This is a genomic window from Bradyrhizobium sp. SZCCT0148 (genome assembly GCF_018129985.1).
Taxonomy (GTDB): domain Bacteria; phylum Pseudomonadota; class Alphaproteobacteria; order Rhizobiales; family Xanthobacteraceae; genus Bradyrhizobium; species Bradyrhizobium japonicum_H.
The window spans coordinates 566,293-1,010,231 of record NZ_JAFCKT010000001.1 but is presented as its reverse complement, the minus strand read 5'-3'; the positions used below and the strand labels follow the sequence as shown (position 1 = coordinate 1,010,231).

Sequence of the window (443,939 nt, the reverse complement as noted above, 5' to 3'; positions counted from 1 at the left end):
TCCAGGATGATGTGCCGGGCGAGCATGCCGAGCTCGCGCACCGTCATCTTGTTGGCGGGATCGGGCAGCCCATTGGAGTTGCCGAAGGTCGACTTGGTCATGCCGAGCTCGCGGGCGCGCTTGGTCATGAAGTCGGCCGCGAAGATCTTCTCGTTGCCGGCCATGGCTTCGGCCAGCGCGATGCAGGCATCGTTGCCGCTCTGGATGATCGCGCCGTGCAGGAGGTCGTTGACCGAGACCTTGCTGTTGATGGCCGCGAACATGGTCGAGCCGCCCGAGGGCGCCCCGCCTCTGCGCCAGGCGTTCTCGCTGATCCGGTATTCGTCGGTCAGCTTGATGTCGCCCTTCTTGATGGCGTTGAAGACGACCTCGGCCGTCATCAGCTTCATCATGCTGGAGGGCGCGCGCAGCTCGTCGGCGTTCTTCTCGAACAGCACGCTGCCGCTGGAGGCCTCGATCAGGATCGCGGTCGGAGCATCGCCGTCGAAGCCGGCATCCTCGGTCTTCTTGGCACCCTGGACGCTCTGGTTGGCCGCATAGAGAGCCCCGCCCCAGCCGATCCCCGCCACCACAGCAGCGGCGACAAGCCCGCGCGCCATCGCTGCGGCGGTGAGCCGGGTGCGATGGAACGAAAAAAGACGAAATGCCATGGCCAAGCCCTGAGAGCGGCGTTCTAACAGTTGGAACCGATGCGAACAACACAGCGCGGACGCCTGCCGTGAGATTGCACGATTCTCGCCGCGCCCCTATCGTGGTGTCTTACGTTTCTCGACCAAACCCCTGAAACAAGGCGGAAAAGCGATGTCGTCCACCCGCATGATCAAGTCCAACGGCATCGATCTCTTCATCCGCGAAGCCGGCCAGGGTCCGCTGGTGGTGCTGTGCCATGGCTGGCCGGAGCTGTCCTATTCGTGGCGCCATCAGATCGAGGCGCTCGCCGAGGCCGGGTTTCACGTCGTCGCCCCCGACATGCGTGGCTACGGCCAGAGCGCGGCGCCGCCGGACGCCGCAGCCTACTCGATCTTCGATACGGTCGGCGACGTCGTCGGCCTCGTGCAGGCGCTCGGTGAGACCAAGGCGATGGTGGTCGGCCATGATTGGGGCGCGCCGGTCGCCTGGCACGCGGCGCTGTTCCGGCCCGACATCTTCACGGCGGTGGCGGGCCTGAGCGTGCCGCCGCCGTTCCGCGGCCGGGGCAAGCCGCTCGACCTGTTGCGCCAGGGCGGCGTGACCAACTTTTATTGGCAGTACTTCCAGGCGCCTGGCGTCGCCGAGGCTGAGTTCGAGCGTGACGTTGGCCGCACCATGCGCATCGTGCTCGGTGGACGCGGCCTCGCCGATCCCAGCGCCGCCATGTTCGTGCAGGAGGGCAAGGGCTTCCTCGGCCATGCGACCACCGACGAGCCGCTGCCCGGCTGGCTCAGCGAGGCCGACCTCGCCCATTTCACCGAAAGCTTCCGCAAGTCCGGCTTTCGCGGCGGGCTGAACTGGTACCGCAACCTCGACCGCAATTGGGAGCTGACGGCGCCATGGCAGGATGCTCAGATCCGCCAGCCCTCGCTGTTCATCGCGGGCTCGAAGGACGCCGTCATCACCGGCCTGATCGGCGCCAAGCGCGTCAACGAACTCGAGCGCGTGCTGCCCAACCTGAAGCGAAAGCTGATCATCGAGGGCGCCGGCCATTGGGTCCAGCAGGAACGGCCCGACGAGGTGAATGCGGCGCTGGTACAGTTCCTGAAGGAAAGCGCGGTCTAGTAAAGCCCGCGCCCGCTCAGGATGCTGCGGGCCTCGGCAGCGCCGTCGGCCGACGCGGGAGCGCTCTCCGCGGCATAGCGGCCGTCGTCCTCATACGACACGGCGCGGGCGTTATGGACCGCCCGGCCCCGGCCGCGGCTCGAGGCCGACATCTCCGAGGTCGCATTGAGCGAAGCCATGTCGGCTGAGGTCGTACCGAGATTATACGGCCGTCCCTCCGGCATCGGCACGTCGCCACGAATGGCACCGCGGCTCGCTCCCGCCAATTCCGGCACGAACGGCTTGGCCGAAGCGACCCGGACCATCGAGGGCGACGGCGCCGGGACGCCGGTGCGCAGGGTCGCCAGAAGCTGGCGGTCGTCGGAGCCTTCGAGCGGCGCCCGGCCGACATATTCGACGCGGACCCTGGCGACGCCATTGCCTTTGAATTCAAGCAGTTCGGCGGCCTTGTTCGAGACGTCGATGAGCCGATTGCCGTGATAGGGCCCGCGGTCGTTGACGCGCACGATCAGCGACTTGCCGTTCGAGACATTGGTCACACGCGCATAGGACGGCATCGGCAGGGTTGGATGCGCCGCGGTCAGCGAGGTCATATCGAACACTTCGCCATTGGCGGTCAGGCGGCCGTGGAAGTCGTCGCCGTACCAGGACGCCATGCCCTCGGCGCGGTAGTTGACGTCCTCTTCCGGGACGTAGGTCTTACCCGCCACGACATAGGGCTTGCCGATGCGGTAGGTGCCGCCGCCCTTCGGGACCGGCTCGCCGAAAGCCACGACCCGGGGGCTCGAGGACACGCCGTATTTCGGATCGACGCGGCTGGCGAACTTGCTGGACGAGGCGCAGTTGGCCAGCGCAAGGCAGGTTGCGACCGCCGCAACACCGCGTGCGGCCCGCAAAACCGAATCTGACCGTCGGATCCCCATGCGCCCCAAATACCACTTTGCCGGAGGCTTACCCAACCCGCTTTGGCTACGGGGAGCGCTGTCCGGTCCTTTGATCCGAGGCGGCCCACCACCGCATCGGATACGGTAACGATAACGCAACCCGAACACGGCGGAAATGGGGAGCGCACAGCGATCCCGCCGGGATGGTAAACAGAGCGTTCGCATTTTTCCGTTGTTCTACGGAGCGATAGGGCCTGCTCTGTGCCACGGCTGGACATTCTGTTGCGCCGAATCCTCACTCCACCCTCATTGTCTCCGGCTTCACTGGAATTCTTTTGACTGTGCAAGGGCGTCCGCGTTCTCTCGGGTGCAAGGGCGGGATTTGGAATTTAACGATGATCGAGACGGTTTCGGCACTGATGGGTTTGGTAAGCGCGGGGATCTTCTTGGCCCATGCGTTCGAAGGCTACCGCACGAGGGCCTGAGGGCACCCGCGCGAAAGGCAAGCATCACCTCTTTCCAGACGGCGCGTTCGGACAATTTTAATCGATCCGACCGAGCATCGAAGACGAGAGCGGCAGGTGTCCCATGCGCAACCATGACCTGGTATCTGACGGCTTCCTGGCATTGACCGCCGGCGGTTTGGTCCTGCTCTGCTCGAGCCTCGTGGCACTCGCGTTCGCCTAAGCGCCGCTTCGTCCCTCTCCAGCGCGGCTTCAACCGCGGCGCAGCATGCGCCGATGTCCCGTTCCCATTCTGTTGATTGAATTTCCGCGCTCGATGCCTCGACTCATTTCCAGAGGCCATCACCAACCGGGTGACGCACATGCTTGCCGAGAAATTCTTCCTGATCCTGGAGTCCCTGATCCGCGGCGACCGCACCTATCCGGACGGAAGCCCCCGCATCATCAGCACCTCCCCGCACGTACCGGTCAGGCTGCCGGCGCATAAATAGCCGGCGCTACTCAGCGCAGGCCCAGTAGGGAGCGGCGATAGCGGCCGTCGCGAGCTTCGTTCAAGCAGACGAAGCTGCCATCGAACCCCTGGCCATATCGCTTCTGGCCTTTGCGGTAGTAGATGCCTTTGCGGAAATCGAGCCAGACCACCTTGTCGTGCGGACAATAACGCTGCGCCTGTGCCTCGTAGCGAAACGGCGACAGCGGTGTCGCCGAGACTTCCGCGGAGCCGGCGCTGGCCATGATCGCGCCGGCGAGCGCGATCCCGCCGCACCATCTGCCAAAGCCGCTCCTCGTCATTCGCCGCCTCCCGATCCCGCCCGTCGCGCGACGGGCCGTCGGGCACGCTAGCACGAAACAACGTGCGCCGACGAAAGCGGGACGCGCGCGGGGTAGAGGAAAGCGAGTTCGTTTCGATTGCGAGGATGCAGCGCGAGCCACCAGGTCGGCCCTATTGCGTATCCCCTTCGAGCTGCGCCAGCGCCTGGTGCAGGCACTCCTGAAGCTTGGCCGCGACCTGCTCCCGCGCGATGCCCTTGGCAGCAAGATCGCCTGACACCTTGTCTACGACATCGGCGATTGTCCGGCTCTCCAGATGGTCCGTCACCAGCGCGGCTGCGTAGCTTGCCGCGGCATCGCCGCCGAGCCCGAGCTGACCTGCGGCCCAGAGCCCGAGCAGCTTGTTGGACCGGGCGGCAGCCTTGAACATGAATTCCTCGTCGTGGGCGAATTTGGCCTCGAAGCCCTGCTCGCGCTTGTCGAACGTGGTCATGGTCAGCTCCATTCTGGTTTCGCTGATGGGGATTGGACCTGCTGGGGCGAACTATCTCCGTGCTTCGCATTTGGATTGGTCGAAGCTTCCGGCGGAAGCCAGACGCCGTCAAGCCTGCTGGTGCGCCCAGCGCGTTCCGCGCTCGCACCAGCCCGCCGCCAGCCAATTCGGCTAGGTTGAGATTGTTTACCTTTTGTTAAGCAGACTCAGCGCCGCATGGCTTGGGACATACCGGGAGCCGACGCATGAACAAAGAGCTGCGGGAGTTTCGAAGGCTTGAACGGGTCTGCCTGGAGCAGGCCGCTCTTTCCACCATGGACCTCACGCGAGGCGGACTGCTCAAGGTCGCCGACGATTGCCGCATCGCAGCTGAAGCGATCGAGGCGAAATCGCCCCGGCGCGCGTTCCCCGGAGCCGTCCAGGCGTTGATGCAAGTATGGAGCGCAACACGGATGCCGAACCGACATTAGTCGGCGGCATCGCCTGAATACATCCTTGGAGTATTGGACCGCAGGACTTTGGCTGGATCAGGCCTTTTCGCCCGATTCACGGGCCAGCCGCTCGGCCCTCAACCGCTCCTTGTTGGCGTAAAACGCCTTCTGCGCCTCTTCATGTTCGCGCATGGCTTTTTCCGCCTCGATCCGGCGTGTCGCATCACGCGCCTGGCGCTGCTCGGGGGTCAGGGGTTTGCGTCGGAAGGAAAGGTCTTCAGTCATGCGAAGGCAACGCAGTCGTTGGGAAAAGGTTCCACAAGGTGGATCCGGCTGCCTGGTGGACAGGCCCTTCCCTAAAATTTCGCAAAACAACCCCATGCACAGTAGCTAAGTCTCACTGCCGTCACGCTTTTTTCGAGGCGCGAAAAAGCGCCATTTGACAGGTCGGGCAGAACACCGGCACTCCGCCAACGCCGGAACCATGACCCGGCAGGACGGAGTCCGTGCGAACTCCATGGCGCAGTGTCATTGCGACAGGTCAACACGAGCAAGTTCAGGTTCTGGGATCCTGGCGCCGGCAAGCAGATGGAGACGGCCATGTCACAGCAAAGCACCATGCACTTCTACCTCAACTGGGCCAAGGAGCGGATCGACGAAATGGATGCGGCATTGGCCTCGTTCGAAGTCAAGGCCGGCCAGGCCAAGGCCGAGTCCAAGGTCAAGACCGATCAGCTCCTGTCCGATCTGACGGCGCGCCGAGATGCGTTTCAGGCGATGCTCAAGACCCAGGCGGAAGCAGGTGAAGCCGCCTGGACGGATGCCAAGGCCGATCTGGAAAAGCAGTGGGCCGGATTCGAAGCCCAGGTGAAAACCTACTTCGAAGGCGCCGGCAAACAGCTCGAGCAGCAGCAGGCCACGTTCAAGGACGTTGCGGCCGCACAGGCAAAGGCCTGGCGTGACGCCGCGGACAAATTCCGCGAGGCCGCCGGCAAGGTCGCAGCAGCCCGCACCGTCGATGTCGATGCCGCGCTCAAGCAGATGAAATCCGATGCGTCCGAGGCAGAGGTGCGTCTGCAGAAGCTGAAGCAGGCCGGCAGCGAATCCTGGTCGGTCTTGAGCGCCGCGCTCGCGGAATCCCGCAAAGCCTTCGATCAGGCGAACCAGGCCGCATGGGACGCTCTGAAAGGCGCAAGTCCCAAGAGCTGAGGTTTCCGCGTCGCTGAAAGCCCCAAAGAGGCGGGGCGCAGGAGCGCGCCTGGCTCTTCCAGAGCCAAGCGCGGGTCGGCGCCCTCTCCTCCAGGACCAGCGAGCCGATCGATGCCGGCGGCCAAGCACGACGACGGCAAGCATTATGGTGACGCTGGATTTTATCCATTCGCCGAGCAGCATCGACGACTGGCATCGCCATGTTCTCGACTCCGGCCGAAACCGAGCCCCTTCAGCTTCCTTTCGGAGTACTCCCTGACCGCGAGCCGCCAAGGCCGGGATTGATCGCCAGCGACGCGCCGGCAGCGCCCCCGGCTTCATAGGCCGTCATCGATACCATCCGGCCGGTGCTGCGCGTGGTCCGGAGCTTGAGGTCGAGCTTCTCCAATTCTGCATCGACCACCGAGCTCTTGAGGACCACCAGCCCGCGGCCGGTGCCTTCGTTGACCTGATCGCGGCCGGCCTTGATCGCCACCAGCCTGTCCGCGATGGACGCCACCATCCCGAGCGCGAAGGAGGCATTGGCCAGATGTCGCTCCTGGTGCCGGAACCTGCTGTAGTCGACCGAGGTCTTGAAGCGGCCAAGCTCGGCGCGGACGGCGCCGTCGATCAGTTCTGCCAGGTAATGCGCGACCTCGACATCGGCACCGAGACCGAAGAACACATAGCTGTTGTCGCCGGCAGCATTCTTCTCGCGCCAAACCCGGCAATCGCAGAACTGAGCGATCGCGCCGATGCAGTCATCCAGCGGGATTCGTTTCTTGCGATAGGTCTCGTAGACCCTGCGCTCGCACGGCGAGCCGCGCAGCTCGACGTCGGAGAGCGAGAGATCATGGCGATCCAGCAGCTCGGCAACCTTGGCGGCGGCCGACAGCGCCTCATCCTCGGTGCAACCATTGGCGATGGTCTTGGCGCGCAACGCCTGAATGCGGGCCTTCAGTTTGTCGAGCGCGGCCGGATTGGACGTTTGATTCACTGGTCACCGGCCCGGGAGCGCCTAGAACTGCGCGAATGCGAAACGTGCTACACGAGCCGTGATGGTGAATCAAACGGATATCAGCGGCCTCGAAAGTACAATTCCACTTCGGCGGCAGCTGTTTCAGGACTGTCGAAAGTGAAGGCAGCAAAACTCTTCATTGGGCTCCAGTGAGGGCCTGCGGGCCAGATCTGGCAGCGTCCGACGTCATCTTGCACGATGCGGCCGATGATTTCGTTGCGCTCGACCCACGTCATCCACCAGATGCGTGACTTCACGTTGTCTCCAGTGAGCTGGATGGTTGCCATCGATTGTCCGGGGTGCGCTCCACAGATGTGCGCATGACGCTAAGCTCCTCTGTGGCGCATCGTTCCTAGTTTAGGAACAATCGATTTGTTGGGCGGTTTTAGCGACCGAGCGTCGGCCTTCGGCGCATCATGACGGGAGCGACGCTTATTCTAGCCCTCACAGAAAACCAGGTCCTGCTGCAGGGCGTAGAGCAATTCGCAACGATGGCCTTCGATGCCGCCGCGGAAACGGATCAGGCCGGCGTGATCGGAGAGCGCACGTGGACAGAGTTTCGGAACTTTGGCCTCGCGATGTCCCCCTTCCCTAGGGAATTCGGCGGAGCCGGCCTGTGCGACCCTGTCCTGCATAATGAACTCTGCACGATCCTGAGGCTGCTCGGCTCGGCCGATTTGTCGGTTGCGCGGATCTACGAGGGTCACGTCAACGCGGTGTCGCTGCTGGCGCGATACGGTCATCGCGACCAAATGCAGGCGCTGTCGGAGCATGTTGCAAACGGCGGGCTGTCGGCGGTGTGGGGCGCTGACGACGCCGAGGGACTGCACGTCATCAACGGAAATCCACGTGTCCTGCGCGGACGAAAAATCCTCGCGTCCGGCGCCGGCTTTGTCACCGATCCTATCGTCACCGCGGTTGCCGAAGGTTCACAGATCATGTGCCTTTTGCATCTGAGCGATCAGAAGGTGGATCTGTCGGGCTGGACTGCGCAGGGAATGCGATCGACTGCAACCGGTGCAATCGACCTGTCCGGTACCGTCATCTCGTCCGACAACGTGGTTGGCGTGGCCGGAGACTTCATGCGCCAACCCCATTTCTCCGGAGGCGCATGGCGATTTTGTGCGGCCCATACCGGAGCGATCGAGCGTCTCGTCGATCTCTTCAGGGACCACCTCCTGACCCGAGGCCGGGGTGGCGATCCCTATCAGCTGGACCGCCTGGCGCACTGCATCGCTTCTGCCAAGACGGCACGGCAATGGGTGGAAGAAGCCGCCCGCCGGCTTTCGACTGTTGATCCAGGTTCGTTCAATGTGGTTGCTTTCGCCAACCTGACCCGGATGGTCACCGAACGGTGCGCGCTGGACGTGATGGAAGCAGTTCAGCGCGGCGTCGGACTCACCTCCTTCGTCCGTCCGAATCCGATCGAGCGGATATCGCGCGACCTGGCAACGTATCTGCGCCAACCTGTCCCGGATCTGGCCATGAGCGACGGAGCAAAGGCGTTCCTGAACTCGCGGCTTTCCGTCGGAGATTTCTAGAATGCGGGCGGGAGCATATCTCGACGCCCTCCGCGCAAGCCCTGTCGCCAGCGTTCGCGATTTGACCGGAGGACGTCCTATTGTCATCCTGTCCCCCCACCCCGATGACGAGACCCTCGGCGCAGGAGGACTGATTGCGGAAGCCTGCGCCGCCGGGCAAGCAGTCGATGTGGTGGTGGTGACCGACGGGTCCGGCTCACATCCCCGATCAACGCAATATCCCAAACAAAAGCTGGTCGATCTGCGCTATTCGGAATTGCACGAGGCGGGCCTGACCCTCGGGTTGCCGCCCGATCGCATTACGTTCCTCGGTCTCACGGACACGCTGGTGCCGAAGTCGGGACCGCAGTTTGACCTTGCCGTGAAGCAAATTGCCGACATCGTTCGCCGTTCCGGCGCGGGCTCCCTTCTCGTCACCTGGGAAGGCGATCCACATTGCGATCACGAGGCCTCGGCGCAACTGGCGAAAGCCGTCGCGGGAATGATCCCGGGTTTGAAGCTTTGGGCGTATCCGATCTGGGGATGGCATGCCGAGGTCGATGCCGAGTTGGATCTGCCCGCCCCTCACGCCTGGCGGATCGACATTTCGATCCACCAGGCCCGCAAGCTCGCGGCGATCGAGGCCCATGCATCCCAGATGACGGACCTCATCAGCGATGATCCCGACGGCTTTCGCTTCAATCCGGAGTCGCTCGCGCCCTTTCTGGGCTCTTACGAGTATTTCATCGAGGTGCGAATTTGACCCGGAGACAGGCAACGTTGCCGCCCGAATATTTCGAAGAGAAATACAAGTCCGACATCGATCCCTGGCGGTTTCGGACAAGCGCTTACGAGCGCGACAAGTATCGCGCAACGCTGCGAAGTCTTACCCGGGACAGCTACCCGGCCGGGCTGGAGGTCGGTTGCTCGATCGGAGTCTTGACGAAACTGCTCAGCGCCCGCTGCGTCAATCTGCTCGCGATCGATACGTCGGAGACGGCCATCGAAGCAGCCAGATCCGTGAACGACAGCAATGTGTCGTTTCGCAGGGCTACTCTCCCCGAGGACTACCCCGCGGGGACATTCGATCTCATCGTTCTATCAGAGGTGCTGTATTATTTCGAAAGAGCCGACCTGGAGCGTGTTGCCCGATCATGCATCCAGTCGATCGCGCAGGACGGCGAGATCGTCCTGTGCCACTGGCTCGGTGAAACCGACTATCCGCTGACCGGACGCGAGGCCAGCGAACTGTTCGCCGAAGTCACGAGATCCGTATTGCCGGTTCGTTCCGTTCTGCATGACGAGGTCTATCGTCTCGAGAGATTCTCGGCGTCCTGACCGGGCTTGCCAGCTGCCTCACGATCATCTTTGCGACGGCGATCTGGCGCGGCAGATCCGAGGGCCGCAGCGGCGCGCCCCTTTGAAGGGCGGGACTTCGACGGCAAACCTCCTCCCACACGTCTTCGAACGAGCCGCTCCGGTTGCCATCGAGCAGATCGGCCATATCACTCACTGCCGCCAGGGCTGCCGGCCACGGGCGCCCGCTCGGGCCATTGGTCCATCGCTCCCTGAGAAATCCCTTGCACAGAAATCTCCGGGTCGCCTGCAGTGCGGTCTCGATCTCCTCGTCGCAGGGCGCGTCGGGCACCGCATGACGGTGCCGCATCGTGTCGGCGGCTCCACCGGTCGCACGCCCATCGAAACGGCATGATGTCGTCACGCACACATCCATCGAGTGGCGCACCTTGAACCCGGCGCGGGCCAGTGTCTCGGTGAGCGCGGCGTCCTCTCCGACGGGACGAGCCGGAAGACCGCCGATTGCCGAATAGGCGGCAAGGGAAACCGCGAGACTGGCTCCGGATGAAACGCGATGGTTGGGCCAGGGGTCATGTGGCCTGGGATCGCAGCGCGCGTTGATCTCGGCGAGATAGCGCAAATAGGTATCTTCCAGACGCCCCCTGGACACGAATTCGCAACCCAGCGCGATGTAGTCCTCGGCAAGCGCATCGATGTAGCCCGCAACGCAATCGACGCCTTTTTCGAATTCGCGCACCGTGGCGGCAAACCAAGTCGGCGCCACGCGACTGTCCGCATCGGTCGTCAACACGCGGCCACGGACCGGGGCAACCTCGGCGACCCGCGCCGCCGCCAGGTCCATCGCGCGCTTGCGAGCCCATCCTGCGTTACGCTGCCCCGATGGCATGTCCTCTTCGATGACGATGACGGGATGCGGGATGGATTGGGCGGCCTGCCGCGCAACCGCGGCGGTTCGGTCGGTGCAATTGTTGGCGAATATCAGGATCTCGAAGCAGCCGGGCGCGATCGGAGCTCCCATCTCGTCGCGCTGCAACGCCAGAGCCGCAAGACAACCTCCAATGTAACGCTCTTCGTTGTGGGCGGGAACCGCGACCACGGAAAGCTTCGAATGCGGAAGACTTCCAAGCTGCATTGACACCCACTGCTACACATTTCCATCCCACTTCTAAGCAACGAAGGACGGCCGGGTTCCTAATAGCTGCGTCCTGAATCGGTGCGATCAGCACCTGGGATGACGACAAGGAATGCGCCTGCGTGGAATGCGCTTTGAAACCGGGAATCGCCGCGTCCAGAAGCTCGTGCCTATCTCAGCGAGATCGTGACTTGGCTGATATTGGCCGCGAGCTCGAGCCCCGCTTTCGGGCCTTGCAGCACGATGGTGACGCCCTTCTCGTTGCGGAGATGGACGCCGTTGACACCTCCGACGAGCGCAAAGCCGCCGCCGACGGAACTGTAGGTGCCGGCGAAGTCACCGACGTCGTGGATATCGGAGGCCCAGCCGTCAAGACGACCGATCGTGGCGCCGGCCGTGATCCCGAGGCTCAGGCCGTTGACCTTGAAGGGGTAGGTCTTGCCGCGATAGGTCAGCACGCCGCGGCCGGCGCCGCCGCCGAGCAGGAGGCCGGCCTTGACGATCTTGACCCGGACCTGCCCCGCGGCTTGGGCGAAGGATGGTAGCGGCGGCGCGACAAGCCCGAGGGCCAGCAGGAGAGCCGCGATCAATCGGAGCACGTGAGCGCGCCGTTCAGGGCTTTGCGGCATCGACTTTCTTCCAGGTCTCGTCCGGATCGAACAGCGTCGTGCGCTCGGCGATGAACTCGGTGCGCTTGCCGAGATCCTTCTGGTAGACGGTGCCGGCATGATTGACCAGGAAGGTCATCACGCCGGAATTGCCATATTCGGCAGGCCAGGCAATCAGCGCGAAGCCGCCGATCATCTTGCCCTTGACGACATAGTTGAGCGCACCGCCCGGCGCATTCCGGCCCTGCCCTTTGAGAATGTGGAAGTAGTAGCCGTGATAAGGCGCGGGCCCGACGTCACCTGATTTGTAGCCCTCCTTCGAGGCTTCCGCGGCGAGCGTCCCGAGCGGGCTCGGATCGCTGTCGTCGCGCCAGAACAGTCCGTCTTTCTTGCCGGGCGACGACACGATACGCTGGGCGTAGACGCCGGCGCCTTCACCGCGGTCCTTGTCGGCATATTCGTTCTGCGCGTCGACATAGGCGAGCGCGGTCTGAATCGCGTCGAGCTCGTTGCGGCCGATGCGCCGGCGAAGCACCTCAATGCGCCCCTCGGCGGTGTCGAACTCCCAGCCAGCCCTGGTGTTGACCAGCGGGATCGGGAAAGGGAAATCATCCGGCCCCAGCATCAGGGTCGCGGTCTTGTTGCCCTCCGCCTTGATGCCATGCCTGGCGGCGTACATCGATGTGAAGCGCGCGCGGATATCGTTGTCGGCGACCTCGTCTCCGGACGAGACGATGTCCTCAGCGGCCCTGCCGAGCACTTTCAGGATGTCGGCGGGTCCGCTCTTGACCGCGGCGGCGAGCGCGGCTGCCGCATCTTCCGGCGACTTGTAGGTTTGCTGCGCCAGGGATGGATTTGACAGGGCCAGCGTCAGCAAGCCGAGCCCAGCCGCACGCCGGAGCCATTTCAGACCGCTCATGGGATCACCTCCGCAGGAATCTTCGCGCCGCCGGCGAGCCAGTCGCGGTAGGTCCGGAATGTCAGCCCGAGCTTGTCGTAATGGACGCGCAGATAACCGTCGCTGCCGCGAGTCACGGCACCAGGCATCACCTGCTCGACCTCCTGCGCCATTACGCCGACATAGGCTTTCTCGCTCCCGATGTAGCTGAAGCGGTAATAGCCGAGACCACCGGCGAGATGGCCGAGCAGGACTATGTCGTGCTTCAGCGCGATATCGGAGCGCCGGCCACCGCCGCCACCACCTCGGAAGCCGCCACCGCCACCGCCACGCGCGGCCATTCCGCCACCGCCGCCGCGCCCGGCGAAGCTTGGCCCGCCGCCGCCTCCCCGCGGCATGCTTGCCATGCTCGATCGTCCGCGGGCGGATGCAGCGGCCGCCGCCCGGCCGGAGGAGACGTTCATCCCGCCGCCGCGATTGCCGCCACCACCGCGGTTGCCTGCGCCTCCGCCGGCCCGGTTCGCCGCCTTGGCCCGGTCGCCGCCGCCCTTGGCCCGGTCGCCGCCCTTGGCGCGATCACCACTGCCCTTGGCGCGATCGCCGGCACCAGCACGATCACCACCGCCCGGTCGATCGCGCGTTCCTGCGCTGGGACGATTGCCTGCGCCTGGACGATCTCCCCGATTGCCGGCGCGATCACCAGGCCCGCCGCGATCACCCGCACGATCGCCAGCCCGGTCTCCCGTTCGATCTCCCGGGCCACCCTGATTGGGACGCAGCACCTGGTTGCCGTCACGCCCGCGGAAATCCATGCGGTCCGAGGCCCCAGCGCGCACATTGTTGTTGCCGAAGCGCTGCTGAACGTTGGTGTTGTTGTAACGCACGCCCTGGCGATGCGCCGGATTGTGCTGCCAGCCGGTGTTGATGTTGGTGTTGCGATGATTGACATAGACGTTGCGGTTGCCCCAGTTGCAGCCGCCGCCCCAGTAGTTGCCCCAGCGTCCGATTGCCCAGGCCGTGCCGAAGGCGATACCGGCTGCGACCACGCCCGCGCCGATATAGGAGGGATAGCCCCAGTAATACGGCGGATATTCCGCATAAGGCCACGTGCCGTAGACGGTGGCGGGATCGTAATAGGGCACGTACATCGTCGAAGGGTCGGCCTGCTGAATCACGATGGCCTGCTTGCCTTCCTGACTTTGCACGCTGACCTTCTGCTGCTTTGTGGTGACGAGCTTCTTGTTGTCATAGGCCTTGCTGCGCAGACGCTGGATCGCATCCATCACGTCGGGCTGCTGGGCGAGAAAGGCGTCGCCGAGTTTCTGTGTCCATTCGAGCTTGTCGCTCATCATGGTCAGGACATCGGCTGTACTGGCTAACGCCTTGATGCTGTCGTCCCAGCCCTGCTTGTCGACCTCGGACTTGAGTGCATCGCCCTTCAGGGTCTTGCGCTCCTTCAGAAAGCGGTCGGCCTGGACCACCTCGAGCGGATAGGTCGACGCCGCCAGGACATTGGCCAGCAATTCGTCGGGATAGAGCGCGATCGGCGCGACCAGCGCTTCGAGCTGCTCCGGTTTCAAGAGCTCGGCAGCCGGCGCGCCCGGGCTGGCGGGCTGCGCCTGCGGGGCCGGGGCGGCAGGTGTGGTTGTGGTCTGCGCCGTTGCGGCGACCGACGCCGCCATGAGAAGCACCAGTGCCATCAGGGTCTTGCCGCAGCGAAGCATCACATCCTCCCTCGGTCTTCCAATGCGGAAGATCGGGCCGGGACGGAGGCGTTTGTTGATCGAGATCAACGAAACGACATCGCGGCTGCTCCGGCGCGCGAACACTCATGGAATGCTCAAATGGGGATCGGGACTACTGGGGGTCAGGAGATGATCGGCAGACGGACGGCGAACAGCGCCCCACCCGCCGGCAAGTTCGCAGCCGAGATGCTGCCGCCATGCGCCTCAACGATGGTTTTGACGATGGCAAGGCCCATGCCCATGCCTTGCGGCTTTGTCGTGAAGAAGGGATCGAAAATGTTTGCGAGATCCGAGACGTTGATCCCGGGACCAGTATCGCTGATCCTGAGCTCGGCCTCATTGCCGTTGCGCAAGGTCATAACGCTGACCTCTCGCTTTGCTGCCTCAACCTCGCAGATCGCATCTATCGCGTTGATGATCAGGTTGATAACCACCTGCTGAAGCTGGATCGGGTCGCCTCTGACCAAAAGGTTCATCAAGACAGGCTGATACATCAAACTGACGCGCCGCCCGTCCGCCACAGCCTGCACCAGATCAATGGCTTCGCGCACGAGATGATTCAGCCCGATCTCCTCGACCTCGAAAGGCGTCTTCTTCAGCATGCTGCGTAGCCTGCGGATCACCTCGCTCGCCCGCTGATCATCACGCCTGATGTCAGCGACTATCTGCCTGAGCTCGGTGATATCGGGTGAGGCCGCCTGCAACAGGAGCTCCGCTGTCTCCGCGTTGGTCAGGATCGAGCCAAGCGGCTGGTTCAATTCGTGCGCGATCGAGGAGGTCAACTCGCCGACCGCCGAATAGCGATTGGCGCGGGCGAGTTCGGCAATGCGCTGGCGCGATTCGATCTCGGCGACCCGGCGTCGCCTGCGCTCATGCAAGAGCCCGCTGATGAGACCCGCCTGCACCAGGAACACGGCTGCAATCATCAATATCTGCGAACGATAGCGTTCCCAGACACCGGGTTCTCGAAACAGCACCTCGCTGCCAGGAGGTAAGCGGCTCTCGGCGATGCCCCAGCGCTGCAGCTGTCGCCAGTCGAACTTCGCCGGAGCAAAGCCGACCGCAGCTGGCCTGACCTGGGCCGGCTCCTCGCCTCCAAGAAGCCGTACCGCCACCGTCGCTGTCAAGCGGCTGATTTCATCGACGGAGTGCATGGGACCGCCTACGACTTCCTGGCCGAAGAAGCCATCATCGTAGGAAAAGATTGGAGCATTCGCGACCTCGTGGAGCGCCTGCAGGGCACGGTCACCCTCGTAGGCCACTCCCGTCGCGTCGACATTCATGAGATGCCAGAAGATCGCGGAGTCGGGCGGAAGCGCAGCACAGACCTGCAGGATGGCTCCAAACGACATACCGTCGTACCAGAGGAATTCGACCTTGCCCTGGAAGAGATCCGCATCCTTTTGAATTTCCCTTCGCCATACCAGTTCGTTCGGTGACGCGCCGTTGACCACGACGATCCTCTTGGTTGCAGGAAGCAATTCGAGGATGGTGCTGAAGGACCGAGGGAAGTCATGCGCAACGGCAACGACGCTGTCCTGGGGTGAAAGGTTTGCGAGGTCCACTCGCCGCCTTTCAACCGCCGTGAGCACCATGGGCACGCCGGGAAAAAGATTTGTCCTGTTTCGCTGCACGAAATTGGCGGCAGGAGCCCCGATCGAGACGATCAGATCGGGCGGATGTCCCGCGTTCAGAGCATCCAAATACGCGACAAAGGCGGCCTCAGGATTGTCATTGGGGAAACGGGCAGAAACGAGGGAGTGATCTTGAATCTCCAGGTGCCATGGCGAAAGACGATCCAGTTGCTCCCGGATGGACTTTGCATATTGCCCCCATGGCCTGAAATCGCGCCCGAACGAATGAAGAATGACGACGCGCTTGGCCTCCCGAGCGAACGCTGCCGAGAGGTTGAACATGCACATGGACACGGCCAGGACAGCGAGGACACAAACCTGCCGACGCATGCGGGAGTGCTCCGGAAAGCCGGCGTGACGCCTCCGCTCCTCCTGCTTCGTCATTATCACAGCATGAGCATAGAAACATGTCTCGCGAGCACAGGCAAAGACCAAAACGCTTCAGCGCTCATGCGGCATTGTGATTCCGCCCTGGCCGCCAAGAACCAGAACGGGGGCTGTAGCCGCGCGCTTGGGCCGCTACCGCCGCGCCCCGTCGGACGCGGACGGGGTTGCGGCCACTTCCATGCGCGCATTTCGTCACTCCCGCGGACGATCTCAGTGACCGCTCAGTACCAAAGTCTGGATCGGCAGTAGTAGCGCCTGGAGTCGCAGTAGCAGCGCGTGGACAAGTCCCACGCCGTCCACGACATGCAGCACGATCTTCCGGCCGGTCGGCGTATCCTTGGCCGAGATCTCTTCGTGGTTGCTGGTATAGGCGTTGACGATGCAACTGCTGCCGGGAGTCACGCCATCGAGGCCGTTTTTGTACAGCGGCTCCAGAAACACCAGAATGGTGCCAGGGCGGACCGCGTTTTGAGGATCGACCAATTGCTCGCCTGATCGGAACTGTCCCGCAGCGATGTAATCCTGCACGGTCGTGATCACCATCGGAATGACCACCCACGGTTTCGAGATGCAGGTCGCTTCCGCGACCATCCCTTCTTTCATCACCTGAGCTTCAATTTGGCCAAAGCCGGCCTGGAGCGTCTTGCGGCCGGCACCGTCCGGGACCAGAACGCCTGCGGGCCGCATCAGTTGATTGACGACATCTCCGGGCCGAAGCAAAAATTGCTCGACACGCCCGTCGACACCGGCTCGGACCAACGTCTTGTCGAGATCCACTTGTGCCTGATCGAGCGCTGCCTCCGCGCTGGCTTTCTGTGCCGGCAACAGCGCCGATACCTGAAGCGCCATCGATTGCTTGGCGGCCATCGCAGCATCGATGCCGGACTGGCGCTGATCGACCAGGACTTGGAGCTTGTCAATGTCGCGCTGCGGTACGATACCGGGATTGCGCCGTTGAAGTTCGCTCTTGACCTCGAGCTCATCCTTGGCCTGCTGATAATTGGCCCTCGCCTCCCCGATCTGCGCCTCGGCCTTGACCACATCGGCTTGCGCTGTCTGCAGGGCGGCGTCGACCTCCGCGATCTTCCGCTTGGCGGTTTCCAGCGCGGCCTGCTGCTTGGACGCATCGAGCGTGAACAGGATGTCGCCCCTCTTCACTGGCGCGCTGAAGCCAACCTTGACCTCAGCAACCCGGCCCGAGCCTTCGGGCAAGATCGGCACCGTGCGAAAATACAGCGTCGCGGACGAGGTCGCCGGGTGGAAATAGAAAATCATAGTGATCAGCGAAACGGTCAGCATCAAGCAGCCTGTGATGCCCCAGCGCAGCTCGTACCAGATCGAATAGAACGTAATCTCCCTGCCCAGGCGCTTGCCCTGGACATAGCGGCGGTAAAGATAGTCCGGCAGGATCGTGACGAGCGAGCAGATCAGAAGCTCAAGCATGGGTGGGCTCCTTCGCGGCAGAGTCCGGCTCACCTGCCGGCGGCATCGCAATGTCAGACCCTGTCCGGAGGTCCTGACCGTCAGCCGTAGGAGCCCCCTCAGCAATTCTCTCAACGGAACCCGCAATGCTGCGCAGCGGTGTGCCGAAATCGGGAAGATCGATCATCGCGAGCAGCAACCCGGCAATCCAGAAGATATGCATGTGCGTGAACAGCGAAATAAGGCCAAGCACCGCAACGAATTCGAATTGCAGCTTTTGCGATTTGTGTGCCATTCGCTCCGGTAGGCTGTGCAGTTTCCAATAGAGGGTGCCGACCCAGAGCACGGCGGCGATCAGGAACACGCCCATCACGACCATCAGCGTGTCGGTTCCGCTTTCGGGTGCCAAATAGAATGGCAGATGGTGCGGAGCCATCGGATGCAGCTGTTCGCTCAAACGTCCCTCCCGGTCAGCGCAGGTTCACTTGCATCACTGTGTTCAGGCAGTTCTCGGATTGCTTGACTTGAATCAAGGGAATGCCCCCAGCCGGACCTAGCGTTTCCTCGATGCTGATTGCCTAACTATCAGGAGCCGTAGCCATGCCCGGCCTCGACGATCTCATCCCCAACGCTGCCCAGCTTCGGAAGGAAGCCGCTCTCAAGGAGGCGGAGAAGGCTGATGAATATGTTCGCCTCGCGACCGCTGCCGAAGCCGAGAAGCGCGCGCTGATCGAGCGGCTGAGACAACCCTCTGGCAAGAGCGAGGAGGAAAAGATCAAGCTCGCCTCCACCGTTATCCAGCGCGCGGTGCGAAACGGCCTGACCGAGGTGCTGGTCTATCGCTTCCCAAATTCGCTCTGCACCGACAAGGGGCGAGCGATAAACCAGATGGAGAAGGGGTGGGAGAGCACACTGACCGGCATCCCGAAAGAGATCTTCCAGCTCTGGAGCGATTATCTAAAGCCGCGGGGCTACCGCATCGCCTACCAGATCATCGATTTTCCCGGCGGCGTGCCCGGCGATATCGGCGTGACCATTTCGTGGGACGAATGAATCCCGGAACAGATGACGAGAGAACCGGCATGGCCAACGACGCGCCCGCAGAACGAATGAAGCGGAAGGATTATGAGAAGCAGTTGGAGAAGCTTCAGGTCGAGCTCTGTCATCTCCAGGACTACGTCCGGGAAAACAAGCTCCGCGTCATCGTGCTGTTCGAGGGCCGCGATGCCGCCGGCAAGGGTGGGACGATCAAGGCCATCACCGAGAAGGTCAGCCCGCGCGTGTTCCGCGTTGTCGCCCTCCCCGCCCCGTCGGACCGTGAGAAGACCCAGCTGTTCTTCCAGCGCTACATGGAGAAGTTTCCGGCCGGCGGCGAGATCGTGATCTTCGACCGCAGCTGGTACAATCGCGCCGGCGTCGAATATGTCATGGGCTTCTGCACGCCCGCGGAGCATGAGCGCTTCCTCAACCTGTGTCCTCAGATGGAGAGATACGTCATCGAAGGCGGCATCTTGCTGATCAAGATCTGGCTCGAGGTCGGAATGGAGGAGCAGGAGCGCCGCTTCAAGGCCCGGATCGACGACCCCGTCCGGCAATGGAAGCTCAGTCCGATGGACTTAGAATCCTACCGGCGGTGGTACGACTATTCACGGGCGCGCGACCTTATGCTGAAGAAGACCAGCACCAAGGACGCCCCATGGTACATCATCCGCTCCGACGACAAGCGTAAGGCGCGGCTGAACTGCATCGCCCATCTTCTCGGCGCCATATCCTACAAGCGTATCAAGAAGGACAAGATCAAACTGCCGAGGCGCTCCGACAAAGGACGCTACAACGACCAAGCCAGCCTGAAGGGGATGAACTTCATCGCCGAGCGATATTGAACGCAAAGGGGCCGCGCAAGCGCAACCCCTTCCCTTCGTCCTTTCCAATCACTTCAGGCGGATCGTGACGCCGCCGACCGCCGCCGAGACTTCCGCGCCGACCCTCGGACCGCTGAGCTGCAGGATCACCCCATTGCCGTTCTGAAGTTGCACGGCACCGGCGCCTGCGGCGATCGCCCCACCCGCTCCGCCGACCGCATAGGAGCCTTCGATGGACGCAGGGCCCTTCAGATTGAGCGCTCGGCCGACGAACTTGGTGGTCGAGGCCCCGACAGTGAGGCCGACGCTCATGCCGGAGACGGTGAAGGGGTATTTCTTGCCCCGATAGAGCAGAACGCCCTCTCCTCCGCCGACGCCCACGATGAAGCCTCCCTTGGTGAAGACGACGGCAACCTGGCCGGTGTCCGCGCGCGACGGCGTGCTGAGACCGGTCAGAGCAGCAAGCGAGGCACCGAGCGCGACAACAATCGGATATCTTTTCATGACTCTCTTTTCCCTTTTGATCATTGCGCGAGGATCATCGCGAAATAGCCGAACACGGTGAGCAGGATGCCCGAGACGGCGTAGCCGACCGGAAATCCGATCCAGGGCACGGAGCTCTGGATTTCGACTGCGGCTTCGCGGCACGGACCGGAATGCGACCGCGCGCCTGCAACGCCGCCCATCAGCACCGCAGGATTGATTTTGAAGATGTGGAAGCCGATCGCCCAGACGATGAACGGCGGGATCGTGCAGGCGATGAAGCCGACGAGGAAGATCTTGAGAGCCACCGCACCGGTGAGCTGGGCCAGTAGCCCGGCGCCCGCATTCACACCCACTATGGCCACGAAGACGACCAGACCGAGGTCCTCCAACACATTGCGCGCTGCATTCGGCGTGTTGCCGAAGAAGCGCAGGCGCGACACGATCGACGACACGATCACGCCCGACAGCAACAGGCCGCCGGCATTGCCGAGGCCGATCTTGGCGCCGAACGCCGGGAATTCGATCTTGCCGATCAGGAAGCCGATGATCATGCCGACGGCCAGCGTCAGCAGATCGGTCGACGTGTTGGACCGGGCGATCCGGCCCCACATCTCGCCGAGCTCGCTGACCGCGGACTTCAGGCCGACCACGGAGATGATGTCCATCCGCTCCAGCTTGGTCTTGAGTCCGGCCGGGATCTGCACGCCGCCCCGCTCGACCTTGGTGACCTGCAACTGGCCGGCAAGTGCGGTGTCGCGGAAGGATTCGAACGTACGTCCCACCATCTCCTTGTTGGTGACGAGGATATCGGCCTGGTCCATCGGGATGCCGAGAGTCTTGGCATCGGCGACCTCCGGCCCGATCAGGCCCATCTTGTCGGTGAGATGTTCGGTCGAGCCGCCGAGTGCGACGATATCGCCTCTCTGCAGCACGAGCTCGGGATCGGCGCCTTGCGCCTCGCCACCGCGCGAGACGTTGACGATGCGGTATTCCGGATTGATCGCCCGGAACTTGGCGATGCTCATGCCGGCCGTTGCGGCATTCTCCAGCCGATAGGCGCGCAGGCCGAACTGGCGGAAACCCGTGAGGCCGCCGCCCTCGAGATCCCTAACGCCAAACTCCTGCTCGTACTGCCGGGCCGCCGCCTTCGCGTCGACGCCCCACCAGCGCGGCAGATATTTGCAGATCAGGATGATGCCGACGGTACCCCAAATATAGGTGATGCCGTAGGACAGCGCGATCATGCCGGAGGCGTCCTCAGCCTTCATTCCCTCGGGCAGCTTGACGACACCCGACGTAATGGCCTGCTCGGCCGAGCCGATGGCCGCCGACATGGTCTGGGAGCCTGCCAGCATGCCGCCGGCAGCACCGGGCGGAAGCGAGAACATCTTGGCCCCGATGACGACCAGCGCCAAGCCGATCACGCTCGACACCACCGCCAGGATGCAGAATTTCAGCCCGTCACCCTTCAGGCTGTTGATGAAGGACGGGCCGACACGCAGGCCGACGCCGTACATGAAGAGATAGTAGAACAGGCTCTTCGCGAAATTGTTCAGCTCCAGCTTCACGCCGTAGCTGGACGCCCAAACGGAAACGCCCGCCCCGACCACGATGGCGCCGGCAACCATGCCGAGGCCATAGCCCTTGATGCTGGCCCGGCCGATATAGACGGCGAGACCGACGACGAAGAACAGCAGCAGATACGGGTTCTGCTGCAGGAACGTGAAGAAAGCCTGCATGTTCGTCCCCTCCAAACCTATGACGCGGCCTTGAGCTTCGGCTGCGCGCCCGGCTTCAGCCGTCCGAGTTTCGCCAAGGCTTCCGTGCGCACGAGCTTCAAGCCTTCCTTGGCGTCGTAGCCGTGGATCTCCTTCACATCGAGCTTGCGCATGAAGTCGATGGTCTCCTGCGTGATGACCTGCCCGGGCACCATGATCGGGAAGCCGGGCGGATACGGGATCACGAAGTTGGCCGAGACGAGCTCCGGTCCGGCCTTCAGCCGCCGGTCGATCTCGGGATCGTTGAGGCGGAGGTGCTCGCAGCCGGCGGCGTCATAGGCGGAGTAGAAGCCGGTGCGAATATCGCCTTCATTGGTCTTGGTGCCGGCATCGCCACGGAAGCTCGGGTGGAAATGCGAGAAGTTCGGCAGATCGGGCACATCCTTCATGAGGCTCGTGACCCGGGCCTCGAACGTCTTGCGGGCATTGGCGCCGCCGTGGGCGAGGCCGCGGTCGATCTCGCCCGCGATTTCCGCGAGCACGCGGACGAGATGCGCGACGTCGCTGCGGGTGTTGTTGATGTTGGACTGGACCAGGACCGAGTTGCGCGAGGTCTTGTTGACCTGGATATTGTATTCGTTGGCGAGAATGCCCTTGAACTGCGTGCCGTCGTAGCCGGCCATGCCGCACACCAGCGTCATGCGGGTCGGGTCGAGGCAGAACTCGTCCTCGTCCAGGCTCTTGAGCGTATTCGCCCAGTTGACGCCGGGAGCGAGAAAGTCCGTAAAGCCGCTCTGGCGATATTGCGCGGGCACCATGGCGTCGGCACCGAGGATGCGGAAGTATTTCGAGATCAGCGGATTGTTGTTGACCGCCTGGCGGATTGCAAATGCGATCTCGATCGCATTGGCGACGAGGCCATAACCCTCCAGCTCCATCTGCCGCCGCGAGATGTCGAGGCTGGCGATCAGTTGCTGGTTCGGACTGGTCGAGGCGTGGGTGAACACCGCCTCCTTGAATTGCTGCTCGACTGTGTGGAACTCGACGTCCTTGACCGAGAGCATCGAGCCCTGGCGGATCGCCGACATGGACTTGTGGGTCGAGTTGGTCTGGTAGACACGCAGCCGGATCAGGCGCGGATCCGGGATCAGTCGAGTCTTGAGCAGCACCTCCTCGGACGGGTTCTTGCCGAGTTCGGCCTGCTGTTTCTCATGGGCCGCAACCGACTTCGGATCGCGCATCCAGGCCTCGATCTCGTTGGCGGCGCCAAGCCCGGTGCGGCGGCGCAGGAACGGCGAGAAGCGCGCGAAGCCGAACCAGGCCTCATCCCACAGGAAGATCAGATCGGGCTTGATGGCGAGGCATTCCTCCATCACCCGGCGGGTGTTGTAGATGTGGCCGTCGAAGGTGCAATTGGTGAGATCGACCATCTTGACGCGGTCGAGGCGTCCGTCAGCCTTGGCGTTCAGCAGTGCCTGCTTGATCGTCTTCAGCGGCACCGCGCCATACATCGAGTATTCCGTCATCGGGAACGCCTCGACATAGAGCGGCTGCGCTCCGGCCAGCACCATTCCGTAGTGATGCGACTTGTGGCAATTCCGGTCGACGATCGCGATGTCGCCGGGCGCGAGCAGCGCCTGCACCGCCATCTTGTTCGAGGTCGAGGTGCCGTTGGTGACGAAGAAGACGCGGTCGGCGCCAAGCGCCCTTGCCGCCTTCTCCTGCGCCTTCTTGATGTTGCCGGTCGGCTCGAGCATGCTGTCGAGGCCGCCGGTGGTGGCGCTGCTCTCAGCCAGGAACAGGTTCGGGCCGTAGAACTCGCCCATGTCGCGGATCCAATCGGACTTGAAGATCGACTTGCCGCGCGCGATCGGCAGCGCGTGGAAAGTCCCGATCGGACGTTGGGCATATTTCTTCAGATTGTCGAAGAAGGGCGTGTCGTAGCGATCCTGGATGCCTTCGAGGATCGACAGATGCAGCTCCAGAAGCTCTTCAACGGAATAGAAGATGCGGCGAACCACATCCGCCTCGGGATTGCCGGCCAGCTCCTCCACGTCGCGGTTCGAGATCATGTAGAGATCGAGCTCGGGCCGGACGCGCTTGATGATGTGGGCCAGCCGCAGCGCCGAGGCGTCGGTTTCGTCGTTGAGACCGGCGGTCGCCATGATCGAGCGCAGCACAGGCGCATTGTGGCGCGAACGCAGGCCAAAGCCCTCGTTGATGATGACGGCGCCGATATTCGAATTGAGCATCGTGGCGCAGAAGGCATCCTCGAGGCTACCGACGATGACAGGTTCATAAATGAAGGCATCGACCGGCCGCCGCAGCTTGCGCCATTCGGCTGCAAGTACGGGCCATTGGCCGGGCGACACACCGGTGACAACCAGGGTCTCGAAATACGGCCTGCGCACGGTATGCGCGCCGAAGCTCGGTGGCACCAGCTCGGGCGCATCGCCATTACCGTCATCCTTGGCGTTCCAGTCGCCGGCATGCTGGCGGAAGGACCGCGTGGCCAGAGCCTGGGCAATCCTTGTTGCAAGAGTGAGCGAGGTCGCGCCGTCGCCGGCGGCCGCGGCTTCCCGCAGCGCCGCCATCAGATGCATCCCGGGATAGCCGTGAAATTCTTCCGTGATCGCAAGATCGGCCAGCACCGCATCGTAGGCCGCGCGATTGCCGTCACGCGCCCAGGTCTTGGCTGCCTCGACCAGATCGCGCCAATCGTCCGCCCGGGCGCCCGGGCCGGAGAAGAACTGGTCGATGCGCTTTTGCGCCGGCTTCGTGTCCTTGGCCATGTGTCTCTCCGATTCCTCGACAGTCCCTGCTCATCTGTTGATGGTCTCCGGGACAAGAATGATGCGTCACCGTGAGTTCGGGGCCGGCAACTCCATTGATCCAAGTCAAGGGTCGGACTCATTCTCAGGAGAGCATCGGCCGACACGACAGGTCGCATGGCAGCACGTAGCCCTCAGGCTGTCCGGTGCGCGGTGGCGGCCTGCTCGTCAGCGAGGACGCTGTCGAGCGTGCGCAGCCATTGGACGCTGTCGGTCCTCTCCGCGAGCCCTTCTGCATGCAGGAGATCGCGAAGCTGCGCATGCGCGCCGACGATACAGAGCACGATCTTCCGCGAGGCGAGTTCGTCGTGAAGGTCGTGCAGCATGTGCGCCCCGGCGAGATCGATATAGGGCGATGCCGAGAGGTCGCAGACCACCAGCCGAAGCCCGGATGAGGCCGCGAGCGCGTCCAGTACCCGGTCGAGGACGGTCTCGGCGTTGATGTAGAGCAGCGAGGCTTCGGGCCGGAAGGCAATGATTCCAGTCAGGGGCTCGACGCCCTCATGCCGCGCGCTGTCCGAATAACGGCCGCTCCCCGGCAAACGACCGATGAAGGCGACGTGCGGTTGCGAGGCCCGTGCCAGCAACAACAGGATCGACGCGATCGAGGCGAGCAGGACGCCTTGGAGGATTCCGAGCAGCAGCACGGCAATCAAGGCAATTCCCGCCGCGTAGAAGTCGATCCGGCTGACCCGCCACATGCGTACGAGCGCTCGGATATCGACCAGCTTGTAGACCGCGGCAAAGACGATGGCCGCAAGCACCGCCTTGGGCAGATTGGTGAGCAGTCCCGTGAAGTACAGAAGGCAAAGTCCCAGCGCCGCCGAGCAGATCACCAGTGCCAGCGGGGTCCGGGCGCCAGCGCTGTCGTTGACCGCAGATTGCGACAGGCCGCCGGCGACGGGATAGCCGTGCCCGAGCGCGGCCGCGAGGTTCGCGGCCCCGAGCCCCAGGAACTCCTGCCTGACATCGAGAGAGTAGCCGTGCTTGGCGGCGAAACTGCGCGCGGCCGAAACCCCCTCGATATAGGCCAGCAGCACACATCCGGCGGCGAGCGGGAAGAGATCGTCGAAGTCAAGCAGGCCGAAGGTCGGCATCGACAACGCCGGCAGTCCCTGCGGTATCGTGCCGGTGACGGGCACGCCGAGCGAAGGAAGGCCGAGCAGCGTCGCTGTCGCGATCGCCAAGGCGACGATCGCGATTCCGACCGGCCTGCCTGGCAGGAGCCGCTCGCCGGACAGAAGCAGTAACAGCGCGACAGCACCGATGGCGAGCACGAGCGGGTTCGTCGCGCCGATCTGTCCGGACAGCTTGATCGCCCGGTCGAAGAAATTGTGGCCGCCACCGGCGACACCGAGCAGGCTCGGCAACTGGCTCATGATGATCGTGAGCCCCGCCCCGGCCTTGAAACCGACCAGGATGCTGTCGCTGACGAGGCGAACCAGCACGCTCAGCTTGAACAGCCAGGCGATGAGGCACAGCACCGCCACGGCAAAAGCCGCAAGGCTTGCGATCTGCGCATAACGTATGGCATCCCCTCCGGCCAGCGCTCCGACGGTGGCCGCAATCATCAGGGAGATCGCCGAGGTCGGACCGATCGCGAGTTGCCGCGAAGCTCCCAACGCCGCGTAACCGAGGCCGCCGAGCATATAGCCGTAAACCCCAACCTGAGGCGGCAAGCCAGCCATCGCGGCATAAGCGAGCGAGACCGGAATGGCGTAAGCCGCGAGCGTGACGCCGGCGACCGCGTCTGAAAGGAGCCACTCCCGCCGGTAGGCGGCAAGCCAGCTGGCCGGCGGCAAGAAGCGCATCCATCGGGGTTCCGACGGCGCATTCATTGGACGGCGCTCTGATCCGAGGCTTCGCAGCGCAGCAAGACGATGAGCAGCGTGGCCACGGGAATGCCGAGCGCGAGGTTCGGAACGGTCTTCGTGGCAAACGCGCCGGCCGCAGCGCCGACGCCGAACACGGCGCACAGCGCGAAGAAGATACCGGAACGGCGCAGCGTGCCGGGCGGCGCGCCGCCGGCGAAGGCGCCGAAGACCGTCTCGATCGCCTGCCGCAGATTGCCCGTGGCCATCACCGTGCTGCAAGTAACGCCTTCGACCTTGGTGAAGATCGCGGTCTGCATCGCGGCAACGAACGAGATACCGAGCGTGCCAGCCAGATCCGGCACCCTGTTGTGGAGGATGCTGATCGCGATCAGCAGCAATATCTCGAGCAAGGTGCTGATTGCGCTGGCCCGCTCGCACGCGACCCGGCGCAGCCACGCGGCGACCACGATACCAGCCGCAAAAGCCAGAAGCGGCGGCACGAAATGAAGGGCCTTGGTCCAGTCGCCGGCGGTCGCATTGACCCAGAGAAAGATCAAATTGGCGGTCTGGGCATTCGCCATCACCCCGTGGATGATCCAGGTATAGGCGTCGATATAGCCGCCGGCGAAGGCGAGCAACAGAACGATCTCGACCGTCTCGTCGCGGCGGATCGTGCCGGCTGCGAGGTCAAGAGCGCTCATGTCGACGATGCCGGCCGCGAACTCTGTATCATGCGATAGGCGGTCCCTCGTCGCTTCGAAGGCTTGATCTGGATCAAGCAATCCCTCGCGTTTTCGCAAATGAGATTGTGGCAAACCGCCGGAGGACTACGACATGGATACCGTCAGGTGGATCATCTCCGCCGCTCCGGAAATCTTCCTGCTGCTGGCCGTCGCCATCGGCACCGTCCTGGGCCGTGTCCGGATCCGCGGTTTCGCCATCGGGACCACCGCCTGCATCCTGATCGTGTCCGTGCTGCTCGGTCAGCTCGGGCATTTCGCGTTTCCCTCGCTGTTGCGCGTGATCCTGTTCAGCCTGTTCGTGTTCACGATCGGCTATCGGTCAGGCCCCGAATTCTTTGCATCTTTGAGCGTCCGCACGCTCGCCCAGGTCGCCATGGCGCTGGTGCTGGGCGGCACGGGCCTCATCATCGTGCTGTTGTTCGCCTACGGCCTCAGGCTCGATCCCGGCACGGCGTCCGGAATTGCGGCCGGAGCGCTGACCCAATCGTCCGTGATCGGAACAGCGTCCGGCGCACTGGCCCAGCTCGGTCTGCCCAAGGAAACGCTGGACCAGCAGGAGGCGAACATCGCAGCGGGTTACGCGGTGACCTATGTGCTCGGCTATATCCTGACCCTGCTGTTCGTCCCCTTTGTCGCGCCGAGATTGATGGGGATCGACCTGAAAGCCGAGGCCAAGAAGCTGGAGGCCGAGCTGGCCGGCGGTGATCCGCCAAAGACCGAAAACCTAGCCTATCGCAAGTTCCAGGCCCGCGCCTACCGGGTGACCGCAGGTGCCGGACGTACCGTCAAGTCGATCGAGGAGGAAATCGGAAGCCGCACGGTGGTCGAGCGCATCGTCCGTCGAGGCGCGGACGTCGAGCCCCATTTGGAGACAGTGCTCGAGGCCGGTGACGATATCGTCATCGCGGGCCGCACCGCGGTGATTGTCGCCGCCAGGCCGATTATCGGCACCGAGATCGACGCCGACGAGATCCTGAAGGCCGTGCCGGGCAACGTGCTCGAAGTGCTTGTGGACAATCGCCATCTCCACGGCCGCTCGATCCAGGAGATTGCGGCCCGCGTCGGCGCCGACGCCCGCGGCGTGTTTCTGCGTGGCCTCATCCGCATGGGCCGCGAGGTACCCTTGAGCGCGGACACGCGCGTCTATGTCGGAGACGTCATGACGCTGGTCGGCAGCACGCGCCACATCGAACGTGCGGCAAAGACGATCGGACAGATCCTTCGTTCGGGCGATCGCACCGATATTGCGTTCCTGGCCGCTGGCATCGCGGCCGGCCTGCTCGCGGGGCTGGTCAGCTTCAGGGTCGGCGGCGTCGCCCTGACGCTTGGCGGTGGCGGCGGAGCCCTGATCGCGGGCCTATTCTGCGGCTGGCTGCGGTCGCGCAAGCCGACCTTGGGTGCAATGCCTCCGGCCGCGCAACAGACCTTGAGCGACCTCGGACTCGGCGGCTTCATCGCGGCGATCGGTCTCGGCAACGGCGCTGCCGCCTGGGCCGCGATCCAGGCTCACGGGCTGCTTCTGGTCGGCATGGGTCTCGTCATCACCATCGTGCCGCTGATCGTCGCGACGTTGTTTGCCTACCATGTGCTGCGCATGAACCCGGTCATCACCTGCGGCGCCCTGGCCGGTGCCATGACAGTGGATGCCGCGGTGACCGGTGCTTGCGAGGTGGCCGAGAGCCAGACGCCGGTCCTCGGCGTCGCCGTCCCCTACGCGGTCGGAAACGTGCTGCTCACGGTCCTCGGACCGATCATCGTGGCTGCAACCTACACCGGATGAGGGAAGCCAATGATGGTGCGGCCGGTCAGATCAGCGCTGGGATATTTTGCGGCTGTGCTATTCGCGTGCGCTCCTCTCGCAGCCACGGCGCGCGATGGGGACGATGCACGCATCCAGGAGGAAGTCTGGGCACTGCCACTAGCGCTTCCGATGTTTGCGTATCTGGTGCGTCCGGTCGGCGACGGCCCCTTCCCGCTCGTGATCATGAATCACGGGGTCTCGCTTAATCCGAAGGACCGCAGCTTCTTTCCGCTGGTCGAATTTCGCGCCGCCGCGCAATGGTTCGCGAGGCGCGGCTACCTTGTGGTGGCGCCGGTCGGCACCGGTTATGGCGCAGCGGCCATCGACATTCCCGAGCGCGCCGTTTACGGACCGTTCTTCTCCAAGATCGGCAAGTGCAGCAATCCTAACTTCCGAGACGCCGGCCTTGCCGTCGCCCATGTCGACCTCGCGATTATCGAGTATCTGGCCGCCGAGAAGCGCATCGTCCCCAAGGATGTGATCGTCGTTGGGCAGTCCGCCGGCGGCTGGGCCTCGATCGCCTTGTCGAGCCTGAATCTACCTCAGGTCAAAGCCATCATCACCTTTGCTGCAGGCCGAGGTGGCAGAGTCGACGGCAAGCCGAACAACAATTGCGCACCCGACCGGCTGGTAGAGACGACCGCGGATTTCGGCCGCACCTCGCGTGTGCCGATGCTGAGGATCTACATCGAGAACGACACTTTTTTTGGTCCCGATCTGTCCAAGCGCATGCACGCGGTTTTCACGACTGCCGGCGGCCGCGCGGAATATCACCTCATGCCCCCCTTTGGCGATGAGGGGCATTTCTTCATCGGGTCGAAAGATGCGATTTCCCTCTGGTCGCCGCTGGTCACGAAATTCCTCGACGCGCAAAAGTGAGCTCCCGACGAAAGACCCGACCATGCTCAATGCCCGCAACTGCCTTGCAGCGCTTCTGGTCACCGCCCTCGCCGGCACCGCGACGCCGTCGGGACAGGCCACCCCGAAGGGCGCCCGGGCCGAGAAGCCGGCCGAAGTCGCGCCGCGCGGTCAACGCGAGGCCAAGGACATCAACTATGGCGCCTGGCAGAAGCTCTGCTTCAAAGCCGGCGGTGCACCCACGCTTTGCCGGACCTCGATCACGGGGCAGTTCGCAACCGGACAGACGGCAGTACGGGTGGATCTGATCGAGCGCGAAGACTCTGCCACGGCCCGGCTGCAACTGTTCGTGCCCGTCGGCATGTATCTGCAACAGCCACCAAGGTTGAGCATTGACCAGGGCACTCCCTTCCGCGTGCCCTATACGTGGTGTCTCACCAATCTCTGCATCGCCGCAGATGTCGCGGCGCCGAAGATCGTCAAGGAGATGGAGTCCGGCAAGATCCTGACGATCGAACTCATTGACTCCAACCTCCTCGCCATGACGACGTCGATCCCCCTGACGCAATTCGCCTCCGTCCACAAGGGGACGCCAGCCAGGACGTTGGAGCAGGATATCGACGAATGACGGCCCGCGCTGATCTCAGGAGGTCCTGGCGCGTTCGACGAATCCGATCAGTGACGCCGCCGTAAAGGGCTTGGTCAGATAGGCGATGCAACCGGACTCAAGCGCCGCGGCGCGGTTCGCAGGGCTGTCATTTCCAGTGATGAAGATCACCGGCGCCGTGACGCCCTGCTCGGCCAGGCGTCGCCGCACGTCGATACCGGATTGTCCCCCGAGATCGATATCGAGAACGATGCAGATCGCAGTGTCGAATTTGCCGTGCTGGAGCAAGGCCCCCGCGGACTCGAACAGCGTCGCTTTGAAGCCGTATCCGCGCAGCAGCCTGTTCATGCTGGTCCGCATGGATGCATCGTCGTCGAGGACAAAGACGGACCTGCGTAGCGGCAAGGCGATGTGCCTTTTCGAAAGATGATCGCGCGGTGAACGCCGTGCTGGCAATTGGATACTGGATCCGCTTGCTGCGCGTTGCCTGTCCATCATTGCGCACGGCTCGTGAAGCCGTGTCAACACGCTTCGATACTGTCTTTGGGGAGCGGTGGCAGCCAAATACCAATGACCGAAACTAACTCTCGTTGGTACCGAGCATTCCGAGCCGCTCCGCGATCGACACGAGAGCGGCAAGCGATTGAACCTGCATCTTTTCCATCACCTGGTGTCGATGCGCTTTCACGGTGCGCTCGGTCGTTCCGAGTTCGTGCGCAATCTGCTTGTTGATGCGGCCGCGCACGATGAGGTTGAACACCTGCCGCTCGCGTTGCGTCAGCGTAGCGAGGTGAGTTCGAAACGTGTCGAGCTTGGTGCGCTGGGCGCGCGCGGCCCGTTGACCCGCCAGAGCCCGTTCGATGGCATCGATCAATTGCTCGGACGATATCGGCTTGGTCAGGAAGTCTTCGGCTCCCGCCTTGATCGCCCTTACGGTGGTCGGGGTATCAGCGTGCCCTGTCAGGAAGATGATCGGCAGCGTCGAGCCGGATGCGATCAGTTTGGCCTGCAAATCGGGACCGCTCAATCCGGGAATGCGCACGTCGAGCAGAATGCATCCCACCTGCGCGTCATCGAGCGGAGATTCCAGCAACTCCAGCGCCGAAGCATAGGTCACCACCTTGTAGCCCGCGAGCTTCAGGCGCCGCCCAATCGCCGTCCGAAAGGACTCATCGTCATCAACTACGTGAACGAGACCCGGCACCTTCACCTCTCGGCCAGTTCCAGCACAATCGACGCCCCGCTCCGCAAAGTCCATCGTCAACAGTCCGCAAATCGGACTAACGGTACACCATCAATCCCGGCCTCGGCAGCGAAGTCTCATTCCACGCATCAAGCCGCGGGGCTTGTCCCTTGGTACAATGAACCTAGGGACAATGGATTGAAATACCGCCTTGGCAGAAAATCAACCTCGGCGAGAGCGAGACAGCACGGCGTACTCCCGGCTCGAAGTATCTCGTCTGGCGGGTTAATTCGGCAAGAGGTTGGGGGTTTTGCCATGTTTGTTCGCATTGCCACCGATTCCGCACAGCGCCCCAATTCCCTCCGCGACCTCGGAATGACCAGCGATTCAAAGGCGATCGTCAGTTTAAGCGAGTTTTCATACAGAAAAGGAAAGGAGATTTACGGCGAGAAGGAGCCCGCCGAGTACGTCTATCAGGTCAAGGCTGGCGCAGTCCGAAGCTACAAGCTGCTGTCTGACGGCCGCCGACAGATCGGGGCCTTCCACCTGAGGGGCGATATTTTCGGCCTCGAGAACGGCAGCGAGCATCGGTTCACAACGGAGGCCGTGATCGACACCACGGTGCGTCTGATCAGGAGGCAAAGTCTCGAAACGGTGGCCGAGAGCGATGCAACGGTGGCAAAAAATCTGCTCAGCTTGACCACGAACAATCTCCAGCACGCGGAAGACCACATGCTGTTGCTCGGCCGCAAGACGTCGCTGGAGCGGGTCGCGGCCTTCCTGCTCGAAATGGACAAACGGCTGACGGCGGCTGGGATCATGGCCCTCCCGATGTCGCGGCGCGATATTGCCGACTATCTCGGGCTGACACTGGAGACCGTGTCGCGCGCTCTGTCGCGCCTGCACGAATTCGGCGTCCTGGGCTTTGTCGGAAATACGCAGCGCCAAATCGTGCTGCTGGACAGAGAACGGCTGGCGGGTCTTGATCTCCAGTCCTGACCGGACAAGGCTCTCTATCCAATCGCATCGCCCCGCGGCAATTCCCTCAGTCCGAGGTGCCCCAGCATTTTGAGCAGAACTTCGAACAAGATGGCCGCGGACCAGCCAAACAGCAGGACCCCATTCATCGCAGTGAACGGGCCGATCAGGCGCCATGCCGCTGTCGGCGTGATGTCGCCGTAGCCAAGCGTGGTGTAGTTGACGAAGGCGAAATAGAGCACATCGCTGCCGGGCGGAGCCGCCTGCACCACATGATACGATAAGGCCCAAACCAGGATTTCAAGGACGTGAGCGAGTTCCAGCACCGCTGCGGTCACGGTCATGACGCCCATCAGGTGCCAATTCTGCCGGCCGGATTCCCGAAGGCCGGCCCTGCGCGCGATCGACACGGCAATGACGGTCACGAGCGCATGAATCGCGATGTTGATCGCGCTGACAAGCACGCCGACGGCAAACTGCAACATCATTGCGCGGGCACTCCTCGCTGGATTTTAATCCAGGCCGCAACCAGCTCCCAGGCGACGGACAAGATGATCGGCCCGATGAAGAGACCGATGATCCCGTGGGCAAGCGTGCCGCCGATCACTCCGATAAGGATGACGACCATCGGTGTTGTCAGTCCCCGGCCCAACACAAGCGGCTTCAGGATATTGTCCAGGAGTCCGACGACAACGAAAAATCCCGTCAACAGCGCGGCCGTGGTGACGTCCTTGTCCACCCAGATCCAGATGAGCGCGGGCACGAGCAAGAGGAATGCGCCGATCTGAACAATCGACAGCAACAAGACTATCAGGGCCAGCAGACCGGCGCTCGGCAAGCCTGCGAGCCTGAAGCCGATCCCGGCGGCGAGGGCCTGCACGAATGCCACCCCGATCACGCCCTGAGATACGGCGCGGATCGTGGCGCCCGCGAGCTCCAGGAATTGCTCACTCTGCTCCGGCACGATGCGGACCAGGAAACCCCGGATCGCGGCGACGAGTTGCGGCCCATAGGGAAACAGGAAGCCGGCGATGAAGACCGACACCAGGAACTGCAGCGCACCGACGCCGGCGCTGCCGGCAAATGACAGCATCACGCCTGCAAGCGGCTTCAGATACGGCGCCACCTCGCGCACAACGGCGCGAATATTGGTGTAGGCCAGATTCCAGAGATCGAAGAGTTGGGGGCCGATCAGCGGCCAGCGCTTGATCTGCTCCGGGGCGGCCTGCAGCGCGAGATCACCGGTGCCGATCTGGCTCGCAAGGTCTCTGATGCCTTCGACCGCGCTCAGCCCGAGCCATGCCGCGGGGCCGAGAACAATGCCTAGCGTAACCAGGGTGAGAATGGCTGCGGCGATCCGTGGGCGTCCGCCGAGGCGTTTGGCGAGCCAGCCGAACGCCGGATAGAATGCCACCGCAAGCACCGCACTCCAGGTCAGGATCGGTACGAAGGGCCGGATGATGATGAAAGTCCAGACGATCAACAGGGCCAGCAGTGCCAACCGGATCAAAAGCTGGACAATGCTTTCGGCGCTGACGAGATCGCGAGGAGGCTTCAAGGCTGGAGTCTCATGAACCGTAAAGTGGCGCGCCTACACAGCGTCGGGCTACAGCCGCGGGCTTGATCCAGGTCAAGCGGTCGCGGAGTTTCTGTCGCAGCTGCAGGGGTGATCGAGCCAAATCGGCGGGCGGTGAGGTAACTGCTGGCCTCGCGCGTAGCCACCAAACGGAGCTAGCAATATTCGCGCTCGGGAAAACCACAACAGTGCGTCACGAGTTCAAACGCACGGGGCCCATAAGTTGGAGCAGCGGTGAAGCGCGACGCAAACCTTTAGCCGTAAGTCACTGAAGTCATTCGGAAGTTCGAACGTTCACGACAATATCCTGGCGGAAGGGGTGGGATTCGAACCCACGGTACCCTTGCGGGCACGCCGGTTTTCAAGACCGGTGCCTTAAACCACTCGGCCACCCTTCCGAGACTTGAAATTGCTAGGCTTTTCGTCGCTTCGCAGAGAACATTTTGAGGACTCTGCTACCGCTTTGCTACCCAACGTCGTCGGTGGCCTTGTTTATTGCCCAAAGCCTCGTCAGGTCAATATCGACCTGGCCGATGCCTTCTCTCAGAGCCTCAAGCTCCCGCTCAATCTTGTCGAGCCGCTTCCCGATCAACGTCTCAATCTGTTGACCTGCGTAGAGAACGCAGCCCATCAGGCTAACCCACAAATACCAGTTCTCCGGCATCATTCTCCCTCCTGCCTTCGACTAGCGAAGGCGTTTCGAAGCGCGCCGTCAACCGCCGCGGCAGCCTCCCCCTGCATGTTCGGCATCAGATGGCTATAGATGTCCATCGTGATCGCAATCGAGGAATGGCCTAGCCGTTCCTGGACTATCTTGGGATGGATGTTCGAGGCCAGCATATGGCTGGCATGGCTGTGCCGGAGACCGTGCAGCGTGACCCGCCACTCCTTCAGGAACTCGGAAACGGCATGAGTGAGGCTACGCGGCTGGAGGGGTGAACCATCCGCCTGTGTGACCACGTGTCGGTCATCATCACCGCGAACGCCAAGCCGAAGCAGCTCTTCAGCCTGCATGACGCGCCAGCGCCGCAGCTCTTCAACTGCCATGGCGGGCATTGCGATGGTGCGCGCGCGGCCGCTTTTGGCTTCTTTTTCCCGGACGGTGCCGGCATCGGTTTGCTCTGTGCTCGCAACAACGGCCAATTGCCCGTTCTCCAAGTCCACCGAACGCCAGCGGAGCGCTGTGATCTCCCCACGGCGGAGGCCGCAGAGGGTTGCAAGAATAAGCGGGATAAACAGGCGGCGCTCCCGAGCAGCATCGAAAGCGGCAGCCGTCGCGTTCGCATCAATCGTCCTGACCGGCTTACGCTCGATCTTCGGCCGATCACGTTTTTCGAGGAGCGCTGCCGGATTTCGAGTGATTAAGCGCCAGCGCTCAGCTTGTCCTAGAGCCGAATAAAGAACGCGGTGCATGTGGTGCACGGTGCGCGGCGAGAGACCACCCCTCCCGTCCCGCCGACCGTTCTCCAGGGCCTTGCCGTAAGCCTCGCTGATATCGATCGGCTGAAGCTTGGACAGGATCTTGGCGCCCAGCAGAGGGGCAATGTTCTTGGTCGCGATCTGCTCATAGCGTTCATGCGTGCGTGGCGAGACGTTGGGCTTGATGTGCTTCAACCAACGTTCAAGGAATTGCAAGACCGTGACTTTGGAGGGCTCAACGTAGCCGCCGCCGTTCATTTCCGTAACAAGCCTGGCGCATTCCGCTTCGGCCTGCCGCTTGGTGCCCTTAAACGAATGCCACTTCCGCTTGCGTTTGCCCGTTGCAGGGTCGCGCTGATCGAGGATGATTGCCCAATGGCCGGGCGAGCGCTCTCGGATATGCCCCTTCACTTGTTGGCATCCTTTTTGAGTTTGTTGAACAAGACTGGATCCAGCGCTTCGAGGAAATTGGTCATTTCCTCGCGAACCACTTCTCTCACTTCGGCCTTACGGAAAGACTCTTCCAGCCGGGCAATAATTTCTGCATTCATGGATTGAGCATTGCGCTCAGCGGCTTTTTCGAGCTTTCGCCGAAGGTCTTCGCTGAAGCGCAACTTGAGCTGAACGGTTTCTGAAGGCTTGCGTACCACCGGTTTCTCCCTGCGACTGGTACAGGATGGCACGTAATGGGTGGGGCCGCAAGTGACCCCACAGAATTATTTGGGGCCATATGTGACCCCTCTTGACGAAACCCAATCAAATCACATTCTCTGCACATGGGGTCACATTCGACCCCACGCAAAAGGAGATCTGAAGATGGATCCTGAAAAGCTGACGATCAGTGTACCGGAAGCCGGCCGGGTATATTTTGGACTGTGCAGAAATTCGGCTTATGCCGCAGCGGAGCGAGGCGATATCCCGACTATCAAGATCGGACGGCTCCTGAGAGTCCCCGTCAAAGCTCTCGAACAGATGCTCGAAAACCCGCGCAAGACGGAGGCCGCATAAATCATGGCCTCCAAAATGGAAAACCCCGCGCGGGCGGCACGGGGTTGTCCGGTAACTGTTCAGGCGGACGGCTCGAACACCCCGGAATATGCCCTTGCCCATCTTCGCGCGCAATACCTCGCGGAGATCTTCTGCCTCCCCGCTGGCATGGCCCTTACCGTTGCCGAACTGGCGTTTGGGGAGGCGCGGTAATGCACCTAGAAGCGCTCAAACAGCAAATCGATTGCATCCGCGATCATGCCCTCTCGCACTATGCGCGCGGGGAGCAGGAAGACCTTGCGCGCCAATTGCGCGAAGCCGCACGCCTTATTGAAGCCAGTAAGACTGTCGGGTTTGTGGCGTCGCTGTTGTCCTCTGGTCCCAAGGGGGCAGCATGAGCCGTTGCATTCTCGGTATCGACCCCGGAGCGTCCGGCGCGATCGCGTTCTACTTCCCCGACCACCCGGAAAGGGTGGCCGTGGAAGACATGCCGCTCGCCGCTGGCGAAGTGGACCCGGTGAACCTTGCAAAGCGTGTCGCAGCTATGGCGCCGGACATCGTCTTCCTGGAGCGCGTCAATGCGATGCCTGGGCAAGGCGTGTCATCCACCTTCAAGTTCGGGCGCGCCTATGGCGTGGTTCTCGGAGTGATCGGCGCAGCAACGATCCCGCTGCACCTAGTCACGCCCGCAAAATGGAAGGGGCACCTCAGACTGACCTCCGACAAAGAGGAGGCGCGCGCGCTAGCATTAAGGCTGTTTCCGGCGTGCGGAGACCACTTCAAAAGGAAAAAGGATCATGGGCGGGCCGAGGCGGCGCTGATCGCTCGGTATGGTGCCGAAACCATGCGCCTGATCGGAGTTGGTGCATGAGCCATCCCCTCATGGTCTCGGACCCGGAAGTCCGCAAACAACTCCAGCTCGCCGGCCTCCGCTTCATGTGCTCGCGCGCGCGGTGGCTTGAGAGTGAGGCGAAGCTTCTCGGCACCAGCCTAAAGAACGGCAACCTCTCAAGTCGGGAGGTCGATGCCCGACTTGAGCAAATGGGCGCGCTCAACCTCGTCTATCCCGAGCTGATGAGGTGCGAATGAACGTCCTTGCAGCAAAGACCAAACCAGACAGGCAGCCCTATGGCGAGGGCTACAAGTTCGAGACGCTGAGCGAGTTCGTCGGAAGTGATGAGTACCGGCGCAACTGGCTTATCAAAGGCGTCGTGGCGTACGGCGAAACTTCAGCGTGGATCGGTGCGCCGGGCAGCTTGAAATCTGCCCTTATGGCAGACCTTTCGGTCAGCATCGCCTATGACCGGGATTGGCACGGCCGAAAGAACAAGTCTACCGTTCGCCCCGCCGTCGTTTACTTCGCACTGGAGCGCGCCGATCTCGTCCGCCGGCGCATTGACGCCCAGATCAAGCGCCTAGGACTAGAGGAAACCAGCAATCGCATCATCATCGTGCCGAGTACGATCGACCTCCTCGACGCCCGCAACGTCCCTAAGGTCGTGCGGACCGTGCAGAACGCGGAAGCTTTCACCGGCTGCTTTGCCGGGGTGCTGATCTTTGACACGTTCGCCAAGCTGATCGCGGCCGGCGGGGGCGACGAAGACAAGGCGAAGGACCAGGGACGGCTCTTCACCAATATCGAACGGCTGAAAGAGGATCTGGGGCGGCCGCACGTCGCCCTGGTCGGTCATACCGGCAAGGACGAGACCCGCGGTTCCCGAGGCTCCAACGCGTTCCTGGGGGACGTTGACGTCATGGTGACGATCTCCGGAAGCGAGATCAAAACCGCCACGGTGGTCAAAGCCAACGACATGCCAGAAGGCCCGCTGTTTTCCTTTAAGTCGATTGTGCATGAGTTCGGCTTAGACGAGGACGGAGACCCTATCACGGTCAACATCGTGAGCCCGGAGGACGTCACCACCCCGGCCGCCAAGCCGTCCGAGCCAAAACTGTCCGCGAACCAGCAAACCTTCTTTCGGCTTCTCTACGACGCCGGCGCTGATGGTCTGACGCTGGAGGAGTGGAACAATCGCGCCAAAGCCATCGGAATAGGTACCAACCGCAAAGCCACGCTCCATGACCTTCGCAAAGCCTTGGAGGACCGATCAATGGTGAGAGAGTACGGCGGCCGATGGAAGGTGGACCATGGCTAGACGTAGCCCCTCCCAACAGCAATCCCGATGAGGCACCCTATGCCAAACCCAATCAGGAACGCGGCCAGAGCCTCGGCACCCCAAAGGCGGCGCACCTGCCACCCTGCCCCGGCTGCCATCAGCACAAGCAACCCGAACACTGCCAGCTCATCCATCTCTACGTTCCGCTCATATACGGTCGGTTACGGTGGTGTCGCCTCTCATAGAGAGAGGCGAACCGTAACGTAACCCCGTAACCCGTGGCACCCGTAACCGTAACGTAACCCGAACCGTAACCCGTAACTGAGGAAGAGACGTGAAAAGGACCCCAACAGCCCTCGGCCAAAGCGGCGAGACGGCGCCGGTTGTTGACTTGTACGGGGCTGGCAAGATCCAGCGGCGGGTTTGGCGCGCCTTCATGGCTCTGCCGGATCAGGAACTGACGACGGCTCAGCTGGCAGCATGGTGCTATCCTCGATTGGAGGGTGAGCCTCGACGGAAGCACCGTTGGGCAATCGTCCGAGCTGCCGAGCGAGTGGCAAAGCGCGTGCGCCGTGATCGGCCTGGAGGGGTCGTTTTCAGGGCCTTTGGTAGCAATGCGGTAGCAACCGCACATTCCGACGTGACAGAATTTGAGTCGGCTCAATAGCTTAGATGGCGACAAGCACCGGTTTGGCAATTCGGTTCAAGAGGCAAGATGCGCATTTTGATGATTGTAGTTCTCGCCATCGCGACCGGCTCAGCGCTGGCGCAGCAGCCCGAGGGCGACGTTTACCCGTCCAAGGTCGATGGCATCGAGTACCTCCTCCGCTACGGCACCAAGCCGCGCCACGGATGGCATGACGGGCTCACCTACTCCGATAAGACCAAAGCTGAATGCGAACGCAGACTGGCGTTGCTCGATCCTCCAGCGGTATGCATGGTCCGGGAGCAGCTGGAGATTTGACAAATGGGCGAGGGTTGGGGCTGGCGTCAGAACCTGAGTTGGCGATGGGGGTACAGCCGCGCCAAGCTGGGGAAGACCTACAAGTGCCCGTGGTGGGCAGATGAGCAGGTCTATGGGCTGGCTTTCCTTCAGGTAAAGGGCGTCCAGCTCCCTCGCGATCCGTTGGGATCGGCAACGGTCAAGGAACAGGACCGTTTTCGCTGAACACACCAGGATCGCCCGGCGATTGTGGCAACTGCCCTTCTCTGGTGATCGTCCAGCTGCGCCCGCGCTCGGTAGCACGCTCAACTGTCGCTGTGATCCTGATGGTATAGCGCCCGTCGTTCACGGCATCTCTCGGGTGCGAAAGATAGAACGACACCGTCTGCCATCTGAGAGGGCCTTGCGGCCGTATCCACCTAACAAGCTTGATCGTACGCCCGACGCGCGTTTTGTCTCTCTCGATCGTGCTGAGATCATCATCCAGCACAATTGCTGGGGCAATCCGCGATCCCCAGTTGGACCAGCCTCATCCATGCACGGCCATCGCTCCCCAGCGCACATTTCAAACCGATAGACGCGTAGTCGAATTTTTCCACATCTTCTAGGGTCGCGAATCCCAAGCGATGCCGCGAAGTGCTATTTGTTGCCATTAAGTGCCTGACCACATTACACTTTCCTCTTTGTTCGGAATCCCGTAAGAGCTACAGTGTCCGCACCAAATAACTCACTGGTGCGAACGAAGATGCCCGATCAAACGTCCGACCACTTTACCGAGCGAGCCGTCTTCAAGTGCTCGCCTGAGCTGCTTGAGGTTATCGACCGCTCGGCAGCAGCGAGCTTCACCACGCGATCAAACTACCTTCGCGACACGGTTGTCGACCGTCTCCGCCGTGAGGGTGTGATCCCCTCCCCGCGCGCGACGGTGGGAGCAACCTGATGAAGATCATTCACAACAGGCTGTACGAAGACCTCTGCTGCGAGATCGACAGCGGCACGCCTGAGGAGCGCATTGGATTGCTGCTGTGCGGTATTGCCGACCGCATCCAGGCGGCCAACGCCAACCCGGTGAAGCTGTCGGACCTGTGCTCAGTCCTTCGCGAGCACCCCGGCAAGCTGGCGCGAACCGCGCTGCGGAAAAATCTGTCGGTGGTGTCATGAAACGTCTGGTTTTCGCCATCGCCCTCTCGGCCTTCTCGACCCTCGCCTTTGGCGCCGGCACCCTTCCCGGCATCAGCATGACGCAGCAACTGGACGAGAATGCGCGCCCGCTCGCCGGCGGGAAGCTCTATTTCATTCAGGCTGGCACCACCGCGACGCCGCAGAACTGCTACCAGGACACGGCGCTCACCCAGGCTTATCCGAACCCGCTCACGCTAGATGCTGCTGGCCGCGTTCCGCAGGTCTTCTGCGCTGATGGCGTCATCAAGATCCGGCTCACGGACCGGAACCTCAATCAGAAGCTCGTACAGGACAATCTGCTGGTCGTCGGTCCTTCTGGCGGTGGCGGCGGTGGTGGCACGGTCGACCCAACCACGATTTTTCAGACCGGCGCATTCATGCAGTTCTACAGCGCGAGCACGCTTTCTGGGTGGGTGCGCTGTAATGGTCGGACGATCGGATCCGCAAGCTCCGGCGCGACCGAGCGTGCCAATGCGGATACTTCAGCGCTGTTTGCGTTTCTGTGGACCGCCGACGCCAATCTTGCTGTGAGCGGCGGCCGCGGCGCTAGCGCGGCGGCTGATTTCGCCGCAAACAAGACGCTCACCCTGCCCGACTGCCGCGGCCGCGTTCTGGCCGGTCTCGATGACATGGGCGGTGCTGCTGCTGGTCGGCTCACGGCATCCTATTTCGGGTCTGCGGCCACCACGCTCGGCGCGACGGGCGGAGCTGAAAGCTTAGCGCTCGCGACGGCGCAATTGCCCTCGATCACGTCGACCAATGCTACGCAGTCCATCACGGTAAGCACCACCGCCCACATCCCCTTTGCCGCGACAAATTATTCCAACGCGGCTCTCGCCAACAATGCCGGTGCCGTGAACGTGCCCTTCTCGGCTAGCTCATCGGGTGATCTTCAATCACTGACCGGCAGCAACTCCATCAGCGTGACGTCGACGGGCACGAGCGGTAATGCTCACCGCACCGTGCAGCCGACCATCCTCGCCACCACGTTCATCAAACTGTAGGCACCCCCTATGACCAGCCGTGAACTCCTGAAGCGCACCGCGTTTTCCAAGCGTCACCCTGAGTGGGAAGATGATCTGAAAGGGGCCAACATTGCAATCGCGCATGCTCATAGCATGCTCTCCGCGGGCAAGCTGACGCAGAGAGAGTTCAAGGAATACGAGTCCCATCTCTGGTCTGAGATGCTGGAAAAAATGCCCTTGGAAGTTTTTTCGGAGATGCAAGCCGATGGCTCGCTCAACGACCTTGAGGCGTTGGCGCACGGCAATAACGATCGCGATTCCGATGCTGATTGGAAGAATGCGACCGACAAGGACGGTTACACAGACCTGGACAAGCTTGATCCGGTCGAGGTTCGGAAGGCCATCGACCGAAAGGTCAAGGCTGACGCCCTCGAAATGAAATGGCTTGACGGCACAATCGACGATCAAAAGTACGCGCAGCTGTCACGCGACCATGTGGGCCGCGGCGAGCGTCTGGACAGCATGATCGCCGACGGCAAGCACCACAAAGCCGCTCAAGCGGCATTTGAGCGGCAGTACGAAGATGAGCCGGACCACGACAATGATCTCGTGCGCTTCCTCGTGGAAAAATACGGCGACACCAGGCCGGATGGCAGCAAGGTTGAAATGCCAGCAAAAAAGGATAGTCGCTCGAACCTGGAGAAGGCGACTGACAAAAACGGAGTGATCGACATGGACATGCTGGCGGATCTGGAAAACGGCAACTCCGTCACGACGTCGGATGGACCAGCGGGCTACGTAGAACACGAGACCGTGCACGATCTTGGGTCCATCTTGGCGAACAATCAGAGCGACGAGAACTGATGGCGGAGCAGGATCCCAAGACCGGGCGCTTCTTGCCTGGGAATAGCGGCAATGGTGGCCGCCATAAGGGCGCTCGCAACAAGCTACACGCTGATTTTATCCAGGCGCTGTTGGACCACTTCCACATGCGGGGTGCTGCCGAAAACGCCGCCAGCCTTCCGCGTGGTCAGGCCGCTATCGAGATCGTCTACCGGGAGAACCCGCGCGATTACCTGAAGCTAATCGCGAGCGTGCTGCCGAAGGAATACACTATCGAGGACAACCGGTATGACGACGTCGGCGACGAAGAACTTAGAGAAATCATCGACGACTTCCGTCGCAAAGCATCTGAGCGAGAAAGAGGCCAAAGCGCTGGCGAAGGCGCAAGCGGAGCTAAACCGGCGCTTAACTGAGAACCGGCTGAAGTATTATCGCCCCTACCCCAAGCAGCGCGCCTTCCACGAAGCGGGCTTGGTCTATCGGGAGCGGCTATTCCGGGCAGCCAACCAGGTCGGCAAAACCATCGCCGGCGGATTTGAGGCGGCCATGCATGCGACCGGCCGTTACCCTGACGATTGGAAGGGTAAGGTGTTCGATGAGCCGACCTTCGCATGGGTTGGCAGTCCGACGGGCGAGACCTTGCGAGACAATCCGCAACGCATCTTGCTTGGTCGCGTCGGACAGCACGGGACCGGCTCAATCCCTAAAGATGCGATCGTGGAGACAGTGCCCGGCGCCGGCGTCTCCGATCTTGTCGGGACCATCATTGTTCGGTGGGGCGGCGGTGGCGACGTGCAGGCCGGTCAAAGCTCGATCGGGCTGAAATCCTACGTGCAGGGCCGCGAGAAGTGGCAAGGCGAAACTCTGCACTGGCTTTGGTTCGATGAGGAGCCTCCGGACGACATTTATTCGGAAGGCTTGACGCGAACGAACGTCACCGGTGGCCCGGTTTGGCTGACCTTCACTCCCCTGCTCGGCATGTCCGAGGTGGTGCGGCGCTTCCTGATGGAAAAGTCGCCGGACCGGAACGACACCGCCATGACCATCGAGGAGGCCGAGCACTTCACGCCCGAACGCCGTAAGCAGATCACTGCCGGGTACGCGGCGCACGAACGCGACGCGCGCACAAAGGGCATCCCAATCTTGGGCTCGGGCCGCATCTTCCCGGTAGCCGAAGAGACGCTTACCGTTGCGCCTTTTGAGATCCCCGCGCACTGGCACCGCATCGGCGGAATGGACTTCGGCTGGGATCACCCCTTTGCTGCTGTAGAACTTGCTTGGGACGCGGATCAGGACATCGTCTACGTCGTCAAAGCTCACCGGCTGCGCGAGGCCACACCGGTGGTGCATGCCGGCGCCATCAGGTCGTGGGGTCCCCTGCCCTGGGCGTGGCCGCGTGACGGCCGCCGGGAAACGCTGGAGGGTGCCGGCGTGGCCCTAGCTCAGCAGTACCGGGATCAGCAGCTCAACATGTTGGACATGCACGCTCAGTTTCAGGACGGCTCTGTGAGCGTCGAGGCCGGGCTGATGGACATGCTAACGCGGATGGAGACCGGCAAGTTTAAGGTCTTCAGCACCCTGCTCGACTGGTTCGAGGAATTCCGGCTCTATCACCGAAAGGACGGCAAGGTGGTGAAGCTGGGTGATGACCTTCTATCGGCCACCCGCTACGCGATGATGATGCTGCGCTTTGCTGAGCAGATCTATCGGCGAGACAAGCCACGGCGCCGGCGCGGGTTCTTATGGGGCGGCGGGCACGATAGCGGCGCGTGGATGAGTGGCTGAGCCCGACTGTGAGGGGGCGGACAGCAAGCGCGATCGTCGCCACGAAATTACTATCTGGCGAGAGCTTCCGTGCCGTACAGGCGCCATTCTTTGATTAAGTGCCCGACAGGTGCGACAGGTGAGCGACAAAGTTCTGTTAGCTTGTCACTGAGCCTGCCAACCAACACGACCATATGGCGCATCTCGTCGAACCTGATGGACTTCCAATTTTTGCGATCTAGCAGGTGGACCACTCCAAAATTGCGAAAGTGGATGAGCCTTGAATGCATTTTCCAATCAATCTCGCCGTACAACGAAAGAAAATCCGCGACCATTTCAGTAGGTGAAGGACCGAACATGGCTTGAAAGCCTTCGTGTTCGCCATAGACCTTTTCGATGAGGGCGCGCTGGACTCCAGGTATTTTCAGACGCCTAAAGACCCCTTGTAAACTTACCGTCTTCGGGTCGCTGTCTAGGAGAATGCAGGTTCGCACAACTGCCATCATGAGCGTACCATCCTGAAACCCGAGGGCGGCCTGTGACCATCCGTAAGGGTAATTGGTTTTTCCGCGCGACTCTTTGATGGCTTCGTTTACCCCCTCACCAAGCCCAAATGACATGGCCGCTAAAGTGGCGATCCCGGCTAATCGCGGTGCTGAGTCGACTATGAATTTCACATCGGCGTGCTCATCGGCCATGGCAATGCGTCCATCGGTAAAATGCCCATCCCACCAACAGGACGCAGCAGGCACAAATTCGATGCGGCGGGGCGGCTCACTTCGGCTTGATTAACCGCTCCTCGTGAAAATTGCAGGCAGCATCCTGACACTGCCACATCTGGGTCATCATACCCTTTGCGTTTGGGCCGAAACTGCTCCTTGCGCGCATCGACCGACTACCGCACTTGAGGCAAATGTCCGCCGGATATTTACCGTTCAACTGCTCTTCCAGAGCCGCAACTTTCTTTTCTAGTGCTGCGGTCCGGTCCGGGATAGTGCCCAGCTCTTTCCAGAGCGGGACGTCATTCAGCCACTTTCTAACATCGTCCAACACGCCCATCGCATGCCCTTAAGTTTTTCCGTTCACAGCTGGCGGCTTAGCACGACTCGCACGCGTCAGTCCTTGATCCTGTTCTCGCGTACATCTTTCAGGATCGCCTCGTATGTCGCAATCACCTGCCTATTACGATCGATCGCCTCCTGGGTAACGTCTCTCCAAGCGCCACTACCCTCGCGTTCTCCGAGTTTCATGCTTCCCGATTCCAAGGGCTGAAGGTCGCGTCGCAGTTGCTCTAACTGCTTCTCAATACCCTCCGCGTACTCGCGCCAATCCACCACCATATCGCGCCTCCCGTTGCTGGACCAATGCTGACGCAACCAGAGCGTGAACACAAGTGCTGCCTTCCCGATTCTTGGGCTTTCGATGGCACTGGACGACATGCTGACGCCTCGACTCAGGCGTGCCCTGCCCCAGCGCAATTCGGCGCTTTGTGGAGGCGAGCATGTCCCGTGCCCAAGCAAGTCGATCACATGAGGAGCGTAGTGCAGCCAGACTGAAGTGGATAAATGTGCCACCCGGCATGACGCCGGCTATGGCTGATGAATTTATGCGGAGGCTTAACGCCGGGAGCACGCTGAGCAAGCTAACATCGGGGAGGCTCGAACCGGCATTTGTGAGTAGACAGCGCTTCCTAAAGCATTGCGAACTGCATCCCGAATGGGCCGTCGAAGCAAAGCGTCTAATCAAGGCAAACGAGGAAGCCGCGGCGCACATCCGCGCAACCGTGACGTGGAGGTTCGCGATACAGCGATCGGCTGACAAGCGCCGAACAGCCGAGCGATGCAAGAACGGTCACATCCGGACGCTGGAAAATACCTTTTACGAGCAGCATCTGGGCTATCTCGTCAGGCGCTGCAAGGACTGCATCAAGATCCGTCGCCAGTTGCTGATGCCTACCCCGGTACAGGTTAGAGCTACCATTGCATCGCTTCAGGAGGGTGGGACATTGAGTGCCGAGCCGTCGCACGTGCAGCAGTCCATGAGAAATTTCATGAGGGCAAATCCGAGGCTCGGTAATCGGCTGCGCGCTATCTCCGAAAAGAACGCATCCGTGCACAGGAGCGCCGCACAGAGAGCTAGGCGCAGGTTTGCCGCCTCAGCCTTGACCCAGAACAACGGCGAGGATGCCTATGAGGCGGTCTGCAGAGCGACAGCCCATTTACCGGATGAGGACCGCCGGGACGTCATGTCCAGGATGTTTCTCGCTATCGCCGAAGGCTGCCTGACACTGTCCGAGGCACGATCCCGCGTTTGGGAATTTCTGAAAGATCACCGGCGCCGCCCTCGGGTGTATGGCGAAGCCCGGTTCAGCTTAGACAGCCCTGTGGGCGCCGACTGCGATATGACGTGGCTGGACACGAAAACAGATGCCGATCGGCTTTGGGCCCCCTGATGGGGATGGATTTTTAAGCAAATCAGGAGCAGCATGTCCGTGGGCTTGGAAACCCGGACCAGAGCTATAGCCGCATCATGCTTGGTCAGCATGTCCGCTCGATTGGCGTCGAGGGGTGACGGCTGAACGTAAACTTTCCTGGTTGGAAGGTTTACCAACGGACGCACTTGGCGGTGCGGCTCCGAACTCTGCCCTTTTGGCCGAGGTCGGGCGTGCTGTCCAGAGGGGCAACCCTTAAAAGCGCTCGGCGTGTCGCTCTGGCACGTTTCCAAACCCCGGCTGCCGCGGCTGACCCGCGACATGGGCCTTGGAAAGCCCTCAACCAGAGCAACCACCATGGAAAACGTCAGAGAACTACCAGCGGAGTCCACCCGTGCGATTTTGCACGGCCTCGCACTCCAACAGCGGGAGCGGGAAACCTCGCTCCAGAGCCTCGCCAGACTCAGGAAAGAGGCATCCGCCGAGATCGAACGCCTAATCGCCTTCCTGGACGCCTCCGACCCCTACGTGACGACCGAACTCGAGGACGACACTTCGGCCGACCTGGAGGACGATGACCCTGCTGAGGACGACGACCCGGCAGAGAATGACCTCGATGACGAGCCGTCCCTGGGAAGCCTCGGCACGGGGGAATGGTCCGATCAGACCAAGTGGGCCGCAGGCAACCGAACCGACCTTGAGGACGAGCACGACGGCCGGGAGCCAGACGAGAGTGGCATTGCTGACATGGAGGGCTTGCTTGAGCAGGTGGGCTCGCAGAGCTGGCAACTGGACGGTTATGTCTGATGCGCCCGATCCGAGCCCTATGGGCGCTCCAGCGACTTAGATGGGCACGCTGGCGCGTCATGCGCCGGTATCGAGGCCTGATCCTCTAACCACCAAAGCCCCGCCGGCATCACTACCGGCGGGGCTCTCGCTCTTGCATGGGCCAACTTCAGTTTAAGATCTTCGAGGGCGTTTCGACTGGAGGCTGTGCACCTCCTGGGGGCGCCATGGGCGTGATCGGTCCTGGCACCACAATAGCAGGTGGTTTTCGCTTGCGTTGTCGGAGCGCCCAACCGTCTAGCTTCTTCTTCCAACGCTTATTCAAGTCCAGCATCGCGATGTAGGCGGAAAGGTCGTCCGGGTCGATTCGGCTGAAGTCGATGATTTTGCTCGCGTCCTTGCAGTGCCCAACGAGGGCACTAGACCAATAATGGTAAGCCACCTTTTCGTCGAAAACCTTGTTGTCAATTCCTACAGCGATAAGTTCGTGAATATTCAGGCACGCGTGTACCGTCTTGTATTCGTCGCTCTTCACTATCTCTTTGAGGGTCTTTCCATCGTCGATTTGCTTGCTGACAGCTTCCACATGGCCGTCAAACGACTGGAACAGCTTAACGATCGAGCTGTCGGCCTCGGTCTTCAGGAAGAAATCGATCGTCGCCCTTCTGCGCGCGATCGTGCGGGTGACGTGGATGGAATAGAAGGCGATGCTGCTCGCGATGATAGCAACCAATGGTGTGATTAGCGCCGCATAGGGCAGAATCTTCTTCGCCGCGAAGTGGACAGCATCATAGGCTGCCCAACCCCACAACGCGATCACTTGACCGCTCATTGAACCTCGGCCTCAGTACCGGGGGGTCCTGTGACCGGCAGATCCCGTGTAGGGATTCATGTTGCCGCTGGTGCCGAAGTTATCCCGTTGGGTGCCGTTCGGATTTGTAGCAACATAGGGCGCCACGTAGGTACCGTTGCTGCGGGTGTAGCCCGACGAAGTATGTGTGCTCGGGTTCGAACCGGTTCCGCTGAGATATTGCGCGTGCGCGGCGGTCCCAGCGAGCGTCAACGCCAAAGCAAGAGAAATGGTTCTCATATTCAGCCCCCCCAAAAGGTTTAATCAACCGCGTTACGCAACCACAGCTCGCACGCGAAGTCGAGTCCGACAAAAGGCTGACGGGCGATTATACCTGACGCGTTCTCGGGAAAATCTACGGAGCTTGTTTCGACGCGGCAAATTGGGGCGGCTTACCCGTCTCAAAATCCGGCCGGACATCGGCCTCACGGCTACCGCAGCCCCGGCAGACAAAGAGCGGCTCGATATCGGACAGCCGCACCTCGTCGGGCCATCGATCGGCTTCTAGCGCTGTATGATTGCCGCAGTGGCAGTAGACCAGGACGCCGCGCAAGCCCATCTCGCGCATCTCTCCGAAGGTGATCTTGAGCGGCCGGCCGTCTGCGTGCGTCTCAGTATGGCGTTTAGAGCGAGGCATTGCGCGCATCGAAGCGCGCCGCTCTCAAGAGTCAAATTGTCGATTCCTAGCGGCTCAGAACGAGCCCGAGCTACTGCCTGTTGTGGGTGTGAAAGCTTGATCCGCGACACATAAGCCAGCGGACAACAAGACCGCCAGCGAACAGTGTGAGCCCGATCAAAGTGATTGTATCGGCATCCATCATATGCCCCTGCTCCGTCGCGGGCCGCAATCGGGCTGCTACCGGATTTGCTACCCAACTGGTTGGGACGACGCAGGAATGACGGGGACGAAGGGGCGCGGACCTTGGGAAATTTCCTAGTATTTCAGCACCAAATGGGACCGGCAGTTACAGGCCGGCACCCCAATTCCAGAATTTCAAGACCGGTGCCTTAAAACCACTCGGCCACCCTTCCAAACTCGGAATGGCTGTCGCTTAACGCAGTCGACCGCGCAAGGCAACGCGAAGTTGGGCCATGCCGACGCGATCGAGGTTTGGGCCGGGCTGAGGCGTTGTGGCCGCTGGAAATTTGCGGGGGCCCTGCTGCGGCTATCGTTTGAGACGCCTTGGCGGCTGCGGAGCGCAACCCTCCGTTGACCCGGATCAAGGTATTTCCGCCGCCCGTCACTAGCGTTGGTTGACGCCATGGACGGAGGATGACGATGGGACTGAAGCGACTCCTGGTAGCCGTAGCGCTCTTGGTTGGATTTGTCACACCTGCACTGGCGCAGCCGTTTCCGCGTCCGGTGCTGCAATTTACCGGTCAACTGATCTTCGGCCCGACGCTCATTGTCGGGCTGACGGTGGTCAACTGGCGCGACTACTCACACTCCCTGTTTGCGGAATCGCCCAAGCTGCCGCCGTGCGGGCTCAACACCTCGGCGTCGCGGACCTGGGTCGATATCTACAACGCCAGAGGCCGAATGCTCTATGGATTCTGTGACTTCGCCGATCCGTCCAATCTCTCGCAGCTCTTTTTCTCGGTTCCCATCACCGAGCGGCCAAGGGCGGTTTACGTCACGCTCACCGACCGGTTGCGACATCGAATAGTCGTGTCGAACAGGGTCGTGATTCCTTGATCCGGAAAACAGAAAACGCGGCGCCCTTGGGAGCGCCGCGCCAAATCCGTTCGTGACGATGGCTGCTCAGTAGCCGCAGGACGCGCAGTTCATCTGCACCGGGGCGTAATAGGAGTAGCCGGGCGACACCATCTCGACGCGCTGGCGCGTGGCATATTGCGGCGGGATGTGCTGGTACTGCACGCTCGGCGGCGCAACCATGACGGTCTGCGGTACCATCACGGTGCGGTACTGCGCCGGCGTGCGGTGCGCGACGGTTGCGCCCGGCGACACCATCACGGTCTCGTCGACGGTGCGGTATTGCGGCTGCACGTATTGCTGCTGATAGCAGGTCTGGCACGGCGGCGGCGCGTAGCAATTGTAGCAGCCGGCGGAGGCCGCGCCCGTCATGGAAATCGCGGCGACGGCGGTGGAGAAAACAACAGCGAGAGTACGAGACATTTTGCGGCGCCCCAGTTGCCCGAAATGGATTTGCGAAGGTCGCCGCATTATACGCCGCAAAATTTGGGGCTGCTGAAGTTCGTCGAGGCATCCTTAATACGAACGGCCGGCTTTCGCCGGCCGTTCAGAACTTGTTGACCATGTGCGACCGCATCGTTCGCGATCACAGCAGGCGCGCGACGCTCTCAGTTCGAACGACGCTTGACCTCGCGCACCGCACCGCGCGCGGCGCTGGTGGTGAGTGCTGCATAGGCCTGCAGCGCGGTCGAGACGTTGCGCTTGCGGCCGACAGCCTGCCAGGCGGTATCGCCCTTCGCCTCCTCCGCGGCACGGCGGCTGGCGAGTTCCTCGTCGGAGACCTCGAGGGTGATGCTGCGGTTCGGTATGTCGATGGCGATGCGGTCGCCGGTGCGCACCAGGCCGATGTTGCCGCCTTCGGCTGCTTCCGGCGACAAATGGCCGATCGACAGGCCGGACGAGCCGCCCGAGAAGCGGCCGTCGGTGACGAGCGCGCAAGCTTTGCCGAGGCCCATCGATTTCAGGTAGCTGGTCGGATACAGCATCTCCTGCATGCCGGGGCCGCCGCGCGGGCCTTCATAGATGATGACCACGACCTCGCCGGCGACGACCTTGCCACCCAAGATGCCTTCGACGGCTGCGTCCTGGCTTTCGAACACACGCGCCGGGCCGGAGAATGTCAGGATCGAGGCATCGACGCCCGCGGTCTTCACGATGCAGCCGTCCTGCGCGAGATTGCCGTAGAGCACTGCAAGACCGCCGTCCTTGCTGAAGGCGTGCTCGAGATTGCGCACGACGCCCTTCTCGCGATCGGTATCGAGTTCGTCGTAGCGGCGCTCCTGGCTGAAGGCGACTTGGGTCGGGATGCCGCCGGGCGAGGCGCGGAAGAAGGTGCGGACCGACTCGCTCTTCGAGCGCTTGATGTCCCAGCGCTCCAGCGACTCCCTCATGGTCGGCGCATGCACGGTCGAGACCGAGGTGTCGATCAGGCCGGCGCGATCGAGTTCGCCGAGAATGCCCATGATGCCGCCGGCACGATGCACGTCCTCGACATGCACGTCGGCGACCGACGGCGCGACCTTGCACAGCACGGGCACGCGGCGCGACAGCCGGTCGATGTCCTGCATGGTGAACTTGACCTCGCCTTCATGCGCCGCCGCCAGCAAATGCAGCACCGTGTTGGTCGAGCCGCCCATGGCGATGTCGAGCGTCATCGCGTTCTCGAATGCCGTGAAATTCGCGATGTTGCGCGGCAGCACCGAGGCATCGTCCTGCTCATAATAGCGGCGCACGATATCGACGATGGTGTGGCCGGCCTCGACGAACAGGCGCTTGCGGTCGGCGTGGGTGGCGACGACAGTGCCGTTGCCGGGCAGCGCGAGTCCAAGCGCCTCGGTCAGGCAGTTCATGGAGTTGGCGGTGAACATGCCCGAGCAGGAGCCGCAGGTCGGGCACGCCGAGCGCTCGATCACCTTGACGTCCTCGTCGCTGACCTTGCTGTCGGCGGCGGCGACCATGGCGTCGATGAGGTCGACCGCCTTGGTCTTGCCCTGCAGCTTGACTTTGCCGGCCTCCATCGGTCCGCCCGAGACGAACACGGCGGGAATGTTCAGCCGCAGCGCGGCCATCAGCATGCCGGGCGTGATCTTGTCGCAATTGGAGATGCAGACCATTCCGTCCGCGCAGTGGGCGTTGACCATGTACTCGACGCTGTCGGCGATCAGCTCGCGCGACGGCAGGCTGTAGAGCATGCCGTCATGGCCCATCGCGATGCCGTCGTCGACCGCGATGGTGTTGAACTCCTTGGCGACGCCGCCGGCCTGCTCGATCTCGCGGGCGACGAGCTGGCCAAGGTCCTTGAGGTGGACGTGGCCCGGCACGAACTGGGTGAAGGAGTTGACGACCGCGATGATGGGCTTGCCGAAATCGCCGTCCTTCATGCCGGTCGCGCGCCAGAGGCCGCGGGCGCCCGCCATGTTGCGGCCGTGGGTGGTGGTGCGGGAGCGATAGGCTGGCATGGCGGTTTCCGTCCTCGGTTTGACCGGCCGGGCGTGAAAAATGTGATGCCGCCTCAGGCCTTTGTGGCCGGATAGCGCAGCCGGGGAACGCGCGCAACGGGAACTTGGGGCGAAGATGGCCGGATCGGCCCCTCGCAGGCCTCCCCTGCTCCCGGCGCTTGGGCTGGTCCGTGCCACGGACGCAGCGCAGCGTTGTCCCGGCGATGCGAAGTATCGTCCGGCGCGACGGTGCTCTGCAGAGCCACGGCCCAGAACTTGCGGCGGGATGGGTTTTGGTTCTGCGGAGCGGCACTCCGTGCCGCACCGCGCCCGGACACGATACCTCCGAGACCTATTGCAGCGTCGGATCGAGCCGGTCGCGCAGCCAGTCGCCGATCACGGACACCGCGAGCGTGGTGATCACGATAGTCGTGGCCGGGGCCAGCATGATCCAGGGCGCCCGGGTCAGGTATTCGCGGCCGTAGCCGACCATGTTGCCGAGGCTGGTCATCGGCGGCTGCACGCCGAGACCAAGGAAGGACAAGCCCGACTCCATCAGGATCACCTCGGGAAAGACCAGCGTCGTCGAGACGATCAGGGTCGAGGCGATGTTAGGCAGGATGTGGCGCAGGTAGATCCGGGCCGGCGTCGCGCCCAGCTGGCGGACCGCGGCGGCATAGCCTTGCGCATTGGCGGAGATGGCAAGGCCGCGGGCGATACGGGCGTAGCGCTCCCAGCCGAACATGCCCATCAGCCCGATGAGCAGCGGCAGCGAATTGCCGAAGAAGGCGAGCACGGCGAGCGCCATGATCAGGAACGGCATGCTGGCCTGGAAGTCGGTCAGCATCAGCACGAGGTGCTCCACGGCGCCGCGAAAATGCGCGGCCAGGAAGCCGAGCGTGGTGCCGACGATTGCCGAGATCGCGGTCGCGCCGAACGCGATCAGCAGCGAGATGCGAATGGAGACGAGCAGCCGCGACAGCACGTCGCGGCCGAGTTCGTCGGTGCCGAGCCAGTGCGCGACGTTGCCGGGCGCCGCGAGGCGATTGCGGAGGTCGAGCTGGGTGTAGCCGTAGGGCGCGATCTTTTCGGCGAGGGCTGCGATCACCAGCATGGCGATGATCCAGATCACCGCAAGCACCACCGACAGCGGAATCGCCGGGAGACTGATGCGGCGGCGGCCGGCGGTGTCCTTCAGCGTCGCGTCGGTCATGCGTGCGCTCCCTTGGCGCGCAGCCGCGGATCGAGGAAGCCGTAGAGGAAATCGACCACCAGGTTGGAGGTGACCATTGTCATCGCGACCAGCAGCAGGATGCATTGCACGACGGCAAGATCGCGGTTGGCGACGGCAACGACGAGCAGGCGCCCTACTCCCGGCCAGGAAAACACACTCTCGACCACCACGGCGCCCGCGATCAGCGTGCCCACCATGAAGCCCAGAATAGTGACGGTCGGAATTGCCGCGTTCGGCAGCGCATGCGAGGTCACCACCTTGCGCCACGGCACGCCCTTGGCAGACGCCGTTCGGATATAGGGCTGGCCCAAAACCTCCAGCATCGCGCTGCGTGTGAAGCGCGCCAGCACGGCCGCACCACCGAGGCTCAGCGTCACGATCGGCAGGATGGCGTGACGCCAGCTGTCCTGTCCGCCCGACGGCAGCCAGCCGAGCTGCACGGCGAAGACGAGCACGAGCAGCAGCGCGAGAACAAAACTCGGCACGGTAAAGCCCGCGACCGCGGTCATCATCACGGCGCGATCGATGGCCGAGCCCCGATGCAAAGCGGCGTAGATGCCGGCGGGGATACCGAGCACGACCTTGAAGACGAAGGCCGGCAGCGTCAGTGCCAGCGTCGCCGGAATGCGCTCCAGCACCAGCTCGATCGCGGGCCTTCCGTCGCGCATGGAACGGCCGAGCTCGCCCTTCGCAATGGCGCCGAAATAGTCGAGGTACTGAAACCAGATGGGATCATCGAGGCCCCACGCCTTGCGGAACGCTGCGAGCACCTCGGGCGGCGCCTCCGGCCCCAGGATCATCAGCGCGGGATCGCCTGACAGCCGGAGCACGACGAAGGCGAAGGTGACGACGAGCACGATCGTCAGTGCCGCGCGGCCGAAGCGAATGGCGAGATAGCGTCCCATCACGCGGCGTCCCGCGTCTCGGCACCGGTGACAAGATGACAGGCGACCTGCCTGTTACCGCCGACGGCCGACAACGCAGGCACCTCGCGCGTACAGCGCGCGATGGCGCGCGGGCAGCGCGGATGGAAGGCACAGCCTTGTGGACGCGCGGCCGGATTCGGCGGATCGCCCGCGAGCACGATACGGCCTGCGCTGCGGCGGCCCGGCGCGGGCGAAGCCGAGACCAGCGCCTGCGTATAGGGATGTTCGGGCCGCGCGAACAGATCGTCGGCGCTGCCGATCTCGACGATGCGGCCGAGATACATCACCGCGACGACATTGCTGATCTGCCTGACGACGCGCAGATCGTGGCTGATGAACAAAAGCGTCAGTCCCAGTTGAGCCTGGAGATCGCAGAGCAGGTTCACGACCTGCGCCTGAATCGAGACGTCGAGCGCGCTGACGGGCTCGTCGCAGACCAGGAAATCCGGCTTCGTCGCGAGCGCGCGTGCCAGCACGATACGCTGGCGCTGGCCGCCGGACAGCGCACCGGGATAACGCGCGCCATGCGCCGGCGTGAGCTCGACCGCGCGCAACAAGTCGCGCACGCGGTCCTCGCGCTCGGCGGGCGTGCCGAGATTGTGGATGTCGAGGGGTTCGCGGATCTGCGTTGCGACCGGCAAGCGTCGGTCCAGCGCGCCGAGCGGATCCTGGAAGATCATCTGCATGCGCGCGCGTTGCGCACGCCAAGCTGCCGTGCCGGGCGCAACCATCGGCTTGCCGTCGAACCTCACCTCGCCGCTGTCGGGCGGCTCGAGGCCCAGCACGATGCGGCCGGTGGTGGATTTGCCCGAACCGGACTCGCCGACGAGGCCCAGCGTCTGGCCTTTCGGGATGGTCAGCGAGACGCCGTCGACAGCATGCACGGCCGCAGCTCGGCCGAACATGCCGGAGCGCATCGAATAAGTGCGGGAGATGTCGCAGACTTCGACGAGCGGCGGGCTCATTCGGCGGCGATCCCGAGCAGCGTGCGGCGCGAGGCCTCGGCGCGGATGCAGGCGACGGTGCGCTGGTCGGCAATCGGTGCCAGGGTCGGCGCGGCGAGACTGCAGGAATCCGATGCCAGCGCGCAACGCGGCGCGAAGGCGCAGCCATCAGGCATCATCGCGGGATCGGGCACCGTTCCGGGAATGGCGGTGAGACGGCGGCGCGGTCCATCGAGCGGCGGCAATGCACCGATCAGGCCTTGTGCATAGGGGTGCACGGGATCGGCGAACAGCTGGTTGCTCGGGGCCTGCTCGACGATGCGGCCGGCATACATCACCGCGACGCGATCGCAGTTCTCGGCGACGACGCCGAGATCGTGGCTGATCAGCACCATCGCCATGCCGAACTCGCGGCGGACCGACGACATCAGCTCCAAAATCTGTGCCTGAATGGTGGCATCGAGCGCGGTGGTGGGTTCGTCCGCAATCAGAACGTCAGGATTTCCAGCAAGCGCCATCGCGATCATGATGCGCTGGACCTGGCCGCCGGAGAATTCGTGCGGATAGGCTTCGAGCCGACGGCCGGCGTCGGGAATGCCGACGAGATCGAGCAGCCGGCGCGCTTCCGCCTTCACGGCGTTGCCTTGGAGATCGCGATGCAACACCAAGGCTTCGGAGAGCTGCTTGCGAATGGTCAGCACCGGGTTGAGTGCGCTCGCCGGGTCCTGGAAGATCATGGCAACCCGCCCGCCCCTGACCCGGTCGAGCTCGCCGGCCGGCGCGCCCAGGATTTCGCGTCCGTCGAGCCGCACCGAACCCGTAACCTTGGCATGCCGCGGCAACAGTCCGAGCGCGGCAAGCCAGGTGACCGACTTGCCCGATCCGGACTCGCCGACGAGGCCAAGCGCCTCGCCCTTGCCGAGAGCGATATCGACGCCGCGCAGGACCGGCACGCCGTTGAAGGCGACGCTAAGGCCCTGAATATTGACCAGTGGAGTCACGCTCACGCCTCGAAATTGCCGGCGCGGAAATCCATCGCGAAGGCGGGCGACGCCTTCCACTTGATCGATTTCGGCTTGGCCGTGAAGGTCGCGTTCTGATGCAGCACCGTATAGGCAGGATCTTCGCGCTCGGCGATCTCCAGCATGCGGCGGAACGCCTTCTTGCGCGCGGGCCGGTCGGTCGAGGTTTCCAGGAACTCCGAGAGCTTGTTCAGCTCGGCGTTGGTCCATTCGCCGATCTGCTGCTGCTGGCCGTTCGGGCCGTGCTGGGCGACCAGCGACGAGACGGGATCGTTGAAGGCGGCCGAGTTCGACCAGTCGCGCACGGCACGGGTCGGCGCGCGTTCCATGATCTGCGACCAGTTCTCCTTGGTCTCGATCTGGACGTTGAGGCCGACCGACTTCCACATCTCGACCAGCACCTGCGCGGTCGCGACCTGGTTGGTGTAGTAATTGTTCAGCAGGCGATACGGAATCGGATCGCCCTTGTAGTTGGCCTGCTTGAGCAGATCCTGCGCCAGCTTGGGATCGTAGGCCGGTACGCTCCAGTCGGCGTTGAACATGTCGCCGTAGAACTCCCATTGCAGGCCCTTCGGCACGCGGGTGCGGCCCGCCCACAGGCTGTCGACGATGGCCTGGCGGTCGATCGCGTGGGTGAAGGCGCGGCGCACCAAGGGATTGGCGAGCACGGCGTGGTTCTTGTCGAACACGGTCAAGCGATGGTTCAGGATAGTGCCGCCCTGCACTTCGAACGCGGCATTCTTCTCAATGCCGGCGATCTGGTCCGGCGGGATGTCGCAGGCGAACTGGTACTCGCCCGACAAGAGGCCGTTGATGCGGCTCGCGACTTCGGGCACTTCGAGGAAGCGGATACGCTTGAGCGGCGGACGGCCGCCCCAATATTCGTCATGTGCTTCAAGCGTCAGCGACACGTCGGGCTTGAGCTCGACGACCCTGTAGGGACCGGTTGTCACGGGCTTGCGCGCCCAGTCGAGATAGCTCGCGGATTCGTCCCAGGCGCGGCGGTTCATGATGTCGGAACCGTAGCGCGACAGCCGGCCCTCGATCGTGACGTCGGGCGTCGCGTTGTAGAAGCGCACGGTGTATTTATCGACGGCATCGACGCGCACGAGGTCCGGCCAGATCCGGCGTGCGACCGCGGGGACATCAGGCGGCAATTCCTTGCCCGGCCGTGGCGTCGGGATCTTCTCGAAGGCCTGGATGGTCGAGCGGCTCTTGGCCTCGGTCTCACCGAACATGCGCTCGCGGCTGAAGGTGAAGACGACATCCTCTGCGGTCAGCTCGTCACCGTTGTGAAACTTGACGCCCTGGCGCAGCTTCACCTCGACGGTCTGGTCGTCGATGCGGCGCCATTCGGTGGCAAGGCCCGGCACAGCCTCCAGGTTACCACGCCAATTCTTGGAGATCAGGCCTTCCCAGATCGAGGAGAAGAACACGCGCTCGCCGACATTGGACTGCTCGCGCAGCACGTCGAGCACGTTCGCGTTCGTCACCTTCTGCACGGCGATCGTCACCGACGGACGGTTGTCGCCCTGCGCGATGGCAAAACGCGGCAGCAGCAGTGTGCCTGCGGCGGCGCCGCCGGTCTTCAGGATGGTGCGACGGGTGAATTTGGTCATGGCGCTAGCCTCGGATAATGCGGTTATTCGGCGAGACCGAGCGCGGCGAGATGGGCGGCACCGGCGCGGACGTCGTCGTGGTTGCGGAGTTCGAGGATCAGCCGCGGATTCGACGTCAGCCGGCCTAGCGCGCGGAATACGGCGACCCAGGGAATGTTGCCCTCGCCCGGCGCCCAGTGCCGGTCGGCAAAGCCGTCGGTGTCCTGCAGATGCACATGCGTGAGCATGTCGCCGGCGGTCTCGACGTAGTAGTCGACTGGCGGCGCGCCTGTGGAGCTGTGGGCGTAGTTGGCATGTCCGGTGTCGAGCGAGACGCGGACCTTGGCGCTTTCGAGCGCCTTGGCGAGGCGCACCCGGTCACGCGGATCCCTGTCCTCGATGTTCTCGATGACGATTTCGCAGCCGATCGTCTCGGCGCGGGCGATCACCTCGGCGAGCGTCGCCTTGACGCGTTCGACCAGATTGCCGCGATTGTCCGGATAGAGATCGAGATTGTTGTGATCCCAGGTCGTGAACGGCGAATGGATCACCATCTGCGTCGCGCCGAGGAACTCGGCGGCATCGAGGCCCTGGATCAGGCGCTTGGTCACGGCCTGGCGGATCATCGGATCGTGGCTGTCGATCTTGAAGCCCCAGAATGGGCCGTGGATGCCGAGCCGGCCGGTATGGCCGGAGAGCATCTGCTTGATGTCGGTCGCAGCACTTCGCCAGTCGCCATCGAGCAGGTCGGCGCGGAAGAAATCCTGGATCTCGAGATCGCGCTGCCGGTCGAGAAGCCAGTCACGATGCGCGGGGATCGATTTGATGGACAATGCTGCGCCCAGCACCGGCTTCGACATGGCTTGCTCCTTGATCGTCGGCGATGACGGGAGCAGCGCTAGACCAGTTCAATGACAGGCCGGTGAAATGCAGATTCCGCAGGGCGAGGAGATGTGGACATCTCCTGGTGCGGTTCCGTTTTGTGCCTTCGCGATCGCGGTGCCGATGCCGAATGGACACAGCGCAAGCGGTATCCGTGTCCGTAGTGCTCCGGAATGGAATCCTGCCGCGATGTCACGTACATCGCGTGCATCGATCGGCGGCCACTTCCACGGGCATCACCCTACGATCGCGCTACATGGGGTTGGGGGACCGCATGGGGCGGGGGATTGAAGGCTGGGGCAGGTGACGAGGTCCGGACTCCTAGGCACTCCGGACCTCGAAGCTTTCTGAAATTGAACGCAGCAACGCGCCGTCCGGTTGGGGCATCCGGGCGGCGCGTTGTCGTTCCAGGAGCGTCTTTCGATCAGCGCGTCTGCGGTTCGATCGTCACGGTGCAGTCGCCCTGCCCTTGCGTCGCGACCACGATGTTGCCGGCCGGCGCACCGAGCGCGATCGGTGCGGACGAGCTGCCATCCGGCATCTGAACTGTCACGCTCAGCGAGTCCGTACGCCCGGTCGAACCGACGGTTGTCGGCTCGGCCTCGGCGACATTGCCCGATGCATCGCGGCGCATGATCCGGCAATTCAGGCTATTGCTCGTCGTGCTTCCGGCCGCCGCAACACTCGACGTGGCGCCGCCGCTCATCTGCGCCCGGGCTCGCGACGGATCGCGCGGCACCTGGCTGACGATGCGATGCGTGCGCGGCTCGACGATGACGACATCGTCATCGGTCGTGAAATATTCGTAGTCCCGGTATTCCGGCTCGATCGAGGTGATCTCTGGCGGCACCCGGTAGAGACGCACGCGCGGCGGGATCGTCTCGCCCACCCGAATCGAGATGTTCAGGTTGCGTTCCGGTTGCGCCAAACGCGCGCGGCTCACGGTTTCGGAGATCCGCACCTGCTTCTCGGTCGTGACGCTGGTCTGCTGACCGACCTGCGTGTCGGTCCGGGTGGTCTGATTGGCTTGATTGGTCTGCGTGCCGGAAGGCGCGGTTTGGGCGTTGTTGGTGGGCGCCGTGCGGTTCGTGTCCGTCGCGGTGGCCGGCCGGTTGTTCTTCTGCTCGGCCGCATCGCGCGGGGACTGGTTCTGCTCTTTCTGGTTGGCCGCGGCTCCCGCCCGCTCGTTTTGCTGGCCAGCGGTGCCAGTCTTGGACTTCTCGGACTCGGCGGTTGATTTCTGCGGCGCGGACTTGTCCTGCTTCGTCTCGGCGCTGCTCTTGCCGGTCTCGCGGCCTTGTTTCGCGGTGTCGGCTTCACGGTTGCGATCGCGCGAAGGCTCGCGGGATTCTTGTGCCTGATCCTTCGCCTTGGGTTGGTTGCGCTCGGCAGAACCGGCAGATTGGCGCTTGTCGTCATTGGCCTCTTGCTTGGCAGCGCCGCCCTTCTCCTCGCGGCCGGCGCCCTGCAGTCGCTCCTGGGCCCCCTGCGCGCGCTCTTGAACGCGCTCCTGAGCGGCGCCGCGTTCGGGCGCAGCGCCCTTCGCCGGTTCCTCGGTCCGTTTCGGCTCGCTGCGCTCGCCGGGCGCCTGGGCGTAGGCCAATCCGGATGCGAGCATAAGTCCAACGGCAGCAGTCGACAGCATCAAGTGTTTACGCATGGTCCCTCTCCTCGACAATTCGTAACAACAGACGCGAACGCTCTGTCGATGCGATTGTTCCTGAGCGGAACGAGGGGCGATCAGCCTGAGCTCACCATTGGGTCCTTCAACGTCAGCCGGGCGGTGAATGTCACGCTGGTCTTGCCGACCAGCGCCATGCCTTCGACCTCGGCGCCGCCGGCGGAGTAGTCACCCGAGAAACCGCAGGTGACCTCCCTGCCACCGAACGCCAGCGTTCGGCCGACGGCTTCGGTGTGCTGATTGACGGTCATGTCGCCGCGCCACTTGCCGTTCCGGAAGGTGTAGGTGCCGGTGTAGTAGAAATAGCTGTCGCCGCCCAAGATGCGCCCGTCGCAGAGCACGACGACGCCCCTCGCCTGCCCGCGCTTGCCGTCGCGCATTTCGATGTCGAAGATGTAGAGGCCGTTGACGACCCTGGCCTCCTCCGCTTTCGCCCCATCCCCGGCCGACATCCGATCATCTCCCCAACAATCCGCCCCGATCAGTGCGGCACGTTCCGCTCGAGATCCTCGAGCCAGGCCACCGCGCTCGAATCCGACGGGGCGCGCCAGTCGCCGCGCGGCGACAGCGAGCCGCCCGCCGAGACCTTTGGCCCGTTCGGCATCGCCGAGCGCTTGAACTGGCTGAAGGCGAAGAAGCGGCGCAGGAACACCTCGAGCCAGCTGCGGATCTCCTTGAGATCATAGGCCTTGCGCCGATCGTTCGGAAATGCCGGCGGCCACTCGCCCTTGGAGACGTCCTTCCACGCGTGTTGTGCCATGAAGGCGATCTTGGACGGACGCATGCCGAACCGCAGCGTGTAGAACAGATTGAAATCCTGCAGCTCGTAGGGGCCGACAGATGCTTCGGTGCTCTGCGGCTTCTGGCCGGGCTCCACCGGCACCAGCTCGGGCGAAATTTCGGCAACGAGGATCGAGCCAAGCGTGCGGTTGACGTCGGCGCCGAACTGCTTCGATGCGATCACCCAGCGGATCAGATGCTGGATCAGCGTCTTCGGCACGCCGGCATTGACGTTGTAATGCGCCATCTGGTCGCCGACACCATAGGTGCACCAGCCGAGCGCGAGCTCGGAGAGATCGCCGGTGCCGATGACGATGCCGCCGTGTTGGTTGGCGAGGCGGAACAGATAATCCGTGCGCAAGCCGGCCTGCACGTTCTCGAAGGTGACGTCGTAAAGCTTCTCGCCCCTGCCGAAGGGATGACCGATGTCCTTCAGCATCTGCGTCGCCGTGGTACGGATGTCGAGCTCCTGCCAGCTCGTCTGCAACGCTTGCATCAGAGCCAATGCATGGGTCTTGCTCTCGCTGCCGGTGGCGAAGCCCGGCATGGTGTAGGCCAAGATGTTCTCGCGCGGCAGGCCAAGCAGGTCGACCGCCTTGGCGGCGACGATCAATGCATGGGTGGAATCGAGCCCGCCGGAGACGCCGATCACGACGCGCTTGGTGCCGGTGGCACGCATGCGCTGCACGAGGCCGGCGACCTGGATGTTGTAGGCCTCGTAGCAATCCTGCTCGAGGAGGCTTTCGTCGCTCGGCACGAACGGAAAGCGCTCGACCTTGCGCATGAAGCCGATGTCGGCGGCCGGCGGCTTCAGCGCGAATGTCACCTTGCGGAAAAACGCCTCGCGCTGGCGCCGGTTGTCGTCAAACGTGCCCATCGCGGCACGTTCCTGCCTGAGCAGATCGAGATCGACATCGGCATAAGTGATCTGGCCGCCCTGGCGGAACCGCTCGCCCTCGGCCAGCAGCACGCCGTTCTCGTAAATCGAGGTCTGGCCGTCCCAGGCGAGATCCGTGGTGGATTCTCCGGCGCCCGCGGCCGAATAGACGTAGGCGGCAAGGCAACGCGCCGATGTCGATTGGCACAGCAACGCGCGCGATCGCGCCCGGCCGATCGTGATCGGGCTACCCGAGAGATTGGCCAACACGCTGGCGCCCGCAAGCGCGAGCTCGGCAGAGGGCGTCACCGGGATCCACATGTCCTCGCAGATCTCGACGCCGATGGTGAGACCCGGAACATCCTCGGCTGAGAACAGGAGGTCGACGCCGAACGGTGCGTGCAACCCGCCGAATGCGATCGACTCTCCGGCCACGCCGGCGCCGGAGGCGAAATGCCGGCCCTCGTAGAATTCGCGGTAGGTCGGCAGGTAGGATTTCGGCACCACGCCGAGAACGGTGCCGCGATGAATGACGACGGCGCAGTTGTAGATGCGATGGCCAAAGCGCAGCGGCGCGCCGACGATCAGGACCGGCATCAGTCCCGCGGAAGCCTCGACGAGGCTTGCGAGGCCGCGCTCGACCGCATCGAGCAGCGGATCCTGCTTGACCAGATCCTCGATCGCATAGCCGGACAGGCAAAGTTCGGGAAACACGGCGACCGCGACCGACTGCTCATGGCAGGCACCGGCCGCCGCCAACACAGCTTTGGCGTTGGCCGAGGGATCGGCGACATGGGACGTGGTGACACAGGCCGCCACGCGCGCAAATCCGTGGGCGTAGATCGAGTGAAAAGTCATCGAGCGCAGTACCCTTGATATCTTCGCTGCCGAAGCCGTCAGCTCCGAACCCTATGTAGCCCATCACCTCCATCCCGTGCAGGCCATCCGCCGTCATGCATAACGGATTTGCGCCGCAGTCTGCCCTAGCGCCTTTGGCTCAGGCGGTGCGGGCCAGCACGCCGGACAGATCGCCGCGCAGCCATTCTGCAATCCGCGGCCAGGCATGGGCGTGCGTGCGCGCGCCCATGAACAGGCCGAGGTGATTGCTCGGCTCGGACGCCGCCGCAATGAAGGCGGGCGGTGTGCCGAGGAGAGCCGCGGTGGCGAGCGCCTGCGCAGCCGGCACGACCTCGTCGTCGAGCCCGGCCAGCAGGAAGACCGGCGCGCTGACCTCCTTCAGATCGACGGTGCGGCCAAGAGCCACGAAATTGCTCCCGGCAATCTGGTTCTCGCGAAAAATCCGGTGGACGATCTCCAGATAATATTTGCCCGGCAGATCGAGTGTCTCGGCGTTCCAGCGCTCGAAACGCGCCAGCAGCGCCGCGCCCTCCGCGTCCGCCAGGTCTCTCTGCAACGCCATTACAATGTCGTCGCGGTTCGGCGCCTTGGACCAGAAGTGGAGCATCTCCTTGCCACGGACATTGCCGCCGCCGCGTGCGACGAGCTGGTCGTAGACCAACTCGGGCGCATCGCGGGTGAGCCGGCACAACGAGGACTCGATCGACAGGTCCACGGGAGCGCCGACCAGCACAACCCGCCGCACCTTGGCCGGAAAGCGCGCCGCATAGAGCAATGACAGCCAGCCGCCTTGGCACAGGCCGACCAGATCGACCGGCGCGCCGATCTCGTCGATGGCAACGTTGAGATCGCCGAGATAGCTGTCGATCGAGAAATAGCGCATATCCGGCGTCGCTGACCGCCAATCGGTGAGATAGACCCGATCGATGCCGCCGGTCTGCAGCGACTGCACCACGCTGTGGCCGGGGGCAAAATCGGCGATCAGGGCCCGATGCAGCGCATAGGGCGCACAGACCAGCGCCGGCTGGCCGGACCGCGTTTTCGAGCAATCGCGCAGGCGCATGGTCGCCAGTTCGAGCGCCACAATGCTCGGGGTCGTCCAGGACAAAGTGCTGTCGTCCTGCTCCGGCGGACCGCGTTCCAGCCACCAGAAGCAGCTGTCCATGGCGAGGCGCGCCGCTGCAAACGGCCACAGCAGCGGGTCGTCCGGGACGGGCCCCTTCGCGCCGCCCTGTTTGCCGGCCTGATTCACCATGGCCACCTCACGATCGTCACAGGAGGGCCTCCAAGCTCACCATGGAGATCCCGAGGTCCCGAAAACTCCGACGGGTCGCGGCGACCGAGCCGTCGAGATCGATGCCACGGCAGGCGTCCTCGATGACCGCGACCTCGAATCCGGCCTTGCGGGCGTCCTCCGCCGAGAACCGGACGCAGAAGTCGAGCGCGAGCCCGGCGACGAACACGGTCTTCAGCTCGCGTTCGCGCAGATATCCAAGCAGGCCGGTCGGCGTCCGCTTGTCGTTCTCGAACAGCGCCGAATAGGAATCGATCCCACGGCGAAAGCCCTTGCGCACCACGAGGTTCGCCCTGACCACATCGAGATCGCGATGGAACTCCGCGCCCGACGTACCCTGCACGCAATGCGCCGGCCAGAGCACCTGGGTGCCGTAGTCGAGCTCGATGGCCTGGAACGGCTGCTTGCCCGCGTGATTTGAGGCGAACGAGACGTGGTCGCGCGGATGCCAGTCCTGGGTCAGCACCACATTGGCGAATTTCTGGGCGATCCGGTTGACGGCGGGGACCACTTTCTCGCCGCCGGGTACGGCGAGCGCTCCGCCTGTGCAGAAATCGTTCTGCACGTCGATCACCAGCAGCACGTCGCGGTCGGAAATCTGCATCGCCAGGCTCATTCGATGTGCCCGGCGGCGGTGCCGGACAGGTCTGCCCTCCAGTCTCGGCCTTCCCGGGCATCTTCGCAACCGCCGACGCCGTGCGCCCCCCGCGTGAATTGGTCACCGGACAGCAGTCGGGATGCAACGGTTTGGCCTCGTCCGTGTTGACTAGGCATACCCGAGGGCGGATTCTCGCACTGCCCGCGACTGTGCGGCGCGGATCGAAGACGTGGAGGATAGGGTTGCCGAGCCCCAAGGCGGCGGCAGCCCCAGAGTCATGAATATCGGCAAGACAGGACAGATTCTTCTCGCCGATATCGGCGGCACCAATGCGCGCTTCGCGCTAAGTCAAATCGGGTTGGGCCAGGGCGATCAGGCCGGACCGATCGATTACGTGAAGGTCGCCGACTTCCCGACCGTCCGGGAAGCGATCGCCGATGTGCTGGCGCGCCGGTCAGGCGGAGAGCCGCCGCAGAGAGCCGTGCTGGCCGTGGCAGGTCCCGTGACCAACAACCGCTGCGTCATGACCAACAGCCCATGGGTCATCGACGGCAACGAGCTGCAGCCGGCTCTCGGCTTCGATAGCGTCCATGTGCTGAACGATTTCGAGGTGGTGGCCTGGTCACTGCCCGCCTTGCAGCCAGCCGATCTGATCCCGCTCGGCGGAGGCGATGGCTTGCCTGGAGAGCCGCTGCTGGTGGTCGGACCCGGAACCGGTTTTGGCGTCTCCTGTCTGGTCGAGCGCCACGGCTCGCGGCTGGCCGTCGTGACCGAAGCCGGACACGCGACGCTTCCGGCGGAGAACGAGCGCGAGGAGCGTGTGATCGCGTGCTTGCGCCGGCGCCTCGGCCACGTCTCCATCGAGCGTGGCGCGCTCTCGGGTTCGGGACTGCAAAACCTCTACGAAGCCCTGGCCGAAGTCGACGGCGCTCAAGTGCCGCATCGCGAGGCTGCCGCCATCACCAAGGCCGCGCTGGAGGGCAGTTGCTCCGTCAGCCGTGCGGCGCTGGAGATGTTTTGCGCCATTCTTGGCTCGGTCGCCGGCAATCTCGCAGTGACGTTCGGCGCGCGTGGCGGTGTCTACGTCGCCGGCGGAATCGTGCCGCGCTTCCCCGAGTTCCTTCTCGCCTCCGCGTTCCGGGCGCGCTTCGAAGCCAAGGGACGCTTCCAGGATTATCTGCGCAATATCCCGACGAGGCTCGTGATCAAGCCGGATGCAAGCTTCCTCGGTCTGAAAATGTTCGCCGACTCCAACCTGAACTGAAATCCGAGCCCTCGTCTTCGCTTATGGTTCCAGCCGTGCACAGCTGACTGCTGCGTACGCGCGGTTCCAGGCATGAACGAGCTTGCCTGCGTGCTTCGGATGAGAAACAATCCTGCCGTGTACGTGGCGTAGTTGCGGGGGCGTGACATGCGTAAGCAGGACTTTGGTTTCGACTATCACCGCTATCACCGCCTGCTGAGCCAAGCGGACGACGAAGGCAAGCGGTTGGCCCTGATAGATCTGTTGATCGAGGAAAAGGCGCGAGACCGGCTCGCCGCCCAACGCGCCTCGGACCGTGCCGCCATGACGGCCCACACCATCGCCACCGTGCTGAAGAACGGCCGCAACTGAGGCTTGCAATCCGGCCCTGCGGGGCCCGGGAATGCGGGATCCAATTCGGATTTCGTTAAGGATGCCTCGCAATCCGACGTCAAACTTTCCGCTCTAAAGTTCCCTCACACCTGATGCAATTCAGGATCAACAAGGGGGCAATGAACATGAGCATGATTTCGATCGCTGCGGTGCCGGCCGTCGTCGAAGCGCGTTTCGCCGATTCGTCCTTCAAGACTATTTTGCTGTTCTGCTGCACGGGCCTGGTCGCCTCGTTCGGCCTGATGGTGTACGGCATCGACCTCAGCGCCGGCCTGATGTGAGACCGCGGCAGTTTCCGTTGCCCAATGGCCGCCCCTAACGGGCGGCCATTTTCGTTGGACTATCTCTGTGCGGCGTCTTCGCCTTCACCGGTGCGGTGTCTTGGCCGTCGCTCAGTGTGGCGCTTTCACCGGCGCTCCCGGAAACAGGGAATCGATCATCGCCTTGAGCTGATCCATTGCGATCGGCTTGCGCAGGATCGGCCTGCGCCGCAGCAAGGACGGCAACAATTCCGGACCATACCCCGTGGCGAACATGAACGGCTTTCCACGCCGTTCGATCAGGTCGGCAACGGGATCGACGTAGACGCCCATCAAATTGATGTCGAGGATGGCCATGTCGTATTGCGCGGTCATGGCGAACGCGCTCGCATCCTGGACATTGTCCGCTTCCGCGACGACGTGGTGGCCGAGTTCCACGACCATGTCGGCGATCATCATCCGGATCAACGCCTCGTCTTCGACCAGGAAAACGGAAAGTCCGTCCGCCATTTCAACCCCGCAGTCCGCTTCCAGACCTCATCATAACTCAATTGCCGAGAAAGATTCACGAATTCGTGGAGGGCGCCGTTAATTCACGCGCGCCCGATCCGATCGAATGAACCGGGATCAATCCAATCCGCGCTCGTGGCTCAGCCGCACCATCTCCTGAATGAAGACCTGCTTCTGCTTATCATCGAGGCTTGAAAAGAGCGGCTCGGCGGCATCGGCGACGTTGCGCTGATCGGCGGCGCGATCGATCAGGAACTGCGCCTCGTTGCGCATCTGCTCGATGATGTCGTCGGGTGGATCGCGCTTGGCGCGAGCAACCCGCAAGTTGAGCCGCTCCGCACCATTATGCCCCAGGTAGTGCATTGCGCTCGAGAAGCCGTACCAGTGCTTCTCCTGATCAGCCGTGAGGTTCAGCTGGGTCTTGATCCGCTCGATATAGGAATCGCTGTTGGCGACGATCTGTTCCGCGCTCTGCTGCGGCGCGCCGGGCTGGGTGAGGACCGTGACGTCCTTACTAGGTGCGTTCTTGGCCTCCTTGCTCGCCTTGGCGCCCTTGCCCGCTTTGGCGCCCTTTGCCTCCTTGTCCTTGGCTGCACCCTGCTGCTTGGCATCCTTGCCCGCGTCCTTGCCGGCATCCTTCGGGGCCGGAGCCTGATTGGCATTGTTGTTTCCGACCCCGAGCACGCCGGTGAAGACGCCGACCACGCCGCCGATCGCTCCGCCGAGCACGCCACCGACCGGACCTGCCGCCTTGTTTCCGGCCGCCGCGCCGTCCTGAACGCCTTTGACCAAGCCTTGAGCATGGGCCACTGCGGCCGCACCGAGCAGCAGCGTGAGCACGGCCCCCAGCGCGAGCCATCGCCGCAAGTGAAGCCGCGCTGACAGCGCAGGGTTGGTCATTCTCGTCTCCATCGTCGATCTGAATAGCCTGTTGGGGTGCGGTCACCCCAATTGCGACTCTATCGTTTCTGCCGCTTCGCGGTCCAGACGCAGCGACGCGCTGTCCACGCCCGAAAACGCTTTCGCGCGAAGCGGTTATGCAGGCTTAATCGAAACTGCGGCGTAATTGCGCACGGATCGTTCGAGGCCGGCTCATGCCACGTGTGCGTCGCAAAAAACGAGCGGTCGCAACTGACGGGCGGCATAGCGCTCCCGACATTTAGCACACAACGTTAGTTCTAGGCATGAGCCGTTCGGCTTTCTCGACAGACGCGATCAATCATGATCTGATCGCGCTACCAATCTGCTGCGGCCTGCGTGAATCGTTCACTTGGGCCGACGGCGTCAATAAGAAAATCCAACAACAAGAAACTTGAAAAGAAGGCTCAGAGGAAACTCCAACAACAAACACCCAGGCGAGGAAACGAGATGTCACGCAAGAAACTGACGCGACGTCAATTTGTGGCTGCCACTGCAATGTCCTCCGCGGCGCTGATTTCAGCGCCCTACGTCCGGGGCGCTAACGCCGCCGGCAAGCTCTCGATAGGCTTCTGGGACCATTGGGTGCCAGGCGCCAACAAGGCCTCGACCGATCTGGTCAATGAATGGGCCGCCAAGGAGAAGGTCGAAGTCTCCATCGACTACATCCCCAGCCAGGGCAACAAGAACCTGCTGACCATCGCCGCGGAAGCGCAGGCAAAGTCTGGTCACGACATTTTTGCGATGCCGACCTGGTGGGCCCATTCGAACGCCGACCAGTTGGAGAACGTTGCCGACATCATGGGGCCGATCATCGCGGAGAACGGCGAGGTGAACGGCACGGTCAAATATCTGGGCATGTCCGAGAACAAATGGCTCGGCGTTCCGGCTTGCGTCGGCAGCCAGATCAAGGGCCCCTGCTCCCGCATCGATTTGATGAAGAAGCATGCCGGCATCGACGTGCAGGCGATGTATCCGGCCGGTTCTGAACCGAAGGCGGATGACTGGACGCTCGAAACATTCCTGAAAGCCGCCGAAGCCTGTCACAAGGCCGGCGTCCCCTTCGGTATCGGCCTCGGCGAGACCACCGACAACGTCGATACGGCGGGCGCGATCTTCCTGTCGTTCGGTGCCCAGCTCGTTGACGCCAAGGGCAATCTCACCGTCAAGACCGATGCGGTTCGTCAGGCGCTTGATTTCTACAAAAAGCTGATCGGCTTCCTGCCGCCCGATGTCGCAGCCTGGGACGACGCATCCAACAACAAATGGCTTGTCTCCGGCCGGGGCGCCATGATCATGAATCCGCCGAGCGCCTGGGCCGTCGCCAAGCGCGACGCGCCGCAGGTTGCGGAGCAATGCTGGACGCACGGATTCCCGAAAGGGCCGAAGGGGCGCTTTGCACCCTACCTGCCCTATTTCTGGAGCATCTGGAATTTCTCCAAGAACAAGGAGGCAGCGAAGAGCCTCCTCGTGGCGTTGTCGAAGCCGGCAGCCATCGAAAAGATGGTCAACGCCAGCGGAGGCTACGATCTGCCGGCCTATGAGAAGCTCACAACGCTGAAGGTTTGGCAGGAAGAGGGTCCGCCGAAAGGGACACTCTTTCACTATCCAAACCCCTACAAGCATCAGACGTTGTCGATTGCGGCCTCTCCAGCTCCCCCGAAGATCGCCCAGCAGATCTACGCGCAGGCCACGCTCACCAAGATGTGCCTGCGGTATCATCAGGGCGAAGCGATGGAAAAGACGCTCGCCTGGGCCGAAGGCGAATGCGAAGGCTTCATGCGGAGCTAAGCCGGACAGGCTCGCCGCGACGGCATCAAGCCGTCCGCGGCGAGTCCTCCGTCTCACTCACTTGGCGAGAGCCGGCTTCGGTTCTCGCACCTTCCAAGAGTCGGGTTGATCGACCACATCGCGCGAGGAAAATGCATCATGGCGGATGTCGCATTGCAGCCGGACAGCGTCGGCGCAGCGCAACCGGTACGTAAACGCTCCGGTCTGAAGAAGGCGCTCAAACGCAAATCGACCGCGGCGTTCCTGATGACGCTGCCGCTGATCATCCTGATCGCACTTCTGGTGCTTTATCCTGCATTCTATTCGCTGCATCTGGCGACGCTCAACAAGTCGATGCAGAGATTCGTCGGTCTAGGAAATTTCGAGTTCCTGTTCAAACGCGACACGTTCTGGCTGGTCGTCAAGCAATCCTGCATCTTTGCGATCACCGCCGTTCTGTTCAAAGCGCTGATCGGGTTCATTGTCGCCCACTTCGTCCATAACATTCCGGCCAAAGGTCAGCGCAAATGGCGCGGCATGTTGCTGGTGCCCTGGGTCATCCCGCCCGCGATGAGCACGCTCGCATGGCTGTGGCTGTTCGACCCCTCCTACAGCGCGTTCAACTATACGCTGTCGTTTTTCGGGATCGGGCCGATCCCGTGGACGGGCGATGCCGACTGGGCGCGCTTTTCCGTGATCCTGGTCAATGTCTGGTACGGCGCGCCGTTCTTCATGATCATGTACCTGGCTTCCCTGAAATCGGTGCCCGAGCAGCTCTATGAAGCCGCGGCGATCGACGGAGCCAATTGGTGGCAGCGCATCTGGTACGTCACGCTGCCGATGATGCGCAACATCATAGCGATCACGACGCTGTTCTCGCTGATCGTGACCTTCGCCAATTTCGACATCGTGAGAATCCTGACCGCCGGTGGCCCTCTCGACCACACCCATATCTTTGCCACCTGGGCCTTCCGGATCGGTATCGAAGGAAGCGATATTCCGCTTGGCGCAAGCGTCTCCCTGTTTATGGTGCCGATCCTGGCGGTCGCAGCGATATTCATCCTGCGGGACGTCAACAAGCGCGGGAATGAATCCTGATGAGCTCAGTCACGATAGACAAGGCCGCGCCGACGCGCACCGTCAAGTTGGGAAGCATGAGCCGCGACCGCAAATGGGCGCTGCGATGGTCGTACTTCTTTCTGACGCTGTTTGCGATTTTCTCGCTGCTGCCGCCCATTTACATGCTGATCACCTCTCTCAAGAGCAGCGCCGAAATCTCGGCGGCGACCAATCCATGGTGGGTCTTCCACCCCACCCTCGAGAATTATGTCGGCCTGCTGACGTCGAACCAGTTCCTGCGGTTCTTCCTGAATTCCGCGCTGGTTTCGATCTTCGTGGTCACCATCACGATGCTGATCAGCGTGCCCGCGGCATTTGCCCTCGCGCGGATGCGGTTCTGGGGGTCGGCCACGCTGGCGACCGGCGTGTTCCTGACCTACCTGATCCCGGACAGCCTGTTGTTCATTCCGCTGTTCAAGGTGTTCGCACAGTTCGGCGACTGGACCGGCATCCAGCTCATCAACCGCTGGTACGTGCTGCTCTTCATCTATCCGACGCTGACGGTCCCGTTCTGCACCTGGATCATGATCGGATACTTCGCATCGATTCCCAAGGAGCTCGACGAGGCCGCGATCATCGATGGGGCGTCCTGGTTCCAGACGCTGACCCGGATCTTCATTCCGGTAGCGCTGCCGGGTCTGATCGCCGCGACCATCTTCGCCTTTACCGTGTCCTGGGCGCAATTCCTCTATCCGCTCGTGTTCACGACCTCCACGGATCAACTCGTGCTGCCGGTCGGCATCATCACCACGCTGATCAAGGGCGACGTCTTCAACTGGGGACAGATCATGACCGGTGCGCTGCTCGGCGCGGCGCCACCGCTCATCATCTACGCCTTCCTGATGGACTATTACATTGCCGGCCTGACCGCCGGTGCGACAAAGGGTTGATGACCAGGAGCTGAAGTTCGATGGCTGACGTTGCTTTGCGGAAAGTGGTTAAGCGTTACGACGACGTCGAAGCCGTGCGCGGCATCGACCTGGATATCGCCGACCACGAGTTCATCGTGCTGGTCGGTCCCTCCGGCTGCGGCAAGTCGACGACGCTGCGCATGATCGCAGGCCTCGAGGACATCAGCGACGGAGACATCATGATCGGCGGCGATATCGTCAACGACGTGCCGCCGAAAGACCGCGACATCGCGATGGTGTTCCAGAATTACGCGCTCTATCCCCACATGACGGTCGCGGAGAACATGTCGTTCGGGCTCCGCCTCAAGCACTACCCCAAGGCCGAGATCAAGGCGCGGGTGACGGAAGCCGCCCGCCTGCTGGACATCACCGACCTGATCGACCGCAAGCCGAAACAGCTCTCCGGTGGCCAGCGCCAGCGCGTCGCGATGGGCCGGGCCATTGTGCGCAATCCGAAGGTCTTTCTGTTCGACGAGCCGCTGTCCAATCTCGACGCCAAGCTGCGCGTGCAGATGCGGATCGAGATCAAGAAGGTGCACCAGAAGGTCCGCACCACCACGGTCTACGTCACCCACGACCAAGTCGAGGCGATGACGCTGGCCGACCGTGTCGTGGTGATGAACAAAGGGCGGATCGAGCAGATCGGCACGCCGAACGAGCTCTACCACAGGCCGGCCACGCGCTTCGTCGCCGGCTTCATCGGCTCGCCCGCGATGAACTTCCTGCCGTGCCGGCTCGAGGACGTCGGCGGCACGCTTCAGATCCGGCTCACCGACCGGATCGCCTTTGCGCTCCCGCCGGCCCGCGCGGCGCGTTACAATTCGCTGCCGCGCACCGACAAGCTGCTGCTCGGCCTCCGGCCCGAGCATCTCACCGAGGCGCACGCGCATCTCGGACCGGGCGTCGAGACCTTCGACACCGTGCTCGACGTCACCGAGCCGATGGGCATGGAGACCCTGGTCTATTTCGTCCTCGAGGGCACGCCGGTCTGTGGCCGCGTCGATCCCAATGCCGGCGCCAAGGACGGGGCACCCATGCGTTTGGCGATGGACCTCAATAACATGCACCTGCTAAACGAGGCGACCGGCGTCGTGTTGTGACGCCGGTCCAAGAAACTCGCGCAGGCAGGGGACGATGGCGACCAACAAGAAGAAGATTTTCGTTACACAAACTTTGTCGCAAGGGGCCCGCGCCCTCCTCACCCAGCGGGACGATATCGAGCTCGTCGAGTTTCCGAACCTGATCTCGGCGAAGGACTTCGAAGCATTGCTGAAGAGCCATGCGCCGGTCCATGGCGTTGCGCTCGGCGCCACCGCCTTCGGTGAGACCGAGCTCGAGGCGTCCAAGGACATGAAAGTCGTCACCCGCATCGGTGTCGGCTACGACGCCGTCGACGTGCCCGCCCTCTCCCGCCGCAAGGTGCCGCTGATGGTCGCGGGCAGCGCCAACTCACCCTCGGTCGCCGAGCAGGCGCTGTTCATGATGCTGACGCTGGCCAAGCGCGCGCAAGAGTTGCACGCCTGCGTCAAGGACGGCAAATGGGCCGACCGGCTCGGCATGCTGCCATTCGATCTCTACGGCAAGACAGTGCTGATCATCGGCTTCGGCCGCATCGGCACGCGGACCGCCAAGCGGTGCCTGGCGATGGAAATGACCGTGCAGGTCTACGATCCCTACAAGCCGGCCGCCGAAATCAAGGCCGCCGGCTGCGAGCCCGTCGCCGACCTCGATGCCGCGCTGCCTCACGCCGATTTCGTCACCATCCACTGCCCGAAGACGCCGGAAACGATCGGCCTGTTCGATGCTGACAGGATCGGCCGGATGAAGCTGAAATCCTATCTCATCAACACCGCGCGCGGCGGCATCGTGAAGGAGGCCGCGCTGTACGACGCCCTGGTCTCCGGGAAGCTCGCCGGTGCCGGCATCGACGTGTTCGAGGTCGAGCCGCCGCCGGTGAGCAACGCGCTGTTCGCGCTGCCCAATGTCATCATCGCCCCGCACGTCGCCGGCGTCACGGTCGAGGCAGTGCTGCGCATGAGCGAACAGACCGCGCGCAATATCCTGAGCGTGCTGGACGGTGACCCCATCCGGCAGAACATCATCAATCAGGATGTGCTCGGCTGAACGAGCCGAAGGCGGGCGGGTAATCTGCCCGCCTCTGGATGGCCAGAATGCGTCCCATTTTGGTGCAGATCGAGCCCCAACTCAGCCTTAATCAAACGCGCGTAATAAGCCAGCCGCGGCGGCAGTGGGACAAACTGGCCGGCCGCGTCGAGCTGGAGGATGGACCTTGTCAGAGATCGACCCGACCGACCACGCGCTGGCGACCATCGCCAGCATCCTGGAGCGCCCCGAGCCCGTGCTGGTCATTCGCAAGACCGAAACCGAAATCGTGGTGGCCGGAGAGCGCGAGCACGTTGACGCCGACGAGCATCAGGTCGTGGACGAGTATCCGGCGCTCGAAGAACATTCGGCTCTCGACGAACATCCGGTCGTCGAAGAACAACCGCTGGTGCCCGAGCATACCGATGCCGACGGCTACAGCAAGGTAGGGCCCGGCCCCATGGTGGCGATCCGCCTGAAATGGGCGGTCCATCGTGGCGATGACGGCCAGTATTACGTCCACGAGACCATCGGCGAACAATCCGTGCCCGTGGTCAGCGGTCCCATGACGAGCGAGGCCGCGGTGCATTTCGTCGACGTCCAGGAGGACGAGGCGAACAAGCGCTTCGAGCAGCTGCGCAGCGAGATCGCCGGCCGCAGCTCGCTCGCCGATTATGAGCGCAAGGGCGAAGCCTGAGGCCGGTCGAATTCGACATCTCTCCCCGCTGGGGAAAGGTGCAATCGCGCTTCGCAACTACGTCCGTCCCAGATAATCCTTCTTCACGAGCTCGACGCCTGCGTGCCGCAGCAGGTCGTAGGCGGTCGTGACGTGAAAGAAGAACTGCGGGACACTGAAGCTCAGAAGCAGCGCTCGCCCGGTGAAGGGCAGTTCGGTCCCGTTCTTCAGCCTGAAGAAGACGTTCCGCTCCGCCGCCGCATCGATGTCCGCGCGCGGCAGGCTTTCGATGAAATCGATCGAGGTTGCGATCCGCGCCTGTAGCCCGGCCATGTCGTGCTCCAGCGCCGGCAGCGCCACCGGCTCGCGCTCCGCCAGCAAGGCCGGGGCGACCACCGCATGCCGGCAGGCCTCGCCGACCTGCTGCGCCAGATCGTACATGTTCGGAGCCAGCCGCATCCCGAGCAGAATCGCCGGATTGAACTTACGGGTCTCCGCATAGGCCACGCCCTTGTCGAGCAACCCCGACAGGTTGCGCAAATGCGGCACGAAGAGGCCGACAGAGGCCTCGTACATCGAGATCGTCACGTCGAAATTCCCTTCAATTCCATCTCGCCAGCGCCTGGCATCTGGTCTAAATCCACCCTCAAGAGCTGCACAATGACAGCTCGTGCAGGGGTGGAGAAGAGATGACCGTCCGAATGGCTGTTCGAATCCTGGCGGCATTGGCCGTGGTGCTGCTGGCGCATATTTCGGCTCACGCACAGCAGGCGCCCTCGCGCCTCGACGAGATCGTCAAGCGAGGCACCTTGCGGGTCGGCACGACCGGCGACTACAAGCCCTTTACCTATCTGGACAAGGCGACGCAGAAGTTCACCGGTTTCGACGTCGACATGGCCGAAGCACTCGGCAAGGCGCTCGGGGTCAAGGTCGAGTTCGTGCCCACCGCTTGGCCCAAGCTGATGAAGGATTTCGAGGCCGACCAGTTCGACGTCGCCATGGGCGGCGTCTCGGTCACGCTCGACCGGCAGAAGAAAGGCTTCTTCTCGACGCCGATCATGCGCGAGGGCAAGACGCCGATCGCTCGGTGCGCCGATGTCGGCAAGTACCAGAGTATCGCGGACATCGACAAGAAAGGCACCCGCGTCATCGTCAATCCCGGCGGCACCAACGAGCGCTTTGCGCGTGCCAACATCAGGGATGCCGACATCACCGTCTTCTCCGACAACACCGTGATCTTCGACGAGATCGCCAAGGGCAACGCCGATCTGATGATGACGGATGCCTCCGAGACGCGCTACCAGCAGAAGCAGCACCCCGGCGTGCTCTGCGCGGTGCATCCCGAAAAGCCGTTCGACTTCTCCGAGAAGGCCTATTGGCTCCAGCGCGACGTGGCGCTGAAAGCCTTCGTCGACCAGTGGCTGCACATTTCCATGGAAGACGGCAGCTACAAGAAGATCTACGCCGCCTGGTTCGACTAAGCTTTTTACGCGAAATCGGCGCCGATTCGCGCCAGGCAAAGCAGGTCACCTAAGACACCAGAACGCCGCTCCGATCACGCCGAACGGCGGTTCAGGCCGCGTCTTCCTGTCGCTAGTCCCCGTCAAACTTTGGACCGGCCCGCGGGGTCTATTGAACCGGAAACCGCAGGACGGCGACTCATACGGACGACAGTGATCTAGATCACTTTTTGCGATCAAGCCGGCGCGTATGCGTCGGTGCGGGGACCACCTGTTCAGGAGATGGAAATGAGGAAGCTGTTGGCCACGGCCGCATTCCTTTTGGCGAGCACCGCTGCGCAGGCGCAGTACACCTTCGAATATGGCGGGCGCACCATCCGCATCGACCCGGACCGCGGCACCGTGCAGATTCCCGGCGTGTACGACAACACCGGCCAGGGCAAAGCGAAGAAGGCCAAGAAGAACGAGCCGAACCAGGGCCAGCAGCAGGCGCCGCAGCAAGCCACGGTCGAGCCGCAAACGCCGGTTGCGCCTGCGGTCCCCGCCCCGACGACCGCCGCGCCGGCCGCCGCACCGGTGCCCGAGCCCGCCCCCGCGGCGGCAGCACCACCGCCGGCTCCGCCACCAGCCGCGACCGCCAGCAATGCGCCGGCCGAGACTGCCGTCTTGCCGCCGCCCGTGCCCCCTCCGGCCCCTGCGCCGGTCGGGCAGCAGGCAGCACCCGCCGCGCCTCCGCCGGCCCCGGCCGTGGCCGCCGCACCTCCGGTTGCGGCCCCGCCCCCACCGCCCGCGCCGGCTCGTCCCCCGGTTCAGGCCGCCGCCGTCGCGCCGCCAGCGCCTGCAGCCGCGCTCACGCGTGATCTCAATTCACCGCTCGGCGTCTGGCTGACCGAGGAGAAGGAAGGCAAGGTCCGCATCGAGCAATGCGGCAACAACCTTTGCGGCTATTCGGTCGACAGCAAATCGAACCAGAACGGCGAGCAGGTGCTGATCAACATGAAGCCCGGCAAGGACCAGAAATGGTCCGGCCGCATCCTCGATCCGAACTCCGGCTCGACCTACGATTCGACGATCGCGATGAAGGGCACCGACCGTCTGCGCGTGCAGGGCTGCGCCTTCGGCGGCATGTTCTGCGGCGGCCAGACCTGGACGCGCGTGAATTGAGTTCTGACCAGACGTCTCGACCGAGACAAGGGGGCCCGTGATCCGGGCCCCTTTGCTTTTGGTCGCAGCAATTATTGTGACGTGTGCAACCTCACACAGCCTCGTCGGCGCGTGACTGCCCTCACATCGCCGGTTCCGCACGCGTGCCACGATCCCCGCATGATCAACCCAAGGGGCGTGTCATGAACGGCTTTCGCAAAGGTCTCTTCGCCACCATTGTCGCCATCGCCTTCCCGCTGACGCCGGCAGGCGCGGCAACCTCCACTTTCGACGGTGCATGGAATGTCCGGATCTCGTCATCGAGCGAGACCTGCGGCAACGGTGCAACGGTCTCGATCGGCATCAGCAACGGCCAAATCGCCTCGAGCAACGCCGCGGTGTCGGCGTCGGGCCGCGTGGCGGATGCCGGCAGCATCAATGTCACCTTGAGCACCGGCATCAAGCGCGCCGTCGGCTTCGGCCGGCTCAGCGGCACCTCTGGCTTCGGCACATGGCGCGGTGCGCTGTGCACGGGCACGTGGACGGCGGAGAAGATGTAACTCTGCCGTGTCCCCGACAAGCAGCAGCGCGAAGCGTTGCTGCGCAGAGCCGGGACCCAGCTTTCTTGTGACCACATCCTCCGGGTCCCGGATCGGCGACGCATCGCCTTGGAGCGATGCGTCTTGTCCGGGACGAGAGGCTAGCCGACTGCCGCCCCGTAGTCCGCATCGCTCACCGGCTCGAGCCAGGTCGAGTAGACGCCGTCGAGCGCTTCCTGCATGGCGATGTGGCACATGCCGTTGGTCGGCGAGGCCCCGTGCCAGTGCAGTTCGCCCGGCGGGATCCAGACAGTGTCGCCGGGACGAATCTCCCTGACCGGGCCGCCCTTGGTCTGGACGCGGCCGACGCCGGAGATGACGTAAAGCGTCTGTCCGAGCGGATGGTGATGCCAATTGGTGCGCGCGCCCGGCTCGAACGCGACACGCGAGCAGTTCAGCCGCGCCGGCGCGGGAGCCATGATCACCGGGTCCTGCCATACCGTGCCGGTGAAGTTTTCCTTGGGCGCGCGGCGGGTCGGCCGCGTGCCTGCAACAGTGATCTCCATGGGTGTCCTCGCTTCCGTTACTTCTTGCTGGCGGCGTAACGCGCCTTGGTCTCGGCGTTCATGGGATAGAGGCCCGGCAGCACCGCGCCGTTGTTCACCTCGTTGACGATCCAGGCTTCCATGCGCTCCTGCTCGACGCCCTCGTTGAGCACGTGATCGAGCATCGCCTGCGGGATCAGCACGCAGCCGTCCTGGTCGGCGACCACGATGTCGTTTGGAAAAACGGCCACACCGCCGCAGCCGATCGGCTCGCCCCAGCCGACAAAGGTCAGGCCGGCCACGGAGGGCGGCGCGGCATAGCCGTCGCACCACACCGGAAGATTGGTGCCGAGCACGCCCTCGACGTCACGCACGACGCCGTCCGTGACGAGCGCGGTGACGCCGCGCTTCATCATGCGGGCACAGAGGATGTCGCCGAAGATGCCGGCATCGGTGATGCCCATGGCATCGACCACGGCAATGCAGCCCTCCGGCATCGCCTCGATCGCGGTGCGGGTCGAGATCGGCGACGACCATGATTCCGGCGTTGCCAAATCCTCGCGCGCCGGCACGAAGCGCAACGTGAAGGCCGGCCCCACCAGACGCGGCAGGCCCGGACGCAGCGGCCGTGCACCCCGCATCCACACATTGCGCAGGCCCTTCTTCAGCAGGACCGTGGTGATGGTGGCGGTGGTGATGCCGGCGAGGATCTTGCGGGCTTCGGGAGACAGCGACATGGACGGCAACGAGCTCCGGGGTGCGGGAAACAACGCGCGCATCTTGCGAGCCGCAGCCTTTGCGTCAAGGGCCATCAACGCAGGGCCGCTGGGCTGTTATGCGACGCGATAACAACGCTTTATCGCGTTCCCCTGCATTAATTTATTGGACTTGCGGGCGCATTTACGCGAAGCAGGGTCGAGGCGGAACTCAAGGTCGAGCGCCGCGCATTTCCTCAAGGCCCGATTTCGACAGCTCATGGCCGCGACGCTCCCCCCGCCCCGCCTTCTGCCCAGTGGCGACAGCGCCGTCACGGTCGAGTTCAGCCGCACCATCGACGACGATGCCAACCAGCGCGTGCTGGCGCTTGACAAGGCGCTTGCAGCAAACCCCATCGATGGCATCACCGAGACCGTGCCGACCTATCGCTCGCTGCTGGTGCATTACGATCCCGGCAAGATCGGTTTCGATGCGCTCGGCGAGAAGCTGCTCCCGATCGCCATTCAGCCGCCGCCGCCGGTGACCACGGCGCGCCGCTGGCGCATTCCCGTCGCCTATGGCGGCGAGCATGGCATCGACCTCGAGGATGTCGCCAAGGCGCTCAACACCACGCCGGACGACATCGTCGCCCGGCATGCGGGCGGCGACTACAAGGTTGCCATGATCGGCTTCACGCCCGGCTGGTCCTATCTCAGCGGCCTCGACAAATCCCTGCACATGTCGCGGCGGCAGTCACCGCGGCTGCTGACGCCCGCCGGTACGATCTCGATCGGCGGCGTTCAGGCCGGAATCCAGTGCCTGGCCGCCCCGAGCGGCTGGCATCTGCTCGGCCGCACGCCGGTCAGAACCTATCAGCTCCACCGCAATCCCACCTTCCTCACCGAACCCGGTGATCGCGTGACGTTTTTCGCCATCGACCACAAGGCGTTCGATGAGCTGGATCGTGCCGCGGAAGCCGGCGAGATCGTCGCCGAGCAGGTGGTCGCGTGAGCCGCCTCGTCGTCGCCAGCATCGGCCCGGCAAGCTCCGTGCAGGACGGCGGACGCCACGGCGCGCAGCGCTACGGCCTGACCGTCAGCGGCGCCATGGATCGGCTGTCGCTGGCAGCGGCGAATGCGTTGGTGGGCAACGAACCGTTCGCGGCCGCAGTCGAGATCGGCCCGTTCGGCGCAGCCTTCACCGCGCGTGACGGTGCGGTGCGCGTCGCGATCTCTGGTGCGCCGCGCAATGCGGACGTCGCCGGCAACCCGGTCGCGATGGATGCATCGGTGACCTTGAAGGACGGCGAGACGCTGACGCTGGGTTTTGCCCGCGGAGGTGCGTTCACCTATCTCGCGATCGAAGGCGCCATCAAGGGCGAGATGGTGTTCGGCAGCCTCGCGGTGAATGCCCGCGCCGGCCTGGGCAGCCCCTACCCGCGCCCGCTCCAGGCCGGCGACGAATTCAGCGTCGATGCCGCAAGCGGTGCGCCGGAGCTTCGGATCGAGCTGCCGAGGCCGGTGAGCGGCCCGATCCGAGTTCTGCTGGGTCCGCAGGACGACGAGTTCGACGACGCCAACAAGGCGCTGTTCCTGGATAGCGAGTGGAAGATCTCGGCGACCTCCGATCGCATGGGCTATCGGCTCGAAGGTCCCGCGATCAAGCATCTGCACGGTCACAACATCGTCTCCGACGGCACCGTCAATGGCAGCATCCAGGTGCCCGGCAACGGCGCGCCGATCGCGTTGATGATGGACCGCGGCACCTCAGGCGGCTATCCCAAGATCGCAACGGTGACCACGGCCGATGTCGGCCGTCTCGCCCAGACCTCGGCGGGAACCGCGTTCCGCTTCAAGGCGGTCAGCATGGCCCAGGCGCAGGACGAGGCCAGGAAGTTCGCGCAACTGGTCCGCAACCTGCCTGATCGCCTGCGCCCCGCCGACGGCGTCGCGCTCAACATCGAGGCGCTCAGCGACGCCAACGTCGCCGGCTATGCGGTGAGCGCCGTGGATGCCGGGACCTGGCAGGTGACGGCGGAGCCATAGGCGACACAACGACCGGAGAGCAACCATGAAGACGATCGATCTCAATTGCGACCTCGGCGAAGGTTTTGGCGCGTGGGAGATGGGCAACGACGCCGCCATGATCGAGCTCGCCAGCTCGGTCAATGTTGCCTGCGGCTTCCATGCCGGCGATCCCGACATTATGCGCCGGACGGTCGAGCTGGCGAAGGCGCGCGGCGTCTCGGTGGGCGCCCACCCCGGATATCGCGACCTGCACGGGTTCGGCCGACATCCGATCGCGGGCCTGAAGGCGTCCGAGATCGAGAACCTCGTCGCCTACCAGATCGGAGCGCTGCAGGCGATCGCGACCGCGGCCGGCCACAGAGTCACGCACGTGAAGGCGCATGGCGCTCTGTCGAACGTCGCCTGCGAGGACGACATGACGGCGAGGGCTATCGCCGCCGGCATCAAGGCGGTCGATCCCAGCCTGATCTTCGTCGTGCTCGCCAATTCGAAGCTGGTGAAGGCCGGCGAGGACGCCAACCTGCCGATGGTGCACGAGGTGTTCGCCGACCGCGCCTATGAGGACGACGGCAACCTCGTCTCGCGCAAGAAGCCTGGCGCGGTGCTGCATGATGCCAAGGCGATCGCCGATCGCGTGGTGCGCATGGTGCAGGACGGCGCGGTGGTCTCGGTGACCGGCAAGGTGATCAAGATGCGCACGGATACCGTGTGCATCCATGGCGACACGCATGGCGCGGTCGAGATCGCGCGAACCTTGCGTGAGGCGTTGAAGGATGCGGGGATCGAAGTCGCGCCGTTCAAGCGCGGCGCGTGATCAGAACGGGTGCACCGACAGCGTGCCGAACACGATGGCCGCGATGACCGCAAAGGCGCTGTAGAGACCAACGTGGTGCATGCTCGCCGCGGTCCGCCGCGAGAGCGAGCGCGCATAGAGGTGCAGCCTGGCTTCCGCCGATAGTTCGCGCATGGTCGATCTCCAACGCCCCATTTGCGGGATTATGAGGGATCAACCAGGGCGGGAGGCAAGATGCCGGAGGAAATAGCAATGCGCCTCCTCCGACGTGGCCGTCCCGCAGCGAGAAATTCTCTCCAGAGACAGGTTCCGAGAATCTTATTCGTTCAAATCCGAGTCAGTTGGAACCGGCCCGGATGACTAGTACACGTCCGCCTGGAAGCGGCCCGTCTTTTTCAGCTCCGCGACGAAGCTGACGGCCTCATCCGTCGAACGCGCGCCAAACTGCGCGACGATATCGACCAACGCGCGCTCGACATCCTTGGCCATACGCTTGGCATCGCCACAGATATAGAGATGCGCGCCTTCGGCGAGCCAGGTCCACAATTCGCGGCCGACCTCGCGCATGCGGTCCTGCACATAGAACTTCTTCTCGCCGTCGCGTGACCAGGCAAGCGACAAACGGGTCAACTGCCCCGAGGTCTTCATCGCGTTGAGCTCTTCCTGGTAGAAGAAGTCGCAATCGCTGCGCTGATGGCCAAAGAACAGCCAGTTCTTGCCGGGCGCGCCGGTCGCCTTGCGGTCGAGCAGGAAAGCGCGGAACGGCGCGATGCCGGTGCCGGGGCCGATCATGATGATCGGCGTCTTCGGATCCTGCGGCAGGCCGAAATTATGCGCCTTCTGCACATAGACCTTGAGCTTCTCGCCGTCGGCGATGCGCTCGCCCAGGAAGGTCGAGGCGACGCCGATCCGCTTGCGCTTGCCGATCACGTAGCGCACGGAATCGACCGTCAGCGACAGTTTTCCGGGCGTCGCATTGTGCGAGGACGAGATCGAATAGAGCCGCGGCTGCAGCGGCTCCAACGCCTCGACGAAGGCCTCCGGATGCGGCCGCGTGCCGGAAAATTTCTGCAGCGCCGCCATGACGTCGAGGGTGGCGGCATCACCGTCGGGATCCTCGCCCTGCGCCAGCGCCCGCGCTTTTTCGCGCTGCGCGCCGCCGGTGATGAAGGAGATCAATTCGAACAGGGTGTCTGGCGCGGGCGACAGGGAGACGTCGTCGATCAGCACTTCGCGCAACGTCTTGCCGTTGACTTTGGTGGTGTGGGAGGCGCCGAGCAGCGCGATGATCTGGTCGACCAGACCGATATCGTTGCGCGCGAATACGCCAAAGGAATCACCGACGACGTAGTCGAGCTTGCTCTCGGAGAGATCGAACTCGACGTGATAGGTTTCCTTCTCGGACTTGCCCTTGTTGAGCAGGCGGCGCGACAGGAAGGTCGCGGTCACGGGGTTGTCGCGCGAGCGGCCCGGCTCTGCGATCGTCACGGTCACGGCGGGCGCGGTCACCGTCTTGTCAGACGCCTTGGCCGCCGGGGCCTTGTCCAGCTCCTCGTACAGCGACTTCAGCATCCGCGCGGTTTCCTTGCCGCCGGGGACGCAGAGATTGAGCCGGGCTTCGCTTTTGCTCGCAATCGCCTCCGAATAATCGTGGCAATTGTAGCCGCACTGGCCGCAATCCTGCTGCGCCATCGCCGCCATCATCTTGCGGCGCACGGGACGGCCCTCGGCGAGCTTCATCCGGTCGGCGATCGGCATGGTCTGATCGTGCCACGGGGCCTCGCCGTCGTCGCCGTCACCGGCTTGCATGACGGCGGCGCCCTGCTCCGCCGACAACGGCGTTGCCACCTCAGGTGACAACAGCCCGGCAAAGAAGCCGTTCAGCCAGGAGCGCTGCGCATCGGAGAACGGTGCGCTGGCGGGAATGATATCGAGCTTCGGCGGAGGGGTGATCTGGTTCATGCGGACACCTGTGCATCGGCAAGCTTGCGCAGCGTCTCGCCGTCATGGCGGCGCGCAAACGACAGGAAGGTTTCGTCTGGAGACGAGCGATTAGCGATATAGGCCTTGAGCAAGCCTTCGACCGTCTTGGGCGCGTCCTCAGCCTTGAGGTCGTGGTAGACCTCCTGCCCGACATCGGCGTCGGGCCCGAACCCGCCGCCGGTGAAGAGGTGATAGCCCTCCACGGTGTCCTCGTCGTTGACGGGCACGCGCGCGCCGATCAGGCCGATGTCGCTGATGTAATGCTGCGCGCAGGAATGGTGGCAACCGGTGACGTGGATGTTGACCGGCTTGTCCATGGCGACGCGCGGCTCGCACCAGTCGGCGATCTCGGCCGCGTTTCGCTTGGTGTTGGACGCTGCGAAACGGCAACCCGCATTGCCGGTGCAGGCAATCAGGCCGGCGCGGATGTGCGAGGCCTCGACCGCGAGCCCGATCTGCTTGATCGCGGCAATGGCGAGCTCGACGTTCTCGTCGCGCACCCCTGATATCAGCAGATTTTGCCAGACGGTCAGGCGGATCTCGCCGTCGCCGAGGTCGCCTGAGACCTTGGCGAGGCCGCGCATCTGATCGCAGGTGAGCTTGCCGAGCGGCAGCGACACGCCGATCCAGTTGAGGCCGTCCTGCTTCTGCTTGTGCACGCCGACATGCGCCATGCGGTCCGCGGCAGGCCGCGGCGCGAAAGCTTCCTCCGGCACGCGCGTGAATGGCGTTTTCAGCCGCTCCTCGACCAGCTTCAGGAAGCCGTCATGGCCCATGGCGTCGAGCACATATTTCAGCCGCGCCTTGTTGCGGTTGGTGCGATCGCCGTGGTCGATGAACACGCGCACGATGGCATCGGCGACGGCGGTCGCGTGCTTTGGCTTGACGATGATCCCGGAGTATTTCGCAAAGTCCTTGTGACCGGTGATGCCGCCGAGACCGAGGCGGAACCAGACCCCGGGTTCGACGCCGAACCCGTCCCTCACCTCGTAGGCCGTGAAGGCGATGTCGTTGGTCTCTTCCAGCACCGCGATCCTGCCGGCACCGTCGAAGGCGACGTTGAACTTGCGCGGCAGGCCGTAGAGCGAGCGATCGTTGAGGATGTGGTAGTGCCATTCGCGCGTATAGGACCGCGTGTCGATGATCTCCTGCGGGTCGATGCCGGCGGTGGGCGTCCCCGTGACGTTGCGGATGTTGTCGGCGCCGGAGCCGCGCGAGCAGAGGCCGAGCTCCTGGATGCCCTCGAGCAGCTTCACGGCATCTTTCGGCGGGATCTCGCGCAACTGGAGATTGGCGCGCGTCGTGACGTGGCTGTACGGGCCGCACAGCTCGTCGGCGAGATCGGCAAGGCCCGACAGCTGCCAATGCTTCATGATGCCGTTCGGAATCCGCAGGCGGCTCATGTAGGAATCCTGCGTCGGCGCGACATAGAAGATGCCGTAATAACGCCAGCGGAAATTGTCGGCCGGACTCGGCGGCGTGTTGTCCTGCGCCTGCTGGCGCAGCCGCGGATAGGCATCGAAGGGATGCTCGTCGCGCTTGATCTTCTCCTGGTCGGCAAGCTTCTTGCCCGACGCGATCACCTTGTCCTGCGCCTTGATGTGCACGGCGTCGGGACCGACAGGCTCGGCGTTCGCCTTGCCGGCACCGCCGCCGAGGCCGCGACCGACCCGGCTGATCTGCAGGCCCGTCGTAAAACCTTCGAGATAGCGTTTCTGCTCGTCGGTAAAGTCGACTGAGAGCGTATCGATTTTCATGGTCGGTAACGAAGCTCCTGCGGCCACCTGGGTGGCATCGACGGATGTTGGCGCGACCCGCGAGGTACTGGGCTGGCCTCAAAGAGCCCGGCTTCGTTACCCAACGGTCCAATCAGCTTCGTTGCTGTGGGACTTGGCTCAGCAGGCACCTGTGCCAAGCTAGCCGCACTGCAACATTCAAGTTGCGTGCCAGCTTGGCAAAAATGGAAAATACCAATAATTCAGATGGTTAGGCACTAGCCGGGATATCTGCGCCGGCGAGCTTTCACGAAATTCGGGCAGCGAGAGCAACCTTTAGGCAATGGATCCAGTTGCCTAAAGAACATGCGAGCCCGACTCAGGCCTTCCAGCGCCCGACCTCGAAGGCCTCGAGATGCCCCCGGATGTTGTCGGGATCGAAGACGGGGCCGGCGAACGCCCCGAATGCTGCGGGAGGCTGCTCGGGCGGCCGGCGGCCGAGGGCCGCATCGTAGAGGTCGGACCTGAACACGGCCATCGCCGTCTTGACGCCCTCCGGGCTGAGCGTCGTCTGCCCCCAACGTACCATCTGCGCATAGAGCCAGGCGGCCTGGACCGGATCGGGGCGTCCTGCCTCTTCGCGTCCAACCAGCAGGTAGCGGCCGCTTTCACGGAAGGTGCCATCCGGGGAAATCTTCAGGCGTCCCGTCAGGGTGCGCTGGATGACTTCGGCATCGACACCGATCCGCTCGGGCTGCGCCAGAATGCGTGCCGCCTCGGTCCGGTTCTCGGGATCCTCAATGAACGCTGCGGCTTTCACTGCCGCACGCACCAGTGCTGCGACCGTGTCGGGGTTCTTCTCGGCCCAGACCTGGCGAACAGCCAAAACCTTCTCCGCCGCACGCACCAGGATGTCGGAGACGAAATGCAGGATGTGGCCGATGCCGAGATCGACCGCGACCGAATTCCAGGGCGCGCCGACGCAGAACGCATCGACATGGCCGCTCTTGAGGCTGTCGACCATGTAGGGCGGCGGCAGCACCACAAGGCGCACGTCTTCGTCGGGATCGACGCCGCCTGCCGCCATCCAGAACCGCAATTGGTAATTGTGGGTCGAGAATGGAAAGGTCATGCCGAAGGTCAGCGGCTCGGCCCCGGCCTTGCGGCGCTTGGCAACCACTTTCGCGAGCGCTTTCGCCGTCACCATCGGATCGAAACGGTCGCCGTCGATCTCCTCCATCAGCGCGGCATGCAGCGCCGGCGACACCGTGATCGCGTTGCCGTTGATGCCGAGATTGAAGGGCGCGGCGATCGGCACCTTGACGTGACCGAGCCCGAGCGAGGACGCGATCGCCACCGGCGCGAGCAGATGCGCGGCGTCGAACAGGCCGATATTGAGCTTGTCGCGGACGTTCGACCACGAGACTTCGCGCACCAGCTCGATGTCGAGCCCTTCGGCGGCGGCAAATCCCTTGTCGACCGCGACGATCAGCGCGGCGGCATCGACCAGCGGAATGAACCCGATGCGAAGGGGGACGGTCATTTCAGCATCTCCGACGCGGTGATGATCGACTGCGCGATCTCGCCGATTTTCTTCTTCTCGCGCATCGCGGTCGAGCGCAGCAGCACATAGGCCTCATCCTCTGTCAGGCCCTTCACCTTCATCAGGATGCCCTTGGCGCGTTCGATGACCTTGCGGTCCTCGAGCTGTGACTTGGTGCGCTCGAGCTCCTCCTGGAGCTTGGCAAAGGCGTTAAAGCGGGACACGCAGAGGTCGAGGATCGGCTTGATGCGCTCCTTCTTCAGGCCGTCCACGATGTAGGCCGAGACCCCCGCCTCGACCGAGGCCTGGATCGAAGCGGAATCGCTCTGGTCGACGAACATCGCGATCGGCCGTTTCACGGCGCGGCTGACCTGGAACATCGCCTCCAGCACGTCGCGGCTGGGGTTTTCCAGATCGATCAGGATGATCTCGGGGTCGACCGCATAAATACGGGCGAGCAGGCTCTGCATCTCGCTGATGTGCACGACTTGCGTGAATCCAGCTTCCCGCAACCCCTCCTGCAGGATCGCAGCCCGGATCGGGCTTTCGTCGACGATCACGATTTTGGGGGACTGTTCGGCGCTCATGGCTCACTCACCGCAGGTGATTCATCCATAGCACGCCGGATCGCCCTGCAAAGGGTTGTAATTATGGGCAATTGGGACTAGCTCAGGCCTGTCAATCAGGCAGATTTGGATATGGATCAGACGGCTGCGCCCAAGGTCAGCTTCGTGTCGCTCGGATGTCCCAAGGCATTGGTGGATTCCGAGCGCATCATCACGCGCCTGCGCGCCGAGGGCTATGAGCTGGCCCGCAAGCATGACGGGGCCGACATCGTCATCGTCAACACCTGCGGCTTCCTCGACAGCGCAAAACAGGAATCGCTGTCGGCGATCGGCGAGGCCATGGCCGAGAACGGCAAGGTGATCGTCACAGGTTGCATGGGCGCCGAACCCGAGCAGATCGAGCAGGCCTATCCCGGCGTGCTCTCCATCACCGGCCCGCAACAATATGAGAGCGTGCTCGACGCCGTGCACCGCGCGCTGCCGCCGGCACACAATCCACACGTGGACCTGGTGCCGCCGCAGGGCATCAAGCTGACACCGCGCCACTACGCCTACTTGAAGATCTCCGAGGGCTGCAACAACCGCTGCACCTTCTGCATCATCCCGAAACTGCGCGGCGATCTGGTCTCGCGCCCGGCCAATGACGTGCTGCGCGAGGCCGAGCGCCTGGTCGGTGCGGGCGTCAAGGAGCTCCTCGTGATCTCACAGGACACCTCGGCCTATGGCGTCGATCTCAAATATGCCGAGAGCCCGTGGAAGGACCGCCAGGTCCGCGCCAGATTCCTCGACCTCGCGCGTGAGCTCGGCGAACTCGGCGCCTGGGTCCGGCTGCAATACGTCTACCCCTACCCGCATGTCGACGAGGTCATCGCGCTGATGAACGAGGGCAAGGTGCTGCCCTATCTCGACATCCCGTTCCAGCATGCGAGCCCCGAGGTGTTGAAGGCGATGAAGCGCCCGGCGGCGCAGGACAAGACGCTGGCGCGCATCAAGCGCTGGCGCGAGGAATGTCCTGATCTCGCCCTACGCTCGACCTTCATCGTCGGCTTCCCCGGCGAGACCGACGCCGACTTCGCCTACCTGCTCGACTGGCTGGATGAAGCCGAGATCGATCGGCTCGGCTGCTTCAAATACGAGCCGGTTGCGGGCGCGACGGCAAACACGATCGCAAATCCCGTGCCGGAAGAGGTCAAGCAGGAGCGCTACAACGCGCTGATGGCGCGACAGCAGAAGATCTCCGCGCGCCGGCTGAAGCGCAAGGTCGGCACCCGCCAGCAGATCATCATCGACGAGGTCGGTCCGACGGTGGCCAAGGGCCGCTCCAAGGCCGACGCACCGGAAATCGACGGCGCGGTGTACCTGACGAGCCGCCGTCCCTTGCGCGTCGGCGAGATCATCACCGCCAAGATCGAGCGCGCCGACCAGTACGATCTGCACGGCAGCGTCGCGGGGTTCTGACGGTCACGGCATCATGTGCCGTTGCCCGACGCCTGCTGTGCATCATGCGCGGCGAACACCTCCTTGGCTGCGAACAGCCCGTTCAGCGCCGCCGGGAAGCCCGCGTAGACGGCCATCTGCATGATGACCTCCACGATCTCGTCGCGAGACAGCCCGACGTTCAGCCCTGCCTCGATATGCACTTTGAGCTGAGGCGCGGCATTTCCTAGCGCTGTCAGCGCGGCGATCGTCGCGATCTCACGTTCGCGCAGGCCAAGGCCCGGGCGACAGTAGATGTCGCCGAAGGGAAACTCGATCACGTATCGTGCGAAGTCCGGCGCGATGTCGGCAAGCGAAGCAATGACTTTCTCGCCGGCACTACCGTCAATGCGTGACAGGGCCCGCTGGCCGCGATCGAAGCGGCTTTCGGCTTGTGTTTGGGCGTGCATCATTTTCCTTCGTCCTCTGTTCGCCGCCGGCGTAGCCGGCGATCTTGGCATCAAGGACGAGCAGGCATTCCTGGAGTTCGGCAATCTGCGTGCGAACCTGTTCCCGGTGGACTTCCAGCATCTGCCGCCGGGCTGGCCCGGTGGCGTCGCCGTCGTCACGAAGCGCCGCGTAACGCAACATGTCGCGAATCGGCATTCCCGTGGTCTTGAGCCGACCGAGGAATTCGATCCATCTGAGGATCGATGCGTCAAAATCACGTTGACCGGAGCGATCCCGGTCAGCGTATGGCAGCAGCCCGATGCGCTCGTAGTAGCGCAGCGTATGGGTCGACAAGCCGGTTCGTTTTGCGAGGTCGCCGATCTTCATATGTGCCCGTCCTCAAACTGACGCACGTACAGATACCCCTTCGAGCGCGCTCTAAGTCAAGAGGGGTACGTCTTGGCTCGCCCAAGCAAGAGCTCCAGCGCACTGCCGGCGCGACAGCGGAATCCGGGACGTCAGGAGGTCGTCAGCCATTTCGGCACCCAGCGCTGCGGGCGCGGGGCGCGGGCGAGATCGGCCTGCGCTTCGGACAATGCCGCCGGCTCGCCGTCGATGGTCGGGCGCACATCGTACTCGAAGTTCGGCATGACGCGGCCGTCGGCGTAGAGCCCGAAATTCATCGCGTACCACAGGCCGAGTTCGGGCTGGGCGCGGCACATCTCCTCGCGCAAGTCGCGCAGCAGGGATTCGATCGAGGCGGCTTCCTCGAACGGTTGTGGTCCCTGCGCGAGCACACGTGCCTGATATTGCTTGCCGACGATCGCGATCTCGAAGCTCGTTCGGTCCCAGGGCTTCTTGCCCTTGGGCAGATGGGCGGCCAGCCGCCAACCAAGCTCGGCCATCAGGCGATGATTGGCCCAATACTCTTCGCGGTCCCGGCTCCACTTCTCCATGAACCCGCGGAAGTCGGGCAGCTCCGACGCATTGCGGTCGGCCGTCGCCGACTCGCCGAGTGGCCGCCCGGCCAGCCATCGCGCGAGTTCGACGGTCTGCGGCTCGACCTCGTCATGCGGCTTGAGATCGCTCCACGCCTTGTCGAATTGCTGCGACGTCAGCTTCGCCAGCAACCCGTCGAGGCTAGGCGCCAGCAGCTCGTAGTCGCCCTCGGAGCCCAGCCCCACGATCGGCGGATTGTCACGGTCGAGACCGGCACCATACCAGCCGCCGACGGCCGAGCCGTCCGGCAGTCGCATGAACAGCGAGAAGCTGTTGCGCAGGGGACTGCCGTCGGTGATCGGCGCGTGATCCGAGAACTGGCCCTGCAGCGAGAAGCAGCCGACGCTGCCCCATGCGCGCCCCTCCAGCCAGGAGGCAAAGTCGACGAGCAACGGCGGCGCCTCGATGCCCGGCGGAAATGCGCCGCGAATGCTGTCAAGGTCAATGGGATAAGGCGTATCGGGCAAGGCTGAAAACTGTCCGGTTGGTCCCGTCCCTCTTGGTCTGATCCGAGTTGCGTCCGGTTCGAACCAAGCCGCGTCGTTCGATCACAAACGCGCCAGCGGCGCGATGGTTTCCATGACGCGAGACCGAAGACGCGCCGCAACGTGACCCTATAGTGCATTCACGCAGAGGTCACCGACTCGTCCTAGTCCTGCCGCGCCTTCAACGCGAGCGAGGATCTCATGAGCCGCCTTTCGGACATGCTGCGCACGCAGCGCTTCGATGATTACCGATTCTACCACCAGAGCACCGCCAACCAGACATTGCATCTGATCAGTGCCGTGATCTTCCTTGGCTGTTACGCGCTGCTCTTCGCAAATCCCGCGCTCGCCGGCATCGTCGGCTGGCTGGCTATGCTGACGCGGCAGACCGGGCATTTCTTCTTCGAGCCGAACGGCTACGACGCCGTCAACGACGTCAGCAACGATTACAAGGAGGCGGTGAAGGTCGGCTACAACCAGACCCGCAAGATCGTCCTGCTGCTGGTGTGGGGCAGCGCGCCGATTATGCTGTACGCGTTCCCTGCCCTGTTCGGGCTGTTCGATCCACCCGCCAGGCGGCTTGATTTCGTCCGTCATGTCGGCGCGCTCTGGCTCGCGATCGGCATCGGCGGCGGTCTCATTCGCATGATCCAGCTGTGCGCCACCCGCGACGTCACGACCGGCCTCGTCTGGGCGTTCAAGGTGCTGACCGACCCCTTCCACAACATCGCGCTGTACTGGACTTCGCCGCTCAAGCTGATGCGCGGCGAATTGATCGACAGCGCGATTGCGGACGCGGATTGGGGCGACGGGGATACCGAGCAAGCTACCCACCTGACCTGACCGATGCACGCCAGGCGGGTGTTCGGCAAAACGCCCGCTTGACAAGGCCCGGCATTCGCATGTATTGCCGCGCCCCATGATCAACCGGACCAACCAGCGCACCAACATGCTCCGCCGTCGCTCCCGCGACGATGAGAGGGTGCGCCATGTCCGACGACGCCGCTGAACCACTGAATTCAGCCGAGTTTTCGAGAAGGCCGCACCCGCAAGGTGCGGCCTTTCTGCTTTTTGCGCCCATTTCCACCCGCCTCCAGAGGAGTACGACATGACCACGCATCCGTATGACGCGCTGATGGACATCACCGCTCGGCCGAAGGCCGTGTTCGTCCGCGGCGCGGGCTCCTACCTCTGGGACGACAGCCGTAAGCGCTATCTCGATTTCGTGCAGGGATGGGCCGTGAACTGCCTCGGCCACTCCCCGTCCGTCATCGCGGAAGCTGTTGCCGCGCAAGCCAACCGGCTGCTGACGCCGAGTCCGGCTTTCTACAACGAACCAAGCCTGAAGCTGGCGCAAGCGTTGGTCGACAACAGCGCGTTCGACCAGGTGTTCTTTGCCAATTCCGGCGCCGAGGCCAACGAAGGCGCGATCAAGCTCGCGCGGAAGTACGGCAGCCTCCACAAGGGCGGCGCGTTCGAGATCATCAGCTTCGAAGGCGGCTTCCACGGCCGAACGCTCGCGACGATGTCGGCGTCGGGCAAGAAGGCGTTCGAGCCGCTGTTCGAGCCGAAGGTCGCGGGCTTCAAGAAGGCGAAGCTGAACGACATCGCCTCGGTCGAGAAGCTGATCAACGACAACACCGTCGCGGTGATGCTCGAACCGATCCAGGGTGAGTCAGGCGTGTGGCCTGCGACCGATCAATTCCTGCAGGAACTGCGCGCGCTCACCGAGGCGCACGGCCTGCTGCTGATCTTCGACGAGATCCAGACCGGCATGGGACGGACCGGAAAACTCTTCCACTACGAGCACACCGGGATTGCGCCCGACATCATGACACTCGGCAAGGGCATTGGCGGCGGCGTACCGCTCGCCGCCCTGCTCGCGACCGAACGCGCCTCCTGCTTCGAACACGGCGACCAGGGCGGCACGTTCAACGGCAACCCGCTGATGTGCGCGGCGGGGCTCGTCGTGCTCGAGGAGGTCAGCAAGCCCGACTTCCTCAAACAGGTCGCCGAGACCGGCCTGTTGCTCGAAAGCGAGTTGCAGAAGGTCTCGGCGCGGCATGGCCTCGGAGGCGTGCGGGGACGCGGGCTGCTGCTCGCGCTCGACCTCAAGCTGCCGATCGCACCCGGCATCGTCGCGCAGGCGTTCGAGGCGGGTGTCCTGCTGAACGCGCCCCAGCTCGACACGCTCCGCTTCATGCCGGCGCTGAACGTCACGCGGGCGGAGATCGCCGAGATGATCGATTGTCTCGATGGGATTTTGACGAAAGCGGGAGCCGCACGTCGGGTGGCGTAGAAGCCGTCTTGTGCCGAGGACGCAGCGCAGCGCCCCTCGGCGGTGCGCTGCAGAGCCCCGGGGCCCATCTCTCCTCGACGAAGCCGTAGCTGGTCCCGGCTCTGCGCCGCAGCGCTTCACGCTGCAGCGCGTCCGGGAGCCGCGAGGCGAGGACCTACGGCTTCAGGATCGACGCGCCCGTGGTCTTGCGGCTTTCGAGATCGATATGGGCCTTGGCGGCGTCCTTGAGCGCGTAGGCGTGATTGATCGGCACGTGCAGCTTGCCATTGATGACGGCGGCGAACAGCGTGTCGGCGCCTTCCAAGAGTTCCTTGCGCGTCCCGACATAGTCATTGAGCTTCGGCCGCGTCGCAAACAGCGAGCCGTGATTGTTGAGCTCGGCGATCGAGAACGGCGGCACCGGACCTGAGGCGTTGCCGAAGGAGACGAACATGCCGCGCGGCTTCAGGCACGACAGCGAGCCCGGGAAGGTCGCCTTGCCGACGCCGTCATAGACGACGTCGCAGCCCTCGTTGCGGCTGATCTGCTTGACGCGTGCGACGAAATCCTCCTCGTTGTAGAGGATGACGTGATCGCAGCCGTTGGCTTCGGCAAGCTCGGCCTTCTCGCGCGAGCCGACCGTGCCGATGACGTGGGCCCCGAGCGCCCTCGCCCATTGGCAGGCTAAAAGGCCGATGCCGCCGGCAGCAGCGTGGATCAGCACGCGGTGATGCGGCTCGACCTTGAAGGTCTTGTGCAGGAGATACCAGACCGTCAGCCCCTTCAGCATCAGCACGGCGCCCTGCTCGTGCGTGATGTGGTCGGGCAGCTTGACCAGCTTCTCCCAGGGAATGTTGCGCTCGGCGGTGTAGGCGCCGAGATTGTGGTAGTAGGCAACGCGGTCGCCGGGGTGGAAGTTGGTGACACCCGGCCCGACCGCGACGACCTCGCCCGAGGCCTCGTTGCCGACGGTGAAAGGCAGCCCCGGCGCCTTGTAGAGACCGGTGCGGTAATAGACGTCGATGAAATTCAGGCCGACCGCATGCTGGCGGATGCGCACCTCGCCGGGGCCGGGCGCCGGGACATCGACGCTCTCATAGACCAAGGCCTCGGGGCCTCCGACCTTGTGCACACGGATGGCTTTGGTCATTGCCTGGGCTCCTCAAGTCTTGTTGCCGGTTTTCCGTTGGTTGCGCCTGGCCAGAACGTTGAAGAATTCCACCGCCGCCGAGAACGCAATTGCGAAATAGATGTAGCCGCGCGGAATGTGGAATTTCAATCCATCGGCCACCAGCGCGACGCCGATCAGCACTAGGAAGGCCAGTGCCAGCATCTTGGTGGTCGGATGCTCGGCAACGAACCGCGCCACGGGTCCGGACGAGACGTACATGACGGCGCAGGCAATCACAACGGCGGCGATCATAATCTCGATCTCCTCCGCCATGCCGATCGCGGTGATGATCGAGTCCAGCGAGAACACCAGGTCGATGACAATGATCTGGGCGATCACCAGCAAGAAAGCGTTGCGGCCGGAGGCGTGATCTTCCTTTGCATCGGGCGGCTCGACCGCGGCGTGAATCTCGTGAGTCGCCTTCGCGATCAGGAACAAGCCGCCGCCGATCAGGATGATGTCGCGCCAAGAGAAATCGAACCCGCCGAGCGAGAAGACGGGCGCAGTCAGGCCGGTCAGCCAGAACAGAAGACTGAGCAGAATGAGGCGGAAGATCAGCGCGAGCGCCAGCCCGATCTGGCGGGCCCGGTTGGCCTGATGTGCCGGCAGACGCGCGACCAGTACCGACAGGAAGATGATGTTGTCGATGCCGAGCACGATCTCGAGCGCGGTCAAGGTGAGCAGCGCGGCCCAGGCTTCAGGACTTGTCAGGAGGTGCATCATGCGAAAGATCTTGCCAGACGTATCAGTGCGTCGCTGAAGCTGATCCAGAGCGCGATCGCACAGAGTGCGAGGGTGACGCCGGCGCCGACGCGGAAATCCATCTCCAGCACGTAGAGGCCGAGCAGCGCCCATACCGCAATCAGCGACATCGTCAGCCAGCGCAGCCGCACGACGCGGACCGGATGCAGCACGTGGAACGGCACGAAGGTCAGCACGACGAGCGCGGCCACCAGCAGCGTCGACCACAGCGGCGGCCAGTGCAGCAGGAACAGATAGAACGCCGCCGCATTCCACAGCGCCGGGAAGCCGCGGAAATGGTTATCGTCCGCCTTCATGCGCAGATCGGCGAAATATAGTGCGCTGGTGACGATGATGGCGACGCCGAGCAAGGGCGCCGCGACCGGCAGCAGCAGGCCGCTGGCGACGATCGCGTAGGCCGGCACGAAGACATAGGTGACGAAGTCGACCACGAGATCGAGCACGTCGCCCGACCAGTTCGGCTGCACGTTCTTGACGTCGAGCCGGCGCGCAATCGGCCCGTCGATCGCATCGATGATCAGGGCCACGCCCAGCCATTGAAACATCGCCGCCCAGTGCTCGCGCACGGCCTCCAGCATCGCCAATAGCGCGATCGCAGCGCCGAATGCGGTGAAGATGTGCACCGAGAAGGCTGCGGCGCGGATCGCCGGTTTCGGCTTCAGAGAATCCTGCTGGGTATCCATGGCTTCTGCTATCAGAATGGGGCCGGTTTGCACATAAGCCACTGCGACGCTCCGTCGCGCAACTCGTCATAAATCCATGGAAAAATAGGTGGGCTTGAATTTGCCGTGGAGCATGTCAATTGTTGTTCCATGACAGACGCATCGACACTCCATGACGCGGCCGTGATCGGCGGCGGACCGGCGGGACTTGCTGCGGCGATCGCGCTGGCGCAGGCGGGCGCCCGGACCGTTCTGGTGGCGCGGCGCGTCCCCTATGCCGATAACCGCACGACTGCACTGCTCGGCGCCTCCATTGAGTTGCTGGAGACGCTCGACGTCTGGTCCCGCTGCAGGGACAGGGCCGCCGGGCTCGAGGTCATGCGCCTCGTCGACGACACCGGCCGGCTGTTCCGCAGCCCCGAGGTCCGCTTCTCCAGTCACGAAATCGGGCTCGACGCCTTCGGCTACAACATCGACAATCGCTCGCTGATGCTTGCGCTGGAAGAGCGTGCGGCTGAATTACCCAATCTCAACCGCATCGACGACGAGGCCGAAAGCGTCGTCATCGAAGCCGACGACGTCGCTATCCGCACGGCGTCCGGACAGTTTCTTATCGCGCGCCTCGTGGTAGGCGCCGACGGCCGGCATTCGCTGTGCCGGGACGCCGCCGGCATCGAAGTGACGCGGCGCGAGCTGACGCAGACCGCGCTGACGTTCAACGTCGGTCACACGCGGCCGCATCGCAACATCTCGACCGAGTTCCACACGCCGCACGGTCCCTGCGTGTTCGTGCCCCTGCCCGGCGACCGCTCCAGCGTCGTCTGGGTCTCGGCGCCTGCCGAGGCGGAACGGCTCCGTGGCCTCAACGACGCCGAACTGTCGGCCGCGATCGAGAAGCAGTCCCATTCGATCCTGGGACGCATGACGGTCGAGCCCGGCCGCAACCTTTTCCCGCTGGCGATCGAACGTCCGAAATCCTACGGTCGCGACCGCATCGCTCTGGTCGGCGAAGCCGCCCATGTGGTCCCGCCGATCGGCGCCCAGGGCCTCAATCTCGGCCTGCGTGATGCCGCCGATATCGCACGGCTCGCGGGCGAGGCCATTGGCGCCGGAGAGGATCCGGGCGCGGACGAGGTGCTCAGGCGCTACGACCGCGCACGTCGCCCGGACATCCTGAGCCGGACCTTTGCGATCGATATCGCCAACCGCTCGCTGCTGAACGATTTCCTGCCGCTGCAGCCGGTCCGCGCCGTCGGCATGCACCTGCTCGGCGCCATCGGCCCGCTCCGGCGTTTTGCGATGCGCGAAGGCCTGACGCCGACCTGGCGAAGGTAGAGCCGCTCACGGAAATACCAGGCGGCCGCTCTGAAGCAGCCACATCACGCTGGTCAGCGTGACGACCGACGCAAACGTCCCGAGCAGCACCGCCACGGAAGCGGACTCGATCCAGGCATCGTTCTGCCGGGCGATGACGAACACGTTCAGCGCCGGCGGCAGCGAGGCCATCAGTACGGCGGTCGCCGCCCAGGGCTGCGCGAACGGCCCAAACGCCAGCATCAGGCCGAATGCCGCGAGCGGATGGAATAGCAGCTTGATCGCGATCACGCCGGGCACCTCCCAGGGCACACGGTCGAACGGCCGGAGCGCCACGGTCACGCCGAGCACGAACAGCGCAGTCGGGGCCGCCGCGTTCTGCAGGAAAGTGATGGTGCGATCGAGCGCGACCGGCATTTCGATGTGCAGCGATGCGAACGCCGCGCCGAAGCAGGCCGACATGATCAGCGGGTTGAGCACGATCTGTTTCAGCACGACGCCGAAGGCATGCACGATCGAGGGATGATCGCGGTCGGACAGCTCGATCAACAGCGGCACGATCGTGAACAAAAAGATGCTGTCGCAGCAGAAGATCAGCGCGGTCGGCGCCGACGCCTTCGATCCCAGCACCGCAAGCGCGAGCCCAGGCCCCATATACCCGATGTTGCCGTAGCCCCCCGAGAGACCCGCAAGTGTCGCTTCACGCAGCGTCAGCCGTCCCAGGACCTTGCCGACCACCAATGCCAGCGTGAACGCCGCAACCGTCGACAGCGTGGTCGCAACCAGGAACGGCGGGTTGTTCAATTCCGAAAACGGCGTCTTCGACATGATCGCAAACAGCAGCGCCGGCAGCGACACGTAGAGCAGGAAGAAGTTCATCCAGGCGAGGCCCGATTCCGGCAGGGACTTGACCTTGCCGCAGGCGAAGCCGACGAAGATCAAGCCGAAATAAGGTAGCGCCAGATTGAGGATATCGACCATTGATAAAGCGTTTTCTGAAGACTCGGGCGCTATCCGCCCCGTGAGTGAACGTTAATTCCAGATCAGGCCACTAGCATCGGCCACAATCCTGGTCTATCGACGGGGAATGATTAAAGCGCGGACCGCCAAATTCCAGATCGGACAGGTCGTACGCCACCGGATCTTCTCGTTCCGGGGCGTGATCTTCGACATCGATCCGGAATTCAACAACACCGAGGAATGGTGGCTGTCGATCCCCGAGGAGGTACGGCCCCACAAGGACCAGCCGTTCTACCACCTGCTCGCTGAGAACGCGGAGTCGGAGTACGTTGCCTATGTGTCGGAGCAGAACCTTCTGCCCGACGAGTCCGGCGAGCCGGTCCGGCATTCCCAGGTCGCCGAGATCTTCGTCAAGGACAAGACCGGCGGCTATCGCCCCCGCAATCCCTCGCTGAACTGAGTTTTCTCCACCGGCAACCGGCCAATAAAAAAGGCGCTCGATTTGAGCGCCTTTCTCATATCGGGGATCTGATCCCGATTACTTCTGACCCGCCGGAGCGGCGCCGGGGGCGCCCCCGCTTTGCTGCTGCTTCTTCTGCAGCTCCTCGGCCTTCTTCTGAAGCTCTTCCTGAAGCTTCTTCTGGTTTTCCTCGAATACCTTCGGATCGGTCGGCGGACCGTCATAGGCCTTCTGGAATTCACCGGCGAGCGGCAGCGGCAGGGTCAGCGGCGCGCCGTTGGCGTTGATCGCCTGGACGACGAGATTCTGGCCCTTCTTCATGCTGTTGATGAGCTCGGGGGTCGCTTCGTAATCGGACATGCAGCCGTTCTGGAAGCAGATCACGTAAGGCTGCTGCAGCGGCGCGTTGCTGTCCACGATGATCCGGGTGCCGTGCACGAGCTGCATGCCGAGCGGCAGCGTCACGCGCAGGATCTTCTTGGGCTCGCCGTCCGGCTCGATGATGACGGCGGCGATGACCGGCTGGCCCGATTCGATGCGGCCGTCCTTGCCGGTGAAGCAGACCTGCTTGGCGTTGGCATCCTGGCCCTTGAGACAGAACTTGGTCCAGGGGGCGTAGATCAGCTGGATCTGCTGATCAGCCGGCTGCGCCGCGCCCTGCTGCGCCGGAGCGCCTGCGGGAGCCTGCTGGGCGGGGGCCTGTGCGGACGGCGCCGGAGCCTTGGGGGCAGCCTTGGGAGCCGCTTTCGGGGCCGGAGCCGCCGCCTTGGGCGCACCGGGAGCCGGCGCCGGGGTCTGGGCCTCGGCGGCAAACGGAACGGCCAACGCCGTCGCCGTCAACAGGGCGAGAAGTCGCCCACGCGGCCGGACGGACGCGGCCAAGTAACGGAAATTCATTGCGGAAAACCCTTTCTGAACGGGAAGCGCCCGAACCGCTCCGAAGCACCGAGCCTGGCCGCCTTGGGCGCGGCTCTCTTCCCGTCAATTGAGGCAGTTGAGTGACGGGCTCGGCGCTCTTGCGCGATTGGGTGCCTTCTTAACGTGGCCGACGAAAAGATCAATGCCGACAAGCGTCTTTGGCCACATCCGCAGCTGCGCCCAGTGAAATTCCCTGTGATAGGATTCAAGGCCAGCCGGTCCTCGAATCAACGTGTGCCGATGTTCAAGTTCCAGCGCCTTTTCGAGGGCCCCGGCCTCCGCCTTTGCGTCCTTGCCTCAGCGCTCTTCATCGGGCTGTCCCCTGGCAGCACGCGGGCCGAGGAAGCACATGCCATCGCCATGCACGGAAAGCCGGCCATGCCGGCCGATTTCACCCACATGCCCTATGCCAATCCCGATGCTCCCAAGGGCGGCCGCCTGACCTGGGGCGTCCTCGGCACGTTCGACAGCCTCAATCCCTTCATCGTGAGGGGATTGGCCGTGCAGCAGATGCGGGGCTACGTGATCGAGAGCCTGCTCGCGCGCGGCAATGACGAGGCGTTCACGCTCTATGGCCTGCTGGCCAGGAGCGTCGAGACCGACGACGCGCGGAGCTTCGTCACGTTCCGCCTCGATCGGCGCGCCCGCTTCTCCGACGGCAAGCCGGTTACGGCTGAAGACGTGCTGTTCTCCTGGGAGCTGCTGCGCGATCACGGCCGCCCGAACCACCGGCAGTACTACGCCAAAGTTGCCAGGGCCGAGGCGACAGATCCCCTCACCGTCCGCTTCGACCTCGCAGGTGCCAACGACCGCGAGCTGCCGCTGATCCTCGGCCTGATGCCGATCCTGCCCAAGCACGCAGTGGACGTCGCGACCTTCGAGGAGACGACGCTGACGAGCCCGATCGGCTCCGGCCCCTATCGGGTCACGGCCGTGAAGCCCGGGGCCAGCGTCACGCTCACCCGCGATCCCGACTATTGGGGCCGCGACCTCGCCATCAACCGCGGGCTCTACAATTTCGACGAGATCCGGCTCGACTATTTTCGCGAGGCCAACGGCCAGTTCGAAGCCTTCAAGCGCGGCCTCTACGACTTCCGAGTCGAGCACGAGCCGCTGCGCTGGCACGACGGCTACGATTTTCCGGCCGTCAAAAGCGGCGAGGTGATCCGCGACACCGTGAAGCCGGGCCTGCCGCAGCCATCCGAATTCCTGGTGTTCAACACCCGCCGTCCTCTGTTCGCCGACATCCGCGTCCGCGAGGCGCTGACGCTGCTGTTCGATTTCGAGCTGGTCAACCGCAACTACTTCTTCGGGCTCTATTCGCGCGTGGCCGGCTATTTCGCCGGCTCCGACCTGTCGGCCTACGGCCGGCCTGCGGACGCGCGCGAGCGCGAGCTGCTGAAACCCTTCGCGGCACAGATCCGGCCCGATATCATGGACGGCAGCTACCGCTTGCCGGTGACCGACGGCTCAGGGCGCGACCGCACCAAGCTGCGCGCGGCGCTGAAGCTGTTGTCCGACGCCGGCTACGATCTCGACGGCACGGTGCTGCGCAACCGCGCGACCAAGGCGCCCTTCGCCTTCGAGATCCTGGTCACGACCCGCGACCAGGAGCGGATCGCGCTCGCGTTCCAGCGCGACCTCAAGCGCGCCGGCATCGAGCCGAGCGTGCGAACCGTCGATCCCGTGCAGTTCGACCAGCGCCGGCTCGCTTACGAATTCGACATGATCCAGAACCGCTGGGACCAGTCGCTGTCGCCCGGCAACGAGCAATCCTTCTATTGGGGCAGCGCCGCGGCCGACAATCCGGGGACCCGCAACTACATGGGCGCCAGGGACGCCGCCGTCGATGCCATGATCGCCGCCCTGCTCGAAGCCCGTGAACATACGGATTTCGTCTCGTCGGTGCGGGCGCTCGACCGCGCCCTGATCGCGGGCTTCTACACAATCCCTCTGTTTAACGTATCCGAGCAATGGATCGCGCGGTGGAATCGGATAGAACGGCCCAAGACCACCTCGCTGTCGGGCTATTTGCCGGAGACCTGGTGGTCGAAGGGGCAGCCGCAAGCTCATCAAGCAAAGTGACGCCGTGAACCAGCCAGCTACATCGCCGACGCTCGATACGTTGTTTCAGCGCACGCTGATACGGCAGCCGCACGCGCCCGCTCTGCTCGATCCCCTCAACAAGGCCCGCGTGACCGGGCACCAGCCGCGGCGGATGACCTATGCCGAGGCCGACACGGCCATCGAGGCGCTGTCGGCCTATTTCGTCGAATCGGGCCTGCCGGCCAATTCCGTCATCGCGATCCAATTGCCTGCGACGGTGGAGTTCGTGCTCACCGTGCTCGCCGCCCATCGCGCCGGCCTCGTCGTCGCGGTGCTGCCGCTGCTGTGGCGGCATGCGGAACTGACCGCGGCGCTGAACCGCACCGCGGCGCGCGCCATCGTCACCATGAGCACGGTCGACGGCGTCAGCTATGCCGACCTGGCGATGCATGCGGCCGCCGAAGCCTTCTCGATCCGTCACGTGTGTGGCTTCGGCACCAATCTGCCCGAAGGCATGGCTTCGCTCGACGATGTGCTGGCCCGTCCGCCCGGCACCACGCGTGCCGTGATCCAGGACGGCCGCAAGGCGGCGATGATCTCCTTCGACGTCACGGCGGAAGGCTTTCGCCCGGTGCCGCGACCGCATTTCAGCCTGATCGCCGGCGGCCTTGCGATGTCGCTGGAAGCCGACATCAGGCAGGGCGCGACCGTGATGGCGGCGTTCACGCCGATGTCGTTCGCCGGGCTCGCCTCGTCGCTCGCGGTGTGGCTGCTCTCCGGCGGTGCGCTGGCGCTGCATCACCCGTTCGAGAACGAGGTGCTGGAGCGGCAGATCAACGAGCATGAATGCGAGGTTCTGATCGCGCCCGCACAGCTCGCCTTGCGCCTCGGCGACGCCGACCTGGCGGCGCGGATGCCATCCTTGCGCAACGTCATCGGCCTGTGGCGCGCACCCGAGCAGGTGGCGGCGAGCGATGCCTGGATCGCGCCGCATGCGCCGCTGACCGATGTCTACCTGTTCGGCGAGGCCGGGCTGTTCGGCGCCCGCCGCGGCGAGGACGGCATGCCTGTTGCGGTGATGCCCGGGCCGCACGGCGCCCCGCGCGAGCAATCCGGTTCGTCCATTGCCGGCGAGATCCTTCTGACGCCAAAAGGCACGCTCGGCCTGCGCGGCGCGATGGTGCCGATCGCGGCCTATGCGCCGCCGCAGCCGGTCGGCGAGACGCTGATCGCGCAGCCGCCGCGCGACTATGTCGACACCGGCTATGCCGCGCGACTCGACCGCCCGAGCGGCGCGATCTGCATTACCGCGCCACCCTCCGGCATCATGGCCGTCGGCGGCTACCGCTTCCTCTCCAACGACCTCCAGGAATGGGCCCGCCGGCTCGGCCAGGGCGCCCTGCTCACCGCGCTGCCCGACCGGCTTTCCGGCCACCGGCTGGCCGGACGCGCCCAGGACAACACCCGGGCCCGCGAAGCACTCAACGAGCTCGGGCTTAACCCCCTGATGGTCGAGGCTTTTCGCGACCGCTCCGGAGCCGCCTAGCACAGTTTCGCCACCTCCGTTGACGGCGCATTAAGGGGGGTGGAACTAGATTGCGCGGCATCTGTCGCGTGATCAGAGTTTTCGAATGTCCCAGGCGGGCCCGATCCTGTTTGTGTCCAATGCCGAGCGGCCGCCCTTCATCGCGGCGCTGGACGAGGCCCGGCTTTTTCCCGTCGTCGATAGCGACTGGGCCAGCGCAGCGCGCGCGGTCGAGCAGGTCCAGCCGGCCGTGGTTCTCGCCCAGACATCCGGTGGTCACGAGCCGCATATCGCGCCGCTCGCCAGGAAGATCGCCGACCAGTCGCCCTATCTTCCCTTTGTCGCGCTGGATGCTTCGGGCGCGTTGCCTCCCAACGCCCTGCCCTTCTCCTCGCGCGGCACCAATCCCGACCGGCTGATCGCGCGGCTTCGCGCCGCTTTGCGCGTGCGCACCCTGCATGCGACGGTGCTCCGCCGGCTGCCGGAAGTGAAGGTCGCGCTGCCGGAGGGCGATCCCGCCCGTGATGCCACCGTGCTCCTGATCGGCCGCGGCTCGGCCTATCCCGCGCTCTCCGTCGCGCTCGGCGAGCGCGTCGGCGTGGTCGGCGCGCTCTCGATCGAGGCCGCCGCCAAACACCTCAACACCCGCGACCTCGACGGCGTCGTGCTCGCCGAAGGTTTTACCGCGCGCGTCACCGACGCCTTTCTCACGGTGCTCGCCGAAGACACCCGCTTCCGCAGCCTGCCCGTCGTCGTCACCGCGCACCAGCTGGCACAGACTTACGACCTGCCCAATCTCGAGCTGATCCCGGGCGAGCCGGCGAAGGTTGCGGCCAACGCACTGCCCTTGATCCGCCAGCATGCGATGGAAGCACAATTGAGCCGCACGCTGCGCTCGATCGACGCCGGCGGCTGGCTCGATCCGCGCAGCGGCCTGCTCACGGTGGAAGCCTTCGCCCGTGACTTTGCCAAGGCGGTCGAGCAGGCGCTGGCCCGCGGCGGCGGCCTGTCGGTCGCGCGGTTCGCCTTTGACCCCGGCAACTCCCGCGCTCAGCTCGATGCCGCCCGCATCCTCAGCCGGCTGATGCGCCAGATGGATTTCGGCGCCGCGCAGAAGGACGGCTCGGTCATCGTCGTGTTCGCGGAGACCGACTTCCGCACCGCCCACATGATTGCCCGCCGCCTTTCAGCGGTGATGCGGCACACTTCCAACGGCAAGCACGAGATGCGCAGCGAGCCTGTCGTCAGCGTGGATTCGCTGTCGCCGTCGGACACGGCAAGGTCGCTGCTGGCGCGGCTGTCGGCGGATGCGTCGCGCGCGGCGTCCTAGCGACGCTCGAGCCCCGGGCGCAGCGCAGCCCCCTTCGCGGTGCGCTGCAGAACCGGGCCCACTATCACCTGCAAGAACTGAATCCCGCCTCTGCGCTCCGCTTCGCTGCGCTTGTCCGGGACGCCCTCATCCTACGCCGCCTTCTTGCTCTGCGCGAGGTTCGCCAGCTGGCGCATGATCTCGGTGGTGCCGGCGAGACGTTCTTCCGGGGTCTCCCAGTCCTGCAGGAATACCACCTTCATGTCGGGCCGCACCTTGGCGGCCTGGCCGTGGCTGCGGATGAACGACACCAGGCGCTCGGGATGGGCGAAGGAATTGTCGCGGAAGGCGATGACGGCGCCCTTCGGACCGGCATCGATCTTCTCGACATTGGCCTGGCGGCAGAACGCCTTGATCGCGGCGACCTTGAACAGGTAGCGGACCTCGTCCGGCAGCACGCCGAACCGGTCGCGCATCTCGGCGCCGAAGTTCTCGATCTCCTCCTCGCTGTCGAGATCAGCCAGGCGCCGGTACAGCGACAGCCGCACCGAGAGGTCGCCGACATAGTCCTCCGGGATCAGCACGGGCATGCCGATCGTGATCGTCGGCGACCAGCGGTCGGCGGCCGGCTCGGACACGCCGGCCTTGAGGTTGACGATCGCCTCCTCCAGCATCGACTGGTAGAGTTCGAAGCCGACCTCCTTGATGTGGCCGGACTGCTGTTCGCCGAGGATGTTGCCGGCGCCGCGGATATCGAGGTCGTGCGAGGCGAGCTGGAAGCCCGCGCCCAGCGTCTCCAGCGATTGCAGCACGGTGAGCCGGCGCTCGGCCTGCGCGGTGATCTTCTGCTGCGCCGGCAGCGTGAACAGCGCATAGGCCCGCAGCTTGGAACGGCCGACACGGCCGCGCAGCTGATAGAGCTGGGCAAGGCCGAACATGTCGGCGCGGTGCACGATCAGCGTGTTGGCGTTGGGAATGTCGAGGCCGGACTCGACGATCGTGGTCGACAGCAGGATGTCGAACTTGCCGTCGTAGAACGCCGTCATGATGTCCTCGATCACGGCGGGCGGCATCTGCCCGTGCGCGACCGCGACCTTCATCTCCGGCACGTTCTTGTCGAGGAAATCCTTGACCTCGGCGAGATCGTCGATGCGCGGCACCACGTAGAAGGCTTGGCCGCCGCGGTAACGCTCACGCAGCAGCGCCTCGCGGATCATCAGCGGATCGTGCGGGGCGACGAAGGTGCGCACCGCGAGGCGGTCGACCGGGGGCGAGGCGATGATCGAGAGCTCGCGGACACCGGTCAGCGCCAGTTGCAGCGTGCGCGGAATCGGCGTCGCCGACAGCGTCAGCACATGCACCTCGGCACGCAGCGCCTTCAGCCGCTCCTTGTGGGTGACGCCGAAGTGCTGTTCCTCGTCGACGATGACGAGGCCGAGGTCGCGGAATTTGATGGCCTTGCCGAGCAGCGCGTGGGTGCCCACGACGATGTCGACCGAGCCGTCGGCGATGCCCTTCTTGACCAGATTGAGCTCCTTGGTCGGCACCAGGCGCGAAGCCTGGGCCACGTTGACCGGAAAGCCCTTGAAGCGCTCGGTGAAGGTCCTGTGGTGCTGGCGCGCCAATAGCGTGGTCGGCACCACGACCGCGACCTGCTTGCCTTCGAGCGCAACGGCAAAGGCCGCGCGCAAGGCCACCTCGGTCTTGCCGAAGCCGACGTCGCCGCAGATCAGCCGGTCCATCGGACGGCCGAGCTCGAGGTCCTTCAGCGTGGATTCGATCGCCCCGAGTTGGTCCTCGGTCTCGTCATAGGGGAAGCGCGCACAGAACTCGTCGTAAAGGCCCGGCTGCACCGGCACCTTGGGTGCCTCGTGCAAATGGCGCGCGGCCGCAATCTTGATCAGCTCGCCCGCGATCTCGCGGATGCGGTTCTTGAGTTTTGCCTTGCGGGTCTGCCAGCCGCTGCCGCCGAGGCGATCGAGCTCGACCGTTGTCTGGTCGGAGCCGTAGCGCGACAACAGTTCGATGTTCTCGACCGGCAGGAACAGCTTCGTCTCGGCGGCATAATGCAATTCGAGGCAGTCATGCGGCGCGCCGGCGACGTCGAGCGTCTGCAGTCCGACGAAGCGGCCGATGCCGTGGTCGACGTGGACGACGATGTCGCCGGCCGACAGGCTCGTGATCTCCGAGATGAAATTGTCGAGCTTGCGGCTGGCCTTGCGCGGCCGCACCAGGCGGTCGCCCAAAATGTCCTGCTCGCTGATCACAGCGATCTCGTCGGTCTCGAAACCGCTTTCGAGGCCGAGCACGGCCAGCATGGTCTCGTTGCGCGGGGTGGCCTGCACCGTCCGCCAGCTGTTGACGCTGGTGGTGTGGGCCAGCTTGTGGTCGCGCAGCATCGAATTCATGCGGTCGCGCGAGCCTTCGCTCCACAGCGCGATGACGACCTTCTTACGCTGGGCGTGAAGCGCCATGACGTGGCTGACGACGGCCCCGAAAACGTTGACCGTCGTATCGTTGCGCTCCGGCGCGAAGTCACGGCCCTTGCGCGCGCCGGCGTCGACGACGCTGGTCCCGTCGGCAGGAACCGAGAACTGCGTCAGCCGCACCAGCGGCATCTCGCTCTCGCGCCTGCTCCATTCCTCGGCGGTGAGATAAAGCCGGTCCGGAGGCAACGGCTTGTAGATGGCGCCACCGGCCGGATGCTCCATGGCGTCGCGGCGGGCCTCGTAATAGTCCTGGATCTGCTTGAAGCGCTCGCGGACTGCGTCCTCGGCTTGCGGCTCGATGGCGACGGCCGCGCCTTGCAGGTAGTCGAACAGCGTGTCCATCCGGTCCTGGAACAACGGCAGCCAGTGCTCCATGCCGGGATGGCGGCGGCCTTCGCTGACGGCTTCGTACAGCGCGTCGTCGCGCTCGGGTGCGCCGAACTCGGCGACATAGCCCATGCGGAAACGGCGGATGGTGTCGGTGACGAGCTGGAATTCAGAGATCGGCACGAGGTCGAGCGCGCGCATGTCGAGCAGCGTGCGCTGGGTCTCGGCATCAAAGGTGCGGATCGATTCGAGGCTGTCGCCGAAGAAATCGAAGCGCACCGGCTGATCGAGACCAGCGGGGAACAGGTCGAGGATGCCGCCGCGCACCGCATATTCGCCGGGCTCGCGCACCGTCGAGGAGCGGTTGTAGCCGTTGTGCTCGAGCCAGGCGACGATGGTGTCCATCGGCACGACGTTGCCGGGCGCAACCGACAGTGCCTGCGCCGCGACAAGCTCGCGCGCGGGCACGCGCTGCACCACCGCGTTCACCGTGGTCAGCACGATCAGCGGCTTGTCGCTGCCAGTGAGCGAGGCCAGCCGCGCCAGCGTGGTCAGGCGTTGCGCCAGGATACCGCCATGCGGCGAGACGCGGTCATAGGGCTGGCAGTCCCAGGCCGGAAACTGAAGCACCGGCAGATCGGGCGCGAAGAATTGCAGCGCGCGTTCGAGCTGCTGCATCCGTGGCCCGTCGCGGCAGATCACGGCAAGACTGACGGCCGGCTTTTTCGGCCGCGCCGCGATCGCCCGGGCGAGATCGGAGACCACCAGGCCTTCGGCGCCTTCCGCGACATTGGCAAGCGTGACCGCGCGGCCGGGCGTGAGCAGCTCGGCCGGCGACTTCAACCCAGGTTTCATAGATTGCCGTCCGTGATCGGGAACGCCTTGATGCGGGCAAACAGCGCGCCGGTGACAGCAGCTGGCAGGACCTTGTCGCCGGTGATGGCGGCATAGAGGTCGGGATCGGACTCTTCGAGCAGGGTCTCGAGTTCGGTCAGCTCCGCGTCGGACAAATTGCCGATCTCGGCGTCGGCGAAGCGCCCGAGGATCAGGTCCATCTCTCGCGTGCCGCGGTGCCAGCAGCGGAACAGCAGCCGCTTGCGGCGATTGTCCAATCCGTCACTCGATCGTGTCGTTCCCGTCATGTCTCAAATCCAGTCAAACGCCGAAAGCCCGGACGTGCCGGGCCGGGCTGATATAGCCATTGAGGGTGGCCGTGTCAGCCCTTTGTTGCTGCAGTTCGTCCCTCCAAACCGTCATGGCCGGGCTCGTCCCGGCCATCCACGTCAAGCCGAAAAAAAAGACGTGGATGCCCGGCCTAAAGCCGGGCATGACGGCGAGGAACAATCCTAGATTCCCTTGATGCGCCCAAGCCTGCTCAATCCGCTGTTTGCTCCCGTGACCAGCCTGCCCGGCGTCGGTCCGAAGCAGGACAAGCTGCTGCAGTATTTGCTCAGCCGCAGCGAGACGCCGCGCCTGGTCGACCTGTTGCTGCATTTGCCGAGCCAGGTCATCGACCGCCGCGCCCGGCCGAAGATCCGCGACGCTGCGGTCGGAACCATGGTGACGCTCGAGGTCACCGTCGACCGCCACCGCCCGCCCCCGCCGCGCAGCGCACGCGCGCCGTATCTGGTCCACGCCAGCGACGACACCGGCGACGTCGTGCTGACCTTCTTTCGCGCCAAGCCCGGCTATGTCGAAAAGCTGCTCCCAATCGGGGAGAAGCGCTACGTCTCCGGCACGCTGCAGATGTACGACGGCATCCCGCAGATGGTGCATCCCGATCGCGTGCTCGACGAGGAGGCCATTTCAAAGCTCTCAGGCATCGATCCGGTCTATCCGCTGACGGAGGGCCTCGCGCTCGGCTCGCTGCGCCGCGCGATTGCCCAGGCGCTCCAGAAGCTACCTGCATTGCCGGAGTGGATCAGCCCGGAGGTCATGCGGCGCTGTCATTTTCCTCCGATCGCGGAAGCGCTCAACCGCGTGCATCAGCCGGTCGAGCTCACGGACATCTTGCCTGACCAGCCATTCTGGTCGCGTCTCGCCTTTGACGAGCTTTTGGCCGGCCAGCTCGCGCTCGCCCTGATCCGCGCGCAACTCCGTCGCCCGGCCGGCGTACGCAATGCCGGCGACGGGCACCTGCGCAACAAGATCATCGACGCCCTGCCCTATGCATTGACGGTGTCCCAGCGCGACGCGGCCGCAGCGATCGCCAGCGATCTGCAACAGCCCGTCCGCATGCTCAGGCTGCTGCAGGGCGATGTCGGCTCCGGCAAGACCGTGGTCGCGCTGCTGGCCGCGGCAGCCGTCACGGAAGCCGGCAAGCAGGCGGCGCTGATGGCGCCGACCGAGATCCTGGCGCGCCAGCACATCAAGACCATCGCCCCTCTCGCCGAACGGGCCGGCATGCGGGTCGCGATCCTCACCGGGCGCGAGAAAGGCAAGGAGCGGCGTGAATTGCTGGCGCAGCTCGAAGCCGGCGAGATCGACCTGCTCGTCGGCACCCATGCGCTGATCCAGGACGACGTGGTCTTCCATGATCTCGCCCTCGCCATCGTCGACGAGCAGCACCGCTTTGGCGTGCGGGAACGGCTCGCGCTGACATCCAAGGGCGAGGCGGTCGACGTGCTGGTGCTGAGCGCGACGCCGATTCCACGCACGCTGGTGCTGACTTATTTCGGCGACATGGACATCTCCGAGCTGCGGGAAAAGCCCGCCGGCCGCCAGCCGATCGAAACCCGCACCGTCTCGATCAGCCGTCTCGCCGAGGTCACGGACAGCATCGGCCGGGCCCTCGAGGCCGGCAAGCTGGTCTACTGGATCTGCCCGCTGGTCGAAGAGTCCGAGGCCGAGGGCACCGAGCACCTCACCAACGCGACCAAACGTTTCGAGAGCCTGCAGAAGCGGTTTGGCGAGCGGGTCGGCCTCGTCCACGGCCAGATGAAGGGAGCCGAGAAGGACCGCGTGATGGGCCAGTTCGCCGCCCACGAGATCGGCCTGCTGGTCGCGACCACCGTGGTCGAGGTCGGCGTCGACGTGCCCGCGGCGACCATCATGGTGATCGAGAATGCCGAACGCTTCGGCCTTGCGCAGTTGCATCAACTGCGCGGCCGGATCGGGCGCGGCTCGGAGGCCTCGACCTGCCTGCTGCTCTACTCGGAGCCGCTCGGGGAGATGTCCAAGGCCCGACTGAAGGTGATCCGCGAGACCACTGACGGTTTTCGCATCGCCGAGGAGGATCTGAAGCTGCGCGGCGAAGGCGACGTGCTGGGCGTCCGCCAGAGTGGCCTGCCCGGCTACCGCATTGCGCGATCGGAGGTCCATGGCCAGCTCATCACCCAGGCGAGAGACGAGGCGCTGCGGATCCTCAAGGACGATCCCAAGCTGAAGGGCGAGCGCGGCGAGGCGCTACGCTGTTTGCTGTATCTGTACGAGCGGGACGAAGCGATCCCGCTGATCGGGGCGGGCTAGCCCGCTGCCCTTCGCCGCCCGACTTCGTAAGCCGCCACATGCGCGCGGGCCAGATCCAGCAGCGGTGTCTCGATGCCGAGCGTCCGGGCTCGATTGGCCATATCGCCCAGAATATGCTCCGCCTCGGTGATCGAGCCGCGTTCGATATCGCGCAGCATCGAGGCCTTCAGCGGAGAGTCCAGGGTCGTGAACAGCTTGCGGTCAAACTCGATGAACGGCGCGCGTGGCTCGTAGCCCGAGGCGGTCGCAACGGCGCAGCATTCGGCAAACAGGCGAAAAATAGACTGCTCGCCATTCGGCACGGCCAGGATGTCTCCGATGCTTGCGCGCATCAGGCAGGTGATGCCGGCGAGCGTCGACAGCTGGACGAACTTCTCCCACATGTCCTGCATGATCGCTTCGCTGGCACGCACGTCGATACCGGGGACCTGGAGCAATGTCTCAAGCGCAAGCGCTCGCTCGCTCAGCGCGCCATCGATCTCGCCGAAGACGATGGTCTGGTTGGCCATGAAATGATTGACCCGCCCCTCCCCATCGAGCCCGGCACTGACGTTTGCGAGCCCGCCGAGAACGTGAGCGGCGCCGAACCTGACGGTCAGAGCATCGATATGCTTCAGTCCGTTGAGAATGGGAAGAACCATCGTGTCCGGGCCGATGGCGGGCGCAAACTGGCTCATCGCGTCATCGAGCGAGTAGGCCTTCACGCCGACGAGCACGATGTCGAACGGCTCCCTGAGATCGCCGGCCGCAAGAAGCTTCGGCTGCACGGCGAAGTCGCCATGCGGGCTGACGACCTGGAGTCCGTGCAGCCGCAATTGCTCGGCGCGCTTCTCGCGCACAAGAAAGCTCACGTCTCGGCCTGCCCGCACGAGGCAAGCACCGTAGTAGCCGCCCAGCGCGCCCGCGCCGATCACCAGCACTCTCATTCGAACTCCCACGACAGAACAACAGCGCCCGCAAGATCAATAGCAGATGGGGTTGGCGACGTCAGGATTTCGTCCGCGCGATTCCTGCAGCGAAGGCCTTCATCAGGTCAGCATCCGCCGCCTCGCCCTTTGCGTCCTCCGCCAGATGCTCGAACCAGCGCGCGAAGCCCTCATAGATCTGGCTGGCGGGATGGTCGGCGCCGAGAAAGCCGGAAATCTCCCGCATCTCGGCAACCCAGCGATAAGCCTTCGGAATCATGTCAGGCAGCGCGACCTCGAGCCGCGCCAGGATGGCGGGCTGGCTCAGCGCCAGTTCGTCACGCAACGCGTCCGCAGCGCCCGCTTTGGTCGCCGCGACCACCATCGCCGAGCCGATTCCGGCGAGGCCCTTGACGATGCCTGCGTAGGACATTTTCAGAGCGGACGCCGCGCCGACCGGGCCCTCGACGATGCGGACGTCGAGGCCGAAATCCTTCAGCACCGCGACGTCCCTGGCGTGCTCGCCCGACATGTAGAAGGCCGGGCTCTTGGCCCCTGGCTGCGGCGGGAAGCCGATGATGCCGCCATCGACGAACGGGGCCTGCGCCGAGCCGATGATCTGCTCGATGGCACGCACGGTATCGACATTGACCGCGTTGCAATCGACTACGACCGGCTTCTTCTCGCGCCTGACGATCAGGGCCGCCAGCCGCTTGGCCAGCGCAACCGCTTCGCCCGGCGGCACGATCGAGAGGATGATGTCGGCGTCCGCGATCGTATCGTCGTCGGCGCCGACCATGCCGGCCTCTGCTGCGCGCTTGCGCGTCGCCTCGCTCCGACCTTCCAGCGACGTCAACACCCGCGCGCCATGCTCACTGAGGCGGCGGGCGACGGCGCTGCCCATGGCGCCGGGCGCGAGGATCGCAATGGTCTTGGACATCGTGCACTCCAGATCGAACGCCGAGCGAGGCGCTCGCTCAATCGGAGACTAGCAGAGGATGCCGACGCGCGCGTGACCGCGGCCATCCCGCAGGGGAATGGCCCTACTCCACCTTCGCGGGCTCGGGCTGGAGCGCCGCCGCGTTGGCGATGCGCGCGGCATTCGCCATGCCCGCGAGCGCGGCGGCTTTCTTCGGGTCGGGCGCGGCGCCCGGCTGCACCACGCCGGCCGACATGATCAGGGTCGCCGCATCCTCGGTGCTCATGTCGACCTCGACGATCTTGCTCCTGGGCACGTAGAAGAAGAATCCCGTCGTCGGGTTCGGCGAGCACGGCAGGAACACCGATACATGCTCCTCCTGCCCGGGCAGGCTGCGCGCGACCTCTTCATTCGGTGATTGCGAGATCAGCACGATCGACCACATGCCCGGCGATGGAAACTCGACCAGGCCGACTTTGCGGAAACTCGAGCCCTTGCCAGAGAACAGCGTTTCGAACACCTGCTTCAGGCCACGATAGATGGCGCGCACCGCCGGGATCCGGCCGAGGAACGTCTCGCCGACATCGACCAGCGTCCGGCCGATCAGATTGGCCGCGAGGAATCCGACGAGGGTCAGCGTGAAGAATGCGACAACCAGTCCCCAGCCGGGGATGACGTACGGCAGATAGGTTTCCGGACGGTAGGCCAGCGGCACGAACGGCCGCACCACACCGTCGACCCAGGTGACGAACCACCAGACCAGATACAGGGTGATCGCGATCGGCCCCGTCACCACGAGGCCAGTCAGAAAATAGTTGCGGAAGCGGCCCATCAGGCCGGTATGCGGTTCCGGAAGCGGATCAATAGGCGCAGGCGCGTCGTCGCGGGGGTTCATGCGGGTTCCAGGTCGGTCGCAGCAGACAAGCTAGGGTCTTCTAGCAGGTTTTGGAAGACCGCGACCGACTGATATCCCGGCTGCCTATTCCACGGTCACCGATTTCGCGAGGTTGCGCGGCTGGTCGACGTCGGTCCCCATCACGACAGCCGTGTGATAGGCGAGCAGTTGCACGGGGATGGCATAGACCATCGGGGTGAACGCCGCCGCCATGTCGGGCATGACGATGGTGACGAGGGATTCGACGGTCGCCTCTTCCGCGCCCTTTGCATCCGTCATCAGGATGATGTTGCCGCCGCGGGCGGCGACCTCCTGCATGTTGGACACCGTCTTTTCGAACACCCGGTCGTAAGGCGCGATGACGACGACAGGCATGGTCTCGTCGATCAGCGCGATCGGCCCGTGCTTCAGCTCGCCGGCGGCATAGCCCTCGGCGTGGATGTAGGAGATCTCCTTCAGCTTCAGCGCGCCTTCGAGCGCCAACGGGAAGCTGGTGCCGCGGCCGAGATAGAGCACGTCGCGGGACTTGGCGATCCTGTGCGCGAGCTTTTCGATCTGCAGCTCGGTGGTGAGCGCATCCGCCATCAGGCGCGGGACTTCGACGAGGCCATGGACCAGCTTCGTCTCGTCCTCCTCGGACAATTCGCCGCGGGCCTTGCCGGCCGCGATCGCAAGGTTCGCCAGCACCATGAGCTGGCAGGTGAAGGCCTTGGTCGAGGCGACGCCGATCTCGGGGCCGGCCAGTGTCTGCAGCACGGTCTCGCTCTCGCGGGCGATCGTCGAGGTCGGCACGTTGACGACGGCGATCGTGTGGACGCCTTCGGCCTTGGCATAGCGCAGCGCCGCCAGCGTGTCGGCGGTTTCGCCTGACTGCGAGATGAAGATGGCGAGATCGCCCTTGCGCAAGGGCGCTTCGCGGTAGCGGAATTCGGAGGCGACATCGACCTCGACCGGCACGCGCGCAAAGCGCTCGAACCAGTATTTGGCGACGTAGCCGGCATAGCTCGCGGTGCCGCACGCCGTGATGTTGATGCGCTGGATGTCCTTGAAGTCGAACGGCAGCTTGACCGGCAGCGAGACGCGCTCGGTCGCCATGTCGACGTAGCGCGCCAGGGTGTGGCCGACCACTTCCGGCTGCTCGTGGATCTCCTTCGCCATGAAGTGGCGGTAGTTCGCCTTGTCGACCAGCGAGGTCGAAGCGGCATGCTTGATCTTGTCGCGCTGGACGGAATTGCCGTCCTTGTCGAAGATATCGGCGCTCTTGCGGGTCAGGACCACCCAGTCGCCGTCTTCGAGATAGCTGATCGTGTCGGTGAACGGGCCGAGCGCGATGGCATCCGAGCCGAGATACATCTCGCCGTCGCCATAGCCGATCGCCAGCGGCGGGCCGTTGCGGGCGCCGATCAGCAGGTCGTCGTCGCCGGCGAAGATGAAGCCGAGGGCGAAGGCGCCGCGCAGGCGCCCCAGCGCCAGCTTGACCGCTTCGACCGGCTTGTTGCCGCGCGTCAGGAGATCGTCGACGAGATGCAGCACGATCTCGGTATCGGTCTCGGTGTGGAACACCGTGCCCTTCTTCTCGAGCTCCGCGCGCAGCTCGCGGAAATTCTCGATGATGCCGTTATGGACCACGGCGACGCGCTCGGTCGCGTGCGGATGAGCGTTGTTGACGGTCGGCTTGCCGTGGGTGGCCCAGCGAGTGTGGCCGATGCCGGTCGTGCCCTGGAGCGGTTCGGCGCGCAGCCGCGCTTCCAGATTTTTCAGCTTGCCTTCGGCGCGACGGCGCTCGAGGTGCTTGCCTTCGAGCGTGGCGACGCCCGCCGAGTCGTAACCGCGATATTCAAGACGTTTGAGCGAATCCACCAGCTGCTCTGCAACCGGTTCGCGCCCGAGAATGCCGACAATCCCGCACATGCGGATCACTTACCCCCAAATCGCCGAAAAATCGCCTAAACGACGCGCCCGGTTTTTAGCGAAGTTGCTAACGAACCAGATACTCAAGAATTATTGCCGATTGAGACAGCAGGTCCTGGATCGACTTAGCCGACCTTAGCCTCTCCCGCATTAACCTGGTGTCAACGAATTTGGCGAACGATTCGTTGCCAGGAGTGTTCGGGGCCAGGAGTCTCAAGGTCATGACCAGTTCATCCGACCATAAGGGAGGCCTTGGATCAGGCGGAACGCGCCTTGCCCATTGGCCGCCGCCGATCCGCGCCATGGAGCGCGGCAAGCAGAGCAAGCCTGAATTGATTTCGCAGCCCGCCGGCGAACCGGCCAAGCGAGCGAGGCCGCGTGGCTGGCGCCTGACGCGCGCGATGTTCTCGGAAGTCGCCGACGACGACTAGCTCCGCTTATTTCTCGGTCTTGGTGCCGCCCGTCTTCAGCTCGCGATAGCGCGTGGCGCCACCTTCGCGAATGGTCTGCGGGCTGCGCTCCAGCGCCATGGCATCGTCAGGCACGTCTTTCGTGATCACCGACCCGGAGCCGATATAGGCGCCGTTGCCGATCTTCACGGGTGCGACCAGCGACGAATTGGTGCCGACGAAGGCGCCCTTCCCGATGACAGTCTTGTGCTTCTTGAAGCCGTCGTAGTTGCAGGTGATGGTGCCGGCGCCGATGTTGGAATTGGCGCCGACCGTGGCATCGCCGATGTAGGAGAGATGATTGACCTTCACGCCGGCCTCGAGCGTCGCCGCCTTGGTCTCCACGAAATTGCCGATGCGCGCGCCGTCGCCGAGCGAGGTGCCGGGCCGCAGGCGCGCATAGGGCCCGATCGAAACGTTCTTGCCCAGCGTCGTCTGCACGATGTGCGAAAAGGAATGGATCACGGTGCCGTCGGCGATCGACACGCCGGGGCCGATCACCACGAACGGCTCGATGGTGACGTCCTTGCCGAACACGGTGTCGGCGGCAAGATGAACGGTCTCCGGTGCGATCAGCGTGACGCCGGTGTCCATCGCCGCTTTCCGCAAGCGCTCCTGCATCACGGCTTCGGCCTCGGCGAGCTGCGCCTTGGTGTTGATGCCGCGCACTTCGTCCTCGCTGGTCTCGATCACCACGGACCCCCATCCCTGCTCGCGGACGATGCCGACGGCGTCGGTCAGATAATATTCGCCCTTGGAATTCGCATTGCCGATCTTGTCCAGGATCGCGAGCGCCCGGCGACCGTCGATCGCCATCACGCCGGCGTTGCACAGATCGATCTTGCGCTCCGCCTCGCTCGCATCGGCCTGCTCGCGGATCGCGACCAGGCGTTCGCCCTCGACGATGAAACGGCCATAACCGGTGGGATCGGCCGCGCGGAAGCCGAGCGCGGCAATCGCGGCGCCCTTGGCGAGCGGCGCGCGCAGCCGTGCAAAGGTCTCGGCCGAAATCAGCGGCGTATCACCGAACGCAATCAGGAGATCGTCCACGCCGCGCGCGATCGCTTCGCGTGCCGCCAGCACCGCATGCGCGGTGCCGAGCCGCTCGGCCTGAACGAAGGTGAGCGCGTCGGGCCTGATGCGCTTTGCCTCGTCCGCGACAGCCTGATGGTCGGGGCCGATCACGACGGCAAGCGATGTGCCGGTTCCCTTGGGTGCCGCGGCAAGGACGTGGGCAAGCAAGGTCTGGTGGGCAACCGGATGCAACACTTTCGGCAGGTTTGAGCGCATGCGCGTGCCTTCGCCGGCGGCGAGCACGATCGTGAGGCTGGAACGGGCGGTCATCGAAATCCTGTCAGATAAGGCCGAATCAACTGGCGCGCCGGGCGGGCCGCCCTCAAAAGCTGCCGCCTTGCTACCCCCGCAAACGCCCGGAATTCAAGTGCGACGGGGTTTTCCTGTTAATGTTCCCTGATTGATTCGGGGAAGCCGGACAGGGCTGGGCACTTAACGTTCATGGCAAAGGATTCCGACCCACTGGCGGATGCCTTCGGCACCAAGGAGACCGGCGGGCTGTTCTCCGGACTTGTGGCCGAGGAAAGCGCGTTCGACCGCCGCTTGATGTGGCGGCTGGGTTCATGGGGCGTGGCGGCCGTGGGCGCCGTCGTCGTCGCGGTGATGGCCAACCAGTCCCAGCTCAGCTGGCGGCGCGACCAGGTTGCGTCGGCCGATCTCGCGCGTCAGGCGGAGCGGCTCCAGGCGCTGACCAAGGAGAGCCAGAACGAGGCCCGCCGGCTCGCGGCCGCCATCGAGACGCTGAACACGGATCGCGACCGGCTTTATTCCCGCGTCACCGTTGTGGAGCAAGGACTCGATTCCGTCACCGGCGCCATCGCCAGGCAGCCCACCACGCCGCCGCAGGCTGCGAAGCCGCAGGATGCCGCGCCCACAGCCCCCACTGTCGCGCCGGTCGCATCGACCCCCGCCTCCGCCGGCGACAAGTCGCGGACCGAGGCTGTCAAGGACACGGTCAAGGAGACTGCAAAGGAGCCGTCGAGCCTGCCGCCGCAGACGGCCGCCGCCGCCTCGCTCGCGCACCAGCCGCTGGCAACGAATTCTGCGCTGCCGACGATTCCGCTGGTGCCCTCCAAGTCGATCATGGCGCCACCCGATCCGGCCGCGTCGAAATTGATTCAGACCGAGACAAGCGAGAAGGCCGCCGAGAAGAAGGCCGATCCGGCGCCCGCCCCGGCCGAGATCGTCGCAGCAGCCACGAAGACACCCGAGGCGAGCGAGAATGACTCCCCCGCCATCGCGGTTCAGCAGACGCGTTTCGCGATCGACCTCGGCGGTGCCAATTCAGTCGACGGCCTGCGCGCGCTCTGGCGCGGCCTGAGCAAATCCAATCCGGAGATCGCAGCGCTGCGGCCGATCATCATGATCAAGGAAGGCACCACCGGGCTTGGCATGCAGCTCCGTTTGGGGGCCGGCCCGCTGGTCAACGCCGCGGCGGCCGCAAAATTCTGCGCGAGCCTCGCCGAGAGCGACCGTCACTGCGAGACCACCGTGTTCGACGGCCAGCGCCTGTCGCTGCGTGGGGGCCAGGAGAAGGGACCAGAGAAGTCCCAGGACAGAGTCTTGGAGAAGAACGCCGAGAAGAACCAGGACGCGGTCCCGCAAGCCGAAACCGCACCCGTCGCAAAACCCGAGAAGCCGGACAAGCGCCGCCGCGGCTATTCCTCCAAACGCTCGTCGAGGCGCGAGGATCCCGCGCCGCCGCCTGCAGCCCCGCCCGCGCCGGCCAAGCCGGAGACCGCGTCTGCTGCCTCGACACTGACGTCGTTCTTCCGCCGCTAGTCTCCGCCCCGGCTCGGATTGAAATCACGGGCAGACCAAATGATACGGAAGCGATCAGCGTAAGACGGCAGTATCCGCGACGGATTTGATTCGGAGCGAAGATGACGGACGCCAGGTTTCTGCGGGAGCAACTCGCGCTGATCCGGGAATTGGCAGAGAAGGCGGATCCCTACCTCAGAAAGCGACTGCTCGCATTGGCCGAGACATACGAGCGACGGCTCGCGGACCAAAACCGGGCGACGAAAAGCCGGCTCTGACCACGCCTCGCGCGAGCCGGATCACCGGAAACATCACCAGCCCTGTTGCCTGCCCGCGCCATCCCGACCATATTGCCGCCATGACAAAAAAGCCCTTCCGCCTTTCGCCCTACCAGGTCCAGTTCCTGATCGTCGTCGGCTTCGCCTCGATCGGCTATGCGCTCTATGTGCGCTACCTCGCGATCGAGCTGTCGCAGGTCTCGCTCGCCTGCGACGCCGGGCTGCAGACGCTGCTGTGCAAGGCGAGGTCGGTCTCGACGGTACTGTTCAAGAATTCGGTGTTCGGCATCGTCGCGCTGGTGGTTGCGACGCTGAACCTGATGCGGCCGTCGATCGTGCTGCTCACCGTCGGCATCGTCGCCGCCGGCCTCGGCATCGTGCTCTACAATGTCGTGCTGTCGGGCCTGGCGATCGGCCTGTTCATCCTTGGATTTGCTCGGCCCGCGCCCGCCACAGCGTGAGCGCGAACAACAGATAGATCGTGCAGGTCCACAGCGACTGCCAATTGTCGCGGCCCTCGTTGATCAGGACGAAGACGGCCGACAGCGCCAGCACGCCCGCGAACACCGATTCCGCGATCGGACGCTGGCCGATCTGCGGACGGTTCAGCATCAAAAGCGCGAACGGCACCACCGCCATCGTCAGCGCGGCGTAGGGGAAATCCTTGTAGCGCGGGTCGAACACGAAACCGAGCGCAGTGGCGGCCGCGATCACCGCCGTCACCGCGAGGGTCAGGCCGAGCACGGCGGTAAGCTTCGACCATTTGCGGCCCTCGCGCGGGCCGAGCAGATCGAGGAAGGTCGGAAGGCTGCGGCCGATCACCATCGCCTGCGCGCAGAAGATCGGCGACAGGATTCCGGCGGCTAGCAGCGCGCCCCAGAGCAGCCAGCCGCCGATGCCGTAGCTCTCGTAAAACATCTTGTCGGCGCCGATCCCGAGCAGGCTGCCCGCCGTCGTCGCCGAGATGGCGACCCCGAGCCAGGCCGAGACGCGCGGCGTCCACGGCCGACGGCGCAGCGTGATCATCGCCACCGCGAACACCAGCACGCAAAGAGCCATGCCGGCGCCCATGTACCATTTCCAGTACGGGAAATTGCTGATCGGCTGGCCCGGCGGATATTTTAGGGTCCGGCGCACAGAATCGTACAGGCCCCAATAGCCGCCGACGGTGCCCTCCAGCTTGCGCTTCCACGGCTGGTCGTAGGACTCGATCAGGTTGACGCGAAACTTCTGCGCCTTCGCCAGAGCCAGGATTTCCGAGACCACCCGCGCCTGGTTGGTGCGTGACGGCAGCGCCCCGTCGCGCATGCGCCCCTCGCTCGGCCAGCCGGTCTCGCCGATCAGGATCTCCTTGCCGGGAAACGCCACCGCCATGCGCTCGCGGATCGCCTCGACATGGGCGGAGGCGAACTTCGCCTTGACCGGAAAATCCTCCCAATACGGCAGGATGTGGATGGTGACGAAGTCGACGGCGTCATAGACCTCGCGGTTCTTCAGCCAGAACTCCCAGACGTCGGCATAGGTGACGGGCACGCTGACCTGCGTCTTCACCGAGCGGATGATCGAGACGAGATCCGCCGTCGTCATCTCACCGCGCAGCAACACCTCGTTGCCGACGATGAGCGCGGTGATGATGCCGGGGAATTCCTTGGTGAGCCGAACGGCGAGCGCGGCCTGCTCCAGGTTCTTGGTGCGGTTGCTGGAAAGCCAGATGCCCTGCAGCACTTTCAGCCCGCCGACCTTGGCGGCGATCGCCGGCACCTGGTCGAGCCCGTTCTCCATCGAATAGGTGCGGACGCAGTCGGTGATTTCCTTCAACTGGCGCAGATCCTGCTCGATCTGCTCGGCCTCGATATGAGTCCACGCCTCCAGCGGCGTCTGCTCGCCGCGGAACGGTGCGTAGGAGACGCATTGCACCTTCTCGGCGGGATCGATCGGGGCGCGCGCGAGTGTGATCGGCGTCGCCAACCACCACCACACGGCAGCAATCGCACCCAGTGAAACGATCAGAAGCGCCAGTGGCGTACGAAGAGAAATCGGTTCCGTCCTCCGCGAAGGGTCCGTCGATTACCTGCTTGCACGCCGTCTGCCAAGGGGGTGTCCCGATGCCGATCCGCTCCAACCCTGCGGCAATCCGGCCGCGACCGTGCGACCGTCACCTAGCATCGTGACTTTGCTGGACAAAATTCCAAATTCAGGTCATGGACTCCGAAAGACTTTTCCGCCGCATTGGAGACCCATTTGGACGCCATCACCGGCGCGTCCGCGGGATCCTGACGCGGACGGGCAGCGGATACATTGGGGAATTCATGCGGCAACGGGTGTTCGAGTCACGAAATGCGGTCCTGCGGCAGTTCGCCGCCACGCTGGCCGTCTCCTGCCTTCTCGTTTTCGCCGCTCTCGGTGGCGCGTCCGCGCAGAGCGGCACGCCCGCCCCAGAGCAAGGCAAGGCCGCCGCCCAGCCCGCTGACGCCGCCAAGGACGCTGCCCAGAACCAGCGCCGCACCGACGAGTTCGCCGAGGCCGCCCAGGTCATCAACGGCCCGGCCGGCAATCCCGAATGCGTCTGGCTCGGCCGGCGCGTGGTGCGGCTGATGTGGCGGGACGACCTCGATACCGCGTTCCGCCATCTCGATCTCTACGACCGCTTCGGCTGTCCCGGCGGGCACATCCAGGCCGCGTTCCGCTGCCTGACCCGGTTCGGCGGCCAGATCGATCCCAAGGTCGCCGAAACCCTGGACAGCCGCGTGCATGCCTGCTGGATCAACCCGGCGGCCCAGCCGCAGCAGGCGGCGGCCGCGGCGTCACAGCCCGCAGCAGCTGCGTCAGGCAATCCGCCGGCACCGCAGCCGGCCGCGAGCCCCTCGCCGGCGGCAAGTCCGTCGCCCACGCCCCCGAAATAGCCGCGATCGTTTCAGCTGTGGTTCAGGATCGGTCGGCGATAGAGACGGTCGGCACTGCCGCGCGTCTTCTCGAAAAGGCCATGCCCTTATAAGGACATGAGACCATGACAGTTGTGAAACCGCGCGGCAGAGGTATGCTCCCTTTGCCGCGGACTTGGTCGGATCTCGGGGTCGGATCCGCTTCCCTGCCCCCTCAGCCCCTTTTGGTTTAGCGATGCGCGTTGTCGCCGCCGTTTTGTTGCTCGTGTCCGCGCTTCACGCCGGCATCTGGGGAGTCATGCGCGACAAGGAACCCGCGCCCGACTTCAGGGGGCTGCTGCCCAGCGTGTCCTACGCGCCGTTCGAAGGCTCGGCCCACCCCGACATCGACAACATCCCGTCCGTCGAGAAAATCCGCGCCGACCTGAAGACGCTGTCGACGATGACGCGCGCCATCCGACTCTACTCGTCCACCGGCGGCGTGGAACTGGTGCCGCCGATCGCGGCCGAGTTCGGCATCAAGGTCACCGTCGGTGCGTGGATCGACAAGGACAAGGATCGCAACGAGCGCGAGATCAAGGCAGCGATCGAGCTCGCCCGCAAGAACAGCAACGTCGTCGGCGTCGTCGTCGGCAACGAGGTGATCTACCGCGGCGAGCAGAAGGTCGAAGACCTCATCGACATGATCAAGAAGGTGAAGGGCTCGGTCCGCGTGCCCGTCACCACCGGCGAGATCTGGAACATCTGGCGCGACAATCCCGACCTCGGCTCCAATGTCGACTTCATCGCCGCCCACGTGCTGCCGTACTGGGAAAACTTCCGCTCGGACCAGGCGGTCGACCAGGCCGTCGATCGCTACAATCTCCTGCGCAACCTGTTTCCCGGCAAGCGCATCGTGATCGCCGAGTTCGGCTGGCCGAGCCAGGGCTACAATCTGCGCAACGCCGATCCGGGTCCGTTCCAGCAGGCGCTGATCCTGCGCAACTTCGTCAACCGCGCCGAAGCCATCGGCATGGAATACAACATCGTCGAGGCGATCGATCAGCCCTGGAAGTTCTTCGAAGGCGGCGTCGGTCCGTACTGGGGCATCCTCAACGCCAGCCGCGAGCCGAAATTCTCCTGGACCGGTCCGGTCGAGAATCCTGATTATTGGAAGCTGATGGGCATCGCGCTGCTGGTCGGCATCCTGCTGTCGCTGCCGATCCTGCGGATCGAAAAGCCGACCGCGAAGCAGGCCTTCCTGCTGTCGGCGAGCGCCAACGGCGTCGGCGCCTGGGCCGCAACCGTGTTCGCGTTCTGGAACAGCCACTACTTCATCTTCGGCTCGGCCTTCGCGCTGACTCTCGGCATGATCCTGCTTGTTCCGCTGGTGCTGATTGCGATGGCGCGCATCGACGAGATCGCCGCGGTCGCCTTCGGGCGGCCGCCGCAGCGGCTGATCACGAAGGACAAGCCGGTCGCAAACGTTCCCGAAGGCTACTTCCCGAAGGTCTCGATTCACATCCCGGCCTATTTCGAGCCGGTCGACATGCTCAAGCAGACGCTGGATGCGCTGGCGCGGCTGAATTATCCCAACTACGAATGCGTGGTCATCATCAACAACACGCCGGACCCCGCGTTCTGGCAGCCGATCCAGGACCATTGCCGCGCGCTCGGTGAACGCTTCAAGTTCATCAATGCCGAGAAGGTGCAGGGCTTCAAGGCCGGCGCGCTGCGCATCGCGATGGACCGCACCGCCGTCGATGCCGAGATCATCGGCATCCTCGATGCCGACTACGTCGTCGAGCCCGACTGGCTGAAGGATCTCGTGCCCGCCTTCGCCGATCCGCGCGTCGGCCTCGTGCAGGCGCCGCAGGAGCACCGCGACGGCGATCTGTCGATCATGCACTACATCATGAACGGCGAATATGCCGGCTTCTTCGACATCGGCATGGTCCAGCGCAACGAGCTCAACGCCGTCATCGTGCACGGCACGATGTGCCTGATCCGCCGGGCCGCGATGGACATGGCCGGCGGCTGGTCGTCCGACACGATCTGCGAGGATTCAGATCTCGGCCTCGCCATCCAGGAACTCGGCTGGACCACGCACTACACCAACACCCGCTACGGCGCGGGCCTGCTGCCCGACACCTACGAGGCCTTCAAGAAGCAGCGCCACCGCTGGGCCTATGGCGGCCTGCAGATCGTCAAGAAGCACTGGCGCCGCTTCCTGCCCGGCGCGAGCCGGCTGACCGCCGACCAGAAGCGCGAATACGGCCTCGGCTGGCTGAACTGGCTGGGCGCCGAAAGCCTCGGCGTGGTCGTGGCGCTGCTCAACCTCGTCTGGGTGCCGATCGTCGCCTTCGCCGACATCGCCATTCCCGACAAGATCCTGACGCTGCCGATCATCGGTGCCTTCGTGGTCTCGCTGGCGCACTTCCTGTCGATGTACCGCGCCCGCGTCGCCATCAAGCCCGGGCAGATGCTGGGTGCCATGATCGCCGCGATGAGCGTGCAGTGGACGGTGTCGCGCGCGGTGGCGCAGGGCCTCATCACCGAGCACATCGCCTTCGCCCGCACCTCCAAGGGCGGCCTGAGCCGGATGTCGATCGAGTTCCAGGCGTTCTGGGAGGCCGTGATCGGCGCCCTCTTGCTAATCGGCTCCGGCGTCCTGATCGCCAGCAACAGCTTCCGCCAGATCACCGAGATCTACATCTTCGCAGGCGTGCTGGTGCTGCAGAGCCTGCCGTTCCTGGCCGCGGTTGCGATCGCCATCCTCGAGCTCAGCCGCATCAACTCGTTCCAGTTCTGGCACGACAGCGCGATCCGCACCGCCGAGCTGATCGGCCTGCGCCCGGTCGCGCTGCCCCCCGTCGGCGCACCGCAAGCCGTGACGAACGAGGTGCGGCGAGAGACGAAGGTGACGGGCTGACCTCGCCTTGCGGCCATCCTTCGAGACGCCAGCTCCCGGCGGGCCCTCATGGTGAGAAGCCCGCCAAAGCGGACGTCTCGCACCATGGAGGTCGAGCTCCTTCGCTGACCTCGACAGTTCAGAGTGGATGACAGCTCGACAATCAAGTTGAGAGCCCTGGCCTAAGCAGCGGAGACAGCAAGCAAATCCCCGCCCCTGCCGCGACTTTCGGCAGCCACTCCCGCTATTGACCTCAGCGCCCCATCCCCCTACACAGCGCGGGCCGAAAGCATGATCCGGAAACAGCCGGTTTTCCCCGCGACGCCCACAAAGCGAAGCGGCAAGACATGCTTCTCGAATGTCCGAACACGATGGCGATCGTCTTGAAGCCATCAGCGGCCATGGGAGCGCGTAGCTCAGCCGGTAGAGCACGTGACTTTTAATCACGGGGTCCTGGGTTCGAGCCCCAGCGCGCTCACCAAGCCAAATCAATGACTTAGCGCGAATCGCCATCCTGCTTGAATAATTTCTGTGTCGGCACCGTGTTGGCAAATTGACTACGCGCACGCGCGGCGCGCCGAGATATATGCCGGTCACGCACGCTGACGGCCGCGGCTCGGTAGTTCTCGGCCATCTCGAGCAGGCCTGTCCGCTCCTCCGGCAAAGGAGTCTTGTCGGTCAAGTCCCGGCAGATCCGCTCCATCCGGCGCGACGCCTTCCGTCAAGCGCGAACCGCGGCGATACTGGTCGCAAAGAGGGAATCGATCATGCCGATTGACGATCCGAATACTTGGTCCCAAGGAGCCGCGGCGTTCAAAGGAATCTTTGACGGTCTCCGCTCTGCTATCGGAATGCTCCACGACCTGCGTGACAGCGGTGACGCGCCGTCGCGGGAGGGCGAACTCATCGATGCCGCGCTCGACAAGGCAGCAAAGGCGGCAGCGATCGCGGAAGCAGAGGTTGCTCAGGCGCTGGGTTACCAGCTTTGCAAATGCGAATTTCCCCCAGTTCCGATGCTGACGGTCGGTAATACCGGCCGCGATGGTGGTTCGCGCGCTGTCTATGAGTGCCCCAAGTGCAGGCACAACACCGAGGCGCCCTACACCTTTAACCGAATGCCCGGCAAGTAAGCCAATGCTGAAGCGAACCAGATTCGGGCTTCTCCGGGCCTTTTTGAATCAGCACGGAGCTTTGAGACTGTCCGCATCGAGCTACGACTTTGGACACCTCGGAGAAACCGCGCGCATCGCCAATTCCATTTTCATTCTTTTGGGGCCGAAGTCGCGAATCCTACATGGATCGCGGCCGCTCGCTCGCCAATTTGTCAGATGACGACATCAAGCGATGTTGAATTGGGCAATTGGGTATTGCGGTGACAGTGCATTTAATTTGTAGGACGTGATGAGGCTCGGGCTGGGTTAAGTGCACTGTCCCCGTAACTTGGTTCGAGCCCCAGCGCACTCACCAAACACTGACCATATTTTCGGGGTCAAGCTTCTGTACGAATAGCGAAGATGAACAAAAAGGGCGTACTTGCGCGCGACTCCGATCAGCCAGAAATTGCTCGCTGGTGATCTGATCGAAGTCTGACAGCCGAAAAGCCCGGGTAACCGCAGCTCAGAGGATATTGCAGCTCACGCGAACAGCTTGTCGATGTCGTCCTGGGAAATCGCCACGCCGGGCCGCTTCGGACCCTCCATCAAGTTCGGTGCGCTTGGAACAGCAAGCTCGGAGGCCATCCGCGCCAGCTCCTCTTTTCCCCACATCCGGACCAGCCTGTTGATGTGGTCTTCCATGAACTGAAGCGACTTGACGACCCGCGTGATCCGTTGACCTGTGAGGTCCTGAAACGCGCAGGCCTCGAACACGTTATTCGTGCTATCGACGATCTCGCCGCATACCGCTGCAACGGTCGGCTCGTCGACGCCCTGCAACTTCGCGACGCTGGCGCCGATCGCCTCCATGCTTTCGAGGATCGCGTTCCCGGCTGCCTCCGTATTCTCGACGATCGCGTCGAGGGTGTCTGTCATCGTCGCGAAACTGCCCTTGCTGTTGCCTTGAAGAGCGGCGAATTCCCGCCGCATGCTGCTGATGTGGCCGAACATCTCGACCAGATGCGTTTTCAGCACCCTCTCTTCTTGCGGCGTAATCATCATAATCCCCGGCGGTGGCGACTTGTCGTTCGTGTGCCACAGCAATCTATGGTGGCTTAAAAAGGAAGTTTCGAATGAGTGGATGCATTTTCGCGCTCTCAACTCTCGTCGACCACCAAAGCAAGCGGTCGTTAATAAGCGGTAAGGTCGCCTCCCTCTGCGAAAGATATTCTCTTCTCTCATGTCTCATTGGTTCGACGGAGAGCGACTGATACAGCAGTTAACGCCCTGTTTAAGGACCGATGTTAGTCCTCGGAGCGGCTTGACCGGGCCTAAGCAATCTGTCCCGAATGTGCGTTTTCGTTGCGTAGGAGAGCAAGATGGCAGTTGATCTGTCGATGCCTGTCTTGGTGGTGGACGACTACAGCACCATGATCCGCATCATCCGAAATCTCCTCAAGCAGCTCGGCTTCGAGAATGTCGACGACGCCAGCGATGGATCGGCCGCACTCAACAAGATGCGCGCAAAGAAATACGGCCTGGTCATCTCGGACTGGAACATGGAGCCGATGACCGGCTATGACTTGCTGCGGGAGGTCCGCGCCGACACCAATCTCGCCACCACGCCGTTCATCATGATCACGGCGGAATCGAAGACCGAGAACGTCATTGCCGCCAAGAAGGCGGGCGTGAACAACTATATCGTCAAGCCGTTCAACGCCGCCACGCTGAAAACCAAGATCGAGGCCGTCTTTCCCGAGATGGCAGGCGCCTAGTCGAGCCAATGCTGGATGCGCTGCCATCGGATCCGGTGAAGAATCGTCGCCTGCCTTGCGATCCCTCCTTCGCCGTGACGGTCGTCGCCGCTGCCAGTTTCGAGAATTTACAATCCCCGCGGATACCGCGCCGCCGGCCCAGGATTGCGACCCGATGGTTGTTTGCCATGAGCAGCAAGGCGCATTAAATCCGGCCAAATTCAGCAACCTGTAAGGTGCTGTCATCGCAAATCCGGTTTGATAAGAAAGTCATGAATGTCAAATCGACGAAAGATGATTGTCCTGCTGGTTTCCGTGGTGATCGTTGGCGCAGTCGTCGCGGGGGCTCGTTACTATTTCAGCAGATGCCATGGCATGGACGCGTGCGCGGCAGCCGACGCCGAAAGCCATGAGCGAGACAAGCCGACCGAGCCACAATAGTTTTCCGCACAAGTCCGCGCTGAGCAGCAGCGCGTCGGGCGCTTCGGGACGATCCGCCCGTCTGCAAGACTCCGCCCTCCTCCCCACGCCGTTGCCAATCCCTCTCAATGGATAACGGGGATAACGGTGACAGTGCACTTATCTTCTATCATTTCATGTTGCCTCGTCTTGCGACGCCGCGCACCCGAGCCCGTCGCAAACGCGCCAATTTCCGATAGCGCCCAGTAGTCGCCCCGAGATGAACTCCGCACAGCCTTCGCCTATTGTGCCCTACCCCACCGGGCATGTTGGCGATGGCTTGCGTAGCGAAGGACAGTCCGCCCGTTCTGATCTGCTCCAAGTGCAGACGGCCGATGACGTTCTTGGCCACGCTGCCGGCCATCTTCACGCTTCCCGGCGAGCATGCCTATCAGTGTCGTCCCTGTCGGCGGGTGGACACGATCCCGCTGGCTTGAGGCGGACTTGCCGTGATGACTTTCGCAATGACTGTGGTGACGGTGGGCTCAACTGCCGCACGCTGCGAGTGCCTGGCATCCGCAGCCATTCCAAAAACCTTCCTAAAAACCCGCTGACAACCCGCCGGAAACGTGTAGGATTCACCAAAACCGGAGGGAACTGCATGTTTGAAATCAACGGTTTCGACACGGCGGGCGTCGTCAGCCTCAAGCGGCTGTCACTCGAAGCCGCCCTCAAGAAAGCCAGAGAGCTTGTCCGGGACGGTTGCAGGGACGTCCAAGTCGTCGATCCCGCCGGCCGGGTCTACACCTCGTTCGAAGAGCAGGCCGCCTAGCCCCTCGCCATTCGAGCATCGCCCAGCGCCCTTCTCCGCGGCTAACCGCCCCGGCCGACGTTTGACGAGGCTTTGTTCAGCCAGCGCGCCGTGGCCTCGTCGCTCCAGCCGGGGACGGCGAAGCGCACCGGCGGCGCTCCGCTCGCGTGCGGCCGGTCCACTGCGGGATGACGCGCGCGGGCGTGATGCACGTTTGCCGCGCTTGCGGAACTGCACAGCACCAGCAACAGACCCATGGCGGATAGAGACCGCATCGCAGCAACTCCAATCGAGCAATCGCCCGCTGTGATCTGATGAGCCGAGCGTCGCGCCACAACCGAGCGCGGCTTCACGAGTTGGAGAGAGGCGCGAGCACCTGCGCTTGCCCCAGCAGCCTTCAACTGCCGCGCGCCATTGCCAGTCAACGCGTTTGGGAGCAGGCTCGCGCGAGGCGCTCGAGACGCCGCACAGGGAGCGAACCATGAAAGAACCGGGCCTGGATGGCCGCCACCGCGACAAGGATGGCGCAATCAGCAAGAAGCACGGCAACACGCTGGTCGGCACGCTGCGCAAGATTTACGGACGGGGCTTTGCAGCCGGCTATCCCGACACGGCGCAACTGAGCGAGGTCCTGGTTCAGCTGAACGAGACGTCGCTGAGCCAGTTGCGCCGCGATCACGACACCGGCCATCTGCAGCACAAGATCGACCACGCCGCGAAGTGACGGGCTGTCAGGCCTCCCGGACCACCCGGTTCAGCCTCTCTCGATCAGGAAGCGCTCGTCAGCTTTCGGGACCCGCCGTCGCGGCCGGCACGGTCAGCGGCGCGCCTCCGACCGAAACGGGACCCAGGGGCTTTACGTCCCGAATTTCCCGAACGTCCCGAACATCCCGAACGTCCCTTGCCATCCGCTTGCGCATCGCGGCGGGCAGCCCGTAGCGCGCATGCGCGCGCCGGACGGACGAGGTGACGTCCGACGTCACCGTGTTTTGCAAATTGTCGATCTTCGCCACCAGCGCCGACAATTGCGACGAGATCTTCCTCACGTCGACCCGCTCCTCCGTGATGCTCTGCCGCAGCGACAGCAGCACCATCGAATCCTGCTGCAGCAAGACCGAGTTCTGATCCGATACCTGATTGTTCTGTTGCAGCAACGCGGTGTGCTGCTGCTGGGCCGCCTGAATGTCCTTCAAGGCCGCCACCACGGGATCCGGTTTCGGTACGGGCGTTTGCAGACGTGGAAGCAGCTCCGCCAGGCTGTCGGCGCTCAGCGACCGAAAATCGGTCGGCGAGGTGTAGATCGCCGCTGCACCGTTGATGGCGAGAGCACACACCGACAGGACCAGGATCGACTTGCGGCTGGACCGCTTGAGCAGAGGCGGAGCTTCGGAGATTTCGGGTTGGTCCGCCGATGCGGCAGCCGCGAGGGCTGCGGCGTCGAGCTCTTCGGCGAAGCTTTGCGTTTCGAAAGTCGCGGTCATCTGCATTGACCCCAGTGAGCGAGCAACAGGAAGCCGCCCCTGAACCGTCCTCGCGACGACCCTTTGTACGCAGCACCCTTACACAACTGTCTAAAATTGTGAGCATTTCGGATTAATTCCACGTTAGCGGCAGGGCCCGCGAACCCCGGCCGACTACGGAGATCATGCGAGCAGCGGAGGCGCCACGCAGACAAATGCTGTTTTGCCCGACGGAGCAAACGCGCCGCTCAACCCCGATTCAAAAAGCCTTGCACCAGCAGCACTTAGCTACTGTGCATGGGGTTGTTTTCGCGTTTTTTGCTGTCCCTACCCCTCGTCCAGCAGCTCGAACAATTCCTCCACCCGATCGAACGGCGCGTCCTGCATCTTGGCGTGATGGACCACGCGGTCGCCATCGCGCTGCAACGATTTGCCCCGCGACTTCCGCAGGCGCCCGGGCAGGAACGTTGCCGCTGCCGCCTCGGGCCCGACGTCGAGGCGAATGATGCCTCTGCGTTTGCACTCGATCCTGATCCGGGCTGCGGCGAAGAAATCGAGCGCGCCCCGCGGCAGCGGGCCGAAGCGACGTGCGGTTTCCTCCTCGAGATCTTCGAGATCGTCCTCATCCTTGCATCTTGCGGCGCGCGCATAGAGTTCGAGGCGCACCGGCTCGGACTGCACGTAGCTCTCGGGCAGCATGTCCGCGACCGGCAGGTTCAGGTCGGGCACCCACACCGCCTGCCCCTCGTCGAGCTTCTCCGAGGCCATCTTCAGGAGGTGGCTGTAGAGCACCGGCCCGAACACATGGACGTGGCCGGATTGCTCCTCGGAGAACAGGTCACCTGCACCTCTCAGATCGAGGTCGCGCTCGCTGATGGCAAAACCGGCGCCGGGCTTGCTGAACTCCTCGAGCACGGCCAGCCGCTTCTCGGATTGTCCGGACGCCGTCTCGGTCAACAGATGGGCGAAGGCGCGAATGCCGCCGCGGCCGACGCGCCCGCGCAGCTGATGCAGCTGGGCGAGGCCGAACTTCTCCGGCCAGCACACCACGATGGTGTTGGCGCGGGGAATGTCGAGGCCGCTCTCGACGATGTTGGTCGCGAGCAGCACGTCGGCCCTGCCCTCGACGAAGCTCATCATGCGATCGTCGATCTCGTCGGCCGCCAGTCGGCCGTGCAGGCAGACGATGCGCAGGTCCGGCGCCACCGCCTGCACCCGCGCCAGCATGGGATCGAGATCCTGGATGCGCGGACAGATCAGGAAGCTCTGGCCGTGGCGGCGCTGCTCGCGCAGCAGTGCGGTTGCGATCGCCGCATCCGACAGCGGCGCGATCCGGGTGGCGACCGGCAGCCGGTGCACCGGGGGCGAGGCGATCACGCTGAGGTCGCGGAAGCCGGCCAGGCCCGCGGCAAGCGTGCGCGGGATCGGCGTCGCGCTCATCATCAGCACATGCACGTTCTTGGCGAGGCCGGAGAGCTTGGCCTTCTCGGCCGCGCCGAAATGCTGCTCCTCGTCGATGATGACGAGGCCGAGATCGTCGAACCTGACGTCCTTGCCGGTGAGCGCCTGCGTGCCGATCACGACCTTGATCCGGCCGCTGCGCAGTCCCTCCCTGGTCTCGCGCAGCGCCGCACCCGAGGTCGCTCGCGACAGGTTGCCGACCTCGATGCCGAACGGGGCAAAGCGCTTCTGGAACGTCGCCACATGCTGCCGTGCCAACACCGTCGTCGGCACAGCGATCGCCACCTGCTTGCCCGACAGCACGACGGCCGCTGCCGCGCGCAGCGCCACCTCGGTCTTGCCGAACCCGACGTCGCCGCAGATCACCCGGTCCATCGGGTGACCGGAGGCAAGATCGTCCAGCACGTCGGCGATCGCCTTGGCCTGGTCGATCGTCGTGAAGTAGGGGAAACGCGCAACGAACTTCTCATAGGCCGATCCCGGCGGCACCAGCTTCTCGCCGCGGCGCTTGCGGCGCTGGCTGATGTGCTTGGCGAGCGCCTTGCCCGCCACCTGGATTTCGCGCTCGGCCTCGCCGCGGCGCGCCCACCATGTGCTGCCGTCCGCCTTGTCGAGCGAGAGCTTGCCGAGCTCGGCCGCGTAAGGCCACATCAGCGCCAGATCTGGCGGCGGCACCAGCACCGCGTGGTCGCCGGCGAACTTCAGGCGGATCATCTCGCGCATCGCGCCGCCGCCGGTGTTCACGGTCTGCAGGCCGTCGAGCACGCCGAGGCCGCGCTGGAGATGGATGACCACGGTGCCCTGCTCGGGCACATCCGCATGGTCGAACGCCGCGCTCCAGGCGCGCGCCATCGGCTGCGGATGATGCGCGCGGCTGCCGAGCACGTCGGAGGCCGTCACGACGACGAGAGGCTTTTTTCCCGGCACGATGAAGCCGGCATCGAGGTCGGCCAGCAGCGCCGCCTCGCCGCCCCGCCCGCGCACAGCCTCGTGCCAATCTTCGCAGCGCTGCGCCTTGAGGCCGCACATCCGCTCCATCACGCGCAGATCGTCCTCATGCGCTGCGACGAGAACCAGCCGCGATCCGGCCCGCCGCGTGTCGTCGACGAAAGCCCGCAACGCCTTCCTCGCGGAGGTCAGCTTCGAAAATTCAGGAACGGTCTGGAAGGACGAAGCGCGCGGCAACACCTTCATGCCCCGGCAGAGCTGCTTCCAGTCGCGCCGTCCGAGATATTCGCGCTCACGTTCCGCACGCGGCGCGGCCTCCTCGATCGTATCGAACCAGCCGTCGACATGTGCCGGGACGCCCGCATCGGCGATCCATTTGGCGCGTCCGCAATAGTCGAACAGGCTGACGCGCTTGCCGCCTTTGCCGGCAAGGCCAAGCCGCTCCGACATGGGATCGACGACCAGCTCCCTGGTTTCGAAGATGATCCTGTGCTCGTTCGGATCGAATGCCACGATCCGCTTGATCGCGCGATCCGAATGCTCGATCCGGAACGGCCCGAGCGCGCCGGCTGGAAATATCTCGAAGGTCTGGCCGTGGAACAGCGCCCCGCCCGGATAGTCCGGCTCGTCATCGAGATCGTATCCGAGCTCTGCGAGGCGCGTCTCCAGATCCTGCTCCGAGAACGCGCCGCCGACCTTCAGGCTCAAGCTCAGGCGCGACAGGCTCGCCGGTGGCGGCAGTCGCTCCATCACGGCCTCCGCCGTCGCGACGAGAAAGAGCGGCGTCTTGGATTTCGCGATGCGCCTCAGGACGGAGGCTCTACGTCCTGCGAGCTCGTGCGACGGCTCGAGCTGATCGAACGGCAAGGTGTTCAAGCGCGGAAACACCAGCACCTCGCAGGAGGGGTCGAGCGCGTGAATGACGCTGCCGAGCCGCTCCGCCCTGTTCTCGTTCTCGGCGAGAAAAACGATGCCGCTCTGGGCCGACTGTTTCCATTGGCCGAGCAGATGCAGCGCCAGCATGCCGAGCGGCGACGAAGAGGAGATCGCGGCGCGCTGCGCCTCTTTGCTCTTCCCTGGCAGCGGCTTGCGTGACGACGTCCTGGTCGGCGACGCCTTCTTCGGTGACACCTTGACCGGTGACGTCTGCTTCGGCGGCGTCTTGGCCGCTCGCGCCTTCTTGGTAAGCCTCACTTGAATCCGTTTCTGGTCGTAAACCGTCGTCAACTGAACGCCAGCCGCCCTCATTCTCGATTCGGCGACTTCTCGCCATGCATATGGGATTTGCCCGGCGAACGCACGCCTGGTGGCAACGTTCGGCGCGGCGCCGCGATCCCGATAATTTGTCTGTTGATCGAGCTCAAGCCGGAACTAGCGCGACGCGGGATCCGCGTCTGTCGATGCGACGCTTGGCGTGATTGTAAACATTCTGCGCACGGAGAGAAACGAAAAAACCCCAGCGCTTGGAGCCACGCTGGGGCGTTTCGAGCAAAATGAACTGGTCAAGCAATGACGTCTTCATAGCAGCGATTTCAGCGCACGCTTGTGAACTGGTTCACATGTTGCGGCAAACAAACCACCTCCCGCGTGGGCCTTGGGTGCCGGCCCTTGTCGGAAAGGTTCTCTCGCGGGGGGCTTTGGTGCAGTCGTTCCAAAGCCGACGTCAGAGATTTGCCCGTCCGATCGCGCCGGAATAGGGTACCACATTCTTCGATTTGAAGCGCACGCGCCACGCGCTAGGGTGCCCGCTTTGACGGAGGCTCATTTGAAACCAATCATTTTCATCGCTGCCATCGCACTGCTTGCAACGGCGCCCGCCCGCTCACAGCCGCTGGTCGATCCCAACAAGGTTGCTCCCGAATATCGCGAGGCGGCCGAGAAGCGCCGGGCCGAGCAGTTGCGGCAACGCGAATGCGCGCTGAAGGCGGATCTCGAGAAAGTGTTGCCCAGGGATCGCACCGCCTTTCTCAACCAGTGCCTGGCCACGCTGGCAGCCAAGCAATAGCGGTTGACCGGCAGTTCCATCCGGCCTCTTCCGCCGGCTGTGACCGGCCGTTGGCGCTTGCCCGTGCGAAGACATTCAAGCTTTCTTCAGACATTTGGGATCATCTAACGATCCATTTTCCAATGACATTGTTGTGCGCGCATGAGTTCGGTCCAGATTCAGTGCACGCGGTGCAAGGGTGTGTTCCGCGATCGCGCCGGGCGGTTGCAGGACGGCTATTCCAGGCAATGTCCAAGCTGCGAAGTGGTGCTGTTCTTCGCCGAGGATTCCCAACATCCCTTCGTCAGGCGTGCGATGCGCGATGCACGCAACGTGCGCAAGCAGATGCGGGAAGCCGAGACCGCGAAGCGTGCCGCGCCCGAACCGCAGGGGACGCAGTCACGGAGGTTCGCCGGACGAGCGCGGCCGGTCGGACGAGAGGACTAGCTCACCTTCGCCGCTGCTTCCTCGGGAACAGGCGGTCGCGGATATAGCGCGAGGTCGGCGTCAGGCGGATGCCGCGCGGCTTCTGCCAGGCGGCGCGGTCGATCTCCTTCTTGTCGCCGATCGCCAGCCTGCCCTTGGCCGTTTTGGCAATGAAGATCGCGTCGTTCATCTTGCGGCCGGAGCGCTTGTTCCTCGCCGTCACTTCTTTCCAGAGGCTGATCCTGCCGAGCTTCAGCTTCGGCAACTCTTCCCTGATCTCGCGCCGCAGGCAGTCCTTATCGGACTCGCGCGCCCGCTTGCGGCCGCCCGGGAACATCCACAGGCCGTCCGACCGCCGTCTGACCAACAATACCTTACCGCGCCGGGCGGCAACCAGTTTGGAAGACTTCGCCATTGCTGCCGTCGTTGAAACCAGAATCGTCCCAATCGTAACTTGTCTAGTCTAACAGACAAGTTCCCGGGGCGTTTTGATCACAGACGCGAGTCCTCGGGTGGTAACCCGACCCGGCGCAGAGATTGCGCTTTGCGGCGAGATCAGGCCTCACCCGCCCCCACCCGGTCCTCGGTCCTGATCCAGGCCATCATCATCTCCCAGGCCACCGACAGGATGATCGGTCCGATGAACAGGCCAACGATGCCGTGGGCCAGCGTGCCGCCGATCACGCCGACGAAGATCACGATGGTCGGCGTGGTCAGGCCGCGCCCCATCACGAGCGGCTTCAGCATGGTGTCGATGAAGCCGACGAGGACGAGAAACACGGTGAGCAGTAGCGCCGTGGTGACGTCCTTGGCGGTCCAGATCCAGATGATGACCGGCAGCAGCACGAGAAAGGCGCCGATCTGCACGATCGAGAGCAGAAGCACGAGGAAGGCGAGAAGGCCGGCGCTCGGCACCGCCGCGAGCTTGAAACCAATGCCGGCCAGCAGCGCCTGCACGATCGCGACGCCGATCACGCCCTGCGCCACGGCGCGGATGGTCGCACCCGCAAGCGACAGGAAATGCTCGGTCTGCTCGGGCACGATCCGAAACAGGAAGCCGCGGCTGGCCGCGACCAGCCGCGGCCCATGTGGAAACAGGAAGCCGGCCACGAACACCGAGACCAGGAACTGGAGCGTGCCGACGCCGGCATCGCCCGCGAGCGAAAGCAGCGGCCCTGCCAGCGGCTGCAGATACGGCGCCACCTCGCGCACCACCGCGCGGACGTTGGTGTAGGCCTGGTCCCAGAGCTCGTAGAGCAAGGGGCCGACCAGCGGCCATGATTTGAGCTGTTCCGGCGCGGACTGGAGCGCCAGATCGCCGGTGCCGAGCTGATGCGCCAGCTCGCGCACGCCGTCCACCGCGCTGATGCCGAGCCAGGTCGCCGGGCCAATGACAATGCCGAGCGTGATGAGGGTCAGGATCACTGCTGCGGTCTTGGGCCGGCCGCCCAGGATTTTGGCGACCCAGCTGAAGGCCGGATAGAACGCGACCGCGAGCACGCCGCTCCAGGCCAGGATCGGCACGAACGGTCGGATGATCAGGAAGGTCCAGATGATCAGCAGGGCGAGCAGGCCGAGCCGGATCACGAGCTGGATGACGTCCTCTCCAGTCAACAGCTGACGGAGACTTTTCACGGGCACGGCCTTCCCTGCAACATCAACGCAACCCCCGGTGCATGCGAGGCCTGGCGGTTATTGCCAGCAACGCATCCGGCGTCAAGACGAGCGGAACCGCCCTTGCCCTAGATTAGGAACGCATCGGACCATCCCGCATTTCAAAGACGATGACACGCCCGCCCGGAAGGTCCGATGCGATCGCGGGACTGCACCGCGGTATCCACTATTCCCTGAGGCCGAATGCCGCGCCGGGCTATTGGCTTTATGCCTATGCGGTTGGCGGCAGGGTCCGCTCCGGTCGGGTGCAAGGCAGGCTGCGGCTGCTCGCGGTCAGGCGGGTGCAGATGCGTATCGACCGGGACATGCGACACGGCAGCTGATGCCAAGCCGCTGCTTCCGCATGTCCTGCGATGGCGGCGGCCGGCTTGGCTAACGCCCGTTAACCGGATTTCCCCGCGCCGGTTTACGCCACTGCAAACGCCGATGACTACCGTGGGCCGAGGTCAACAAGAACCATCCCGTGCAAATGGCCAACAGCATCTGGACGATCGAAGAATTCACCTGTGCAGGTTGCGGCATGAACTACACCGCGACCAGGGAAGAGCACAGCGAGGCCCACACAGGCAGCTTCAAATGCAGCATCTGCAGCGGCATGGTGCACACCTGGTCCGGCAAGCATCATTTCTTCGGCTGGCAGGCCGTGAAGACCAGGCCGCCCGTGTTCGGCAGGCGCTGGGCCGGCGTCGAATGGTAGGCTGAGCGCGGCACCTCCGACCGTCATTGCAGCCTGCATGAACTGCGGCTTTTGCTACTCTGCGGCATCAGTTAGATTCTCCGTCCCTCAACTGAAGCCGATGGCCAATGTCCGCTCCCTTCGTTCCCCAGATCGCCCTTTACCGCAACTGGCTCGCCGAGCATCGGGGCCTCACGTTTGCTGATTACGAGGACATGCGGCGATGGTCGGTGCGCGATCTCGACGGCTTCTGGCGCAGCATCTGGGACTATTACGATCTGCAATCGCCGACGCCATTTGCGGCCGTGCTCGCCGAGCGCAAGATGCCGGGTGCTCTGTGGTTTCCAGGCGCGCAGGTCAACTATGCCCGGCAGGTGTTCCGGCACGTCGCGTCTGCTGATGCCGCCGGCCTGCCCGCGATCGTCAGCGCCGGTGAAGACGGCAGGCTGACAGAGACGAGTTGGCCGGACTTGCGGCGCAAGTCGGCCGCGCTCGCGCTGCACCTGAAGGACCAGGGCATCAAGCCCGGCGATCGCGTCGCGGCCTATTTGCCCAATATCCCCGAGACCATCGTCGCGTTTCTCGCAAGCGCCAGCATCGGTGCGGTCTGGAGTGTCTGCGCGCCCGACATGGCCGCGCCCGCCGTGATCGATCGCTTCAAGCAGATCGAACCCAAGGTGCTGATCGCCTGCGACGCCGTCACTTATGCCGGCCGGCGGCACGATCGCAAGGACGTCGTTGCCGAACTGCGGCGATCGCTGCCCACGGTCGAGCATGTCATCCTGCACAGCGAGACCGGTTTGCCTGCCGCATCGGAGGCTCTGCTATCCGACATCCTCGCAAGGACGAGTGTTGCGATCGATGCGTTCGAGCCGATGTGGCTGCCGTTCGATCATCCGCTCTGGATCGTCTACTCCAGCGGCACCACCGGCCTGCCCAAACCGATCGTGCACGGCCATGGCGGCATCGTCGTCGTGGTGCTGGCGCTGCTCGGCCTGCACAACGACATCGGCTGCTCCTATCACTCGAATTCGTTTGGCGAGCGCTATCACTGGTACTCATCGACCGGTTGGATCATGTGGAACAGCCAGGTCGGCGGCCTCCTCAGCGGCACCACCTGCTGCATCTTCGATGGCAGCCCCGGCGGCACAAAGGACAATCCGGACTGGACCACGCTGTGGCGCTTCGTCGCGCAGTCGAGGGCGACCTTCTTTGGCGCGGGTGCGGCATTCTTTGCCAACTGCGCCAAGGCCGAGGTCGATCAGGCCGCCGCCGGCGATCTGTCGCGGCTGCGCTGCCTCGGCTCGACGGGCTCACCGCTCAGCGCCGACACGCAAGCCTGGTTCAACGACCGCTTTGCAGCGCTGTCGAAAACCAATGGCAGTGAGGCGCAGGCCGACATCTGGTGGGCCAATATCTCCGGCGGCACCGATTTCGCGGGCGCCTTCATCGGCGGCAATCGCGAGTTGCCGCAAACGCCCGGCGCGATGCAGTGTCGCCTGCTGGGCGCGGCCGTCGAAGCCTTCAGCGAACAGGGCCGCGCCGTCACGGACGAGGTCGGCGAACTCGTCTGCACCGAGCCGATGCCCTCGATGCCGCTGTATTTCTGGAACGACAAGGACGGCGCCCGCTTTCGCGCCAGTTATTTCGAGACCTATCCGGACAATTTCGACGGCAGCGGCCGCGGGCCGGTGTGGCGGCATGGCGACTGGCTCAAGGTCAACCCTGATGGCTCCTGCATCATCTACGGCCGCAGCGATGCCACCATCAACCGCCATGGCCTGCGCATGGGCACCAGCGAGCTCTATTCCGCAATCGAGGCGCTGCCGGAGGTGCTCGACAGCCTGGTCGTCGACCTCGAATATCTCGGCCGCGACAGCTACATGCCCTTGTTCGTGGTGCTGCGCGACGGCGTCACGCTGGACGCCGCGATGCAAGCCAGGATCAACAAGGCGATCGAGACCGGCCTCTCCCGCCGCTTCCTGCCGAACGAGATCTTTGCCGTCGCCGAGATCCCGCGCACGCTCTCCGGCAAGAAGCAGGAATTGCCGATCAAGAAGCTCCTGCTCGGCCAGCCCGTCGAAAAGGTCATCAACAAGGAAGCGATGGCCAACCCCGCCTGCCTCGACTGGTACCTCGCCTTCGCGCGCGACTATCTGGCACGGCACGCGGCGTGACGCCGGATCGCCCCAATTGCGTCATTACCGTTTGGACTCCGTTCACCGATCGCCGCTAGATCAGGACGGATCCTTCGCGCCGAACAGCAGACATGGCCGATCTCAACGCCGTCCTTACCAGGCTCAACGACCGCCTGCTTCGCCTCGAGGGCGAGCTGTTCGTGCTGCGTTCGCTGGCGCGCGCCACGCTGACGGCGGGCGACGACCACGCGGCGCGCATGCGCAAGCTGGTCGAAGCCGCAAAGGTCGCGCTCGACGACGAGGCCAAGCGCCCCCTGGACAAGCCGACACGCAAATATGTCGATGCAGCTACCGCGCTGGTCGATGAATTGCTGGTCGAGCCGACCCCGGCGCGGCCGCTGTTCACGGTGATCGACGGCGGCCGGCGCGACTGAGCGCGCCCGCCCCTAGCGCGGCGATCAATTATCGCCCGTATAGGCCGGGCGGCTGGCGGCCGTTGCGGTAGCATTGACCGTCCGCGTAATTGTACGCGAAGCCGTCCGGGCAGAGCCCGCCACGTCGTTGATAGCCGTCGTAGTTTCCATAGTATTCGTGCGGCCCGGGATTCCGCGTGTAGACACCCGGCGCATGATAGCCGTTGGGATAGCAGCGGCCGTTCGAGTGGTTGAAATCATAGCCGTCCGGGCATCGTCCGCCAGGAGCAGCCCTGAACTGAACTTGCTCCACCATGGGTGCCGGCGATGCCGCGGGCACGGTTGCAAATGCCAGCAGGCCGGCCAACGCAAGCTCAATCATGACGTTTCCTCCAGATCACGGGGACAAGCCTAGCAGGATTCGCGTCCCACGAAACGATCCGGAGATTGAGACATGGCGGGTCTGAACCCTGCATGAACCGTTTAGACCGGGACGATGCGTCGTCTCCGCTGCTTGCAGGAGCTTGCCTCGCCGCCTTCAATCCGTTTTGGAATTTTCCGCCTTGAGCCGGCTGAGGCCGGCCTCGATGATCGCGATCTCCTCGTCGATCTGCCCGATCGGCAGGCTGAAATCATAGCCGGACCTGCTCTTCAGGTCGACCGCGAGCCGCTGCCTGTGCATCATCAGCTCGTCGAGCCCGCGCCGGTTCTTCAGCCGCACGTAGCTGTCGACGATCTGCTCAATGGCGCTCGGCATGAAATTTGTCCCGTCGAAATGGCACGCGCGGCGCACAAAAGGCCGGCGAGACAATTTCGGTGTCGCGGTACGCAATACAAATCCGCGACGGTTTAGTCGATACGCCAAGCTGGTTGAGATCGTGTTACCGCCGGATGAAGTCGTAATGCGCGGCATTGAAAAGGCCGCTGACGGATGCGCCAGCGGCCCAAGCCGGGTTAAAAACGGATGCGGGTTGAAATGTCGCCAGCCCCGGTAGGCGCACTCTTATCAGCCGGTCGGGTCTACCTCTGTTAAAAAAGAAACACAGGAACCGACTTGCCGGCCGCTTGCCGCCTCACCGTGGCCGCACGGCAACGCCAGCAGGGTTCCGGATAAGACGGAGCGGCTTTCAAAGCTCGTAATCAACAACAGCCTGACGCGGAGTGACGATCCATCTTGATCCCTCGCGCTTCAGTCCGTGACGCAGAAATAGGTGCGCGGATGTCCGCGGTAGGCGCCATAGCGGTGGTAGGGCCGATAAGCGTAGCCGCGATAGAGCGCCGGCGGCTCCTCGCCGTAATAGGCACCGTGATAAAAATTGGTGACCGGCCCTCCGACGCAACGATAGCCGTCCCAGGTCGGGCCCAGGAACGGGGCGACCCCGGTCTCGGGCGGCACAGCGGGGTACGGTCCGCCGGCTTGGGCCGGACAGCGCATAATCAGCGTCGCGAAAACAAGCCAGGCGCCTCGCATGCATTCGCTCCCGAGCCGTCCAATACACGTATGGAGCACCGGAAAGGCCGGCTGCGCAATCGCGGAATTCATCGCGTCCGCGACGGCACATTGTTGATAACCGGCGCAACCCCCGCGCGGGTGGTGACAGGGCGTCCGGACGTGTTATCGGGGGATGACGCAGTTGCGAAACCGGATCGGACACCCATGCGCATCACCCTCGTCGGCTCCCGCCATTTCGGCGTGACCACCCTGAACATGCTCCGGGAGCACGGCGTCTCGATCGTCCGGGTCGTCGTCGCCGATGCCGAGGATCGCCTCGCCGCGACCGCCAAGGCGTCCGGCATCGAGGTGGTGGTCCAGGCCAATCCCAAGCTTGTGGTGGCCTCTGAAATCGCTCCGGATACCGATCTGATCATCACGGCGCACAGCCACGCCCGGATCGGCCAGGACGCGCTTGCGGCCGCCAAGCTCGGCGGGATCGGCTATCACCCCTCGCTGCTGCCTCGCCACCGCGGCAAGGCGGCCGTGGAATGGACGATCAAGGAAGGCGATCCGATCGCCGGCGGCACGATTTATCATCTCGCCGACCGCATGGACGCCGGGGCCATCGCCGCCCAGGACTGGTGCTTCGTCAGGAAAGGCGAGACTGCCCGCGAGCTCTGGGAGCGCGCGCTCGCCCCGCTCGGGCTCAAATTGCTGGCCGACGTGGTCGATTATGCCAAGGTCCACAAGGCGCTTCCGTCCAAGGCTCAGGACGAGCAGTTCGCGACCTCCGCACCGAGTCTGTCCTGACGTTCATCCTTAACGTATGGCGGCCTTGATTCCGCTTCAGAAATTGGACCCTAGATCGCAAATAAACCATTGTTCACGCAGGAACAATTTTCAATTTGCATTGCAACAAATTTCCGTCACATTTCGTCCGAATAAGCGTCAGCATATCAGACAAATTCAAGGACGGAATTCATGCGTTTTGGTCGCATCGCGGCGTTCTGTGCCGCTTCAGTTTTGACCGGCACCCTCGCCGCTCCCGCCCTCGCCCAGAGCCCCTATGACGGCAACTGGCAGGTCGTCATCGTCACCAAGAGCGGTACCTGCGAGCCGACCGCAAGCTCCATGCTGACGGTTGCCGACGGCCGGATCACCGCGCCCGGCGCTAACGTTTCCGGCACCATCGGTAGCGGGGGACTTGTGAAAGTTTCGATCAATGGTGCATATGCTAACGGTCAACTCAACGGCAACGCCGGATCGGGAAAGTGGAATGGAGCATCTGCAGGCATACCGTGCAGCGGGCGATGGGAAGCATCGCGCCAATAAACCAATTGAGGCTCGCGCCCTGAGCCGCCGGCTGCTGATCGCGGCCGCGGTCTTGTTTGCGGCGGGGATCGTCACCTCCGAAAGCAAGGCTCAGTCCGGCCCGTTTGCCCCGATGGCAGGCAGCTGGAGCGGCGGCGGTGTCGTGACACTGGATGACGGCTCGACCGAGCGGATCCGCTGCAGGGCCAAATATACCCCGATCGGCCCGACCCTGGAGATGTCGCTGACTTGTGCCAGCGATGCCTACAAGTTCAACCTCGGGGCCAACGTCAAGGCCGAGGGCAGCGCCATCACCGGAAGCTGGTCCGAGGCCAGCCGCAACATCTCCGGCTCGCTCCAGGGCCGTGGCGGCGGCGGGAGCTTCGACGTGGTCGCCTCCGCAGCCGGCTTCAATGCCAACATCGCGCTGAAGACGAGCGGCAACAAGCAGACTGTCACCATGCGCGCGGACAGCCAGTTCCGCGGCGCCAACATCTCGCTGTCGCGCTAAGCTGACACAGGCACTTTACAATCGATCCGGCGCCCGCGCCGGATCGATTTTTTTATGCGCCCGGCACGAACGCCGTGACCTCGATCTCGACCTTGGCCCGCTCGTCCACGAGACCGCCGATATAGAGCAGCGTCGATGGCGGGAAATTGCGTCCGAGCGTTTCCTTCCAGGCCGCGCCGATGCCGGCACCGGCCGCCTCATATTCGCTGCGGCTGGTCAGGTACCAGGTCAGGCGGACGATGTGCTCCGGACCTGCCCCGGCCTCGCCGAGGAGCTTGATGATCCGCTTCAGCGCGGTTCCGACCTGTGCCGCCATGTCGGGCGCGTATTCGCCGGCCTCGTCGCCTCCGGTCTGGCCAGCCAGAACCACCCAGCGGCCAGGGCCTTCCGCCACGACGCCGTGAGAGAAGCCGCGGGGTTTTTTCCATTCGGCCGGCTGCAGGATCTGCATGAGCGAAGTTCTCCCGTTTTTTGTCGTTGTTCGTTGATGCCTTAGCACGTCGCCCTGCATCGCTGCATCCGCAGATTTGGCCGTTGCAAACGGCGGCGATGTCGCCGATACCGGCCATCCTTTCACATTCCCGTCCTTCACATTCCCCGCACTTGCCTTGATGAGCGCAACCCCGTCCAAAACGATGGCGGCCTTGTGGATGGCCGGCTGGCTGGCGCTGATGCTGGTCATGGCCGTCGCCGGACGCGAGACCACGCGTGAACTCAACGTCTTCCAGATCATGGAAGTGCGTTCGGTGATCGGTCTCACGCTGCTTCTGCCGTTCATCCATCGCGCTGGTGGCTTCAAGGCGGTCGCGACCAAACGCCTGCCCCAGCACCTCGCGCGCAACGGGGTGCATTATTTGGCGCAACTCGGCTGGTTCTACGCACTGACGCTGATCGGAATCGGCCAGGTGGTGGCGATCGAGTTCACGATGCCGATCTGGACCGCCGTGCTGGCTGCAACGTTCCTCTCCGAGCGCATGACGATCTGGAAGATTGCCGCCGTCGTGCTCGGCATCATCGGCGTCGTCATGATCGTGCGGCCCGCCACCAGCGAGGTCAATCCAGGTCAATTGATCGCGCTCGGCGCCGCGATCGGCTTCAGCATTTCCATGATCCTTGCGAAGTCCCTGACCCGAACCGAAAGCGCGCTGTCGATCCTGTTCTGGATGATCGTGGTGCAGATGGTGGTGGGCCTGCTGCCGACGCTCTTCGTCTGGACCTGGCCGTCGGCCTATCTCTGGGGCTGGCTGTTCGTCATCGGTGTCTGCGGCACTTTCTCGCACTATTGCCTTGCCAGCGCGCTTCGATACGCCGACGCAACGATCGTGGTTCCCATGGACTTCCTGCGGGTGCCGCTGACCGCGACCGCGGGCTGGCTGCTCTATTCCGAGCGGCTCGACACCTGGACGGTGCTGGGCGCCGTGCTGATCCTGTGCGGCAATCTCCTGAATTTGAAGCCCGCGCCCCCGGTTCCCGCCCGCGCGCAGTGAACCTCCCGCCGCCTTGCGCGACAAAACGAAGTGGCCGTGTGATTTAGATCACGTTGTGGAATCAATCCACCGTGCACATTCGGCCACACAGCAGCGGGTTGAACGCAACGGACAGCCGTTTTGGTGGCACGGGGTCGGGCACTTCGTGTACGTTCGTTGCCAATTTGTTGCTGCCTGCAATTCGATTCTGGGGATTTCAGATGCGCTATCTCACCCTCCTCGCTTCGCTGATGTGCATGGCGCTGTCGGTCAGTGCCGCGAAGGCCGACCGCCGCGTCGCATTCGTCGTCGGCAACGGCTCCTACAAGAACGTCGCGCAATTGCCGAACCCGCCGATCGACGCCAAGGCCATGGCATCGACGCTGCGCAATGTCGGCTTCGAGGTGATTGAAGGATCCAATCTCAGCCGCGACCAGATGACGGAAAAGCTGCTCGACTTTGGCCGCAAGGCGCAGGGCTCCGACATCGCACTGTTCTATTATGCCGGCCACGGCATCGCAGTCGGCGGCACCAATTACCTGCTGCCCGTCGACGCTGACATCAAGTCGGAGATGGACGTCAAGCTCGGCGCAGCCATCAACATCGACCTCACGCTCGAGCAGACCATGGGCGATGCCAAGGTCAAGCTGGTCTTCCTCGATGCCTGCCGCGACAATCCGTTCGCCGCCAAGATCAAGTCCAACTCCGCGACCCGCAGCGTCAACGTGCAGAGCGGCCTCGCCGAGATGAAGTCCGGCGAAGGCACGCTGATCGCTTTTGCCACCGGACCGGGCCAGACTGCGCTCGATGGCCAGGAGGGCAACAACAGTCCCTTCACCCGCGCGCTGATTGACAACATCACCAAGCCCGGCGTCGAGATCCAGCAGGCGATGACGTCGGTGCGTGCCCAGGTCAATGAAGAGACCCGCAAGGGTCAGCTGCCGTGGGGTCACACCAACCTGACCGGCTCGGTCTATCTCAACCAGGCTCCGATGACCCAGGTCGCCAACGCAGCACCGACCGCTTCCGGCATTGTGCCGGCGGCGAGCGGCAGCTCGGACGGCGTCGAGCTCGAATACTGGCGCTCGGTGAAGGAGTCCAACAAGCCGGAAGAGCTCAACGCTTATCTCTCGGCCTATCCGAACGGCCAGTTCAAGGCGCTGGCGCTGGCTCGCCTCGCGGCGATCAAGAGCGGCCCCTCGACCGCGACCCGCACGCTCAACGCCGGAGTCGATCCCGCAACCTTCACCGACGAGGCCACCCAGCTCACCGAGGACCAGATCGGCCTCGACAAGACCCAGCGCCGCGACGTGCAGCGCCGCCTCACCGGCCTCGGCTTCGACACCAAGCAGACCGGCGTGTTCAGCGACGAGACCCGCACCGTGCTCAAGCGGTGGCAGGCCGCGCGCGGCTACCCCTCATCGGGCTACCTCAACAAGAACCAGCACAAGGCCCTGCTCTCGGAAGTCGTGGCCGCCCCGGCGACGGCGAGCGACACCAGCCAGAAGCCGGCTCGCCGTGCCGCCACCGCTCCCCAGAGCAGTGCGCCTGCGCCGGCGCCGCAACACCGCAGCAATCCCGGCGATGCGGCCGGTGCGGCCTTCGTCGGCGGCGTCGTTGGCGGCATGATGGGCGGCATGTTCCGCCGCTGAGTGCGACGCGATCGAAGATATAAAAGCCCGGCTCGCGCCGGGCTTTTCTTTGCGCTCCTCATGGAAAGGAGGGGCACCGTCCGTGAGGAGGTTGGCTACTTCCCTGCGGCCTTGCGCAGCGCCTCGTTGATGCGATCCTGCCAACCGGGGCCGCCCTCCTGAAAGAACTCCAGCACGTCCTGGTCGATGCGCAGCGTCACCTGCTCCCGGACCCCCGGCGCCACGTTCGGCTTCGGCGGCGCGACCGCGACCTTGGCCGTCACCTTCTTGAACGCTGCCTCGGCCTCCGTCCTGGCATCGCCGAGCGTGCGCGGTCGCCTCGGTGGTTGATCCGCCATGTCCTAGATTCCCTCAAACAATGCTGTCGAAAGATACCGCTCGGAGAAGGACGGCACGATCGCCAGGATGGTCTTTCCCGTCGCTTCCGGCCGCTTGCCGATCTCGAGCGCGGCGGCGATCGCAGCGCCCGATGAGATACCGCCCGGAATGCCCTCGTGCCGCGCCAGCGCGCGCGAGGTCTCGATCGCCGTCGTCGAGTTGATCTTCACGATCTCGTCGATCACGGCGCGGTCGAGGATATCAGGGACGAAGCCTGCGCCGATGCCCTGGATCTTGTGCGGCGTATGCTGGCCGCCGGACAGCACAGGGCTTTCCTCCGGCTCGACCGCGACCACGCGAAGCGAGGCCTTGCGCGGCTTCAGCACCTGGCCGACGCCGGTGATGGTGCCGCCTGTGCCGACGCCGGCGACAAAGAAATCGATATTGCCGCCAGTGTCGTTCCAGATTTCCTCCGCGGTGGTGCGGCGGTGCACCTCGGGATTGGCGAGGTTCTTGAACTGCTGCGGCATCACCGCGTTCGGCGTCGTCTTCACCAACTCCTCGGCGGCGGCGATCGCGCCCTTCATGCCCTGCGCCGCCGGCGTCAGCACCAGCTCGGCACCGAGAAAAGCCAGCATCTTGCGCCGCTCGATCGACATCGATTCCGGCATCACCAGCTTGAGCCGGTAGCCGCGCGACGCCGCCACGAAGGCGAGCGCGATGCCGGTATTGCCGGAGGTCGGTTCGATCAGCACGGTGTCGGGCTTGACGATGCCCGCCTTCTCCATCGCGATGATCATGGCCGCGCCGATGCGGTCCTTCACGCTTGCGGCAGGATTGAAATATTCAAGTTTTGCCAGAATCGTCGCATTCACGCCGTGCATGCCGGGCAGCCGGCGCAACCGCACGGTCGGCGTATTGCCGAAGGCATCGACGATCGAGTCATAGATCCGGCCTCGGCCGGGTTGGTGCGCTGCACCCGTGGTGGACGATGCGTCCATGACGAACTCCCTGTGGCGACAATTTGCATTTCTTGCGCAAGTCATACGCAGTTACGGACAGCCTGCGACGACACGCAAGCGACAATGCGGCACATGTTAAAATTCGCTGCATCGCAAAATCGCGTGAGCTCCAATTAGCAGAAAACCAACGCAATTGTGTTGCGACCTCGCAAACTGATTCTGCTTATGTTAGACTTAGGTCTCAAAGCAGGGAGGTCACCACGATGTCAGCAGTTGCTGAAGTGATGTCGACCGTAACGCTAAGGCGTGATCCGCGTTGCAGCGAGTTGCCGGCCTGTCCCGTCTGCGCCGACTCCATGGTCGCCGCCGAAGCATCCGCCTACGTCTCCGACCACGTGATCAGCTATCTCTGGACCTGCGACAATTGCGGCTACGGCTTCGTCACCAAGCACGCCGTGAAGCATCGGATCATGTGCAATTGAACCTGGACCATGGATCTAGCGCGGGGCGATATCGCCCCTCGCCCAGTCCGCGCGCGTCCGCTGATAGAACTCGTCGAACCTTCCGTGCGCAATCGCGTCCCTGATGCCCTGCATCAGGAATTGATAATAGGCGATATTGATTTCGGACAGCAGCATCGCTCCGAGCGTCTCGCCGGCCTTGACGAGATGATGCAGATAGGCGCGCGCACAGCTGCGCGTCGACGGCCATGAGCTCTCTTCGTCGAGCGGGCGAGGATCGTCGGCATGGCGCGCGTTGCGCAAATTCACCTGGCCGAAGCGCGTGAAGGCAACGCCGTGCCGGCCATTGCGGGTCGGCATCACGCAATCGAACATGTCGATGCCGCGTTTGACGGCTTCGAGGATGTCGTCGGGCGTGCCGACGCCCATCAGATAGCGCGGGCGCTGTTTCGGCAGCAACGGTGCGGTCTCGTCGATCATCGCCAGCATCACCGCCTGCGGCTCGCCGACGGCAAGGCCGCCGATCGCATAACCATGGAAGCCGACCGCGACGAGGCCTCGCGCGCTCTCATGGCGAAGCTGCGGGATGTCGCCGCCCTGGACGATGCCGAACAGCATGTAGCCGTCGGGCGCGCTCTCGAAGGCGCGCTTTGAGCGTTCGGCCCAGCGCAGCGATAATTGCATCGCGCGCTCGATGTCGGCGCGCTCGGCCGGCAACCGCACGCACTCGTCCATCTGCATGGCGACGTCGGAGCCGAGCAAGCGCTGCACCTCGATCGAGCGCTCCGGCGACAGCTCGACCTTGGCGCCGTCGATATGCGAGCGGAAGGTGACGGCGTTCTCGGTGACCTTGCGCAGGTCCGACAGCGACATCACCTGGAAGCCGCCGGAATCCGTCAGCATCGGCCCGTTCCAGCCGGTGAATTTCTGCAGGCCGCCGAGCGCCGCGATCCGCTCGGCGGTCGGACGCAGCATCAGATGATAGGTGTTGCCGAGCACGATGTCGGCACCGGCGTCGCGCACCTCGCGCCAGTGCATACCCTTCATGGCGCCGGCGGTGCCGACCGGCATGAAGGCGGGGGTGCGCACCACGCCATGCGGCGTGGTCAGGCGCCCGGTCCGCGCGGTCCCGTCCGTGGCGAGCAACTCGAAGTGATTGGGAAGATCATTGTCGGGAGTCATAGTGCTGCTTATTGCGTGTCGGACGAAGCCGATCAACCCGCCCTCGGCGCCCCTGTGCTTCAGACTGGGACAGGACTGACGCCGATATCTGAGCCGCTGCACTTGTTAAACAAAACGATACCGTGTAGTTTACCGGTGGGGCTGGACGAACTGCCGCGGCAAATTTGCCGGCGGCGGTAGATGCGTGATCGCCAGCCACCGACAATGCCCTTCCCTTCAGGTTCGACTGACATGTCCGGCCCCTTGCCTGGCCGGAAAAGACAGGCAGGCGCACGCCTGACCGCATTTCTGGCTTTGACGTGCAGCCTGGTGCTCGGCGCCTGCACCTCCCTGCCCCGTACGCCCTACACGGCCGCGGAAGCCAGCACATCGCGCGTGCTCGATATCGACGGCCTCAGGCGCTACGCCGACGACCCCGTCAGCAAATTCAGTTTCGAGAAGGACACCGGCAACGCAACGAGGTCCTACCTGGCGCTGTCGGGCGGCGGCGCCGATGGCGCTTACGGCGTCGGCGTTCTCAACGGCTGGACCGCGACCCGAACCCGTCCCACCTTTTCCGTCGTCTCGGGCGTGAGCACCGGCGGCCTGATCGCGCCGTTCGCGTTTCTCGGTTCGCAATACGACGACACGCTGAAGGAGGTCTATACCAGCGGCATCGCCGAGAGCCTTTTGAACGATCCCAGCATCGTGCGCGTGCTGTTCGGATCCGGTCTGTTCGGCAACACACGGCTGCGCGAGTTGGTGGCACGCTATGTCGGGCCGGAGCTCATGGCGCAAGTCGCGCGCGAAAATGCCAAGGGCCGGAAGCTGCTGGTGGTGACGACCGATCTCGACACCCAGCGCACCGCGATCTGGGACATGGGCAAGATCGCCGCGGTCGGCACGCCCGAGGCGCTCAAACTGTTTCGCGACGTCATGGCCGCCTCCGCCAGTATTCCCCTGGTGTTTCCGCCGATCATGATCGACGCCGAGGGCGAGGGCCGCAAGTTTCAGGAAATGCATGTCGACGGCGGCGTGACCGCGCCGGTGCTGACGCTGCCGGAAGCCCTGCTGTTCCAGGGCAGCCGCCTACCGGGCAACGCGAAACTGGACATCTACATCCTCGTCAACAAGAAGATCGAGCGCAATTTCGAACTGGTCTCCAACGGCACCATCGACGTCGCCTCGCGCAGCCTGTCGGCGATCACCCAGTCGCAGACGCGATCGATCATCTTCTCGACTTACGATTTCGCCAAGCGCAACCGTCTCGGCTTCCACCTCTCCTACATCGCGCGCGAATACCCGGCGCCGCCCTCGGAAGGATTCGACACCGGCTACATGCGGGCGCTCTACCAGTACGGATACGACAAGGCCGCCGCCGGTCAGGCCTGGAGTTCGACGGTGCCGTGAGGCGGAACGAGGCCTCGGCGAAACCGTTGATGGTACGGCCAATTCGGCCAAATTCGCCATGACGCCCCGGCTCCTGCGCGATATAGAACGACTGTCAGAAACGCGCAGGAATCAGCGGGCATGGGATTGACTGCGACCAGGACAAAACCGGCTGCGCCGCGGCGCGAGATGCCGAAATCCCGTGGCGGCCGGCCGACGAAAACCGCCGCCATCGAGCGCGACCAACGGCTGATCGAAGTCGCCACCCGCCTGTTCCTGGACCGCGGCTTCGATGCCACGTCGCTCGACGCGGTCGCGGAAGCGGCCCGGGTCAGCAAGCCCACCGTCTATGCCCGCTACGGCGACAAGCGCGGCCTGTTTGCCGCCGTGCTGAGGCGCGAGATCGCGCGCTGGCTTGCGCCGCTGTCGGCGGCCGCCGAGACACAGCTCTCCAGCGCCTCCGACATCTCGGTCGAGCAGCGCCTGGTCGAGATCGGGCGCGAGATGCTGACATTCACATGCGGACCCGACGCCGTCGCGTTCAGCCGCATGATGACGTCGCAGGCGATCAACTTCCCAGATGTCGCCAAGCTCGGCAAGGAGGAAGGCTGGCTGAAGGCTGTCGACGCCACCGCGCGCTTCTTCGACCGTCTGGTGGCACAGGGCGCGCTCGACATCGAGGACACCACCATCGCAGCCGAGGTTTTTCTCGACGTGGTCGTGGGTCACACCCACCGCTTGGCGACGTTCGGCACGGCGCTCGAGATGAAGCCCGCCGAAAAGCGCATGCGCACGGCCATCAAGCTGTTTCTCGCCGGTGCGCTTGGACCTGCCGACCGCATCCAGGGCACGACCAAAAGCGCGTCGCGGCGACGCCCTTCGCGCTGACAATTCCGTGAGACGGCCCGCTTTCCGCGACCGGACCCGCCTGCGCCGTTGACCGAAATAAAACGATACGGTATGGTTTAGTTATAGGCGATACGGACCGCTTTTTTCACCAGCCCCAAAGGTGGTCCATACCGCTAGATCGCCGTGCCGGGTACAGCCCGCCCACGACGTTCCGCGGCCGGCCGACGCCCAAGGCCGGCCGCGAATTTCTTTAACGATCATCCGGCAGACTCGCTGGCCGAGGCTTCGAGCATGACGACCGCCAAACGACATATCTCGCGATGGCTTGCGACCGCCCTGTCAGCGATCCTCATCGCCGCACCGGCCCGGGCGATCGTCTCCGCGGGCGCGCCGACCGCACTTCACAGCGACGCGGATAACGATGCCGAGGCCGAACGCCGGGCCATCAGCCGCGAGATCGAGCGCTTCCGCAGCTCATCGATCTCGATCAGCCAGGCGATGTCGATTGCCGAAGGCCGGCACGCCGGCGCCACCACGGCTGATGTGAGTTTCGACGGCGCCGCGGGGGTCCCGGTGTATCGGGTGAAGACCCTGCACAACGACCGAATCTGGCGCCACACCATCAATGCGACGACCGGCGAACTGGTCGGCGGCGAAGCCGCCCTTCCCCTCGCCGAGCTCGACCATGAGGACCGCGACAACCTCGCAGCGCTCGGTGCGATCAGGCACCGGCTCGCCGAGGCCGTGCGCGTCGCTGAACGCGCCGCCTCCGGCAAGGCGATCAGCGGCGGGCTGGTGCGCGAACGCGGCCGGCTCAATTTTTCGATCGTCGTCGTCAGCGGCGACGACCTCAAGGAGGTCACCCTCGAGCCGCCGGGCGCCAAGTGACGGGTGTCCGGCCCCCGGCATCGACCGGGGAGAAAGGGCATTGACGGGCGCAAGACTCTCCCGCATAAGTCGCCGCCATGTTCACGACCACCAAACGCACGACCAAAACCACCACGGCCTCAGGGGCCCGGGGAGGCGTGCGCGCGTAGTCGTCGACTAGACCGCAATCCATCTACCGAAGCCCCGCCCATGATGGTCCGGGGCTTTTTTGTTGTCTGAATTTCAAACGCAATGGAGGACAAAGTGAGTAACGATCCCGTCGTCGCGATTGTCGGCGTCACCGGTGCGGTGGGCGCCGAATTCATCGCCACCATGGACAAGCGCGGCTTTCGCGTCGGCAAGCTGAAGGCGCTGGCCAGCGCCCGCTCGGCCGGCAAGACGGTGTCGTTCCGCGGCCAGCCGGTCGTGATCGAGGAGCTCAATGAGCGCTCGTTCGAAGGCGTCAATATCGCGCTGTTCTCCGCCGGCGGCAGCATCTCCAGGAAGTATGCGCCGATCGCGGTCAAGTCGGGCGCGGTCGTGGTCGACAATTCCTCCGCCTTCCGCATGGACCCGAACGTGCCGCTGGTGATCCCCGAGATCAACGCGAACCGGATTCGCGACCACAAGGGCATCATCGCCAACCCGAACTGCGCCGCCATCACCGCGCTGGTGCCGTTGTGGCCGATCCATCAGAAGAACCGGATCAAGCGCGTCATCATCTCGACCTACCAGGCCGCGTCCGGCGCCGGCGCGGCCGCGATGGACGAGCTGGTCGAATCCACCCGCGCCAATCTCAACGGGCAGGTCTATACGCCGAAGGTGATGCCGCATCCCTACGCCTTCAATCTCTTCAACCACAACACCGCCATCGACCCCGAGACCGGCTACAACGACGAAGAGACCAAGGTCATCAAGGAAACCCGCAAGATCTTCGAGGACGAGACGATCGCCATCGGCGTCACCTGCGTGCGCGTGCCGGTGCTGCGCGCCCATTGCGAGGCCATTACCTTCGAATGCGAGAAGCCGATCAGCGAGGACCAGGTCCGCAGCCTGATGGCGCAGGCGCCCGGCGTGAAGGTCATCGACGACCGTGTGAAGAACTACTTCCCGATGCCGATCGACGCCTCGGGCCAGGACGACGTCCTCGTCGGCCGCATCCGCAAGGATCTGAGCGATCCCTCAGGCCATTCGATCTCGATGTTCGTCGCGGCGGATCAATTGCTCAAGGGCGCGGCGCTGAACGCGGTGCAGATCGCCGAGCTGTTGCCGCAGCGGGTGATGGCATAACCGGGTCTCGTAGGGTGGGCAATGGCGCGCAAGCGCCGTGCCCACCACTCTCGCTCTTATTCAAAAAAGACGTGGGCACGCTTCGCTTTGCCCGCCCTAAAGTGCCGCTCGAAACAACAGGCACGCATCGCCATAGGAATAGAACCGATATCCGTTCGCGATCGCATGCGCATAGGCCCGCTGCATCGTCTCCAGCCCGGAAAACGCCGACACCAGCATGAACAGCGTCGACTTCGGCAAATGGAAATTCGTCATCAAAATATCGACCGCGCGGAAGCGATAGCCGGGCGTGATGAAGATCGAGGTCTCGGCCGCGAACGGCTGGATCGTGCCGTCCTCGCTGGCGGCGCTTTCAAGCAGCCGTAGGGATGTCGTGCCGACGGCGACGATGCGGCCGCCGTTCTTCCGCGCGCTGTTGAGCCGCTCCGCCGTCTCGGCCGAGATCGTGCCCCACTCGGCATGCATCTTGTGGCCTTCGGTGTCGTCCACCTTCACCGGGAGGAACGTCCCTGCCCCGACATGCAGCGTCACGCGGTTGATGCCGACGCCGCGGTCACGCATCGCCTGCTCCAGCGCCGGGGTGAAGTGCAGGCCCGCGGTCGGCGCCGCGACCGCGCCTTCGTTCGCCGCGAACATGGTCTGGTAATCGGCGAGGTCCTGCTCGTCGGGCGTGCGCTTGGAGGCGATGTAGGGCGGCAGCGGCGGACTGCCGAGATCGGCGATGGCTTGGTCGAGCGCCGGGCCGTGGAACGAGAACGACAGCGTCACTTCGCCGTCTTCGCCCTTGGCCTCGACCTCGGCATCGAGATGGCCGAGCAGGCAGACCTTGCCCTCATTGCCGAAGCGGACGCGGTCGCCGGCCGCGAGCTTCTTTGCCGGCTTGACCAGCGCCTGCCAGCGCGAGCCGTCGAGCCGCTTGATCAGCGTCGCCTCGATCTTCGGCTCGGTCTCGCGGCCGATACGGCGGCCTTTCAGCTGCGCCGCGATCACTTTGGTGTCGTTGACGACGAGCTGGTCGCCCGGCTGCAGCCATTGTGCGAGGTCGGCGATGGTCTGGTCGCGCAGCGCGCCGTTCTGCACGACCAGCATCTTCGCGGAGTCGCGCGGGCTCGCCGGGCGCAACGCTATGCGCTCGGCGGGCAGATCGAAATCGAAAAGATCGGTGCGCATGTCCAGCTTCTGTCATCGCCCGCCTCGTGCGCACTTGCGCACTGGGGCGGGCGATCAGTACTCACGATCGTAGTCGTAACCACTGTCGGTGGTTACGGGATGCCCCGCCTGCGGGGGCACGACACCGACAAAGCCGGCTTATGCCGCGTCCACGGCCATCCGCGCCTTGACGATCTTGTCGGGGTTCTGCACCGGCTCGCCGCGCTTGATCTTGTCGACGTTCTCCATGCCCTCGGTGACCTTGCCCCACACCGTGTACTGGTTGTCGAGGAAGCGGGCGTCGTCGAAGCAGATGAAGAACTGGCTGTCGCCGGAATCCGGGCTGGCGGCGCGCGCCATCGAGGTGGTGCCGCGCACGTGCGGCTCCTTGTTGAACTCAGCCTTCAGCTTCTGGCCCGAGCCGCCGGTGCCGGTGCCTTGGGGGCAGCCGGTCTGCGCCATGAAGCCGTCGATCACGCGATGGAACACGATGCCGTCGTAGAAACCCTCGCGAACCAGTTCCTTGATGCGCGCGACATGGCCGGGCGCGAGATCAGGCCGCATCTCGATGGTGACGGGGCCCTGCGTGGTCTCGAGGATCAGGGTGTTTTCGGTGGCGCTCATGCTCGTCTCTCTTGTGTTGGTGGTGAAGTCTTGTCGGGTGACGTTTTGCGGCTGCGGAACTGGATCGCGAATGGACGTCCCGCGGCAGCGCCCGCCATTGCATCGGTAAATGGCATCGGCGTGCAGCGTTGCAACGCCTCCATCACCGCGATCCGGTATTGCAGCCGGTCATTGTCGGAGGCCTCCACGGATTCATAAGAGATCCTCGGATGGCCCAGAATGTCGCCGGACCGGTTAAAGCTCACGACGACGGTGATGTCGAGTGGGCGGGCCTTGGCGGCCGGCGGCGGTTTCCAGCAGGTGCGCAGATGCCGGAATAGGTCCTGGATGGTGTTGACCTGCCCACCCTCGGCGGCCGCACCGGACAGGCCGAACAGCAGCAATGCGGCAACCAGCAGGAGCTTGTCGCCGCAGCGCGCCATCGTCCTCTCCCATTATTTGATGTCGGAGGCGACCTGCACCTTCACCATCTTGTCGGGATCGGTCACGGCGCCGCCGGAGGAGCCGGGAGGAGCCTTCTTCAGCTTGTCCACGACGTCCATGCCCTGCACGACCTCGCCGATCACGGTGTACTGGTTGTCGAGGCTGCCGCCGTCGGCGAACATGATGAAGAACTGCGAGTTGGCGCTGTCGACGCTGTCGCCGCGCCGGGCCATGCCGACGATGCCGCGGGCGAAATGCACCTTGGAGAATTCCTGCTTCAGGTTCGGATATTTCGATCCGCCGGTGCCGTTGAAGTTCTGCCCGTCGCCGGTCTGTGCCATGAAGCCGTCCATGACGCGATGGAACGGCACGTTGTTGTAGAAGCCCTCGCGCGCCAGTTGCTTGATGCGCTCGGCATGCTGGGGGGCGATGTCGGTGCGCAGCTTGATGACGATGCGGCCCTTGGTGGTGTCGATGACGATGGCGTTGGCCTTGTCGAGATTGGCCGGCAATTGCTGAGCCACTGCCGGCACCGCGAACAGAAGCGCGGCAAGAACTGCGAGAATTCGGATCATGACAACTCCGGATCAGAGAGAAAAAGGAAACGCCGTTACGCGGCGAATTTGGCCTTGAGCTGTGCCGCAACCTGCGGCGGGACGAAGGCCGAGACGTCCCCGCCCATGCCGGCGATCTGGCGCACCAAAGTGGCGGTGATCGGGCGAACCATTGGCGACGCCGGCAGGAACACCGTATGCACCTCCGGCGCCATGGCCCCGTTCATGCCGGCGAGCTGCATTTCGTAATCGAGATCGGTGCCGTCGCGTAGACCCCGGATCATGATGGTCGCACCGTGCTTGCGCGCTGCGGTCACCGCGAGATCGTCGAAGGTCACCGCTTCGAGCACGCAGCCGGCCTGGGCCGCCAGCGGCCCGCAGACATCATGGAGCATCTGCAGCCGCTCCTCGGTTGAGAACAGCGGCTTCTTGCCGGGGTGGACCCCGATCGCGACCACGAGGCGGTCGCACAGCGAAACGCTGTGACGGACCACGTCCAGATGGCCGTTGGTGATGGGGTCGAAGGAACCGGGATAGAAGGCAATGCGCGGCATGGCTTCCTCCTAACCCGCCCGGCCCGGCCCGGCAAGCCGGGCGGGTTCCCGCCGCCGATTCCGCCGAGACATCCCGCCGACCGCGTCGCCTACGGCCAGTTTGTTTCATCCCTCCGGCGGCCACGAAACAAAGCGGCGCGGACACGAAACCATTTCTCGTGCCGGCGAAGACGTCCGGAAACTGGCCATGGTTACTAATCCGGCCAACGAACGACGGGCCGCATACTGGGCGTAGCGGCCGCATTACAGGGGACTGTCAAATGATCAAGGCTCTCTCGGCGATCGCTCTGTCTGCGTGTGTTGCCGCCGCCCTCACCCTTCTGCCCGGCTTTGCCCCGAAAGTGGAAGCCAGCGTGCCGCAGCCGCTGGCCAAGAGCGACCGGCTCGACATCCGCACCATCGGCAAGGATTGCTCGCAGCAGGCCTGGCCGAATTTCGAGGCCTCGTGTCTGCGCAAAGCGGGCACCAAGGCGAACGTTCGCGAGGCGCGCCTCGTGACCGCGAACCGGACCCCGTAGGCCGGCCTGTCAGCTTCACGTCATATAATCCCGATGGAGTTTTGCGACGTCCCGTCGCAGACTGCATGATGCTCGCGCCCGGCGGAATTGCCCGTCGGGCGCGATCCCATCTCGGGGGTTGCCATTGTCCAGTACACCCGCTGTCGCTTCCGGCCATCCTCCCGCCCCGCTGCCGATCGCAATGACCATGGGCGCCCTCGGGGTGGTCTATGGCGATATCGGGACCAGCCCGCTCTATGCCCTGAAGGAAGCCGCCAAGGCGGCCGCTCACGGCGCCACGGTGACCCACGAAGCCGTGCTGGGCGTTGCCTCACTGATCCTCTGGGCGCTGCTGCTGATCATCTCGCTGAAATATGCGCTGTTGATCCTGCGCGCGGACAACCGCGGCGAAGGCGGCATCGTCGCCCTGCTGGCGCTGCTGCATGCCCGCCACGCCCAGCCCGGGACGTGGCGTGCGCATCTGCTCGTCGTCGGGCTCGTCGGAGCCGCGCTGCTCTATGGCGACGGTGCGATCACGCCGGCAATCTCGGTGCTCTCCGCGATCGAGGGACTCAAGGTCGACGCCCCCTCGCTCGCGCCTGCCGTGGTGCCCGTGACCGTCGCCATCCTGATCGGCCTGTTCATGATTCAGAAGCAGGGCACCGGCTTCATCGGCCGCATCTTCGGACCGGTGATGCTGGCCTGGTTCGTGGTGCTCGCAGCGCTCGGCATCCACGGCATCGTGAAGGCGCCGGCGGTGCTGGCGGCGCTCAGCCCGCTCTATGCCTTCGAGTTCCTGGTCCACCAGGACTTCCACGTCTCCTTCGCCATCCTCGGCGCGGCCTTCCTGGCGGTGACCGGCGGCGAGGCCATGTATGCCGACATGGGGCATTTCGGCCGCTTCCCGATCCGCCTGGCCTGGTTCGCAATCTGCCTGCCTGCGCTGGTGCTGAACTATTTCGGCCAGGCCGCGCTGTTGATCACCGATCCCACGATGATCGAGAACCCGTTCTTCCAGCTCTGCCCCGACGCCCTGCACTATCCGCTGGTCGCGTTCTCGGCCGTCGCAACCGTGATCGCCTCGCAGGCGATCATCTCCGGCGTGTTCTCGCTGACCCAGCAGTCGATCCAGCTCGGCTTCCTGCCGCGCATGCAGATCCGCCACACCCAGAGCGACGCCATCGGCCAGATCTACGTGCCGCTGGTGAACTGGCTGCTCGCCGCCGCAACGCTCGGCGCGGTGTTGAGCTTCGGCACCTCGGATGCGCTGGCCGGCGCCTATGGCATCGCGGTGTCGCTGCTGATGGCGATCACAACGCTGCTGGCCGCGTTGCTTGCGATCCAGTGGGGTTTTTCGCCCTGGCTCGTCATCGCGGTCAACGGCTTCTTCTTCGTGATCGATTTGATCTTCTTCTCGGCCAACTCGATCAAGCTGTTCGAGGGCGGCTGGTTTCCGCTGCTGCTCGCCGGGCTGGTCGCCTTCCTGATGCTGACGTGGCGCGCCGGCGTGAAGCTGGTCGAGACGGCGCGCGCCAAGCTGCGCCAGCCGGAAGAGGATTTGATTGAGACCGCCGTCAACAAGTGCAGCGCACGGCTGCCCGGCACGGCCGCATTCCTGGCGGCGGCGCCGAAGGGCGTGCCGCTGGCCCTGACGCAATTCGTCAAGCACAACCGCGTGCTGCACGAACGCGTGCTGCTGGTCACCGTGCTGATCGAGGAGTTGCCGCACATCCCCGAGGACGAGCGTGCCGAGGTGATCGAGATCATTCCCGGCATCACCCGCGTGGTCCTTCATTACGGCTTCATGCAGAATCCGACGATCTATGAGGGACTGAGCCTCGTCTGCCGCCAGGGCAAGCTGCCCGGCATCGACCTCTCCGACATCACCTATTATGTCGGCCGCGAGACAATCATCCCGCGCGAGGATGTCCCGGGCATGTGGGTCTGGCGCGAGACCGTGTTCGCCTTCCTGCAGCGCAACGCCGAGCGCTCAGCCGCCTTCTTCGGCGTGCCGACCAAGCAGGTCGTGGAGTTCGGCACGGAGCTGGAGATTTAACGTGGGCACGTAGCCCGCGTGAACGGAGCGACATGCGGGGAGAGGTGTCCCGGATCTCGCCGCGCTCATCCACGGGCTGCGCATCACTCCCCGTTCGGCTCTCCATTCGCGCCGTTGCCGCTCTCGGCCTCCTCGGTAATGTGCTCGACCGACACGACGTGCTCGTCCTCGGCGGTGTCGAACACGATAACGCCTTGGGTCGAGCGGCCGGCGATGCGGATGCCCTCGACCGGGCAGCGGATCAGCTGGCCCTTGTCGGTGACCAGCATGATCTGGTCGGCGTCTTCCACCGGGAATGAGGCCACCAGGTTGCCGTTGCGGTTGTTGACGCTCATGGCGACGATGCCTTTGCCGCCGCGGCCAGTGGTGCGGTACTCGTAGGACGAGGTCCGCTTGCCGTAGCCGTTGACGGAGACGGTAAGCACGACCTGCTCGGCCGCCGACATCTCGACATAGCGCTCGGGCGGAAGCTGGAAGCTGCCGGAGGTCGTCTCTTCGGCCTCGGCGTCCGCAACCGGCTCCTCGGCCGCGGCTTCGCCGGCAACCGCACGGCGCATCTTCAGATAGGCCGAGCGCTCGTCCGAACTGGTGTCGACGTGGCGCAGGATCGCCAGGGAGATCACCTTGTCGCCTTCGCCAAGCGCGATGCCGCGCACGCCCATCGAGGTGCGTCCGGTGAACACACGCACGTCGGTGACGGGGAAGCGGATGCACTGGCCGCCGGCGGCGGTGAGCAGGACGTCGTCGCGCTCGGTGCAGATCTGCACGTCGACGATCGCTTCATTCTCATCGAGCTTCATCGCAATGATGCCGGAGCGACGGACGTCGACGAAGTCGGACAGCTTGTTGCGGCGAACGTTGCCGCCCGTGGTGGCAAACATCACGTCGAGGTTGCCCCAGGTGGATTCGTCCTCCGGCAGCGGCATGATGGTGGTGATGCGCTCGCCCTGCTCCAGCGGCAGGATGTTGATCAGCGCCTTGCCGCGCGCGTTCGGCGCGGCCATCGGCAGACGCCAGACCTTTTCCTTGTAGACCTGGCCGCGCGAGGAGAAGAACAGCACCGGCGTGTGCGTGGAGGCCACGAACAAGCGGCTGACGAAATCCTCGTCGCGGGTCTGCATGCCGGCGCGGCCCTTGCCGCCGCGGCGCTGGGCGCGATAGGCCGACAGCGGCACGCGCTTGACGTAGCCGGCATGGGACACGGTGACGACCATGTCCTCGCGCTGGATCAGGTCCTCGTCCTCGACCTCGCCTTCCTGCTCGATGATCACCGTGCGGCGCGGCGTGGCGAACTCGGCCTTCACCTCGGCAAGCTCGGTCTTGATGATGCCGAGCACGCGCTCGCGCGAGCGCAGGATGTCGAGATAATCGGCGATCTCGCCGGCGAGCTTGTCGAGTTCTTCGCGGATTTCGTCGCGGCCGAGTGCGGTGAGGCGCTGCAGACGCAGGTCGAGAATGGCCCTGGCCTGCTCCATCGACAGCCGGATGGTGCCGTCCGCGCTGATGCGGTGACGCGGATCGTCGATCAGCATCAGCATGTCCTCGACGTCCCGGGCCGGCCAGTCGCGCGACATCAGGGTGTCACGCGCAGTGGTCGGATCCGGCGAGGTCCGGATGACGCGGATCATCTCGTCGATATTGGCCACCGCGATCGCCAGACCCACCAAAATATGGGCCCGGTCGCGCGCCTTGGCGAGCAGGTACTTGGTTCGCCGCGTGACGACCCGCTCACGGAAGTCGACGAAGATCGCCAGAAGGTCCTTCAGATGCATGATCCGCGGACGGCCGCTGTCGAGCGCGACCATGTTGACGCCGAAGCTCGTCTGCAGCGGCGTGAACCGGTAGAGCTGATTCAGCACCACGTCCGGAACGGCGTCGCGTTTCAATTCGATGACGACGCGGTAGCCGTCGCGGTCGGATTCGTCGCGGAGATCTCCGATGCCCTCGATCTTCTTTTCCTTGACCAGTTCGGCGATGCGCTCGACCATCGTCGCCTTGTTCACCTGGTACGGAATCTCCGTGATGATGATCGCCTCGCGCTCCTTGCGGATCGTCTCGATCGCGACCTTGCCGCGCATCACGACCGAGCCGCGTCCGAGGTGATAGGCGGCGCGGACGCCCTGCCGTCCCAGGATGACGCCACCGGTCGGGAAATCCGGGCCCGGCACGATGTTGATAAGTTCGTCGATCGTGAGCGCGGGGTTGTCGATCAGCGCAACGCAGGCGTCGATGACCTCGCCGAGATTGTGGGGCGGGATGTTGGTGGCCATGCCGACCGCGATGCCGCCGGCGCCGTTGACGAGAAGGTTGGGGAACTTGGCCGGCAGGACCGACGGTTCGGTCTCGTTGTTGTCGTAGTTCGGCTGGAAGTCGACGGTGTCCTTGTCGATGTCGGCCAGCAGAGCCAGCGCGGCCTTGGTCAGCCGCGCTTCGGTGTAACGATAGGCAGCCGGAGGATCGCCGTCGACCGAGCCGAAATTGCCCTGGCCGTCGATCAGCGGCACGCGCATCGAGAAGTCCTGCGCCATGCGGACCATGGCGTCGTAGATCGACTGGTCGCCGTGCGGGTGATACTTACCGATGACGTCACCGACCACGCGGGCGGATTTGACGTACTTCTTGTCGGGCGTGTGCCCCTGCTCGTTCATCGAGAACAGGATGCGGCGGTGCACCGGCTTCAGGCCGTCACGGGCATCAGGCAGCGCCCGCGCCACGATCACGCTCATGGCGTAGTCGAGATAGGACTTCTTCATCTCCTCGAAGATGGAGACGGGGCGAATATCCGAGGGTTGCGCCGGCTGGTCGCCGGGCTTGTCGTCGTCGTCAGCCAAGGGGAAATCCGGTGAGGTTTTATCTGGGAATCATATAGCGCATCGGCCCCCTGATAACCACCCTCGCGGGCTCCAGGGAAGCGCTTTTTCCGCTTATTTTTCCAATAGCTTACGGCCTTACGGGGATCATCTTGGATCGACCCGGAACAGGCCATTCCAAATCGCCTTCCGAGTCCCCGTCAATCGCTCAGACTAAGATGCCTGTCGAGGGCTTGGCGCCGGCGATCCGAGTTCAACCCACACATGAAGCGGGCCCGGAAATCCCGAGCCCGCCCTATCGATTAGTCCGATTTCCTGACACGACGTGGGAGGCACCGGCGCGAAGCTCGCACGCCCCTAACGTCCCGTCCCGGTCTCAGAACGGGATATCGTCGTCCATGTCACTGTTGCGGCCACCGCCACCGGCAGCCACGGGACGGCGCGGTGCGCTGCTGACGGGGCCGGACGAACCGAAATCGCTGCCCGGCTCGTCGCCGAAGCTGCCGCCTCCGCCGCCGCCGCTGCGGCCGTCGAGCATCGTCAGCGTCGAGTTGAAGCCTTGGAGCACGACTTCGGTCGAATACTTCTCGACGCCGCTCTGGTCGGTGTACTTGCGGGTCTGCAGCGCGCCCTCGATGTAAACCTTGGCGCCCTTCTTCAGGTATTGTTCGACGATCTTGCACAGCGGCTCAGAGAAGATCACGACGCGGTGCCATTCGGTCTTTTCCTTGCGCTCGCCACTGTTCTTGTCGCGCCAGGTCTCGGACGTCGCGATGCTCAGATTCGCGATCGGCCGCCCGTCCTGGGTGCGGCGGATTTCAGGATCCTTGCCGAGATTTCCAACCAGAATGACTTTGTTGACGCTTCCCGCCATCGCCGCTCTCCACTCCGAATGCCATCGAATTTCATAAGGCGAGCACGCTGCCCGCGTTTCTCTGCGCCCGTTGAGGCGACCCTATACGCTTGCAGGCGCAGCTCAGCCCGGCGCGCCCAAGGTTATCCCCATATATAGCACCGAACCTCGCTCCGTTCCAGATTTGTTCTTTTCGGAATCTACTGCAAGAAGGCTGGCCGCGCAGCCGCCCGTGACGCCGGCGGATGTCGTCCCTGTCCGCGTGTTCAACCGGGCAAGCGAGCCCCAGTTGAGGCCGCGCTCGCAGATGCTTCGGCCATATCAACATAACGTCCAGTCGGCATGATCGGCGCGAATCTCGCGACGGTCAGACCGCGACCGCATCGCATAGCGCCCTGATATTGTTCCGAGATTGGAACCCGGTCGGCGTGACGTCGGATATGCCGAAGCAACAAGTCAGTAACCATCACCTTTCGCGCGACTGTGGCTTTCAGGAGACACAACTTCCGGCTTCAGTGGTGTAAGCACCTCATCAGTTGGGCCATCGAGTCCGCTGCCCTTCCGGTCAAGGAAGGCAACAACAGAAACTGGGACTGGGATTAAGTAAGATGAAAAAGGTTTTGTTGGCTTCGGCCTGTTTGTTCGCTCTCGCTGCGCCCGCCTCGGCGGCCGACCTCGCAGCCCGCCCCTACACCAAGGCGCCGGTCGCTCCGATGGCTTCGGTCTACAACTGGACCGGCTTCTATCTCGGTGTCGTCGGTGGCGGCGCTTGGGAAGACGCGAACTCGCCCCGCATGCAGGGTGGCTTCGTCGGCGGCACCGTCGGCTACAACTGGCAGACCGCCAACGTCGTGTTCGGCCTCGAGGCTGATGGCGCCTGGGCTGACGTCAGCGCTTCGGCCGCTGGTGCGGTTTTCGTTCCCGGCGTCGGTGGCGTTCCGCTGACGGTGAGCTCCAAGACCGACGCGATGGGCACCGTGCGCGGTCGCATCGGCTGGGCCGTCAACAACGTGCTGCTGTACGGCACCGGTGGTTACGCCTGGATCGACAACAAGATCACCGCCACCCTGGGCGGCGTTTCGATCTCCGACAGCAAGTTCCACTCCGGCTGGACCGTCGGTGCGGGCGTTGAAGCCTACATCGCTCCGCAGTGGTCGGTGAAGGGCGAGTACCTCTATCGCAGCCTCGGCGGCGAGACCTACTTCGGCGCCGTCAACACCGGCACGCTCAACTTCCACACCGTGCAGCTCGGCGTGAACTATCACTTCGGCGCCCCGGTGGTCGCCAAGTACTAAGCCACGCTTCAACGCGCCTTAGCGTTACGAAAGGCCGGCCTTGCGCCGGCCTTTTTGTTTATCGATGCGCTTGCCTCCCAGTTCCGCAAAATCCCCTGCTGCCAGATGCCGCCAGCACGCCAACAATCCGTTGACGATTCGCAACTGCCTCTGGAAATCCGCTCCCGTTCTTCCTACGTTCGCTGGCAACCCCATCGGCGCCGATCCCGGTTCCGGACGAAGCGCGCCTTTTTTGCTGGCGCGGTCGCGCACCCATGGGATTCCCTAGGGGCAACTCGGATGGATGAAGTGATCAAGGCGAAGCGCCAACAGCAGAACGCGGGCTCCAGCCTGCGCGCAATTACGATCCGTGGCGCGCGCGAGCACAACCTCAAGAACATCGACGTCGAGATTCCCCGCGACAAGCTGGTGGTGTTCACCGGCCTCTCCGGCTCCGGCAAATCCTCGCTCGCCTTCGACACCATCTATGCCGAGGGCCAGCGCCGCTACGTCGAATCGCTCTCGGCCTATGCGCGCCAGTTCCTCGAGATGATGCAGAAGCCCGACGTCGACCAGATCGACGGCTTGTCGCCGGCGATCTCGATCGAGCAGAAGACGACATCGAAGAATCCGCGCTCGACCGTCGGCACCGTCACCGAGATCTACGACTACATGCGTCTGTTGTGGGCGCGCGTCGGCGTGCCCTATTCGCCCGCCACCGGCCTGCCGATCGAGAGTCAGACCGTCTCGCAGATGGTCGACCGCGTGCTGGCGCTGCCCGAAGGCACCCGCCTCTACCTGCTCGCGCCCGTCGTGCGCGGCCGCAAGGGCGAGTACCGCAAGGAGCTCGCCGAATGGCTCAAGAAAGGCTTCCAGCGCGTCAAGATCGACGGCACCTTCCACGAGCTCGCGGAAGCGCCAACGCTCGACAAGAAATTCCCGCACGACATCGACGTCGTGGTCGACCGCATCGTGGTGCGTGCCGACATCGGCCAGCGCCTCGCCGAGAGCTTCGAGACCGCGCTGAAGCTCGCCGAAGGCCTCGCCGTGATCGAATATGCTGATGCACCGGCTGCTGCTGCACCCGCGGACGAGAAAGAAAAGAAGAAGACCGCCAAGATCCACGACAAGAGCGGGCCCGAGCGGATCCTGTTCTCGGAAAAATTCGCCTGCCCGGTCTCCGGCTTCACCATCCCCGAGATCGAGCCGCGGCTGTTCTCGTTCAACAACCCCTACGGCGCCTGCCCTGCCTGCGGCGGTCTCGGCGTCGAGCAGCATGTCGACGAGGACCTCGTCATTCCCGACAAGGAGCTCGCCATCGGCAAGGGCGCGATCGCGCCCTGGGCCAAATCGTCGTCGCCCTACTACACGCAGACGCTGACGGCGCTCGGCAAGCACTACAAGTTCACGCTGACCACCAAGTGGAAGGATCTGGCCAAGAAGACGCAGAACGCGATTCTCCACGGCTCCGGCGAGGACGAGATCAAGTTCTCCTACGAGGACGGGGTGCGCTCCTACGACACCAAGAAACCGTTCGAAGGCGTCATCACCAATATCAATCGCCGCTACCGGGAAACCGAGAGCGAATGGGCGCGCGAGGAGCTCGCGAAGTATTTCCACGACGTGCCCTGCGAGGCGTGCCACGGTTTCCGGCTCAAGCCCGAGGCGCTCAGCGTCAAGATCGGCGGCAAGCATATCGGCGAGATCTCGGAGCTGTCGGTCAAGGGCGCCGGCGGATGGTTCGCCACGGTTCCGGAAGCGCTGAACACGCAGCAGAAAGAAATCGCTGGCCGCATCCTCAAGGAAATCCGCGAGCGCCTCACCTTCCTGCTCGACGTCGGCCTCAATTACCTCACGCTGTCCCGCTCCTCCGGCACGCTGTCCGGCGGCGAGAGCCAGCGCATCCGCCTGGCCTCGCAGATCGGCTCGGGGCTCACAGGCGTGCTCTACGTGCTGGACGAGCCCTCGATCGGCCTGCACCAGCGCGACAACGCGCGCCTGCTCGACACGCTGAAGCGGCTGCGCGACCTCGGCAACACCGTGATCGTGGTCGAGCATGATGAGGACGCCATCCTGCTCGCCGACCACGTCCTCGACATCGGCCCCGGCGCCGGCATGCATGGCGGCAACATCATCGCCGAAGGCACGCCCGCCGAAATCATGCGCAACCCGAAATCGCTGACCGGCAAGTACCTGACCGGCGAACTCGAGGTCGAAGTGCCGGAGCGGCGCCCGCCGAACCACCGCCGCACCATCAAGGTGGTGAACGCACGCGGCAATAATCTCAAGAACGTCACCGCCGAAATTCCGCTCGGCCTGTTCACCGCCGTCACCGGCGTCTCCGGCGGCGGCAAGTCGACGCTGCTGATCGACACGCTCTACAAGTCCATCGCCCGCAAGCTGAACAATGCCAGCGAGGGCGCCGCCCCGCACGACCGCATCGAGGGCCTCGAGCACATCGACAAGATCATCGACATCGACCAGTCGCCGATCGGCCGCACGCCACGTTCGAACCCCGCCACCTACACCGGCGCCTTCACGCCGATCCGCGAATGGTTCGCCGGCCTGCCGGAGTCCAAGGCGCGCGGCTACGAGCCCGGCCGCTTCTCCTTCAACGTCAAGGGCGGCCGCTGCGAAGCCTGCCAGGGCGACGGCGTCATCAAGATCGAAATGCACTTCCTGCCCGACGTCTACGTCACCTGCGACGTCTGCAAGGGCAAGCGTTACAACCGCGAGACGCTGGAAGTCCTGTTCAAGGGCAAGTCCATCGCCGATGTGCTCGACATGACCGTCGAGGAAGCCGCCGAGTTCTTCAAGGCGGTGCCCCGTGTGCGCGAGACCTTCCAGACCCTGCACCGCGTCGGCCTCGACTACATCCACGTGGGCCAGCAGGCCACCACGCTGTCGGGCGGCGAAGCCCAGCGCGTCAAGCTCGCCAAGGAACTGTCAAAGCGCGCCACCGGCCGCACGCTCTACATCCTGGACGAGCCGACCACCGGTCTGCATTTCCACGACGTCAAGAAGCTCCTAGAGGTGCTGCACGAGCTGGTCGCGCAGGGCAACACGGTCGTGGTCATCGAGCACAATCTCGAAGTCATCAAGACCGCCGACTGGGTCATCGACTTAGGGCCGGAAGGCGGCGACGGCGGCGGCGAGATCGTCGCCTGGGGCCCGCCGGAAGACATCGCCAAGGCGCCGCGGAGTTACACGGGCAAGTTCCTGGCGCCGGTGCTGGAGAAGGCGCGGAAGCCGAAGCGGCGACGGACGGCGAGCGAGGCGGCGGAGTAGCATCGCTTCGAGCTCCGCCGATCTACGCAAAACCGAATGTCTACAATCAGATAAATATCGGAGATTGAGAGGCCAAGGGTATCGGCCCATCCGTCGATGCCCAAAGTCGTTTGGGCGACTATGACTTCATCGCCGACACAATCTGTGGTTATTTGACAGGTGGTGGCTATCCTCAGCTGGCAATGCGGCGGAGATCAGATTTGAGCGATATAGTTGACCAGTCAAGCTTTCGATTCCAATTCAGCATCTCCATAGAGGAAGACAGGTCCAGGGCGTGATGGATGCGCCAGTCATGGTTGCGATTGCGCCAGTCATGGTTGCGATATGGTACAATTCAGGGCATGGCTTTTTCATACCGGGCCGAGCCTTTGTTGACCCATCCGCACGCGCTGCTTTTGCCGAATGGGCGACCGAGCGGCTGCGTTCCGCCACTGCTTCCTCAAGCTCCACCAAGTCTGGCGAATAGCGATGTCCGAAGCTCGCCAGTGTCACTGGTTTGGGCGCCCGCACAGCCACTGGCTCCAGCGAGAGTTCGTGTCGGAATAACATCGACATCGCGCTCAATGTTCACGCGGCACTTAGGTTTCCAAAGCACGAGTTGCCGAACGTTAGCGCAACACACCACGCTTGTCAGCGACCGCAAAACCACCTCCATGCCCTACGCTCTCGCCATCTTCGATCTCGACGGCACTCTCGCCGACAGCTTCCCCTGGTTCCTGCGCACCATCAACGACATCGCTGACCACTTCAACTTTCGCCGGGTCGCCGATCAGGACATCGAGAGCCTGCGGCATGCCTCGACGCGCGAGATCCTCAGCCGGCTCGATGTGCCCTTGTGGAAGCTGCCGGCGATCGCGCGGCATGCGCGGCGGCTGAAGGCGGAGGCGGCTTCCGAGATTGCGCTGTTCGCGGGCGTCGAGACGATGCTGCGGACGGTGGCTGACAACGGCGTGCAGCTCGCGCTCGTGACCTCCGACAGCGAGGCCAATGCGCGCGAGAAGCTTGGGCCGAGCGCCGCGCTGTTTTCGCATTTCGACTGCGCGGCATCGCTGTTCGGCAAGCCCGCGAAATTCCGCCGCGTCATCCGCCGTGCGGGCGTTGAGCCTGGCGAGGTCATCGCGATCGGCGACGAGGTCCGCGACATCGAGGCGGCCCGCGCGGTGGGAATTGCCTGCGGCGCGGTGTGCTGGGGCTATGCGGCGCCAGCGGCGCTGCGGGCGCTGGGGCCGGATCATGTGTTTGAGCAGTTGGATGAGATTGCGGGCGCGGTGTGCCCGCTGCCGTAGGGCGGAATAGCGAAGCGTAATCCGCCGATCGACCGTCGATGGCGGATGGCGGATTACGCTGCGCTAATCCGCGCTACTCTTCCCTACTCCGTCTTGCGCAAGAACGCCCCGAATGCCCTTGGGCCGTCGCCGGTCTTGACCTCGCCGGTCACCTTCAGCTCGCTCGCGTCGATGATGACAAGCGTGTTGCTTTCCCAGCAGGCGACGATGATGCGCTTGCCGTCGGCGGTTGCCGCGATGCCTTCGGGATAATCGCCGACATTGATGCGCTTGATCGGCTTCAGCGTCGCCACATCGAACACGCTGACCGTGCCGCCATATTGATCGGTGACGAAACCGCGCCCCTGCGTCAGCGCCACCGCGTAGGGACGCATCCCGACCGGCACGCGGCCGATCTCGCGCGCTTCCGCAATGTCGATCACGGAGACGTCGTCGGAGCCGACATTGGCGGTATAGGCGCGCCTGCCCTCTGTATCGATGGTGACGCCGAACGGACGCGTGCCGACCTTGATGGTCGCCTTGCGCTGCAGCGTCGTGGTGTCCACGACCGAGACGCTGTCGTCGTCGCGGTCCGCCGAGAGCAGCAGCTTGCCATCGGGCGTCACCGCCAGGCCCGATGGCGAGGCGCCGACCGCGATGCTGGCCGCGACGCTGCGCGAGGGCGCATCGATCACCCGCACCGCCGCCGCGTACCAGTCGGCGACATAGACGGTCTTGCCATCGGGCGCCACAGCGATGCCGAGCGGCCCGCCGCCAACTTCGATCCGCCCCGCGACCTGCCGGCTCGCGGCGTCCACCACCGTAACCGCCTTGGCGTCCGGGCTCGTCACATAGGCAAAGCGCCCGTCCGCGCTGACGGCGATGCCGGCGGGCTTGCCGCCGATCGGGATGGTCGCGACGCTCCGCAGCGTGCCGAGATCCACCACCATCAGATCGTCGCTGAGCTGGTTGGTGACGAACGCCTCCTCGGCGGAGGCGCTCCCGAAGGCGACGCTGTAAAGGCCGACGGCAAGAGCCGCCAGAGCCAGCCCCCGCACGATCAGCTGCCGCTCTCGATCTTCTTCTTCAGCGCCTCCAGCCCGGCCTTGTACAGCCCGCTCACCGCCTTCACCGCGGCTTCGTCGTTGAGTTCCGGCGGCGGATCGTTGTTGGGAAAGCCGCGATAGAACGCGCCGGCCCATTCCAGCTTCGACTTGCCGTCGGAAGCCGGCGACACCGTCAGCGTGGAGGAATAATTGGTCACTGGCAGAACCTTCACGTCGACCTTGGTGATCCGGTACGAATAGCTCAGCATGTCGGGCTCGTATTTGTAGAGCTCCTCCTCGACCGTCGCGCCGCCCTGCAGCGTCAGCGTCCGCGTCGCACCGACCTCGTTGCCCTTTTCGCCCGTGGTCTTGGTGACGGGGGGAAGCCAGCTCATGTCCTGGAAGTTACGGATCGCGGCCCAGACCTTGTCCTGCGGCGCGTTGATCTCGATGGATTCCCGCACCTTCTGCCGGGTCGGCCCATGCGCCCAGGCCGCCGGTGAAAAAGCCGGGCCCAGTGTCGCCATCAAGCCTGCCGCCCCCATCACAGCCAGCGCCGACGCCATGGCCGCACGCCGTCCAATCGTCACCCTCATCTCGTTTCCTCATACGTCTCGTTGATCGTGCGCGACTTGAATGCGCGCTGCGGTCATCCTAGCGCATTTTGGGGCCGAGGGGAGACCGGTTCGTGGCGTGGTTGCGGCGGAGATGTCCGCCCACCCACAATCCCTCGCGCGGCCCGGCGGGCAAAACAGCCATGGCAGGGTCAACGCCGACATCCGAAAATATTTCTCTTTATCAGAATTTCGGATTATCGTATATCGCCTTCATCCCGTCCCGGACCGAGGGCGTATCGCGATCGTCACGAACGCGGGATGGGACGTGGAGGACGCAGGCTGCGTCGGCGCGAAGGTGGTTTGCAGGGCGGGTCCCCCGTGAGCAAGGACCGGCGCGCACACGACCGGTGCAGCTTGCGTACGGCAAAATCGTGTGGTCCTGGCGCCCGGGGTCTGTGCGCCAAGTCTTGCGGTGATGCAGGCGGCCCAACCGGGCACATGCATCAGCCATCCGCGAGGCGACGGGGGCAATAGTGCAACGCTCTCCGGGGAGATCACGACATAAGCCGTAAGGCCACTGCGCAGGGAAGGCCGGGCTGTCCTGGCTCCACCTGTATGCCGCTGTGCAGCTTCCTTGTTACGCAGGATTCGCACAGTGGACCGCGGGTGCCAGCCGGCACCCGGCCTTCCCTGCGCCCTCGGCATTTTTGAGGGCGGCAACTGCCGCAGAACTCGGGCACAAGGTGCCGCGAGAATGAGTGCGTATGCCAGACCTTCAACGACAGTCTCTTGCTCAGGACGCTGCGCAGCACGAAGTGATGCGCTGCAGAGCGGGGCCCACGCATCGGCACGTTGCCCGGCCTCCTGGGTCCCGGGTTCTGCGCAGCAACGCGAAAGCGTTGCAGCGCGTCCGGGACACGAGAGCGAAGGATGTCTTCTTCCGACCAGCGTCATTGCGAGGAGCCCTTCCAGACTGCCGCCGCAGAAAGATTCTGGATCGCTTCGCTGCACTCGCGACGACGAGGCGGAAAGCGAGAACAGATTGCGCCCGTCTATTCCGCCAACGTCGCGTCGACGAAGCCGCGCGGATCGTTGCAGAATTCGCGCATGACCCGGTAATGATCCGTCTCCTCCACCGTCACGGGTTCGAGGCCGTACTTCGTCAGCCGCAGCAGTCGCGCGTTCGGATAGGCCATCAGCATCGGCGAATGGGTCGCCATGATGACCTGGCAATTTTGCGAGGAGTCCATGCGATGCAGCAGCTTCAGGAACTCCATCTGGCGCGCCGGCGACAACGCCGATTCCGGTTCGTCGAAGATGAAGATTCCCTGTTTCTGGCATCGCTCCTGGAAAAAGCGCAGAAAGCCCTCGCCATGGGAGTAGGACAGAAAATCCGGCGGCATGTCCGAAACATCGTCGAGATGTCGTGCAACGGAGAAAAAGGTCTCCGCGCGGAAGAACCAGCCGGTGGTGATCTTCGGCACCCAGCCGGCGCGAAGCGCGGCCGACAACTCGCCGCCCATGATCTCGCGCGCATCGGAATGATCGACCGGGCGGTAGCCCTTGCCGCCACCGGCGTCGTCATACCCGGCAAGCGCTGCGATCCCCTCGAGGATGGTCGATTTGCCGGTGCCGTTCTCGCCGACGATGATGGTGATCGCAGTGTCGAAGCTCAGGTCGAAATCTTCGCTGAAGATCGGAAGACAGTAGGGATAAGCGTCCCAGTCAGAGACCAGTGCGCGGTCGAGCCAGACGCGCCGGAGATAGGGCGCCGGCAGTCTGATGTCGCGCTGTCGTCCTCGCATCTCCGCCGCTCCTCGCCGGTCCCTCACGATGGAACATATCAGGAACAATAACGACGGGGAAGTGGCTTTCCGGCGGACGAACAAACCCCAGACTAGTCCAGCACCTCCAGCACCAGCTCCATGGTCATCAGCACGGGATTGTCGACGCGGATCAGGCGCCCCTCGGCCAGGCCGCCGGTGTAGTCGATCAGCGCGACGTCGAGCGCAGCTTCGAGCGCGCCGGCGGGCCCGGGCGCGATCTCCCCGGCCGTCACCGCAAGCTCCGTTGCAAACGGCTCGGTCACGCCGCCATGGGTGAAGCGCGCGCCGATGGTCGAACCGACGCCGCCATGGATCTTCGCGCGCGCGATACCGTGCGCGCGGCAGAAGCCTTCGAGCGAGCCGGCAAAATCCTGATTGGGACGCAGCCGCAGCGCGAAAGCACGGCTCGTGGCGCGCGCGCCGGTGCGCGCCGCAGCCACCGGCCCGAACAGCTTGAAGTTGGTCTCGGGATCGGGCTCGGCGGTAAACATCGCACCATCGAGGCCGAAGGCCTCGACGTCGAACGGTTCGGCGACGACGGTCTCGTCCGGCAGCATGTGGCCGCCGCTCGCTTTGCCGTCCGCTTCCGTCCACAGCCCATGGCAATGAAAGAACGGCGCGCCGTCGCGCGTGCCGAATGTCATGGAGCCCAGCTTGGTGCGGGTCACGCCGCCGGGCCGGTACGTATCGCTGTAGAACGCGGCATTCTCCCCCGTCTTCGACAGCGCCGGCATCACATAGGCGAACGGCCCGAGCGCGCCGTGCCGGAAGTTGAGCACGCCGCTCGTAAAACCTTCGGCCGCAAAGCCGCGTCGCGCACCTTCCAGCAACGGCAGACCTGCCTGAAGCGTGAACGAGAAGGCACGTCCCCTCGCCTCCACCCATTGGATACGTTCCGCGACGGGCGCGCCCGGCTGCTTGATATTCCGCATCACCCGCGCTCAGCCAGCCTTCGTCTTGTCGAGATCGAGCAGGCCGCGCGCCTCGAGTTCATCACGCACCATGCGTTTAGGGATCTTGCCATAGCCCGACTTCGGCAGAGCCTCCCAGAAAAAGAAGCGCTTCGGCATCTTGTAGCGCGGCACCTTGGGCGAAAGGAACGCCGCCATCTCGGCCTCGCTCACCGCTTTCTCGCCCTCGCGCGCCACGCAAACGGCGACGCCGACCTCGCCCCAGGTCGCATCGGGTACGCCGAGCACGGCGACCTCGCCGACCGCGGGATGCGTCAGGATCTTCTCCTCGATTTCGCGCGGATAGATGTTGGAGCCGCCGGAGATGTACATGTCGGAGGCGCGTCCCGTGATGTAGACGAACCCCTCCTCGTCCATGTGGCCGAGATCGCCGGTGCGGAACCAGCCGTTGCGGAACGCCTTCGCGTTGGCCTCGGGATTGTTGTAATAGCCTGCGAGCACGGCAGGCCCGATCACGCAGATCTCGCCGCTCTGGTTGGCCGCGAGCTCACGGCCTTCGTCATCCTGGATTGAGACCTGCATGCCGGTCCGCTCGAAGCCACAGGTGCCGATCTTGGCGTGCGGGCCGTCCTCGGGATCGTGCAGCGCGGCCGGCAGCACGGTGATGTTGCCGGTGACTTCGCCGAGGCCGAAATACTGCACAATGACCTTGCCGAGCTTGTTCAACGCCGTCTTCTGGTCCTCGCGGTACATCGGCGCCCCCGCATAGATCACGTGACGCAGCGAGGAGTGATCGTATTTGTCGACGGCGGGGTGCTCGACCATCATCTTCAGGATCGTCGGCACGGTGAAGAGGTTGGCGACCCGATGCGCCTCGATCAGGCGGAACGCCTCGCTGATGTCAAACTTCTCGGTCGGCAGCAAGACGGTGCAGACGCCGCGCGCGGTCTGCACCAGCTGATGCACGCCGGCGCCATGAGACAGCGGCGCCACCACCAGCGAGGCATCGTTCTCTGTCACGCCGGGCGTGAGATCGGCGAGATGATTGGTGACGACAAAACCCATCTGGCCGTGGGTCAGCACCGCGGCCTTGGAGCGGCCTGTCGTGCCCGACGTGAAGAAGAACCAGCAGGGATCATCGTGCTCGACAGCGACGTTCGCAACGTCGGCGCCGGCTTGCGAGGCAATGGCATCGGCAACCGAGCGCTCGCCGAACGAAGCCTTGCCGTCGACGCTCCAGGTGAACTCCAGCGTGCCGCCCTTCACGGCCGCCGCGTGCTCGGGAAAATCGACATGGCACAGGAACGCCTTGGCGCCGGAGGCCTCTGCGAGATAGGTGACCTCATCCGGCATCAGGCGAAAATTAGTGGGCACCCAGACCGCGCCGAGCCGGAATGCGGCGAACATCGAGACAAACATCTCGTCGCCGTTCTTGGAATGAACCAGGATACGGTCGCCCTTGGCGATGCCGCGCGCGGCGAGCGCCGCCGCCAGCGCCGAGACCTGCGCATCGATCTCGCGCCAGGTCCAGGATCTGTCACCCCAGACGAAACCGGGACGCGCGCCGTGCCGCCGCGCATTCTGGGTCAGCATATGAGCGAGATTCATGACGCGGCGGGACATGCGCAGGGGCTGCATCGGGCTTCCTCTTGGAGGGCGGACGGCGCATCGGCCGCCGGCTCATTGCAGCCCATTTATCGCCATCGCCCGCGCCCCTGCAAGGCCGCCGGATGCACGGCTCCCCTACGGCTGCTTGAACGCAAACGGCGTCGCCGAGATCGCCTTCTGCCTGACGCAGGCCTGCGCGCCAAAACCGCCGCAAAAGCTGCCATGCAGATCGAACCGGATCACGCGCGCGGCTCCGCGCTTCACGGACGGCGGCGCGATCTTGTAGCTGCGGACACGGCCGTCGAACACCTCGCGAACGCTGCCATCGGGCAACGTCACCAGGATCTTGATGACGCAGCCGCCGGTGCCGCAATAGGTCGTCTCGCGATCGCCGCATTTGGTCTCGCTTAAGTCGATGATGTAATCGTCGCGGCCGTCACCGGTGAGATCGATCTTGCGAACCGTATCGGGCGCAAATGTCACCTCGCCGCCGTCCTGGCCGGTGCATTCCTCGTTGGCGTAGCGCAGCGCCGTCTGCACACCCGGCGGATAGTCGGACGGATTGAACGGCTTGGCATTCTCGGCACGCGCGGCGGAGACGAACAGAGCGAGCAGACACATCAAAAAGCGCATGCGCGTTTGTCGCCGGCGCCGCCGCAATCGTTCAGGGAATTTTAAACATGATCGGCGCACCCTCGCGCAGTTCTCGCGTACAGAGTGCCGCATCATGGTCAAAGCGCCCGCCCTCCTCCTGTTGTCGCTGGCGCTCGCCGGATGTGCCGTGGGGCCGCAAGCGCAGCTCGCCTCAGATCCCGCCTTCAGGCCTGCACGTTATGCCTGGGATGGCGCGGGCGAGGATCCCAATCGGCCGCGTGCAGCCTCACGACCGGCCCGCGCCGCCGCCCGATCCGAGCGCAACACATCACAGGCCGGTCTCCAGCCCCATTCAAAGGAATGGTGGCAGGCACAGGACGCCAGCGAGGCCGAGCAGGATGCCAGGGTCAACCGCTCCCTGGTCATCTGCCAGGGATGCCTGCGGCCGCCGCAGCAGCCCGAAGATTCCAGGCTCGCCAAAGCAGCCGATTGAGCAGACCGCGTTATTGCAGCGCTCCAAGCTTCCGCAACGAGTCCTGCGCGGTCGCCAGACCGGGCTTCAGCTCCAGCGCCTTCCGGAAATCGGCGATCGCGCCCTGCTTATCGCCGAGCCGCAAGCGGGCCTGTCCACGATTGTTCCAGGAATAAACGTCGGAGGGATCGTACAACAGCGCCTTGTCGTAGTCGGACAGGCCGCCCTTGTTGTCGCCCTGGTAGAGGCGGATCATGCCGCGATTGCGCCAGCCGCGCGCGTCGGTCGGTGCGACGCGGATCGCTTCGCCATAGTCTGCGGCGGCACGGTCGAGCTGCTCGCTGTCCCGGTAGACGTTGCCGCGATCGATATAGGCGAGCAGATCGGGCGCGAGCTTGATCCGCATCGTATAGTCGGCAATCGCATGGGCCATGTCGCGCTTGCGGTAATGGACGAGGCCGCGATTGCCATAGGCCAGCGCGTAATTCGGGTCGCGCTTGATCGCCGCATCGAAATCGGCCAGGGCGCCGTCGAGGTCGCCCTTGTTGAAGCGGGACTCGCCGCGATTGCTGTAGGCAAGCGCCAGCGACGGATCGAGCTTGATGGCTTGGTCGTAATCGGCAATGGCGCGATCATAATCGCGCTTGAAGCTGTAGACGCGACCGCGATTGTTGTAGGCGCAGGCATAGTCCGGATCGAGCCTGACGGCTTCGTCGAGATCGGACAGCGCGGCTTCGAGGTCGCGCTTCTCGGTGAGACCATGCCCCCGATTGCAATAGGCACCGGCGAGCCGCTTGCCGGTCTCGCTCCCGGTGTCGATCACGGTGGTGCAGGCCTTGACCCGCTGGTCCGGCGTGCTGGTCAGCCCCACGCAAGCCTCCCAGGCCGGACCGCCCTCAGCCGCAGCACTCGCCGTCGCGGCCAGCGCGGCGAGCAGCACCATGAGACCGAGCCGGACACGCATTTGCGGATATCTCCCCTGCAGCAACCTTCCTTGGTCGCACCTTGGCAAGGGCCGGTTCAGGCGCCTAGATCAGCGAAAAGCAATCGGAAGGATCTTGCATGGTGGCATCGGTACGGGACAACAAGGACAGGAGCCGCTTCGAACTTGATGTCGGCAGCGACGTCGCCTTCGCCAATTACCGGCTGACCCCGACGGCGGTCATCATCACCCATACCGAGACGCCGCATGCGCTGCGCGGTCGCGGCATTGGCTCCGAACTGGTGAAAGGCTCGCTGGAGCTAATCCGCCGCGACGGCAAGAAGGTGATCGCCGGCTGCGGCTTCGTGGTCGACTATCTCGAGCGGCATCCGGAGGATGCGGATCTCGTCGCGTGAAAGCAAAAGGGCCCGCGACAAGCGCGGGCCCTTGCGATCGCTTCGCAGCAACCGATCTGTCAGTGCTTGATCTCCGGCGGCAGCTTGCCGCCATTGGCGGCGAGCTTGGACATCACCTGCTTGTGCAGCCAGACGTTCATGCTGGCGGAGTCGTTCATGTCGCCGGTGTAGCCGAGTTCCTTGGCAAGATCCTTGCGCGCAGCAAGGCTGGAATCGATGTCGAGCGCCTTCATGAGGTCGACGATCGAGGTCCGCCATTCCAGCTTCTCGCCCTTGTGCGCGGCCACCGCCTTGTCGACGATCGCCGCCACGTCGACCGCAGCCATGGGCGCGGCGCCGGGTGCCGAAGCATTCGGCGCGGCTCCAGCGGGCGACGCTGTGCCACCGGCGGGCGCGGCGGAGGCCGGCTGGGTGCCAAAGATCGCGCTCATGATTTTCCCGAAAATACTCATATCTGCTCCCCGAAAAGGATCCGTTGGACGGACCTTGAATGGCACTTATAGACGAAGTTCCTGAGTTGCGCCCGCCCGTTCTGCGAACCATCTGCCAGCATCAGCTTATCTGCGGCGAAATGACGGCCGAATGACATCGTCGAGGTTGCGATGCGGCATCGAATCTCACCCAAGCGTGAGGGACAGGACTCGGAAATCGGCGTACGCTTCGGCTTCAGCTCGCGATGCCGTCCGGAATTCGCGTCTGGTCGGGATCGCGGGACTTCAGAGAATGGCGGCCGCTCGCGCCGTTTGCCGGCGCCGGATTCGGCCGCTCGGCAAGGGAGCTAGCGACCATGGCCACACTCTACCAGGGCAATGTCCCCACGATGGCCCAGACCACGGATGCGTCTGGACCGGTGATCCGAACCATTCAGCTGTCCGACCTTCACGATGCGCTCAGGCGCGGCTGGGAAGATTTCAAGGCCGTGCCGAGCCACGCCATCATCCTGTGCGTGATCTACCCGGTGCTCGGCCTCGTGCTCGCCCGTATGGTGCTGGGCTATTCGGTACTGCCGCTGCTGTTTCCGCTCGCCGCCGGCTTCGCGCTGATCGGCCCTTTCGCAGCGCTCGGTCTCTATGAGCTCTCTAGCCGACGTGAACGCTATGAGGAAGCCGGCGCCTGGAATGCGATGGAGGTGCTGCGCTCGCCTTCGTTCGGGGCGATGCTCGGCCTCGGCGCATTGCTGCTCGCTCTGTTCGTGACCTGGGTTGCGACCGCGCAGGCGATCTATGTCGCGGCGTTCGGCTACGAGGGCGTCACCGGCATCTCGGACTTCATGACACGCGTGCTGACGACGCAGCAGGGCTGGTGGCTGATCGTGGTCGGCTGCGGCGCCGGCTTCCTGTTTGCGCTCGCCGCGCTCTGCATCAGCGCCGTATCGTTCCCGATGATGCTGGACCGCCATGCCGGCGCGTTCGAGGCGATGAGCACCTCGCTGCGCGTGGTCGCGAGGAACCCGGTGTCGATGGCCGCTTGGGGCGTGATCGTAGCGGTGATGCTCGCGCTCGGCACGATCCCGGCCTTCCTCGGCCTTGCCGTGGTGATCCCCCTGCTCGGCCATGCCACCTGGCATCTCTACCGCAAGGTGATCGTCTCTGAGCCAGGTGCACGTCCGGTGCCGCCCCCGCCGCAACGTCCGCGCAAGCCGGCGGCCGACTTCCCGGCCAACCTCTTCCCCTGGCGTAGCCGCACGGACGCCTGACGATCTCGTGACATGCGATCCTGCCCATGCTTCGGCAGGATCGCACGCCTTGCTTTGGCCGCGGTTCCGATCGAGATTGCGTGCGCCGATCATCTCACGGAATTCATTACCTCGAATGACCTCGACGATTTCTCGTCTCGCCCTCGCAGCCTTCGCCATTTCCGCGTCAATCCTGTCCGCCCAGCCGGCGTTCGCCGCGGTTGCCTGCGGCTCGGGCAATTTCGATGCCTGGCTTGCGGAGTTCAAAACCGACGCTGCGGCCAAGGGCATCTCACAGCAGGCCATCGCATCGGCGCTCACCGGCGTGACGCCCGATCCGAGCGTGCTCAACCGCGACCGCTCGCAAAAAGTGTTCAGTCAGACCTTCGAGGAATTTTCCGGCCGCATGGTGCCGCCACGTCTGGAGCGCGGCTCCAACAGGATGAAGCAATACGGTTCGGTTCTGTCGCGCATCGAACAGACCTACGGCGTTCCCGGCGAGGTCCTGGTCGCGATCTGGGGCCTGGAGACCGATTTCGGCGTCAACACCGGCAAGTTCGCCACGATCCGCTCGCTCGCAACACTGGCCTATGACTGCCGGCGCTCCGAGCAGTTTCGCGCCGAACTGCTGGACGCGCTAAGGATCGTCCAGCGCGGCGATCTCGCGCCGGCCGAGATGAAGGGCGCATGGGCCGGCGAACTCGGCCAGACCCAGTTCATGCCGTCGTCCTGGATGAAATACGCCGTCGATTTCGACGGCAACGGCAAGCGCGACCTCTTGCACAACGCGCCCGACGTGCTCGCCTCCACTGCCAACTATCTCGCCGGCTATGGCTGGCAGAAGGGCAAGGATTGGCAGCCGGGCAGTCCGAATTTCGCGGTGCTCCAGCAGTGGAACAAGAGCGATGTCTATTCCAGGACGGTCGCCTATTTCGCCACCCAGCTGGCCCGCGCTCCCTAGAGGCTTGCTACCGGCAATCCTCGGCGCCAGGTTCTGCTGCACTTCTGCTTGGACAGAAGCTGTCAGCAACACAATCTCATGAAGCAATGAACATAGATTCATGAGAATTACCTCCCTCCCCATGCGAATCACGCATGCGGGACTTGGGTGCACAAGCTAAGTGATCGACTTGCCGATGATCGCAGCGCAACTTATTTCGCCTTGATAACGATTAATGATCGCTGGTTAAGCCCGTGATTTCCCGGACCTTATCGCTTGGTTGAACTCCTATCGCTCACGCCTTGGGCACGACTGGCGAGAGGTTAATCGTTCGTTACCTGCGGTATGCGCTAGTCGCTTAGCTGCATCGCAACATCGGAACTTTCGCACTGCACCACTCTCTCCTATATTCATTTCAACGATGAGGCTCGGGCAAGAGCTGAATCGAACTACAGGAGACTACCAATGCTGCTCTCGCTCATCCGCATGATCCAGGCCTTCCGGGACTATCAGCGCAATGTTGCCGAGCTGTCCCAGCTCAGCGATCGCGAACTGGCCGATATCGGCCTCGATCGCTCGGACATCCCGCGCGTTGCCGCTGGTCAGTATCAGGGCTGATATCGTTCAGCCCGTCACCGGAACGGACCGATAGCGCCCGCCTCGTGCGGGCGTTCTCGTATCTGGTGGCAGAAAACTCGATCTCGGCGATTCCACTCCCCGCCGAAAAGCGCTACCTGTCCGCCCCATGACAGGATCCCATTCCAACATCGTGCACGTGATCGGCGCCGGCCTCGCCGGCTCCGAGGCCGCTTGGCAGGTGGCGAAAGCCGGCGTGCCCGTGGTGCTGCACGAGATGCGGCCGACCCGCATGACCGAGGCACACCGCACCGACGGGCTCGCCGAGCTCGTCTGCTCCAATTCGTTTCGTTCTGACGACGCCGCCAACAATGCCGTCGGCCTGCTGCACGCGGAGATGCGCCGGCTCGATTCGCTGGTCATGCGCGCGGCCGACGCCAACCAGGTGCCCGCCGGCGGCGCGCTTGCCGTCGATCGTGACGGCTTCTCCGAGGCCGTCACCAAGGCGCTCAACGACCATCCCCTCATCCAGATCGCCCGCGGCGAGGTTGCAGGCCTGCCGCCGCCGGACTGGAGCAACGTCATCGTTGCGACCGGCCCCCTCACGTCGGCTCCGCTCGCCGACGCGATCCGCGAACTGACCGACGAAAACGCGCTCGCCTTCTTCGACGCGATTGCGCCGATCGTGCACCGCGAGTCCATCGACATGTCGGTGGCCTGGTTCCAGTCGCGCTACGATAAGGTCGGCCCCGGCGGCACCGGCGCGGACTACATCAACTGCCCGATGACCAAGGAGCAGTATGACGGCTTCGTCGCCGCGCTGGTGTCAGGCGAGAAGACCGAATTCAAGGAGTGGGAAACCAACACACCCTATTTCGACGGCTGCCTGCCGATCGAGGTGATGGCAGAGCGCGGCCCCGAGACCCTGCGCCACGGTCCGATGAAGCCGGTCGGCCTCACCAATCCGCACGATCCCACGACCAAGGCCTACGCGATCGTGCAGCTGCGCCAGGACAACAAGCTCGGCACGCTCTACAACATCGTCGGCTTCCAGACGAAATTGAAATACGGCGAGCAGCAGCGCATCTTCCGCACTATCCCCGGGCTGGAGAAGGCTGAGTTCGCCCGCCTCGGCGGCCTGCATCGCAACACCTTCCTGAACTCGCCGAAGCTGCTCGACCACCAGCTGCGCCTGCGCGCGCAGCCGCGGCTGCGCTTCGCCGGCCAGATGACGGGCTGCGAGGGCTATGTGGAATCGGCCAGCGTCGGCCTGATCGCCGGTCTCTATGCAGCAGCGGATGCGCGCGGCGAGACGCTTGTCGGCCCGCCGGGCACCACCGCGCTCGGATCGCTGCTCGGCCACATCACCGGCGGCCATATCGAGACCATCGAGCCCGGCACACGGTCGTTCCAGCCGATGAACATCAATTTCGGTCTGTTCCCGCCGCTTGCAAGCGTGCCGACGAAGAAGCCCGACGGCACACGGCTGCGCGGCAACGAGAAGACGGTGGCCAAGAAGCAGGCGATGAGCGCTCTCGCACTCGCCGATCTCGATCGCTGGATCGCCGATCATTTGCGCATGGCCGCAGCCGCGTGAGTTTGCAATGAGCCTCCCCAAAGACGACGCCGCGACGCTCTCGGCGCGCTGGACCGAGGGCGTGCTGCTCAAGCGCGACGTGTTCTCGACCGTCGAACGCGGGCGCTTCCGCGGCGAGAGCGGCGAGGTCGACGCCGTGCTGCGCCGGCTCGACGAGGTGCCGTGGTGGTCTTTCCCTCTGGCGCGCCATCTGTTCGCCCGCGAGAAGCATGCTCTGGCGCTCGCCAAGGGCCTCAACGTTGGTCCGGAGCTGCTGTGGGCCGGGCGCCGTGCGCTGGTGCGCGGCTTCGTCGACGGCGTCGCTTTGCATCTGGCAAAGCCGCACGGCGACCTCGCCTATTTCCGTTCGGCCAAGGCGGCGCTGCGCCGGCTACGCCGCGCCGGTATCTGCCACAACGATCTCGCCAAGGAACAGAACTGGCTGGTCGGCCGCGACGGCCTCGCCTATGTCACCGACTTCCAGCTCGCCGCCTGCTTCGACCGGCGCGGCCGGCTCTATCGCATCCTCGCTTATGAAGACCTCCGCCATCTGCTCAAGCACAAGCGCTCCTACGCACCCGAGGCGCTGACGCCGCGCGAGCGAAAGATCCTCGCCAAGAAGTCATTTGCCGCGAGCCTGTGGCTCGCCACCGGCAAGAAGGTCTATCGTGCCATCACGCGCGGGCTGTTCAACTTCACCGACCGCGAGGGCGGCGGTCGCAGGCTGGTCAACGACGCACCGGTGCTGACCGAGCTGATCCGGAAGAATCCGGCCGTGCGCGACACCGCCATCGTCGCTTTTGCCGACCGTCGCTCCGGCGTCGGGCTCTACGCTTTCGTCGAAGCCGATCAGGCCACGCTCGAAGGCCAGTTGCGGAACGACCTTGCGGCCGCCAAGGGGCCGAAACCGCCGGAGCATATCCAGGTGGTGCACGCGCTGCCACGCGACGCCAACGGCAAGCCGCGTACCGAGATCCTGCAACTGGTCGCCATGAACCAGCTCGACCTGATCGAGCCGATGATGAAGAACGATCAGGACCGCGCCTTTCTCAAGGACATCTTGGAACAGCGGAAGAACCTGCGCGACCGCTTCAATTTCGAGGCGGATTTGCCAGCGAGCTGAGGGGTCGGAACGCGCCTTGAAGCGTCCACATTGGCAATAGAGAAGCGGTCGGAGAATCGGGGGCGGTGGAGTCATGCGCAGGCAGTGGACAATGACGCGTGGTGGGATCGGCGCGATGATCGCCGGCCTTCTGCTGCTGAACGCCACAGCCGCGATGGCGGACTCGCCGGCCGATTTGATCTCGAGCTTCCGCCTCAAGCACGGCGAAGTCCGCGTCGTCCGCGATTCAACGCTCGACCGTATCGCCATGGACCAGGTCCGTGCGATGGCGGCGAAGGACGACCTCAGCCATGACGCGCTCGGCCCGTTCAACAAGCGCGTCGCACCGGCCGGCGCCGGCCGCGCCGCCGAGAACATCGCCTACGGCTACGACAGTTTCGAGAAGACGCTGGGCCAGTGGATCGACTCATCTGGTCACCGCAAGAATCTGTTGCTGCACAACGCCTCCCGCGTCGGCATCGCAAGCGCGAAAAATGCGAGCGGCAAGCGTACCTATTGGGCGATGGTGATCGCCGGCGACTACGAGCCGAAAGGCAAGGACAAGAAGAAGGACAAGGAGCCGCTGGTTGCCGTCAAACGCGAGGCTGCGCCGGCCGCCAGCAAGCCGAAGTCCAGCAACTGCCACGTCAAGCTGCTCGGCCTTTGCATCTGAGATTCGGTCGGCCTCCCCGGCCTGACGTCTTGCCCGGCCCCTTCGGCGCGTCTAATTCCTGCATCAGGGATCGCGAGACATGGAGGAATTGGTGATCGACATCGACCAAATTCGGTCCGACACGCCGGCCGCCAGCCGGCTCGCATACCTCCACAACGCAGGCGCGGCTCTGATGCCGACCTCCGTTGTCGTAGCGATGAAGCAGCATATCGATCTGGAAAGCGAAATTGGAGGCTATGCCGCCGCCGATCGCGAGGCCGACCGGCTCGGCGCGGTCTATGGCTCGGTGGCGCGGCTGATCAATGCCGCACCCGACGAGATCGCCCTCGTGGAAAACGCGACGGTTGCCTGGCAGATGGCATTCTATTCGCTTCCGTTTCGCCAGGGCGACCGCATACTGACCGCCGAGGCGGAATACGCCGCCAACTATGTCGCGTTCCTTCAGGTCGCCAAAAGGACAGGCGCGACGATCGACGTCGTACCAAGCGATGCGAGGGGTGAGCTCGACGTCGACGCGCTCGAACGCATGATCGACGCGCGCGTCAAGCTCATCGCGATCACCTGGGTTCCGACCAATGGCGGGCTGGTCAACCCGGCGGCAGCGGTTGGCAAGATCGCGCGGGCGCACGGCGTCCCCTATCTGCTCGACGCCTGCCAGGCGGTCGGCCAGATGGCGGTCGACGTCGAGGCCCTCGGCTGCGACATGCTGTCTGCCACGGGTCGCAAATTCCTGCGCGGCCCGCGCGGCACCGGATTTCTCTACGTTCGCCGCGCGACGCTGCAACGGCTCGAGCCGCCGATGATCGATCACTTCGCGGCGCCCTGGGTCTCACGAGATGAATATCGACTGCGCGACGACGCTCGCCGCTTCGAGACCTGGGAAAACAATTACGCGGCGCGGCTCGGGCTCGGCGCTGCCGTCGATTACGCCCTGGAGATCGGCATCGCCCCGATCGAACAACGCTGCCGCATGCTTGCCGGCCGTCTTCGCAGCGGCCTCGCGGCCCTTCCCGGCATCACCATTCGCGACCTCGGCCGCGCACCGGGTGCCATCGTCAGCTTCACACTGGACGGGCACGACGCCGACGCAATTGTCGCCGGTGCCGGAGCAGCGGGCATTACCATCGGTGCTTCAGATCCGTCGAGCACGCGCATCGATGCCGAACTTCGTTCGTTGCCGCATGTCGTGCGGGCATCGCCGCATTATTACAACACGGAAGCGGAGATCGATCGGCTGATCGGCCACGTCGCGAGCCTGGCGCCGCGATAGAAGCCGTCGATCACGTGCAGCGCGCGCTCAGTCCGGATGCGCCGAGCCTGGCCATCACCTCGTCGAGATGCGCGCTGTCGCGCGTCTCGATGACGAGCTGCAGCAGTGTCGCCTTGGCCGGCAGATCGGAGAAAGTCCGCTGGTGCGAGACCTCGATGATGTTGGCGCCGGCTTCGGCGAGCAGCGCCGCCACAGCAGCCAATTGCCCGGGCCTGTCGGGGATATCGAGCGAGAGCTGGGTCAACCGCCCCTCGCGCGCAAGTTCGCGGGTGAGGACGGATGCGATCAGCCGCGTGTCGATATTGCCGCCGCTCAGCACCAAGCCCACCTTCTGGCCCGCGAAGCGGGAGGGATCCGACATCAGCGCAGCGAGGCCGGCGGCGCCGGCGCCCTCGACGACCGTCTTCTCGATCGAGATCAAGGTCGCGAGCGCGCGCTCCAGCTCGGCTTCGTTGACGAGCGCGATGTCGTCGACGAGGCGGCGGACGATCTCGGTGGTGATCTTGCCGGGCGATTTCACCGCAATGCCTTCGGCCAGCGTATCGCCGCGCGCCGGCAGATTGCCGGTGTGGATGGCATTGTACATCGACGGATAGAGCCAGGCCTCGACGCCCAGGATTCGCAACGATGGCTTGATCGATTTCGCGGCGATGCCAATGCCGCTGATCAGCCCGCCGCCGCCGATCGGCACGACCAGCGTGTCGAGCTCCGGCACGGCCCTCATCATCTCCAGCCCGATCGTGCCCTGGCCCGCGATGACAAGCGGATCGTCGTAGGGATGGACGAAGATCATGCTTTTGGCTTCGCCGTGGCTGCGCGCGAACGCGGCCGCCTCCTCCAGCGTCGCGCCGGTGACGACCACCTCCGCGCCGTGATGCCGGGTGTTCTCGACTTTCACCATCGGCGTGCCGACCGGCATGACGATGGTGGCGGGAATGCCGAGCCGCTTGGCGTGATAGGCGACGCCCTGCGCGTGGTTGCCCGCCGACATCGCGATCACGCCCCGCGCGCGCTCCTCCGGCGTCAGCGAGGTGAGGCGGTTGAGCGCGCCCCGCTCCTTGAACGAGGAGGTGAATTGGAGATTCTCGAATTTCAGCCAGATCTCGCAACCGCAGATGCTGCTGAGCGTGCGGCTGTAGCTGCAGGGCGTCTCGACGACGGCGCCCCTGATCGTCTCGGCGGCGGCGGCAATGTCGCTTGGGGCGACCGGCAAACCGCTGAGATCGACGGGCGAGGTTGGGGACAATTCAGCCATGGGACAGCATACGGCATTTGGCAGGCTCAGGCGATAAGCCAGCCGCTATTTGGTAAACTCACGCGACCGCGAAGCCCGCCACAGCGCCCACAGCGTGCGCAGCCGGGACGATTGCCTCGGCGCAAAAGGATTGAGCCCGGATTGTGACAGGAGCTTGAGGTCGGCCCGCACCTGTCCGAGCGGCAGAAATGCTGCACGAGCCGCTGGCGGCACCTCCGCCAGCAACGACAGGGCCGTAGAGAGATGCTGCCTCGCTTCGCCCGCGAGTTGCTCAACCACGGCGCGCAGGGCCGGCGTGTCCTTGCCGGCGAACACGGCCTCCATGTCGCAATCGTGGTCCGCCAGCAGCTGCTGCGGCAGGAACAGCTGCCTGTGCGCGGCATCGCGCGGCAGGTTCGTGATGATCTGCGCGATGCCCTGCGCAAGCCCGGCATGACGGGCGAGATGTTCGACGGCCTCCGAGGGCGGCGCCATGATCCGGGCCGCGAGATCGAACAGCGCCGACGAGGTCGCGGCCAGATAGCCTTCCAGCGCGGCCATCGTCGGCATCGGATCGTTGTAGAGGTCGAACTGGTGCTCGTCGACCAGCAGCGACAGCGGCCCGACCGGCAAATCGAAATCGCGGATCGCGCGCAGCAACTCGGCCGCGACCGGGTTGCCTTCGGCGCTGCCGTGGACCAGGCCCGAGAACAGATCGGTCCACCATTGGAAGCGGATCTCGCCTGGCAAGGGCTGGCTCACCTGGTCGCGGACGCGGACGATCTCGACGTTGAAGGCGTAGAGGGCCAGTAGCGCTCGGCGCTCGGCAGCGGGCGCAAACAGCGTCGCGGCATAGCGCGGGAAGTCGTGGCTGCGCACGAGATCGGCGCAGAAGGACAAATTGTCGGGCGGAGCTGCCGCGGCGCTCATGGCACGGCGATCAGCGCAGCCGCGACCCGCCGCCGTTCGCCGATCATGATGTTGTAGGTGCGCACGGCGGGGCCGGTCTGCATCGTGTCCAGCACCACCCTCGCCGCCTTGAGCGCCTGGCGCAACGCCGGCGGCGGCAGCCAGACCCCGGTTCCGGTGCCGATCAGGAGCGTGTCGATGCTGTTGGCGGCCGCGAACACCCGGTCCAGCGAATAGCGGTCGATTTTCGCGGGATCCGTCACGTCCCAGGCCCAGATCGCGTCGGGCAGACACAGCAGCGATCCCCGATGCGACATGCCGGCAAAGGCGAAGCGGCCCTTGCCATAGGCGTCGATCGGCGCCGAGCGCGGGAAATGCGGTGCGTTGGGATCTCCGGCCATGAGCTTCGTCCGAATGAGCTTACCGCCCTCGCAAACGCCTGCGAGGGCATGCGGTTCGGATCATGCCTTGCTTTTCTTCGCCGGCGTAGCCGTATCGGACGCATCCTCGCGATGCTCTCCGACGCCGAGATAGATCAGGATCGGCGCCGCGATGAAGATCGAGGTGTAGGTGCCGACCAGCACCACGCCGAACATCATCACCGCGGTGAAGCTGTGGATCGCGTGCCCGCCGAACAGGAGCAGCGCCAACAGGGCCAGCGTCACCGTGAAGTGGGTGATGATCGAGCGCGACAGCGTCGAGTTGATCGACTCGTTGAGCAACTGCGGCATCGGCATCTTCTTGTAACGCCGCAGCATTTCGCGAATGCGGTCGTAGATGACGACGGTGTCGTTGAGCGAATAGCCCAGGATGGTCAAAAGCGCGGCAATGCTGGTCAGGTCGAAATCGACCTGGCTGATCGACATGAAGCCGATCGTCAGCACGATGTCGTGCACGTTGGCGATCATGGCGCCCAGCGCGAACTGCCATTCGAACCGGAACCAGAGATAGATCAGGATCGAGACGATCGCGAGCATCAGGCCGAGCATGCCGTAGGCCAAGAGCTCGCCGGCGACGCGCGGACCGAGCACCTCGACGCGGCGATATTCGATGGAATCACCGAGCGCGGTACGGACCTTCTGCACGGCATCCTGCTGCGCCTTGTCGCCGCCGGGCTGCTCGGCAACGCGGATCAGCACGTTCTCGGGGCCGCCGAACTGCTGCAGCTGGATTTCGCCGAGCCGCAGGCCTTCCAGCGTCGTGCGCATCGCCGCGATGTCGGCGGCGCCGGACTTGGCCCGCACCTCCAGCAGCGTGCCGCCCTTGAAGTCGATACCGAGGTTCAGCCCGTGGGTGAAGAACAGCGTGATCGCGATGATCGACAGCACAGCCGAGATGGGGAAGCTGATGCGGCGAAAACGCGTGAAGTCGAAATGGGTGTCGTCCGGAACGATCCGCAGCGATGGCAGCCAGCCAAAGGCTGCGACCACGGTGAGAATGGCGATGAGGACGCCGAGCCCGATGAGAACGGTGTGAGTCACGATCAGGCTCCTAGATCGGCACGCTCTGCGGCCGCTTCCACCGCACCCACCAGGCGACGATCAGCCGGGTCATGGTGAAGGCGGTGAACACCGTGGTGATGATGCCGATGCCGAGCGTCACGGCGAAGCCGCGCACCGGGCCAGTGCCGATGTAGAACAGCACCGCGGCGGCAATGAAGGTTGTAATGTTGGAATCGAGGATGGTCGCCAGCGCCCGCTTGAAGCCGGCGTCGATCGCCGAGATCGCGTTGCGGCCGCCGCGCAGCTCCTCGCGGATACGCTCGTAGATCAGCACGTTGGAGTCGACCGCGATGCCGACGGTGAGCACGATGCCGGCGATGCCGGGCAGCGTCAGCGTGGCGTTGAGCAGCGACAACAGGCCGAAGATCATGGCGACGTTGATGGCCACCGCGATGTTGGCGAACACGCCGAACAGCCGGTAGGTCAGCAGCATGAAGACGACGACGAGGATCGAGCCGACATAGGCCGCGAGCTCGCCCTTCTCGATCGAGTCCTGGCCGAGGCCGGGACCGACGGTGCGCTCCTCGACCACGGTCAGCGGCGCCGGCAGCGCGCCGGCGCGCATCAGGATCGCGAGATCGTTGGCGGACTGGACCGTGAAGCTGCCGGAGATCTGACCCTGCCCGCCCGTGATGGGCTCGTTGATCCGGGGTGCAGAGATCACCTTGTTGTCGAGCACGATCGCGAAGGGCAGTCCGACATTCTCTTGCGTGGCCTGCGCGAACTTGCGCGCGCCCGAGGTATTGAACTTGAAGCTGACGACCGGCTCACTCGTACGCTGGTCGAAGGTCGCCTGGGCATCGATCAGATCGCCGCCGGCAACCAGCACCTGCTTCTTGACCACGTAGGGCGTCGGCGGCGGCGACGCGCTCATCAGCAATTCGGACTCAGGCGGCAGCTTGCCCTGTTGGGCCTGGTCCGGCGACACGGTCGTGTCGACCATGCGGAATTCCATCTTCGCGGTCTCGCCGAGCAGCTTCTTCAGGCGCGTCGGATCCTGAAGACCGGGCACCTGCACCAGGATGCGGTCATTGCCCTGGCGCTGGATCACGGGCTCGACGGTGCCGAGTTCGTTGACGCGGCGCTCGACGATCTGGATCGACTGCTCGATGGTCTTGCGCATGCGGTCGAGCATCGCGGCCTGCGGAACGGTCAGGCGGATCACGCCGCCGGCCTCGCTCACCTCGAGGTCGCGCTGACCGCTTGATCCCATCAGGCCGCCCAGCGGCTGGGACAGTTCGCGCAGCTTGCCGAGCGCAGCCTGAACGTCGGATTCCTTGGTGATGCGAACTTCGGCGGCATCATTGCGGACGACCACACCGCCGGTGAAGCCGATCTTGGCATCGCGCAGCGTCCGGCGAACGTCGTCACGAACCTGGTCGAGCCGCTCCTTCTTCACGTAGTTGGAATCGACCTCGAGCAGCAGATAGGAGCCGCCCTGGAGATCGAGGCCGAGCACGAGCCTGCGCTGCGCCCAGGCGGGCCAGGTCTTGACCTGCGCCTCGGGGAAGAAGTTCGGGACCGCGCAGAGGCACACGATCAGCGCCGTCAGGATGATCCCGAGCGCCTTCCACCGCGTGAAATACAACATAGACTGGACCTGTCAGATCAGGAGACTTGAGATGCTCGCGGACGCGCTCACTTGGAGGTGGCGTCGTCCTTGGCACTATCCTTCGCGCTTTCCTTGGATTCCTTGGCCGGCTCGCCCTTGGCGCGCACGCCGGAGATCATCTGGCGCATCTGCCTGACGCGCACGCCATCGGAAATCTCGAACTCGATCTGGTCGTCATCGACGACCTTCGTGACCTTGCCGACGAGGCCACCCGAGGTCACGACGGTGTCGCCGCGGCGGATGTTCTTCACGAGATCGGCGTGGTCGCGCACCTTCTTCTGCTGCGGACGCAGAATCAGGAAGTACATGATCACGAAAATCAGGGCGAACGGCAGCAGCGACATCAACATGCTGTTGGTGTCGCCGGCGCCCGCGGCCTGGGCATACGCAGGGGTAATGAACATTCGGACGATCCTCGTGGACACGGGGGAAAACCGGTCAGGCCCTTAAAGGCGACCGGTTCGGTCAAATTCGCGCGGACTATAGCGGCCATTGCCCCAATTGCAACGCTGCCAGACCGCTCATTTGGCCACCTTGCGGCGCGCCGTCAGGCCCGATAAGGCTGCATCTTCAGGAACTTCGGACATGCCCAGAAAACTCAGCAAAAGCCCGGCCGGCAAAGGCCTCCGCACCCCTGCCCGCAAGGCCGCCCCCGTCGCGGCAAAACGCCCCAAGGGGACTGCCAAGGTGGCCGTCCAGGCATCCGCGGCCCTTTCTCAGGAGCGCATCGTCCGCGCGCTGGAGACCATTGCGGCGCACCTGTCCGCCCAGGGCAAGCCGGCCCTCGAACGCGAGTCGTTCAAAGAGGCCGATGCCTATGTCTGGCACCCCGATGGCCGCCTTGCGCCGGTGCCGCGTGTCAGCCGCGTCGAGCTGTTCCTGCTCAAGGGCGTCGACCGAATGCGCGACATCCTGATGGAGAACACCGAGCGCTTCGCCAATGGCCTGCCCGCCAACAATGCGCTGCTCTGGGGCGCGCGTGGCATGGGCAAATCGTCGCTGGTGAAGGCGGCGCACGCCAGCATCAATGCGGAGCGCAAACCGGCCGACAGGCTGAAGCTGATCGAGATCCACCGCGAGGACATCGAAAGCCTGCCGATGCTGATGGAAAAGCTCCGGGACGCCAGCTTCAACTTCATCGTGTTCATCGACGACCTCTCCTTCGACGGCAACGACGCCTCCTACAAATCGCTGAAGGCCGTGCTCGAAGGCGGCATCGAGGGCCGGCCCGAGAATGTGATCCTCTACGCCACCTCCAACCGCCGCCATCTGCTGGCACGCGACATGATCGAGAACGAGCGCTCGACCGCGATCAATCCCGGTGAAGCCGTCGAGGAGAAGGTGTCACTGTCCGATCGTTTCGGCCTCTGGCTCGGCTTCCACCGCTGCAGCCAGGACGAATACCTCGCCATGGTGCGCGGCTATTGCAGCCATTTCGGCGTCAAGGTCGACGATGAGGCCCTGGAGCGCGAGGCGTTGGAATGGTCGACCACCCGCGGCTCCCGCTCGGGCCGCGTCGCCTGGCAATTCGTGCAGGAGCTGGCGGGACGGCTGGGCGTGAAGCTGACGGCGAAGTAGCGGAAAGCGGCAGCGCAGTTCAAAACTGTCATTCCCCGCGCGAGCGGGGAAGCCAGTATTCCAGTCACGGTTATGATCGATCGTGAGGCCGCGGCGTACTTGGTCGCCCGGTCAAGCCGGGCGACGACGCCGCGCTTGTGGTGACTGCGTGCCTGCCCGCGCCTCACGCCCCGTTGAGGAATTGAAGCGGGTCAACCGGGCTCGATCCCTTGCGGATTTCGAAGTGGAGCTGCGGCGACGCCACCTCCCCGGATTGACCCGACTTGGCAATGACCTGACCGCGCTTGATGGTATCGCCGCGCTTCACCAGCAGCTCACTCGCATGGGCATATGCGGTGACGTAGCCGTTGGAGTGCCGAACCAGGACCAGATTGCCGTAACCCTTCAGCTCGTTGCCGGAGTAAGCGACGACGCCGTCTTCGGCCGCCTTGACCGGCGTCCCCTCGGGCACCGCGAGATTGATGCCGTCATTGGACTTGCCGTTGGTCTTGGCCCCGTAGCTGGTGACCACCTTGCCGCGCACCGGCCAGCGGAAGGTCGGCAGCGCACTGGTGGTCTCGGCAGCCTTGGCCGGAGCCTCGGCGGCGGGTTTCTCTTCGACATTCGCCGTGGCCTGGGCCAGTCGCGCGCTTTGAACAGGCGCCGCGGCGGCGGCCATCCGGGTGGCGGGCGCGGGAGCCGCAGCAACCGGCTGGAGCGTCCCCGCAACCGGAGCAGCCCCGACGGGTGCGGCAGCCACCGGCGCCGCGAGGGCGACCGTCTTGGCACCGGGCACGGTCAGCTTGGTGCCGAGCTTGAGCTTGGCCGAGGGGTCGAGGCCATTCGCACGGGCGAGCTCAGCCGACGAGATGCGGTTCTTGCGGGCGATGCTGGCCAGCGTGTCGCCGTGGTTGACGAAGTGCATGGTCGACGGGGCGACAGCAGCCGCAACCGGTTTCGGCGCCATCGCAGGAGCCGCCGCGACGGGGGCCAGCGCAGGCGCAGACGCAGCGGCCGTAGCCGGATGCGGGATGATCAGTTGCTGGCCGGGCGAGAGCGCGCGCGGCCCCTTGTAGCCGTTGGCAGCGAGGATCGCCTGCGGCGTGACATGGTAGCGCTTGGCGAGCAGATCGAGCGTGTCGCTGGTGCCGACGATGATCTTGGTGCCTCCGGCCGGCTGGGCCGCGGCAACGGAACGGGGCGGCACCGCGGCCGTGGTTTCAAGATGGGGCTGCGTCGGAGGCGCGTAGGAGCTGACGCCGCGTCCGCCTCCGGACACACCGCCACCACCCGCAACGGGATAGGATTGAGGTGCGGACACCGCCGGCGGCGGCAAGGGCTGCGACTGATAATAACCGGGCTGCGTCTGCGGCCGCGAATATTGCGGCAGCTCGCGCTGCGGCGGCGGCGCCTGCTGCACCGAACCGGTCTGCTCCGAGGCGAAGGGGTTGGAGAAGTTCGACTGGGACAGTCGCGACGACATGTCGGCGCTGCACCCTGCGAAGCTGAAGGAAATCAGCGCCAGCACCGCGACTTGCGGTACGCGGCGCGAGTAAAGCAACTCGGCGACAGCTGACATGGTTACTCACTCGTACGCAACAGAACTGGTGTTTTAAGTAAACACGCGCCGAGTAAATAACGGCTTAACCCTCCCAATAAGATGTTGGCGGCACAGCCGATCCGGAAATCTAAAGCTCGCGCGCCACACCGGGCAGCGCCGGCACGAAGCGGACATCGACGAGTTCCTTGCGCTCGATCCCGGCTGCGGTGCGAGTCAGGCGGATCAGCGTCTGCACGCCCTGATGCGGGCCGACCGGCGCAATCAGGATGCCGCCGACCTCGAGCCGATCCACCAGATTCTCAGGCATCTGCTCTAACGCGGCGGTGACGATGATGCGGTCGAACGGGCCGATATTGGGCGGTAGATTGAGACCGTCGCCGAGCATCACCTCGACATTGTGGCATTCGAGCTTTTCGAGCCTGGCGCGTGCCGTGTCGGCAAGCTTGCGATAGCGCTCGACCGTCAGGACCTGGCCGGCGAGCCGCGACAGCACGGCGGCCTGATAGCCGGAACCTGTCCCGATCTCCAGCACGCGATGCTGCTTCTGGAGCTGGAGCTGCTCGGTCATGTAAGCCACGACGAAGGGCTGGCTGATGGTCTGCCCGCAGGCGATCGGCAGCGCGCTGTCCCGATAAGCGCCGTCGCGATTGGCCACGTCGACGAAAAGCTCGCGCGGCACCGCCTCCATGGTTCGCAGCACCGCCTGGTCGCTGATGCCCCGACGCCTCAGCGTGAGCTGAAACATCATTTTTTCCGGCGGATGCTGATCGGAGGTCATTGCCTGCTTGTGCCGTCTTGCCGGGTCCGGTGGACGTTCAACCCGGATACAAGAATCGTGTTCCTGCTCAGGAACCTATGATATCCTTGGCCTGAAGCATTTGACCACAAATTGGCTTGCCACGGGCGAGCCGCCATGACCATTTTCAGGTATTCGATCGTCGAAACGCGCATTGCGTCAATTCGTGTAATCTGCGAACGTTTTTGGCAATGGGCAAGGGACTCAACGAATGACCGCGACAGGGCTTTCAGGCCGCTCTGTATTCCTCGTCGAAGACGAGGTGATGATCAGGATGATGGTCGCGGACATGCTCGAAGAGCTCGGCTACAAGGTCGCAGCTGAGGCGGGCGACATCCCCGAGGCCATGCGTCTCGCCCAGGCGACCGAATTCGACATCGCCATTCTCGACGTCAACGTCAACGGCAAGGTGATCTCGCCGGTCGCCGACGTGATCAAGGCGAAAGGCTGTCCGTTCATCTTCGCCACCGGCTATGGTTCCTCCGGGCTGCCCGAGCAGTACCGCGACCGGCCGGCGCTCCAGAAGCCGTTCCAGCTCGACGCGCTCAGCAAGACCATCGAAGCCGCCCTTCGCGGCGGCTAGGCGCTATTTCAGCGTCGCGCGGAGCTCTTCCGAAAACGCTTCGTTGGTGCGGTCGAGCCGGAGCGGCGTGACCGAGACATAGCGCTCGCGCAGCGCCGCCAAATCAGTGCCGTCGGCTGGCGTGTCCAGCATCGCGGAGCGCTCGAACCCGATCCAGAAATACGGATTGTTGCGGCCGTCCTTGCGCTCGTCGATGCGCAAGAAGCCGAGATTGCGCTTGCCCTGGCGCGTGACGCGGATGCCGAGCACGTCCTCCGGTGCACAGGAGGGGAAGTTGACGTTGATGACGGTGTCCTTCGGAATGCCTGCGGCGATCACCTTGCGCAGGATGTCGGGCCCGAATTTGCGCGCAGTGTCCCATGGCGGGCGCTCGCGGGTCTCGACGCTGAACTCCTGAGACAGCGCGAATGACGGCAACCCCAGGATGGTGCCCTCCAGCGCGCCCGCGATGGTGCCGGAATAAACCACGTCCTCGGCGACGTTGCGGCCCTTGTTGACACCGGACAGCACGATATCGGGCAGCTTGGTCCCGAGGATATGGCGCGCGCCCATGATGACGCAGTCGGTCGGTGTGCCGCGCACGGCGAAGTGCCGCGGCCCGACTTCGCGCAGGCGCAAGGGATCGTTCAGCGACAGCGAATGCGACACGCCGGACTGGTCGAGTTCGGGCGCCACCACCCAAACGTCGTCGGACAGCGCGCGCGCGATCTCCTCGACCACTTTGAGGCCGGGGGCGTGAATGCCGTCGTCATTGGTGCAGAGAATGCGCATGCGAAGGGCCGATTCCAAAAAAAAGCGGGTTTGAGCCGTCTTATAGGGCTGCGGCCGATCAGGCAAACCGGCTGATCCGGGGGACCGGCCTGAACCCATGAGTTAGCGTCGGATGCGCCATTGCGGCAGGAAGCGCGCCAGCCGGCCTTCCGCATGCAGCGTCATCGCCGGCACCGCCGGACTGACGATCGGCGCCTCGATCACGCCGAGCGCCTCCAATTCCGCAACGAGCGCGTCCGGCTCCGGCTCTCGCGGAAAGCGTTCGCGGGCCACCGTCAGCGCCTTGTCGAAGTCGGCAGCATTGACACCGGGCTTGGCCCGCCGGCTCTGCACGAAATCGGCGTCCCAGAGCCGCACAATCTCGATGTCGAGCACGCCGCGCAGGCGCTGATCGACGGCCTGGATTCCGGCCCCCGTCACCGCCCATTGTCGGCCAACCCAGAAGATATCGCGGTGCAAGGCCATGAACGGTGGGTTCGCGTTGTCCGGAGGCCGGCAGGATAGCCGGCCGCCTGATCCACGCAACCAATGGTTTACAGCGTTAGTCGCGCCCGATCACCTTCACGCCGCCCATATAGGGCTGCAGCACGTCGGGAACGGCAATCGAGCCGTCCTCCTGCTGATAGGTCTCCATCACCGCGATCAGCGCGCGGCCGAGCGCGGTGCCAGAACCGTTCAGCGTGTGGACGAAACGCGGCTTGCCGTCGGGACCGCGCGAGCGCGCGTCCATGCGGCGGGCCTGGAAATCGCTGCAGACCGAGCAGCTCGAGATCTCGCGGAACGCACCGCCCTCGCCCTGGCCCGGCATCCAGACCTCGATGTCGTAGGTTTTTTGCGACGAGAAGCCCATATCCCCCGCGCAAAGCGTCATCACGCGATAATGCAGGTCGAGTCGGCGCAGCACTTCCTCGGCGCAGGCGAGCATGCGCTCGTGCTCGTCCCTGCTGGTCTCCGGCGTCGTGATGGAGACCAGCTCGACCTTGGTGAACTGGTGCTGGCGGATCATGCCGCGGGTGTCGCGTCCCGCAGCGCCCGCCTCGGCACGGAAGCACGGTGTCAGCGCGGTGAGCCGCATCGGCAGCTGCTTCTCGTCGAGGATGGATTCACGCGCGAGATTGGTGAGCGAGACCTCCGCGGTCGGAATCAGGCCGAGGCGCTCCGTCCTCAGCCGCTCCTGGTCGGGCGACGCAAGGAGCTCGCCCTTGATCGCCCAGAACTGATCGTCTTCGAATTTCGGCAATTGTCCGGTGCCGAACATGATCTCGTTGCGCACCAGCAGCGGCGGATTGATCTCGGTATAACCGTGCTCGTCGACATGCAGGTTCAGCATGAACTGGCCGAGCGCGCGCTCGAGCCGCGCCAGTCCCCTCTTCAGCACGACGAAGCGCGCGCCGGAGAGCTTTGCCGCCGCCTCGAAATCCATGTCACCGAGCGCGGTGCCGAGATCGTCATGCAGCTTCGGCGCGAAGCCGTAGTCACGCTTGTTGCCGAACACATGGCGCTGCACGTTGCCGTGCTCGTCGACGCCGTCGGGCACGTCGTCGAACGGAATGTTCGGGATCGCGGACAGCTCTTTCGCCAGCTCGTCGTCCGCGGCTTTCGCGGCGGCTTCGAGCTCAGGCATCGTGGTCTTGAGCTCGGCCACTTCGGCCATCAGCTTGGCCGCGCGCGCGTCGTCCTTGGCCTTCTTGGCGTCGCCGATTTCCTTGGAGGCCGCATTGCGTCGCGCCTGCGCCTGCTCGGACGCCAGGATCGCCGCGCGCCGCGTCTCGTCGATCGCGAGCAGCGCGGCCGACATCGGCTTCAGGCCTCGCCGGGCAAGGCCGGCGTCGAAGGCTTGCGGATTGTCGCGGATCGCTTTGATGTCGTGCATGGCTGTCTTCCCGTCATGGCCGGGTTGATCCCGGCCATCCACGTGTCTGCCGCCTTAGATCAAGTCGTGGATGCCCGGGTCAAGCCCGGGCATGACGAATCCTTGGCTGAACAGGGCGATGATAGAGCTGAAGCGCCCTACTCCGCCGGATTGGCCGGCGTCGACACGTCCGTACCGGTCGAGCCCTGTGTCGCCGCCATCTTCTTCTCAACCATCCCCACCGCGATGATCGAGCCCTCGTAGAGCAGCAGCAAGGGGAACGCGAGCGAGCACTGGCTGAGCACGTCCGGAGGCGTCAGCACGGCCGCGATGACGAAGGCGATGACGATGAAATAGCGTCGCTTCTCGCGCAGCATCTTCGAGGTGACGATGCCGATGCGGCCGAGCAGGGTCAGGATCACCGGGAGCTGGAAGGCGATGCCGAAGGCGAAGATCAGCGACATCATCAGCGACAGATATTCGCCGACCTTGGGCAAGAGCTGGATCTGCGCGGTCTCGTCGCTGCCGGCCTGCTGCATGCCGAGCGAAAACCGCACCAGCATCGGCAGCACGACGAAGTAGACCAGTGCCGAGCCGAGCACGAAGAAGAAGGGAGTCGCGACCAGATACGGCAGGAAGGCCTGCTTCTCGTGCTTGTAAAGGCCCGGCGCCACGAATCCGTAGATCTGCGTCGCAATGACCGGGAAAGAGATGAAGCCGGCGCCGAACAGCGCGAGCTTGAGCTGGGTGATGAAATATTCCAGGAGCGCCGTGTAGATGAACTTGGAATTCTCCGGACCCGCGACCCACACGAACGGCCAGACCAGCACGTTGTAGATCTGCTTGGCGAAGAAGAAGCAGAAGATGAACGCAATGCCGAAGCCGAGCAGCGCCTTGATCAGCCGCGAACGCAGCTCGATCAGATGGTCCATCAGCGGGGCTTTGCTGGCCTCGATATCGGCGTCGGTCATGACGCTTTGGCGTCCTTGATCGCTTCGGATGGCGCGGTGTCCTGCGCGACTGCTGCCTGCTCGACCTCCCGGGTGATCACGAGCGGCTCGTTGGCAGCCGCATGCGCCTCGGCTTCCATGAAGGTCGCGGGCGTCGGCGCTTCCGGGGTGGTGGGCGTCGTCGGCGGCTCGATAGCTGCAGTCGCAGGCGTCTCGGCCGGCTTGTCCAGCGCATCGACGCGCAGCGCGTCGCTGACGTCCTTCTGGAGCGAGGTCAGCGGATTGTTGCTGGTGAAGCCGGTCGCGGCTTCCTTGACCTCGTCGAAGCTCTTCTTGAGGTCGGCCATTTCGGCCTCGCGCATCGCTTCCTGGAATTGGCCCTGGAATTCGGCGGCCATCTTGCGGGCCTTGCCCATCCACTGGCCGACCATGCGCAGCACGCCCGGTAGCTCTTTCGGGCCAATGGCGATCAGGGCCACGACCCCGATCAGGACCAGTTCACTCCACCCGATGTCGAACATGAGGTCTTCCGTTCACGCGAAGCCGCAGCCGGCCCAATCCCTTGCGCGCAGGATCGGGCCGCACCCCGCGTCTCGCGTGCTTTCCGGCTCAGACGGCCTTGCTGCCGACGTCGGACCGCGCCGCGGTCGGCGCATTGTTGTGCTCGATGGACTTCGCCGGCTCGGGCTTCTCGGCAGGCTTGTCGTCGTCCTGCATGCCCTTCTTGAAGGCCTTGATGCCCTGCGCCACGTCGCCCATCAGATCCGAAATCTTGCCGCGGCCGAACAGCAGCAGGACCACTGCGATCACCAGGATCCAGTGCCAAATGCTGAGTGAACCCATCCTGCAACCCTCCAAACGCGCATGGCCGGGGACCCGGCCGATCTTCTCCGAAACCTAGGCTTGGCAGGTGTCAAAAACAAGGACCTAGGCAGTGCCAATTCGCTGTTGGCACTACGTAATCTTGCTAGTGTTAACCTGTCGCAGGGCCGGTGAAACGCCGGAGCCTTACTCTTCGGCGCTGCTTTCGCCGCCGCGCTCATGACCGCCTTCCGGCGCTTCCTCCGGAGCCTCGGGCTCGACCGCGGGCGCCAGCGCCAGATCAAGCTCCTCGCCCGGTTCCAGGGGATCCTCATCTTCACGAAGCTGCGGGTCGTCCGACGGCGTCGGGACGCTGAATCCGGTCGGCAGGCGCGAATCCAGCAGGCCCGTCCCCTTCAGCTCCTCGAGGCCCGGCAGATCGCCGAGCTGTTCTAGGGTGAACTGCGACAGGAAGTCCTCGGTGGTTCCGAAGGTCAGCGGACGGCCCGGCGTCTTGCGCCGGCCGCGCGGCTTGATCCAGCCGGTCTCCAGCAGCACGTCGAGCGTGCCCTTCGAAGTGACGACGCCGCGGATCTCCTCGATCTCGGCGCGCGTCACCGGCTGATGATAGGCAATGATCGCCAGCACTTCGATCGCGGCGCGCGACAGCCGGCGGGTCTCGGTGCTTTCCCGTGTCATCAGCCAGGCGAGATCACCGGCCGTGCGGAAGGTCCATTTGTTGGCGACACGAACGAGATTCACCCCGCGCAACGAATAGTCGGCCTGCAGCTGCTCGAGCGCAGCCTTGACATCGACACCCTCGGGCATGCGCTTGGCCAGCGTCGCGGTGTCCAGCGGCTCATTCGAAGCAAACAGCAGCGCTTCCAGCAGCCGCAATTCCTCGGGACGCGCCTGGGTTTCGTTCTCCATCGGCTCGGCCTCTTCTACCCGCACTTCAGCCAGGCTTGCCATGGTAGCTTCTCCTTCTTGCACTTAAGCGACCGGCGCATCAGGCGCAGGAGCTGCGTCCGGCACCGGCTTTGGGCGCCCCTTCCGAAAATAGATCGGCGCAAACGCCTCTTTCTGGTTCAGTTCCAGCTGACCTTCGCGAACCAGCTCCAGCGCCGCAGCGAAGCTCGAGGCGAACACCGTCGCGCGCTGGGTGGGATCGGCGACGTGCCGGACCAGGAAGTCGTCGAGCACACCCCAATCGTCCTGCTCGCTGATGCTGCCGACCAAGCGCTCCAGCGTGGCACGCGCTTCCGCAAGCGACCACACGGTGCGCTTGGCCAGATGCACGCTCGCCAGCACGCGTGACTGGCGCTGCGAGGCGTAGGCGGTGAGCAGATCGTACAGCGTCGCCGTGTACTTCGGATGCTTGATCTCGGCGATCCGCTCGGGCTCGCCGCGCGGGAAGATGTCGCGCAGCAATTGCGGCCTGTTCATCAGCCGGTTGGCCGCTTCGCGGATGGCCTCCAGCCGACGCAGGCGGTTGGCGAGCGCGGTCGCCATCTGCTCGGCGCTCGGGCCTTCCGCGCTCGGCGGCTCCGGCAGCAGCAGGCGCGACTTCAGGAAAGCGAGCCAGGCCGCCATGACGAGATAGTCGGCGGCAAGCTCGAGCCGAATCTTTCGCGCGGCCTCGATGAAGTGGAGATATTGGTCGGCTAGCGCCAGGATCGAGATCTTGGCGAGATCGACCTTCTGCTGCCGCGCCAGCGCAAGCAGCAGGTCGAGCGGGCCCTCATAGCCCTCGACGTCCACCACCAACGCCGGCTCACCCTCGGCAAGCTCTGCGGGCCGCCCGGTTTCAAACGATAGGATTTCTGCGGTCATGCGGATGCCGTGTTTGCCCGTGCGATCAATGCGTCCAGTTCGGCGCGCGCCGCTGCCCGGTCGAGCGGTTGCGGAGCCTTGCGCGCGGCGAGCGCGGCGTTTGCCCGCTCCAGCGCCCGGCCCGACAGCTCAGGTGTCTGGCCGGCGACCTCGCGCATCTCCCCGATGTTGCCGTTGCAATGCAGCGCCATGTCGCAGCCGGCCGCGAAGATGGCGCCGGTCCGCTCGGCGATATTTCCCGACAGCGCGTTCATCGACACGTCATCACTCATTAACAAACCCTGGAACCCGATTGCGCCGCGAATCACGTCAGCAATCATTGTCGCAGATGTCGTCGCCGGATGGGCGGGGTCGACCGCGCTAAACACAACATGTGCAGTCATGGCCATCGGCAGGTCCGACAGCGGCTTGAACGCGGCGAAGTCGGTCCGTTCCAGTTCAGCCCTCGGCGTATCGACCGTCGGCAGCTTGAAATGGGTGTCGGCGGTGGCCCGGCCATGCCCGGGGATGTGCTTGAGGACCGGCAACACGCCGCCCTGCTCCAGACCCTCGGTGACCGCGCGGGCAATTGCAGCGACCTTGCCGGGCTCGGTGCCATAGGCCCTGTTTCCGATGACGGCGTCGGCGCCCTCGACCGGCACGTCGGCCAGCGGCAAGCAATCCACGGTGATGCCGAGATCGGCAAGATCGGCGGCGATCAGGCGGGCCGACAGGCGCGCCGCGGTCAGCCCAAGTGCCGAATCAGTTTCGTAAAGGGTCGAGAAGACGGCGCCCGGCGGATAGACCGGCCAGTGCGGCGGACCCAGACGCTGCACGCGTCCGCCCTCCTGATCAATCAGGACAGGCGCGTCGGCGGCACCGGCCGCTGTCCGCAATTCCGCAACCAATGCAGCAACTTGAGCCGGCGTGGCGACATTGCGCTTGAAAAGGATAAAGCCCCATGGGCGGTGGTCGCGAATAAACTCCCGCTCGACGGCGGTCAGTTCCGTTCCGGATACACCGGTAATGAAGGCCCGCGTGCTCATAACGGCCGATTAACCCTGACCCGCGAGGGGGTCAAGGAAACGGCCGTTAATTCCTCTGGACGAAGCAGGCAGACAGGCCTGCGGACTTCAGGCTGTTGCAGGCCTGCGTCGCCTCCTCGGCCGAAGCATAGGGCCCGGCGAAGGCGCGGTAGACGACGCCCTTGCCCTTGTCGGTGAGGTCCACGCGCTTGATGACCGGCGAACGCGAGCCGAGAACGCTGCCATACTTGCCCTGAAGCACGCGATACGACGCGGCGGCGCTGTCCTCGCTCTGCTGCGAGGAGACCTGCACGATGTAGCCCCCACCGCTGCTGCTGGCAGGCGCGATCTGTGTCGGGGCGGTCGCAGCCATCCGCTGGGGCGGTTCGGCCGCCGGGGCCGATTGCGGCGCCAGCGACATCGGCTGATTGGCGCTGGCATTGGCCGAGGTCGGCGGATTGCGCGGCGCGGCCGGTGCAACGGGCGCAGCCACAGGCTTCGGCGCGGCCGCGGGCCTGGCAGCGGCCGATTGCGGCGTGGCGCTATCGGTCTGATCACCCTTCACGGCGACGGTCCTGATCGGCCGCGGCGAGTTGTTCGGCAACGTGCCGTTGCTGGCGCTCGCGCCGGTGCTCGCCGGCGGCACCGCGGACGGCGACACGCTTGCCACCGACGGCGGGTTTGCATTCTGGTTCAGCGGCGGGAAGACCACGCGGGGGCCGCCTGCCTTGGCGTTGACGTCGACCGGCGCCTCTTCGCGCGGCACGATCTTCTCCGTGCCATCGCCGCTCACCATGCGATCCGGCACCTTGGAAGAGGAATCGGACGGCGCCGGCACGATCTTGGTCGGGGTGTTGTCGGCCCTGATGATCGGCGGCTCGCCGCTGCGGGGCGAACCGACATAGGTTTTGTAGGCGAAGGCAGCGCCGGTGCCGACGACGGCCAGCGCCAGGATCGCCGCGACGGTCATCATTCCGCCGCGCTGCTTCTTGGGCTCGTCAAGCTCGGCTTCGGGATAGTCGCTCTTATACGCGTAGGGATCGTCGGGATAGGCCGGCTCGCGCTGATAGTCCTGTTCGCCTGCCTCCAGCCGGCCGTAAAGCGCATCGTCGTAGCGCGCCGGATCGGGCTGCTGATGCGGCTCCTGATAGGCCTGTTGCTGGTAAGCTTGATCCGGCTGCGGGTAGGACTGCCCCGGATAGGCGTGATCCTGATAGGCCTGCGGCTGATGACCATCAGGCTCGGGCGCAGCGGGTTGGGCCGAATAGCGATGCAGCGGATGAACCGGATTGACGGCGACCTGATAGTCGGGCTCCGGGGACGGCGGCGGCTGCACATTGGCGCGGCGCATCCATGAGGGCGGCCCGGCCGGCGGCTGCACGGTCGGCTCAGCGTAGTCCTGCTGATAGTCGTCCTGCCGATAATCGTCGTCCTGATAGCTCTGCGCCGGCGCAGCCGCCGTCGCCGAATGAGCGCCAGGCCGCGCTTGCGCAGCAAATGGATCGGTCTGCCCGATCAAGCGGGCGAGCTCGGCCAAGGGATCGCTTTCCGACTTGCCATGCTGGGCGCCGCCGTGACCATAGTCATCGGAGGGTAACCGTCTGTCCTGATATCGTTCGGCCATCGTGATGATGCGTCCCTTCGGGAAAGCCGCGCGCCCCTCGACCAAGGCACGGCCTTCGACCCACAAGGCTTCCAACCAAGTCTAAGCGATCCGGCTTCTGCCGGTTACCCCCAATATTCCCCTTAAGTAGTTCGCCCCAAACTACCGCATCTCGTTCGGAGCATGGACGCCGAGGATGGCGAGGCCCGATGCCAGAACAGAGACGACGCCCTGGACCATGGCCAGTCGCGCCTTCGTTAGCTCTGCATCATTATTGATAATGAAGCGTAAATAGGGCAAATCGCGCCCCTTCGTCCAAAGTGCATGAAATTCGCTGGCTAAATCATAGAGATAAAAGGCAATTCGGTGCGGCTCGTGGGCGCTGGCCGCGGCTTCCAGCATGCGCGGAAATATTGCGAGGCGCTTGAGCAGGTCAAGTTCGACGGGGTCTGACAGCCGCTCCACCGCCGACTCAGCGAGCCAGGCGATCCGCTCGCCGGCATCCTCGGGGAGTTCCGGGAATACCTCCGTCCGCGCGTTACGGAAGATCGAGTGGCCGCGGGCGTGGCCGTACTGGACGTAGAACACCGGGTTGTCGCGCGACTGTTCCATGACCTTGGCGAGGTCGAAGTCGAGCACCGCGTCGTTCTTGCGGTAGAGCATCATGAAGCGGACGGCGTCCTGGCCGACCTCATCCACCACCTCACGCAAGGTGACGAAGTCCCCGCTCCGCTTCGACATTTTCACCGGCTCGCCGTTGCGCAGCAATTTCACGAGCTGGACGATCTTGACGTCGAGCGCGCCCTTGCCCGACGTCGTCGCCTTCACCGCCGCCTGCATGCGCTTGATGTAGCCGCCATGGTCGGCGCCCCAGACGTCGATCATCTCGGCGAAGCCACGGTCGAACTTGTTCTTGTGGTAGGCGATGTCGGAGGCGAAGTAGGTATAGGAATTGTCCGACTTGATCAGTGGGCGATCGACGTCGTCGCCGTAGGCGGTCGCCTTGAACAGCAGCTGCTCGCGGTCTTCCCAGTCCTCGACCGGCGCGCCCTTCGGCGGCGGCAGGCGGCCCTCGTAGATGTCGCCCTTGGCCTTCAGGAAATCGATGGTCTCGGCGACCTTGTTGTTGCCGGTCTCGATCAGCGAACGCTCGGAGAAGAACACGTCGTGCCGGATGTTGAGGGCGGCGAGATCGTCCTTGATCTCGTCCATCATCATCGCGATCGCCTTGGCGCGCACCGTGGGCAGCCACTCGGCTTCGCTCGCAGCGAGGAGCTTGTCGCCATGCTCCTTAGCTAGCGCCTCTCCCACCGGCTTCAGATAGTCGCCGGGATAAAGCCCTTCCGGGATCGCGCCGATGTCCTCGCCGAGCGCCTCGCGATAGCGCAGGAACGCGGAGCGCGCGAGCACGTCGACCTGCGCGCCGGCGTCGTTGATGTAGTATTCGCGCGTGACGTCGTGCCCTGCGAACTGCAGCAGGCTCGCGAGCGCGTCGCCGAACACCGCGCCGCGGCAATGCCCGACATGCATCGGTCCGGTCGGATTGGCCGAGACGTATTCGACATTGACCTTGGAGCCGCCGCGGACGCGGCCGTAATCGGCCCCCTCGCGCAGCACGGTGCGCAGCGCTTCCGCCCAGGCGGCCGGCTTCAGCGTCAAATTTATGAAGCCCGGGCCGGCGACGTCGACCTTGGCGATCAGCGCGTCCGCGCGCAGCCGCGCGGCGATCTGCTCGGCGAGATCGCGCGGCTTGGCCTTTGCCTCTTTCGCCAGCACCATGGCGGCGTTCGTCGCCATGTCGCCATGAGAGGGATCGCGCGGCGGCTCGACCACGACGCGTGAAAAATCGATGCCCTCGGGCCAATTGGCTTCCACGGCCAGCGTACGACAGGCGGCGTGCACGCGTGCAAGCACGTCGGCGAACAAATGCAGCGATGAGGATGTGTCGGGCATGGCCGCCGCCTAACGCAAATCCGGGGTCGAGTCAAAAAGCCGCTGGTGCTCGGTCAGGGCGAAACGGTCGGTCATGCCGGCAATGAAATTGCCGATCCGGCGGGCCCGGTCACCCTCATTGTCAGCCTCCGCCCCCAGCAGCCATTCCGGCGGCAGCTCACGGGGGAAATTCAGGTATTTCGCGAACAGGTCAAACAGGATCTGCTCCGCCTCCCCCATCACCCGCATCACCCGCTTGTGGCGGTACATGTGCTGGTAGAGGAACGTCTTGATGGCGGCCTCTTCCTCGGCGACCTCGGCCGGAAACGCGATCAGCGCCCGGCTTTGCTGGCGGACGTCCTGGGCCGATTGCGGCTTCACGGCGGCGAGGTTCTTCTCGGCCTCCGCGAACACCGCGCCGATCAGGTGCGAGATCAGTTCGCGCACCAATTCGGCGCCGCGCCGGAGGTCCTCGAGATCGGGATAGTGCGCGGAAGTCTCGGCGATGATCTCGGCCGTGAGCGGCATCACCTTGAGATCGTCGAGGTGGAACAGGCCCGCGCGCAGGCCGTCGTCGATATCGTGGGCATCATAGGCGATGTCGTCGGCGATGGCGGCGACCTGCGCCTCCAGCGAGGCGAAGCTCCACAATTCCAGATCGTAGGTCTTGATGTAGTCGGCGATGCCGACGGGAATGCCGTGCTCGCGATAGCGTCCGACCGGCGCGCCGCTGCGATCGGTCAGCGGACCATTGTGCTTGACGATCCCCTCCAGCGACTCCCAGGTCAGGTTGAGGCCGTCGAATTCAGGATAGCGATGCTCGAGCGAAGCGACGACGCGGAGCGTCTGGGCGTTGTGGTCGAAGCCGCCAAAGTCCTTCAGGCAGGCGTCCAGCGCCCGCTCGCCGGCATGGCCGAACGGAGGATGACCGAGATCGTGAGCCAACGCCAGGGTTTCGGTGAGGTCCTCGTCCAGCCCGAGTTGCCGGGCCAGCGCGCGGGCGATCTGGGCCACCTCCAGCGAATGGGTCAGCCGGGTCCGGTAATGATCGCCTTCGTGGAACACGAACACCTGGGTCTTGTACTTCAGGCGGCGAAACGCGGTGGAATGGATCACCCGGTCGCAATCCCGCCGGAACGGGCTGCGGGTGCGGCTCGGCGGCTCCGCGACCAGCCGGCCACGGCTGCGGTCGGGATCGCAGGCATAGGGCGCATGGGGGGCAGCCATTCCGACGGACACGACGAATTTAGTCCCTATCCATTTGATTCTGCGTATCCTTGCACTTAACTATGCCGGGCGCGGGATACCAAATGAATTGGCTATGACCGCGGGACTATCGGAGACGAGCCATGACGACCGACGTGACCATCAGTGACCGCGCCGCACGCCGAATTGGGGAAATCCTCAAGGGTGAAGGCACAGGCGCGATGCTGCGCATCTCGGTCGAGGGCGGCGGCTGCTCGGGCTTCCAGTACAAGTTCGACATCGACCGGGCACGGACCGACGACGATCTCGTGATCGAGCAGGACAATGCGGTGGTGCTGGTGGATTCCGCCTCGCAGCCGTTCCTGGCGGGCTCGCAGGTCGATTTCGTCGACGATCTGATCGGCGCCTCGTTCCGCGTCAATAATCCCAACGCCACCGCGTCCTGCGGCTGCGGGACGAGCTTCTCGATCTGATCGGCTAAGCGCCCGTCATCTGCCTTTCCTCGTCCGTCCACTCGACATCGACCGGCATCAGCACCGGCTGAAGCGGCGCGTCCTCCGACATCACGTGGCCGTCGAGCGCGCGCAGCAGGGCCGCGACCAGCGCCGGCTTGCGCAGCGGCTTGGAGAGGAAATCCGACATCCCAGCCTCGCGGCAGATTCTGACGTCGTCCTGGAAGGCATTGGCGGTCAGCGCGACGATCGGCAAGGCCGCCAGGCGCCCGCCTTGCGCGCGGATCGCGCGGGTGGCGGCAAGCCCGTCCATGTCCGGCATGCGCACGTCCATCAGCACGACATCGTAGTCGCCCGCAGAAGCTGCCTCGACGGCCTGGACGCCGTCCGTGACGACGCGCAGCTCGACATCGAAAGCCCCCAGCATCTTGCTCACGACCAGACGGTTGACGGCGTCGTCCTCTGCGACCAGCACCTTCAACGGCCGATCGAGGCCGGCGATGCGCGCCTTGAGCTCTTCGGCCTCGTCGTGGCCGGCCGCCTGCTCGCAGGCCTGCGCCTGGCTCCAGGGCAGCACAAGCGTGAAGCGGAAGGTCGAGCCCTCCCCGGGCGTCGAGGTGACGCCGATGGTGCCGCCCATCTGCTCGATGATGCGCCGGGAGATCGCAAGTCCAAGGCCGGTGCCGCCGAAGCGCCGGCTGATCGAGGCATCGGCCTGGGCGAAGTCGCTGAAGAGCTGGCCCAGCTTTTCGTGGGCGATACCGATGCCGGTGTCGGTCACCGTCCATTCGACGGTCGCCAGCAGGTCTCGGCGGGCCTGGCAGGTGGCGGAGATCGTCACCTCGCCCGCATCGGTGAATTTCACCGCGTTTGACGCGAGGTTGAGCAGCACCTGGCGGATGCGCGCGACGTCGCCGCGCAGTGTCGGCGGCAGGTTCGGGTCGAGCTCGACCTTGATCGCCAATCCCTTGCCCTTGGCGCTCGCGCGCGCGACGTTCGCGACCGTCTCGACCAGCGTCTGCGGGGCGAAGTCGATCGCCTCGAAGGCGAAGCGTCCGGCCTCGAGCTTGGACAGGTCGAGGATGTCGTTGAGGATGCGCTGGAGATTGTCACCGGACTCGCGGATCGTGGTGACCGCCTCGTGCTGCTCCGGATCAAGCTTGGTCTCCAGCAACATGCTGGCGAGCCCGAGCACGCCGTTCATGGGCGTGCGGATCTCGTGGCTCATCACCGCGAGGAAGTCCGATTTGGCGCGGCTCTCGGCTTCGGCCTTTTCCGCGCGCCATCGTTCGGTGACGTCGCGCCCGAAGCCGCGGTAGCCGAGGAATTGGCCCTCGCGGTCGTAGGCGGGCTTGGCCGTCAGCGACCACAGCCGCGCCTCGCCGCCGGCGACGACCTTGAGGTTCATCTCGTGCAGCGGCTCGTTCTGCTCCATCAGGCCGACGACGTTGTAGGCCGCGCTCTTTTCCTCGGGGCACAGCATGTCGAGCACGTCGGCGAAATACGATCCCTTCAGCAGCTGCAGCGGCAATTGCGCAACGTCGGCGAAGCGTTGGGGCACATCGACCAGATGTCCCTCGGCGTCGGTCTGCCACAGCCAGTCGCTGGCGTTCTCCTGGAAGTCCTTCAGCAGTAGCGAGATGATCTCGGTCTGCCGCTCCAGCTCGAGCTGGGCCTTGAGATTGCCGAGGAACAGATTGCCCTGCGAGACGATGTTGCGCGCCATGAAGAACGCGAACAGCAGCAGGAACACCGCCGTCACGAGGTACGGCCCGGTACCGCACAGCAGCAGCGCGCCCGCGCAGCCGACTGTCATAGTGGCGAGATAGACCAGGCCGGCGCGCGGGAAGGTCGAGAACGTGAATGCGCCGCCGGACATCATGCCGACCATCAGGCAGGCCAGGATCAACTGGCTGGTCGGCTCGATCCGACTGAACAGAGCGAGCGGCAGCGCGCCCCAGATCGCGGCGAGGAACACCGCCTGGCGCAGCATCTGACGCGCGGCGCGTGGCGAGGCCTCCTGCGGCGGGTTGCGATGCGACCGCCGCCACGAGCGCACCGCCAGCGCAGCGGTGGCGCCAAGCGTCAGGCCCCAGATCGCGAGGAAGTCGTTCCAGCCGCGGCCCCAGAACAGGATCAGCACGATGGCGACGTTGAGCATCGTCACCGCCATCGTCACCGGGATCAGCCGCGTCACGGCGTCGATCTGCTTGGCGCGGATGCGAGCGATCTCGCGCTCGCTGAGGCTGGCAGTGAGGCTGTCCTCGATCTCGAAACCGCCGAGCCAATACAGGAACGCGCCGATCAGTCCATCACGCGGCTCAATGCGCTTCATCGATTTTGTCCGGCCATCCCATCCGCGGAACCTTTTGAGATCAATGGCCTGCCGCCTGCTTAAGCCGGGTTAATTTTGTGGGAGATTTTGCGGCGTCCTTGACGGGCGTGTTTGCATTTTGTTCTAACCATGGCCCCTGCCCGGAGCCCGCCGACATGACCATCAGAGTTGCCACCTGGAACGTGAACTCGGTCCGGCAGCGGATCGACCTTCTCCTGACCTGGCTGAAGGAATGCCAGCCGGACATCGTCTGCCTGCAGGAGATCAAATGCGTCGACGAGGCCTTCCCGCGGCTGGAGATCGAGGCGCTCGGCTACAACGTGGTCACGCACGGGCAGAAGACGTTCAACGGCGTCGCCCTGCTCTCCAAGCTCCGGTTCGACGAGACCAAGTCGGGCCTGGCCGGTGACGATGAGGATGCCCACGCCCGATTCCTCGAAGGCGTGGTGACGCTGAAGTCTGGCGTGCTGCGCATCGCCTGCCTTTATCTGCCCAACGGCAATCCGGTCGGGACCGAGAAATATCCCTACAAGCTCAAATGGATGTCCCGGCTTCTTGAGTATTCGAAGGAGCGCCTCAAGACCGAGGAGCCGCTGATCCTCGCAGGCGACTTCAACGTCATCCCGCACGCCCGCGACGTCCATAATCCCGCCGCCTGGACCGAGGACGCGCTGTTCAAGCCCGAGACGCGGGAGAGCTTCCAGTCCCTGCTCGGCCTCGGCCTGACCGACGCCCTGCGGGCCGTGACCGACGAGCCGGGCCTCTACACCTTCTGGGATTACCAGGCCGGCGCCTGGCAGAAGAATCAGGGCCTGCGGATCGATCATCTGCTGCTGTCGCCGCAGGCCAGCGACCGGCTCGCCAATGTCGGGATCGACAGCTATGTGCGCGGCTGGGAGAAGCCGTCGGACCACGTGCCGGTGTGGGCAGATCTGGATCTGGAGGCGGCGTGATCGGACGCCGAGACGGCGGATTACGCTTAGACTAATCCGCCCTGCGGCACCGGATTCCAGGCTTTAGTCGCGGCGACCCTGCACCCACTGCTCCAGCATCTGCAGGCACATGGCGCGGTCGTCGTCGGAGGCCTTGGCGAAGGCGCGGTTGTAGTTTTCCTTGATCCAGGTCTCTTCCGCACCGGCGCTGTCCCGCGCCAGCGTCAGCCACATCAGGCCGCGCGCGGCCTGCCGCGGCAGGCGGTCGCCGTTGAACAACATCTGGCCGAGAAGTGCCTGGGCCTGGTGCTGACCCTTCTGCGCCGCAAGGCCGAGCCAGCGCGCGCCGTACCGGAAATCCTCACGCGAGGCGTCCGGCGTCTTCAGATAGAGCCGGGCGAGATCGTATTGCGCGTCGGCATTGCCGAAATAGGACGCCGCATAGGAGAACATCTCCCGCGCCCGATCCGGATCAGATTTGATCTTCGAGTTTGGGATGCCGCTGAGATAATAACGACCGAGCGCAACGAAGGCGTTGGCCACGATCTGCGCCTGCGGCGCCGATGGGCTGTCCTCGGCATGCGCATTGGCGATCCGGCTGAAATATTCGAAGGCGCGCAGATCGTCCTGGGCGACGCCGTCGCCATTGGCGTACATGCGGCCGAGCTTCCACTGCGCGATGGGGTGACCACCCTCGGCGGCATATTGCAGCGCACTGAGCGAGGTCTCCTGGGGCACGGCCGCCGGCGCGACCTTGCCGCGCATGCCGCCCGTGGCATTGGGCAAAGCGGTCACGACCGGGATGGTGGCGTCTTTCGGGTTGACCGGCGCGCCGTCGAAGGCAAGCGCCGGCGCGGCCAGCGCACTGGCCCCCAACACGAACGCAACTATGGCACGCCTAGATGTCCGCATAGCACTGCTTCTCGTGCGCGCCGCCCGGATGGGTCACTGCCCCCCCGACCGCTGGTCCAACCTGCTGAGCATATTTCCAGAGCGCACCTGACGTATGGTTAGTCGCGCGAGCGCTCCATTTGGTCTTGCGCTGGGCGAGCTCGGCGTCGCTCAATTTTACGTTAAGGGTACCGGCGACCGCGTCGATCTCGATGATGTCGCCATCCTCGAGCAGCCCGATCGGGCCGCCAATGGCCGCCTCGGGCCCGACATGGCCGATGCAAAAGCCGCGGGTGGCGCCGGAGAACCGGCCGTCGGTGATGAGCGCAATCTTGCCGCCCATGCCCTGGCCGGTCAACGCCGCGGTGGTCTGGAGCATTTCCCGCATGCCGGGACCGCCCTTGGGCCCCTCGTAGCGGATCACGATAACTTCGCCTTCACGGTAGGTGCGCTTCTGGACCGCCTCGAAAGCATCCTCCTCACGGTCGAAGCACCTGGCCGGACCGGTAAACCTGAGGTTGGACATTCCCGCGACTTTCACGATCGCACCTTCTGGCGCCAAATTACCCTTCAGACCGACCACGCCGCCAGTGACGGTGATGGGCTTGTCTGCGGGGTGCACCACGTCCTGGTGCGGATTCCATTTCACGCTCTTGAGGTTTTCGGCGATCGTACGGCCCGTCACGGTAAGGCAATCACCGTGCAGGAAGCCGTTGTCGAGCAGCGTCTTCATCAGAAGCGGTATGCCACCTACTTCAAACATGTCTTTGGCGACATAACGGCCACCCGGCTTCAAATCCGCGACATATGGTGTCTTTTTGAAGATTTCGGCGACGTCGAACAGGTCGAACTTGATGCCGCATTCATGCGCGATTGCCGGTAGGTGCAGCGCAGCATTCGTCGAGCCGCCGGAGGCGGCGACAACGGCGGCGGCGTTCTCCAGCGCCTTGCGGGTCACGATGTCGCGCGGCCGGATGTTCTGGGCGATCAGCTCCATCACCTGCTCGCCCGCGGTCATGCAGAAGGCATCGCGGATTTCATAGGGTGCCGGAGCACCGGCCGAGTAAGGCAGCGCAAGGCCGATCGCCTCGGAGACGGTCGCCATTGTGTTGGCGGTAAATTGCGCGCCGCAGGCGCCGGCCGAGGGGCAGGCCACGCGCTCGATCTCGTCGAGGTCCTCGTCGGACATGGCGCCGACCGAGTGCTTGCCGACGGCCTCGAACATGTCCTGCACGGTGACCTGCTGCCCGCGGAACGTGCCGGGCAGGATCGAGCCGCCATAGATGAAGATCGAGGGCACGTTGAGACGGACCATCGCCATCATCATGCCCGGCAGCGACTTGTCGCAGCCGGCGAGGCCGACCAGCGCGTCATAGGCATGGCCGCGCACGGTCAGCTCGACGGAGTCGGCGATGCATTCCCGCGACGGCAGCGAGGAGCGCATGCCGTCATGGCCCATGGCGATGCCGTCGGTGACGGTGATGGTGCAGAACTCGCGCGGGGTGCCGCCGGCCGATGCGACGCCCTTCTTCACCGCCTGCGCCTGGCGCATCAACGCGATGTTGCAGGGCGCGGCCTCGTTCCAGCACGAAGCGACGCCGACGAAAGGCTGGTGGATCTGCTGTGTGGTCAGACCCATCGCATAGAAATAGGAGCGATGGGGCGCGCGCGCAGGACCTTCCGTCACGTGACGGCTCGGCAGCCTCTGCTTGATGTCGGTCTTCGCGTCCATCGCAAACCAGCTTCCCCGGTCGACCTTTTCAGACCCGAAAAATCACAGCCAAGATTTGAATCGACCTTGGGATTTCTCGTCGCTGTCGAAGGCTGCCGCTGCCCTAAAACATTAGAGTGATTTTATTCATGTTCGGGTGTGGCCAAAAAGCGGCGGCGATGCGAACCACCGGTGAGGAAGGTTAAATCCGGAATGAGTGTTGCGGAGACACCACAATCGTTACCGCGAAGACACGGGAGGGACTACCAAGATACCTTCGAAACGGAATAGGCATACAACCTCAGATTTTGTTTGCCTAACATCACCTCCGGGTTAGCTCTATCACGCGGTGATCCCTGCAGCCGAGTCGGGCACGCTCCCTTCTCAGTGGCTTTGGCTTACGTCCCGGACAAGCTGCAACCCCCAGTGTTGGAGCCGGGACCGAGAGGGCCGGCACTCTCTCTCCTCGGGTGATCACACTGAGTGTGTGGCTGCAAACATGCCTTCTCGTTCTCGCGGCGCGTTTCGCCCGAGCTTTGCTTGGTCTCGCTACCCTCTGATCCAAGAGGGCGCAGGGAAGGCCGGGTGCCGGCTGGCACCCGCGGTCCGCTGCGCGAAAATGCACACGCAGGAAGAACCGCACAGCAGCATACAGGTGTCGCCGATCACTCGGCCTTCCCTGCGCAGTGGCTGGACGGCTTATGCCGTGATCTCCCGGGAGCCGACCATTCCTTTTGGCCTCCCTCGCCGTTCGAATTGACGATGCCGTCCACCCGGTTGGGCTCGCGCACATCTCCGAACGGCTTGACCGTGGCAACGACGGCCAGGACCACACGGTTTTGCCGTACGCACGGCCCGCCATGTCGCCGCAGTATTCCCGGCCCTGTCGACGGAGCCGGAAACTTACGAGCGAGACGAAGCCTGACAGCGCCGTCGTCCGCACGTGGCCTCGGGCTCACAGGGACTACCCGCCCTGCCCGCGCCTTTCGTGCCGACGCTGCCGCGTCCACCGCAAGCCCGGCTCGCGATCGTGACGACTTCACGTCGCCCCTCCTGGGTGAGCCGGGATGGGCGACACATACGCCGAAACCGAATTTCGGTAAAGTGGAATATTTTCGCGCTTGCGGATTGACAGAGGCCGACACAGGCGCGGCCTATCCGATGTGCCAGCGTCCCTTGTGAATATCGAACTTCACCGAGCCTTCGTCTCGCATCTTCAACAAGAGGGACTGGCAGGCTTCCTCGTTCGCGACATTGGCGCGCTTCATGACCTCGTAAACTTTGAGCGGCTTCTCCCGGAGCGCAATCAGGATCTTTTCGCGATCATTCAGCACGACGAAACTCCTCCTGCCAACAGGCGCGCCCGATCACTGAAAGTAAGACAGCTGATCTTCCGTTACGACCCGTTCGACATTCCCCGCCTTGCTCTTGATCCGATATCGAAGTCGTCCATCTGCCTCGATGGGCATGCATTGAACGACGGTGTAAATCATTGCTGGATCGCTTGCTGCACGTCCTTGTGGACCTTGGGGCTGATGGCGAACGTCTTCATTCAGCTTATAGGCGCATGACATGTGTTCACCTCTGAAGTCGTCTACGATCGCCCTAGCGTAGAGCATGCTGTGACGCAATGTAACCATTGCTTCCCGCTGAAACTCAGAAAAGCAGGACACAGCGCGGCGCGATCCGACCGCGTCCAGCCCCTTGTTCCCGGGCTTGGGCCGGTCCATCGCCCTCTGCGATCTTCCCACCAGAGGCGTATGTGTGGGAGATCGCCGGTGCGGGGATAGGACGCTTTGCGCTTTTGAGGTCGCCGCCTGCGCGACAAGCGTCTATTGTTCCAGGGAATCACTTGAACAGTTGCGGACGCATCACGGATGCAAGGATCGAGCAATGGCCAAACGAAAGCGCTCCGCCGAGCAACAGGTCGCGGATGAGGCGGACAGGAAGGCGCAAAATCCTATCGGGGCGCGGCAAACGATAGCGGACAGCCACGCCGATCCGGAGTTCCAGGAAAATCATAAGCGTCTCAGGGCGGAGCGCCTGGCGCGAGATGCCCGGCCGACGAACAAGAACTGATCCGACTCGCAAAGATCGTTTGGATCGAGGGTGACAAAGCCGGCTGGTTACTACCAACCGCCGGCGGACCAGCAAGGCTGAGCGTGAGGCACGCAAGGCCTTCCGTTGCGGTGAAGGCAATATTATCCCAGCAGGCCCAGGTCATCCACCTGCGCGAAATCCCGATCGATCAGGCTGCAACCGATATCACGTCGATACCGGAGGTTTGGCACCACCACCTTGTCGGCCAGTGCAACGGCACCCTCGCGCGCTGCTCCGATCGTCGTCCCCGTTCCGGTTGCCACCATGGTCCAGCCGTACTGGCCCGATGTGACGAGGCGGCCATTCGACACGCCGACCTCGCCATAGTAGAGGCCCTCCAACTCATCCGGCGTTAGTCCCCCATCGAAGATCACGGGTAGCCCAACGGGTTCATCCACTGCCTTGCGATCATAGGGGAAAGGAGGCGTGGTCAGGACAACAGCAGCACAAAATCCAGGGCGCATCTGCACTCGGCCCGGTCGTCCGGTCATGGCTGCGAACAGATCAGCCCAGTGAGTTTCCTGCAATGGCCCAAGGACTGCAAAACCCGGATAGCCAAACCGGCACGTGAACTCGAGGGGCCAGATGCCGGACCTGTTCACGATGGTGTTGAGATTGACGTAACCGCAGTAGCCGCCCGCAGACAGCAGCGGAGCCATAGGCTTCAGGGTCCGCTCAAAAAACACCTCCGAGCGATCGAACGTCGCAATCGTTCCCATTTCGCCGGTGAGTTCGCCGAGATTTCCGGGGAAGAATCTCTTGTGCTCCCAGTCCAGGCAAGGCCTTCCCACGAACGACTGGCCATCGAAATAGGCGCCAACTCCCATCTCCACGCCCTCGACATGCTCCATCAATATGAAACTGCCACCATCTCCGAGCTGAGGTGCCTTGCTCTGCAGCACAGCCAGCGCGTCCAGCCCGCTGGACAGCCTCCCGACATAATTGTCTCTTGGGCCAAAATTCGCTCCGTTGAACTTCAGGACGTAGCGGCCGGGATATTGCGCAAGGAAGTGCTCGGCGTCGACCAAGCTGGTGAACTCTTCAACCCGGGCAGTCTGGAGCCCGATGCCGGCGAGAATCCGTTGGCCAAATGCCCGATCGTTCTCCAGCCGATCACCGTATGCACTGCCGCCGATAACGTTGAATCCATCCTGGCGCAGCCGATCTTGAAGTTGCCCGCGCGATTTGGCCACGTTCTCGAACAGGATGATGCCATCCTCTCCGGCCGCTCCAATCCAGTCGAGTTCGGCCTCCCAGTCAGTCACGCGCTCGACCAGACCCGCCATTGTGCCGTGCGCCAGCGGCTCACCGACGTAGGTCCTGACCTCGTGACCATCAGCGACGAGCCTCATATACAAAGCGCCGAGATCGCAGCTGTCACCGATACCGAGAAAGCGCATTGCGCTCAGATCCGGAATTCGGATCGGTAACGCTCGAAGCAACGCGCTCCGCACTCCAGCCGCATCAACGCACCTTCGGCAATGGCATTCGCGACCGCAGGATTTTGCCGGACCAAAGGTTTGATGGCCTCCGCATTCCAGGCCGAGGAATGCTTGACATCAAGCACGGCATGAAGCGCGAAATAGTGCCGATCTCCAGCTCTCACGCCGAGGCGTTTCAGGCCGGCGGACGTCGCAGCCGAGCGCGCAGGCGCCGTCATTTCGATCACGCCGAGTGCGCCGACCGAATGATACGCATACCGACGGTTGGCTGCGAGCGCAGCCATCGTGTTGGCCAATGTCAGCGCCTCAGTGACGGTCGTTTCCGGCTGGGGATCGAGCCCGAGATGTTCGGACAGGGCGTGCAACAGTGGACCATGCATGCCCTTGGGGTTCCCGCGCCCCATTTCGTCCCAATAGTTTCGGGCCAGTTCGAGCTTGGACTGGACCGGCAACTTCAACTGCGTCAGCGCGGTCAAATCCTCAAAGCCGGCCTCGCCGGCAACTTCCTGAGTCAAAAACCATTTCATCTGCTCCATGGAGCATTGCTCGGCGAGCCAGGGAAACAACGGGTCGTTCTGTCCCGGGCCGTTCTCTTTCAGTTCCTCGAACCAGGCGATGAATTCGTCCGCATCGGCGGGAGCGGACGCCGCTCGGGCTGCAACCGCTTTTCGGGCCCGCTCGATGATGCCGCCCTCCACAATCGAGAGCGCAGCAGCCTCGGACACATCATCCTCCCAGGTCGATGAAGGCAAGGCCGGGTTGAAGCGCAGGGCATTCAGGCGATTGAGCTGAAATTGCGAGTTTCTGTCCTGATCGACTGGCGTCGAAAGTCTATCTAACATGTGGTCTCTCCGGCTTTTGCGCCGTCAGTACAACAGCCGCAATTCGATCGACCGAGCTGTACGCTTCAGTTTCGAGTTCTTCCCCGAACACATCCGGGTCCACTTCTTCGTAAGACCAGACCAGGTCGGAGTTTCCAAAGCTCCGCTCCACGGCCTGAAGAAGACGGTCCTTGCCGTCCACAATCGGCGAACCCGTGTACAGCAACAGCGATCCGCCCCGGGACAGCCGGGCTTTGGCGATCTCGGCTATTTGAAGTGAGAGACCGCTGCCAAGCTCGCCTCCGCCATGTCGGTACGCACGGAGCAGTGGATCATTGAGATAAGGCGGATTGGCCACGATCAGATCGAACTGGCCATCGACATTCGTGAGCAGATCGCTCCACCGCGAGGTTGCATCGACGCCGGCGGCCTTCGCATTCAGCCGCGCCAGCTGCAACGCCGCTTCATTGATGTCGACCATGAGGATTTCGTCGCAGGCCGCATTCTTGGCAACGACGATCGCTCCAGCTCCCGCACCGCAACCGATATCCACAACCCTGCGCAGCTGGCGGGTCCCCGGACGAAGATGGTTCTTGATGGCCCTCGCAAACCGATAGGTATCCGGCCCGAAGAACACGGCGTCGGGAGACAACGTCGGGAACGCCGAATGCAGCAGTATCTCGCCCTGCAACGTCGACGCACGCACTGTGCTCCTCCAGCCGCCTTCCGTCTCGCGAACGATTCCACTGTTCCGCAAAGTCTCGAACAGGGCTAATGGAAGGAGGCCTCTTCCGAAGGGTCTGCTCCAACCGAACACGTCCGTTAGAAGCGTCGCCTCCCGCCGCCCCGGCCGGCTGTTGACCCGAGCATGTGTCGCCGGGGTGGGCGTGACAAATTCATAGCTTGCTTCGCGCAGAAACAGGACGAGCGAGTCAAGTCCGGCGTCCATCATCGTATGGGAGGTAAGTTGCATACGGCTCAACCATCGCGGCCAGATGGCGTTCCTATTAGGAACAAAGCAAACGGGCCACTGTTCGCAATGGTATGAGCGAGCAACAACTGGCTGAAATATCGAGATCAATGCCCGTCGCGACGCGCGGCGCGCTGGCTATCGCTGACTTCGGAAAACGGGGGCGCGGCGTCGTCGCCCTCGAAGACATGCAAGCCGGACAACTGGTCGAGAGATCGCCGGTTCTTATCATCCCGGCCGGTGATCGCGCCGCGGTCGATCAAACGGTGATATTCACCTATGTCTTCATGTGGGAGCACAACACCACAGAGCAGGATCTGTATCATCACCGGGGTCGATCAGCGATCGCGCTGGGATATACCAGCCTCCTCAGCCATTCCTATGCCCCGAATTGCAACTTTGTGCGCCATATCGACGGACTGCTCATCGATGTCATTGCAAAGCGGGCGATCATGGCCGGCGAGGAACTCACCATCGATTATCAGATGACGCTCTGGTTTGATCCGGTCGCGATCTGACGCTGCCAGGACTGTGCCGACGACCTCGGAATGCTCAGGTGGTGGGACCGGGGGCCGACCGTCTCGCCAGACTGGGTTAGGAACGCAGCTGTGGAGGTCGGATTGTTCTCATGGATCGATATTGGATCGCGATCATGGCTTCGGCTGTGCTTCTGCTCTTCGCCGTCGTCGGGATCCTCATCCACCGGCCTGAGCTGATTGAGGTCGTCCGGGTGGTCCGTTCAAGCGGATGAGCGTAGCCGGAAGACGCGGTCGCAGCCGTGGACGCGGCGTTGGCAAACACCGGAGACATGCGGCCCAAGTGCTGACGAAGTCCCGCTACAGCCGGCCTGTCAATCAACCGGCCTGGCTTGCAATTTGCGCATCTCGCAGCTCATAACTTGAGATCAGGGCGTTCCAGCCAATCGTCGGCGGGCGCGTCAAGCGAATATTCGGAACACGAAGCAAGCGATCCAGAAAGATCGCGGTCTCCTGCAGCGCCACCGACGCGCCGGGACATTTGTGAGGGCCGTCTCCGAAGCTCATGAGGCTGGCGGAGGCCTTGCTTGCCCTTACCTCGCGATTGGCATCGAGCTTGAACGGACAGCCCCCGGATGCGACGGGATCGGAGTTCATGGCGCGAACGTCGATCTTCACCAGAGTGCCGGCCGCGAGGGTCGTGATTGCGCCATCGTCATCCAACTTCAATTCGCGCTCCGTGCGGCGATAGAGCGCGCCGACCACCGGCTCCAGCCTGAGAATCTCCTCCAGGATCGCCACCTGGATCTGCTCATTGCCGTCGAGAAACCTGGCTCGCAGATCCTCGCGCTCGAGCAGGTGCCAAGCCGCCATGACGATGAACTCGCGGGTCGTCGCCATGCCGGCTGCGGCATAGGTCATGCACTCGGTCAGGATTTCGCGATTCGAGTACCCCTGCTCGATCAGGTGGGAGATCACGTCCTCTCTCGGCGCAGCGCGGCGGACGCGGATCGCCGGCCGCACGTCGTGCAGGTAGAAGGCGAGCATACGATATTGGCCAAGCGCAAATCCCGTGAATGCCGAGAGCCAGCCCGGCTGCGATCCGCTTGCGGCGAAAAAGCGGTTTAACCGGCGCGACATGCCCCGCTGATCGCTTCGCGTGAGCCCGACGATCTCGGCGGCCACGGCCACAGCCAATTCCAGGCTCATGACATCCAGTTCGGCGTGACCGGCCGATCGAAAGCGCTCCACCAGCCGATCGCTCAGGCTCTCCATCAATTGGCGATACCGGGTCGCGACGACTTTGGGCGCAAAGAACCGGGCGGTGGCGCTGCGCTGTTTCTGATGCGCCTCACCGTCCTGGAACAAGACCGGAGCGTGCGTGCGCCCCGCAAACTTTTCCAGCAGCTCCGCCCTGAAGCCAGCCTGCCGCACGCCGCCGCTGCGCAACAATTGCCGGGCGAGGTCGAAATTGACGATGCGGACCGGCTCCTCCGCGAGACGATCGGGGAGGCCGATCCCGGCAGCCGCCTCCGATTTCCTCTCGTCGTCCTGATCAGGCAATTTGGGCGCGGCTCCCACCTCATCAACCGCCATTGGCTTCCGTGACCCTGCTAAGCCGCGACAATCGTCTTTTCGATGTCTGCGATCGAATGACCTGTCAGGTCCTTGGCAATTTCGCCGACAAGAGCCTCCTGCAGCTTCTTGTGGTAGTGCTTGCGCATCTCACCGAGCGTCTTGGGCGCGGCGATGATGACGATGTCGCTGAATTTGTTGGTGAGCACCTGGGAGTTCAGCATGCCGACGATGCCCGAGGCGAAACCATCCTCCTCCGCCTGGCTCTGATCGGGGTTCGCTGAACTGTTGTTGTGCCCGCCGCTGCCACTGGCAGCCTCGACATCCTCTCGTGGAGCGGCAATCAGGGTGAGCTGCGTCTCGGTGCCGGTGTTGCGGAAGAGGTTCAGCTTTTCTCCGTCGGCGACGGCCACGATGGTATCCGTTGGGAGGATCATTGACAGCTCCTGCATGTCGAGAGGGTTCGCCGGCGTCTTCGACGTCGGACGACCCACGGCAATCCATCGGTGTTGCCGAAGTTCCGTTTGGCCCCTTGGCAGAACTCAAGCGTGGCGACGGAACTCTCGGAACGGCCACCACGGCTTTGCAACCCTGGAGCTTGCCCTGCGTTTTTGGTCGAAGCGAATATGGAGCTTGCAATGTCAGAGGTCTCGAAGGTGAGAGAACATATGGACGTCATTTCCTCCGATCATAAGTCGGTGGGAAAAGTCGACCATCTCGACGGGGCGAAGATCAAGCTGACCAGGCAAAGCTCGCCTGATGGCGAACATCATCATTTCATCCCGACGACCTGGATCGGTCGAGTCGATCAGCACGTGCACCTGAACAGGACGGGTGCCGACGTCACGGCACATTGGGAGCATGAGGCGAGATCAGCGGTACAATCCAAGTAAGCTGGGCCACTCGCCTGCCACTGACCACGCCTTCAATGTCTTATCCACTTGGATGCGCTTGCGATGTCGCAACAGTGATCGGCTCCGGCGAGAAAGATCTCGCCGATCGTCGCTTCGTCCCTATCTGATATGGATCACAGAATGGGAAATGAGGGAATATGGCAGGCTCCGCGCTTGTGGTCGGCGCCAGCGGCATCGTCGGCAATAATCTCGCCCGGCACCTCCTCGAGCGGGGATGGCAGGTCCACGGGCTCGCCCGGCGGCCGCCGGCCGACATCGACGGCCTCACCCCGGTTGCCGCCGACCTCCTCGATCCGGCTGGGCTTGGTTCGGCCCTGCAAGGATTAAGACCCACTGCTGTCTTTCTCAGCACCTGGCTTCGGCAGCAAACCGAGGCGGAGAACATCCGCGTCAATTCCGCTATGGTGCGCAATGTTCTGGATGCGGTCGCGGCGGCTGGTTCAGTCAGGCACGTCGCGCTCGTCACCGGCCTGAAGCATTACCTTGGTCCGTTTGAAGCCTATGGCAAGGGCAAACTGCCGGCGACGCCGTTCCGCGAGAATCAGCCGAGGCTCGATATCGAGAATTTCTACTACGCACAGGAAGACGCGGTGTTCGCCGCATCGAAGCGCGACGGCTTCGGCTGGAGCGTGCACCGGCCACACACCATCATCGGTTATGCCGTCGGAAACGCCATGAACATGGGCGTTACGCTTGCGGTCTACGCGACGATCTGCCGGGAAACGGGGCGGCCGTTTTCCTTTCCCGGGTCGGCTGTGCAGTGGAACGGTCTCACGGACATGACCGATGCGACACTGCTGGCGCGTCATCTCGAATGGGCCGCAACGACGAAGGCCGCGCGCAACCACGCCTTCAATATCGTCAACGGCGATGTCTTCCGCTGGAGCTGGATGTGGACCCGGCTGGCCGATTGGTTCGGGATCCCGCCGGCGCCGTATGCCGGTGAAGGAATTCCGCTGGCGCGCCAATTGGCCGATGCCGGTCCGGTCTGGGGCGACATCGCCCGTAAGTATCGTCTGGCAGAGCCTGATCTCGGCAGGCTTGCCTCTGCCTGGCACACCGATGCCGATCTCGGGCGTCCGATCGAAGTGGTGACCGACATGAGCAAGAGCCGGCAGCTTGGCTTCCTGGACTACCAGGCGACCGACGACAGCTTCTTCCAACTGTTTGCGCGGCTGCGCGAAGCGCGCATCATTCCGTGACCGCTACGTCGCGAGCAGGCACGCTTCAAATCGGGCAAACAACGCAGCCGGTCCAGGATACACCTCGACACAGCCCGCGGCCCGCAGCGAAACCTCCGTGAAGCCGCCCGAGAGGACGCCGATGGTCATGATGCCGGCCTTTCCCGCTGCTGACGCATCGTAGGGCGTATCCCCGATCGCGACGGCTTCGGCCCCGGCGATGCCGAGCTTTTCGAGCACGACTTCGAAGATGTCAGGCGCCGGCTTGGATTGTTCGGCATCCTCGGAGGACGCGGTCACATCGACGAGGTCGACAATGCCCGCGATGTCGAGATACTTGTCGAGTTCATCCTTGTTGGCCGAAGACGCGATGGCAACCTTGGTGCCGGCGGCCCGTACGCGCCCAAGCAGATCGGGCACTGCGGAGAACGGACGCACCAGCGGCAGGTACTCCGTCTTGAACCGGATGCCGCGCCACTCCTCCATCGCCTTGCCGTGGTCGCGCTGCTCGTCGGCCGACAGGAACACGGGAATGAGCTTGTCGCCGCCCTTGCCGATCTGGCTTCGCACCTGTTCGAAGCTCACGTCATGGCCAAATTGCTGCATCGCCTCGTGCCAGGCGAGAGCGTGAAGATCGACCGAATCCAGCAAGGTCCCGTCCATGTCGAAGATTGCGGCTCTCGGCAAATCAGGATCCTCCGCGGCTGGACCGCCGTAGCGGCCGTCCGGTGTCACCGGATGCTTTCAGACTCCCAACCGCTCAGGCAAGCGCAAGGGAATTGCGCCGAGCTTAGCTTCCGACCTGAAAATAGATTGTCCAGATGGCAACGACGGTCACCGCGGCCACGGCGAGGCTGCCGAGTAGGAGGGCAAGGACGTTGGTGTCGGGCTCGGCGGAGCCTTCGGAGGTGCTGCGGTTACGATTGAAATTCATGGCTTGGCTTCCTTCGGTGGGCAAGCCGGCAGCAGAGCGATGGTTCCTGTACGGAACGGCTCTCCAAGTTCAGCGTTCGACCTGTGCAACGAAAGGACGCAAGCATGACCGAGAAATTCGATCCGGCCCCGGAGGACAAGCACGCGGTCGATCCCAAGCAGGGTATCCGCAGGGACAAGGCGAAGGACGACGAGTTGCAAAAGGGGCTGAAAGACAGTTTTCCAGCCTCCGATCCGGTCAGCAGCACGCAGGCATCCGAAGCGACGCCGGACTGACAAGAACGACCATACGCGTAGCCGGAAACAATCAAGGCGACGCGGGTCGCGCTCAAGGGGCTGTGTCGGAGATCGGTTTGGTCTTCTTCAGGGGATCGATCCCGTCACAGACGATGCACTGAAGTTCAGTCTTGCCGTAAAGTCCGGGCACCGGGACGGTTCGCTTGCCGCACCGCAAACAACGCGTGACTCTATCCATGAAAAGCCTCTTCGGTGCCGAGTAACGACCCAGGGAATCCGTCTTTCCAGATGGCGTGTTCGGATCGTTGGGCGCATCTGGCGAAATACAGTGCCGACGCCAGGACGACCTGGACGAATATCGAACAGCTCAACAACACAGCTCAAGTCATAACGCAATCACCCACACCGAAAACGCAATAAGCAGGGTGAGGATGATTGCAGCTGCGATGACGAGCTTTGTCACGCCTCTTTCCGGACGCCCTTGTACTTTACCGCACTTTTCTTGACAGCCATGAACTGACCATCTTTCTTGTTGCGCTTGGTCGAGGTCTTTGTGAGGGGGTTCTTGAGCTGGCTGCGCTTCTTCACCGCGCCTTTGCGTGCGTTATCGCCGACCGGTTTATTGACTGCCATGATCTCTATCTCCTGTTCCACAGTAAGGCTTCAAGCTGCCGCTTTGTTCCCTGGGGGCCGCAGCAGCAAAAGAAGACGCCCGAAATGTCCGGCCGACGGCTCGCCGGCACGTTGTGCGGCGGGTTAAACCAGGCGCAAGCTGAATTGCCGCAGATCCTGCGCGGCGTAGCGATCGACGAACTCCTGAAGATGCGAAGGGACGTCAATCAGTTTCATATCGCAGCGATGCTGGATTTCGCGTGCGACATCCTCGGACACATCCGCCGACCACGCTTCGACCGTATTGAAGGCCACGACTCTGATCGGGCGCTTGTACTCACCGGCCATGAGATCCTGGAGGACAGTCTCGAGGTCGGTCGTCTCCAAATCGACCTCCCGCCAGGCTTTGCCGGCCGGGCCAAAGTCATCCGCCACGAGATAGACGGTGGGCTGGTCGATGGGGACAAGCGAAGGTGTCCAGCTGGAATGCATAAAAAACTCCACCAAAAGAACCGGGATTCAATTTGAAGAGGAGTGATTCGTTCCGGAAAGCTGTTCAAGCCACTGAGGCGGATCGGGCTTTGTCGGGATTGAGGGCGGCCTATCAGAGACGGACGCGCCGGATGGCAAGCCGATCACGGCAACCATCGGAACGGTCAAGAACGCTGATGCTGCCGAACTTCTCCTGGCATCAGATTCAATGCTGCGGCTTCGTAGCCCCCCAGTTCACGCTCGACCAAGCAGGCGCTCCATCCCTCCGGGACGGCCTCGAGCACCCGACCCACGGCTTCGCCGCGCCCGGTGGCAGCGAGCCAGATCTGGTGCTCGCCGCCGTCGGTCATGACACGAACCAAATGAACCCGTTGCATCCTGCTTTAAGCGCCAAGCCGGGCCGAGGTTTCATGATCGTTGCTCCGGCGCAGAACTTCCTGGCCGGTTGGTATCCCGCGAGGCTTCAAGCGACAGGGCATTCCCCAATGCGGCGCTCGCCGCCGTGTTGTCAAAGACGCACCAGGTCGCCGCTCCCCGATGGCGGCTATCGTCCAGTCGCCGGCCCAGGGAGGACAGAGCTTCCTGATCATACGTGGAATAGTACATGCGGGGAGACCCGTGCCAGCGGAAATAGGCCAGACCGTCCCAGCCTCCTGGCTCTCCGGCACCCGGCACTTTGGCCGGATCTGCTGCCACGCGCGCGATGCGTCGCTCGATCAGCTTGCGCTCCACCTTCCCGGTGAACCAGCTGGCATGCCGCGGCTCGATTGCCACCATCGCGCGGCTACACAAGTCGACCAGATCGAAGAAGTGGTCGAACGTCCTGGCGTCGAAAGCTAGCTTTGGCGGCAACTGAACGAGCCATATTGCCAGTTTCGTTCCCAACTCCGCCGTTTCATCCGCAAAGCCCTTCACCAACTCGCTGCACCCGGTCAAGGCCTGCTCATGGGTGATGGCCTGTGGCAACTTCACCGAAAAGCGAAAGTCATCCGGCACCGAGCGAGCCCAGCGCTCGTAAGTCCTGGGCTGGTGCTTGCGACGAAACGAGCTATTGATCTCGACGGCCTTCAGCCGGCGCGCATATCGCTCCAGATGGCTTCCAGGTGGTGGAAACTCGTCGGCATAGCGACGGTCGATGCTCCACCCGGCTGTGCCGATCCGCAGTAGTGACTCCGCCTTGGCACGACTTCGGGGATGCCTTCCTGGCGCGGCACCAGAGTGATCAGCCATCGATCCCCTACCTAGTCGTACCGATCGAAGATGCCCAGGCCTTGCGAAGCGAGTTCGGCAAGCCTCTCCCACTCTTCGGCCAGACGAAGCCAGGCGGTGCTGTCTGCTTCACTTGAAACGCGGGCTGCCAGCTGGCGACAGCTTTCTGCCTTGCGCTTGAATCGGTCTGCATTCGATGGTGGCACCATGTTTCCCTTCATCCCACAATGGACGGAACGGACCGTCGTTCCTGATGACGGATGATTGGCTGTGAGGCGGGCAGCGCGTTGCCCGGCCACAGGTGCTGAGTGCAAACTCGCCGTTGGAACAACCGGATTGCCGCTTGCTTGGTAGGGGGCACGTCTCACCGCCTTGTCTCGCCCGGAGCTCTCAAATGTTCTTTTGGTACCCCGTCCTGACGCTAATGATCGATGCCATGCAGGTCATCGACATGCGCCTCAAGCTGATCGCGAGCGGAAAAGGGTCTTCCGAAGAGATGTTCCTGATGGTCAACGAGAAAGTCGACGCCTTGGCCGAAGCCCGCAACATCCTGGTGCGAGGCGGTAATTCGCAGCACGTGATCGACAATTATCGCAAGATCGTAGCGGCCAACGTGGTGCGGCTGTCTGCCTAGTCCAGCGCTTCGGCCCGCCGGGTGAAGAAGTCCTGACCGGCAATTTACAAGCTGGAGCTGCTGTTGCGCGATGTTGGGTGGAGCACGGGATATTGGATTGATGGATCGTAAGCTTTGCCGGGACGATCTCGAGGCAAAACCCCTTGATGAGGCCAAACCCTCGGCAGACATGTCCGAGGATGACAAGCAGGCCGTGACCGATCAGAGCTCCGGCTCCGCCAAGGTGGTTCATGAGGTCGTGCGGCTGCAGGGGGATGAGGAACTGGGACGGCCGCTTCAGTCCCTCCTCTTCTCGGGATTGGCGGCCGGCGTGGCTATCAGCGCATCGCCATTGACGGAAGCGTTCCTGCGCATGCGCCTGCCCCACGAGGAATGGACCAAGCTTGTGGTCTCTTTGGGCTACACGGTCGGCTTCGTGATCGTCATTCTGGGCAAGCTTCAGCTCTTTACCGAAAGCACGGTCACGGCGGTCCTGCCTTTGGCCACCTATCCGACATTTCGCAACCTGGGGCGGCTGCTTCGCCTGTGGACCATCGTCTTCGCGGCGAACCTGGCGGGTACGTTCTTCGTCGCCTTGCTTGTGGCCAAGCAGATCATCGTCGGACCGGAGCAGCTTGCCGCTGCGGTGGATGTTTCCGGAGCGATCCTGAAGAAGGGGCCGGAAGCAACCTTGTTGGCCGCCATGCCGGCAGGCTTCCTCATCGCGTCGGTCGCGTGGATCCTGCCGTCCGCCCGCGAAAGCGCGATATGGGTGATCATCCTGATTACCTATGTCATATCGCTCGGTGAATTCAGCCATGTCGTCGCCGGATCGGGAGAAGCGTGGCTCTTGATGCTGATGGGGCAAACGACATTTGCCGGCGCCGTGGGCGGATTCATCTTGCCCGCGCTGGTCGGCAACCTCATCGGCGGCACCGGGCTTTTTGCCGTGCTGGCTCATGGCCAGGTCAGAAATGAGATTGAGACGAATGATTGAGTCAGGCGGCGCAGCGCACGGCGGTTGCGGTGCCGGTCGCTGCCAAGCGATCCGCCATTCCGTGAAGCTGCGCGGCGCAATTCGCCGGTTACGCCGTCATGATGCCTATGGCTGCGTGGTGTACGCAGCGAACAGCCGGCACCAGACCGGCGCTCGCCCGGCACTTTGATCTCGATCCGTCGGCCCTGCGTTCCATCTTGACAAATAGCTCCCCAAGAACAAAAAAGGAACGATAAACCGTATTTGCCTGGTCGCGAGACAGATTCGTCGGCCAGGATCGATGGGAGCCCGGCGCGCGTCAAATGAAGCCTGCTATGTTGCCGGTCTACTATTATCTCGACCACTTCGTCGAAATGCTCGACTTCGTCGAGAGGACGTATGGCGAGATCCTCACCGACGAGCATCGTTCGTTCACCGCACGCTTTCGCGCCCTCTCCAAGGACGCGCAGTGCCTGCTCATCCGGATGGTCAACCGTCGGGGGGCGATCTTCAATCGCGCTCTCTTCAAGTACCCGGAGATCACCGATCTCGAAACAGCGGCTCGCCACTTGATCGCGTGTGGCCATGCCCGCGGCCTGCGTGTCGAGGATTATTCAGCCTTCGTACTTTGCCTGCCGAAGACCGCGCTTCTCGACGGCGCCCGTGCCGCGGGGTTTGGCCGCGACATCCGTACCTCATGGTCAAAGCCGGTGCTGGCCGACTTTTTCGTCGCTACAATTCCCTTCGATCTTGCCGCAAGGCATTGCGGCGCCGGCGCCTTCATTGCGCTCGACAATACGCGACCGATCGAATTCCTGCTGTACCTCTATTTCGGGAAGACGACCGAAGACCTGAAGAACTTCGCACTGCGCGATCTCGGCGTCCTGCGCACCAACAGAGAGACGTCGTTTAGTGCTCGCTTCGCCGATGCCGACGAAGCGCATGCGTGCTTTCACTATAGTCAGGTGCTGGACCGCATCGAGGTCCGCTCCCCCGACATCTACCGACAAGCGGCTGTAGCGATCCTGGATGGACCCCCGCGGACGACCGAATACGCCGCCGACCTTGCCGGCCGTGCCGCGTGTCAGGTAGGGCAGTTCTTCGAGAAACAGGGCGACAAGGACCTGGCCGAACGGCTTTATCGGTTCGGCGGCTCGGCCGATTGTCGCGAACGCCTCGTCCGTTTGCTGTACGGAGGGGGCGACAAGGCAGCGGCCGAGAATCTGCTGAGGCACATGATCGACGATCCCGAGAGCGACGACGAGCATGTCTTCGCGACGGATTTCTACGCGCGCAAGTTCGATGGACGGCGAACGGGTCTGTGCACCGAGTTGCTGCGGTCGGGGCGGACGATCGTTGTGGATGACACGCATCGCGGGAATCCCGAGGCAGGTGTCGCCGGAGTGCTGCGACGCCAGGGCGGACAGGTGTACTTCGCGGAGAATACGCTTTGGCACACGCTGTTCGGGCTGCTGTTCTGGGATGAGCTATTCGAATCCGGTCAACTTCACAGCGGCTTCGACCGGGTCCCGCATTGCCTACGCGACCGCACCTTCCATCGGCGGTTCGCCTCGCAGATCGACGGCAAGCTCGCGGAGATCAGGTCCGGCAATGCGCTTCCGATCGTCCTGCGCACCATCGCCGCCAGATGGGGCAGGCCCAACGGAATCTTCGCTTGGGACCACGTGCAAATGGGCGCGCTGCGTGCCTTGCTCGAAGGCGCAGGCGCGGACGGTTTGGCCGGGATTGTTCGGGCGATGTGCGAAGACTTCCGCAGCATGCGCGACGGCTTTCCCGATCTGATGCACGTGCGCGACGGCAAGTTGTCATTCCTTGAGGTCAAGGCGGAAGGCGACGCCATACGCCGCAACCAGTTGACCCGTCTTCGCCAACTGGGGAACGCCGGCATTCCGGCCGAGATCGGCCGCGTGGACTACCGGTTCGATCCGGAGCAGGACTACGTGGTCGTCGACATCGAAACCACGGGATCGTGGTCATCGGGGGACCGCATCACCGAAATCGGAGCGGTCAAGGTCCGTAACCATCAAGTCGTCGGTGAGTGGCACTCCCTTGTCAATCCGCAGCGGCCGATCCCCGCGAAGATCGTCGAACTCACCGGCATCACCAACCAAATGGTCCGGGACGCGCCTGTGTTCCATGAAATCGCCGACAGTTTCATGGCGTTCATGGCGGACGGCATCTTCGTCGCCCACAGCGTAAACTTCGATTACGGCTTCCTGTCGTTCGAGTATGAACGGCTTGAACGGCGCTTTCGCTTTCCGAAGCTGTGCACTTGCGTCGGAATGCGTCGCCGATATCCCGGGCACAAGTCGTATGGACTCGGAAAGCTGTGCGCGATCTACGGCATCGAGCTCGAAGAACACCATCGGGCGCTATGCGACGCGCGGGCGGCGGCCCGGCTGTTGAACCTCATCAACAAGAAGCGCGATGCCGCCGCCCCGGTGGACGCGGAGCAGGCCGCTTAGTCGCATTCCCGGCTGCTATCGCCCGGACCGTCCAGAACTGCTGCGACTTCGATCACGGCTGACTGCGGCGAAACGCCTACTCCGAAGCATGACGGACGCGGACCTGCCGCATGTGCGAGGTTCAAAGTGAAGTGGACCGTCCCGACAGCTGTTCGCGTTTCAGGCCGTTGATGACGAATTTCGGCGCTTTGGCGAAGTCCATCTCGGCGAGATTGGCGCCGATCGCGTCGAGCCGTCCTCCGCGCCGCCGTGGTTGTTCTCAAAATGGCTGACGAGCACATCTCGGAGACGCCGCTGAAGGATTTCGGATCGGCGGCAGCGGCCTTGCCTGCTCAAGGCATCACGCGACGCCTTGGCTTAATCTATGGCTCAACCCTTCGTGCTGGCAGTCTTGTCGAGTGCTGCGCGCAAGCCTTCTGCAAGCTTCACAGCGTCGTCGTTCGCCCAGAAGTGCATGAAGAACAGTCTGGGCTGCTCGTCGAGCATGTGGCTATGCAGGGCGGTCACCTCAATGCCGTGGGTACGCAGCGCCAGGATGACGGAGTTGACCTCGTCGCCGGTCAGGACGAAGTCGCCCGTGATGGCGGCCTTCCCGCCGCCGGTCGACTGGAAATTGATGCCGATGGCGACACCCATTGGGCCGACGGGGGTCAGCGGCATGCCGTCCTGCGTGATGGGGTCTCGCCGCTTGACGTTGAATTGGTAGACTCCGCCGTTAGCCTGTCCCTTCACGCCGATGATCTGGTCGAGCTTCGCCGTGTCGAGATCGAGGGCTGGCGGCTGGCTCGCGGGCGCCGCGGCCGTCAGGGGCGTCTTGCTCTCGGCCAGCGCCTCGTGCACTGCCGAGGCGATCTTGACGGGGTCACCGTGACCGGCGACGTGCATGTAGAAGGTGGCCGGGCTCGCGCGTAGCAGATGATTGTGTACGGCGGTGACTTCGAGACCGCTCGCGATCATCTTCGCCATGACGGGATTGATCTCGGTCTCAAGCAGCACGAGATCCCCCATGACCATGGCGCCGCCATGCGCAGGCTTGAAGGCGACCCAGCCGCCGAGCGCGAGCGCGGGCGTGATCGCGACTCCGTCCAGCGTCACGGACAGATCGGTACGGGGAAAGCCGTAGCGGTGGACATCATCTGAGACAGCAGCCTTCCGCCCCAGCGTCTCGTCGACCTTCTGCCAGTCGACGCCCTGCGCACGCGCCGGCGCAGCAAAAGCCACGATGCATGCGCCGAGCGCGACCGTTGCCTGAATTGTCCGTTTCATCCTCACTGCTCCTCGAGCTCAGTTTCGCTGTTTAATCTGACCGCTGCTGTCGATGACGAGCGTCACCGGCTTGCCGTTTTTCATCGCCTTGGCGGTCGTGCCTTCTGCCGTCGACTTGATGTCGCTGACCTGCGAGTAGCCGGCGGCCTGGATCTTGGCGATCAATTCCTCTTGTGTCAGGGCTTGGGCGGGCGACAGCCATCCCACGATCGCCGTCAGCATGGCGGCGCGACAAATCATCGGTATTCGCATTTGGGTCCTCCTGGCATGTAAGTTCTATCCCGGGTGCAGCGGAGAAGGGCCGCGATGCCTCGGCTGAGCCTCTTGCCGCTCCGGCAAGCCACGACGAGCATTCGGCGTAGAGGTCCGTGTCGATGCGCAAGATCAATCAGCTCGGCGCGGTCGACGCGCCTACCACTTGGGAAAGCATCGGACGAAATGTGGATGAGAAATGAAGGCATGCTGCGTCCTTGGGTAAAGGACGCGATTCTTGGGCATGTCGCCTCACGGGGAGATCGCAAGTCCCCGATGTCCTGAATTGAACTCCCGGACCCCCAAGCTGTCAACAAGTCCGCATCAGGAACTCCATGCGGGAACGTCACGAAGATTTCACCAATTCCGAGCCAATCCGGCGGGCGCATCTGGGAGAAAGCCGCTCTCGCTCGTCTTGAAACGCCCTGACGATCTCCCGTACAATGTTCCCGAGGGGACAAGCAGACTCCCCGTGAGACTTCGGTCCAAGCTCTGCGCAGCACGCATCACGTGGAGCTCGCGCATGGACACCGAAAGAAACCTCCCTCGACGCACCGTAGCCATCCTTTCGCGAGGAGACGCCCTCGCGCGTCGGGATGCGACGTCGAAAAACGGCCGCTTCGTCGACCTTTTCGAAGCACTCGCCGCGGTCGGCATCGAAGGGCGCCCTGCCATCTACGACGAAGGGTTCGCCGAGGAGGTCCGCGAGCAATTGCTCGCGGTGGACGGCGTGCTCGTCTGGGTCAACCCCATTCAAGACGGCCGAAACCGCGTCGCTCTCGACGCCCTGCTGCGCGACGTCGCCGCGCAAGGCGTGTGGGTCAGCGCCCATCCGGACGTCATCCTCAAGATGGGCACCAAGGAGGTTCTCCACCGTACCCGCTCGATGGGGTGGGGAAGCGATACTGCGCTGTATCGAACCGCCGCCGAGATGCGCGCCGAACTGCCGACGCGCTTGGCCGAGGGTCCGCGCGTGATCAAGCGCAACCGCGGCAACGGTGGTCAAGGCATCTGGAAGGTCGAGAAGGTGCCGGCTTCCCTCAAGATAAGAGTGCTCGACGCGACAAAGGAGGCGTCCGAGGAACTGACCCTGGATGGTTTCCTCGGTCGCTGCGCGGAGTATTTCGAAAACGGCAGCGTCATCGACCAACCATTCCAGCCTCGCCTGAGCGAGGGCGTGGTTCGCTGCTACATGGCCGGCGATCGCTGCGCTGGCTTCGGCCGTCACAAGGTCAAGGCCCTGGTCGACTTGCCTGCGGCGCGGTCCGAGGCCGGGCCGCGGCTCTACACGTCCAACGCAGACCCGCGCTTCCAGCGGCTGCGCCGGCTGATGGAGGACGAGTGGACGCCGGAGCTGACCTCGTTGCTGGAGATCGCGCGAGATGACCTGCCTGCCATCTGGGACGCCGACTTCATGCTCGGCCCCGTTCAGGCTGATGGCAGAGACAGCTACGTGCTCGGTGAGATCAACGTCAGTTCGGTGCATCCCTACCCGCGCGAGGCGCCTACAGAGATCGCCAAGCGGGTTGCCGATCGGCTGCAGCTTAACTTTCAAGCATGCTGACGGTCAGCGGCTCAAGCGCCTGCACATCTCCGTCTCATGGGCCGTTCGACTGCAGAACAATGCGACTTTAAGAGCCTCTAGCGAGCATACTTTTCGCCGAGGACAACCCTTTGATTCGCGAATGGCAGATCGTGGAGCGGCACCACGAGGACGACCCGGAGCACCAGTCATCTGCGCCACCGGCTTTTCGCCGGTCGCGCCGCGCCCGTCCCGGGCAGCCGCATCGTGAAAAAGCCTTTCCATCCGGAAGAGCTCGTCAGGACGATCAGGGAACTCGTTCGGAAAAGAGCGCGTCTCGTATTCGTCAGGATGGCAAGCGCGGCGAGGAAGCAGCTTTCGCCGGCCGAAATTGCTTCGAACTGGGACTATCCTTTTCACCTGCCGCCGCACGATTCGGCGGGCCGAACAGTTTCAGTGCAGTCTCGATCTTGGCGAGCAGCGCCCGAATTTCGGAACGCTCGTTCGGTCCCGGCTCGGCTTCAAGCCGCGTCCGGCAACGGCAGCGGGGGCCGAATCTGAACACGAATGCCGGTCGGGCCTACCGGCGCGAGGCAAGGGTTGAACCCGGAGCTTTGGCCTGATTGGCGGGGCCGCTCTGTAGCGCCGCTTTCCGTTCGGCGACGGCATGATCGAAAAGCTCGAGGACCAAGCCGAAGGCGGCGAGGTCATCCTGTTCGATCGCTCCTTCATCATAGCACTTCAGGGTTTCGCCGATGATCGCGTCGACTTCACGCTGTGACGCCAGCAGGTCCTGTTCTGAAACAGCATTGCGAAGCTCCGAAACCACGGCGAGGATTCGGTTGCGATGGCTGGTGGTATCGTCTCGGTCGTCCCGATTCAGATAGCGACGCAGCCATGCGGCGGCCGAACCAATCCCTGAAAGAAGGAGCAAGGCGAACCAGAAGTAGTCGCTGTACTTATCCAGAAAGGTGCGTTCGGTCCCGTTGATGACCGATGCGGCGCCCCGGTGAACGGCGGGCTCGGCTTCCTTCTCCGTTTCGGGCTTGGTGATGTGCGCAGCGCCGGCGACGCGTTGGGTTATCGTGTCTCGGACGGCGAAAAGCTGCCGGAAGAAAGCCGCCGCCTTGGCTTCTGACAGTTCCTTCCTGGCCAGGATCAGATGGCTGACGCTGATGGTGTCGACCTTGTCCTCGGGCCAGGCCGGTTTCGCGTTGAAGACGCTCGCGGGAATCTCCTCTGCTTCGTACCGGGCATGCCTCAGGGCGATGGCCTCGGATGCATCGATCGGAAGAAACTTGGGAGCTGCGCGCGCTCGCGAGGTTGCGGTGATCGCGTCGGACGTGATCTTGCTGTCGAGCGGGCCGACGGCGAGGTAGGCGTCGATCGTGGCGTCCTGCGCGAGCTTTTCGATCTCGTCGGTCCCAAATTGGACCGTCGCAACCTTGTCCGGCTCTACACCCGAGGCGATGAGGATGGTTCGCAGCAGCGCGAGGTTGGCTCCCGTCCTTCCGATGATGGCAACCTTACGACCCGCCAGATCGGCGATTTCTCCGATCTTAGCGGTGGGCTTCTTCTTGGAGTCGTTCCGAGCTCCCCCTTTAGGGGACCAAAGCACGACGTAGTTCTTCCGCAAGACCGCCACTGTCTGCGCGTCGGCGGGCATGCCGAGGTCGCCGCGCCCCACCGCCAGGTCGGCTTTGCCGGCGCCCAGCAAAGCCAACGATTCAGCGGCCCCCTCGGTCGTGATCGGGGAGAGCCGGACGGTCCTGCTTTCTTCGCCAAAAGCCTCGGCCATCGCCTCGACCACTTGATGATCATCGCTGCCTGCCGGTCCGACCGCGATCCGGAGGGTTTCGGGCTGCAAGACGTAGAACAGGGCAACCGCAGCCGCGCCGAAAGCGACGAATCCCAAAGCCAGCACGATCAACAGCCTTCGTTGGCGTCGATCAGGAGCACTCCTGACTGGATCAGATGATGACATCATGAATTGCGGCGCCCTCAGCTCAAGTCGATCTCGACCGCGATCCTAACCAGGTCGGAGTGGCTTTTGGCGCCGAGCTTGATCTTGAGCGCCGACGTCGTGTTGGCGACGGTTTTGTACGATATGCCCAGTTCGGACGCGACTTCCGATATCCGCTCGCCTCGACCCAATAACCGCAGTATCTCGAGTTCGCGGGCGCTCATCTGCGTCAGGGGGCTGGCCTTGATCGTCGCACTCGCGAAGACCGTCGCTTCGGCCAGCCGGGGCGAGACGAAGCGCTCGCCGGCCGCGACCTTCCGGATGGCCTTGGCCAGGACTCCGAGTTCGTCGCTTTTCGAGACGTATCCCTGGATACCCATTCCGACCGCTCGCACCACGAAGGCCGGATCGTCGGTCACGCTGAGCATGACGATCCGTGCGTCCGGGTCGTCCTTGCGGATCCGGCGCGTCAATTCGAATCCCGTCAGGTCGGGAAGCCTGATGTCCACGACGGTGACATCGGGATGCTTCTGCAGGAACGCGCGATGGCCGGCTTTCGCGTCGGAGGCCTCGTCGATCTCGACGGAGGGGTCGGATGCGAACAGGGCGCGGCATCCCGATACGACCACGGGATGATCGTCGACGATTAGCACCCGCATGATCGACTTTCCTTGTTAGGCACCTGCGTTTCCTCGATTTGCACGAGAGGAACGTCGCGGGGGCGTCAATGGTTCGAAATCGCCCGGGCACAAGACGGCGCCGGAGCGAAGCATCACCGCGTTGCAAGCTACGGATTTCATACCTCCCGTCACAGCCCGAGGCAGCATTGTTGCCACACCCCTTGAGCCAGATCGAAGGATCCTAAACGGAAGCAGAACCGGCGGTTCATGCGGCGTTCAACGCGCCCGGCCTAAGCAACCCGCGCCACCGGGGACAGTGCGCGAGGTGGAACATGTCTGGTTCTGGACCGGAGTTCGATCCCATCGGGGTCGTGATCGATTGGCTTGATGCGTGCCGGCAGGGACGCTTAGCGGACCTTTTGGAGCTCTACGCCGATCGGGCGACCCTCGATTGCTGCGACGGCGGACGTTTCGTCGGCCGTAGCGGCCTGCTTCGCTATTGGCCCGGCAAGCTGCGGGACGCGGCGCCGTCGGCGTTCGAGCTCCACGAGGTGTCACCCGAGGGTGATTGCGTCGTCCTGGATTACCGTGATTACGATGGTAGCAACGTGCGGACGAAATTCTGGTTTGACGATTTCGGAAACATCAGCAGGACCCGCTGCATACCGCTGGGCGGGCTCGGCTCGTGGGCCGCGTAGGGGGCTATGGTGAAGAGGTCGCCGCATTCGGCAAGCCTCTTCACCGTTACAACCACGATCAGTGCATGTGACCGATCAGATAGATGCCGCCGCCGACGAAAAGGACGGCCGGCACCGCCCAAAGAATGAGAACGGGCATCTTCGTCTCCTTCGGCTGCGGTTAGTTGGAGGAGCAGACCTTGACGGTCTTCATCCCGGCTTCGGCTTCCGTGCGGGTCTTGTAGACCGTACCGGACGGGCTAACGACCGTCGTGGTCGTGTCGACGGGCTTCTTGTCGACGATGGTGCAGTGCTTGGTCTTCGCGTCCTGGACGACGTAGAATTCGTCGGCTGCGAACGCCGGGGTTACGAAAGCCGCGATCAGCGTCGCAGCAGCAAGGGTTTTAAACTTCATGTCGTTTCCTCCAATACTCCCGGGGGGGGGCATATCCGCGGGGCATGGAGCTAACGGGAAAAAGTGGCAAATGGTTCCTGGCAGGAGGAACATTGCCGTGGCGGGCAGGTTCTTGGTGGCGCCGCATCAAGCGGCCTGGAGAACATGATGAAGAAGTTGCTGCTGCTTTCCGCCACCGCACTGCTGGTCTCGACGAGCGCCTTCGCTCAGACGACCGTCATCACGACGACGGGCACGGGACATTCGGGCGCGGTGCAGATCGAGCCGGAATACCGTACGAAGATCCGAACCTACGTCACCGAGCACAAGATCCGTCCGGTCGAGACCCGTGAGAAGATCGTGATCGGCTCGCCGGTGCCGCGCGACGTCGAGCTCGAGGCGGTGCCAACCGAGTGGGGCCCGTCGCTCACCAAATACCGCTATGTCTATTCCGGCGAGCGCGTGATGCTGGTCGATCCCGAAACCCGCGCCGTGATTCAGGAAGTCGAGTAACGGGTCGCGGCGGGTCGTCGAACTGATGCCCCGCCGCGAACTCGATGCAACTTCTCCCCGGAAATCGACTACGCACGATCGAGAGGAATTTCGATCTTGGCCCTCAGTCCACCGGAATCGAAATTCATGTCGACGCGGGCGCCAAGCTGGTGCGGAAGAAGACGTCGGAGAAGCTGCGTACCGAAGCCCATTCTTGCCGGCTGCGCCAAAAGATAGACGTCCTTTTCGATCCACTCGAACGCCAAGCCGTCGGCGATACGTCGCCAGACCACTTCGAGTTTGCCGCCGCGGGCGGACAGGGCGCCGTGCTTCACCGCGTTGGTGGTTAGTTCATGGAGGGCCATGCCGAACGCCATCGCAGGCTGCGCGCTCAAAACGATGTCGGGACCCGCAATCGTGACGCGATCGGCTTTTTCATCGCCGTACATGGCCAGTTCGTTCTCCACAAGTTCTCGCAGCACGACATGCCCCTGGTCGCCGGCGATGAGCATGGAGTGCGTCCTTGCGAGCGCCTCGATGCGGCCGTTAAAGGACTTGCCGAATTCGTCCAGCGAACGCGCGCTGCGAATCGTCGAACCTGCTAACGCCTGGACCGTGGCCAAACTGTTTTTGATCCGGTGTTCGAGCTCCTGGACGAGAAGGGACAGTCGCTGCTCGGTCGCAGACCGTCTCGCGACCTCGTCGCCGCTGGTGGCCACCGCAGTCCAACCGCCTCGGTCGCGACCGACGGTGACGTCGTGTCGGCGGACAACGTCGAGCACGTCGCGAGGTCCGCAACTGTCCATGCAGTAGCTGCACATCGAGATCATGCGACGCCCTTTCAGACCGAGCGACACGCGCGTTTCATAGTCCTGAAAATTCGTCCACTGCTCGCGGCGGAGCCAGCCTGTGTTACCATTGGTCCGGAAACCGTTGTAACCGTCGGCACGGGACTGCTCTTCGCTGCGCAGCAGGCCGCCGGCCATACGTTCTGCATCGATAACGCCGCCGGCATCGTACCACGTGCGGACGTCGTGAATTTCGATCTGCTTCGCGAGCTCCCTCCGGTCGAAGTCGCCGACCGCCGCTCGCAATGCGCTGCGGGCGTCCTCGGCTCCGAGCGGGTCCATCGCCACAAGCAGACATCGCTCGTCGTTCTCGAGCCCGGCCTTGAAATACGGGACAATCGTCTCGCGGAGATCGTCGACACTGGCGAAGAACTGGCAAAGATGCGAGCCCCATGGCAATTCATCGATGCCGGCAAGGCCGACCGGGGTGTAGTCCATCATGCACTTTCCAGATTCCTCGCCGCATATCGACGGGAATTTCTGGCAATCTAGCTCAGTCCAAGCCTATGGTCTGCGACAAACGGGCCACAGATTCGCCGATGCCGTTTGCGCCCTCGGAATACCAAGAGTTCCTTTGTTCACTTCTGAACCAAATGCAAGCGGCATTCGCCTCGTGCCTGGTTGTCAGCCGTTTCGCAGAGGCGGTTTGTGAATTTCCAGGTGACCGTGTTGAAGATCCTGGTGAGTTACCTGCAAGGCCATGCCTCGATGGCGGAGCTGAAGCGCGACATGGCGTTACTGGCGACGAGCGGGCGGGATTGGGCGGAGCGCACAAGGCGTCTCGCGGCGCGGGTTCCGGACCTCGACATCTTCGCGCAAGGACTGGTCGAGCGTCGCGACGGCGGCTGGCGGATCACCGAAAAGGGCCGGGCCGTGCTCAAGGCGATGGAGCAAGAGCGGCTTTAGGGCCGCCCCATAGTCGTTTCGTCGGTTCCGAATTTGAATTGCCACTTTTTCCCGATTTGAGGAACGATCGGCCGGGCGCGCGGTTGGTGTGCGATTTTCGCTGGAGGACACACCATGATCAAACGCCAGTTGATGACCACCACCGCAGCCATTCTGATTTCGACCGCGGCTTTCGCGCAGAGCAATTCCAAGGATGTTCCGAGCGCGGCCCCTTCGGCGCAGCAGACCGAAAAATCAACATCGACACCACAGACTTCCAATCCCTCGACCGCGACGTCGACGCAGTCGCAGGCCTCGCCTCCGCCCGCCTCGTCCCAAACCCCCTCCGCGTCTACGACCACTCAGACGCAGCAGAACACCGCGACAGACAGCGCCCGCTCAACCCCGAACTCGACGGCCACGAACGGCACCAACGCCAACCCCTCGGCGGGGACTCAGCAACCGGCTACGGCGAGCCAGAGTCAGCCGGGCCAGCCGGCAGCCAATCAGCAGCAGTCGACGAATCCGGCGCCGTCCACGGGCACCAACCAGGCGCAGCAGACGCCGTCGATGGGCAGTTCATCGAACCCCTCCGCGCGGCAGCAGGGTACGCAGCAGAGCGCGGGAGCTGGAACTGGTTCCGATCGGGCGAATGTTTCGGTTCAGCTCAATGACACGCAGAGAACTCGCGTCAGCGAATCCGTCTCGCATCTGAACGTCAAGCCCCTCACCAATGTCAATTTTTCGGTGTCAATCGGGACGGCAATTCCGCGCGACGTGCGCCTTCAGCAACTTCCCGCCGACGTGGTCGAAATCGTTCCGCAGTACCGGGGCTACAACTTCGTCCTAGTCCGCGACGAGATCGTGATCGTCGACCCTTCGAGCTACCAGATCGTCGCCACCATGCCGTACTCGGGACGATCGACGGCGACCGCTCCGGCGCCCCGCGAGCAGCGCAAGGTGACCTTCAGCGATCGCGATCGCGAGACCGTGCGAAAGCACGTTCGCGCGGCGCCCGCCGAACGGCGGACGACGACGACGGGCAGCACGGTGCGGACTGAGATCCGCAGAGGCGAACGCGTGCCGGACGGCGTCGAGATCGAAGCCTTCCCGGAGGAGGTCTATCGCGATGCGCCGACAATGCGGGAATACCGTTACATCCACCGCGATAGTCGCACCTACATCGTCGAGCCGCAGGAGCGGCGCGTCATCGAAGAAATCGACTAACCAAACCCAGTAAAGGAAATACGATGAAGACCATTCTGCTCGCAGCCGCCGCGGCGGCATCGCTCGCAACCGCCGCTTCGGCCGCACCGCTCAACGTCGGGGGCCTGGCCACCGTAGAGATGACCAATGTAGAGCAGGTGCGCCTGGTCTGCGACCAATACGGTCGTTGCTTCCGGACGCGCGGCCCCCGCTACGTCCAGCGCTACTATGGCGATGGCGACGCCTACGTCGCGCGCCGGAGCTACGGCTACCACGGCGGAGCGGGCTACTACGATCGTGGCTACGGCTACTCCAGCGGGCCGAGCGTGGGCTTCAGCTTCGGCACCCGGGGCTGGTGATCGACGAGACTTTCGAGGAAGGGGCCGCCGCTTGGACGGCCCCTTTCGTTTATCCGACGTCAGGCGGCGGCGGAATTTGCCCCATGGCCGGAGGGCCCGGCGGAGGACGGATGGCGCTCTGCGCTGACTCCTTCCAACTTTGGTCAGGTTAGGGACTTCGCCCGTCGACACACGGTCAGCCCTCATCCGCAGCCCGTTAAAGAACGGTGCCTGACCTTCCCCACCGCTGACTTCGCGCTGTGCTCGATCTCCGTGAGCAGCTTCAGCCCGACCCAAACGCCCTTCTGAGGGTCTTCCTGACAAGCGGCTCCGCCGTCTCCGGAACGCCGCCCTCGATGTCTTGTCGAATCCGTCGTCGACCTTGCCGGCGTAGACGAGATCGGCGCCCTTGCGCCGTCCGGCGTAGTTCAGGCCTGAAAGCTCGCGAGTTTCCTGTACCAAACGTGGTACATCAAACTCCGAGGGCGGGAAGTTAGCGAGAAGTACCTGATTTTGTTGGTAGCGGGAGAGGGACTCGAACCCCCGACCCCAGGATTATGATTCCCGTGCTCTAACCAGCTGAGCTACCCCGCCACAGGGTCGCGAACGGCTGTAGGGCCGATCTCGCGAACGCGCGGCATATAATGAAGGGGAAGCCGGGAAGTCAATCCGCCTTCGCTCAAGCTTCGGCGGGATAAGGCGGTTTGGGTCGAAACGCCGCCGATTTTGACGCCGGATTTCCCCATTTTCGAGCGCCCGACTCGCGGAAGAGCCCCCTCACCCGAAATCCGCGCTTTGCACAGAGTTCACCTCTACCGACAGGGAGGCGGAAGACCGCAAAAGCGCGAAAATCTGTTACTTCGGCCGGACCGTCTGGTCGCCGCCGGGGCTTCCGGGGGGCGGGATAACCGGGGTGTTGCCGCCGGTGTCCGGAGCCGGGGCGTGCATGTCGGGGTCGACGCCGGAGGGCGGGCAGAGCACGCCGTCTGTCTTGGCGAGCTTGTCGCCGAGCGGTTCACGGGACTGGCCGGTGGTGGCGGTGCCGTCGGGGGCGGAGGTCATCCGGTCCGAGGGCGCGCAACCAGCCGCGCGTTGTGGGGACGGCGGCGCAGTCGCTTGCGGCGGCGTGGCCGGGGCGGGCGGCGCCTGCGCGATTGCGCTACCTGAAGCGGCGATCACGAGGCTGGCCAGAATGATGTTCAATGTGGTGCGCATGCAAGGGAAACGCGCCGATCACGGCGCGTGTTCCCGCGACACGATCACGATTTGTGGTAGCGGATCAGCGAAAAGTGCCCCATCGGCGGCATCGGGCGGCGCTCGGCCAGCGTGACGCCGCCGTGTTTGGCAGCCCAATCGACCAGACGTTGCCATGGGAATTCCGGGCGCCAGCCGAGGCGACGGGCGATGGGGGCGAAAGCGAGCTCGAACAATTTGCGCGGGCCGCTCTCGGCGCCGATGTGGTTGACGAGGATCAGCTCGCCGCCGGGCTTGAGCACGCGCACGAACTCGTCGAGCGTGCCTTCGGGATCGGGCACGGCGGTGATGACATATTGCGCGACCACCGCGTCGAAGAAGTTTTCGGGGAAGGCGAGGTTCTTCGCGTCCATCACCGAGAGCACTTCGACATTGGAGAGGCGAAGCGAGCGCACGCGCTGTTGCGCCTTGCGCAGCATCGGCTCGGAAATGTCGACACCACAGATCTTCGTGGTGCGCGAATAGTCTGAGAGCGAGAGCCCGGTGCCGACGCCGACGTCGAGGATGCGGCCGCCGATGCGGTCGGCCTCCGCGATGGTCGACTGCCTTCCGGCGTCGAACACCTTGCCGAACACGAGATCATAGACCGGCGCCCAGCGGCCATAGGCCTTCTCGACCCCGGCCCGCGAGATGTCTGCTGCCATGCCCCCTGCCCCAGCCTATGTTCTTAGCCGCGCACCGCTTCCACCAGCGGCCTCGCTGCGTTGCTCGCGACCTTGGCCGCGGCGCTCTGGATGAAACCACCGCCGAGCACGCGGGCCTGTCCCGAAGGCGCATCGTAGAACACGCAGGCTTGTCCCGGCGAGACGCCCTCCTCGCCGCCGACGAGCTCGACCTCGTAATGGCCGTCGCTGCCGCGCAACCACGCGGGCTGCGGCGCGCGGGTCGAGCGCACGCGCACGAACAGTTCAAGGCCTGCGCCGATGGCGCGGTCGATATCGCCATTGCCGATCCAGTTGACGTCGCGCAGGGAGATGCGGTGCATCTTCAGCGCATCGCGCGGGCCGACGACGACGCGGCGGGTGGCTGCCTCCAGCCGCACCACGAACAGCGGCGCGTGAGCCGCGATGCCGAGGCCGCGACGCTGGCCGACGGTGAAATTGGCGATGCCGTTGTGCCGGCCGAGCACGCGCCCCTCGAGATCGACGATATCACCGGGGTCCATCGCGTTGGGACGCAGGCGGGTGATGATGTCGGTGTAGCGGCCGGTCGGCACGAAGCAGATGTCCTGGCTGTCGTGCTTGTCGGCGACGGACAGGCCAAAGCGACGCGCCAGCTCGCGAGTCTCGGGCTTGGTCATGTCGCCGAGCGGAAAGCGCAGGAAGTCGAGCTGCTCCTGTGTCGTAGCGAACAGGAAATAGCTCTGGTCGCGGTCCGCATCGGCCGCGCAGACCAGCGCGCGCGAGCCGTCCTCGCGGCGCCGCGAGGCGACGTAATGGCCGGTGGCGAGCGCCTGAGCCCCGAGTTCGCGCGCGGTCTTCAGAAGGTCGCGGAACTTGACGCTGCGGTTGCACTCGATGCACGGCACCGGCGTCTCGCCGAGCGCGTAGCTGTCGGCGAAATTGTCGATGACGGATTCGCGAAAGCGATCCTCGTAGTCGAGCACATAATGGGGAATGCCGAGTTTTGCCGCGACGTCGCGGGCGTCGTGGATATCCTGGCCGGCGCAGCAGGCGCCCTTGCGATGGGTCGCAGCGCCATGGTCGTAGAGCTGCAGGGTGATGCCGACGACGTCGTAGCCTTCCGCCTTCAGAAGCGCAGCCGTCGTCGACGAATCGACGCCGCCCGACATGGCGACGACGACCCTGGTGTCCTCAGGACGGCCTTCGAGATCCAGACTGTTGAGCATGGGCCTTTGAGGGTTGTGACGGCGGCGTGCGGCGATCCGCGATTTCATGCTTCTCGCGGGACGTGGTCGATCCCCGGGAACATTGGTTCCCGCAAGGCACGACTGCCCGGTCGAAAGCGGCGGAGAGTAACCTCTTTAATATAGGCGGCATTCCAGTGAAGCAATCAGGCACGCCGCCAGCTTAGGGCAATTCTTGCCGGGAGGCAGAAATGACGGGGTCGCGGCGGGTCCCGCGGCGGCTGGCCATATTAATCAAAATATTGATTTTGCTGTATAAATATACATGGGCCGGCACTGGCCCGCTCCTTGCTCCTTTGAATGCCGAAGTTGTTTCCGAGGGGTTGCCTGTGGTCAGTCGTACGTCAGATGTCGTGGCCAACGTGCCAGTTCCGAGCGCGCAGCAAAAGCCTGCGCGGTCGCAGAGCACCAGGGAGGGGTCGGCGAACGACGCCTTCGGCTCGCTGGTCGACAGCAACACCCAGGCGATCAACAGCAATGCGGCCACCCAGGCCCAGGACAGCGCGCCGCGGCGGAGCGATTCGTCCTCCGCCGACAAGGGCCCGCGCGACACCTCGCCCACCGATCAGTCCTCGCAGAGCAGGGCGAACGACGACACATCCGCGCCCGCCAGGGGCGAAAAGACGGACAACAAGACGGACGACAGGGCAAACGACACGGCCACCGATCCGGCCAGGGACGCCGGCAAGGCCAAAGACAAGGCCAAGGATAAGAACAAGGCCGAGGCATCAGACGCCAAGTCGGCTGATACTTCCGGGAAAACCAAGGACGACAAGACCGAGGGCACCGACACGCTCACCGCCGCAATCGATGCCGCGGCACCCGCGCCAGCCGACGCGGCGCAGGCCGCCGTGCCTGATCCGAATGCCATCGTGATTGCTGCGCCGGTCGTCCCTGTCGATCCCAACGCGGCTGCCGACCAGGCCACCACCTCGCCGCTGACGATCGCCGCCGCCGGCATCGCCGCCAGCGCCTCGATCGCCGCGCAGATCGCGGGCACCAAGACCGACACCGCCACGCCGGCCGACAAGAGCGCCAAGACCGCCGGTGCCAAGGTCGATGCCGAGACCACCGCGACGCTGGCCGATGCCGCGACACTGGCAACCGATGCAGCCGCGACCGACGCCAAGCCGAACGGCGGCCTGATCCCCGTCAACCAGGGCACGCCGAAGACCTCGTTCCAGGCTGCCGTCGCCACCGCGCAAGGACAGTCCGACATCTCCAATATCGGCCAGGACGCCGGCAAGACCGACGCCGTCCCGACACAAGCGCCGGGCACTGCGACCGCCAGCACCGCCGCGCATCCGCAGGCCGCGAAGCCGCAGGCGGACGGCGCCGCGACCGAGGCCAAGGCTTCGGACCGCACCGCCGATGCGACCCAGGGCGCACCGACGACGCTTCCTCATGCAGGCGCGCAAGGCGCGGTCGCCCCGACCGAGACCAGCGCGCAGGCCGCTTCCGCCATACAGGCGCCGCTGACCAACACGACCTCGACCGCTTCCGCATCGACCGCGACGCTGACCGCGACCGCTGCCAGTGCGACGGCGGTGCCGGTCAATGGCATCCCGATCGAGATCGCGGCTGCGTTCCGCTCCGGCAAGTCCCGCTTCGACATCAGCCTCGACCCGGCCGAACTCGGCCGCATCGACGTCCGCATCAATGTCGACCGCAACGGCAACGTCACCTCGCATCTCACGGTGGAGAAGCCCGAGACGCTGCAGCTGCTGCGCCAGGACGCGCCGCAATTGCAGCGCGCGCTCGACGATGCCGGCCTCAAGTCCGGCAGCAACGGGCTGTCCTTCAGCCTGCGCGACCAGAATTCATCGGGCCAGAACACCGGCCAGAATAACGACAACGGCGGCAATGCCCGCCGGCTGATCATCAGCGAGGACGACACCGCTGCTGCCGCACCCGTCGGGCGCGGCTATGGCCGCATGTACGGGCCGAGCAGCGGCGTCGACATCAGAGTGTGAGGGAGTACTCGACATGACCACCACGACTGGCGCTACCGCTCCTACGGTCGTCTCCGGGACCACGGACCTCCCGAAATCCTCCTCGTCGAACTCGCTGGGCTCCACCACGGGATCGACGCTCGCCGGCAACTTCCAGACCTTCCTGACGCTGCTGACCACGCAGCTGCAGAACCAGAATCCGCTGGACCCGCTCGACACCAACCAGTTCACCCAGCAGCTGGTGCAGTTCGCCGGCGTCGAGCAGCAGCTCAAGACCAACGACGCGCTGTCCCAGCTCGTCACCCTGCAGCAGACCACGCAGGCGACCCAGGCGCTGGGCTTCGTCGGCAAGACCGCCCTGGTCGACGGCACCACCGCGACCATGACGAACTCGTCCGCGACCTGGCATCTCAACGTGCCGACCGATTCCACCGTCGACATCACCGTCGCCAATGCCAGCGGCCAGACCGTATTCACCGGCAAGTACACGGCCGGTGCCGGCACCGACGTTCCCTTCACCTGGAACGGCATGGGCAATGACGGCACGCAGTGGCCCGACGGCAAGTACACGATCTCGGCGACGGGCAAGGACGTCGCCAACAACAACGTCGGCATCGCGGCGCAGGTGCAGGGCGTGGTGTCATCGGTCGACCTGACCCAGTCGCCGCCCCTGCTCACCATCGACGGCGCCAGCTACACCCTGAGCCAGGTGAAGAGCATCATCGCGACAAGCAGCAATTGATAGCGGAGCACTGCCGCAACTTCAGAGTCATCCCCGCGAAAGCGGAGATCCAATAACCACCAAGTCGTTTCGTGTAAGACCATAACTCCGAATTTCGTCAGACTACTCCCTGGGATCACGAATCTCACGCTCCGCGTACCCCGGGATGACCATCGAGCCGGCTTGGCGGCTCCATTCGTTAGTAAAGTATTTACGAAGTCCCCCTCGACCGGCCTGGATGCCGGTCGAGACGAGCGCGTTCCAGCCATTTTCAACGAGAATTGTATTGAAGCCTTAGGCTTAGCGGATTTTTAAGCCGCCGGGCGTAGGGTTACGGGTGTGAGTTCAGTGGTTGAGAGTTTGTGAGTACGCCATGACAGAACCCCATCGCCCGAGGGTAAAATACGTCATCGGGCCGGACGGCAGTCCGTTGACGATCGCGGATCTGCCTGCACCCGGCACCAAACGCTGGGTCATCCGCCGCAAGGCCGAAGTCGTCGCCGCCGTCCGTGGTGGACTTCTCTCGCTTGAGGAGGCCTGCAGCCGTTATACCCTAACGGTCGACGAATTCCTTTCCTGGCAGTTTTCCATCGACCAGCATGGTCTGGCGGGTCTTCGCACCACCCGCATCCAGCAATATCGCCAGTAGGCGATCCGGAAATCTGCGGCTTTTGACGAAAATCGGCCCCGCCCCGCGAGGCCGATTTTTTTCATATCCGCCTTTCGCGCGACTTTTGTCCGACCTCTTAACCTTCGTTAACCATATCGAAACCATCACCTAGGCAATAATTGCCCAGTCGGCCTTTCCGGTGAAAGCGGCCGAATCTGTTGGGGCGGTTGCTTGCAAGGTCTTGCGGACTTTCTGAAGAGTATCGGCGCTGCCCGGTTCGCGGCGATGATCGCGGTCACCGCCGCGCTCATCGGCTTTTTCGCGTTCGTCATCATGCGCGTCACCACGCCGCAGATGACGACGCTGTTCACCGACCTCAGCGTCGAGGACTCCTCCGGCATTATCAAGGACCTGGAACGCCAGGGCATCCAGTTCGAGATCCGCAACGAGGGCAGCATCATCATGGTGCCCAAGGACAAGGTCACGCGCCTGCGGATGAAGCTCGCCGAGGGCGGCCTGCCCAAGGGCGGCGGCGTCGGCTACGAGGTGTTCGACAAGTCGGACGCCCTCGGCACCACCTCCTTCGTCCAGAACATCAATCACCTCCGCGCGCTGGAAGGCGAGCTCGCCCGCACCATCCGCGCCATCGACCGCATCCAGGCCGCCCGCGTCCATCTGGTGCTGCCCGAGCGCCCGCTGTTCGCCCGCGAGGCGCCGGAGCCGTCGGCCTCGATCGTGGTCCGGGTCCGCGGCGCACTGGAAGCCCAGCAGATCCGCGCCATCCGCCACCTCGTCGCCTCCGCCGTCAACGGCCTGAAGCCGCAGCGGGTCTCGATCGTCGACGAGGCCGGCCAGCTGCTCGCCGACGGCGCCGCCACCGATCCGGAGCAGGCGCTCGGCGACGAGCGCCGCATCTCCTTCGAGAAACGGATCCGCAAGCAGGTCGAGGACATCGTCTCCTCCGTGGTCGGCTCGGGCCGCGCCCGCGTCCAGCTCTCCGCCGATTTCGACTTCAACAAGATCACCCAGACCTCGGACAAGTACGACCCCGAGGGCCGCGTGCTGCGCTCGAGCCAGACCCGCGAAGAGCAGAGCATGACCGCCGACAACAACGGCCAGGTCACCGTCAACAACGAGCTGCCGGGCAACCAGCAGAACAGCGGCGCCACGGCCAAGGACCAGAGCAAGAAGTCCGAAGAGACCAACAATTACGAGATCTCCCGCACCACCAAGACCGAAGTGACCGAGGCCGGCCGGGTCAACCGCATCTCGGTCGCGGTGCTGGTCGACGGCATCTACACCAAGAACGACAAGGGCGAGCTCGTCTACACCGACCGCACCAAGGAGCAGCTCGACCGCATCGCCACCCTGGTGCGCTCGGCGATCGGATTCGACCAGAAGCGCGGCGACCAGGTCGAGGTCGTCAATTTGCGCTTTGCGGATGCGCCCTCCACTGCCCCGATCAGCGAGCCCTCCGGCTTCCTTGGCATGCTCCAGTTCACCAAGGACGACGTCATGTACTTCGTCGAGCTCGGGGTGATGATGCTGCTCGGCCTGATCGTGCTGTTCCTGGTGATCCGCCCGCTGGTGAAGCGCATCCTGGCCTCCGACGAAGTCGCAGCCGCCATCTCCGGCGTGCTCTCAGGCCCGGCCGCCTCGGAAGAGGCGGCGCCGGCCAGCGGCCAGGCACTGCTGCCGAGCGGCGCCGCCAGCGCGATCGACGTCGCCACCGTCCAGGGCCAGGTTCATGCCCAGTCCGTTCATCGCGTCGGCGAACTCGCCGAGCGCAACCCCAACGAAACCGTCGCCATCATCCGCCAGTGGCTGACCGAACCAGCCAAGTAATCGAACCAAGAAACCCAGCCAGTGAATCAAGAAGTGATCTGACATGGCCGCCAATCTGCAAAATGCCAACTCCAACGACATCACCAGCGTGATCTCCACGCTCGGCCAGCGCGCCGGCAGCCGCGCGGGCCAGACCGAGGCGGTGACGGGGCCCAAGCGAGCCGCAATCCTGATGCTCGCGCTGGGCGAACAGTACGGCGGCAAGATCTGGTCGATGCTCGACGACGACGAGGTGCGCCAGCTCTCGCTGGAGATGTCGACGCTGGGCACCGTCGAGGTCGATACGGTCGAGGACATGCTGCTCGAGTTCGTCTCGCGCATGTCGGCCTCGGGCGCGCTGATGGGCAATTTCGACGCCACCGAGCGGCTGCTCCAGCAGTACCTGCCGCCGGAGCGCGTCAACGGCATCATGGACGAGATCCGCGGCCCTGCGGGACGCAACATGTGGGAGAAGCTATCCAACGTGCAGGAAGAGGTGCTCGCCAACTATCTCAAGAACGAATATCCGCAGACCATCGCGGTCGTGCTCTCGAAGCTGAAACCGGAACACGCCGCGCGCGTGCTCGGCATCTTCCCCGAGGAGCTCGCGCTCGACGTCGTCAATCGCATGCTGAAGATGGAGGCGGTGCAGAAGGAGGTGATCGAGAGCGTGGAGAAGACCCTGCGCACCGAATTCATGTCCAACCTGTCGCAGACCCGCCGCCGCGACGCCCACGAGGTGATGGCGGAAATCTTCAACAATTTCGACCGCCAGACCGAAACCCGCTTCATCACCTCGCTGGAAGAAGACAACCGCGAATCGGCCGAGCGCATCAAGGCGCTGATGTTCACCTTCGACGACCTCGTGAAGCTGGATTCGGGCTCGGCGCAGACGCTGATGCGCAACGTCGACAAGGACAAGCTCGGCGTCGCGCTCAAGAGCGCCAACGAGGACGTCCGCAACTTCTTCTTCGGCAACATGTCCTCGCGCGCCGCCAAGATGCTGCAGGACGACATGGCCGCGATGGGCCCGGTCCGCCTGCGCGACGTCGACGAGGCGCAGGCGCTGCTGGTCAACCTCGCCAAGGATCTCGCCGCCAAGGGCGAGATCATGCTGACCAAGAACCGCGCCGACGACGAACTGGTGTACTGATGGCCGCTCCGGCAAAATTCCTGTTCGATACCGACTTCGCGGCGCCCGAGCGCGCGACCCGCGAGAAGGCCGCGACCGCCGCCGAGATCGCCCAGAAAGTCGCGGAAGCCGAGGCGCGCGCCTATCAGGAAGGTTTCGCCGCAGGCCAGCACGAGGCCAAGGCCGAGAGCGACCGCCGCGTCGCACTTGCCATGGAAGAGATCAACATCGGCATCCGCGGCATTGCTTCCGGGATCGGCAACATCGAAATCAAGATGGAGACCGAGGCGGTCGACGTCGCGGTGGCGGTCGCGCGCAAGCTGTGCGCGGACCTGGTCGCCGCCGAGCCGCTCGGCGAGATCGTCGCCCTGGTCAAGGACTGCTTCTCGCATCTGGTTGCGACGCCGCATCTGGTGGTCCGCATCAACGACGCGCTCTATGACAGCGCGCGCGAGAAGATCGAGCGGCTCGCCAAGCAGAGCGGCTTCGAAGGACGGCTGGTGATCCTGGCCGAGCCGGAGATTGTGACCGGCGACTGCCGGATCGAATGGGCCGATGGCGGTGTGGTGCTGGAGCGCGCCGCCATCGCGGCCAAAATCGACGAAATGGTTGGACGCTATGTCGCGTCCCGCAGGGGGAGCTAAGCCATGAGCGACACCGACGGACAGGTCCCGCTGCCCGATCTGAACGGCCCGATGCCGCCCACCGGCACCGACGTCGGCTACAACGAGGACGAATATGCGGCGCGTGCCGCCGCCGACCTCGAGGCGGTGTTCGACGTTCCCGTGCAGGTCTCGGCCGTGCTCGGCCGCTCGAAGATGGACGTCAGCGAACTGTTGAAGCTCGGACCCGGCACCGTGCTCGAGCTTGACCGCCGCGTCGGCGAGGCCATCGACATCTACGTCAACAACAAGCTGGTCGCCCGCGGCGAAGTCGTCCTGGTGGAGGACAAGCTCGGCGTGACCATGACCGAAATCATCAAGACCGAACGCAGCTGATAGCGCGCGCGACCAGACGGACAGGAGACTGACATGCGGCTTCTCATCGTTGGCACATTGAAGGGCCAGCTCACCACCGCCACCAAGATCGCGATGGACAACGGCGCCACCGTGACCCATGCCGAGGATCACGATCAGGCGATGCGCGTGCTGCGCGGCGGCAAGGGCGCCGACCTGCTGCTGGTCGACGTCGCCCTCGACATCCGCGACCTCGTGATGCGGCTCGAGGCCGAGCACATCCACGCGCCGATCGTCGCCTGCGGCATCACCAACGACGCCCGCGCTGCGGTCGCCGCGATCCACGCCGGCGCCAAGGAATACATCCCGCTGCCGCCGGACCCCGAGCTGATCGCCGCGGTGCTGGCCGCGGTCGCCAACGATTCCCGCGAGCTGGTCTATCGCGACGAGTCGATGGCCAGGGTGATCAAGCTTGCGCAGCAGATCGCCGGCTCCGATGCCTCGGTGATGGTCACGGGCGAGTCCGGAACGGGCAAGGAAGTGCTGGCCCGCTACGTCCACACCCGTTCGGCCCGCGCCAAGCGCCCCTTCATCTCGATCAACTGCGCCGCGATTCCCGAGCATCTGCTCGAATCCGAGCTGTTCGGCCACGAGAAGGGCGCCTTCACCGGCGCGATCGCCCGCCGCATCGGCAAGTTCGAGGAAGCGACCGGCGGCACGCTGCTGCTCGACGAAATCTCGGAGATGGATGTCCGCCTGCAGTCCAAGCTGCTCCGCGCCATCCAGGAGCGCGTGATCGATCGCGTCGGCGGTACCAAGCCGGTCCCCGTCGACATCCGCATCATCGCGACCTCGAACCGCAATCTGGTGGACGCCGTGCGCGAGGGCACGTTCCGCGAGGATTTGCTGTTCCGCCTCAACGTCGTCAATTTGAAGATCCCTCCGCTGCGCGAGCGTCCTCTCGACATCCTCGAGCTCGCCCAGCACTTCGTGAAGAAATACGCCGAGGCCAACGGCGTGCCGGTACGCCCGATCTCGGCGGAAGCACGCCGCGTGCTCTCGGCCAACCGCTGGCAGGGCAACGTCCGCGAGCTCGAGAACACGATGCATCGCGCGGTGCTGATGGCGCAGGGCGACGAGATCGGCCCCGACGCCATCCTGACGCCGGACGGCGACCGCCTCGACCTCGCCAAGACCGTGCCGGCCGTGGCGCATGCCACGATGGCCGCCGAGCAGGTGACGCGGGCGCTGGTGGGGCGCACCGTCGCCGATGTCGAGCGCGACCTGATCCTGGAAACGCTGAAGCACTGTCTCGGCAACCGCACCCACGCCGCCAATATCCTCGGCATCTCGATCCGCACGCTGCGCAACAAGCTCAACGAATATTCCGACGGCGGCATCCCGATCACCCCGGCGGGAGCGCCTCGCGAGTATCCGCGCATGCCGATGGTGGGGGCGTAGGGCTGCGTCCACGCTGGCCGAGATTGCGAATGCCCGGGCCGGTCCCGGGCATTTTTTTGTGAGCCGTCAGTGACGGTCTGGTAGCCCGCATGAGCGCAGCGAGATGCGGGACACCTCTCCTTGTGGCATCCCGGATATCGCTCCGCTCATCCGGGCTACGGGAGCGAACACATGGCGGCACCGCATCCGGCGACTAGGTCGCCGCCACGCCAGACCCTATAACCCCGCATGAGAACCACGCGAGGAACCACATGTCTCAAGCTCAAATCACGGACTGGCTGGCATCGCAGAAGCAGGCGATGATCGATCTGCTGCGCGACGTCGTGAACATCGATTCCGGCTCCTATGACAAGGACGGCGTCGATGCGGTCGGTGCGCGGTTCGAGCGGCATTTCACCGAGCACGGCATTCCGTGCCGGCGCGAGGCCGACGCCACCTTCGGCGACGCGATCCATGCCGACGTCGCAAAGCCCGGCAGCAACGAGAAGCCGGTGCTGTTGATGGGACATCGCGACACCGTGTTCGGCAAGGGCGAAGCGGAGCGACGTCCGTTCACGATCAAGGACGGCCGCGCCTATGGGCCCGGCGTCGCCGACATGAAGTCCGGCGTCGTGATGAACATCTTCGTCGCCACCGCCTTCCACAAATTCGGCGGCAACCCGCATCCCATCAAGCTGCTGATCACCTCGGACGAGGAGATCGGCTCGCCCTCCTCACGGCCCGTGATCGAGCGCGAGGGGCGCTCGGCCCGCGCCGTGTTCAATTCCGAGCCCGGCCGCCCCACCGGCAACATCGTGACCGGGCGCAAGGGCGGCATCTTCATGCATCTGGGCATCACCGGCAAAGCCGCGCATTCCGGCGCCAATTTCGCCGCCGGCGTCAGCGCGATCGGCGAGCTCGCGCACAAGATCGTGCAGATCCACGCGCTCACCGACCTCGACAAGGGCATCACGCTCAATGTCGGCCTGGTCTCGGGCGGTCAGTCCGTCAACACCACCGCGCCCTACGCCGAAGGCCAGATCGACCTGCGCTATGTCGATCCGGCCGATCGTGCGCGGGTGATGGGCGCGATCGAGGCCATCGTCGCGACATCCTACGTGCCGGGCACGCATGCGACGCTGACGATCAAGGGCGAGTTCGTGCCGGTGGTGCAGAGCGCGGAATCAAAGGCGCTGTTCGAAAGCTACCAGGCTGCAGCAAGGGAGGCCGGGCTCACCACGCTGCAGGGCGAGTTCTCCGGCGGCTGCGCCGATTCCGGCTTCACCGCCGCGGTCGGTACGCCGACCATCTGCGGCCTCGGCCCGGTCGGCGGGCTCGCGCACACGCCGGAGGAATATCTCGATATCGACAGCATCGTGCCGCGCGCGCAGGCGCTTGCGCTGGCAATTTTGCGGGGGTGAAGTCACACACTCTGTCGTCATAGCGGGTCAAGGCCGGCCATGACGAATCGAGAGAGCGCCGTGCCACACGGTGATGCACCACTCAGGAGTAACTCGGCGCGTCCGGCTTGCGGAAGATGTGGATGGGATCGCCGGGGATGATCACGGGCTGGCCCGAGAACATCGCGTAGGCGTAGAGCGCGAGATAGGCGATCGCGAGCGCGCCGACAGCATAGAAGGCGAAGGTCGCGATACGCTTCATCGATCCGCTCCATTGCAGTCCCGAAACGGGGCCAGGGCGCTTCTAGAGCGATGACGGAGAAAAGACCAGCCTCTGCGCCGACAGCCTGCGGCGGTCAAACGCCGCGCCGGCTGCGCGCGGGAACGCCGACATCCGCCAGCGTGGCCGCGTCCTCCTCCTGGTCGACCGCCACGTACTGGCCGTGCCAATAGGCCAGCGCAGCACTGCGGGCCGAATTGCTCACGGACCTGACACGGCCGATGACGATGCCATGGGAATGGCGCTCGACGATCTCCTCGACCTCGCAATCGACCGCGGACAGCGCACCGACCAGCAGCGGAACGCCGGAGACCGCCGTCACCCACTGGCTGCCCGGAAAACGATCGGCCCCCTTCAGCCCGCCCTTGCCGGCAAAGCGTTCGGCGACGTCGAGCTGGTCGGCCGCGAGCATGTTCACCCCAAAGGCACCATAGCGCCGGATCAACGGGAAGGACGAGGCATCGCGGTTGATGCTGACCAGCAGCGTCGGGGGATCGACCGAGAATGAGGCCACCGACGTCACCGTCATGCCGGTAATGTCCTTGCCCCGCCCGGCGGTGATGATGCTGACGCCGCCGGTGAGATGGCGCATGGCGCCGCGGAAATCGGCGGACGAGACGGGGATTTCGGTCATGAGATCGCGGGGCACTACATTCATGGCATTGCTCCCCGGAGTCGGGGTTCCCCTTATCTAGGTACGATCGTCCGCCGACAAAAGGTAGCTCGAGGAGCAGGTCGTCGAGCCACCGACAGTGCCTAACGATGGAGCGGCCAGCCGGAGGCGTCGAGATGTCATGGCGATTGATGCGCATGCTGTCGGACGGCCGCAGGCGCGATCGATCTTTCAACCGACGGTGCAAATGCAGGAAATTCTTCCCGCACGCGAATGTGAGCGCCGCACGCCTCTGTCGCGGCCACGGGAGGCCCCGACCTCAAAAGTGCGAAAACAACCCCATGCACAGTAGCCGAAGTGCGCGGATCGGCCGGTTGCTACTTATCCGATTTATTTGACCCGTCGCGCAAAACAGGGTTGTGAGGGCATCACGGCGGCGTTCGGGGTAAAACGACCCTTGCCGGACCCAGTGAACCGGGGTTTTGCGATGCCCGCGACGACGTCCCGACCGGCTTCGGACCGGCGCCGTCAGTACCCAGTCCAGCCACCATCCGTGGGGAAAACGCCTCCCGTCAAATTGGATGCTTCGCTGGACAACAGAAACAACATCACGCTCACCTGCTCCCATACCGTAGCAGGACGATGGTTCGGGTCCGTATAGGCAAGGGTGCTTTGCGTCTTGATGCGTCCCATCGTCAGCCGCGCGTCCTTGGCCGCCTCGGCAACCAGCTTGCCCGCGCGGGCGACCATCGGTGTATCGGTTGCAGCCATGTTCACGGAGTTGACGCGAATCCCGTAAGGCGCGTAGTCGATGGCTGCATTGCGCGTCAAACCGTTCACGGCATGCTTGCTGGCCACATAGGCCGGATTGCCGGCAAGCCCCGTCATACCAGCGATCGATCCGACATTGACAATGGCGCCGCCGCGTTGTTGCGCTACCATCTGCCGCAATTCGGCGCGCAGCGACCGAAAGACGCCGGCGGCATTAGTCCGGAAGACATTGTCCCAATACTCGTCCGTCGCCTGATGAATCGGGGCGAAAATCAGACGCCGCTGCTTCTCGTAGTCAACCGGATCGCCTGAGTGGACGCCGTCCATGACGCCGGCATTGTTGAGCGCCAGATCCAGCCCGCCGAAGGTATCGACCGCCGCCTTCACCATGCGGTCGCAGACCGCGGGATCACCAACATCTCCATGAACGAAAATGGCGCGCCCACCTTTATCGACAATTTGCTGGATCGTTTGGCGGCCGAGATCTTCGATCCAGTCCACGCCAACAATATTGGCGCCTTCGCGCGCGGCCCGAAGCGCCGCCGCGGCACCCATGCCCCTTGCACACCCTGTCACCAGCAGCGTCTTGCCCTTGAACCTGTCCGGAAACGTGAGCTCGGGATCGACGGGCAGGATGGACTGTCCCGAACCGTCGGCCGTCTGGGCGTGAGCCGGCGTTGGTGTTCCTGCCACTCCGATCGCTGACGCTGCGCCCGCGGCAAGAACCACTCCCTTCAGCACATCTCTGCGTTCCATGGTGCGTCCCTTTCCATTTTCGAATTCAGTAGGCGATACGCAAGAATCCCATCGTGCTGAGCCAGGGTCCGGGCTTCTGCCCGAGCGCCTGCACCACCGCCTCACCTGGAAACGTTGCGGCAACATGGCCCTGAAGCATGACGTTTCGCGAAACGAACCATTTCGCCGTCAGATTGATTTCACTTCCCAACGCGTTGGAGCCGAGGAATGACAGGCCAGGATTGCCGCCCAGGTTAGCCAGCGAGTCCGCGCGAAACATCCAGAACTGGGGGACGAGTTCGACATTTGCCGACGGCCTCAATCGCAATTGAAACCGGTGCGATACGAGGTTGGAATCCTGAAACAGCTTGAAGTGATTGAGACCCTGAACCCATTGCTCTCCAGTCCCGCCGGAATAGAGCGGATCCCACCGTTCGAACCTGGACGTGGTGGGATTGTCGCCGGAGAATTGCGCGTAGCGATAGCTGATTGTTGGGCTCCATGGCAGTTCCGCAAAGGAATAGCCAAGTTCGCCGTAAAACGCCGTCGCCAGCATCGGAAAATGCTCGTTGGTTTGCACGGCCGCTTCGCTCGACCAGAATACGCCGGAAGTGCCCGCCGGGTTGGGTTGCCAGCGAAGGCGAGCGTCCCAAACCCTGAGCCCCTGCCGGCTGAACGTTTGTGTGGTCGTGAAATAGGAAAACTTCGATTCGGGGACGTAGAGATAGCTTCCAGCAAGATCAAACGCCTGCCCCAGCTTTGCCTCTACGTTTGCGCCAACCAGAGCGGTCTCGGAATCGACGACAGGAAGCTCGTCCGGCTTGAGATAGAAAACCTCCGCCTTGACGTTGTTGTACCTGACCTGGGCCAAGCCCAGGAGATCGGCGGACCAGCGGGGATTCGACTGCAGCGCAGCGCGCATCTCGCCGTTCTGCGCCGTATTCATGATCAGGAACCCGTCGCCCAGCGTGAACCGCTGGCGGCCAACGGATGCATTGAAGATCAGGCGGTCTCCGACGTCACCCGTCCGACCGCCAACGAGACCGACAAATGCATCCTCGACTCCGAAATAGGACCGCGAGAGATCGGTAAACAACTCCTGACCGACTGAACCGCTTTGGATCGAGCTGAAGCCGGCATACGCGTTCAAATTATCCGTGATCGGCGTGATGCCGTAGATGCCCGCATGAATGAAGCCCTCGGCCCAATGGCTGTAGCCGGACCCCGCGGGGGTCCCTGCTACCAAGGGATTCCCTTTGAGGAAGACATCTGGACGCCCGTACCAAGCATTGTTGTTGCCGTAGTACATCGATAGCGCTTCGAGGCGAAGCTTCACATAGGTGCCTTCCCAATCATAAAGTACCGGAAAATCGCGGAGCGATCCGTTCGGCAGCATGCCGCCTGGTTTCTTGCCGAGAGCGCTGGTGGCAAGCGTGATCCTGAGATTGATGTTCACGCCACCGGAGGCGCCGGGGTCGACGCTGTAGTCGGTCGCAGCGACCAGCGGCTGCCGGCGCACGGAGACCAGAGCAAAATCGACCCGCGTGCGGGAAAACAAGTCGCCCGGAAATACCCCGAGTGTCCGGCGCACCGCGTCGATCACCCTGCCGTTGATGGCGGAATCACCGCTCGGATTCTGGATAGCGATCCGAACCTGCTCGATACGCACATTTTCATCGATATCAACAATACCACCCACGCCTTGCGCGATCGCCGGAGTAAGCGACGCGCAGATCGGGGCGGCCAGGACCAGAGCAAGCCGCATGATTGGAAGCGTCACGGCCATCCAAATGTCGCCGGTTTTGATCGTCACAACTTCGCCGCTGGTGAGGCCAGCTTAGCGATTTCGACGGGAGATCGAAAGAGCTATGCCGATCGCCTTTGCCACACCGCGAGCTCTTCGTGGACGTCCGCAATGATTGGCAGTTCTTTGCGGCGCGAGCGGGAGGTAATTTGTCACCACCCTCACCCTCTCGAGGTGAAACTTGCGTGCTGATTCTGGATGACTGCTCAGCTCGACCAAATGACGGGTAAATTCTGCAACCCTCGGAACGCCCATCCGCCGATCCGCACCGGCTCGTCGTCGGCGATCTCCAACTGCTTCGCCCGCGCAAAGACGGTCGGCAGCGCGACGTCGGCGATCATGGCGCGGGAGGCGAAGGCACCGGCGCAGAAGTGCGGGCCGGCGCCGAACGCGACGCTCTTGGCCGTATCACGGCGCACGTCGAACTCGTCGGCGCGCTCGAAATGGGTCTCGTCGCGATTGGCGGAGCCGAACATCAGGAACACGCGCTCGTCCGTTTCGAAGGCGACGTCGCGGATGCTCCAAGGCTTTGCGATCCGCCGCGGCGACATGCCGATCGGCGAGATCCAGCGGGCATATTCCTCGAATGCCTGGAGCCAGGTCACTTCACCGCGCCTGACAAGGTCGAGTTGTTCGGGATGGGTCAGCAGCGCCCACACCGTGCCGGCGATCGCCTTGCGCGGCTCGTTCTGGCCGCCTGAGATTGCGAGCTTGACGTTTGCGCGTACGCTCTCCATCGGCATGCCGGAGGCAAGCAGCACACCGAGAATGCTCTGGTCGGGACGCTTGCGCATCATCGGCAGGATGTCGTCAATCGCAGCATCGATGCCCGAGGTCGCGGCGTGGCAGCGCGCCTCGACCTCGGGGTCACCGGCGTAGTTGGCGATGCCCTCGATCATGCCTTGCGACCACGCGTCCATGTCCTGATAGCCGATGTTGGTGAGCCCGGTGATCGACTTCAGGCATTCGCCGGAGAACGGCAGTGCGAAGTCGCGCATGAAGTCGATCCGCTTAGGTTCGATCGCGTCGAGGATGCGGTCCGCATGGGCCTGGAACAGCGCGGTCCAATGCGCCTTCACGGTCTTCGGCGAGACCGTCGGAAACATCGCGCGGCGCTCGACCTGGTGCGCCTCGCCGTCCTTGCGCATCATGTTGTGGCCCATCAGCCGGTTCATCAGGCCCGCGGGCTGGTGCGAGGAGAACACGTCGATCTGCTTCTCGGAGATCGAGATGTCGTCGCGGCTGGTCAGCAGCGTCGAGCCGAGTTGCGGCACGAACGCGATCGGCACCTCCTTGCGCATTTTCGCAAGCATCGGATAGGGATCGGCCCAGAACGCGACAGGGTCGATATCGATGTGCGGCGCGGTGCTCAAGGCGGCCTCCCGAGGTTGTCGTATCGTTCAGGCCAGACTAGCGAACGACAGCGCCGGCGTCAGTCCCTCGTGATGGGTACGAACGGCAGGAGGCAATTCGGTGCAAGTCAGGCTGACGGGACAAAACGGCAAGAAGCTCCCCGAATTTGCCGTGGCAACCCGTTCCTGTACTCTTGGTCTGCAAGGTTTAGCCTGCAAAGCCAAGACGGAACGGTCATGACCACATTGCTCATCCTGGGCGCGACGGGGCTGGTTGGTGGCCGCGCGATGACACTCGCTCTCGCGGACTCCCGCGTTACACGCATCATCGCGCCAACGCGGCGTGCACTGCCGCCCGAGGAGCGGGTCAGCAACCCTCGGCTCGATGATCTGATTTCCGGTGCCGGCAAAGAGGAATGGCGAGCCGACGGCGCAATCTGCGCGCTCGGCACGACGCGGGCGGCGGCCGGGTCGGCAGCAGCATTTCGAGCTGTCGATTACGAACTGGTGCTGCTGATCGCGCGACGGCTGTGCGACGCCGGAGTTGGCCGCTTCGCGCTGGTATCGTCGCTGGGCGCCGACCCGCGATCCCTGTTTCTCTACACACGGACGAAGGGCGAGGTGGAGGAAGCGATCGGGGCGCTCGCTTTCCGGTCCCTGACGATTCTGCGGCCGGGATTCCTGGATGGCGAGCGTGCCGAAAGCAGGCCGGTACAGCGAGCCGTGCGGAACGTCCTGGGCTTTGTATCGCCCCTGTTGCCGCCGGTTGCGCGCGTCAGTTCGGTGACCCATGTGGCCCGGCGGCTCATCGAGGCGGCTGTTGCCGGCGAGCCGGGAAAGCACGTCATTGGAGCCGGACAACTGGCTGATGGTGGCAACTGACACTGCCCGTCGGGCTACGCGTGCCGGACGATGCTGCGCGACGCTCTGCAGGCCCTTGGAGCTAGACCTCTGGAGCTACCGAACCTCGGCGACCTTCGGTCCGGGTGACGGCATTTGCGCGTTAGCCGACAACGGCCGCTTCGACGGCGATGCCGGATCCGGCAATCGGAAGGCGGCGTCGGGCGGCGTGCCCTGGGATGGTCTGCGGGGTGAATCAGCCGGCAGCACGATCACCTTCGCGCCGACCTTCACCCGCTCGTAGAGGTCCGTGACGTCGTCATTGGTCAGCCGGATACAGCCGGACGATACCCGCTTGCCGATCGTATTGGGGTTGTTGGTGCCGTGAATGCGATATTCGGTCTCGCCGAGATACATCGCGCGCGCCCCGAGTGGATTGCCGGGACCGCCCGCCATGAATCGCGGCAGATAAGGCTGACGCCCGATCATCTCAGTGGGCGGATGCCAATCCGGCCATTCGGCCTTGCGGGCCACAGTCTGCTCGCCGGACCATGTAAAACCTTCGCGGCCGACACCGATGCCGTACCGCATCGCCTGCCTGTCGTTCAGGACGAGATAGAGGAATGTATTTCCGGTATCGATGATGACGGTGCCGGGTGTCTGGCGGCTGGCGTAGTCGACCACCTGCCGAACCAGGGCTCCGGGAGCGTCAGCATCGGCTTTTGGCGGCTCGGCCAGAGGCGCCGGAGCCGGCGGGGGAATTGGAACTGCGGCCGGGGCCGGAGCCACTGCTGCGGCATGAACCGGAGGCGCCACGTAGACCGGCGTCGACGATGCCTTGGCCTCCTGTGCGGGCTTCCGGACTGATTGCACGCTCGCCGGTCGGGACAGCAAACCGTAGCCCACGACAGCGACGGCCACGACGCCGATCGCAATGCGCGCGGCCATCGGCAGAGCGAAAGTCTCTGCCTTTCCGCGTTTGGCCCGCTTCTTCATCGCTTTGCCTCAGTCACCATGCCCAACAGAGGTATCCAGCAAGATTTAAGAAACATCGAAGCAATTCCGCCCGGAATGGAACCGCCGTCGATGGTTAACGCTTTTGATCCTGATGCTTCGCAACCCGCTCGACAGCGAGGCAAGCCCGGAACAGGGCGTGCCAGCCGGGAGAATGATTTGCAAATTCTGGTCGTTGAAGACGAAGACCTGATCCGCGATGTGGTCGTGGACATATTGGAGGGTCACGGACACGAAGTTCTGCAAGCCGAGAGCGGAGAGCACGCGCTGCAGCTTTGCGCCGAAGTTACTCCCGACCTCATCTTCACGGACGTCAAGCTGCCGGGACAGATTTCCGGGTGGGACGTCGCAATAAGGTGCAGACAGAGTCATCCCGCCATTCCCGTCATCTACGCCACTGGATACTCTCAATCAGATCCGCGCCCGGTGTCAGGGAGCATCATGCTCCACAAGCCCTACCGGCTCGAGCGGCTCCTGGAATCCATACGCACCTTGACGCGCCAGTGACGCGGCATCCGAACGGCGAGCCCGGCCGTAGGGACAGGTAAGGTTGACCGGTGAGGTTAATTCGAGCCGGCGTTTGTCCATCGAAGCTGCTCTCGCTAGCCTGGCAACCAGGCAGGGATGACATGCTCGAGAGAACTGACAAGCACACGCTGTCGAAGGCCAAGCGTCGCGAGGCCAACGACTACGCCGTCGGGCTGGCATTCCTCGGCGCCGTCGGCATCGCCATGATCGCATGGATCGCCGCACTCTCATGGGTCGGCTGGCGCCTGATCGAGTGGCTTTTTTTCTAGCTAGAGCGCAGCTTACCATGAGCGAATTCGCAGGACTTTCCGATCATTTCATCATGCGGATGCACGAGTTCATTCGCAACGAGGTGCAGGCCGATGCGTTGGCCGGTACCAGGTTGGTCGGGCTTCCCGCCAGACACCGCGCTGAACGTCTGTTCAAGGAGATCGAACGTCGCGGGCTCGTGTGCAGGCCGATCGAATGGCCGGAGCATTTGGCTGGTACGTCAGGCGAAGGCGTCGATTGGCCGCGCAGGACAGCCTCGAATTGATGCCATCGGTTCGCGCCAGGCGAGCCAGCACGCCGCAACATCCCATTCACGAGATGTAAAGCATCGAACAGAACAACGTCGCGCGTATGTTCAGATGTGAACATCGTGCGACCAGGAAGAAAGCCTAACCTCGTCCGGCCTCGGTTGGATTCGCCTCGTGCCGAAGCGTCAGCGGCCTCAGCTCATTACCCTTCCCGGGCTGAGGCCGCTTGCTTTTCTCTCCTCCTTGTTCCGGCTCGGCGTGAGCGGTCCAGCACGATCGGAAACATCGCGGGTGCTATCGGTCGCAGCCGTTCGCCCCTTGTCCGGACACGAGAGTGGGGTCGGTCGACACTGTCGTGCCGGATGCAGGGCGCCTATCCCGCCTTCGCCGGGGCGACGTTGATCGCGAGCTTGCCGTAGCGGTCCGTGAACGCCTCGGTGTCGATCTCCTCGAGCTTGATCTCGCCGCTCATCACGCCCTGCTTCCACAATTCCTGCGCCGCATCGTTCTGGAATTCCGGCATCACCTCGCGGCCGAACAGCTCCAGCGATTCGCAGATGTGCTCGTGGCTGTTCTTGCCGGCTTGATTCAGCAGGATGACCTGGTCGATGTGTGAGGACTGGAAGCGTTTCAGCTTCCTGCGGATCGTCTCGGGCGAGCCGATCAGGCCGCCGCGCAACGCCGCCTCCTGCGCCTCCGGATTGTCGCGCTTCCACTTGTTGTACTCGTCCCACATGTTGACCGTGTAGGGCGCGGGCCGCTGGCGGTTCTGCGCGGCGCCGTAGAAGCGCAGCGCGAACTGGAAGAAGGTGGCGCCGTCGGCGCGGGCGCGCGCCTCCTCGTCGGTCTTTGCGCACATGAAGAACGACACCAGCGCCATGTTCGGATTGATCTTGTAGTCGGCGAGCTTGTGAAGCCGCTTGGTCATGGCGTTGTAATAGGCGTGCACCCAGGCATGCGCGGCATCGGCGCTGACGAACTGGAAGCCGAGCGCACCAAAGCCGTGGCGGCCGGCGCGCTCGATGGTCGGCAGCTGCGAGCACGCCATCCACAGCGGCGGATGCGGCTTCTGTACGGGTTTCGGGACCACGTTGCGCAGGGGAATGTCGAAATACTTGCCGTGATGCTCGCTGCCCGCGTCCTTGAACATCGGGAAGATCGCGGCGACCGCCTCTTCGAACACTTCCTTCTTGGTCTCCATGTCGCGGCCGAACGGCGTCAGCTCGGTGATCGAGGCGCTCTCGCCCATGCCGAATTCGCAGCGGCCGTTGGAGAGCAGATCGAGCACCGCGACCCGCTCGGCAACGCGCGCCGGATGGTTGGTGGTGAGCTGCAGGATGCCGTGACCGAGCCGGATTTTCTTCGTGCGCTGGCTTGCGGCGGCGAGAAAGGATTCTGGCGAGGGCGAGTGCGAATATTCCTCGAGGAAATGATGCTCGACCACCCAGGCGTGGTCGTAGCCGAGGCGGTCGGCGAGCTCCATCTGCGAGAGCGCGTTCTGGTAGAGCCCGAGCTCGTCGCCGGCCACCCAAGGCCGGGGCAGTTGCAGCTCGTAGAAGATGCCGAACTTCATGGCGCGCTCTCCCGCTTTTTATGGTTAGGCTCATTTTAATGGGCGAGGCGCCGCTGTCCATGGAGCGCCAATTCCGCCGTGCGGGAGATTGATCCTCCCCTCGAATGGCGGCGGACACCTGGCCTTGCCGCGCGGCGCTGCGACATCAGTGCAGGCCCGCGCTTGATCCAGATCAACGCCGCGCCGGCCCTTTTGTACCAGAAGTGCAGCAAGGCAACGGCCCGGATGCCGTCTCGATTCCCATCACATCTTGAGAGACCGAACATGTCGGCCCCTGACGACGCGATGTCGCGCGTGCGCCGTAAGCGCATGGAGATTTTCGCCTTCCTGTTCCTGACCGCGGTCGTGATGCCCGTCCTCGCGGTCGGAACCGTGGGCAGTTACGGCCTCGGCGTCTGGATCTACCAGATGTTCGCCGGTCCTCCCGGCCCGCCGCCCTCCCCGCATTGATCCCCGACAACGAAAGACAGGCATCATGGCCAACGCCAAACTCAATCGCCGCGCCTTGATTACCGGCCGGGTGCTCAGCACTGAGCGCGTCATCGCACCACCCGGATGCGAGATCGCCAGCATCATCGTGCAGGCGCGCCCCGAGCGCCTGGTCGATCTGGAAACCGCGATCAACGCCCTTCCCGGCTGTGAGATTCACGGCCGCGATGCGCGCGGCAAGCTCGTTGTCGTGACCGAAGCGCCCGACGCCGGCAACCTCGGCAGCCTTCTCAATACCATCCAGTCGCTGCCCGACGTCTATTCCGCGGCGCTCGTCTTCCATGCCATCGAAACCGCCTGACCAAGGAAGAGCCATCATGTCATCGCCCAAGCTCGACCGCCGCCAGATGCTGAAGCTCGAGGCGGCTGCCATCGCTGCCGCGGCAGCCGGCATGCCCGCTCCGGCACTCGCCGCCAACCTCGTCACCGAGCGCAGCAACGCAGAGATGAAATGGGACAAGGCCGCATGCCGCTTCTGCGGCACCGGCTGCTCGGTGATGGTCGCGACCAAGGACAATCGCGTCGTCGCGACCCACGGCGACATCAAGGCCGAGGTCAATCGCGGCCTCAACTGCGTCAAGGGCTACTTCCTCTCCAAGATCATGTACGGCCATGACCGCCTGACGCAGCCGATGCTGCGTAAGACGAACGGCAAGTACGACAAGAATGGCGAGTTCACGCCCGTGTCCTGGACCGAAGCCTTCGACATCATGGAGGTGAAGTGGAAGGACGCGATCAAGAAGCGCGGGCCGAACGGCGTTGCCATGTTCGGCTCCGGCCAGTGGACGATCTGGGAAGGCTATGCCGCCTCGAAACTGTTCAAGGCCGGCTTCCGCACCAACAACATCGATCCCAATGCGCGCCACTGCATGGCATCCGCGGTCGCCGGCATGATGCGCACCTTCGGCATCGACGAACCGCCCGGCTGCTATGACGACATCGAGGCCACCGACGCCTTCGTGCTGTGGGGCTCCAACATGGCGGAGATGCATCCGATCCTGTGGACGCGCCTCGCCGACCGCCGGTTGTCGGCGCCGCATGTCCGGGTCGCCGTGCTCTCGACCTTCGAACACCGCTCGTTCGACCTCGCCGACATCGGCATGGTGTTCAAGCCGCAGACCGACCTCTATTTGCTCAACGCCATCGCCAACCACATCATCAAGACCGGCCGGGTCAACAAGGACTTCGTCGCCGCGCACACCGTGTTCAAGCGCGGCCAGACCGATATCGGCTATGGGTTGCGGCCCGAGCATCCGCTGCAGAAGAAGGCTACCGGGGCCGCCAAGGCCAACGACTCCACCGACATGAGCTATGACGAGTTCGTCAAGTTCGTCTCGGAGTATACGCTGGAAAAGGCTGCCGAGATGTCCGGCGTGCCGCTGAACCGGCTGGAGGCGCTCGCCGAGCTCTATGCCGATCCCAAAACCAAGGTGGTCTCGTTCTGGACCATGGGCTTCAACCAGCACACCCGCGGCGTCTGGTGCAACAACCTCGTCTACAACATCCATCTGCTGACCGGAAAGATCTCCTCGCCCGGCAACAGTCCGTTCTCGCTGACCGGCCAGCCCTCGGCCTGCGGCACCGCGCGCGAGGTCGGCACTTTCTCGCACCGCCTGCCGGCCGACATGGTCGTGACCAACAAGGCGCATCGCGACCACGCCGAGCACATCTGGCAGCTGCCGGAGGGCACCATTCCCGACAAGAACGGCGCACACGCGGTGCTGCAGAGCCGCATGCTGAAGGACGGCCTGATCAACGCCTATTGGGTGCAGGTCAACAACAACCTGCAGGCCGGCCCCAACGTCAACGAGGAGACCTATCCCGGCTTCCGCAATCCCGACAATTTCATCGTGGTCTCGGACGCCTATCCGTCGGTGACGGCGCTCGCCGCCGACCTGATCCTGCCGACGGCGATGTGGGTGGAGAAGGAAGGCGCCTACGGCAATGCCGAGCGGCGTACCCAGTTCTGGCACCAGCTCGTCCCGGCGCCCGGCGAATCCAAGTCGGACCTCTGGCAGCTCATGGAGTTCTCCAAGCGCTTCAAGATCGAGGAGGTGTGGCCCGAGGAGCTGATCGCCAAGAAGCCGGATGTTCGCGGCAAGACGCTGTTCGACGTGCTCTACAAGAACGGCCAGGTCGACAAATTCCCCGTGAGCGACATCGAGCCCGGCTATCTCAACGACGAGTCCAACGCGTTCGGCTTCTACGTCCACAAGGGCCTGTTCGAGGAATATGCCCAGTTCGGCCGCGGCCACGGCCACGACCTCGCGCCGTTCGACACCTATCACCGCGAGCGGGGCCTGCGCTGGCCGGTCGTCAACGGCCAGGAGACGAAATGGCGCTTCCGCGAAGGCAGCGACCCCTACGTCAAGTCCGGCACCGGTGTGCAATTCTACGGTCACTCCGACGGCAAGGCCCGCATCTTCGCGCTGCCTTATGAGCCGCCGGCGGAATCGCCGGACAACGAATACCCGTTCTGGCTCTCGACCGGCCGCGTGCTGGAGCACTGGCACTCCGGCACCATGACGCGCCGCGTGCCCGAGCTCTACAAGGCGTTTCCGGAAGCCGTCTGCTTCATGCATCCGGACGATGCTTCGGAGGCCAAGCTTCGCCGCGGCGACGAGGTGAAGGTGGTCTCCCGACGCGGCTTCATCCGCGCGCGCGTCGAGACGCGCGGCCGCGACCGGCCGCCGCGCGGCCTCGTCTTCGTGCCCTGGTTCGACGAATCCAAGCTGATCAACAAGGTGACTTTGGACGCCACCGATCCGATCTCGCTGCAAACCGACTTCAAGAAATGCGCCGTGCGCATCGAGCGGGTGAGCCTGTCATGATGAACCGATTTGGAATTGCCCTGCTCGCCTTCGCGGTAGCAGCAGGCGCGAGTTCGCTGACCGCGCAGACCGTGACGTCGGGCCTGCGCGGCCCGGCGCCGCTCAATGACGAGGGTCCGGCACCGCCGATCCTGCCGAACCGCAACACCGCCGAGAGGGAGGTGCGCAACTATCCCGAGCAGCCACCGGTGATTCCGCACACGATCGACGGCTATCAGATCGACCTCAACGGCAACAAATGCCTGTCGTGCCATGCGCGCGCGCGCACGGCGGAATCGCAGGCGCCGATGGTCTCGATCACGCATTTCATGGACCGCGACGGCCAGTTCCTGGCCTCGATCTCGCCGCGTCGCTTCTTCTGCACCGAATGCCACGTGCCGCAGAGCACGGCCAATCCACCGGTCAGCAACGACTTCACCGACATCGACACGCTGCTGTCGCGCTCGAGCCCGGGTGGACGGCGATGACGACGACCGCCGACGGGCCCAATACTGCGTTGAAAACCAAGCGCGGCTTCATCGCGCGAAGCTGGGACTTTGCGCTGGAGCTCTGGCGGGTGTTGACCCGGCCGAGCTCGGTGTTCGCGCTCGGCACCCTGGTCCTCGCCGGTTTCGTTGCCGGCGTGATCTTCTGGGGCGGTTTCAACACGGCGCTGGAGATCACCAACACCGAGAAGTTCTGCACGGGCTGCCACGAGATGAAGGACAACGTCTTCGCCGAGCTGAAGTCGACGATCCATTTCAGCAACCGCTCCGGGGTCCGCGCGACCTGCCCGGACTGCCACGTCCCGCACAACTGGACCGACAAGATCGCGCGAAAGATGCAGGCCTCCAAGGAAGTCTGGGGCAAGATTTTCGGCACGATCAACACGCGGGAAAAATTCCAGGACCACCGCCTCGAACTCGCCGCGCACGAGTGGGCGCGCTTCAAGGCCAACGATTCCCTGGAATGCCGCAACTGCCACAGCGCCGATTCCATGGACATCACCAAGCAGTCGCCGCGCGCCTCGGTCGCCCACCAGCGCTTCCTGTTCACCAAGGAAAAGACCTGTATCGACTGCCACAAGGGCATCGCCCACCAATTGCCGGACATGCGGGGTGTGCCCGGCTGGCAGTAGGGGCGCCGGCGGCCGGGTTCGCCCCGCTTGAACCGGCGGGGCGAATGGTTAGTTTGAGGGTTGGCGAATCGCCTCGTTTCGCCCCTCCTCAAAGCAGACATGGCCACATTCACCCCGCATCAGGATGCCGCGCTCAAGGCCGTCGGCGACTGGCTCAAGGCCAAGCCGGGCCGCAACGGTACGCCGCCGGTGTTCCGCCTGTTCGGCTTTGCCGGGACCGGCAAGACCACGCTCGCCCGGCACATCGCCGACGGCGTCGACGGCGATGTGAAGTTCGCCGCCTTCACCGGCAAGGCCGCCCTCGTCATGCGCAACAAGGGCTGCGACGACGCCTCCACCATCCACTCGCTGATTTACCGCGCCCGTGAATCCGGCGAGGAGCAGCCGAGCTTCGAGCTATGGGATGACGCGCCGGCCTCGAAGGCCAAGCTGATCGTGATCGACGAATGCTCGATGGTCGACGCCGAATTGGGGCGCGACCTGATGTCGTTCGATTGCCCGCTGCTGGTGCTGGGCGATCCCGCGCAGCTGCCGCCGATCCAGGGCGGCGGCTTCTTCACCAACACCGAACCCGACGCGATGCTGACCGAGGTGCACCGCCAGGCCCAGGACGATCCGATCGTGCGGATGTCGATGGACGTGCGCGAGGGACGCGAGCTCGACATCGGCCGCTACGGCGAGAGCGAGGTGGTCTCGCGCAAGGAGCTCGATCCCGATCGCGTCATGGGCGCCGACCAGGTCCTGGTCGGCCGCAACAACACCAGGCGCGCCTACAACATGCGGGTGCGCCAGCGCCAGAACATCGAGGACGTCTTCCCGGTCGCCGGCGACAAGCTGGTGTGCCTGCGCAACAACCGCAAGAAAGGCCTGTTCAACGGCGGCCTGTGGCGGGTGAAGTCGCGCAACACCTCGCGCTCCAAATCGCGCATCCTGTCGATGCGGCTGTCGCCGGACGAGGATTTCGGCCACAAGGTGACCAAGGTCTCGGTGCGCGCCGATTGCTTCGAAGGTGGCGTCGAGCAGATCGGCTGGGAACAGCGCAAGCCCTATGACGAGTTCGATTACGGCTACGTGCTCACCGTACACAAGTCGCAGGGCTCGCAATGGGACGACGTCGTGCTGTTCGACGAGAGCTTTGCGTTCCAGGACAGCCGAGCAAGGTGGCTGTACACGGGAATCACGCGGGCGGCGAAAAGGTTGAGCATCGTGGTGTGACGCTGCCGCAGGGTGGGCAAAGGCGCAACGCGCCGTGCCCACCATCTCCCTCCATAAGAACTAGGCGTGGGCACGCTTCGCTTTGCCCACCCTACGGCACTACGCTCAATCCGGGCTACACTCCCTGCCGTCGTGTCTCATACGCGCGCCCTCATTTCCCCGCGACAAAATAGAAATCTTCACGGCCCGGCGGCGAGCCGTAGGTGAACGGCTGCTGCCCATGCTTCGTCGCGGCCCAGACGTCGTCGCGGACGATGTCGAACAGCTTCCTGATCTCGACGCGGGGCTGCTTGATCTCGCGGGCGAGCGCGGTGGCAAACGGGCTGTTGGCGCTGCCGTCGCCGTCCATTGCGGTCTCGCCGTGCTTGGCGGCGTAGACAACCATGAAGCCGGCGCCGGGCTCGATGTTGGAGAAGCCCTTGTCGACCAGCTTCAGCGACAGCGTGCGCTGCATCGCCGGCGCAAACGGGTTGTCGCGGCAGGCGTCGAGCACCACGAGACGCATTTTTCGCGCGGCGCCGACCGCGGCGATCACCTGCTCGAGCGCGACCGCCTGTGTCTCGGCGTCCTTGTCGGCGGCGAGCTTGGCGTCGACGGGAACGAGATAGTTGACCCCGCCGATCTCGAAGCCGTGACCGGCGTAATAGACCATGGCCCAGTCGGCCTTCTCTGCTTCCTCCGCGAAGGCCTTCAACGCGGCGAAGAACTTGTCGCGGGTGAGGTCATTGACGGAGATCACGGTCTGGAAACCGACGTCCTTCAGCGCGTTTGCGATCAATTTCGCGTCGCGCGGAGGATTGGGCAGGGCATGGACGCTGGTGTAGGCGCCGTTGCCGATGACCAGCGCCACGCGTCGTCCGCTGGGCGCGCCTCCCGGCGTCAGCGCGGCGAGCCGCTCCTGCGCGATGGCGCGGGCGCGCGCGACGTCGGGCTCGTCGAACTTGGTCAGCGAATACGCCGCGGCGCGATAGTCGGCGCGCGCCTGCGCGAGATCTTTTCGGCGCTCGTAGATCTGGCCGCGGGCGGAATGAGCGCGAATGTTGTTGGGGTTGATCTGAAGCGCAGCGTTGTAGCCCTTCAGCGCGGTATCGAGATCGCCCTTCAGAAGATAGACGTCGGCTCGATTATTGATGGCGAAGACGTTCTTCGGCTGCTTGTCGATCAGGCCGTTGCAGTCGGCGAGCGCCTTATCGAACCTGCCCATCAGGCCGTAGGTGATGCATCGGTTGCCGGCGATCTGCGGCGCGTCCGGGTCGATCTTCTCGGCCTCGGCGAAATCTTCGAGCGCGCCGTCGTAGTCCTTCAGCAGCGTGCGCACGCGGGCGCGGTTGGTCCAGCCGAGAATGAATTTGGGCGTCAGCCTGATCGACTGGCTGAAATCTTCGAGCGCGCTCTGCAGCGCCCCTTGGCGCAGCAGGATCACGCCGCGATTGTTGTAGGGAACGCCGTAGTTCGGGCGCTTCTGCAGCGCGAGATTGTAGTCGGCCAACGCGAGGTCGTCCTTGCCCGAGCGGTAGTATGCGAGGCCGCGCAAATTGAGCGTCACGACGTTGTCGGGATCTAGGTCGAGGGACATCGACAGCACCTCGATCGCACGGACGTAGTCCGGCTTATTGAGCAGCGTGTTGCCTCGCACGGAGAGCGCGATCGCCTTGTCCTTGCCGCTGAGCTTGTCGGTCTTCAGGAGATTGTCGCAGGCGCTCGCGCGCGCCTGTGTCTCGGCCTGGCGGTCGCGGCAGAGGGTGAGGTCGTCGGCCTGCGGATCGGCCGCGGCGGTCGACACGCCGGCGACTAGGGTGACAAGGGTCAGGAAAGCCGCGCGCGACATGATCTCGGCCTGCTCCAGCCAGCAAGTTGGTTTTGAGTCGATCGGCGACCGCCCGGGTTCATCTAGCGCGGAGTTCCCGGTCTCGCCAAGCCGCCGGCGCGCGGCTAGTCCCGCACGGCTTATTTCACGGACTCGTGTCCGTCGGGTCGTAACATTCGGCAGTCGCGTCCGTACCTTGGATGGTGCGAAAACGCCGCCGGGCAGGCTGTTCGCCCGGCCGCCGCCGCCGTAGACTGTCAAACCTTCCGAAAGAGGATCGCCATGCGCCGACCTGTCCTGTTGTCCCTGCTCGCCGCGACCACCGCCCTCGGGCTCGCCTTCGCGATGCCGTCCCGGGCTGCGGAGGAAGCGGTCGTGATCCCCGCCCCCGCCATGGATGCGGCACCTGCGAGCGGGATCCAGACCGCCGTGATCGCCGGCGGCTGCTTCTGGGGCGTGCAGGGCGTATTCCAGCATACCGCGGGCGTCGTCAACGCGGTCTCCGGCTATGCCGGCGGCACCAAGGCGACCGCCGACTACCAGTCGGTCTCGACCGGCCGGACCGGCCATGCCGAGGCGGTCGAGATCAAGTACGACCCGAAGAAGATCTCCTACGGCAAGATCCTCCAGATCTACTTCTCGGTGGCGCACGACCCGACCCAGCTCAACCGCCAGGGCCCCGACACCGGCACGCAATATCGCTCGGCCGTCTTCACCACCTCGGACGAGCAGAAGAAGGTGGCCGAGGCCTATATCGCCCAGCTCAACGGCGCCAAGGTCTTCAGCAAGCCCATCGTGACCAAGGTCGGCCCGCTGGAGGCGTTCTACCCGGCGGAGGCCTACCACCAGGACTATCTGACGCTGCACCCGAACCAGCCCTACATCGCCTATAACGACCTGCCCAAGGTCGAGAACCTGAAAAAGCTGTTCGCCGATAACTACATTGAAAAGCCGACGCTGGTGAATGCCAGCAAGGCCACCAACTGATCGCGAGATCACCAAAGCAAACGGGAGACCCATGCCCGATACCAAAATGAAAACCACAGACGACAAGGTCATCAAGAGCGAAGAGCAGTGGCGGAGCGAGTTGTCGCCGATGCAGTACGCGGTGCTGCGTGAGAAGGCGACCGAGCGTCCCTTCTCTGGCGAGTACGAGCACGACCACCGCGCCGGCACCTATGTGTGCGCCGGCTGCGGCAACGTGCTGTTCGAATCCGACGCCAAGTTCGATTCCGGCTGCGGCTGGCCGAGCTTCACCCGGCCCGCGGTCGAGAGCCATGTCGATGAGGAGCGCGACGTCAGCCACGGCATGGTCCGCACCGAGGTGCTCTGCTCCAAATGCAGCGGTCACCTCGGCCATGTCTTTCCTGACGGCCCCGGGCCGACCGGGCTGCGCTACTGCATCAACTCGGCAGCACTGAAGCTGGAGCCGAAATAGCGTTACGCGCGGCCGGGTTCCTTCATGGAGCCCAGCCGCGCGATGTGCTTTTCTTGTCTGACGGTGCGGCCGGTTATCGCATCTGGCGACCGTCAGGGAGGATGCCATGTCACTCGGGACCGTCCTGATCATCCTGGTGATCATCTATCTGCTCGGTGGCCTGTCCGGCCGCATCGGCGGTTACGGCTACGGCATGGGCCATTCCGGCATGGGGATCGGAGGCGTCGTCCTGGTGGTGCTGGTCGTCCTGCTGCTTCTTGGCAAGCTATAGACCAGCAAGACATTGAAAATGTTAGACTTATTTCATCCGCGGGGCTGCCATGCGCGGATTCATCATCTCCCATCGCGGGGGTCGCATTTTTGTCAAATCGGCCTATATTAGAGGACGAAAATGGCATGTGCGGCGGGCTCGCTCGGTTGCGGCCCCTGCCCTCCCAGATCCCACGCGCTTAAAGCCCCAGAGAAGATCACGAGGTCTTTGACCATGCGTCCACTGCGTCCGTTCAACTTCAACACTTCCGCCGAACTTTTTCCCGCCGCGATCCGCAAGAAGAAGCGTGCAGGCTTCACCTATCGCCGGTTCGGCACTGCCGCCGAAGCCGTGCAGTTCGCGATGGAGCAATTGCCGACGGACTCGCTGAACGGCGCCTATCTTCAGGTCGAGGAAGCGCGTTTCGACCAGAACGGCATCCGCTCACTTTATGAGAGCGAAGCTTTCCCGTTGGAGCGCCACCGCAAGCCGGAGCCCGTGGCCGCCGAGACCGACGCGGACGCGGCGTAAGCCGTTTCGTCCATCCCGATGTGTGCGGAAAGCGCGATAGCCGAGAGGCTGTCGCGCTTTCTGCGTTTCTAGTCCCACTGCGAGGGGGAGAGGCCGCTGAAGCGCTAGACCCGCGGCTGCTTGTCAAGCCAGCGGCGGAGCAGACGCACGTTGCGCATGTTGGCGCGGAACACGACGTCGAACGCGTCGCCCGCGAACGGGACCAAGCCGACGACGCCGTCAAGCGCGACGTTGCCGAGCATGCGGCCGGTGACATACCAAGGCGCGCCCAACGCGCGGGCCTCGCGGACCAGCCACAGCGAGATCGCCGTGGTGATGATGTCGCCGACAACAGGGATCAGGCCGATCAACCCATCGATGCCGTAGCGGATATTGGTGCCGGGCAGGATAAAGGCGACGTCGAGCAGTTTGGCGATCGCCTCGATCCGCGCGATCCGCTGCTCGCGCGTCAGATTACCGAACGGGCTCCCGGCGAACGGATTGTCCTTGCCAAGCTCGAAACGGAACTCGCGAAAGCCCTGCTCCAGCGTTTCGGGGCGGATTTCCCGACCGTCCTGGTCGATGATCGGCCCGCGCGCCCCCGTGCCGGACGAGGAAGAGGTCGTGCGCGAGCTTCCCGAACGGGATCTGCGTGGAGCGAGGATGTCGTCGTCGGACATGGTCATGGCCTTCAGGAAACGCACGGACGCAGCAGAAGTTGCTGCGCCGCGCCCGAACGTCGCGCTCAAGTCGGTGCCGTCACTGGCTGCGGCTCCTTGATGTACTTATGCACGAGCCAGGACGAAATCACCGCCGGCACGAACCCGACCAGGCCATACAGGATGAACTGCACCGCGCCCGAATCCGGCCCGCGCGAGCTGTAAGTGAGCGAGGCCAGCACGAAGGCGAACAGGCCGACCAGGAGCATCCGCAAGCCCGGGCCGATCCGCCTGATGTGGACCAGGATGTCGTCGATCGCGCCGATCATCAGCGACGGCAGGAAGCCGAACAGATAGCTGTATTGCAGCGTCTTGAAGAACACCGCGAACAGCTTGCCGACCTCGCCGAGATTGGTCTGGGCCCAATAGCCGGACTGATAGGTCGTCGTCAGGAGCAGCAGAAACCCGCCGACGAACGGCCCGACCAGCGCAAACACCAGATAGCGTTTCATCAAACACCCTCACACGTCTGCACCGATTATAGCAGCGCCGCGGGAACCTTGAATAGCGTGGTTCGGCCTTTGTCGGAACAAGTGGCAGCACGACGAGTTCAAACAGGGACCTGAACTTACCTTTCAAGATTGGAGTGCTGATGGCCCGTAAAATTCTCCTGGCGACGATCACGATGGCAGCCCTGACCGTTTTTCTCGAGCCGAGCGCTTTCGCGCAAGGCCATATGGGCACGCCGCAGGAGCAGAAGGCCTGCTCGCGGGACGCGCAGCGTTTCTGCCGTAAGGATCTCGGCAACGACATGGCCGTGCAGGGCTGCCTGCAAGCCAACCGGGCCAAGCTGTCGAAGTCCTGCAACAAGGTTTTCCAGAGCCACGGCATGTGAGAACCGGCACCGTCCCGGCGAATGGAGCGTGAAGCCATGTTACGCGACGAACAACTCTCCATCCTCCGGGACATCAGCCAGTCCGTTGCCTTCGCCGACGACCGCCACGGCAAGATCGGCGAACTCATCGCCGACGGCTACGTGATGAAGGACGGCGATCTGTTCGAACTCACCGCCAAGGGTGCGACCGCCGTCGAGGAGCACGCCGCCGCGCTTGGTGAAAGCGATGTCGAACAGGCTAGCTCATCCTCCGATCGACTGATCTGATCGCTTGAACACAATTGTTGCGTGACGTTCACGCAACAATTGCAAATTCCTTTGCGCCTGCCATTGCAGCCTCGCAACAATGGCGCATACTTCGCTCGGGCGGCGCAGCACTTTTCGATTCGAGCAATCAAGAAATCGAGCGACCACATGCGGGACCAGGGTCCCGGCGTGAAGGCTGTGACATGCGGCAGATCAAGCCGTGTGCGGCGCCCCAAAACAAAGTGGTTCAAGCCACGGAACTCGGGGATGCATTCCGCATGATACGTTACAGGACCATCGTTTCGCTGTTCGCTTTCGCCACCACGGCGCTCGCACTTCAGACCTCACCTGGCCTCGCCTTCTCGTCCGAAGCGCAGCAGATGTGCACCGGCGATGCGATGCGGCTATGCTCCAATGAGATCCCCGACATTCCCAGGGTCAGGGCCTGCATGGTGCAGAAGCGAGCGGAGGTCAGCCCCGGCTGCCGCGCCGTGATGGACCGCGAGCACGCAGCCGCGACATCGCGGAAGCGGGAAGCGGCGGCGCAGTAGCGCCGACCATCCAGTCTGTCATTCCGGGGCGGTGCCCAGCACCGAACCCGGAATCCATTTGTCCAGGTCACCCGCTGCACGAGGGATTCCGGGTCGCGCTACACGCGCCCGGACTGAAGAAGAACAATTGGAGCTCTGTTAGTCGCCCCACTGCGCGAAGGCGTCGTTGAAGGCGCGTTCGCCCGGGGCGCCCTTCTCGATGGCGATGATGGCGCGACGCTGGTTGGCGTAGACCAGAGGCACGTCGAACCACGAGCGCTCCTTCAGGAGCTGGACGTTGCGGGAGCGGTCGGCGTCGACATTGGACAGGCCGACCAAAAAGAAGCCGTCGGTGACCTTCACCGCGAGGCCCGCGAGCGGCGTGCCACGCGCCTGCTCGTTCGACTTCATCAGGATGCCCGGCACGTTGGAGATGCTGCCGCCCGGAAAATCCGGCGGCAGGATGAAAGTCAGCTCGGCGGTGTGGCTCGCCGGCAGCGAGGAATCGGTGTTGCGGCGGAATGACATCGTCATCTTGAACTTCCGATCGGGGATCTCGATGTCGGCGCGTACGGCGACGTCGGCCTTCTGGGCGCCCGAGGCCTTGATAGGCTCCAGCCGCCAGACCACCGAGCCGACATATTGCTTGCCCTTCGGATCGGACGGGTCCTCGTCATAGAGCACGACCTTCTGCGCCACTGGCGCGACCGGCTGGTTGCTGGCCGAGGGCTGGCCGACGCGATCGGGAATCTTCGGCTTGCTCTGCGGCTGGGACGGATCCTTCGGCGCCTCCACCACCTGGGTCGGCGAGGACTTAAACAAGTTGGTCGCGATCTGGACCAGCTGCTTGCCCCAGAGGATGCCGGCCCCGACCAGGATCAGCACGATGCCGACGGCAATCGCGCTCTTGAACGGAAAGGCGGAACGGGTGCGGGCACGCTTCTTGGCGTCGCGATCGGGTGCGATGCGCGGACGCTGCGACGGCGGCTGCGCCTGCGGCGCGTAGCGTTCCGCCTCCTCGATCGACTCGTCGTAGGAATAGGGCGCATCCTGTTCGCCGACGCGGTTTTCCAGGCTCGGCTCCAGCCGGTCGAATTCCGGCGAGGGCGAGGGCACATTGGCGTAGGTGCGGCGCGCGGCCCGGTTGGCCTGCGCGGCCGCGCCGCCGAGATCGTTGGCGTCGGCCGTGATGTCGCGGAAGCCGCGCACGCCCGGGGCCGGCGGCAGCGCCGGCGGAGGTCCGACATCGGGCGGACGACGCGGACCGGCGCGATCGCGTCCGGCGGCCGGCTCCGGCATCGGGGGCGGGGCGGACGTTCCCGGCTGGCGCGGGGCGTCGAAACGGGGGGCGCGCGGCGGGCGCGCGGCCTCGCCCTGGTCATCGACGTTGAAGGACGGACGGTCGGCGCGCGGTGGCGGCGGGGCCGGACGCGTGCGCGGCGGGGCCGGCGCAGCCGCAGCCGGGGCGCCTTCGGCGGCTCGGGTACTTGCGCGGCGGAAGGCGTCGCCGCTGCTGCCGCTGCGGGCGCCGCCACCGGGGCGCGAGGCCTCTCGCGCGCGCTGGGCGGCCTCCGACTCGACCTTGCGGACGGCCTCCTCCAGCGACAACCTCTCGCGGGTGATCTCAGATTCGGAAAGCGGCGGCTGCACGCTGCGCAGCTGGGCGATCAACGCCGTCCGCGCCCGCTCATAGAGCGCGCGACGGCTTTCGCCGGGAGCATTGGGGTCCAGGGCGGCAATAGCGCGGGCGATCAGCGGATAGTAATCAGCCATTTCAACTCAATTATACGCGCGTCCTGGTAAGAGATCGTTAAGCCTCAAACGGGTTTTGCACGAGGATAGTATCTTCGCGTTCGGGGCTGGTGGAAAGCAGTGCGACCGGGCACCCCACCAATTCCTCGATCCGACGGACATATTTGATGGCCTGGGCGGGCAGCTGGGCCCAGGACCGCGCCCCGGCGGTCGGCTCCTTCCAGCCCTCGATGGTCTCGTAGATCGGCTCGACCCGGGCCTGGGCGCCCTCACCGGCCGGGAAATAGTCGATCTCCTTGCCGTCGAGCCTGTAGCCGGTGCAGACCTCGATGGTGTCGAAGCCATCGAGAATGTCGAGCTTGGTCAGCGCGAGGCCGTTGATCCCGCAGGTGCGGACCGCCTGACGGACCAACACGGCATCGAACCAGCCGCAGCGGCGTGGGCGCCCGGTGTTAGTGCCGAACTCGCGGCCGCGCTCGCCGATCCTGCGGCCGGTCTCGTTGTCCTGCTCGGTCGGGAACGGGCCCTGGCCGACGCGGGTGGTGTAGGCCTTGCACAGGCCGAGCACATAGCCGACCGCGGCGGGGCCGAGGCCCGAGCCGGTCGCGGCCTGCGCCGCCACCGTGTTGGACGAGGTGACGTAGGGATAGGTGCCGTGGTCGACGTCGAGCAGCGCGCCTTGTGCGCCCTCGAACAGCATGCGCTTGCCTTCACGCCGCTTGATGTCGAGCAGCCGCCAAACCGTCTCGGCATAGGGCAGCAGCTCCGGAGCCAGTGCGCTCAACTCCTTCAAAATCACCTTGCCGTCGAATTCAGGCAGGCCGAGACCGCGCCGCAATGCGTTGTGGTGGGCAAGCAGCCGGTCGATCTTGTGCGGGAGCGTGTCGAGGTCGGCGAGGTCCATCAGGCGGATGGCGCGGCGGCCGACCTTGTCCTCATAGGCAGGCCCGATGCCGCGGCGGGTGGTGCCGATGGCGGTCGCCGCGCTGGCGGATTCGCGATGGGCATCGAGCTCGCGGTGCAGCGGCAGGATCAGCGTGACGTTCTCGGCGACGCGCAGATTGTCCGGCGAGACCGCGACGCCCTGCGAGCGCAGCTTGGTGACCTCGTCGAGAAAGGCGGCGGGATCGAACACCACGCCATTGCCGATCACCGAGAGCTTCTGGTCGCGCAGCACGCCCGAGGGCAGCAGCGCCAGCTTGTAGGTCTTGCCGTTGATCACCAGCGTATGGCCGGCATTGTGACCGCCCTGGAAGCGGACGACGATATCCGCCTGCTCCGACAACCAGTCGACGATCTTGCCCTTTCCTTCGTCGCCCCATTGGGCGCCGACGACGACAACATTGGCCATTCGCGGGGTATCCTTCGAAGAATTTAGATGCGCCCAGCCCAATTCCCGGCCGAAGGCCGTTCGCACGCGAGGCTGCCAACCCGATAAAGGAAGCGGCCTCTCTAGGCAAGCAAGAAGGGGGCTTTTTCGGGGCCCGAAAGCAATCCAAGCCCTTGATATACCCTAAAAATCCGTCCCGCGGGACCGGCTTTGCGGCGTCAGGACCGAATGCGGCCGTCAATCACTTCGATGATGCGGTCGCAGCGCCGCGCCAGGTCCATATTATGGGTGACGAGCAGAAAGCTCGTGCCGCTCTCGCGATTGACCTGCCGCATCAGCTCGAACACGGCGTCCGCCGACCGGGTGTCGAGATTGCCGGTCGGCTCGTCCGCCAGCACGAGGTCGGGACTCATGGCGAGCGCGCGGGCCACTGCCACCCGCTGCTGCTGGCCGCCCGACATGTTGTTGGCGAGATTGCAGGCGAATTTCTCCAGCCCCACCTGCCCCAGCAGCCGGTCTGCCCGCGCCTCGATGTCGGCCCCGGGAAAGCCGCGATCGACCAGCATCGGCATCATGACGTTCTCCCGCGCCGTGAAGGCCGAGATCAGCAGATGGTACTGGAAGACGAAACCGATGGTGTGGCCGCGCAGGCGGGTGATCTCGGCGTCGCCGAGGGCGGCGGTGTCCTGGCCCTTGATCAGCAACCGGCCCGAGGTCGGCCGGTCGAGCAGGCCAACGATGTTGAGCAGCGTGCTCTTGCCCGAGCCGGATGGGCCCATCAGCGCCAGGAACTCGCCGTGGTCGAGCCTGAGATCGATGTCGTGCAGGACCTCGGTCTCGGTCGGCAGGCCGACATTGTAGGCCTTGCACACGCTCTCGAGCCTGAGGATCTCGCTAGCCACGGATCGCCACCACCGGATCGAGCTTGGCCGCGCGCACCGCCGGGGCCATCGCAGCCAGCAGGCCCGTGACGGTGGCCAGCAGCGCGGTGTAGACGAACAGGCTCCGCTCCAGGATCAACGGAAACAATTCGGTGCCGTCGGCCTGGCGCGCCACCGAATGCCAGTAGACCAGCGCGAAAGCCCCCATCGCCGCGCCGAACAGCGAGCCGACGAATCCGAGCAGGCCGCCCTGGACCAGAAACACCCGCAGAACCTGGCCGCGCGAGGTGCCCATTGCGCGCAGGATGCCGATGTCCTTGGAGCGCTGGATCACCGAGACGACCAGCACGGCCGCGATGCCGAACGCGACCGAGAGCCCGACGAACAGGCGGATCAGGGTGTTGGTGTTCTGCTGGGCCTGCACCGCGCTGAAGAACTGCGCGTTGGTCCTGATCCAGCTGTCGGCTTCAACCACGTTGGCGGCCTGGATGCGCCGGGCGATCTCCTCGGCCGCATAGATGTCATTGACCGTGATGTCGATTGTTGTGATGCCTCCGATCATGCCGAGCAGCGACTGCGCGGTGCGTAGCGCGACGTAGCAGACGCGCTGGTTGACGCTCTTGTTGCCGAGATCGACGAGGCCGGAAACCGTGAGCACACGCGTCGCTCCCGACGCGGCGCGGATGTTGAGCTTGTCGCCGACGGTGGCGCCGAGATCCTTGGCGAGTTCGACGCCGATGACGATGTCCTCGCTGGTCAGCCGCGGTTCGCCGGCGACGATGTAGTCCGGCACCCTGACGATCTTGAAGTAGGAATCGGGCTCGACGCCCGACAGGTTCACCGAGCGGCTGGCGTCGCCGCGGATCGCGAGCGCCGACCCGAGGATCGTCGGCGAGACCGCGACCACCTCGGTCATCGCCTGCATCTGACTCCTGATCTTCGGCCATTGATCGATCGAAATCACCCGCTGGCTCGGACGCTGCACCGCGGGGTCCTCGATCTCGCCCGGGCCGTTGCGCAAGGGGCGCGCGATCTGATCCGGCGCCAGCAGCTGGATCTGCGGCTGCGAGGTCAGCACGCGCTTGATGAAGTTCGCCTGGAGCCCCGCCAGCATCGCCGACATGAAGACGATGACGCCGACGCCGATCGAGATGCCGCCGATGATGAAGATGGTCTGCAGCCGGCCTTCGCGCAGGAAGCGCACCGCCATCGTCCACTCGATGGGCAGCCAAGGGGTCATTGCAGGACGGGCCGTACGCGCTGGCCGGTCAGGACACCGGAGCTCTGCGGAATCGCGACGTCGCCGGCGGCGAGGCCGCCGGTGATCTCGACATAGTTGTTGCCGCGCAGGCCGATCTTCACCGGCCGCTGGACGGCGCGACCGTCCTTGACGCCGAGCACCCACGGCGCGCCCGACAGGACGTCGTGCACAGAACGCAACGGCAGGACCAGCGCATCGTCCTTGGCCGCGACCTCGATGTCCACCGAGACCGTCATGTCCTGGCGCAGATAGTCCGGAGGATCGGCGACCGTCAGCTTCACCTCGACCGAGGCGCGGGAGATGTCGACGCTCGGATTGATGTAGGTGATCACGGCGGGAAAGCGCCGGTCGGGATAGGCATCGGCGGAGGCGATCGCCTTCTGCCCGAGCGCGATCTTGCCGAGATTGCGCTCGTCGATCTGCAGCACGAGCTGCAAATCGCCCGCCGGAGCCAGCACCAGCAGCGCCTTGCCCGGCTGCACCACGGTGCCGCGTTCGACGCTGCGCGTGATCAGGACGCCGTCGCGCGGCGCGACGACCGTCGCATAGCCTAGCCGGGACTCCGCCGTGTCGAGGTTGGCGCGGGCCTGGTTGAGCAGGGTCTGGGCCATCACATAGTCGCTGCCGCCCGGACTTGCCGTGTAGACCTGAAATTGCGCCGAGCGCATCTGAGCGCGCGCGACGTCGAGCGTCTTCTGCGCGTCGTCGAGCGCGGCGCGCGTCGCATAGCCGTTGTGTTCGAGTTGCGCGGTGCGGTCATAGGTCTGCTGGGCATTCCGCAGCGTCGCCTTGGCCTGCGTCAGCGCCTCGTTGGCGGACGGCAGCGTCAGCTCCTCGAGCTGTCTGATGCGGGCCTCGGCCTGCGCCACCGCGCCCTGCGCCTGCACCACCGCCGCCTTCAGCTCGCGCGCCTCCAGCGAAATCAACGGCTGGCCGTTGGTGACCTTCTCGCCTTCCTGAACCAGGACGTCCTGCACCGTTCCGGTGATCTGGCTGCCGATCTCGACCCGATAGGGCGTCTCGACATGGCCGCTCGCCACCACCGTTTCGACCAGCCGACCCCTCCTGACCGGATCGACGACGATTGCCGGCCCCACGATTACCCGCGTGCCCTGCCAGCCGCCGAGGGCGGCCAGGACGACGACCGCGAGGATGAACCATTTGTGACCGAGGAAGCCCGACCATAGGGCCGCAGCGGAAAGCCTACTCTTGGGCTGCTGCAGGATTGCTGTTTGCTCGACCATGCACAATGCCGTGCAAATCACACCAGACCAACCGGCGGGTGCACGTCTCGATTTCGTTTGTTGAGTCCGGCAAGGCCGGAGCGACCGCATCATGCTAGCCGGCGATCGGAAGTCCGGATTGCTTTAGGTCAATAGGTTACTGCGAATTTAGAGGCATCTGGTGGCATGACATGTCCTGCCACCGGGAGCTCCGCTTGCCGGAAAGTCCAACCTGCGTCGCTTCCAAATTCTGGCATCTCGCGCCGCCCGAGCTCTGCACCCGGCTCGGCTGCTCCTTGCAGGGACTGACGGCCGCCGAGGCCGCGCAGCGCCTCGACCGCTTCGGACCGAACAGCGACGCGCCGCCGCGCGTCGAGGGCGCGGCGCGCGCGATCCTGCGCCGGCTGCTCGAACCGCTGTCGCTGATCCTGCTCGTGGCCGGCATCATCTCAATGCTGACAGGCGACGAGATCGGCGGCCTCATCATCGTGCTGATCCTCGTGCTCTCGATCGGACTCGACACCATCCAGGAGGGCCATGCGGTCCGCGCCGCGGAGATTCTCCGCCGCTCGGTGGCGCTGAAGGCCGAAGTCAGGCGCGACGGCATCTTCCGCGAGATCGATGTCGATCACGTCGTGCCCGGCGATCTGCTGCGCGTCCGTGCCGGCGACATCATCCCGGCCGACGCGCTGATCCTGGAGAGCACGGCCTTCACGGCCGGCGAAGCCGCGCTGACCGGCGAGCCCTATCCGGTGCAGAAGCGGGCCGGACCGTGCGCCGATGCCGACGACACCTCGAACGCGCTGTTCCGCGGCGCCGTGGCGCAGACCGGCGAGGCGATCGCGCTCGTCGCCGACACGGGACGCGACACCGTGTTTGGGGCGGCGGCATCCGCCCTTGCCGAGATGCAGGCGCCCTCGCCGTTCGAGCGCGATCTGCGCGAATTCGGCTTCGTGGTCGCGCGCGCCACGCTGGCGCTGGTGCTGGTGGTGCTCACGGTCCGCGTGGTGTTCGGCCGCCCGGTGATGGACTCGCTGCTGTTCGCCGTCGCGCTCGCGGTCGGACTGACGCCGGAGCTGCTGCCGATGATCACGACGGTGACGCTGTCCCGCGGCGCGTTGCGCATGGCCGGCCGCAAGGTGATCGTCAAGCGCCTCGCCGCGATCCACGATCTCGGCGCCATGACCGTGCTGTGCACGGACAAGACGGGCACGCTGACCTCGGCCCAGATCACGCTGGCGAGAAGCCTCGACGCCGACGGCAAGGACGATGTCCGCGCCGCGCGGCTTGGTGCGATCGCCGCCGAACTCGGCGGCGATCGCGGCTCGCTCGATGCGGCGCTCGTTGCCGGCCAGCCGAATGCCGCGCAGGGCTGGTCGCTTGCGGGACGGCAGGCGTTCGACTTCTCGCGGCGGCTGGGATCGGCGCTTGCGACCGGCCCCGAAGGCGCGCTGCTGATCGTCAAGGGCGCGCCGGAGGCGGTGCTGGAATTGTGCACGACCCAGCGCAGCGGCGTGATGGACGACGATGCGCGAACGGCGGCAATGGCGCGCGTTCATCAGCTCGCGGCAGAGGGCCTGCGCTGCGTCGCCATCGCCTCGCGGCCATGGAGCGGCGCAACCCGCGAGGTCGAGACCGAGGACGAGACCGGCCTCATCTTCGAAGGCTTTTGCGCCTTCGCCGATCCGCCGAAGCCGACGGCCGCAGCCGCCATCACCCGGCTCGCGGAAAGCGGCGTGAGCTTGAAGATCCTCTCGGGCGATGATCCCGTGGTGGTGAAGCGGCTGGCCGGCCTGGTCGGGCTCAACGCCGAACGGGTACTGTCGGGGGCCGACATCGCCGAACTCAGCGACGAGGCGCTCGCCGTGCAGGTGCGCTCCACCGACGCGTTCGGCCGGCTCGCGCCGGACCAGAAGTCGCGGATCGTGAAGGCGTTGCAGGCGGGCGGCGAGGTGGTCGGCTTCCTCGGCGACGGCATCAACGACGCACCGGCCCTGAAAGTCGCCGATGTCGGCCTCTCGGTCGACGGCGCAACCGGCGTGGCGCAGGCCGCCGCCGACATGATCCTGCTGGCTTCGGATCTCGAGGTCGTCGCCGACGGCGTCGCGGAGGGAAGGCGCACCTTCGCCAACATCCTCAAATATGTCCGCATGGGCGCCAGCTCGAATTTCGGCAACATGCTGTCGATGGCCGCGGCCTCGATCGCGCTGCCGTTCCTGCCGATGCTGCCGACGCAGATCCTGCTCAACAATTTGCTCTACGATCTCTCCGAGCTCGGCATTCCCTTCGACAGGGTATCGGCGCAGGCAACGGCACAGCCGCAGGTGTGGAGCATGTCGCGGCTGGTGCGCTTCGCTGCGATCATGGGGCCGCTGTCGTCGGTGTTCGACGTCCTCACCTTCGTCGCGCTGCTGTTCCTGTTCAAGGCGACGCCGGAGGAATTCCGCACCGCCTGGTTCGTCGAATCCATGGCGACGCAGATCCTCGTCATCTTCATCATCCGCACCAATGGCCGGCCCTGGCGCAACCGGCCAGATCCGGCGCTCGCGGCGTCCTCGCTGATCGCCCTGCTGGTCGCGATGGTGCTGCCGTTCACACCGCTGGGGACCTGGTTCGGCTTCGTTACACCTCCGCCGGTCGTGATGGCTGCAATCGCGCTGCTCGTCGTGCTCTACCTCGCCTGCGCCGAGCTGTTGAAGTCGTTCGCGATCCGCAGCGCGCGCAAGCGATGAGGGTTCCGCCGCTTCGCCGGCGCATGATGGCGATGCACCCCGCGCCATTGATATCGGGCCTGTTTCCGTGTCTTTTGGGCAGGCCGGGCCACGAGCCGGCCCGGACATCGCCGGGCCGGGAGCCCCGGCGCATGACGCGGGGCCATAACAATCACAATGTCCGCCACCGGCCAGACCACCGGCACCGCAACATCCGGCCACGGCTGGATCGCCAACCAGCCTTACCTGCTGCTCAGCATCACCGCGCTGTGCTGGGCCGGCAATGCCATCGTCGGGCGGCTGGCGGCCGGCCACATCCCGCCGGTCACGCTGTCGTTCCTGCGCTGGTTCTTCGCCTTCCTCCTCGTGCTGCCATTCGCCTGGAAACACCTTGCCCAAGACTGGCCCGCGATCCGCGGCAGGCTCGGACTGATGATCACGCTCTCGATCACCGGCATCGGCGCCTTCAACACGCTGCAATATTGGGCGCTGGAGCATACCCAGGCCCTCAACACGCTGCTGCTGCAGTCGGCAGCGCCGCTGGTCGTGGCGCTGTGGTCGCTGGCCATCCTCGGCGTCAGGCTCACCGCGGCGCAGGCGTTCGGCGTGGCCCTCTCGATGTGCGGCGTGCTGACCATTCTGCTGCACGGCGATTTCACCACGCTGTCCAGCATCGACTTCAACAAGGGCGACCTCATCTTCATCGTCGCACTGATCATCTTCGCGCTGTATTCGGTGCTGACGCTGAAACGGCCACCGATGCACGGGCTGTCGTTCCTCGCATTCACCTTCGGAGTCGGTGCGGCCTGTCTCATTCCGCTCGAGATCTGGGAATTGTCCGCGCGCCCGGTCATGAAGCTCGACGGACCGAACCTCTTGACGCTGTTCTACGTCGCCGTCTTTCCCTCGACGCTGGCCTATCTCTGCTTCAATCGCGGCGTCCGCCTGATCGGCGCCAATCGCGCCGCGCCGTTCTTCCATGTCGTGCCGGTGTTCGGCTCGATCATGGCGATGGCCTTCCTGGGCGAGCACCCGCAGGCGTTCCACTTCATCGGGTTTGCGCTGGTGCTGTCGGGCGTGTTCGTGGCGTCACGAAAGCAGGCGAGCTGAACGGCGAGACGAGCGCGCATCGTCCCGGGCGCAGCCCACCGCCCAGCTTGCTTGCAATTTGCCTGGGATCAAGGTTGAATATCGCACTGCTGACTTCCGATCCGATAACCCAGCTCTGATTGTCAGGGAGAGTGGTATGGGCGCGTTGATGGCCGAGGACGATATTTATATCGGTCCGCTTTTTGATCTGTTCAATTTGAGATTCGGTCCCGAGCAGGGAGACGTCGAATTCGCCGCCGGCGGCGTGTCCGAGATCAAGGCTCTGCAGGATGAATTCGACATCTTTCAGGAAGGGCGGCCCTTCGTAGACAGCGCGAAGCTGCTCGGACTGGGAGGCCTCAACAACAACCGTGCCAAGAACCGTTGGTACAGCGTGCTGAAGTGGCTCGCCAAGGTGCCGTCCGACCAGGACGGAGAAAACGGCGAGCAGCGCATCGTGAACGCGTTGATCAAGAACTTCGCGCGCAAGTCACCGCTGCCGTGCTTCATGAAAGCGCATGATTCCCGCGACCCGAGCGGCTACGGTCTCAAGGTCGTCGTTCGCGAGGATACTCCGATCTTCTACATCGACCGAACCTATCTCACGATCTCAGTGCCGATGGCGCCCCAAGTCCCGCCGGCGGGCAAAGGCAGCGACAAGAAGAAGAAGTCGAAGAAGAAATAGGCCCGGAACGGTGCGCGCCACCATCGCAAGCGAGCTGGCCGGTTCAACGAACGAAGCGCTCGCCCACGTCTACAACGACATCGCCGCCTATTATTCGGCGAAGGTCGCACGCTTTGGTGCGACGCCCAACGGTGTCGACTGGACGTGCCAGGCCACGCAGGAGCTGCGATTCGTCCAGTTGCTGAAGCTGTGCGATTTCTCGTCGCCCTTTTCGCTGAACGATTACGGCTGCGGCTATGGCGCGCTGATCGCTTATCTTGACCGCAGGCATCGCGGCTGTGCGGTCGACTATCTCGGCATCGACGTCTCGCATGCAATGGTGCGGCGTGCCCGGCAGAAATGGCGGGAGCACAACGGCGCCGCCTTCGTCCTCGGCCATGCCAGTCCGCGGACGGCCGACTATGCGGTCGCGAGCGGCATCTTCAACGTCGCGCGAACCCAAAAGCGGCAAGATTGGGAGCGCTTCATCGCGGCGACCCTCGACGACCTCCACTGCACCACCGCGCGCGGCTTCGCCGTCAATTTCATGAAACAGCGGCCGCCGGCAGCCAGACGCGACGGCCTCTACACCACCGACACCGCATCATGGGCGCGACACTGCGCTACCCGTTTCAATTCTACAGCCGAGGTGCATGAGGGCTATGGATTGATGGAGTTCACGCTGATCGTGCGGAAACTGTAGCCTCACGCGCCGACCGACAGCCGCCGTCGCACTTGCTCGAGCAGCCCGCCGTAGATGGCGGCGCCCGTCAGATTGAACAGGCGCTCGGCGTGCTCGACCAGGCGGGCCACCTCGCCAAGGTGCTCCGGCTCGTTGCTCGCAGCAAGCGCTGCTGCGAGCGTAATGGTGGCCCGGCATTCCGGCAGGCGGGCATGCCGCTCCTGAGCGACGCGGATCGCTTCCCGCGCCTTGTCGACGGCTGCGGCGTGGGCGCCGGCACAGAGCTGATAGTCCGCGATGCTCGCCAGCATCTCGGGTTCGATCTCCATGGCGACGCGCGCACTGCGCACGAACTCAACGCCCTCCGTCAGCGATGGGATGGCCGCCTGATAGTTCTGGGCGATGCCCTGGGCCGTACCGATGCAGGCCAGCGAATAGGCGCGCAAATATGGGCTGGCCTGGCGCGTCGCCAGTTCGATCACGCGCCAAGCATGGGTAGACGCCATCGCGGAATCGTCGAGGCACCAGGCGAGATCGACATAGCCGAGATTGGCGATGAACTGAACCGTTGGGTCGATCAGCGTCGGATCGATGGCGAGGATGCGATCCAGGCAAAGCCGTGCCTCGTCGAAACGACCGAGTCGGACCAGGATCCGTCCGCGCAGGCTGAGAATCCAATGTTCGACGTTGTAGCCAAGGAATTGGTGCTCGAAGTCGGTGATGCCGGATGCGCCTGCGAGTGCCGCATCGCTCGCCGCGAGCGCTTCACGCAAGAGACCGGCCCAGCCATAGGCCTGGCTGAGCGAGGCATTGAGCGTCGCAGTGCGGCTGGTCAGCTGACGCGCTTCAGTCAGCGCCAGCGCTTCCTTGACGGTGTCAACATACGCATCGGCTTGCCCCCCGCTCGCACCCGCAATCCGCCCTTCGACGAACAGCAGGAGCGGGATCATCGAATCGTCGATGTCACGCGCCCATTCCAGCGCTTCCTGGATGAAGGGCTTTGCATCCTCCGACGTCATGCCTTCGCGCCAACCCAGCCAGGCGATCTGGCTGCTGGCCGCGATCCTGAGCGCGTCGCCCGCCGGGCTGCGCTTCTGGCCCCCCTTCAGCGCGCGCACCTTGTGCCAATGCCGGATCGCTTCCGCCGGATTCGTCGAGCCGATCCAGCGTGCGGCCCGTGCCGCAAATTCGGCGGCGGCATCGAGTTCGCCGGCCTGCTCGAAATGATGCGACAGAAGCGCTGCGAATTCGTCGAGCCGCTCGGGGAAGTATTGCACGATCGCCCGCGCCACGCGCGCGTGCAGGAGGCTGCGCCGCGCGCGGAGCTGGGTCGAATAGGCGATCTCCTGGATCAACGGATGCCGGAAGCTGTAGTCCTGGCCATCCTTGCCGCCGCGCGCCTGCAGCATTTCACCGGAACAGAGTCGGACCAGCGCCGCTTCGAGCTCACCCGCGGGCAGGCTGGCGACACTTTGCAGCACCGCGAGCTGGAATTCCTTGCCGATGATCGCGGCCGTGTGCAGGAGGTCGCGATCGCCGGGCGCCAGTCGATCGATCCGCGCGCCGATCACGGCTTGCACCGTTGGGGGCAACACGTCGGCGGCCCCCGCGAGGCCGCGTCGGTAACTGCCTTGCTCGCCGACAATGACCAGGTGCTCGACCAGGGAGCGGATCAGCTCCTCGGCGAAAAAGGGGTTGCCGCCGCTTCGCTCGGCGACGCGCCGGCGCACGTCGAGGAGTTCGTCCCGCGGACCGAGCAGCTCGTCGACGAGATCGTCCGTGTCCGTCGGCGACAGCTCGGCGAGCTCGATCTGCTGGTACTGTGGCCCGCGCATCCAGGGAGCGAAATAGGCCGGCCGGAAGTTCACGATCAGCACGGTCTTGGTGGAGATCACCGCATCGACGAGCGTGGCGACGAATTCCTCGCTGGCCTGATCGAGCCAATGCAGGTCTTCAATGATGATCACCGACGCCGAGGCACCCCGCTGGCGAACCATGTGTCGGACGATGTCGAGCAAACGAACGTTGCGTGCGCGCGGACTAAGCCAGGACGGCGGCCCCTGGCCGTGCCGAACCCCGAGGAAATCGCAGACCAGCCAAAGGTCCGCCTCAAAGGTCGAGCCCAGCTCGGCCAGGCGCGTGGCGATCTGCTTCACCGCCAGATCGGGCTCGTCGTCCGGCGAGACGTTGAAATAGGTCGACCGCAGGAATTCCAGCACCGGCTGCAGCGGCGTTGCCGCGCCATAGGGCTGCGCGCGGGCCTCCAACACCGGAATGAGACGCGCTCGGCACCATTCCGCGAATTCATAGCATAGCCGGCTCTTGCCGGTTCCGGGCGGACCGACGATGCCGGTGACGCAGGATCCGCCGGTCTCGACCGCCGCAAGGGTCCTCTGCAGCACGGTCATTTCCCGCTCACGCCCGCGGAACGTCGCCAGAGAGACTCCCCGGAATTGCTGGCTAGCGACCGCCGGCTTTAGGTCCTTCAGAAGATAAAGCTCGATCGGCTCCGGCACACCACGCAGACGATGACGGCCGAGCGGGCCGACTTCGCAGAACGAGCGCACCAGACGGTAGGTCTCGTCGGTCAAGCAGATCTCGTTCGGATCGGCCTTGGCCGGCAGGCGGCTTGCGAGATGAATGGTGAGGCCGTAAGCGCCGTGCTCGGTGACCGTGTCGACGAGCGGAGCATCCGCGACGATCTCACCGGAATGCAGACCGACGCGCACCGACATGCCATCGTCGCGCAGGCGAAACGTGTCCCTGATCGCCAGCGCAGCCTCGCATGCCAACAAAGCGTGGCCCTCCTGCGCGCGTGGCGCCCCGAAGAAGGCGAGGATGCCGTCGCCGAGCGTGCGTACGACCGTGCCCTCGAACCGCTCCACGGCGGTACACATGGCATCGAGCGCCGGCTTGAGCCGCTGCATGGCGTCTTCGGCGGTCAGACCGGCTACGATCTCGGTCGAGCTGACGAGATCGGCGAACAGCACCGTCACCTGCTTCAGTTCGCCACGAACGGACCGCAGGGCCGGCGCCGAGACGGGCCTGCTCGCGGCACCCAAGGCTGCGCCGCAGCCCCCGCAGAAACCGGAGCCGGGTGGGCTGAGATGATTGCACGCGGGACACGCCATCGGCAGAGCCGCGCCGCAACCGTGGCAGAAGCGATTCGTCGCCGGATTGTCCCCGCCGCACCGCTCACAAAGCATCTGATCCCCTACGAAACGACAATCGACCGGGAGGCAGCAGCACCACAACACGTCACGCCGGGCCGCGATGCCCCGACGGACATGCCAAAGGCACCATCTTTGTCCTCCGCGCGCAATCGAATAGTTCACATTCTGTGGCAGTCGGCTGCTTCGAAGAGGTTGCAGAACCCGGCTGCAACACGCGGCTCGGTGATAGGCTGGCGGGGCCGGCCGGCCGTGTCAGCCGGCGCTGAACTTGCTGTAGGCCTCGCGCGTCGCGATGATGACGTGCTCGGCGCAGCCGTTGAGGCGATGCGGATCGGCCTGCGTCTCGTAGGCCTCCGATGTCATCATGTCCAAAAAAGCCGCGACGGTGGGGTAATGGACCAGCGCGACGAAATCCCAGTCGTTGCCGGCGTGCGGTCCCAGCGCGACGCCCTTGGCCTCGCCGGTCCAGAGCAAGGTGCCGCCGCGCGCCTTGATCATCGGCACGGTGACGGCGCTGTAGCGCAAATAGGCGTCCCAGCCGGATCCGTTCCCGTCGCGCGAGCGGGCGTGGAATCGCATCAGGTTCAACATCACCACCGGCGCCTGGGGATCGAACCCTTCCAGCCCCGCGATGTTCAACATATTCACCGGCAAAGTCGCCTCCTCAGGGTTTGCCTGCATTGTAGCATTGCGGCCGCGTGACTTGTGCCACGATGCCGATCTGGGCAAGCTCGTATCCAACGCCAATGACGACCGCTTCACCCGCGCCACCCGCCTCCAGTCCGGCCGGCTGGCTCAACAACCAGCCTTATTTGCTGCTCAGCCTGAGCTCGCTGTTCTGGGCCGGCAACATCGTGCTCGCGCGCCATGTCGGTGCGCATGTGCCGCCGCTGACGGTGACCACGATCCGCTGGTTCGGCGTTTTCCTGATCCTGTTGCCGTTCGCCTGGCCGCATCTCAAGCGCGACTGGCCTGCCCTGCGCAACAGCCTGCCGCTGATGCTGTTCCTGTCGCTGGTGGGCTTCGCCTTCAACAATGCGATCTCCTATTGGGCGATGCAGTATACGGAGGCGCTGAACGCGCTGCTGATCCAGTCGGCCGGTCCCCTGTTCGTAGCGCTGTGGTCGCTGGTGCTGTTCGGGGTGCGGCTGACGGGTGCCCAGTTCGCCGGCATCGCGATCTCGCTTCTCGGCGTGCTGATCATCATCCTGCGCGGCGATCTCGCCGCGCTCGCAAGCATCAGCTTCAATAGGGGCGACCTCATGTTCGCCTCCTCGCTGGTGGCATTCGGGATCTACTCGGCCTTCATCCCGCGCCGGCCCAAGATCCACCAACTGTCGTTCCTGTCCTTCACCACCTGCTGCGGCGCGACGATGCTGATCCCCGCCGCGATCTGGGAGGCGGCAAGCGGCCGCGTGCTGCAGTTCGACGGGATCACGCTGGCGACGCTGGGCTACATCCTGATCTTTCCCTCGACGCTGGCTTATCTGTTCTTCAACCGCGGCGTCGCGCTGATCGGCCCGAACCGCGCCGCGCCGTTCTTCCATCTCGTGCCGGTGTTCGGCTCGGCGATGGCGATCCTGCTGCTCGGCGAAAAGCTGCAGCTATTCCATTTGATCGGCTACGCGCTGGTGCTCGCCGGCGTGGTGATCGCCTCACGCCAGGGTTCGGCGGTGAAGTAATTCCGCACGACGGACGTACGGAAAGATATCTGTGTCCCGGATAAGATGGATGCATCGCCGGAACCCAGCGTGCCAAAGCGCGTGCCCCGGCTCTGCAGCGCACCGCTGAAGGAGCGCTGCGCTGCGTCCGGGGCACGCGAGCGGTCGATAAACTCCCGGCTTCCGATTTCGACGAGGAGACGCTAGGTTCCCCGCCAACCAAAAAGAGGGAACGATCAAAGATGATGTCAGGGCTGATTCGAAAGCTGGGTACGGCCGCCACGGTCGCATTGGGTCTTGCCGCCGCATCGGCGGCGAGGGCCGACAATTATCCGAGCCGAAACATCACGCTGGTGCTGCCGTTCGCGGCCGGCAGCGGCACCGACACCACGACGCGGCTGATCTCGCAGCACCTGTCGCAGGCGCTCGGCGTCGGCATCGTCATCGAGAACAAGGCCGGCGCCAACGGCATGCTCGCCGCAAGCTATGTCGCCAAGGCCGCCCCCGACGGCTACACGCTGCTGGTGACCACCAACACCACGCATTCGGCCAATCCCTACCTGCTCAAGAGCCTCACTTACGATCCGGTGAAGGACTTCACCCCGATTGCGCGCACCGGCGATTTACCCTTCATGCTGGTCGTCAATCCGGAAGTGCCGGCCAAGACCGTCGGCGAACTCGTTGCCTACGGCAAAGCCAATCCGGGCAAGCTGAGCTACGCCTCAGGATCGTCCTCCGCGATCGTCTCCGGTGCGACCTTTGCGCACAATGCCGGGCTCGACCTGCTGCACGTGCCCTACAAGAGTTCGCCGCCGGCGCTCAACGACGTCATGGGCGGTCGCGTCTCGATGATGTTCGTGGACATTCTCACCGGCCTGCCGCACGTCAACGGCAACGCGCTGCGCGCGCTCGCCGTCACCACCAAGGACCGCTCGCCACTGGTGCCGAACCTGCCCTCGATGCAGGAGGCCGGCGTGCCGGATTTCGACATCTCGTCCTGGCAGGGCTATTTCGGTCCCGCCGGCATGCCCAAGGAGATCGTGACCCGACTCAATGCCGAGATCCGGAAGATCGTCGAGAAGCCGGAGATCAAGGCCCAGCTCGCCACCCTCGGCATGGACGCGTTCTCGGGCACGCCGGAAGATCTCGGCAAGTTCGTCAACGAGCAGCTGGTGCTGTGGGAGAAGCTGATCACCAACGCGAAGATCGAGAAGCAGTAGGGGCGCGCGAAAGCGTAGGCCGCATTCTCCGTCATGGCCGGGCTTGTCCCGGCCAACCACGTCTATCCGTACGTGCGGTGCCCAAGAACGTGGATGCCCGGGACAAGCCCGGGCATGACGACGTTTTGGATCGAGATCGGCTTGCGCGAAAGCCCTACGCCGCGCGCACCTTGGCAAGGAAGCTGTCCACTGCACTGCGCAGCGCGCCGGACTGGCTATCCAGCTCGCGAGCATTCGTGAGCACGTCGGTTGCCGCCGTGCCGGTCGCTTCCGCAGCCGAAGTGACGCTGCCGATATTGGCGTTGATCTCGTTCGATCCGGCCGCAACCGACTGAATGTTGCGGGCGATCTCGCGGGTCGCTTCACCCTGCTGCTCGATCGACGCGGAAATGCCGGCGGTGATCTCGCTCATCTCGGCGATGGTCTGGGTGATGCCGGAGATGGCCGTGACCGCGTCGCTGGTCGAGGTCTGCATCGCCGCGACCTGCGCGGAGATCTCCTCGGTCGCCTTGGCGGTCTGGTTGGCGAGCGCCTTGACTTCGGAGGCGACGACCGCGAAGCCGCGGCCGGATTCACCGGCGCGTGCTGCTTCGATCGTGGCGTTGAGCGCGAGCAGATTGGTCTGCGCGGCGATCGAATGGATCAGCTTGACGACCTCGCCGATCTTCTCGGCGCCGGTCGAAAGCACCTGCACCGTGGCATTGGTACGCTCGGCGTCGCTGACGGCGCGGCTCGCGACCTCGGTCGAGCGGGTGACCTGGCGGGAGATTTCTGCAACCGAGCTTGACAGCTCTTCGGCGGCCGCCGCGACCGTGCCGACATTGCCGGAGGCCTTTTGCGAGGCGGCACCGACCGTCGCCGCGCGCGAAGAGGCGTCGCTGGCGGTCGCGGTCATCGACTGCGCCGTCGTCTGCATGCCAGCCGCGGCCGAGGAGACCGAGCGGACGATGCCGTTGACACTGCGCTCGAAGTCGTTGGCGATGCCCTCCATAGCGCTGCGGCGCTCCGCCGCGATGCGCTCCTTTGCATCGGCCTCTGTCTTTTCGAGGTCGCGGATGCGAACCGCATTGTCCTTGAAGATCTGCACCGTGGCGGCCATCGCACCGACCTCGTCGCCGCGGCCGACGCCCGGAATGTCGCCTTCGAGCTTGCCCTCGGCGAGATCCTTCATGCGGGCGCCGAGCAGCGCCAGCGGGCGGCTGATGCCGCGGCCGATCAGCCAGGCGACGCTGCCGGCGACGATGAAGATGCCGAGCATGGCCAGGCCGAGCAACCAGTAGACCGGGCCCATCTTGGCGTCGATGTCGTCGAGATAGGCGCCGGTGCCGAGATACATGTCGAAGCCGGGCACCGCCATCGCGTAGCCGATCTTGCGGATAGGCGTCGGCTGGCCGGGCTTCACATATTCATAGTACAGCAGGATCGACCCATTGGCCTTCACGCCGTCCATCAGCTCGACCGACAGTTTGCGGCCGTTGGTCACGACGTCCATGCGGTTGGCGCCGATCTGCTTGGGATCGGGCGCTAGCTGGGTGATGCCGTCGTAGGACGTACCGAACAGATAGCCCGCGCCGTTGTCATAGGTCATCGAATTGCCGTAGCGTCGAAGCTCGGCCATGGCCGCGTCCTTCGTCAGCTCGCCGGCATCGACGCGCTTCTTCAGAGCGCCCGCATAGTTGCGTGCCAGCTCGACGATGGCCTTGGCCTGATCGATGCGGGCATTCACCATCTCCTGCTTCATCAGATAGCCGGCGAGGACGCCGGAGATGCAGAGGCCGAACAGGGTGACGCCGACGAGAATGCCGAGCTTCGGGGCGATCTTCAGATTGCTCAATTTCACGATTGGCTCCGGCAATAATGGGACAGGGGCACGCGACGGATCGATCAAAATCGCAACAATCTTTAGGGAGAGAGCCTTAGCAAGTTACTTACGTGCCTCCGTAGAAGCCCGGAAGCAGCGGCCCAAATCGGCAATTTATCGAAGCGGCGGCAACCCATGATTGTACGCAACCGCTCCGATTTCGCGTAGAAGACGCAAAGGCCCGGCGTCGAGGCGGGTCACAACAAGAACCGACAACCCAAATCGGGAGCGAGGAAATGCCGAAATACAGGGTGGTGACGCCGAAGGGCGCGAGCTTCACCGTCGCGGGCAGCGACTATTCCTATGAGCGCGAGGCGCTCGATCCGATCGACGCCGAGATCATCGAAGCCCCCGCCGACGAGGCCGGGTTCATCGCCGCCGCAAGGACCGCGGACGCCATCTATGCCAAGGGCATCCCGATCACCAAGACCATCATTGACGCTCTGGAGACCTGCAAGGTCATCACGCTCGGCTCTGTCGGCGTCGACAGCGTGGACGTCAAGGCCGCCACCGCCCGCGGCATTCCCGTCACCAACATACCCGACACCTTTATCGAAGAGGTCGCCGATCACGCCATGATGCTGCTGCTCGCCGGCTTCCGCCGCCTGGTCGAGCAGGATCGCATGGTCCGCAGCGGCCGCTGGGCCGAGGGCCGGCCGGCGCTGCTCAAAGTCCCCAGGCTGATGGGCCAGACGCTCGGCTTCGTCTCGTTCGGCCGCGTCGCGCGTGCAGTTGCGAAGCGCGCGGCGCCGTTCGGCCTGCGCATGGTGGCCTACGATCCTTTCATCCAGGAGACGCTGATGTGGGACCACGGCGTGATTCCGGCGACGCTGAACGAGGTGCTGTCGCAATCCGACTTCGTCTCGATGCATGCCCCGGCAAGGCCCGAGGTGCATCACATGCTGACCGAGAAGCACTTTCGGCAGATGAAGAAGGGCTCGATCTTCATCAACACCGGGCGCGGCGCCACCGTGGACGAGGAGAGCCTGATCAAGGCGCTGCAGGAGGGCTGGATCGCGCACGCCGCCCTCGACGTGCTGGAGAAGGAGCCGCCCTCCCATAACAATCCCCTGCTGGGCATGGAGAACGTGACCCTGACCGCCCACGTCGCCTCGGCCTCGGCACGGTTTGACGAAGCGCGCAAGCGGCGGGTGGGCTACGAATTGTCACTGGTGCTTCAGGGTATGTGGCCGGTAAGCTGCGTCAATCCGTCGGTGCTGCAAGACACCGCGCTCCGCCGCTGGCAACCCGTCAGCATGGATCGCGGGCCGAACAGCTAGGCGGTCGGCGTAAAGGCGCCGGAACGGACGACCCTTCACCGGCGATCAACGCCGGGAAGGGAACATCATAGGGAGGTACTGATGAGGAACGACATCACACGTCGTGATGCCTTGGCGCTGGGCCTGTCCGCTGCAACGCTCGCCGCCACCGGTGCTGCGGCGCAAACATCCACTATCAAGGCGGCCGACGTTCCGGCCCCCAAGCGCGAGATCGAGAAGGGCGCATCCCTGCGCATGCTGCGCCCGGTGCGTTTCGTCCAGGCCGACGAGGACGTCTTCCGCGCCAATGCGGCAAGGTTCACCAAGGACACCGGGGTCGAGGTCAAGGTCGACTTCGTCGGCTGGGAAGACATCAACCAGCAGACCGCAGTGACCGCCAATTCCGGCGCCGGCCCCGACATCATCATCGGCTTCTCCGACGCGCCGCACATCTATATCGACAAGCTGATCGAATTGACCGACGTCGCCGATTATGTCGGCAAGCGCTATGGCGGCTGGCTGCCGCTGGCGCAGCGCTACGGCAAGAAGAACAAAAGCGACGCCTGGATCGGCCTGCCGTTCGGTGCGACCGCGGGGCCCCTGATCTACCGCAAGTCGATCCTGCAATCGGTAGGGTTCGACAAGGTGCCGGAAGACCATGCCGGAATCCTCGACCTGTGCCAGAAGCTGCACAAGGCCGGCAAGCCCGCCGGCTTCGCGCTCGGCAACGCGAGAGGAGACGGCACCGGCTTCGCCAACTGGACGCTGTGGTCGCACAACGCCTCCCTGCTCGACGAGGAAGGCAACGTCGTCATCAACAGCAAGGAGACGATCGCCGCGCTGAACTGGGTCAAGCAGATCTACCCGACCTTCATCGCCGGCACGCCGTCGTGGAATGACGTGTCAAACAATCGCGCCTATTCCGCACAAGAAATCTCGCTGACCGCCAACGGCGTCTCGCTATACTTCTCGCTGAAGAACGACCCGGCGACCAAGGCGATCGCCGACGACAGCGAGCATCAGCTTCTGCCCAAGGGCCTGGCCAAGGTCTCACCGATGGACGGGCTCACGCTCAACGCCATGGTGTTCAAGCACAGCCAGTATCCCAACGCCGCAAAGGCCTTCCTGCAATACATGCTGGAAAAAGACCAGTACGAGCCGTGGCTCAACGCCAATTCCGGCTACTGGTCGCAGCCGCTGGCTGCCTATGCCGATGCCGCGGTGTGGTCGCAGGACCCCAAGGTGACAATCTTCAAGAACACCATGAACAGCACTTACTATAGCGGTTACAAGGGACCGATCTCGACGGCCAGCGGAGCGGTTACCGCCGATTACGTGCTGATACAGATGCTATCGTCCGTTGCGACAGGCGCCGCAACCCCGGAGGCCGCGGCCGCGGAAGCCGAGCAACGCTGCAAGCGGTACTTCCGCCGACAGAAGTAAAGATCGTCATTGCGAGCGAAACGAAGCAATCCAGTCCGTCCCCGCAGCGACAGTCTGGATTGCCTCGTCGCTTCGCTCCTCGCAATGACGACGTGGTGACAGATCAGAACAGGACAACACACGAATGTCCGTGACCACCCTTTCCTCCCAAGCCCTGGCGCAACGGCAGCCGTCCTGGCTGGTGCGGCTGTTCGACTACAAGCCGTTCCTGATCGTGATGTGCCTGGCACCCGCGATCGGGCTGCTCTCGGTGTTCCTGACCTATCCGCTCGGCCTCGGTATCTGGCTCGCTTTCACCGACACCACGATCGGCCGGCGCGGCGTGTTCGTGGGCCTCGAGAATTTCCAGTATTTGCTCACCGATTCCCTGTGGTGGAACGCGGTCTTCTACAGCGTGGTCTATACTGGCATCGCGACCTTCGGAAAGTTCGCGCTCGGCTTCTGGCTCGCGCTGCTGCTCAACAACCATTTTCCGTTCAAGAGCATCCTGCGCGCGATCATCCTGTTGCCATGGATCGTGCCGACCGTACTCTCGGCGCTGGCGTTCTGGTGGATCTACGATCCGCAGTTCTCGATCATCTCCTATCTGCTGGTCGACGTGCTGCACTGGCGGTCGAGCAATGTGGACTTCCTCGGCTCGGCCTGGCCGGCGCGCTTTTCGCTGATCGCCGCCAACATCTGGCGCGGCATTCCCTTCGTCGCGATCTCGCTGCTCGCCGGCCTGCAGACCATCTCGCCCTCGCTCTACGAGGCCGCGATGCTCGATGGTGCCAGCGCCTGGCAGCGCTTCCGCTACATTACCTTCCCGATGATGATGCCGATCCTCGCCATCGTCATGACCTTCTCGATCATCTTCACTTTCACCGATTTCCAGCTGGTCTATGCCATCACCCGCGGCGGCCCCGGCAACTCGACCCATCTGCTGGCGACGCTGGCGTTTCAGCGCGGCATTGCCGGCGGCGAGCTCGGCGAAGGCGCGGCGATCGCGGTGTCGATGATCCCGTTTCTGGTCTTCGCGACGCTGTTCTCCTATTTCGGCCTGGCCCGCCGGAAATGGCAGCAAGGAGAGAGCAATGACTGACACCGTCGCGCAAACCGCTGCCGTGGCCGACGCGAAAGCGGCACCAGATACCATGGCTTGGGATTCCGGGCTGCGGCGGCTGATGATGATCTACCTGCCGCTCGGCTGCTTCGTGCTGATCCTGCTGTTTCCGTTCTATTGGATGGCGATCACCTCGTTCAAGCCGAACGCGGAGCTGCTCAATTACAAGCAGCACAACCCGTTCTGGATCTCTTCGCCGACGATCGCCCACATCAAGCACCTGCTGTTCGACACGTCCTATCCGCGCTGGCTGTGGACCACGATGACGGTGGCGATCGGCTCGACCACGCTGTCCCTGATCGCGAGCACGCTCGCCGCCTACGCCATCGAGCGCCTGCGCTTCCGCGGCAGCCCCTATGTGGGCCTCGGCATTTATCTGGCCTATCTCGTGCCGCCGTCGATCCTGTTCATTCCGCTGGCCACCGTCATCGTGCAGTTCGGCCTGTTCGACTCCCCGCTCGCGCTGATCCTGGTCTATCCCACCTTCCTGGTGCCGTTCTGCACCTGGCTCCTGATCGGCTATTTCAAGTCGATCCCTTACGAGCTCGAGGAATGCGCGCTGGTCGACGGTGCCACGCGGCTGCAGATCCTGCGCCGGATCACGCTGCCGCTGGCCGTACCCGGACTGATCTCGGCCGGCATCTTCTCCTTCACGCTGTCCTGGAACGAATTCATCTACGCGCTCGCGTTCATCCAGAGCGGCGCCAACAAGACCGTGCCGGTCGCGATCCTGACGGAGCTGGTCACCGGCGACGTCTATCAATGGGGCGCGCTGATGGCGGGATCGCTGCTAGGCTCGCTGCCGGTGGCGATCTTCTACTCGCTGTTTGTCGACTACTACGTGTCCTCGCTGACCGGCGCGGTGAAGGAGTAGCTGTCCGCTTCGCACAAGCGATCGTGCTATCGTGATAGATCGGATCCCTGCTCCGGTGTTACCTCCTGCACCGGCGGCGGGGGAGCGTTTGGCGCTACCGATACTCGCTCCAGAAAGCGAGGATTCCATGGGATCGCCCAAACTCCCCTCTATGTCCCGGCGAGGCTTTTGCCTGTGCTGCGTCGGCGGCGCTATCGCCGCCACGACGGGATGGCTTACGCCGAGGCAGGCATATGCCGAGGCCCGCGGTATCGTCAGCCTGATCAAGGATAGTGCTGCGACCTCCCCGATCACGACCCACAAGCTGCGCAACAACATCAGCGTGCTGGAAGGATCCGGCGGCAATATCGCGGTGCTGACAGGCCCCGACGGCAAGCTGCTGGTCGACGCCGGCATCGGCGTTTCGCGCCCTCAGCTCAGCAAGGCGCTGGCCGAGCTCGGCAGCGAGCCGGTCGCGCATCTGATCAATACGCATTGGCACTTCGATCATGCCGACGGCAATGAGTGGCTGCACGCAGCCGGCGCGAAAATCATCGCGCACGAAAATACCCGCAAGCACCTGTCCGTCGTTCAGCGGGTCGAGGACTGGGACTACAATTTCCTCGCCTCTCCCGCCGGCGCGCTGCCGGCCGAGGTTTTTGACAAGGAGCGTCAGCTCAAGGTCAACGGCGCATCCATCGCACTGAAGTACTACGGGCCGGCACATACCGACAGCGACGTCTCGGTCATGTTTGAAGAGGCCAACGTCCTGCACGTTGGCGACACCTTCTGGAACGGCATCTACCCGTTCATCGACTATTCGACCGGCGGCAGCATCGACGGCATGATCTCGGCATCCGACGCCAATCTGGCGGTCGCCAAGAGCGATACCATCATTATCCCCGGCCACGGCAAGCCGGTCAGCACCAAGGCGGAGCTGCAAGGTTTCCGCGACATGCTTGTCGCGATCAGGGACAACGTCGGCAATCTCAAGAAGCAGGGAAAGACGCGCGACGAAGCGGTCGCCGCCAAGCCCACTGCCGTCTTCGACGCGCAATTCGGCCAGTTCCTCGTCGATCCCGGCTACTTCACGAGGCTGGTCTACGAGGGCGTGTAGGACGCTCCACCGCAACGACGCGACCCGCGATTTGCCTCGCCGACCATGCGGTCGGGAGATCGCGGAGTCGTGCACCGAGACTGACGTCGACAACTTCCCAGAAACACCAAGCGCGCAGCAACCGAAGAATTGTCATCACCGACTTCAATGGAGATCGATATGAGCACCGAGACGACAACGCCCCCATCAAACGGCCTCGATCGCCGCCACATCCTTCTCGGCTTGTCCGGAATGTCCGTTGCCGCGGTATCGACGGCTGCGTCGGCGAAGCCGCAAGGCACCGACGACGGATATCCGGTCACGTACCATCGGAGCAAAACGGTCGACGGAATCAAGATCTTCTATCGCGAAGCCGGGCCGAAGGATGCGCCCGTTGTGCTGCTGCTGCACGGCTTTCCGACCTCCTCGCACATGTTCCGCAACCTCATCCCGGCTCTGGCCGATCGCTACCATGTGATCGCCCCCGATTATCCCGGCTATGGCCAGAGCGACATGCCGCCGCGGGAATCATTCAAGTACACCTTCGACCGCTTCGGCGAGCTCGTCGACGGCCTGCTCGACCAGCTCGCCGTCAAGCGCTATGCGATGTACGTCATGGATTACGGTGCTCCCGTCGGTTGGCGGCTGGCGCTCAAGCATCCCGAACGCGTCAGCGGCCTCATCGTCCAGAACGGCAACGCCTACGACGAAGGACTGAAGGAGTTCTGGAATCCGATCAAGCAATACTGGGCCGATGGCTCAGCGACGAGCCGTCAGGCATTGATGAAGCTGCTGACGCTGGAGACGACCAAGTTCCAGTACACCGACGGCATGTCGGACGTGGCCCGGATCTCGCCCGACAACTGGGTCCATGACCAGGCGCTCCTGGACCGGCCGGGCAATAACGACGTCCAGCTCGACATGTTCTACGACTACCGAACCAATCTGCCGCTGTACCCGGCGGTACAGGCCTATTTCCGCAAGCACCAGCCGCCGATGCTGATCGTCTGGGGCAAGAACGATTTCATCTTTCCGGCCGACGGCGCCCATCCCTACAAGCGCGACCTGCCCCAGGTGGAGTTTCACCTGATCAACTCCGGGCATTTCCTACTCGAAGACAGGTTCGACGAGGTCACGCCCCTGATCCGCGATTTCCTCGCCCGCAAGATTGCCTGAGCTTTGACCGGATCACGCGAGGTCGCCACGGACGCGGCGGCTTCGACGGATTCCAAGGGAGTGCCAAAGAGCGCTGCGGCGTTTGGCCCGGTTTCACAATACTGCAACACGCAATCCGCATAAGGCGTGCGTCCGCCAACAGGAGACGCACATGCGCGCGACTTTTCTCAGCACCGTCGCAACGGTCATTCTCGCCGCGAGCTCCGCGCTCGCGCAGAGCGAGGGTGAATTCCCCGCCAAGCTCGCCGGCCACGTGGTAATGCCGGCCGCGACCTTCATCGAAGCCCCCGCCGATGCCCCTGCCGATCTCAAAACCTCCGGCAAATACACCACCGGCAAGCGGGTCGACGCGCTCGGCACCGTGATGGGCAAGTCCTATGAGCGGGCGACCGGCGTGTCGCTGCCGTTCAAGGGCCAGCCGCTGCAGGGCCATTCCGGCATCAAGACCATGCCCGACGGCAGCTTCTGGGTCATCACCGACAACGGCATGGGCGCGCGCGCCAACTCGCCGGATTCGATGCTGTACCTGAACCGCTACAAGATGGACTGGGCCGGCGGCAAGATCGAGCGGCTGGAAACGATCTTCCTGCACGATCCCGACAAGAAGGTCCCGTTCCGCATCGTCCACGAGGACACCGAGAGGCGCTATCTCACCGGCTCCGACTTCGACACCGAAGGCTTCCAGATCATTGGCGACACCTTCTGGATCGGCGACGAATTCGGCCCCTACATCCTCAAGGCCGACAAATTAGGCAAGATCCTCGGCGTGTTCGATACGGTTGCCGACGGCAAGCCGGTGCGCTCGCCGGATCATTGGGCGGTGGCGACGCCGGGCGCGCCGGGTGCGACCTACACCAACGTCAACCTCCGCCGCTCCAAGGGCTATGAGGGCTTTGCCTCCTCCAAGGACGGCAAGTTCCTGTACGGCCTCCTCGAGGGGCCGCTGTGGGATGCCGAGAAGAAGGACTGGGAGAAGGTCGACGGCAAGGAAGCCTCCCGCATCCTCGAATTCGACGTCGCCGCCGAGAAGTTCACCGGCCGCTATTGGCAATATGTGTTCGAGCAGAACGGCAACGCCATCGGCGATTTCAACATGCTCGACCAAGCCTCCGGCCTCATCATCGAGCGCGACAATGGCGAAGGCACGGCCGACAAAGCCTGTCCGCAAGGCACCCGCGGCGAGAACTGTTTTCCGGATCTCGCCAAGTTCAAGCGCATCTACAAGATCGAGCTCAACGACGCCAATGTCGGCAAGCCCGTGCGCAAGATCGGCTATATCGATCTCATGAAGATCAGGGATCCCGACAAAAAGGCCAGGAAGCCGCTCAATGACGGCGTCTACACCTTCCCGTTCTTCACCATCGAGAACGTGGATCGCGTCGACGACACGCACATCATCGTCGGCAACGACAACAATCTGCCGTTCTCTTCCAGCCGTGATCCCAACAAAGCCGACGACGACGAGTTCATGCTGCTCGAGGTCGCGGACTTCCTGAAGGCGAAATAAGGCCTGCTCCTCTCCCTCTCCCCGCTCTGCGGGGAGAGGATTGGAACCAACGTCGGCGCCTCACCCTCCGTCATTGCGAGCGCAGCGAAGCAATCCATAATCTTTCCGCGGAGGAAGCCTGGATCGCTTCGCTGCGCTCGCAATGACGAGGATAGAGTCCATTTCCGCACTCTCGATGAGTTTGAGGAAACGGACCCACGTCACCGCACCGTAAACTCCACCGGGATCGAAAAGCTCATCGCGCCGTTATTGAGCTCGTCCGGGAACGGCGGAAACGGCGAGGCTTGGCGAATCATCGACATGGCCTGGGCATCGAAAGCGGGAACGCCGGACGAACCGCCGATGCGGCTGGACGTGACCTGTCCGCTGCGGCTGAGGGTAAAGCTCAGCCTGGCAACGCCACGCTGACCGCCGCCACCGCTTGGGTAAGAGTGAAAGCGCATAAGATGTGCGCGGACGCGTTGATTGTAGGACAAGACCGCCGACGCCACCGCGCCCGCGCTCTGGGCCGATGCCAGCGGCGCTTCGCGCTCGGCGCGCGGGGCTGCGCTGGTGCGCGGCGCTGGCGTCGCATCGGACGGTCTCTTGGCCTCGCGGCGGACCACCTTCGGCTTCAAAAGGGCCGGCTTTTCGACCGGCACGATCTTCGCGGGCTCCGGCTTGGCCGGGGTCGGCTCAAGCTTCTGCTCCGGCGGCGCCACGACATCGGGCTTTTCCTGCGGCGGCGTCGGAGCAACGGTCTCCTCGACCATCTGCTGCTCCACGGGCTCCGGCGGCGAGGCGTCAGCCTCCTGCATCACCGGTCCCGGCGCAACGTCGTCCTGTGTCGACTGCGGCGCCGAGGTCATCGGTGCCATGTCGACCATGATTGCCGGCAGACTGACGCCCTGCTCCGGTTGCGACCTGATCCAATTCATCGCAAGCAGCGCGGCAGCCAGATGCAACAACACGATCACCGCCGCCGAGAGGCCCCAGCGCGCGGCTTCGCGCTCTCGAAGCGGTTCGTGAAGGGCGAAGACGCTGGCGCTCATCAACTGCGTCCGTCGAGGCCGACGAGGGCGACCTTGAGATAGCCCGCATTGCGCAAGGTGTTCATCACTTCCATCACGTCGCCATAGGGGACGACCTTGTCGGCGCGCAGATAGATCCGCTCGTCCTTGCGGCCCTTGGTGGCGGCATCGAGCGAGGTGGCGAGCACCTCGCGGGCGATGATGTCTTCGCCGACCGCGATGGAGAGGTCCGGCTTGACGGTGACGAAAACCGGCTTGTCGGGCCGCGGCGCAGGCTCGGCCGCGGTGGCCGGCAGATCGACGCCGATATCGACGGTGGCGAGAGGGGCCGCCACCATGAAGATGATCAGCAGCACCAGCATCACGTCGATGAACGGCGTGACGTTGATCTCATGGGTAACGTCGAGATCATTGGGGTCGCCGCGCGAGCCGAGCTTCGATGCGCCGAGCTTTGCGCCCATGGCCTACTCCGCCGCCCGTGCCAGACGGAATTCCCGGTGGTCGCGCTGGCGGCTGACCAGCAACATGAGCTGCGCCGACGCGTCGCCGAGCAGCGCGCGATAGCTGGCGACGCTGCGGACGAGGTGATTGTAGATCACGACCGCCGGGATCGCCGCGACGAGGCCGAGCGCAGTGGCAAGCAGCGCCTCCGCGATGCCGGGCGCGACCACCGCAAGACTTGTGGTGTGGCTCTCGGAGATGCCGATGAAGGCGTTCATGATGCCCCAGACGGTCCCGAACAGGCCGACGAAGGGCGCAGTGGCGCCGATGGTCGCGAGCACGCCGGTGCCGCGCGCGATCTGCCTGGACATCGCCGCCTCGACCCGCTCGAGCCGCAGCGCCACCCGCTCCTGCAGGCCATCGTCGAGGATGCCGCCGGAGAGTTCGGCTTCCCTGGCGCAGGACTGGATCAGCTGGGCGACGGCGTCGTGCGCGTCACCGGCCCGCGCAGATGCCTCGGCCAACGTCATGTTGCCTTCGAGCGCGCGTGTCCGCCGCAAGGCGAGCGCGCCCTTGCGACGCAGCTCGATGGTCTTGGCGAGCCATACCGTCCATGTCGCCAGCGAGGCGACGGCGAGCCCGACCATCACTGTCTTCACGATCATGTCGGCGCCGGCGAACATGCCCCAGGGCGACAGATTGCGCGGCAGCAGGGCTTGGTCAATCGCCAAGGCCTGTGTCGGCGCAAGCGGCAGGACGATTGTAAGGATCGCATGCCGAAGCCTGGACTTGCTCTGCATCCTGATCTCCCGACGGGTTGAAACGAACTACAGCGCGAGCGCGATCCGGCCCGCAAGCTGCCGGAAGCGCTCCATTTGATCCGTCCGCAGTGCCTTTGTCTCGTCGCGGCCGACGAACACCTTGAACATGATGCCGCCATCGGTGTTCACGAACGCGACGAAGGCCGACGACTTCCCCATGAACGGACGCTCGACGAAGGCGACGCCTGCGCAGCGCTCGTGACGAAGATGGCCGTGCAGGCCCTTCGGCTGCATCAGGTTGAAATAGCCGCGCCCAATCTCACCGGCGGGAATGGCGCCGGTGAATTCGAAGATCGCATCATAGGTGTGAACGATCAACGTGACCTCGCCCCACGCAGCGATGTCCTGCATGGCGGCGGCGAAGTGCTCACCACTGCCAATGCGCACCATGGAGGATGGCAGCGCCTCGATCACGCTGCGCGGGGTAACGTTGCGCTCGCGCGCGACGTCCTCGATCACCGCGCCGGGATTGTCGGCCATGTGCGCCTTGAGGTCGGCGTGATCGGTGCTCGGCATGTTCTCTCCTTAGTCTTCGCTCAGGCCGCCGCGGCCGTGCGCTCGCTCTGGATCACCTCAAAGCCTTCGAATTTGGGATGGCCGAGATACAGGCTCTCGCCGGTCTGATTATCGGCGCGGGCATGGGCGCGACGAAATTGCTCCGAGCGCGTCCAGGCCTCGAACGCTGCCTTGTCGACCCAGGTCGTGTGCGACGAATAGAGCGTGTGGTCCTCGGCCTCCGGTCCCTTCAGCAGATGAAACTCGATGAAGCCCGGCATGCTGCCGAGATAGGATTCGCGGGTGGCCCAGACGGTTTCGAACGCGGTCTCCGCGCCCTTCTTCACCTGGAAACGATTCATGGCGATGAACATCAAAGTCTCTCCTCCTGATTATACGAAACGTGCCGAAGCCGCGCTGGAGCATCAGCGCGGCCGGGCGGGATTGGCGGTGTTGCGGGCCCTCGCCTACGCACCTCCAAAATGAATCTTCATGCCGGCCTTGTAGACCCTGCCCGGACCGGGGCTCGACCACAGCACGTCGTTCTGCGTGGTGCCGTCGGTCGAGCTGCCGGGAATGGCGTAGGGCCGGTAATACTGGTTCAGGAGATTGTCGATCGAGGCCGTGAACACGATGTCCTTGGTCGCGTTGTAGGTCATGTACAGATTGACAAGCTCGTAGCCGGTCGCCGGCAGATAGCCGGCGGGCACGTCATTGTTGGCACCGTACGAGGCCCATTGCGCCGTCAGGATCAGACTGCGATCGAGCAGGCGGACACCGCCGGTCGTGACGACCTTGCGCGGGGTGATGGTAGCGAGCCCGACATTGGTGACGGCGTTCTTGCCCTGGATGTAATGGCCGGCGACACCGATGAACCAACTGCCGGCATCATACATCGTCTCCGCCTCAAAACCCTGGATGCGGGCCTGCGCGATGTTCTGGTACTGATAGTACTGACTGAACGAGCCGAAAGGCGGCACCGCGACCGGCGCCGAGGCGACGAGGTCGATATAGTCGCTGACGTCGTTGCGGAACAGATTGATCTTGCCGCGGAAGGAGTCCGAGGCCGAGAAGATGTTGTCGTACTTCAAATTGAAACCGACTTCTTTGTTCTTGCCGACCTCGGGACGCAGGTTCGGGTTCGGCAGGAAGCAGAACAGGCCGACGGTGCCATCGGGACAGGGGAAGAAGGCCGGTCCGCCGCCTGTCGCATGCGCGCCGGAGATCACGGTTTCGGTGATCGACGGGGCGCGATAGCCTTCGGCATAGCTCACATAGGGCTGGAAGCCGGGAACGGGCGTGACGCCGAGGGTGATCTTCGGCGAGAAGCGGTCGCCGCTGCCGTTGGTCTTGCCCGACTCCAGGTCGTAGCGATCGTATCGGATCGCACTCACCGCCTCGAACCAGGTGCTGTAGTTCTGCTTCAATTGCAGGAATCCGCCTGACACGGTGCGGATGCCGCTCGGCGTGGTGATGTTGGAATTGCCGCGGCTGTCGGTCGTGATCACATCGTCCTGGAACGCGTCGAAGCCCACGGTGAGGGCGTTGCGCCAGTCGCCGACGTTGAACCGCGTGGTATTGTTGGCGTCGATGCCGTAGGTATTGAGGACATAGCCGCGCTTGTCGCCGACGCAGCCGGAGATGTTGTTGCCGAAATTGCCGGTGCCGCACAGGGCCGCACCGGAGGTCGAATAGTGGTAGGTCTTGGTCTGGTCGTTGTCGACGCGGTTGCCGTAGACCGACATGTGCCAGTCGAACAGGTTGTCGCTCGGCAGCGCATAATTCCAGGTGATCGTGCCGGTGTAGTTCTTGGCATCGGAAGCGTAGACCGATGAGCCCTGATAGAGCGCCCGTTGGGCTGCCGTCGCCACGGGCCCTCTGTTGAACTGGCCGATATCGTATTGATAGTCCTGGAATATGGCGCCGAGCTTGACCTCATGGCCGAGCGCGGGACGCACCGTGAGCTTCATCAGGCCGCTCTCGACCTGGTTGCCGGTGTTGCCGATCTCGGTGCCGTTGCCGTCCTTGTAATTGCCCTGGGTACGATAGACCGCGCCACCGAAGATATCGACGTCCGGGGTCGCGCGCACGCCTCCGAAGACCGAGCCGAGGCCGCGATTGTTGTTGGAGCCGTAGGAGCCGGAGAGATCGACACCCCAGCGCTCGCCGGGACGCAGCACGTCGTCGATGTCCTTGGTGCGAAACGAGACCAGACCGCCGATCGCGCCGGAGCCGTAGATGTTCGCGGTCGGACCGCGCACGACGTCGACGCCGCCGACCAGTTCGGGATCGAGGAAGAACGAGCCGCTCGCATTGTGGCCGGTGCGTTGGTAGTTCTGGCGCGCACCATCGACGACCACCGCAACGCGCCCGAACTCCTGCAGGCCGCGGATGTTGATGACGGTCGCGGGATCATCGCCGCGCTCCTGGAACGACACGCCGGGCACCGCATAGAAGATGCCCGACAGCCGGTTCGGCTGAATTCCCTGGATCTGATCGAGAGAAATGGAGCTGACGGGCGCGAGCGAGTCGATGGCGCGCTCCTTGGTCTTCGTTGCGGCTGCGGTGATGGTGTCGAGCGCCTGAACCTGCACCGTGCCACCGGCCTGGGCCCGGGCGTTGAGGACCTCCGGCGTTGCCTGCTGCGCGACCGGCGGCTTGGCCTGGTTGCGCCTGGTCTGTTTCGGCCGTTCCGTCGACGCGCGTTCGGCTTGCCGCGATCCGGTCTGCGCAAGACCGCCCTGCGTCGTCAATGCTGCAAATGAAACCACGGACGCGCCAAAAATCAAGGCGCGCGAATACCTAGCCCCGTCAGCCATATCAGCCCCAGCCTGCACTTCACTTTAATTTTTGGGTCTTCTGGCTGGCGTGCGTTCGCAACGCGAACGACTGGCTGGCTGATTTTCTCAAGACGCGGGCAAGTCGCCGCGCCGCCATAGTTGGTTACGTGGCAACCCTCTGACGGTCAATGTCGCAAGGTTGCAATTTATATCGATTGTAAATTGCGGCCGTTGGAATGCGCTTCATGCCGCCTGTACAAACGAGCAGCACTCCAGAGTTTTGAAAGCGCATCACACCAACATGTCAGCAATATCAGGAGACGGCGGCGGCAGCGCGGCGGGGCCGGCATCAAGCCGTTCTGCGGCAACGAGAACGCTCACCATGCGCGGGAGCCGGATCGACAGTCGCGAACTGTTTGCGGCCGAGCGCGAGATCATCATCGCGCATGGCGAGGATGCCTATCGCTTGCGTTTGACCTCGCAGAACAAGCTGATCCTGACGAAGTAACCTGCAATGACATTTTGCCGCACCCTCAAAAGCCTCCTGGTCTGCAGCACGATCGCGCTTGCCACAGTCGCGCACGCCGCCGGTATCACCGTGCGTGACGCGCGCAATCGCGACGTCGCCGTGACCGACGTCGCGCGTACGGTCTCGATCGGCGGCGCCATCACCGAGATCATCTATGCGCTCGGGCTGGAGAGCCGGCTCGTCGGCATCGACACCACGAGCCTCCATCCAGCAGCGGCGCTGCACGACAAACCCAATGTCGGCTACATGCGTCAGATCTCCGCCGAAGGCGTGCTGGGCCTCAACCCCACCCTCATCCTGGCGATCCAGGGCTCGGGGCCGCGCGAGACCATGGACATCCTGGAGACGGCGAAGGTGCCGCTGGTGCTGGTGCCCGACACCTACTCCGAGGACGGCCTGATCGAGAGGATAAGACTGGTTGGCCACGCCATGGGCGTCGACGCGCGGGCCGCGTGCCTGGCGACCGCCGTCGGCGCCGATCTCAAGGAGCTCCGCGCGTTGCGCGCCAAGGTGACGAAGCCAGTACGGGTGATGTTCGTCATGTCGCTCCTGAACGGGCGGGCCATGGCGGCCGGCCACAAGACAGCTGCCGACGAGATCATCCAGCTCGCCGGCGCCACCAACGCCGTCGACGATTACGAGGGCTACAAGACCATTGGAGACGAGGCGATCGTGGCGGCCAAGCCCGACGTCGTGCTGTCGATCGAGCGCGGCAAGGATTCGCTCCAGGCCGATGCGGTCTACTCCCATCCTGGCTTTGCCCTGACGCCGGTCGCGGCCAACAAGAGCTTCATCACCATGGACGGGCTCTATCTGCTCGGCTTCGGACCGCGCACGCCGGCGGCGGCGCGCGATCTCTCGGTCAAGCTCTATCCGTCGTTGGCCGGACCGGGAGCTGCATTCACCTCGGCCCTGTCGGCGGTGGATTGCCGGCAATGAGCGTGGCGATCGGCACACGACGCGCCAGCGCACGACGGCGGGCCGCATCGCTCGCCATCCCTCTCCTGATCGCGGTGCTCGCGGTCGCCGCGGTCGTGGCGCTTGGCTTCGGCGCCGCCGGCATTCCCCTCTCCCGCCTGCCTGCCGCACTCGGGCTATCGGGCGAAGTCACGGCCATGACAGCCCGCGACCAGCTCGTGCTGTGGTCGATCCGCATCCCTCGAATCGCGGCAACAGCAATGGTCGGTGGCTTGCTCGCCGCAGCCGGCGCGATCATGCAAGGGCTGTTTCGCAACCCGCTCGCCGATCCCGCGCTGGTCGGCGTCTCCAGCGGCGGCGCGCTCGCAGCCGCGAGCGCGATCGTGTTCACCGATTCGCGCTTCGGCGAGACGCTACGCTTCCTCCAGACCGAACTCCTGCCGATCGCGGCATTCGCGGGATCGCTGGCCACGACCGCGATCCTCTACGGCATTTCGAGCCGCTCGGGCCGCACTTCGATCGCGGTTTTCCTGCTCGCCGGCGTCGCCATCACTGCAATCGCCAATGCCGGCATCGGACTTCTGGTCTTCGTCGCCGACGATCGTCAGCTCCGCGACATCACGTTCTGGATGTTGGGCTCAATGAGCGGCGTGACCTGGACCAAAGCCGCCGTGCTCGCGCCGATCCTCATCATTGGCCTTGTCGCCTGTTTCTTCATCGCGCGCGGCCTCGATCTCCTGGTGCTCGGCGAGGCCGACGCCTTTCACGGCGGCACCGACGTCGAGCGTCTCAAGCGGATCGCGATCGTCCTGGTCTCCGCCATGACCGGCGTCGCGGTGTCGATCAGTGGCGTCATCGGCTTCGTCGGCATCGTCGTGCCGCACCTGCTCCGTCTCGTCATCGGACCTGCGCATCGGCTGCTGTTGCCGGCCTCCATGGTGCTCGGCGCTATCCTGATGGTCGGCGCCGACACGTTGGCGCGGACCGTCGTGGCGCCGGCGGAGATGCCGATCGGCATTCTGACCGCAGCGGTCGGCGCGCCGGTGTTCCTTTTTATCCTGCTGCGGCAGCGCGGGCTCGCCTCGCTATGAGTGCGGTGATCGAGGCACGGGATTTGAGCAAGCGCGCCGGCCGCGCGACGCTGCTCGATGGCGTCGGCCTGACGGTTGCGGCCGGCGAGATGGTCGCGATCATCGGCCCGAACGGCGCCGGCAAGTCGACGTTGCTGCGGCTACTCTCCGGCGATCTTCGGCCGAATGCTGGAGCGGTTCGCCTCAAACAGCGCGATATCAGCAGCTACGCGCCGCGCGAACTCGCCGCGCGCCGCGCCATGCTGTCCCAGCACATCAACGTCACCTTCCCCTTCACCGTCGAGGAGATCGTGATGATGGGCGCGGGCGAGCGCAGCGGGCGTGAAGCAGGCTCGCTCCTCGACGCTGCCCTCGACGAGGTTGGGCTGACGCATTTCCGCGAACGGCAATTGCCGACGCTGTCAGGCGGCGAGCAGCAGCGCGCCCATTTCGCCCGCGTGCTGGTGCAGCTCGCCTGCGGCGAAGCCGAGCATGGTCCGGGACTTCTGCTGCTGGACGAGCCGACCTCGAGCCTGGATCTGCGTCACCAGATCGACCTGGTCGAGGCCGCGCGCCGCCGGGCGGCCTGCGGCACGGCCGTGATCGCGATCCTGCACGACCTCAATCTCGCGATCCGCTTCGCCGACCGGCTGGTCATGCTGGCCGGCGGCAAGCTCGCCGCAGACGGTTCGCGCGCGGACGTCATCACAAGCACGACCATTCGCGACATCTTCGAGATCGACGCCGTGGTTCATCAGGCCGACGACGGCGTGCCGTACGTGCTGCCGCAGTCGATGCGGGCGGCGCCGCCGCCGCGGTGAGGGTAAGCTCCCTCCTCCGCTTGCGGGAGAGGGAGCCGACCTCGCTCGTGACGCGACTGGCCCTACCCCGCCGGCACGATCGTTATGCTCTTGTCCTTCGGCCAGCGGACGCGCCAGGCGAAGTTGATGTCCTTGACCTCGCCCGGCTTGGCGTCGAATGACCATTCCAGCACGCCGCGCTTGTCGCGGATATTGCTGGCGGTGGGCGGCGTGGTCGCGGGCAACATCTCGACGACGATGTCCTCGCTCTCGCTCACCGGCAGCTGATCCTCGATCGCGACCTTGATCGGGAAATCGTGGCCATTGCGGATGGTGGTCTTGAAGGTGCGCTCGTCGGTCTTGGACGTCGTGACCAGCAGGCCCGCCGAACCCTCGTTGCGCTTGAGCACCGCGCGCTCGATCTTGATCTTGTCGTCGGCGCCGAAACCGAGCCGCACGATGTCGTCCTTGGCGGAAGCCGAGAGCTTGCCGCGACCGACGTAGACGCCGTCGCGGTAGATCGCGACCTTGCCGGGCAGCAGCGCGGTGTCGTCGGTCTGCTTGAAGCTGGCTTCAAGGAAGGCGGTCGGGTCCATCACCGGCGCGGCGCGCACCGCCAGATCGGCAGGCACGTTCATCGAGGTGATACGCAGGCTCTTGGCGCCGTCGGCGGCGCCAAGGCTGACACGACCGGGAACTTTGAAGGTGGCCTGGAAGTCTCCGATCTCCGCAACTGCCTGCTGCTCGTCGACGCGCTCGAGCGCGTCCGCGACTTTGGCCATGGCGGGCGATTGCATCTGGCGCATCACCGGCGCAGGCCGTGCCAATTCAGAGGCTGCGCCCAGCGCCGTTGGCTTTTGCGGTTGTGGATATTGTGCCACCAGCGAGTTCAGCTCCGGCGCGCTGCCGCCGCGACCGATTCGGACGGTGGAGACGCCGAGCGCGACGTTGGACCAGTCCTCGCCGGTTGATTGCGTGACCTCGGCACGGCGGACCAGCTCGAGTTGCGGCTTGCGGTCCTTGGCGCCGGTGTCGAGCCGGGCATCGTAAAGCGGCACCCAGCGCGCATTGCGCACGGCGTAGGTCACCCGCAGCGTCGCCTTGGTGGCCGCCGCCGAGGCGACGTCGATGCGAACCTCGAGCTTGCTCGGCGGCTTGGCCGAGCGCTCGGCTTCCAATTGGGCAATCTGGCGGTCCATCTCGCGTTGTTTTCGAGTGGCATCGCGAATCGCGGTGTCGGCGGTCGCGATCTCCTCGGCAACCGCGGCAAAGGCTGCGCGCCATTCGGTGATCGGCCGCGCCTCGCCCTTCTCACCAAGACCGGCGGGAGAGGCCTCCGCAAAGTGCTGCGCGAATTTGCGCCGGGCGGCGGCGGAGTCGATCGCCCCTTGCAGATCGGCGCGCTGGTCCTTCAACGCTTCGATGCGCCTGTCGAGCTCGGGCAGGTTGACGGGCGGCGCCGCGCGCGGCGGCCGCGCATCGATCGTGCCGATGGTGAGTTTGGCGCCCGCCTCGCCTTCGACGCGCAGGGAGGACGGATCGAGCGAGAGCGGAAAGTCCCTGGCGACCAACGTTGAGTCGCCGGAGGCAAGGTCCAGCGCGATGACACGGGTGACGGTGGCGCCGTCGGGGAAAACCGTGACGGTATCGATCGCCGATGTGGCGTCCACATCGGCCGCCCATGACGGCAACGCGAATGCCGTGGCCACCAGAACGAGGCTCGTCGTCGCCAGATATTTTGCGGTGATGCGCATGAAGTCCCTCCTGCCGTATCGCCGCGCCGCCAGCCGGACGCGCGATCAAATGCCTCGCCAACATGGTTGGACGCGGCAGAGAAGGAACCGGTTCGATTGGGGTTTCCGTGGGGCGCCGCGGCGGCGGCACCAAGGCCGCGGACGGCGTCCGCAATCCCGCGGCGGGCTTCAGGCTTGGGCCGATGTCCCCTGACCAAAGATGCGGCGGAGCAGATCGGTCACGTTCCTGGCCCCGGCCTTCTTCAGGATGCCGGCGCGATAGCCTTCGACGGTCCGCGCGCTCAAATGCATGCGCCGGGCGATCTCCTTGTTGGTAAGGCCGGCGGCGAGGTGTTCGAGCACGTCGCCTTCACGCTCGGTCAAGGGCTCGCAGCCGGGCAGCCAGCGCTGCCGGCTCGTGCCGGGCTGTGCGAACTCGTCGATGGCGGCGTTGATCCGGCCGATGATGTCGTGGGTGCGGAACGGCTTCTCGATGAAGTCGGCCGCGCCGCTCTTGATGGCGTCGACCGCCATGGCGATGTTGCCATTCGCCGAGGTCACCAGCACCGGCGCCATGCAGTTTTCTTCGCGCAGCCGCCTCAGCATATCGAGGCCGGAGCGATCGGGCGGCAGCTCCATCAGGACGCAGGCCGGCATCCGCGCCTTTGCTTCGGACAGGAGCGAGGCACCGTCAGCGAAGCAGATCACGTCATAAGCGCTCTGTTGGAGCGCGGTCGAAAGTTGTTCGCGGGAGGCAGCGTCGGTATCGATGACGAATACCTCGCCCTTGGAAAGCATGTTCCCCGGCATAATCCCGATCCAGCAATGTCTTGGTCAAATGGTCCGAGACGGAGGGCGGGCCCCATCGCCCTGCCGCGCCGCCATGAGCCTGGCATTCGCGCCAATGCTTCGGTTTCCCCTATGTATGTTCCGGCTGGTTCCAGGATTTGACGAATTGGGACAGAAACTTTACTTTTCGGGACATCTGCGGGAATGGCTGGCAGGAACGGTTTGCATGACCGACCTCGTTCGCAGCGCGGGCTTGAGCTATTACCCGGAGATTGCCCGGTCGGTCGGACTCGATCCCAAGCAGATGATGCGCAAGGCCAGGCTGCCGCTGGCCTGCCTCGACAAGCCCGACACACCCATCGCCGTCTCCGGCCTGCGCCGTCTGCTCGAATTGTCGGCAGATGCCTCCGGCGCCGAGGATTTCGGCTTGCGTCTCGCCGAGCGCGGCGGTTTGACCAATTTCGGCGCGGTCGGCCTGATCGTGCGCGAACAGGCGACCGTCGGCGAAGCGATCGAGGCATTCTCGCGCTTCATCCATATTCATCACGACGGCATGCGGCTGGATGTCACCCGCGACGAGCAGACCGTGACCGTCACGCTGCATCTGCGCGGCCGGCATCCGAGCGCGCCGCGGCAGTCGATCGACATGGCTCTCGGCAGCGTCCACCGTATCATTCGATCGCTGTTCGGCCGCGATTGGCGACCGCAGGAGGTCCATCTGCATTATCCGCCGCCGCGCGACCGCAAGCGCTACCGCGACTTCTTCGGTTGCCGCGTGACCTTCAATGCGGAGGACGATTCGATCCTGCTGTCGACACACGACATGGAGCGCCGGATTCCGAGCGCGCATCCGCTGATCGCGAGCTATCTGCGCAAGCGGATCGAGGCGATCGAGACCCGGCCGGCAAGTTGGGAAGGGAAGGTCGACGAGGTCGTGCGCCGCCTGCTCGCCGGCGGCGACTGCACGGTCGAGCGCGTCGCCGAGCATTTTGCCTGCACCCGCCGCACCATCCACCGGCACCTGGCCGAAGCCGGCACCAGCTTCTCGGCCATCATGGATGCGCAACGCGCCGATCTGGTGATCCAGCTGATCGAGGATCCCGACCGGCCGCTGGCCGATATCGCGACCCAGCTCGGCTTCTCCGCGCAGAGCGCCATGGCGCGCTGGTTTCGCGGGCGGTTCGGCTGCACCATCACCGACTGGCGCAAGGGCGTGCGGCCACAAGGCCCGCCCGCCGATACGGCCTCGGCGACCGCAGCCTGAACTCAGCCCGCCGGCGCCGGCACGCCCATCGTGGCGAGGGTCCGCCGCCGGCTTCCCGCGAGCAGCGGGCCGAACGCCACGGCAAATCCAAGGAACGCGACCAGCCAGCCGCAGGCGGCGATGTGCAGCAACGCATCGCTGTGCGCAGGCCACGCCACGGCGGCGACCCGCGCCAGGGCCGCAATGATGATCGCCGCATAGACACCCTGGACCGCCGGCGAAGCGGTCAACGGCTGTCCGGTATGGCCGAGGCTCGCGCGGGTCATCACCGCCAGCGTCATGGTCCCCGCCGCACCCGTCATCCAGGCGTGAATGCCGGCGCTCGGCGGCAGCGCGCCGAAGACCGCCAACGCGTGCAGGACGAAGCCGAGCGGCACGAAGATATAGCCAATATGCAGGATCACCAGCAGCAGCTCGCGAAACGTGCGATCGCCGGCCCAGCGCGCAAGCCGCATTAGATGCAGCCCGCCGACCAGCGCCATCAGGACACCGGTGACGGCATTCAGCGGCGCCACGATCCAGAAGATGAGCGCGAGCGCGCTGCATCCGATCACTGCGCCATCGAAGCGCCCGAACGGTACCGGCAGGCGGCCGGGATTGAACTTGACCAGCCAGTTGCGGGTGAAGCTCGGAATGATGCGGCCGCCGATCAGCGAGATCAGCAGCACGACCACACCGATGCCGACGCGGATGCTGACATCGGCCGCGGCGTGGTAGTGCGCCTCGAGATGAAACGCGACATTGCCGGCGAGCAGAACGGACACCAGCACCACCACGGGCAGGTTGCGCCAATTGCCACCCGCGATGATCTCGCGGGCCGCGGCGGCGACGACCAACGCCAGAAAGGCGGCATCGACGAGAAGCGCGAATGCCCAGCCAGTGTCGGCCGACACCGTCACCGCGACACGCCCGGCAAGCCAGACCAACACCAATGCCGCCAGCGAGCTGCCCTGGATCGGCAGCCGCCCGGTCCAGTTCGGGATGGCCGTGAACAGGAACCCGGTGATGACAGCCGGCAGGAAGCCATAGAGCATCTCATGGACGTGCCAGTCACGCGGCGCGAACGCGGAACTCACCGACAATTCGCCATAGAACATCGGCAGCCAGGCCAGGATCGACAGCCCCGCCTGGATCGCAGCGAGCAGGAAAAAGGGCCGAAAACTGTTCGCAAACAGCGGCCAGCCCTGAAAGTTGCGGGATCGGGCGCCAGCCATGGGTCAACTCCAATAGATTTCAGACGGTCGTCAGGAAAAATACTGCCAGCCGGCTGTTCCGTTTTGCGCTAACGCAAACACCAGAACGATTGCAGGTGCCATCACACTCCCTGTTGCCAAGGAGGCAGAATGGCCAAGGTCGACACATCGCTGGTTGCGCATTTGCCGCTGTTTGCCGGGGTCACGCCGGAAGCGCTGGATGAGATCCTGCGCGAAGCCCGTTCGGCGCGTTATCCCAGGAATAGTGCCATTTTCGAGCAGGGCGCGGACGCACAGTCCTTCTTCCTGCTGCTGCACGGCCATGTCCGCGCTGCCAAGACCACGCCGACCGGCGAGCAGATCGTGGTCCGCTACGTCGCGCCCGGCGAAACGTTCGGGCTCGCCATGGCGATCGGTGCCGTGCAGTATCCGGCGACCGCGATCGCGGTCGATGACAGCGTGGTGCTGATCTGGCCAACCTCGGCCTGGCCCCGGCTGGTCGAGCGATTCCCCTCGCTGGCCGCCAATACGCTCCAGACCGTTGGCACGCGCCTCCAGGAGAGCCATACCCGCATCCTGGAAATGTCGACACAGCAGGTCGAACAACGCGTCGCGCATGCGCTGCTGCGCCTCGCCAAGCAATCCGGCAGGAAGCTCGATCACGGCATCGAAATCGACTTTCCGATCAGCCGCCAGGACATCGCCCAGATGACCGGCACCACGCTGCACACGGTCAGCCGCATCCTGAGCGGATGGGAGAGCCAGGGCCTCGTCGAGAGCGGCCGTCAGCGCATCATCCTGCGCGAACCGCACAGGATCGTCGTTTTGGCGGAACGGAGCGCCGACAGCGGCGCGGCGTGACAGCCGCGCCGGGACCTCTCCGCACAAGTTAGGTCGAGATAGGAGTGAGGGCGCTTCGCTTACGGCGAAAGCCGCCCCTCACCCGGGAACCCGCGCGCGCCCGCGCGAATTCCAGACTGCTTCACGCCGGCACGCAATCGCACAATGCGGCGAGGAATTTTTCGCGGTCGATGCCATGCTCGCGGCAGGCATCATCCACTGTGTGGAAGGTTGCGATCGGGCAACCGACACAAGCCATCCTGAAAGCCAGAAACACCCGGATCGTGTGTGGCGCCGTGCGCATGATGTCATCGACCAGATCGTCGGATCCGAAAGACATGGACAACTCCATTCCGTCACGACGATAACGGAGGGACGCGGAGCTTCTTTGTGGCAGCGCAAGCTGGTGTGAGGTCCCTCAGAGCGTCATTCCGGGGCGCGCAGAGCGCGAGCCCGGAATCCATCGCGCAGCAGATGCCGTGGAGAGATGGATTCCGGGCTCGCGCCAAGAGGCGCGCCCCGGAATGACAGAGCGAGGTTAAACCGCCCGGCTGTGCAGCTGCTTCGCAGGATTGAGATGCGCGTCGAACGCGGCCGCCACGCTGCGGACCAGGAAGCGCGAATCCTTTGCAACGGCAAGGCGGTTGCCGTCCAGCCGCACGACGCCGTCGGAGATCAGCGGCTTCAGGCGCGATGCCGAGTCCAGCATCGCGCCGGCTTCTGTACCGTGGCGCGCGCAGATATCGCCGAGGTCGGCGCTGAACTCGCACATGATACGTTCGATGATGTCGGCGCGCAGCCGGTCGTCGTCGGTGAGCCTATAGCCCTTGGCGGTGGCCAAATGACCTGCGGCGATGCTCTGCGCATAGGCGCCGATCTGCACCTCGTTCTGGACGTAACCCTGCGGCAGATGCCCGATCGCGCTGGCGCCGAAACCGATCAGGACTTCACTCTTGTCAGTGGTGTAGCCCTGAAAATTGCGCCGCAGCGTCCGTTCCTCGAAAGCCACCGCCATGGAATCGCCGGGTCGCGCGAAATGATCGAGCCCGATCTGCACGTAACCGGCCTCCTTCAATGCATTCGCGATCGCGCAGGCCTGATCGTGGCGCGCCAGGCCGTCCGGCAGCACAGCCTCGTTGATCATCTGCTGGTGCTTCTTGAAGCTTGGCACATGAGCATAACCGAACACGGAGAAGCGGTCGGGTGCAAGCGTGAGGCTGCGCCGGACGGTATCCAGACACGATGCGACGGTCTGGTGCGGCAGGCCATAGATCAGGTCGAAATTGAGTCCCTCGATGCCGGCGCGCCGGAGCATGCCGACCACGGAAGCCGTCTGCTCGAAGCTTTGCACGCGGTTGATCGCCCGCTGCACCACGGGATCAAAGCTCTGCACGCCAAGGCTGGCGCGGTTGACCCCGGAGAGCCGCATGGCATCGACCATGTCGGCGGTCAATGTGCGGGGATCGATCTCGACCGCAATCTCGGCCGAGGGCAGCACGAAAAACTTCTGGCGCATCGTCGCCATCAACTCGGCAAAAGCCTCCGGCTGCATGATCGTCGGCGTGCCGCCGCCGAAATGGATGTGCTCCACCTTGATGCGGCGGCCGATGGTTTCGGCGACCTGCGCGATCTCGTCACACAGCGTCCGTTGATAGCCAGCGATGAGTTCGTCGCGGCGGACGATCTGGGTATGGCAGCCGCAGTACCAGCACATCTCGCGGCAGAACGGTACGTGGAGATAGAGTGACGCGCTGGCGCCCGAAGGCAGTTCCGCCAGCCACCGGGCGTAGGTGTCCGGACCAATAGCCGACGAGAAATGCGGTGCGGTGGGATAGCTCGTGTAGCGTGGCAATCGCTCTTCGCCGTAACTCGCCGCAAGATCAGCTCTCATATCTTACCCATTCGTAAATTTCCGCCGTGCGCACACCCCACGGCAAATCACGGAATTCGCTCCATTACCTTGGATCCGAGGAGGCGACCTTGCGCTCGCGCAAAGTCGGCCGGGCGGATCCGCCGAAGATTGCGTTCGCGCAAAGCGCAGCGGCCGGTTCCGGACCATGATCGCAGCACTTCGCACCGCACCCGGAGCGTTTGCCCATGAGGCTTCTCGCACTCGAACTAATCTTCTCCCTGCTCGACGTCCGCGGCCATATCCCGCGTTTCAACGATGTCCGCCCTGCCCCGGCCGCACCGACCCCGGTCGGCGCCGCGCGCGCCCTGGCCGCTTTGATCGCTGTCCTCGTCGGCCTGTCGCTGGCGATCTGGGCTGCGGCCCGGCTTGCCGCCCATCTCTTCTAGCCGCGTCTTTTCCGCGGCCCCGATCGTCGTCTCATTCAGGCGCGCATTCGCCGGCATCGTCATCCCGGCCTGCCTTGTCGAGCCACCCGCTTTTACAGGCCTCGACATCCGCATCGCGCCGTCGGATGCGGTTGACGTCGTGTCACCGATCCTGCTCCGTCGAAACACCTAGGTGCTGTTGCGGAGCTGAATCCGGCAATAACTTGTCGCAGCGCAAACACTCTTGCCGCGATCGGCGCACACTGCATCCGTCATCAAAACCTTTTCAGATGAAGGATGCTTCCGATGTTCACCCGCAGAGCCGCATTAATCAGTGCCGCCGCGACAGCTTTGATGCTGGCGACCCCCGCCTTGGCTGCCGAAGATCTCAAACTGCCGCGCCAGAAGGTCGAGCTGGTCGCGCCGCCCTTCGTGCATGCGCACGAGCAGGCGACCAAGCAAGGCCCCAAGATCATCGAGTTCAAGCTCACGATCGAGGAAAAGAAGGTCATCATCGACGAGAAGGGCACCACCTTCCAGGCCATGACCTTCAACGGCTCGATGCCGGGTCCTCTGATGGTCGTGCATGAGGGCGACTACGTCGAAACGACGCTGGTCAATCCCGCGACCAACACCATGCCGCACAACATCGACTTCCATTCCGCGACCGGCGCGCTCGGCGGCGGCGCGCTCACGCTGATCAATCCCGGCGAGCAGGTCGTGCTGCGCTGGAAGGCGACCAAGACCGGCGTGTTCGTCTATCACTGCGCCCCGGGCGGCCCGATGATCCCCTGGCACGTCGTCTCCGGCATGAACGGCGCCGTGATGGTGCTGCCGCGCGACGGCCTCAACGACGGCAAGGGCCACGCGCTGAAGTACGACAAGGTCTACTACGTCGGCGAGCAGGACATGTATGTGCCGCGCGACGAGAAGGGCAATTTCAAGTCCTACGATTCGCCGGGCGAAGCCTTCACCGAGACCGAAGAGGTGATGAAGAAGCTGATCCCCACCCACGTCGTGTTCAACGGCAAGGTCGGCGCGCTCACCGGCAAGAACGCGCTGACGGCCAATGTCGGCGAGAACGTGCTGATCGTGCATTCTCAGGCCAACCGCGACAGCCGTCCGCATCTGATCGGCGGCCATGGCGACTATGTCTGGGAGACCGGCAAGTTCGGCAATGCACCCGAAGTCGGGCTCGAGACCTGGTTCATCCGCGGCGGCTCGGCGGGAGCTGCGCTGTACAAATTCCAGCAGCCCGGCATCTACGCCTATGTCACGCACAATCTGATCGAGGCCGCAGACCTCGGTGCCACCGCGCACTTCAAGGTCGAAGGCAAGTGGAACGACGATCTGATGACCCAGGTGAAGGCACCTGCCGAAATCCCGGCTGCCAACACCAACTAGACGCGACGAGGGGGCCGGTCATCACCGGCCCCTTCTTCCTTCGGGAAACGACCATGCTGATCGCATTCAAGCTCAAACTGGCACTCGCCTGCGCCGCCGGGCTCGCAGGACCGATCGCGGTGGCGCCGTTGGTCTCGAACATGGCGGTCCGCGGCACGGTCGGGGAGCCTGCGACCGTCAGGATCGCGCCGGGCACCCTGTCCTATCGCGAGGCCGGCGATTTCACGCGCGGCGGACAGCAGGCGGAAGCGCCGCTCCGCGCGATGCGCGTCGGCCGCCCCCTGCACATCATGCGAAACCAGGTCTCCTCATCCGACTATCAACTCTGCGTGCAAGAGGGCGCCTGCCGCGCACTCGATCGCGACGTCGCCGTCGCGCCTGATCGCCCCGCGGTGCAGGTGAGCTGGCACGACGCCGAGGCCTATGCAGGCTGGCTGTCGCGCAAGACCGGCCAGCATTATCGCCTGCCGAGCGATGCGGAATGGGCTTTTGCGGCCGGCTCCCGCTTCAGGGACGACGGCGTACCGGTCGATGCAGACGATCCTTCGAAGCGCTGGATCAGCCGCTACGAGCGCGAATCCGAACGCGACCTCTCCGACACCACGGCCTACCCGTTCGGCAAGTTCGGCCCGAACGAGTACGGCGTCGAAGATCTCGCCGGCAACGTCTGGGAATGGACCTCGACCTGCTTCGTGCGCTCGCGCATCGACGCCGCCGGCAATGCCGGCCGACCGACCGTGAACTGCGGTGTACGTGTCGCCGAGGGCGCGCACCGCGCCTATGTCACCGATTTCATCCGCGACGCCCGCGCCGGCGGCTGCGCCCAGGGCGTGCCGCCCGCCAATCTCGGCTTCCGGCTGGTGCGCGAGGAGACCTCGTGGGTCGCGAGCGTGTCGGCGCGCTGGGGCAAGGTGTGGGCGGCGAGGTCGTAGCCCGGCCCGACACGCGGATAGCAGAAGCGCGGCTGCGCCGCATACTCCGTCATTGCAACGAGATCGAGTGCGCACCCCGCTCTCAATCGTCACGGCTTGCGCGGCGGGTCACGTCGCACGCGCGAACATGCGAAAGCCGGGTGCTCCGATGATCGCCTCGAACGCAGGATCGCGTTTCTCCTCCGCAAAGGCGAATCCGGCCCTGGCGTAGGCGCGCTCGGCAGGCTCGTTTCCGATCAGGAACGATATCGTCGTCCGAGCAAAGCCGGCCGTCCGACCCCTGACCAGCGCTTGCGCGATCAGCGCCTGCATCAGGCCGCGACCCCGATAGGCAGGATCGGTTGCGACGTGCTCGATCATCCAGTCGCCCTCGCCGCCCTGGACCCAGCAAGCTCGCGAATAGGCGCCGCGCTGGCGGATGGCGTCCAATTCTGACGCCGTGAGCCCAGTCGAAAGACCAACCTCTTCGAGCGCGCGCCAGGCCGCAGATCCGGTGCCGGCCGCAGGCACGGCACAAAGCGCAGCAGCAGGCTTGCCGTCGATCTCGGCGACCAGGAACTGCGAAACATGCCACATCGACACCGCGCGTGCGACGGCGACGCGCGCGATGAAATCCAGGCACGCTGCTTCCGGCCAGCTGAGCGCCACGTCGAACCAGCCGCGCGGCCGGTTGCCGCGCATCGAGTATAGGATGGTTCTTGCGATGAAAGCAGCGTCTTCGGGACGCGCAGACCTTATCGTCATACGCGCCCTTTTTGGGAAGACCTTACGTGTTCGTCAGCGCGACGCGGAATTCGGCTTCGGTCTTGGCCTTGACCTCGTCGAGCGAGACGCCGTCGGCGAGCTCGATCAGGGCCATGCCGCCGTCGCCGTGCTTGTCGATGGTGAAGACGGCGAGGTCGGTGACGACCATGTCGACGACGCGCTCGCCCGTCAGCGGCAGGTTGCACTTCTTGAGGAGCTTGGAGCCGTCCTTGGCCGAATGCTCCATCACGACGACGACGCGCTTCACGCCGGCGACGAGATCCATCGCGCCGCCCATGCCCTTGACCATCTTGCCGGGGATCATCCAGTTGGCGAGGTCGCCGTTCTGGGCCACCTGCATGGCGCCGAGGATCGACAGATCCATGTGGCCGCCGCGGATCATACCGAACGAATCCGCGCTGGAGAAATAGGAGGTCGAGGGCAGCTCGCTCACGGTCTGCTTGCCGGCGTTGATCAGGTCGGCGTCTTCCTCGCCCTCATAGGGGAACGGACCCATGCCGAGCATGCCGTTCTCGCTCTGCAGGCTGACATCGACCCCGTCGGGAATGTAGTTCGAAACCAGCGTTGGGATGCCGATGCCGAGATTGACGTAGTAACCGTCGCGCAGTTCCTTTGCTGCGCGTGCGGCCATCTGTTCGCGGGTCCAGGCCATCAGATTTCAACTCCAGTGCCGGCGGCCGGCGCCTTGGTCGGACGCGGGCGGGTGTTGCGGAATTCGATGCGCTTCTTGGCCGTACCGACCTCGACGATGCGCTTCACGAAGATGCCGGGCGTGTGGATGTGGTCGGGATTGAGCTCACCGGCCGGGACCAGATGCTCAACCTCGGCCACCGTGATCTTGGCGGCGGTCGCCATCATCGGGTTGAAGTTACGCGCGGTCTTGCGATAGATGAGGTTGCCGGCGGTGTCGCCCTTCCAGGCGTGCACGATGGCGAGGTCGGCGAACAGGCCGCGCTCCATCAGATACTTCTCACCGTCGAACTCCTTCACTTCCTTGCCTTCGGCGATCAGCGTGCCGACGCCTGTCTTGGTGTAGAAGGCCGGAATGCCGGCGCCGCCGGCGCGAATGCGCTCGGCCAGCGTGCCCTGCGGATTGAATTCGAGTTCCAGCTCGCCGGCGAGGAATTGCTGGGCGAACAGCTTGTTCTCGCCGACATAGGACGAGATCATCTTCTTGATCTGCCGGGTTTCCAGGAGGCGGCTGAGGCCGATTCCGTCGACGCCGGCATTGTTGGAGACAACCGTCAGGCCCTTGACGCCGGACTCGCGGATCGCGTCCGATAGCTCCTCGGCGATGCCGCAGAGGCCAAAGCCTCCCGACATGATCATCATGTTGTCTTTCAAAATGCCTGACAGAGCCGACTTGGCGTCGGGATAGACCTTGTTCATGCAAATAACCTTCGGCTGAACCTGCGGCTTGAGGCGTCGCGCCCTATTGGCGGCGATTATTAGGCGAAATCCTCCAAAGCCGTCAATGATACGGGGTTCTCTGCACCGCGCCCGGGTGATAGAAGCTGCCCACACCGTGGGCAGAACCGCCCGCGGCCTTGAAAGCGACAAGAAAAACCATCAAGTTGCGAGGGTTGGGCGTGGGCACGCAGGTTTCCCGGTCCGCCCTTCTGGCTCCAACGACCAACCCGATCAGGACATGCCATTGACAATGGCCCAAGGAATGAAGCGCCTCGGGACGCCGATCGCGGCGCTGCTCGGCGTTGCGCTGATCGCCCTGATCGCGACCTCATGGCTCATCAACCGCGACGCGCTGCGCAAGGCGGTCGAAGCGCAGATCCGCGACGTCACCGGGCTCGAGCTCAGTGTCGCGGGCGCAATCGACATCTCGGTGCTGCCGGCGAGCTACATTTCCTTCCGTGACGTCGGCCTTAAGGGCGGCGGCACCAGCGATCCCGCGCTCCAGGTCGACGTGCTCACCGCCAATCTGCGGCTGCTGCCGTTGCTGATGCAACGGTTCGAGATCGCCGACCTCACGCTGCTGCGGCCGCGCATCCATGTCAGCCTGAAGCCGGACGGCCAGAGCAACTGGACGCCCTTCATCCAGACCATCGCGCGCACCATGAAGCCCGGTGCCGAGAACCAGGTCTCGTTCTCCGAAATCCGGATCCAGGACGGCGTGCTCGACTACCAGGACGCCGCCACGCCCGGCACCGAGAAGCTCGAGGACATCGACCTCTCGCTGGCCTGGCCCTCGATCTCGCGTTCCTTCGCTGCGACCGGACAGTTCGACTGGCGCGGCGAGCGTGTCGACGGCTCGATCAGTTTCTCCGATTTCGTCGCCGCCCTCTCCGGGGAGCGCTCCGGGTTGAAGGCGCGGATCGCCAGCGCGCCGCTCAAGCTCGCCTTCGACGGCAGCGTTGCCAACCGCACCAGCCCGATGATGGAAGGTATGCTGACGGTCGACAGCCCCTCCTTGCGCAACGCACTGCGCTGGACCGGGCAACCACAGCCCGCCAGCGGCGGCTTCGGTCGTTTCGTGCTGAAAGCGCGCGCCAACGTCGTCGGCGCCTCGATCGCGCTAACCAACGTCAATGTCGAGCTCGACGGCAACGCCGCCGAGGGCGTCATGACCTACGCCAATAACGGCCGGCAGACGCTGCAGGCGACGCTTGCTGCCGACGCACTCGACTTCACGCCTTATATCTCGACCTTCCGCCTGCTCGCGAGCGGCGCGCGGGACTGGAACAGGCAGCTGTTCGATCTCAACGGATTGTCGACGACCGACCTCGACATGCGCCTGTCGGCGGCAAAGCTGACGGTTGGACCGACCAAGCTCGGCCGCACTGCGATCGGAGCCAATTTGCGCAACGGCACGCTGGCGCTCTCGGTCGGCGAGGCGCAGGTCTATGGCGGCATCGCCAAGGGCTCGTTCGGCATCGCGCGTTCCGACACCGTCGCCGACATCAAGGCGCAATTCCAGTTCACCGACGTCGATCTCCAGGCCTGCGCCACCGAACTCTTCGGCCTCAACAAGCTGTCGGGACGCGGCAACATCAACGTGTCGCTCTTCGCTTCGGGCTCAAGCCCGTTCGGTCTCGTGCAGTCGCTCGACGGCAGCGCCAACATCACCGGTCATGACGGCGCGATCGCGGGCTTCAATGCCGAGCAATTGCTGAAGCGCCTGGAGCGGCGGCCGCTCTCTGGCGGCGGTAATTTCCGCAACGGTTCGACGCCTTACAACAATCTCACCATCGCCGTGAAATTCTCCGATGGGGTCGCCACCGCCGAGGACATCCGTGTCGAAGGGCCGGCGGCGAAGATCACGCTAACGGGCACCGCTTCGGTGCCGACGCGCGAATACGACATGAAGGGCGTGGCGAGCCTCAACAGCACGTCGGGCTTCGAACTGCCATTCGTGGTGCAGGGCCCGTGGGACGATCCCCTGATCTTCCCCGATCCGGAAAGCCTGATCCGCCGCTCGCCAGCCTCCGCGCCGCTGCTCGACATGCTGAAGGACCGCAAGGGTGGCGACGCCGTGCGCTCCGCGATCGAGCGCATCACTGGAAACGGAAAGCGTCCCGCGCAGACGGACGCGCCGACGGCGGAAAATTCCAAAGAGAACGCCAAGTCCAACTGACGAGTTCACCTGGCTGGTCCAACTCGGCTGTCGTGTAACTCAGGGGAGTTTCGACTGAGGACGGCCACTCTTTGGCGGGACCATCGCGAATTGATCCGATCGAATTGATGCGACGATTGGATTGATGCACGCGTTAAGCATCTGACCCGCGTCCGACAAGATGCGTTGATTGCGCTACCATCCTGCGCTAGTGTTTTATACGACCGGTTAAAAACACCGGCCGTTTGAGGGAGAAAAACGTGAAATCCAAGGTTATTGGCGCAGTATCACTGGCGGTCGCTGCGGCCGGGCTGTTTGCAGCCGCTGCACCCGCATTTGCGCAGCAAAAGACGATTACGGTCTGGTGGGGCAAGGGCTTCTATCGCTCCGAAGACGACGCGCTGCTCGACACGATCAAGAAGTTCGAAGCCAAGACCGGCATCAAGGTCGAATTGTCGCAATACGCGATTCAGGACATGATTCCGAAGACGGTCGCCGCGCTCGATGCCGGCACCGTGCCCGATGTCGCCTATTCCGATTCCTATGACGTGCAGGCGCAGGGCAAGTGGGCTTACGAAGGCAAGCTCGAGGATCTCTCCGACATCATGGAGCCGATCAAGGACCGCTTCGTCCAGAATACGCTCGACGCGTCGATCCTCTACAACGACGTCACCAAGAAGAAGGCCTATTACGGCTTCCCGCTGAAGCAGCAGAGCATGCACGTCCAGATCTGGAACGACATGCTGGAGAAAGCCGGCTTCAAACAGCCCGATATCCCGACCGACTGGGCTGGCTACTGGACGTTCTGGTGCGACAAGGTGCAGCCTGGGATCCGCAAGGCGACCGGACAGCGCATTTACGCCGTCGGCCAGCCGATGGGCGTGGAATCCACCGACGCCTTCCAGTCGTTCTACACCTTCATGGACGCCTACCACGTCAAGCTGGTCGACGATGACGGCAAGCTCACGGTCGACGATCCCAAGGTTCGCGAGAATCTGATCCACGCGCTGAAAGACTATACCGACACCTATATCAAGGGCTGCACGCCGCCCTCCTCCACGACCTGGAAAGATCCCGACAACAACGTCGCCTTCCACAACAAGACCATCGTGATGACCCACAACTTCACGATCTCGATCGCGGCGAAGTGGTACGAGGACTCGCAGAACCAGGCTCTCACGCCGGAGCAGCGCGAGGCCGGCAAGAAGGCCTATGAGCAGGACATCATCACGGCGTCCTTCCCGAAGGCGCCGGATGGTTCGACCATCCGCTATCGCTCCGACGTCAAGACCGGGCTGATCTTCACCGCGGCCAAGAACAAGGCCGAGGCCAAGCAGTTCATCAGCTTCCTGCTGCAGGAAGAGAACGTGCGTCCCTATATCGAGGGCGCGCTCGGCCGCTGGTTCCCGGTGACGAAGGAAAGCCAGGAGAGCCCGTTCTGGCAGGCTGACAAGCACCGCAAGGCCGTGTACGCGCAGTTCAAGGGCGGCACTGCGGCGTTCGACTTCACCAAGAATTGGAAGTTCACGATCCTCAACAACGAGAACGTGTGGGCGAAGGCGATGAATCGCGTCGTCAGCGAGAAGGTTCCCGTCGACAAGGCCGTGGACGAGCTGATCGCCCGCATCAAGCAAGTCGCGGGTTAAGTCATCCTCCCTCTCCCCGCCTCGCGGGGAGAGGTGCTAGAACAATCACCGGCCGCGTTTCGCGGCCGGCTTCTCTTTGAAGAGTCCGAATAGAATGGCGATCACGCTCTCTGGCGATCAGGCACTCCCCGGCCCGCCCCTGTCGTCGCGACTGACCCCGGCGCAGGTCTGGGGCATCATACTGCTCGCGCCCTATCTGCTCGTCTTCCTCGCCTTCGTGGTCTATCCCGTCTGCTACGGGCTGTGGCTGGCGCGCGCGCCGTCGAACTACGTCGCACTCTACAACGACCCGATTTTCGCGCGCGCCGCGGTCAACACGCTGATTTTCCTGGTCATCGGCATCAACATCAAGATGGTGATTGCCCTGTTCCTGTCCGGCTTCTTCGCCGTGCAGCGCCCCTGGATCAAATGGCTGTCGGTGATCTTCATTCTGCCCTGGGCGGTGCCGTCAATCCCGACCATCCTGTCGGTGCGCTTCATGTTCAATCCCGAATGGGGCGTGATCAACCACCTCATCTTTTCCTTCACCGGCGACGACGGCCCGAACTGGCTGAACGACCCGACCGTGGCGCTGACCATGGCGATCGGCGTTCACATCTGGAAGTCGCTGCCGTTCTGGACGCTGATCCTGATCACCGGCCGCCTCGCGATCCCGCACGATCTGTTCGAGGCCGCCGAGGTCGACGGCGCCAGCTGGTGGCAGAAGTTCCGCTACATCACCTGGCCGTCGATGCAGACGCTCTACATCACCTGCACGCTGCTCTCGATGATCTGGACGCTCGGCGACTTCAACAGCGTCTATCTGCTCACCGGCGGTGGTCCGGCCGACCTCACGCATGTGCTGGCGACGCTCGGTATCCGCTATCTCCGGCTCGACCAGCTCTCACTCGCGATGGCTTCCATCGTCTGTGCGATGCCGTTCGTCCTGCCGCTCGTGTACTTCATGATGAAACGGTTGTCGCGATGAAGCTTCCCTCTCTCCGTGACGTCGCGACGGAAGCGCGGCTGCTGCTGATCGGCATTCCCGTCTTCCTGTGGACGATGATCCCGATCTACCACATGTTCCTGTTCGCGATCTCCCCGAAGGAAGACGCGTTCTCGGGCAAGCTGTGGCCTGACCATCCGACGCTCCACAACTTCACGATCGTGTTCAAGCAGCAGCATTACTTCCTGCGCGACTTCTACGCCCAGTTCTGGAACTCGCTGGTGATCGCCGCAGCCGTCGGCGTCCTGACGCTGGTCATCGCCACGGCCGCGGCGTTCTCGATCTCGCGGCTTCGGGTGCCCGGCGGCCGCATCGTGATGAACCTCGCGCTCTTCACCTATTTCATCCCCGCGGCGTTCCTCGCCGTGCCGATGTACCGCACGATGGGCAATTACGGCCTGCTCAACAATCACTGGTCGCTGATCCTTGCGATGGTCACGATCGCCAGCCCCTACGCAATCTGGGTGCTGAAGCAGGCCTCCGACAAATTGCCCGTGGAGCTTGATGAGGCCGCGGTGATGGACGGCGCCACCACGCTGCAGATCTTCCGCATGGTCTATGTGCCGCTGATGATGCCCTCGCTGGTCGCGATCGGCACCTATGCGGTGCTGCTGGCCTGGAACGAATATCTCTACGCGTTCCTGCTGCTCTCGAACGACCGCGAGATCACCCTGCCCGTCGCGCTCGGCAACTTCCTCGCCGCAGACGACTCGCCGTGGGAACTGTTGATGACGACCGGCTTCATCTACGCACTGCCGCCGGCTGCGATCTACTACGCCTTCCGCCGCTACATGGTGGGCGGGCTCACGGCGGGTGCGGTGAAGTCGTAGGGCAAACCATCATTCCGGGGCGAGCTGTGCGCGTCCCGGAACGACATCCCTTACAATGGCGCCGCGCTCTCGCCTTTCGAGCTCGACAGCTTCGAGGCCAGCGAGGCGATCACGATGACCGCCGCGATCAGGGCGATCACCAGCGTGCAGATCGCGTTGATCTCGGGCTTCACCCCGAGCCGCACCTCCGAATAGATCCGGATCGGCAGCGTCGCCGAGCCGGGACCGGTGGTAAAGCTCGCGATCACGAGATCGTCCAGCGACAGCGTGAAGGCCAGCATCCAGCCGGCGATGATTGCGGGCGCGATCAGCGGCAGCGTCACCGACAGAAAAGCCCGCACCGGGTCGCAGCCGAGGTCCATCGCCGCCTCTTCCAGCGAACGATCGAGCGAGCCGAGGCGGGACTGCACGACCACGGCGACGAAGCACATCGTCAGCGTGGTATGGGCGACCGTCACTGTCCAGAAGCCGCGCTCGGCGTTCAGCGCAACGAACAACAGCAGCAGCGACAGCCCCGTGATCACCTCGGGCATCACCAATGGCGCGTAAAGCATGCCGGAGAACAGCGTACGGCCGCGGAAGCGTTCACCGCGCGACAATGCGACCGCGGCGAGCGTGCCGAGCAGCGTGGCGATGGTCGCCGAGGACGCCGCGACACGAAAGCTCATCCAAGCCGCCTCGATCATGGCGCGGTCGTTGAAGAATTCATGATACCAGCGCAGCGACCAACCGCCCCACACCGTCACCAGCCGCGAGGCATTGAAGGAATAGATGACGAGGATGAGGATCGGCAGATAGAGGAAGGCCAGCCCCAGTGCGAGCGAGGCGATGTTGAAACGGGACAGGCGGGAGACCTTGCGCATCGCGTCACCGCCCCTGTTCCAGCTGCCGCTTCTGCAGCCGTTCGTACAGCAGCAGCGGCACCAGCAGCACGACCAGCAGAATGATCGCCGCGGCGGAGGCGACGGGCCAGTCCTTGTTGGTGAAGAATTCGAGCCACAGGGTCTGGCCGATCATCAACGAATTCGAGCCGGCCAGAAGATCCGGGATGACGAATTCGCCGACGATGGGAATGAAGCACAACAGCACGCCGGCGCCGACGCCGGGCAGCGATAGCGGAAAGGTGACGAGCCAGAACACCTGCCACGGCGGCGCGCCGAGATCGGAGGCTGCCTCCTCCAGCACAGGCTCCATCTTCGCGAGCGTGGCGTAGAGCGGCAGGATCATGAACGGCAGATAGGAATAGACGATGCCGATATACATCGCGCTGTCGGTGGAGAGCCAGACCACGGGCTGGCTGACCAGGTGCAGCCCCAGCAGGATCTGGTTCAGCAGCCCGTCGTGCTGGAGGATGTTGATCCAGGCATAGATGCGGATGAGGAACGAGGTCCAGAACGGTACGATGACCAGCACCATCGCCACCGCCTGCCAACGTCTCGGCAGCCGCGCCATGCCATAGGCGATGGGATAGCCGACGAGCAGCAAGAGCGCCGTTGAGGTTACGGCGACAGTGAGGCTGCGCACATAGGCGAATACGTAGAGGTCGTCGGAGACGAGCAGCCTGAAATTGTCGATCGAGAGTGCGGCAAAGGCCGCCTTCAGCGCGTCCCACCCCGCCGTCAGGTCGAATACCGGCTCGTAAGGCGGCTGCGCGATCGCCGTCTGCGACAGGCTGATCTTCAGCACGAAGGCGAAGGGCACCAGGAAGAACAGCACCATCCAGACATAGGGCGCGATCGCGGCAAAGCGCGCCGGCCGCGCGAAGATGCGGCGGGCACTCATGACGGCAGCACCAAGCAATCATCGGGCGTGAACCAGGCGACGATTTGCTGGCCCACGCTATAGGCGTCGACATCCAGGCGCGCGCTGTTGGCGACGGAGGCCCGTACGATCGCGCCGCTGTCGAGCTTGACCTTGTAGGTGGTGGTGCCGCCGAGATAGCAGACATCCGCGATCACGCCGTCCAGGCTATTGATCGTGGTTTCACGCCCGGCTTCGCTGACCGGAGCGCGGCGCGACAATTTGATCTTCTCGGGACGAATCGCGATCGAGAATTGTCCCGCACCGACCGGTTCACGCGGCTCGGCCACCACCAGCGTCCCCGCATCACGCGTGCCAATGATCAGACGATGACCGTCGCGCAATCTTGTCTCGCCGTCGAACAGGTTGATGTCTCCGACAAACTCCGCGATCCAGCGCGAGAGCGGCGCTTCATAAAGTTCGCGGGGGCTCGCGACCTGAGCAAGCCTGCCGGCGTTCATTACGCCGATTCGATCAGCCACCGTCATCGCCTCCTCCTGATCGTGGGTGACGATAATGAAAGTCATGCCGAGCCGGCGCTGCAGCTCCATCAACTCGCCCTGCGTACTCTCGCGCAGCTTCTTGTCGAGCGCGGCGAGAGGCTCGTCGAGCAGCAGCAATTGCGGTCGTCGCGCCAGGGCACGGGCGAGCGCCACGCGCTGGCGCTGGCCGCCGGAGAGCTGGTCCGGCTTGCGCCTCTCGAGGCCTTCGAGCTTCACCAGCGCGACCATCTCGGCCACACGGGTGGCGATCTCTGCGCGCGCCATGCCAGCGCGCTTCAGGCCGAAGGCGATGTTGTCGCGCACGGAGAGATGCGGAAATAGCGCGTAGTTCTGGAACATCATGTTGATCGGCCGCTCATGCGGCAGCGCCTGCGCGATATCCTTATCGCCGAGCAAGATGCGCCCTTCGTCCGGCGCCTCGAAGCCGGCAAGCATGCGCAGCAGCGTGGTCTTGCCGCAGCCGCTGGGACCGAGCAGCGCGAAGAACTCGCCGGCCTTGATGTCGAGCGAGACCCCGTCCACGGCGCGGAAAGTGCCAAAGGTCTTGGCGACGCCCTCGATGCGCAGCAGGGGTTGGCGCGCTGCGGGAAGCGGATCTCCGCCGCCCGCGTTGGCCACGCCGTCTGTTCTGGGCAACTCGTCCGTCATGTTTCTGCCAACCCCGATTCCGCCGCACGCTATCCGCCGATTGTCCTTGGCTCAACTGCATCGGAAAGATCGTTCACATCACATTCGCCATGAACGTCGCAACTGCGTCGCGGTTCGCCGCAGGCATGGTCAGGCCCAGCTTGGATCGGCGCCAGAGGATATCGTCCGGAAAGCGCGCCCATTCACAAGCCATCAGGTAGCGGATCTCGGCACCCGTCAACTCGGGGCCGAAGGCCGGACCAAGTTCGTCGCGGCTCCTGGCCTCGCCGAGCACTGCCGACAACCGCGAGCCATAGGCTCCGACCAGACGTTGCGCCTCCGGCTCCGACAGAAAGCGCCAGCGGTCGCGCGCAAGATCGACTTCAGTGTCGAACCGGTCCCAGGCAAAATCTCCGCCAGGCAGCGCGGCGCCGGCGGTCCAGGGCGGCGACATCGGATAGAACGGCGTCAGCTTCGTCACCGCCCACTCCGCGCGAAGCCGCGAGGTGGTGACGTCGCCGCCGAACATCGTCAGCAGCGGCGCCTTGCGTCGCCGTGCATGGAACAGCATCGTGCCGTCGCGGCCGCGCGTGGACGCCAGCGTCAGGTTGACGCCGGAGACCGTCCGGACCACATCGGTCGGGGCAACGCGCTCGCGAAAATAGCGGCTGGCGGCGTCGCAGAGATAGCCGACGTCGGCCCCCGGCATCGCGACAATGGCGGGATCGCCGGTGAAGGCGTGCGTGACAGTGCCGATCAGCGTGAAGTCGCGCTCGAAGGGCCGGGCAAAGATCAGCCGTCCATCGTTGTTCTGAAAGACGTAGACATTCTCGGACTCGAACAGCCTGGGCACGATGATCTGGCTCATCTGCGTGGCCGCCATGGCGGGCTGCGGCTGCCGCAGCACGGTATCGGCGACCATCGGCGACCAGCCACCGGTGGCGTTGGCCAGCGCCCGCGACGTGATCGTGCGGCGATGGCCACGATCGACCACCGCAAGCCGCCAGGTATCGGTTCTGTCGGCACGGACACAACGCGCGCCAGTCCGGATCGCAGCGCCACGCTCGGCCGCATCCAGCGCCGTCAGCACCACCAGGCGAGAATCGTCGACGACGCAGTCCGAATATTCGAACGCCGTGCCGAACGGGCGCTTCAGCGCGTTGCCCACCGCATGGTGCGTGATGTCCAGCGTTGCCGATGGCGGCAGGCCGCCCCGGTTCGTGAGACCGTCATAGACATAAAGGCCGGCGCGCAGCAGCCACGGCGGCCGCTCGTCGGAATGCGCGGGGATCACGAAGCGCATCGGCCGGACCAGATGCGGCGCGATCCGGAGCCAGATCCGGCGCTCGGCCAGGGCCCGGCGCACCCGCCGGAACCCGCGCCGCTCCAGCACCGACAGATCGCCATGGATCAGCCGCGATGTCGCCGACGATGCCGCGCCGCCGAGATCGCCCTGCTCGAACAGGATCACCCGCAGGCCGCGGCCTGCCGCATCGCGCGCGAGACTGACACCGTTCAGGCCGCCGCCGATGATCGCGAGGTCGTAATCCGCCATGAAGCCGTCGAGAAGGAGCAAAGCGCTCCATCATCACTAGAGCCATTTCCGCGCCGATGAAATCGGAACGGGGCCCTGGATTCTGGTTCTGACGCATTTTCTTGACGAGAACCGGCGGCCACGTCGCTCGAAGACGCTTCAGCCGGTCTTGAGCGCAAGCTCCATGATCTCAGCGCGGCCGACGAGCCCGGCATACTTTCCGATCGGCAGCGGCTTGCCGAGCAGATAGCCCTGCACGCCGTCGCAGCCTTCCTTGGCCAGGAACACAAGTTGCTCGATGGTCTCGACGCCCTCGGCGACGATCGACATTTCAAGGCCGTGGCCAAGATCGATCACCGCGCGAACGATCGCAGCCGATTGCGGGTTGCGGCCGAGATTGATGATGAAGGCCCGGTCGATCTTGATCTTGTCGAACGGGAACGCCTGGAGGTAGCTCAGCGAGGAATATCCGCTGCCGAAATCGTCCATGGAGATGCGCACGCCGAGCGCCTTGAGGCGGCGCAGCAGCGCAAGGCCCCGGTCGAAATCCTCAATCAGCACGCCCTCGGTGATCTCCAGTTCGAGCCGGCCGGGCGCAAGCCCGGTCTCGATCAGGATCGAATGGACCAGCCCGACCACGTCGCCGTGCATGAACTGCGCCGGCGACAGGTTGACCGCGACCTGGAGCGGCTTCGGCCAGGACGCTGCCTCGCGGCAGGCCTCGCGCAGGATCCATTCGCCCATCTCGACGATCAGGCCGCTCTCCTCGGCGATCGGTATGAATTCGGCCGGCGAGACCTGGCCGCGCACCGGGTGCTGCCAGCGCGCCAGCGCCTCGAAGCCGATGATCTCGCTCTCGGGGACGCTGTGGCCCGCGACACCCTGCGGCTGAAACGCCAGCGAGAGTTCGCCGTTCTTGATCGCCACCGAGAGGTCCTGGTGCAGCACGCGGCGATCGCGGATCTGCTGGTCCATCTCCGGCTGGTAGAGGCTGATCGTGCCCCGCGACTTCTGCTTGGCGCGGAACAGCGCCGCACCGGCATTGGCGAGCAAAGACGCGCCGTCGGTGCCGTTATGCGGGAAGATCGACATGCCGGTGGTCACGCCGGCGCGCACCGGGCGGCCGTCGATATGGAAATCCCGGGAGACGGCTTCGCCGACATGCTGCGCCAGCGCGAGGCCGGCCTCAGGCTGCTTGCCGTCGATGATGAGCCCGAACTCGTCGCCGGACAGGCGCGCGACAAGGCCGCCCCGCGCCACGTCCTGCAGCCGCTGCGCGACCTCGATCAGGAGCTTGTCGCCGAGCGCGTGGCCGAAGACGTCGTTGACCTCCTTGAGGCCGTCGAGGTCGATCGAGAGGACCGCGAACTCCTCGCCGGTGCCTTCGCAGGCCTCGATCATCTGGTTCAGCGCCTGCAGGAAGGCGGCGCGGTTCGGCAGGTCGGTGAGGCCGTCGTGATACGCCATGTGCGCCATGCGCGACTCGGTCTGGCGGCGGTCGGTGACGTCCTCGTGAGTCTTGATCAGATATTGCGGCTCGCCGGCTTCGTTGACCACGGTGGCGCGGCGCGTCAGGAACAGGCGCAAGCCCGCCTTGGTCGAGATCGGGTGCTCCTCGGAGATCATCCCGCGTTTCCTGATCGCGGCTTCGTCGCGCGCGATGATCAGCTTGGCTTCCTTGGGATTGAAGATGTCCGAAGCGGTCAGGCCGGTCGCTTCCTCGCGCCGGCGGTTGAGGATCGTCTCGGCGCTGCGATTGGCAAGCAGATAGCGGCCGTCCTTGACCTGTTCGACGATCAACGCCACCGGGATGTTGTCGACCACCAGCTCGAGGAACTTCTTGGTGCTCTCCAGCTCCTTCGACAGCGAGCGGCGGTCGGTGATGTCCTCGAACACGAGCATCAGGAATTCGGGCTTGTTGCTCTCGTTGCGGACCACGATCCGGATCGAGGCGACCAGACGCCGCTCGCCGCCACGATCGACCTCGAATTCGTTGCGGAACTGGCCGTCCGGTGAATTGAGCGCCGCCCGGTCGGTTGCCTCGATGCTGGCCGCCGAGACGGACTCGAACAGTTCGCGCGCATTCTTGCCGACGACGTGATCGCGCGAGAACCCCCAGAACCGCTCATAGGCGCTGTTGGCGAAGATGTAGCGGCCGTCCTCGATGTTCTTTGCAGCCACGCAGGCCGGCACGTTGTCCAGCACCGTCTCGAGGAACTGCTTGGTCGAGGCGAGCTGTCGGGACAGTTTGCGCTGCTCGCTGACATCCAGATGGGTCGCCACCGAGCCGCCGTTCGGCAGCACGAAATATTTCACCAGGATGGCCCGCCCGTCCGGCAGCTCGGTGATCAGACCGTTGGGGCTGGCCGCCTTCTCGTAGAACTCGTCATCGGAGGCGGCAAGCACGCCTCGCTTGCGTCGCAGCTCCAGAAGCTCATAGCCGTTCATGTCGGCCCAGAGGTCCGACCGCTTCAGTCCATAGATCTCGAGATAACGGTCGTTGCAGAAGATGATGCGGCGCTGCGCATCCGTCATCACCACGCCCTGGTTGAGATTGTTCATGGCGGAGGAGACGAAGGCGTTGCGCCGGAGCTGCAAGCGCCGGGTCCGGCGCAGCGAGGAATGGATCCACAGCGCGATCGCGGCGAGGAAGGCACAGACGACGATTCCCGCGATCAGGACTTCCCAGACCACGTTGGGATCGAGCTCGCCAAGATAGCTCGGCGCGGCGAAGCTGTCCGACAGCGCAACGGCGCGCGCGGGCGCAACCGTGCCGGCGAGGCACACAACGGCCTGCACAGCAATCGGAAGCGTGCTGCCCTCATGCCAGTTCTTCTCAGCCATCAGCCACCCGCGATTTCAACGTTGGATTGTCTGGCTTCACGGGTTTGGATCGGGTAAACGCCTGTACGCGCAACGGAAAAATGTGACGTGAAATACGGCAATTGCCCTGACATGATAAATTCTTCCTTAACGGAAAATGGCCCCGCGCCATTCTCTCCAGGCCGGATGCCACCGGCGTTTCCAGCACACGTCCTGCACAGCCATGGATAGGGTCGATTGCGTCGTCATCGGAGCCGGCGTGGTCGGGCTCGCGGTGGCTCGAAAGCTTGCGCAGGCTGGGCGCGAGGTCATCGTGCTCGAGGAGGCCGAGGCGATCGGCACCATCACCTCTTCGCGCAACAGCGAGGTGATCCACGCCGGCATCTACTACCGCGCCGGGAGCTGGATGGCGCGCATGTGCGTCGACGGCAAGCACGCGCTCTACCGCTATTGCGCCGAGCGCGGCATCCCGCACAGGAATTGCGGCAAGCTGATCGTTGCGACCAGCCCGAAGGAGACCGAGAAGCTGCAATCGATCAAGGCGCATGCCGAGGCCAATGGCGTGCTCGACATGCAGCTGCTGACGGGCGAGGCGGCACGCGCGCTCGAGCCGGCGCTGGCCTGCGACGCCGCGCTGCTGTCGCCATCGACGGGGATCATCGACAGCCACGCCTACATGCTCTCGCTGCGCGGCGAGGCCGAGGAAGCCGGCGCGGCGTTCGCGTTTTACACGCCGCTGGTCCGCGCCAGGGCTGCGAACGGCCTGATCGAGATCGACGCCGGCGGCGAGGCGCCGATGACGCTGCAATGCAGCCTCCTCGTCAACGCTGCGGGACTCTCGGCGACCCACGTGGCGCGCAATATCGACGGCATGCCGCTGGACCGCATTCCACGCGCCTATCTCGCCAAAGGAAATTACTTCAGCTGCAACGCCAAGGCGCCGTTCTCGCGCCTGATCTATCCGGTGCCCGAACCAGGCGGGCTCGGCGTGCATCTGACGCTGGACATGGCTGGGCAGGCGCGCTTCGGCCCTGACGTCGAGTGGATCGAAACGATCGATTACGAAGTCGACCCGTCACGCGCCGAGCGGTTCTACCCGGCGATCCGCAAATACTGGCCGACGCTGCCTGACGGCGCGTTGATGCCGAGCTATTCGGGTATCCGGCCGAAGATCGTACCGCCCGCGGTCGCGACGCAGGATTTCCTGATGCAGGGCCCGCGCGATCACGGCGTCGCCGGCCTGATCAACCTGTTCGGCATCGAATCGCCGGGATTGACGTCGTCGCTCGCGATCGCAGATCACGTCGCCGAGCTCGCGGAAATCTGAAGCGTTTTCGAGCGAGGCGGCTCGCGGCAAGACTACGCGTTCCGCCAAAATTAAGCACCGCGCAGACGTCTCTGCACGGTGCGCACCTTAAGGCAGGGATGAGCGCAAAAGCTCCCACCCCTGTGAGACAAGGTATGATCAACTCAACACTGTTACGGGGGTTGCTAGTGGAGCGTGTCGCCGTGCCTCAAACGCTCGATCTGGTCCTTGACCATCAACTTCCGGCGCTTCAACTCAACAATTTGCAGGTCGTCCGTTGAAAGGTGCACGAGAGCATCGTGCAATTCGTTTTCGAGAAGTTTGTGCTTCCGCTCCAATTCAACGAGATGTGCCTGAATTGTCATTCGAAACCTCCTCGGTAGGGTTGAACCTCAGGATTCGATCCGGACAACGAAGTCTACATCACCGATTCGTCCTGTCGATGGGTATCCGTCGTCGCAGCTTCATTTTTGAAAATTCATATGTAACGAAGCGTGAGTAAAGGAACCGCACGGGAAATATCCATGATATCAATGCGCTTGCGCAGCACCGCAGCGATCAGCGGAAATATCTCGCTGGAGATCGGCGTACGATGGTCGCAGATCGCTTGCGGTCACGCCGCGCAAGGACGATAATTTCCACAGGGCATCCACAGCCTTCATCCCACGCCTATCGGTTTTCGGCCACCGCAGACATGACCAATGAAGACGAGCGTGAGCTCGAAGCCGAGCTCACCCGGTTGCAGCAGGAACACCGAGACCTCGATGCGGCGATCGATGCACTGCATCAATCGCCCGCCCCCGACCTGTTGCGGCTGCAGCGGTTGAAGAAGCGCAAGCTGTTGTTGCGAGACCGCATCGCGTTCATCGAAGACCAGATCACCCCCGACATCATCGCCTGATCGGCAGACGTGTGCGTGACCGCTCCACGGTAAAAGGAATCCGCTTGACTCGAAAAGAACAAAATAAGAACATTTGAGAGCCAACGCGCCCCTGGAACGCACGAGGAAACGCAGATGTCGCCAGCCGCCCCTCCCGACAATAGCCACTACGAACAGGCCTGCGATCAGGCGATCGCGATGTGTGACGGCAATCTGCGCAGCACCATCAAGGCGCTGATCATGGCCAACGAATATCTCGAGGCCGAGCTGGAGGAATTGCAGGCGGCGATTTCCGCCGGCTGCATTCCAGACACTTCGCGCAGCAAGATGCGGAGCAAGAGCAGCGCTGGCTGAACCGTCAGCCCATCGGAGCCGACCATGCCCGACGTCACCTACTACGTTGCATTGCCCTTCCTGACCGACGAGGACGGCTCGCCGGTGGCAGGCGCGGCCGAGGAATGTCAGACATCGGCTGCCGCCCTGCGACGTGCGGAAATGCTGGCGCGCGGCGCCGGCCATATCGGCGCCGTCGCCTTCAGCCGCAGTGGCGATCCCCTGACCGGCGAGTTTGGCGACGCAAAATTGCTGCGGAAGTTCGGTGCCGTACCGCCGGATCTCAGCGCGCTTTAGCTGCCGACCAGCCTGATCCGCGGCTCGTGCCGCCGCTGCGCCTTGCGGACATACATGGCGGCATCCGCCTCCTCGAGGGCGCGGCCGGGATCGGACTGCGCCCCCAGCAGCGCAACACCGGCGGAGGCGCCCGCGGTCACGTGCTGGCCGCGAAAGACAAAGGACAATTCGTCGACCGCCTGTTCGAAGGCAACCGCCTTCGCCTTGGCGTCGGTCCCGCTGAGATTCCAGAGCAGCAGCGCGAACTCGTCGCCCCCGAGCCGCCCGACCACGTCGGAGGCACGGACCTGCCGCGTCAGCGTGGTGGCAATCGCCTTGAGCACCTCGTCGCCTGCACCATGTCCAAACGAATCGTTGATCGGCTTCAACCGATCGACGTCGAGCACGATCAGCGCCCCAGTGGCGCGATAGCGCTTCATGTAGGCGATGGCGCGCGCCAGCTCGCGCTCGAAGCCGCGCCGGTTCGGAATGTCCAGAAGGAAATCGGTGTCGGCCGCAGCTTCGAGTTCCGCAACCCGTCGTTGCGCCTGCTTGAGCTTGGTCCGCAAGTCCCGGATCGTTGCCTTGACGCTATTCTTGGCACCATCCTCGTCCGACGCGCTGCGCCGCGCCGGCTTCGCCGGACGCTTGGTCAGCCGGTGGGGGGCAGCTCTGGATCGGCCGGCGCTGGTCTTCCGGCCCTTTTTGGCCTTCGCAGGGGCCGCCCTTTTTGGTTTCTTCATGGGCGTCCTGCTCAATGAAGGCTTGCGGGGATTCACCAAGACAGGATAGTGGATTCCCTTCTCCTTGCCACCGCCTTGCGAGCCGCCGGCCGGAACCGTCAATCTGGCCTATCTTTCTGTTTTTCAGGCACAATTAACGTCATGACCGCGCCGATCGCCATCATCATGGGAAGCCAGTCGGACTGGGACACGATGCGGCATGCCGCCGACACGCTGGCAGAGCTCGGCATTGCGGCCGAAACCCGCATCGTTTCGGCCCATCGCACCCCCGACCGCCTCTTTGCTTTCGCCAAGGGGGCCAAGGCTGCCGGGTTCAAGGTCATCATCGCCGGCGCCGGAGGCGCTGCACACCTGCCCGGCATGGCGGCGGCGCTGACCGAGCTTCCAGTGTTCGGCGTTCCCGTCGAATCCAAGACGCTCAAGGGCCTCGACTCGCTCTATTCGATCGTCCAGATGCCCGCCGGCATCCCGGTCGGTACCCTCGCCATCGGCAAGGCCGGCGCGATCAACGCCGCGCTACTGGCGGCGTCCGTCCTGGCGTTGTCGGACCCGGCCCTGGCCGATCGCCTCGCCGCCTGGCGCAAGGCGCAAACCGAGGCGGTCTCCGAGCGTCCGGAGGACAAGGCGTGACCGACACCAGGCAGGTGAAGCTGAAGCCCGGTGACACCATCGGCATCCTCGGCGGCGGACAATTGGGCCGAATGCTGGCCATGGCTGCGGCGCGGCTCGGCCTGCGCTGCCAGGTGTTCTCGCCCGATCCGGACTCGCCGGCCTTCGACGTCGTATTGAACGCGACCTGCGCCGAATATGCCGATGTCGAAGCGCTCGAACTGTTCGCCAACGACGTCGACGTCATCACCTACGAATTCGAGAACGTGCCATCGGCCGCCGCGATGGTGCTGGACGCGCGTCGACCCGTGCTGCCCAACCGCAAGATCCTCGAGACCACCCAGGACCGGCTCGCCGAGAAAGATTTCGTGACGCGGCTCGGCATCGGCACCGCGGCCTATGCCGACGTCACCTCGGTGTCCTCGCTGCGCGATGCGATCGCCAAGATCGGCCTTCCGGCCGTGCTCAAGACCCGCCGCTTCGGTTATGACGGCAAGGGCCAGGCCATCATCCGCGAGGGCGACGACATCGCCAAGGTGTGGACCAGCCTTGCCACCAAATCCGCGATCCTGGAAGCCTTCGTGCCCTACGAGCGTGAGATCTCCGTGATCGCCGCACGCTCTGCCACCGGCGAGGTCGAGTGTTTCGACGTCACCGAGAACGAGCATCGCGACCACATTCTGAAGATATCCCGGGCGCCCGCCCGGATCCCCGACGCGCTCGCCGCGGAAGCCCGTAGCATCGCCGGCAAGATCGCAAGCGCACTCGACTATGTCGGTGTGCTCGCTGTCGAGATGTTCGTGCTCGCCAACGGCACCGGCCCGAAGGTGCTGGTCAACGAGATCGCGCCGCGCGTGCATAATTCGGGGCACTGGACGCTGGACGGCGCGTCGGTATCGCAGTTCGAGCAGCACATTCGCGCCATCGCCGGCTGGCCGCTCGGCAAGCCCGTTCGCCACGGCGAAGTCGTCACCATGACCAATCTGATCGGCGATGAGATCAACGATTACGAGAAGTGGCTGAGCGTGCCGGGCGCGACCGTGCACATCTACGGCAAGGGTGCGCCGCGCCCCGGCCGGAAGATGGGCCACGTCACCGAAGTGCGTCCCACCACGGGCAAGTAACGGGACCGCAGCAATCGCTGCGATCCCGCTTTGCGACTACGCCGTCTTCGCGCCTGCGACGATTCCAGCGGGCTCCTCGCTGAGCCAGCGATAGACCACCCCGCCCAGCGCGCCACCGATCAGCGGTGCGACCCAGAACAGCCAGAGCTGAGCCGTCGCCCAGCCACCGACGAACAGCGCAGGGCCCGTGCTGCGGGCCGGGTTCACCGAGGTGTTGGTGACGGGGATGCTGACGAGATGGATCATCACCAGCGCAAGCCCGATCGCGAGCGGCGCGAAGCCTGCGGGCGCGCGTCCATGGGTTGCGCCCATGATGATGAACAGAAACATCATGGTCATCACAACCTCGGTGAGGAAGCACACGATCATGCTGTACTGGCCGGGCGAATGCGTATCATAGCCGTTGGAGGCGAAGCCCTTGCCGACGTCGAATCCGGGAGCCCCGCTCGCGATGACGTAGAGGAGCCAGGCGGCTATGATCGCGCCGGCCACCTGCGCAATCACATAGGGCAGGATCTGCCCGGTGGGGAAACGGCCGCCGGCAGCAAGCCCGACCGTGACGGCCGGGTTCAGATGGCAGCCCGAGATATGGCCGATCGCGTAGACCATGGTGACCACGCTCAGTCCGAATGCGAGGGAAACGCCGACCAGGCCGATTCCGACCTCAGGGAAGCCCGCAGCAATCACTGCGCTTCCGCAGCCGGCGAATGTGAGCCAGAAAGTGCCGATGGCCTCGGCGGCATATTTCTTGATATCCATGGGTCGTCCCCTGCTTCTCGAGATTCCGGAACAAAGCTCCGGAAACGGCCCCATCGCCGGCGTCGAATCGCCCAAATCAGGGCCGCGCAGAGGTATTTTCGCCTCATTTAATGGCTGAACTTGGCCCGAAAGCCCGCTTGGCCGGTGGACATTGCGGGATTTGTCTGATACATCCGCGCCCTCAAGGTTAAGGGCTTGCGCGTTTTCGCCATCCCCTTTGACTTACCAGAATTCAAATCCGATCCACTGAAGAGGATGCCGCGTGCAGGTTCTCGTTCGCGATAACAATGTCGACCAAGCCCTCAAGGCGCTGAAGAAGAAGATGCAGCGCGAGGGAATTTTCCGCGAGATGAAGCTCCGCGGTCATTACGAGAAGCCCTCCGAGAAGAAGGCCCGCGAAAAGGCCGAAGCCGTGCGCCGCGCGCGCAAGCTGGCCCGCAAGAAGCTGCAGCGTGAAGGCCTGCTGCCGATGAAGCCCAAGCCGGTGTTCGGCGCAGGTCCCGGCGGTGATCGCGGCGGCCGTAGCGGCCCGGGTGCAGGTCCGCGCGGACCGCGCTGATTTACCGACCCTAGCAAGACTTTCAGTTTTGGATGACGCGGGCCTCTGGCCCGCGTTATTGTTTGCGCGCAGTGCCTTTCCGGGCCGTACCACGGATGCGTCACGCAAGCGCGATGAGATTTGGATTGAACGTCGTCGCGCTTTAATTTGTTGTTCGAGCATGATCTCTACGCAAACGCGTTCGACGTTTGTCGCGAGGAAACCGCTGCATGCTTTTCGCCAACGCGGCCCTTCGGGTCCGGATCAAGCTCTAGCGCGAGCGAACCGTAGATGGCCTTCCCCTACCCTCAGCGCGGCTTGGCGCGGCTACGCCAGATCTGGCAGCCACTCGCGCTGGCTTTGATGGGGATCACGCTCTGCGGCTGTTCTTTCGATCTGGGATCGCTGACGCCGGAGAAGGACAAGCCGCAGGAGGCTCCCAAGGCGGCGGCGCCCGCCGAGAGCGCGGTGAGCGCGGGCAACGTCGCCGAAGCCCAGGCCCACACCGCAAAAGCCCAATCCCTCGCCAAGTCAGGCGAGACCGCTGCCGCGCTCGACGAGTTCAATCGCGCGGTCGGGCTCGATCCCTACAATGCGCAGGCGCTGTATGGTCGTGCCCTGATCTACCAGGGCAACAATCAGCACGATTTCGCGATTGCAGATTTCAGCGCGGCGAGCGGGCTCAATCCCCAGAAGGTCGAGCCGCTGCTCGGCCGCGCCGCCAGCCACCTCGCGCTCGGCAAGGTCAAGGAGGCCACGGCCGATCTGGATGAGGCTTCCGAGGCCGATCCGCAGAACGCACAGGTCTGGACCACGCGCGGACAGGCCTATGAGCGGCTGGGCGACAAGGCCAAGGCGGCGGCGTCCTACACCAGGGCTGTCTCGCTTCGCCCACGCGACGACGCCGCGCGCAACGGCCTCGCCCGCGTCGGCGGCTGACGTTTTGGCGGCGCTGGCGCCGTCTTAATCGGGGGTGGCGCCCTTGGGCAGGACCGAGTGGAACATCGACTTCATGCCCGACAGCATCTCGTCGGCGACATTGGTCTTCTTCGGCCGCGGAATGAAGCCACCGGCGTCGGCGCGCAGATCGAGCGGGGGCGCGATCACCGGCACGGGAATGTCAGCCGGCGGCGTCATCCGATTCGGATCATCGTTGCCGACCGAGGCTGTGTAAGGCGGATTGGCCGGCGAGGCACCATCCTTGCCATAGGCGTCCGGTGAAGGCGTCGATACCGTGATTGGCGGCGGCAGCGGACGGACCGTAGCCGGCTCCACGCTGATCACCCGCGGGGCTTCCGGCGTGCGGGCAGCTTCTCGCACGGCAGGCTCGGTCGGCCTCTCGGCTGACTTGGTCTCGACAGGCTTGGTCTCAACCGGCCTGGTTTCGGCGGACTTGCTCTCCCCCGACTTGCCTTCTGAAGACTTGGCTTCAGAAGGTTTGCCCTCAGGAGACTTGCGCAGCCGCTCGACCGCGGCACGCACGAGGTCGTTGGCGTCAGGGCCGGAAGCCGCAGCAGCCGGCGCCGAATTGGCCTCTACCACGGGCGCGGGGGTGCCTGCGGCCGGGGTTGACTTGGCCGCAGCCTTCTCGCGCGCCGACGGCTTGCCACGCGGAGCCTCGGCCGGGGCCACGTCAGCGGATTTGTGCTCGGCGGACGGCTGATCGGCAGCCTTTTCAGCCGCCGGCTTGTCCGTCACGCTCTTCTCAAGGATGCCCTTGGCCTTGACGCCGGGCGCAGGGAGATTGGCCACATCGGCAGGCTTGCCGTTCTTGCCGGCCTCGGCAGGGGCCACGACAGCCGCAGGGGCATCAGCCGCCGGCTTGGCGTTGATGTAGTGGTTGACGATGTACGCCCCGATGATCGTCGCGAGCACCGAGGGGAAAATATCCATCGAGATTTTAGCGAGGTATTTCAGCATTCCGGCCACTCCCCGCGCGATCTGATGCGGGAACTTTGGGGCATTGTAAGGGATCAACTGCGACGGATCGATGGCAAGTTGCAGGGCCGGACTTACGGCTTTAGCTCGATCTCAAGGAACACGATCTCGGTTGAGGTTTCGTTAAGTACGTCATGTTGGACGCCGGCCTTGCGGAAATAGGATTTCCCGGCTGCCAGCTGCGCCTTGGACCGCTCGCCGCCGGGCGCGACGATGGTCATTTCACCAGCGACCACGGGGACGATCACATAGTCCATGCCATGGGTGTGATGGCCGGTGGCGCCACCGGGCGGAAGGCGCCATTCCGTCACCCGGACCTCCTCGTTATCGACCTGAACCTCGGACTTGGCGGCAAGCATCTGGAACTTCTCCTCGGACGTCGCGCTTCAGGGCACGAAAACCATGAACACGTAGACGGCAAATACCACCATATGGACCAGCCCGAACAGGAGATTGGTCCTGCCTGTGCCGAATGTCATCATGCTCAGCAAGAAGGTCAGGAGGAGCAGGACGCTGCCCTGGGGGCTCAGTCCGAGTTTGAGCTCCTTGTCGAGCACCCAGGTCGCGACGCCGACGGCGGGTATGGTCAGGCCGATGGTCGCAAGCGAGGAGCCAAGGGCGAGATTGATGCTCTTCTGGAGATCGTTCCTGCGGGCCGCCGTAATCGCGGCGACGCCCTCGGGCAGCAGGATCAGAAGGGCAACCAGCAGACCCGCAAAAGCGGGGGGCGCTCCGATCTGAGCGCCGACCGCATCGACCACCAGCGAGAATTTCTTGGCCAGCAGCACCACCGCCAGCAGCGACACCAGCAACAGCACGACGCTGAGCGCGAGCATCCTGCCCGAGAGATGGGCGCTCGCATCCTCGCCCTCGCCTCGCTCATGAACGAAGTAGTCCTTGTGCGCAACGGTTTGGGTATAGAGGAACACTCCGTACAGCGCGAGCGTGACGACGTCGACGAAGCCGAGCTGGATGGCCGAATAGACCGGGCCCGGCGTCGTGGTCGTGTAGTTCGGCATGATCAAAGCTATCGTTGCCAGCGCGAAAAGAACGCTGAGATAGACATTGGCGCCGGAGACCTGAAATCCCTGCTCCCCGTATCGCAGGCCACCGATGAAGACACAGAGCCCGACCAACCCGTTGCAGACGATCATGACCACGGCAAACACGGTGTCACGCGCCAGCTCGGGGGCGGGCTTCTCGCCCAGCATGATCGTGGTGATCAACGCCACTTCGATGATTGTCACAGCGAGCGTCAGCACCAATGTTCCGTAGGGCTCGCCGACCCGCTCGGCGATCACTTCGGCATGATGAACCGCGGCAAACACCGTGCCGAACAGGATGACCAGGAGGACGATGGCGAAGACGAGCCCGCCGAGCGACAGCGTAAAGACGTAGCCGGTCGCGCTGGCGACTGCGAACAGCAGCACGGCCAGCGCCGGAAAGATCCAGGCCGACCTTGGCATCGAATTATGCGCGCTCATCTACCGGCTCCAATCGCTGAAAGCGAGCAGTAGCAAATCGGCGGCCAGATTCAATGCCAGCGCAGGATCGGCGCGACCGGGAGCAGCGTCAAAAGCATGAACAGCGGGATCAGCACCGCGCCGGCGCGCACGAGATAGCCGAAGAAGCTCGGCATCTCGATGCCGTTCTCGTTGGCGATGCTGCTGACCATGAAGTTCGGCGCGTTGCCGATATAGGTGAGCGCGCCCATGTAGACGGCGCCCATCGAGATTGAGGCGAGCGTGCCCGACAGCTCATGCATCAGCGTCTGCGGATCGCCGCCGGCAAGCTGGAAGAACAGGAGATAGGTCGGCGCATTGTCGAGGAACGCCGACATCAGGCCGGTGAACCAGAAATAGGCGACCTCGCGCGGCGCACCGTCCGGCGCCGTCACCGCCGACAACAGCCATGCGAAGGCGCCGTCATGCCCGGCATTGAGCATGGCGATGACCGGAATGATGGCGACGAAAATGCCCGCGAACAGCTTTGCGACCTCGCGGATCGGCTCCCAAGTGAAGCCGTTGGCGAGCCTGTGCTCGTCCGGCGTCAGCCACACCGACAGCGCCGCGATGGACAACAGCGCCAGATTGCGGGCGATGTCTTCGAGCTCCAGCTTCGTTCCGAGAATGTCGAAAGCAATAGCGGGCTTCCACATCGCCGAGGCCAGCAGGCTCGCGACGATGGCTGCGATCAGCACGAGGTTGACGAGGCCGCGGATGCGGACGGGGGCGGCAGGACCGGCGTCGCCGAATTCAGGCTCGCTGCGAAAGCGCCAGAGATCGACAACGATGAAGATCGCGAGCAGCAATCCGGCGACGATCGCGGTCTGTAACCAGATGTTCCGCGTGGTCCAGAAGAAGTCGACGCCGTGCAGGAAACCGACGAACAGCGGAGGATCGCCGAGCGGGCTCAGCGCGCCGCCGACATTGGCGACGAGAATGATGAAGAAGATGATGACATGGGCATTGTAGCGCCGCGGCCGGTTGGCGCGGATCAGCGGACGAATCAGGATCATTGCGGCCCCCGTGGTGCCGACGATGCTTGCCATCAAGGTGCCGAGCGCGAGGATGCCGGCATTGGTCACCGGCGTGGCCTTGATGTCGCCCGTGATCAGAATGCCACCGGCCACGACATAGAGCGCGAACAGCAGCACGATGAAGCCGAGATATTCGGCGAGCATCGCATGGACAAGCGCTGCCAGCGTCGCCGTGCTTCCGGCAAAAACGAGGAGCGAGGCCAGCGCCAGCAGCGACCAGGCGGCAGCGATCTTGCCGTAATGATGGTGCCAGACTTTCGCAAACAGCAACGGTCCGAGCGCGATCGAGAGCAACAGGCCGGCAAACGGAAGCGCATAGGGCCAGCGCATCGCCGCACCGTCGAGACCGGTTGCGGCCCATGCCTGCTGCGGTGACAAAGCGAGAATGGCGGCAAGGGATATTCCCCAGGGCCGAGTGACGAGTTGTCTAGGATCCAATGAAGCGCCTTGCTGTTTCGATCGCACCGAACGCATCGAGATTGTCGTGTCCACCACCCGCAAAGCGAACGAACTGCTTCGGTTCATGCGCGAGCGCGAACAGACGCTCTCCGAACACGATCGAAATGGCAAGGTCATTGGTGCCGTGCATCACCAAGAGCGGCACAGTGACGCGCGCGATCCGCTCGTCGGAAGGGAATCGATCGCGCATCAAGAGGCGCACCGGCATGAACCAGAACGACGAGGATGCAATGTCGGTCGTCGACGTATAGGGCGCCTCCAGGACGAGTTTCCCAACACGCTGTTCCGAGGCGAGCGCGACCGCCACGCCGGTCCCGAGCGAAAAGCCCCAGGCGACGATGCGTTCGGCCGTGTAGCGGGCCGTGCTGAAGGCATAGGCCGCGGCGGCATCGCGCAGCAGCCCCTCCTCGCTCGGCGCGCCGCTCGAGCCGGCATAGCCGCGGTAGGACAGCGCGACGAGGCCGGTGCCGTCGGCCGTCATGGCCTTGAAGCGGCCGACACTGCCCGCGAGAAAATCGCCATTGCCTGGGAAATACAGGATCACGGGCCGGCCGGACCTCGCCGGCACGTGCCAGACGATGATCTTCTCGCCATCCGAGGTGCTCAGGACATGCTCCTCCGCCTCGGGATAATTTGCCGCCTCAGGCGGGGTCCGCTGGGCGGTCGGTATCGGAAACAGCATCTCGCGCTGCCGGGCGTAGAGCACGACGAGTCCGGCGAGATAGACGGTCGCGAACAGGATGACGGCCCATTTGGCGATGGTGATCATTGTGCGGGCTTGCGACGGCTCCACAGCAATTTCATGACGTCGGGCCGGAGGCTCGCCGGTACGTCGCGGCCACCGCACGCCACCTTGTGGGTGGCATGCCATGCGACGCGTTGCTCGAGCGTCGCCCTGAGCGGCCTGCGATGAGACCGGTGCCATTCCCTGTCGATGGCCACGGTCGGTTTCCGTCGCGTGCTACATCGCCTTGACGATGTTCTCGGTGACCTTCTTGGCGTCGCCGAGCAGCATCATGGTGTTGTCGCGGTAGAACAGCGGATTGTCGATGCCGGCATAGCCGGAGGCTAGCGAGCGCTTGATGAACATCACGGTGCCGGCCTTCCAGACTTGCAGCACGGGCATGCCGTAGATCGGCGAAGTCTTGTCCTCTTCGGCGGCCGGATTGGTGACGTCGTTGGCGCCGATGACGAAGGCGATGTCGGCCTGCGCGAACTCCGAGTTGATGTCCTCGAGCTCGAACACCTCGTCGTAGGGAACGTTGGCCTCGGCCAGCAGCACATTCATGTGGCCGGGCATGCGGCCGGCGACCGGATGAATGGCATACTTCACCTCCACGCCTTCCTTCTTCAGGATGTCGCCCATCTCGCGCAGCGCGTGCTGCGCCTGCGCCACCGCCATGCCGTAGCCGGGCACGATGATGACCTTCTGGGCATTCTTCATGATGAAGGCTGCGTCGTCGGCCGAGCCGAGCTTGGCGGGCTTCTGCTCGCCGCCGCCACCGCCGGCCGCAGCGGTCTCGCCGCCGAAGCCGCCGAGGATGACCGAGATGAAGGACCGGTTCATCGCGTGGCACATGATGTAGGACAGGATCGCACCGGACGAGCCGACGAGCGCGCCGGTGATGATCAGCGCGGAATTGCCGAGCGTGAAGCCGATGCCGGCCGCGGCCCAGCCGGAATAGGAGTTCAGCATCGAGATCACGACCGGCATGTCGGCGCCGCCGATCGGGATGATCATGAGCACGCCGAGCGCCAGCGCCAGGATGACGATCAGCCAGAAGTCGAACGCGCCGCCGGTCAGGACCAGGCGGACGATGAAGAACACCAGCGCCACTGCGATCGCGATGTTGATGATGTGACGGGCGGGCAGGATGATCGGTGCGCCGCTCATGCGTGCGGACAGCTTCAGGAACGCGATCACCGAGCCGGTGAAGGTCAGCGCGCCGATGGCGACGCCGAGCGACATCTCGACCAGGCTCTGCGGATGGATGTTGCCGGGAGTGCCGATGTCGAAGGCCTCGGGCGCGTAGAACGCGCCGGCGGCGACCAGGACCGCGGCCATGCCGACCAGCGAGTGGAAGGCGGCGACCAGTTCAGGCATCGAGGTCATCGGCACGCGGCGCGCGATGACCGCACCGATCGAGCCACCAATCGCGATGCCGAGAATGACCAGCACCCAGGCGAGACCATCGGCCGGCGGATGGCTCGCCAGCGTCGTGGCGACCGCGATCGCCATGCCGATCATGCCGAAGAAATTACCCTGGCGCGACGTCGCCGGGCTGGACAACCCGCGCAGCGACAGGATGAACAGCACACCCGCCACAAGATAAAGAACTGCTGCCAGATTGGCGTTCATCTCAGGTCCCCTTTGTCTTCGTCACCCCGAGGTGCACGCCGGTCACTTTACCTTCTTCTTGTACATCGCCAGCATGCGCTGGGTGACAAGGAAGCCGCCGAAGATATTCACGCAGGCGAAGATCAGCGCGATGAAGCCGAAGCCACGCGCCCATCCCGAACCGCTCGAGATCATGCCGACGCCGACGGCGAGCAGCGCGCCGACCACGATCACCGAGGAGATCGCGTTGGTCACGCTCATCAGCGGCGTATGCAGTGCCGGGGTCACCGACCACACCACGAAATAACCGACGAAGACGGCGAGGACGAAGATCGACAGCCGGAAGACGAAGGGGTCGACGACCTGTGCAACATGCTCCATGGTGATGTCTCCTGACGCCCGATTAAGATGATTTGGGCTGGAAATTCGGGTGGATCACGGCACCGTCCCTGGTCAGGGCGGTGGCCTTGACGAGCTCATCGTCCCAGTTCACGGCGAGCTTCTTCTCCTTCTTGTCGACCATGGTCTCGATGAAGGAAAACAGGTTGCGCGCGTAGAGGCTCGAGGCCGATGCGGCGACGCGGCCGGCGACGTTGGTGTAGCCGACGATCTTGATGCCATCGAGGTCGACGACCTCGCCCGGCCTGGCGCCCTCGACATTGCCGCCGCGCTCGACGGCGAGATCGACCAGCACCGAGCCCGGCTTCATCGACCTGACCATCTCGCCGGAGACGAGCTTCGGCGCAGGCCGGCCCGGGATCAGCGCGGTGGTGATCACGATGTCCTGCTTCTTGATGTGCTCGGCGGTGAGCGCGGCCTGCTTGGCCTGGTATTCCTTGGACATTTCCTTGGCGTAGCCGCCGGCGGTCTGGGCGTTCTTGAACTCCTCGTTCTCGACGGCGAGGAATTTCGCGCCGAGCGATTCGACCTGCTCCTTGGTGGCGGGCCGCACGTCGGTCGCGGTGACGACGGCGCCGAGACGGCGCGCGGTCGCGATCGCCTGGAGACCGGCGACGCCGACGCCCATCACGAACACTTTTGCGGCAGGCACGGTGCCGGCCGCCGTCATCATCATCGGGAAGGCGCGGCCGAACGCCTCGGCGCCCTCGATCACCGCGCGGTAGCCGGCGAGATTCGCCTGCGAAGACAGCACATCCATCACCTGCGCGCGGGTGATGCGCGGCATCAGCTCCATCGCGAAAGCGGAAACGCCGGCATCGGCGATCGTCTTCAGCGCGGCCTCGTTGCCATAGGGATCCATGATCGCGATGACGAGTGCTCCGCGCTTGTATTGCGCGAGCTCGGAGGCTTCGGGGCGCTTCACCTTGATGATGATGTCGGCGTCCTTCAGCGCATCTGCGCTGACGGTGGCGCCGGCGGCCGTGAACTCGGAATCCGGAAGACCCGATTTGATGCCGGCGCCCGGCTCGACGGCGATCTCGGCGCCCAACGCCTTGAACTTCTTCACCGTATCAGGCGAAGCGGCGACGCGCGGCTCCGACGGATCGATTTCCTTGGCAACGGCGATCTTCATAGGCCCTCCGGCGACGCGGACAAAAACGCGCACGCGAACTTAGCGTTACTCCCGCAACGTTTCGATACCGGTTTTGGAACCGGCTTGTATGCAAATTCTATGAGCAGCCGCCGGCGCTGGCGGATGCAACCGTCGATGGATCAGGTCAGGAAGACCGCCATCAGGATCACGATGAGCGCAACCGAGACCGTGCCGTACTTCACCAGCTTGATGAAGCCCTCATAGGTCTGCTCGTGGGCAATGTAGTCGTTGCCGTCGGCGGTGGTGTACGCCACTTCGCTATGGTCAGCCATGGAATGTCCCCAGTCGAAAGTCGAATTCTTGGGCTGGGATACCTGAAACCTGCGAGCAGGGCAACGGCAGGCAAGCGCGGTTTTCCTGCAAATCGGCTCATTTGGAATCCGAATTGTCGCGGATCCAGCGCGTCAGACTCTCCTCGCTGACTTCGCCGGCGGCGAGCGACAGGATGATGACGGCGGCTTCCGCCTCGGGCACAACGTAGTCGACGCCATTGATGCCGAGAAACGTGTATAGCGCCAGCAGAGACGTGCGCTTGTTGCCGTCGACGAACGGACAATTGCGTGCGAGACCGACCGCATACGTCGCAGCCAACTCAGGGAGATCGTACGCCCATTTGGTTCTGGGCCGATCGAGCGCGGAGTCGAGCATGCCTTCGTCCCTCAGGCCGCTGGCACCACCGTGGATCGCAAGCTGTTCGTCGTGGATCGCAATGATGATTCGACGCGTCAGCCAGAACGGCTCGTTCACTTAGCAAGCTCAGCGAGAGCGTTGCGATAACGCTTCATGCCTCGCCGCGCGACTTCCATCGCTCTTTCGAAGTCGGGATCTCGGGGCGTCAGCAACACCCCACCGTCCGATTGCTCGACCGGAAACAGCTTATCGCCCTCTTTGAGGTTTAGACGAGCAGCAAGCTCCTTCGGCAGGATAACGCCGATGGAATTGCCGATCTTGCGCACCTGAAGCACAGTGGAATTGCTCGTCAGATCCTTGCGATCCGCATTCTCGTCCAAGGCTGCACCTCGTTATACACTTGTATAACACGTGGCAAATGACTGTTCAACAAATGTTTTACGCGCCCTTCAGCCCGTTGCCTCCAGCTCGTCGATCATGCCGGCGATGACCGAAAGCCCACCGTCCCAGAACTTCGGGTCTTTGGCATCGAGCCCGAACGGCCGCAGCAGCTCGGAATAATGCTTGGTGCCGCCGGCGGCGAGCATGTCGAGATAACGCTCGGCAAAACCCTCGGCCGCGTTCTCGTAGACCGCATAGAGCGAGTTCACGAGGCAGTCGCCGAAAGCATAGGCGTAGACGTAGAAGGGCGAATGGATGAAGTGCGGGATGTACATCCAGTAGTTCTCATAACCCGCCTTGATCTCGATGGCCGGACCAAGGCTGTCGCCTTGCACCGACAGCCAGATCTCGCCGAGCCGCGTCGCGGTGAGTTCGCCGTTCTTGCGCTCGGTGTGGACCGCGCGCTCGAACGAGTAAAACGCGATCTGCCGCACCACGGTGTTGATCATGTCCTCGACCTTGCCGGCGAGCAGCGCCTGGCGCTGTCTTGCATTCTTGGTCCGGGCCAGGAGCCGCCGGAAGGTCAGCATCTCGCCGAATACGCTGGCGGTCTCGGCCAGCGTCAGCGGCGTCGGCGCCATCAGCGCCCCGTTCTTCGCCGCCAGCACCTGGTGCACGCCATGGCCGAGTTCGTGAGCGAGCGTCATCACGTCGCGCGGCTTGCCCTGGTAGTTCATCAGCACATAGGGATGCGCCGACGGGGTGGTCGGATGCGAGAAGGCACCCGGCGCCTTGCCCGGCCGCACCGGCGCGTCGATCCAGCGATCGGTGAAGAAGCGCTCGGCGATATCAGCCATTTTGGGCGAGAAGCCGCGATAGGCCGTCAACACCATGTTGCGGGCGTCGGGCCAGCCGATGGTATCGGTCGCGGCAAAGGGCAGCGGCGCGTTGCGATCCCAATAAGCCAGCCGCTTCTTGCCGAACCACTTCGCCTTCAGCGCGTAATAACGATGCGACAGCTTTGGATAGGCCGCGCGCACGGAGGCGACCAGCGCATCCACCACCTCGCGCTCGACGCGGTTGTTGAGATGGCGGGAATCCGCAACATCCTTGAATCCGCGCCAGCGGTCGGAGATGTCCTTGTCCTTGGCGAGCGTGTTGGTGATCAGGGCAAAGGTGCGCTCATTGGCCTTGAAGGTCTTTGCCAGCGCCCCCGCTGCAGCCTTGCGCTTGGCGCCGTCACGGTCCTGCAGCAGGTTGAGCGTCGGCTCGATCGCCAGCTCCTTGGACCCGACCTTGAAGCGCAATCCGGAGATGGTCTGGTCGAACAGCCGGTTGAAGGCGGAATAGCCGGTCTGCGCTTTTTCCAGGAAAAGCTGCTCGAGCTTGTCGTCGAGCTGATACGGCTTCTCCTTGCGCAGATCCTCGATCCACGGGCGATAATGCGCGAGCTCCGGCGTCTCCATCGCACGGTTCAAAATATCGTCATCGATACGGTTGAGCTCGAGCGCGAAGAACAGAAGATGCGTGGACGCCGCGGTCAGGCGTTCCGAAACGTCGCCGTAAAACTTTGAAATCTTGGGGTCAACGCTGTCGCCGGCGTGGACGAGCCCGGCATAGGAACCCAGCCGGCCGGCTAGATCGTCGATTGCCTCATAGCGTCGCACGGCTCCCGCGAGCCATTTTCCGCCGTCTTCGTTTGCTGTCCCTGTCGCCAGCTTGCCCTTGTAGTCGGTCTCGAACGCGACACAGTCGGCATCCATCTTTTCGAGATCGCGCGCCACTTCCGGCGCATCGATTCCGGAATAGAGATCAGCCAGGTTCCACTCCGGAAGCTTGCCGGTCTTGCTCGCAGCCTTCGCGGGTGACGGCTTCGCAGATGACGGCTTGGCGACTGAAGGTTTGGAGGATTTGGCCTTGGCAGCAGATTTCGGATTTCGAAGCGCGGGCTTGCCGGAAGCGAACTTCTTGAGGGCGGACGTTTTGAGAGCAGGCGTTTTGAGAGCAGGCTTGGATCGCGAATTCATTGTGTGGGAAACCTGTGTTCAACAATCGCAGCGACGGGCGGGGGCATCAAGGTTTAAGAGTGCGTTAATCGGCTTCGGCCAGAGTGCCCCGATTCGAGACAGATAGTAGTAGCGTGCGGGGAACACCATGGCTGCCAGTATTTTGATCGCCGACGACGATGCCGTGGCCCGCCGGCTGGTCGAGAACATGGTGCAGAAATGCGGCTATGAGACGGTCGTCGTGGACTCCGGTGACGCCGCGATCGCCGCCCTCACCGCCCCCGATGCGCCGGCCATCGACGCCGTCATCCTCGATCTCGTGATGCCCGGCCTCGACGGCATGGGCGTGCTGGCGAAAATCCGCGAAGCGGGCCTCAGCGTCCCCGTCATCGTGCAGACCGCCCATGGCGGCATAGACAATGTGATCTCGGCGATGCGCGCCGGCGCGGCCGATTTCGTGGTCAAGCCGGTTGGTGTGGAGCGGCTCCAGGTTTCCTTGCGCAACGCGCTCAACGCCTCCGCGCTCAAGGGCGAATTGCAGCGCATCCGGCACAGCCGCGAGGGCCGGCTGACCTTCTCCGACATCATCACCCGCGCCGAAGCCATGGCGCCGGTCATGCGCGCGGCGCAGAAGGCGGCGAACTCCTCCATACCCGTTCTGATCGAAGGCGAGTCCGGCGTCGGCAAGGAGATGTTCGCGCGCGCCATCCATGGCAGCGGCGAGCGCAAGGCAAAGCCTTTCGTCGCGGTCAATTGCGGCGCGATCCCCGACAACCTCGTCGAGTCCATTCTGTTCGGCCACGAAAAGGGTGCCTTCACCGGCGCCACCGAACGTCACATGGGCAAGTTCGTCGAGGCCCATGGCGGCACGCTGTTCCTCGACGAGGTCAGCGAGCTGCCGCTGGCCGCGCAGGTCAAGCTGCTCCGCGCGCTCCAGGAAGGCGCCGTCGAGGCGGTCGGCGGCCGCAAGCCCGTCAAGGTCGACGTCCGCATCGTCTCGGCAACCAATCGCCGGCTGCTGGAGCGGGTGAAACAGGGACACTTCCGGGAAGACCTGTTCTATCGCCTGCACGTGCTGCCGCTGACGATCCCCTCGCTCAGGAGCCGCCGCGAAGACATCCCGCATCTGCTCCGGCATTTCCTGGCGCGCTTTGCCGCCGAGGAGAACCGTCAGATCACAGGCATCAGCGGCGAGGCCATGGCGCATCTCGCCAAGCTCGACTGGCCCGGCAACATCCGCCAGCTCGAGAACGCGGTCTACCGTGCGGTGGTGATGAGCGAGGGCGACCAGCTCGGCCTTGGCGATTTCCCTCTGCTCGCCTCGCAGCCGCATCCCGCAACAGAGATTCCAACCGCCCCGTTGATGCTCGAGCCGGCTGCAGCCCCTTCGATGGTATCAGGTAATGAAATACCGATCGCGCCGCTTCCGGCGGCGGGAACTCTCGCCCTGCTCACCCCGACCGGTGACGTCCGCTCGCTGGACGAGATGGAGAACGAGATCATCCGCTTCGCGATCTCGCACTACCGCGGCCAGATGTCCGAGGTCGCCCGCCGCCTCAAAATCGGCCGGTCCACCCTCTACCGCAAACTCGACGAAGCCGGTGTTCCCGGGCATGGCGGGAAAAGCGATCAGGAGACGCACTGAGCCTCATGCGAACGGAGGTTCGCAGGACGAAATGCGACCAGCTGTAAGCCGTTCGCACAACGACAGAATTCGACCGTGGCTTGAACCGTGACTTGGAAGTGACAGACACAGGGAAAAGCGCGTCGGGCAAGCGCACAATGCGTTGCCAAGAGGCTCCCGTGAAGTCAGTTTGGCGTGAGTTGTCCCGGTTAGCGCTGGCTGCAAAACCGGGCCCTGTATATCGTCTGCGTGGGAATCGTTGCGTGCAGGCGTGCAACTTTCGAGAGGCCGGCGCGGTTTAGCCGAAGCTCTATAGGCGACAACAAAGCTGTTCCACGAGGGACAGTTCACCCGAGGGGTGCGACACAATGCGTGACTGTTTAAACCACCGTGCAGGCTTCGACCGCGTCTTGATGACGGTCGCGGCAACCTTCCTCACGGTGTCCGCCGGCTCGGCCCTGGCTCAGGATCAGGCGCGCAGCAGCGCCGCCGAGCTCGCAATCGAAGCCGCGATTCCGCGTCCCGAGCCGGCCAACGTCCCGCCCCCGACGGCGTCGGACATCAAGCTCGACACCACCGCCACGGTTCAGGACGCCGCCAAGGAGCCTGTGAGGGCTGACGTCGCGCCGGCTCCGGCCCCCGAGAAGGTCGAAACCAAGCCGTCCGACGTCGCCACCACGCCTGCGCCCGAGGCGCCGAAGAGCGAGACCGCGAAATCCGAGCCCGCAACCGCTGCGCCGGCGGCACCCGCCACGGCTGCAGCTCCAGCCGCTGAGCCCGTGAAAGCCGCGAGCAACGTTCCCGCCGCCGACCAGCCGGTCGCCGACAAGCTCAAGGACATCATCGGCACCAAGACCTCGCGCTATTTCGACCGCAAGAACGAGCGCGCCGCGATCGAGAAGTTCTATGGTGCCCGCGACTTCGCCCCGGTCTGGACCCAATCCGGCAGCGTGACACCCGCAGCCAAGGGCGTCATCGCACGGCTGAAGGACGCGGCGTCCGACGGCCTCAATCCCGCCGATTATCCGGTGCCCGATTTCGCCGGCGCCACCTCGCCCGATGCGCTGGCCGACGCCGAGCTCAAGCTCACCGCCAGCATGTTCGACTATGCGCGCCAGGCTCAGAGCGGCCGCATGCATTGGTCGCAGGTCAGCGGCGACATCCTCTATCCCGAGCATCCGGTCGATCCGAACGAGGTGCTCGCCAAGGTCACGACCGCGACGGATGCCTCTGCCGCGCTCGACAGCTACAATCCGCCGCACAAGCTCTACAAGGAGCTGAAGGCCAAGCTTGCGGAGCTTCGCGGCCAGGGCAACGGCCCGGTGATCGAGATCGCCGACGGTCCGGCGCTGAAATATACCCCGGCCCACAAGAAGCAGGCTGAGATCGTCGTGGAAGATCCGCGCGTGCCTCAGCTCCGCGTCAAGCTCGGCCTCGCCGAGAACGCCGGCGACACCCGCTATGACGCAGCGGTCGCCGACGCCGTGCGCAAATTCCAGAGCGGCGCCGAGATGAAGGCGACCGGCATCCTCGACGACAAGACGGTCAAGGCGCTCAACACCCCGAAACGCGACAAGCAGATCGACGTAGTCCTGGTGAACATGGAACGCTGGCGCTGGCTGCCGCGCGATCTCGGCGCGCCCGCGTTGGGCGACGCCTATGTCATCCTCAACATTCCCGACTACACGCTGAAGGTCATGCAGCGTGGCCAGCAGGTCTGGACCACCCGCGTCGTCACCGGCAAGCCGGGCACGCACGCGACCCCGCTGCTTACCGAGACGATGAAGTACATCACGGTCAACCCGACCTGGAATGTGCCGCCCTCGATCGTCTACAACGAATACCTGCCGGCGCTTCAGCAGGACCCGACTGTGCTCCAGCGCATGGGCCTCAAGCTCGAGCAGAACCGAGACGGTTCGGTGCACATCTCGCAGCCGCCGGGTGAGGCCAACGCGCTCGGCCGCATTCGCTTCAACTTCCCGAACAAGTTTTTGGTCTACCAGCACGACACGCCGGACAAGAATCTGTTTGCCAGAGACGAACGTGCCTTCAGCCATGGCTGCATGCGGGTGCAGAACCCGGATCAGTATGCGTCCGTGCTGCTCAACATTGTCATGCCGAACGAGAAGTACACGCCCGAGCGCGTGCGCAGCATGTACGGCAAGAGCGAGGTCGACCTGAAATTCCCCACACCGATCCCGGTCAACATCACCTATCAGACCGCCTTCGTGGACGACGCCGGCAAGCTGCAGTTCCGCAAGGATGTCTATGGCCGCGACGCGACCATGATCAACATCCTGAAGAACAAGAGCGGCAAGGATCTCGAGGCCGTCGTTGCGCACTCGCAGCCGAGCTATTCGCGCCCGGCGACGACCCTGCCCTCAGGCGTGGCGGTGGCTAATAATGGCGGTGGCTTCGGCTCGTCCGGACCAAACTTCTTCGAGCGGCTGTTCGGGGCGCCGACGCCCCCGCCGGCTCCGGTCGGCCGCCGGCCTCAGCAGCAGCGGGTGTTCACCCGGTAAGCCCACACGGCCTCCGTTTTCTGAATTCGACAGCGAAATCAACGGCCTCATCTCATGGATGGGGCCGTTTTAACGTTAACCATTGTCCATCTCGCTTGGGGCAGCGGGCGTTTTTTTGCCACACTCACCCGGTTAGGTTTGTATTCTGACTTGGTTTGGGGGCGAGAAGGTCAACCTCGAATTAACCTTCTCGTTTTAAGAAAGCGTTCACCCTCTTTCGCGCGCTAAACGGGGTTGCGGGAGAGTCCATTTTGAACGCTGGTCGACTGGGTGGGCTCTAACGTGCTGACTGGTCTCGCACGCCGATCTACTGTGCTGTCGTGGTCCCATGCGGGAGTGAAGGCCGGATCACGGATCGGCCTGGCTGCCGTATTGCTGTTTGCTGCCGCGGGTTCCGTCCATAACGCTGCCGCGCTGAGCGAGACAAAGACGCTCTCCTTCCACCACACCCATTCCGGCGAAGACCTGACCGTCACCTTCAAGCGCGAGGGCCGTTACGACGAAGCGGCGCTGAAGCAGCTCAATCACTTCCTGCGCGACTGGCGCACCCAGGACGAGACGGTCATGGACCGTCGCCTGTTCGATATCCTGTGGGAAGTCTACCGCGACGTCGACGCCAAGCAGCCGATCCAGATCATCTCCTCCTACCGCTCCCCCGCCACCAACGCCATGCTCCGCCGCCGCTCCTCCGGGGTGGCGCGCTTCAGCCAGCACATGCTGGGACATGCGATGGACTTCTACATTCCGGGCGTGCCGCTGGAGCAGATCCGCTTCGCCGGCCTGCGCCTGCAGCGCGGCGGCGTCGGCTTCTATCCGACCTCGGGCTCGCCCTTCGTGCATCTGGACACAGGCAGCATCCGGCACTGGCCGCGCATGACGCATGACCAGCTCGCTCGCGTCTTCCCGGACGGCAAGACGGTGCATCTGCCGACCGACGGCACGCCGCTCAAGGGCTATGAGCTCGCCAAGGCCGAGATCGAGCGCCGCGGCAATGGCGACGATTCCGGCAGCAAACCGAATTTCTTTGCCGCCTTGTTCAAGGGCAAATCGGCAGCACCGGCCGCCGGCAGCAGCGACGAGGACGACGAGGGCGCGCCCGCCCCGGCAGCCAAGCCCGCAGACCCGGTGCCGACGCCGCGCGCCAAGCCCCAGATTGCCGCCACGATCCAGCTCGCCTCGGCCGACGCGCAACTCGTTGCGCCGCCCAAGCCGAAGCTCGCCGCCGTGGCTGACAAGCCGGCCGCCAAATCTGCGGACGGCAAGCCGGAGACCCCGGCCGACATCATCAATGCCCGCGGCTTCTGGGATGATGTCCCGACCGCGCCGCAGCAGGCGACGCCGGCTCAAATCGCCGCGCTGAAGGCCCGCCAGGCCCTGGCTGCCGCGACCGAGGCACAACCAACCGCGAGCGTGTCCAACGCGGCCCTTCAGGCGCTGGCTTATGCGCCGGCCGCCTCTCCGGTCGATCGCGCCAATGTCGTTGCCGCCTCCGCGCCAATCCCCCGCTCCGCCCGTCCTGCGTCGCGCAATGTCGCCCAGGCCACTGAAATCAACACGGTGGTCGGCAAGAACGTCGACGGCGCGGTTGCTACTGCGACCCGCCTCTCCGCCGCCAAGAACGAGAGCATCTGGCTCAAGATCGTGATGCTGTCGCCGAGCGCCAGCCGCGCGATGTCGGTCACGCTGCTGGGCGAGCTCGATACAGCAGCGCTGCGCGGCTATTTCGTCAAGCCGCAGGCCGTGGTCGCGATGGGCTTTGCCGACGACCCGATGCACGGCCTGTCCTGCGACAGTTTCTCGGGCAGCGCGACCGCGAAGCTCCAGACGACGTCGTTCGTGATGCGAACGGCCGCGTTGCGCTGAGGCGCCGAACTCCCTCCGCGAATTCGGTCTCGTGGGCCGGATCAGCGAGTAGGCGTCCGGGATAGCTTCGCTCGCCGAGACCTTCTGGATATCGCTTCGCTCATCCCAGCTACAAGCGCGCCGATTTCGCCTTTTTCCCCCGCCGGTCCAGATGATACGTCAGCGATGCGCCTCGGCGGTCGCGAATATCAGCGCGCGCACCTGAAGCCGCTTGCCGATCGGCACGGGAAGAGCGCCGAAGGCACGGCCCACCTCGCGCGGCAACGATGGCGCAATCATTCGCGTCTCCGTTCACAAACGAAACACGCTCAGTTTGTAGCCCGGATGGAGCGCAAGCGTCATCCGGGGATGCGTCCCCACAGCAAGAACCCGGATTTCGCTATCGCGCCATCCGGGCTACGGCTGGGATGCTTGAAGCGACGCGCCTCAGATCATGCCGAGCGCCTGCATGTAGGTCTCGAGAATGGTCTCGGCCTCGGCGCGCTCGTTGGGATCCTGCTTGCGCAGGCGCACGATGGTGCGCAGCGCCTTGACGTCGTAGCCGTTGCCCTTGCTCTCGGCATAGACGTCGCGGATGTCGTCGGAGATCGCCTTCTTCTCTTCTTCCAGCCGCTCGATGCGCTCGATGATGGATTTGAGCTGGTCCTTGGCAAATTTCGTCGCGGGCTCGTCGTCGCGGACGGCGGCGGAGGTGGCCATCTAGGTACTCCCAATGGAACTGGCAAAACGAGGTGACGCCGGCATCCTCACCGCGCGTGCTGATAGACCCTTAGGGTCCGTACCGACCGCGTTCAAGGCAGCATCGCGCTCGTCCACAGCGCGCCCACACCTTCCTGCGGCGAGGCCGAGAAAGCTGTTGTGTGATGCGTCTCAGGCGTGGCTCGCGGGGCCGCTCAGTGCCCGTGGCCGTGGGGGTGGACCTTCTTCATCGTCTCGATCTGCTCGGGCGTCGCCGTGCCCTGGTATTTCGACTTCCAGGTCTCGTAGGGCATGCCGTAGACGGCCTCCCGGCTCTCGTCCTTGCTCAAGGCGACGCCTCGAGCGTCGGCGGCCTCCTTGAGCCAATTGGACAGGCAGTTGCGGCAGAAGCCCGCCAGATTCATGAGGTCGATGTTCTGGACGTCGGTCCGCGTCTTCAGATGTTCGACCAGATGCCGGAAAGCGGCCGCCTCGAGCTCCGTTCTGGTTTTGTCGTCGATTGCCATGGCTATATCCTTGGACCTGCCCCGATGGTGGTCACCCTTACGGGATCAGGTGGGGCCTGTCACAGATTTTGCCATATCCCGGCGCAAACGGACCCGAACCCGGCCTCGAGGCACCTCCTCGTCCCCTACGCCAAATCATCAATGATCTGATATAGCTTCCGCGACAATGATCGCCGAATCTCCCCGCTCCCCGCTTCGCCTGCTCGCCCGGTTGGTCCCGGTGCTGGTGGTCGCGCTGCTGTGCCTCTGCGCCACCCCGGCCTCCGCCGATTTCCGTCTCTGCAACAACACCTCGAGCCGGGTCGGCATTGCGCTCGGCTACAAGGACGCCGAGGGCTGGACCACCGAAGGCTGGTGGAACATCTCGTCGCGCTCCTGCGAGACCCTGCTGCGGGGAACGTTGGTCGCCCGCTATTATTACATCTACGCGATCGACTATGACCGCGGCGGCGAGTGGTCGGGGCAGGCTTTCATGTGCTCGCGCGACAAGGAGTTCACCATCCGCGGCACTGAGGATTGCCTCGCGCGGGGCTATGACCGGACCGGCTATTTCGAGGTCGACACCGGGGAGCAGCGAGCCTGGACGGTGCAGCTCACCGATGCCAACGAGCAGCCGTCGCAGCAGCAGCGTGTGCCGGGCCTGCCGGGCCCGGTCGGCCCGGGTGGCGGGGTTCCGGGTTTGCCCAATGGCCCGCCCGGTGGTACGCCCCCCGCCGCGCCTGGCCTCCCGCCAGCTCCCTCGCCACCGTCTGGAAGTAAGCCATGAGGCGTCTCCGCCGTATCAAGATTCTCGCGACGCTCGGACCAGCCTCTTCAGACCTCGCGATGATCCGCCGCCTGTTCGAAGCCGGCGCCGACCTGTTTCGCATCAACATGAGCCACACGCCGCATGACAAGATGCGGGAGCTGGTGGCGACGATCCGCAACGTCGAAAGCAGCTATGGCCGGCCGATCGGCATCCTGGTCGATCTCCAGGGCCCGAAGCTGAGGCTCGGCGCCTTCGCCGAAGGCTCGGTGCAGTTGCAGAATGGCCAGACGTTTACGCTGGATTCCGACAAGACCCCCGGCGATTCCACGCGTGTGCATCTTCCGCATCCGGAAATCCTGGCCGCGCTGCGGCCCGGCCACGCGCTGCTGCTCGACGACGGCAAGGTACGGCTGATCACGGAAGAGACCTCGAAAGAACACGCGGTGACGCGCGTGGTGGTCGGCGGCCGGATGTCCGATCGCAAGGGCGTCAGCCTGCCGGATACGGACCTTGCGGTCTCGGCGATGACGCCGAAGGATCGCGCCGACCTCGAGGCCGCATTGGTCACCGGCGTCGACTGGATCGCGCTGTCCTTCGTGCAGCGCGCCGACGACGTCATCGAAGCCAAGAGGATGATCCGCGGCCGCGCCGCGGTCATGGCCAAGATCGAGAAGCCGCAGGCAATCGACCGTCTTGCCGACATCCTCGAAGCCTCCGACGCGCTGATGGTGGCGCGCGGCGATCTCGGCGTCGAACTCCCGCTGGAGCGCGTGCCGAGCCTGCAGAAGCAGATGACTCGGATGGCGCGTCGTGCCGGCAAGCCGGTGGTGGTCGCAACCCAGATGCTGGAATCGATGATCCAGTCGCCAGTGCCCACCCGCGCCGAAGTCTCCGACGTCGCCACGGCGGTCTATGAGGGCGCCGACGCTATCATGCTGTCGGCGGAATCGGCGGCCGGCAAATTCCCGGTCGAGGCGGTCTCGACCATGAACCGCATCGGCGAGGAGGTCGAGCGCGACCCCATCTATCGTTCCGTGCTCACGGCGCAGCGCCCCGCGCCGGAATCCACCGCAGGCGACGCCATCGCCGACGCCGCGCGGCAGATCGCCGAGACCCTCGACCTGCCTGCCTTGATCTGCTGGACCTCATCGGGCTCGACCGCGGTGCGCGTGGCGCGCGAACGACCCAAGCCGCCGATCGTGGCGATCACGCCGAACATCACCGCCGGCCGCCGGCTCGCGGTGGTCTGGGGCGTGCATTGCGTGGTGGCAGAGGACGCGCGCGATCAGGATGACATGGTCAGCCGCGCCGGCCAGATCGCGTTCCGGGATGGCTTCGTCCGTGCCGGCCAACGCGTCATCATCGTCGCAGGCGTGCCGCTCGGCATCCCCGGCACCACCAACATGGTGCGCATCGCCTCGGTCGGCCCCGAGGGCGACGCGGACATGTAAGACCCCGCCAGGGCCCGCCGGACTCAAAAATCGAAAAACAACCCCATGCAAAGTAGCCGGAGGACTCGGCGAGCCTGCTGCGGTTTCGCGAAAGGCATCGCTCGGTCAACGACCTGAGCGTCGTCAGGCCGGCCAGTTCGTCGGTAGGGCTATTTCAAGCCCCAACCAGCGCCTTCGCGGTCGGCAGCAGCGTCTGCTGCACCACGAGACCCCTGGCGCGGGCGTCCATGACGCCGACAGCTCGCAGCGCCAGCAGCGTCACGGTCTGCACCGCGTCGCGCATCTTGACGGGATCGTCGAGGTTGTCAGGCGCCAGCGGCCCGACCAGGGCTTCATGCAGCGCGCCGAGCAAGGCGGTGGCAGCGAGCGCGGTGTCCTGCGCCGGCAGGTGACCGGCGCGAACCGCAGCGTCGATCCGGGCAGCCATCTCGCCTGCGATCTCGCGCCGGCTGGCCAGGCGCGAGGCACTGACATCGACATCGACGGGTTCGGCCAGAATGCCCCAGGCCAGCCGGCGCTGCGACAGGGTATGGACCGCGACGGTCGTCACGGCCGCGGCCAGCGCCGAAGACGGCCCCGGCGCGGCATCGGCCGCCCGACGGATCGCCGCGAGCTCGTCGCGGGAGACCTCGGCAATGAGTTCGGAGATCAACTCGGCCTTGGAGGGGAAGTAGCGGTAGACCGTGCCGGCCGCGACATTGGCCCTGACCGCGACGGGTGCGATCTGCACCGCCGCCATCCCGCCTTCCGCCGCAGTCTCCCGTGCGGCCGTCAGGATCGCACTGCGCCGCGCCGCAAGGCGCTTCACCACTTGATGCGTCCGCCGATAAACCATGGCGCGCTTCCTGTCCCACACGCCGCCGCACGCCCCGCGGCCAAGCGCTTCGTCATGTCAAAAGATATAAATCGCCCCGCAAGGACTGAACAACTATTCAGAAGGGATGACAAGATGGGAAATGCACGAAGCGTCACGACGGCTGGACTGGCGCGCCGTAGCCGGGGCGTGCGGCCCGCACCATCGGCCACATTATGGGCTTCGCCCAAAAGAAAGAGAGCCCCGTCAGGGACGAGGCTCTCCGAAATTCCCAGGTCGTCCGGTCTTACTTGAGGCCGGTCGAGATCGCGGTGAACTTGGTGTTCAGCGTGGTGCCGAGGTTGTTGACGACGGTGATGATCGCCAGCGCGATGCCGGCGGCGATCAGGCCGTATTCAATGGCGGTGGCGCCGGATTCATCCTTCAGGAAACGCGCAACGAGGTTCTTCATAGAGTGCTCCAAATGAGTACACGAGGCTACAACTGATCTGGTCTTTCCGGCTTCCCAGCGCCGCCCGACCATGGCACCGAACGTAGAGGCAAAGAATTGCACCGCAGTTAATTCGACTGCGTAAACACCAAACGGTTTGCGTGTATTCGGCCATGGTAAATTGAAATCTAAAACAATCCGTTAAATGTGTCGGGACATGAAACCGGCGTGACCGGCCAGTTTACCCGAAGTTATCACCGCCCGTGGTGCAATGCCGCTCGCCCGGACTGACGCGCGACGCGATCAACATTCATCGCGCGGCAGGTGATTGTTCGAGCATGATCCTTCCGGAAAGCCGCGCCGCACATTGCGCCAACTCCGGTCCGTGCCCGACCGACAAGAACAACAGGACGACGAGGCGGCATGTCCCTTTCCTTTGCCAACAGCATCGCGGCGCACAGCCGCGCGCGCGCGCTGGTGCCGCTGTGCGTCGGCGCCTGCGTCTATCTGTTCTACCTCTATCTCGGCGACACGCGGCTGCAGGACTCCGACACCTTCTGGCAGGTCAAGATCGGGCAATGGATCCTCGATCACCGCGCCATGCCCACCACCGACCTCTATTCGTTCACGCGCACGGGCGCGCCATGGATTTCGACGTCGTGGCTGTCGCAGGTGCTGTTCGCCTGGTCCCATGCGCAATTGGACTGGGCGGGCCCCGTCATCCTCACTGCGGTCGCGGTCGCGATCACGGTTGCGATCTTCGTCTATCTGCTCGACGCGCAGATCGAGGCACCTCGCGCAGTGCTGTTCGCGATGCTGGCGCTGCTGCTGTCGACCCATCACGTGCTGGCGCGTCCGCATATCCTGGCGCTGCCGGTCATGGTGGCGTGGGTCGGCGTGCTGATGGCAGCTGCCGACCGCAAGAGCGCGCCGTCCTGGTCCTGGCTGCCGTTGATGGCACTCTGGGCCAATTTGCATGGCGGCTTCGTGCTGGGTCTCGCGCTGATCGGCCCGATCTCGCTCGAGGCCATCGAGCATGCCGGAAAGGGACGACGGCTTGCCCTGTTCACGCGCTGGGTGCTGTTCGGAATCGGCGCGCTGGCCGCGAGCTGCCTCACGCCGTATGGCTGGCGGACGCTGCTCGGCGCGACCAACATCCTCGGCCTCGGCGAGCTGCTGTCGCTGATCTTCGAATGGATGCCGGCGAACTTCTCCACCTTCACGCCATTCGAAGGAGCCCTGCTCGGCTTGATCGCATTCGGCTATTACCGCGGCTTGGTGCTGTCGGCGCCCCGGATATTCCTGATCCTCTTCCTGACCTGGGGCGCGCTGACCCATGTCAGGAGCATCGAGGCATTTGCGTTTCTGGTGCCGCTGGTGCTGGCAAAGCCGCTCGGCGAGATGTTCCCCCGCACGGCGCCTGACCCAGTCGATGCCGGGCGCTGGCCGGCCCGCACTGTCACCGCGCTTGGCGCGCTGATGATCGTGGCGGCGAGCTGGACCTCGACGTCGCTCTACATGGGGCACCACCGCTTCACCTTCACGACGACGCACACGCCCGTTGCGGCCGTCGATCTGCTGGAGCAACGCAAGGTGCAGCGCGTCTTCAATGCCTACCAGTTCGGCGGCTATCTGATCTCGCGCGACATTCCGGTCTTCGTCGACGGCCGTGCCGAGCTCTATGGCGAGAAATTCGTGATGGACTTCTTCAAGGCGACGGAAGGCAAGAAGCCCGAGCTGCTGCCCCGCCTGCTCGACGAGTACAAGATCGACGCCACGCTCCTGGTTGCCGATGCGCCGGGCCCGCAGATCCTCGACCAGCTGAAGGGCTGGAAGCGGATCTATACGGACGACATTGCCGTGATCCATGTGCGAGACCATGCGGGCAGCGCGACCGCGACGCCTTCGAAGTGAGCACCCCCGTGACGGCACGCACGCGTAACCGTGAGCAAATGCGCCGCGGACACGACCGCTGCGCTCAAACCCCGGCGATCCCGCGACATGTCTTCTTTTGACAGGCCGACTGTGACAATGCCGGCTAGGTCGGGCTCGGAGCGGTCGGTGCCGATCGCCGTCCTGGCGGTGCTGGCGGCGCTCTCGCTTCTGCCGGTGCTGCTGACCCCGATCCCCGCGATGGTCGATTATCCCAATCACCTCGCCCGCATGTACATCCTGAGCCAGAACGGCACCCCCGATGCCAATCCGCATTACGAGGTGGCTTGGGCCTTCTATCCCAACCTTGGCATGGACCTGCTGGTGCCGCAGTTGGCGCGTCTGATGAGCGTTGAGACCGCCACGCGGCTGTTTCTGCTGCTGAGCCAATTGCTCATTGTCGGCGGCGCGCTGTTGCTGGAATGGGTCCGAAAAGGACGCGTTCATCTTGCCGGCTTCGCTGCGCTGGCCTTCCTGTATTGTCTGCCGTTCAGCTGGGGCTTCGTGAATTTCGAGTTTGGCCTCGGCCTCGCGCTCTGGGGCATCGCAATCTACCTGATGCTGGCCGAAGGCCCATGGCCGCTGCGTTTCGTCGCCAATCTGGTGTTCGTCGCGGCGCTGTATGCGGCGCATTTCTTCTCGCTCGGCATCTATGGCGCGACGCTCGGCCTCTACGAGCTCTCGCGCATGCGTCAGCACGGAATAGCCTACCGGGTCGCCGCCGCCCGGCTCGGCGCGCTGGCCCTGCCCGCGCTCGTGTTGTTTGCGATCATGCAGATGACCGCGGGCTCGATCGGAAGCGAAGGGACGAGCTGGTTCTTCGGATTCAAGCCCGTCTGGCCGCTGCGCATCCTGAACGGCTACAATCTGACGGCAGCGGCAGCGACCGGCCTGGTATTGATGATTTCGCTGCTATTCGCCGCACGGCGCGGCCTCCTCAGGCTCGAGCCAGCCGGGACCTGGCTCGCGATCGGCTTTGCGCTGCTTTACCTCGTCATCCCCTCGAAGCTGTTTGGAACCGCATTTGTCGACCTTCGTGTCATTCCCGCTGCGGCTCTGATCCTCCCCGCCTTCAGCTCGCTGACGCTGCCGAGCCGTGCCTGGAGAACAGCCGCGCTCGCCGCGATCAGCGGCATCATCCTGATAAATCTCGCCATCGTCCTCGCGGTGTGGCTGCCTTACCGCGCCGACTACGCGGCGATCATCACCTCGTTCCAGAAGATCGAGCGCGGCTCGCGCGTCCTCGTCGGCAGCACGGGCGACAATGGCGATCCGCCCTTTGCCGACCTCACCTCGTATCCGATGTATTATGCGCCGACGCTGGCCGTACATTATGCCAACGCGTTCGTGCCCAATCTCTTCACGGAAGCGGGCAAGCAGCCGGTGCGGCCACGCGAGGGCGTGCGCGGTCTTGCCATCCCCTATGGCGGACCGGTGCCGACGGAGATGCTTGCCGCAATCGCGACGAGCCAACCGCCGGCGGGCGCTCCGCCGTTCGTCCGCACCTGGTACCGGGACTTCGATTATCTGTACGTGCTTGGGCCCCAGGCTGCGAACCCGCTGCCTGACCTGCTGGAGGTGCTGGATACCTCGAAGCGATTTGTCCTCTACAAGATCCACCGCAGGCCCTCACGCGACGCTGCGGCTGCACCGCGAGGTTGATCGTCAGGCATCGCGCCCATTCCGCCTCCCTCAGTCGCTCCTGCCGCCCAATCCTTAACGGTTGCAGCAAGGCGACCTTAACCACCGGTGAACTAGACTTCCGCCCCTGAAACCAGCCGGAATCCATCGCATGGCGGCCAATACCAGATCGATCCGCTACAGCCTCGTCATCCCCGTGTTCAACGAGGAAGCCGTGCTGCCGGTCCTGCTGCGCCGGCTCGACCTGGTTCTGTCCCGGCTCGACGGGCCTGCAGAAGCGATCTTCGTCGACGACGGCAGCAGCGATTCCAGCTCCATCGTGCTCCAGGCGCTCGCCCAGCGCGATCCGCGCTTCCGCTATATCGGCCTGTCGCGCAACTTCGGCCATCAGGTTGCCATCACCGCCGGCATGGACGCCGCGCAAGGTGAAGCGATCATCGTCATGGACGCCGATCTGCAGGATCCGCCGGAAGTGATCGAGCAATTGATCGCGAAGTGGAAGGAAGGCAACGACGTCGTCCACGCCCGCCGCCTGTCGCGCGACGGCGAAAGCCGGTTCAAGCGGGCGACTGCGCATGTGTTCTACCGGCTCCTCGGCAGGATGTCCTCCGTCGGCATCCCCGCCGACGTCGGCGATTTCCGCCTGATCGATCGCAAGGTGCTCGACGCACTCATGCAGATGCCGGAGCAGGACCGCTTCGTGCGCGGCATGATCGCCTGGCTGGGCTTCCGGCAGGCCGAGGTCGCCTTCCACCGCCTCGAGCGCGCGGCGGGCGAAACCAAATACCCGCTGTTCAAGATGGTGCGGCTCGCGATGAACGCCGCGCTCGGCTTTTCAGACCTGCCCCTGCGGCTCGCAATCTGGTGTGGATTGACGGTTTCGGGACTGGCTTTGCTGTACGGCGGCTGGGTGATCCTGTTGTGGCTCAGCAATGACAGCCATCTGGTCACCGGCTGGTCCTCGACCATGGTCGTGGTGTCCCTGCTGTGCGGCATCAACATGCTGATGACGGGCATCGTGGGACTTTATGTCGGCCGCATTCATGCCGAGGTGAAACGCCGCCCGCTCTATGTGGTGCAAACGCGCGCCGGCTTCGATCGCAACGAGGCGGCGGGCGCGCCCGCGATCCACGCCGTCAACGAGTGACCCGGCGCATGAGCGAGCTCTTCGATGGCTATCACGCCAACTACCGCGACGTCGTGCAATCCTCGATCGACTTCTCGGGCTTGCCGCATGATTTCTTTATGCGCGCGAAGGCCGACCTGCTACGCGACCTGATCGCGCAGCGGCTGGGCACCGAGAGGCCCGACATGCTGGACGCCGGCTGCGGCGTCGGCAGCCTTCATCCGCTGCTGCACGGCATCGCCGGCAGCCTGAGCGGCATCGACGTTTCGTCGGCCAGCCTGGCGCAGGCCCGCGCGGCCAATAGCGGGGTCGACTACCGCGAGTTCGACGGCCGCACTTTTCCCTTCGAGGACGCCAGCTTCGATCTCGTCACGGCCATCTGCGTGATGCACCACGTCGTCCCCGCCGAATGGGCGCATTTCATCGCCGAGATGCGGCGGGTGGTACGCCCCGGGGGGCTCGTCTGCGTGATCGAGCACAATCCGTACAACCCGCTGACGCGTCTTGCCGTCGCGCGCTGTGAGTTCGACCGGGACGCCGTCTTGCTCAGTGCCGGCAAGACCCGAAAGCTCATGGCGGCGGGCGGATTGCGCGACATCGGCGCGCGCCATTTCCTGCTGCTTCCCTGGGACACCAAACCGGCGCGTCGCCTCGAAGAGGCCCTGCGCGGCGTGTCGCTCGGCGGTCAATACGCGGCCTTCGGCACCGCCTGACTTTATCTCTGCGGCGGATCCCGCCGCTTGTGCACGACCGCCACCTCGTCGCTATGGACGCGTTGCCACTGGGGCATCCGGTCGAGCATCGCGACCGCCGGTGTTCGCGGCGCGAGCAGCGTCGCCCCGATGTCGTAGTCGTCGAGCAGCTTGAGAAAATCTGCAAGGTCGACCAGCGCCAGGGCACGATTGTAGCGGTCGATGAACGGTCCCCCGTACAGCTCGCCGCGACCATCGATGAAGGTGGGAATGCCGGCAAAGATCAGATAGCCGCCGAAGGAATAATCGTTGAGCACGCGCCCCGCCTTGGCGAGGTCGGCTTGAGCGACGGCAGCCTGGGGCGTGATGACGGCAGCCGGCCGTAAGTCGCGCGCCAGCGCCGCCCCGCTCATCGCGATCACGACACCAAACGCGGCCAGGTTCAGGCCGCGCGATGGGCCCGCCTCGTCGTCGGTGATCCGCCCGCCGAACTTCCGACCCAAGGGCGCCGCCAGATAGAGCGGCGCCAGCATCGCCAGCAGGTCCGCATTGCGCACTTGCGCCAGAGCGAAATGCAGCAGGCCGATCACCACCAGCGCCCGCACGACCGGCAGCGTGACGCCGCGCGTGAGCGCGAAGATGCCACCGAGCAGCAGCAGCTCGAATCCACCGACATGGCTGAAATCCTGCGGCCGCCATTCCCCGATCCAGGCGAGCGCAGAGCCGAGGCCGAGTGTCGTCAGCGGCATCAGCAGCGGTTCCGGCCCATGCGGCGTCAGGCAGGACGCCGCGAGGGCTAGGGCCGAGAAGGGCAGCCATCGCAGCAGCACGCGCGGCCACTCGCTCCGCCCCTCACGCAGCAGCGCCTCGAGCACCGCCGGGCCGATCAGCCCCAGCGCAAGAACCACGCTGCCATGCAGATTGGTCCACAGCACCAGCAGCGGCAGCGCCCAGTATGGCGGAGGCCCGCCGCGATCCATGCAGCGCACCAAGGCAGCCGCCCAGGTCACCATCACCGGCAGCACGAGGACATGTGGCCGCGCCAGCATATGCGGCGCCAGCAGGATGATTGCCGCGATCACCATGAGCGCCGTGAGGGCCGGCGACAGCTCACGCAGCAGGAAGAAGGTGAACAGGCCGAAGGCGAGCGCAATTGCCGCGGCTGCCACCACGACGACGCCGGGCCAGCCGGACAATGCGTAGGCTCCGGCGTAGACGACTTCCGAGAGCCATTCGAACGTGATCCAGGGCGCGCCGTGCTTCGAAAACGAAAACGGATCGCTTTCCGGCAGCGCGCCGTGCGCGATGATCCAGCGCCCGACCTCGATGTGAGAATAGCTGTCGGGATCACCGAGCAGCCACGGCCCGACGACCAGCAGCATGGCATAGACGCCGAGGCCTACGGCCCAGGGGAGCGCCGCACGTGCCGAAAACGGTTGAACCGCGCTGTGGACGACCTGGTCAGTCATGGCGGGCCAAATTAGGACGCAAGCGTTAAGTTCTTCTTTAGTGATTCCGCCGTTTGTCCCAAAGCCGCGCGCCCCGCCCACGCCGGGAGACCGCCCGCATCCGCGAACCACCAGCCAACAAAAAACGCGGCGTTTCCGCCGCGTTTTGCAATCTCGACTGTGGCTTCCGATCAGGCCTGCGGCTGCGGCTCCAGGCCGGGATCCGCATCAGGCCGCGGGCGCGGCGTCTTGCCGGCCGGGGGCACCGCGGAGGCACGCGGCGTGGTCGGCTCGAGCACCGATTCACGGTTCGGCTTCTTGCCCTTGAGGAGATCGACGATCTCGTCGCCGGAGAGCGTCTCGAACTCGAGCAGGCCCTTGGCGAGAGCTTCGAGGTCGGCGCGCTTCTCGGTGAGAATGCGCGTCGCTTCGTTGTAGCCCTCTTCCACGAAACGCCGGATCTCGGAGTCGATCTTCTGCACGGTCGCCTCGGACGCGTTCTGCGTGCGCGAGACCGACATGCCCAGGAACACCTCGTCCTGGTTCTCGCCGTAGGAGACGGTGCCGAGCTTCTCTGACAGGCCCCAGCGCGTCACCATCATGCGAGCCAGGCGTGTCGCCTGCTCGATGTCGGAGGACGCACCCGAGGTCACCTTCTCGCGACCGAAGATCAGCTCTTCAGCGACACGGCCGCCCATCATGATGGCGAGCCGCGAGGTCATCTGCTCCAGCGACATCGACAGCTTGTCGCGCTCCGGCAGCTGCATGACCATGCCGAGCGCACGGCCGCGGGGGATGATGGTCGCCTTGTGGATCGGGTCGGTCGCGACGACGTTGAGGCCGACGATGGCGTGACCGCCCTCGTGATAGGCCGTCAGCAGCTTCTCTTCCTCGGTCATGACGAGCGACTTGCGCTCGGCACCCATCATCACCTTGTCTTTCGCTTCCTCGAACTCGGCCTGCGTCACCATCCGCTTGTTGCGGCGGGCGGCCGTGAGCGCGGCTTCGTTGACGAGGTTCATCAGGTCGGCGCCGGAGAAACCGGGCGTGCCGCGCGCGATGGTCTTGAGGTTGATATCGGGGGCCAGCGGCACCTTGCGGACGTGAACCTTGAGGATCTGCTCGCGGCCGACGACGTCGGGATTGGGCACCACGACCTGGCGGTCGAAGCGGCCCGGACGCAACAGCGCGGGATCGAGTACGTCGGGACGGTTGGTCGCGGCGATCAGGATCACGCCCTCGTTCGCCTCGAAGCCGTCCATCTCGACCAGCAACTGGTTCAAGGTCTGCTCGCGCTCGTCATTGCCGCCGCCGAGGCCTGCGCCACGATGACGACCGACCGCGTCGATTTCGTCGATGAAGATGATGCAGGGCGCATTCTTCTTGGCCTGCTCGAACATGTCGCGGACGCGGCTCGCGCCGACGCCGACGAACATTTCGACGAAGTCCGAACCCGAAATGGTGAAGAACGGCACGTTGGCTTCGCCCGCGACCGCACGCGCGATCAGGGTCTTACCGGTGCCGGGAGGGCCGACCAGCAACACGCCGCGCGGAATGCGGCCGCCGAGACGCTGGAATTTGCCGGGGTCGCGCAGGAATTCGACGATCTCCTGGAGATCCTGCTTGGCCTCGTCGACGCCCGCGACGTCCTCGAAGGTGACGCGGCCGTGCGCTTCGGTGAGCATCTTCGCGCGCGACTTGCCGAAGCCCATCGCCTTGCCGGCGCCGCCCTGCATCTGCCGCGACAGGAAGATCCAGACGCCGATCAGCGCGATGAACGGTAGCCAGGAGACCAGCAGCGACACGAACCACGGCACGTTGTCGCCGGGCGGCTTCGCGGTGATCTGGACCTTGCTGTCATAGAGGCGCTTCACCAGCGTCGGGTCGTTCGGCGCATAGGTCTGGAAGCTGGAGCCGTTGGTGAAGGTGCCGTGGATGTCCGGCCCCTGGATTACGACGTCGCGCACGTTGCCGCGGTCAACCTCGCTCAACAGCTGGGAGAAGGCGATGTCCTGCGAGGAGGCGCGCTGGCCAGGATTTTGGAAGAGCGTGAACAACGCCAACAGCAGCAAGACAATGATGACCCAGAGGGCGAAATTGCGCAGATTGGCGTTCATCGATCTTCCTTCGTGGTCGCGCGGATCGCGGCCTCATCCTTGGGCTCTACGAGGAAATCCCCAAGGAATCCTCATCGTTAGACGATAACAATTTAGGTGCCGCCCCGGTCGCTGCCAAGGGAACGAGATGGGACTATTTATCCCATCTTAGAGCGATTCCCGCTGAAATAATGGCGACCCGGCCGGGGTTTTTCCTGCCTGGTTAAGGTGACCTGACGATGGCCGCCCGGAAACGGCCGGTGTCATGGTCCGCCCTCGTCCGTTTCTATCCACCCTTGCGGCGCCGGGCCGGCGCCGGCGCGACGTGGATACGCCCGTCGGCAAGGCTGATCAAGGCTCCCGCAAGGGTCTGCTTCAAGGCCGTCCGGCCCTTTGCGCCTGCGCGGGGGCTTGTGGCGATGGCCTGATCGAGCACCGCGAGGACGGCTTCAACCTTGCCGAGTTCCGCCGGCCCTTCATGCCCGAGGGCGTTGATGGTTCGCAGCAGGAGCCGCAACCGGACCTCTTCCGGCAGGGCCGCAAAGGCCGAGGCCTCGAAGCTTCGCACACCGACCTGCGGCGCATTGCCGCGATCCCGTAAACGGAGATATCGCTCGGCGCCATCGGCCAGCAGTTCGACCGCGGCATTGGCCCGCGCCAGCCGGGCGGCGAGCCGTCCCAGTGTGCGGGCATCGCCCCCCTCGGCCGCAAGCAGCGGCATCAGCGCGCGCAGCCGCGGCCGGGTAAAGGCTGTGTCGCGGTTGGTGGGATCGTCGGCGAAGCTGATTCCAGCCCGCTTCAGGGTCGCGATCAACTGCGCCTTCGGGACTTCGAGCAGCGGACGCACTAGCACGATTTCGTCGCGCTGGCTGTGGGGGGCCATTGCCGACAGCCCGGCAAGTCCGCTGCCGCGCAACAGGCGCATCAACAGGGTCTCGGCCTGGTCGTCTTGGGTGTGAGCGGTCAGCACGTGGCTCGCGCCGAGGGCACGCGCGGCCTGCGCGAGCAGGCGGTATCGCGCCTCGCGCGCCGCGGCCGGCAGACCTGTCTTCGGTTTTGCGCCGCGCCAGCGCAGCGTCCGGTGCGGCAATCCGAGTTCGGCGGCGAGCCGCTTGACTTCACGCGCCTCGCGCGCCGCCTCTCGCCGCAGCCCGTGATCGATCGTGACGACGGTGAGAACCGGGCCGCGCGCCAGGCTGCGCCGCCAGCGCGCCGCAAGCCACATCAGCGCGACCGAGTCGGGCCCGCCCGATACGGCGAGCACCAGCGCCGGCGCGCTCTTCAGGCCGGCGAAGAGCCGCCTCGCCTCGCGCGTCGAGATCGGAGAAGTGTCGTCGTCTGACATGACGCTGCCCAGCAATGCCGGCACCGTTTTAGCGCAACGCCATCGGCCTTGTCAGCGCTCGGCGCCGCGGGTCAGCACTTCACCCGCTTCTGCTCGCGGTCGACCGCGGCTTTGACGCCGGCGGAGGCGCGCGGGTATTTGCGACCGACCTCGCCGAAGGCGGCGCAGGCGGCCTCCTTCTCCTTCAGCGCGGCGAGCGACTGACCGAGCCGCAGCAGCGCATCCGGGGCCTTGGCCGACTTTTCGTATTTGGTCGTGACGGCGAGGAAGGCTTCCGCGGAGTCGCGGTATTGCTGGCGCTGGAAATAGCTTTCGCCGAGCCAGTATTGCGCATCCCCGAGCAGCGGGTCGCTTGGATATTTCTGCGTGAAGTTCTTCATGGTCTGCTCGGCGAGCGCATAGTCCTTGCGCTGCATGTAGCCGATGCCGAGATCGAACTCGTCGCGCGGCGTGGCCGAGGGTGGCAGCGTCGTCAGGGCCGGAGCGCCGGCAGGTGCCGGATAGCCTTGCTGGGCCGGCGGATAGCCTTGCTGAGCCGGAGGGTAGCCGGGCTGGGCCGGTGCGCCCTGCTGGTAGCGTGGGCTGGTATTGGCGAGATCGAGCGGCTCGCCCGCGCCGCGACCGCCGGGCGAGGCTGTCTGGTTGCCTGCCGACATCGGCTGCTGGCCGCCGCCGAGCGCGCGCGGCGCGCCAGGCGCATTCGGATTCTGGTTCGGGTCGAACGCATCGCCGCGGCGGTTTCGCCCGGGCGCGCCGGGCGCCGGCTGCTCCTGAACGATCGGCGCGGGAGAAGCAATCTGCGGCTGCTCGTAATTCGGCTGCACGGCCTGCTGCTGCGGCTGCTGGCGATAACCGGGCGCGCCCTGGCCTGGTCCGATCTGGGCGGGCGGCATCGCCGCGACGCCGGGCGCCTGTGCGGGCGCGCCTTGCGCGCCGCCTTCAAGCGCCCGCAGCCGCTCCTCGAGCTGGCGGTTGCGGTATTGCAGCTCTTCGTTCTGGCCGGTCAGCTGGCGCAGCTGGTTCTCGAGCCGCTCGATCCGCATCTCAGGATCGTCATCGGTCTGGGCGAAGACGGGTGAACACACGGAGAGCAGCGCGGCGATGGCCACCGTGCGGGTAAAGACCTTAAATCTGGATGACATCTTGCCCTGACGACGAAAGCGAAATGGCCTGCGACGGAACATGCGACGCGCCACACATTGAAGGGGAGTACGCCAAAAATGTGTCGGGCACCACGGCGATTCTGTCACGGATTGCTGAAACGAAACCGGCGCCCGAGAGGGCGCCGGTATAATCGGTTCTGGAAGATGAACGGCGCCTGACTGAGTGTCAGTCCGGCGTCAGGAGCTGGCGTTCAGCACGGTGACGGCGCGACGGTTCTGCGACCAGCAGGAGATGTCGTTACAGACGGCGACCGGCCGCTCCTTGCCGTAGGAGATCGTGCGCATGCGGTTCGGATCGATGCCACGCGAGGCGAGGAACGAACGCACCGACTGGGCGCGGCGAGCGCCAAGCGCAATGTTGTATTCGCGGGTGCCGCGCTCATCGGCATGGCCCTCGACGGTGAAGCTGTAGCGCGGATAGGTCTGGAGCCACTGCGCCTGCTTCTCCAGGGTCACGATCGCCTGCGGGGTCAGATCGGTCTGGTCGCTCTCGAAGAACACGCGGTCGCCCACGTTGACGACGAAGTCCTGCTGACTGCCGGGCGTCGCCGCATTGGCCATCGCATCCGTCGCAGCATTCTTGTTGGCGCAGGCGCCCATCGACAGCGCGACGGCGAGCACCGCTACCAGCTTCAATCCCTGGAGGATACGCATAGGATGTTTCATTCCGGAGCCTCCACGCTCACGTTTCGTCCACTGCTGTCCGGTCTACAGGGGGTTGGTTAAGCGAACGTTCCGTCAACCTTGACGGAACCTTGCCTCAGCCGATCAAATGCCCCCAACCAGCGAAAAGCAACCGTCATGGTTAATGGGTTGTAAATGTGGCACGAGGGTGAAGGCAAGCCTCGCCAACCGGCAAAACCGCCGGCATTCGCCGGAATTTGGGCGCAGAAGTTGATGTGTGGCGACCTGTAGCCGGCCAAAGCGCCCAGGCTCAACAGCCTGAGCCGCATCTTCGCAACCGCCGACTCAGGCGTGTGCGGCGTCCGCCACGAGCACCGGCCGCTGCGGCACCTGGCGCTGGCCCCCGCGCCCGAACAGCATCCGCCGCTCGAAGGCGGTCGACCGCATGATCGGATAACGCTCGAACACCTTCTTGCGGAAGTTCGGGAAGTCCGCCGCCATCAATCCGAACGGCTTGGTGAGGCCGGGAACCAGCCGGGGCTCGGCAATGGTCTCATGCAGGAATACCCGGCGGTAGAAGGCCTGATGCTCGGAACGCACGATGGCGAGGCCGAGATCGGCATTGAAATGCTCGCAGGCCATGTAAGCGAGACGGGTCGTCAGATAGGGCAACTCCGGAACGCGCTTCACCTGGTCGGGATCCGCGACGAAGCGGGTCGGGTCGATCATGACCTCGCCGCGATCGAGCCGCGGCATCAGGATGTCCGGGAAGACATCGGCCGAGGTGGACTCGCGCCATTCCGACGTCAGCACGCTGATGCGCACCGAGCTGCAAAGCTCGCCATGGAGATAGACGCCGAAGGTCCACGCGTTCGGCAATTCGTCATAGCGGTCGGTGACGCGTTCGTCCGCCGAAGGCTTGACGGCGCCCTCCCGCAGATAGGCGCGGTAGCGGAGATTGTAGATCTCCTCCTTCTCCGCGGCGGTTTCCGCAAGATGATAGTCGACGTCGGTCAGGAGCTCCGCTCCCCGTCCAACAGCCGAAATGACAGATCTGGCTGAGGACTGCATTCCAACTCCCTACCCACACTCACGCCGCGGGCTCGAAAGCCAATTCTGGCCAAACAACTTCCGCGCGCGTGGCAATTATTAACACCCTCTTAACAAGGATGCAAAGCAATCGAATAGTTAGGGTTAACCCCCGTAGCACTACGGTTAGCCGCAACAGTCTGAAATGATGGGACGTTTCAAGAAGGGGGTTTAAGCGAAGGAGCGCGAGCTGGCGACGTGGAGCTGGCCTTCGCCGCGCCGTCCATGCGAGGCGTTGAGCAACTGGCGCATCCGCACGGCGGGCACCGGCCGGCTGAATAGATAGCCCTGCGCCTCGGAGACGGTGCCGTCGGCGCTGATCAGATCGAGCTGCTCGTTGGTCTCGATGCCCTCGACCACCACGGCCATGCCGAGATCGGCCGACAGCCGCGCCACGCCGCGCAGCAGCGTCAGCGGGCGGTCGGTGTCGATGCCTTCGAGGAAGGAGCGGTCGATCTTCACCTTCTGCATCGGGAAATTGTGCAGATAGCTGAGGCTCGAATAGCCGGTGCCGAAATCGTCGAGCGAGATGCGCACGCCGAGCGCGTGCAATTGCGACAGGATGTCGTGAGTGAGCTGGGTGTTGCGCAGCAGCGAGGACTCGGTGATCTCGATCTCCAGCCGGTGCGCCGGCAGGCCCGACACTTCGAGCGCGTAGCGGATTTCGCTCAGCACGTCGCGCTGGTGGAATTGCTGCGGCGAGAAGTTGACGGCGACGCTGACGCTCTCCGGCCACTTCATGCATTCCATGCAGGCGCGGCGCAGGATCCAGCGGCCGAGGTCGACGATCAGGCCCATGTCCTCGGCGACCGGGATGATGTCGACCGGCGAGACGGTGCCGCGCACCGGATGATTCCAGCGCAGCAGCGCCTCGCAGGTGGTGATCTTGCCGGACTTCAGATTGACCAGCGGCTGATAGAACAGCTCGAACTCCTCGTTGGCGAGCGCCTTGCGCAGATCGAGCTCGAGGATGCGGCGCGCCTCGACGGTCGCCGCCATCTCGTCACGGAAGAAGCAGAAGGTGCCGCGGCCGTCGGCCTTGGCGCGGTACAGCGCCATGTCGGCGTTCTTGAGCAGGGTATCGGCGCTGACGGCGTCGTCCGGCGAGGTCAGCGCGATGCCGACGCTGGCGCCGATCTCGACCAGATGATTGTCGATGCGGTAGCGCTCGCTCAGACGCTCGACGATGCGGCGGGCGAGCGAGGCGGCGTCTTCCGTCGACGAGATGTTCTGCTGGAACACGACGAATTCGTCGCCGCCGAAGCGGGCGACGAAATCTTCGGGACGCAGCATCTCGCGCAGACGGTTGGCGACCGCGCACAGCAGCTGGTCGCCGCAGGGATGACCGAGCGTGTCGTTGACCTGCTTGAATTGGTCGAGGTCGACGAACAGCAGCGCCGAGAGGCGCTCGGCGCCGTGGGCGTTGGCCAGCAGCCGCTCGATCTCGTCGCGGAAGCTGACGCGGTTCGGCAGCGCGGTGAGCTCGTCATAACGGGCGAGATGGCTGATGCGGGCTTCCGCAACGGTGCGTTCGGTGATGTCTTCCAGCAGCAGCACGGTGCCGCCGCCGGTCATCGGCTGGAACGTCCAGGACAATGTGCGCCCGCGTGCCGGATTTGGATCGGCGGTGACGATCTCGCAGATCTTCGCCTTCTCGATCTCGGCCAGGATCTGGTCGCCACTCCCGGCCGAAATGGATCCGGCGGCGACGCAGGCCGAGATGATGTCGGAAGCAATAGCGCCACGCTTGACCAGGTCCTCGGGCAGGGCCATCAGCTCGCCGAAGCGATGATTCATCACCGCGAGGCGGCCGTCGGCGCGAAACATGCACAGGCCGTGCGGCATGTTGTTGAGCGCGGTGTCGAACTGGCTCGCCAGTGCGGATTCCCGAAAGCTGGAGGTCAGCGCCTTGACGAAGATCGCATGCAGGCTGAGGTTGATGTTCTTCATTCCGATGAAGAAGAACACGAGCAGGATGGCGAGCCCGACATGGTAGAAGCCGCCGTGCAGCAGCAAGGCAAGCGACATCGGACCGCAGGCCAGCGCGACGTGCCACTGGATCACCCGCGGCTGTCCGTAATTGCGGGCGGCGCCGCCCGCGGTGTAGCCGATGCCGATCGCGACACACAGCATGTCGGCGACCGGATCGTTGTTGTTGTAGATGACGACGAAGGCCCACACACCGAGCACAGCCGCATAGCTCAGCGCGCCGATCCAGTAACGCGGGGCGAGGTGCTTGGCCTCTTCGAAGGACAGCATCTGGGTGCGGTTTTCGTACCCGCGCATCTGGAACGCGCGCGCGGTGCCGATGGCAATCAGCAGGAACGCAAGCGGCCACAGCCAGACGTCGCCCGTCTTCAACGCAGTCATCACCGCGGCCACGGCCGCGGAGGCCGAGCCGAGGAAGATCGCCCAGAAATTCTGCACCATGGAGTTGATGAGAGCGGCGTAGAGAATCGGCTCCAGCTCGTCTCGATCACTCTGCTTCTGGTCGGCCAGTTGCATTGGCTTGTTACGCGTCCTGTTTGGCGCGTACTTTTACCCAGCCCAGGTGAAGCCTTTCTGAGGGAACATCGTTAAAGTCGAGTTGTTTTCGTTATCTGCGAATTGATTTTCGCTTAAATATCAAGCAACTAGGCAAGTGCTGCCGAGCACAAGGTGAAGGAAAGCTTGCTTTGCGCGTAGAAGTCGAAAAACCCGGTGCGTTTTTCAACAACATCGCGCATCGGAACGCGCGATGTTTTAGTGTTCTCGTCAGCCCGCCGTCGAGGATAGCAGCGGCGACCATGCTGGGTCGGACGCGAAGCCCGGTGTCGGCACCTTGAGCTCGTTGCGGCCGGAGATGTCGACGCTGTACAGCGATGGGCCGCCATTGCCGCCGGGATCGCGGAAGAACATCAGCACGCGGCCGTTCGGCGAGAAGGTCGGGCCTTCGTTGTGGAAGCCGGAGGTGAGCAGCCGCTCGCCGGAGCCGTCCGGCTTCATCACGCCGATCGAGAACTGCCCGCCGCCCTGTCTCGTGAAGGCGATGTAATCGCCCTTCGGCGACCAGACCGGGGTGGAATAGCTGGCGTTGGTATCGTCCTTGGAGAAGGAGATTCGCTGCGCCTGCCCGCCGCCCGCCGCCATCACATAGATCTGCGACCGGCCGCCACGATCGGACTCGAAGCAGATGCGCGCGCCGTCCGGCGAGTAGGACGGAGACGTGTCGATCGCCGGCGTGTCGGTGAGGCGCGTGGTCGAGCGCGAGCGCAGATCCATCACGAACAAATTGGAATTGCCGCCCTGCTGCAGGCTCATGATGACGCGCTGGCCGTCCGGCGAGAATCTCGGGGCAAAGGTCATGCCGGGGAAGTTGCCGACGATCTCACGCTGGCCGGTCTCGATGTTGAACAAATAGACCTTCGGATCGCCCTGCCCGAATTCCATGTAGGTGATTTCCTGCGAATTCGGCGAGAAGCGCGGCGTCAGCACGAGGTCGGAGCCGCGGGTCAGATAGCGCACATTGGCGCCGTCCTGGTCCATCATCGCAAGCCGCTTGACGCGGCGCTCCTTCGGCCCGCTTTCGTCCACGAACACGACGCGGCTGTCGAAATAGCCCTTTTCGCCGGTCATCCGCTCATAGATCTGGTCGGAGATGATGTGGGCGATGCGGCGCCAATATTCTGGCGAGGTGAAATATTGCTGCCCGGCAAGCTGTTGGCCGGAGACCACGTCCCACAAACGGAATTCGGCCTTGAGCCGGCCATCTGACTGCCGCGTCATACGCCCCGTGACGAGGGCCTGCGCGTTGATGGTCTTCCAGTTCTGGAATTGCGGCGCGACGTCGATGTTGCTGATGCGCTCGATGAAGGCAGCCTGGTCGATCGGCGCGAACAGCCCCGAACGCTTCAGATTGTTGGTGATGACCTGGGTCACACCGTTGCCGACATCGCCGTCGGACGGCGAGCCGGGCACAAAATTGGTGATCGCGATCGGGATCGGCTGAAACTCGGTCGGGTCGATGCGAATTCGCGGCTGGGCCTGCGCGAAGGCTTGTCCGCCCCCGAGCATCGCGAGCGTCGATCCGGTCAGGGTCATGAAGCGGCGGCGGTTCATCGATCGGACGTCATTCATTGCAAAATTCTTTTGTTGGATGTCACAACATATCTTTCAGGCCGAAAGTCATCGGAATGAGCTTCCAGCTCTCGTACTGCTGCTTCGGCATGAACGAGTAGACCTGGCATTGCACGATGGCGCGCTTGGCGCTCTCGGCGATCGCCTGAGCAATCGAGCGCGACGGTCCCCTCACCGCGACCACGACGGGCTCGGACGCGAGCGATCCGTCGATTTTCATGGGAATGTCGATGTCGGCCTCGTACTGGTCGGCATCCTGCCCGTTATAGGTCGGCGTGAAGCAGCGCTTGACCGCACCCTGGAACGCACCACGCCAGGTCGCAATGTTGTTTGAGGCCGTGCCCGTCGCGGCCCCCAGCGAAGCCGACGCATTCAGTGCCGAGCCGGTCTGCTCGTGCCGGGTCGCAGCGCGCTTGTCGAGGTCGCGCTGGATTTGCGCGGGATCGAAGCTGCGCTCCTTGGGCTTCGGCTGCTGTTGCGGCTGCACCGCCGCGACCTTCTGCTCGACGGGTTTGGGCGGCGGCTTCTTGGTCTCCAGCTTCTTCTGCAGCTCGGCGATCGGATCTTCCTTGGCCGGATCAGGCTTCTTTTCCGGCGGCTTCGGCTCTTCCTTCGGCTTCGCCTCGGCCACGGGCTTCGGTGGCTCGGGCTTCTTCTCCACCGGCTTCTCGACCGGCTTCGGCGGCGGCTCCGGTTGCGAATTGGTCTTGATCAGTTCTTTCTTCTCAGTGACCTTGCCGACAGCGTCTTCCTCCGGCTTGGGCTCCGCGATCTTCTCGACCTTCGGCTTCATCTCTTCTTTCTTGCCGGTTTTCTGCCCGGCCATCATCTTCGCGAGCTGATCGGTGGAGATGATGTCGATCGGGAGCGACTCTTCCGGCGCCATGTAGGCCTTGCTGCTGAAGGTCACGAGCCCCCATCCCAGCACGAGCACGTGGAGGGCAATCGACGCAACGAGTGTCTTGTCGATGTTCACCTTCACCGGCTTAGGATCCCTGATCCGCTTCCGTGACGAGGGCGAGCTTCTTGAAACCGGCTCCGGACAACTGGCCCATCACCTTGGCCACCGTACCGTAATCCGCCTTCTTGTCGGCGCGCAGATAGATGCGTTCCTCGAGGCCGCCGCGGGCGTCGGTGATCGCCTTCAGCTTGGGGATCAATTCGTTGATCGCGATCTCGGTGTCGTTGATGAACACCTTGCCCTTGATGTCGACCGACATCTGGATCGGCTTCTGGTCGTTGTTTTCGAGGCTCTTGGCCTGGGTCTGCGGCAGGTCGAGCGGCACGCCGACCGTCAGCATCGGCGCCGACACCATGAAGATGATGAGCAGCACCAGCATCACGTCGACCATCGGCGTGACGTTGATCTCGGCCACGACGGGCTTGCGCCGGCCGCGGCGCCCGCCGCCTCCGGACGAACTCGCAACGTTCATGCCCATGGCTTGGTGCCCAAATTGCCCTTCACACTATACATCCCGCCCGTCAGCCCCGCTCGTCGATCTGACGTGACAGGATGGCGGAAAACTCATCGGCGAAGCCTTCCAGCCGCTGAGCCTGCCGGTTCACCTCCGAGGTGAACTTATTGTAGAAGATAGTGGCAGGAATGGCGGCGATAAGGCCGACTGCGGTCGCAAACAGCGCTTCCGCGATACCCGGCGCGACCACCGCCAAAGAGGTATTTTTCGACGCCGCGATCGACTGGAAGCTCGACATGATGCCCCAGACCGTACCGAACAGGCCGACGAAGGGGCCGGCGGAGCCCACGGTCGCCAGCACGAGCAGGCGACGCTCCAGCCGCTCGACTTCGCGGGCAATCGAGACGTTCATGACCTTGTCGATGCGCATCTGAAGGCCGGCGACGGAGCGGGCCTGGTTCTCGAATGAGCGCTTCCACTCGCGCATCGCCGCCACGAAACAGGCCGCCATCGAATGTGTCGGCTTGGCCGAGAGGGTGCGATAGAGCTCCTCGATCGATTCGCCGGACCAGAACGCCTGCTCGAAACGGTCCATCGAGCGGCGGGTGCGGGCAAACAGAAAGATCTTGTCGATGGCGATCGCCCAGACCCAGACCGAGCAGGCGAGAAGCCCCAGCATCACCGCTTTCACGATCCAGTGAGCCTGCCAGAACAGCGCGATCAGCGACACGTCCGCGGAAGCGGCAACCGGAAGGGCTGACTGAGCCACGTCGGCCGGATTCATAAGCAGTATCCTCTCAAGGCGATCGTTATCCGATGTACCGGCCAGCAAATGGCCGCCGGTTCCCCAATGGCCGCGCTAGAACCGGCGCGGCCGGCAAGCCCGCTCAAAGCCTTGTCTTTCTGGGTGCAGGGGCTCGTCCAAAGCCGCCGTCTGCATTCCCTGCCAAGATGTCAAAACTATGGGCCTTTGGCCCCGGGCCTTGACGATCCATGGCCTTGGGCTTTGGGCGCGATTGTCCGCCCTTACCAGAGCCCGGCGTTGGTTAATGCGAGGTTACCACAGGCCAATTTGGCTGCCGGAAAGGTAGGCAGCGCAGGAGGTTGGCGCCGGAACCCTTCGCCCAGGGCCATGTGACCGGACGCATCCTGCAGGCGATGCCTTTGCCGCGTCGATCCGGATCCCGCCACATCCAATGCCTGAGATGGTGCGTCACGCCGCCGAAGCGGGCTCGGGGCAGTTGGTCAGCCGCGCAGGATCGCCGACTGCCGTGCAGCCGCTTGGCACGTCCTGGGTCACCACCGTGCCGGCTCCGATCTTGGCGAAATCGCCGATTCTGATGTCCCCCAAGACGGTCGCACCGGCGCCGATATAGACGCCCCGCCCGATACGCGGCGAGCGCGTCGGCAACTCGCTGCCGCGGCCGATGCTGACATTCTGGAGGATGGTGACCTCGTCTGCGATCACCACATCGGCGCCGATCACGATCCCGGTGGCGTGGTCGAGATACACGGACGAGCCGACGCTGGCTGCCGGATGAATGCTGACCTGCAACAGGTTCGACGCTTCGTTCTGAAACAGAAGCGCCGCATCGCGATGGTCATGACGCCAGAGCCAGTTCGAGACGCGCCAGGCTTGCAGCGCGACATAGCCCTTGAAATGCAGCAGCGGCGCCAACAGACCGGCGATGGCGGGATCGCTGCGCACGATTGCCTGCAAATCACGGGCGGCAGCTTCGATCAATTCCGGCGCGTCGCGAAAGGCGTCGAGAGAAAAGGATGTGAAACGCGTTCGGCCTGCGGCGGTGCCGCCGAGTCTACGCCCGATCAGATCGGCCAGAGCTGCGGCGAAACTATCATGCGCCAGCACCGCATCGACAAGCGAAGTGCCGAAAACGGGATCGAATGCGCAGGCGCGCTGCGCCTCCTCGCGTATGGTCTGCCAGAGACGATCGTCCGTTGCGGTCGCAATTGTCATCAGGCCGCCTCCGGTGCTTGGGTGCTACCTTCACGTACCGACTATAGGCCGTAGACAGCCCGCGCGCCACGCGGCGCCGCAGCATTGCGACGACCCGAACACGATGCCGCAGCTCCCCGTGAGGCTACGAGGTTGCATGCCTGCTATCCGCGACCATATATTCACCCGAATATTCGGCCAACGCTGCTTTGGCCGGATGTCCTTGCAAAGCAGTTCCTTCAAACCCGCGCGGTGGTCCGCCATCCGCGGGTTTTTCATACCCGGCGATCGTCCGCGCTGCCGACGCGAAAACCGGATCCCCGTTACTGAGGTCACGCCAAAATATGTCGCCCAACGCGCCCGCCGACGACCACCACGACGACGTCATGTATCCCTCCGCCATACCGTTCGTGCTGGTCCATCTCGGCTGCTTTGCGGCGATCTGGTCGGGCGTCACGTGGCAGGCTGTCGCGATCTGCGGTTCGCTTTATGTCGTGCGCATGTTTGCGATCGGGGCGGGTTACCACCGTTACTTCTCGCATCGGGCTTTCGCCACCGGCCGCGTGTTTCAGTTCATCCTGGCCTTTCTTGCGCAAAGCACCGCGCAGAAGAGCGTGTTGTGGTGGGCGGCGAAGCATCGGCATCATCATCTGCATTCGGACACGGAACTTGACGTGCATTCGCCGCGTCAGCGCGGTTTCCTTTACAGCCATCTCGGCTGGATCTTCTACCGGGAGCATGACGCGACCGACCTCGTGAAGGTCGGCGATCTCACGGTCTATCCCGAACTGATGTGGCTGCATCGACTGGAGCTGCTGCCGGCCTTCGTGCTCGCTGCGCTCTGCTTTCTGGTTGCGGGGTGGCCGGGCCTGATCGTCGGCTTCCTGTGGAGCACGGTGCTGGTCTATCACGCAACCTTCTGCATCAATTCGCTGGCCCATGTGCACGGACGCAAGCGCTACGTGACAGGCGACGACTCCCGCAACAACTGGCTGCTGGCGTTGTTCACCATGGGTGAAGGCTGGCACAACAATCACCACGCCTATCAGAGCAGCGTGCGGCAGGGCTTTTACTGGTGGGAGATCGACGTCACCTATTACGTCTTGAAGCTGCTGTCCTGGTTCGGCATCGTCTGGAACATGAAATCGCCGCCTGAACAGGTGCTGCGCAACGAGCAGCCGCTCGGCGCCCGCGTCATCAATCGGGCAGCCCGTGAACTTGCCGGGCGGTTCGACGCGCCGAAGCTTGCACATGCGATATCTTCGGCGCTGCACCGCGCCGACCCGACCCAGCTGCAGCTGCCGACGCTGCACGACATCCTCAATCGCGCGCATGACGGTGTCGACGCGCTGACACATCTGCATCTGCCGAGGATACCGACGCGCGAGGAATTCCTCGCAGAGGCCAAGGCGATGTTCGCACGGACGCGATCACTCAACGAGATCGTGGATCATGCCTACGAACACTTCCTGACTTCGGTTCGTGCACAGCTCGTGACAGCGCGCTGAACCAAGCGACCATGCGGCCGGATTGGCGTGGCTTTCATCAGCTGCGCGCCTGCTTGCGCAGGCTGAACGCATAGAGCCAGCCGCCCGCGGCGACCAGGCCAGGCAAAACATAGAGCGCGAAATCGCGTAGCAGGATCATGGGTCGAGGCTCCCTGACGCAAACGTAACCGCGCGCCTGAGCGCGAACGCGGCGAGCTGGTAGAGGATGCAGCTGAGAAAAACCTTCCACGCGTTGCCGACCACGAAGTCCGGATAGAACTTGATCTCGGTCGGCCATCCGTTGAGGAACGCGATCGCCAGCGGCACCAGGCGTCCGAATCGGTCGAACAGGTCCGAGACGCGCTCGAGCAGCGCGATGCGTTGCGTGGTCTCGTTGCATCCAGCCGTGGCCATGGTCGGACCCGTCGGCGCGCGGAAAGCGCGCGGTCGAGACTTGGTCGGTGCTCGCGCGGATTGGGTTCTGCCATCTTGCGACGTAATCCGACTCCCCCGCAAACGGGGGCGAGGTCAGCCCCTAAAGCCAAACCGCCCGCCTGCGGGTTGCGCAGACGAGCGGCTCGGGGCCATCAGGACTTTGGGGGCATGCGCCTGAAGGCTTTGAGAGGGATCAGGCTCGAAGGTCAGCCCTGCTGCTGATCGGTCGGCGGCGGGGTCGGACGCGTCTTGTGCTGCGCCATGAACTGGTCGAACTCTTCCTTGTCCTTGGCGTGGCGCAGGCGATCGAGGAAGTTCTTGAACTCGACCTGCTCCTCCTCGAGCCGCTGCAGCGTTTCAGAGCGGTACTCGTCGAAGGCGCGGTTGCCGGAGGACGGCGGGCCGAAGCCAAAGCCGAAGCCGCGGCGCTCCATCCGGCCGCGCATGCGGTCCATCTTGTACTGCATCCGCTCCATCTTGTTCTGCCAGCGGTCCTGATTGCTCCAGCACGACATTCTTCTGCTCCCGAGTGTGAAAAAGAGAAGGGCGAGTCCGATCGGCCACCAGATGATGAAGCCGAGGATGGTCACGGCGATCCAGCCCGGATGCCAGGGCGTATCGAGCATGCGCGGACGCTCGTACGGTTGGTGTTGGTCCGAAGGGCCGCGCCAGCGATTGACATCAGCGGTGTAGGCCATTTCCTTCTCCATGACGGCGTCGGCCGTTGTGAATGTAAATAACATTTACATAGCTAGATCATCCCGCGATTTTGTCAAGCTGGCCGCCTGACACGCCCGCGTGATTATTTGCGTAATTTTATTTCGGCTTGCCCCAAGGGCCGCCCGGCGGCACGCCTGAACCGGAGGATGCCTCCGGCGGTACCGGCGGCGGCTCGGCCCCTTTGGGCGAAGGGCGGCGGTCGGTCGGAAAGCCGAGACCGCGCAGATAGATCAGCACCTCGGCCTCCAACAGCTCGTCCGGCGACATCGGCAGCTTTCTTCGCGCGGCGTCGCCGCGGGAGAACAGCGAGGCCACGCCGTGGGCCATCGACCAGATGTGCAGCGCCATCATCATCGCCGGCGGGCGCGGAATGCCGGGCGGCGCCAACGCCGCAAGCCGCTCGGCGGCGGCGCGAATGATGTTGAATGCGCGCTCGCTGGCGGCCTGAAGCGCCGGATTGGCATCGACCGGCAGACCGGATTCGAACATCGCGGCATAGAAGGCGGGCTCCTCGCGGGAGAAGGCGAGATAGGCCCTGCCGACGCGCTCGAACGCGGTGACCGTGTCGGGGCGGCCGTCGTCCCAGGCCGCAGTCAGGCGCGCCTCGAATTGCTCGAAGCCGCGCTGGGCAATCGAAGACAACAACTCGTCGCGGTCGCGGAAATGCCGGTACGGCGCCGCCGCGCTGACGCCGGCCATGCGCGCGGCATCGGCGAAGGTAAAGCCGGCCGCGCCCTTCTCGGCGATCAGCCCGAGAGCGGCCTGCAGAAGTGCTTCCTTCAGATTGCCGTGATGATAGCCGCGCTCGGCGCGGCGCTGCTCCTTGCGCCAGCTCATGTGAACGAGCTTTACATGAGCCGGACGCGAAGGTCACTAGCGGCGAGGCAGGATTAACCTCAGCTTCCATCGGCATGCCGATGCGTTGGCGCCCGCCCGGAACGGGCCCGCCACCGAAGCTACATCTGCGGAATTGGCAGGACCGGCATCACTTCGATCGCCTCGCCCGGAAAGATCGCAAAATGCGGATGGCTTTCGAACAGTTTGGCAGCCTCCTCCTGCGAGGCGGCCCGCACCACCGTGAAGCCGGTCAGCGCGTTGCTGGTCTCGGTGATGCCGCGTCCGTCGATCCTGCGGGTCTTGCCCAGCGGGCCGCCCAGCTCGACGATGACGTCCTTGTGCTTCTCGACCCAGCCGTGCCAGGCGGCCATGCCCTCGCGCTCTTTCACCTTCCGTTCCGCCTCGGGCATCGCATGCCAGGCTTTCATTTTCTCGCCGTTCATGCTGCCGAGATAGACGGCGAGGAAGTTGTGTTGGGTGCTCATCGGTCTCTCCGTTGTTGAGTCTTGATGTAGCCGCGGTCTCATCGCGACCCTTGCGGCTATTGCTTCAGGTCGCCAAACCCGGCGGCAGCGGCCTGCACGTCGGGCGGAAAGTCGCTGATCTCCTGCACCTGCCGGATCTCGATGATCTCGTTCGGCGAGGCCGGGCACCGCCTCGCCCAGGCAATCGCCTCGGCGCGCGAGGCAACCTCGATCATCCAATAGCCGCCCAGCACTTCCTTGGCCTCCGTGAAGGGGCCGTCCGTGACGATGGGCTTGCCGCTCGCGAACGAGACCCGCGCGCCCATCGACGGCGGATGCAGGCCGTCGAGCGTGATCAGCACGCCCGCGTCCTTCAGCGCCTCGTTGTAGCGCATCATCGCGGCGACGCGATCGGGATCGAGCTGCACGTCAGGCGGCGCGGCCTCGTAGCCGAGCGGGATCATCAACATCATGAATCGCATAGGTCGTGTCCTAGTCGTGTGCTGGCTTCCGCGGATGTCCGGGATGCGCCGTGAGGCGCACGCCCGCTTGCCTTCAAAGACGAATGAGTTCTCGCGGAACCGACACGCCCGCGGAAAATAATCCGGAGGCTCCCGCCCTAGCGCGGCTGCGGCGGGAAGCGGCCGTGCTGACGGGCTGCGCCGCATTTGACGTCGATGCGCCGGAGATTGCCGCCTGCGACGGTGAAGAACTCCATGTTGCGAAAACTCCTGCCATCCGTCGAAAGGCAGAGACAAGTGACGAAGGCCTCCTCGCCCCGGACGAAGATGCATCGATGTCATGCCGTGCGATCCAACCGGTGTCGCGCCAGCAGCGTTCAAAATAGGTCGCCTTGTCGAAGTCGCGTCGGACGGGCTGGTGAACCGGAAATCGTCGGCCAATGCGTCGGCGACCCGCTGCCGGTCGCTGGCGAGATAGGCGGCGAAGAGGCCTCGGATCAGGCGTTCTCGGTCGTCGGACGTCCGCTGTCTCCGCAAAGGAAGCATTGCGCTGAAGACGATTCACACCGGATCACGCCGACACCGCGGCTGCGCAACACCGGCTCAACACGAAAAATATTTCGCTGCGCCCCCCGTAAAACCACGGCCGCCGATTGTGAACCCCGACGTGCATATGAGCCAAGAACCGCTGTTGGTTGAAGTACATGGCCGATACCCGCATGATCTTAGAACCAGCGTGGGCGACGACTCGTGCTTTACGGTTGCTCAATAAGAGAGTGCAACTTTTCACTCCGGGGAACGGTATTTTTGGCAATCCGGTCGATTCGCCTCTGAAGCATTGCGGAGCTTACGTGTTTAATTTCCAGAGCAAGAAGGTCAGGCACGCGGTCGCGGAGGTCGAGGCGCTCGACCGGTCGCAGGCTGTGATCGAATTCAGTCTCGACGGCACCATTCTCGATGCCAATGAAAACCTGCTCAAGATGAGCGGCTACACGCTGGCCGAGATCAAGGGCAAGCACCACAGCATCTTCGTCAGCCCCGCCGAGCGCGAGAGCGCTCGCTACCGCGACTTCTGGGCCAGCCTGAACCGTGGCGAATTCCAGACCACGCAATACAAGCGTTTCGGCAAGGACGGCAAGGAAGTCTGGGTCCATGCGTCCTATGCGCCTTTGCGCGACGAGAACGGCAAGGTGATCAGCTTCATCAAGTTCGCCACCGACATCACGGCGTACAAGATCAAGACCATGGAGGATTCCGGCAAGATCGCCGCGATCAACCGCGCACAGGCCGTGATCGAGTTCAACATGGACGGCACCATCGTCACCGCGAACGACAACTTCTTGACCGCCATGGGCTACTCGCTCGACGAGATCAAGGGCAAGCATCACAGCATGTTCGTGACGCCCGAAGATCGCGCGAGCGCCGGCTATGCCGCGTTTTGGGCCAAGCTGAACCGTGGCGAGTTCGAGGCGGCCGAATACAAGCGGCTCGGCAAGGGCGGCAAGGAGATCTGGATCATTGCCACCTACAATCCGATCCTCGACGAAACCGGCAAACCGTTCAAGGTGGTCAAGTTCGCAACCGACGTCACTGCGCAGAAGATGAAGGCGGCCGACAATGACGGCCAGCTCGCCGCGATCCAGAAGTCGCAGGCGGTGATCGAGTTCAACATGGACGGCACGATCCGCTCCGCCAACGAGAATTTCCTGAAGGCGATGGGCTATTCGCTGGCTGAGATCAAGGGTCAGCACCACTCCATGTTCGTCGAACCGGACGAGCGGAATGCGCCGGCTTATCGCCAGTTCTGGGAGACTCTCAACCGCGGCGAATATCAGGCCGCGGAATACAAGCGCATCGCCAAGGGCGGGCGGGAGATCTGGATCCAGGCGTCCTACAATCCGATCTTCGACCTCAACGGCAGGCCCTACAAGGTGGTGAAATATGCCACCGACATCACCGCGCAAGCGATCGGCCGCAAAAAGGCCGACAACGCACGCGGGCTGATCGAGGCGGTCGCGGCCGGCAGCGAACAGATGAGCGCCTCGATCCGCGAAATCTCAGAGACCATGGCGAAGTCGCGCGAGAACTCCAAGGTCGCGACCAACCGGGTCGAGGCCGCCGACGGCCAAGCCCAGAAGCTGAACGCGGCCGCGCAGGCCATGAGCGGCATCGTCGAGATGATCGCCGGCATCACCAGCCAGATCAACCTGCTCGCGCTGAACGCCACGATCGAATCGGCGCGCGCGGGCGAAGCCGGCCGGGGTTTTGCGGTGGTGGCCTCAGAGGTCAAGAACCTCGCCAACCAGGCCAAGCAGGCGACCGACACCATCACATCCGAGATCGACGCGCTCAACACCATCTCAGGCGACGTCGCCAGCTCGCTGACTGCGATCAAGGCCGCGATTGCCGGCGTCAACGAGTTCATCGCCTCCACTGCCGCAGCGGTCGAGGAGCAGAGCATCGTGACATCGGATATGTCGGCCAATATGCAGCGCGCTTCGGCGGAGCTTTCGTAGGAAGACGGCCTTGATCGATCTCCGTCCTTCTTGCCGGAACGAAAGCGCAGTAAAAGGCGCTGGCCGCCCCTGCGGCTCCCGTTTCCGACAGAAGGACAAGATCAGCCCATGCCCGCTTCTCCGCAAAAAGTCGCCCTCGTCACCGGAGCCGCGCGCGGCATCGGGCTTGCGACCGCGAAAAAGTTCCTGGCCGAGGGCTGGCGCGTGGCGCTGCTCGATATCGAGGGCGAGCTGCTCGGCCGCGCTGTCGCCGACATCGACCAAAGCGAGACGACGCTGGCGCTGACCTGCGACGTCTCCGACTCGGCCGCGGTGAGCGATGCAATGGAGGCGGTCGAGCACCGCTTCGGCCGGCTGGACGCACTGGTCAACAATGCCGGCATCGCCGTGTTCGCGCCGCTGATGGAAACGTCCGAGACCGATTGGCGCCGCGTGATCGAAGTCAATCTCACCGGCCCGTTCCTCTGCACCAAGGCGGCCGTGCCCCTGATGCGCGAGGGCCACGGCGGCGCCATTGTCAACATCACCTCGATCTCGGCGGTGCGCGCCTCGACCCTGCGCTCGGCCTACGGCACCAGCAAGGCCGGGCTCGCGCACCTCACCAAGCAGCTCGCGGTCGAACTCGCTTCCCTCAACATCCGCGTCAACGCGGTCGCGCCGGGACCGGTCGACACGGCGATGGCGAAGCAGGTGCACACCAAGGAGATCCGCGCCGACTATCACGACGCCATTCCGCTCAACCGTTACGGCCTGGAGGAGGAACTCGCGGAAGCGATCTACTTCCTGTGCTCGGGCAGCGCGAGTTACATCACCGGACAAATTTTGGCCGTGGATGGCGGGTTCGATGCGGCAGGTATCGGTCTGCCGACGCTGCGCGGCCAGCGCCGCAACGGCTAGGCACGGAAATTGTAGGGTGGGCAAAGGCGGGCAAGCGCCGTGCCCACGACTTCTCCGCATTTGCGGCGCCATTGGTGGGCACGCTACGCTTTTCCCACCAAGGGATTCGAGCTTGTGGAGTACGCCATGCAACGCGCTGCCTTTCTCAACGCCCTGATCATTGTATCCGCGCTGCTCGCCACCGCGCCTGCATCAGCCGAAATCCGCATCATCCAGTCTCCGGGCGGACAGGTCGGGCCGTTCCTCGATCTGTTCGAGAAAGTACGTGAGAGCGGCGAGCGCGTGGTGATCGACGGTCCCTGCCTGTCTGCCTGCACGCTGGTGCTGAGCATCGTGCCGGGCGAGCGCATCTGCGTCACCAAGCGCGCCGTGCTCGGCTTCCATGCGGCGCGTTCGGTGGACCGACGCGGGCGCTTCTATGCCGAGCCGGAGGCATCGGTCGCGGTGCTTGCCGCCTATCCCGGCCCCGTGCGTGACTGGATCAACCGCCGCGGCGGCCTGAGCTCACGGCTGCTGCTGATGAAAGGCCGCGATCTCGCCGCGATCTATCCGCGCTGCCGGTGACGAATTTGGCAACCGACACGATCGTGACGTGAAAGGGCTCTCTGTGACCCCGTCCCATCAGAGGCCTAGGGTTTGAAGGGAATTTGGTCTGGAAGGTACTTGGCTCGGCTGGCTCAAGACCACACGGCAGATTCCGTGGGCTCGCACGTGATGCGCGCACCGGGCTCTTCACCATCACACTTTGGCGGCCCTCAATAAAGAGTCTGAATCACCGGCACCAGCTTCATGCTGGCGCAGATGAGCATTCCCCAAAGAGCAAAATTGATCTGTAGCGCCGTTGCCATCGGTCGCTCCCCCTCCAAGTGACGTCCATCCCGTTTTGAAGCTTTTATGAATCACGAATAGCGATTCTGACGTGCAGATCACAGCCCAATTTTGCGTCAATTGTTGTGCAATGCAGTCCGGGGGTTTCACGAAGTGGCCCCACTGCGCCCGCAAAGTGATGCGATTCGTGAGTTCATTCCCTCGGCCATGCCGGCCCATGGGTTTGCCTTGAGTTCCATCTGATCGCCGCAGCTTCTCAGCACGGAGCCTGCGGATCGTGCACCGAAACCCGGAATCCGGCATGATACGACACGGCTTCATCTTGCTCACTTTCTGCACGGCGCTGCTTGGCTGCGCAGTCGCACCGGCGCAGGAGCGTCGCCCGATTGCTTGGGATGGCCTCGGCCAGGACCCCAACAAGGTCTCGAACCGCTCTCATGCTGCGAAGCGGCGCGCGACGAACCTCGCGCCCGCGGCGACTGATCCCAATCAGGAACGACAACGCGTGCTCGGCACCTTGCAGCCATACTCGGAGGCGTGGTGGGCGGTCCATGGCGAGATCGAAGCGGAGAACGACAGGAAGCTCGGCACCAAGCTCGTGATCTGTCCTCGCTGCGTTCAGGCGCCGCAGCAGAGCGAGGACGTGACCGGATCGATCCGTTGAGCGCGCTCGCGACCGATCCGGGTATGATGCGATAGATTCCGGCGCCTCCTCTCCAGCAACGCTGGAGAGAAGGGATTCGCGACTCAACAGATCATGCAGGCGGCCGCGCCCGTCACACTCCTTGGGCCGGGCAGTTCACCATCCACGGAATTCCGAACTTGTCCACGCACATGCCAAAGCCCTTGGCCCAGAACGTCTTGCTGAACGGCATGGTGACGGAGCCACCGTCGGCGAGCGCGTTGAACTTGCGCTCGCCTTCCTCGGTATCCTTGACTGTGAGCGAGATCGAAAAGCCTTGAGGCTTGTGAAAATGCTCTGGCGGCGCATCGGAAGCCATCAATACGCTGCCGTCGGGAAGCGCTAGGCCGGCCTCGAAATCCTTGCCGATCATGCTGTCCATGTTGATGAAGACCTGCATGACCTTGGACAGGAACGGAGCCGGACCGGACATCGCCCATGTCACCAGTGTGGCGTCGCCTTGCGGCACAAAGGTGAACTCGGCAGTGTTGTGGCCTTCGAACGGACGTTCGAAGTCGAGCTTGATGCGAATCTTTGACACGGGATTTGCCTCGAGGATCTCCATGTGGCCGGCGCCCACATTGTTGTTGCCGTCCCAGGCATAGGTCGCGCCCTTCCCTGCCGCGGCTCCACCGAAGGTGCGCTTCATCTCGGGATCGCGGCCCTCATAAGGGGACCAAGCGGTCCAGCGGTGGAAATCGGCGACCTGCGGGTAGATTGCACCCGGCGGCGCCTTTACCGCGAGGCTGCGCTCGACGCGAAAGGTGTCGGGCTTGGTCAGAGCAAAGGCAAGGACGCCCGCAATTCCAACGGCGAGCACGATGGCGATGATGGCAATGGCTTTCAGCATGGATTGCTCCCTGGATACGGACCTAGGACGATGCGAGGGCGCCGGGGCCGACAACGCGACGTGAGATTTTTGCCCGCGTTGTCACGGGTGTCACGTCGCCTTCGCGCCTTGCCTGGCAGCGCCGTCGGCCCGCTTCGGCTGGCTGTCCCGGATCAGCCGATCGATGTGCATGCGAATGTGGGCGGCTTCTGCGGAGGTGTTGGCAAGCGCGATGGCGCGGTCGAAGGCGACGCACGCCTCGTCGTTGCGGCCGAGCTGCATCAGGAAGGCACCGCGAACGCCGTAGAAATGAAAATAGTTGGCGAGCTTCGAGGCCAGCGGCTCGATCAGATCGAGCGCGGCCTGCGGCCCGCGCACCTTGGCGACCGCGACCGCGCGGTTGAGCGTCACCACAGGAGACGGCTGCACGACCTCCAGGGCGCCATAGAGCAGGTCGATCTGCGCCCAGTCTGTCTCCTCCGGCGTCGCCGCGCGGGCATGCAGCGCGGCGATCGCGGCCTGGATTTGATAGGGCCCGCTGCGGCGATGGCGCATCGCCTTGTCGATCAGCGCCAGCCCTTCCGCGATCATGGTGCCGTTCCACAGCGAGCGGTCCTGGTCGTCCAGCAGGATCAGCGAGCCGTCCGCGGCAAAGCGCGCGGCACTGCGCGCATGCTGCAGCAAGCAGAGCGCCGTAAGTCCCATGATCTCCGGCTCGCTCGGAAACAGCCTGAGCAGCAGGCGCCCCAGCCGGATCGCCTCCTCGCAGAGCGGCTTTCGGATCTCCGCGGTGTCGCCGCTCGCGGAATAGCCCTCGTTGAAGATCAAATAGATCATCGCCGCGACACCGGCGAGTCGCTCGGAGCGCTCGATTGCGCCGGGCGCCTCGAACGGCGTGCCGGCCTCCGCGACCTTCGCCTTGGCGCGGGTGATGCGCTGCTCCATTGCCGCGTCCGAGACAAGGAAGGCGCGCGCGATCTGCTTCACCGTGAGGCCCGAGACGATGCGCAGCGCCAGCGCGATCTGCTGCGTCGCAGGTAGTTGCGGATGGCAGCAGATGAACATCAACCTCAGGATGTCGTCGCGGTAGTGCGAGCCGTCCAGCCGTTCAGCCAGCGCGCCTTCGGCGTCGTCGAGATCGGAAATCGCCTGGTCGTCCTCCGGCAGCGGTTGCTGCTTGCGGGTCCGGCGCACCTCGTCGATGGCGGCATTGCGGCCGACCATGATCAGCCAGGCCGCAGGATCGCGCGGCGGCCCGTTCTGCGGCCAGCTCTTGAGTGCGCGCAGGGAGGCGTTTTGGAACGCCTCCTCGGCGGTGTCGATATCGCGGAAATAACGCAGCAGCGCGCCGACTGCCTGGGGTCGCGCCGAGGTCAGCGCGGTCTCGATCCAGGCGGTGTCGGTCTCGCTCACGCCGAAATTCCTCCGGGCCGGAACACGCCGACGGGACGCACCTCATAGGCGCCACCGGGATTGGCGGCACCAAGATCCCGCGCGACGTCGAGCGCCTCGTCCAGATTCTCGCAGTCGACGATGTAGAAGCCGAGCAACTGCTCCTTGGTCTCGGCATAGGGGCCGTCCAGCACCAGGGGCGGATCTTCCTTGCGCAGGGTCGCCGCTGCCGTGGTCGGCAGCAATCGCGCCACCGGCCCGAGCCGGCCCTGCTGGGTAAGCTTTTCCTGCACCACAGCAAGCTTCTTCATCACGGCCTCGTCCTGCTCCTTGCTCCAGGAGCCGACGAAGTCCTCATCGTGATAGCAAAGAATGGCGTAAAGCATAGGCGGCACTTTCCTCGAAGGCTTGATTTGAAGACGCGCCAATATGCCCCGCCCCGACAGCGCTGCGGAAATAATTTGCAGGAAAAGTCCGGCAGATCGTGCCAAGGAGGGCCGTTGCAAGCGGAACCCGACGAGGCACTTCGAATGACCAAAGGCACCCTGGCCGTCCTGATCAACAGCACGCAGCAGAACTGGCTGCCGGAGCGCTGGAAGGCCCGGTTCGAGGCGGTCTGCGGCGGCCGTCGCGTGGTGCTGCTGCCGGATTCCACGCTCGATCCGGCGGAGGTGCACTATGCCACGGTGTGGAAGCCGGTGCCGGGCGATCTCGGCACTTTTCCCAATCTGCGGGCGATCTTCAATCTCGGCGCCGGCGTCGATGCGTTGATGGCGGACAAGAGCCTGCCTGATGTGCCCCTGGTCCGCGTCGCCGTGCCCGACCTGACCGGCCGCATGACCGAATATGTCGTGCTGCACGTGCTGATGCACCACCGCCAGGAGCTTTATTTGCGGGACTCGCAGCGCGCGAAACGCTGGGAGCCCAGATATCAATGGCCGGCGAGCGCGGTCACGGTCGGCGTCATGGGGCTTGGCACGTTGGGGGCCGATGCGGCCGACGTGCTGCGCCGGCTCGGCTTCCGTGTCGCCGGCTGGAGCCGCAGCGCGCGCGCGATCGATGGCGTCGAATGCTTCCATGGCACCGCAGGCATGGATGCCTTCCTGCGCAAGACCGACATCCTGGTGTCGCTGCTGCCGCTGACGCCGGAGACACATGGCATCCTCAACCGCGACGTCTTTACGAAGCTCAACCGCAACAGTCCGCTGGGCGCGCCGGTGCTGATCAACGCCGGACGCGGTGGCTTGCAGAATGAGGCCGACATCCTCGCCTGCCTCGACGACGGCACGCTGGGCGGGGCCTCCCTCGACGTCTTCGTGCAGGAGCCGCAGCCGGCGGACAGCCGGTTCTGGACCCACCCCAAGGTGGTGCTGACCCCGCACAACGCAGCCGACACCGACGCGGATGCGATCTCGGTCTATGTCGCCGAGCAGATCGCGCGCTTCGAGGCCGGCGGTGCGTTGGAGAACGTGGTGGACCGGACCCGGGGGTATTAGGCTTTAGCCGGTTGGAAGAAGCACACGCGCGCCTCATACCCGCTGTCGTTCCACCACAACCACCGCGGTCACCGGCACACCGTTCACTCTCTCTTAGCGAGAAATTGATAAGCGTTCTTAACCAACGGTCAAAGAACGAGTCAGACATGCGCGCCAGCCTCGGCCTCAGGATGCGGATCACGGTCGCCCTCGCGGTGACGGCGGCGGCCACTGCCCTGTTTGCCGTGCTCGGGGCGATGTGGATCATTGCAGGGATCATCGACCGCGCCGACCAGCGCGAATTGCACAGCCATTATGATGCTCTGCAGTCGCGCATCGCCGAGGAATCGCGCCGCGCCGCCGCCATGAGTACGGTGGTGGCCGCAATGCCGGCGACGCAGGATGCGATGGCCAGGCAGGACCGCAACGCTCTGGTCGGGCTGTTCGGGCCGGTGTTCGCCGCGACCAAATCGGAATACGGTGTCGAGCAATTCCAATTCCATGTGGCGCCAGCGACCTCGTTCCTGCGCGTGCACCAGCCCACCAAGTTCGGCGACGATCTTTCCGGCTTCCGCAAGACCGTTCTGGTCGCCAACCAGGAGCACAAGGTCGTGGTCGGCCTCGAAGGCGGCGTCGCCGGACTCGGCATCCGCGGCGTGGTGCCGATCGCGCAAGGGGCCAAACAGCTCGGCTCGGTCGAATTCGGCCTGACCTTCGGCCAGTCCTTCCTCGACGATTTCAAGACCAACCGTCATGTCGACGTCGCCTTCCACCTCGCCGACGGCTCCGGCTTCAAGCTGTTCGGCGGCACGCTGAAGGGCATGAGCTTCTTCGACGCGGCCGACTACGGCCGCGCCACCGCAGGCAGTTTCACCGTGAAACGGGCCAAGCTCGACACCACGCCCGTCGCAGCGCTGCTCGGACCGATCAAGGATTTTTCCGGAAAGCCGCTCGGGGCCGTTGAGCTGGTGATGGACAATGCCGATTACGAGGCCTCGGCCGACCGCGCCTGGATGCTCGCGATCGGCATCGCCGCGCTCGGGCTCCTGCTGGCGGCGATCGTCGGTTATCTCATCGCTCGCAGCATCTCGCGCCCGATCCTCTCCATCACCTCGGTCATGCGCGAACTCGCAGACGGCCGGACTGACGTCACGATCCCCGCCAGCAAGGCGAACGACGAAGTCGGGGCGATGGTAAAGGCGGTCGCGGTGTTCCGCGACAACGCGGTCAACTTCGGCAAGCTCCAGGCCGAGCAGCTGGAAGCCAAGGCGCAATCCGAAGCGGAAAAGCGCCGCGCCTTCGCCGCGCTTGCCGACAATTTCGAGGCCAGCATCCGCGACGTCGTCACCACGGTGTCCTCGGCTGCGGTCGAAATGGAGCATACGGCGCGTTCGATGTCGGCCATCGTCGAGCAATCCCGGCAGCAGACGCGCGCGGTCTCGTCGGCCTCGACACTGGCCTCGGAGAACGTGCAGACCGTGGCGGCGGCGGCCGAAGAGCTCTCCTCCTCGATGACCGAAATCAGCCGGCGCCTTGCGCACGCGACCGAAGTGGTGGGCAAGGCCGCAAGCGATGGACGGCAGTCCAATGCGCGCGTGCAGAGCCTGGCGGAGGCCGCGCAGAAGATCGGCGACGTCGTCTCCTTCATCAACGGCATCGCAGGCCAGACCAACCTGCTGGCGCTGAACGCGACGATCGAAGCGGCACGCGCGGGCGAGGCCGGCCGCGGCTTCGCCGTGGTCGCCTCCGAAGTCAAGGCCCTGGCGACGCAGACGGCGAAGGCGACCGAGGAGATCGGTGCACAGGTCACGGCGGTGCAGGGCGAAACATCAGGCGCCGTGGACGGCATTCAGTCGATCTGCGCGACGATTCAGCAGGTCGACGAGATCTCCGCCGCGATCGCCGCGGCCGTCGGCCAGCAGGGCACGGCGACGCAGGAGATCGCACAGAACGTCCAGCAGGCGGCCGCACGCACCGGCGAAGTCTCGCAGAACATCTCCGGTGTCACGGCCGGCATCGCCGCGACGGGCACAGCGGCCGAGGAAGTGCTGGGTTCGGCGATCGAGCTGTCGAAGCAGTCGCAGCGGCTGCGGGACGAGGTCGACCGCTTCCTGGCGCAGATCCGCGCTGCTTAGTGAAGCGCCGGGTCGCGCCATAGCTCAGGTCTTGGCGCCCGCTCCCACCATCACGTCGATCGCACCTGTGACGATCGCCTCCAGATCCTTGCGCGGCACGCGGGCCCGCGAGCGGATAGCAATGGAGTGGACGGTGGCTGATGCGACCTGCGCCAGCACCACCGGATCGGCGCTCTCCGGCAATTCGCCCGTCTCCTTGGCGCGGCGGAAGCAGTTCGCAAAGGCCTTGTCGAGCTCGGTGAGACCGTCGAGCACCATGGCGCGAATCTCGGGATCGCCAACCGCTTCCGACGCCGCGGTCACCACCGTGAAACAGCCGCGCGGGCCAGTCTCGCCGGATAGATAGATGTTCAGCGCCGAGGCGAAGATGCGCTCCAGCCGCTGGCGAACCGGCATTTCCTCGCGGAAGATCGCTGCCATAGAAGCCCGCGCTTCCTCGCGATAGCGCTGGTAGCTCTTGATGTAGAGCTCGCGCTTGTCGCCGAAGGCACCGTACAGGCTCGGGCGATTCATCCCGGTCGCTTCGCTGAGATCATCGAGCGAAGTCGCGGCGAATCCCTGCTTCCGGAACAGATCGAGCGCCTTGCCCAGGGCAACGTCAGGCTCGTAGGCACGCGGACGGCCGCGACGCTTGGGCTGGCTGCCGCGCTCGGGTTGGCCGTGGCGCTTGGGCTCAGTAGCAGCAGTGGGCGGCTTCGATTTTTGTACCATTTCGCAAATTAATCCTTGACCGGTTTTATATTATGCAAGATGGTACAAAAATCAATCTGGCCAGGTTGAGCGAACCCCTCAAGAATTGCCCAGGAGGCTACAGATGGATCTCTATTTCTCGCCACTCGCCTGTTCGATGGCAACACGCATCGCGCTGTATGAAGCCGGTGCCGAGGCGAATTATCTCGAGGTCGACCCACCGACCAAGACCGTGCTGAGCGACGGCTCCGACTTCCGCGCCGTGAATCCGCTCGGTCTCGTGCCGACGCTGCGCACCGACGACGGCGTGATCCTGACCGAGAACGCCGCGATCCTGCAATACGTTGCCGACCGGTTCCCGAATGCGGGCCTCGGTGCAGATGCGGGCATCGATCGCAGCCGCCTGCATCAATGGCTGTGCTTCATCGGCACCGAACTGCACAAGGGACTGTTCGTGACCCTGCTCGATCGCAAGGCGCCGCAGGAGGCCAAGACCTACGTGCTGGACAAGAACCTGTCACGGCTCGACGTTCTCGACAGCCATCTGAAAGGACGCGAGTTCCTGCTCGACCATTTCACCGTGGCCGACGCCTACCTCGTTACAGTCATCAACTGGACCATGGCCACGCCGCCGATCGAATTGGCGAAATGGCCGAACGTCAAGGCCTATCACGAACGCCTGCGAGAGCGCCCGTCGATCGCCCGGGCGATCGGGGAGGAATTCGAACTGTACAAAGCCGAACAGGCGCGGAAGAAGGCCGCGGCTTAATCGAACAGACCGGTTGTCCCGCGCCGCTTTGGCCGGGACAACCGTCCTATCACATGCCGTTATATCCACCGCGGTCTCCCGCGGCCAGACACAATCAACTCTTGGCGCGATTGACCTTGTCCTGCGCTGCCTGAGCGGCGTCGAGGCCGGCACGCTTCACCACCTCCACAGCTTCAGCACCGGTGTCACCCAGTTCGGCGATCAGCGTGTCCGAATTTTCGCGCAGGGCTTGCTTGACCGCACTCGCGCGAACGCCGAGGTCCGCTTTGACGCCGTCACTGATTTCGCCGACATATTCGTTCTCGAAGGATGAGCTTCGAAATCCCGCCGCCAAGGCCGCACCGATGGCCACACCCATGACGCCGATAACCAGGGGTTGCCGCTCGAGTGCAGCAGCCAGGGACGACTGCGTCTTGTTCAACGCGTCGGTGCCGGGGACCGCATTGCCGAGCTTGTTGAAGTTTTCCTTGGCGAAGGCAACGCCTTCATCGAATCGATCACGAATCGCGTCCGTTGCAGTCGCGACCGCAACCGTGGCGGCGTCACCGGCGGCTTGCGCCCCTTCGCTCGCGGCATCACCGGCGGATCCGAAGCCTGCCGTTGCCGCGCGCTGAAGCCCCGAGGTTGCGGCACCGAGACCGCTGGCAGTGCTGCCGACCGCGTCGGAGGCAGCCGTCGCGGCCGACCGGGCGGCGCCCCGCAATCTGTCGTCGCCGACCAGCAGCCAAAGCGCGCCCCCGCCAACGAGCGCTGCTGCGAGCGGATTGTCCCGGGCGGATGACACCAGACTGTCGACGAAGCTCTTTTGAGTTGTCATCGCACCATTCCTTTCACGGTGTTCTTGTCCTTTTGCAATTGCCGGAGGGTTTCAAGCGGAGCCAGCCCCTGCGACTTCAGGCGATTCAGGCCCACGGCGAACATCCCGCCGGAGATTGCAGCGGCAACGATGGCAGCCACCAGACAGGACGCCGCAGGTGACCAGCCCGCTGCAATCAGGGCAGCCGCCAGCGCGAACAGCAGCATCACGACGGCAGGGATCACGAGGACCCCAGCCGCAACGATGAGGCCCAGCGCCGCAACCAGCTTCTCTGCATTGTCGACGAGTTCGGCCTTGGCCAAGTCGATCTCGTTCTGGAACAGTTTGGCGAATTGCGACATGGCGTCGCCGACGAGGCTCGAGACCGATCGTAGATCGTCCCGGCTCGTCTTGATGTCGTGTTGGATGCTCATGATACGCTGCTACCTTGCGTGAAGGACTTTTGCTGCCGGTTCACGTTCGACCCTGGCGTCGACTGGCTCTCTTTCGCAGCAAAGGTGCCTGGCCGGCTTGCGCTCGTTGCACCGGCCTGAGGTGAAGTCGACGCCTGCCCGCCCGAGGCCTTCAAGAAGCGCACGACGGCAAAGCCGGCAAGGACCGACATTCCCAAAAACGCTGCCGGCTGCCGCTTGGCGAAGTCAGTCGCCCCTTCCAGGACATCGCGGAAACTTCCGTCGCGGATCTTGGTCGCAGCATCTTCGACATAGTCGGCCGCCGAATTGATGCCGCGCGCAGCCAAGGGAACGTCCTTCTCGAAGGCACGCGCGGCCTCCCGGAAGTTGCCAGCAAGACGGTCGACGAAATCGGCGCCCGCTTGTTGCTTCTGTCCTGCCTCACCTTCGATCTTGTCCATGGCGCCGTCTGCCACTTCCTTCGCGGCGTCAGTGGCTTCCTTGAACTTGTCGCGGGCGAGATCTGACGAGGCCTGGAGTGCGTCGCCGGCACGCTGCTTCATCTCAGCGCCGGCATCGTCCATCTGGCCCTTGATATTGGTGATTGGGCTGGTGTCGCGGCCCTTGGTGGAACCGCTCGTCTTGTTGAGGTCTGAATTGCTCATGATGTTTATCTTTCGATGTTAGGTTTTCTGGGCCGGTCGGAACGCCGCCGTCACGACTTCGTCGGCGGCATCCTTGAGTGTGTCAGCCACATTCCTGGTCATTTGGCTGGCGTGTCCGCCAAGATCGGATCCACCAACGCTCTTCGCGACCGCATCAGCCGTCGACATTGCTGCATCCTTGACGCCTTCGAAGCCGGACTGCGCCGCCTCTCCGGCCGCCCGCTTGATGTTGTCGCTGGCCGAGCCCATTGCCTGCGATTCCGCGCTCGTCTCAGGCAAGGCCGCCGCGATGATGGCGCCGATGGCAATGCCGATACCGCTGATCAGCGCAGCGTTGTCACCAATGATCTGGCGGGCCTGACCGGGCGCTTTCGCAGCAGCATCGTTGACCGCGTCCATACCGCTTCGCATGGTGTCCGCGGCACGGCCGGCCCTGGCGGTCAGGTCGTCGGCGAGACCTGTTGCAGCCTCCCGCGCATCGTCGGCCAATCCGGAGACCTGATCCTGCACCGAGGTTAAACGAGCCTTCACGTCGCGCTGCACCGCCTGGGCGGTATCAGTGGCACCTTCGAGCATCTGTTCCGCTTGACCCATGACGGGAGCTGTCATCTCTGCAGCGCGATCCCGCGCGGTCTTCGAGGTTAGGGCAAGGCCGGCGCCGATCATCAGAAGCGGCAACGGTACACCTCTCGCAAGACGAAGAAGCGGCACACCCACGGCCGTGCCGACAGCCACGGCACGCATGGGATTGTCCATGATTTGCTGTTTGAACCCGTCCACCCAGCTTTGGGTTTTTCGGTCAACGTAATCCGACATCTCCGATTTGATGTGTTCGGGTGAGACCGAGTGCCGAATATTTTCCGTGGTGTCGGATATCTGGTCCTTGAGCCTGTCGACAGTGGCGGAGAGTTCCGCACGGCTGCGCTCCGACTCTCGCCTCAGGTCTTCGACTGATCGCGTCATGACTTCACCCTCTTGGTTCTTTCTTGTCGTTGTTGCAGGACGAACTCACCCTTGTTTGAATGGTTCCTAGCCGGATCAGCGGCCTCCTCGGCCGAAAGAGGGTGCAAGACGCCAAAGCGGCACCAGCCGGGCCATTAGCGTGCACCGCGCACCGTCGCGCGGCGGTCATCCATGCCGTTGCCGACGGGTAGGGTCGATCTTATGGGTCAGGGACCGTGCAGCGTTTTCGAAGAGCGCTTTCGCTATCCGTAAAGTACGCGCGGCAGGATCGTGACGATCCCCGGCCACAGCGTCAGCAGCAGCACGAAGCCGATCATGATAAGGAGGTAGGGCATCGTGACGCGTGCGATATAGCCGAGGCCATCCTCGGTGAGGCCCTGGATCACGAACAGGTTGAAGCCGACCGGCGGGGTGATCTGGGCCATCTCGACGGCGAGCACGAGGAAGACGCCGAACCAGATCTCGTCGAAGCCGGCCCCTTTCACGATCGGCAACACGATCGGCAGCGTCATCACGATCATCGAGAAGCCGTCGAGGAAGCAGCCGAGGACGAGATAGAAGATGACCAGCACCACGATCAGCATGAAAGGCGACAGGCCGAGCCCCTTCACGAAGGCCGCCACCGCCTGGGGGATGCCGAGGAACGCCGCGGCATTGCCGAGGATCGAGGCGCCCAGCACGATCAGCGCGATCATCGAACAGGTCACGACCGAGCCGATCAGCACGTCGCGGATCACCTGCTGCGACATCGAGCCCTGCGCCCATGCGACCAGAGCGGCGCCGAGCACGCCGACGGCAGCGGCTTCCGACGGCGTCGCGAGGCCGCCATACATCGAGCCGAGCACGCAGGCGATCAGGAAGAGCGCGGGCGCAAGATCCTTCAAGGCGGCGAAGCGCTCGCTCCACGGCACCTGTGAGAGCTTTGCCTCCGTCTCAGGGACCATCGCCGGCCTGAGCGTGGTGTGCAGCATGACCCAGGCCATAAAAGTCGCGGCGAGCAGGAAGCCCGGCAGCACGCCGGCGGTGAACAGCTTCAGGATCGAGACGTCGCCCAGCACTCCGTAGATGATCATGATGTTGGACGGCGGGATCAGGAAGCCGAGCGTGCCGGCGCCGGCGAGCGATCCGATCGCGATGTCCCGGGAATAGCCGCGGCGCAGCAACTCGTTGAGCGACATGCGGCCTATCACCTGCGTGGTCGCCGCCGACGAGCCCGAGATCGCCGCGAAGATGGTGCAACCGATCACATTCACATGCAGCAGGCGTCCGGGCAGCAACCCTGCCCACGGAGCGAGGCCCTGGAACAGCGAGCGCGACAGGCGGGTGCGGAACAACAATTCGCCCATCAGGATGAATAGCGGCAGCGCCAGCAGTTCCTGGGTGGTCAGGATGTTCCAGGCATATTGCGGCAGCAGCTTGTCGAGCGGGATCGAGCGGAACATCGCCAGCAGCAACGTCGCGGTGAGCGCGAGCGTCAGGCCGATCCAGACGCCGCAGGCCAGCAGGGCAAACAGGATCGCGAACAGGGCGACGACTTCGATGGTCATGCGATCTTGAATCCGAAGGTGAGCAGGAAGGTCATTCGACAGGCGACGCCTTCATCCGGTGGTCTTCCAGCGGAAGGCCGAGCACGGCCTGGATCGCGCGCGCTAGGAATTGGAGCGTCAGTAGCAGCATGCCGAAGGTGACGACGGCTTCCGGAAACCACAGGGGCGTGTCGCTCGAGGTCGAGACCTGGCCGCGCGTGTAGGCGGCAAAGGCGAATTTCGCCATGGCCGAGGTCAGGAACGCCATGAACGCGAAGCCGGCCGCGGCCGACAGGATCTCGAGCGCGCGCTGTACCGGCGCCGGCGCGTTCTTGAGCAACAGCACGACACGGATGTGGCCGCCGACGCGCAAGGTCATGGCGGCGCCGAAGGTGAACGACGCCGCCATCAGATAAGAAGAATATTCCCAGGCGATCGAGATCGTCGGGGGAAAGAACGGCAGGAAGTTCGAGAGGAAGCGCGTCGCGACTTCGCACAGCATCAGCAACGTCAGCGTTAACAGGCAGCCGCCGCCGATCCAGCCGTCGAGCCGGCCGAGCCGGTCGATGCCGTCGAGCAGGATGCGCAACGGCGCGGGCGCCGCTGCATTGAGGCTCTGCTGTGCTTCGGACGAAACGCTCACCACGGGTCCCCTCAGCCGCGTTTCATTTCGGCGAGATAGGCCCGCACCGGCTTGTCCGCCGCCGGCACACGCTTGAGGAACGCGTCGAGCTGCGGCGCGGTCTTGGCCCGGATGTCGGTCATCATCGTGTCGGAGACCGGTACCACCTCCATGCCGCCCTCCTTGAGACGGTTGAGGCTGTCGACGTCGGCCTTGAGCGAGTTGGCCCAGAAGCCGGGCTCCATCTTCGCCGCGATATCCGCGACGAGCTTCTGCTGGTCTGCAGGGATGGCCTTCCAGGAATCGAGATTGACGGTGAGCATCTGCGACGACCAGACGTGGTTGGTCGGGTAGACATATTTCAGGAACTCCCAGAACTTGCCGTCGACGCCCGATACCGACGAGGTGGAGACGCCGGCGACCGCGCCGGAGGCGAGCGCGGGGATCGTCTCGCCCCAGGGGATCATCACCGCTGCCATGCCGATGGCGTTCAGCATGTCGACCGCGTTCTTGTCAGGCACGCGGATCTTGATGTTCTTCAGCCCCTCGACGTCGGCGACTTTCGCCTTGAGATGCAGGTACTGCGTCGGCCACGGCACGATGTAGAGGATCTTCTGGTTGTTGCGCGCGGCGATCTTCTCATATTCGGGCCGAACGTATTTGTGCAGGACTTTCAATTCCTCTACGGAGCCACAGAGGAACGGAATGCTCTCGACACCCATGAAAGGCTCGTCGCCGACCTGCTGGATGTTGAGGACATCTGCGAGCGGCACCAGGCCGTCGCGCACGGCGCGCAGATGCTCCGGCCCCTTGAAGCCGAGCTGGCCACCCGCCTTCACGGTGATGGCCACCGCGCCGCCCGTCTGCTTCTTCACCTCTTCAGCGAAGGCAAAGGCGTTTTGGGTGTGGAAATTGCCTTCGGGCCAGACGGTCGACATGTCCCAGTTCGTCGTCGCCGCGCGAGCACGGGTCGAGATATGGCCGGTGGCGAGCAGCGTGGCTGCGCCCGCAGTGAAGTTACGTCGCGTGATCATAGAGCCCCTCCATTTACCAAACGCACCGACGCGTCAGCGCGCGTACCCATAAATTGCAACCGCATTGTCCGCGGAGACGAGCCCGCTTTCGACATCGGCCTCGACCGCCGCGCGATCGCGCGTCCCGGGCGCACCGATGCCGGCGCCGCCGGGCGTGAGCACCACCAGCCGATCATCCGGCGGCACCTGCTGGAAGCCCTTGCCGCGCAGCTTCTTGCCGGACTTCAGGCCGACATAGCCCGCCTCGCCATTCTTGCCACCGTCGCGTCCGCGCGGCGGATGATCGATGCGGTCGAACGCCGCCAGGATGTCGAACGGCGCGTCGACGCCGCTGCCTACCTCGATGATCTGGCCGAGGCCGCCGCGGGTGCGCCCTGCCCCGCCGGAATCCGGACGCAGCTCTTTGCGCCAGAAAATGAGCGGCGTCTGCGTCTCTGCGATCTCGACCGGCGTGCCACGCACGCCGCTCGGGTAAGCCGTCGCCGAAAGCCCGTCCTTGGCAAACCGCGCACCGGTGCCGCCGTTGGAGGTCACCGCCATCGAGAATCCGTAATTGCCGCCGACGCCGCTTCGCGTCTGGCCGCGCACGTTGAGATTCCACAGGCAGGAGGTGCCTTCCGCAGGCACACGCTCGGGAATGATCTGGCGCAGGCAGCCGAACACGACGTCGGGCAGCATCTGGCCGATGATGTGTCGCGAAGCGACCGGCGCCGGTTTCGGCGCATTGAGGATCGCGCCTGTCGGCGCCGACACCGTCAGCGGCGACAGTGAACCGGCATTGTTCGGGATCTGCGAGGCAACGACGCAGCCGAGCCCGAACACGGTGTAGGCGATAGTGTAGGACAGCGGCACGTTGATGCCGAACTTCGAGGCCGTTGAAGTGCCGTCGAAATCGACATGAATGCCTGTCTCCGAGATCGTCAGCATGGCCGCCAGCGTGACAGGCGCGTCGTAGCCGTCGACGACCATCGTGTTGCGCCAGCTACCCTTCGGCAGCTTGGCGATCTCGGCGAGCACCGCCTCGCGCGAGCGGTCGCAGATGTAGTCGCCGAGCTCGTCAAGCGTGTCGATGCCGAACTCGGTCATCATTTCGACAAGGCGCTCGCAGCCGACGTCGTTGCAGCCGGCCAGCGAATAGGTGTCGCCCTCGGTGTCGATCGGCAGCCGCGTGTTGGTGCGGATCATCGCCATCAGCGTCTCGTTGACGACACCCTGGTCGATCAGCTTCAGCATCGGGATGTAGAGCCCCTCCATGAACACGTCGGTGGCATCAGGACCGAAGCCAATGCCGCCGATGTCCATGAGATGGCTGGTGCAGGAGAACAGCGCGACCGGCTTGCCATCCTTGAAGCAGGGCGTGGTGACGACGAAATCGTTGAGGTGGCCGGTGCCCATCCATGGATCGTTGGTGATGTAGGCGTCGCCCTCCTTCATCGTCTCGATCGGGAAGTGATTGATGAAGTGCTTGACCGATTCCGCCATCGAGTTGACGTGACCGGGCGTGCCGGTCACTGCCTGCGCCAGCATGCGCCCCTTGAGGTCGAACACGCCGGCCGAGAGATCGCCGCATTCGCGCACGATCGGGCTGAAAGCGGTGCGGAGTAGCACCTGCGCCTGCTCCTCGACCACGGCGATCAGCCGGTGCCACATGATCTGGAGATCGATCAGGCTCGCGCCGTTTGCCTTGCTCATGATCAGGCTGCCTTTCGTTCCATGACGATGCTGCCGGCACCGTCGATGTGCGCGTCGAAACTATTGGAGACGAAGGTGGAGGTTTCGTCTTCCGCGATCACGGCAGGGCCCGCGATGGTCGCGCCCGGCGCCATGTCCTCGCGCCGATAGAGCGGAATCTCGATCACCTCGCCTGCGCGGCCGTCGAAGAACTTGCGGCTGCCGCTCGCCTTGCCGGCCGGCTTGCGCGCGACGGCAGCGACGGCGGATGGATTGCGGGCATCGGTGGTGGCGAGCACCGACCAGCTCAACACCTCGATCGCGGCGCCCGGGATCGACCGCTCGAACATCGCGGAATAATCCGCCTCGAACTTCTGCCGCAGGCCGGCGAGATCTGTCGCCGTCAGCCGGCGGTTCGGCAGTTCGACCGAGATCTCATGGCCCTGGCCGACATAGCGCATGAAGGCGGAGCGACGCTCGCGCACCGGCGCACCGGCAGCGCCCGGCTCGACCAATGCGCGTGCCTCGGTCACCATTTCCTGCAAGAGATCCGACACCGCCTCGGTGTCGAAATCATCGAGCCGGACGTGGCGGCTGCGCACCAGCTCATAGGCGATGGGAGCTGCCAGGAATCCAACGGCCGAGCCGACACCGGCATTCGACGGCACGATCACCCGGGAGACGCCGATCTTCTCGGCAACCCGCGCCGCATGCAGCGGCGCCGCACCGCCGAAGGCGATCAGCGTGTGCTGCCCGACGATCTCGCCGCGCTCGACCGCATGGACGCGCGCCGCACTCGCCATGTTCTCGCAGACGACCTCGTGCACGGCATAGGCCGCAGTCTCCGCCGACAAGCCGAGCGGCTCGCCGACGCTGCTCAGCAAGGCCTTCTTCGAAAGCTCCGGATCGAGCTTGATCGTGCCACCGGCGAAAGCATCGGGATCGATCATGCCGAGCGCGACGTCCGCATCCGTCACGGCCGGGCGCTGGCCGCCTCGGCCGTAGCAAGCCGGTCCCGGCTCCGAGGAGGCGCTCTCGGGCCCGACGGTGACGCGCTTCATCGCATCAACATGGGCGATCGAGCCGCCGCCGGCGCCGATTTCGACCATCTCAATCACGGGAATGCGCACCGGCAGGCCTGAGCCCTTGAGAAAGCGCGCGGCGCGATCGACCTCGAACACGCGCGAGGTCTCGGGCTGGTACTTCTCGATCAGGCAGATCTTGGCCGTGGTGCCGCCCATGTCGAAGGACAGCACCTTGCTCTCGCCGAGCCGAGCCGCGATCTGGGCCGCGAAGATCGCGCCGCCGGCAGGCCCGGACTCGACGAGACGCACCGGAAAGCGCCGCGCCGTCTCAATCGACGTGACGCCGCCACCTGAGGTGACGAGGTAGATCGCGCCACGGAACTGCTCAACCTGCAAGGCGTCGGCCATGCGGGCGAGATAACCGTCGATCAAGGGTTGCACGTATGCGTTCGCCACCGCGGTCGATGTGCGCTCATACTCGCGAATCTCCGGGCAAACGGCCGAGGACACGGTCACGGAGATATCAGGCATCTCCTCGGCCAGGATCGCGGCTGCGCGTCGCTCATGCTCGGGATTGGCATAGGAATGCAGGAAGGCGATCGCGACGCTTTCGACGCCCAGGTCACGCAATTTCGGCGCGAGCGCACGCACCGAGGCTTCGTCCAGCGGGAGACGGACGGCACCGTGGGCGTCGACGCGCTCGGGCACGGTGAAACGCAGATTGCGCGGCGCCAGCGGCCTCGGCTTGTCGATGGTGAGATCATACTGGTCGTAACGGCTCTCGGTGCCGATATCGAGCACGTCGCGAAAGCCTTCGGTCGCAATCAGCGCCGTCTTGGCGCCGCGGCGCTCGATGATGGCGTTGGTCGCGAGCGTGGTGCCGTGAATGAAGACGTCGATGTCGCTGATATGGGCACGCGCGTCGGCGAGAATGAGACGCATTCCATCCAGCACCGCCTGCTCGGGACGCTGCGGCGTCGTCAGCAGCTTGCGCGTCTTGCGATCCAAACCCACGTCCAGCACGATGTCGGTAAATGTGCCACCGATATCGACGGCAAGCCGCACTTCGGCTCCCTCAAGCATTCCAAATTCTCCGGCTGATCGTCGAAAACTGTCGTCGAAAACGCAGCAATTTCCATGCCATGGATGACGAGAAACGCCGCGCCAAGCTATTCTGCTTGGCACCTATGCAATAGGCAAGGCGTGTTCGCGAGCCCTTCGATCAGAGCAGGAATGCAAGCGCCGCTTCGCAGCGCTCCTCGACCTTGAGCGTAAGGAGATCGTCGGCGCGGGTGCGGCCGAGATTGACCGCCGCAATCGGAATCTTGCGCTGCGCGGCAGACTGAACAAAGCGGAATCCGGAATAGACCATCAGCGACGATCCGACGACGAGCATGGCATCGGCCTGCGCCAGATGATCCTGCGCGGTCGCGACGATGTCGCGGGGGACGTTCTCGCCGAAGAACACGACATCGGGCTTGAGGATGCCGCCGCAGGCTTCGCAAGCAGGCACTTGAAAGGACGAAAAATCCTCGTGCTCCAGATCAGCATCGCCGTCCGGTGCGTCGGCTGCATCGAGCGTCAGCCATTCGGCATTCGCGCGACCGAGTGCTTGCTGAAATTCATCGCGCGGCGTCTTGTCCCCGCAACCCATGCAGCGAACCAGGTCGAGCCGGCCGTGCAAATCGATCACCTGGCGGTGGCCGGCGGATTGATGCAGCCGGTCGACGTTTTGGGTCAGCAGCATCCCGCACCGCCCGTTCGCCTCGAGCCGGGCCAGCGCGTGATGCGCATCGTTCGGGCGAGCCTGGCCGAACCGCCGCCAGCCGATCAGGCTGCGCGCCCAATAGCGCCGGCGCGTATGCACCTCGGACATGAAGGCCTGAAAATTGACCGGCGGCGTCCGCTTCCAGTTGCCATGACTGTCGCGGTAATCGGGAATGCCCGAATTGGTGCTGCAGCCGGCGCCGGTCAGCACGAACAGTTTTTCGTGACGGTCGACGAAATCCCGGAGCGGGGAGTTTGGCAGCGGAGCATTGGTCATGGCGCATGATGTAGTTCGCGCCGCGACATTTTGCCAGATCACGCCCGCCGGGAGCGCGGCCGAGAGCGAAATCGGACCACCACCCCCGACCGTCGCTTCGCCGTTCCCGGCAGCCGCGAGCGCGTCGCGGAGTGCCCACTGCCTCGGACGCGGCTGCAGCCAAATCGCCGTTTCGCTCGGTCAGCAACGAGGCCTCGTCCAGCATGGCCCGCCCGGCGCATTGGTGAAGACCAGGCGCCCGTTCGGGCCGACCAGGGAAGACGGCCGCCGAAGCAGTTCCATCCGCCGATCATTGTGTCGCTGACGGAGCAGACTGTTTCGAAGTCGCGCCGGGCCTTGGGGGCGTCGCCTGCTTCTGCGAGACCACAGCCTTGGCCGCCGGTGCTTCGGGCGCTGGCGGCGCGACCGGCGCGGACTGACCGACCGACAGAGACACGCCGAACAGGCGCCATTGTCCTTCGACCGGTGCAAACAACAGCTCGAAATTCACCTGTGAGGGCACCGATGGAAAAAATCCTGCCATGTGCAACAGGCCGTTCGGCTCGATCTGCGGCAGCAGAGACAATTGTGGATCGATAACGGCGACGCCCGAGAGGTCGAGCTTGTCGCCGCGCTGCTTGACAAATATCTCCGCGAGCCTCGCTGCGGTATTGACCTGGAACCCGGGGGCGCCGAGATCGCGCAACACGGTGTAATTCCCGGTCTGGTTGGCGTGATCGAGCGCGAGCAGCGTCGACCGGATCAGCATCAGCACGCCGTTGCGGTCGATATTGGCCGGCTTTGCTGCGGCTTGCGGCGGCGTGGCCGGGTGTGGTTGCGGCTGCGGCGAGGCCTGCTGCGCAGACGTCGTCACCGCGCCCAAGATCAGGAGTCCAAGAACCAAAAGCCCAAGGCCAGCACTTAGCCAACGAAGCGTCATTGCGGACGCATTCTTTCTACCACTGGATCGAGACAGCGCCGCGGCCTCCTGCAACGTTGCGCTCGAGGCCAATGCCGCCGCCGGCGTTCGCGATGACGGCGTAGCTCTTGCCGTCATACAGCAGCGCAGTCGCGCCGAGCGCGAATGCGTTGGCGCCCTCGAAATTGCCGTAGCCCGCCGACAGCGCGAATTTGCGGCCGGCCTGCAGCGCCGGCATCGAGCCGGCAGCGAGGGCCACCGCGGTGCCGCTGCGCGCCTCGAGCCGGTTATCCATGACCTGCGATTGCAGCGAAGTCACCTGCGATTGCAAGGAGGTGATATTCGCCGGATTGAAGTTCGACGTCGCGAGATTGCCGGCAGCATCGGTGGTGACGAAGGAGACCGGTCCACTCTGCGCCGCAAGGCTTGCGGCGGAGGCAACGCCGGCAAGGCGATAGGTGTTGCTTGCCGTGCCGATCGCGACCTGGTTGACTGCCGTCGCCGTCGCGCCGGAGCCGACGGCGGCGGAGTTCGCGAAGCTCGCGGTAGCGTTGGTCCCGATGGCGATGGCATTGGCGCCCGTGCCGGCAGTTGCGCCATCGCCGATCGCGACGGCGCTCGCTCCGGTGGCGCGGGAGTTGTTGCCTGCCGCGAAGGAATTGCTACCGCTTGCCGTAACCGCGTTTCCCAGGGCGACGGCATTTGTTGTGCTTGCACTCGCACCGCTTCCGATCGCGGTGGCAGATATCCCCGACGCGGCGCTGCTCACGCCGATCGCGACCGATCTATCGCCACTGGAACTCGCGCCGGTCTGGCCGGCTACTCCATCGCCCCCGCCAATAGCAACGCTGTACTTTCCGGACGACGTCGCGGCGGTGCCGTCAACACCGGCACCAATTGCAGTGCTCCAATTTGCGAAGTCACCTTGGGTGTGGTTGGCGTATGCGCCGATGCTCGTCACGCCCTGTCCCGCACCGATGGAGTTTGCACCGGCACTTCTGCCCACCGATGTGCTGGAGGCGGTCGCAGAGGCGTCAGCGCCAATCGCCGTCGCCGCCTGGTTGCTTGCGCCCGCATAATCGCCAAGGGCAGTCGCACCGGCTCCAAACGCGGCAGCGCCGTTGCCGACTGCGGTCATTTGGCCTGGCCCCAACGTTGAGGCGTCACAACTGCCCAGGAATCCACTCCCATTGGAATAGCAAGTCTGTGCGGCTACCGGAGAGATGACCAGACCAGACACGCTCAACGTCAGGACGAGACCTGTGAACCCGGCGCGATGAACAAGCGCGCGGCCTAGGACGGAACCTATCAAATGGAATATCGAATTGCTGATCGCAGGAGGCATTTTCGCTCTCACGTCTAGAGGCCGGGTCGGCCCCGACCGCCGAGAGCGTGGGGGAAAAGATGGAGGCGAGCATCAACCGTACGGTTGAGTTCGTCTGGGCGCTCTAGGTTGGAAGCCCGGTTTTTTCTGTCTGTTGCCGAATTGCACCGCGAGGTTCCCGACGGGCGTCAGATCGTGCCGGGATCGGTGTCATGCCTGTGCTTGTGAAGAAAACGGGCTATCTGTTCACGGAGCGCCACCGTGTCCAACAAAGTCCCGACCGATCCGGCGGTGTCGAAGATCTCCCTCTGGAGCGTCGTCGGCAGAGAATTCCATTGCATGATGACGGCCGCGCCGAGACACCGCAAGACACGCTCTTCCTCCGCCGCGAGGGCTGCGCCGCGCAGTCGCTCCGTCTCGCCGCCGTTGACTGCATCCAGGTATTGGTTCGCGAGGACCTGCTCGTTGTCCGCGCGCCATGCAAGGCTGTCCTGCAGCTTTTCGAATTTGCGGGTGTCATCCTTGCCTGACGAACTCTTGGCCAGTTCACCGTACTCGGCCGCTCTTGCGCGATACTGTAGAAATTTGAACATGCCGCCTCGTTTCGGTGAAAGTCTCTATTCATTCCAGCCACGACGAGGGCGTCGGTCGCCCTCGAGTTCAGCTCGCAACTGAGCGACGGCTGAATTGAATTCGATGAGGTGCCTGCCCGATCCGATGGCAAAGGCACGCCGAAACCGACTCCCATTGGAGCAACACCAAAACGGCGATTACCAGCACGAAGAAGATTGGCAGCAGGACCGGCGGTACGAGCCATTCACGAAGGATGAATCCGGGGAGCCCGGCATATTGACCGCCTCTTGGCCGCGGCGGGAGCGCAACGCTCTCAGTCACCGATAACAGCCGAGGGGCGTGCGGTGATTGGCGACATATAGTGACCTTTCCCCCAATAGCGAGGCCTGCCGAGAACTATTCGTCGCAATCGGCATCAAGCCTGGTTGTAACCCAGCTGCCAGATCATCAATTGAAAGAGACCCAACCGGCACGCCTGGACGAAGCGTCCGTGTTCCTGACACAGCGGGCGGCCCTGCAACCTGATCGGCCTGACCCATGATAGACTTTCCCAACCACAGCCGCTCATATGACCGGACGCGACGTGCGGTGCGATTCTGGGGGCACGACAGCGCCATCGAAGCCACGTTCTTCATCGACGAAGGCGCGTTGAAGCGGATTCAACCGGGCGCGCACGCGACCGAGTCGGAACTCCTGAACGCGTTCGATTGCAATCGCGACTTGATATGTGCCACTGCGGCTAGGAAGTATGTCCGTGGCAGCAGGGGCTCCTACGACCTGCTCGCAGGAGATTTCTGAAGCGATCAATGAATTCGTGATTTCGTCCGCGGGCTCACGTGTCTAGCTCGCCCAGTTGTCGCGGAACTCGGGAAACAGCGTCAGCCCTCCGCAGGCATAGAGGGTCTGCCCCGTGATGTAGCTCGCGTCATCGGAAGCGAGGAAGGCGAACACGGCGGCGATCTCTTCGGGAGTGCCGACGCGGCCCAGCGGAATATGGCTGGTGACTTCGCCGCGTTTCTTGGGGTCGTCCCGCCAGGCCTCGTTGATCGGCGTGTCGATCGCGCCCGGACCAACCGCATTGACGCGAATGCCGCGGCCGGCGAATTCGAGCGCCAGCGTGCGCGTCAGATTGGCCATGCCGCCCTTGCTGATCGAATAAGCGAGATAACCCGGCTTCGGGATGATCTGGTGGACGCTGGAGCAGTTGATGATGGAGCCTCCTCCTCCGCGCGCCACGAAATGCGCGAGCGCCTTCTGCGCGCAGAGTACGGCGCCGGTGAGATTGACGTCGATGATGTTGCGATAGGTTTCCACGTCGAGCGCCTCGCTCGGGGATTCCTTCTGGAATCCGGCGTTGTTGACCAGGCAATCGAGACGCTTCCAGCGTGAAAGGGTCCCCTCGAACATCGCGGCAATCTCATGCTCGTTGCCGACATCGGCCTTGACGGTGAAATGATCGGGTTCGCCGTGGCCGCGATCGCTCGAAGCTGCCCGCGCCAGCGCGAGCGTCTCCTCCGCCCGGTCCTCGTTCTGGAAATAATTGATGGCGACCGTCGCACCCTCCTGGGCCAGCCGGACGGCAACGGCGCGACCGATGCCTTGCGAGGCGCCGGTCACCAATGCGTATTGGCCGACGAGACGCGAGTGAAAGGAGGTCGAGCGATCGGTTGGCGGCATGGGTTCTCTCCGGGATGAAACATCATCGACGAGGGGTGCCCTTTGTTCCATCACATCGACGCGTTGCGTCGACATCTTCCCCAAGTCGCAATGCAGCGACCGATCATCGTGCGAACAGACAAAAATGTGATTGTCGCTTCCACGGCGATCATCACATGATGCGGCGCATATGCAAATTCAAGATCACGCAAAATCAATGCGTTCCGGGACCATTCTATGACACAAGTCGCGATCCAGCCAGCCATCCACTCCCGGCACCAGCCCTGGTACAAGATCCTCTACGTCCAGGTGCTGATCGCGATCGCGCTCGGCGTGCTGATCGGCTATTTCTATCCCGATCTCGGCAAGGCCTTGAAGCCGCTCGGCGACGGCTTCATCGCGCTCATCAAGATGATGATCGCGCCTGTGATCTTCTGCACCGTGGTGCACGGCATCTCCTCGATGGGCGACCTCAAGCGGGTCGGTCGGGTCGGACTGAAGTCGCTGATCTATTTCGAAACCGTCTCGACCGTCGCGCTCGCCATCGGCCTGCTGGTCGGCGAGGTGCTGCAGCCCGGGCGCGGCTTCAACATCGATCCCGCCACCATCGATCTGAAATCGGTGGCGACGTACGTCACCAAGGCCCACGAAGACGGTATCGTCGCCCATCTGCTGGGAATCATTCCCGACAGCTATGTCGGCGCGATCGCGCGCGGCGACCTGTTGCAGGTGCTGCTGGTCTCGATCCTGTCCGGCTTCGCCATCGCCTTTCTCGGCAAGGCCGGCGAGCCCATCGCGGATACGATCGACAAGGCGGCGAAGATGTTCTTCGGCATCATCCGCATCATCGTGCGGGTGGCGCCGATCGGCGCGTTCGGCGCGATGGCGTTCACGGTCGGCGCCTACGGCCTCGGCTCATTGCTCAACCTCGCCGCCCTGATCGGCACGTTCTATCTCACCAGCATCCTGTTCGTATTGATCGTGCTGGGCTCGATCGCCCGGCTCGCGGGTTTCTCGATCCTGCGCTTCATCGCTTACATCAAGGATGAACTGCTGATCGTGCTCGGCACGTCGTCCTCGGAGACGGTGCTGCCGCAGATGATCCAGAAGATGGAGCATCTCGGCGCCTCGCGCTCCGTGGTCGGCCTCGTCATCCCGACCGGCTACAGCTTCAACCTCGACGGCACCAACATCTACATGACGCTGGCGACGCTGTTCCTGGCGCAGGCGACCAACACCCATCTGACCATCTGGCAGGAGCTTGGCATTCTGGGCATCGCCATGATCACCTCGAAGGGCGCTTCCGGCGTGACCGGCGCGGGCTTCATCACGCTCGCCGCGACGCTGTCGATCGTGCCCGACATCCCGATCCAGTCGATCGCGATCCTGGTGGGCATCGACAAGTTCATGAGCGAATGCCGCGCGCTGACCAATCTGATCGGCAACGGCGTTGCCTGCGTCGTCATCAGCATCTCCGAAGGGGAGCTCGATCGCAATGCGTTGCACGAGACGATGGCCCATCCGCTGCAGATCGGCGAATCGCTGGAACCGGGCGGGAGTGCAGCATCATAGGTTGCAAACCAGCCGGCTCAACGCGATTTCGATGCGGTAGTTTCCCGGAATGGTCAATTGCTGCGGGACGCGTCACAACGATCGCGTTGGGATCACGGATTGATACTCATTTTTTCTACCCGACGCGCTGGGGGCAGGGCGTCGGGTTTTTGAAAATCTCGGCCATCAGGACCGCCGGGCGAGATCAGGCGATCCCGCCATCGGTGCGCGGCACCTGGGCTGCAAGATCGATCCGCCGCGTCATCCCCATCGCCTGCAAGAACGTTTCGTCGTGACTGACGACGAGCAGCGCTCCGTCATAGGCCCGCAAGCCTGCCTCGACCGCTTCGATGGACTCGATATCGAGATGATTGGTCGGCTCGTCCAGGATCAGCAGCGAGGGCGGCGATGCTCCACCCAACACGCAGGCGAGGCCCGCGCGGAACATCTGCCCGCCACTCAGGCTGCCCGCGATTTGCACGGCCGCATCGGCGCGAAACATGAACCGTGCCAACGCGGCATGGCACTCGTTCGCAACCGCCTGCGGATTGAGGCGCTGGAAATTACCCAGGATGGTGAGCGCGGGATCGAGCAGGCCGACCTTCTGGTCGAACAGCGCGAAATCCGTCCTCACCCGCACGGTGCCCGACAGCGGCGCCAGTTCACCCGCGATCAGTTTCAGCAGCGTCGTCTTGCCTGAGCCATTGGGCCCGGCCAGCGCGATACGCTCAGGCCCGACGATATCGAATGAGAGATCGCGCAGGACCGGTGGCTCCGGCCGATAGCCGGCGCTGACGCCGTCGAGCCGAAGCACCTCCCTGCCCGCTGGCAAGCCGGTCGGGGGCAGCTTGACCGAGAGCGGCTGCAGAATTTCGACGCGCCGGCGCGCCGTGTCGACGGCTTGAAGCGCCTCCGCCCGTTGCCGCTCGGCGGCCTGAGCGTTCCTGCCGCCGCTGTCCTCGCTACGATCCTTGCGCGCCCCGGCCAGGATGCGCGGCATGTCGCCCTTGGCACGCTTTTTCCGGCCGCCGCTGTCCTTGCGCGCTTTCTTCTCCACGGCTTGCTGCGCTGTCCTGTCGATCTCCGACAGGCGCCGCTCGGCATGCGCGAGGTCGTGCCTGACGGCGGCAAGTTCGACGGTCTTCAGCTCGCGAAACTTGCTCCAATTGCCGCCGTATAGCTTGGCTCCAAGCGACGTCAGCTCGACGATCGCATCCATCGTGTCGAGCAGGTTCCGATCGTGGCTGACGACGATCGCGCCACCGCGCCAAGCCGCAAGGAGATCGATCACGGCCTTGCGGCCGTCGCGGTCTAGGTTGTTTGTGGGTTCGTCCAGCAGCAGGAAGTCAGGCCTGGCAAAGACCAGCGCGGCAAGGCGAACCCGCGTGATCTGCCCGCCGGACAGGCACGACAGTTTCGTATCGGACGACGGATCGAATCCGAGTTGCGTGAGGGCCATCTCCAGCCGACCCTCGAGCGTCCAGTCGATCGAGGCGATGTCGTCAGCCGAGGCGTCGCCTCGCTCGGCGCGGCGCAACAGCTCCAGCGCCGGCCGCACGCCGAACAGATCGGCCACGGTCGCGCCTGCGGGCAATTGCACGTCCTGGCGCAGCAGGCCGATGCTGCCGTTGACCAGAACGCGTCCGGACTGCGGAAGATGCTCACCTGAGATCGACGCAAGCAGCGTCGTCTTCCCGACGCCGTTGCGGCCGACGAGACCGGTTCGCTCAGCGGCGAACGTCAGATCGATGTTGGAGAGAAGAGAACGGCCGTCAGGCGTGGCCAGCGAGAGGTTCGACAGGATGACTGAAGCAGGCATGGAATTCCCCGTGAGCAAGGCGGATGGGCGTTGCGGTCGGGGTGAAATCCATGGGTGCGAAGGTCCTGGTTGCTGAGCTCTCTAAGTACTTCGATCGGAGGGCAGGATCAAGGCGGCCGGGGCACGGCAGCGCGTTCGGCGCTGCCATCCCTTTTAAGCCCTGGGCGCTCAGCCTTTGAGCGCGGTCACCACGACCTCGATCAGCGCGCTGCCGCCGAGATCGGCCACCCCGACGGTGGCGCGCGTCGGCAGATTGTCGCCGAAGAATTCGGTCCAGGCCGCGTCCATCTCCTTCTTCTTGGAGAGATCGGTGACGAAGATCGACGCGCTGACGACGCGGCTCTTGTCGGTGCCGGCTTCCTTCAGATAGCCGGCGATCTTGCCGAGGATGTTGCGGGTCTGATCGCCCATCGAGACCGAAGTGTCGTCGGCGATGGTGCCGCCGAGGAAGACGAAGCCATTGGCCTCGACGGCGCGGTGCATGATGGGCGTGCGGATGCTGCGGGTGATGCTCATGAGGTCCTCTTGTTGCTAGAGCGTCGTGGGATGAAAACGGTCGATGCCGAGATCGCTGATGCGGGTCTGGCTGCCGCCATTGACGATCAGTTCCGCCATCACCGCGCCGGCGCCGGGGCCGAGTTGGAAGCCGTGCAACGAGAAGCCGAACTGGTGATAGAGCCCCTTGTGACGGCTGCTCGGCCCGAACACGGGAATATCGTCCTTCATCTTCGCCTCGATGCCGGCCCATGCACGGACGATCGTTGCGCTGCGCATCACCGGGAAAAGTTCGAACACGGTGCGCGCGCTGGTCGCAAGGCTCTTCCAGTCCAGTACCGTCTCGTTGCGATCCTGATAAGGTGTCGCCAGATGACCGCCGCCGATCAGCACAGTGCCGTTGGAGAATTGCTTGAAGGAGAGCTTGCGGCCGCGCAGGATCACGACGGGGTCGATGAAGTGGGGCACGCGCGAGGTGATCATCAGCATCGGCGCGACGGTTTCGACCGGCACCGGCTCGCCGAGAGCGGCTGCGATCCTGCCGGCCCAGGCGCCGGCGGCATTGACCAGTACCGGCGCAGCATAGGTGTCGGAGCCGACATCGACATACCAAAGGCCATCGCTGTAGCGGATGTTGCTGGCCGCCACGCCCTCGCGCACGGTGGCGCCGAGCTGTTCGGCCTTGCGCCGGAACGCGGTCGTCGTCTGCGCCGGATTAGCCGCGCCGTCACGGCGCGAGACCACACCGCCAGGACAGGTCTCGGCCACGGCCGGCACCAGCCGTCGCAGCTCGGTCGCGTCGATCAGCTCTTCATGGGTGAAGCCGAGCGCATTGAGTTCGGCCACGCGCGCGCGGCAGGCCGCGAGCTCTTCCTCGTTCTCGGCCACCAGCACCTGACCGTAGCTCTCGAAGCTGCAATCGTCGTCGAGAAGATCCTTGATCTTCTCCCAGATCCCCATCGAGCGGATCGAGAGCGGGATTTCAGGGATATGCCGGGCAAGCTGGCGGACGCCGCCGGCGTTGACGCCGGATGCATGGCGCCCTGCATAGTCCTTCTCGATCAGCACCGGCTTCAGGCCGGCGAGGCAGAGATGCAGCGCCGTCGAGCATCCGTGGATGCCGCCGCCGACGACGATCGCATCCACGTTTCGGCTCATCCGCGCACCACCGCCTTGACGTCGGCCTCGCTCTTCGGAACGGCAGCCAGCTCGGCCAGCGTGATCGGCTTCACCGGTGCGCGCAGCCGGTAATAGCCGATCTCCTGCGGCGTCTTTCCGCGCGCCTGCGCCATCAGCTCGGTGACGGTGAGGCCACACAGCCGGCCCTGGCACGGGCCCATGCCGGTGCGGCGATAGGCCTTGAGCTGGTTCGGCCCGGTCGCGCCGATCGCGACCGAGTCGAGCACGTCCTTGGCCGTGACCTCTTCGCAGCGGCACACGATGGTGTCACCGGAGGGAATACGGAACTGCGGCGCGGGGCGGAACAGCGTGTCGAGGAAGACGCGGCCGCGTTCGGCCCTGGCGAGATCAGAACGAAGCGTCGCCACGGAGGGAAGCTTCACGGCAGACGCAGGCGCCAATGCCTCCACCGCCGCGCGCGCCGCGATGCGGCCGCGCACCACCGCAGCGTTGGCTCCGCCGATGCCGGCGCCGTCACCGGCGATCGCAATGCCGGCGACCGACGAGTTGCCGCTCGCATCGAGCACAGGCGACCAGCACAATTGCAGATCGTCCCAGCGATGTTCGACGTCAGCGGACATCGCAAGATTGACGTTTGGCACGACGCCCTGATGCAGCAGCAGCAGGTCGGCGGGAATGGTTTCACGCTTGCCGCCGGCGACATAACTCACACTCGCGAGTTGACCGTCACCGGCTGCAGCAAGCTCGGTGACGCCAGCGACGACCTGCACCTTCGCCTTCACCTCGCGCATCATGGACAAGCCCTTGGCAAAGTAAGGCGAGGTCAGGAACGCAAAGGCGTGAGGCAGCGCGGCGAAATAATTGCCGCGCTCGGTGGTATCGAGGATGCGGTCGATGCGGCCACCGAGCCGCAGGATCTGCGCGGCGAGCAGCCAGAGCAGCGGCCCCTGCCCCGCGATGACCGTACGGCCGTCGGGCACGAGTGCCGACGATTTCAACATGGTCTGCGCGGCACCGGCGGTCATCACGCCCGGCAGTGTCCAGCCGGGAATCGGGAACGGGCGCTCCAGCGCGCCAGTCGCGAGAATCACGCGCCTTGCCTTGACGAAGGCGGACGCGCCGCCGATCGAGACGGCGATATCGAGATTGCGGTCGAGGCTCCAAACCGTGGCGCGATGAATGACCTCCGCGCTGCTCGCGCGCAGCGCCTTCACGAGGTCGGCACCAACCCAATAATCGGCGCCGAGCTGGTTGCGATCGGTCACCGGCGTCGAGGAGATGGCACGAAACACCTGGCCCCCCGGGCCGACATTCTCGTCCAGCAGCAGTGTCGAAAGGCCGGCTTCGGCGGACGTCGCAGCGGCGGCGAGGCCCGCCGGCCCGGCACCAATCACCACCACATCGTACTCTTCGCGCTTGGGAGCCACAGTCATCGTCCGATCTCCCGCTTGCCCTTCTGGATCTCGATCTGCATGCCCTCGACGACGGGCACGAGGCAGCCCTGGCGGTTGCCGACGCCGTCGATGGTAACGAGGCAGTCGAAGCACACACCCATCATGCAGTAAGGCAGACGCGGCGCGCCGCTGACCGAGGTCGAACGACGCGCATCGACGCTGGAAGCGAGCAGCGCGGCGGAGACGGTGTCGCCCTGCCGCGCCGCGACGGCGACGCCGTCGACGAAGATCTGCACCTGCGGACGTTTGTCCTGTTCGGATCGCTTGAACATGGGATGCCTCTGGGCTCCTTGATATCTCTAATAGCCGCTACTGTTCGCGGCGCCCGCGCCGCCAAAGCGGCTCGCGGAGAAAGCGCCGACCAGCTCCGGCTCGAGCGCGCCCTGCGCCACCATGCGTGCGATCTCGAAGGCGTGGTTGGAGGCGAGCGTCACGCCGGAATGGCAGCAGGCGACGAAGGCACCGGGATGGGTCTCCGACTGGTCGTAGATCGGAAAGCCGTCCTGCGGCATGACGCGGATGCCGGCCCAGCTCCTGACCACATTGAGCCGCGCGAGATGCGGGAACATGCGCTGCGCGCGATCGGTCATCACCGCGCTGATCGAATGCTTCAGTGCGCGATCGTCCAGCTCGTCCTCCTTGCTGTCGCCGATCATCACCGTGCCCTCGTCGGTCTGGCGGATCGTGGTCAGAGGATGTGGCAGGAACGGCATGGTGCGCTCGGTCACGACGACCTGGCCGCGCGTGGGGCCCATCGGCGCGTAGAGGCCGACCATCGGCGCGAGCGTCTGGTTGGCATTGCCGGCCGCGAGCACGATCTTGGCGGCGCGCAGCTCGCCGTTCGGCGTCGTCAGGCTGAACTCACCGCCGTCCTTGCTGATCGCAGAGACCGGCCGCTCCGGAAAATAATCGATGCCGAAATCCTTGAAACCGGTGTGGAACGCGCGAAATGTCCGCAGCGAATTGACGTGGCCGTCGAGCGGACAATAGCTTCCGCCGGAGACTTCCGGCCCGATCAACGGCAGCGACTTCTTCACCTCGGATGCGGAGAGCATCTCCATCTTGTAGTCGGCAGCACCGGTCTGGTTGTGCATGCGCTTGACCAGGTCGGCGCGCTGGCCGAATTCGTCCTCGCCGAGCGTGAGATGGAAGCCGCCATTCTGCTGAAGCGCGACGTCGAGGCCGGTCTGCTGCTTCAGTTCGGAGGCAAGCCGGCTCCACGCTTGCGACGCCTGCACGGTCCACACCGTATAGGCCGGCATCCCGAGGCCCTTGCTCTGCACCCAGACCAGCGCGAAATTTGCGCGCGAAGCGCGTTTGGTGATGTCGCCTTCGTCGAGCACAGCCACCTTCTTGCCGAGCCGGCCGAGGCCCCAGGCAATGGCGGAGCCGAGCAGACCCCCGCCGACCACGGCGACGTCGTATTCTCCTGACATGAGATTCTCCTATCGCCCGGTGTCGCCGCTCTTGCCGGCGAGCACACGGTCGAGCCCGTAGAAGCGATCGAGCAGAATGAGGGCAGTCATGGTCACAGCGATCACGCAGGCCGAGACCGACGTCACCAGCGGATCGATATTGTCCTGGATATAAAGGAACATGCGCACCGGCAACGTCTCGGTGCCGGGTGCTGCGAGGAAGACGGTCATGGTCAGATCGTCGAAGGACTGAATGAAGGCGAGCGCCCAGCCGCTGATGACGCCGGGCAGGATCAACGGCAAGGTCACGCGGCGAAACAGCGTCCAGCCGCCGGCGCCAAGCGAGACCGCCGCGATCTCGATCGTGCGGTCCATGCCGGTCGCCGCCGCCAGCGTCAGCCGCAACGCGAACGGAAACACGATGATGACATGCGCGATGATCAGTGCGGCGAAACTGCCGCCGAGGCCGGCCGACGTGAAGAAGCGCAGGAAGGCGATGCCGAGAACGACATGAGGGATCATCAGAGGCGACAGGAACAGCGCGGCCAGCGCATCGCGGCCACGGAATCGATAGCGTGCGATCGCCAGCGCCGCGGGCACGGCGAACAGCAGCGCCACGAAGGACGACAGCGCGCCGAGGCCGAGGCTGACCCAGAAGGCATGGATGAATTCAGGATAGTTCGCGATCGCCCTGAACCAGCGCAGCGAGAAGCCGTTGGTCGGCAGCGAGAGAAAGCCTTCGGGCGTGAAGGCGACGAGGCAGACCACCAGGATCGGCGCCACCATCACGATGACGAAGAAGGTATGAAAGACCAGCGCGAGCGGACCGTTCCGTCTCATCGGAACACCTCCGCGTAGCGCCGCTCGATCAGTGCGTTGCTGCCGACGACGATCAGGACCAGCGCGACCAGCAGCAGCGTTGCGACTGCAGCACCGAGCGGCCAGTTCAATGTGTTGAGGAACTCGTCATAGGCCAGCGTCGCCGCGACTTTGAGCCGGCGGCCGCCGATGATCGCCGGCGTCGCGAACGCACTGGCCGAGAGCGAGAACACGATGATCGCGCCCGACAGCACACCCGGCATAATCTGCGGCATGATGATGCGGCGGATGGTGGTGCCGGGGCCGGCGCCGAGCGACATCGCCGCGTTCTCGATCTGCGGATCGAGCCGCTGCAGCGCCGCCCACACCGACAGCACCATGAACGGCATCATGACATGAGCGAGCGCGACGACCATCCCGGTTTCGGTGAACATGAAGGGGATTGGCGAGCGCATCACCCCGAGCGACATCAGCAGCTTGTTGACGAGGCCGTTGTTGCCGCCGAACAGCAGCGCCCAGCCGAGCGTACGCGCCACCACGGAGATCAGGAGCGGACCGAGAATGACCAGCAGGAAGAAGCTCTTCCAGCGGCCGTCCATGCGATTGAGGATGTAGGCCTCCGGCGCGCCGAGCAGGGCGGTGAGCAGCGTGGTCAGGATCGCAATGCGAAAGGTCCGCCAGAACATTTCGGCGTAATAGGGATCGGTCGCGATCTCGTGCCAATTCTTGAGGATGAAGACTGGCTCGATGCCCTTGTACTGGCCCCAATCGTGGAACGACAGCATCACCGTCATGGCGAGCGGAATCAGCAGCACGCCGACGAACAGCATCAGGGCCGGCGCGGTCAGCGCCCATGGCGCACGTGCGCTGCCTTCCTCGGCGACCGCGCTCATGCGACCGCCCTCGTGCGCACGCTCATGTCCTCCGGCCGCCACGTGAGGCGAACCGCATCACCCTCGACTGGCTGTGCCTGACCGTCGTTCTGGCGGATCACGATCGCCGGACCGCATTCGCTGTCGCACTGGAACAGCCAGTGATTGCCCTGGAAGATGCGGGTGAGGATCTTGGCGCTGAGTCCGGCATCGCCAAAGCCGATTCTTTCAGGGCGAATGCTGACGGTGACGGGGCCGCCAAGCCCCGCGGGTGCCGGCGCTCGCCACGACCCCGCCACCAGTTGCGTCGGGACGACAGTCCGATCGATCATCCCGGCAAAATCATTGGTCTTGCCGAGGAATTGCGAGACGAAGGCCGAGGCCGGCTTCTCGTACGTCTCCTGCGGCGTGCCGATCTGCTCGATCTTGCCCTGGCTCATCACCACGATGCGGTCGGACAGCGACATCGCCTCGTTCTGATCGTGGGTGACGAGGATCGTGGTGGTCCCGATGGTGCGCTGGATCTGGCGCAGCTCGATCTGCATCTCCTCGCGGAGCTTGGCGTCGAGGTTGGACAAGGGCTCGTCGAGCAAAAGCACGCTCGGCTTGATCACCAGCGCACGCGCCAGTGCCACGCGCTGCTGCTGGCCGCCGGACATGCGGCGGGGATGGCGGTCCTCGAAGCCGGCGAGGCCGACCATCGCCAGCGCGGCACGAACGCGCTCGGCTCGTTCAGTGCGCGGAACGTTGCGCATCTCGAGACCAAAGGCGACATTTTCCGCCGCGGTCATGTGCGGAAACAGGGCATAGCTCTGGAACACGATGCCCAAGCCGCGCTTGGCCGGATGGACCGCAGTCAGATCCTTGTCCTCAAGGCGGATCGCGCCGCGGGTCGGATCGAGGAAGCCCGCGATCATCTGCAGGGTCGTGGTCTTGCCGCAGCCGGAGGGGCCGAGAAAGGAGATGAACTCTCCCTTGCCTACGGCGAGACTGAAGTCGTCGACCACAGTCTGCGTCCCGAACTGCTTGGCGACCCGATCGAGCTCGAGATAAGCCATACGCTGTCTCCGCTGCGACGATCAGATCAACGCTCGACCTCGCGATTCCAGCGCTTGGTCCACTCCTCGCGCTTCTCGTTGATGATGGTCCAGTCCGGATTATAGAGCTTGGCGGCGCGCTCGCCGATCGGCGCCATCTTGCCGAGCTCCGGTGGCACCACCAGCGATTTCAGCACCGGGCCATAGCCGTAATCCTTCAGCAACACGAGCTGGATCTTGGGATCGAGCAGCATCTTGATGAAGCTGGCCGCCAGCGGCGAGGCGTTCGGCTTGGTGATCGGACAGGCCGTCGTCAGCAGCGTCGCAGCACCTTCCTTCGGGTAGACGAAGTCGACGGGGAAGCCGGTATTGGCAAAGCTCTGCACGCGGCCGGTGCCCCACACCGCGATCACGGCCTGGCCGGACTGGAACAGCTCGGTCATCTTGCCCGGCGAAGGCTCGTAGGCGAGCACGTTCGGATTGATCTGTTCCTTGAAGATCTTGAAGCCGGAATCGACGTTGGTCTCGCCGCCGCCGTTCATCTTCGACAGCATCACCAGAGCTTCGAGACCGTAGGTGTTGTTGATCGGCGGGATCACCAGCTGCTTGGCGTATTTGGTGTCCTTCAGGTCGTTCCAGGAGGTCGGCGGCGCCCACCCCTTCTCTTTGAACACCTTGGTGTTGTACATCAGGCCGGTCGCGACGATGCCGATGGCGACGGCGCGATCGTCCTTGAAGCGCGCGGTGTCGTAGAGATCCGCCGGCAGGCCCTCGAGCTTGCCGCAGAAGCCCAGCTGAATCGCCTGATACATCGGGCCGTCATCGACGATGGCGACGTCGATCTGCTGATTGCCCTTCTGCGCCTGGAGCTTGGCCAGCGTATCGGTGGAGTTACCGGCGACGTATTCGACCTTGACGCCGTTCTCCTTCTCGAAACCCGGGATCACCTCGTCGCGGATCGTCTTCTCGAACGAGCCGCCATAGCCAGCAACGTAGAGGGTCTTTTGCTGGGCCGAAACGGTCGACGGGACGGCAATGAGCGCTGCGATGCTGGCTGCGGTCAGAAGGCTGAGAGTCTTCATATGGTCCGATCTCCAATACCGGGATGAGGTGACGTGCCCAAAATCTCCGACTGAGGCGCCTGCCGCATTTCCTTCCGCGCCAATCCAATCCGGACAGGGCTCCGGCCCCTGTTCAGCGAGTTTTGCGCGATCTGGAGGTTTGAACCTCTCCAGTCTGCCGAAAAAGCGGGCTGTCTCCAGTCCTGATGAAAAAGATCGCAACCTATACTTCCATCGTCCAATGAATAATGGCATCCTTTGTATGCCTAAATGTTATGGATGGACTGAGAATGGCGCGGATCAATTCGCGGCAGGTGGAAGCTTTCCGCGCGACCATGCTGACCGGCAGCGTCACTGAGGCGGCGGCGCTGATGACGGTGACGCAGCCGGCGGTAAGCCGGTTGCTGCGCGACCTCCAGGCGCTGTTGAAGATGGAGCTGTTCGAGCGGCGCGGCACCGGCCTCGTGCCGACCGCCGCGGCAATGGCCCTCTACACCGAAGTGGAGCGCTCCTTCGTCGGCCTCGAACGGATCACGGCCGCGGCCGAGGAAATTCGTGGCCGCCGCACCGGCTCGCTGCGGATCGCAGCACTGCCGGCGTTATCGAACGGCTATCTGCCGCGGCTCACCGGACACTTCCTGAAGGAACGGCCGAATCTCAACCTGGCCTTCTTCGGCGTGATCTCCCCGATCGTGGTCGATTGGGTGCTGAACAATCAGTGCGACGTCGGCTTTGCCGAGGTGCCGATCGCGCATTCCGGCCTGCCCAGCCAGAAGCTGCCGGCGCCGGCGCGTGTCGCGGTGCTGCCGACGGGTCATCGCCTCACGGAAAAGCAGGTTCTGGAGCCGCATGATTTCGAGGGCGAGACCTTCATCTCGCTGTCGTCGGGATCGTCGAGCCGGCACCTCGTCGACCAGATCTTCCACCGTCACGACGTCCGCCGCGTGCTGCGGGTGGAGACTGCACTGTCCGAGATCATGTGCGGCATGGTGTCGTCGGGGCTGGGCGTCGCGATCTGCGATCCCTTCACCGCGCAGGAATTTTCGACCCGCGGCGTCGTCGTGCGGCGCTTCCTGCCACGCATCGATTTCGAGTTCTCCGCGGTGTTTCCCGCGCAGCGCAGCCCCTCGCCGGTCGCGCTCGATCTGGTCGAGACCATGCGCAAGTCACTCGTCGAGTTCGACAACCTGCCGGGAAGTCCTGTAGATTAACACGATCTCGCTGCGGGCTCGCTGCAACCTCTCCCGCTTGCGGGGGAGGTCGGCGCACAGCGCCGGGTGGGGCTCTCTCCACCCAAGGACATTCTCAGCAGATCTCAAACAATTCCGACGCGGAAGCATCCCCACCCCAGCCCTCCCCCGCAAGCGGGAGAGGCAGCGCACCTGCTTCGTGGCCCCGAACACGATGCTCAGCCGTTGAACGCAGCCTGTGCCTCCGGCAGGTCCCAGATCTTGCCGATCGCGGCGCTGCCGGCCGCGGTGATCGCCGCTTCGTCGGCGCCGAGATAGCGCCCGGCGTCGACCAGCAAACGGCCGTCGACCATGACCTGATCGAGGTTGGCGCGGTTGGCGAGCGCGATCAGCGCACGGCGGGGATCGAACAGCGGCTGGAGATGCGGATGGGTGAGATCGACCACGGTGAGGTCAGCCGTCGCGCCCGGCTCGATCCGGCCGAGATCAGGCCGCTTGATGACGTCGGCGGCCACCGCCGTGTTCGCCTCGATCAGTTCGGGTGCATTGGCCACATCGGCGCGCTGCGAGGTGATCTTGGAGATCAGCGACGCCGCATTGAGCTCGCCGAGCAGGTCCATATTGTAGCCGTCGGTACCGACCACGGTGCGCACGCCGTGGTCGGCGAAGCGGCTGAAGGCGGCAGTGACGCCGGCGCGCGCGAACACGCGCGGGCAGTTCAGCACGGTCATGCCGCGCGCCGCCATCAGCTTGAGATCGTCGTCGCTCGAGAACATGCAATGCGCCGCCATCAGGTCGGGGGCGAGCAGGCCGAGCCAGTCCAGATACTCCGCCGGCGTGCGGCCGCCATAGCGCTTGCCGATGGTCTCGACCTCGGCACGGCTCTGCGCCATGTGTGTGGTAATGGGCACACCGAGCTCGCGCGCCCGCGTGGCACAGGCTTTCAGCAAATCGGGGCCGCAGGTGTCCGTCGCGTGCGGGCTCATCGCAAGACTGATGCGGCCGTCTCCGCGATTGTTCCAGCGCTGGTAGAGCGCGTCCCACGTCGCCATGTCGGCGGCGCCATCGTCGCCGGAATATTGCACGACGCCGTCAGGTCCGGCCTTGGCATCCGACGTCGAGAACAGATAGGGCGCGCCGTAGAAGCGAATGCCCATCTCCTCCGCGGCGTCGAACATCTCCGGAATCGAATTGCGGAACGGCTCCATCACGGTGGTGGCGCCGCCCTTGAGAAGCTGGAGGATGCCGAGCCGCGCCACCGCCACGCGCTCTTCCGCCGACAGAATATCGGCGCCGCGCTTGGTCAGCGGCAACAGCACCGTGTAGACGATGCTCTGGTTGTTCTTGCGGCCGTTTCCGTCCTCGGTATGGCTGCGGGCCACTGCCTCGCTGAAGCAGTGATTGTGCAGGTTGAGCAGGCCCGGCAGCACGAAGCGGCCGGGACGATCATAGATCTCGTCCGCACGCGGCCTGTCGCGCGTGACCGCGGCGATCCTTTTACCTTCGACGAGGACCCAATGGTCGCGCAGCACATCCTGCGCGCCGTCTTTCCGTGACAGCACGTAGCTGCCGAAGATTGCGATCTTGCTCATGCGGGGCGTACGTTCCAGAAGACGGCGGTGCCGTCGAGAATGCCGGTGATGGCCTTGCGATAGGCGGTCGGCTGTTTGTACAGGCCGATCGGGATGTAGGGAATCTCCTCGAACGCCACCGCCTGGATCTGGCGGCAGATGCGTTGCTGCTCGGCGAGTTCCGACGCGGCCAACCACTGGCTGCGCAGTGGCCCCATCTTCTCGCTCGCATACCAGCCGGCAACCTTGCCTTCGCCACGAATGTTGGTATTGCCGGCCGGGTTGAGCCAGTCGATGCCCTGCCAGTTGCCGACTGCCGCGCTCCAGCCGCCCTGCCCAATCGGGTCCTTCTTGAGCTGGCGTTGCAGTACGACGGCGAAATCGAGCCCGGCATATTCGACGTTCATGCCGGCCTTGCGCAAGCTGTCGACCGCGATCTCGCCGAGCGGCTTCTGCGCCAGCGAATTGGTGGGCACGAGCACCACGATCTTCTCGCCATTATAGCCGGCAGCCTTCAGGGCGGCCTTGACCTTGGCGTAGTCGCGGGGCCCGCGGAACACATCGAGCCCGACCTCGCTCGCCATCGGCGTGCCGGGCGCGAAGTAGCCGATCGGCGAGACCTGGAACGCAGGATCGACGCCGGCGACCGCCGTCATGAACGCGGACTGGTCGATCGCACCCAAGAGCGCGCGGCGGACCGCCGGATTGTCGAATGGCGGCTGCAGGTGATTGAGGCGTAGCATGCAGGCGTAACCTCTGGGATCGAGGATGCGCGTCTCGATGTCGCCGGCGGCCTTGATGACCGGCAACAGATCGTGTGGCGTGGTCTCCTGCCAGTCCTGCTCGCCGGTCTGGAGCGCGGCAACGCCGGTGCCGGCGTCTGGCGTGGTGGTCCAGACCACGCGGTCGTAATGCACGACCTTCGGACCCGCGGTCCAATCCGGCTTGCCGTCGGTACGCGGCTGATAGCGCTCGAACCTGGCATAGGCATTGCGCGCGCCCTGCACGCGTTCGTCCGCGAGGTAGCGGAACGGACCGCTGCCGATGACTTCGGTCAGCGGCTTGAACGGATCCTGGCTTGCCAGCCGCTCCGGCATCATGAAGCAGGCATTGATCGCGGCCTTGCCGAGTGCCTGTGGCAGCAACGGGAACGGGCGCTTGAGACGAAAGCGGATGGTGCGGTCGTCGGCTGCGATCAGCTCCGCGGTCGCCTCCATCAGCTCGCCGCCGAAGCCGTCGCGCGCGGCCCAGCGGCGGATGCTGGCGACGCAGTCGCGCGCGAGCACCCGCTCGCCATCGTGCCAGAACAGGCCGTCGCGCAGGCTGAGGTCCCACTGAAGCTGGTCGCCGGAGATCACATGACCCGACAGCATCTGCGGCGAGATTTGGAGCGAAGCGCTCATGCCATAGAGCGTGTCGTAGACCATGAAACCATGGTTTCGCGACACCTGCGCGGTCGAGTAGATGGGATCGACGAAGGCGAGATCGATCACGGGAATGAAGCGCAGCGTGGATTGAGATTCAGCACGGACGATGCCCGGTCGCGAAAGAGCCGGCACCGTGGCGGCAGCCTTGAGGAGCGAGCGGCGGGAGATGGGCATTACGAAGGCGCTCCTGAAGGATCTTAAATGTTCAACAAAACCGCGCCGATCGCAGCGGCAACCGCCTGCTGCGCCGGCTCGACCACGGGCAGGCCGATCGCATCCGCGATTGCCGCACGGTGCGAGGCCATGCCGGCGCAGCCCATCACCACGACGTCGGCGCGGCATTGTGTGACCAGCGCGCGGCCGGCCGCGATCAGCCGTCCCCGCATATCGGCACCCGCCGTCTCGGCCGCGCTCGCGCCGACCGACCAGCTTCCGGCATAGCGGCCGTCGACGCCCATGACCCGCACCATGCGCTGCTGGCGCCGGATGCTCGACGGCGACAGCGCGATAATGCCGAAACGTTCGCCCAGCATCAGCGCGCGAAAGATGCCGCATTCGGCGATGCCCAGCACGGGGCGGCCGCCGGCCGCCTCGCGCACCGCATGCAGGCCGGGATCGCTGAAGCAGGCCAGCACGAAGGCATCCGCATTATCGCGCGACACACGATTGACGAGCGGCATCACGACGCTATCGGCATCGCGCTGCGACGAGATGCCGGGCGGCCCCTCGGCAAGGCCGACCACTTCGATGTCCGGCCCGCCGGCGACCCGCAGCGGCATGACCGCCTCGTCGATCGCCGCCGTCACCGACGCCGACGAGTTAGGGTTGATCACGAGGATGCGGGTCATGGCGCTCTGTAGCGGTTACCGGCCTCGTGGCGCAGGAAGTTTTCCGCGATCTTCTCGCCGGTGGTGATCCAGACGTCCGGGCACGATTTTGCGTAGGTGAGGAACTCGCGCAACAGCCGCAGCCGCATCGGACGACCGCTGCATTGCGGATGCAGCACCGTCGTCACCATCGCGCCCCAGTCGCGCACCTCGTCGAGCTCGTCTTTCCAGATCGACAAGACGTGCTCTTTCGGGAAGATCGAGCGCGGGCTGAAGCGGGCGGAGAGGCCATGCATCCAGTCGTCATAGCTCGCGGTGACCGGCAGCTCGATCGTGCCGGGCTTGCCGTCGGCAAGGCGATGCCGGTAGGGCCGCACGTCGTCGCGGAACGAGGAGGTGTACACGATGCCATGGCGCACGAGTGCTGCACGCAGCTCCTCGGTGAATTCGCCATAGGGCGCGCGATAGCCGGTCGGCCTGACGCCGAGCCGGCGCTTCAGCGCCTCGAAGCCGCGCTCCAGCTCTTCCTCGATCCAGGGATCGCCGGGATCTGGCAAGAGATGGTGATAGCCGTGATGGCCGATCTCGTGGCCGGCCTTGAGGATGGACTCGGCCATCGCCGGATGCGCGTCGACCGACCACCCCGTGACGAAGAAGGTGGCCTTGAGATCGAGCTGGTCGAGCAGCTCAAGCAGCTTCGGCGTACCGACCCGCGCCTCGAATCCACCATAGCTCATGGTGATGAGCCGCTGGGCGTGCACGGCGTCCTTGCTGGTCCACGCACTCTCGGCGTCCACGTCGAACGACAGGAACATCGCCGAGCTATACGGCTTCGGCCAGGGATAGTCCGGTGCGGGATCCGCGGTGTTGGCCGGGACGAGCGGGATGCTCTGGAGTGCCTTACTGTCCAGCATTGATGGTCGCCTTCTCGAGTGCGTTGTCCGTCAGTTTCCACTTGGCAAGCAGGGTCTTGTAAGTGCCGTCCACGATCAGCGCATCGACCGCCTCCAGCATCGCCTGCTGCAGCCCCTTCTCCTTGACCGGCACTGCAATGCCGACAAACTGGTCCGCGATGGCCTCGCCGACGGGCTTATAGGCGCTGGGCTCGAGATCCATGATGTAAGGCAGCGTCTCGTTGCCCTGCACCGCGGCGTCGATTCGCCCCTGCTTGAGCTGGGTACGGGCATCGGCAGAACCGTCGGTGCCAACGAAGAAAACGGGATTGCTGGCGCAATGCTTCTCGCTCCAGGCCGCAATCTGCTCCGGATACTTGGTGCGGCGGCTGGCACCGACCTTCTTGCCGCAGAGCGCGGCGATGTCCTTGAACTCAGCCGCGCGCGATTGCTGGACGAAGAACTGCGGACCGGTGCGGAGATAGTCGACGAAGGTGGCAATCTCGTGCCGGCTGGCATAGTCGGTGAAGCCCGACAGGACCGCATCCACTCGGCCCGTGGCAATCGACGGCATGAACTCGGCGAAGCTGGTCTCCTGCCATTCGAGCTTGACGCCGAGCTTGCGCGCAATCGCCTCGCCAAGTTCGATGTCGAAGCCCGACAGTGCGTTGGTGGCGGGGTCGCGGAACTCCATCGGTGGATAGTTCGGCACCACCGCCAGCTTGATGCTGCCGCGCTTGGTGATCTCCGCGGGAAGTTCGACCGCCAGGGCTGACGCACTCAAGACGCCTGCAAGCGCCGCCGCAACCAGCATTCTCTTCATTCTACGTGGTCCCCAATTTCCAATGACTGCCTAGATCACCGCCGAAAGAAATGCTTTGGTACGCTCCTCGCGCGGCGCACCCAATACGTCCGAGGCGCGCCCCTGCTCGACGATCGCGCCCTGGTCCATGTAGACGACGCGGTCGGCGACCTCGCGGGCGAAGCCGAGCTCGTGCGTCACGACCATCATGGTCATGCCGCTCTTCGCCAGTTCCTTCATGACGGCGAGCACCTCGCCGACAAGTTCGGGATCGAGCGCGCTGGTCGGCTCATCAAAGAGCATCAGCATCGGCTTCATGGCGAGCGCCCGCGCGATCGCGACGCGCTGCTGCTGGCCGCCGGAGAGCTCGGCGGGATAGGCGTTCGCCTTCGCGGACAATCCGACGCGGCGCAGCAGTTCGAGCGCTTCCGCACGCACCTCGTCAGATTTGCGGCCCTGCACCTGAAGCGGACCTTCGGTGATATTCTCCAGCGCGGTCTTGTGCGGAAACAAATTGAAGCGCTGGAACACCATGCCGGTCTTCAAACGCTGCCGCCCGATCTCGCGTTCGCTGAGCCGATGCAGCCGCCCGCCCTGCTCGCGCACGCCCAATAGCTCGCCGTCGAGCCAAATGCCGCCGGCATCCACTGCAGCGAGTTGATTGATGCAGCGGAGCAGCGTGGTCTTGCCGGAGCCGGAGGCGCCGATCAGGCACATCACCTCGCCGGGCCAGACGTCGAGCGAAACGCTCCGGAGAGCCTGGAACTCGCCAAAGTTCTTGGCGACGGAGCGGATCGCGACGAGGGGTTTTGTCATCGCGCGAGCCGCAATGTGCCGCGCGCAAAACGGCGTTCGAGCAGCATCTGGAGCGGCGTCAGGATCGAGACCACGAGCAGGTACCAGAGCCCGGCGACGATCAGGAGCTCGATGACGCGGGAATTGGCGTAATAGATGTTTTCGGCGTTGTGCAGCAGTTCCGGATACTGGATGACACTTGCGAGCGAAGTGGCCTTCACCATGCCGATGAACTCGTTGCCGAGCGGCGGAATCACCACGCGCATCGCCTGCGGCAGCACGATCCGCCGCAGCGCGCGCAGCCGCCCCATGCCGATCGCCTGCGCCGCTTCATACTGCCCGATGTCGACCGACAGCATGCCGGCGCGCATCACTTCGGAGGTGTAGGCGCCCTGGTTGATGCCGAGCCCGAGCAGCGCGGCAAGGAACGGCGTCATGACGTCGACGGCGCGTGCACTCCACAAGCCGGGAATGCCGATGGTCGGGAAGACCAGCGCAAGATTGAACCACAGCAGGAGTTGCAGGATCAGCGGCGTACCGCGAAACAGCCAGGTGTAGCCGGCGGCGACCGTCTTCAGCACCGGATTGGGCGACAGCCGCATGACCGCCACGACGATGCCAAGAAAAATGCCGAGCGCCATCGCCAGCACCGCCATCACCATGGTGTTGACGATGCCTTCGAGGATGACTTTTGCGGTCAGGAAGCGACTGACATAGGACCATTCGATCTGTCCGTTCGCAAATGCGCGTGCAATGGCCGCGAGCACGAGGACGATCAGCGCGGCGCTGAGCCAGCGAAACCAGTGCGGCTCGCGCGCGATCTGCATCCCGGACAGATCGGGAAAACCTTCCGCGAGTGCCGGCGCCGGCTTCATTGCGGCGCCGCGTTCAGCATGGGTTGGGCGACCGCGTTGCCTCCCAGGCCCCATTTGTCGAGAACCGCCTTGTAGGCGCCATCGGCGATCATGGCGGTGAGCTTCTCGGTCACGACCTCGCGCAAGGCAACATCGTCCTTGCGGAACATGATGCCTTGATAGCCCTTGGCGAAAGGCTCGCCGACGACGCGGTATTTGCCGGGCTCCTGCGTTTGCGCGTAAGGCAGCGTCTCGCTGCCCTGCACGGCGGCGTCGATACGGCCCTGCTTGAGCTGGTTGCGGACGTCGATCGAGTTTTCGCCTGGCACATACTGGATCGCGGGCCTGCCAACCGGCTCGCAATGCTGCTTGCTCCATTTCTCGATCTCGACCGGGAAGCTAGTGCTGCGGGTGGTGCCGACCTTCCTGCCGCAGAGATCGGTCGCGTCCTTGGCCTCGCTCTCCGCCATCACGAAGAACTGCGGGCCGGTTGCGAGATAATCGACGAAGTCGGCGGTCTCGCGCCGCGAGGCGCGGTCGGAGATGCCGGAGATGATGAAATCGGCGCGCCTGGTCTGCAGCGAGGGGATCAGCTCGGCAAACGGCGTCTCGCTCCAGACGATCTTGAGACCGCCGAGCCGCTTGGCGAGCTCATTGGCCAGATCGATGTCGAGCCCGACCAGCTCGTTGGTCGCGGGATCGCGATATTCCATCGGCGCGTATGTGGAGTTGACCGTGAGCTTCAGCGTACCCGCCTGCTTGATCTCCGCCGGAAGCTCGGCCGCCTGCGCCGGCGTCACGGCAGCCAAGGCTGCGAGAGCGAGGAATTGCGAAAGGCGTGTCATGTCAGCTCCTTTGCCAACGCCGTGACCGGCCGTTTGAAATCAATCCGCATCGAGGACGGCCGGCTCGATGACGCCGGCGCGTTCGGTGATCACCCTGTATTGCTCCGGCCGCCGATGGGCGGCGAAGTTGAACATCTTGTCCTTGCCCTGACGGCACAGGTCGAGATCGATGTCGGCGACGATCACTTCGTCGGCGAGCGTCTGCGCCTGGGCGACGATGCGGCCATTGGGATCGACGATGCAGGAGCCGCCGATCAGCCCGGAGCCGTCTTCCTCGCCCGCCTTGGCCACCGAGATCGCCCAGGTCGCGTTCATGTAAGCGTTGGCCTGCGTCACCAGCGTTGAATGGAAGGTACGGAGCGCCCCATCTTCCGTCGTGCCCCCATTTGGATCGTAGGCGGCAGAATTGTAGCCGATGCAGACGAGCTCGACGCCTTGCAGGCCGAGCACGCGCCAGGATTCCGGCCAGCGTCGATCGTTGCAGATCATCATGCCCATTATTGCGTGGGCCCAGGCCGAACCGGCGCGGAAAGCGGGAAAGCCGAGGTCGCCATATTCGAAATAGCGCTTTTCGAGCTGTTGGTAGCGTGCGCCCGGCCGTGGCTCCACCGAGCCCGGCAGATGCACCTTGCGATAGCGGCCGAGTATCTCGCCGTCGCGATCAACCAGCACGGCGCAATTGTAGCGGCGGCCGTCCGGTGTCAGCTCGGCATAGCCGACATAGAAGCCGACGCGCAGCGCGCGCGCACGATCGAACAGCTTTGTCACGGCCGGGTTCGGCATGCCGCGCTCGAAATAGCGGTCGAGCTCGTCGCCCTCGAGCAGCCAGCGCGGGAAGAAGGTGGTGAAGGCAAGCTCGGGGAACACCACGAGGTTGGCGCCGCGGCCGGCGGCCTCCTCCAGCAGTGCAAGCATCCGCGACAACGTGTGCTCGCGTGTATCGGCTTTTTGCGTCGGCCCCATTTGTGCTGCGGCGGCGCGAAGGACACGAACCAAGATTGCCTCCAATCTGTGCGCAGTGCTGCCTCAATGGGCGAATGAACCCTTTGATGCGACGTGCAAATTCGCTGCCATTACGGGCGAGCGGGGCTGCAAAATCAATTCGTTCTGCTATGATGTTTTGACCTCAAGTATAATCGGCAGTGATATGAACCTGCGTCAGCTCGAAATCCTGCGCGCCGTCATCCGCCATCGCACCACGGTCGCGGCCGCAGACGAGCTGGCGCTGTCGCAGCCCGCGGTCAGCAATGCGCTGAAGACGATGGAGGCGCAGGCGGGCTTTGCTTTGTTCGAGCGGGTCAACAACCGGCTGTTTCCGACCGCGGAAGCGATGGCGCTGTACAAGGAGAGCGAGGCCATCTTCGCGCTGCATGCAAAGCTCGAGAGCCGCGTGCGCGATCTGCGCGAGAACCGCTCCGGGCATCTCGCCATCGTGGCGACGCCGCCGCTGGCCTACAGCATTATTCCCTCCGCGCTCTCAGGCTTCCTGCGACGCCGCCCGGAAACGCGCGTGTTCTTCGACGTGCGGCGCTACGAGGGCATCATCGAGGGCGTGCTCAGCCGCGTCGCCGAGCTCGGTTTCGCGCTCGGGCTGACGCATCATCCCGGCATTGCGCATGAGGTGGTGCATACCGGCGAAATGGTGTGCGTATTGCCACTGCATCACCCGCTCGCAGGCAAGCCGGTGATCTCGGCTTCGGATCTGTCCGGCTTGCCCTTCATCGGACTCGAACGCGGCACGCGGCTGGGCGAAGCCGTGCGCGACAGTTTTGCCCGTGCCGGCGCGCCGTTCCAGCCGACCGTCGAGGTGCGCTACTGCAACACGGCCTGCGTGCTCGCCGCTGCCGGCGTCGGCGCCGCCGTGGTCGATCCCTACTCGCCGCGACAGAACGGCGGCAGCGGCCTCGTTGTCCGCCCGTTCACGCCGACGACGCACGCGGTCGCCTATATGCTATGGTCGGAGGCCGAGCCGCTGTCGCGTTTGGCCAAGGCCTTTCTCCACGAGGTGCGAAAGCAGAGCGCGCTGCTGGAGAGTACAGCGCCGCACCAGCAACATGGGGCAGAAAGCGACTGAGCTTCGCAACCTTTTGACCATGGGGGGCAGATGGCACGCATTACCATCATCGAGACCGGACAGGTCCCGCAAAGATACCGCGAGCAGCACGGCTCGTTCCCGGACATGTTCGAACGCATGGTCCGCGCCGAGGACCCCACGGCTACGGTGGACGTCGTCAGCATCCCGAATGGCGACGCGCTTCCCGATCCGGGCAAGCTCGAGGCCGTGCTGATCACAGGTGCTGCCGCCGGCGTCTATGACGGGCTCGACTGGATCGCGCCGCTGGAGGATTTCGTCCGCACTGCCTACGCCAACAAGACGCCGATGGTCGGCGTCTGCTTCGGTCATCAGCTGATCGCGCAGGCGCTCGGCGGCACGGTACGCAAATCCGAGAAGGGCTGGGGCATCGGCCGGCACGTCTATCGGGTGCTGCCGGAAAACGGCGTGGTCGATGGCGAAGTGGTCGCAATCGCCGCATCACATCAGGATCAGGTGATCGAGCCGCCCAACGATGCGCTGACGATCCTCTCGTCCGACTTCACCCCGCATGCCGGCCTGCTCTACGCCAACGGCACCACGCTGACGGTGCAGCCGCATCCGGAGTTCGACGTGGCGTTTGCGGAGGTATGCTGCGAGCTGCGTGACGGCAAGGTGCCGGAGGAAGTTATCGCGACGGCAAGGGCGTCGCTGGCGGAGCCGATGGACAGCGCGAAGCTGGGTGGGGCGATCACGAGGTTCCTGGCGAGGCGCACTACAATTTAGTTGCACACCCCTCTGCCTACTCCCCTTGAGTGTCTCCAATGATGGGGCATAAGCGTCCTTTGGACGCTTATGGTTGGACGGGAGCATGAGCCCAATTCGTCG

445 protein-coding genes, 3 tRNA genes and 1 pseudogene (1 of these 449 running past the window's edge) are annotated in these 443,939 nt (G+C 64.3%); 194 read left to right on the top strand and 255 right to left on the bottom strand.

Annotated features, from left to right (window positions below; translation table 11 throughout):
- On the bottom strand, window positions 1–650 hold the 5' portion of the coding sequence (locus JQ580_RS04910; RefSeq protein WP_212278562.1) for a D-alanyl-D-alanine carboxypeptidase family protein. 613 nt of this gene lie to the left of the window's left edge; the window shows 650 of its 1,263 coding nt (coding positions 1–650); it begins with the start codon at window positions 648–650; its stop codon lies beyond the left edge, outside the window.
- A 151-nt stretch (window positions 651–801) separates the two neighbouring features.
- Here JQ580_RS04910 and JQ580_RS04905 point away from each other — a divergent pair, with 151 nt between their 5' ends.
- A complete protein-coding gene (locus JQ580_RS04905; protein WP_212278561.1) occupies window positions 802–1,755 on the top strand; it encodes an alpha/beta fold hydrolase in 954 nt (317 codons plus the stop codon).
- Here JQ580_RS04905 and JQ580_RS04900 read toward each other — a convergent pair.
- Window positions 1,752–2,678, bottom strand: a complete 927-nt coding sequence (locus JQ580_RS04900; RefSeq protein WP_212278560.1) for a septal ring lytic transglycosylase RlpA family protein — start codon at window positions 2,676–2,678, stop codon at window positions 1,752–1,754. The two genes, JQ580_RS04905 and JQ580_RS04900, sit on opposite strands and share 4 nt — an antisense overlap.
- 787 nt (window positions 2,679–3,465) lie before the next feature.
- Between JQ580_RS04900 and JQ580_RS34075 the strand changes: the two genes are divergently transcribed.
- The gene (locus tag JQ580_RS34075; protein ID WP_283813934.1) at window positions 3,466–3,594 is read left to right on the top strand and encodes a hypothetical protein; all 129 of its coding nucleotides are present in this window, start codon (window positions 3,466–3,468) and stop codon (window positions 3,592–3,594) included.
- A 10-nt stretch (window positions 3,595–3,604) separates the two neighbouring features.
- Here JQ580_RS34075 and JQ580_RS04895 read toward each other — a convergent pair whose 3' ends face one another.
- Both JQ580_RS04895 and JQ580_RS04890 read right to left on the bottom strand, forming a co-directional pair.
- Window positions 3,605–3,895 (bottom strand): hypothetical protein, encoded by a 291-nt coding sequence (locus JQ580_RS04895; RefSeq protein WP_212278559.1) that lies wholly within the window; start codon window positions 3,893–3,895, stop codon window positions 3,605–3,607.
- A gap of 151 nt (window positions 3,896–4,046) precedes the next feature.
- On the bottom strand, window positions 4,047–4,367 hold the full coding sequence (locus tag JQ580_RS04890; protein WP_212278558.1) for a DUF1476 domain-containing protein: 321 nt from the start codon (window positions 4,365–4,367) through the stop codon (window positions 4,047–4,049).
- A 245-nt stretch (window positions 4,368–4,612) separates the two neighbouring features.
- Here JQ580_RS04890 and JQ580_RS04885 point away from each other — a divergent pair, with 245 nt between their 5' ends.
- Window positions 4,613–4,837 (top strand): hypothetical protein, encoded by a 225-nt coding sequence (locus tag JQ580_RS04885; protein ID WP_212278557.1) that lies wholly within the window; start codon window positions 4,613–4,615, stop codon window positions 4,835–4,837.
- 57 nt (window positions 4,838–4,894) lie between these two features.
- Here the strand turns inward: JQ580_RS04885 and JQ580_RS04880 are convergent, their stop codons facing one another.
- The gene (locus JQ580_RS04880; RefSeq protein ID WP_106950690.1) at window positions 4,895–5,083 is read right to left on the bottom strand and encodes a hypothetical protein; all 189 of its coding nucleotides are present in this window, start codon (window positions 5,081–5,083) and stop codon (window positions 4,895–4,897) included.
- Between the two features lie 315 nt (window positions 5,084–5,398).
- Here JQ580_RS04880 and JQ580_RS04875 point away from each other — a divergent pair, with 315 nt between their 5' ends.
- Entirely contained in the window at window positions 5,399–6,007 is a 609-nt protein-coding gene (locus tag JQ580_RS04875) for a sll1863 family stress response protein (RefSeq protein WP_212278556.1), read from the top strand.
- A 232-nt stretch (window positions 6,008–6,239) separates the two neighbouring features.
- Here JQ580_RS04875 and JQ580_RS04870 read toward each other — a convergent pair whose 3' ends face one another.
- The gene (locus tag JQ580_RS04870) at window positions 6,240–6,983 is read right to left on the bottom strand and encodes a DUF7168 domain-containing protein (protein ID WP_212278555.1); all 744 of its coding nucleotides are present in this window, start codon (window positions 6,981–6,983) and stop codon (window positions 6,240–6,242) included.
- Window positions 6,984–7,063: 80 nt separating this feature from the next.
- The gene (locus tag JQ580_RS04865) at window positions 7,064–7,291 is read right to left on the bottom strand and encodes a hypothetical protein (RefSeq protein WP_212278554.1); all 228 of its coding nucleotides are present in this window, start codon (window positions 7,289–7,291) and stop codon (window positions 7,064–7,066) included.
- Window positions 7,292–7,420: 129 nt separating this feature from the next.
- Between JQ580_RS04865 and JQ580_RS04860 the strand changes: the two genes are divergently transcribed.
- The 3 genes from JQ580_RS04860 to JQ580_RS04850 are packed head-to-tail and all read left to right on the top strand — an operon-like array spanning window position 7,421 to window position 9,862.
- On the top strand, window positions 7,421–8,545 hold the full coding sequence (locus JQ580_RS04860; protein WP_212278553.1) for an acyl-CoA dehydrogenase family protein: 1,125 nt from the start codon (window positions 7,421–7,423) through the stop codon (window positions 8,543–8,545).
- Window position 8,546: 1 nt separating this feature from the next.
- Window positions 8,547–9,287 carry a PIG-L deacetylase family protein gene (locus tag JQ580_RS04855; RefSeq protein WP_212278552.1) on the top strand — a complete coding sequence of 247 codons (741 nt, stop codon included), beginning with the start codon at window positions 8,547–8,549 and terminating at the stop codon, window positions 9,285–9,287.
- Complete coding sequence (locus JQ580_RS04850) at window positions 9,284–9,862, top strand: class I SAM-dependent methyltransferase (RefSeq protein ID WP_212278551.1); 579 nt, start codon at window positions 9,284–9,286, stop codon at window positions 9,860–9,862. The genes JQ580_RS04855 and JQ580_RS04850 overlap by 4 nt, the downstream gene beginning before the upstream one ends.
- On the opposite strand, the gene JQ580_RS04845 is transcribed toward JQ580_RS04850, so the two are convergent.
- From JQ580_RS04845 to JQ580_RS04815, 7 genes are all read right to left on the bottom strand, one after another.
- The gene (locus tag JQ580_RS04845) at window positions 9,786–10,937 is read right to left on the bottom strand and encodes a glycosyltransferase family 2 protein (protein ID WP_311982102.1); all 1,152 of its coding nucleotides are present in this window, start codon (window positions 10,935–10,937) and stop codon (window positions 9,786–9,788) included. The two genes, JQ580_RS04850 and JQ580_RS04845, sit on opposite strands and share 77 nt — an antisense overlap.
- Before the next feature lie 206 nt (window positions 10,938–11,143).
- The gene (locus JQ580_RS04840; RefSeq protein ID WP_212278549.1) at window positions 11,144–11,602 is read right to left on the bottom strand and encodes a hypothetical protein; all 459 of its coding nucleotides are present in this window, start codon (window positions 11,600–11,602) and stop codon (window positions 11,144–11,146) included.
- Complete coding sequence (locus JQ580_RS04835) at window positions 11,586–12,500, bottom strand: DUF2950 domain-containing protein (RefSeq protein WP_212278548.1); 915 nt, start codon at window positions 12,498–12,500, stop codon at window positions 11,586–11,588. Before JQ580_RS04835 ends, JQ580_RS04840 begins: the two co-directional genes overlap by 17 nt.
- Window positions 12,497–14,203 carry a DUF3300 domain-containing protein gene (locus JQ580_RS04830; protein WP_212278547.1) on the bottom strand — a complete coding sequence of 569 codons (1,707 nt, stop codon included), beginning with the start codon at window positions 14,201–14,203 and terminating at the stop codon, window positions 12,497–12,499. The genes JQ580_RS04835 and JQ580_RS04830 overlap by 4 nt, the downstream gene beginning before the upstream one ends.
- 143 nt (window positions 14,204–14,346) lie before the next feature.
- Window positions 14,347–16,140, bottom strand: coding sequence for a sensor histidine kinase (locus tag JQ580_RS04825; protein ID WP_249133926.1), 1,794 nt, complete (start codon window positions 16,138–16,140; stop codon window positions 14,347–14,349).
- Between the two features lie 315 nt (window positions 16,141–16,455).
- Entirely contained in the window at window positions 16,456–17,688 is a 1,233-nt protein-coding gene (locus tag JQ580_RS04820) for an HlyD family secretion protein (RefSeq protein WP_212278545.1), read from the bottom strand.
- Window positions 17,681–18,103: a hypothetical protein gene (locus tag JQ580_RS04815; protein ID WP_249134020.1), complete on the bottom strand. Its 423-nt coding sequence runs from the start codon at window positions 18,101–18,103 to the stop codon at window positions 17,681–17,683. Before JQ580_RS04815 ends, JQ580_RS04820 begins: the two co-directional genes overlap by 8 nt.
- A gap of 164 nt (window positions 18,104–18,267) precedes the next feature.
- Between JQ580_RS04815 and JQ580_RS04810 the strand changes: the two genes are divergently transcribed.
- Complete coding sequence (locus tag JQ580_RS04810) at window positions 18,268–18,720, top strand: hypothetical protein (RefSeq protein WP_212278543.1); 453 nt, start codon at window positions 18,268–18,270, stop codon at window positions 18,718–18,720.
- A 29-nt stretch (window positions 18,721–18,749) separates the two neighbouring features.
- The gene (gene ppk2, locus JQ580_RS04805; protein WP_212278542.1) at window positions 18,750–19,550 is read left to right on the top strand and encodes a polyphosphate kinase 2; all 801 of its coding nucleotides are present in this window, start codon (window positions 18,750–18,752) and stop codon (window positions 19,548–19,550) included.
- Window positions 19,551–19,598: 48 nt separating this feature from the next.
- Here the strand turns inward: ppk2 and JQ580_RS04800 are convergent, their stop codons facing one another.
- From JQ580_RS04800 to JQ580_RS04780, 5 genes are all read right to left on the bottom strand, one after another.
- Complete coding sequence (locus JQ580_RS04800) at window positions 19,599–20,033, bottom strand: hypothetical protein (RefSeq protein WP_212278541.1); 435 nt, start codon at window positions 20,031–20,033, stop codon at window positions 19,599–19,601.
- 20 nt (window positions 20,034–20,053) lie between these two features.
- Complete coding sequence (locus JQ580_RS04795) at window positions 20,054–21,754, bottom strand: aspartate:alanine exchanger family transporter (protein WP_212278540.1); 1,701 nt, start codon at window positions 21,752–21,754, stop codon at window positions 20,054–20,056.
- Window positions 21,755–21,771: 17 nt separating this feature from the next.
- On the bottom strand, window positions 21,772–24,525 hold the full coding sequence (locus tag JQ580_RS04790) for a decarboxylase (RefSeq protein ID WP_212278539.1): 2,754 nt from the start codon (window positions 24,523–24,525) through the stop codon (window positions 21,772–21,774).
- Between the two features lie 173 nt (window positions 24,526–24,698).
- On the bottom strand, window positions 24,699–26,402 hold the full coding sequence (locus JQ580_RS04785; RefSeq protein WP_212278538.1) for a SulP family inorganic anion transporter: 1,704 nt from the start codon (window positions 26,400–26,402) through the stop codon (window positions 24,699–24,701).
- Window positions 26,399–27,079 (bottom strand): YoaK family protein, encoded by a 681-nt coding sequence (locus JQ580_RS04780; protein ID WP_212278537.1) that lies wholly within the window; start codon window positions 27,077–27,079, stop codon window positions 26,399–26,401. Before JQ580_RS04780 ends, JQ580_RS04785 begins: the two co-directional genes overlap by 4 nt.
- Before the next feature lie 133 nt (window positions 27,080–27,212).
- On the opposite strand from JQ580_RS04780, the gene JQ580_RS04775 reads away from it, so the two are divergent.
- Genes JQ580_RS04775 through JQ580_RS04765 form a run of 3 tightly spaced genes read left to right on the top strand, consistent with a single transcriptional unit; the run spans window position 27,213 to window position 30,408 of the window.
- Window positions 27,213–28,901, top strand: a complete 1,689-nt coding sequence (locus tag JQ580_RS04775) for an aspartate:alanine exchanger family transporter (RefSeq protein ID WP_212278536.1) — start codon at window positions 27,213–27,215, stop codon at window positions 28,899–28,901.
- 9 nt (window positions 28,902–28,910) lie between these two features.
- Window positions 28,911–29,801, top strand: a complete 891-nt coding sequence (locus tag JQ580_RS04770) for an alpha/beta hydrolase family protein (protein ID WP_249133925.1) — start codon at window positions 28,911–28,913, stop codon at window positions 29,799–29,801.
- A gap of 22 nt (window positions 29,802–29,823) precedes the next feature.
- The gene (locus tag JQ580_RS04765; RefSeq protein WP_212278535.1) at window positions 29,824–30,408 is read left to right on the top strand and encodes an invasion associated locus B family protein; all 585 of its coding nucleotides are present in this window, start codon (window positions 29,824–29,826) and stop codon (window positions 30,406–30,408) included.
- 15 nt (window positions 30,409–30,423) lie between these two features.
- Here the strand turns inward: JQ580_RS04765 and JQ580_RS04760 are convergent, their stop codons facing one another.
- Both JQ580_RS04760 and JQ580_RS04755 read right to left on the bottom strand, forming a co-directional pair.
- Window positions 30,424–30,792 carry a response regulator transcription factor gene (locus JQ580_RS04760; protein ID WP_212279201.1) on the bottom strand — a complete coding sequence of 123 codons (369 nt, stop codon included), beginning with the start codon at window positions 30,790–30,792 and terminating at the stop codon, window positions 30,424–30,426.
- A 175-nt stretch (window positions 30,793–30,967) separates the two neighbouring features.
- Complete coding sequence (locus tag JQ580_RS04755) at window positions 30,968–31,591, bottom strand: response regulator transcription factor (RefSeq protein ID WP_212279200.1); 624 nt, start codon at window positions 31,589–31,591, stop codon at window positions 30,968–30,970.
- Window positions 31,592–31,885: 294 nt separating this feature from the next.
- On the opposite strand from JQ580_RS04755, the gene JQ580_RS04750 reads away from it, so the two are divergent.
- Window positions 31,886–32,569 carry a helix-turn-helix domain-containing protein gene (locus tag JQ580_RS04750; RefSeq protein ID WP_212278534.1) on the top strand — a complete coding sequence of 228 codons (684 nt, stop codon included), beginning with the start codon at window positions 31,886–31,888 and terminating at the stop codon, window positions 32,567–32,569.
- Between the two features lie 14 nt (window positions 32,570–32,583).
- Here JQ580_RS04750 and JQ580_RS04745 read toward each other — a convergent pair whose 3' ends face one another.
- From JQ580_RS04745 to JQ580_RS04720, 6 genes are all read right to left on the bottom strand, one after another.
- Window positions 32,584–33,036 carry a potassium channel family protein gene (locus JQ580_RS04745; RefSeq protein ID WP_212278533.1) on the bottom strand — a complete coding sequence of 151 codons (453 nt, stop codon included), beginning with the start codon at window positions 33,034–33,036 and terminating at the stop codon, window positions 32,584–32,586.
- The gene (locus tag JQ580_RS04740) at window positions 33,033–34,058 is read right to left on the bottom strand and encodes an AI-2E family transporter (protein WP_409363196.1); all 1,026 of its coding nucleotides are present in this window, start codon (window positions 34,056–34,058) and stop codon (window positions 33,033–33,035) included. The genes JQ580_RS04745 and JQ580_RS04740 overlap by 4 nt, the downstream gene beginning before the upstream one ends.
- A 374-nt stretch (window positions 34,059–34,432) precedes the next feature.
- A tRNA-Ser gene (locus JQ580_RS04735) sits at window positions 34,433–34,522 on the bottom strand.
- 68 nt (window positions 34,523–34,590) lie between these two features.
- A complete protein-coding gene (locus JQ580_RS04730) occupies window positions 34,591–34,791 on the bottom strand; it encodes a hypothetical protein (protein WP_212278531.1) in 201 nt (66 codons plus the stop codon).
- Window positions 34,788–35,954: a tyrosine-type recombinase/integrase gene (locus JQ580_RS04725; RefSeq protein ID WP_212278530.1), complete on the bottom strand. Its 1,167-nt coding sequence runs from the start codon at window positions 35,952–35,954 to the stop codon at window positions 34,788–34,790. Before JQ580_RS04725 ends, JQ580_RS04730 begins: the two co-directional genes overlap by 4 nt.
- Window positions 35,951–36,193, bottom strand: a complete 243-nt coding sequence (locus tag JQ580_RS04720; protein ID WP_212278529.1) for an Arc family DNA-binding protein — start codon at window positions 36,191–36,193, stop codon at window positions 35,951–35,953. The genes JQ580_RS04725 and JQ580_RS04720 overlap by 4 nt, the downstream gene beginning before the upstream one ends.
- Before the next feature lie 166 nt (window positions 36,194–36,359).
- Between JQ580_RS04720 and JQ580_RS04715 the strand changes: the two genes are divergently transcribed.
- The 12 genes from JQ580_RS04715 (at window position 36,360) to JQ580_RS04660 (ending at window position 44,362) form a co-directional block, all read left to right on the top strand.
- A complete protein-coding gene (locus JQ580_RS04715) occupies window positions 36,360–36,551 on the top strand; it encodes a helix-turn-helix domain-containing protein (protein WP_212278528.1) in 192 nt (63 codons plus the stop codon).
- 3 nt (window positions 36,552–36,554) lie between these two features.
- Window positions 36,555–36,743, top strand: a complete 189-nt coding sequence (locus tag JQ580_RS04710) for a hypothetical protein (RefSeq protein WP_212278527.1) — start codon at window positions 36,555–36,557, stop codon at window positions 36,741–36,743.
- On the top strand, window positions 36,743–36,928 hold the full coding sequence (locus JQ580_RS04705; RefSeq protein ID WP_212278526.1) for a hypothetical protein: 186 nt from the start codon (window positions 36,743–36,745) through the stop codon (window positions 36,926–36,928). The genes JQ580_RS04710 and JQ580_RS04705 overlap by 1 nt, the downstream gene beginning before the upstream one ends.
- Window positions 36,925–37,401: a RuvC family protein gene (locus JQ580_RS04700; protein ID WP_212278525.1), complete on the top strand. Its 477-nt coding sequence runs from the start codon at window positions 36,925–36,927 to the stop codon at window positions 37,399–37,401. The genes JQ580_RS04705 and JQ580_RS04700 overlap by 4 nt, the downstream gene beginning before the upstream one ends.
- Window positions 37,398–37,619, top strand: coding sequence for a hypothetical protein (locus tag JQ580_RS04695; RefSeq protein ID WP_212278524.1), 222 nt, complete (start codon window positions 37,398–37,400; stop codon window positions 37,617–37,619). The genes JQ580_RS04700 and JQ580_RS04695 overlap by 4 nt, the downstream gene beginning before the upstream one ends.
- Window positions 37,616–38,683: an AAA family ATPase gene (locus JQ580_RS04690; protein ID WP_212278523.1), complete on the top strand. Its 1,068-nt coding sequence runs from the start codon at window positions 37,616–37,618 to the stop codon at window positions 38,681–38,683. Before JQ580_RS04695 ends, JQ580_RS04690 begins: the two co-directional genes overlap by 4 nt.
- A gap of 676 nt (window positions 38,684–39,359) precedes the next feature.
- A complete protein-coding gene (locus JQ580_RS04685) occupies window positions 39,360–39,608 on the top strand; it encodes a hypothetical protein (RefSeq protein WP_212278522.1) in 249 nt (82 codons plus the stop codon).
- A 918-nt stretch (window positions 39,609–40,526) separates the two neighbouring features.
- On the top strand, window positions 40,527–40,748 hold the full coding sequence (locus tag JQ580_RS04680; protein ID WP_212278521.1) for a hypothetical protein: 222 nt from the start codon (window positions 40,527–40,529) through the stop codon (window positions 40,746–40,748).
- Window positions 40,745–41,773: a hypothetical protein gene (locus JQ580_RS04675; protein WP_212278520.1), complete on the top strand. Its 1,029-nt coding sequence runs from the start codon at window positions 40,745–40,747 to the stop codon at window positions 41,771–41,773. The genes JQ580_RS04680 and JQ580_RS04675 overlap by 4 nt, the downstream gene beginning before the upstream one ends.
- A gap of 9 nt (window positions 41,774–41,782) precedes the next feature.
- Complete coding sequence (locus JQ580_RS04670; protein WP_212278519.1) at window positions 41,783–42,598, top strand: hypothetical protein; 816 nt, start codon at window positions 41,783–41,785, stop codon at window positions 42,596–42,598.
- Window positions 42,598–42,990, top strand: a complete 393-nt coding sequence (locus tag JQ580_RS04665; protein ID WP_212278518.1) for a hypothetical protein — start codon at window positions 42,598–42,600, stop codon at window positions 42,988–42,990. The genes JQ580_RS04670 and JQ580_RS04665 overlap by 1 nt, the downstream gene beginning before the upstream one ends.
- Window positions 42,926–44,362, top strand: a complete 1,437-nt coding sequence (locus JQ580_RS04660; RefSeq protein WP_212279199.1) for a terminase large subunit domain-containing protein — start codon at window positions 42,926–42,928, stop codon at window positions 44,360–44,362. Before JQ580_RS04665 ends, JQ580_RS04660 begins: the two co-directional genes overlap by 65 nt.
- Before the next feature lie 50 nt (window positions 44,363–44,412).
- Here JQ580_RS04660 and JQ580_RS04655 read toward each other — a convergent pair whose 3' ends face one another.
- Window positions 44,413–45,039 carry a hypothetical protein gene (locus tag JQ580_RS04655; protein WP_212278517.1) on the bottom strand — a complete coding sequence of 209 codons (627 nt, stop codon included), beginning with the start codon at window positions 45,037–45,039 and terminating at the stop codon, window positions 44,413–44,415.
- A 417-nt stretch (window positions 45,040–45,456) separates the two neighbouring features.
- A complete protein-coding gene (locus JQ580_RS04650) occupies window positions 45,457–45,780 on the bottom strand; it encodes a hypothetical protein (protein ID WP_212278516.1) in 324 nt (107 codons plus the stop codon).
- 152 nt (window positions 45,781–45,932) lie between these two features.
- Between JQ580_RS04650 and JQ580_RS04645 the strand changes: the two genes are divergently transcribed.
- Window positions 45,933–46,793, top strand: coding sequence for a hypothetical protein (locus tag JQ580_RS04645; protein WP_212278515.1), 861 nt, complete (start codon window positions 45,933–45,935; stop codon window positions 46,791–46,793).
- Between the two features lie 336 nt (window positions 46,794–47,129).
- Window positions 47,130–47,579 carry a hypothetical protein gene (locus tag JQ580_RS04640; RefSeq protein ID WP_249133921.1) on the top strand — a complete coding sequence of 150 codons (450 nt, stop codon included), beginning with the start codon at window positions 47,130–47,132 and terminating at the stop codon, window positions 47,577–47,579.
- A gap of 148 nt (window positions 47,580–47,727) precedes the next feature.
- Here JQ580_RS04640 and JQ580_RS04635 read toward each other — a convergent pair whose 3' ends face one another.
- Window positions 47,728–48,390, bottom strand: a complete 663-nt coding sequence (locus JQ580_RS04635; RefSeq protein WP_212278514.1) for a DUF4760 domain-containing protein — start codon at window positions 48,388–48,390, stop codon at window positions 47,728–47,730.
- Window positions 48,391–49,681: 1,291 nt separating this feature from the next.
- Between JQ580_RS04635 and JQ580_RS04630 the strand changes: the two genes are divergently transcribed.
- Window positions 49,682–50,104, top strand: coding sequence for a hypothetical protein (locus JQ580_RS04630; RefSeq protein ID WP_212278513.1), 423 nt, complete (start codon window positions 49,682–49,684; stop codon window positions 50,102–50,104).
- 66 nt (window positions 50,105–50,170) lie between these two features.
- Here JQ580_RS04630 and JQ580_RS04625 read toward each other — a convergent pair whose 3' ends face one another.
- The 13 genes from JQ580_RS04625 to pncA all read right to left on the bottom strand — a co-directional run bounded on the left by JQ580_RS04625 (window position 50,171) and on the right by pncA (window position 65,272).
- Window positions 50,171–50,494 carry a hypothetical protein gene (locus JQ580_RS04625; RefSeq protein WP_212279197.1) on the bottom strand — a complete coding sequence of 108 codons (324 nt, stop codon included), beginning with the start codon at window positions 50,492–50,494 and terminating at the stop codon, window positions 50,171–50,173.
- Window positions 50,495–50,730: 236 nt separating this feature from the next.
- Window positions 50,731–52,581 carry a dihydroxy-acid dehydratase gene (ilvD, locus tag JQ580_RS04620; RefSeq protein ID WP_212278512.1) on the bottom strand — a complete coding sequence of 617 codons (1,851 nt, stop codon included), beginning with the start codon at window positions 52,579–52,581 and terminating at the stop codon, window positions 50,731–50,733.
- 331 nt (window positions 52,582–52,912) lie between these two features.
- The gene (locus tag JQ580_RS04615) at window positions 52,913–53,773 is read right to left on the bottom strand and encodes an ABC transporter permease (RefSeq protein ID WP_212278511.1); all 861 of its coding nucleotides are present in this window, start codon (window positions 53,771–53,773) and stop codon (window positions 52,913–52,915) included.
- The gene (locus JQ580_RS04610) at window positions 53,770–54,699 is read right to left on the bottom strand and encodes an ABC transporter permease (protein ID WP_212278510.1); all 930 of its coding nucleotides are present in this window, start codon (window positions 54,697–54,699) and stop codon (window positions 53,770–53,772) included. Before JQ580_RS04610 ends, JQ580_RS04615 begins: the two co-directional genes overlap by 4 nt.
- Window positions 54,699–55,685 carry an ABC transporter ATP-binding protein gene (locus JQ580_RS04605; protein ID WP_212278509.1) on the bottom strand — a complete coding sequence of 329 codons (987 nt, stop codon included), beginning with the start codon at window positions 55,683–55,685 and terminating at the stop codon, window positions 54,699–54,701. Before JQ580_RS04605 ends, JQ580_RS04610 begins: the two co-directional genes overlap by 1 nt.
- Window positions 55,682–56,665: an ABC transporter ATP-binding protein gene (locus JQ580_RS04600; RefSeq protein ID WP_212278508.1), complete on the bottom strand. Its 984-nt coding sequence runs from the start codon at window positions 56,663–56,665 to the stop codon at window positions 55,682–55,684. The genes JQ580_RS04605 and JQ580_RS04600 overlap by 4 nt, the downstream gene beginning before the upstream one ends.
- A 2-nt stretch (window positions 56,666–56,667) precedes the next feature.
- Window positions 56,668–58,305, bottom strand: a complete 1,638-nt coding sequence (locus JQ580_RS04595) for an ABC transporter substrate-binding protein (protein WP_212278507.1) — start codon at window positions 58,303–58,305, stop codon at window positions 56,668–56,670.
- Between the two features lie 23 nt (window positions 58,306–58,328).
- Window positions 58,329–59,144 carry a sugar phosphate isomerase/epimerase family protein gene (locus JQ580_RS04590; RefSeq protein ID WP_212278506.1) on the bottom strand — a complete coding sequence of 272 codons (816 nt, stop codon included), beginning with the start codon at window positions 59,142–59,144 and terminating at the stop codon, window positions 58,329–58,331.
- Window positions 59,145–59,590: 446 nt separating this feature from the next.
- The gene (locus JQ580_RS04585) at window positions 59,591–60,811 is read right to left on the bottom strand and encodes a DUF1236 domain-containing protein (RefSeq protein WP_249134016.1); all 1,221 of its coding nucleotides are present in this window, start codon (window positions 60,809–60,811) and stop codon (window positions 59,591–59,593) included.
- Window positions 60,812–60,906: 95 nt separating this feature from the next.
- The gene (locus JQ580_RS04580; RefSeq protein WP_212278504.1) at window positions 60,907–61,299 is read right to left on the bottom strand and encodes a GrlR family regulatory protein; all 393 of its coding nucleotides are present in this window, start codon (window positions 61,297–61,299) and stop codon (window positions 60,907–60,909) included.
- A gap of 29 nt (window positions 61,300–61,328) precedes the next feature.
- On the bottom strand, window positions 61,329–63,362 hold the full coding sequence (locus JQ580_RS04575; RefSeq protein WP_212278503.1) for an NAD(+) synthase: 2,034 nt from the start codon (window positions 63,360–63,362) through the stop codon (window positions 61,329–61,331).
- A gap of 139 nt (window positions 63,363–63,501) precedes the next feature.
- Window positions 63,502–64,617 (bottom strand): alpha/beta fold hydrolase, encoded by a 1,116-nt coding sequence (locus JQ580_RS04570; protein WP_212278502.1) that lies wholly within the window; start codon window positions 64,615–64,617, stop codon window positions 63,502–63,504.
- Between the two features lie 16 nt (window positions 64,618–64,633).
- Window positions 64,634–65,272, bottom strand: coding sequence for a bifunctional nicotinamidase/pyrazinamidase (gene pncA, locus JQ580_RS04565; protein ID WP_212278501.1), 639 nt, complete (start codon window positions 65,270–65,272; stop codon window positions 64,634–64,636).
- 259 nt (window positions 65,273–65,531) lie between these two features.
- On the opposite strand from pncA, the gene glk reads away from it, so the two are divergent.
- From glk to JQ580_RS04550, 3 genes are all read left to right on the top strand, one after another.
- Window positions 65,532–66,518 carry a glucokinase gene (gene glk, locus JQ580_RS04560; protein ID WP_212278500.1) on the top strand — a complete coding sequence of 329 codons (987 nt, stop codon included), beginning with the start codon at window positions 65,532–65,534 and terminating at the stop codon, window positions 66,516–66,518.
- A 147-nt stretch (window positions 66,519–66,665) separates the two neighbouring features.
- A complete protein-coding gene (locus JQ580_RS04555) occupies window positions 66,666–66,869 on the top strand; it encodes a hypothetical protein (RefSeq protein ID WP_106950632.1) in 204 nt (67 codons plus the stop codon).
- A 146-nt stretch (window positions 66,870–67,015) separates the two neighbouring features.
- Window positions 67,016–67,171 (top strand): hypothetical protein, encoded by a 156-nt coding sequence (locus JQ580_RS04550; RefSeq protein WP_212278499.1) that lies wholly within the window; start codon window positions 67,016–67,018, stop codon window positions 67,169–67,171.
- 111 nt (window positions 67,172–67,282) lie between these two features.
- Here the strand turns inward: JQ580_RS04550 and JQ580_RS04545 are convergent, their stop codons facing one another.
- On the bottom strand, window positions 67,283–67,660 hold the full coding sequence (locus tag JQ580_RS04545; RefSeq protein WP_212278498.1) for a response regulator: 378 nt from the start codon (window positions 67,658–67,660) through the stop codon (window positions 67,283–67,285).
- Between the two features lie 117 nt (window positions 67,661–67,777).
- Window positions 67,778–68,560, bottom strand: coding sequence for a Spy/CpxP family protein refolding chaperone (locus tag JQ580_RS04540; protein WP_212278497.1), 783 nt, complete (start codon window positions 68,558–68,560; stop codon window positions 67,778–67,780).
- A gap of 468 nt (window positions 68,561–69,028) precedes the next feature.
- Here JQ580_RS04540 and JQ580_RS04535 point away from each other — a divergent pair, with 468 nt between their 5' ends.
- The 6 genes from JQ580_RS04535 to JQ580_RS04510 all read left to right on the top strand — a co-directional run bounded on the left by JQ580_RS04535 (window position 69,029) and on the right by JQ580_RS04510 (window position 75,178).
- Window positions 69,029–70,369: an ABC transporter substrate-binding protein gene (locus JQ580_RS04535; protein WP_212278496.1), complete on the top strand. Its 1,341-nt coding sequence runs from the start codon at window positions 69,029–69,031 to the stop codon at window positions 70,367–70,369.
- Between the two features lie 138 nt (window positions 70,370–70,507).
- Window positions 70,508–71,446 (top strand): carbohydrate ABC transporter permease, encoded by a 939-nt coding sequence (locus JQ580_RS04530; RefSeq protein ID WP_212278495.1) that lies wholly within the window; start codon window positions 70,508–70,510, stop codon window positions 71,444–71,446.
- Window positions 71,446–72,357, top strand: a complete 912-nt coding sequence (locus JQ580_RS04525; RefSeq protein ID WP_106950627.1) for a carbohydrate ABC transporter permease — start codon at window positions 71,446–71,448, stop codon at window positions 72,355–72,357. Before JQ580_RS04530 ends, JQ580_RS04525 begins: the two co-directional genes overlap by 1 nt.
- A 20-nt stretch (window positions 72,358–72,377) precedes the next feature.
- Complete coding sequence (locus JQ580_RS04520; protein WP_212278494.1) at window positions 72,378–73,478, top strand: ABC transporter ATP-binding protein; 1,101 nt, start codon at window positions 72,378–72,380, stop codon at window positions 73,476–73,478.
- 34 nt (window positions 73,479–73,512) lie between these two features.
- On the top strand, window positions 73,513–74,502 hold the full coding sequence (locus tag JQ580_RS04515; RefSeq protein ID WP_212278493.1) for a hydroxyacid dehydrogenase: 990 nt from the start codon (window positions 73,513–73,515) through the stop codon (window positions 74,500–74,502).
- 166 nt (window positions 74,503–74,668) lie between these two features.
- Complete coding sequence (locus JQ580_RS04510; protein WP_212278492.1) at window positions 74,669–75,178, top strand: hypothetical protein; 510 nt, start codon at window positions 74,669–74,671, stop codon at window positions 75,176–75,178.
- A gap of 57 nt (window positions 75,179–75,235) precedes the next feature.
- Here the strand turns inward: JQ580_RS04510 and JQ580_RS04505 are convergent, their stop codons facing one another.
- The gene (locus tag JQ580_RS04505) at window positions 75,236–75,733 is read right to left on the bottom strand and encodes a DUF1993 domain-containing protein (protein WP_212279196.1); all 498 of its coding nucleotides are present in this window, start codon (window positions 75,731–75,733) and stop codon (window positions 75,236–75,238) included.
- 125 nt (window positions 75,734–75,858) lie between these two features.
- Here JQ580_RS04505 and JQ580_RS04500 point away from each other — a divergent pair, with 125 nt between their 5' ends.
- The 3 genes from JQ580_RS04500 to JQ580_RS04490 all read left to right on the top strand — a co-directional run bounded on the left by JQ580_RS04500 (window position 75,859) and on the right by JQ580_RS04490 (window position 78,320).
- Window positions 75,859–76,638: a transporter substrate-binding domain-containing protein gene (locus JQ580_RS04500; RefSeq protein WP_212278491.1), complete on the top strand. Its 780-nt coding sequence runs from the start codon at window positions 75,859–75,861 to the stop codon at window positions 76,636–76,638.
- A gap of 267 nt (window positions 76,639–76,905) precedes the next feature.
- Window positions 76,906–77,781, top strand: a complete 876-nt coding sequence (locus JQ580_RS04495) for a DUF2147 domain-containing protein (RefSeq protein ID WP_212278490.1) — start codon at window positions 76,906–76,908, stop codon at window positions 77,779–77,781.
- 182 nt (window positions 77,782–77,963) lie between these two features.
- Entirely contained in the window at window positions 77,964–78,320 is a 357-nt protein-coding gene (locus tag JQ580_RS04490) for a hypothetical protein (RefSeq protein ID WP_212278489.1), read from the top strand.
- 140 nt (window positions 78,321–78,460) lie between these two features.
- Here the strand turns inward: JQ580_RS04490 and JQ580_RS04485 are convergent, their stop codons facing one another.
- Entirely contained in the window at window positions 78,461–78,865 is a 405-nt protein-coding gene (locus JQ580_RS04485) for a (R)-mandelonitrile lyase (protein WP_106950622.1), read from the bottom strand.
- A gap of 17 nt (window positions 78,866–78,882) precedes the next feature.
- The gene (locus JQ580_RS04480) at window positions 78,883–79,581 is read right to left on the bottom strand and encodes a ribonuclease activity regulator RraA (protein WP_028144577.1); all 699 of its coding nucleotides are present in this window, start codon (window positions 79,579–79,581) and stop codon (window positions 78,883–78,885) included.
- A 238-nt stretch (window positions 79,582–79,819) separates the two neighbouring features.
- Here JQ580_RS04480 and pxpB point away from each other — a divergent pair, with 238 nt between their 5' ends.
- Genes pxpB through JQ580_RS04465 form a run of 3 tightly spaced genes read left to right on the top strand, consistent with a single transcriptional unit; the run spans window position 79,820 to window position 82,381 of the window.
- A complete protein-coding gene (pxpB, locus tag JQ580_RS04475; protein ID WP_212278488.1) occupies window positions 79,820–80,551 on the top strand; it encodes a 5-oxoprolinase subunit PxpB in 732 nt (243 codons plus the stop codon).
- Window positions 80,548–81,585, top strand: a complete 1,038-nt coding sequence (locus tag JQ580_RS04470) for a 5-oxoprolinase subunit C family protein (RefSeq protein WP_212278487.1) — start codon at window positions 80,548–80,550, stop codon at window positions 81,583–81,585. Before pxpB ends, JQ580_RS04470 begins: the two co-directional genes overlap by 4 nt.
- 25 nt (window positions 81,586–81,610) lie before the next feature.
- Entirely contained in the window at window positions 81,611–82,381 is a 771-nt protein-coding gene (locus JQ580_RS04465; protein ID WP_212278486.1) for a LamB/YcsF family protein, read from the top strand.
- Here JQ580_RS04465 and JQ580_RS04460 read toward each other — a convergent pair whose 3' ends face one another.
- The 5 genes from JQ580_RS04460 to JQ580_RS04440 all read right to left on the bottom strand — a co-directional run bounded on the left by JQ580_RS04460 (window position 82,382) and on the right by JQ580_RS04440 (window position 88,188).
- Window positions 82,382–82,534 carry a hypothetical protein gene (locus tag JQ580_RS04460; protein ID WP_212278485.1) on the bottom strand — a complete coding sequence of 51 codons (153 nt, stop codon included), beginning with the start codon at window positions 82,532–82,534 and terminating at the stop codon, window positions 82,382–82,384.
- A 186-nt stretch (window positions 82,535–82,720) separates the two neighbouring features.
- Window positions 82,721–84,322 carry a sulfite reductase subunit alpha gene (locus JQ580_RS04455; RefSeq protein ID WP_212278484.1) on the bottom strand — a complete coding sequence of 534 codons (1,602 nt, stop codon included), beginning with the start codon at window positions 84,320–84,322 and terminating at the stop codon, window positions 82,721–82,723.
- A complete protein-coding gene (locus JQ580_RS04450) occupies window positions 84,319–86,100 on the bottom strand; it encodes a NirA family protein (protein ID WP_212278483.1) in 1,782 nt (593 codons plus the stop codon). The genes JQ580_RS04455 and JQ580_RS04450 overlap by 4 nt, the downstream gene beginning before the upstream one ends.
- A gap of 337 nt (window positions 86,101–86,437) precedes the next feature.
- Window positions 86,438–87,601 carry a CmpA/NrtA family ABC transporter substrate-binding protein gene (locus JQ580_RS04445; RefSeq protein WP_212278482.1) on the bottom strand — a complete coding sequence of 388 codons (1,164 nt, stop codon included), beginning with the start codon at window positions 87,599–87,601 and terminating at the stop codon, window positions 86,438–86,440.
- The gene (locus JQ580_RS04440; RefSeq protein ID WP_212278481.1) at window positions 87,598–88,188 is read right to left on the bottom strand and encodes an ANTAR domain-containing response regulator; all 591 of its coding nucleotides are present in this window, start codon (window positions 88,186–88,188) and stop codon (window positions 87,598–87,600) included. The genes JQ580_RS04445 and JQ580_RS04440 overlap by 4 nt, the downstream gene beginning before the upstream one ends.
- Window positions 88,189–88,299: 111 nt before the next feature.
- Between JQ580_RS04440 and rimO the strand changes: the two genes are divergently transcribed.
- Window positions 88,300–89,625: a 30S ribosomal protein S12 methylthiotransferase RimO gene (rimO, locus tag JQ580_RS04435; RefSeq protein WP_212278480.1), complete on the top strand. Its 1,326-nt coding sequence runs from the start codon at window positions 88,300–88,302 to the stop codon at window positions 89,623–89,625.
- A gap of 11 nt (window positions 89,626–89,636) precedes the next feature.
- On the opposite strand, the gene JQ580_RS04430 is transcribed toward rimO, so the two are convergent.
- The 3 genes from JQ580_RS04430 to JQ580_RS04420 all read right to left on the bottom strand — a co-directional run bounded on the left by JQ580_RS04430 (window position 89,637) and on the right by JQ580_RS04420 (window position 91,499).
- Window positions 89,637–90,056 (bottom strand): carboxymuconolactone decarboxylase family protein, encoded by a 420-nt coding sequence (locus tag JQ580_RS04430; RefSeq protein ID WP_212278479.1) that lies wholly within the window; start codon window positions 90,054–90,056, stop codon window positions 89,637–89,639.
- On the bottom strand, window positions 89,989–90,420 hold the full coding sequence (locus JQ580_RS04425) for a MerR family transcriptional regulator (protein ID WP_212278478.1): 432 nt from the start codon (window positions 90,418–90,420) through the stop codon (window positions 89,989–89,991). The genes JQ580_RS04430 and JQ580_RS04425 overlap by 68 nt, the downstream gene beginning before the upstream one ends.
- Window positions 90,421–90,551: 131 nt before the next feature.
- Entirely contained in the window at window positions 90,552–91,499 is a 948-nt protein-coding gene (locus tag JQ580_RS04420; protein WP_212278477.1) for a hypothetical protein, read from the bottom strand.
- 219 nt (window positions 91,500–91,718) lie between these two features.
- On the opposite strand from JQ580_RS04420, the gene JQ580_RS04415 reads away from it, so the two are divergent.
- Together JQ580_RS04415 and JQ580_RS04410 are read left to right on the top strand one after the other, a co-directional pair.
- On the top strand, window positions 91,719–92,360 hold the full coding sequence (locus JQ580_RS04415; protein WP_212278476.1) for a DUF962 domain-containing protein: 642 nt from the start codon (window positions 91,719–91,721) through the stop codon (window positions 92,358–92,360).
- 265 nt (window positions 92,361–92,625) lie between these two features.
- The gene (locus JQ580_RS04410; protein ID WP_212278475.1) at window positions 92,626–93,816 is read left to right on the top strand and encodes an acetylornithine transaminase; all 1,191 of its coding nucleotides are present in this window, start codon (window positions 92,626–92,628) and stop codon (window positions 93,814–93,816) included.
- A 154-nt stretch (window positions 93,817–93,970) separates the two neighbouring features.
- On the opposite strand, the gene JQ580_RS04405 is transcribed toward JQ580_RS04410, so the two are convergent.
- Genes JQ580_RS04405 through pcsA form a run of 3 tightly spaced genes read right to left on the bottom strand, consistent with a single transcriptional unit; the run spans window position 93,971 to window position 96,411 of the window.
- Window positions 93,971–94,945, bottom strand: a complete 975-nt coding sequence (locus tag JQ580_RS04405; RefSeq protein ID WP_212278474.1) for a quinone oxidoreductase family protein — start codon at window positions 94,943–94,945, stop codon at window positions 93,971–93,973.
- 12 nt (window positions 94,946–94,957) lie between these two features.
- Entirely contained in the window at window positions 94,958–95,689 is a 732-nt protein-coding gene (locus tag JQ580_RS04400; RefSeq protein ID WP_212278473.1) for a TerC family protein, read from the bottom strand.
- On the bottom strand, window positions 95,686–96,411 hold the full coding sequence (gene pcsA / locus JQ580_RS04395; RefSeq protein WP_249133919.1) for a phosphatidylcholine synthase: 726 nt from the start codon (window positions 96,409–96,411) through the stop codon (window positions 95,686–95,688). Before pcsA ends, JQ580_RS04400 begins: the two co-directional genes overlap by 4 nt.
- 129 nt (window positions 96,412–96,540) lie before the next feature.
- On the opposite strand from pcsA, the gene JQ580_RS04390 reads away from it, so the two are divergent.
- Window positions 96,541–97,725, top strand: a complete 1,185-nt coding sequence (locus JQ580_RS04390; RefSeq protein ID WP_212278471.1) for a UbiH/UbiF family hydroxylase — start codon at window positions 96,541–96,543, stop codon at window positions 97,723–97,725.
- Between the two features lie 6 nt (window positions 97,726–97,731).
- On the opposite strand, the gene JQ580_RS04385 is transcribed toward JQ580_RS04390, so the two are convergent.
- Complete coding sequence (locus JQ580_RS04385) at window positions 97,732–98,685, bottom strand: AEC family transporter (RefSeq protein WP_212278470.1); 954 nt, start codon at window positions 98,683–98,685, stop codon at window positions 97,732–97,734.
- A 106-nt stretch (window positions 98,686–98,791) separates the two neighbouring features.
- Between JQ580_RS04385 and hspQ the strand changes: the two genes are divergently transcribed.
- Complete coding sequence (gene hspQ, locus JQ580_RS04380) at window positions 98,792–99,124, top strand: heat shock protein HspQ (protein ID WP_212278469.1); 333 nt, start codon at window positions 98,792–98,794, stop codon at window positions 99,122–99,124.
- 78 nt (window positions 99,125–99,202) lie between these two features.
- Here hspQ and JQ580_RS04375 read toward each other — a convergent pair whose 3' ends face one another.
- A complete protein-coding gene (locus JQ580_RS04375; protein ID WP_212278468.1) occupies window positions 99,203–100,021 on the bottom strand; it encodes an invasion associated locus B family protein in 819 nt (272 codons plus the stop codon).
- 261 nt (window positions 100,022–100,282) lie between these two features.
- Between JQ580_RS04375 and JQ580_RS04370 the strand changes: the two genes are divergently transcribed.
- The 3 genes from JQ580_RS04370 (at window position 100,283) to JQ580_RS04360 (ending at window position 104,943) form a co-directional block, all read left to right on the top strand.
- Window positions 100,283–102,127 carry an extracellular solute-binding protein gene (locus JQ580_RS04370; RefSeq protein WP_212278467.1) on the top strand — a complete coding sequence of 615 codons (1,845 nt, stop codon included), beginning with the start codon at window positions 100,283–100,285 and terminating at the stop codon, window positions 102,125–102,127.
- A gap of 4 nt (window positions 102,128–102,131) precedes the next feature.
- A complete protein-coding gene (locus JQ580_RS04365; protein ID WP_212278466.1) occupies window positions 102,132–103,634 on the top strand; it encodes an AMP-binding protein in 1,503 nt (500 codons plus the stop codon).
- Between the two features lie 85 nt (window positions 103,635–103,719).
- Window positions 103,720–104,943: a GGDEF domain-containing protein gene (locus JQ580_RS04360; RefSeq protein WP_212278465.1), complete on the top strand. Its 1,224-nt coding sequence runs from the start codon at window positions 103,720–103,722 to the stop codon at window positions 104,941–104,943.
- Window positions 104,944–105,074: 131 nt separating this feature from the next.
- Here JQ580_RS04360 and mfd read toward each other — a convergent pair whose 3' ends face one another.
- From mfd to JQ580_RS04345, 3 genes are read right to left on the bottom strand one after another with little or no spacing between them, the layout of a single operon-like run.
- Window positions 105,075–108,593 carry a transcription-repair coupling factor gene (mfd, locus tag JQ580_RS04355; RefSeq protein ID WP_212278464.1) on the bottom strand — a complete coding sequence of 1,173 codons (3,519 nt, stop codon included), beginning with the start codon at window positions 108,591–108,593 and terminating at the stop codon, window positions 105,075–105,077.
- Window positions 108,590–108,880 (bottom strand): FAD assembly factor SdhE, encoded by a 291-nt coding sequence (locus JQ580_RS04350; RefSeq protein ID WP_094973980.1) that lies wholly within the window; start codon window positions 108,878–108,880, stop codon window positions 108,590–108,592. The genes mfd and JQ580_RS04350 overlap by 4 nt, the downstream gene beginning before the upstream one ends.
- Window positions 108,881–108,893: 13 nt before the next feature.
- Entirely contained in the window at window positions 108,894–109,082 is a 189-nt protein-coding gene (locus JQ580_RS04345) for a hypothetical protein (RefSeq protein WP_212278463.1), read from the bottom strand.
- Window positions 109,083–109,097: 15 nt separating this feature from the next.
- On the opposite strand from JQ580_RS04345, the gene recG reads away from it, so the two are divergent.
- Window positions 109,098–111,206 (top strand): ATP-dependent DNA helicase RecG, encoded by a 2,109-nt coding sequence (recG, locus tag JQ580_RS04340; protein ID WP_212278462.1) that lies wholly within the window; start codon window positions 109,098–109,100, stop codon window positions 111,204–111,206.
- Here the strand turns inward: recG and panE are convergent.
- From panE to glmS, 4 genes are all read right to left on the bottom strand, one after another.
- A complete protein-coding gene (gene panE, locus JQ580_RS04335) occupies window positions 111,203–112,132 on the bottom strand; it encodes a 2-dehydropantoate 2-reductase (RefSeq protein ID WP_212278461.1) in 930 nt (309 codons plus the stop codon). The two genes, recG and panE, sit on opposite strands and share 4 nt — an antisense overlap.
- Before the next feature lie 61 nt (window positions 112,133–112,193).
- Complete coding sequence (locus JQ580_RS04330) at window positions 112,194–113,051, bottom strand: NAD(P)-dependent oxidoreductase (protein ID WP_212278460.1); 858 nt, start codon at window positions 113,049–113,051, stop codon at window positions 112,194–112,196.
- A 103-nt stretch (window positions 113,052–113,154) separates the two neighbouring features.
- Complete coding sequence (locus tag JQ580_RS04325) at window positions 113,155–113,925, bottom strand: DUF502 domain-containing protein (protein WP_212278459.1); 771 nt, start codon at window positions 113,923–113,925, stop codon at window positions 113,155–113,157.
- Window positions 113,926–114,009: 84 nt separating this feature from the next.
- Complete coding sequence (gene glmS, locus JQ580_RS04320) at window positions 114,010–115,836, bottom strand: glutamine--fructose-6-phosphate transaminase (isomerizing) (RefSeq protein WP_212278458.1); 1,827 nt, start codon at window positions 115,834–115,836, stop codon at window positions 114,010–114,012.
- A gap of 221 nt (window positions 115,837–116,057) precedes the next feature.
- On the opposite strand from glmS, the gene JQ580_RS04315 reads away from it, so the two are divergent.
- Window positions 116,058–116,267, top strand: coding sequence for a hypothetical protein (locus tag JQ580_RS04315; RefSeq protein ID WP_212278457.1), 210 nt, complete (start codon window positions 116,058–116,060; stop codon window positions 116,265–116,267).
- A 6-nt stretch (window positions 116,268–116,273) separates the two neighbouring features.
- Here JQ580_RS04315 and glmU read toward each other — a convergent pair whose 3' ends face one another.
- Window positions 116,274–117,629 (bottom strand): bifunctional UDP-N-acetylglucosamine diphosphorylase/glucosamine-1-phosphate N-acetyltransferase GlmU, encoded by a 1,356-nt coding sequence (gene glmU / locus JQ580_RS04310; protein WP_212278456.1) that lies wholly within the window; start codon window positions 117,627–117,629, stop codon window positions 116,274–116,276.
- A gap of 171 nt (window positions 117,630–117,800) precedes the next feature.
- Between glmU and JQ580_RS04305 the strand changes: the two genes are divergently transcribed.
- The 3 genes from JQ580_RS04305 (at window position 117,801) to JQ580_RS04295 (ending at window position 119,859) form a co-directional block, all read left to right on the top strand.
- Complete coding sequence (locus JQ580_RS04305; protein WP_212278455.1) at window positions 117,801–119,141, top strand: hypothetical protein; 1,341 nt, start codon at window positions 117,801–117,803, stop codon at window positions 119,139–119,141.
- A gap of 101 nt (window positions 119,142–119,242) precedes the next feature.
- Entirely contained in the window at window positions 119,243–119,398 is a 156-nt protein-coding gene (locus tag JQ580_RS04300; RefSeq protein ID WP_212278454.1) for a hypothetical protein, read from the top strand.
- A gap of 80 nt (window positions 119,399–119,478) precedes the next feature.
- Window positions 119,479–119,859 (top strand): hypothetical protein, encoded by a 381-nt coding sequence (locus tag JQ580_RS04295; protein ID WP_212278453.1) that lies wholly within the window; start codon window positions 119,479–119,481, stop codon window positions 119,857–119,859.
- Here JQ580_RS04295 and JQ580_RS04290 read toward each other — a convergent pair.
- Window positions 119,819–121,378 (bottom strand): glycoside hydrolase family 17 protein, encoded by a 1,560-nt coding sequence (locus JQ580_RS04290; RefSeq protein WP_311982064.1) that lies wholly within the window; start codon window positions 121,376–121,378, stop codon window positions 119,819–119,821. The genes JQ580_RS04295 and JQ580_RS04290 overlap by 41 nt on opposite strands.
- Window positions 121,379–121,707: 329 nt before the next feature.
- Here JQ580_RS04290 and JQ580_RS04285 point away from each other — a divergent pair, with 329 nt between their 5' ends.
- The 3 genes from JQ580_RS04285 (at window position 121,708) to JQ580_RS04275 (ending at window position 125,651) form a co-directional block, all read left to right on the top strand.
- Window positions 121,708–122,301, top strand: coding sequence for a beta-1-3, beta-1-6-glucan biosynthesis protein (locus JQ580_RS04285; RefSeq protein ID WP_212278452.1), 594 nt, complete (start codon window positions 121,708–121,710; stop codon window positions 122,299–122,301).
- A 214-nt stretch (window positions 122,302–122,515) separates the two neighbouring features.
- Window positions 122,516–125,191, top strand: a complete 2,676-nt coding sequence (locus JQ580_RS04280; RefSeq protein ID WP_212278451.1) for a glycosyltransferase — start codon at window positions 122,516–122,518, stop codon at window positions 125,189–125,191.
- 384 nt (window positions 125,192–125,575) lie between these two features.
- Window positions 125,576–125,651: transfer RNA gene (locus JQ580_RS04275), tRNA-Lys, on the top strand.
- A gap of 15 nt (window positions 125,652–125,666) precedes the next feature.
- On the opposite strand, the gene JQ580_RS04270 is transcribed toward JQ580_RS04275, so the two are convergent.
- Window positions 125,667–125,852, bottom strand: a complete 186-nt coding sequence (locus tag JQ580_RS04270) for a hypothetical protein (protein ID WP_212278450.1) — start codon at window positions 125,850–125,852, stop codon at window positions 125,667–125,669.
- Here JQ580_RS04270 and JQ580_RS04265 point away from each other — a divergent pair.
- Window positions 125,842–126,300, top strand: a complete 459-nt coding sequence (locus tag JQ580_RS04265) for a hypothetical protein (protein ID WP_212278449.1) — start codon at window positions 125,842–125,844, stop codon at window positions 126,298–126,300. The genes JQ580_RS04270 and JQ580_RS04265 overlap by 11 nt on opposite strands.
- A gap of 504 nt (window positions 126,301–126,804) precedes the next feature.
- On the opposite strand, the gene JQ580_RS04260 is transcribed toward JQ580_RS04265, so the two are convergent.
- The gene (locus tag JQ580_RS04260) at window positions 126,805–127,323 is read right to left on the bottom strand and encodes a protein phosphatase CheZ (RefSeq protein WP_212279194.1); all 519 of its coding nucleotides are present in this window, start codon (window positions 127,321–127,323) and stop codon (window positions 126,805–126,807) included.
- Window positions 127,324–127,643: 320 nt separating this feature from the next.
- On the opposite strand from JQ580_RS04260, the gene JQ580_RS04255 reads away from it, so the two are divergent.
- Window positions 127,644–128,039 (top strand): response regulator, encoded by a 396-nt coding sequence (locus JQ580_RS04255; protein WP_212278448.1) that lies wholly within the window; start codon window positions 127,644–127,646, stop codon window positions 128,037–128,039.
- 1,039 nt (window positions 128,040–129,078) lie between these two features.
- Complete coding sequence (locus tag JQ580_RS04250) at window positions 129,079–129,249, top strand: hypothetical protein (RefSeq protein ID WP_199581004.1); 171 nt, start codon at window positions 129,079–129,081, stop codon at window positions 129,247–129,249.
- Window positions 129,250–129,290: 41 nt separating this feature from the next.
- On the opposite strand, the gene JQ580_RS04245 is transcribed toward JQ580_RS04250, so the two are convergent.
- Entirely contained in the window at window positions 129,291–129,503 is a 213-nt protein-coding gene (locus JQ580_RS04245; RefSeq protein ID WP_212278447.1) for a hypothetical protein, read from the bottom strand.
- 206 nt (window positions 129,504–129,709) lie between these two features.
- Between JQ580_RS04245 and JQ580_RS04240 the strand changes: the two genes are divergently transcribed.
- Complete coding sequence (locus JQ580_RS04240; RefSeq protein ID WP_212278446.1) at window positions 129,710–129,952, top strand: hypothetical protein; 243 nt, start codon at window positions 129,710–129,712, stop codon at window positions 129,950–129,952.
- 58 nt (window positions 129,953–130,010) lie between these two features.
- Here JQ580_RS04240 and JQ580_RS04235 read toward each other — a convergent pair whose 3' ends face one another.
- Entirely contained in the window at window positions 130,011–130,715 is a 705-nt protein-coding gene (locus JQ580_RS04235; RefSeq protein ID WP_212278445.1) for a hypothetical protein, read from the bottom strand.
- A gap of 300 nt (window positions 130,716–131,015) precedes the next feature.
- Window positions 131,016–134,120, bottom strand: coding sequence for a DEAD/DEAH box helicase (locus tag JQ580_RS04230; RefSeq protein WP_212279193.1), 3,105 nt, complete (start codon window positions 134,118–134,120; stop codon window positions 131,016–131,018).
- A gap of 742 nt (window positions 134,121–134,862) precedes the next feature.
- On the opposite strand from JQ580_RS04230, the gene JQ580_RS04225 reads away from it, so the two are divergent.
- Together JQ580_RS04225 and JQ580_RS04220 are read left to right on the top strand one after the other, a co-directional pair.
- On the top strand, window positions 134,863–135,102 hold the full coding sequence (locus JQ580_RS04225; protein WP_106950556.1) for a hypothetical protein: 240 nt from the start codon (window positions 134,863–134,865) through the stop codon (window positions 135,100–135,102).
- A 141-nt stretch (window positions 135,103–135,243) separates the two neighbouring features.
- Entirely contained in the window at window positions 135,244–135,528 is a 285-nt protein-coding gene (locus tag JQ580_RS04220; protein WP_212278444.1) for a hypothetical protein, read from the top strand.
- A gap of 1 nt (window position 135,529) precedes the next feature.
- Here the strand turns inward: JQ580_RS04220 and JQ580_RS04215 are convergent, their stop codons facing one another.
- Together JQ580_RS04215 and JQ580_RS04210 are read right to left on the bottom strand one after the other, a co-directional pair.
- Window positions 135,530–135,922 carry an NUDIX hydrolase gene (locus tag JQ580_RS04215; RefSeq protein WP_212278443.1) on the bottom strand — a complete coding sequence of 131 codons (393 nt, stop codon included), beginning with the start codon at window positions 135,920–135,922 and terminating at the stop codon, window positions 135,530–135,532.
- Between the two features lie 140 nt (window positions 135,923–136,062).
- On the bottom strand, window positions 136,063–137,148 hold the full coding sequence (locus tag JQ580_RS04210; RefSeq protein ID WP_212278442.1) for an AI-2E family transporter: 1,086 nt from the start codon (window positions 137,146–137,148) through the stop codon (window positions 136,063–136,065).
- Between the two features lie 143 nt (window positions 137,149–137,291).
- Between JQ580_RS04210 and JQ580_RS04205 the strand changes: the two genes are divergently transcribed.
- From JQ580_RS04205 to JQ580_RS04190, 4 genes are all read left to right on the top strand, one after another.
- On the top strand, window positions 137,292–137,504 hold the full coding sequence (locus JQ580_RS04205) for a hypothetical protein (RefSeq protein ID WP_212278441.1): 213 nt from the start codon (window positions 137,292–137,294) through the stop codon (window positions 137,502–137,504).
- A gap of 146 nt (window positions 137,505–137,650) precedes the next feature.
- Window positions 137,651–137,878, top strand: a complete 228-nt coding sequence (locus JQ580_RS04200) for a hypothetical protein (protein ID WP_212278440.1) — start codon at window positions 137,651–137,653, stop codon at window positions 137,876–137,878.
- Window positions 137,879–137,985: 107 nt separating this feature from the next.
- The gene (locus tag JQ580_RS04195) at window positions 137,986–140,034 is read left to right on the top strand and encodes an acetoacetate--CoA ligase (protein ID WP_212278439.1); all 2,049 of its coding nucleotides are present in this window, start codon (window positions 137,986–137,988) and stop codon (window positions 140,032–140,034) included.
- Window positions 140,035–140,126: 92 nt separating this feature from the next.
- On the top strand, window positions 140,127–140,429 hold the full coding sequence (locus JQ580_RS04190) for a hypothetical protein (protein ID WP_024342748.1): 303 nt from the start codon (window positions 140,127–140,129) through the stop codon (window positions 140,427–140,429).
- A 28-nt stretch (window positions 140,430–140,457) separates the two neighbouring features.
- Here JQ580_RS04190 and JQ580_RS04185 read toward each other — a convergent pair whose 3' ends face one another.
- From JQ580_RS04185 to JQ580_RS04175, 3 genes are all read right to left on the bottom strand, one after another.
- Entirely contained in the window at window positions 140,458–140,790 is a 333-nt protein-coding gene (locus JQ580_RS04185; protein ID WP_212278438.1) for a hypothetical protein, read from the bottom strand.
- A 156-nt stretch (window positions 140,791–140,946) separates the two neighbouring features.
- Window positions 140,947–141,165 carry a hypothetical protein gene (locus JQ580_RS04180; RefSeq protein ID WP_212278437.1) on the bottom strand — a complete coding sequence of 73 codons (219 nt, stop codon included), beginning with the start codon at window positions 141,163–141,165 and terminating at the stop codon, window positions 140,947–140,949.
- A gap of 432 nt (window positions 141,166–141,597) precedes the next feature.
- Complete coding sequence (locus JQ580_RS04175; protein WP_212278436.1) at window positions 141,598–141,879, bottom strand: hypothetical protein; 282 nt, start codon at window positions 141,877–141,879, stop codon at window positions 141,598–141,600.
- 186 nt (window positions 141,880–142,065) lie between these two features.
- Here JQ580_RS04175 and JQ580_RS04170 point away from each other — a divergent pair, with 186 nt between their 5' ends.
- The 3 genes from JQ580_RS04170 to JQ580_RS04160 all read left to right on the top strand — a co-directional run bounded on the left by JQ580_RS04170 (window position 142,066) and on the right by JQ580_RS04160 (window position 143,665).
- Window positions 142,066–142,653 (top strand): formyltransferase family protein, encoded by a 588-nt coding sequence (locus tag JQ580_RS04170; protein ID WP_212278435.1) that lies wholly within the window; start codon window positions 142,066–142,068, stop codon window positions 142,651–142,653.
- A 171-nt stretch (window positions 142,654–142,824) separates the two neighbouring features.
- Window positions 142,825–143,175 (top strand): hypothetical protein, encoded by a 351-nt coding sequence (locus JQ580_RS04165; protein WP_080670293.1) that lies wholly within the window; start codon window positions 142,825–142,827, stop codon window positions 143,173–143,175.
- Window positions 143,120–143,665: a hypothetical protein gene (locus JQ580_RS04160; protein ID WP_212278434.1), complete on the top strand. Its 546-nt coding sequence runs from the start codon at window positions 143,120–143,122 to the stop codon at window positions 143,663–143,665. The genes JQ580_RS04165 and JQ580_RS04160 overlap by 56 nt, the downstream gene beginning before the upstream one ends.
- A 52-nt stretch (window positions 143,666–143,717) precedes the next feature.
- Here JQ580_RS04160 and JQ580_RS04155 read toward each other — a convergent pair whose 3' ends face one another.
- Window positions 143,718–144,116 (bottom strand): RidA family protein, encoded by a 399-nt coding sequence (locus JQ580_RS04155; RefSeq protein WP_212278433.1) that lies wholly within the window; start codon window positions 144,114–144,116, stop codon window positions 143,718–143,720.
- Between the two features lie 160 nt (window positions 144,117–144,276).
- On the opposite strand from JQ580_RS04155, the gene JQ580_RS04150 reads away from it, so the two are divergent.
- Window positions 144,277–145,152, top strand: coding sequence for a DMT family transporter (locus JQ580_RS04150; protein ID WP_212278432.1), 876 nt, complete (start codon window positions 144,277–144,279; stop codon window positions 145,150–145,152).
- A gap of 200 nt (window positions 145,153–145,352) precedes the next feature.
- Window positions 145,353–146,783, top strand: a complete 1,431-nt coding sequence (locus tag JQ580_RS04145; RefSeq protein ID WP_212278431.1) for a caspase family protein — start codon at window positions 145,353–145,355, stop codon at window positions 146,781–146,783.
- 95 nt (window positions 146,784–146,878) lie between these two features.
- On the opposite strand, the gene JQ580_RS04140 is transcribed toward JQ580_RS04145, so the two are convergent.
- Both JQ580_RS04140 and cysK read right to left on the bottom strand, forming a co-directional pair.
- Window positions 146,879–147,121 (bottom strand): BrnA antitoxin family protein, encoded by a 243-nt coding sequence (locus tag JQ580_RS04140; protein WP_106950541.1) that lies wholly within the window; start codon window positions 147,119–147,121, stop codon window positions 146,879–146,881.
- A 3-nt stretch (window positions 147,122–147,124) separates the two neighbouring features.
- Window positions 147,125–148,102: a cysteine synthase A gene (cysK, locus tag JQ580_RS04135; protein ID WP_212278430.1), complete on the bottom strand. Its 978-nt coding sequence runs from the start codon at window positions 148,100–148,102 to the stop codon at window positions 147,125–147,127.
- Window positions 148,103–148,326: 224 nt separating this feature from the next.
- Between cysK and JQ580_RS04130 the strand changes: the two genes are divergently transcribed.
- On the top strand, window positions 148,327–148,545 hold the full coding sequence (locus JQ580_RS04130) for a hypothetical protein (protein WP_212278429.1): 219 nt from the start codon (window positions 148,327–148,329) through the stop codon (window positions 148,543–148,545).
- Between the two features lie 15 nt (window positions 148,546–148,560).
- Here JQ580_RS04130 and tgt read toward each other — a convergent pair whose 3' ends face one another.
- Entirely contained in the window at window positions 148,561–149,706 is a 1,146-nt protein-coding gene (gene tgt / locus JQ580_RS04125) for a tRNA guanosine(34) transglycosylase Tgt (protein WP_212278428.1), read from the bottom strand.
- 231 nt (window positions 149,707–149,937) lie between these two features.
- Between tgt and JQ580_RS04120 the strand changes: the two genes are divergently transcribed.
- The 4 genes from JQ580_RS04120 (at window position 149,938) to JQ580_RS04105 (ending at window position 154,080) form a co-directional block, all read left to right on the top strand.
- Window positions 149,938–151,095: a patatin-like phospholipase family protein gene (locus JQ580_RS04120; RefSeq protein WP_249133918.1), complete on the top strand. Its 1,158-nt coding sequence runs from the start codon at window positions 149,938–149,940 to the stop codon at window positions 151,093–151,095.
- 120 nt (window positions 151,096–151,215) lie between these two features.
- Window positions 151,216–151,962 (top strand): TetR/AcrR family transcriptional regulator, encoded by a 747-nt coding sequence (locus JQ580_RS04115; RefSeq protein WP_212278426.1) that lies wholly within the window; start codon window positions 151,216–151,218, stop codon window positions 151,960–151,962.
- A 252-nt stretch (window positions 151,963–152,214) separates the two neighbouring features.
- Window positions 152,215–152,811 (top strand): PepSY domain-containing protein, encoded by a 597-nt coding sequence (locus tag JQ580_RS04110; RefSeq protein ID WP_212278425.1) that lies wholly within the window; start codon window positions 152,215–152,217, stop codon window positions 152,809–152,811.
- A gap of 231 nt (window positions 152,812–153,042) precedes the next feature.
- Window positions 153,043–154,080 (top strand): aspartate-semialdehyde dehydrogenase, encoded by a 1,038-nt coding sequence (locus tag JQ580_RS04105; RefSeq protein WP_212278424.1) that lies wholly within the window; start codon window positions 153,043–153,045, stop codon window positions 154,078–154,080.
- 96 nt (window positions 154,081–154,176) lie between these two features.
- Here the strand turns inward: JQ580_RS04105 and queA are convergent, their stop codons facing one another.
- The 5 genes from queA to coaD form a co-directional block, all read right to left on the bottom strand.
- Window positions 154,177–155,250, bottom strand: a complete 1,074-nt coding sequence (gene queA / locus JQ580_RS04100) for a tRNA preQ1(34) S-adenosylmethionine ribosyltransferase-isomerase QueA (RefSeq protein WP_212278423.1) — start codon at window positions 155,248–155,250, stop codon at window positions 154,177–154,179.
- A 138-nt stretch (window positions 155,251–155,388) separates the two neighbouring features.
- Window positions 155,389–155,853, bottom strand: coding sequence for a peptidylprolyl isomerase (locus tag JQ580_RS04095; RefSeq protein WP_212278422.1), 465 nt, complete (start codon window positions 155,851–155,853; stop codon window positions 155,389–155,391).
- Complete coding sequence (locus JQ580_RS04090) at window positions 155,850–156,275, bottom strand: hypothetical protein (RefSeq protein ID WP_212278421.1); 426 nt, start codon at window positions 156,273–156,275, stop codon at window positions 155,850–155,852. The genes JQ580_RS04095 and JQ580_RS04090 overlap by 4 nt, the downstream gene beginning before the upstream one ends.
- 12 nt (window positions 156,276–156,287) lie before the next feature.
- Window positions 156,288–156,851, bottom strand: coding sequence for a peptidylprolyl isomerase (locus tag JQ580_RS04085; protein ID WP_212278420.1), 564 nt, complete (start codon window positions 156,849–156,851; stop codon window positions 156,288–156,290).
- Between the two features lie 35 nt (window positions 156,852–156,886).
- Window positions 156,887–157,384 carry a pantetheine-phosphate adenylyltransferase gene (gene coaD, locus JQ580_RS04080; RefSeq protein WP_094890397.1) on the bottom strand — a complete coding sequence of 166 codons (498 nt, stop codon included), beginning with the start codon at window positions 157,382–157,384 and terminating at the stop codon, window positions 156,887–156,889.
- A gap of 260 nt (window positions 157,385–157,644) precedes the next feature.
- Between coaD and JQ580_RS04075 the strand changes: the two genes are divergently transcribed.
- A complete protein-coding gene (locus JQ580_RS04075) occupies window positions 157,645–157,902 on the top strand; it encodes a hypothetical protein (protein WP_094974047.1) in 258 nt (85 codons plus the stop codon).
- Window positions 157,903–158,083: 181 nt separating this feature from the next.
- Window positions 158,084–159,937, top strand: coding sequence for a potassium transporter Kup (locus JQ580_RS04070; protein ID WP_212279192.1), 1,854 nt, complete (start codon window positions 158,084–158,086; stop codon window positions 159,935–159,937).
- An 83-nt stretch (window positions 159,938–160,020) separates the two neighbouring features.
- Here the strand turns inward: JQ580_RS04070 and gyrA are convergent, their stop codons facing one another.
- Entirely contained in the window at window positions 160,021–162,768 is a 2,748-nt protein-coding gene (gene gyrA / locus JQ580_RS04065; protein WP_212278419.1) for a DNA gyrase subunit A, read from the bottom strand.
- A gap of 355 nt (window positions 162,769–163,123) precedes the next feature.
- Window positions 163,124–163,621 (bottom strand): single-stranded DNA-binding protein, encoded by a 498-nt coding sequence (locus JQ580_RS04060; RefSeq protein ID WP_212278418.1) that lies wholly within the window; start codon window positions 163,619–163,621, stop codon window positions 163,124–163,126.
- Window positions 163,622–164,208: 587 nt separating this feature from the next.
- Here JQ580_RS04060 and JQ580_RS04055 point away from each other — a divergent pair.
- On the top strand, window positions 164,209–164,895 hold the full coding sequence (locus JQ580_RS04055; RefSeq protein WP_106950524.1) for an outer membrane protein: 687 nt from the start codon (window positions 164,209–164,211) through the stop codon (window positions 164,893–164,895).
- Window positions 164,896–164,919: 24 nt separating this feature from the next.
- Here JQ580_RS04055 and JQ580_RS04050 read toward each other — a convergent pair whose 3' ends face one another.
- Window positions 164,920–165,147, bottom strand: coding sequence for a hypothetical protein (locus JQ580_RS04050; RefSeq protein ID WP_212278417.1), 228 nt, complete (start codon window positions 165,145–165,147; stop codon window positions 164,920–164,922).
- Window positions 165,148–165,174: 27 nt separating this feature from the next.
- Between JQ580_RS04050 and uvrA the strand changes: the two genes are divergently transcribed.
- A complete protein-coding gene (gene uvrA / locus JQ580_RS04045) occupies window positions 165,175–168,162 on the top strand; it encodes an excinuclease ABC subunit UvrA (RefSeq protein ID WP_212278416.1) in 2,988 nt (995 codons plus the stop codon).
- 653 nt (window positions 168,163–168,815) lie between these two features.
- The gene (locus JQ580_RS04040) at window positions 168,816–169,448 is read left to right on the top strand and encodes an HAD family hydrolase (protein ID WP_212278415.1); all 633 of its coding nucleotides are present in this window, start codon (window positions 168,816–168,818) and stop codon (window positions 169,446–169,448) included.
- Window positions 169,449–169,531: 83 nt separating this feature from the next.
- Here JQ580_RS04040 and JQ580_RS04035 read toward each other — a convergent pair whose 3' ends face one another.
- The 6 genes from JQ580_RS04035 to JQ580_RS04010 all read right to left on the bottom strand — a co-directional run bounded on the left by JQ580_RS04035 (window position 169,532) and on the right by JQ580_RS04010 (window position 176,008).
- Window positions 169,532–170,485: a YVTN family beta-propeller repeat protein gene (locus JQ580_RS04035; protein WP_212278414.1), complete on the bottom strand. Its 954-nt coding sequence runs from the start codon at window positions 170,483–170,485 to the stop codon at window positions 169,532–169,534.
- 2 nt (window positions 170,486–170,487) lie between these two features.
- Complete coding sequence (locus JQ580_RS04030; protein WP_212278413.1) at window positions 170,488–171,069, bottom strand: SRPBCC family protein; 582 nt, start codon at window positions 171,067–171,069, stop codon at window positions 170,488–170,490.
- Between the two features lie 1,013 nt (window positions 171,070–172,082).
- Window positions 172,083–172,835, bottom strand: coding sequence for an AAA family ATPase (locus tag JQ580_RS04025; RefSeq protein ID WP_212278412.1), 753 nt, complete (start codon window positions 172,833–172,835; stop codon window positions 172,083–172,085).
- 92 nt (window positions 172,836–172,927) lie between these two features.
- Entirely contained in the window at window positions 172,928–173,788 is an 861-nt protein-coding gene (locus JQ580_RS04020) for a PCC domain-containing protein (protein ID WP_212278411.1), read from the bottom strand.
- Window positions 173,789–173,797: 9 nt separating this feature from the next.
- Window positions 173,798–175,405 carry an acyl-CoA synthetase gene (locus JQ580_RS04015; RefSeq protein WP_212278410.1) on the bottom strand — a complete coding sequence of 536 codons (1,608 nt, stop codon included), beginning with the start codon at window positions 175,403–175,405 and terminating at the stop codon, window positions 173,798–173,800.
- A gap of 105 nt (window positions 175,406–175,510) precedes the next feature.
- On the bottom strand, window positions 175,511–176,008 hold the full coding sequence (locus JQ580_RS04010) for a hypothetical protein (RefSeq protein ID WP_212278409.1): 498 nt from the start codon (window positions 176,006–176,008) through the stop codon (window positions 175,511–175,513).
- Window positions 176,009–176,102: 94 nt separating this feature from the next.
- Between JQ580_RS04010 and JQ580_RS04005 the strand changes: the two genes are divergently transcribed.
- On the top strand, window positions 176,103–176,462 hold the full coding sequence (locus JQ580_RS04005; RefSeq protein ID WP_212278408.1) for a hypothetical protein: 360 nt from the start codon (window positions 176,103–176,105) through the stop codon (window positions 176,460–176,462).
- A 10-nt stretch (window positions 176,463–176,472) separates the two neighbouring features.
- Here the strand turns inward: JQ580_RS04005 and JQ580_RS04000 are convergent, their stop codons facing one another.
- On the bottom strand, window positions 176,473–177,405 hold the full coding sequence (locus JQ580_RS04000) for a tetratricopeptide repeat protein (RefSeq protein WP_212278407.1): 933 nt from the start codon (window positions 177,403–177,405) through the stop codon (window positions 176,473–176,475).
- A 98-nt stretch (window positions 177,406–177,503) separates the two neighbouring features.
- Between JQ580_RS04000 and JQ580_RS03995 the strand changes: the two genes are divergently transcribed.
- The gene (locus tag JQ580_RS03995; protein ID WP_212278406.1) at window positions 177,504–177,779 is read left to right on the top strand and encodes a GNAT family N-acetyltransferase; all 276 of its coding nucleotides are present in this window, start codon (window positions 177,504–177,506) and stop codon (window positions 177,777–177,779) included.
- A 59-nt stretch (window positions 177,780–177,838) separates the two neighbouring features.
- Here JQ580_RS03995 and JQ580_RS03990 read toward each other — a convergent pair whose 3' ends face one another.
- The gene (locus JQ580_RS03990; protein ID WP_212278405.1) at window positions 177,839–178,231 is read right to left on the bottom strand and encodes a DUF3597 domain-containing protein; all 393 of its coding nucleotides are present in this window, start codon (window positions 178,229–178,231) and stop codon (window positions 177,839–177,841) included.
- Window positions 178,232–178,566: 335 nt separating this feature from the next.
- Between JQ580_RS03990 and JQ580_RS03985 the strand changes: the two genes are divergently transcribed.
- The 7 genes from JQ580_RS03985 to JQ580_RS03955 all read left to right on the top strand — a co-directional run bounded on the left by JQ580_RS03985 (window position 178,567) and on the right by JQ580_RS03955 (window position 185,591).
- Window positions 178,567–179,475, top strand: coding sequence for a DUF2189 domain-containing protein (locus JQ580_RS03985; RefSeq protein WP_212278404.1), 909 nt, complete (start codon window positions 178,567–178,569; stop codon window positions 179,473–179,475).
- 115 nt (window positions 179,476–179,590) lie between these two features.
- Window positions 179,591–180,415, top strand: coding sequence for a lytic murein transglycosylase (locus JQ580_RS03980; RefSeq protein WP_212278403.1), 825 nt, complete (start codon window positions 179,591–179,593; stop codon window positions 180,413–180,415).
- 444 nt (window positions 180,416–180,859) lie between these two features.
- Window positions 180,860–181,012: a DUF1127 domain-containing protein gene (locus JQ580_RS03975; RefSeq protein ID WP_007590701.1), complete on the top strand. Its 153-nt coding sequence runs from the start codon at window positions 180,860–180,862 to the stop codon at window positions 181,010–181,012.
- A gap of 127 nt (window positions 181,013–181,139) precedes the next feature.
- Window positions 181,140–182,567 carry a methylenetetrahydrofolate--tRNA-(uracil(54)-C(5))-methyltransferase (FADH(2)-oxidizing) TrmFO gene (trmFO, locus tag JQ580_RS03970; RefSeq protein WP_212278402.1) on the top strand — a complete coding sequence of 476 codons (1,428 nt, stop codon included), beginning with the start codon at window positions 181,140–181,142 and terminating at the stop codon, window positions 182,565–182,567.
- A gap of 7 nt (window positions 182,568–182,574) precedes the next feature.
- Window positions 182,575–183,669, top strand: a complete 1,095-nt coding sequence (locus JQ580_RS03965) for a serine/threonine protein kinase (RefSeq protein ID WP_212278401.1) — start codon at window positions 182,575–182,577, stop codon at window positions 183,667–183,669.
- Between the two features lie 91 nt (window positions 183,670–183,760).
- The gene (locus JQ580_RS03960; RefSeq protein WP_212278400.1) at window positions 183,761–184,321 is read left to right on the top strand and encodes a CAP domain-containing protein; all 561 of its coding nucleotides are present in this window, start codon (window positions 183,761–183,763) and stop codon (window positions 184,319–184,321) included.
- Window positions 184,322–184,412: 91 nt separating this feature from the next.
- A complete protein-coding gene (locus tag JQ580_RS03955) occupies window positions 184,413–185,591 on the top strand; it encodes an aminotransferase class V-fold PLP-dependent enzyme (protein WP_212279191.1) in 1,179 nt (392 codons plus the stop codon).
- 10 nt (window positions 185,592–185,601) lie between these two features.
- Here the strand turns inward: JQ580_RS03955 and JQ580_RS03950 are convergent, their stop codons facing one another.
- Genes JQ580_RS03950 through yajC form a run of 6 tightly spaced genes read right to left on the bottom strand, consistent with a single transcriptional unit; the run spans window position 185,602 to window position 191,252 of the window.
- Window positions 185,602–186,846 carry a threonine ammonia-lyase gene (locus JQ580_RS03950; RefSeq protein ID WP_212278399.1) on the bottom strand — a complete coding sequence of 415 codons (1,245 nt, stop codon included), beginning with the start codon at window positions 186,844–186,846 and terminating at the stop codon, window positions 185,602–185,604.
- 45 nt (window positions 186,847–186,891) lie between these two features.
- A complete protein-coding gene (locus JQ580_RS03945) occupies window positions 186,892–187,755 on the bottom strand; it encodes a phytoene/squalene synthase family protein (protein ID WP_212278398.1) in 864 nt (287 codons plus the stop codon).
- Window positions 187,752–188,135: an Mth938-like domain-containing protein gene (locus JQ580_RS03940; protein ID WP_212278397.1), complete on the bottom strand. Its 384-nt coding sequence runs from the start codon at window positions 188,133–188,135 to the stop codon at window positions 187,752–187,754. Before JQ580_RS03940 ends, JQ580_RS03945 begins: the two co-directional genes overlap by 4 nt.
- A 60-nt stretch (window positions 188,136–188,195) precedes the next feature.
- Complete coding sequence (secF, locus tag JQ580_RS03935) at window positions 188,196–189,215, bottom strand: protein translocase subunit SecF (protein ID WP_212278396.1); 1,020 nt, start codon at window positions 189,213–189,215, stop codon at window positions 188,196–188,198.
- A 10-nt stretch (window positions 189,216–189,225) separates the two neighbouring features.
- Entirely contained in the window at window positions 189,226–190,827 is a 1,602-nt protein-coding gene (gene secD / locus JQ580_RS03930) for a protein translocase subunit SecD (RefSeq protein ID WP_212278395.1), read from the bottom strand.
- A 47-nt stretch (window positions 190,828–190,874) separates the two neighbouring features.
- On the bottom strand, window positions 190,875–191,252 hold the full coding sequence (gene yajC / locus JQ580_RS03925; protein WP_212278394.1) for a preprotein translocase subunit YajC: 378 nt from the start codon (window positions 191,250–191,252) through the stop codon (window positions 190,875–190,877).
- Between the two features lie 181 nt (window positions 191,253–191,433).
- Between yajC and JQ580_RS03920 the strand changes: the two genes are divergently transcribed.
- Complete coding sequence (locus JQ580_RS03920) at window positions 191,434–192,426, top strand: ATP-binding protein (protein ID WP_212278393.1); 993 nt, start codon at window positions 191,434–191,436, stop codon at window positions 192,424–192,426.
- Window positions 192,427–192,589: 163 nt separating this feature from the next.
- On the opposite strand, the gene JQ580_RS03915 is transcribed toward JQ580_RS03920, so the two are convergent.
- Together JQ580_RS03915 and JQ580_RS03910 are read right to left on the bottom strand one after the other, a co-directional pair.
- A complete protein-coding gene (locus JQ580_RS03915) occupies window positions 192,590–193,984 on the bottom strand; it encodes a LysM peptidoglycan-binding domain-containing M23 family metallopeptidase (protein ID WP_212278392.1) in 1,395 nt (464 codons plus the stop codon).
- A gap of 109 nt (window positions 193,985–194,093) precedes the next feature.
- Window positions 194,094–194,744, bottom strand: a complete 651-nt coding sequence (locus JQ580_RS03910; RefSeq protein ID WP_212278391.1) for a protein-L-isoaspartate(D-aspartate) O-methyltransferase — start codon at window positions 194,742–194,744, stop codon at window positions 194,094–194,096.
- Window positions 194,745–194,973: 229 nt separating this feature from the next.
- On the opposite strand from JQ580_RS03910, the gene JQ580_RS03905 reads away from it, so the two are divergent.
- A complete protein-coding gene (locus JQ580_RS03905) occupies window positions 194,974–195,345 on the top strand; it encodes a response regulator (RefSeq protein WP_212278390.1) in 372 nt (123 codons plus the stop codon).
- Between the two features lie 3 nt (window positions 195,346–195,348).
- Here the strand turns inward: JQ580_RS03905 and surE are convergent, their stop codons facing one another.
- From surE to JQ580_RS03845, 12 genes are all read right to left on the bottom strand, one after another.
- Window positions 195,349–196,116, bottom strand: coding sequence for a 5'/3'-nucleotidase SurE (gene surE / locus JQ580_RS03900; protein ID WP_212278389.1), 768 nt, complete (start codon window positions 196,114–196,116; stop codon window positions 195,349–195,351).
- A gap of 102 nt (window positions 196,117–196,218) precedes the next feature.
- Window positions 196,219–196,581, bottom strand: coding sequence for a hypothetical protein (locus JQ580_RS03895; protein WP_212278388.1), 363 nt, complete (start codon window positions 196,579–196,581; stop codon window positions 196,219–196,221).
- A gap of 76 nt (window positions 196,582–196,657) precedes the next feature.
- Complete coding sequence (serS, locus tag JQ580_RS03890) at window positions 196,658–197,989, bottom strand: serine--tRNA ligase (RefSeq protein WP_212278387.1); 1,332 nt, start codon at window positions 197,987–197,989, stop codon at window positions 196,658–196,660.
- 137 nt (window positions 197,990–198,126) lie between these two features.
- Complete coding sequence (tatC, locus tag JQ580_RS03885; protein ID WP_212278386.1) at window positions 198,127–198,939, bottom strand: twin-arginine translocase subunit TatC; 813 nt, start codon at window positions 198,937–198,939, stop codon at window positions 198,127–198,129.
- Window positions 198,936–199,439: a Sec-independent protein translocase protein TatB gene (gene tatB / locus JQ580_RS03880; protein ID WP_212278385.1), complete on the bottom strand. Its 504-nt coding sequence runs from the start codon at window positions 199,437–199,439 to the stop codon at window positions 198,936–198,938. The genes tatC and tatB overlap by 4 nt, the downstream gene beginning before the upstream one ends.
- Before the next feature lie 88 nt (window positions 199,440–199,527).
- Entirely contained in the window at window positions 199,528–199,761 is a 234-nt protein-coding gene (locus JQ580_RS03875) for a twin-arginine translocase TatA/TatE family subunit (RefSeq protein WP_028145381.1), read from the bottom strand.
- 165 nt (window positions 199,762–199,926) lie between these two features.
- On the bottom strand, window positions 199,927–200,691 hold the full coding sequence (scpB, locus tag JQ580_RS03870; RefSeq protein ID WP_212278384.1) for an SMC-Scp complex subunit ScpB: 765 nt from the start codon (window positions 200,689–200,691) through the stop codon (window positions 199,927–199,929).
- A gap of 21 nt (window positions 200,692–200,712) precedes the next feature.
- Window positions 200,713–201,552, bottom strand: coding sequence for a segregation and condensation protein A (locus JQ580_RS03865; RefSeq protein ID WP_212278383.1), 840 nt, complete (start codon window positions 201,550–201,552; stop codon window positions 200,713–200,715).
- Entirely contained in the window at window positions 201,549–202,577 is a 1,029-nt protein-coding gene (gene nagZ, locus JQ580_RS03860) for a beta-N-acetylhexosaminidase (RefSeq protein ID WP_212278382.1), read from the bottom strand. The genes JQ580_RS03865 and nagZ overlap by 4 nt, the downstream gene beginning before the upstream one ends.
- 46 nt (window positions 202,578–202,623) lie before the next feature.
- The gene (locus tag JQ580_RS03855; protein ID WP_212278381.1) at window positions 202,624–204,180 is read right to left on the bottom strand and encodes an SPOR domain-containing protein; all 1,557 of its coding nucleotides are present in this window, start codon (window positions 204,178–204,180) and stop codon (window positions 202,624–202,626) included.
- Window positions 204,181–204,321: 141 nt separating this feature from the next.
- Complete coding sequence (gene argS, locus JQ580_RS03850) at window positions 204,322–206,112, bottom strand: arginine--tRNA ligase (RefSeq protein ID WP_212278380.1); 1,791 nt, start codon at window positions 206,110–206,112, stop codon at window positions 204,322–204,324.
- 9 nt (window positions 206,113–206,121) lie between these two features.
- Window positions 206,122–207,318, bottom strand: coding sequence for a deoxyguanosinetriphosphate triphosphohydrolase (locus JQ580_RS03845; protein WP_249133916.1), 1,197 nt, complete (start codon window positions 207,316–207,318; stop codon window positions 206,122–206,124).
- Between the two features lie 122 nt (window positions 207,319–207,440).
- Between JQ580_RS03845 and erpA the strand changes: the two genes are divergently transcribed.
- Window positions 207,441–207,770, top strand: coding sequence for an iron-sulfur cluster insertion protein ErpA (erpA, locus tag JQ580_RS03840; RefSeq protein ID WP_094890440.1), 330 nt, complete (start codon window positions 207,441–207,443; stop codon window positions 207,768–207,770).
- A gap of 4 nt (window positions 207,771–207,774) precedes the next feature.
- On the opposite strand, the gene JQ580_RS03835 is transcribed toward erpA, so the two are convergent.
- Entirely contained in the window at window positions 207,775–210,084 is a 2,310-nt protein-coding gene (locus JQ580_RS03835) for a PAS domain-containing sensor histidine kinase (RefSeq protein ID WP_212278378.1), read from the bottom strand.
- A 155-nt stretch (window positions 210,085–210,239) separates the two neighbouring features.
- On the opposite strand from JQ580_RS03835, the gene xth reads away from it, so the two are divergent.
- Window positions 210,240–211,037: an exodeoxyribonuclease III gene (gene xth / locus JQ580_RS03830; protein WP_166475183.1), complete on the top strand. Its 798-nt coding sequence runs from the start codon at window positions 210,240–210,242 to the stop codon at window positions 211,035–211,037.
- Between the two features lie 63 nt (window positions 211,038–211,100).
- Here the strand turns inward: xth and JQ580_RS03825 are convergent, their stop codons facing one another.
- The 3 genes from JQ580_RS03825 to JQ580_RS03815 all read right to left on the bottom strand — a co-directional run bounded on the left by JQ580_RS03825 (window position 211,101) and on the right by JQ580_RS03815 (window position 214,952).
- Window positions 211,101–211,928, bottom strand: coding sequence for a tetratricopeptide repeat protein (locus tag JQ580_RS03825; RefSeq protein WP_212278377.1), 828 nt, complete (start codon window positions 211,926–211,928; stop codon window positions 211,101–211,103).
- Window positions 211,915–213,639 (bottom strand): dihydroxy-acid dehydratase, encoded by a 1,725-nt coding sequence (gene ilvD / locus JQ580_RS03820; RefSeq protein ID WP_212278376.1) that lies wholly within the window; start codon window positions 213,637–213,639, stop codon window positions 211,915–211,917. Before ilvD (JQ580_RS03820) ends, JQ580_RS03825 begins: the two co-directional genes overlap by 14 nt.
- Before the next feature lie 1,133 nt (window positions 213,640–214,772).
- On the bottom strand, window positions 214,773–214,952 hold the full coding sequence (locus JQ580_RS03815) for a hypothetical protein (protein WP_212279270.1): 180 nt from the start codon (window positions 214,950–214,952) through the stop codon (window positions 214,773–214,775).
- Between the two features lie 559 nt (window positions 214,953–215,511).
- On the opposite strand from JQ580_RS03815, the gene JQ580_RS03810 reads away from it, so the two are divergent.
- Window positions 215,512–215,697, top strand: coding sequence for a hypothetical protein (locus JQ580_RS03810; RefSeq protein ID WP_212278375.1), 186 nt, complete (start codon window positions 215,512–215,514; stop codon window positions 215,695–215,697).
- A 122-nt stretch (window positions 215,698–215,819) separates the two neighbouring features.
- Here the strand turns inward: JQ580_RS03810 and JQ580_RS03805 are convergent, their stop codons facing one another.
- Genes JQ580_RS03805 through JQ580_RS03795 form a run of 3 tightly spaced genes read right to left on the bottom strand, consistent with a single transcriptional unit; the run spans window position 215,820 to window position 218,954 of the window.
- The gene (locus JQ580_RS03805) at window positions 215,820–217,118 is read right to left on the bottom strand and encodes a hypothetical protein (RefSeq protein WP_212278374.1); all 1,299 of its coding nucleotides are present in this window, start codon (window positions 217,116–217,118) and stop codon (window positions 215,820–215,822) included.
- Window positions 217,119–217,123: 5 nt separating this feature from the next.
- Window positions 217,124–218,002, bottom strand: a complete 879-nt coding sequence (locus JQ580_RS03800) for an iron-containing redox enzyme family protein (RefSeq protein WP_212278373.1) — start codon at window positions 218,000–218,002, stop codon at window positions 217,124–217,126.
- On the bottom strand, window positions 217,992–218,954 hold the full coding sequence (locus tag JQ580_RS03795; protein WP_212278372.1) for a methyltransferase: 963 nt from the start codon (window positions 218,952–218,954) through the stop codon (window positions 217,992–217,994). The genes JQ580_RS03800 and JQ580_RS03795 overlap by 11 nt, the downstream gene beginning before the upstream one ends.
- A gap of 107 nt (window positions 218,955–219,061) precedes the next feature.
- Between JQ580_RS03795 and JQ580_RS03790 the strand changes: the two genes are divergently transcribed.
- Entirely contained in the window at window positions 219,062–219,469 is a 408-nt protein-coding gene (locus JQ580_RS03790) for an SET domain-containing protein-lysine N-methyltransferase (protein WP_212278371.1), read from the top strand.
- A gap of 336 nt (window positions 219,470–219,805) precedes the next feature.
- On the opposite strand, the gene JQ580_RS03785 is transcribed toward JQ580_RS03790, so the two are convergent.
- Window positions 219,806–221,023, bottom strand: a complete 1,218-nt coding sequence (locus tag JQ580_RS03785; RefSeq protein WP_212278370.1) for a cytochrome P450 — start codon at window positions 221,021–221,023, stop codon at window positions 219,806–219,808.
- A 17-nt stretch (window positions 221,024–221,040) separates the two neighbouring features.
- The gene (locus JQ580_RS03780) at window positions 221,041–221,439 is read right to left on the bottom strand and encodes a host attachment family protein (RefSeq protein ID WP_212279190.1); all 399 of its coding nucleotides are present in this window, start codon (window positions 221,437–221,439) and stop codon (window positions 221,041–221,043) included.
- 201 nt (window positions 221,440–221,640) lie between these two features.
- On the opposite strand from JQ580_RS03780, the gene JQ580_RS03775 reads away from it, so the two are divergent.
- Complete coding sequence (locus tag JQ580_RS03775; protein ID WP_212278369.1) at window positions 221,641–221,895, top strand: DUF2171 domain-containing protein; 255 nt, start codon at window positions 221,641–221,643, stop codon at window positions 221,893–221,895.
- Between the two features lie 158 nt (window positions 221,896–222,053).
- Window positions 222,054–223,118 carry an SDR family oxidoreductase gene (locus tag JQ580_RS03770; RefSeq protein ID WP_212278368.1) on the top strand — a complete coding sequence of 355 codons (1,065 nt, stop codon included), beginning with the start codon at window positions 222,054–222,056 and terminating at the stop codon, window positions 223,116–223,118.
- 3 nt (window positions 223,119–223,121) lie between these two features.
- Here JQ580_RS03770 and JQ580_RS03765 read toward each other — a convergent pair whose 3' ends face one another.
- Together JQ580_RS03765 and JQ580_RS03760 are read right to left on the bottom strand one after the other, a co-directional pair.
- Window positions 223,122–223,784, bottom strand: coding sequence for an HAD family hydrolase (locus JQ580_RS03765; protein WP_409363191.1), 663 nt, complete (start codon window positions 223,782–223,784; stop codon window positions 223,122–223,124).
- Window positions 223,785–223,887: 103 nt separating this feature from the next.
- Window positions 223,888–224,031 carry a hypothetical protein gene (locus JQ580_RS03760; RefSeq protein ID WP_212278367.1) on the bottom strand — a complete coding sequence of 48 codons (144 nt, stop codon included), beginning with the start codon at window positions 224,029–224,031 and terminating at the stop codon, window positions 223,888–223,890.
- A 104-nt stretch (window positions 224,032–224,135) separates the two neighbouring features.
- Here JQ580_RS03760 and JQ580_RS03755 point away from each other — a divergent pair, with 104 nt between their 5' ends.
- A complete protein-coding gene (locus tag JQ580_RS03755) occupies window positions 224,136–224,306 on the top strand; it encodes a hypothetical protein (protein WP_212278366.1) in 171 nt (56 codons plus the stop codon).
- A 420-nt stretch (window positions 224,307–224,726) separates the two neighbouring features.
- Here JQ580_RS03755 and JQ580_RS03750 read toward each other — a convergent pair whose 3' ends face one another.
- The 4 genes from JQ580_RS03750 to JQ580_RS03735 form a co-directional block, all read right to left on the bottom strand.
- Complete coding sequence (locus JQ580_RS03750; protein ID WP_212278365.1) at window positions 224,727–224,900, bottom strand: hypothetical protein; 174 nt, start codon at window positions 224,898–224,900, stop codon at window positions 224,727–224,729.
- 123 nt (window positions 224,901–225,023) lie between these two features.
- Window positions 225,024–225,371, bottom strand: a complete 348-nt coding sequence (locus JQ580_RS03745) for a hypothetical protein (RefSeq protein WP_212278364.1) — start codon at window positions 225,369–225,371, stop codon at window positions 225,024–225,026.
- Window positions 225,372–225,535: 164 nt separating this feature from the next.
- Entirely contained in the window at window positions 225,536–225,721 is a 186-nt protein-coding gene (locus JQ580_RS03740) for a hypothetical protein (RefSeq protein ID WP_212278363.1), read from the bottom strand.
- A gap of 58 nt (window positions 225,722–225,779) precedes the next feature.
- Complete coding sequence (locus tag JQ580_RS03735; RefSeq protein ID WP_212278362.1) at window positions 225,780–226,601, bottom strand: DUF72 domain-containing protein; 822 nt, start codon at window positions 226,599–226,601, stop codon at window positions 225,780–225,782.
- Between the two features lie 373 nt (window positions 226,602–226,974).
- On the opposite strand from JQ580_RS03735, the gene JQ580_RS03730 reads away from it, so the two are divergent.
- From JQ580_RS03730 to JQ580_RS03720, 3 genes are all read left to right on the top strand, one after another.
- Window positions 226,975–227,214, top strand: coding sequence for a hypothetical protein (locus JQ580_RS03730; protein ID WP_249133915.1), 240 nt, complete (start codon window positions 226,975–226,977; stop codon window positions 227,212–227,214).
- A gap of 100 nt (window positions 227,215–227,314) precedes the next feature.
- On the top strand, window positions 227,315–228,190 hold the full coding sequence (locus JQ580_RS03725) for a formate/nitrite transporter family protein (protein ID WP_249133914.1): 876 nt from the start codon (window positions 227,315–227,317) through the stop codon (window positions 228,188–228,190).
- A gap of 302 nt (window positions 228,191–228,492) precedes the next feature.
- Window positions 228,493–230,655, top strand: coding sequence for an exonuclease domain-containing protein (locus tag JQ580_RS03720; protein WP_212278361.1), 2,163 nt, complete (start codon window positions 228,493–228,495; stop codon window positions 230,653–230,655).
- A 369-nt stretch (window positions 230,656–231,024) separates the two neighbouring features.
- Here the strand turns inward: JQ580_RS03720 and JQ580_RS03715 are convergent, their stop codons facing one another.
- Together JQ580_RS03715 and JQ580_RS03710 are read right to left on the bottom strand one after the other, a co-directional pair.
- Window positions 231,025–231,921 carry a DUF1259 domain-containing protein gene (locus tag JQ580_RS03715; protein ID WP_212278360.1) on the bottom strand — a complete coding sequence of 299 codons (897 nt, stop codon included), beginning with the start codon at window positions 231,919–231,921 and terminating at the stop codon, window positions 231,025–231,027.
- 18 nt (window positions 231,922–231,939) lie between these two features.
- On the bottom strand, window positions 231,940–232,173 hold the full coding sequence (locus JQ580_RS03710; RefSeq protein ID WP_212278359.1) for a hypothetical protein: 234 nt from the start codon (window positions 232,171–232,173) through the stop codon (window positions 231,940–231,942).
- Between the two features lie 523 nt (window positions 232,174–232,696).
- Between JQ580_RS03710 and JQ580_RS03705 the strand changes: the two genes are divergently transcribed.
- Window positions 232,697–233,737 (top strand): Cj0069 family protein, encoded by a 1,041-nt coding sequence (locus tag JQ580_RS03705; RefSeq protein ID WP_212278358.1) that lies wholly within the window; start codon window positions 232,697–232,699, stop codon window positions 233,735–233,737.
- Window positions 233,738–234,275: 538 nt separating this feature from the next.
- Here the strand turns inward: JQ580_RS03705 and JQ580_RS03700 are convergent.
- Window positions 234,276–235,679, bottom strand: a complete 1,404-nt coding sequence (locus tag JQ580_RS03700; protein WP_212279186.1) for a TAXI family TRAP transporter solute-binding subunit — start codon at window positions 235,677–235,679, stop codon at window positions 234,276–234,278.
- Window positions 235,680–235,696: 17 nt separating this feature from the next.
- On the bottom strand, window positions 235,697–236,317 hold the full coding sequence (locus tag JQ580_RS03695) for a response regulator transcription factor (protein ID WP_212278357.1): 621 nt from the start codon (window positions 236,315–236,317) through the stop codon (window positions 235,697–235,699).
- Between the two features lie 293 nt (window positions 236,318–236,610).
- On the opposite strand from JQ580_RS03695, the gene JQ580_RS03690 reads away from it, so the two are divergent.
- The gene (locus JQ580_RS03690) at window positions 236,611–236,976 is read left to right on the top strand and encodes a nuclear transport factor 2 family protein (RefSeq protein WP_212278356.1); all 366 of its coding nucleotides are present in this window, start codon (window positions 236,611–236,613) and stop codon (window positions 236,974–236,976) included.
- A gap of 160 nt (window positions 236,977–237,136) precedes the next feature.
- On the opposite strand, the gene JQ580_RS03685 is transcribed toward JQ580_RS03690, so the two are convergent.
- Window positions 237,137–237,370 carry a hypothetical protein gene (locus tag JQ580_RS03685; RefSeq protein ID WP_212278355.1) on the bottom strand — a complete coding sequence of 78 codons (234 nt, stop codon included), beginning with the start codon at window positions 237,368–237,370 and terminating at the stop codon, window positions 237,137–237,139.
- 144 nt (window positions 237,371–237,514) lie between these two features.
- Here JQ580_RS03685 and JQ580_RS03680 point away from each other — a divergent pair, with 144 nt between their 5' ends.
- On the top strand, window positions 237,515–237,862 hold the full coding sequence (locus JQ580_RS03680) for a DUF1236 domain-containing protein (protein WP_249133913.1): 348 nt from the start codon (window positions 237,515–237,517) through the stop codon (window positions 237,860–237,862).
- Between the two features lie 68 nt (window positions 237,863–237,930).
- On the opposite strand, the gene JQ580_RS03675 is transcribed toward JQ580_RS03680, so the two are convergent.
- Window positions 237,931–239,130: a sensor histidine kinase gene (locus JQ580_RS03675; RefSeq protein ID WP_212278354.1), complete on the bottom strand. Its 1,200-nt coding sequence runs from the start codon at window positions 239,128–239,130 to the stop codon at window positions 237,931–237,933.
- A gap of 207 nt (window positions 239,131–239,337) precedes the next feature.
- Between JQ580_RS03675 and JQ580_RS03670 the strand changes: the two are divergent.
- The 3 genes and pseudogenes from JQ580_RS03670 to JQ580_RS03660 form a co-directional block, all read left to right on the top strand.
- Window positions 239,338–239,580, top strand: a pseudogene (locus tag JQ580_RS03670) (hypothetical protein); the annotation flags it as partial.
- A 129-nt stretch (window positions 239,581–239,709) separates the two neighbouring features.
- Complete coding sequence (locus tag JQ580_RS03665) at window positions 239,710–240,801, top strand: DUF1236 domain-containing protein (RefSeq protein WP_212278353.1); 1,092 nt, start codon at window positions 239,710–239,712, stop codon at window positions 240,799–240,801.
- 23 nt (window positions 240,802–240,824) lie between these two features.
- A complete protein-coding gene (locus JQ580_RS03660) occupies window positions 240,825–241,139 on the top strand; it encodes a hypothetical protein (protein ID WP_212278352.1) in 315 nt (104 codons plus the stop codon).
- 496 nt (window positions 241,140–241,635) lie between these two features.
- On the opposite strand, the gene JQ580_RS03655 is transcribed toward JQ580_RS03660, so the two are convergent.
- From JQ580_RS03655 to mnmA, 4 genes are all read right to left on the bottom strand, one after another.
- Window positions 241,636–241,712, bottom strand: a tRNA-Met gene (locus JQ580_RS03655).
- A gap of 261 nt (window positions 241,713–241,973) precedes the next feature.
- A complete protein-coding gene (locus JQ580_RS03650; RefSeq protein ID WP_212278351.1) occupies window positions 241,974–242,333 on the bottom strand; it encodes a hypothetical protein in 360 nt (119 codons plus the stop codon).
- A gap of 44 nt (window positions 242,334–242,377) precedes the next feature.
- Window positions 242,378–243,016: a class I SAM-dependent methyltransferase gene (locus tag JQ580_RS03645; RefSeq protein ID WP_212278350.1), complete on the bottom strand. Its 639-nt coding sequence runs from the start codon at window positions 243,014–243,016 to the stop codon at window positions 242,378–242,380.
- Window positions 243,017–243,039: 23 nt separating this feature from the next.
- Entirely contained in the window at window positions 243,040–244,221 is a 1,182-nt protein-coding gene (mnmA, locus tag JQ580_RS03640) for a tRNA 2-thiouridine(34) synthase MnmA (protein ID WP_212278349.1), read from the bottom strand.
- A gap of 347 nt (window positions 244,222–244,568) precedes the next feature.
- Between mnmA and JQ580_RS03635 the strand changes: the two genes are divergently transcribed.
- From JQ580_RS03635 to JQ580_RS03595, 9 genes are all read left to right on the top strand, one after another.
- Window positions 244,569–246,212: a flagellar hook-length control protein FliK gene (locus tag JQ580_RS03635; protein ID WP_311982022.1), complete on the top strand. Its 1,644-nt coding sequence runs from the start codon at window positions 244,569–244,571 to the stop codon at window positions 246,210–246,212.
- Window positions 246,213–246,225: 13 nt separating this feature from the next.
- Window positions 246,226–246,933 (top strand): flagellar hook assembly protein FlgD, encoded by a 708-nt coding sequence (locus JQ580_RS03630; RefSeq protein ID WP_212278347.1) that lies wholly within the window; start codon window positions 246,226–246,228, stop codon window positions 246,931–246,933.
- Window positions 246,934–247,285: 352 nt separating this feature from the next.
- A complete protein-coding gene (sciP, locus tag JQ580_RS03625) occupies window positions 247,286–247,561 on the top strand; it encodes a CtrA inhibitor SciP (RefSeq protein WP_002714638.1) in 276 nt (91 codons plus the stop codon).
- Window positions 247,562–247,753: 192 nt separating this feature from the next.
- A complete protein-coding gene (gene fliF, locus JQ580_RS03620) occupies window positions 247,754–249,367 on the top strand; it encodes a flagellar basal-body MS-ring/collar protein FliF (protein WP_212278346.1) in 1,614 nt (537 codons plus the stop codon).
- Between the two features lie 43 nt (window positions 249,368–249,410).
- Window positions 249,411–250,499, top strand: coding sequence for a flagellar motor switch protein FliG (gene fliG, locus JQ580_RS03615; RefSeq protein WP_212278345.1), 1,089 nt, complete (start codon window positions 249,411–249,413; stop codon window positions 250,497–250,499).
- Window positions 250,499–251,122 (top strand): FliH/SctL family protein, encoded by a 624-nt coding sequence (locus JQ580_RS03610; protein WP_212278344.1) that lies wholly within the window; start codon window positions 250,499–250,501, stop codon window positions 251,120–251,122. Before fliG ends, JQ580_RS03610 begins: the two co-directional genes overlap by 1 nt.
- Window positions 251,123–251,125: 3 nt before the next feature.
- Window positions 251,126–251,476 (top strand): flagellar motor switch protein FliN, encoded by a 351-nt coding sequence (gene fliN / locus JQ580_RS03605; RefSeq protein WP_018318401.1) that lies wholly within the window; start codon window positions 251,126–251,128, stop codon window positions 251,474–251,476.
- Between the two features lie 33 nt (window positions 251,477–251,509).
- A complete protein-coding gene (gene flbD / locus JQ580_RS03600) occupies window positions 251,510–252,895 on the top strand; it encodes a sigma-54-dependent transcriptional regulator FlbD (RefSeq protein ID WP_212278343.1) in 1,386 nt (461 codons plus the stop codon).
- Between the two features lie 251 nt (window positions 252,896–253,146).
- Window positions 253,147–254,295 (top strand): M20 family metallopeptidase, encoded by a 1,149-nt coding sequence (locus JQ580_RS03595; protein WP_212278342.1) that lies wholly within the window; start codon window positions 253,147–253,149, stop codon window positions 254,293–254,295.
- A gap of 82 nt (window positions 254,296–254,377) precedes the next feature.
- Here JQ580_RS03595 and JQ580_RS03590 read toward each other — a convergent pair whose 3' ends face one another.
- The 5 genes from JQ580_RS03590 to JQ580_RS03570 form a co-directional block, all read right to left on the bottom strand.
- A complete protein-coding gene (locus JQ580_RS03590) occupies window positions 254,378–254,536 on the bottom strand; it encodes a hypothetical protein (protein WP_164718287.1) in 159 nt (52 codons plus the stop codon).
- A 94-nt stretch (window positions 254,537–254,630) separates the two neighbouring features.
- Window positions 254,631–255,212 carry a flavin reductase family protein gene (locus JQ580_RS03585; RefSeq protein WP_212278341.1) on the bottom strand — a complete coding sequence of 194 codons (582 nt, stop codon included), beginning with the start codon at window positions 255,210–255,212 and terminating at the stop codon, window positions 254,631–254,633.
- Between the two features lie 483 nt (window positions 255,213–255,695).
- Window positions 255,696–256,694, bottom strand: a complete 999-nt coding sequence (locus tag JQ580_RS03580) for an SDR family NAD(P)-dependent oxidoreductase (protein ID WP_212278340.1) — start codon at window positions 256,692–256,694, stop codon at window positions 255,696–255,698.
- 25 nt (window positions 256,695–256,719) lie between these two features.
- A complete protein-coding gene (locus JQ580_RS03575) occupies window positions 256,720–258,486 on the bottom strand; it encodes an alginate export family protein (protein ID WP_212278339.1) in 1,767 nt (588 codons plus the stop codon).
- 197 nt (window positions 258,487–258,683) lie between these two features.
- The gene (locus JQ580_RS03570; protein WP_212278338.1) at window positions 258,684–259,850 is read right to left on the bottom strand and encodes a cytochrome P450; all 1,167 of its coding nucleotides are present in this window, start codon (window positions 259,848–259,850) and stop codon (window positions 258,684–258,686) included.
- A gap of 216 nt (window positions 259,851–260,066) precedes the next feature.
- Here JQ580_RS03570 and JQ580_RS03565 point away from each other — a divergent pair, with 216 nt between their 5' ends.
- Window positions 260,067–260,711, top strand: a complete 645-nt coding sequence (locus JQ580_RS03565; protein WP_212278337.1) for a Rossmann-fold NAD(P)-binding domain-containing protein — start codon at window positions 260,067–260,069, stop codon at window positions 260,709–260,711.
- 75 nt (window positions 260,712–260,786) lie between these two features.
- Here JQ580_RS03565 and JQ580_RS03560 read toward each other — a convergent pair whose 3' ends face one another.
- On the bottom strand, window positions 260,787–261,665 hold the full coding sequence (locus tag JQ580_RS03560) for a L,D-transpeptidase (protein WP_212278336.1): 879 nt from the start codon (window positions 261,663–261,665) through the stop codon (window positions 260,787–260,789).
- 18 nt (window positions 261,666–261,683) lie between these two features.
- Here JQ580_RS03560 and JQ580_RS03555 point away from each other — a divergent pair, with 18 nt between their 5' ends.
- The 3 genes from JQ580_RS03555 to JQ580_RS03545 all read left to right on the top strand — a co-directional run bounded on the left by JQ580_RS03555 (window position 261,684) and on the right by JQ580_RS03545 (window position 262,746).
- Window positions 261,684–262,190, top strand: a complete 507-nt coding sequence (locus JQ580_RS03555; RefSeq protein WP_212278335.1) for a response regulator — start codon at window positions 261,684–261,686, stop codon at window positions 262,188–262,190.
- Between the two features lie 122 nt (window positions 262,191–262,312).
- Window positions 262,313–262,480 (top strand): RNA-binding protein, encoded by a 168-nt coding sequence (locus JQ580_RS03550; protein ID WP_212278334.1) that lies wholly within the window; start codon window positions 262,313–262,315, stop codon window positions 262,478–262,480.
- A 17-nt stretch (window positions 262,481–262,497) separates the two neighbouring features.
- Window positions 262,498–262,746 (top strand): hypothetical protein, encoded by a 249-nt coding sequence (locus tag JQ580_RS03545; RefSeq protein WP_212278333.1) that lies wholly within the window; start codon window positions 262,498–262,500, stop codon window positions 262,744–262,746.
- Window positions 262,747–263,102: 356 nt separating this feature from the next.
- Here the strand turns inward: JQ580_RS03545 and JQ580_RS03540 are convergent, their stop codons facing one another.
- Window positions 263,103–264,302, bottom strand: a complete 1,200-nt coding sequence (locus JQ580_RS03540) for an LLM class flavin-dependent oxidoreductase (RefSeq protein WP_212278332.1) — start codon at window positions 264,300–264,302, stop codon at window positions 263,103–263,105.
- A gap of 264 nt (window positions 264,303–264,566) precedes the next feature.
- Between JQ580_RS03540 and napE the strand changes: the two genes are divergently transcribed.
- From napE to JQ580_RS03510, 6 genes are all read left to right on the top strand, one after another.
- Window positions 264,567–264,752, top strand: coding sequence for a periplasmic nitrate reductase, NapE protein (gene napE, locus JQ580_RS03535; RefSeq protein ID WP_094893482.1), 186 nt, complete (start codon window positions 264,567–264,569; stop codon window positions 264,750–264,752).
- Between the two features lie 25 nt (window positions 264,753–264,777).
- Window positions 264,778–265,092, top strand: coding sequence for a chaperone NapD (locus JQ580_RS03530; protein WP_212278331.1), 315 nt, complete (start codon window positions 264,778–264,780; stop codon window positions 265,090–265,092).
- A 16-nt stretch (window positions 265,093–265,108) separates the two neighbouring features.
- The gene (napA, locus tag JQ580_RS03525) at window positions 265,109–267,622 is read left to right on the top strand and encodes a nitrate reductase catalytic subunit NapA (RefSeq protein WP_212278330.1); all 2,514 of its coding nucleotides are present in this window, start codon (window positions 265,109–265,111) and stop codon (window positions 267,620–267,622) included.
- Window positions 267,619–268,089 carry a nitrate reductase cytochrome c-type subunit gene (locus JQ580_RS03520; RefSeq protein ID WP_212278329.1) on the top strand — a complete coding sequence of 157 codons (471 nt, stop codon included), beginning with the start codon at window positions 267,619–267,621 and terminating at the stop codon, window positions 268,087–268,089. The genes napA and JQ580_RS03520 overlap by 4 nt, the downstream gene beginning before the upstream one ends.
- On the top strand, window positions 268,086–268,739 hold the full coding sequence (locus JQ580_RS03515) for a NapC/NirT family cytochrome c (RefSeq protein ID WP_249133912.1): 654 nt from the start codon (window positions 268,086–268,088) through the stop codon (window positions 268,737–268,739). Before JQ580_RS03520 ends, JQ580_RS03515 begins: the two co-directional genes overlap by 4 nt.
- 99 nt (window positions 268,740–268,838) lie before the next feature.
- Entirely contained in the window at window positions 268,839–269,954 is a 1,116-nt protein-coding gene (locus tag JQ580_RS03510) for an ATP-dependent DNA helicase (RefSeq protein ID WP_212278328.1), read from the top strand.
- 151 nt (window positions 269,955–270,105) lie between these two features.
- On the opposite strand, the gene JQ580_RS03505 is transcribed toward JQ580_RS03510, so the two are convergent.
- Window positions 270,106–271,782, bottom strand: coding sequence for a tetratricopeptide repeat protein (locus JQ580_RS03505; RefSeq protein ID WP_212278327.1), 1,677 nt, complete (start codon window positions 271,780–271,782; stop codon window positions 270,106–270,108).
- 261 nt (window positions 271,783–272,043) lie between these two features.
- Here JQ580_RS03505 and msrA point away from each other — a divergent pair, with 261 nt between their 5' ends.
- The 4 genes from msrA to JQ580_RS03485 all read left to right on the top strand — a co-directional run bounded on the left by msrA (window position 272,044) and on the right by JQ580_RS03485 (window position 273,980).
- The gene (gene msrA, locus JQ580_RS03500; protein ID WP_212278326.1) at window positions 272,044–272,748 is read left to right on the top strand and encodes a peptide-methionine (S)-S-oxide reductase MsrA; all 705 of its coding nucleotides are present in this window, start codon (window positions 272,044–272,046) and stop codon (window positions 272,746–272,748) included.
- A 31-nt stretch (window positions 272,749–272,779) separates the two neighbouring features.
- Entirely contained in the window at window positions 272,780–273,199 is a 420-nt protein-coding gene (gene msrB / locus JQ580_RS03495) for a peptide-methionine (R)-S-oxide reductase MsrB (protein WP_212278325.1), read from the top strand.
- 106 nt (window positions 273,200–273,305) lie between these two features.
- Window positions 273,306–273,470, top strand: a complete 165-nt coding sequence (locus JQ580_RS03490; RefSeq protein ID WP_212278324.1) for a DUF3309 family protein — start codon at window positions 273,306–273,308, stop codon at window positions 273,468–273,470.
- 213 nt (window positions 273,471–273,683) lie between these two features.
- Window positions 273,684–273,980, top strand: coding sequence for a hypothetical protein (locus JQ580_RS03485; protein ID WP_014439893.1), 297 nt, complete (start codon window positions 273,684–273,686; stop codon window positions 273,978–273,980).
- A 104-nt stretch (window positions 273,981–274,084) separates the two neighbouring features.
- Here JQ580_RS03485 and JQ580_RS03480 read toward each other — a convergent pair whose 3' ends face one another.
- Window positions 274,085–274,645, bottom strand: a complete 561-nt coding sequence (locus tag JQ580_RS03480; protein WP_212278323.1) for a DUF4112 domain-containing protein — start codon at window positions 274,643–274,645, stop codon at window positions 274,085–274,087.
- A gap of 59 nt (window positions 274,646–274,704) precedes the next feature.
- Window positions 274,705–275,130, bottom strand: coding sequence for a DUF5413 family protein (locus tag JQ580_RS03475; RefSeq protein ID WP_212278322.1), 426 nt, complete (start codon window positions 275,128–275,130; stop codon window positions 274,705–274,707).
- 173 nt (window positions 275,131–275,303) lie between these two features.
- On the opposite strand from JQ580_RS03475, the gene JQ580_RS03470 reads away from it, so the two are divergent.
- The 3 genes from JQ580_RS03470 (at window position 275,304) to JQ580_RS03460 (ending at window position 276,310) form a co-directional block, all read left to right on the top strand.
- Complete coding sequence (locus JQ580_RS03470) at window positions 275,304–275,513, top strand: hypothetical protein (RefSeq protein ID WP_409363195.1); 210 nt, start codon at window positions 275,304–275,306, stop codon at window positions 275,511–275,513.
- 36 nt (window positions 275,514–275,549) lie between these two features.
- Window positions 275,550–275,780: a hypothetical protein gene (locus JQ580_RS03465; protein WP_212278320.1), complete on the top strand. Its 231-nt coding sequence runs from the start codon at window positions 275,550–275,552 to the stop codon at window positions 275,778–275,780.
- Between the two features lie 257 nt (window positions 275,781–276,037).
- Window positions 276,038–276,310, top strand: coding sequence for a hypothetical protein (locus tag JQ580_RS03460; protein ID WP_212278319.1), 273 nt, complete (start codon window positions 276,038–276,040; stop codon window positions 276,308–276,310).
- Between the two features lie 138 nt (window positions 276,311–276,448).
- On the opposite strand, the gene JQ580_RS03455 is transcribed toward JQ580_RS03460, so the two are convergent.
- From JQ580_RS03455 to JQ580_RS03435, 5 genes are all read right to left on the bottom strand, one after another.
- A complete protein-coding gene (locus JQ580_RS03455; protein WP_212278318.1) occupies window positions 276,449–278,062 on the bottom strand; it encodes a hypothetical protein in 1,614 nt (537 codons plus the stop codon).
- Between the two features lie 37 nt (window positions 278,063–278,099).
- Window positions 278,100–279,392 carry an adenylosuccinate synthase gene (locus JQ580_RS03450; protein ID WP_212278317.1) on the bottom strand — a complete coding sequence of 431 codons (1,293 nt, stop codon included), beginning with the start codon at window positions 279,390–279,392 and terminating at the stop codon, window positions 278,100–278,102.
- A 197-nt stretch (window positions 279,393–279,589) separates the two neighbouring features.
- Window positions 279,590–280,273: an ABC transporter ATP-binding protein gene (locus JQ580_RS03445; RefSeq protein WP_212278316.1), complete on the bottom strand. Its 684-nt coding sequence runs from the start codon at window positions 280,271–280,273 to the stop codon at window positions 279,590–279,592.
- Complete coding sequence (locus JQ580_RS03440; protein WP_212278315.1) at window positions 280,266–281,492, bottom strand: ABC transporter permease; 1,227 nt, start codon at window positions 281,490–281,492, stop codon at window positions 280,266–280,268. Before JQ580_RS03440 ends, JQ580_RS03445 begins: the two co-directional genes overlap by 8 nt.
- Entirely contained in the window at window positions 281,489–282,757 is a 1,269-nt protein-coding gene (locus JQ580_RS03435; RefSeq protein ID WP_212278314.1) for an efflux RND transporter periplasmic adaptor subunit, read from the bottom strand. Before JQ580_RS03435 ends, JQ580_RS03440 begins: the two co-directional genes overlap by 4 nt.
- Window positions 282,758–282,951: 194 nt before the next feature.
- Here JQ580_RS03435 and mgtA point away from each other — a divergent pair, with 194 nt between their 5' ends.
- The 4 genes from mgtA to JQ580_RS03420 all read left to right on the top strand — a co-directional run bounded on the left by mgtA (window position 282,952) and on the right by JQ580_RS03420 (window position 287,903).
- Window positions 282,952–285,468: a magnesium-translocating P-type ATPase gene (gene mgtA, locus JQ580_RS03430; RefSeq protein ID WP_249133911.1), complete on the top strand. Its 2,517-nt coding sequence runs from the start codon at window positions 282,952–282,954 to the stop codon at window positions 285,466–285,468.
- Window positions 285,469–285,624: 156 nt separating this feature from the next.
- A complete protein-coding gene (locus JQ580_RS03425; protein ID WP_212278312.1) occupies window positions 285,625–286,557 on the top strand; it encodes a DMT family transporter in 933 nt (310 codons plus the stop codon).
- Between the two features lie 58 nt (window positions 286,558–286,615).
- Window positions 286,616–287,221, top strand: coding sequence for a hypothetical protein (locus JQ580_RS33705; RefSeq protein WP_249133910.1), 606 nt, complete (start codon window positions 286,616–286,618; stop codon window positions 287,219–287,221).
- 10 nt (window positions 287,222–287,231) lie between these two features.
- Entirely contained in the window at window positions 287,232–287,903 is a 672-nt protein-coding gene (locus tag JQ580_RS03420; protein ID WP_311982007.1) for a class I SAM-dependent methyltransferase, read from the top strand.
- Window positions 287,904–287,905: 2 nt separating this feature from the next.
- On the opposite strand, the gene JQ580_RS03415 is transcribed toward JQ580_RS03420, so the two are convergent.
- A complete protein-coding gene (locus JQ580_RS03415; RefSeq protein WP_212278310.1) occupies window positions 287,906–291,088 on the bottom strand; it encodes an ATP-binding protein in 3,183 nt (1,060 codons plus the stop codon).
- Between the two features lie 219 nt (window positions 291,089–291,307).
- Window positions 291,308–291,697, bottom strand: coding sequence for a DUF1330 domain-containing protein (locus tag JQ580_RS03410; protein ID WP_212279183.1), 390 nt, complete (start codon window positions 291,695–291,697; stop codon window positions 291,308–291,310).
- Between the two features lie 104 nt (window positions 291,698–291,801).
- On the opposite strand from JQ580_RS03410, the gene JQ580_RS03405 reads away from it, so the two are divergent.
- Together JQ580_RS03405 and JQ580_RS03400 are read left to right on the top strand one after the other, a co-directional pair.
- Window positions 291,802–292,737 carry a DMT family transporter gene (locus tag JQ580_RS03405; RefSeq protein WP_212278309.1) on the top strand — a complete coding sequence of 312 codons (936 nt, stop codon included), beginning with the start codon at window positions 291,802–291,804 and terminating at the stop codon, window positions 292,735–292,737.
- Between the two features lie 221 nt (window positions 292,738–292,958).
- On the top strand, window positions 292,959–293,936 hold the full coding sequence (locus JQ580_RS03400; protein ID WP_212278308.1) for a Bug family tripartite tricarboxylate transporter substrate binding protein: 978 nt from the start codon (window positions 292,959–292,961) through the stop codon (window positions 293,934–293,936).
- A gap of 154 nt (window positions 293,937–294,090) precedes the next feature.
- Here JQ580_RS03400 and JQ580_RS03395 read toward each other — a convergent pair whose 3' ends face one another.
- Entirely contained in the window at window positions 294,091–295,776 is a 1,686-nt protein-coding gene (locus JQ580_RS03395) for a methyl-accepting chemotaxis protein (protein WP_212278307.1), read from the bottom strand.
- Between the two features lie 257 nt (window positions 295,777–296,033).
- Between JQ580_RS03395 and JQ580_RS03390 the strand changes: the two genes are divergently transcribed.
- The 7 genes from JQ580_RS03390 to JQ580_RS03360 all read left to right on the top strand — a co-directional run bounded on the left by JQ580_RS03390 (window position 296,034) and on the right by JQ580_RS03360 (window position 304,233).
- Entirely contained in the window at window positions 296,034–297,077 is a 1,044-nt protein-coding gene (locus JQ580_RS03390; RefSeq protein WP_212278306.1) for a C-terminal binding protein, read from the top strand.
- An 81-nt stretch (window positions 297,078–297,158) separates the two neighbouring features.
- On the top strand, window positions 297,159–298,499 hold the full coding sequence (locus JQ580_RS03385; RefSeq protein ID WP_212278305.1) for an ABC transporter substrate-binding protein: 1,341 nt from the start codon (window positions 297,159–297,161) through the stop codon (window positions 298,497–298,499).
- Between the two features lie 124 nt (window positions 298,500–298,623).
- Window positions 298,624–299,580: a carbohydrate ABC transporter permease gene (locus JQ580_RS03380; protein ID WP_212278304.1), complete on the top strand. Its 957-nt coding sequence runs from the start codon at window positions 298,624–298,626 to the stop codon at window positions 299,578–299,580.
- A 52-nt stretch (window positions 299,581–299,632) separates the two neighbouring features.
- On the top strand, window positions 299,633–300,475 hold the full coding sequence (locus tag JQ580_RS03375) for a carbohydrate ABC transporter permease (RefSeq protein ID WP_249134006.1): 843 nt from the start codon (window positions 299,633–299,635) through the stop codon (window positions 300,473–300,475).
- Between the two features lie 127 nt (window positions 300,476–300,602).
- Complete coding sequence (locus tag JQ580_RS03370; protein ID WP_212278302.1) at window positions 300,603–301,571, top strand: MBL fold metallo-hydrolase; 969 nt, start codon at window positions 300,603–300,605, stop codon at window positions 301,569–301,571.
- 159 nt (window positions 301,572–301,730) lie between these two features.
- Window positions 301,731–302,726 (top strand): alpha/beta fold hydrolase, encoded by a 996-nt coding sequence (locus tag JQ580_RS03365; protein WP_249133908.1) that lies wholly within the window; start codon window positions 301,731–301,733, stop codon window positions 302,724–302,726.
- A 151-nt stretch (window positions 302,727–302,877) separates the two neighbouring features.
- Entirely contained in the window at window positions 302,878–304,233 is a 1,356-nt protein-coding gene (locus JQ580_RS03360; RefSeq protein ID WP_212278300.1) for an esterase-like activity of phytase family protein, read from the top strand.
- 200 nt (window positions 304,234–304,433) lie between these two features.
- Here the strand turns inward: JQ580_RS03360 and JQ580_RS03355 are convergent, their stop codons facing one another.
- Genes JQ580_RS03355 through hmuQ form a run of 5 tightly spaced genes read right to left on the bottom strand, consistent with a single transcriptional unit; the run spans window position 304,434 to window position 307,374 of the window.
- Complete coding sequence (locus JQ580_RS03355; protein ID WP_212278299.1) at window positions 304,434–305,264, bottom strand: TonB family protein; 831 nt, start codon at window positions 305,262–305,264, stop codon at window positions 304,434–304,436.
- On the bottom strand, window positions 305,264–305,704 hold the full coding sequence (gene exbD / locus JQ580_RS03350; protein ID WP_212278298.1) for a TonB system transport protein ExbD: 441 nt from the start codon (window positions 305,702–305,704) through the stop codon (window positions 305,264–305,266). The genes JQ580_RS03355 and exbD overlap by 1 nt, the downstream gene beginning before the upstream one ends.
- A 3-nt stretch (window positions 305,705–305,707) precedes the next feature.
- On the bottom strand, window positions 305,708–306,484 hold the full coding sequence (exbB, locus tag JQ580_RS03345) for a tonB-system energizer ExbB (protein ID WP_212278297.1): 777 nt from the start codon (window positions 306,482–306,484) through the stop codon (window positions 305,708–305,710).
- A gap of 27 nt (window positions 306,485–306,511) precedes the next feature.
- The gene (gene hutX / locus JQ580_RS03340; RefSeq protein WP_212278296.1) at window positions 306,512–307,021 is read right to left on the bottom strand and encodes a heme utilization cystosolic carrier protein HutX; all 510 of its coding nucleotides are present in this window, start codon (window positions 307,019–307,021) and stop codon (window positions 306,512–306,514) included.
- Window positions 307,022–307,041: 20 nt separating this feature from the next.
- Window positions 307,042–307,374, bottom strand: coding sequence for a heme-degrading protein HmuQ (gene hmuQ, locus JQ580_RS03335; protein ID WP_212278295.1), 333 nt, complete (start codon window positions 307,372–307,374; stop codon window positions 307,042–307,044).
- Here hmuQ and JQ580_RS34070 point away from each other — a divergent pair.
- Complete coding sequence (locus JQ580_RS34070) at window positions 307,361–307,486, top strand: hypothetical protein (RefSeq protein WP_283813931.1); 126 nt, start codon at window positions 307,361–307,363, stop codon at window positions 307,484–307,486. The genes hmuQ and JQ580_RS34070 overlap by 14 nt on opposite strands.
- Here JQ580_RS34070 and JQ580_RS03330 read toward each other — a convergent pair.
- Window positions 307,468–309,819 carry a TonB-dependent hemoglobin/transferrin/lactoferrin family receptor gene (locus tag JQ580_RS03330; protein WP_249133907.1) on the bottom strand — a complete coding sequence of 784 codons (2,352 nt, stop codon included), beginning with the start codon at window positions 309,817–309,819 and terminating at the stop codon, window positions 307,468–307,470. The two genes, JQ580_RS34070 and JQ580_RS03330, sit on opposite strands and share 19 nt — an antisense overlap.
- Window positions 309,820–310,081: 262 nt before the next feature.
- Between JQ580_RS03330 and JQ580_RS33700 the strand changes: the two genes are divergently transcribed.
- From JQ580_RS33700 to JQ580_RS03310, 4 genes are read left to right on the top strand one after another with little or no spacing between them, the layout of a single operon-like run.
- Complete coding sequence (locus JQ580_RS33700) at window positions 310,082–310,288, top strand: hemin uptake protein HemP (RefSeq protein ID WP_249133906.1); 207 nt, start codon at window positions 310,082–310,084, stop codon at window positions 310,286–310,288.
- A gap of 6 nt (window positions 310,289–310,294) precedes the next feature.
- Window positions 310,295–311,248, top strand: a complete 954-nt coding sequence (locus tag JQ580_RS03320; RefSeq protein WP_212278293.1) for a heme/hemin ABC transporter substrate-binding protein — start codon at window positions 310,295–310,297, stop codon at window positions 311,246–311,248.
- Entirely contained in the window at window positions 311,245–312,318 is a 1,074-nt protein-coding gene (locus tag JQ580_RS03315; RefSeq protein ID WP_212278292.1) for a FecCD family ABC transporter permease, read from the top strand. Before JQ580_RS03320 ends, JQ580_RS03315 begins: the two co-directional genes overlap by 4 nt.
- Window positions 312,315–313,118 carry a heme ABC transporter ATP-binding protein gene (locus tag JQ580_RS03310; RefSeq protein ID WP_212278291.1) on the top strand — a complete coding sequence of 268 codons (804 nt, stop codon included), beginning with the start codon at window positions 312,315–312,317 and terminating at the stop codon, window positions 313,116–313,118. The genes JQ580_RS03315 and JQ580_RS03310 overlap by 4 nt, the downstream gene beginning before the upstream one ends.
- A gap of 62 nt (window positions 313,119–313,180) precedes the next feature.
- Here JQ580_RS03310 and JQ580_RS03305 read toward each other — a convergent pair whose 3' ends face one another.
- Window positions 313,181–314,851, bottom strand: a complete 1,671-nt coding sequence (locus JQ580_RS03305) for a mucoidy inhibitor MuiA family protein (protein ID WP_212278290.1) — start codon at window positions 314,849–314,851, stop codon at window positions 313,181–313,183.
- 168 nt (window positions 314,852–315,019) lie between these two features.
- Window positions 315,020–315,640, bottom strand: a complete 621-nt coding sequence (locus JQ580_RS03300) for a response regulator transcription factor (protein WP_212278289.1) — start codon at window positions 315,638–315,640, stop codon at window positions 315,020–315,022.
- A 205-nt stretch (window positions 315,641–315,845) separates the two neighbouring features.
- Here JQ580_RS03300 and JQ580_RS03295 point away from each other — a divergent pair, with 205 nt between their 5' ends.
- On the top strand, window positions 315,846–316,883 hold the full coding sequence (locus JQ580_RS03295; RefSeq protein ID WP_212278288.1) for an AraC family transcriptional regulator: 1,038 nt from the start codon (window positions 315,846–315,848) through the stop codon (window positions 316,881–316,883).
- Window positions 316,884–316,885: 2 nt separating this feature from the next.
- Here the strand turns inward: JQ580_RS03295 and JQ580_RS03290 are convergent, their stop codons facing one another.
- Window positions 316,886–318,097, bottom strand: coding sequence for an NnrS family protein (locus JQ580_RS03290; RefSeq protein WP_212278287.1), 1,212 nt, complete (start codon window positions 318,095–318,097; stop codon window positions 316,886–316,888).
- A 129-nt stretch (window positions 318,098–318,226) separates the two neighbouring features.
- On the opposite strand from JQ580_RS03290, the gene JQ580_RS03285 reads away from it, so the two are divergent.
- Window positions 318,227–318,937 carry a Crp/Fnr family transcriptional regulator gene (locus JQ580_RS03285; RefSeq protein ID WP_212278286.1) on the top strand — a complete coding sequence of 237 codons (711 nt, stop codon included), beginning with the start codon at window positions 318,227–318,229 and terminating at the stop codon, window positions 318,935–318,937.
- A 121-nt stretch (window positions 318,938–319,058) separates the two neighbouring features.
- Here JQ580_RS03285 and JQ580_RS03280 read toward each other — a convergent pair whose 3' ends face one another.
- Entirely contained in the window at window positions 319,059–319,256 is a 198-nt protein-coding gene (locus JQ580_RS03280; protein ID WP_028140266.1) for a DUF1858 domain-containing protein, read from the bottom strand.
- 198 nt (window positions 319,257–319,454) lie between these two features.
- Window positions 319,455–320,807 carry an oxygen-independent coproporphyrinogen III oxidase gene (gene hemN / locus JQ580_RS03275; protein WP_212278285.1) on the bottom strand — a complete coding sequence of 451 codons (1,353 nt, stop codon included), beginning with the start codon at window positions 320,805–320,807 and terminating at the stop codon, window positions 319,455–319,457.
- Window positions 320,808–321,013: 206 nt separating this feature from the next.
- On the opposite strand from hemN, the gene JQ580_RS03270 reads away from it, so the two are divergent.
- The 3 genes from JQ580_RS03270 to JQ580_RS03260 all read left to right on the top strand — a co-directional run bounded on the left by JQ580_RS03270 (window position 321,014) and on the right by JQ580_RS03260 (window position 323,529).
- Window positions 321,014–321,214 carry a hypothetical protein gene (locus JQ580_RS03270; RefSeq protein ID WP_212278284.1) on the top strand — a complete coding sequence of 67 codons (201 nt, stop codon included), beginning with the start codon at window positions 321,014–321,016 and terminating at the stop codon, window positions 321,212–321,214.
- A 285-nt stretch (window positions 321,215–321,499) separates the two neighbouring features.
- Window positions 321,500–322,597 (top strand): copper-containing nitrite reductase, encoded by a 1,098-nt coding sequence (gene nirK, locus JQ580_RS03265; RefSeq protein ID WP_212278283.1) that lies wholly within the window; start codon window positions 321,500–321,502, stop codon window positions 322,595–322,597.
- Between the two features lie 53 nt (window positions 322,598–322,650).
- Window positions 322,651–323,529, top strand: coding sequence for an SUMF1/EgtB/PvdO family nonheme iron enzyme (locus JQ580_RS03260; RefSeq protein WP_212278282.1), 879 nt, complete (start codon window positions 322,651–322,653; stop codon window positions 323,527–323,529).
- Between the two features lie 108 nt (window positions 323,530–323,637).
- Here the strand turns inward: JQ580_RS03260 and JQ580_RS03255 are convergent, their stop codons facing one another.
- From JQ580_RS03255 to JQ580_RS03245, 3 genes are read right to left on the bottom strand one after another with little or no spacing between them, the layout of a single operon-like run.
- On the bottom strand, window positions 323,638–324,273 hold the full coding sequence (locus JQ580_RS03255; RefSeq protein ID WP_212278281.1) for a GNAT family N-acetyltransferase: 636 nt from the start codon (window positions 324,271–324,273) through the stop codon (window positions 323,638–323,640).
- A 22-nt stretch (window positions 324,274–324,295) separates the two neighbouring features.
- Entirely contained in the window at window positions 324,296–324,946 is a 651-nt protein-coding gene (locus JQ580_RS03250) for a CoA transferase subunit B (RefSeq protein WP_212278280.1), read from the bottom strand.
- A complete protein-coding gene (locus tag JQ580_RS03245; protein ID WP_212278279.1) occupies window positions 324,946–325,683 on the bottom strand; it encodes a CoA transferase subunit A in 738 nt (245 codons plus the stop codon). The genes JQ580_RS03250 and JQ580_RS03245 overlap by 1 nt, the downstream gene beginning before the upstream one ends.
- Before the next feature lie 271 nt (window positions 325,684–325,954).
- On the opposite strand from JQ580_RS03245, the gene JQ580_RS03240 reads away from it, so the two are divergent.
- The 4 genes from JQ580_RS03240 (at window position 325,955) to JQ580_RS03225 (ending at window position 331,323) form a co-directional block, all read left to right on the top strand.
- Window positions 325,955–327,883, top strand: coding sequence for an AsmA family protein (locus JQ580_RS03240; RefSeq protein WP_212278278.1), 1,929 nt, complete (start codon window positions 325,955–325,957; stop codon window positions 327,881–327,883).
- A gap of 239 nt (window positions 327,884–328,122) precedes the next feature.
- Window positions 328,123–329,508, top strand: coding sequence for an ABC transporter substrate-binding protein (locus JQ580_RS03235; RefSeq protein WP_212278277.1), 1,386 nt, complete (start codon window positions 328,123–328,125; stop codon window positions 329,506–329,508).
- A gap of 94 nt (window positions 329,509–329,602) precedes the next feature.
- Window positions 329,603–330,475, top strand: coding sequence for a carbohydrate ABC transporter permease (locus tag JQ580_RS03230; protein WP_212278276.1), 873 nt, complete (start codon window positions 329,603–329,605; stop codon window positions 330,473–330,475).
- Window positions 330,472–331,323: a carbohydrate ABC transporter permease gene (locus tag JQ580_RS03225; RefSeq protein ID WP_106948192.1), complete on the top strand. Its 852-nt coding sequence runs from the start codon at window positions 330,472–330,474 to the stop codon at window positions 331,321–331,323. The genes JQ580_RS03230 and JQ580_RS03225 overlap by 4 nt, the downstream gene beginning before the upstream one ends.
- Before the next feature lie 50 nt (window positions 331,324–331,373).
- On the opposite strand, the gene JQ580_RS03220 is transcribed toward JQ580_RS03225, so the two are convergent.
- The 5 genes from JQ580_RS03220 to JQ580_RS03200 all read right to left on the bottom strand — a co-directional run bounded on the left by JQ580_RS03220 (window position 331,374) and on the right by JQ580_RS03200 (window position 338,631).
- Window positions 331,374–332,186: an ABC transporter permease gene (locus tag JQ580_RS03220; RefSeq protein ID WP_212278275.1), complete on the bottom strand. Its 813-nt coding sequence runs from the start codon at window positions 332,184–332,186 to the stop codon at window positions 331,374–331,376.
- Window positions 332,187–332,190: 4 nt separating this feature from the next.
- Window positions 332,191–333,105, bottom strand: coding sequence for an ABC transporter permease (locus JQ580_RS03215; protein ID WP_212278274.1), 915 nt, complete (start codon window positions 333,103–333,105; stop codon window positions 332,191–332,193).
- Window positions 333,102–334,274: an ABC transporter ATP-binding protein gene (locus JQ580_RS03210; RefSeq protein WP_212278273.1), complete on the bottom strand. Its 1,173-nt coding sequence runs from the start codon at window positions 334,272–334,274 to the stop codon at window positions 333,102–333,104. Before JQ580_RS03210 ends, JQ580_RS03215 begins: the two co-directional genes overlap by 4 nt.
- Before the next feature lie 73 nt (window positions 334,275–334,347).
- Window positions 334,348–335,808 (bottom strand): glycerol-3-phosphate dehydrogenase, encoded by a 1,461-nt coding sequence (locus JQ580_RS03205; RefSeq protein ID WP_212279182.1) that lies wholly within the window; start codon window positions 335,806–335,808, stop codon window positions 334,348–334,350.
- A 138-nt stretch (window positions 335,809–335,946) separates the two neighbouring features.
- Window positions 335,947–338,631, bottom strand: coding sequence for a sensor domain-containing protein (locus JQ580_RS03200; protein WP_212278272.1), 2,685 nt, complete (start codon window positions 338,629–338,631; stop codon window positions 335,947–335,949).
- Window positions 338,632–338,833: 202 nt separating this feature from the next.
- On the opposite strand from JQ580_RS03200, the gene JQ580_RS03195 reads away from it, so the two are divergent.
- On the top strand, window positions 338,834–339,937 hold the full coding sequence (locus tag JQ580_RS03195; protein WP_212278271.1) for an NAD(P)/FAD-dependent oxidoreductase: 1,104 nt from the start codon (window positions 338,834–338,836) through the stop codon (window positions 339,935–339,937).
- A 164-nt stretch (window positions 339,938–340,101) separates the two neighbouring features.
- On the opposite strand, the gene JQ580_RS03190 is transcribed toward JQ580_RS03195, so the two are convergent.
- Window positions 340,102–340,281 carry a YdcH family protein gene (locus JQ580_RS03190; RefSeq protein ID WP_094893420.1) on the bottom strand — a complete coding sequence of 60 codons (180 nt, stop codon included), beginning with the start codon at window positions 340,279–340,281 and terminating at the stop codon, window positions 340,102–340,104.
- Between the two features lie 329 nt (window positions 340,282–340,610).
- Here JQ580_RS03190 and JQ580_RS03185 point away from each other — a divergent pair, with 329 nt between their 5' ends.
- The 3 genes from JQ580_RS03185 (at window position 340,611) to JQ580_RS03175 (ending at window position 341,426) form a co-directional block, all read left to right on the top strand.
- Window positions 340,611–340,817 (top strand): YdcH family protein, encoded by a 207-nt coding sequence (locus JQ580_RS03185; RefSeq protein WP_008546179.1) that lies wholly within the window; start codon window positions 340,611–340,613, stop codon window positions 340,815–340,817.
- A 114-nt stretch (window positions 340,818–340,931) separates the two neighbouring features.
- A complete protein-coding gene (locus JQ580_RS03180; RefSeq protein ID WP_212278270.1) occupies window positions 340,932–341,150 on the top strand; it encodes a hypothetical protein in 219 nt (72 codons plus the stop codon).
- A gap of 24 nt (window positions 341,151–341,174) precedes the next feature.
- Entirely contained in the window at window positions 341,175–341,426 is a 252-nt protein-coding gene (locus tag JQ580_RS03175) for a hypothetical protein (RefSeq protein WP_106948185.1), read from the top strand.
- On the opposite strand, the gene JQ580_RS03170 is transcribed toward JQ580_RS03175, so the two are convergent.
- On the bottom strand, window positions 341,423–342,148 hold the full coding sequence (locus tag JQ580_RS03170; RefSeq protein ID WP_212278269.1) for a GGDEF domain-containing protein: 726 nt from the start codon (window positions 342,146–342,148) through the stop codon (window positions 341,423–341,425). The two genes, JQ580_RS03175 and JQ580_RS03170, sit on opposite strands and share 4 nt — an antisense overlap.
- A gap of 141 nt (window positions 342,149–342,289) precedes the next feature.
- On the opposite strand from JQ580_RS03170, the gene purE reads away from it, so the two are divergent.
- Together purE and JQ580_RS03160 are read left to right on the top strand one after the other, a co-directional pair.
- Complete coding sequence (gene purE / locus JQ580_RS03165) at window positions 342,290–342,778, top strand: 5-(carboxyamino)imidazole ribonucleotide mutase (RefSeq protein WP_212278268.1); 489 nt, start codon at window positions 342,290–342,292, stop codon at window positions 342,776–342,778.
- Window positions 342,775–343,881, top strand: a complete 1,107-nt coding sequence (locus JQ580_RS03160; RefSeq protein ID WP_212278267.1) for a 5-(carboxyamino)imidazole ribonucleotide synthase — start codon at window positions 342,775–342,777, stop codon at window positions 343,879–343,881. The genes purE and JQ580_RS03160 overlap by 4 nt, the downstream gene beginning before the upstream one ends.
- A 36-nt stretch (window positions 343,882–343,917) precedes the next feature.
- Here JQ580_RS03160 and aqpZ read toward each other — a convergent pair whose 3' ends face one another.
- Window positions 343,918–344,640 (bottom strand): aquaporin Z, encoded by a 723-nt coding sequence (aqpZ, locus tag JQ580_RS03155; protein ID WP_212278266.1) that lies wholly within the window; start codon window positions 344,638–344,640, stop codon window positions 343,918–343,920.
- Window positions 344,641–344,902: 262 nt separating this feature from the next.
- Here aqpZ and rpsU point away from each other — a divergent pair, with 262 nt between their 5' ends.
- Both rpsU and JQ580_RS03145 read left to right on the top strand, forming a co-directional pair.
- Entirely contained in the window at window positions 344,903–345,199 is a 297-nt protein-coding gene (gene rpsU / locus JQ580_RS03150; RefSeq protein WP_014492442.1) for a 30S ribosomal protein S21, read from the top strand.
- 270 nt (window positions 345,200–345,469) lie between these two features.
- Window positions 345,470–346,117 carry a tetratricopeptide repeat protein gene (locus tag JQ580_RS03145; RefSeq protein ID WP_212278265.1) on the top strand — a complete coding sequence of 216 codons (648 nt, stop codon included), beginning with the start codon at window positions 345,470–345,472 and terminating at the stop codon, window positions 346,115–346,117.
- Window positions 346,118–346,141: 24 nt separating this feature from the next.
- Here JQ580_RS03145 and JQ580_RS03140 read toward each other — a convergent pair whose 3' ends face one another.
- From JQ580_RS03140 to JQ580_RS03085, 12 genes are all read right to left on the bottom strand, one after another.
- A complete protein-coding gene (locus tag JQ580_RS03140) occupies window positions 346,142–347,098 on the bottom strand; it encodes a hypothetical protein (protein ID WP_212278264.1) in 957 nt (318 codons plus the stop codon).
- A 92-nt stretch (window positions 347,099–347,190) separates the two neighbouring features.
- Complete coding sequence (locus tag JQ580_RS03135) at window positions 347,191–347,475, bottom strand: cupin domain-containing protein (RefSeq protein ID WP_091956448.1); 285 nt, start codon at window positions 347,473–347,475, stop codon at window positions 347,191–347,193.
- Window positions 347,476–347,502: 27 nt separating this feature from the next.
- The gene (locus JQ580_RS03130) at window positions 347,503–348,600 is read right to left on the bottom strand and encodes a calcium:cation antiporter (RefSeq protein WP_212278263.1); all 1,098 of its coding nucleotides are present in this window, start codon (window positions 348,598–348,600) and stop codon (window positions 347,503–347,505) included.
- A 50-nt stretch (window positions 348,601–348,650) separates the two neighbouring features.
- Window positions 348,651–350,129: a sodium:proton antiporter gene (locus JQ580_RS03125; RefSeq protein ID WP_212278262.1), complete on the bottom strand. Its 1,479-nt coding sequence runs from the start codon at window positions 350,127–350,129 to the stop codon at window positions 348,651–348,653.
- Window positions 350,083–350,880 (bottom strand): alpha/beta hydrolase, encoded by a 798-nt coding sequence (locus JQ580_RS03120; RefSeq protein WP_212279181.1) that lies wholly within the window; start codon window positions 350,878–350,880, stop codon window positions 350,083–350,085. Before JQ580_RS03120 ends, JQ580_RS03125 begins: the two co-directional genes overlap by 47 nt.
- Window positions 350,881–351,075: 195 nt before the next feature.
- Complete coding sequence (locus JQ580_RS03115; RefSeq protein WP_212278261.1) at window positions 351,076–352,473, bottom strand: NAD(P)(+) transhydrogenase (Re/Si-specific) subunit beta; 1,398 nt, start codon at window positions 352,471–352,473, stop codon at window positions 351,076–351,078.
- 42 nt (window positions 352,474–352,515) lie between these two features.
- Window positions 352,516–352,833, bottom strand: coding sequence for a proton-translocating transhydrogenase family protein (locus JQ580_RS03110; RefSeq protein ID WP_018453812.1), 318 nt, complete (start codon window positions 352,831–352,833; stop codon window positions 352,516–352,518).
- A gap of 22 nt (window positions 352,834–352,855) precedes the next feature.
- Window positions 352,856–353,986 carry a Re/Si-specific NAD(P)(+) transhydrogenase subunit alpha gene (locus JQ580_RS03105; protein WP_212278260.1) on the bottom strand — a complete coding sequence of 377 codons (1,131 nt, stop codon included), beginning with the start codon at window positions 353,984–353,986 and terminating at the stop codon, window positions 352,856–352,858.
- A gap of 140 nt (window positions 353,987–354,126) precedes the next feature.
- Window positions 354,127–354,279: an aa3-type cytochrome c oxidase subunit IV gene (locus tag JQ580_RS03100; protein WP_094976889.1), complete on the bottom strand. Its 153-nt coding sequence runs from the start codon at window positions 354,277–354,279 to the stop codon at window positions 354,127–354,129.
- A 97-nt stretch (window positions 354,280–354,376) separates the two neighbouring features.
- Complete coding sequence (locus tag JQ580_RS03095) at window positions 354,377–354,754, bottom strand: type II toxin-antitoxin system death-on-curing family toxin (RefSeq protein WP_212278259.1); 378 nt, start codon at window positions 354,752–354,754, stop codon at window positions 354,377–354,379.
- Window positions 354,751–355,017 (bottom strand): AbrB/MazE/SpoVT family DNA-binding domain-containing protein, encoded by a 267-nt coding sequence (locus JQ580_RS03090; protein WP_212278258.1) that lies wholly within the window; start codon window positions 355,015–355,017, stop codon window positions 354,751–354,753. Before JQ580_RS03090 ends, JQ580_RS03095 begins: the two co-directional genes overlap by 4 nt.
- A 69-nt stretch (window positions 355,018–355,086) precedes the next feature.
- The gene (locus JQ580_RS03085; protein WP_212278257.1) at window positions 355,087–357,045 is read right to left on the bottom strand and encodes a M3 family oligoendopeptidase; all 1,959 of its coding nucleotides are present in this window, start codon (window positions 357,043–357,045) and stop codon (window positions 355,087–355,089) included.
- A gap of 127 nt (window positions 357,046–357,172) precedes the next feature.
- Here JQ580_RS03085 and JQ580_RS03080 point away from each other — a divergent pair, with 127 nt between their 5' ends.
- The 3 genes from JQ580_RS03080 (at window position 357,173) to mepK (ending at window position 363,033) form a co-directional block, all read left to right on the top strand.
- A complete protein-coding gene (locus JQ580_RS03080) occupies window positions 357,173–358,669 on the top strand; it encodes a sigma-54-dependent transcriptional regulator (protein WP_212278256.1) in 1,497 nt (498 codons plus the stop codon).
- A 347-nt stretch (window positions 358,670–359,016) separates the two neighbouring features.
- Entirely contained in the window at window positions 359,017–361,170 is a 2,154-nt protein-coding gene (locus JQ580_RS03075) for a L,D-transpeptidase family protein (protein WP_212278255.1), read from the top strand.
- 270 nt (window positions 361,171–361,440) lie between these two features.
- On the top strand, window positions 361,441–363,033 hold the full coding sequence (mepK, locus tag JQ580_RS03070; protein WP_212278254.1) for a peptidoglycan L,D-endopeptidase MepK: 1,593 nt from the start codon (window positions 361,441–361,443) through the stop codon (window positions 363,031–363,033).
- A gap of 426 nt (window positions 363,034–363,459) precedes the next feature.
- Here the strand turns inward: mepK and JQ580_RS03060 are convergent, their stop codons facing one another.
- Both JQ580_RS03060 and JQ580_RS03055 read right to left on the bottom strand, forming a co-directional pair.
- Window positions 363,460–363,732 (bottom strand): DUF2312 domain-containing protein, encoded by a 273-nt coding sequence (locus JQ580_RS03060; RefSeq protein ID WP_008546273.1) that lies wholly within the window; start codon window positions 363,730–363,732, stop codon window positions 363,460–363,462.
- 194 nt (window positions 363,733–363,926) lie between these two features.
- A complete protein-coding gene (locus JQ580_RS03055) occupies window positions 363,927–364,238 on the bottom strand; it encodes a DUF1244 domain-containing protein (RefSeq protein WP_212278253.1) in 312 nt (103 codons plus the stop codon).
- 166 nt (window positions 364,239–364,404) lie between these two features.
- On the opposite strand from JQ580_RS03055, the gene JQ580_RS03050 reads away from it, so the two are divergent.
- Together JQ580_RS03050 and pyk are read left to right on the top strand one after the other, a co-directional pair.
- Window positions 364,405–365,004: a DUF1036 domain-containing protein gene (locus JQ580_RS03050; protein ID WP_212278252.1), complete on the top strand. Its 600-nt coding sequence runs from the start codon at window positions 364,405–364,407 to the stop codon at window positions 365,002–365,004.
- A complete protein-coding gene (pyk, locus tag JQ580_RS03045) occupies window positions 365,001–366,437 on the top strand; it encodes a pyruvate kinase (protein WP_212278251.1) in 1,437 nt (478 codons plus the stop codon). The genes JQ580_RS03050 and pyk overlap by 4 nt, the downstream gene beginning before the upstream one ends.
- Window positions 366,438–366,591: 154 nt before the next feature.
- On the opposite strand, the gene JQ580_RS03040 is transcribed toward pyk, so the two are convergent.
- Window positions 366,592–367,272 (bottom strand): TetR/AcrR family transcriptional regulator, encoded by a 681-nt coding sequence (locus tag JQ580_RS03040; protein WP_091956437.1) that lies wholly within the window; start codon window positions 367,270–367,272, stop codon window positions 366,592–366,594.
- Between the two features lie 265 nt (window positions 367,273–367,537).
- Window positions 367,538–367,702 carry a Flp family type IVb pilin gene (locus tag JQ580_RS03035; protein ID WP_018317786.1) on the bottom strand — a complete coding sequence of 55 codons (165 nt, stop codon included), beginning with the start codon at window positions 367,700–367,702 and terminating at the stop codon, window positions 367,538–367,540.
- Window positions 367,703–368,104: 402 nt separating this feature from the next.
- Here JQ580_RS03035 and JQ580_RS03030 point away from each other — a divergent pair, with 402 nt between their 5' ends.
- From JQ580_RS03030 to JQ580_RS03015, 4 genes are all read left to right on the top strand, one after another.
- The gene (locus JQ580_RS03030) at window positions 368,105–369,595 is read left to right on the top strand and encodes a hypothetical protein (RefSeq protein ID WP_212278250.1); all 1,491 of its coding nucleotides are present in this window, start codon (window positions 368,105–368,107) and stop codon (window positions 369,593–369,595) included.
- Window positions 369,596–369,682: 87 nt separating this feature from the next.
- Window positions 369,683–371,275, top strand: coding sequence for a hypothetical protein (locus JQ580_RS03025; RefSeq protein WP_212278249.1), 1,593 nt, complete (start codon window positions 369,683–369,685; stop codon window positions 371,273–371,275).
- 130 nt (window positions 371,276–371,405) lie between these two features.
- Complete coding sequence (locus JQ580_RS03020) at window positions 371,406–372,401, top strand: glycosyltransferase family 2 protein (protein WP_212278248.1); 996 nt, start codon at window positions 371,406–371,408, stop codon at window positions 372,399–372,401.
- A gap of 8 nt (window positions 372,402–372,409) precedes the next feature.
- On the top strand, window positions 372,410–373,093 hold the full coding sequence (locus JQ580_RS03015; RefSeq protein WP_249134002.1) for a class I SAM-dependent methyltransferase: 684 nt from the start codon (window positions 372,410–372,412) through the stop codon (window positions 373,091–373,093).
- A gap of 2 nt (window positions 373,094–373,095) precedes the next feature.
- Here the strand turns inward: JQ580_RS03015 and JQ580_RS03010 are convergent, their stop codons facing one another.
- The 12 genes from JQ580_RS03010 to JQ580_RS02955 all read right to left on the bottom strand — a co-directional run bounded on the left by JQ580_RS03010 (window position 373,096) and on the right by JQ580_RS02955 (window position 388,346).
- On the bottom strand, window positions 373,096–374,541 hold the full coding sequence (locus tag JQ580_RS03010) for a hypothetical protein (RefSeq protein ID WP_212278246.1): 1,446 nt from the start codon (window positions 374,539–374,541) through the stop codon (window positions 373,096–373,098).
- Between the two features lie 170 nt (window positions 374,542–374,711).
- Entirely contained in the window at window positions 374,712–376,637 is a 1,926-nt protein-coding gene (gene ftsH / locus JQ580_RS03005; RefSeq protein WP_212278245.1) for an ATP-dependent zinc metalloprotease FtsH, read from the bottom strand.
- A 265-nt stretch (window positions 376,638–376,902) separates the two neighbouring features.
- A complete protein-coding gene (tilS, locus tag JQ580_RS03000; protein WP_212278244.1) occupies window positions 376,903–377,961 on the bottom strand; it encodes a tRNA lysidine(34) synthetase TilS in 1,059 nt (352 codons plus the stop codon).
- A gap of 71 nt (window positions 377,962–378,032) precedes the next feature.
- A complete protein-coding gene (ybgF, locus tag JQ580_RS02995) occupies window positions 378,033–379,103 on the bottom strand; it encodes a tol-pal system protein YbgF (RefSeq protein WP_212278243.1) in 1,071 nt (356 codons plus the stop codon).
- Between the two features lie 198 nt (window positions 379,104–379,301).
- Window positions 379,302–379,790 carry a peptidoglycan-associated lipoprotein Pal gene (gene pal, locus JQ580_RS02990; protein ID WP_018317777.1) on the bottom strand — a complete coding sequence of 163 codons (489 nt, stop codon included), beginning with the start codon at window positions 379,788–379,790 and terminating at the stop codon, window positions 379,302–379,304.
- 303 nt (window positions 379,791–380,093) lie between these two features.
- A complete protein-coding gene (locus JQ580_RS02985) occupies window positions 380,094–380,819 on the bottom strand; it encodes an N-acyl amino acid synthase FeeM domain-containing protein (RefSeq protein ID WP_106948158.1) in 726 nt (241 codons plus the stop codon).
- A gap of 189 nt (window positions 380,820–381,008) precedes the next feature.
- Entirely contained in the window at window positions 381,009–383,342 is a 2,334-nt protein-coding gene (locus JQ580_RS02980) for a putative bifunctional diguanylate cyclase/phosphodiesterase (protein WP_212278242.1), read from the bottom strand.
- Window positions 383,343–383,591: 249 nt separating this feature from the next.
- Entirely contained in the window at window positions 383,592–384,935 is a 1,344-nt protein-coding gene (gene tolB / locus JQ580_RS02975) for a Tol-Pal system beta propeller repeat protein TolB (RefSeq protein ID WP_212279180.1), read from the bottom strand.
- A gap of 40 nt (window positions 384,936–384,975) precedes the next feature.
- Window positions 384,976–385,935 carry a protein TolA gene (locus JQ580_RS02970; protein WP_212278241.1) on the bottom strand — a complete coding sequence of 320 codons (960 nt, stop codon included), beginning with the start codon at window positions 385,933–385,935 and terminating at the stop codon, window positions 384,976–384,978.
- Window positions 385,936–385,939: 4 nt separating this feature from the next.
- Entirely contained in the window at window positions 385,940–386,392 is a 453-nt protein-coding gene (tolR, locus tag JQ580_RS02965) for a protein TolR (protein ID WP_063201086.1), read from the bottom strand.
- A gap of 43 nt (window positions 386,393–386,435) precedes the next feature.
- Entirely contained in the window at window positions 386,436–387,152 is a 717-nt protein-coding gene (gene tolQ, locus JQ580_RS02960) for a protein TolQ (protein ID WP_106948155.1), read from the bottom strand.
- A gap of 429 nt (window positions 387,153–387,581) precedes the next feature.
- On the bottom strand, window positions 387,582–388,346 hold the full coding sequence (locus tag JQ580_RS02955) for a serine acetyltransferase domain-containing protein (RefSeq protein ID WP_212278240.1): 765 nt from the start codon (window positions 388,344–388,346) through the stop codon (window positions 387,582–387,584).
- A 323-nt stretch (window positions 388,347–388,669) separates the two neighbouring features.
- Between JQ580_RS02955 and JQ580_RS02950 the strand changes: the two genes are divergently transcribed.
- The gene (locus JQ580_RS02950; protein ID WP_212278239.1) at window positions 388,670–389,833 is read left to right on the top strand and encodes an acyl-CoA desaturase; all 1,164 of its coding nucleotides are present in this window, start codon (window positions 388,670–388,672) and stop codon (window positions 389,831–389,833) included.
- A 135-nt stretch (window positions 389,834–389,968) separates the two neighbouring features.
- On the opposite strand, the gene JQ580_RS02945 is transcribed toward JQ580_RS02950, so the two are convergent.
- The 5 genes from JQ580_RS02945 to JQ580_RS02925 form a co-directional block, all read right to left on the bottom strand.
- Window positions 389,969–390,226, bottom strand: coding sequence for a hypothetical protein (locus JQ580_RS02945; protein WP_212278238.1), 258 nt, complete (start codon window positions 390,224–390,226; stop codon window positions 389,969–389,971).
- A gap of 227 nt (window positions 390,227–390,453) precedes the next feature.
- Window positions 390,454–390,945 (bottom strand): DUF2852 domain-containing protein, encoded by a 492-nt coding sequence (locus JQ580_RS02940; RefSeq protein WP_212278237.1) that lies wholly within the window; start codon window positions 390,943–390,945, stop codon window positions 390,454–390,456.
- Window positions 390,946–391,063: 118 nt separating this feature from the next.
- Entirely contained in the window at window positions 391,064–391,804 is a 741-nt protein-coding gene (locus JQ580_RS02935; protein ID WP_212278236.1) for a TetR/AcrR family transcriptional regulator, read from the bottom strand.
- A 119-nt stretch (window positions 391,805–391,923) separates the two neighbouring features.
- On the bottom strand, window positions 391,924–392,289 hold the full coding sequence (locus JQ580_RS02930; protein WP_212278235.1) for a YciI family protein: 366 nt from the start codon (window positions 392,287–392,289) through the stop codon (window positions 391,924–391,926).
- Window positions 392,290–392,345: 56 nt separating this feature from the next.
- Window positions 392,346–392,750, bottom strand: coding sequence for a YciI family protein (locus JQ580_RS02925; protein ID WP_212278234.1), 405 nt, complete (start codon window positions 392,748–392,750; stop codon window positions 392,346–392,348).
- Window positions 392,751–393,580: 830 nt separating this feature from the next.
- Between JQ580_RS02925 and JQ580_RS02915 the strand changes: the two genes are divergently transcribed.
- The 4 genes from JQ580_RS02915 (at window position 393,581) to JQ580_RS02900 (ending at window position 397,634) form a co-directional block, all read left to right on the top strand.
- The gene (locus JQ580_RS02915) at window positions 393,581–395,245 is read left to right on the top strand and encodes a methyl-accepting chemotaxis protein (RefSeq protein WP_212278233.1); all 1,665 of its coding nucleotides are present in this window, start codon (window positions 393,581–393,583) and stop codon (window positions 395,243–395,245) included.
- A gap of 108 nt (window positions 395,246–395,353) precedes the next feature.
- Window positions 395,354–396,142 (top strand): SDR family NAD(P)-dependent oxidoreductase, encoded by a 789-nt coding sequence (locus JQ580_RS02910; RefSeq protein WP_212278232.1) that lies wholly within the window; start codon window positions 395,354–395,356, stop codon window positions 396,140–396,142.
- A gap of 126 nt (window positions 396,143–396,268) precedes the next feature.
- Window positions 396,269–396,706, top strand: a complete 438-nt coding sequence (locus JQ580_RS02905) for a hypothetical protein (protein ID WP_212278231.1) — start codon at window positions 396,269–396,271, stop codon at window positions 396,704–396,706.
- Window positions 396,707–397,271: 565 nt separating this feature from the next.
- The gene (locus tag JQ580_RS02900) at window positions 397,272–397,634 is read left to right on the top strand and encodes a hypothetical protein (RefSeq protein WP_212278230.1); all 363 of its coding nucleotides are present in this window, start codon (window positions 397,272–397,274) and stop codon (window positions 397,632–397,634) included.
- A gap of 112 nt (window positions 397,635–397,746) precedes the next feature.
- Here the strand turns inward: JQ580_RS02900 and JQ580_RS02890 are convergent, their stop codons facing one another.
- From JQ580_RS02890 to JQ580_RS02880, 3 genes are all read right to left on the bottom strand, one after another.
- Entirely contained in the window at window positions 397,747–398,502 is a 756-nt protein-coding gene (locus JQ580_RS02890; RefSeq protein ID WP_409363190.1) for an SRPBCC family protein, read from the bottom strand.
- Between the two features lie 90 nt (window positions 398,503–398,592).
- Window positions 398,593–399,894, bottom strand: a complete 1,302-nt coding sequence (locus JQ580_RS02885; RefSeq protein WP_212278229.1) for an RNA polymerase sigma factor — start codon at window positions 399,892–399,894, stop codon at window positions 398,593–398,595.
- Window positions 399,891–400,259 (bottom strand): YciI family protein, encoded by a 369-nt coding sequence (locus tag JQ580_RS02880; RefSeq protein WP_212278228.1) that lies wholly within the window; start codon window positions 400,257–400,259, stop codon window positions 399,891–399,893. The genes JQ580_RS02885 and JQ580_RS02880 overlap by 4 nt, the downstream gene beginning before the upstream one ends.
- 144 nt (window positions 400,260–400,403) lie before the next feature.
- Here JQ580_RS02880 and JQ580_RS02875 point away from each other — a divergent pair, with 144 nt between their 5' ends.
- Together JQ580_RS02875 and JQ580_RS02870 are read left to right on the top strand one after the other, a co-directional pair.
- Window positions 400,404–401,369: a 2-hydroxyacid dehydrogenase gene (locus tag JQ580_RS02875; RefSeq protein WP_212278227.1), complete on the top strand. Its 966-nt coding sequence runs from the start codon at window positions 400,404–400,406 to the stop codon at window positions 401,367–401,369.
- A 146-nt stretch (window positions 401,370–401,515) separates the two neighbouring features.
- Complete coding sequence (locus tag JQ580_RS02870) at window positions 401,516–403,483, top strand: methyl-accepting chemotaxis protein (RefSeq protein WP_212278226.1); 1,968 nt, start codon at window positions 401,516–401,518, stop codon at window positions 403,481–403,483.
- 24 nt (window positions 403,484–403,507) lie between these two features.
- Here JQ580_RS02870 and JQ580_RS02865 read toward each other — a convergent pair whose 3' ends face one another.
- The gene (locus JQ580_RS02865) at window positions 403,508–404,194 is read right to left on the bottom strand and encodes a TetR/AcrR family transcriptional regulator (protein WP_212278225.1); all 687 of its coding nucleotides are present in this window, start codon (window positions 404,192–404,194) and stop codon (window positions 403,508–403,510) included.
- Window positions 404,195–404,297: 103 nt separating this feature from the next.
- Here JQ580_RS02865 and JQ580_RS02860 point away from each other — a divergent pair, with 103 nt between their 5' ends.
- Window positions 404,298–404,942 carry a glutathione binding-like protein gene (locus JQ580_RS02860; protein WP_212278224.1) on the top strand — a complete coding sequence of 215 codons (645 nt, stop codon included), beginning with the start codon at window positions 404,298–404,300 and terminating at the stop codon, window positions 404,940–404,942.
- 94 nt (window positions 404,943–405,036) lie between these two features.
- On the opposite strand, the gene JQ580_RS02855 is transcribed toward JQ580_RS02860, so the two are convergent.
- From JQ580_RS02855 to JQ580_RS02795, 13 genes are all read right to left on the bottom strand, one after another.
- Window positions 405,037–405,645, bottom strand: a complete 609-nt coding sequence (locus tag JQ580_RS02855) for a hypothetical protein (RefSeq protein ID WP_249133902.1) — start codon at window positions 405,643–405,645, stop codon at window positions 405,037–405,039.
- A 110-nt stretch (window positions 405,646–405,755) separates the two neighbouring features.
- Window positions 405,756–406,172, bottom strand: a complete 417-nt coding sequence (locus tag JQ580_RS02850) for a phage holin family protein (RefSeq protein ID WP_212278222.1) — start codon at window positions 406,170–406,172, stop codon at window positions 405,756–405,758.
- Complete coding sequence (locus tag JQ580_RS02845) at window positions 406,169–406,816, bottom strand: hypothetical protein (protein WP_212278221.1); 648 nt, start codon at window positions 406,814–406,816, stop codon at window positions 406,169–406,171. Before JQ580_RS02845 ends, JQ580_RS02850 begins: the two co-directional genes overlap by 4 nt.
- A gap of 18 nt (window positions 406,817–406,834) precedes the next feature.
- Complete coding sequence (locus tag JQ580_RS02840; RefSeq protein WP_212278220.1) at window positions 406,835–407,779, bottom strand: DUF3618 domain-containing protein; 945 nt, start codon at window positions 407,777–407,779, stop codon at window positions 406,835–406,837.
- Between the two features lie 242 nt (window positions 407,780–408,021).
- Complete coding sequence (locus JQ580_RS02835; protein ID WP_212278219.1) at window positions 408,022–409,326, bottom strand: TRAP transporter large permease; 1,305 nt, start codon at window positions 409,324–409,326, stop codon at window positions 408,022–408,024.
- 31 nt (window positions 409,327–409,357) lie between these two features.
- A complete protein-coding gene (locus tag JQ580_RS02830) occupies window positions 409,358–409,951 on the bottom strand; it encodes a TRAP transporter small permease subunit (protein WP_212278218.1) in 594 nt (197 codons plus the stop codon).
- An 8-nt stretch (window positions 409,952–409,959) separates the two neighbouring features.
- Window positions 409,960–410,961, bottom strand: a complete 1,002-nt coding sequence (locus JQ580_RS02825) for a TRAP transporter substrate-binding protein (protein WP_212278217.1) — start codon at window positions 410,959–410,961, stop codon at window positions 409,960–409,962.
- Window positions 410,962–410,994: 33 nt separating this feature from the next.
- On the bottom strand, window positions 410,995–412,653 hold the full coding sequence (locus JQ580_RS02820) for a hydantoinase B/oxoprolinase family protein (protein ID WP_212278216.1): 1,659 nt from the start codon (window positions 412,651–412,653) through the stop codon (window positions 410,995–410,997).
- 2 nt (window positions 412,654–412,655) lie between these two features.
- The gene (locus JQ580_RS02815) at window positions 412,656–414,740 is read right to left on the bottom strand and encodes a hydantoinase/oxoprolinase family protein (RefSeq protein WP_212278215.1); all 2,085 of its coding nucleotides are present in this window, start codon (window positions 414,738–414,740) and stop codon (window positions 412,656–412,658) included.
- A gap of 139 nt (window positions 414,741–414,879) precedes the next feature.
- Window positions 414,880–415,701 carry an NAD-dependent protein deacetylase gene (locus JQ580_RS02810; protein WP_212278214.1) on the bottom strand — a complete coding sequence of 274 codons (822 nt, stop codon included), beginning with the start codon at window positions 415,699–415,701 and terminating at the stop codon, window positions 414,880–414,882.
- A gap of 289 nt (window positions 415,702–415,990) precedes the next feature.
- On the bottom strand, window positions 415,991–416,620 hold the full coding sequence (locus tag JQ580_RS02805) for a hypothetical protein (protein ID WP_212278213.1): 630 nt from the start codon (window positions 416,618–416,620) through the stop codon (window positions 415,991–415,993).
- Between the two features lie 16 nt (window positions 416,621–416,636).
- Window positions 416,637–417,368 carry a YadA-like family protein gene (locus tag JQ580_RS02800; protein ID WP_212278212.1) on the bottom strand — a complete coding sequence of 244 codons (732 nt, stop codon included), beginning with the start codon at window positions 417,366–417,368 and terminating at the stop codon, window positions 416,637–416,639.
- A gap of 743 nt (window positions 417,369–418,111) precedes the next feature.
- The gene (locus tag JQ580_RS02795; protein ID WP_212278211.1) at window positions 418,112–418,516 is read right to left on the bottom strand and encodes a hypothetical protein; all 405 of its coding nucleotides are present in this window, start codon (window positions 418,514–418,516) and stop codon (window positions 418,112–418,114) included.
- A 517-nt stretch (window positions 418,517–419,033) separates the two neighbouring features.
- Between JQ580_RS02795 and JQ580_RS02790 the strand changes: the two genes are divergently transcribed.
- Window positions 419,034–419,294, top strand: coding sequence for a DUF1488 family protein (locus tag JQ580_RS02790; RefSeq protein ID WP_212278210.1), 261 nt, complete (start codon window positions 419,034–419,036; stop codon window positions 419,292–419,294).
- 42 nt (window positions 419,295–419,336) lie between these two features.
- On the opposite strand, the gene JQ580_RS02785 is transcribed toward JQ580_RS02790, so the two are convergent.
- Entirely contained in the window at window positions 419,337–420,173 is an 837-nt protein-coding gene (locus JQ580_RS02785; protein WP_212278209.1) for an SDR family oxidoreductase, read from the bottom strand.
- Window positions 420,174–420,389: 216 nt separating this feature from the next.
- On the opposite strand from JQ580_RS02785, the gene JQ580_RS02780 reads away from it, so the two are divergent.
- Complete coding sequence (locus JQ580_RS02780; RefSeq protein ID WP_212278208.1) at window positions 420,390–421,724, top strand: dicarboxylate/amino acid:cation symporter; 1,335 nt, start codon at window positions 420,390–420,392, stop codon at window positions 421,722–421,724.
- 184 nt (window positions 421,725–421,908) lie between these two features.
- Here JQ580_RS02780 and JQ580_RS02775 read toward each other — a convergent pair whose 3' ends face one another.
- The 10 genes from JQ580_RS02775 to JQ580_RS02730 all read right to left on the bottom strand — a co-directional run bounded on the left by JQ580_RS02775 (window position 421,909) and on the right by JQ580_RS02730 (window position 431,836).
- Window positions 421,909–423,522, bottom strand: coding sequence for an ABC-F family ATP-binding cassette domain-containing protein (locus JQ580_RS02775; RefSeq protein WP_212278207.1), 1,614 nt, complete (start codon window positions 423,520–423,522; stop codon window positions 421,909–421,911).
- Between the two features lie 168 nt (window positions 423,523–423,690).
- Entirely contained in the window at window positions 423,691–424,038 is a 348-nt protein-coding gene (locus JQ580_RS02770) for a RidA family protein (protein WP_027545617.1), read from the bottom strand.
- Between the two features lie 15 nt (window positions 424,039–424,053).
- Window positions 424,054–425,175, bottom strand: coding sequence for an NAD(P)/FAD-dependent oxidoreductase (locus JQ580_RS02765; RefSeq protein WP_212278206.1), 1,122 nt, complete (start codon window positions 425,173–425,175; stop codon window positions 424,054–424,056).
- Window positions 425,172–426,590 (bottom strand): FAD/NAD(P)-dependent oxidoreductase, encoded by a 1,419-nt coding sequence (locus tag JQ580_RS02760; RefSeq protein WP_212278205.1) that lies wholly within the window; start codon window positions 426,588–426,590, stop codon window positions 425,172–425,174. Before JQ580_RS02760 ends, JQ580_RS02765 begins: the two co-directional genes overlap by 4 nt.
- Window positions 426,587–426,883: a (2Fe-2S)-binding protein gene (locus JQ580_RS02755; protein ID WP_212278204.1), complete on the bottom strand. Its 297-nt coding sequence runs from the start codon at window positions 426,881–426,883 to the stop codon at window positions 426,587–426,589. Before JQ580_RS02755 ends, JQ580_RS02760 begins: the two co-directional genes overlap by 4 nt.
- A 27-nt stretch (window positions 426,884–426,910) precedes the next feature.
- On the bottom strand, window positions 426,911–428,047 hold the full coding sequence (locus tag JQ580_RS02750) for an NAD(P)/FAD-dependent oxidoreductase (protein WP_212278203.1): 1,137 nt from the start codon (window positions 428,045–428,047) through the stop codon (window positions 426,911–426,913).
- Window positions 428,048–428,056: 9 nt separating this feature from the next.
- Window positions 428,057–428,866 (bottom strand): ABC transporter permease, encoded by an 810-nt coding sequence (locus JQ580_RS02745; protein WP_212278202.1) that lies wholly within the window; start codon window positions 428,864–428,866, stop codon window positions 428,057–428,059.
- Complete coding sequence (locus JQ580_RS02740; RefSeq protein WP_212278201.1) at window positions 428,863–429,738, bottom strand: ABC transporter permease; 876 nt, start codon at window positions 429,736–429,738, stop codon at window positions 428,863–428,865. Before JQ580_RS02740 ends, JQ580_RS02745 begins: the two co-directional genes overlap by 4 nt.
- Window positions 429,735–430,775: an ABC transporter ATP-binding protein gene (locus JQ580_RS02735; RefSeq protein ID WP_212278200.1), complete on the bottom strand. Its 1,041-nt coding sequence runs from the start codon at window positions 430,773–430,775 to the stop codon at window positions 429,735–429,737. Before JQ580_RS02735 ends, JQ580_RS02740 begins: the two co-directional genes overlap by 4 nt.
- A gap of 26 nt (window positions 430,776–430,801) precedes the next feature.
- Complete coding sequence (locus tag JQ580_RS02730) at window positions 430,802–431,836, bottom strand: ABC transporter substrate-binding protein (protein ID WP_212278199.1); 1,035 nt, start codon at window positions 431,834–431,836, stop codon at window positions 430,802–430,804.
- A 269-nt stretch (window positions 431,837–432,105) separates the two neighbouring features.
- Between JQ580_RS02730 and JQ580_RS02725 the strand changes: the two genes are divergently transcribed.
- Entirely contained in the window at window positions 432,106–433,026 is a 921-nt protein-coding gene (locus JQ580_RS02725; protein ID WP_212278198.1) for a LysR substrate-binding domain-containing protein, read from the top strand.
- Window positions 433,027–433,223: 197 nt separating this feature from the next.
- Here the strand turns inward: JQ580_RS02725 and JQ580_RS02720 are convergent, their stop codons facing one another.
- The 9 genes from JQ580_RS02720 to JQ580_RS02680 are packed head-to-tail and all read right to left on the bottom strand — an operon-like array spanning window position 433,224 to window position 442,015.
- Window positions 433,224–434,597, bottom strand: coding sequence for an amidohydrolase family protein (locus JQ580_RS02720; protein WP_212278197.1), 1,374 nt, complete (start codon window positions 434,595–434,597; stop codon window positions 433,224–433,226).
- The gene (locus JQ580_RS02715) at window positions 434,594–436,177 is read right to left on the bottom strand and encodes an ABC transporter substrate-binding protein (RefSeq protein ID WP_212278196.1); all 1,584 of its coding nucleotides are present in this window, start codon (window positions 436,175–436,177) and stop codon (window positions 434,594–434,596) included. The genes JQ580_RS02720 and JQ580_RS02715 overlap by 4 nt, the downstream gene beginning before the upstream one ends.
- A gap of 23 nt (window positions 436,178–436,200) precedes the next feature.
- Window positions 436,201–436,851, bottom strand: coding sequence for an aspartate/glutamate racemase family protein (locus tag JQ580_RS02710; protein WP_212278195.1), 651 nt, complete (start codon window positions 436,849–436,851; stop codon window positions 436,201–436,203).
- Window positions 436,848–437,744, bottom strand: coding sequence for a polysaccharide deacetylase family protein (locus JQ580_RS02705; RefSeq protein WP_212278194.1), 897 nt, complete (start codon window positions 437,742–437,744; stop codon window positions 436,848–436,850). The genes JQ580_RS02710 and JQ580_RS02705 overlap by 4 nt, the downstream gene beginning before the upstream one ends.
- Window positions 437,731–438,546 (bottom strand): ABC transporter substrate-binding protein, encoded by an 816-nt coding sequence (locus JQ580_RS02700; RefSeq protein WP_212278193.1) that lies wholly within the window; start codon window positions 438,544–438,546, stop codon window positions 437,731–437,733. The genes JQ580_RS02705 and JQ580_RS02700 overlap by 14 nt, the downstream gene beginning before the upstream one ends.
- A gap of 30 nt (window positions 438,547–438,576) precedes the next feature.
- The gene (locus tag JQ580_RS02695; protein WP_212278192.1) at window positions 438,577–439,341 is read right to left on the bottom strand and encodes an amino acid ABC transporter ATP-binding protein; all 765 of its coding nucleotides are present in this window, start codon (window positions 439,339–439,341) and stop codon (window positions 438,577–438,579) included.
- Window positions 439,338–440,195 carry an amino acid ABC transporter permease gene (locus tag JQ580_RS02690; RefSeq protein ID WP_212278191.1) on the bottom strand — a complete coding sequence of 286 codons (858 nt, stop codon included), beginning with the start codon at window positions 440,193–440,195 and terminating at the stop codon, window positions 439,338–439,340. Before JQ580_RS02690 ends, JQ580_RS02695 begins: the two co-directional genes overlap by 4 nt.
- Window positions 440,192–441,019 (bottom strand): ABC transporter substrate-binding protein, encoded by an 828-nt coding sequence (locus tag JQ580_RS02685; protein ID WP_212278190.1) that lies wholly within the window; start codon window positions 441,017–441,019, stop codon window positions 440,192–440,194. Before JQ580_RS02685 ends, JQ580_RS02690 begins: the two co-directional genes overlap by 4 nt.
- Window positions 441,020–441,058: 39 nt before the next feature.
- The gene (locus tag JQ580_RS02680; protein ID WP_212278189.1) at window positions 441,059–442,015 is read right to left on the bottom strand and encodes an N-carbamoyl-D-amino-acid hydrolase; all 957 of its coding nucleotides are present in this window, start codon (window positions 442,013–442,015) and stop codon (window positions 441,059–441,061) included.
- A 151-nt stretch (window positions 442,016–442,166) separates the two neighbouring features.
- On the opposite strand from JQ580_RS02680, the gene JQ580_RS02675 reads away from it, so the two are divergent.
- Both JQ580_RS02675 and JQ580_RS02670 read left to right on the top strand, forming a co-directional pair.
- A complete protein-coding gene (locus tag JQ580_RS02675) occupies window positions 442,167–443,093 on the top strand; it encodes a LysR family transcriptional regulator (protein WP_212278188.1) in 927 nt (308 codons plus the stop codon).
- Between the two features lie 30 nt (window positions 443,094–443,123).
- Window positions 443,124–443,837: a type 1 glutamine amidotransferase gene (locus JQ580_RS02670; RefSeq protein ID WP_212278187.1), complete on the top strand. Its 714-nt coding sequence runs from the start codon at window positions 443,124–443,126 to the stop codon at window positions 443,835–443,837.
- Window positions 443,838–443,939 lie beyond the last annotated feature (102 nt).

What these genes read in the sequence shown, in the direction of transcription:
- JQ580_RS04240 (WP_212278446.1), top strand. Translation starts at nt 129,710, where the DNA reads ATGAAAGAACCGGGCCTGGATGGCCGCCACCGCGACAAGGATGGCGCA.
- JQ580_RS04440 (WP_212278481.1), bottom strand. Translation starts at nt 88,188, where the DNA reads ATGAGCGCCGAACAGTCCCCCAAAATCGTGATCGTCGACGAAAGCCCG.
- JQ580_RS03380 (WP_212278304.1), top strand. Translation starts at nt 298,624, where the DNA reads ATGTCCGTGACCACCCTTTCCTCCCAAGCCCTGGCGCAACGGCAGCCG.
- JQ580_RS04220 (WP_212278444.1), top strand. Translation starts at nt 135,244, where the DNA reads ATGAGTTCGGTCCAGATTCAGTGCACGCGGTGCAAGGGTGTGTTCCGC.
- JQ580_RS04190 (WP_024342748.1), top strand. Translation starts at nt 140,127, where the DNA reads ATGGCCGATCTCAACGCCGTCCTTACCAGGCTCAACGACCGCCTGCTT.
- JQ580_RS04040 (WP_212278415.1), top strand. Translation starts at nt 168,816, where the DNA reads ATGCCCTACGCTCTCGCCATCTTCGATCTCGACGGCACTCTCGCCGAC.
- aqpZ (WP_212278266.1), bottom strand. Translation starts at nt 344,640, where the DNA reads ATGGATATCAAGAAATATGCCGCCGAGGCCATCGGCACTTTCTGGCTC.
- JQ580_RS03790 (WP_212278371.1), top strand. Translation starts at nt 219,062, where the DNA reads ATGCCCGTCGCGACGCGCGGCGCGCTGGCTATCGCTGACTTCGGAAAA.
- JQ580_RS04075 (WP_094974047.1), top strand. Translation starts at nt 157,645, where the DNA reads ATGATCAAGGCTCTCTCGGCGATCGCTCTGTCTGCGTGTGTTGCCGCC.
- JQ580_RS04530 (WP_212278495.1), top strand. Translation starts at nt 70,508, where the DNA reads ATGGCGGATGTCGCATTGCAGCCGGACAGCGTCGGCGCAGCGCAACCG.
- JQ580_RS02860 (WP_212278224.1), top strand. Translation starts at nt 404,298, where the DNA reads ATGGATCTCTATTTCTCGCCACTCGCCTGTTCGATGGCAACACGCATC.
- tatB (WP_212278385.1), bottom strand. Translation starts at nt 199,439, where the DNA reads ATGTTCGACATCGGGTGGAGTGAACTGGTCCTGATCGGGGTCGTGGCC.
- JQ580_RS34070 (WP_283813931.1), top strand. Translation starts at nt 307,361, where the DNA reads ATGGCGATGAACATCAAAGTCTCTCCTCCTGATTATACGAAACGTGCC.
- JQ580_RS02805 (WP_212278213.1), bottom strand. Translation starts at nt 416,620, where the DNA reads ATGACGCTTCGTTGGCTAAGTGCTGGCCTTGGGCTTTTGGTTCTTGGA.
- purE (WP_212278268.1), top strand. Translation starts at nt 342,290, where the DNA reads ATGACCGCGCCGATCGCCATCATCATGGGAAGCCAGTCGGACTGGGAC.
- JQ580_RS03460 (WP_212278319.1), top strand. Translation starts at nt 276,038, where the DNA reads ATGATACGTTACAGGACCATCGTTTCGCTGTTCGCTTTCGCCACCACG.
- ilvD (WP_212278512.1), bottom strand. Translation starts at nt 52,581, where the DNA reads ATGCCAGCCTATCGCTCCCGCACCACCACCCACGGCCGCAACATGGCG.
- JQ580_RS03690 (WP_212278356.1), top strand. Translation starts at nt 236,611, where the DNA reads ATGTCTGGTTCTGGACCGGAGTTCGATCCCATCGGGGTCGTGATCGAT.
- JQ580_RS02780 (WP_212278208.1), top strand. Translation starts at nt 420,390, where the DNA reads ATGACACAAGTCGCGATCCAGCCAGCCATCCACTCCCGGCACCAGCCC.
- cysK (WP_212278430.1), bottom strand. Translation starts at nt 148,102, where the DNA reads ATGGACGCATCGTCCACCACGGGTGCAGCGCACCAACCCGGCCGAGGC.
- JQ580_RS03910 (WP_212278391.1), bottom strand. Translation starts at nt 194,744, where the DNA reads ATGACCTCCGATCAGCATCCGCCGGAAAAAATGATGTTTCAGCTCACG.
- JQ580_RS03965 (WP_212278401.1), top strand. Translation starts at nt 182,575, where the DNA reads ATGAGCCTCCCCAAAGACGACGCCGCGACGCTCTCGGCGCGCTGGACC.
- JQ580_RS03480 (WP_212278323.1), bottom strand. Translation starts at nt 274,645, where the DNA reads ATGACCATGTCCGACGACGACATCCTCGCTCCACGCAGATCCCGTTCG.
- JQ580_RS03295 (WP_212278288.1), top strand. Translation starts at nt 315,846, where the DNA reads ATGACCGACCTCGTTCGCAGCGCGGGCTTGAGCTATTACCCGGAGATT.
- JQ580_RS02760 (WP_212278205.1), bottom strand. Translation starts at nt 426,590, where the DNA reads ATGACTGTGGCTCCCAAGCGCGAAGAGTACGATGTGGTGGTGATTGGT.
- JQ580_RS04525 (WP_106950627.1), top strand. Translation starts at nt 71,446, where the DNA reads ATGAGCTCAGTCACGATAGACAAGGCCGCGCCGACGCGCACCGTCAAG.
- JQ580_RS34075 (WP_283813934.1), top strand. Translation starts at nt 3,466, where the DNA reads ATGCTTGCCGAGAAATTCTTCCTGATCCTGGAGTCCCTGATCCGCGGC.
- JQ580_RS04110 (WP_212278425.1), top strand. Translation starts at nt 152,215, where the DNA reads ATGACGACCGCCAAACGACATATCTCGCGATGGCTTGCGACCGCCCTG.
- xth (WP_166475183.1), top strand. Translation starts at nt 210,240, where the DNA reads ATGACCATCAGAGTTGCCACCTGGAACGTGAACTCGGTCCGGCAGCGG.
- JQ580_RS02980 (WP_212278242.1), bottom strand. Translation starts at nt 383,342, where the DNA reads ATGCAACTGGCCGACCAGAAGCAGAGTGATCGAGACGAGCTGGAGCCG.
- JQ580_RS04030 (WP_212278413.1), bottom strand. Translation starts at nt 171,069, where the DNA reads ATGAGGGTGACGATTGGACGGCGTGCGGCCATGGCGTCGGCGCTGGCT.
- JQ580_RS03775 (WP_212278369.1), top strand. Translation starts at nt 221,641, where the DNA reads ATGTCAGAGGTCTCGAAGGTGAGAGAACATATGGACGTCATTTCCTCC.
- JQ580_RS04070 (WP_212279192.1), top strand. Translation starts at nt 158,084, where the DNA reads ATGACCATGGGCGCCCTCGGGGTGGTCTATGGCGATATCGGGACCAGC.
- flbD (WP_212278343.1), top strand. Translation starts at nt 251,510, where the DNA reads ATGCGGCTTCTCATCGTTGGCACATTGAAGGGCCAGCTCACCACCGCC.
- JQ580_RS03025 (WP_212278249.1), top strand. Translation starts at nt 369,683, where the DNA reads ATGTCTTCTTTTGACAGGCCGACTGTGACAATGCCGGCTAGGTCGGGC.
- JQ580_RS02900 (WP_212278230.1), top strand. Translation starts at nt 397,272, where the DNA reads ATGATACGACACGGCTTCATCTTGCTCACTTTCTGCACGGCGCTGCTT.
- ybgF (WP_212278243.1), bottom strand. Translation starts at nt 379,103, where the DNA reads ATGTCATCCAGATTTAAGGTCTTTACCCGCACGGTGGCCATCGCCGCG.
- JQ580_RS03220 (WP_212278275.1), bottom strand. Translation starts at nt 332,186, where the DNA reads ATGCGCAAGGTCTCCCGCCTGTCCCGTTTCAACATCGCCTCGCTCGCA.
- JQ580_RS03305 (WP_212278290.1), bottom strand. Translation starts at nt 314,851, where the DNA reads ATGCGCATCACCGCAAAATATCTGGCGACGACGAGCCTCGTTCTGGTG.
- JQ580_RS02850 (WP_212278222.1), bottom strand. Translation starts at nt 406,172, where the DNA reads ATGAGCATCCAACACGACATCAAGACGAGCCGGGACGATCTACGATCG.
- JQ580_RS03590 (WP_164718287.1), bottom strand. Translation starts at nt 254,536, where the DNA reads ATGAAGCGTATCGCGACCTTCGCCTTCTATGCTGTCGGCGCGCTCGCG.
- JQ580_RS04610 (WP_212278510.1), bottom strand. Translation starts at nt 54,699, where the DNA reads ATGGGACGCTATCTCGCCATTCGCTTCGGCCGCGCGGCACTGACGATC.
- JQ580_RS03865 (WP_212278383.1), bottom strand. Translation starts at nt 201,552, where the DNA reads ATGACCGCAGAAATCCTATCGTTTGAAACCGGGCGGCCCGCAGAGCTT.
- napE (WP_094893482.1), top strand. Translation starts at nt 264,567, where the DNA reads ATGTCGGCCCCTGACGACGCGATGTCGCGCGTGCGCCGTAAGCGCATG.
- JQ580_RS04090 (WP_212278421.1), bottom strand. Translation starts at nt 156,275, where the DNA reads ATGGCGCGCTGCGGCGACAAGCTCCTGCTGGTTGCCGCATTGCTGCTG.
- JQ580_RS03195 (WP_212278271.1), top strand. Translation starts at nt 338,834, where the DNA reads ATGGATAGGGTCGATTGCGTCGTCATCGGAGCCGGCGTGGTCGGGCTC.
- JQ580_RS33700 (WP_249133906.1), top strand. Translation starts at nt 310,082, where the DNA reads ATGTCAGCAATATCAGGAGACGGCGGCGGCAGCGCGGCGGGGCCGGCA.
- JQ580_RS04695 (WP_212278524.1), top strand. Translation starts at nt 37,398, where the DNA reads ATGAGCCATCCCCTCATGGTCTCGGACCCGGAAGTCCGCAAACAACTC.
- JQ580_RS03785 (WP_212278370.1), bottom strand. Translation starts at nt 221,023, where the DNA reads ATGGCGGTTGATGAGGTGGGAGCCGCGCCCAAATTGCCTGATCAGGAC.
- JQ580_RS03920 (WP_212278393.1), top strand. Translation starts at nt 191,434, where the DNA reads ATGCCCAGAAAACTCAGCAAAAGCCCGGCCGGCAAAGGCCTCCGCACC.
- ftsH (WP_212278245.1), bottom strand. Translation starts at nt 376,637, where the DNA reads ATGAACGCCAATCTGCGCAATTTCGCCCTCTGGGTCATCATTGTCTTG.
- JQ580_RS04005 (WP_212278408.1), top strand. Translation starts at nt 176,103, where the DNA reads ATGGTCAAAGCGCCCGCCCTCCTCCTGTTGTCGCTGGCGCTCGCCGGA.
- JQ580_RS03580 (WP_212278340.1), bottom strand. Translation starts at nt 256,694, where the DNA reads ATGGAACGCAGAGATGTGCTGAAGGGAGTGGTTCTTGCCGCGGGCGCA.
- JQ580_RS03485 (WP_014439893.1), top strand. Translation starts at nt 273,684, where the DNA reads ATGCGTCCACTGCGTCCGTTCAACTTCAACACTTCCGCCGAACTTTTT.
- rimO (WP_212278480.1), top strand. Translation starts at nt 88,300, where the DNA reads ATGGATCAGACGGCTGCGCCCAAGGTCAGCTTCGTGTCGCTCGGATGT.
- JQ580_RS02770 (WP_027545617.1), bottom strand. Translation starts at nt 424,038, where the DNA reads ATGAGCATCACCCGCAGCATCCGCACGCCCATCATGCACCGCGCCGTC.
- JQ580_RS02720 (WP_212278197.1), bottom strand. Translation starts at nt 434,597, where the DNA reads ATGAGCAAGATCGCAATCTTCGGCAGCTACGTGCTGTCACGGAAAGAC.
- JQ580_RS03945 (WP_212278398.1), bottom strand. Translation starts at nt 187,755, where the DNA reads ATGAGCGCCGCGGCAGCTCCGCCCGACAATTTGTCCTTCTGCGCCGAT.
- JQ580_RS04765 (WP_212278535.1), top strand. Translation starts at nt 29,824, where the DNA reads ATGCTCAATGCCCGCAACTGCCTTGCAGCGCTTCTGGTCACCGCCCTC.
- JQ580_RS02845 (WP_212278221.1), bottom strand. Translation starts at nt 406,816, where the DNA reads ATGAGCAATTCAGACCTCAACAAGACGAGCGGTTCCACCAAGGGCCGC.
- JQ580_RS03215 (WP_212278274.1), bottom strand. Translation starts at nt 333,105, where the DNA reads ATGAGTGCCCGCCGCATCTTCGCGCGGCCGGCGCGCTTTGCCGCGATC.
- JQ580_RS04575 (WP_212278503.1), bottom strand. Translation starts at nt 63,362, where the DNA reads ATGACTTTTCACTCGATCTACGCCCACGGATTTGCGCGCGTGGCGGCC.
- JQ580_RS04880 (WP_106950690.1), bottom strand. Translation starts at nt 5,083, where the DNA reads ATGACTGAAGACCTTTCCTTCCGACGCAAACCCCTGACCCCCGAGCAG.
- fliG (WP_212278345.1), top strand. Translation starts at nt 249,411, where the DNA reads ATGGCCGCCAATCTGCAAAATGCCAACTCCAACGACATCACCAGCGTG.
- JQ580_RS04175 (WP_212278436.1), bottom strand. Translation starts at nt 141,879, where the DNA reads ATGCGAGGCGCCTGGCTTGTTTTCGCGACGCTGATTATGCGCTGTCCG.
- exbD (WP_212278298.1), bottom strand. Translation starts at nt 305,704, where the DNA reads ATGGGCGCAAAGCTCGGCGCATCGAAGCTCGGCTCGCGCGGCGACCCC.
- JQ580_RS04775 (WP_212278536.1), top strand. Translation starts at nt 27,213, where the DNA reads ATGGATACCGTCAGGTGGATCATCTCCGCCGCTCCGGAAATCTTCCTG.
- JQ580_RS03905 (WP_212278390.1), top strand. Translation starts at nt 194,974, where the DNA reads ATGACCGCGACAGGGCTTTCAGGCCGCTCTGTATTCCTCGTCGAAGAC.
- erpA (WP_094890440.1), top strand. Translation starts at nt 207,441, where the DNA reads ATGACGACCGACGTGACCATCAGTGACCGCGCCGCACGCCGAATTGGG.
- JQ580_RS03450 (WP_212278317.1), bottom strand. Translation starts at nt 279,392, where the DNA reads ATGGCCAATGTTGTCGTCGTCGGCGCCCAATGGGGCGACGAAGGAAAG.
- JQ580_RS03985 (WP_212278404.1), top strand. Translation starts at nt 178,567, where the DNA reads ATGGCCACACTCTACCAGGGCAATGTCCCCACGATGGCCCAGACCACG.
- JQ580_RS03255 (WP_212278281.1), bottom strand. Translation starts at nt 324,273, where the DNA reads ATGACGATAAGGTCTGCGCGTCCCGAAGACGCTGCTTTCATCGCAAGA.
- JQ580_RS03770 (WP_212278368.1), top strand. Translation starts at nt 222,054, where the DNA reads ATGGCAGGCTCCGCGCTTGTGGTCGGCGCCAGCGGCATCGTCGGCAAT.
- JQ580_RS02810 (WP_212278214.1), bottom strand. Translation starts at nt 415,701, where the DNA reads ATGACCAATGCTCCGCTGCCAAACTCCCCGCTCCGGGATTTCGTCGAC.
- JQ580_RS03245 (WP_212278279.1), bottom strand. Translation starts at nt 325,683, where the DNA reads ATGAACAAGGTCTATCCCGACGCCAAGTCGGCTCTGTCAGGCATTTTG.
- ppk2 (WP_212278542.1), top strand. Translation starts at nt 18,750, where the DNA reads ATGGCCAACGACGCGCCCGCAGAACGAATGAAGCGGAAGGATTATGAG.
- JQ580_RS03115 (WP_212278261.1), bottom strand. Translation starts at nt 352,473, where the DNA reads ATGAACGCCAATCTGGCAGCAGTTCTTTATCTTGTGGCGGGTGTGCTG.
- JQ580_RS04280 (WP_212278451.1), top strand. Translation starts at nt 122,516, where the DNA reads ATGCGCGTTGTCGCCGCCGTTTTGTTGCTCGTGTCCGCGCTTCACGCC.
- JQ580_RS03465 (WP_212278320.1), top strand. Translation starts at nt 275,550, where the DNA reads ATGTTACGCGACGAACAACTCTCCATCCTCCGGGACATCAGCCAGTCC.
- JQ580_RS04385 (WP_212278470.1), bottom strand. Translation starts at nt 98,685, where the DNA reads ATGGTCGATATCCTCAATCTGGCGCTACCTTATTTCGGCTTGATCTTC.
- JQ580_RS03585 (WP_212278341.1), bottom strand. Translation starts at nt 255,212, where the DNA reads ATGAATGTAGTGCCCCGCGATCTCATGACCGAAATCCCCGTCTCGTCC.
- JQ580_RS04230 (WP_212279193.1), bottom strand. Translation starts at nt 134,120, where the DNA reads ATGCTGGCGCTGCATCTGCTCGGCCAATGGAAACAGTCGGCCCAGAGC.
- JQ580_RS04655 (WP_212278517.1), bottom strand. Translation starts at nt 45,039, where the DNA reads ATGGCCGATGAGCACGCCGATGTGAAATTCATAGTCGACTCAGCACCG.
- JQ580_RS03530 (WP_212278331.1), top strand. Translation starts at nt 264,778, where the DNA reads ATGGCCAACGCCAAACTCAATCGCCGCGCCTTGATTACCGGCCGGGTG.
- JQ580_RS03270 (WP_212278284.1), top strand. Translation starts at nt 321,014, where the DNA reads ATGAGGCTTCTCGCACTCGAACTAATCTTCTCCCTGCTCGACGTCCGC.
- JQ580_RS03425 (WP_212278312.1), top strand. Translation starts at nt 285,625, where the DNA reads ATGTCCGCCACCGGCCAGACCACCGGCACCGCAACATCCGGCCACGGC.
- JQ580_RS04800 (WP_212278541.1), bottom strand. Translation starts at nt 20,033, where the DNA reads ATGAAAAGATATCCGATTGTTGTCGCGCTCGGTGCCTCGCTTGCTGCT.
- JQ580_RS02775 (WP_212278207.1), bottom strand. Translation starts at nt 423,522, where the DNA reads ATGCCTGCTTCAGTCATCCTGTCGAACCTCTCGCTGGCCACGCCTGAC.
- JQ580_RS03390 (WP_212278306.1), top strand. Translation starts at nt 296,034, where the DNA reads ATGCCGAAATACAGGGTGGTGACGCCGAAGGGCGCGAGCTTCACCGTC.
- JQ580_RS04840 (WP_212278549.1), bottom strand. Translation starts at nt 11,602, where the DNA reads ATGCCGCAAAGCCCTGAACGGCGCGCTCACGTGCTCCGATTGATCGCG.
- JQ580_RS02985 (WP_106948158.1), bottom strand. Translation starts at nt 380,819, where the DNA reads ATGCAGTCCTCAGCCAGATCTGTCATTTCGGCTGTTGGACGGGGAGCG.
- JQ580_RS04635 (WP_212278514.1), bottom strand. Translation starts at nt 48,390, where the DNA reads ATGAGCGGTCAAGTGATCGCGTTGTGGGGTTGGGCAGCCTATGATGCT.
- JQ580_RS03795 (WP_212278372.1), bottom strand. Translation starts at nt 218,954, where the DNA reads ATGCAACTTACCTCCCATACGATGATGGACGCCGGACTTGACTCGCTC.
- JQ580_RS02925 (WP_212278234.1), bottom strand. Translation starts at nt 392,750, where the DNA reads ATGCGATTCATGATGTTGATGATCCCGCTCGGCTACGAGGCCGCGCCG.
- JQ580_RS04305 (WP_212278455.1), top strand. Translation starts at nt 117,801, where the DNA reads ATGGCAAAGGATTCCGACCCACTGGCGGATGCCTTCGGCACCAAGGAG.
- scpB (WP_212278384.1), bottom strand. Translation starts at nt 200,691, where the DNA reads ATGGCAAGCCTGGCTGAAGTGCGGGTAGAAGAGGCCGAGCCGATGGAG.
- JQ580_RS03410 (WP_212279183.1), bottom strand. Translation starts at nt 291,697, where the DNA reads ATGTTGAACATCGCGGGGCTGGAAGGGTTCGATCCCCAGGCGCCGGTG.
- JQ580_RS04665 (WP_212278518.1), top strand. Translation starts at nt 42,598, where the DNA reads ATGGCGGAGCAGGATCCCAAGACCGGGCGCTTCTTGCCTGGGAATAGC.
- JQ580_RS02700 (WP_212278193.1), bottom strand. Translation starts at nt 438,546, where the DNA reads ATGAAGAGAATGCTGGTTGCGGCGGCGCTTGCAGGCGTCTTGAGTGCG.
- JQ580_RS04650 (WP_212278516.1), bottom strand. Translation starts at nt 45,780, where the DNA reads ATGTCGTCCAGTGCCATCGAAAGCCCAAGAATCGGGAAGGCAGCACTT.
- JQ580_RS02930 (WP_212278235.1), bottom strand. Translation starts at nt 392,289, where the DNA reads ATGAGCACCCAACACAACTTCCTCGCCGTCTATCTCGGCAGCATGAAC.
- JQ580_RS04630 (WP_212278513.1), top strand. Translation starts at nt 49,682, where the DNA reads ATGACGATGGGACTGAAGCGACTCCTGGTAGCCGTAGCGCTCTTGGTT.
- JQ580_RS03020 (WP_212278248.1), top strand. Translation starts at nt 371,406, where the DNA reads ATGGCGGCCAATACCAGATCGATCCGCTACAGCCTCGTCATCCCCGTG.
- JQ580_RS04295 (WP_212278453.1), top strand. Translation starts at nt 119,479, where the DNA reads ATGACAAAAAAGCCCTTCCGCCTTTCGCCCTACCAGGTCCAGTTCCTG.
- JQ580_RS04595 (WP_212278507.1), bottom strand. Translation starts at nt 58,305, where the DNA reads ATGACCAAATTCACCCGTCGCACCATCCTGAAGACCGGCGGCGCCGCC.
- JQ580_RS03855 (WP_212278381.1), bottom strand. Translation starts at nt 204,180, where the DNA reads ATGGCCGAACGATATCAGGACAGACGGTTACCCTCCGATGACTATGGT.
- JQ580_RS04685 (WP_212278522.1), top strand. Translation starts at nt 39,360, where the DNA reads ATGCGCATTTTGATGATTGTAGTTCTCGCCATCGCGACCGGCTCAGCG.
- JQ580_RS04490 (WP_212278489.1), top strand. Translation starts at nt 77,964, where the DNA reads ATGAACGGCTTTCGCAAAGGTCTCTTCGCCACCATTGTCGCCATCGCC.
- JQ580_RS04350 (WP_094973980.1), bottom strand. Translation starts at nt 108,880, where the DNA reads ATGACGGGAACGACACGATCGAGTGACGGATTGGACAATCGCCGCAAG.
- JQ580_RS04855 (WP_212278552.1), top strand. Translation starts at nt 8,547, where the DNA reads ATGCGGGCGGGAGCATATCTCGACGCCCTCCGCGCAAGCCCTGTCGCC.
- JQ580_RS04150 (WP_212278432.1), top strand. Translation starts at nt 144,277, where the DNA reads ATGAGCGCAACCCCGTCCAAAACGATGGCGGCCTTGTGGATGGCCGGC.
- JQ580_RS03210 (WP_212278273.1), bottom strand. Translation starts at nt 334,274, where the DNA reads ATGACGGACGAGTTGCCCAGAACAGACGGCGTGGCCAACGCGGGCGGC.
- ilvD (WP_212278376.1), bottom strand. Translation starts at nt 213,639, where the DNA reads ATGGACGCGAAGACCGACATCAAGCAGAGGCTGCCGAGCCGTCACGTG.
- glmS (WP_212278458.1), bottom strand. Translation starts at nt 115,836, where the DNA reads ATGTGCGGGATTGTCGGCATTCTCGGGCGCGAACCGGTTGCAGAGCAG.
- JQ580_RS03200 (WP_212278272.1), bottom strand. Translation starts at nt 338,631, where the DNA reads ATGGCTGAGAAGAACTGGCATGAGGGCAGCACGCTTCCGATTGCTGTG.
- JQ580_RS02745 (WP_212278202.1), bottom strand. Translation starts at nt 428,866, where the DNA reads ATGAGACGGAACGGTCCGCTCGCGCTGGTCTTTCATACCTTCTTCGTC.
- JQ580_RS03035 (WP_018317786.1), bottom strand. Translation starts at nt 367,702, where the DNA reads ATGAAGAACCTCGTTGCGCGTTTCCTGAAGGATGAATCCGGCGCCACC.
- JQ580_RS02955 (WP_212278240.1), bottom strand. Translation starts at nt 388,346, where the DNA reads ATGACAATTGCGACCGCAACGGACGATCGTCTCTGGCAGACCATACGC.
- JQ580_RS04480 (WP_028144577.1), bottom strand. Translation starts at nt 79,581, where the DNA reads ATGTCGCTGTCTCCCGAAGCCCGCAAGATCCTCGCCGGCATCACCACC.
- JQ580_RS03175 (WP_106948185.1), top strand. Translation starts at nt 341,175, where the DNA reads ATGCCCGACGTCACCTACTACGTTGCATTGCCCTTCCTGACCGACGAG.
- JQ580_RS04185 (WP_212278438.1), bottom strand. Translation starts at nt 140,790, where the DNA reads ATGATTGAGCTTGCGTTGGCCGGCCTGCTGGCATTTGCAACCGTGCCC.
- JQ580_RS04455 (WP_212278484.1), bottom strand. Translation starts at nt 84,322, where the DNA reads ATGAACCAGATCACCCCTCCGCCGAAGCTCGATATCATTCCCGCCAGC.
- JQ580_RS04680 (WP_212278521.1), top strand. Translation starts at nt 40,527, where the DNA reads ATGAAGATCATTCACAACAGGCTGTACGAAGACCTCTGCTGCGAGATC.
- JQ580_RS03650 (WP_212278351.1), bottom strand. Translation starts at nt 242,333, where the DNA reads ATGCGCACCACATTGAACATCATTCTGGCCAGCCTCGTGATCGCCGCT.
- JQ580_RS04450 (WP_212278483.1), bottom strand. Translation starts at nt 86,100, where the DNA reads ATGAAAATCGATACGCTCTCAGTCGACTTTACCGACGAGCAGAAACGC.
- JQ580_RS02735 (WP_212278200.1), bottom strand. Translation starts at nt 430,775, where the DNA reads ATGGCTTATCTCGAGCTCGATCGGGTCGCCAAGCAGTTCGGGACGCAG.
- JQ580_RS04745 (WP_212278533.1), bottom strand. Translation starts at nt 33,036, where the DNA reads ATGATGTTGCAGTTTGCCGTCGGCGTGCTTGTCAGCGCGATCAACATC.
- JQ580_RS03015 (WP_249134002.1), top strand. Translation starts at nt 372,410, where the DNA reads ATGAGCGAGCTCTTCGATGGCTATCACGCCAACTACCGCGACGTCGTG.
- JQ580_RS04155 (WP_212278433.1), bottom strand. Translation starts at nt 144,116, where the DNA reads ATGCAGATCCTGCAGCCGGCCGAATGGAAAAAACCCCGCGGCTTCTCT.
- JQ580_RS04690 (WP_212278523.1), top strand. Translation starts at nt 37,616, where the DNA reads ATGAACGTCCTTGCAGCAAAGACCAAACCAGACAGGCAGCCCTATGGC.
- JQ580_RS02690 (WP_212278191.1), bottom strand. Translation starts at nt 440,195, where the DNA reads ATGAAGCCGGCGCCGGCACTCGCGGAAGGTTTTCCCGATCTGTCCGGG.
- JQ580_RS03595 (WP_212278342.1), top strand. Translation starts at nt 253,147, where the DNA reads ATGTCTCAAGCTCAAATCACGGACTGGCTGGCATCGCAGAAGCAGGCG.
- JQ580_RS04615 (WP_212278511.1), bottom strand. Translation starts at nt 53,773, where the DNA reads ATGACCGACGCGACGCTGAAGGACACCGCCGGCCGCCGCCGCATCAGT.
- JQ580_RS02785 (WP_212278209.1), bottom strand. Translation starts at nt 420,173, where the DNA reads ATGCCGCCAACCGATCGCTCGACCTCCTTTCACTCGCGTCTCGTCGGC.
- JQ580_RS04555 (WP_106950632.1), top strand. Translation starts at nt 66,666, where the DNA reads ATGCGTAAGCAGGACTTTGGTTTCGACTATCACCGCTATCACCGCCTG.
- JQ580_RS04905 (WP_212278561.1), top strand. Translation starts at nt 802, where the DNA reads ATGTCGTCCACCCGCATGATCAAGTCCAACGGCATCGATCTCTTCATC.
- JQ580_RS04675 (WP_212278520.1), top strand. Translation starts at nt 40,745, where the DNA reads ATGAAACGTCTGGTTTTCGCCATCGCCCTCTCGGCCTTCTCGACCCTC.
- JQ580_RS04445 (WP_212278482.1), bottom strand. Translation starts at nt 87,601, where the DNA reads ATGACCGTCCCCCTTCGCATCGGGTTCATTCCGCTGGTCGATGCCGCC.
- JQ580_RS03050 (WP_212278252.1), top strand. Translation starts at nt 364,405, where the DNA reads ATGATCGCCGAATCTCCCCGCTCCCCGCTTCGCCTGCTCGCCCGGTTG.
- yajC (WP_212278394.1), bottom strand. Translation starts at nt 191,252, where the DNA reads ATGTTCATTACCCCTGCGTATGCCCAGGCCGCGGGCGCCGGCGACACC.
- JQ580_RS04105 (WP_212278424.1), top strand. Translation starts at nt 153,043, where the DNA reads ATGGAGGACAAAGTGAGTAACGATCCCGTCGTCGCGATTGTCGGCGTC.
- JQ580_RS03725 (WP_249133914.1), top strand. Translation starts at nt 227,315, where the DNA reads ATGGATCGTAAGCTTTGCCGGGACGATCTCGAGGCAAAACCCCTTGAT.
- JQ580_RS04095 (WP_212278422.1), bottom strand. Translation starts at nt 155,853, where the DNA reads ATGAGCGCCACCGAAAACACCCTGATCCTCGAGACCACGCAGGGCCCC.
- JQ580_RS04815 (WP_249134020.1), bottom strand. Translation starts at nt 18,103, where the DNA reads ATGGCTCCGCACCATCTGCCATTCTATTTGGCACCCGAAAGCGGAACC.
- JQ580_RS04330 (WP_212278460.1), bottom strand. Translation starts at nt 113,051, where the DNA reads ATGTCCAAGACCATTGCGATCCTCGCGCCCGGCGCCATGGGCAGCGCC.
- JQ580_RS03740 (WP_212278363.1), bottom strand. Translation starts at nt 225,721, where the DNA reads ATGACCGACGGCGGCGAGCACCAGATCTGGCTCGCTGCCACCGGGCGC.
- JQ580_RS04405 (WP_212278474.1), bottom strand. Translation starts at nt 94,945, where the DNA reads ATGACCAAAGCCATCCGTGTGCACAAGGTCGGAGGCCCCGAGGCCTTG.
- JQ580_RS04820 (WP_212278545.1), bottom strand. Translation starts at nt 17,688, where the DNA reads ATGCTTGAGCTTCTGATCTGCTCGCTCGTCACGATCCTGCCGGACTAT.
- JQ580_RS02890 (WP_409363190.1), bottom strand. Translation starts at nt 398,502, where the DNA reads ATGCTGAAAGCCATTGCCATCATCGCCATCGTGCTCGCCGTTGGAATT.
- JQ580_RS04120 (WP_249133918.1), top strand. Translation starts at nt 149,938, where the DNA reads ATGTCCGGCCCCTTGCCTGGCCGGAAAAGACAGGCAGGCGCACGCCTG.
- JQ580_RS04060 (WP_212278418.1), bottom strand. Translation starts at nt 163,621, where the DNA reads ATGGCGGGAAGCGTCAACAAAGTCATTCTGGTTGGAAATCTCGGCAAG.
- JQ580_RS04810 (WP_212278543.1), top strand. Translation starts at nt 18,268, where the DNA reads ATGCCCGGCCTCGACGATCTCATCCCCAACGCTGCCCAGCTTCGGAAG.
- JQ580_RS03665 (WP_212278353.1), top strand. Translation starts at nt 239,710, where the DNA reads ATGATCAAACGCCAGTTGATGACCACCACCGCAGCCATTCTGATTTCG.
- JQ580_RS03135 (WP_091956448.1), bottom strand. Translation starts at nt 347,475, where the DNA reads ATGCTTGCCGCCAAGTCCGAGGTTCAGGTCGATAACGAGGAGGTCCGG.
- JQ580_RS04205 (WP_212278441.1), top strand. Translation starts at nt 137,292, where the DNA reads ATGACACGCCCGCCCGGAAGGTCCGATGCGATCGCGGGACTGCACCGC.
- JQ580_RS02750 (WP_212278203.1), bottom strand. Translation starts at nt 428,047, where the DNA reads ATGTCAGGAGAATACGACGTCGCCGTGGTCGGCGGGGGTCTGCTCGGC.
- JQ580_RS03700 (WP_212279186.1), bottom strand. Translation starts at nt 235,679, where the DNA reads ATGTCATCATCTGATCCAGTCAGGAGTGCTCCTGATCGACGCCAACGA.
- JQ580_RS03360 (WP_212278300.1), top strand. Translation starts at nt 302,878, where the DNA reads ATGCGCGCGACTTTTCTCAGCACCGTCGCAACGGTCATTCTCGCCGCG.
- coaD (WP_094890397.1), bottom strand. Translation starts at nt 157,384, where the DNA reads ATGCCGCGCATTGCCTTCTATCCCGGTTCCTTCGACCCCATCACCAAC.
- JQ580_RS03960 (WP_212278400.1), top strand. Translation starts at nt 183,761, where the DNA reads ATGACGCGTGGTGGGATCGGCGCGATGATCGCCGGCCTTCTGCTGCTG.
- JQ580_RS04605 (WP_212278509.1), bottom strand. Translation starts at nt 55,685, where the DNA reads ATGAGCCCGCCGCTCGTCGAAGTCTGCGACATCTCCCGCACTTATTCG.
- JQ580_RS04140 (WP_106950541.1), bottom strand. Translation starts at nt 147,121, where the DNA reads ATGGCGGATCAACCACCGAGGCGACCGCGCACGCTCGGCGATGCCAGG.
- JQ580_RS04250 (WP_199581004.1), top strand. Translation starts at nt 129,079, where the DNA reads ATGTTTGAAATCAACGGTTTCGACACGGCGGGCGTCGTCAGCCTCAAG.
- JQ580_RS04180 (WP_212278437.1), bottom strand. Translation starts at nt 141,165, where the DNA reads ATGCCGAGCGCCATTGAGCAGATCGTCGACAGCTACGTGCGGCTGAAG.
- JQ580_RS03405 (WP_212278309.1), top strand. Translation starts at nt 291,802, where the DNA reads ATGACGACCGCTTCACCCGCGCCACCCGCCTCCAGTCCGGCCGGCTGG.
- JQ580_RS04830 (WP_212278547.1), bottom strand. Translation starts at nt 14,203, where the DNA reads ATGCTTCGCTGCGGCAAGACCCTGATGGCACTGGTGCTTCTCATGGCG.
- JQ580_RS03315 (WP_212278292.1), top strand. Translation starts at nt 311,245, where the DNA reads ATGAGCGTGGCGATCGGCACACGACGCGCCAGCGCACGACGGCGGGCC.
- JQ580_RS03800 (WP_212278373.1), bottom strand. Translation starts at nt 218,002, where the DNA reads ATGTTAGATAGACTTTCGACGCCAGTCGATCAGGACAGAAACTCGCAA.
- JQ580_RS03385 (WP_212278305.1), top strand. Translation starts at nt 297,159, where the DNA reads ATGAGGAACGACATCACACGTCGTGATGCCTTGGCGCTGGGCCTGTCC.
- JQ580_RS03565 (WP_212278337.1), top strand. Translation starts at nt 260,067, where the DNA reads ATGACCACATTGCTCATCCTGGGCGCGACGGGGCTGGTTGGTGGCCGC.
- JQ580_RS03950 (WP_212278399.1), bottom strand. Translation starts at nt 186,846, where the DNA reads ATGGCTGAATTGTCCCCAACCTCGCCCGTCGATCTCAGCGGTTTGCCG.
- JQ580_RS03370 (WP_212278302.1), top strand. Translation starts at nt 300,603, where the DNA reads ATGGGATCGCCCAAACTCCCCTCTATGTCCCGGCGAGGCTTTTGCCTG.
- JQ580_RS04315 (WP_212278457.1), top strand. Translation starts at nt 116,058, where the DNA reads ATGACCAGTTCATCCGACCATAAGGGAGGCCTTGGATCAGGCGGAACG.
- JQ580_RS03130 (WP_212278263.1), bottom strand. Translation starts at nt 348,600, where the DNA reads ATGAGCGCGCATAATTCGATGCCAAGGTCGGCCTGGATCTTTCCGGCG.
- JQ580_RS04055 (WP_106950524.1), top strand. Translation starts at nt 164,209, where the DNA reads ATGAAAAAGGTTTTGTTGGCTTCGGCCTGTTTGTTCGCTCTCGCTGCG.
- nagZ (WP_212278382.1), bottom strand. Translation starts at nt 202,577, where the DNA reads ATGAGCACGCGGGCCTTCATTACCGGTGTATCCGGAACGGAACTGACC.
- JQ580_RS02940 (WP_212278237.1), bottom strand. Translation starts at nt 390,945, where the DNA reads ATGGCCTACACCGCTGATGTCAATCGCTGGCGCGGCCCTTCGGACCAA.
- panE (WP_212278461.1), bottom strand. Translation starts at nt 112,132, where the DNA reads ATGAGAGTGCTGGTGATCGGCGCGGGCGCGCTGGGCGGCTACTACGGT.
- JQ580_RS04325 (WP_212278459.1), bottom strand. Translation starts at nt 113,925, where the DNA reads ATGAACCCCCGCGACGACGCGCCTGCGCCTATTGATCCGCTTCCGGAA.
- JQ580_RS04245 (WP_212278447.1), bottom strand. Translation starts at nt 129,503, where the DNA reads ATGCGGTCTCTATCCGCCATGGGTCTGTTGCTGGTGCTGTGCAGTTCC.
- fliN (WP_018318401.1), top strand. Translation starts at nt 251,126, where the DNA reads ATGAGCGACACCGACGGACAGGTCCCGCTGCCCGATCTGAACGGCCCG.
- JQ580_RS04895 (WP_212278559.1), bottom strand. Translation starts at nt 3,895, where the DNA reads ATGACGAGGAGCGGCTTTGGCAGATGGTGCGGCGGGATCGCGCTCGCC.
- JQ580_RS03780 (WP_212279190.1), bottom strand. Translation starts at nt 221,439, where the DNA reads ATGATCCTCCCAACGGATACCATCGTGGCCGTCGCCGACGGAGAAAAG.
- JQ580_RS03720 (WP_212278361.1), top strand. Translation starts at nt 228,493, where the DNA reads ATGAAGCCTGCTATGTTGCCGGTCTACTATTATCTCGACCACTTCGTC.
- JQ580_RS03735 (WP_212278362.1), bottom strand. Translation starts at nt 226,601, where the DNA reads ATGGCTGATCACTCTGGTGCCGCGCCAGGAAGGCATCCCCGAAGTCGT.
- JQ580_RS04590 (WP_212278506.1), bottom strand. Translation starts at nt 59,144, where the DNA reads ATGTCGAAGCCGGTGCTGGGCGCAGCATTGTCCATCAAATCGATCCCC.
- JQ580_RS02950 (WP_212278239.1), top strand. Translation starts at nt 388,670, where the DNA reads ATGTCGCCCAACGCGCCCGCCGACGACCACCACGACGACGTCATGTAT.
- JQ580_RS02815 (WP_212278215.1), bottom strand. Translation starts at nt 414,740, where the DNA reads ATGCTTGAGGGAGCCGAAGTGCGGCTTGCCGTCGATATCGGTGGCACA.
- JQ580_RS04145 (WP_212278431.1), top strand. Translation starts at nt 145,353, where the DNA reads ATGCGCTATCTCACCCTCCTCGCTTCGCTGATGTGCATGGCGCTGTCG.
- JQ580_RS03915 (WP_212278392.1), bottom strand. Translation starts at nt 193,984, where the DNA reads ATGTCAGCTGTCGCCGAGTTGCTTTACTCGCGCCGCGTACCGCAAGTC.
- JQ580_RS03980 (WP_212278403.1), top strand. Translation starts at nt 179,591, where the DNA reads ATGACCTCGACGATTTCTCGTCTCGCCCTCGCAGCCTTCGCCATTTCC.
- JQ580_RS04645 (WP_212278515.1), top strand. Translation starts at nt 45,933, where the DNA reads ATGGCTGATGAATTTATGCGGAGGCTTAACGCCGGGAGCACGCTGAGC.
- JQ580_RS03170 (WP_212278269.1), bottom strand. Translation starts at nt 342,148, where the DNA reads ATGAAGAAACCAAAAAGGGCGGCCCCTGCGAAGGCCAAAAAGGGCCGG.
- msrA (WP_212278326.1), top strand. Translation starts at nt 272,044, where the DNA reads ATGCGCCGACCTGTCCTGTTGTCCCTGCTCGCCGCGACCACCGCCCTC.
- JQ580_RS04790 (WP_212278539.1), bottom strand. Translation starts at nt 24,525, where the DNA reads ATGGCCAAGGACACGAAGCCGGCGCAAAAGCGCATCGACCAGTTCTTC.
- glmU (WP_212278456.1), bottom strand. Translation starts at nt 117,629, where the DNA reads ATGACCGCCCGTTCCAGCCTCACGATCGTGCTCGCCGCCGGCGAAGGC.
- pal (WP_018317777.1), bottom strand. Translation starts at nt 379,790, where the DNA reads ATGAAACATCCTATGCGTATCCTCCAGGGATTGAAGCTGGTAGCGGTG.
- JQ580_RS03555 (WP_212278335.1), top strand. Translation starts at nt 261,684, where the DNA reads ATGCCCAACAGAGGTATCCAGCAAGATTTAAGAAACATCGAAGCAATT.
- JQ580_RS04255 (WP_212278448.1), top strand. Translation starts at nt 127,644, where the DNA reads ATGGCAGTTGATCTGTCGATGCCTGTCTTGGTGGTGGACGACTACAGC.
- JQ580_RS04195 (WP_212278439.1), top strand. Translation starts at nt 137,986, where the DNA reads ATGTCCGCTCCCTTCGTTCCCCAGATCGCCCTTTACCGCAACTGGCTC.
- exbB (WP_212278297.1), bottom strand. Translation starts at nt 306,484, where the DNA reads ATGCAGAGCAAGTCCAGGCTTCGGCATGCGATCCTTACAATCGTCCTG.
- JQ580_RS02935 (WP_212278236.1), bottom strand. Translation starts at nt 391,804, where the DNA reads ATGAGCTGGCGCAAGGAGCAGCGCCGCGCCGAGCGCGGCTATCATCAC.
- JQ580_RS03085 (WP_212278257.1), bottom strand. Translation starts at nt 357,045, where the DNA reads ATGAATTCGCGATCCAAGCCTGCTCTCAAAACGCCTGCTCTCAAAACG.
- sciP (WP_002714638.1), top strand. Translation starts at nt 247,286, where the DNA reads ATGACAGAACCCCATCGCCCGAGGGTAAAATACGTCATCGGGCCGGAC.
- JQ580_RS03995 (WP_212278406.1), top strand. Translation starts at nt 177,504, where the DNA reads ATGGTGGCATCGGTACGGGACAACAAGGACAGGAGCCGCTTCGAACTT.
- serS (WP_212278387.1), bottom strand. Translation starts at nt 197,989, where the DNA reads ATGCACGACATCAAAGCGATCCGCGACAATCCGCAAGCCTTCGACGCC.
- JQ580_RS04370 (WP_212278467.1), top strand. Translation starts at nt 100,283, where the DNA reads ATGTTCAAGTTCCAGCGCCTTTTCGAGGGCCCCGGCCTCCGCCTTTGC.
- JQ580_RS03365 (WP_249133908.1), top strand. Translation starts at nt 301,731, where the DNA reads ATGAGCACCGAGACGACAACGCCCCCATCAAACGGCCTCGATCGCCGC.
- JQ580_RS02870 (WP_212278226.1), top strand. Translation starts at nt 401,516, where the DNA reads ATGCGCGCCAGCCTCGGCCTCAGGATGCGGATCACGGTCGCCCTCGCG.
- tolR (WP_063201086.1), bottom strand. Translation starts at nt 386,392, where the DNA reads ATGGGCATGAACGTTGCGAGTTCGTCCGGAGGCGGCGGGCGCCGCGGC.
- JQ580_RS03540 (WP_212278332.1), bottom strand. Translation starts at nt 264,302, where the DNA reads ATGAAGTTCGGCATCTTCTACGAGCTGCAACTGCCCCGGCCTTGGGTG.
- JQ580_RS03510 (WP_212278328.1), top strand. Translation starts at nt 268,839, where the DNA reads ATGGCCACATTCACCCCGCATCAGGATGCCGCGCTCAAGGCCGTCGGC.
- JQ580_RS03470 (WP_409363195.1), top strand. Translation starts at nt 275,304, where the DNA reads ATGGCAGCCCTGACCGTTTTTCTCGAGCCGAGCGCTTTCGCGCAAGGC.
- JQ580_RS04300 (WP_212278454.1), top strand. Translation starts at nt 119,243, where the DNA reads ATGACGGACGCCAGGTTTCTGCGGGAGCAACTCGCGCTGATCCGGGAA.
- JQ580_RS02695 (WP_212278192.1), bottom strand. Translation starts at nt 439,341, where the DNA reads ATGACAAAACCCCTCGTCGCGATCCGCTCCGTCGCCAAGAACTTTGGC.
- JQ580_RS03730 (WP_249133915.1), top strand. Translation starts at nt 226,975, where the DNA reads ATGTTCTTTTGGTACCCCGTCCTGACGCTAATGATCGATGCCATGCAG.
- JQ580_RS03290 (WP_212278287.1), bottom strand. Translation starts at nt 318,097, where the DNA reads ATGGCTGGCGCCCGATCCCGCAACTTTCAGGGCTGGCCGCTGTTTGCG.
- JQ580_RS04390 (WP_212278471.1), top strand. Translation starts at nt 96,541, where the DNA reads ATGACAGACGCATCGACACTCCATGACGCGGCCGTGATCGGCGGCGGA.
- JQ580_RS04540 (WP_212278497.1), bottom strand. Translation starts at nt 68,560, where the DNA reads ATGACCAACCCTGCGCTGTCAGCGCGGCTTCACTTGCGGCGATGGCTC.
- pyk (WP_212278251.1), top strand. Translation starts at nt 365,001, where the DNA reads ATGAGGCGTCTCCGCCGTATCAAGATTCTCGCGACGCTCGGACCAGCC.
- JQ580_RS04715 (WP_212278528.1), top strand. Translation starts at nt 36,360, where the DNA reads ATGGATCCTGAAAAGCTGACGATCAGTGTACCGGAAGCCGGCCGGGTA.
- mnmA (WP_212278349.1), bottom strand. Translation starts at nt 244,221, where the DNA reads ATGCTCAACAGTCTGGATCTCGAAGGCCGTCCTGAGGACACCAGGGTC.
- JQ580_RS04795 (WP_212278540.1), bottom strand. Translation starts at nt 21,754, where the DNA reads ATGCAGGCTTTCTTCACGTTCCTGCAGCAGAACCCGTATCTGCTGCTG.
- JQ580_RS03185 (WP_008546179.1), top strand. Translation starts at nt 340,611, where the DNA reads ATGACCAATGAAGACGAGCGTGAGCTCGAAGCCGAGCTCACCCGGTTG.
- pncA (WP_212278501.1), bottom strand. Translation starts at nt 65,272, where the DNA reads ATGAGCCTGGCGATGCAGATTTCCGACCGCGACGTGCTGCTGGTGATC.
- JQ580_RS02675 (WP_212278188.1), top strand. Translation starts at nt 442,167, where the DNA reads ATGAACCTGCGTCAGCTCGAAATCCTGCGCGCCGTCATCCGCCATCGC.
- JQ580_RS04710 (WP_212278527.1), top strand. Translation starts at nt 36,555, where the DNA reads ATGGCCTCCAAAATGGAAAACCCCGCGCGGGCGGCACGGGGTTGTCCG.
- JQ580_RS03260 (WP_212278282.1), top strand. Translation starts at nt 322,651, where the DNA reads ATGCTGATCGCATTCAAGCTCAAACTGGCACTCGCCTGCGCCGCCGGG.
- JQ580_RS04500 (WP_212278491.1), top strand. Translation starts at nt 75,859, where the DNA reads ATGGCTGTTCGAATCCTGGCGGCATTGGCCGTGGTGCTGCTGGCGCAT.
- JQ580_RS04580 (WP_212278504.1), bottom strand. Translation starts at nt 61,299, where the DNA reads ATGTCGGCCGGGGATGGGGCGAAAGCGGAGGAGGCCAGGGTCGTCAAC.
- pxpB (WP_212278488.1), top strand. Translation starts at nt 79,820, where the DNA reads ATGGCCGCGACGCTCCCCCCGCCCCGCCTTCTGCCCAGTGGCGACAGC.
- JQ580_RS03875 (WP_028145381.1), bottom strand. Translation starts at nt 199,761, where the DNA reads ATGGGTTCACTCAGCATTTGGCACTGGATCCTGGTGATCGCAGTGGTC.
- JQ580_RS04865 (WP_212278554.1), bottom strand. Translation starts at nt 7,291, where the DNA reads ATGGCAACCATCCAGCTCACTGGAGACAACGTGAAGTCACGCATCTGG.
- JQ580_RS04285 (WP_212278452.1), top strand. Translation starts at nt 121,708, where the DNA reads ATGCGGCAACGGGTGTTCGAGTCACGAAATGCGGTCCTGCGGCAGTTC.
- JQ580_RS03125 (WP_212278262.1), bottom strand. Translation starts at nt 350,129, where the DNA reads ATGCGTTCGGTGCGATCGAAACAGCAAGGCGCTTCATTGGATCCTAGA.
- msrB (WP_212278325.1), top strand. Translation starts at nt 272,780, where the DNA reads ATGCCCGATACCAAAATGAAAACCACAGACGACAAGGTCATCAAGAGC.
- JQ580_RS02835 (WP_212278219.1), bottom strand. Translation starts at nt 409,326, where the DNA reads ATGACCATCGAAGTCGTCGCCCTGTTCGCGATCCTGTTTGCCCTGCTG.
- JQ580_RS03515 (WP_249133912.1), top strand. Translation starts at nt 268,086, where the DNA reads ATGACGACGACCGCCGACGGGCCCAATACTGCGTTGAAAACCAAGCGC.
- JQ580_RS03285 (WP_212278286.1), top strand. Translation starts at nt 318,227, where the DNA reads ATGGCCAAGGTCGACACATCGCTGGTTGCGCATTTGCCGCTGTTTGCC.
- hmuQ (WP_212278295.1), bottom strand. Translation starts at nt 307,374, where the DNA reads ATGTTCATCGCCATGAATCGTTTCCAGGTGAAGAAGGGCGCGGAGACC.
- JQ580_RS03630 (WP_212278347.1), top strand. Translation starts at nt 246,226, where the DNA reads ATGACCACCACGACTGGCGCTACCGCTCCTACGGTCGTCTCCGGGACC.
- JQ580_RS03310 (WP_212278291.1), top strand. Translation starts at nt 312,315, where the DNA reads ATGAGTGCGGTGATCGAGGCACGGGATTTGAGCAAGCGCGCCGGCCGC.
- JQ580_RS03455 (WP_212278318.1), bottom strand. Translation starts at nt 278,062, where the DNA reads ATGGCTGATTACTATCCGCTGATCGCCCGCGCTATTGCCGCCCTGGAC.
- JQ580_RS02685 (WP_212278190.1), bottom strand. Translation starts at nt 441,019, where the DNA reads ATGACACGCCTTTCGCAATTCCTCGCTCTCGCAGCCTTGGCTGCCGTG.
- JQ580_RS04780 (WP_212278537.1), bottom strand. Translation starts at nt 27,079, where the DNA reads ATGAGCGCTCTTGACCTCGCAGCCGGCACGATCCGCCGCGACGAGACG.
- tatC (WP_212278386.1), bottom strand. Translation starts at nt 198,939, where the DNA reads ATGACCGACGCCGATATCGAGGCCAGCAAAGCCCCGCTGATGGACCAT.
- JQ580_RS04375 (WP_212278468.1), bottom strand. Translation starts at nt 100,021, where the DNA reads ATGAATTTCCGTTACTTGGCCGCGTCCGTCCGGCCGCGTGGGCGACTT.
- JQ580_RS04400 (WP_212278473.1), bottom strand. Translation starts at nt 95,689, where the DNA reads ATGATGCACCTCCTGACAAGTCCTGAAGCCTGGGCCGCGCTGCTCACC.
- JQ580_RS04505 (WP_212279196.1), bottom strand. Translation starts at nt 75,733, where the DNA reads ATGTACGAGGCCTCTGTCGGCCTCTTCGTGCCGCATTTGCGCAACCTG.
- JQ580_RS02880 (WP_212278228.1), bottom strand. Translation starts at nt 400,259, where the DNA reads ATGCTTTACGCCATTCTTTGCTATCACGATGAGGACTTCGTCGGCTCC.
- JQ580_RS02705 (WP_212278194.1), bottom strand. Translation starts at nt 437,744, where the DNA reads ATGCTGGACAGTAAGGCACTCCAGAGCATCCCGCTCGTCCCGGCCAAC.
- JQ580_RS03825 (WP_212278377.1), bottom strand. Translation starts at nt 211,928, where the DNA reads ATGCGGACATCTAGGCGTGCCATAGTTGCGTTCGTGTTGGGGGCCAGT.
- JQ580_RS04705 (WP_212278526.1), top strand. Translation starts at nt 36,743, where the DNA reads ATGCACCTAGAAGCGCTCAAACAGCAAATCGATTGCATCCGCGATCAT.
- JQ580_RS04515 (WP_212278493.1), top strand. Translation starts at nt 73,513, where the DNA reads ATGGCGACCAACAAGAAGAAGATTTTCGTTACACAAACTTTGTCGCAA.
- JQ580_RS04495 (WP_212278490.1), top strand. Translation starts at nt 76,906, where the DNA reads ATGAGGAAGCTGTTGGCCACGGCCGCATTCCTTTTGGCGAGCACCGCT.
- nirK (WP_212278283.1), top strand. Translation starts at nt 321,500, where the DNA reads ATGTTCACCCGCAGAGCCGCATTAATCAGTGCCGCCGCGACAGCTTTG.
- argS (WP_212278380.1), bottom strand. Translation starts at nt 206,112, where the DNA reads ATGCCCGACACATCCTCATCGCTGCATTTGTTCGCCGACGTGCTTGCA.
- JQ580_RS03545 (WP_212278333.1), top strand. Translation starts at nt 262,498, where the DNA reads ATGAGCGAATTCGCAGGACTTTCCGATCATTTCATCATGCGGATGCAC.
- uvrA (WP_212278416.1), top strand. Translation starts at nt 165,175, where the DNA reads ATGGATGAAGTGATCAAGGCGAAGCGCCAACAGCAGAACGCGGGCTCC.
- JQ580_RS02825 (WP_212278217.1), bottom strand. Translation starts at nt 410,961, where the DNA reads ATGATCACGCGACGTAACTTCACTGCGGGCGCAGCCACGCTGCTCGCC.
- JQ580_RS03835 (WP_212278378.1), bottom strand. Translation starts at nt 210,084, where the DNA reads ATGAAGCGCATTGAGCCGCGTGATGGACTGATCGGCGCGTTCCTGTAT.
- JQ580_RS04670 (WP_212278519.1), top strand. Translation starts at nt 41,783, where the DNA reads ATGACCAGCCGTGAACTCCTGAAGCGCACCGCGTTTTCCAAGCGTCAC.
- JQ580_RS03060 (WP_008546273.1), bottom strand. Translation starts at nt 363,732, where the DNA reads ATGGCCACCTCCGCCGCCGTCCGCGACGACGAGCCCGCGACGAAATTT.
- mfd (WP_212278464.1), bottom strand. Translation starts at nt 108,593, where the DNA reads ATGAAACCTGGGTTGAAGTCGCCGGCCGAGCTGCTCACGCCCGGCCGC.
- tolB (WP_212279180.1), bottom strand. Translation starts at nt 384,935, where the DNA reads ATGAACCGCCGCCGCTTCATGACCCTGACCGGATCGACGCTCGCGATG.
- JQ580_RS04700 (WP_212278525.1), top strand. Translation starts at nt 36,925, where the DNA reads ATGAGCCGTTGCATTCTCGGTATCGACCCCGGAGCGTCCGGCGCGATC.
- JQ580_RS04550 (WP_212278499.1), top strand. Translation starts at nt 67,016, where the DNA reads ATGAGCATGATTTCGATCGCTGCGGTGCCGGCCGTCGTCGAAGCGCGT.
- JQ580_RS03560 (WP_212278336.1), bottom strand. Translation starts at nt 261,665, where the DNA reads ATGAAGAAGCGGGCCAAACGCGGAAAGGCAGAGACTTTCGCTCTGCCG.
- JQ580_RS03745 (WP_212278364.1), bottom strand. Translation starts at nt 225,371, where the DNA reads ATGCATTCCAGCTGGACACCTTCGCTTGTCCCCATCGACCAGCCCACC.
- JQ580_RS03250 (WP_212278280.1), bottom strand. Translation starts at nt 324,946, where the DNA reads ATGGCCTGGACCCGCGAACAGATGGCCGCACGCGCAGCAAAGGAACTG.
- JQ580_RS02755 (WP_212278204.1), bottom strand. Translation starts at nt 426,883, where the DNA reads ATGTTCAAGCGATCCGAACAGGACAAACGTCCGCAGGTGCAGATCTTC.
- JQ580_RS03040 (WP_091956437.1), bottom strand. Translation starts at nt 367,272, where the DNA reads ATGGTTTATCGGCGGACGCATCAAGTGGTGAAGCGCCTTGCGGCGCGG.
- JQ580_RS03845 (WP_249133916.1), bottom strand. Translation starts at nt 207,318, where the DNA reads ATGGCTGCCCCCCATGCGCCCTATGCCTGCGATCCCGACCGCAGCCGT.
- JQ580_RS04890 (WP_212278558.1), bottom strand. Translation starts at nt 4,367, where the DNA reads ATGACCACGTTCGACAAGCGCGAGCAGGGCTTCGAGGCCAAATTCGCC.
- JQ580_RS03030 (WP_212278250.1), top strand. Translation starts at nt 368,105, where the DNA reads ATGTCCCTTTCCTTTGCCAACAGCATCGCGGCGCACAGCCGCGCGCGC.
- queA (WP_212278423.1), bottom strand. Translation starts at nt 155,250, where the DNA reads ATGCGCACCGATCTTTTCGATTTCGATCTGCCCGCCGAGCGCATAGCG.
- JQ580_RS03055 (WP_212278253.1), bottom strand. Translation starts at nt 364,238, where the DNA reads ATGGCAATCGACGACAAAACCAGAACGGAGCTCGAGGCGGCCGCTTTC.
- tolQ (WP_106948155.1), bottom strand. Translation starts at nt 387,152, where the DNA reads ATGAATCCGGCCGACGTGGCTCAGTCAGCCCTTCCGGTTGCCGCTTCC.
- JQ580_RS03440 (WP_212278315.1), bottom strand. Translation starts at nt 281,492, where the DNA reads ATGACCCCTTGGCTGCCCATCGAGTGGACGATGGCGGTGCGCTTCCTG.
- JQ580_RS04215 (WP_212278443.1), bottom strand. Translation starts at nt 135,922, where the DNA reads ATGGCGAAGTCTTCCAAACTGGTTGCCGCCCGGCGCGGTAAGGTATTG.
- JQ580_RS04010 (WP_212278409.1), bottom strand. Translation starts at nt 176,008, where the DNA reads ATGCGCTTTTTGATGTGTCTGCTCGCTCTGTTCGTCTCCGCCGCGCGT.
- JQ580_RS02730 (WP_212278199.1), bottom strand. Translation starts at nt 431,836, where the DNA reads ATGAAGACTCTCAGCCTTCTGACCGCAGCCAGCATCGCAGCGCTCATT.
- JQ580_RS03715 (WP_212278360.1), bottom strand. Translation starts at nt 231,921, where the DNA reads ATGAAACGGACAATTCAGGCAACGGTCGCGCTCGGCGCATGCATCGTG.
- JQ580_RS03355 (WP_212278299.1), bottom strand. Translation starts at nt 305,264, where the DNA reads ATGAGCGCCAGCGTCTTCGCCCTTCACGAACCGCTTCGAGAGCGCGAA.
- secD (WP_212278395.1), bottom strand. Translation starts at nt 190,827, where the DNA reads ATGTTGTATTTCACGCGGTGGAAGGCGCTCGGGATCATCCTGACGGCG.
- JQ580_RS03435 (WP_212278314.1), bottom strand. Translation starts at nt 282,757, where the DNA reads ATGGTCGAGCAAACAGCAATCCTGCAGCAGCCCAAGAGTAGGCTTTCC.
- JQ580_RS04640 (WP_249133921.1), top strand. Translation starts at nt 47,130, where the DNA reads ATGGAAAACGTCAGAGAACTACCAGCGGAGTCCACCCGTGCGATTTTG.
- JQ580_RS04625 (WP_212279197.1), bottom strand. Translation starts at nt 50,494, where the DNA reads ATGACGGGCGCGGCCTCCGCCGGCTGCTACAATTGCTACGCGCCGCCG.
- JQ580_RS03750 (WP_212278365.1), bottom strand. Translation starts at nt 224,900, where the DNA reads ATGGCAGTCAATAAACCGGTCGGCGATAACGCACGCAAAGGCGCGGTG.
- JQ580_RS03145 (WP_212278265.1), top strand. Translation starts at nt 345,470, where the DNA reads ATGGCCTTCCCCTACCCTCAGCGCGGCTTGGCGCGGCTACGCCAGATC.
- JQ580_RS02670 (WP_212278187.1), top strand. Translation starts at nt 443,124, where the DNA reads ATGGCACGCATTACCATCATCGAGACCGGACAGGTCCCGCAAAGATAC.
- JQ580_RS02795 (WP_212278211.1), bottom strand. Translation starts at nt 418,516, where the DNA reads ATGTTCAAATTTCTACAGTATCGCGCAAGAGCGGCCGAGTACGGTGAA.
- hutX (WP_212278296.1), bottom strand. Translation starts at nt 307,021, where the DNA reads ATGCCGAGCACCGATCACGCCGACCTCAAGGCGCACATGGCCGACAAT.
- glk (WP_212278500.1), top strand. Translation starts at nt 65,532, where the DNA reads ATGAATATCGGCAAGACAGGACAGATTCTTCTCGCCGATATCGGCGGC.
- JQ580_RS03205 (WP_212279182.1), bottom strand. Translation starts at nt 335,808, where the DNA reads ATGGCGGATTACGACCTCGCGATCATCGGCGGCGGCCTGAACGGTGTC.
- JQ580_RS04785 (WP_212278538.1), bottom strand. Translation starts at nt 26,402, where the DNA reads ATGAATGCGCCGTCGGAACCCCGATGGATGCGCTTCTTGCCGCCGGCC.
- JQ580_RS03520 (WP_212278329.1), top strand. Translation starts at nt 267,619, where the DNA reads ATGATGAACCGATTTGGAATTGCCCTGCTCGCCTTCGCGGTAGCAGCA.
- JQ580_RS04835 (WP_212278548.1), bottom strand. Translation starts at nt 12,500, where the DNA reads ATGAGCGGTCTGAAATGGCTCCGGCGTGCGGCTGGGCTCGGCTTGCTG.
- napA (WP_212278330.1), top strand. Translation starts at nt 265,109, where the DNA reads ATGTCATCGCCCAAGCTCGACCGCCGCCAGATGCTGAAGCTCGAGGCG.
- JQ580_RS02715 (WP_212278196.1), bottom strand. Translation starts at nt 436,177, where the DNA reads ATGCCCATCTCCCGCCGCTCGCTCCTCAAGGCTGCCGCCACGGTGCCG.
- JQ580_RS02905 (WP_212278231.1), top strand. Translation starts at nt 396,269, where the DNA reads ATGCAACGCGCTGCCTTTCTCAACGCCCTGATCATTGTATCCGCGCTG.
- JQ580_RS04235 (WP_212278445.1), bottom strand. Translation starts at nt 130,715, where the DNA reads ATGCAGATGACCGCGACTTTCGAAACGCAAAGCTTCGCCGAAGAGCTC.
- JQ580_RS03110 (WP_018453812.1), bottom strand. Translation starts at nt 352,833, where the DNA reads ATGGAGCATGTTGCACAGGTCGTCGACCCCTTCGTCTTCCGGCTGTCG.
- JQ580_RS03550 (WP_212278334.1), top strand. Translation starts at nt 262,313, where the DNA reads ATGCTCGAGAGAACTGACAAGCACACGCTGTCGAAGGCCAAGCGTCGC.
- JQ580_RS03105 (WP_212278260.1), bottom strand. Translation starts at nt 353,986, where the DNA reads ATGAAGATCGCCGTTGCCAAGGAAATCGATCCGTCGGAGCCGCGCGTC.
- JQ580_RS03990 (WP_212278405.1), bottom strand. Translation starts at nt 178,231, where the DNA reads ATGAGTATTTTCGGGAAAATCATGAGCGCGATCTTTGGCACCCAGCCG.
- hemN (WP_212278285.1), bottom strand. Translation starts at nt 320,807, where the DNA reads ATGAGAGCTGATCTTGCGGCGAGTTACGGCGAAGAGCGATTGCCACGC.
- trmFO (WP_212278402.1), top strand. Translation starts at nt 181,140, where the DNA reads ATGACAGGATCCCATTCCAACATCGTGCACGTGATCGGCGCCGGCCTC.
- JQ580_RS03685 (WP_212278355.1), bottom strand. Translation starts at nt 237,370, where the DNA reads ATGAAGTTTAAAACCCTTGCTGCTGCGACGCTGATCGCGGCTTTCGTA.
- JQ580_RS04460 (WP_212278485.1), bottom strand. Translation starts at nt 82,534, where the DNA reads ATGCGCGAACTATCGGCGGAAGCCAGGCTGCACCTCTATGCGCGCTCG.
- JQ580_RS03180 (WP_212278270.1), top strand. Translation starts at nt 340,932, where the DNA reads ATGTCGCCAGCCGCCCCTCCCGACAATAGCCACTACGAACAGGCCTGC.
- JQ580_RS04130 (WP_212278429.1), top strand. Translation starts at nt 148,327, where the DNA reads ATGTCAGCAGTTGCTGAAGTGATGTCGACCGTAACGCTAAGGCGTGAT.
- JQ580_RS03320 (WP_212278293.1), top strand. Translation starts at nt 310,295, where the DNA reads ATGACATTTTGCCGCACCCTCAAAAGCCTCCTGGTCTGCAGCACGATC.
- JQ580_RS04535 (WP_212278496.1), top strand. Translation starts at nt 69,029, where the DNA reads ATGTCACGCAAGAAACTGACGCGACGTCAATTTGTGGCTGCCACTGCA.
- JQ580_RS02910 (WP_212278232.1), top strand. Translation starts at nt 395,354, where the DNA reads ATGCCCGCTTCTCCGCAAAAAGTCGCCCTCGTCACCGGAGCCGCGCGC.
- JQ580_RS03415 (WP_212278310.1), bottom strand. Translation starts at nt 291,088, where the DNA reads ATGCTTTGTGAGCGGTGCGGCGGGGACAATCCGGCGACGAATCGCTTC.
- JQ580_RS02740 (WP_212278201.1), bottom strand. Translation starts at nt 429,738, where the DNA reads ATGAGCGCGGTCGCCGAGGAAGGCAGCGCACGTGCGCCATGGGCGCTG.
- JQ580_RS04900 (WP_212278560.1), bottom strand. Translation starts at nt 2,678, where the DNA reads ATGGGGATCCGACGGTCAGATTCGGTTTTGCGGGCCGCACGCGGTGTT.
- pcsA (WP_249133919.1), bottom strand. Translation starts at nt 96,411, where the DNA reads ATGGATACCCAGCAGGATTCTCTGAAGCCGAAACCGGCGATCCGCGCC.
- JQ580_RS04750 (WP_212278534.1), top strand. Translation starts at nt 31,886, where the DNA reads ATGTTTGTTCGCATTGCCACCGATTCCGCACAGCGCCCCAATTCCCTC.
- JQ580_RS03710 (WP_212278359.1), bottom strand. Translation starts at nt 232,173, where the DNA reads ATGCGAATACCGATGATTTGTCGCGCCGCCATGCTGACGGCGATCGTG.
- hspQ (WP_212278469.1), top strand. Translation starts at nt 98,792, where the DNA reads ATGATTAAAGCGCGGACCGCCAAATTCCAGATCGGACAGGTCGTACGC.
- JQ580_RS03660 (WP_212278352.1), top strand. Translation starts at nt 240,825, where the DNA reads ATGAAGACCATTCTGCTCGCAGCCGCCGCGGCGGCATCGCTCGCAACC.
- JQ580_RS04085 (WP_212278420.1), bottom strand. Translation starts at nt 156,851, where the DNA reads ATGATCCGAATTCTCGCAGTTCTTGCCGCGCTTCTGTTCGCGGTGCCG.
- JQ580_RS03805 (WP_212278374.1), bottom strand. Translation starts at nt 217,118, where the DNA reads ATGCGCTTTCTCGGTATCGGTGACAGCTGCGATCTCGGCGCTTTGTAT.
- JQ580_RS04170 (WP_212278435.1), top strand. Translation starts at nt 142,066, where the DNA reads ATGCGCATCACCCTCGTCGGCTCCCGCCATTTCGGCGTGACCACCCTG.
- JQ580_RS04260 (WP_212279194.1), bottom strand. Translation starts at nt 127,323, where the DNA reads ATGATTACGCCGCAAGAAGAGAGGGTGCTGAAAACGCATCTGGTCGAG.
- JQ580_RS04410 (WP_212278475.1), top strand. Translation starts at nt 92,626, where the DNA reads ATGACCACGCATCCGTATGACGCGCTGATGGACATCACCGCTCGGCCG.
- JQ580_RS04770 (WP_249133925.1), top strand. Translation starts at nt 28,911, where the DNA reads ATGATGGTGCGGCCGGTCAGATCAGCGCTGGGATATTTTGCGGCTGTG.
- JQ580_RS04430 (WP_212278479.1), bottom strand. Translation starts at nt 90,056, where the DNA reads ATGATGCACGCCCAAACACAAGCCGAAAGCCGCTTCGATCGCGGCCAG.
- tgt (WP_212278428.1), bottom strand. Translation starts at nt 149,706, where the DNA reads ATGACTCCCGACAATGATCTTCCCAATCACTTCGAGTTGCTCGCCACG.
- JQ580_RS03490 (WP_212278324.1), top strand. Translation starts at nt 273,306, where the DNA reads ATGTCACTCGGGACCGTCCTGATCATCCTGGTGATCATCTATCTGCTC.
- JQ580_RS02790 (WP_212278210.1), top strand. Translation starts at nt 419,034, where the DNA reads ATGATAGACTTTCCCAACCACAGCCGCTCATATGACCGGACGCGACGT.
- JQ580_RS04025 (WP_212278412.1), bottom strand. Translation starts at nt 172,835, where the DNA reads ATGCGAGGACGACAGCGCGACATCAGACTGCCGGCGCCCTATCTCCGG.
- JQ580_RS03940 (WP_212278397.1), bottom strand. Translation starts at nt 188,135, where the DNA reads ATGGCCGGAGATCCCAACGCACCGCATTTCCCGCGCTCGGCGCCGATC.
- JQ580_RS03280 (WP_028140266.1), bottom strand. Translation starts at nt 319,256, where the DNA reads ATGTCTTTCGGATCCGACGATCTGGTCGATGACATCATGCGCACGGCG.
- recG (WP_212278462.1), top strand. Translation starts at nt 109,098, where the DNA reads ATGCGCCCAAGCCTGCTCAATCCGCTGTTTGCTCCCGTGACCAGCCTG.
- JQ580_RS04360 (WP_212278465.1), top strand. Translation starts at nt 103,720, where the DNA reads ATGTCCCAGGCGGGCCCGATCCTGTTTGTGTCCAATGCCGAGCGGCCG.
- JQ580_RS04545 (WP_212278498.1), bottom strand. Translation starts at nt 67,660, where the DNA reads ATGGCGGACGGACTTTCCGTTTTCCTGGTCGAAGACGAGGCGTTGATC.
- JQ580_RS03705 (WP_212278358.1), top strand. Translation starts at nt 232,697, where the DNA reads ATGGACACCGAAAGAAACCTCCCTCGACGCACCGTAGCCATCCTTTCG.
- JQ580_RS04485 (WP_106950622.1), bottom strand. Translation starts at nt 78,865, where the DNA reads ATGGAGATCACTGTTGCAGGCACGCGGCCGACCCGCCGCGCGCCCAAG.
- surE (WP_212278389.1), bottom strand. Translation starts at nt 196,116, where the DNA reads ATGCGCATTCTCTGCACCAATGACGACGGCATTCACGCCCCCGGCCTC.
- JQ580_RS03225 (WP_106948192.1), top strand. Translation starts at nt 330,472, where the DNA reads ATGAAGCTTCCCTCTCTCCGTGACGTCGCGACGGAAGCGCGGCTGCTG.
- JQ580_RS04165 (WP_080670293.1), top strand. Translation starts at nt 142,825, where the DNA reads ATGCGTTTTGGTCGCATCGCGGCGTTCTGTGCCGCTTCAGTTTTGACC.
- JQ580_RS04415 (WP_212278476.1), top strand. Translation starts at nt 91,719, where the DNA reads ATGAGCCGCCTTTCGGACATGCTGCGCACGCAGCGCTTCGATGATTAC.
- JQ580_RS03675 (WP_212278354.1), bottom strand. Translation starts at nt 239,130, where the DNA reads ATGATGGACTACACCCCGGTCGGCCTTGCCGGCATCGATGAATTGCCA.
- JQ580_RS02725 (WP_212278198.1), top strand. Translation starts at nt 432,106, where the DNA reads ATGGCGCGGATCAATTCGCGGCAGGTGGAAGCTTTCCGCGCGACCATG.
- tilS (WP_212278244.1), bottom strand. Translation starts at nt 377,961, where the DNA reads ATGTCAGACGACGACACTTCTCCGATCTCGACGCGCGAGGCGAGGCGG.
- JQ580_RS02765 (WP_212278206.1), bottom strand. Translation starts at nt 425,175, where the DNA reads ATGAGCCGAAACGTGGATGCGATCGTCGTCGGCGGCGGCATCCACGGA.
- JQ580_RS03755 (WP_212278366.1), top strand. Translation starts at nt 224,136, where the DNA reads ATGACCGAGAAATTCGATCCGGCCCCGGAGGACAAGCACGCGGTCGAT.
- JQ580_RS04520 (WP_212278494.1), top strand. Translation starts at nt 72,378, where the DNA reads ATGGCTGACGTTGCTTTGCGGAAAGTGGTTAAGCGTTACGACGACGTC.
- JQ580_RS03895 (WP_212278388.1), bottom strand. Translation starts at nt 196,581, where the DNA reads ATGGCCTTGCACCGCGATATCTTCTGGGTTGGCCGACAATGGGCGGTG.
- JQ580_RS04570 (WP_212278502.1), bottom strand. Translation starts at nt 64,617, where the DNA reads ATGGTGAATCAGGCCGGCAAACAGGGCGGCGCGAAGGGGCCCGTCCCG.
- JQ580_RS03680 (WP_249133913.1), top strand. Translation starts at nt 237,515, where the DNA reads ATGATGAAGAAGTTGCTGCTGCTTTCCGCCACCGCACTGCTGGTCTCG.
- JQ580_RS03375 (WP_249134006.1), top strand. Translation starts at nt 299,633, where the DNA reads ATGGCTTGGGATTCCGGGCTGCGGCGGCTGATGATGATCTACCTGCCG.
- JQ580_RS03080 (WP_212278256.1), top strand. Translation starts at nt 357,173, where the DNA reads ATGGCTGCCAGTATTTTGATCGCCGACGACGATGCCGTGGCCCGCCGG.
- JQ580_RS03140 (WP_212278264.1), bottom strand. Translation starts at nt 347,098, where the DNA reads ATGCTGAAATACCTCGCTAAAATCTCGATGGATATTTTCCCCTCGGTG.
- JQ580_RS02875 (WP_212278227.1), top strand. Translation starts at nt 400,404, where the DNA reads ATGACCAAAGGCACCCTGGCCGTCCTGATCAACAGCACGCAGCAGAAC.
- JQ580_RS02865 (WP_212278225.1), bottom strand. Translation starts at nt 404,194, where the DNA reads ATGGTACAAAAATCGAAGCCGCCCACTGCTGCTACTGAGCCCAAGCGC.
- JQ580_RS02710 (WP_212278195.1), bottom strand. Translation starts at nt 436,851, where the DNA reads ATGACCCGCATCCTCGTGATCAACCCTAACTCGTCGGCGTCGGTGACG.
- JQ580_RS03760 (WP_212278367.1), bottom strand. Translation starts at nt 224,031, where the DNA reads ATGAATTTCAATCGTAACCGCAGCACCTCCGAAGGCTCCGCCGAGCCC.
- JQ580_RS03330 (WP_249133907.1), bottom strand. Translation starts at nt 309,819, where the DNA reads ATGGCTGACGGGGCTAGGTATTCGCGCGCCTTGATTTTTGGCGCGTCC.
- JQ580_RS03400 (WP_212278308.1), top strand. Translation starts at nt 292,959, where the DNA reads ATGATGTCAGGGCTGATTCGAAAGCTGGGTACGGCCGCCACGGTCGCA.
- JQ580_RS03505 (WP_212278327.1), bottom strand. Translation starts at nt 271,782, where the DNA reads ATGTCGCGCGCGGCTTTCCTGACCCTTGTCACCCTAGTCGCCGGCGTG.
- JQ580_RS02945 (WP_212278238.1), bottom strand. Translation starts at nt 390,226, where the DNA reads ATGGCCACGGCTGGATGCAACGAGACCACGCAACGCATCGCGCTGCTC.
- JQ580_RS04875 (WP_212278556.1), top strand. Translation starts at nt 5,399, where the DNA reads ATGTCACAGCAAAGCACCATGCACTTCTACCTCAACTGGGCCAAGGAG.
- JQ580_RS04465 (WP_212278486.1), top strand. Translation starts at nt 81,611, where the DNA reads ATGAAGACGATCGATCTCAATTGCGACCTCGGCGAAGGTTTTGGCGCG.
- JQ580_RS04000 (WP_212278407.1), bottom strand. Translation starts at nt 177,405, where the DNA reads ATGCGTGTCCGGCTCGGTCTCATGGTGCTGCTCGCCGCGCTGGCCGCG.
- JQ580_RS04020 (WP_212278411.1), bottom strand. Translation starts at nt 173,788, where the DNA reads ATGCGGAATATCAAGCAGCCGGGCGCGCCCGTCGCGGAACGTATCCAA.
- JQ580_RS03810 (WP_212278375.1), top strand. Translation starts at nt 215,512, where the DNA reads ATGGCCAAACGAAAGCGCTCCGCCGAGCAACAGGTCGCGGATGAGGCG.
- JQ580_RS04885 (WP_212278557.1), top strand. Translation starts at nt 4,613, where the DNA reads ATGAACAAAGAGCTGCGGGAGTTTCGAAGGCTTGAACGGGTCTGCCTG.
- JQ580_RS04825 (WP_249133926.1), bottom strand. Translation starts at nt 16,140, where the DNA reads ATGTTCAACCTCTCGGCAGCGTTCGCTCGGGAGGCCAAGCGCGTCGTC.
- JQ580_RS03240 (WP_212278278.1), top strand. Translation starts at nt 325,955, where the DNA reads ATGGCCCAAGGAATGAAGCGCCTCGGGACGCCGATCGCGGCGCTGCTC.
- JQ580_RS02840 (WP_212278220.1), bottom strand. Translation starts at nt 407,779, where the DNA reads ATGACGCGATCAGTCGAAGACCTGAGGCGAGAGTCGGAGCGCAGCCGT.
- JQ580_RS04730 (WP_212278531.1), bottom strand. Translation starts at nt 34,791, where the DNA reads ATGATGCCGGAGAACTGGTATTTGTGGGTTAGCCTGATGGGCTGCGTT.
- JQ580_RS03475 (WP_212278322.1), bottom strand. Translation starts at nt 275,130, where the DNA reads ATGAAACGCTATCTGGTGTTTGCGCTGGTCGGGCCGTTCGTCGGCGGG.
- JQ580_RS04115 (WP_212278426.1), top strand. Translation starts at nt 151,216, where the DNA reads ATGGGATTGACTGCGACCAGGACAAAACCGGCTGCGCCGCGGCGCGAG.
- JQ580_RS04860 (WP_212278553.1), top strand. Translation starts at nt 7,421, where the DNA reads ATGACGGGAGCGACGCTTATTCTAGCCCTCACAGAAAACCAGGTCCTG.
- JQ580_RS04585 (WP_249134016.1), bottom strand. Translation starts at nt 60,811, where the DNA reads ATGCTGTCGACTGCTGCCGTTGGACTTATGCTCGCATCCGGATTGGCC.
- JQ580_RS04200 (WP_212278440.1), top strand. Translation starts at nt 137,651, where the DNA reads ATGGCCAACAGCATCTGGACGATCGAAGAATTCACCTGTGCAGGTTGC.
- JQ580_RS03190 (WP_094893420.1), bottom strand. Translation starts at nt 340,281, where the DNA reads ATGACAATTCAGGCACATCTCGTTGAATTGGAGCGGAAGCACAAACTT.
- JQ580_RS03645 (WP_212278350.1), bottom strand. Translation starts at nt 243,016, where the DNA reads ATGGCAGCAGACATCTCGCGGGCCGGGGTCGAGAAGGCCTATGGCCGC.
- JQ580_RS03300 (WP_212278289.1), bottom strand. Translation starts at nt 315,640, where the DNA reads ATGCCGGGGAACATGCTTTCCAAGGGCGAGGTATTCGTCATCGATACC.
- JQ580_RS03075 (WP_212278255.1), top strand. Translation starts at nt 359,017, where the DNA reads ATGCGTGACTGTTTAAACCACCGTGCAGGCTTCGACCGCGTCTTGATG.
- JQ580_RS04425 (WP_212278478.1), bottom strand. Translation starts at nt 90,420, where the DNA reads ATGAAGATCGGCGACCTCGCAAAACGAACCGGCTTGTCGACCCATACG.
- JQ580_RS03010 (WP_212278246.1), bottom strand. Translation starts at nt 374,541, where the DNA reads ATGACTGACCAGGTCGTCCACAGCGCGGTTCAACCGTTTTCGGCACGT.
- JQ580_RS03975 (WP_007590701.1), top strand. Translation starts at nt 180,860, where the DNA reads ATGCTGCTCTCGCTCATCCGCATGATCCAGGCCTTCCGGGACTATCAG.
- JQ580_RS04160 (WP_212278434.1), top strand. Translation starts at nt 143,120, where the DNA reads ATGGAGCATCTGCAGGCATACCGTGCAGCGGGCGATGGGAAGCATCGC.
- JQ580_RS02820 (WP_212278216.1), bottom strand. Translation starts at nt 412,653, where the DNA reads ATGAGCAAGGCAAACGGCGCGAGCCTGATCGATCTCCAGATCATGTGG.
- JQ580_RS04015 (WP_212278410.1), bottom strand. Translation starts at nt 175,405, where the DNA reads ATGCAGCCCCTGCGCATGTCCCGCCGCGTCATGAATCTCGCTCATATG.
- JQ580_RS03695 (WP_212278357.1), bottom strand. Translation starts at nt 236,317, where the DNA reads ATGCGGGTGCTAATCGTCGACGATCATCCCGTGGTCGTATCGGGATGC.
- JQ580_RS03230 (WP_212278276.1), top strand. Translation starts at nt 329,603, where the DNA reads ATGGCGATCACGCTCTCTGGCGATCAGGCACTCCCCGGCCCGCCCCTG.
- JQ580_RS03100 (WP_094976889.1), bottom strand. Translation starts at nt 354,279, where the DNA reads ATGGCTGACCATAGCGAAGTGGCGTACACCACCGCCGACGGCAACGAC.
- JQ580_RS03610 (WP_212278344.1), top strand. Translation starts at nt 250,499, where the DNA reads ATGGCCGCTCCGGCAAAATTCCTGTTCGATACCGACTTCGCGGCGCCC.